Here is a 414731-nt window from a genome sequence, read left to right on the forward strand (position 1 = left end):
GGCTTTGGCGATTCAGCCAAGCCGCTCAACCACACCTACAGCCTGATGGAGCAGGCCGATTTGCAACAGGCCTTGCTCGCCCATCTGCAGGTCGACCAGCCGGTGCACCTGCTGGCCCACGATTACGGCGGCAGTGTCGCCCAGGAGTTGCTGGCGCGGCACCATGAGCAGCGGGCGGAAATCGCCAGCTGCGTATTCCTCAACAGTGGGTTGTTCCCCGAGAGCTGCCAGGTGCTGCTGGTTCAGAAGCTGCTGCTCAGCCGGTTGGGCTGGCTGGTGGGGCGCTCGTTCGGGCGGGACGACCTGGTGCGTAACGTCACGCAGATCTACGGCCCCTGCACCCACCCCAGCGAAAGTGCGCTGGACGACTGCTGGAGCCTGATCGCAGCGAACCGGGGCACGCGCATTTTGCACAAGCTGGTGGGCTACCTGCCCGAACGCAGGGTGCATCGCGAACGCTGGGTCGGGGCGTTGCAGCGAGAGGGCGTGCCGCTGCGCTTCATCAACGGTGTGGTCGACCCGGTTTCGGGCAGCCGCATGGTCGAGCGCTACCGGCAGCTGGTGCCAGAGCCGGACACCGTGCAGCTGCAAGGCATTGGCCATTACCCGCATACCGAGGCGCCCGTGCAGGTGCTGCGTCATTACCTGTCGTTTCGCGAACAACCGCTTAGCTACCTCCCGTTGAAGGTCGCCTGGTCCTGACCAGGCGATCATGGCCCAGCGTTATCGTCTAGCATTCAGCCTCAGTGAGCTTGATTGTTCGCTATCCGAGGCTGGCGGACACTCGTTGCACCCAAACCTGACCAGGAGCCATGAACATGAGCGAGCCGGTGAGTCTGCAAGACCGAGTGGTGATCGTCACGGGGGCCGGTGGCGGCCTGGGCCGGGCCCATGCGCTGTTGTTCGCCGAGCGTGGCGCGAGGGTGGTGGTCAACGACCTGGGCGGTTCGACCCACGGTGAAGGCGCCAACGCGTCGGCGGCCGATCGCGTGGTGGCCGAAATCCGTGCCGCTGGCGGCACCGCAGTGGCCAACCATGACTCGGTCGGCGATGGAGCCCGCATCGTCGAACAAGCCATGGACAGCTTTGGCCGGGTCGATGTGCTGGTGAACAATGCCGGCATCCTGCGTGACAAGACTTTCCACAAGATGGAAGACAGCGATTGGCAGCAGGTCTACCAGGTGCATGTCGAAGGTGCCTACAAGGTGACCCATGCAGCCTGGCCGCACCTGCGCGCGCAAAATTGGGGGCGAGTGATCTTCACCGCCTCGACGTCCGGCATCTACGGCAACTTTGGCCAGGCCAACTATGGCATGGCCAAGCTTGGCCTCTACGGCCTGACCCGCACGCTGGCCATCGAAGGGCGCAAGAACGGCGTTCTGGTCAATGCCATCGCGCCAACCGGCGGTACCCGCATGACCGAAGGGTTGATCCCGCCACAGGTGTTCGACCGGCTCAAGCCTGAGCTGATCAGCCCGCTGGTGGTGTACCTGGGCAGCGAGCAGTGCGAGGACACGGGGCAACTGTTCGAAGTGGGCGGTGGATGGGTTGGCAAGGTGCGCTGGGAGCGCAGCCTTGGCGTGGGCTTCGATCCACGGCAAGGTTTCACACCGGAGCAGGTGGCACAGCACTGGGAAGAAATCGGCGATTTTGAAGGCGCTGTACATCCGCAGGACAGTTTGCAGGCATTGCAGCAGATGATGGCGAATCTGCAGAAATATCCGTTGAGCTGATGATTTCAAGCCGCAAAAAAAAAGGCCGCTGCAAAGGCAGCGGCCAATCGAGACGTATGATCAAGGAGCTTCAAAATCAACGTCGGTGAACCCTGTTCGGCGCGAAGGGCGGGGGGGGTAGTGCCCTTCGTGCCAGCCAGTGAGATAAGAATAAGCGCTTGATCCTGGGGGAAAAATAGCCCCTTGTGACATTCACCTTTACGTTTCGGGTAAAAGTGCCCTCAGCGCAGTTCCAGCCTCTTTTCGGGTCCGACGTTGTGCCTTGCAGGGTGCTCAACCCTTGGGCGAATAGCCCATCCGCCAACTGGCCTCCTGCGCCGCCGCCAACAGTTGCCGTGCAGCCGGGCCACATTCGTCGGCATGGAAAATCGAGGTTGGCCCTACCACTGTCATCACGGCGGCAATTTGGCCCATGGCATTGAACACCGGTGCCGACAGCGCATCTACGCCGGGCATCAGAAGGCCATGGACATGGTGCAGACCGCGCTTGCGGATACCGGCCAGCAAGGGTTCGTAGTCTGCGGATGTTTGCTCGAGCGCAGCCAGTTCGTGGTCACGCAACTCTCGCGTTTCGCGCTCGGGCAGGTAGGCCGCGAAAACCAGCCCGGTGGACGAACTCAGCAGTGGCAACACCGAACCGATCTGGGTCACAACCGTGACTGCACGTACCGCAGGTTCGATGCTCACCACGGTTGCCCCTTGGTTGCCCCACACCGCGATAAAGCAACTTTCGTTGAGCTCGTCGCGCAACTGCGACAGCGGCAAGGCTGAAATTTTCAGCACATCAATGCTGCCCAGCGCCGCCAACCCCACCCGCAATGCCTCACGCCCCAAACCATAGTGGTTGGTGGCCGCATCCTGCTCGGCAAAGCCACTTGCGATCAGCGCTTGCAGGTAGCGATGGACCTTGCTCGCGGGCATCTGCACGTGCTCTGCCAGACGCGACAACGACGTGGAAGGGGAGAGTTCGGCAAGGGCCTTGAGGATGTCGGTGCCGACTTCTGCCGAGCGGACCTTCTGCTTGCCGTTATCGGCGGTGGGGCTGGCTTTGGCCATGAAATGGGATTCCGGATTCTTCGAGTCGCGTCTTTATAGCTTGACGCCTATCGAGGAGCAAATTACGTTATACGTAATCTGATTACGATAAAAACAATGCAGACGCGCTGCCATCCCCCGCAGCCAGCTGCCAGCAACGGCTCCGTGCGAGCCCGGAGGCATCGATGACCAGTGACACGTCCACCGACCTTCAATACTTGAGCGGCTTCGGCAACGAATTCGCCAGTGAAGCGCTACCTGGCGCATTGCCGGTCGGGCAGAACTCGCCACAAAAAGCCCCATACGGGCTGTATGCCGAGCTGCTCTCCGGCACCGCGTTCACCATGACGCGCAGCGAGTTGCGTCGCACCTGGTTGTACCGTATTCGCCCGTCGGCGCTGCACCCGCGCTTCGAGCGCCTCGAGCGCCAGCCATTGAACGGCCCGCTGGGTGCAGTCACCCCCAATCGCCTGCGCTGGAGCCCGCAACCGATCCCCACCGAGGCGACCGACTTCATCGAAGGCTGGCTGCCGATGGTGGCCAACTCGGCGGCGGACAAACCTGCGGGAGTCAGCGTCTACATTTACCGCGCCAACCGCTCCATGGAGCGTGTGTTCTTCAACGCTGACGGCGAGCTGCTGCTGGTGCCAGAGCAAGGCCGTCTGCGTATCGCCACCGAGCTTGGGGTCATGGAAGTCGAGCCGCTGGAAATCGCGGTGATCCCGCGTGGCATGAAATTCCGCGTCGAGCTTCTCGACGGGCAGGCCCGTGGCTACCTGGCAGAAAACCATGGTGCGCCGCTACGCATCCCGGACCTGGGGCCAATTGGCAGCAACGGCCTGGCCAACCCACGAGATTTCCTCACCCCGGTCGCCCATTACGAAGAGGCCAGCGGGCCGGTGCAGCTGGTGCAGAAGTTCCTCGGTGAGCACTGGGCCTGCGAGCTGCAGCACTCGCCACTGGATGTGGTGGCCTGGCACGGCAGCAATGTGCCGTACAAGTATGACTTGCGCCGTTTCAACACCCTGGGCACGGTCAGCTTCGATCACCCGGACCCATCGATTTTCACTGTGCTGACATCACCCACCAGCGTTCACGGCCTGGCCAACATGGACTTCGTGATCTTCCCGCCGCGCTGGATGGTGGCCGAGAACACGTTCCGTCCGCCGTGGTTCCACCGCAACCTGATGAACGAATTCATGGGCCTGATCCATGGCGCCTACGACGCCAAGGCCGAAGGCTTCCTGCCGGGTGGCGCCTCGCTGCATGGCGTCATGAGCGCCCACGGGCCGGACGCCGAGACCTGCGAAAAAGCCATTGCCGCAGACCTGGCACCGCACAAGATCGACGACACCATGGCCTTCATGTTCGAGACTAGCCAGGTGCTGCGCCCGAGCCGCCATGCCCTCGAATGCCCGCAATTGCAGGCCGACTACGATAGTTGCTGGGCCACCTTGCCGAGCACCTTCAACCCGAACCGGAGATAACCGATGAACCAGACCGCCATTGCCCGCAGCTGGGTAGAGCACGCCAACGGGCATAGCGACTTCCCGTTGCAGAACCTGCCGCTGGGTATCTTCAGCCGCTCCGCTGAAGCGCCGCGATGCGGCGTCGCCATCGGTGATGCCATCCTCGACCTTGAGGCGGCATTGGCTGCCGGCCTGTTCGAAGGGCAGGCCAAGGCTGCGGTAGAGGCCACTCGCGGCGGGCAACTGAATGCCTTCTTCGCGCTGGGCCGCAGCGCCCGTGTCGCCCTGCGCGAGCGCTTGCTGGTGTTGCTGGGTGAGCACAGCGAGCACCAGACTGCCCTGAAGGCCGCGCTGTATTCCGCCAACGATTGCCAAATGCACATGCCGGCCAAAGTCGGCGACTACACCGATTTCTATGTCGGAATCGAGCACGCCAAGAACGTCGGCAAACTGTTCCGCCCCGACAACCCGTTGCTGCCTAACTACAAGCATGTGCCGATCGGTTATCACGGCCGCGCCTCGACCCTGCGCCCGTCGGGTACCGACGTGCGCCGCCCCAAGGGCCAGACGCTGCCAGCAGGGCAGACCGAGCCGACCTTTGGCCCGTGTGCGCGCCTGGACTATGAGCTGGAGCTGGGGATCTGGATTGGCCAGGGCAACGACATGGGCCAGGCGATTCCGGTAGGGGATGCCGCCGAGCACGTAGCGGGCTTCTGCCTGCTAAACGACTGGTCGGCGCGGGATATCCAGGCCTGGGAATACCAGCCGTTGGGCCCGTTCCTGTCCAAGAGCTTCATCACCAGCATCTCGCCCTGGGTGGTTACCGCTGAAGCCCTGGAGCCTTTCCGTTGCGCCCAGCCGGCACGTCCCGAGGGCGACCCACAACCGCTCTCGTACCTGCTGGACAAACGCGATCAAGCCGGCGGTGCACTGGACATCGAGCTGGAAGTGCTGCTGCTCACCGAGGGCCTGCGCGAACAGGGCCTGCCCGCCCACCGCCTGACCCTGAGCAACACTCGCAGCATGTACTGGACCGTGGCGCAGATGGTGGCTCACCACAGCGTCAATGGTTGCCAGTTGCAGTCGGGCGACCTGTTCGGTTCGGGGACGCTGTCGGGTGCCACGCCAGGTTCCTTCGGCAGCCTGCTGGAGATCACCGAAGGCGGCAAGCAGCCGGTAGCGCTGGCCAGCGGCGAAGTGCGCAAATTCCTCGAAGACGGCGACGAGATCATCCTGCGTGCCCGCTGCACGCGTGAGGGTTTCGCCAGCATCGGCTTCGGTGAATGCCGCGGCAAGATCGTCGCAGCCAACTGAGCGAGGCCAGGCACATGGAGCTGTATACCTACTACCGTTCCACCTCGTCCTATCGTGTGCGAATCGCCTTGGCGCTCAAGGGCCTGGACTACCAGGCCCTGCCGGTGAACCTGCTCAAGGGCGAGCAGCGCGGTGCGGACTATTCGGCCGTCAACCCGCAAGGCCGTGTACCGGCCCTGCGTACCGACGCCGGTGATGTGCTGGTGCAGTCACCGGCGATCATCGAGTACCTCGAAGAGGCTTATCCACAACCTGCGCTTCTGCCAGTCGGCGCCGAGGCCCGGGCCAAGGTACGGGGTGTGGCGGCAATCATCGGCTGCGATGTTCATCCGCTGCACAACGTCAGTGTGCTCAACCAGTTGCGACAGCTGGGCCATGACGAATCGCAGGTCAACCAATGGATTGGCCACTGGATCGGGCAGGGGCTGGCGGCAATCGAGCAATTGATCGGCGACGATGGCTTCTGCTTCGGCGCATCGCCAGGGGTGGCGGATGTTTACCTGATTCCTCAGCTGTACGCCGCCGAGCGATTCAATATCGACCTGAGCGGCTACCCACGCATCCGTCGTGTCGCTGCCCTGGCGCAGCAGCACCCTGCGTTCGCCAAGGCACACCCGTCGTGCCAGCCGGACACGCCGGCTCAGTGAATCGACCGGTTCACCGTCGGTAGTTGTCCGATTCGCTCGCTCAGCTTCAGGCGTTGAACCGGGTCGTCGGTCAGCAGCAAGGCATGCTCCAGGTCGAAGCGTTCAGCCTGTGGGCAATCCAGGTGCTGGTAGAGCGAGGCTCGGGCCGTGTAGTCACTGACTTGCACCGGCCCAAGTTGCATCACGCGCTCGGCATCGATCAGCGCCGCCAGGTGGTTGTCGTTGCTGATGTGCAACTGACGCAGGTTGCGTGAGAGGCGCTGGAGCATCTGCGTGGGGCTTACCGCCCGCAGGTGTTCAGCTGTCAGTGGCACATGCGGGCCGAACTGGCGCGCCAGCAGTTCACGACAGTCCGCAGGGTACAGACGGCGGCCGCCACAGGGGTCGAGCAGGTGATCGGCGCCGGGTACGCGCAGCAGGAAGTGTCCCGGGAAGCCTACGCCCTCCAGGGGAATGGACAGCCGCTGCGCCAGTTCCAGAGCCAGTATGGCAAGGGTCAGCGGTTGGCCACGGCGGCGCTGCAGGACCTTGTCCATCAGGGCCGCCTGCGGACGCAGCGGGTGGTATTCATCCTGCTGGAAGCCAAGCGAATTCAGCTGGCGCAACAGCGGCTGGGCCAGTTCACATAACGGCAACATCGGCAAGTTGGCGCTGATCTCACGTTGCAGGTTGTGCACCGTGGCAAGGCACGCGGCCAACTCGACATTTCGGTCGTGCTCGGCGGCGATCCATACGGCGGCTTCCAGCAGGGCGACCGGCTCGCGTTCCAGGCAGGTCAGGCAGGCTTGACGTGGGTTCATAGGGCTTCTCCACATACGCTTAACTATTAGCTTTGACGCCCTGGTTCGTCCAGTGGTCCGCCAAGAAGCCTTGTGTTGGCGGCCTGCCTATACTGGAGAGAGCACCTCTTGGGGGAGCCGGTCGATGTTCGCGCTGATGCAAAGCACCCGTACCCAGTCCATGCACATGTGGATCGACCCGACCACGGGTCTGAAGGCTGTGGTGGCGATCCACAGCGAACATCTGGGGCCGGCCATGGGTGGCTGTCGCTACTTGCCCTATGCCGATGATGAAAGCGCCATGACCGACGCCATTCGCCTGGCCCAGGGCATGAGCTACAAGGCGGCGCTGGCTGGTTTGAAGTTCGGCGGCGGCAAGGCTGTGATCATGCGCAACCCCCATGTGGAAAACCGTGCGGCGTTGTTCGAGGCCTTTGGCCGTTTTGTCGATACATTGCAAGGACGGTTCATCACTGCCGTGGACAGTGGCACCTCAACCCTGGACATGGACTGCATCGCCCAGAGTACGCCCCACGTCACCAGTACCACGGCGTCCGGCGACCCTTCACCGCATGCCGCCATGGGGGTCTTCGCCGGTATCCGCGCCACGTCCCAGGCCCGCCTGGGCAGCGGTAATCTGGAGGGCCTGCGGGTGGCGGTGCAGGGCCTGGGCAATGTTGGCTATGCCTTGGCCGAGCAACTGCACGCGGCGGGTGCGGAACTGCTGGTGAGTGACCTGGACCCCGGCCGTGTGCGCCTGGCGGTCGAGCAGTTCAATGCGCACCCGGTCACCAATGATGCCTTGATCAGCACACCTTGCGATATTTTCGCGCCTTGCGGTGTGGGGCCAGTGCTCAACGGCCAGAGCGTGATGCAACTACGCTGCGCGGCGGTGGCGGGGGCGGCGAACAACCAGCTCACCACGTTGCAGGTGGCCGATCAGCTGGAGTCGCGAGGGATTCTGTACGCGCCGGACTATGTGATCAACGCCGGCGGGTTGATCTATGTAGCCCTCAAGCACCGTGGCGAGGACCTGGGCACCATCACCGCGCACCTGGCGCGGATACCCACGCGGCTGACCGAGGTATTTGCCCACGCCCAGGCGGAGAAGCGTTCGCCAGCGCGGGTGGCGCAGATGCTGGCGGAGCGGTTGCTGTACGGTTGAGCCCCTGGAGGCTTTATTCAGCAGCACCACCTTCCAGCAACTCCGAGAGTGCATCCGGTTGGCTCTTGAACGCCCGGGCAAACACATCGCGGTTCTTCGCCATATAAATGCCAGCTTCTTCAACCTGCTGTTCGGTCAGCGAGGGCACTGCCTTCTGCAGCACTTCGGCCAGGCGCTCAGCCAGCTCGAGCATCTTGTCGTGACGATCTGCTTCGGCCTTATCCATGAACAAGCGCTCCGGGTCGCGGCTGCTGCGGTACACCACTTCGACGGCCATTCATCACCTCTGTGCCTTTCTGTTGGTTAATCATTACTGTGTTTATATACAGTAATGGCAATGCCCCTTCCAATGCAACTGCGCAGTGGCCATTTGCTGTAAATACTCTCGGCAAAAAGTGTAGCTCCAGGTGCCTTGCGGCAATCGGTCGCCTTCCAAGCTGGGGGCCTGGCCCTTTAACTGCATGGCACAAGCGTCACAGACGTGATGCATCATCCTTCATGTCGTATCGGGGAATGGAACAACGTGAACATCAAATGGGCTGAAAAACTGCGCAAGGGCCTGCACGGCTCGGCTGACTCGCTGGGCAATCTGTGCGTCGAGGCGTTCCACTACCTGGCACTGTTCGGCATCGGCGCCATCACAGCCTATGCGGCGGTGATGACCTTCCTGGACATGTTGGGCAAAGGCGGCATCAGCGTGGATGACATCCTGTTGCTGTTCATCTACCTGGAGCTTGGGGCGATGGTCGGGATCTACTTCAAGACCAACCACATGCCGATCCGCTTCTTGCTGTATGTGGCAATCACCGCGCTGACCCGCCTGCTGATCGGCGACGTGTCGCACCACAAGGCGCCGGATGAAGGGCTGCTGTACCTGTGCGGCGGTATTTTGCTGCTGGCCTTCTCGATTCTGGTGGTGCGCTATGCGTCTTACCGCTACCCATCGACCAAGGTGCTGGACGCTAACGGCAAAGAGATCGAAGAAGGCAAGTGAGGGGCTAGGTAGTTAACGCGGATGGCCCCGCCCCTGGTGGTTCAATCCCGTCCGGCGCCGCGCGATGTATCGCAACATCGGGTTCGCCAGCTGCGTCTGCCTGGATTCGAGAAAATGATCGGGGAAATGCTGCGGAAAGTGCGTTGACCGGTTGTCGCCCTGCCTTCAATTGGCCACGCCCAGCGCCTTGAAGTGATGGGGCTCGTGGCGTGAGTCGCGGGTCAGGGCGGCAAGTACCTGCAGCGGGTTTTGCCCCAGCTCGATGGCCAGGCCCAGGCGGATACTGTCGATGACCCGCTGCAAGCGCACCGGGTCGTTGCGCTGAGCCTGGCTGATCAGGCGTTTGGCGACCACGCCGGCGTCGTCGGAGAGCGTCAGCATGATGCTGCCGTCCAGGCGTTCGATGCTCAGGTTGACCCGGTACTCCGGGGCGAAGGCGGTGCTGATCTGCTCGAATGGGTTGTTCATGCTCAGGTTCTGCACTGAATGACTGCAGAAGTTGACCGGCAATCGCAGGCTTGGTTCAGCGGAAACGAAAACGCCCGGCGCAGGGCCGGGCGTTGCTGTGCTTTGGCGTTGATCAGGCTTCGGGATCACTCAGTTCCAATGCCCCGCGCTTGCTGCGCAACTTGCCGTAGAAATGTTCCAACGCATTGTTCAGTTTGCTGGCGGCGCCATCGACGGCCTGGTCCAGCGAAGTGGCGGTGTGCGTCACGGAAATCGGCTGATGGCCTTTCGGGCGAGCCTCCATCTGGCAGCGTTTGTCATGCGGTCCGGGCTTGGCGCCGTTCTCGTCGCGCAGGTGCACCTCGATGCGGGTGAGGTCGTCCTCGTAACGTTCAAGAGTGCTCTGCAGTGTGCTGCGGACCCACTCGTTGAGCCGGATGTTGCCTTCGATATGGTTGCTGCTGTTGACCTGGATTTGCATGATTCAATCCTTATTCAGCTTGCTCGCATGGAGGCGTGCCTAGGCCATTGAGGCCCCTGGAATTTCTTCGCCTCTTGACCCTAAGGTCAGGCAACGGCGCGACGATTACAACCCCTTTCTGAAAATAAATGTGTCTGTCGGGAGGGTTTTGCCGCCTGGGAGATCGAGCGCCGCCCGCGCGAACGCTTTGGCGCAGGGCTCGATATTGCGTCGTACCAACAAGGCGGTCGCGCGCGCCTCTCACAGGCATGACTGGCCCGAAACAAGCGTAGGAGCGAGCCTTGCTCGCGATGCGCCGCGCGGGCGGCGCTCGATCTAATAGGCGCAGTAAAGGTGGTGGCAAACACTGGGTGGCCTACTCCCCATCCCCCGACGTACACCTCGAGGTCATCATCTGTAAGACATTTCTGGTTTTCTCACGCCCGCGTACGGCTGCCACCTTCGATCCATGAGAAAGATTCAGGTGGTAGTTCCCTTTTTCAAGAAGCTGGAATGACACAATGAAGAAGCTCGTACCCGACCCAAATCATCGAGAGTGCTACCCGCTCTGGCGGTGGAGATCTATTTTAATGAACACTCTAAAGCTTGACGCCTTGAAGATAGACACGATGCACTCTGGAAGGGCCTGTCTGAATTTAACCTCATGCATAGACTGGGACGATTTCCCGGATTATGCGAGCGCAGTGGTTGACTTGCTGAATGGAAAAATCGAAACAAAGTCGGACTCAATTGATATAAGAATCTGGGAAATCATCATAGAAAGAGAGAAGTTTCATCTGACCTTTGATGACTTCCCAGTGATGGTTTCACTCGAGTCAATGACACCAAGAGGTGATTCATTGATTGCCGAATTCGAAAAAAAACTAGCTAAATAGCGTTATTAACAGAGCTCTATGAGCTAAATCACTCATCGGAGGGACTTTGTCGGCTTGTCCTGTGGGCGATGGTGCCTGCGAGATCGAGCGCCGCCCGCGCGGCGCATCGCGAGCAAGGCTCGCTCCTACGTTTGTTTACGGCCAATAATGCCTGTGGCAGACGCGCGCGACCGCCTTGTGTGTACGACTCGATATTGCGCCATGCGCCAAGGCGTTCGCGCGCAAATTCCACAGGCAAAACTGGCCCAAAACAAACGTAGGAGCGAGCCTTGCTCGCGATGCGCCGCGCGGGCGGCGCTCGATCTATGCAACACCCAAAAAATCAAACCGTACCCAACAACGGCCAGCAATCAGCTCAGAACTCCACCGACGTCTGCACATACAAGGTCCGCGGCTCACCCACATATTTGCCCTTGTTGTTGTCGTCGTAGGAGCGCGTGTAGTACTCGCGGTTGAACAGGTTCTTCACCCCCACCGCCACCTTCAGGTTCGACAACTGCGGCCCGAAGTCATAGCCGGCGCGGGTGCTGACCAGCATGTAGCCTGGAATACGCCCGGTGCTGCCATCGGCACTCTCGGCGCTGGTGTTGGCGTTGTCGGCGTACTGGCTGCTCTGGAAGCTGGCGTCGAGGTTCAACTGCCACGGCCCTTCGGTGTAGCCGACACCCACGGTGCCCTTGTGCCGCGACGAGAACGGTACCTGGTTACCCTTGTTCGGCCCGTCCTCACGAATGGTGGCATCGACGAAGGCGTAGTTGCCGTGCACATCGAAACCGGCCAGTGCCGGGCTCAGGCTATCCAGGGCATAGCGCACGCTGGTCTCGATACCCTGGTGACGGGTCTCGCCGCGGGCGATCACCGAGTCGTTGGTCTGGTTGCTTTCGTATTGGTTATCGAAGTTGATCAGGAATGCGCCGATCTCAGCCTGCAGGTCGCCATTGTCGTAGCGGGTACCGATCTCCCAGGTGCGTGCCTTCTCGGGTTTGACCTCGCCGCTGCTCACTCGGTTGGGCATCTGGCTGTACTGCACACTGCCGAACGAGCCCTCGGTGTTGGCGTACAGGTTCCAGTTGTCGGTCAGGTGATACATCACGTTCAGCGCCGGCAATGCGGTGTTGTAGTCGCCCTGGTAGCGCTGGCCGTTGAGCTTGTTGCTCTGCTCGGAGTCGATCATCTCGTAGCGAATGCCTGGCGTGATGGTCCAGCGGCCGATGTCGATGCGGTCATCGAGGTAGATGGCATGGGCTTCGGTGCTGCCACGGGTGTCGCGGTCATTGCGGCTTGCGGTGGTCGGCAGCGCGCCGTTGACCGGCTCGCGGAAGCGCAGTTCGTGGCCGGTTTCGTTGATATAGCGGTAGCCGATACCCAGTTCATGCCAGCTTTCGCCCCAGGCTACGCCCTGCGAAAAGCGCGTTTCGATGCCGCGCACCCAGTACTCGCGTGGCGACAGCGAGACGAAGCTGCCCTGGTCCAGATAGCCGCTGCGCAGGGTCTTGGTGAAGAAGCTGTTGACGCTGAACTGGCGGTCGTCCTGCTTGTAGTCGTAGCCGAAGTTGAACAGCGTGCGGCGGCCCCAGAACTTGTCTTTCAGGCGTGTCGACTGGTACGGGTCGTCGTCGAAGTCGGCGCTGCTCAGGCCGCCCGGCATTTCGGCTTCGCCCTCGTAGTACTGGGCCATGGCGTGCAGGCTGTTGGCCTCGTCCAGTTGCAGCTTGCCCTTGAGGATCAGGTCGTCGATCTGCGTGTCGCTGTGCTCGCGCCAGTCGCCGCCACGGGTGCCGGAGTACAGCAGGGCACCGCCCAGGCCGTTGTCGTTGGTGCCACCGACCAGCAGGTTGGCGCTGTTCTTGAAGCCGTCATGGCTGGACGAGGGGCTGATCTGGTTCTGCATGGCGGCCTTGAAGGTGGCCTCTTCGGGGATGGCGCGGGACACGAAGTTGACGATGCCACCGACGTTCTGCGGGCCGTAGCGCACGGCACCGCCACCGCGCACCACATCCACCGCGTCCATGTTGCCCATGCTGATGGGCGCCAGCGAAAGTTGCGGCTGGCCGTAAGGTGCAAAGGGCACCGGGATGCCGTCCATCAGCACGGTGGAGCGGGATGCCAGTCGCGGGTTGAGGCCGCGAATACCGAAGTTCAGCGCCAGGTCGTGGCTGCCGGTGCCGTTGTTTTCCGGGGCGTTGACACCTGGGATGCGGTTGAGCACTTCGCGGGCGGTGGTGGCGCCGTTGCGCTCGAATTCTTCGCGGCGCACCACGTCCCGGGCACCTGGGTGCTCGAAGACGTTGTCCTGTTGCGCCTCGCCCAGCCAGTCACCGACTACGGTCGATGCACCCAGCTCGACGGCGGCGCCGCTGCCGGTGGTGCCGACCGGTTGCAGGCTGAAGGCATTGTCAGCTTCCTTGCGGGCTTGCAGGCCACTGCCACCCAGCAGCGCATCCAGGCCTTGCTGCACATCGTATTGGCCATCCAGCCCTGGGCTCTGCAGGCCTTGGGTGATCTGCGAGCCGAATGAAATCAATGCACCACTTTCGCGGCCAAACTGGTTGAGTGCCTCTTCCAGCGAGCCTGGGGCGATATGGTAAGTGCGTGTTTCGGCGGCCTGGACGGCAGGCACGGCGAAGCTCAGGGTGCTGGCGAGCAGCAAGGCTTGGAACAGCGGGCTGGGGCGCAACGGCATCTGGAGGGTCCTGTGAGAAGGGGGTTCTGCCTTCTCTGTCACGCGAGAGGTGAAGAATGGCTCAGGTTAATCAGAAATTTTTTTGCGGCCTCAGCTGGCGGCCTCGACCTTCACCCAGTACCGCGTAAAGCGCCGCACCTTCACCGGCAACGCCACTTCCAGCATGTGCAGAATCTGCTCGCTGTCATCCAGTGGATACGAGCCGGAAATGCGCAGGTCGGCAATGCGATCACTGCAACTGAGTTGCCCATGGCGGTAGCGCGCCAACTCGGCAAGGAAGTCCGCCAGGCGCATCTGCGAAGCCACCAGCATGCCGTCGACCCAGGCACCGCTGTTGCGCTCCAGCGGCGCGATGCCCTGCCAGCCGGCTGCGGTGAAGCGGGCCTGCTGCCCGGCGAGTAGCGTCTGGCCCGAGAGGTTGGCCGCGCCGTCGAACACCGCAACCAGGCTGAAGCGATTGAACTGGCGCACGTTGTAGCGGCCACCATCCATCCGCAGTGTGCCTTCGCCCGTGCGCAGTACCAGCGGGCGCACATCCTTGGCCACCTCCAGCTGCAATTCGCCGTTCAGCAGGCGAATACGCCGTTGCTGCGGGTCGAAGCGGACATCGGCGGCGCTGTCGGTGTTGAGTTGCAACAGGCTACCGTCATCCAGCCGCATCCGCCGGCGCTGTCCCACCGGGCTGCGGTAGTCCGCCATCAGGCCGGGTAGCGGGTTGTGCTGTTGCAGGCCCAGGCCAGTGGCGCTGGCCACGCCAACCAGCAGCAGGGCCTTGAGTGCCCGGCGCCGGGCAGGGGAGGGCGGTGCCTGCAAGGTGGCATGCACCACAGGCGAGGCCACCCCACGCAAACGCTGGTTGACCTGCTGGATGTGCGCCCAGGCGCGCTGGTGTTCGCGGTCGGCCAGTAGCCAGCTTTGCAGTGCCTGCTGCTGGGCCTGGTCGAAGTCCTCGCCCTGGGACTCGATCAGCCAGTGCACGGCCTGTTCGGCCACTTGTGCGGAAAATGACGCGTTCACAGGGCGAAGTAGCAGCGCAGCGCTGCCTTGTTCAGGTAGCGCTTGACCGTGGCCAGCGAAATACCCAGTTCACGGGCGATCTCGGTCTGGCCAAGACCATCGACCTGAGCCAGCAGGAAGGTGCGCTTGACCAGTGCAGGCAGGCCATCGAGCAGGCGGTCGAGTTCCAGCAAGGTCTCGAAGATGATCGCTTTCTGTTCTTCGCTCGGCGCCACCGCTTCGGGCACCTGGGCCAGGGCTTCGAGATAGGCGCGCTCAAGCTCCTGGCGCCGGAAGTGATTGCACAACACCCGCTTGGCCACGGTGGTGAGGAACGCGCGTGGCTCGATCAGTTGCGGGGCCTCACGCGACTGCAGCAACCGCACGTAGGTGTCCTGGGCCAGGTCCGCAGCGCTGTGGGGGCAACCCAGGCGGCGCCGCAACCAGCCGGTCAGCCAGTTGTGATGGGCGTGGTAGAGGCCTTCGACCGTGGAAGAGAGGGCGCTGGACACCGTGGATACTCCGGCGCCGGGTAGCGCAACTGGTAGTAAGAATTGTTCGCATTGTAGTGAGGTGCGTTGGTCTCGGCAATCCTTCCCGGCAATAGTGCCGATGAATGCCACGTGTCCCCAGACTTTGCTTATGAGAATTGAAATCATTACTATTGCACCCCCGAATGCCCCCGGACCTCCGCCATGAAGCGCACTGCCGCCGGACTCCCCCTCAGCTACCGCCTGGCCGTGACCTCACGCAGCCTGGCCGCGCTGCTGGGCGGATACCTGCTGGCGTCCATGGCCAGTGTCTGCATTGGCTTGCTGGCCCCGTTGCCGAAGGTCGACGCGGTGCTGACTGGCATGATGCTGTCGTTCGTCTTCTACCTGCTGGCCTTCATCTGGTGCTTCGCCTGCCGCAGCGCCTGGCGCGCCTGGTTCGGTGTGCTGGTGCCAAGCCTGGTGCTGGGGTTGGTCAATGGGCTTTGCTACTGGATGAGCACCCCATGAAAGAAGGCTTCCGCCAGGCCATGGCCTGGTTGCACACCTGGACAGGCCTGATCTTTGGCTGGCTGCTGTTCGCGATTTTCCTCACCGGTACACTCTCGTACTTCAAGGAAGAGATCTCGCACTGGACTCGACCGGAAGTGCGTAGCCATGCGCTCGACCCCGTGGCCAGCCTGGGCCTGGCCCAGCGCTATCTGGAGGCCAACGCGGGCAATGCCGGCAACTGGATGATTCGCCTGCCCAACGAGCGCGAGGCAGGGCTGAGTGTGGGCTGGCGTGACCCCAATGCCGGTCGCCGTGGTTTCGCCAGCAAGACCCTCGATGCCCAGACCGGCCAGCCGGTCGAGGCCCGTGACAGCCGTGGCGGCGACTTCTTCTACCGCTTCCACTTCCAGCTGCAGATGCCTCATCCCTGGGGCCGCTGGCTGGCGACCTTCTGCGCCTTCATCATGCTGCTGGGCCTGGTCACCGGGATCATCACCCACAAGAAGATCTTCAAGGAGTTCTTCACCTTCCGCCCAGGCAAAGGCCAGCGTTCCTGGCTGGACGGGCACAATGCGATCGGCGTGCTGGTGCTGCCGTTCCACCTGATGATCAGCTACAGCAGCCTGGTGATCTTCATGTACATGGTGATGCCGGCCAGCATCCTGGCCAGCTATGGTGGCAACACCAACGGCTATTTCAATGACCTGTTCGGCCGTGACGATGTACCTGTCCTGGCCAATGCCGCTGCGCCTCTGGTGCCGTTGGAGAGCCTGTACGCCAAGGTCCAGGAGCAGGTGCCGGGCGCACGCATGGGCTACATCCAGGTACAGAACCCGGGTGACCGCAATGCCCGCGTCACCTTTGCCCAGGCTTCGGCCGACAGCGTGGCGTACAAGCGCAGCGCCAACTGGACGTTCGACGGCGCCACCGGCGAACTGCTGACCCAGGGCGAGCCGGAAACCACGGCGATGATGACCTCGTTCAGCTTCGTCGGCTTGCACATGGGCAATTTTGCGGGCCCGTGGTTGCGCTGGCTGTACTTCGTCTTCGGCGTGGCGGGCACGGCGGTGATCGGCACCGGCCTGGTGATGTGGCTGGGCAAGCGCCAGCTCAAACATGCCAAGAGCGTGCGCATGCCGGGCGAACTGCGCTTGGTCGAGGTGCTCAACATTGCCAGCATGAGCGGGTTGTTGCTGGGCGTGGCCGGGTTCTTCTGGGCCAACCGCCTGGTGCCAGCGGGCTTGGAGGGTCGGGCCGAATGGGAGGTCAACGCCTTCTTCCTGACCTGGGCGTTGTCGCTGGCGCATGCGACGCTGCGGCCTGGTCGTCGGGCCTGGGGTGAACAATTGGCGCTGGGCGCATTGGCCTTTGCCGCACTGCCGTTGCTCAACGGCCTGACCACCGGCCAGGGCTTGAACCATTCGCTGTTGGCGGGTGATTGGGCCATGGCTGGTTTCGACCTCACGGCGCTGGCGACCGGGCTGTTCCTCGCCTGGACGGCAAACAAGATGCTGCGCATGCCCAAACCGGCCATCAAGCGTGTGCCCCGTGCAGCGAAGGCGACCGTTGAAGCAGCCGAGGTGAATCAATGCTGAGCATTGCCCTGATCGGCTACGCCGGTTTCGCAGGCTTGTGCCTGGCCATGGAAAAGCACTTCAGCGACTTGCTCGGGCGCAAGCCACGTCCGGGCCAGTTGCTCAGGCTGCGCATCGGCGGCTGGTCGTTGCTGGCATTGTCGCTGGTGCTGAGTGTGCATTGGCGCGGTTGGGCCCATGGCCTGGTGGAGTGGGTCGCCGTGCTGATGGCTGGCGCCACGCTGTGGGTGTTTGCCTTGCCTTACCAGCCTCGCGTGCTTCTGGGCCTGGCGGCGGCCAGCCTGGTGCTTGGCCCGCTGTTGGCCGTGTGGTCGGTGTGAGCCGTTGAGCGAGCCAGGCGACATGATCGAACCAGAAGCCGACAGCGCAGGCGGTCGTGCGCGTTTCCTGCAAGTGTTCCTCGCCCAGCGTGCGCGCATGGAAGCAGTGGTCAGCCGGCGGATCGGTTGCCGTGCAACGGCGGCGGACCTGGTCCAGGAGTTGTTCCTGCGCTTCTGGCGCCGGCCCGAGGTCAAGGTCGAGGCACTGGACACCTACCTGCTGCGCTGCGCCGGCAACCTGGCTATCGACCACCTGCGCAGTGAAGGCAGCCGCGAGCGCGTTGCCGAAGCCTCATTGCCGCTGGATGAACAAACCAGCGCCCAGGCGCCGGAGCAGGCGCTTGAGGTCGAGCATGACCTGCAACGTATCGAGGCCGCGCTGCGGGCACTGCCCGAGCGCACGCGGCAGATATTTCTGCTCAACCGCATTCATGGCTGCAAGTACGGCGAGATCGCCAAGGCCATGCAACTGTCCCAGAGCGCCGTGGAAAAGCATATGATGCGCGCCCTTGAAGCGTGCAAGGCGAGTGTCGCCGAGCCCGTGTCGTCCACACGCAGGCCTGGGAGCGCCCGTCGATGAGCCGTCCGAACCCGATCTCCGCTGCTCAGTCCCAGGCGGCGTTGCACTGGCTCAGCCGCATCAATGAACGGCCAGAGGAAGCCGACGGTGCGGCGTTCAAGCGCTGGCTGCTGGCCGACCCTGCGCACCGTCTGGCCTATGCCGACGCCCAGGCTGCATGGGAGCTGAGCGCCGCACCGGCTGCCCGGTTGGCCGAGGAAGAGCGTGCAAGCCTGCAGCAGTATCTCGACGCCATGGCCGCTGCTCCCCGCAAGGGGCGCTGGCGGCAACGGGTAGCAGCCCTGGCTACAGCAGCCTGCCTGGTGTTGGCCGTGGGTATCGCCGGTGGTTGGCATCCAGGCTATTGGCTACAGGACCTGCAGGCCGACTACAGCAGTGCCGGGGAGGTTCGCCAGGTCAGCCTCGCCGACCAGTCGCAGGTGCTGCTGGATGCCGGCAGTGCCATTGCCGTCGACTTCCAGCACGGTGAGCGTCGCGTGCGCCTGTTGCGGGGGGCTGCGTTCTTCCAGGTGACCCACACCGGCGAGCCGTTCCTGGTGGAGGCGGCTGGCGGCGAGGTACGTGTGCTGGGTACCCAATTCGAAGTACGCGAGCAGGGCGACGGGGCGCAGGTTACCGTGCGCAGCGGACGTGTGGCGGTGACGCCAGCGCAGGGGCAGGCCGCTCGTGAACTGACTGCCAACCAGCAAGTGGTTTATGCCCAAGGGCGGGCCGGCGATACGTTGAGTGTGGATAGCGACAGCCGCCTGGCCTGGCGGCAGGGCTGGCTCAATTACTACCAGGTGCCGTTGGCGCAAGTGCTCGAAGACCTTGGGCGTTATTACCCGGGCCGTATCCTGTTGCTGGATGACGAGCTGGGGCAGCGCAAAGTCAGTGGCAGTTTCCCAGTGCAGGAGCCGTTGCTGGCGCTGGACTCGCTGGGCAAGGTGCTGGGGTTCTCGCGGCAGACCATGCTGGGGCGTCTGACCGTTGTTCGGTAGGTGTCAGTACCGGCCTCATCGCCGGCAAGCCGGCTCCCACAGTGACCGCACATCCCCTGTAGGAGCCGGCTTGCCGGCGATGAGGCCGGCATAGGCAAAAAATTTTCAAAACCGGGTGAGGTAACAGGACGTGGCATCCGTGTAGTGAGTGAAAGTGCGATTCATTCGCAGTAATAACCCTCTCACAGGTCAGCGTCCATGAAGTTCACCCCGCGTTGCGTTCCCCTCTGGTTCGGCCTTTCTGCACTCGGCGCCGTGACCGTCGTCCCCCTGGCCCACGCCGCCGAGCAGGTCCAGGTGCATGCCTTCGCCCAGCCGAGCCAGCCTCTGGCCCAGGCACTCAACGCCTTCAGCCGCGCCACCGGCCAGAGCGTGGTCTATACCCTTGAACTGCCCGCCGTGCAGGCACCCGCACTCAACGGTAGCTTCAGTGCCGAACAGGCATTGCAGCAACTGCTGGGCAATTCCGGCCTGACCTGGCGCCGCGTCGATGCCCGCACCCTGACCCTCGAACCCTTGGACACCTCCGGCGCACTGAACCTGCAAGCCACCACCGTCAACTCGCAGATGGACGCCTACAGCTATCAGCCTCCGGCAGTGGCGTCGATCATGCGTGGTCAGGGCCCGAACCAGGACATCCCGCAGGCTATCAACGTGGTGCCGGCCCAGGTCATCCGTGATCAGGCCCCACGCAACCTCGACGATGCCCTGACCAATGTCAGCGGCATCACCCAGGGCAACAATTTCGGCGGCACCGCCGACACCGTGATGAAGCGCGGCTTCGGCGACAACCGCGACGGCTCGATCATGCGCGACGGCATGCCCATCGTGCAGGGCAGAAGCCTCAATGCCAGCACCGAGCGGGTCGAAGTCCTCAAAGGCCCGGCCTCGCTGTTGTATGGCATCCAGGACCCGGGCGGTGTCATCAACGTGGTCAGCAAACGCCCGCAACTGGAGCAGTACAACGCGCTGACCGTGCGCGGCTCCACCTATGGCAGCGGCAAGAATGGCAGCGGCGGCGGCTTCGACAGTACCGGAGCGTTGGGTGACAGCAAGTTCGCCTACCGCCTGATCGTCGACCATGAAGACGAAGATTACTGGCGCAATTACGGCGTGCATCGCGAATCGCTGGTGGCGCCGTCGCTGGCCTGGCTGGGCGAGGACACGCAAGTGGTGCTGGCCTATGAGCATCGCGAGTTTCTTTATCCCTTCGACCGGGGCACCGCCTTCGGCAACGATGGCCACCCGCTGAACATCCCGGCTACCCGCCGCCTGGACGAGCCGTTCAACGACATGGAAGGGCGCTCGGACCTCTACCGCCTGGAAGTCGACCACCAACTGGCCGACGACTGGAAACTGCATTTCGGCTACAGCTTCAACCGCGAGACCTACGACGCCAGCCAGGTACGGGTGACCGGTGTCAACGAAGCCAAGGGCACGCTGACCCGCAGCATCGACGGCACCCACAACGCCATGAGCCGCGACCAGTTCGCCACCCTCAGCCTCAACGGCAATGTTGAACTGGCGGGCATGCAGCATGACCTGTTGGTGGGTGTCGACCATGAAGACCGCAAGATCTTTCGCGGTGACCTGATCCGCCAGAGCAGCCAGTCGACCTTCAGCTACCTGAATCCGGTGTATGGCCAGGAAGTGGAGGGCACCACCGTGCGCGCCAGCGACAGCGACCAGACCGACAAGCTGCGCACCGATGCACTGTTCTTCCAGGACGCGCTGCACCTGGATGATCACTGGATTCTGGTGGCAGGGGCTCGCTTCCAGCAATACGACCAGTACGCCGGTCGCGGCCGCCCGTTCAAGGCCAACACCGACACCAGCGACCAGGCCTGGGTACCCCATGCCGGTATCGTCTACAAAGTGGACGACCAGTTGTCGTTCTATGGCAGCTACAGCGAGTCGTTCAAACCCAACTCGAGCATTGCCCCGTTGACCGGCGGCCTGGTACTGGATTCCTCGATCGCACCGGAAGAGGGCAAGTCCTGGGAGATCGGCGCCAAGCTCGACATGCCAGGCCAGCTCACCGGCACCTTGGCCCTGTTCGACATCACCAAGCGCAACGTGCTGGTGTCCAACTTCGATAGCACCAGCGGCGAGACGGTGTACAGCAATGCGGGTGAAGTCAGCTCCCGGGGCGTCGAACTCGACCTCACCGGCCAGCTGAGCGAACGCTGGAGCTTGATTGGCAGCTACGCCTACACCGATGCTGAAGTCACCAAGGACCCGGACCTCAAGGGCAACCGCCTGCAGAACGTGGCCAAGCACAGTGGCTCGCTATCGGCGGTGTACGACTTCGGCAGCCTGTTCGGCGGCGACAATCTGCGCCTTGGCGCCGGGGCGCGCTATGTGGGTGAGCGCGCGGGCAATGCGACCAACACCTTTGACCTGCCGTCCTACACCGTGGCCGACGCGTTTGCCAGCTACGAGACCAAGCTCGACGAGCACAAGGTGCGCCTGCAGTTGAACGTGAAGAACCTGTTCGACAAGGTCTACTACAGCTCGGCGGTGAACCAGTATTTCGTTGCCATTGGCGATGCGCGGCAGGTGAGCTTGTCCAGCACGCTTGAATTCTAGGTGTTCAGCATCGCTGCCCGGTAATCCCCAGGCGTCGCCCCCATCGCCTGGCGAAACCGATTGCTGAAGTGGCTAGCGCTGGCGAAACCACACAGCAGGGCGACCTGCCCCAGCGGCAACTCGCCCAGGCGCAGCAACCGGCAGGCCTGGTGAAGTCGCCGGGCCAGCAGGTACTGATGGGGCGGTACGCCAAAACTTGTGCGGAACATCCGGGCGAAGTGGTACTCCGACAGATTGCAGCGAAGGGCCAGCTCACCGAGTGTGACGGGCTGGTCCAGGTTCGCTTCGATGTAATCGACCAGTTGCCGACGCACAGTGGGCGCCAGCCCGCCTTTCAGGCGCAATCCTTGGCGCAGGCCAACCTGGCTGAGCACCGCATGGTCGACGATTTCATGGGCCAGGCTGCTGGCCAGTAACCGCTCGCCAGGTTCGTCCCAGCTCAAGGTGATCAACTGGCGAAAGCGTCTGGCCTGCTGCGGGTCTTCAAGGAAGGTGGCTTCCTGTAACTGCAGCTCGCGTGGCTCACGGTCCAGCAAGCGTACGCAGCCGAGGGCGAACTGGGTTTCGCTGATGTACAGATGCGCCAGGCGAATCGAGCCATTGACCACCCAGTTCGACTCATGGCCGGCGGGCATCACGCACAGTTTGTCCGGCGCACCTTTGTCACCTGGGCGCTGGCGGCGGAAGGTGCCAGTGCCGTCGGCGATGTAGCACGACAGCGTGTGGTGGCTGGGTGCCTGGTAGTCGCGGGCGTCGTCTCGGTTGCTCCACAGCGCTGCTGCCAGGCCGTCACCCAGGTGCGCGCTCAGCTCCAGCCGGGCGTGGGGCGAGGCGTGCATGGCGTTGAACACTTGCAGCTGGGACAGTGGGGTCATGGGCGGTTCCTCTGCGAGCCATCGTACTGCGGTTGGGGCGCAGTGGCAGCTACCGGCGACGCAAAAGCGCAAGTTTGTGCAAGCGGGTAGTGGCGCCGCAGGCGGAGACTGATCAGCAAATCCTGTGGCCCCTTCGCGGGTAAACCCGCTCCCACAGGAACCACGCCAATACCTGTGGGAGCGGGTTTACCCGCGAAGAGGGCGGCCCTGCTATCGAAGGTATCATGATGAACCTGTCCCTCTACCTGCTCACCGTCCTGATCTGGGGCACCACCTGGATCGCCCTCAAGTTGCAACTGGGTGTGGTCGCGATTCCGGTCTCGATCGTCTACCGCTTCGCACTGGCCGGCCTGATCCTGTTCGCCATTCTCCTGCTCACCCGCCGCCTGCAGCCGATGAATCGGCGCGGCCACCTGATCTGCCTGGCCCAGGGCTTTTGCCTGTTCTGCGTCAACTTCATGTGCTTTCTTACCGCCAGCCAGTGGGTCGCCAGCGGTCTGATCGCCGTGGTGTTCTCTACCGCAACCCTATGGAATGCGCTGAACGCACGGATCTTCTTCGGCCAGAAAATCGCCAGCAATGTGCTGGCGGGCGGGGCCATGGGCTTGCTGGGCCTTGGCCTTTTGTTCTGGCCTGAACTGTCCAGCCATACGGCCAGCCGCGAGACCTTGTACGGGCTGGGCCTGGCCCTGCTGGGCACGCTGTGCTTCTCGGCCGGCAACATGCTCTCCAGCCTGCAGCAGAAAGCCGGGCTCAAGCCCATGACCACCAACGCCTGGGGCATGGTCTATGGCGCGTCGATGTTGGCGGTTTATTGCCTGGTCAGTGGTGTTCCGTTCGCCATGGAGTGGAATGCGCGCTACATCGGTTCGCTGATGTATCTGGTGATTCCTGGCTCGGTGATCGGCTTTACCGCCTACCTGACCCTGGTAGGGCGCATGGGGCCGGAGCGGGCGGCCTACTGCACGGTGCTGTTCCCGTTGGTGGCGTTGAACGTGTCGGCGTTCGCGGAAGGGTATCAGTGGACGGCGCCAGCGTTGCTGGGGCTGGTGGCGGTGATGGCGGGGAATGTGCTGGTGTTTCGCAAGCCGAAGGCTCGGGGAGTGACTGGGGCCGTGGCGGTCAGGTAGTGCGGTGGCGGCCTCATCGCCGGCAAGCCGGCTCCTACAGGGGTATCGTCGAACCTGTGGGAGCCGGCTTGCCGGCGATGAGGCTGGCTCAGTCAGCGCAAGCCTGTCAGTGCTTCCACACCTGTGGATTCACCAGATCCCGCGGCCGCTCACCCAGCAGCGCCGCGCGCAGGTTTTCCATCGCCCGGTTGGCCATGGCCTCGCGGGTCTCGGCGGTGGCCGACCCAATGTGCGGCAGGGTCAGGGCGTTGGGCAGCTTGAACAGCGGCGAGTCGCTCAGCGGCTCCTTCTCGTACACATCCAGGCCGGCGCCGCGAATGGTGCCCGCCTGCAGCGCTTCGACCAGCGCGGCCTCATCCACTACCGGGCCACGGGCAATGTTGATCAGGAACGCACTTGGCTTCATCAGCTTCAGCTCGCGTGTGCTGATCAGCTTGCGGGTGGCATCGGACAGCGGCACCACGATGCAGACGAAGTCGGACTCGGCCAGCAGTTGCTCCAGGCTGCGGTACTGAGCGCCCAATTCTTGTTCGAGGGCCGTCTTGCGGCTGTTGCCGGCATACAGAATCGACATGTTGAAGCCGAAGCGGCCACGGCGAGCCACCGCCGCACCGATGTTGCCCAGGCCGACGATACCCAGCGTCTTGCCGTGCACATCGGTGCCGAAGTGGGCCGGGCCGACGGTAGCCTGCCACTGGCCGGCCTTGGTCCAGGCATCGAGTTCGGCGGTGCGGCGGGCGCAGCCCATGATCAGCGAGAAGCCCAGGTCGGCGGTGCTTTCGGTCAGCACATCCGGGGTGTTGGTCAGGGCAATGCCGCGCTCGTTGAAGTAGTCCAGGTCGTAGTTGTCGTAGCCGACCGACACGCTGGACACCACTTCCAGCTTGGCTGCGCCTTCAAGTTGGGCACGGCCCAGCTTGCGACCGACGCCGATCAGGCCGTGGGCCTCGGGCAGGGCTTCGTTGAACTGGGCATTGATGTCGCCGAGCTTGGGGTTCGGCAGAATCACGTTGAAGTCTTGCTGCAGGCGCTCGGCCATGGCCGGGGTGATACGGCTGAAGGCCAGGACGGTCTTTTTCATCGGGCTACTTCTCTGCAAGGCGGTGGGACAGTGGTGGCTTCTTCGCGGGTAAACCCGCTCCCACAGATTCAGCACCGTCCATGAGAATGGTGAAATACCTGTGGGAGCGGGTTTACCCGCGAAGAGGCCGGCATTGGTTAGCAACCTACCATTGTCCACCGCCCTGGCACAGCAGCTTTTTCAGTTGGCGATCTGCAGTTCGTGGGTCTTCAGGTCTGCCTCATGGGCTGCCAGAATCTCCGGCAACGAATTGCGCAGGTACTCGACCCAGGTCTTGATCTTCGCATCCAGGTACTGGCGCGATGGGTAGATCGCATACAGGTTCAGCTCCTGCAGGCGGTATTCAGGCATCACCCGCACCAGGCTGCCGTCGCGCAGGCCATCGATCACCGAATAGATCGGCAACACGCCCATGCCCATGCCACAACGGATTGCGGTTTTCATCGCATCGGCGGAGTTCACCTGGAACGGCGAAGTGGTGATGTTGACCAGTTCCTGGCCTTCCGGGCCATCGAACAGCCATTTTTCCAGCGGAATCACCGGGCTGACCATGCGCAGGCAAGAGTGCTTGAGCAGGTCGACTGGCTTGTGCGCAAAGCCATGCTTGGCCACGTACTCCGGCGAGGCGCAGACAATGCTGTAGGTGATGCCCAGGCGCTGGGAGACGAACCCGGAGTCAGGCAGCTCGCTGGCCAGCACGATGGACACGTCGTAGCCCTCGTCGAGCAAGTCCGGCACGCGGTTGGCCATGGTCAGGTCGAAGGTCACATCCGGGTGCGATTCGCGGTAGCGGGCGATGGCATCGACCACGAAGTGCTGGCCGACGCCGGTCATCGAGTGCACTTTCAGTTGCCCGGCCGGGCGGGCGTGGGCGTCGCTGGCTTCGGCTTCGGCTTCTTCCACATAGGTAAGAATCTGTTCGCAGCGCATCAGGTAACGCTTGCCCGCCTCGGTCAGGGCGATACGCCGGGTGGTGCGGTTGAGCAGCCGGGTTTGCAGATGGGCTTCCAGGTTGGAGACCGCTCGCGAGACGTTCGCGGTGGTCGTATCGAGCTGCGCGGCGGCAGCCGTGAAGCTGCCTAGCTGGGCTACGCAACTGAAAGCACGCATGTTTTGCAGGGTGTCCATGGGTCACTCTCGATGTAGAGGACAAAATTGTGACATGAAGTAACGCAAATGTTCCTTCGACCAAAGCCGGATTATCGCCGTTTTGGTAACAAAGATTCGCAGGAATATGCGCTTATCGCCAGTGCGGCCGCCCCCTAGAATTGCCCAGCCTCTCCACTTCTTCCTCGGGAAATCGCAGCTGTGCCGCGTCGCATCATCGGAACGCTTCAGGCGTTCAGCGTCTGTGCCCTTAGTCTCGCCTTGAGCGGCTGTATCGGAACCTGGGGCATTGCCCCGAAAAGCAAGACACTGCAAGCCAATACCCTGACCACCGACGCGGCCATCCGTGAAGCCGCCACCGATGCTCATTGGCCCGATCAGCAGTGGTGGCACGCCTATCGCGACCCGCAGTTGGACCGTTGGGTCGCCCTGGCCGTGGCCGGTAGCCCGAGCATGGCCATGGCCGCCGCGCGAGTGCGCGAAGCCAAGGCCATGGCGGGTGTGGTCGAGTCGGCGGAAAAACTTCAGGTCAATGGCCAGTCGACGCTCAAGCGCCACAACTGGCCCGAGGACCAGTTCTATGGTCCAGGCGCGTTGTCGGGTGCCAACACCTGGGACAACAACGCGGCCATCGGCTTCAGCTATGCCCTCGACCTGTGGGGCCGCGAGCGCAATGCCAGCGAGCAGGCCGTGGACCAGGCGCACATGAGTGTGGCCGAGGCCCGCCAAGCCCAGCTTGAGCTGCAGAACAATGTTGTGCGCGCCTACATTCAACTGAGCCTTCACTTCGCCCAACGCGACATCGTCAAGGCCGAGCTCGAGCAGCAAGAGCAGATTCTGGCCCTGGCCCAGCGCCGCCTGGACGCAGGCATCGGGACTCATTTCGAAGTCAGCCAGGCCGAAGCGCCGCTGCCTGAAACCCATCGTCAGATCGACAGCCTCAACGAAGAAATCGCCCTGACCCGCAACCAGCTGGCGGCATTGGCCGGCAAGGGCCCAGGGGAGGGCGCCAGCATCGAGCGGCCGACCCTGACCCTGGGCGCCGACCTCAAGCTGCCGTCAGCCCTGCCAGCCCAACTGGTCGGCCAGCGGCCCGACGTCGTAGCCAGCCGCTGGCAAGTGGCGGCCCAGGCGCGGGGTATCGATGTCGCCCACGCCGGCTTCTTCCCCAACGTGGACCTGGTCGGCAGCCTCGGCTTCATGGCCACCGGCGGCGGCCCGCTGGAGTTTCTCACCGGGCGCAAGTTCAACTACAACGTAGGCCCGGCCATCAGCCTGCCGATTTTCGATGGTGGCCGCCTGCGCTCCGAGCTGGGCGTTGCTTCCGCTGGCTACGACGTGGCCGTGGCGCGCTACAACCAGACGGTGATCGGTGCGCTGAAGAACATTTCCGACCAGCTGATTCGCCGCGAGTCGATGAAAGAGCAGTCGCACTTCGCCGCCGAGTCCGTGGCCGCCGCGCAGAAAACCTACGACATCGCCATGGTCGCCTTCCAGCGTGGCCTGACCGATTACCTCAATGTGCTCAACGCCCAGACTTTGCTGTTCCGTCAGCAACAGGTGCAGCAGCAGGTGCAGGCCGCCCGACTGGCTGCCCACGCCGAGCTGGTCACCGCTTTGGGCGGCGGCCTGGGGGCAGGCGAAGACGTGCCGGACGAAGCGCGTCAGGCCGCGCCGAAAACCCCGGCCACCCTGGCCATCTTCGACAAGCCGGAACACGCTGAATGAGCACATCGAGCTTACCCCTGCGCTGGCTGCAAAGCCTTGAGTGGCGCCGGGGTTTCTTTGCCTGGGCGCGCACCGACGGGGTGACCTGGGTCTACATCTTCAAGATCATCGCGGCCGCCTTCATTACCCTGTGGCTGGCCATGCGCCTGGAGTTGCCGCAACCGCGCACGGCGATGATCACCGTGTTCATCGTCATGCAGCCGCAAAGCGGCCATGTATTCGCCAAGAGTTTCTACCGGGTGCTCGGCACCTTGGCCGGCTCGGCGATGATGATCACGCTGATTGCCCTGTTCCCACAGAACACCGAGTTGTTCCTGCCTTGCCTGGCGGTGTGGGTCGGGCTGTGCTCGGCCGGTGCCATGCGCTACCGCACCTTCCGCGCCTACGGCTTCGTACTCGCCGGTTACACTGCGGCGATGATCGGCCTGCCAGTGCTCGAGCACCCTGACCAGGCGTTCATGGCCGCCGTGTGGCGGGCGCTGGAGATTTCGCTGGGTATTCTGGTGTCGACGCTGGTGAGTGCCGCCGTGCTGCCGCAGTCGGCCAGTGCTGCCATGCGCAATGCCCTGTACCAGCGTTTTGGCGTGTTTGCTGGGGTCATGGTCGAGGCACTGCGCGGCGAAAGCCAGCGTGACCGCTTCGAAGCCAGCAACGTGCGCTTTGTCGCCGAAGCGGTGGGCCTGGAAAGCCTGCGCAACGTCACCGCGTTCGAAGACCCGCACATGCGCCGGCGTAGCGGCCGGCTGGTACGCATGAACAGCGAGTTCATGGCTATCACCACACGTTTTAACGCCCTCAATCGCCTGCTCGAACGGTTGCGTGCACGTGGGCCGCTGCAGATCGTCAGCGCCATCGAACCGGGAATCGAGACCTTGGCCAAACTGCTCGACCCCTATGTTGGCCGGGCCTTGACCGATGCCGATGCCCTGCGTCTGGCGCTGGAGCTGGCGGCCTATAAAGAAGGTCTGCAAGCTCAGGTAAGAGGCCTGCGCGCCGACTACCTGAAAACTGACCCCAGCGAGTCCGACCTGCTGGACTTCCACACCGCGTTCGAGCTGCTGTACCGGCTCGTCGACGAGATGTTCAGTTACGCCGAAACCCACGCATCGCTGGCGGCGCACAACCATGCGCGTGAACAGTGGGATGAGCCCTACGTGTCGCGCACCAACTGGCTGGTATCGCTGGCCGCGGGCGTGCGGGCGTCGGCTGTGCTGTTGCTGTTGGGCAGCTTCTGGTTGCTCAGCGATTGGCCCAGCGGCGCGATGATGACCTTGGTCGCCACGGTGACGGTCGGGCTGTCGGCCGCTTCGCCGAACCCCAAGCGCATGTCGTTCCAGATGGCGTGCGGCACCATGCTCGGCGCCTGCATCGGCTTCTACGAGACATTCTTCGTGTTCCCCTGGATCGACGGCTTCCCGCTGCTGTGCATGGTTCTGGCGCCGGTGTTCGTGCTGGGCGCATTCCTCGCTTCGCGTCCGGCCTATGCCGGCTATGGCCTGGGTTTGCTGGTGTTCTTCTCCATCGGCTCGGTGCCCAACAACCTCACCACCTACAACCCCTACACCTTCATCAACGACTACATCGGCATGGTCATCGGCATGCTGGCCTGCGCGGCTGCGGGGGCGATCATCCTGCCGCCGAACAGCCGCTGGTTGTGGAGCCGCCTGGAACAAGACCTGCGCGCGCAGGTGCTGTTCGCCATCGGCGGGCGCCTGCGCGGGTTGGGCAGCGCCTTCGAAAGCCGTACCCGCGACCTGTTGCACCAAGCCTACGGCCTTGCGGCCGGCAAGCCCGAGGTGCAAAGCCAGTTGATGCGCTGGATGTTCGTGGTGCTGGAAGTCGGCCACGCCGTTATCGAACTGCGCAAGGAACAGGCCCGTGCCCCGGTGCACCCGGCCTACGCCGAATCGCAGCCCTGGCGCCAGGCGATCCGCGTGATGGGCCGCGCTTTGGCCCGGCTGTTCCTGCAACCAAGTGCCAGCAATCACGAACGCGCCCTGGTGGCGGTGGACCACGCCATCAGCCGCGTGCAGGCCACCGACGAACCCTTCGCCCGGCACTTCGACACTTCGGTGCTGCGCCGGGTGCAGAGCTACCTGCATTTCATCCGTACCTCCCTGCTCGACCCACAGTCGCCGCTGGCCCCGGCGAAAGGATTGCACCATGCCCCGTGAAATCGCCTTCCATGGCGTGTACATGCCCACCATGACCCTGATGTTCCTGTTTGCCCTGGGCCTGGCCTGGGGCCTGGACCGGTTCATCGCCAGCCACGATGGCTACCGTTTTTTCTGGCACCCGGCGTTGCTGCGCCTGAGCCTGTTCGTCTGCTTGTTCGGCGCCATGGCGCTGTCTCTCTACTGGTGAGAATCCTTCGATGAAAAAGTTCTTCAGCTTGATCGCCACCCTGCTGGTGCTGGCCGCCGCCGTGGTGATCGGCCACCAGTTGTGGAAGCACTACATGACCACGCCGTGGACCCGTGACGGCCGCGTGCGTGCCGACATCATCAACGTCGCCGCCGACGTGCCCGGCTATGTGGTGGACGTGCCGGTCAAGGACAACCAGCGAGTCAAGAAAGGCGACCTGCTGATCCAGATCGACCCAGAGCACTACCAGCTGGCGGTCGACCAGGCCAAGGCGCTGGTCGCCTCGCGCAAGGCCACCTGGGAAATGCGCAAGGTCAACGCCAAGCGCCGTGCCGACATGGACAACCTGGTGATCTCCAAGGAAAACCGCGACGACGCCAGCAACATCGCCAACTCCGCCCAGGCCGACTACCAGCAGGCCCAGGCCGAGCTTGCGGCTGCCGAGCTGAACCTCAAACGCACGCACATCGTGGCCACGGTGGACGGTTACGTGACCAACCTGAACATCCACAAAGGCGACTATGCCCGCACCGGCGAGGCGGTGATGGCGGTGGTCGACGAGAACTCGTTCTGGGTCTATGGCTTCTTCGAAGAGACCAAGCTGCCCCATGTGAAGGTGGGTGACCAGGCTGAGCTCGAGATGATGAGCGGCGAACGCATCAAGGGCCATGTAGAGAGCATCGCCCGCGGCATCTACGACCGTGACAACCCGCAGAGCCGCGAGCTGATCGCCGATGTGAACCCGACCTTCAACTGGGTGCGACTGGCCCAGCGGGTGCCGGTGCGGATTCACATTGATGAAGTGCCGGAGGGGTATTTGCTGGCGGCGGGGACGACTTGTACGGTGGTGGTGAAGTCGGGCGCGGAGTGAAGTGGGGATGGGCTAGCCACCGCATTTGTGGCGCCTTTGAGATCGAGCGCCGCCCGCGCGGCGCATCGCGAGCAAGGCTCGCTCCTACGTTTGTTTACGGCCAATAACACCTGTGACAGGCGCGCGCGACCGCCTTGCTTGTACGACTCTATATCGCTTCGTGCACCAAAGCGGTCGCGCGCAAATCGCACAGGCATAACTGGCCCGAAACAAACGTAGGAGCGAGCCTTGCTCGCGATGCGCCGCGCGGGCGGCGCTCGATCCCACAGGCACTGCAAATGCCGCGACAGGCACCTTCATTGCTCAATGCAGGCCGCCCCCACCAACACCGGAATTTCCACCCGATCAATCACCTTCGCGCTGATCGACGGGTCCAGCAACCGCCCCAACCGCGACAGATGGCGGTGCCCCATGATGATCAGCTCGCATTTCAGTTCCTGAGCCTTGGCGACAATCGCCTCGACAGGTTGACCAGCAACCATGCAGCCCTGAGCGGCAAAACCGGCCGCTTGCAAGGCATCCACAGCCTCGGCCACGGCGCGGTCGCCCAGGCGTTGTTCCTCGCAGGCGGCGGGGTATTCCTCCAGTTCTTCGGCGGTGTAGGGCGCGGGTTTGTCGTGTACGGCGAAGGTTGAATCGATGGCCAGCAGCACATGCAGCTCGTGTTCGTCGGGGCGGCAGTAGCGTTGGGCCAGAGCGAGCAGGGCGGTGGAGGCGGGGGAGGCGTCGATGGCGATCAGGACGGGGGTAGGCATGTGGGGTTTCCTTGATGAGGTTGCCTGTAATGGCCCCATCGCCGGCAAGCCGGCTCCTACAAGGACGACGCAGCCGTTGTAGGAGCCGGCTTGCCGGCGATAGGGTCGGTACAGCCACTGCATCCCTTATGGCCTATCCGCAGGCCAAGATAAATGCCCCACCACGCACGGCCGCATTGCGTCTGGTGCAATCGTACGACCTGTTAACATGACTGTTCCCACAGCTGTCACGGAAAACAGCCATGCAACTCCCGGATATGAACCTGCTCGTCGCCCTCGACGCGTTGCTCGATGAAGGCAGCGTGGTGGGCGCGGCGCAGCGCATGAACCTGAGCCCGGCGGCGATGAGCCGAACCCTGGGGCGGATTCGCGATGCGCTGGGTGACCCGATTCTGGTGCGTGCCGGCCGTGGCCTGGTGCCGACACCCCGGGCATTGGCCCTGCGCGAGCAGGTCAGCCAATTGGTGGAACAGGCCGGGCAGGTGTTTCGCAGCGGCGACGATGTCGACCTGCCAAGCCTCGACCGGGCCTTCAACATCCGCACCAATGACTTGTTCATCGCCCTGTACGGCGCCCGGCTGCTGCACAAGATGCACGAGCAGGCGCCGCGCACGGTGTTGCGCTTCGTGCCGGAAAGCCCCGGCGGCGATGACGACAGCGTGCTGCGCGATGGGCGTACCGACCTGATCATCAGTTCGACCGTGGACCTGGGGCCGGAAATCAAGGTGCAGAGCCTGTTCCATACCCACTACATCGGGCTGGCCCGCAGCGAGCACCCGATTTTCCAGCAACCGATCACGCCGCTGAGCTTTGCCAGTTATCCACAGATCAGCGTGTCGCGACGTGGCCGGGCCAACGGGCCGATCGATGTCGAACTGGCCAATTTCAAGGTGCAGCGGCGGGTGGCGTTGATCACGCCCAGCTTCCACTCGGCGCTGTTCTCACTGCCGGATTCGAACCTGATTCTGCCGATGCCGGCCAATATCCTCAGTAGTGTGGATAAGTTGGGGTTGCCGCTGCGCTCGTTCGAAATCCCGGTGCCGCTGGAGCGGGTGAACGTGATGCAGGCCTGGCACCCGCGCTTTCACAACGACCCGGCGCACCGCTGGTTACGCCAGACCCTGAAGGCCTGTTGCAGCGTCGATCCGTGATACTCGCGTCGTTCTTTTCGCGGGTAAACCCGCTCCCACAGGTTCTCCACCTCCTGAGGGCAGTGGGTACCCTGTGGGAGCGGGTTTACCCGCGAAAAGAACGACACCGATCTGCCGATTGCGTCTGACGCAACATAAAACTGCCAATAAGTCGATTTTCGTCAGCATTCGACTTTCTTAGACTTCCTCCAGCCCAAAATTTGTTGCTGGAGATGTCTGCCTGTGAGTTCCCTGTCCGCGCCCGCCACCGCGATAGCCGCTGCCCCAGCGCCGGCCGCGCCTGCGCAGACGGCGTTTGGCCTGCGGGTGGTGGTGGGCCTGTTCGGTGTATTGCTGGCGGTGTTGTGCGCCGGCCTCAACGAGTCGGTGACCAAGATATCCCTGGCCGATATTCGCGGCGCCATGGGCATCGGTGCCGACGAGGGCGCCTGGCTGCTGGCCGTCTACAGCGCGGCTTCGGTGTCGGCCATGGCCTTCTCCCCCTGGTTGGCCACCACCTTTTCCCTGCGCCGCTTCACCATGACGGCGGTTGGCCTGTTCGCCGTGCTCGGTTTGCTCCAGCCGTTCGCCCCGAACCTGCACAGTCTGATGCTGTTGCGCATCCTTCAAGGTTTCGCTTCGGGCGCTCTGCCACCGATGCTGATGAGCGTAGCGCTGCGCTTTCTGCCGCCCGGCATCAAGGTCTATGGCCTGGCCTGCTATGCCCTGACCGCCACTTTCGGCCCCAACCTCGGCACGCCGCTGGCCGGGCTGTGGACCGAATATGTCGGTTGGCAGTGGGCGTTCTGGCAGATCATCCTGCCCTCGGCCCTGGCCATGTTCTGCGTCGGCTGGGGCTTGCCGCAGGACCCGCTGCGCCTGGAGCGCTTCAAGCAGTTCGACTGGCGTGGCGTGGTGCTGGGCTTGCCGGCAATCAGTTGCATTGTCCTGGGCCTGTCGCTGGGCGACCGCTGGGGGTGGTTCGACTCGCCCTTGATCTGCTGGCTGCTGGGCGGTGGCCTGCTGTTGCTGGTGCTGTTCATGTACAACGAATGGTCCGAGCCCCTGCCGTTCTTCCAGCTGCGCATGCTGCAGCGGCGCAACCTGAGTTTCGCCCTGCTGACCTTGGCCGGCGTGCTGATCGTACTCTCTGGCGTGGGCAGCATCCCGTCAGCCTACCTCGCACAGATCCAGGGCTATCGCCCCGCACAGACCAGCCCGCTGATGATGCTGGTGGCGATGCCGCAACTGATCGCCCTGCCGCTGACGGCGGCGCTGTGCAACATCCGCGCGGTCGACTGCCGCTGGGTGCTGGCCATCGGGCTGGCCATGCTCGCGGTGTCCTGTGTTGGCAGCAGCTTGATCACTTCCGAGTGGATACGCGGCGATTTCTACCCGTTCTACTTGCTGCAGGTGTTCGGCCAGCCGATGGCGGTACTGCCGCTGCTGATGCTATCCACCAACGGCATGACCCCGCAGGAAGGCCCGTTCGCATCGAGCTGGTTCAACACCGTCAAAGGCCTGGCCGCCGTGATCGCCGCCGGCCTGTTGGATGCTTTGGGCACCCTGCGTCGGCATTTCCATTCCAACCACCTGGTGGACAGCCTGGGCAATGCCCCGCTGATCGACGACAACACCGCAGGCCTGGCCAAGCGCATTCACGAACAGGCGCAGGTTTTGACCTCCGCTGACCTTTACCTGGTGATGGCTTGCATCGCCGTGGCGCTGATCTGCCTGATTCCTTTCGTGCCTACCCGGGTCTACCCGCCGCGTGCGGTGGCCTGAACCCTGGATGAATTCGAGACCGCTGAAAATGAGCAACAACCGCAAGACAATCGTGATCGGCTCGGTATTGGCCGTTGCTGTGCTGGCCGGCATCGTCGGCCCCTGGATGCTGGGCAGCGACCACCGCCAGAGCACCAATGACGCTTATGTGATCGCCGATTACACCGTGGTCGCACCCAAGGTCGCCGGCTTCATCAAGGACGTGCTGGTGGAAGACAACCAGCAGGTTCAGGCCGGCCAACTGTTGGCGACCATCGATGCCCGCGACTACCAGGCCGCTCTCGATGCCGCACAGGCGCAGCTGCTGGTGGCCAAGGCGCAAAGCGCCGATGCCCGCGCCACCTTGGAGCGCCAGGCAGCGCTGATTGCCCAGGCCGAAGCAGCGGTGAAAGCCGCGCAGGCCGAAGCAGCCTTCGCCGACCATGAGGTCAACCGCTACAGCCGCCTGGCCGAGCAGGGCGCTGGCACCGTACAAAACGCCCAGCAGGCGCGTAGCCGCGTCGACCAGGCCCGCGCCCGCCTGGCCAATGCCCAGGCTGCCCTGGTGGCTACGCGCAAGCAGGTGGATATTCTCACCGCACAGGTCGCCAGTGCCGATGGTCAGCTCAAGCGTGCCGAGGCGGGCCTGGAGAAAGCCCAACTGGACCTTTCCTATACCCGGATCACCGCACCGATTGACGGCATGGTCGGCGAGCGCGCCCTGCGTGTCGGTGCCTACGTCAACCCGGGTGCACGACTGTTGTCGGTGGTTCCGCTGCAGCACGCCTATGTGGTCGGCAACTTCCAGGAAACCCAGCTGACCCATGTGCAACCTGGGCAGCCAGTGAGTATCAGTGTCGACACCTTTTCCGGTGAAACCCTCAAAGGCCATGTCGAAAGCATCGCCCCGGCCACCGGGGTGACCTTCGCCGCCGTGAAGCCTGACAACGCCACTGGCAACTTCACCAAGGTGGTGCAGCGTATTCCGGTGAAGATCGTGTTCGACGACGGCCAGCCACTGCTTGCTCGGCTGCGCGTGGGCATGTCGGTGGAGGCGACCATCGACACCCATGGCGACAAGCTTGAAGGCAAAGAGGTGAGCGCACGATGAAACCGGCCTTGCGTTTGAGCCCCCTGTTGCTGGCTGTGCTTCTGGCCGGCTGCACCATGGGCCCGGACTTTCAGCGCCCGGACAGCCAGGCGCCGCAGAACTGGGCGCCCTTGCAGGGTGAAGCCGCAGCGAGCCAGCCACAGGCCGAACCGATGGAACTGCGCTGGTGGGATACCTTTCACGACGCCCGCCTCAGTGCCCTGATCCAGAAGGTCGCCGAGCGCAACCTCGACTTGCAGATGGCCAGCGCACGTCTGCTGCAAAGCCGCGCGCTGCGTAGCACGGTGGCTGCTGATGAAACACCGTCGGTGGACATGAACGCCGGCTACAGCCGTGCCCGCAACAGTGCTGAAGGCCTGAGCGACCCGTCCGGCAATGCGGGCAAGTCGGCGTTCAACCTGTGGCAGGGCGACTTGGTCGCGGGTTGGGAACTGGACCTGTGGGGGCGCGTGCGCCGTCAGGTCGAGGCTGCCGATGCCACGGTGGAAGTCGCCGAGAATGATCGTCGCGGTGTGCTGCTGGCCCTGTTGTCCGAAACCGCGGGTAACTACATCCAGCTACGCGCCGTGCAGCACACGCTGGCGGTGACCCAGGACAATCTCAAGGTGGCGCAACACAGCCTGAAGCTGTCTCAAGACCGCCAGGCCGAAGGGGTGGCCACCCGGCTCGATGTTGCCCAGGCCAGCGCCCAGGTGGCATCCATCGAGGCGCGCCTGCCCAGCCTCGAAGCCAGGCGCGATGACCTGATCAACGCGCTCAGTCTGCTGGCCGCCGAACCGCCACGCAGCTTGCAGGCCGAGTTGCTGGAGGGGGGCGAACTACCGACGCCGCAGCAGACTTTCGCCATTGGCCTGCCATCCGAGCTGGCCGAGCGGCGCCCGGATATCCGCCTTGCCGAAGCACGCCTGCATGCCGCCACGGCCAGCATTGGAGTGGCCAAAGCCGACTTCTACCCGAGTATTCGGCTGTCGGGCAGCATGGGCTTCCAGGCCATGCAACTGTCGGACTTCGGTGCCTGGGATTCGCGGCGTTTCGCGTTCGGTCCGCAATTGTCCCTGCCGATCTTCGAGGGCGGCAGGCTCAAGGGCACTTTGGAACTGCGTGAAGCACAGCAACAGGAAGCCGCGCTGAATTACCGCAAGGTTGTGCTCGGTGCCTGGCATGAAATCGACGATGTGTTGCGCTTGTACAACGCCAGCCAATTGCGCCGCGACCACCTGGCCGAGGCGGTGCGGCAGAACCGCATTGCCCTGGAGACAGCTCAGCGCCAGTACGTGGAAGGGGCGGTGGACTTTCTCAATGTGCTGACGGTGCAAGGCGCACTGTTGGCCAGTGAGGAGCAGTGGATCGACAGCTCGGCGGCGGTATCCCAATCATTGGTGGGGCTGTACAAAGCCTTGGGCGGTGGCTGGCAGGCGTTCGATACGCAGCCGCCGAAGGTGTGATGATTGGGGCCGCTTTGCGCCCCATCGCAGGCTGTCGCCAGCTCCCACAGAGCAAGGCAATGCAGTTCGCCGTGGGAGCTGGCGACAGCCTGCGATGGGGCGCGAAGCGGCCCCTCAGGTTTTCACTACAAACTCAAAGCGGACGCAAAAGCCCGAACCGCTTGCGCAACACCCAGTCCAGCAGCCGCCGGGGCAGCAACCGGGCCATCAACGGCAGCGCCGTGCTGCCATTGCCCAACCGCACAACGGCAGGCACTGTACGCTTGCCTGTCGCCCCAAGCACCCCTTTGGCGAACACCGCAGCAGGCGTTGGCCGGTCCTGTGACGCCCGTGCCCGGGCCTGCACATACTCACGCAATGGCCACCACGCCGAGTCAGCCGCCAGTACCTGATCCGCCTGACGTTGAGCATTGCTGGCGAACTGCGAGGCAATTGCTCCCGGTTGTACTTCCATCACCCGAATGCCAAACGGCGCCAATTCAAGGCGCAAGGCATCGCTCAACGCGTTCACTGCAGCCTTCGAAGCGCAGTAGGCACCTGCGAATGGGGTGACCAGCACACCTGACACGCTGCCGATATTCACCACCAGCCCACGGGCACGGCGCAATAGCGGGAACAGCGCGCGGGTCACGCCCACCACCGCGAACACATTGGTTTCGAACTGTTGGCGCAGGGCATCGACGCCACCGTCGAGCAACGGGCCCATGGCGCCGTAGCCGGCGTTGTTGATCAGCATGTCCAGGCGGCCATGGCGGTCTTCCAGCTCATCGGCCAGACGCTTCAGCGCATCGCTGTCATTCACATCCAGTTGCCGTGCGGCGAAACCGGCTGCCAGCAGCTGATCCACGTCTTCGGGTTTGCGGGCGGTGGCCCAGACCTCGTAGCCGGCGTCGCGAAAGGTGTCGGCCAGGGCGCGGCCAATGCCGCTGGAACAACCGGTGATCAGGACTGTGGGCATGGAGTGGGCCTTTGATTGGAGTCAAGGTTATGTCGTCTGTACTGGCCCCATCGCCGGCAAGCCGGCTCCCACAGGAATGGCGTAGATCGCAAGAACTGCGCGGTATCTGTGGGAGCCGGCTTGCCGGCGATGGGGCCAGACCAGATGACACATCAGTTAGCGAATGTACCTTGCAGATGTTCCGCCCGAAACTCCAGCGTCTGCGGCCGATAACCGGAACGCAGTGGCGGCAGCGGCAGGCAGTCGCTCCACTCGGCTCCCGGCTGCAACTCACCCGGGCCACGGTAGCGTGGTGCGTTGTAGGTATTCTCGGCAAGGTTCACGGTGTCGCCAGGCGCATAGGCGCCAACACGCCAGCGCAGTTCGGTCAGTGGGACATCGTTGCCATTTTTCATCGTCACCCGCAGTGCACGGTCGGCGGGGCATTGTTCCGGAGCGTAGTTCAGGCGCAGGTCGAGGCGTGCCAGTTGCGAGGTTTCGCGGCTGTCCTGCCAGGCGACCCAAAGGGTAACCAGGCCCAAGCCGCAGACGGCGGCCATGGAAATCGGCAGGGCCTTGGCCGGGTAGCGCAGGAGCAGGACCAGCCAGGTGAGGATCAGAGCGGCGCCGATAAGCATCTGTCAGTGACCTTCAATACACAGGTTTGTCCATCCTAGCGGTAAATCGACCCAGCTTGAAGGACGGTGATGGCTCCCGTGGTCAAAGCAACTCTTCATGAAGCGAGCCTGGCAGTTTTGCTAGTATCGGTGAATGTTCTTTCGTCTTAGTGTTATTACGTAAGGGTCTTTCGCCCTAAGTGCCAAAGGTGATTAAGAACATGACGATGAAAAAAGTAAGTATCAAGCAGCGCGGCTTTACTGGAAGTATGAAAGCAACGTTGCCTTCGGGCAAAGCGTTCAAGGCCAGCACCATCGACTATCAACCTGGGTTCGGCATTCTCGGGATTGATGATGAGGCAATCGGTATTGAACCATTTGTTTATATCGGTTTTCCTAGTGGCCTTGAGGCAGGTAGTCACCCGATTCTGCCTAAAGACCAACAGAAAGTTTGGGCGCATCTTGGCGTTAGCGGTGGAGGAGATGCCCAATCTGGAAAACTGGTGATAGAGGATTGGTCGAGCACGGAGGCAATCTCGGCAAGTTTTTCATTCGCAGGGAACGACCACAATGGCCTACCGTTTGATGTAAAAGCCGGCAGCTTCAATATCAATTCTGAGAGTGAAGTCGAGACTATTGATCTGAGATTCAGCGCATTCGCCAGTCTCACTCCGGAGCTTTCTGAAAACACTGAATTCAAAGCGGATACTATCTCTGTAGGCTTCGACGAAGTTAACAGTGCGTATAAAATTTGGGTAACTCAAGAGCGTGACCTGAACGGCGGCCTGTCGCAGCTTGGCGCCTACTTTCGGGTCAGTCATGAAGGTGCCGTGAATGCTTTGGCGGTAGTTGATGGCGGGGTTTACGTTGCGCAGGGCCTAAATATTACCGAGTTTTCCTTTGAGAAGGATGTGCTGCTTTCATTCAAATTCAGTTATTCATTCTCGCTGGGAGAGGATAAATACAGCGTTAGCGAAGGCAAGCTGATTGTCGACTGGCGTCTCAAGTAATCCCTTCCAATGAAAAGCCCCGTTCCTCAACAGGCAACGGGGCTTTTTCAACGCGGACGTTTTACTGCGCGATGGTCTTCACCGAAATCCCACGCTCGATCGGCGTGGAGGTACGGCCATACACATCTTCAAACCGTTCGATGTCATCCTCGCCCAGGTAGCTGCCAGACTGCACCTCGATGATCTCCAACGGGATCTTGCCCGGGTTGCGCAGGCGGTGGACCGAGGCAATCGGGATGTAGGTGGACTGGTTCTCGGTCAGCAGGAACACGTTCTCGTCGCAGGTCACCTCGGCGGTGCCGGACACCACGATCCAGTGCTCGGCGCGGTGGTGGTGCATCTGCAGCGAAAGGCTGGCGCCCGGCTTGACGGTGATGTGCTTGACCTGGAAGCGGCCACCCATGTCCACCGAATCGTACGAACCCCACGGGCGGTACACTTCCAGATGGTTCTGGGTCTCGCTGCGACCCTGCTCGTCGAGGGTCTTGACCATCTGCTTGACGCCCTGGACCTTGTCCTTGTGGGCGATCATCATTGCGTCCTTGGTCTCGACTACCACGATGTTCTCAAGGCCAATCACCGACACCAGCTTGCCGTTGCCGTGAATCATGCAGTTGCGGCTGTCCTGCACCACCACATCGCCCTTGGTGACGTTGCCGTCGGCGTCCTTGTCGTGCACTTCCCACAGCGACGACCAGCAGCCCACGTCGCTCCAGCCGGCGGACATCGGCACCACGCAGGCGCGCTGGGTCTTTTCCATCACGGCGTAGTCGATGGAGTTGTCCGGGCAGCAGGCGAAGGTGGCTTCGTCGATGCTCAGCACATCGCCGTCTTCCTGGCTGCGCTCAAGCGCCAGCACGCAGGTGTCGTAGATATCGGCGTCGTGCTTTTTCAGCTCCTCGAGGAAGCGGCTGGCACGGAACAGGAACATGCCGCTGTTCCAGAAGTAACCGCCGGTTGCAACGAATTCGGCCGCACGCTTTTCGTCCGGCTTCTCGACGAACTGGGCGACCCGCGCCACGCCTTCAGGCAGCAGGGCGTCCTGGCTGGAGCGGATGTAGCCATAGCCGGTCTCAGGCTTGGTGGCCGGCACGCCGAACAGCACCATCTCGCCACGCTCGGCGGCCACGGTGGCCAGGGCCAGGGCACGTTGCAGGGCTTTCTGGTCGTCGATCACGTGGTCGGCCGGCAGCACCAGCATCAATTCGTCACGGCCTTCGTTGACCAGTTTCATGGCGGCCATGGCCACTGCCGGTGCGGTGTTGCGACCGAACGGCTCCATCAGCAGGCCTTGGGTTTCAAGCTTCAGGGCAGTCAGCTGTTCCTGGACGATGAACTTGTGGTCCTTGTTGCAGACCACGATGGGCGCGTCCATGCCTTCGAACACCAGGCGTTCCAGGGTCTGCTGGAACAGCGTGTGCTCACCGGTCAGGGCCAGGAACTGCTTGGGAAACTGCTTGCGCGACAGAGGCCACAGACGGGAACCGCTACCACCAGAAAGAATTACCGGGATCATCATGTTTCTCCAATAGTCGTTAAGAGGCAGGGGGATCAGTTGCTAGCCACGGGGCGAGTTACCCACACCGGCGACAAGCTGTTGCCGGAACCTGTTACGTACAGCACCGCAGCTTCGCCGCGCTCCAGAGCGACCGGCTTGAGGTCGCTGACTTTCTTGTCGCCTTCGAACAAGGCCAGGTTGACCTTGACCGGATTGATTTCACGTTCGCCTCGGCCCTTGGCCGCCACCGACTGCACCACGGCGGTCTTGCCGTCGGCGGTTTTCAGGGTCAGGGCCTGGTCGCTGAGGTTCTGCACCCGCACCAGCGCTTTCTGCTTGTTCTTGAACGGTGGTTCTTCGATCAACTGTGGGTTGCCTGCGGCGTTGTTGACCAGGGTGTAGTACTTGTCCGCAGCCAGCTTGACCGGCACGCTCTTGCCGCCGACCTGGGCGGTGTAGTCACCGCCAGGCAGGAAGCTGAAGTCGCTACTGGCCTGGGCGCCCACCTGTTTGATCTGGGTGTTGCCGACGGTGGCGGCGGTCGGTGCGCTGGAGGCGTTGAACAGGCGCACGAAGGTCGAGCCCTTCGGTGCGGTCGGGCCGTATAGCGCGGCGTCGGCGCCGGCGAAGGCCTGCATGGAGGCGAGAGACAGGCCAGCCGCGAGGGTGAGGGCTTTGGCAATGGAAGTCTTGGTAGTCATGTGCGTGTTCCTCTCTATCAGTGGTTCGTCCGGGTGGACGACAAGGCCAGGTTTTCTTCGGATTTACGGGCGTTCTTCAGCTGTGCGATCCAGTTCGGGTCGAAGCTGCTGAGGTCGTTCTTCATTGGCAGATATCGTTCTGGGAATTCCCACACCACCACTTGTGGCGCAGCGTTCTTGAAGGCGTCGCTTTGCAGGTACTTGAGCATCGGCAGCAGCGGGCCATGGCCGTCTTCGGCGTAGTTGGCGACGTCGCTGCGCAGGGCTTGCTGCAAGGCACCGAGGAAGTTCCAGTGCGGGTTGGCGCTGTAGCTGGTGCCGACCAGGGCGACCGGAATCTGCTTGTCGGCGAACAGGGTGTCGTCGGCTTCACCTTCGGCTTCAGCAGGGCGCGTCGTGCGTTGCTGCAGGTTGTCTGGCGGCGGCAGCAAGTTGCTGAACAGCGGATCGAGCGGCAGGAAGTTGGTCAGGTCGCCCTTGTACGGCGCGCTGGTGCCGGCTTCGGTGATGAAGGTCTGCGGCTCGCCGTTCAGCAGGTTCTGGCGGCTGACGGCTTCGGCAAGGGCCTGTGCGACCACCTCGGCGCCCATGGGCGTCCAGTGGGTGTCGGTGCGCAGGAACACCTGGCCACGGGCCTTGGCCTGTTCCAGGGCCGCCTGCAGGTCGGGGGCGAACACATTGGCCTGGCGAGCCTGGGCGTGGAACTGGTTGTACAGGTCGTCGTGCAGGCTGGCCGGTTGCTCCTTGCCCAGGTATTCCGAGTAGATCCGCGCCTTGGCCGGCACGATCGCCAGCACCAGCTGCACGTTGTGGCGTTGCAGGGTGTCGCGCACGCCACGGATCAGCGCCAGGTTTTCCTGCATCAGTTGCTCGGCACCTGCGGTGGGCTTGAACTCTTCATCGCTGAACAGCCACTGGTCACGGCCCAGCACCACACCGGGGCGGCCTTCGTTGAACAGCTTGAAGTCCAGCGCCGCCCAGAGGTTGGTGCCCAGGCGTTTGATGGGGAACTCGTCGTCGTAGTGGGTTTCGGCGGCCTTGGCCAGCTTGCCGTTGAGCAAGGTCATCTGCTCGGTGCGCTGGAAGCTTTGCAGGCCACCGGTGGACCACACGCCCATGCCCACCAGCAGGCTGAGGAACGACAGGGAGTAAGTGATGCGTAATGTCCGGGTCATGGTCATCAACCTCAGAACTGGAAGTAGAGGAACGGCGAGTAGCTTTGCGCCGAAAGCTTGAGGATCGAGGCCACGAACAGCAGCAGGATCAGGGCGCGGGACATCACCCGGGTCCAGTCCAGGCCAATCGAGCCATCGGCATTGACCTGCACCGGGCTGGCCTTGGGTGCTGGCTTGGCATTGCGGTAGAAGTCGCGCAGGCCGAAGAACGCCAGGGTGATGTAGGCAATCACCAGGGTGGCCACCTGCAGGCCGGTGAGCTGGGCGCGGTTGAGTTCGGACAGCTGCCACTGGCCGAAGCTGAACATGGCGCCATACATGCGGCCGGCCACTTCAAGGTTTTCGGCGCGGAAGATCACCCAGCCGACCACCACCAGCAGGAAGGTGAAGGCCCATTTCACCGGGTTGAAGCGCTGCGGGTTGGTATCGATGCCCAGCGCACGCTCGATCGCCAGCCACATGCCGTGCCAGGCGCCCCAGATGATGTAGGTGAAGTTGGCGCCGTGCCACAGCCCACCCAGCAGCATGGTCAGGAACAGGTTGCGGTAAGTGTTGAAGGTGCCTTTGCGGTTGCCGCCCAGGGTGATGTACAGGTAGTCGCGCAGCCAGGTCGACAGGCTGATGTGCCAGCGGCGCCAGAACTCGGTGATCGACTGGCTGATGTACGGCTGCTTGAAGTTCTCCATGAAGCGGAAGCCCATCATCAGGCCCAGTCCGATGGCCATGTCGCTGTAGCCGGAGAAGTCGAAGTACAGCTGTGCGGTGTAGGCCAGGGCGCCGAGCCAGGCATCACCGGTGGTGGGGTTCTGCAGGGCGAAGCAGTGGTCGGCGACCACCGCCAGGGTGTCGGCGATGAACACTTTCTTGATGAAGCCCTGCATGAAGCGGGTGCAGCCTTCGGAGAACTTGTCCAGGGTGTGGGTGCGGTTGTTGAACTGGTCGACCAGGTCCTTGAAACGCAGCACGGGGCCGGCGATCAGGTGCGGGAAGATCGCCACGAACGCTGCGAAGTCGATCAGGTTGCGGGTGGCCGGGGTGTCGCCACGGTACACGTCGATGATGTAGCTGATCGACTCGAAGATGTAGAACGAGATACCGATCGGCAGCAGCACGTGGGTGAGGATGAACGGCTCCAGGCCGAACGAAGTGATGATCGCGTTGAGGCTGTCGACACCGAAGTTGGCGTACTTGAAGTAGCCCAGGATCGCCAGGTCGACGCCCACGCCGAGCAGCAGCCAGCGCTGGGCCGGCTTGGTGCGCACGCCGGCGGCGCCGACTTTCAGGCCGATCCAGTAGTTCCACAGGGTGACCCCGGCGAACAGGGCGAGGAAGTCCACCCGCCACCAGGCGTAGAAGATGTAGCTGGCCACCAGCAATAGCAGGTTGCGATAGCGTTGCCCGCTCAAGTAGTACAGGCCGAGGAAGATCGGCAAGAACAGGAACAGGAACACGTTGGACGAGAAGACCATCCCGGTTCTCCTTGTTGTTCACAGCATTCAGGGCAAAGCGCCCCCCAAACCCCCCAGGCAAAACTGGAGGAAACCTTTGCAATCAATGCGAGGGCTTTGCCCTCGATCGCAGGCTTCGCCAGCTCCCACGGAAATCGCGCGTGGGAGCTGGCGCAGCCTGCGATGGGCCGCAGAGCGGCCCCGGTCTTACTTCGAAGCCGCGCTCGGGTCGTAAACCCGGGTCAGGTTGCCGCCCAGCCTGAAACTGTCGAACGGTTGCATCTCACGCTTGCGCTCCAGGGTGTCGGCGTTGCACTGGTACAGCTGGCACCACGGCTCCAACCAGGCGTATTTGCTGTCGACCTTGAGGTCGTCCATGTCCTGCTTCTCGCCATTGCGGGTCTTGAACGCGCTTGGGTCTTTCGACCCGGCCAGCACTTTCTGCCCCAGGCGTTGCAAGGCGTTGTTGTTCTCGCCACGCAAGTCCACACCATTGGCCTTGGCGAAGCTGGCGATCATCGCCAGCGGTGGCAGGGCGTAGTTGTGGTAGGCCAGGGCGCGTTGGCGGCGCTTGAGTTCGTTGGGCAGGAAGCCCTGGGCGTCGACCTGGTTGGCGCCGACCTTGTATTCCTTCACCGCCCAGTCGAACAGGTCGCGACGGTCGGTGGCCACGGCGGTAGCCATCACCGACCAGGCAGCCCAGTAGCTGTGGTTGTTGATCTTCTGCAACGGCAGGTTGCTCCAGTCGCGCACGGTCTGCTCGGCCAGGCGGGCGAACCACTTCTCGATCAGTTCGGCCTGGGCCTGATGCGCTGCCAGCGGCTGCGAATTGGAGAACTTCAGGCGCAGCCAAGACCCGCTCATGCTGCCCAGCGCCCATTTGCGCATGGACTTGCCGGTGTGGTTGAAGTTGGTCGACATCAACGCATCGGCCCGCGCCCAGGTACCCAGCCAGTTCAGGGTGCAGTCAAGCTGCGCCGGGCGACCGTCGCGCATGTACTGGTTGACCATCTTGGCCACGCCACGCTCCAGGGTGGTGATCTCCTTGGTGGAGTCGCGGAAGGCCTGCTCGGAGTCCAGGTTCAAGGTTGCCCGGGCACTGTCCGAACCTTCGTACTTGCTGCGAAACTGCAGCGCGCCGGTATAAGGCTTGGGCGGTGCCGGGCAGCGGAAGTTGCCGTCGCTGCTCTTGAGCTTTTCGATGCCCTCGTAGTAGCCCTGGGGCGGTACCAGCGCGGCATGCGCGGCACCGCCGAACAGCGCCAGGGCGAGGAGTGTGGGTGCGGTGGTTCTGCTGAGCTTGGTCATGTTCGCCTCACTGGCCAGCTTGCGCGGTGTGCTGCGCAGGGCTGGCGAAGTTGTTGCGTTTACAAAGCTTGGCTTCGACTTTGCGGGTACCGTCTTCCGGGCCCTGGACTTCGACGGCCAGCAGGTTCTGGCTGGCCCAGTCTTCGTCTTCGCGCATCTGGAACACGAAGCGGCCGTCGGTTTCCGAGGTGTCCGGCTTCTCGATCTTGATGTCTTCGTGGCGGCCATTGAGGTACCACAGGGTGGCCTGCAAGGTTTTCACCGAGGTGTCCTCGAACTTGAAGTCCATCTGCAAGTTGCGGTTGATCAGGTCCCTGATCACGCCGCCCTTGCCGTTGACCATCAGCTCGTTCTTGCCAGGCTTGAGTTCGGCGCTGGCGCTCATCAGCGCGGGGCGTGCATCACAGCCGTCGTCGAGCAGGGCGAGAATCTGCCGCCAGATGGTTTCCTGGTCGAGGCGATACAGCGGGGAGAACTCCCAGATCAGGATCTTCGGCGGGTGGTTCTGGAACTCTTCACTGCCCAGGTACTGGATCATCGAGCCTTCCAGGCCACCGCCGGGGAAGGCGACGTTGAGCACATCGGCGCCGATGTACTGCTGCAGGAACCCGGAGAAGTTGTAGTTCTTGCCGCTATGGCTGGTACCGACCAGGGTGATCTGGGCATTGCCGCTGTCGCCGAACAGGTCGTCGCCGCCGCTCGAACCTTTCGGTTCGGTGGCGAACTGGTCCATGTACTGCACGGCATAACTGGTGCCGCACAGCTGGCCCGCCACGTTGTGCAGGGTACCGGTCTTGCCCATGCGGCCCGATTTGTGGGTCTCGAATTCCTTGCGCGGGATGCCTTCGAATTCCGGCATCTTGTGCACGGTCTCGGCCACGATCTTCGCTGCGCGTTCGGCGCCGTAAGGCGTCCAGTGCTGGTCGCCGCGGAAGTAGAAGTCCTTGCCCTGATCGGCGGCGGCCAATTGCTCGTTGGTCAGCGGCGAAAGGTCGGGCACGTTGTAGCCCATCTTGGCGAAACGCTGCAGCATGGCCTGGTAGTTGCCCAGGGCCTTCTGGTAGTTGAAGGCGGCTTTCTCTTCAGGCTTGAGCATGTTGCGGTTCACCAGCCCGCGGGTCGGCTGGTACACCACGACCAGTTCCACGCCGCGTTTCTTGAAGGCGTCGTGCACTTGCTGCAGGCGTTTGTAGCCCGACGGTGTGGTGTCGAATTCGGTGCGCAGGTCTTCACGGGTACGGAACAGCCAGTCGCCCTGGGCTTGCACCAGGGTGGTGAAGTTCTGCTGGTAACGCGTGGTGTAGCGGCTGGCATCGTGTGCTTCGGGGCACAGCTGGCAGCAGGGCTCGGCGGTGAAGGTCGGGGCTTTCACGTCGTCGGCGCGCACGCCCTGGCTGATGGCCAGGAGGGCGGCGGACAGACCGAGCAGTTTCATCAGGTGTGGGGTCATGGTCGGGGCTTCCTTAGTCGATCATTTCGGTCTGGCGTTCGACCGGGTCGATCAGCACAGCCTTCTGCTGGCGTACCAGCAGGTCGAGGATTTCGTCCTGGCGCTCGCCGAGGATGCCGTTGAGGCTGATACCGTTGGCCTTGCGCGGGGCGAGCATGGAGACCTTGTACAGCTCGACCGAAAGCGGCGAGTCGATCGACAGCGGGCCCGAGCCATTGGCCGCCAATTCTCCGCCGACCACGATCAGCGAGACCTTGGTGTCGAACGGGTCGAGGGCGATGTCGCGGTCGGTGTCGGACAGGTCCTTGATGTGCCCGTAGACGCCCACCAGGCCGTTGGCCATGGCGATGTTCTCGTACAGACGGATGTTCACGCTGTTGCGCACGCGGATGCCGTGGCGGCGGTTGTTGATCAGCTTGTTGCCCCAGATCAGGTTGTCGCCGCTTTCGTACAGGGTGATGCCGTCGGTGTGGTTGCGGTAGATCTCGTTGTAGGCGATCAGGTTGTTGACGCTGTTACGGTCGATCACCACGCCCGAGAGCTTGTTGTCATAGCTCTTGTTGTTGATGATCCAACTGTCGTTGACCTCGCGCGAGACGATGATCCCGTGCTTTTTCTTGGTGCCATACACCGTGTTGCCAGCGATGATCAGGCGGTGCGAGCGGTCGTGCGGGTCGATGCCGTAGACGATGTTGTCGCGGTAGGTGCTGTCCTTGACCACGAAGTCCTGGGTTTCGTAGCAGTAGAAGCCGTACCACATGTCGCTGAACTCGGAGCCGATGATCCAGCCGGTGGGCTCAGGGCGGCCCATGCGCTTGGCCATGTTCGGGGTGTACTGCGAAATACTCACACCGTACGACTTGGACTTGGCGTAGCCGAAGCTGGCCATCTTGGTGTTGACGATGTAGGTCTCGGTGCCACCCCACGACAGCAGGAATGGGCGGAACTCTTGTGGCGAGCGGAAGCTGGCCGGGGCCTTGTCCTTCTCGCGCCAGCCGGTCACCTGGGTGTCGGTGACGAACAGCTTGCCGTCGTTGACCAGGAACGAACCGCCTTCCTGGGACAGGCGCAGTTCTTTGACCTTGCCGTCGATCTCGAGAATGCCCTTCTGCCCGACCACGATCGGCAGGCGCGCCAGGTAAACACCGGGCTCGACTTCGCTCAGGTACTGATTGGGTACTTTCTTGCTCAGCTCGACCAGGTCGACATGGCCGTCATCGACGAAGATCGCCTGGGGAATGCCATGCTGGCGCTGCACCCACTCGGCGGCCTTGTTGTCGCCGCCGATGAATTCCTTGAGCGACTCTTCCTGCAGCATGCGGCGTACGCTGACCTTGCCCTTGTGGCTGCGGTCGATCTTTTTCTGCACGGCAGCGGCGGTGTAGCCGGACAGGTCGGGCAGCTTGGGCGGGTCCATGTGCAGCGGTTCGACCGGTGCACTGGACACGGTGTAGGTCTTGGCTTGCTGCAGCTCCTTGGCCTTGGTGGCGGGGGTATCCGCGAACGCAAGGCCCGAGGCCAGCAGCAGGGCGCTGGCCAGGAGGCTGTGGCGAAGGTTCGGGTGAAGGGTCATGTGTTTCCTCTCCCGGCTCAGTAGCGCCAGATCACGTCGACGAAGGCGCGGTGCATGTACGAGTCCGCTTCCTGGCCATAGGCATCGCCTGGCTTGAACACACCGGCACGCAGGCGCACCAGGGCCGAAGGTTCGTCGATGGCCTGGCTCATCGAAGCCGGCAGCAGGCCTTGCTTGAAGTACTTGGTGACGACCACGTCCATCTCCTGGCCCAGGTCTTTCTCGCCGTTGACCAGCGGGCGGCTCACGCCGTTGTCGTTGACCACTGCGTTGATGCCGCTGGAGCCGATGTTCTGTTGGTCATCGACACGCCAGAACTTGTGGTAGATGAAGCTGGCGTCGTAGTCGTCGCGCAGCTGCCAGGAGGCGAACAGGGTGGCCGCCTGCAGGTTGCCCAGCTCGCCACGGAAGGCCTCGCCGAAACGGTGTACGCGTGAGCGGGTGCCGGTGAAGTTGGAGCGGTTGCTCTCAAGGCCGGTCTGCTCGAAGTTGTTCGAGCCGTCGCTGCCGCCACCGCCGCTGCCACGGGCGTAGGCCGCGCCGACTTGCCAGTTGGGGTCGAGGCGCAGGCGGATGCCGAGGTCGGTAGCCCAGGCGTTGACGTCGCCACTCTGCTTGCCGGTGGCGACTTGGTCGCCGCCTACCTGCTCGCTGCTCAGGGTGTCGCGATCACCGGTCAGCCAGGTGAGGCTGCCCCAGTAGTTGACGGTGTGGTCGTTGCGCCAGTTGTAGGCATCGCTGTTGGCTTCCAGGCCCAGCCAGGTGAGGTCGCCGGTGCGGGTCTTGTCCAGCGCGTCGATGGTTTCGCCCGGGTTTTTCAGGCTGCCGCCGTCGTGGCTGTGGTGAGCGCGCAGGCCAACCCAGTGGCCAGGGGTCCACTGTGCGGCGACGTTGCCGTAGACATGGGTGCGGTCCTTGTCTTCCGGCGCCAGCTCGGTGAGGTCGGTGCGGTATTCGCTGAAGCGCTGGGCCACGCCGAGGTCGGCCTTGAGCAGGGTGGTGTCGAAGGTCCAGTTCAGCGCTTCGATGTTGGTGTCGCGCCACATGCCATCGTCGCTGCGCAGGCGCTGGCGACCGAGGCGCAACTCTTCGCCTGGGTAAGCGGTGAGGCCGCTGTAGCCGACCCAGAACTCGCGCAGGGCCAGGTAGCTCTTGTCTGGCGTGCGGCCGTGGTCGCTGGTGTCGGTGGTGCTGCCGTCGTCGTTCTGGCGCAGGGTGTCGGTTTCGATGGTGTCGGTGGCGGTCACCGCCTGGCCCATGGCGTAGGCGCTCCAGTTGCCGCGTTCACCGTACACCCAGGGGCGCAGGTCCAGGCCCAGGCCGTTGACGTCGCCGCCGGAACGGGTGCCCAGGTCGCGGTCGTCTTCGGACTGGCCGGTGATTTTCACGTCCAGGCCAAAGTTCTTTTCGGCGGTCATGTCCGCCAGGGTCGGGCAGGACCACAGCAGGGCGAAGCTCAGGCCGATGCCAGCTTTCACGAAGGGATTGAGCGTCATAGCATGTCCTCACCGTCTACTTCTTTTTCATCGTCTTGCAGCGCCTCGATGGCCAGGGTGCTCTTGGCGCCCAGGGCCATGCTGCCGCGCGCCTGTTTCTCCTGCGCCAGCAGTTGCTGGGCCTGGCTGCGTTGTTCCGGCGTCAGTTGCTGGTCGAGTTGCGTAAGCAACTCGGTCGACTGCGGCGTCGGGTTGGTCTGCGACAGCTGGGCGAAGACCCAGGCGTTGGCCGGGTTGCTGCGGATGCCATGGCCTTCGCTGAACAGTTGGGCCAGGGCGTAGTCGGCGCTGTTCTGGCCGCCGCGGGCGGCGCTTAGCAGGTGATCGACGGCCTTCTGCGGTTCGACGTCGCCCAGGTAGCCGCGGCGGTACAGTTGGCCGAGGTAGTAGTCGGCGCTGACTTCGCCAGCGTCGGCGGCGGCCTGCAGGTGCTGCTGGGCTTTCTCGGCATCGGCCGGGACGCTCTTGCCTTCGTAGTAGAGGCGGCCCAGCAGCAGTTCGGCGCGAGGTTGCTGAGCTTCGCGGCCCTTGTCGATGTAGGCCATCAACTGGTCGGTATCGCCCAGTTCGGGGAAGTCGTACACCAGTTGCGCAAGGCTGACCCAGGAAGCTGGATAGGTCGGGGCGATCTGCTCGAGCAGGTCCTTGGCGGTTTTCTCGTCGGTCTGGCCCAGGTTGCGGTCGGCCAGTACCCGGGCAACGCTGTCGACGCGGCTGGCCGGCACGGTGCCTCGGGCATAGGCCGATTTGAGCTGTTGCAGCAGGGCTGCCTGCTGGTCGGCCTGGCCACGCTTCTGGTAGACGGTCGCCAGTTCGGCGTAGCAGACGTCGAGGGTGTTCAGGGCTTCCTTGCAGAGCGCTTCGACCTTGTCCAGGTTCTGGTCATAGGTGCCTTGGGTGCGATACAGCAGCACCTGGGCCAGGCCGGCTTCCGGGTATCCGGCCGCGCGCCACTGGTCGATCTGTTGCTGGGCATTGACCTTGGGGAAGCTCTGCGGGTACAGCAAATAAAGCATTGCCAGCGGAATCAGGGTCTTGTTCTCGCCCTGCGCCGAGGCCTGTTTGAGCAGCTTTTCAGCCTCTTCGCGTTCGGCCTGCGTGCTGTCGGGCTTGGCCACCAGCAGGCGGCCAAGGCGTGCCTGGGCACGTGGCGAGGTGGCCGCAGCGGCGCGGTAGGTCGCTTCGGCTTCCTTGAACTGCGTCGGGTCGCCGCTGGTGATCTTGATATCGGCCAGGCCCACTTGCGCGTCGCTGTAGCCAAGGTCGGCCAGGGCTTTGTAGTTGCGTTCGGCCAGGGCCGTGTCGCCACGCTTGAGCGCTTCGTTGGCCAGGCGCTGGTCGGGCAGGCCGGCACAGCCGGCCAGGGTGATCGCCATGGCCAGGCCGCACAGGCCAAGATTGACCCGGACCCTGTGGGAGCTGGCTTGCCGGCGAATGGCCAGGGCAGGCGATGCATCTGCTGGGCGAGCGCTGCGCACTCGATCGCTGGCAAGCCAGCTCCCACAGGTATCGAGTTGTCTGCTGGTCATCGACTTGTCCTCTTAAAGGCCGCGGGCCACGGCTTTGTCGATCAGCCAGTCCAGCGACGGACCACGGTCGCTGTCGACCGACGCCGGGCGACCGGCCAGTTCGGCAGGCAGGGCGCCGTCAGGCTTGATCTGTACGCGGATGTCGGAGGCCAGGTCTTCGCTGTTGAGGCTGGTGCTGCTGACGATCTGGCCGGTGCGCACGTCGTCTTCGCCGGCGATCTGGAAGTTGACCCGGGTGCCCGGCTGGACCTTGTCGAACTGGCGGTAGCTGAAGCGCGCCTCGATCATCGGGTTGCTGGTGCGCGGAATCAGCTGGAAGATCGGCTGGCCCTTGGCGGCATACTGGCCGTCGTCCACCAACTGGCGGGCGACCACGCAGTCGCAAGGGCTGGTGAGGGTGCCGGAAAGCTGCTTGCCGAACAATTCCTCGACTTTGGCCGGCTCCAGTTGCGAGTCGTCCAGGTGGCCCTTGAGCATGTCCAGCATGCTGGTGCTGAAGCTGGCCAGCGGTGCGCCTTTGGCGACCATGCCGCCGCTTTCCACCAGGCTGCTCACGGTGCCGTCGCGGGGCATGGTGACGTTGGTGGTCGGCACCGCCACCACGCCGGCCTCGGCATGGCTGACGAAGTACATGCCATACAGCGACTTGGCCACGAAACCGAATGCGGCAATGCCCACCACGAACACGCCCAGGGTCACGGTCACTGCCTTCAGACGGCCAAAGGCGGACAGGCCGGCACCGGCGTCCTTCTGCTTGCGGGCCTTGGTGAAGTTGTCGCGCTGCAGGGTGCTGAGCACATCGCCGATGCTGATCAGCTCACCGGACAGGTGGCTGGTGATGATGTGGCGCAGGGTGGCGATATCGCGCGGTTCGAGGTTCTGGAACTGCGCGCCGGTACGGCCGCTGTCGGCGAGGTAGGAGCGCACCTGGAACTCGATGTCCATCGACAGGCCGAGGTTGTCGACCACGAACTGCAAGCGCCCGCGCAGTACGTCGCCAACCTTCAGCTGTTGCTTGGTGTGGAAGCTCAGGCCACCGGCGGAAAGGTCGTCGACCTTCACATCGTGGGGCTGGCGCTGGGCATCCAGGAAGCGCAGCTTGGCCGGGATGCGCACCCGGGCGTGTTGGCGCTGGGCTTCGGACTCATGCACGACGTTGACGTTCACGGCGGTATTCATGGTGGTTTGTTCCTTTAGTTCCGATCCGGGTTGGGCTCACACGACCATGAACAGCACAGCAACGAAGATGCTGGCCGCCGAGAAGGTCATGGTCCGCGAGGACCAGGTGTTGAACCATTGTTGAAAACTGGCGAGGTCGCGCTTGAGGGCGGTGGGCTGACGGGTCCAGGACTGCTTGTCGAGGCGGAAGAACACGTAGATCTTCATCAGCGCGCCGACGATCTGGTTGTAATAGAGAATCAGCGGGTAGGCCGGGCCCACGTTGTGGCCAGAGCACAGCAGCATCACGGTGAGGATCAGGCGGGTGATGCCGATCCACAGCAGGTACACCAGCAGGAAGGCCATGCCGAACTTGAGGCTGGCAATCACCGCCACGGTCAGGCCCAGCAGGCTGGTCCACATCGACACGCGCTGGTCGAACAGCACGATGCTGGTGAACAGCCCCAGGCGTCGAACGCCCAGGCCCAGTGCGCGCGAGTTCTGCCGCAGGTTGTTGCCGTACCAGCGGTACATCAGCTTGCGGCTGGCCTTGAGGAAGCTCTTCTCCGGCGGGTGCTCGACCGTGTTGATGGCGGCATCGGGCACGTAGAAGGTGTCGTAGCCCAGGCGCATCAGGCTGAACCAGCTGGACTTGTCGTCACCGGTGAGGAACTTGAAGCGGCCCAGGCGCCAGTGCATCAGCGAGTCGCTTTCGACGTCGGCGATGAACTCTGGGTTGGTCACTACGCTGGCGCGGAACATCGACATGCGCCCGGTCATGGTCAGCACGCGCTTGCTCAATGCCATCGAACACATGTTGATGTGGCGCTGGGCGAAGCGCAGCTTGTGCCACTCGCTCATGATGTAGCCGCCGCGCACTTCGCAGAATTCGTTGGTGGTCAGGCCACCGACGTTGGGGTACAGCTTGAACCACGGCACGGTCTTGTTCACCACGCCGTCAGCCAGCACGGTATCGCCGTCGATCACCGCGACTACGGCGTTTTCGTCCGGCAGCATGCGCGAGATGGCGCGGAAGCCGTAGGCCAGGCCGTCACGCTTGCCGGTGCCGGCGATGCGCACGATGTCGAGTTTCACGTGAGCTGGTGGGTTGTACTTGGCCCACAGGCTTTTCACCAACAGCTCGTCGGACATTTCCACGAGCGAGCAGACCACGGTGGTCGGGAAGCCGCAGTTCATCGCTTCACGGATCACCGAGCTGTACACCTGAGCGGTGGTCAGCGCGTCGATGCGAAAGCTCGTCACCATCAGGTAGACATGCGACGGGTCGGCCGCCTTGCCGAGCTTCTGCACCTTGCGGCGCAGATACGGGTAGACCAGGTACAGGAAAATCATGCCGCGGATGAAATGGGTGGCGCCCATGGAATAGCGCCAGATGCCGACTGCGCCGACCAGGAAGATGAAGTGCTTCGACTGCGAGTCGAAGATATCGCTGGGCAGGGCCAGGGCGATCAGCATGAGCAGGCTCATGTAGAGCAGCCACCCGGCGCACTGCAACAGCACTGTCTGGAGCCTTTGCATGTTCAGCATCCGTCGCGAAATCAGGAAAAGGGAGGGCAGCGGCGGTGGGGAGGCCACCGCTGCCCGGCCGAGGGCTTACCAGCAGATGCCTTCGGTACGGCTGGTGGTGCAGGTGGCCTTGCTCATGAAACCGACCAGGTCGATCACTTGCTTGCCGGCCGGCGCTTGCTCGGCAAGAGCGCGGAACTGCTCGTCACGGTTGCCCAGGACGATGATGTCGGCGTTGTCGATGACCTTCTGGAAGTTGGCGTTGAGCAGCGACGACACGTGCGGGATCTTGCCCTCGATGTACTCTTTGTTCGCGCCATGCACGCGGGCGTACTCGACGTTTTCGTCGTAGATGTCCAGTTGGTAGCCTTTGCCGATCAGGCGCTCGGCCAGCTCTACCAGCGGGCTTTCACGCAGGTCGTCGGTACCTGCCTTGAAGCTCAGGCCAAGCAGGGCGACCTTGCGCTTGTCATGGGCCTCGATCAGCTCGAAGGCGTTCTGCACCTGGGACTCGTTGCTGCGCATCAGCGAATCGAGCAGCGGTGCACGCACATCGAGGCTGGCGGCGCGGTAGGTGAGGGCGCGCACGTCTTTCGGCAGGCACGAGCCACCGAAGGCGAAGCCCGGACGCATGTAGTACTGGGACAGGTTCAGCACCTTGTCCTGGCAGACCACGTCCATCACATCGCGGCCGTCGACACCGACCGCCTTGGCGATGTTGCCGATTTCGTTGGCGAAGGTGACCTTGGTGGCGTGCCACACGTTGCAGGTGTACTTGATCATCTCGGCCACTTCGATCGGCTTGCGGATGATCGGTGCGTCGAGTTCTTCGTACAGGCTTTGCAGGACGTCGCCGCTGGCGCTGTCCAGTTCGCCGATGACGGTCATCGGTGGGTGGTCGTAGTCCTTGATCGCGGTGCTTTCGCGCAGGAACTCAGGGTTGACCGCGACGCCGAAGTCGACGCCGGCCTTCTTGCCCGAGCAGTCCTCGAGAATCGGGATGACCACGTTCTTGACGGTGCCCGGCAGCACGGTGCTACGCACCACGATGGTGTGGCGACGGGTGGTGTCGCGCAGCACGTAACCGATTTCGCGGCACACCGACTCGATGTATTCCAGGCCCAGGTCGCCGTTTTTCTTGCTTGGGGTGCCAACGCAGATCATCGACACATCGCTGGCGCGGATGGCCTCGGCGAAGTCGGTGGTGCCACGCAGGCGGCCATTGGCGATGCCTTGCTGCAGCAGTGCTTCCAGGCCTGGTTCGACGATGGGCGACTTACCCTGATTGATCAGGTCGATCTTGGTGCTGGAGACGTCCACACCAATCACGTCATGGCCACGTGCCGTCAGGCAACCTGCACAGACTGCACCCACATAACCCAAACCAAAGATGCTGATACGCATCGCTATCACCTCATGTGTTTATCACGCCAGCTCCTCCTGGAAGAGCCGGACTGGGTTGATTAACAACAGTTTTCGGGCGCACGGGTCCATGGCAAAGCACACTTCGCCGAGCGCAGGCATGAATGAATCCAGAGCGCACGAAGTTGTGCACTCAAAGTTGGCAGTCAAAGGCCAATAATTAAAAGGCGTGCCCTGAAATGCAGCCGTCTTTATTGCAAGGCGCTATCTGGCGCGATGCTGTGCTTGTTCTTTCAAGTGGAAAAATCCTTTGAAATCAACCACTAGGACGATTTGTAAGGGGCGCGTCTCTCCTGTAAAGACAGGGTTCTCGGGCTTTCCGTTGCCACTGTCGAAGTTTCCATGGCGGGTATCGTTACCTGCCGTTGTCATCTGTAAGTCATCTCTCACACCCACGGCGCAAGATGTTCGTTACGGCACTATGAGCGATAGGTCGTAGAAGAAGTTCCGAGGTCGGTTCCGCTTCCATGAAAGATTTCTAAATATTTTTTCAGTGGCAAATACTTTCATTCTGATAGCACGTCTGGGTTTCGTCCCGATATATAAAGGGCGAAGTCGGGGTGGGATGTTTTTGTGCCAGTACGTGAAAAATTTTTTCAAAATTCGTCAAAAAAGACACGGACGGTCTTATGGCGGTTGGTGACAAAGGCAGTGGTGATGATTTTTTGGCGCCTGAAAAATGACATGGTGGCGTTATGAATATTGCGCTGTGGTGGTGCAGGGTCACATTCAGAAATACTCAAAAGCCACAAAAAAGCTAAGGCTTTGTCTGCTGCTGCCGTTAAGCCCTCTGGACGCCCTTCGGGAGCTGTCCACGTACGAAGGAACGTCTTGGACATGCTTGGGACCAACGGTCACTCAAGGGCGCCTCATCCATCAACACACGGAAGAGTCGAGAGAGCGCCAACATATGAAGAAGACATCGCTGACCCTGTTTGCCACCGCTTCGCTGCTCGCTGTCGGGGTGGCCCAGGCTGGGCCACCTGTTGAGGTGACCTTCAAGAATCTGGGTACGCAACCGGCTACGCTGAAGCTGGTGACATCAAACGAGAGCACTACTTTCCAGATCGCCAACCCCAAACCTGACCAGACTGTTCAGCCAGGTTCGCAGACTCACATGCGCGTTCAGCGCGTTGTAAGCCCGGATATCAATGCAGCGATGGTGCGCTACACCATCGGAAGTAAAACTTGTGCCTTTGGCACAACGTACCAGATGCGAACACTAGCGGGTGGAATCAAGAAGCCAGAATGGACAAAGACTGCAACTCCAAGTGGCGGGGCAACTTGCCAAGCGACCATTATCAGTATGGCTGCTGATTATTCTTGGGTGGTTGAGTTCACCATGAAGTAGCACGCGTTAGCTTCATGGCCATGAGGGCACTTCGCTGTTGAGAGTGGCGAGGTGCCGCTCATTGGCGTTCTCAATGGATTTGTTGAGGTTCAAGTAATGGATTTGACTAAAAGTGGGTTGGTATCAAGCAGTGTGCCGAGTTCTGTCACTGGCGTGAGTCGTTTGTTGGATGGTTCAAGTAAGCCCGTTACTGATAGTGCCGATGTGACCGCCGGAGGGGGAAAGGAGTTGAGCTTTCTACTTTGGCGAAGCAGTTGGCTGCTGCCGCTGAACGTGCGGCAGCCCGCGACAGTCAGCTCTCACGAAAAGAGCTTGCCACGTTGGCAGCCAGCATCCTGGAGAAGATAGGAGGATATAGCTACACGTTGGCTAAAGATTTCTATGACAATCAGATTCCTGACAGCGATGACCCTGAGCTGATTGAGCGTGCCAAAAAAGCAAACGCATTCGCGGCGGGGCAGGGTGATAATCCGTTCAAAGGGTTCAGTCGTGAACAGTTGAGTCTAATTATTTACGATGAGAGCGGAGCGTTCACTGTCAGCGAACGGCGTGCTGCATTGCATGAAAGAACGGAGCAGCACAATGCCTGGGCTAGAAATATTATCGACAAGATGAATGCTGAGTATCGGAGCACGGGGCGAATTGATCAGGGGTTACATGAGACTCTAAATTACTACAACTCGCTGCCACCCGTAGAGGTGGCGCAATACGGTAACTACGAAGCTGGAATCATGATGCAGATGGGCCTGCAGGAAGTTGAAAGGCCCGATCTCAACACCTCTCTTATGGACCTGATCGCCAACAAATGGAAACCCTCGCCTGAAATCGATCCATCCCCTGAGGAACCACAGGCTACCCCTAAATCAACCAACAACGGCGGGGAGGGCAAACTTGAATGAGCCCAATTCTCGCACTGGATGGCGTTACGCGCATTCTGGGCGGGCAGCCCATCCTGCATGATGTCTCGCTGTCGATCCCGCAATCGCAGACCTGTGCCATCGTCGGCCCTTCCGGCTCAGGCAAGAGCACCCTGCTCAACCTGATCGGCCTGCTTGATCAGCCCTGCCAAGGCCGTGTGTTGTTGGGCGGCTGCGACATGACCGCCGCGACCTCCGACCAGCGCGCAGCCATGCGCAATCACCTGCTCGGTTTCGTCTTCCAGGGCTTCAATCTGCTACCGCGCCTGACTGCGCTGGACAACGTCGCCTTGCCACTGTGCTACCGGGGTGTTCGGCAACCAGCGGCGCGCCGGGCAGCGCAGGTGCAATTGGAAGCGGTCGGCCTTGGGCGGCGGAGCCGGAGTCGTCCTGCAGACCTGTCCGGTGGCCAGCGCCAGCGGGTTGCCATTGCCCGTGCATTGGTGACAGAGCCAAGACTGCTACTGGCTGACGAACCGACAGGCAACCTGGATGGCGCTACGGCCAGGGAAGTATTGGACTTGCTGTTGGCGCTGAACCGGGATCGAGGCGTGACATTGGTCATGGTCACCCATGATGTCGCTATCGCACATCGCATGGAGCGATGCTTGAAGGTGCAGGATGGACGTGTGGCCAATGCCTGAGGGATATGGCCCTGACTGGCGGCAGCGCGTGGGTGAGTCGTTGGCCAGTCTGCGTTCGCTGGGGCGCCGCGCCTGGCTGGCGCTGCTGGGTATCGCGGTAGGCTGCGCCGCAGTGGTGGCTCTGCTCAATATTGGCCACAGTGCGGCGCAGCAGGCCCGGCAGCTGTTTCAGGATATGGGCAGCGACTTGATGGTCGTTGACCTCACACCTGCAGCCCATTTACCTGACTTTGCCGGTCCGCCAGCAGAAATTCGCTCGATAGCTCCGTTGATCATGACGGTCGCGACTGTGCCGCAGCGTGGGCAACGCCATGAAGTACTGATCGCTGGCAGTACCGCACAACTGGTGCAGGTTCTCGACCTGAAAGCTTTCGAGGGTCGTCTGCTGTCGGGTTATGACGATTTCAGCCCTCACGTACTACTGGGCGCGACATTGGCCCGGACCCTGGATGCCAGGATAGGAGATCGGCTGGTGCTGGGCGTCTACCTGTTCAATGTGGTGGGGGTGCTCGCACCATTGGGTTACAACCCAATGCTACCGGTGCAGTTGGATGATGCCGTGCTCATGCCATTGCACGGTATGCAGCGCCTGTCGGTGTCACCCGAGGTCGGCACGCTGCTGGCGCTGGGGCGCGATTCTGCGGTCATGGCGCAGGCTGCCGATGTTCTGCGGAACTACCTGAGTGCTCGGCTGCCGGGGCATGAGGCTGAAGTGCGTGTGCCGCAGCAGTTGATCGAAAACATGGCCAGCCAGTCGCAGCTGTTCACCTGGCTGCTTGCCGGGTTCGCGACTATTGCGCTGTTGCTTGGGGGCGTCGGGGTGATGAATGTGATGGTGATGAATGTCACCGAGCGTCGCTGCGAGGTTGGTATTCGTCTGGCTATAGGGGCGCGAGGCCAGGACATCGCCTGGTTGTTCCTGCTTGAAGCCCTGCTGCTGGCCGGTGCGGGGGCGCTGCTGGGCGCGCTGGTCGGGCTTTTGGCTGCCTGGAGCTTTGCAATCATTTCGGGGTGGCGTTTCGTATTGGACTCCACATCGTTGCCTTTGGGTATTGGCAGTTCGTTGGTCGTTGGCGTGTTCTTCGGTCTGCAGCCGGCGCTGGCCGCTGCACGTCTTCAGCCAGTAGTAGCGCTGCGTGATGACTAAGTGGCTGGCCATCACCTGCGCAGTGCTGGTTCCCTTGCAGGGGCTGGCTCGTGACGCCTTGCAACCGTCCCGGCCCACACAAGCCCAAGTGGTCAGTGCCAGAGCGTTCGCGGTTGAACAGGGGCAAGAGCTGGCGCTGGAGCTGGCGGACGCTATCGCCTTGGCTTTGCGTGACAACCGTGCCGTTCGCAGCGCCTATCTTGACCGTGTTGCACAGAAGTTCGAGTTGCGTGTGGCGCACGACCGCTTTGCCCCGCAGTTGGCAATCAGGGCTCGGTACCTGGGCAATCGCAATCAAAACGACCGCTTTCGCGAAGCCGAACTGGCTCCCTCGGCAAGCCTGCTGACACCCTACGGCACCCGCTTGAGCCTCGACTGGGCCTATGGCCACAGGCGTGCCGACGAAGCAGGGCCACGTTACCGTGATGGTGCCAACCTGTTGGTGATTCAGCCCCTGCTGCGCGGCGCCGGGCGAGCGGTGGCCACTGCTCCATTGCGTCACGCAAGGCTGACCGAGCAGATCAACCGATTGGTACTCAAGGACAGTGTGGCGCAGGTCATCACCCACACCATCAGGCGCTATCGGGAACTGCTGCAGGCCCAGGAGCAACTGGGCATCGCTCGTGATGGCCTGGCCCGAGCGCGGAAACTGGTCGAGATCAATCAGGTGTTGATCGCTTCAGGACGCATGGCGGCGTTCGAGATCGTTCAGGCCGAAGCGGAAGTTGCAAATCAGGAACTGGCCTTGCAAGGCAGCCTCAATCAGTTGCACGGCAGCCGTCTTGCGCTGGCTCAATCCCTGGCAATAGAGCTGTCCACGCCCCTGCGTGCGACGGAAAAGCCTCTGGTACGACAGCTGCTGGTGGATGGCCGACAGGCTGTGGCCAAAGCCGAAGTATTGCAGCCAGCCTATCTGATGCAGTTGATTGCTGGCGAACAGGCGGTGATTGACTTGCAGGTGGCACGCGATGAGCAGTGGTGGGATCTGTCGCTGGTGGGCGGTGCCGCGCAAGTGCGAGAACGCCCTGGCAACAACAGCGCGTGGGAACACTATGTGGGGCTGGAGCTGGAGATCCCCATTGGTGATCTGAGCCGTCGACAGGCAGAGGTACGAGCCCGTGTCGCTGTAGAGAACCATCAGGTACGCCTGGCCGAGTCCCATCAACAACTTCAGCGCGATGTCGCCAATGCGGTGCGAGACATCGACGTACGTTGGCGCCAGCTGGAAATCGCCGAGCGTGCATTGTCGTTGTCACGTCGAAAACTGCAGATCGAGCAGGAAAAACTGGCCGTGGGCCGTTCGAGCAACTTTCAGGTGCTCAGTTTTGAAAGTGATCTGCGCACCGCCCAGAGCCTGCATTTGGACGCCACGATCACCTACCTCAATGCCCAGGCCGAGCTGGACCAGACCTTGGGAACCACACTGGATAGTTGGGGGGTAACGCTCAATGACTAGACGGCTGCTGTTGTGCGCGCTATTCGTGTCGTGTGTGGCGTCGTTAGCATTTTGGCTGCCTGGGTCTGAGCCGACAGCACAGCGCAACACCGCGCATTGGCTACGTGTGGAACCGCAGCCACTGGAAAGCCAGTTGGGCCTGGTCGGGCGGATTCAGGCCGGTCGTCAGTTTACCCTGGCAGCCCCTTTCGAGGGTTTGATTGCGGCTTTAACCGTTGAAGAAGGGCAACAGGTGGAGTCTGGTCAGACGCTGATGGTGCTTGATACCTCGGGCCTGGAGATTCGGTTGCGTCAGGCCGAAGCTGAAGTGCTCAAGGCTGGTGAAGTTTACCGCCAATTGCAGGGCTGGCAGAGCGGACCGGAAGTGGCGCGGGCCCGACGCTTGCTTGACAGCGCACGTGGCACATTGGCGGCAAGCCAGGCGGCGTTGGACGACACCCGGCGATTGTTCGAGCGCGGCATTGTCGCGCGCCTTGAGGTCGACAACCTTGTTCAGCAGGTGCGGGCTCAGCGGCAGAGCGTGGAGGATGCGCAGCAGGAATTGGCGTTGACCCGAGCGCGGGGTGAGGGGGATGCGCTGCGTATCGCGCAAATGGAATTGGCCAATGCCCAGGCGCTTTGGCAGGCGTTGGTCCAGTTGCGCGAACAGCGGGTACTCAAGGCGCCATTTGCAGCACTGGTGACGCGAGTGAGTGTCGGCGCTGGCAGGCAGCAACAGCGCTTGCAGGTGGGGCAGCAGGTCGCGCGGGGCTTGCCGCTTCTGACATTGATGGACCTGGAGCGGCTGCAAGTGCTGGCGAAGGTGGAGCAGGGTGACCTGGGCAGTCTCCAGGAAGGGATGCCGGTGCAGGTCATGGCTGCTGGGCGGCAGTTCGCTGGGCGTGTGCAGTGGATAGCGGCGCAGGCCAGGGAGGATGAAGGGCAGGGAAGCTGGTACGACCTGCTGGTTGCGTTCGACCTGCCGTCCGAACCCCTGGGCTTGGGGGTGCGCCTGGGCATGAGCGCGCAGCTGGCGATCATCGTCCATCGCAGCGAGCAAGGTATTGCGCTACCGCCTGAAGCGTTGCGCGTGGACGAAGCCGGGCAGGCTCATGTGATATTTCGCACGGCGGATGACCAGCCAGAGCGCACCGTGCCGGTCGAGGTCGTTGCAACCGTGGCACAAGGCGTCGAAGTATCGGGCTTGGAGGCAGGCTATGTGCGGATGCCTTGAGCAGGCTGCTGTACCCGGCCCAATCGCCGGCATGTCAGCGATTGGGCCGATAGCGTCAATCAGCCGGGTGATCGCGCAAGAACACCAGATGATCCGCCTTCGACTGCTCGGCACTGTAGTAGTACCCCTGCACGTCGAACTGCTTGAGTTGCTCCGGATCGTTGACCTGCTCCTGGATCACGAAGCGGCTCATCATGCCGCGGGCTTTCTTGGCGTAGAAACTGATGATCTTGTACTGGCCGTTCTTCAGGTCCTTGAAGTCGACGTTGATCACCCGTGCCTTGAGCGCCGAGCGCTTCACCGCGCTGAAGTACTCGTTGCTGGCAAGGTTCAGCAGCAGGTCGTCACCTTGTTCGGCCAGCGCCTGGTTCAGCCACTCGCTGATGCGTGTGCCCCAGAAGGCGTACAGGTCTTTGCCGCGGGCATTGGCCAGCTTGGTGCCCATTTCCAGGCGGTAGGGCTGCATGAGGTCCAAGGGACGCAGCAGGCCGTACAGGCCAGAGAGCATGCGCAGGTGGTTCTGGGCGTAGCTGAAGTCGTCTTCACCGAGGGTTTCGGCATCCAGGCCGGTGTAGACGTCGCCTTTGAAGGCCAGCAGGGCCTGTTTGGCGTTGGCCGGGGTGAACTCCGGGGTCCAGCTGCCGAAACGGGCGGCGTTGAGGCCGGCGAGCTTGTCGGACAGGTGCATCAGTTCGCTGATCTGGGCTGGCGACAGCTCGCGCAGTTGCTGGATCAGTTCCTGGGAGTCGTCCAGGTACTGGGGCAGGGTGAAACGCTCGGTTACCGGCGGGGTTTCATAGTCGAGGGTCTTGGCGGGGGAAATCACCGTCAGCATCGGTTCGGCTCCTGGAATCGTTGCCGCGAATTCTACGGATAGATGGGGGTAAGTCCAAACTATGGCGACGATAGTCACAGACCATCGCCGAATCAGGCGCTATAGTGCGCGTTTCGCCGCTGCGGAGAGTCCGATCGTGCGCATTGCTGGTGCCGTCCTGGCCCTGCTGTTGAGCCTGTCTGCCCAGGCTGCCCCCATCCCAGCGGCCAGCCTGGACCGCAGCTTGTGGCCAGAAGAATTGAAAAGCCCGGCGCTGTTCGATGTCGCGTCGCGCGCTGAAATTCTCTCGTTCGCCCAGGTGCTGCACGAAAGCGAGCTGCTGGACGATGCGGCACTGGCCAAGCGTTTGGGTTTGCGGCAGATCAACCTGCAGAAAATCCGCGCGGTGCGGGCACGCATGTGGCAGCAACTATTCCAGGGTTACCAGCAAGCGCAGCGCAGTTGCGAACAGGATGCCTCGTTCTGCTATCCGGTTGAGTCAATGGCTGATTTGCGTACGCAAGCGGCGACATTCGCAGCCGATGTCGGCACGTTCTATACCGGTTGGGTTGAGCCCAGCCACCAGTTCCATGTGCTGTATCTGGATGAGCAATTGCGCAAGGCGGCTCTGTTACCGCAGACCAGCAGCGAGGTCGAGCGGCTGTCCAGCCGTGAACGCAATGGCGATGAGCTGAACGACCGCATGTTCCTGTTGACCTTCGTGGGCGGCCCAGGCCCGGAGGGTGGCAGCACCGATGCATTGAGCCGATACCTGCGCAAGCAGAAGATGCAGGGCACTTTCTTCGTATTGGGCAACCGGCTGCAGCAGCGGCGCGACAGCGGCAAGGCCAATGCGCTGGGCCAGCTTTACCGGGGGCAATGCGTAGGTATCCAGGGCTGGGAGTACCGTTCCCATGCCCAGTGGCAGGGCTGGCAGGATTCGCTCAAGCGCAGCCAGGCCCGGGTGCAGGCCGACCTGCCGGAACAGTATGTGCCGCTGTTTCGCCCGCCATACGGGCAGCGTCGGGCCGATGGCGAGGCATTCATGGCCAGCCAGCAGCTGCGGGTTTCGTTATGGGATATCGATGCTCAGGACGCCACCGCCCTCACTGCCGAGGCCTCGGCGCAGCGCGTTTTGACCCTGATGTTGCTGTGGCGCAAGGGCGTGATCCAGCTGCATGACAGCCTGCCCAAGGCGCAGCCGGTGGTGGAGTGGTTGTTGCACAACACGGCGCAAAGCGGGATCGGTTGGGAGGACTGCCGCGATTACGGCTATCGAGAAACAGGGGTATGACTTCTGACTGTAGCCCCGACGCGCCTGGTCGCCAACCCCTGTTCGTCATTCGGAAAAATAAACTTCACCGACACGTAAAAATACTTTTTTTAGTCATGGTTTTTGCGGTATGAAGAAACCAGACAGCCGATTCCTGCAGCACAGGTGGCGTCATCCAGGCCCTCCTTGCAGGTATGCTTCCCGCCCGTAACAACGCGGATACGGGAAGACCGGCGGTCACTCTGCGGCGCACAAGAGCGCGCCGTGTGGCTTCGACATAAGGTGACCGAGTATGGATGACCAAGGACGCAACCCTTCCTCCAGCAAGCCAATCCTGTATGTGCTCGATACCAACGTCCTGATTCACGACCCCAATGCATTGCTGAACTTCGAGGAGCACCACGTCGCGATCCCGATGACCGTGCTGGAGGAACTCGACAAGCTCAAGACTGGCAAACATACCATCGCCGCTGAATGCCGCCAGGCCATCCGCCTTATTGACCAGACCCTTGGAGATGCATCACCCAGCGATGTCGAGCAGGGTGTGCCGATCCAGCGTGGCAAAAGCGGGCCCAAAGGGTTCCTGTCGATCCTGATGAGCCCGCGAAGTGAACCCAACCGCCTGTTGCCGGAGAACCTGGCCGACAACATCATCATCAACCAGCTCCTCGAGCTGCGTGCGCGCCGCACCGACCTGGACGTGGTGCTGGTGACCAAGGACATCAACATGCGCCTGAAGGCGCGTGCCTGTGGCATCGCCGCCGAGGACTACAGCACCGACCAGCTGGTCGATGACGTGTCGTTGCTGTCCAAGGGCTACCATTCGGTCACCGGCTCGTTCTGGGACCGTGTCAGCAAGGTCGACACCCGTCAGGAACGTGGTCGCACCTGGCATCGGGTGCAACTGATCGACAACCTGCCAGCGGTGCACGTCAATGAGTTCATCATCGATGAGCAAGGCTTCGTCGGCTGGATCAAGGGTATTCGCAACGACGAACTGCTGCTGCTCGACCTGCACCAGGAGCCGCTGCTGCATCAGGAGGCCTGGGGCCTTAAGCCGCGAGACATCCATCAGAGCCTGGCGCTGTTCGCCTTGCTCGACCCGGATATCCATCTGGTCAACCTGACCGGCGCAGCTGGCTCGGGCAAGACCATCCTGGCGCTGGCCGCAGCCATCGAGCAGACCATGGTCAGCAAGCGCTACCGGCGCATCATCGCCACCCGCAGCGTGCAGGGGCTGGACCAGGAGATCGGCTTCCTGCCGGGCACCGAGGCCGAGAAGATGGAGCCTTGGCTGGGCGCCATCACCGACAACCTCGAAGCCTTGCACATGGATGACGAAAGCACCCATGGCAGCGTCGAGTACATCCTCGAGCGGGTTCCGCTGCAGTTCAAGTCGCTCAACTACATTCGTGGCCGCAGCTTCCAACAAAGCCTGATCCTGATCGACGAGTGCCAGAACCTGACGCCGCACCAGATGAAAACCATCATCACCCGTGCCGGCTCCGGTTCCAAGGTGGTCTGCCTGGGCAACCTGGCGCAGATCGACACCCCCTACCTGTCCGCGACCAGCTCGGGCCTGACCTACCTGACCGAGCGCTTCAAGGACTTCCCCCATGGTGTGCATATCACGCTTCAGGGCGTGCCGCGTTCGGTGCTGGCAGAGTACGCCGAGTCGCATCTGTAACCCCTGTCGCCGGGCGGTGCGCCGCCCGGCCTCTTCGCGGGTAAACCCGCTCCCACAGGAGCATCACGGCTTTGAATTCGGTGATAAGCCTGTGGGAGCGGGTTTACCCGCGAAGAGGCCAGGACTGTCGATACATTGCACTGCTCAAACCTGACCCACAGGTTTACACTCTTTAGTTCCCTCCACAGGAGCAAAGCAGTGCTGACTCATCTCGATTCCCAGGGGCGCGCCAACATGGTCGACGTCACTGAAAAAGCCGTTACCGAACGCGAGGCCACTGCCGAAGCGCGGGTGCGCATGTTGCCGCAGACCTTGCAGATGATCGTCGACGGCGAGCACCCCAAGGGCGATGTGTTCGCCGTGGCACGCATCGCCGGCATTCAGGCGGCGAAAAAGACCAGCGACCTGATTCCGCTGTGCCACCCGTTGATGCTCACCAGCGTCAAGGTCGAGCTGAGTGCCGATGGCCAGGATGCCGTGCGTATCGTCGCCCGCTGCAAGCTGGCCGGGCAGACCGGCGTCGAGATGGAAGCCCTGACCGCCGCCAGCGTTGCCGCACTGACCATCTACGACATGTGCAAGGCCGTGGACAAAGGCATGGTCATCGAGCAGGTGCGCCTGCTGGAGAAACTTGGCGGCAAGAGCGGCCACTACAAGGTGGAGGCGTGATGAAGGTCAAAGTGATGTATTTCGCCCGTTACCGCGAATTGCTGGGGCTGGATGCCGAGCGTGTGGAGGGCGAGTTCAAGGTGCTGGACGATGTGCGCCAGGCGCTGGTGGCCAAGGGTGGGCAGTATGCGGTGCTGGCCGAGCAGAACCTGATGTGCGCCCGTAATGAAGAGCTGTGCAGGCTCGATGAGCCGTTGGAGGAGGGCGACGACGTGGCGTTCTTCCCACCGGTGACCGGAGGCTGAACATGACGGTGCGAGTGCAGGAAGGGGCGTTCGACCCAGGGCTTGAGACCAATGCCATGCACGCCGCCAATGTCGGCGTAGGCGCGGTGGTCAGCTTCGTGGGCTATGTGCGCGACTTCAACGATGGCCAGGAGGTGGCCGGGATGTTCCTCGAGCACTATCCGGGCATGACCGAGAAGGCCCTGGCCAAGATCGTGGTAGAGGCCGAGCAGCGCTGGCCGTTGCTGAAGGTGGAGGTGTTGCACCGCATTGGTGCCCTGGAGCCGGGCGAGCCGATCGTGTTCGTCGGCGTGGCCAGTGCCCACCGGCAGGCAGCGTTCGATGCCTGCAATTTCATCATGGATTATCTGAAGACCCGGGCGCCATTCTGGAAAAAAGAGAATACCCGGGAGGGGGCGCGCTGGGTGGAAGGGAAGCAGAGCGATCAGGATGCGGCGGGGCGCTGGTAGGTCTGAGTTGGATGGCCGGGGCGTAGCCCCGGATCGCCGGCAAGCCGGCTCCCACAGGAGCCCCGCTACCCCTGGGGTCAGAGCATGACCTGTGGGAGCGGGTTTACCCGCGAAGAGGCCGGCACAGATTAATGGTGCTTGCGCGGCACCGGCTTCAACAGCTCATCCGGCGGCATTTCACATTTGATCTTGCGCCCCAGCAACTCCTCGATCGCCGGCAGCTGGTAGGAGTCATCCTCACCGGCAAAGCTGATCGACACGCCACTGGTGCCCGCCCGCCCGGTACGACCGATGCGGTGGACATAGTCATCCGGGTCTTCAGGCAGGGTGAAGTTGATCACGTGGCTGATGCCATCGATGTGGATGCCGCGGCCTGCCACGTCGGTGGCCACCAGCACGGTGATGCGGCCTTCACGGAAGTTCTCCAGGGTGCGAATCCGCTTGTGCTGAGGCACGTCCCCGGAAAGCTGGGCGGCGTTGATGCCGTCGCGCACCAATTTTTCCTCGATGCGCCGCACTTCGTCCTTGCGGTTGGCGAATACCATCACCCGTTCCCACTTGTTCTGGGTCACCAGGTTGTACAGCAGCTTGTACTTGTCGCTGCCCGCGACGGCATAAACATGTTGCTCGACCGTTTCGCTGGCCACGTTCTCCGGCTCGATCTCGACGATTTCCGGGTTGGTGGTCCACTGCTTGGCCAGGTTCATCACGTCGTCGGTGAAGGTGGCGGAGAACAGCAGGGTCTGGCGCTCGCTCTTGGGCGGAGTCTGGCGAATGATCTGGCGCACTTGTGGAATGAAGCCCATGTCCAGCATGCGGTCGGCTTCATCCAGCACCAGCACCTCGACCATGTCCAGGTGCACTTCGCCGCGTTGGTTGAAGTCCAGCAGGCGGCCCGGGGTGGCGACCAGGATGTCGCAGTGGCGCGCTTCCAGGCTTTTCAGCTGCTTGTCGAAGTCCATGCCGCCGACGAAGCTCATGACGTTCAGGCCGCTGTACTTGGTCAGCGCCATGGCGTCCTTGGCGATCTGCACCACCAGCTCGCGGGTCGGGGCGATGATCAACGCACGCGGTTCGCCCATGTAGCGTTCCTTGGGCGGCGGCGTCTGCTGCAGCTGGGAGATGATCGAGATCAGGAACGCAGCGGTCTTGCCGGTACCGGTCTGGGCCCGGCCGATGGCGTCTTTGCCGCGCAGGGTATGGCCGAGCACCTGGGCCTGGATGGGGGTGCAGTAGGGGAAGCCGAGGTCGTGGATCGCATGCATCAGCTCGTTGGAGAGCTTGAAGTCATGGAAGCGGGTCTTGCCTTCCTGCGGCTCGACCACGAAGTCTTCCGGCTTCCACAGGTTTGCCTGCGGTTTGGGCTTGCGCTCGCGGCGCGGCTTGTCCTTGGCCGGTTTGTCGGCGACAACAGGCGCTGCGGGTTTGGCGCTGGGCTTGGTCGGGGCGACCTCGGGTTGCGCAGCCGGTGCCGGCGCGGGCGTATTCACCGGGGCGACGGGCTCGACGGCCTGAGGCGCGGCGTCTCCCTTGCCGAATATTTTCTTGAGTGCCTTGAGCACGATCGTCTCATCAATTGGTTAAGGAATGTACGCCGGGCAGTGTAATGCAAGATTCGGGCGCGGCGTAGTGGAATGCTCGGACAGCTACATCGGGAGCGGCTTATTGCAGCTGCTTGCCCAGCCAGTTTTGGATGTCGTTGAGTTCTGCAACCTGTACTTCATGCTCCATCGGGTATTCGTGCCATTGCGCCGCCACGCCCCAGGTATTGAGGTATTCGAAGGCGGTACGGCCCATGGATGGGATGACCACCGAGTCGTGCACGCCATGCAGGCATAGCGCCGGTGTGCGCTGCTGGCAGGCGCTGAGCTGGTTGCCGTCGGTAAAGGTCGGGGCATAGGTGGACAGCGCAATCACACCGCCCAGGGCTTCCTGCCACTTTATATAGGCAGTGTGCAGTACCACCGCGCCGCCCTGGGAGAAACCGGCCAGGAAGATGCGCGACAGGCTGATGCCCTTGGCTTGCTCGGCCTTGATCAGCGCGATGACCTGCTGCGCCGACTCTTCCAGTTGCGCTTCGTCGATGGCGCGCGCCGGGGTCATGGCCTTGATGTCATACCAGCTGGGCATGGCATAGCCGCCGTTGATGGTCACCGGGCGGGTCGGGGCCTGGGGCATGACGAAGCGGGTACTGAGCAGCCGCTCTTGCAGAAATTCGGCCACCGGTAGGAAGTCGTAACGGTCGGCACCCAGGCCGTGCAACCAGATCACACAGGCGTCTGCGGTTTTCTGCGGTTCAAGAATCAGCGGGTTGGTCATGACTGCTCCGAAAGTGTGCGTGCCAATGGATCGTGTGCATGAAAAAAAGGCGCGGGCATTGATTGTCAGAAAAAGAATGTCGCAACGATACAACTTTTCCTACTTGACGACTGCTTAAACGCTACAGCCAGCAACTGTGGTACGCGCTTTGCTATGGAACCCTTGAGGCAAAGGGACTATCCGCGACGGTAACACCCTTTGCACGCGAAGGCTGTCATAGAACAGCTCATTGCGCCAATTGACCCAATAACAAGCCAACAAGGGTCGGATGCGCCTCATAAGGGTGCGGTGCAATTCCGGCTCGGTACAACAAGAGCGATTTGGAGGTTGTGAATGAAGATGTTGAAAACCACCCTGGCAGTCCTGACCGCTGCCGCCGCGCTGGGAGCCACCAGCTTCGCACAGGCCGGCGCCACTCTCGATGCGGTGAAGAAGAAGGGCTTCGTCCAGTGTGGCGTGAGCGACGGTCTTCCAGGTTTCTCGGTCCCTGATGCCCAGGGCAAGATCGTCGGTATCGACGCCGACGTATGCCGCGCTGTCGCCGCTGCGGTGTTCGGTGACGCCACCAAGGTCAAGTTCAGCCAGCTCAACGCCAAGGAGCGTTTCACCGCGCTGCAGTCGGGCGAAGTCGATGTGCTGTCGCGTAACACTACCTGGACCAGCTCGCGTGATGCCGGCATGGGCCTGGTGTTCGCCGGTGTCACCTACTATGACGGTGTAGGTTTCCTGGTCAACAAGAAGCTGGGCGTCTCCAGCGCCAAGGAACTCGATGGCGCGACCATCTGCATCCAGGCCGGTACCACCACCGAGCTGAACGTTTCCGACTTCTTCCGCGCCAATAATCTCAAGTACACCCCGATCACCTTCGACACTTCCGACGAAAGCGCCAAGTCGCTGGAGTCCGGTCGTTGCGACGTGCTGACCTCGGACAAGTCGCAGCTGTTTGCCCAGCGCTCCAAGCTGGCCGCGCCGACCGAGTACGTGGTGCTGCCGGAAACCATCTCCAAGGAGCCTCTGGGCCCGGTGGTGCGCAAGGGCGACGAAGAGTGGTTCAGCATCGTCAAGTGGACCCTGTTCGCCATGCTCAACGCCGAAGAGGCGGGTATCACCTCGAAGAACGTCGAGGCTGAAGCCAAGTCCACCAAGAACCCTGATGTCGCCCGTCTGCTGGGCGCCGATGGCGAATATGGCAAAGACCTCAAGCTGCCCAAGGACTGGGTAGTGCAGATCGTCAAGCAAGTCGGCAACTACGGCGAAGTGTTCGAGAAGAACCTGGGCCAGAGCACCGACCTGAAGATCGACCGTGGCATGAACGCCCTGTGGAACAACGGCGGCATCCAGTACGCGCCACCTGTGCGCTGATGGTTGCACCCTGCGGCGGCATTCCGCCGCCGCAGGTTGTTCGAATCCCTTTTTTCCGGGGCACTTCATGCAAAATCAAATCGGCGCACCCAAGGGGTTATCCCTGAGCGATCCACGTGTGCGCGCGTGGCTGTTCCAGATCCTCACGATCGTCTTCGTGGTCGGTCTGGGCTGGTACCTGTTCCACAACACGCAGACCAACCTGCAACACCGGGGCATCACCTCCGGCTTCGACTTCCTCGACCGCAGCGCCGGCTTCGGCATCGCCCAGCACCTGATTCCTTACGTGGAGTCCGACAGCTATGCGCGTGTGTTCGTCATCGGCCTGCTCAACACCCTGTTGGTGACGTTCATCGGTGTCATTCTGGCGACGATCCTGGGCTTCATCATCGGCGTGGCGCGCTTGTCGCCGAACTGGATGATCAACAAGCTGGCAACCGTGTATGTGGAGACCTTCCGCAACATTCCGCCGCTGCTGCAGATTCTGTTCTGGTACTTCGCGGTGTTTCTGACCCTGCCAGGACCGCGGGGCAGCATCAACATCGACGACACCTTCTTCATCAGCAACCGCGGCCTGAACATGCCGGGCGCCTCCATGGCCGAGGGCTTCTGGCCATTCGTCATCGCGCTGGGGCTGGCGATCGTGGCCATCGTGTTGATGGTGCGTTACGCCAACAAGCGGTTCGATGAAACCGGCGAGCCGTTCCACAAGTTCTGGGTCGGCCTGGCACTGGTCATCGTCATTCCCGGTGCCTGCGCCTTGCTGTTCGGCAGCCCGGTGCACTGGGAAGTGCCGGAGTTGAAAGGCTTCAACTTCGTCGGTGGCTGGGTGCTGATTCCTGAGCTGCTGGCGCTGACCCTGGCGCTGACCATCTACACCGCAGCGTTCATCGCCGAGATCGTGCGTTCCGGCATCCGTTCGGTCAGCCATGGCCAGACCGAGGCCGCCCGTTCGCTGGGGCTGCGCGAGGGCCCGACCCTGCGCAAGGTAATCATCCCCCAGGCACTGCGGGTGATCATTCCGCCGCTGACCAGCCAGTACCTGAACCTGGCGAAGAACTCGTCCCTGGCTGCCGGTATCGGCTACCCGGAGATGGTCTCGCTGTTCGCCGGTACCGTGCTCAACCAGACCGGCCAGGCCATCGAGGTGATCGCCATCACCATGAGTGTCTATCTCGCCATCAGCATCAGCATTTCGCTGCTGATGAACTGGTACAACAAGCGCATTGCGCTGATCGAGCGGTGAGGATACGCCCGTGAATGCCCATGTTTTCAAACCTGACATGCCGCCACCGGTGAAAACCGTCGGCGTACTCGCATGGATGCGTGCCAACCTGTTCTCCAGCTGGCTCAACACCTTGCTGACCCTGTTCGCCGTGTACCTGGTGTGGCTGATCGTGCCACCGCTGGTGCAGTGGGCGTTGATCGACGCCAACTGGGTCGGCACCACCCGCGCTGATTGCACCAAGGAGGGCGCCTGCTGGGTGTTCGTCCAGCAGCGCTTTGGCCAGTTCATGTACGGCTACTACCCGGCCGAATTGCGCTGGCGCGTGGACCTGACCGTGTGGCTTGCCGTGCTCGGTGCCGCGCCGCTGTTCATCAAGCGTTTCCCACGTAAAGCCGTTTATGGCCTGGGCTTCCTGGTGCTATACCCGATCCTGGCCTACACGCTGCTGCACGGTGGCGTTCTGGGACTGGAGAATGTGGCGACCAGCCAGTGGGGCGGCTTGATGCTGACCTTGGTCATCGCGACGGTCGGCATCGTCGGCGCCTTGCCGCTGGGCATTTTGCTGGCCCTGGGGCGGCGTTCGCGCATGCCGGCGGTGAAGGTGGTTTGCGTAACCTTCATTGAGTTCTGGCGCGGCGTGCCGTTGATCACCGTGCTGTTCATGTCTTCGGTGATGCTGCCGTTGTTCCTGCCTGAGGGCATGAGCTTCGACAAGCTGCTGCGGGCAATGATCGGCGTGATCCTGTTCCAGTCGGCCTATATCGCCGAAGTGGTTCGGGGCGGCCTGCAGGCCATCCCCAAGGGCCAGTACGAAGCCGCTGCGGCCATGGGCCTGGGCTACTGGCGTGCGATGGGCCTGGTGATTCTGCCCCAGGCGCTGAAGCTGGTGATTCCAGGCATCGTCAACACCTTCATTGCGTTGTTCAAGGACACCAGTCTGGTGATCATCATCGGCCTGTTCGACCTGCTCAACAGCGTCAAGCAGGCAGCTGCCGACCCGGCTTGGCTGGGCATGGCCACCGAAGGCTATGTGTTCGCGGCCCTGGTTTTCTGGATTTTCTGTTTCGGTATGTCCCGCTACTCCATGCACCTGGAGCGCAAGCTGGACACTGGCCACAAGCGTTAGGAGTTTCGAAATGAGTGAAGCGATCAAGCAGCCTGCCGGCCCCGAAGGCATCATCCAGATGCAGGGCGTGAACAAGTGGTACGGCCAGTTCCATGTGCTCAAGGACATCAACCTGAACGTGCGCCAGGGTGAGCGAATCGTGCTGTGCGGGCCGTCCGGCTCGGGCAAGTCCACCACCATCCGTTGTCTCAACCGCCTGGAAGAGCACCAGCAGGGGCGCATCGTCGTCGATGGCGTGGAACTGACCAACGACCTCAAGCAGATCGAGGCGATCCGCCGCGAGGTGGGCATGGTGTTCCAGCACTTCAACCTGTTCCCGCACCTGAGCATCCTCGAGAACTGCACCCTGGCGCCCATGTGGGTACGCAAGATGCCACGGCGCAAGGCCGAGGAAATCGCCATGCACTATCTGGAGCGCGTACGCATTCCGGAGCAGGCGCACAAGTATCCGGGGCAGTTGTCCGGTGGCCAGCAGCAGCGTGTGGCGATTGCCCGGGCGCTGTGCATGAAGCCCAAGATCATGCTGTTCGACGAGCCTACTTCGGCGCTTGACCCGGAAATGGTGAAGGAAGTGCTCGACACCATGGTTGGCCTGGCCGAGGACGGTATGACCATGCTCTGCGTAACCCACGAAATGGGCTTCGCCCGCACCGTGGCGAACCGGGTGATCTTCATGGACAAAGGGGAGATCGTCGAGCAGGCGGCGCCGGATGACTTCTTCGACCGGCCACGCAGTGACCGGACCAAGTTGTTCCTCAGCCAGATTCTGCACTGATGTAACGGGGGCCGCATTGCGGCCCCTTGTCATTTTTCTTCCTGAGCCGCCACCGGCGCAGGTGGTGGGCGCAGGCCTACCTCGGCAATCAGCTTCAATTGCTGGCTATTGCGCACCACCTCGATGGTGATCTTCTCGTTCGGCTTGATCCGCGCCACCTGGTTCATCGACTTGCGCCCGTCACCCGCCGGTTCGCCGTTGATGCTCAGGATCACGTCACCCAACTGCAAGCCGGCCTTTTGCGCCGGGCCATCGCGGAAGATTCCCGCCACGACGATGCCGGGACGCCCTTGCATACCGAACGACTCGGCCAGCTCCTGGCTCAACGGCTGCACTTCGATGCCCAGCCAGCCACGGATCACCTGACCATGCTCGACAATCGACTTCATCACCTCCAACGCCAACTTCACTGGGATGGCGAAGCCGATGCCCTGCGAGCCACCGGACTTGGAGAAGATGGCTGTGTTGATGCCGATCAGGTTGCCGTTGGCATCGACCAGCGCACCACCGGAGTTGCCCGGGTTGATGGCGGCGTCGGTCTGGATGAAGTCTTCGTAGTTGTTCAGGCCCAGCTGGTTGCGGCCGGTGGCGCTGATGATGCCCATGGTCACGGTCTGGCCGACGCCGAAGGGGTTGCCGATGGCCAGCGAGACATCGCCGATGTGGATGTTGTCGGAGCGGCCGATGGTGATCGCCGGCAGGCTCTTGAGGTCGATCTTCAGGACCGCGAGGTCAGTCTCCGGGTCGCTGCCGACCACCCGCGCCAGGGTTTCACGGCCGTCCTTGAGCGCCACCACGATCTGGTCGGCACCACTGGTAACGTGGTTGTTGGTCAGCAGGTAGCCTTCAGGGCTCATGATCACGGCCGAGCCCAGGCTCGATTCCCAGCGCCGCTGCTTGGGCAGGTTGTCGCCGAAGAAGCGGCGGAACTGCGGGTCTTCGAACAGCGGATGGGCGCTCTTGTTCACCACTTTGGTGGTGTAGAGGTTGACCACTGCGGGCGCGGCGAGGGTCACGGCGTCGGCGTAGGACACCGGGCCCTGCATGATCCGGGTGGTCTGCGGTGCCTGCTGCAGGTTGACGTCCTGGCTGGGCAGGCCGACCCATTCAGGGAAACGCTGGATGACCAGCATGGCGATCATTACGCCAGTAATCAGGGGCCAGCCAAAATAACGCAGAGCCTTGAGCATGAACGAATCCTGGGAGTGGGGCGGGGGCCAATGGCAGCGCAGCGGGGTGCGAGCGCGCGCGATCATACACCTGAAGCCATTGATCGGCACCGCTGAAACCGTGTTGTTCTATTCGCGGGCAAGCCCGCTCCCACAGGTTCTGCGCAACCCCTGTGGGAGCGGGCTTGCCCGCGAATGGAACACCGCAGCCTTATCCCCCAAGCGACTGCCGCCGGTTTCCCCGAAGCCGGCGACGGCCCATAATGGCGGCCATTATACGGGCGTTGTGCCCGTCGAAAGCGCAGATTTCGAGGAGATTTTCCATGGCCGTCGCCCTGAACACCCTGGTCGAGGAAGCCGAACGCTACCTGGGCAGCGCGAAGATCCAGGATTACTGCCCCAATGGCCTGCAGGTCGAAGGGCGACCGCAGGTCAGTCGCATCGTCAGTGGCGTGACCGCCAGCCAGGCGTTGCTCGATGCGGCGGTGGAGGCCGATGCCGACCTGATACTGGTTCACCACGGCTATTTCTGGAAGGGCGAGAACCCCTGCATCACCGGTATCAAGCAGCGCCGTCTGAAAACCTTGCTCAAGCACGACATCAGCCTGCTGGCCTTCCACTTGCCTCTGGACGTGCACCCCGAGGTGGGTAACAACGTGCAACTGGCGCGCCAGCTGGACATTACCGTCGAGGGGCCGCTGGACCCAGAGAACCCCAAAGTGGTCGGGCTGGTCGGGTCGCTGGCTGAGCCAATGACGGCACGGGATTTCGCCCGGCGGGTGCAGGAGGTGATGGGGCGTGAGCCGTTGCTGGTCGAAGGCGACGCGATGATTCGCCGGGTCGGCTGGTGCACCGGAGGCGGGCAGGGCTACATCGATACCGCGATTGCCGCGGGGGTTGACCTGTTCATCAGTGGCGAGGCGTCCGAGCAGACCTTCCACAGCGCACGGGAGAATGGCGTGAGCTTTATCGCCGCTGGGCACCATGCCACTGAGCGGTACGGCGTGCAGGCGCTGGGGGATTACCTGGCGCGGCGGTTTGCCGTGGAGCACCTGTTCATCGATTGTCCGAATCCAATCTGAGACCTGTACCGACCTCTTCGCGGGTAAACCCGCTCCCACAGACCCGCGAAGAGGCCCGCATTGGCCCAAACCCCCAGTCATATCGTTAGATTGTTTCGATCTAGTCCGCCTCCTAAATAGAATCAGCCGCTGTGATAAAGTGGCTCGCTCGAACACGGCCCGCAGGCCGTCCATAAGATCGTTTTTCGTGAGTAGCCATGGTCGACAAACTGACGCACTTGAAACAGCTGGAGGCGGAGAGCATCCACATCATCCGCGAGGTGGCCGCCGAGTTCGATAACCCGGTGATGCTGTACTCGATCGGCAAGGACTCCGCCGTGATGCTGCACCTGGCGCGCAAAGCCTTCTTCCCGGGCAAGCTGCCGTTCCCGGTGATGCACGTCGACACCCAGTGGAAATTCCAGGAGATGTACAGCTTCCGCGACAAGATGGTCGAGGAAATGGGCCTGGAACTGATCACCCACGTCAACCCGGAAGGTGTGGCCCAGGGTATCAACCCGTTCACCCATGGCAGCTCCAAGCACACCGACATCATGAAGACCCAGGGCCTGAAGCAGGCATTGGACAAGCATGGTTTCGACGCTGCTTTCGGTGGTGCCCGCCGCGACGAAGAGAAGTCGCGCGCCAAGGAGCGCGTTTACTCGTTCCGTGACAGCAAGCACCGCTGGGACCCGAAAAACCAGCGCCCCGAGCTGTGGAACGTGTACAACGGCAAGGTCAACAAGGGCGAGTCGATCCGCGTGTTCCCGCTGTCCAACTGGACCGAGCTGGACATCTGGCAGTACATCTACCTCGAAGGCATCCCGATCGTGCCGCTGTACTTCGCCGCCGAGCGGGAAGTGATCGAGAAGAACGGCACCCTGATCATGATCGACGACGAGCGCATCCTCGAGCACCTCACCGACGAGGAAAAGGCTCGCATCGTCAAGAAGAAAGTGCGTTTCCGTACCCTTGGCTGCTACCCGTTGACGGGTGCCGTCGAGTCGGAGGCCGAGACCCTGACGGACATCATCCAGGAGATGCTCCTGACTCGTACGTCCGAACGCCAGGGCCGTGTCATCGACCACGATGGCGCAGGCTCGATGGAAGACAAAAAACGCCAAGGCTACTTCTAATTTCAGGGTTTCATCATGTCGCACCAATCCGATTTGATCAGCGAAGACATCCTCGCTTATCTGGCTCAGCACGAGCGTAAAGAACTGCTGCGTTTCCTCACCTGCGGTAACGTGGATGACGGCAAGAGCACCCTGATCGGGCGCCTGCTGCACGACTCGAAGATGATCTACGAGGACCACCTCGAGGCCATCACCCGCGATTCGAAGAAAGTCGGTACCACCGGCGAAGAAGTCGACCTGGCGCTGCTGGTCGACGGCCTGCAGGCCGAGCGCGAGCAGGGCATCACCATCGATGTCGCCTACCGCTACTTCTCTACCGCCAAGCGCAAGTTCATCATCGCCGACACCCCGGGCCACGAGCAGTACACCCGCAACATGGCCACCGGCGCCTCGACCTGCGACCTGGCGATCATCCTGGTCGATGCCCGTTACGGCGTGCAGACCCAGACCCGCCGCCACAGCTACATCGCTTCCCTGCTGGGCATCAAGCACATCGTGGTCGCGGTCAACAAGATGGACCTCAAAGGCTTCGATGAAGGCGTCTTCGAGTCGATCAAGGCCGACTACCTGAAGTTCGCCGAAGCCATCAACCTGAAGCCGTCGAGCCTGCACTTCGTGCCGATGTCGGCGCTCAAGGGCGACAACGTGGTCAATCACAGCGAGCAATCGCCGTGGTACGCCGGCCCGACGCTGATGGAAATCCTCGAAACCGTGGAAGTGTCGGCCGACCGCAATGTCACCGACCTGCGTTTCCCGGTGCAGTACGTCAACCGTCCGAACCTGAACTTCCGCGGCTTCGCCGGCACCATCGCCAGCGGCGTGGTGCACAAGGGTGACGAAATCGTCGTGCTGCCGTCAGGCAAGAGCAGCCGGGTCAAGTCCATCGTCACCTACGAAGGTGAACTGGAAAACGCCGGCCCAGGCCAGGCGGTGACCCTGACCATGGAAGACGAGATCGACATCTCCCGTGGCGACTTGCTGGTGCATGCCGACAACGTTCCGCCGGTGACCGACCAGTTCGACGCCATGCTGGTGTGGATGGCCGAAGAGCCGATGCTGCCGGGCAAGAAATACGACATCAAGCGCGCCACCAGCTACGTGCCGGGCTCGATTGCCAGCATCACCCACAAGGTCGATGTGAACACCCTGGAGCAGGGCGCTGCCAGTGCCTTGCAACTGAACGAGATCGGCCGCGTCAAGGTTGCCCTGGACGCTGCAATTGCCCTGGACGGTTACGACAGCAACCGCACTACCGGCGCGTTCATCGTCATCGACCGCCTGACCAACGGCACGGTCGGTGCCGGCATGATCATCGCCCCGCCAGTCCTGCCGCATGGCACCACTGGCCAGCATGGCAAGCAGGCTCACGTGTCCACCGAAGAGCGCGCCCTGCGCTTCGGTCAGCAGCCGGCCACCGTGCTGTTCAGCGGCCTGTCCGGCGCTGGCAAGAGCACCCTGGCCTATGCCGTTGAGCGCAAGCTGTTCGACATGGGCCGTGCTGTCTACGTGCTCGATGGCCAGAACCTGCGTCACGACCTGAACAAAGGCCTGCCACAGGATCGCGCTGGCCGCACCGAGAACTGGCGTCGTGCCGCCCATGTGGCGCGCCAGTTCAACGAAGCCGGCATGCTGACCCTGGCAGCGTTCGTTGCCCCGGATGCCGAAGGCCGTGAACAGGCCAAGGCGCTGATCGGCAAAGAGCGCCTGGTGACCGTTTACGTGCAGGCATCGCCGATTGCCTGCCGCGAGCGTGACCCGCAGGGCCTGTACGCCGCTGGCGGCGACAACATCCCGGGCGAAAGCTTCCCGTACGATGTGCCGCTGGACGCCGACCTGGTGATCGATACCCAAACCACCAGCGTGGAAGAGGGCGTGAAGCAGGTGTTGGACGTGCTGCGTCAGCGCGGTGCGATCTAAGCGTTAGTGCTGCATGGAAAACCCCGCTTCGGCGGGGTTTTTTGTTTGTGGCTCATGCGCTTGGAATGAGCTGGTGGGTTGACAAGTATACAAGTTGACAAGTTGACATGCGTTGGCCCGCTGCTCTAGCCTATGGACGTAGGGGCGATTCAGGCCCTGAGGAGGTCCCATGACTACAGTGACACACGAAGCACTCCATCCAGTGATCGGTCGTATCGAAGCCGCCAAGGCTGCATTACGTGAGCGCTTTGAGGAGCACCTTGCCCGTGCATCGGAAGCGGTGGTGCTGAAGGCATTGGACCTTGCAGACGACAAAGCTTTTGCCACGCTTGCCAAGGTAGACGTCGAGACGAAACGTAGTATCGCAACGCGTAATCAGGAAGCCGTGTCCAGGATGAAAGCGCGTGCGTTCGAGCGGGTCGACAGTCGCTGCGAGTTGCTGGACGCCAAGGCGGCCTGCGAAATCCTGGGTATCACAAAGCAAGCGCTGAGTCAGAAGGCAAAGGGTGGAAACCTGCTTGCGTACACCAATACCGGTAACCGCAGAAAATTCTACCCGTCGTTTCAGTTTGCGGATAACAAGCCCAGGGTAGTTGTTGCAAAACTGATCAATGCCCTCAATGTTGACCCCGCTGATGTCGAGGCCATGAATTTTCTGGTTCAGCATTTGGTCGGCAAAATGGACTACTCAAATCCTGGAGAGCCAAGCAATGAACTGCCGCGTTTCAATTTACTGGATGACAGTGCGGCCCTGGAAATCATCAAGCGCGACTACGTAAATGCCTTAACGGCGGGGCAGTGAAACCGGCCTGGTAAAGCTCATTTTTTGTGTGCTTACTCCAGCGCTACACCTAAGCTATCCAGAAACTCGATTGCTGTTTCACCGTTAGATAGCACCACCTCCATCACAGGCTGGTAGTCCACTGCTTCGATCTGGGTTGAGCGGCCTGCGAATAAGACGAGATTGCATCCCTTCAGGGAGCCGGTGACGGAATAGACGGTTGATTGATAAAGCAGCCCATCAACGTCATTTCGGTATATGCATGCCTGGCTGATTTTCTGGGTGAGTGCGTAGCCCTCTCTGCCTTGGCCCTTCGCCTGCACGATATCCCGTACTTTGTGATGTGTGGCCCGATTCGCCAGGGCGGCAACATCAATCACATTCAAGATGCGAGCGGCCTTTAGCTGGTGCAGCGAAGTCCCCTCAAGCCGAGAAAAGCGCACGGGTTGATCATCCACACCTTGGCCAGGCTGGAAACTCTCGGCCACGGCAACTTCCTGTGTAAAACCCAGGTAATAGACCCCAATCAATTTGTCAGGGTCGGCGTAGCGTGTATCGGAGTCGGCGCGATAGTTAACAGGGTTGGCATCGTACCGAGAGGGTTGAACGCGGTGTAGAACCGTTCCTTCAAGTATCTGTCGTATTAGGTCTGGATACTTGCTAATTGCTTCTGCTATTGGTGCAGTCAATTCGTTTTCATACTGCTTTACCGTGCGGCTCACGAAAGCTCTCCGATCAATCGCGTGCATGCGCGCAGGGCTGCCAGGCGAAAAGGTCGGCCCTCTTTTTCAAGCATCCTTGAGCAGGGCAGTCCCTGTGTTTTTCGCCAGGCGATGATGCGAGCGATCACCTCGCTGGTGCAGCCTTGGTTCTCGCTTGTCAGGCAACCAAACAGATCCGAGTTGTTGTCTTTAGGTTGTTGGTTTTTTGATCAAGCGAAAATGCTCTTGATAATCCATCTGTCTTTCGCAGCCCTGTTTGTATGGGTCTATATCGCACTTGAATTGAATTTCCTGTCTGTCAGGAAATACTAAGGGTATCTCTAAGCTGCATCCTGATAAAATGATTGTCGTGGTCGCTATTATAAACTTCATGTGTCGCCAAGTCTCATGTGTGGGAGTGTTCTTGTCTGTATTTGATTAAGATGGCAAATGTGGTGTTCGGTGACTGGCAGGTAGGCGTGTTTCGTATCGGTGATTATGGCAAGTTCTTTGAGTGTAATTTTGGAAAAGGCGTGCAGGAGGATTTCTTTCTGGTTGTAGGATTTTTATGTGTTATAGACTGGGATTGTTTCTGGGTGCGTCTGTGGTCAACGTCTGTGGACAATGAGTACGTGCCCCTGATTAGGTGGCTGTCGCAGACCATAGGCAGCCATACAGTACTACGCTGCGTGATAGAGGGCGGGAACCACTCCAGTTTGTAGTGAGTAATTCAGGCTTCTTATACGACCCATCACGAGATCGAATATGGTTCGCGCAAAGTGCGGAGACTCTGGATAGATCGTGTTGGAAAAATAACTATCTGAAGGTGACCGATTCCGGCAATATTTTAATATTTGACGGTCGCAATGGTGAGGTTCGATGGGCGCGTCAAGGTTACGCGCCGGGACGGCTACCTCGCAGACCAAAGATATATTCACACGAATATCCATCCATTCCTAACCCCCTTATTAAAATACCCCATGATTTCCCATAAGGAGTAGCCTCATTCCCCGGTACGTCGATCTCTAATCTATATATTCTGTTGTGTTTGAGGCAGCTTGGAGATCGTCGCATGGCGAGCAACGGGGCGTTTTGCTGTTCAGATATGCGATTCCGACACCGGAATAACGCGCTTTTCCTTAACCGCCTTGTACGAAAAACTCGAATAAATCTCCTTCACCCCCGGCAACCGTTGCAACACCTCGCGGGTAAACTCCCCAAACGATTCCAAATCCCGCGCCAGAATCTCCAGCAAGAAGTCATACCGCCCGGAAATATTGTGACAGGCAACAATCTCGGGAATCTCCATCAGACGTTTCTCGAAGGCCAACGCCATGTCCTTGGTGTGCGAATCCATCATGATGCTGACGAACGCGGTCACGCCAAACCCCAGCGCTTTGGGCGAAAGAATGGCCTGGTAACCGGTGATGTAGCCGTTGTCTTCCAGCAACTTGACCCGCCGCCAACAGGGGGAAGTGGTCAGTGCTACCTGGTCGGCAAGTTCGGAAACCGTGAGGCGGGCGTTGTCCTGCAAGGCGGCGAGCAGGGCGCGGTCGGTGCGGTCGAGGGTTGAAGGCATGTTTTGCCCTCCTGGTCTGATATTTGTTGTTGTTGTCCCAAAAATGCTGCGAATGCGTGGTCAATTTTGGAAAAAATCAGGCGACTCGGTGGCATAAGCTTATAGCAAACCACCAGAGGTTGTTGCCATGCGCGACTCCCATAACAACAGCGGTTTTTCCACGCGGGCCATCCATCACGGGTACGACCCGCTCACCCACGGTGGTGCATTGGTGCCGCCGGTTTACCAGACGGCGACCTACGCTTTTCCTACCGTCGAATACGGAGCAGCCTGCTTCGCAGGGGAACAAGCCGGGCACTTCTACAGCCGCATCTCCAACCCGACCCTGGCCCTGCTGGAGCAGCGCATGGCCTCGCTGGAGGGGGGCGAAGCGGGGTTGGCCCTGGCCTCGGGCATGGGGGCCATCACTTCGACGCTGTGGACGTTGCTGCGTCCTGGGGATGAACTGGTCGTCGGGCGCACGCTGTATGGCTGCACCTTTGCCTACCTGCACCATGGCATTGGCGAGTTTGGGGTGAAGATCCGCCACGTCGACCTCAACGACATCAAGGCGCTGAAGGCGGCGATTACCAGCAAGACTCGGATGATCTACTTCGAAACGCCGGCCAACCCAAACATGCAATTGGTCGATATCGCCGCCGTGGCCGAGGCAGCACGGGGGCATGACTTGCATATCGTGGTCGACAACACCTATTGCACGCCGTATCTGCAAAGGCCATTGGAGCTGGGCGCCGACCTGGTGGTGCATTCGGCCACCAAGTACCTCAGTGGCCATGGCGATATCACCGCCGGGCTGGTGGTCGGGCGCAAGGCGCTGGTCGACCGGATTCGTCTGGAAGGCCTCAAGGACATGACCGGTGCGGTGTTGTCGCCGCACGATGCCTCGCTACTGATGCGCGGTATCAAGACCCTGGCGCTGCGCTTGGAGCGCCATTGTGCCAGCGCCCAGCAAGTGGCCGAGTTCCTGGCAGGGCAGCCTCAGGTCGAGCTGATCCATTACCCGGGCCTGCCGTCATTCGGGCAGTACGCGCTGGCGCAGCGGCAAATGCGTTTGCCGGGCGGGATGATCGCGTTCGAACTCAAAGGTGGAATCGAGGCAGGGCGTCGCTTCATGAATGCTCTGCAGCTGTTCGCCCGAGCGGTGAGCCTGGGAGATGCCGAATCGCTGGCGCAACACCCTGCGAGCATGACCCACTCCAGCTATACCACGAAGGAGCGGGCGCATCATGGAATATCGGAAGGGTTGGTGAGGCTGTCGGTGGGCTTGGAGGATGTAGAGGACTTGCTCGCCGATATCGAACAGGCGCTCAAGCACTGTGTATGAGGTTGGCTGGAAGCGTCCTACTTATCGATGCCGGTTTTCGACAGCGATATCAAGAAACGTCGGATAGAGCCTGTTGAGGTGGTCACTTAGTTTGGGGATTCGCACGGAATCTGTTCCGTGCCTAGTCCATTCACCTGAACAGGCATGAGTATGAAATTCAAGAGTGTACTTTCGCACGCCGCCCTGGCGCTTGTGGCGGTTACTGCCAGTGGGGTCGCCTTGGCAGGCGATGTGGGCCAGCCATGCTGCCCTTTCAGCGATAAAAGCCTGAAGACTTCGCCAGAAGCGCTGTCAGGTTCCACTCAGCAGTTGTTGAAACTGCAAGGTTTGAAGTTCACCTGGAAAGAAACGGGGCGCAAGGATATCGGGCTGATGGCGCAGGATGTCCAGGCCGTTTACCCGGAACTGGTTCATGAGAAGAACGAAAAGCTGACGGTGGACTACCAAAAACTGGTCGCACCGCTGATTGAGTCGATACGTGAACTGAATCAGCGGATCGATACACTGGAGAAGGCTCAGGCCAAGACGATGTAACTCTGGTTGTAGCCGTATTCGTCACGCAATAAAAAAGGCCTCTTCCGAGGCCTTTTTGCATTTCACCCGCTTAACGCTTGAGCCCGTAGCTCTCGTCCAGCATGCCCGGCGAGTTCGGCGCTTTTGGCGCGTAGTCGCGTGGCACTTCCGCAGTGTCCTTCGGAGGGGTCAGGCGGTCACGTGGGGCCTGGGCCGACTCGGAGTGCAGGGCGGCCAGCAGACGCTGACGGGTAACCTCGTCCAGCGCCAGGGCGTTGGCGCCTTCGGCCAGGTGGTCCTGGACATCCTGGTAGCTCTGGGTCAGCTTTTTGACCAGCACGGCGGTGCTGTTGAAGTGGGTGACCACCTCATTCTGGTAGGTGTCGAAACGCTGCTGGATATCATCCAGCTGGCGCTGTGTGCTGCTCGGCGCGGCATTGGGCAGCAGGCGGGCGACGACGAAACCGACCACGACGCCGACGACCAGGGCCAGGGTCGGCAACAACCAAACAAGGAGCGAGTGTTCCACGAGTCCTTCCTCTATAAACGGCTTTGCTTTACGTTAACGGCTCAGACCTGCGCTGTATACCGCGAGCGATCGCAAATCAGAACAGAATTCCTCTGCTAGACGAATCGACCCCTCCTGAGGTCACGGAGTAGTGCCTTGCTTGTCCGCGAAACCCCCTTGTTCATCGATGGCCCCGTTGGCCAGCTGGAAGCCTTGTACCTGGACGTGGCCGATGCCCGTGGCGCGGTGCTGATCTGCCACCCCAACCCGGTTCAGGGCGGCACCATGCTCAACAAGGTGGTTTCGACACTGCAGCGTACCGCCCGCGATGCTGGCTACGTGACGCTTCGTTTCAACTACCGCGGCGTCGGTCAGAGTGCTGGCAGTCATGACATGGGCGCCGGCGAGGTGGCCGATGCCGAGGCGGCCGTTGCCTGGCTCAGGGCGAAACACCCGGAGCTGCCCCTAGTGTTGATGGGCTTTTCCTTCGGTGGGTTCGTCGCCGCCAGCCTGGCCGGCCAGCTGGAAGGGCAGGGCGTGGCCTTGCAGCACCTGTTCATGATCGCCCCTGCGGTGATGCGCCTGCGCGATGATTTCCCCCTGGCGCAGCTTTGCCCGATCACCGTGGTGCAGCCGGAAACCGACGAAGTCGTCGATCCGCAGCTGGTTTACGATTGGTCCGACAGCCTGTCGCGCCCCCATGAGCTGCTGAAAGTGGCAGAATGCGGACACTTCTTCCATGGCAAGCTGACCGATCTGAAGGATCTGCTGCTGCCGCGCCTTTCGAACTGAGCCAAGCCTGAATAAGCGAACACCCATGACCACGCGCATTCTCACCGGTATCACCACCACCGGCACCCCGCACCTGGGCAACTATGCCGGTGCCATCCGCCCGGCCATTCTCGCCAGCCAGCAGCCTGGTGCCGACTCGTTCTATTTCCTGGCCGACTACCACGCCCTGATCAAGTGCGACGACCCGCTGCGCATCCAGCGCTCGCGTCTGGAAATCGCTGCCACCTGGCTGGCCGGTGGCCTGGATCCGGACAAAGTGACCTTCTACCGTCAGTCCGATATTCCCGAGATTCCCGAGCTGACCTGGCTGCTGACCTGCGTCGCCGCCAAGGGCCTGCTCAACCGCGCCCACGCCTACAAGGCTTCGGTGGACAAGAACGTCGAAGCGGGTGAAGACCCGGACGCTGGCGTGACCATGGGCCTGTTCAGCTACCCGGTATTGATGGCTGCGGACATCCTGATGTTCAACGCGCACAAGGTGCCGGTCGGCCGCGACCAGATCCAGCACGTGGAAATGGCCCGTGATATCGGCCAGCGCTTCAACCACCTGTTCGGCCAAGGCAAGGACTTCTTCGCCCTGCCCGAAGCGGTGATCGAAGAAAGCGTGGCGACGCTGCCGGGCCTGGACGGTCGCAAGATGTCCAAGAGCTACGACAACACCATCCCGCTGTTCACCAGCGCCAAGGACATGAAGGACGCGATTTCGCGCATCGTTACCGACTCCCGTGCCCCAGGCGAGGCCAAGGACCCGGACAACGCGCACCTGTTCACCCTGTTCCAGGCCTTCTCCACCCCGGCCCAGTGCGCCGAGTTCCGCGAAGAGCTGTTGCAGGGCCTGGGCTGGGGCGAAGCCAAACAGCGCCTGTTCCAACTGCTCGACGGCCAACTGGCCGAGAAGCGCGAGCACTACAATCAGCTGATCTCGCGCCCGTCCGACCTGGAAGACATCCTTTTGGCCGGTGCTGCCAAGGCGCGCAAGACTGCTACCCCGTTCCTCGAGCAACTGCGCGAGGCCGTTGGCCTGCGCTCGTTCCGCAGCAGCGTGCAGGCGACGACCGAGGTGAAGAAAAAAGCCGCCAAGAGCGCCCGTTTCGTCAGCTTCCGCGACGAAGACGGCAGCTTCCGCTTCCGCCTGCTGGCCGCCGATGGCGAGCAGTTGCTGCTGTCGCGCAGCTTCGCCGATGGCAAGAGCGCCGGTGCGGTAAGCAAGCAGTTGCAGCAGGGTGGCGAGGCTGATGTGCGCGTCGAAGGCCTGGGCTTCGGTCTCTGGCTCAATGGCGAGCAGGTTGCCGACGGCCCGCAGTTCGCCAGCGATGAAGCCCGTGATGCGGCCATTGCCAGCCTGCGTGAAGCCCTGATCCCAGCACAGGACTGAGGCATTTCGCCGCAAGTCTGATTGCCATTAAGCGGGCCTGTCGCTACAGTGACGGCCCGTTTTTTGTTGCCTCGCTAACGAATCATGACGCCCCTAGAACGATATCAAGCAGATCTGAAACGTCCCGACTTCTTCCATGACGCGGCGCAGGAGACTGCTGTGCGTCACTTGCAGCGTCTGTACGACGATCTGGTCGCCGCGCACAACAACAAGCCAGGTGTATTCGGCAAGTTGTTCGGCAAGAAGGAACAGACCCCGGTCAAGGGCCTGTACTTCTGGGGTGGCGTGGGCCGGGGCAAGACTTACCTGGTGGACACCTTCTTCGAGGCGCTGCCGTTCAAAGAGAAGATGCGTACCCACTTCCACCGCTTCATGAAGCGTGTGCACGAAGAGATGAAGACCCTCAAGGGCGAGAAGAACCCCTTGACCCTCATCGCCAAGCGCTTCTCCCAGGAAGCCAAGGTCATCTGCTTCGACGAGTTCTTCGTTTCCGACATCACCGATGCCATGATCCTGGGCACGCTGATGGAAGAGCTGTTCAAGAATGGCGTTTCCCTGGTGGCCACTTCCAACATCGTGCCGGACGGCCTGTACAAGGACGGCCTGCAGCGGGCGCGTTTCCTGCCTGCCATCGCCATGATCAAGCAGTTCACCGACGTGGTGAACGTCGACAGCGGTGTCGACTACCGTCTGCGCCACCTGGAGCAGGCCGAGCTGTTCCACTTCCCGCTCAACGACGCGGCGCACCAGAGCATGCGTGCCAGCTTCAAGGCGCTGACCCCTGAATGCACGCAGGCCGTCGAAAACGATGTGCTGATGATCGAGAACCGGCCGATCAATGCCTTGCGCACCTGTGACGACGTCGCCTGGTTCGACTTCCGTGCGCTGTGCGACGGGCCGCGTAGCCAGAACGACTACATCGAGCTGGGCAAGATCTTCCACGCCGTGTTGCTCAGCAACGTCGAGCAGATGGGGGTGACCACCGATGACATCGCCCGCCGTTTCATCAACATGGTGGACGAGTTCTACGACCGCAACGTCAAGCTGATCATTTCGGCCGAGGTTGAGCTGAAGGACCTGTACACCGGTGGTCGCCTGAGCTTCGAGTTCCAGCGCACCCTGAGCCGTCTGCTGGAAATGCAGTCGCACGAGTTCCTGGCGCGCGCGCACAAGCCGTAATCCACTGTGACCGGGGCGCGAAGCGGCCCCGGTGATTTCAAGCCTCTTGCATGAACTGCTGCCGATACTGGTTCGGCGACAACTCCGTGTGCTGGCGGAACAATCGGGCAAAGAAGCTGGCATCGTCGTAGCCAACCTCATAGCTGATGGTCTTGATGCTCTTGCGCGTGCTCGACAACAAGCCCTTGGCCGTCTCGATGCGCAACCGCTGCAGGTAATGCAGCGGCTTGTCGCCGGTCGCACCCTGGAAGCGGCGCATGAAGTTGCGGATGCTCATGCCGTGGTTGCGGGCCACATCCTCGAAGCGGAACTTGTCGGCGAAGTGCTCTTCGAGCCAGTGCTGGATCTGCAGGATGATCAGGTCCTGGTGCAGCTTCTGCCCACCAAAGCCCATGCGCCCAGGGGTGTAGTTGCGCTGCACTTCGTAGAGGATGTCGCGGGCCACAGCGCGGGCCACGTTGGCGCCGCAGAAGCGCTCGATCAGGTAGATGTACAGGTCGCAGGCCGAGGTGGTGCCGCCGGCGCAGTAGAGGTTGTCGGCGTCGGTCAGGTGCTTGTCCTGGTTGAGCCGGATCTTGGGGAAGCGTTCGGCGAAGCTGTTGAAGAAGCGCCAGTAGGTGGTCGCCTCCTTGCCGTCGAGCAAGCCAGCCTCGGCCAACCAGAATACCCCGCTGGCTTCGGCACACAGCACCGCGCCACGGGCATGTTGCTCGCGTAGCCACGGCAGTACCTGTGGGTAACGTTGCAGGAGGTTGTCGAAGTCGTCCCAGAAGGCTGGGAGGATGATCACATCGGCATCGTCCAGGCCGCCGTCGACCGGTAACTGCACGCTGCTGAAGCTGTCCACGGGCTGCCCGTCGGGGCTTACCAGGTGGATCTCGAACATGGGCTGCAAGCCCAGGCCCAATTGCTTGCTGTAGCGCAGGCTGGCCAGGTGGAAGAAGTCCTTGGCCTGCATCAGGGTCGAAGCGAACACCTTGTCAATGGCCAGGATGCTGACGCGCCGCAACGACGCGGAGGGTTGGGTAAACATCATTGTCATTGTTCTTATAGGGTAGAGTGGTCAATCACCGGCTGGATCGTCTTATTTTTTGGCGATTGTGTCTACCCCATGCAACAGAGGGGCTGCGTTGCAGCCCAATCGCCGGCAAGCCGGCTCCCGCAGCATGCCACTACCCTCAAGGCTTGCGCTGTACCTGTGGGAGCCGGCTTGCCGGCGATTGGGCCGCAGCGCGGTTCTTTTGCAGTCAAGGTGCCGGGTTCGGCTGCTCCTGATGAATCGCCTCGATCGCCGCCAGCAGCTCATCGCTGAGGTTCAGCGCCAGGCTCTCGAGGTTGCTCTTCAGTTGCACCAGGTCTGTTGCCCCGATGATGTTGCTGGTCACGAATGGTTGCCGAGTGACGAACGCCAGGGCCATTTGTGCCGGGTCCAGCCCATGCTCACGAGCCAGTTGCACATAGCGGCTGCACGCCGCCACCGTCTGCGGGTTGGAGTAACGGGCGAAGCGGCTGAACAGGGTCAGGCGGCCCTTTTCAGGGCGGGCGCCGTTCTCGTACTTGCCCGACAGCATGCCGAACGCCAGTGGTGAGTAGGCCAGCAAGCCGCATTGCTCGCGAATCGCCACTTCCGCCAGGCCCACTTCGAAACTGCGGTTGAGCAGGTTGTAGGGGTTCTGGATCGATACCGCGCGCGGCCAGCCGCGGGCTTCAGCCAGTTGCAGGAACTTCATGGTGCCCCAAGGCGTTTCGTTGGACAGGCCCACATGGCGGATCTTGCCGGCACGTACCTGCTCATCCAGCACTTCGAGGGTTTCTTCCAGCGGAGTGAAGTGGTCCTGTGGCAGGTGCTGGTAACCCAGCTTGCCGAAGAAGTTGGTGCTGCGCTCGGGCCAGTGCAGCTGGTAGAGGTCGATACGGTCGGTCTGCAGGCGCTTGAGGCTCTCGTCCAGTGCCGCGACGATGTGCTGGCGGTTGTGCTTGAGCTGGCCGTCGCGAATGTGACTGATGCCGTTGCCGGGGCCCGCGACCTTGCTGGCCAGGATCCAGTCGTCACGGTCACCCTGCTGGCGGAACCAGTTGCCGATGATGCGCTCGGTGGCAGCATAGGTCTCGGGGCGGGGTGGTACCGGGTACATTTCGGCGGTGTCGATGAAGTTGACCCCGGCGTCCTTGGCCATGGCATGGCGATCTGTTCGAAGGCCTCGTCCTGAACGTTCTGCTCGCCCCAGGTCATGGTGCCCAGGCACAGGGCACTGACGTCGAGGTTGGTACGGCCGAGCTTGCGGTATTCCATCGGGAAAACACTCCTTGGCAAAGATGCCCATAAAAGCAGGTTGAATTTTCTGGCGCAATCTGGATAATTCGGCCCCTCTCCGTGTGGCGGAAGTGATGCACCACCACGCAGGAAGAACCCCGTCGAACATTGGCGTGCCCGACCCGAGCCCCCAAAAGCGTCAGCGTTCGGCTGCGCGTTTGCCCTTGGCAAGCCGTGCACTATCCAGTAAGATTCGCCGTCTATTTTTCGCTGGGCGGCCTCTGAGGCTTTAGAGAATGAAAACTTTTACTGCTAAACCGGAAACAGTAAAGCGCGAGTGGTTCGTAGTCGACGCCGCTGGCCAGACCCTGGGTCGTCTGGCTACCGAAATCGCTAGCCGTCTGCGTGGCAAACACAAGCCAGAATACACTCCTCACGTTGACACCGGCGACTACATCGTCGTTATCAACGCCGAGCAGGTTCGTGTGACTGGTGCCAAGTCTTCCGACAAAATGTACTACTCCCACTCCGGTTTCCCAGGTGGCATCAAGGAAATCAGCTTCGAGAAGCTGATCGACAAAGCCCCTGAGCGTGTTATCGAAACCGCGGTCAAAGGCATGCTGCCTAAGAACCCGCTGGGTCGCGACATGTACCGCAAGCTGAAAGTGTACGCGGGTGCTACCCACCCTCACACTGCTCAGCAGCCTCAAGAACTGAAGATCTAACGGGAAAAGTTCATTATGTCGGCGACTCAAAATTACGGCACTGGCCGTCGCAAGACCGCAACCGCTCGCGTTTTCCTGCGTCCGGGCACTGGCAACATCTCCATCAACAACCGTTCTCTGGACGTGTTCTTCGGTCGCGAAACCGCTCGCATGGTTGTTCGCCAGCCGCTGGAGCTGACCGAGACCGTTGAGAAGTTCGACATCTACGTCACCGTTTCCGGTGGTGGTGTCAGCGGTCAAGCCGGTGCGATCCGTCACGGTATCACCCGCGCTCTGATGGAATACGACGAAACCCTGCGTGGCGCTCTGCGTCGTGCTGGCTACGTCACCCGCGACGCTCGTGAAGTTGAGCGTAAGAAAGTGGGTCTGCGTAAAGCGCGTAAGCGTCCTCAGTACTCAAGCGTTAATACCGCTTCGGCAGTCAAAAAAGCCCGGTTCCTTTGGAACCGGGCTTTTTTATGTCTTGAACTAACCTGTCAGCATGTCAGTGACAACTAGCCGCATAGACGCAGATCAAGCAAAGCGAGGGTTGTAGCCCGTTGCAGGGGTAATCACCTTGTCAGTGTGTGGTTTTGTTTCTTACCATGGCGGCCAATTTTTAGTGCCACAGACATTACCTAAGTACAGGCCTGATCCAACAGGCCAAGCAAGCTGATGGGAGAGGACTGAATGAGCAATGACGGCGTCAACGCAGGCCGGCGCCGCTTCCTCGTAGCCGCGACATCCGTGGTCGGGGCGGCGGGGGCAGTGGGGGCTGCGGTACCGTTCGTGGGGTCATGGTTTCCCAGTGCCAAGGCGAAAGCCGCGGGTGCACCGGTGAAGGTCAACATCGCCAAGGTCGAACCTGGGCAGCAGATGGTGGCCGAGTGGCGCGGCCAGCCTGTATTTATCGTGCGGCGAACGGACGAGATCCTCGGCAATCTCAAGAAAATCACCGCGGAGCTCTCCGACCCCGAGTCCAAGGCGTCCGTGCAGCCGGCCTACGTCGACCCGCAGGTGCGCTCGATCAAGCCGGAAATTCTCATTCTTGTCGGGCTGTGCACCCACCTGGGTTGTTCGCCAACTTTCCGGCCTGAAGTCGCTCCTGCCGACCTTGGCCCCAAGTGGGTAGGTGGCTACTTCTGCCCCTGCCACGGCTCGCACTACGACCTGGCTGGCCGTGTCTACAAGTCGCAGCCGGCGCCTCTCAACCTGCCAGTGCCACCGCACTCTTACGAGTCTGACGACATCATCGTCATCGGCATCGATCAGGAGAAAGCATGATGAGCAAGTTCATGGACTGGGTTGATGCTCGCTTCCCCGCTACCAAGATGTGGGAAGACCACCTGAGCAAGTATTACGCGCCCAAGAACTTCAACTTCCTGTACTTCTTCGGCTCGTTGGCATTGCTGGTGCTGGTCAACCAGATCGTCACCGGTGTGTGGTTGACCATGAGCTTCACGCCCTCGGCGGAAGAGGCGTTCGCCTCGGTCGAGTACATCATGCGTGACGTGGAGTACGGTTGGATCTTGCGCTACCTGCATTCCACGGGGGCGTCGGCGTTCTTCATCGTGGTCTACCTGCACATGTTCCGCGGTCTGCTCTATGGCTCCTACCAGAAGCCCCGGGAGCTGGTGTGGCTGTTCGGCATGCTGATCTACCTGGCGCTGATGGCTGAGGCCTTCATGGGCTATCTGCTGCCCTGGGGGCAGATGTCGTACTGGGGGGCCCAGGTGATCATCTCGCTGTTCGGTGCGATTCCGGTGATCGGCGGCGACCTGACCCAGTGGATTCGTGGTGACTACCTGATCTCGGGTATCACTTTGAACCGCTTCTTTGCCCTGCATGTGGTGGCCTTGCCGATCGTGATTCTCGGCCTGGTGGTGCTGCATATCCTGGCGCTACATGAAGTGGGTTCGAACAATCCCGATGGCGTCGACATCAAGAAGAAAAAAGATGAAAACGGCATTCCGCTCGACGGTATTCCGTTCCATCCGTACTACACCGTCAAGGATATCGTCGGCGTTGTGGTGTTCCTCTTCGTGTTCTGTGCTGTGGTGTTCTTCTTCCCGGAAATGGGCGGTTACTTCCTGGAAAAACCGAACTTCGAGCAGGCTAACGCCTTCAAGACGCCTGAGCACATTGCCCCGGTGTGGTACTTCACGCCGTTCTACGCAATCCTTCGCGCGGTCCCCGACAAGCTGTTTGGCGTGATCGCCATGGGTGCGGCCATTGCCGTGCTGTTCGTGTTGCCCTGGCTTGACCGCAGCCCGGTGCGCTCGATGCGCTACAAAGGCTGGATCAGCAAGGTCTTCCTGTTGGTGTTCTGCGTCGCCTTCGTGATTCTCGGTGTGCTGGGCGTACTGGCGCCGACACCTGGGCGTACCTTGCTGTCGCAGGTGTGCACGGTGTTGTACTTCGCCTACTTCCTGCTGATGCCGTTCTACACAAGGCTCGAGAAGACCAAACCGGTTCCGGAAAGGGTGACTGGCTGATGAAAAAGTTGATTGCAGTATTTTTGCTGGCAGTGATGCCTGCCTTTTCCTTCGCTGCCGAACATAGCCTGGAGCTGGACAAGGTCGACATCGACTTGACCGACAAAGCGGCGATGCAGGACGGCGCCCGTACCTTCGCCAACTATTGCATGGGTTGTCACAGTGCCAAGTTCCAGCGTTACGAGCGTGTGGCCGATGACCTTGGCATTCCTCACGAGCTGATGCTCGAGAAGCTGGTGTTCACTGGTGCGAAGATCGGCGACCACATGAAGATCGGCATGCAGCCCAACGATGCCAAGACCTGGTTTGGTGCGGCGCCGCCTGATCTGACGCTGGTCGCCCGGGTGCGCGGCACCGACTGGCTGTACACCTACCTGCGCAGTTTCTATGAGGACAAGTCGCGTCCTTATGGGGTCAACAACAAGGTGTTCCCGAACGTCGGCATGCCGAACGTGCTGGTTGGCCTGCAGGGTAATCAGGTGGTTGGCTGCAAACAGGTGCAGACCGTGGTCGACGGCAAGAAGCAATTCGACCCATTGACGGGTAGTCCGCTGACCCATGAGGCCTGTGACCAGCTGACCATTACGCCGAATTCCGGTACCTGACGACCGAGCAGTTCGACGAGAAGGTCAAGAACCTGGTGACCTTCCTGGCCTATTCGGCCAACCCGGTCAAACTGGAAAGCCAGCGCATCGGTACCTATGTGTTGCTGTACCTGGCTTTCTTCTTCGTATTCGCCTATTTGCTCAAGCGCGAATACTGGAAGGACGTGCACTGATCACGCAGTAGTTTCTGGTAGTTGAACGCGCCCTGGGCGCTCCACCGCTGAAGCGGAGGGGCTCCAGGGCGCGTTTGCATTTGCAGTTTCACAAGCATCCCCATGCGAGGAGGCGCTACATGGGCGCAACCAACAGGTTAGCCTGCTATTCCGACCCCGCTGATCACTATTCCCATCGCGTGCGCCTGGTGCTCGCCGAGAAGGGGGTCAGCGTGCAGATCATCGATGTGGATCGCGGTCGTCTGCCACCCAAGCTGGTTGAAGTGAACCCCTATGGGAGCGTGCCGACCCTGGTCGACCGCGACCTGGCGTTGTATGAATCGACCGTGGTGATGGAATACCTCGAAGAGCGGTACCCGCACCCGCCGCTAATGCCAGTGTATCCGGTGGCGCGTGGCAACAGCCGTCTGCTGATGCATCGCATTCAGCGTGACTGGTGCGCGCTGGCTGATACCATTCTCGACCCGCGTAGCGCCGACGCTGCGCGCGTAGAAGCGCGAAAGGCGCTGCGTGAGAGCCTGACCGGCGTTTCGCCGTTGTTCGGCGAGTTCGCTTGTTTCATGAGCGAGGAGCAAAGCCTGGTCGATTGTTGTCTACTGCCCATACTCTGGCGCTTGCCAGTACTGGGTATCGAATTGCCGCGGCCGGCCAAGCCGCTGCTGGATTACATGGAGCGACAGTTCGCCCGCGAGCCTTTTCTGGCAAGCTTGTCCTCCGTTGAACGTGAAATGCGCAAGCTTTAAGGAGCCGTTGATGAACTCCAGTCGCCCCTATCTGGTTCGAGCGCTGTACGAGTGGATCGTCGACAACGATTGCACCCCCCATATGCTGGTCAATGCCGAGTATCCGGCTGTCCAGGTGCCGCAAGGCTTTGCCAGTGACGGCCAGATCGTCCTGAATATTTCCCCCAGTGCGGTGCGTAGCCTGCACATGGACAACGATGCGGTGAGCTTCGAAGGCCGATTCGGTGGTGTGGCGCATTCGCTGTTCGTGCCGGTTGGTGCGATCCTGGGTATTTATGCTCGCGAAAACGGCCAAGGCATGGTCTTCGAGCTGGAGCCGCCGTTGATGGATGGCGACGACCTTGAAGATGAAGGTGTCGAGCCGGATGACGATGGCCCGCCTGAGGGTGGTGGCCAGCCGCCACGTCCAACTGGGCGGCCGAGCCTGAAGGTGGTCAAGTAAACAAAAAAGGCGATCCATGTGGATCGCCTTTTTGTGGGTGCGGGCCTGTGGTTACAGGTCGCTGATGCTGCGCACCTGGTCCTTGTTGACGCGAGTGCGTTTGCCGTCCAGCTGCTGGAACTCGTAGAAGCCGGAGTCCTGGTCGAACTGCGGCTCGTCGACAGTCTGGAACTCGCGACCGTCGTTGAGGGTGATCAGGCTTGGCGTGGAGCAACCGGCCAGGGTGGCGAAGGCACCGAACAGCAGGGCGGGCAGCAGGAGCTTTTTCATGGGGTGGTTCCTGGGTATCTGAAATGGTGGAGCGTTGTTCTTGCCTGTGCCGGGCTCTTCGCGGGTAAACCCGCTCCCACAGGTGAAGCTCAGGCCCTGTGGGAGCGGGTTTGCCCGCGAAGAGGCCGGTGAAGGCTTCAATGGAATCAGTCGATGTATTCGTACAGCTTGACGATCTTCTGCACGCCCGACACGCCTTGCACCACGGCGGTGGCCGCGTTGGCCTCCCGTTGGTGACCAGGCCGAGCAGGTAGACGATACCGTTTTCGGTGATCACCTTGATGCGCGAGCTGGGCACGTTGGCGTCACCCAGCATCTGGGTCTTGATCTTGGTGGTCAGCCAGGCGTCGTTGTTGCGCGCGAGAATGGAAGAGGGCTGCATCACCTGCAGCTCATTGTGCACCTTCTTGACCCGCTGCACCTGGCTGGCGGTCTGCTCGGCCAGGCTCTTGAGGTCGGCGCGTGGGGTCTGGCCGGCCAGCAGGACGATACCGTTGTAGCTGCTGACGACAATGTGCGAACCCTTGTCCAGGTCCGGGCTGGCCTTGGCGATGTTTACCGCAGCCTTGGTCTCGATCAGCGAGTCGTCGATCTTGCTGCCGATGGTACGTGTACCGCGATCATCCTCGATGGGCGAGTTGCGGGTCGAGGTCAGTACCGAGCTGCAGCCGGTAACACTCAGGCACAGGGTCAGGGCCATCAGGCCGAGGCGCTTGGGGATCATTCTTCACTCCCGAACAGTTGGCTGTCGATCAGATCGCACAGGCAGTGGATCGCCAGCAGGTGGACTTCCTGGATACGTGCAGTGACCGTCGAGGGTACGCGGATCTCGACGTCTTCGGGCAGCAGCAGCGAAGCCATGCCGCCGCCGTCACGGCCCGTCAATGCTACGACAATCATTTCACGATCATGTGCGGCCTGGATGGCTTGAATGACGTTGGCCGAGTTGCCGCTGGTGGAAATGGCCAGCAGAACGTCGCCTGGTTGGCCCAGGGCGCGAATCTGCTTGGAGAAGACCTCGTTGTAGCTGTAGTCGTTGGCGATCGAGGTCAGGGTCGAGCTGTCGGTGGTCAGGGCAATGGCCGGCAGGCTCGGGCGCTCGCGCTCGAAGCGGTTGAGCAGCTCTGATGAGAAATGCTGGGCATCGCCGGCTGAGCCGCCGTTGCCACAGGCGAGCATCTTGCCCTCGTTGAGCAGTGCGTTGACCATGACCAGGCTGGCCTGCTCGATGTGCGGTGCCAGGATGTCCATTGCCTGTTGCTTGGTGTCGATGCTGGCCTGGAACAGCCGGCGAATTCGGGATTGCATGTCCATCTGGTGACCTTAAGTGGGGCGGTGGCCGGCGCTACGCGCAACAAAAACCAGCCCGCGATACATAGAGCAAAAAAAGTGGAGTGGGTTCAGCATTCGAAGGCGTTTTTCAGCCATTGAAGCGGTCGGCCTGCATGCTGGCTGCCCTGCAGGGCGACAACGTCGAAGCGGCAGGGTTGGTTGGCCCAACGGGACTCCTTCTGCAGGAACAGGCTGGCGGCAAGCACCAGTCGTTTCTGCTTGCGCCCGTCGATACTGCCGAGGGCGCCACCGAAGCCCGCATGCAAACGGTAACGGACTTCGACGAATACTACTGTATCGGCGTCGAGCATGACCAGATCAAGCTCGCCGCCTTTGCATCGCCAGTTGCGTGCCAGCAGTTGCAGTCCCTGCCCCTGAAGGTATTCAAGGGCTTGGGTTTCTGCGGTGTGGCCGGCACGGGTGGGCGATGCGTCAGGCATCAGCGCGGGGTGTCCGGCAGGCGCTTGACCTGGCCGCCCGAGAACTCGGCCCAGGGCAGTTGGCGTTCTACGCGCTGGTTGGCGTTCATGCTCAGGCTGCCGGAGAGGCCTTGAACACGGTTATCCGGCAGGGCTTTCAGCTGGCCCAGGCGTGGCGCCAGGCTGTAGGCATCGACACCCATGGCGTACAGGCGGCCAAGGCTACCGGCGGCTTGCGGCCACTGCTGGACCACTTGTTGACGCAGGTTGTTGGTGGTGTCGAGCAGCCATGGGGTTTCGCAGAAGCGAATGCCGTTCATGTCGTTGTACTGGTTGACGTCACCGCTGGCGCTGTACAGGTTCGAGGTGGCGTACACCGGTACGTCACCCGCGTACTGGAAGTTCAGCGTCGGCTTGATCTGCTGGGCCTGTTGCGGGGTCGAGGCGAGGAAGATGAAGTCGATGTCCTGGCGACGCGACGGTTGCGCGGCGATATTGCCGCCCACGGTGCTCTGCAGGCTCTGGGCGCGACCTTCGCTCTGACGCAGCTGGAACAAGTCGGCAATTTGCTGGGCCAGGGCCACTGGCTGTGCGATGCGCTCGGCGGCCAGCAGGGTGCCGCCGTTGCTCTCCCAGTCTTTGCGGAAGGCGGCAAGCACGCGGTCACCCCACTCGCCACTCGGTACCAGGGCTACAGCGCGGACCATGCCGTCGGCACGGGCCCGGCGAGAGACTTCGCGGGCTTCATCCTCGGCGGCCAGGCCGAACTGGAACAGCTGTGGTGGGGTGGATTGCCCGGCGTCCGCGTAGTTCAGTGCCAGTGTCGTGATAGGCAATTGCGGGTATGCCGCAAGCTTCTTCACCAGCGGTTTTTCCAGTGGGCCGACCACCAGTTGTACGCCTGCGGCCTGGGCCTGGCGGTAGAAGTCGTCGAGCGAGGTGATGCGCGAGCTGTCGAAAACCTGCACGGCCGGGGCTTGCTGGCCGGCTTGCTGGGCCTGGAAGTGAGCAGCCATGAAGCCGTCGCGCAGGGCGCGGGCAACACCAGCCAGTGGGCCTTCCTGAGGCAGCAGCAGGGCGATCTTGGTCAGTGGCTGGCTGGCCAGCTCCTTGAGTTTGGTCAGGGCCAGCGGCAGTTGCTTGGCGGCTGGGTGGTCAGGATGCTGCTTGCGCCAGCTTTCGATGGCGGCTTGCTGCTGCTCCAGGGTACCGGCGCTTTTCACCGCCAGGGCCAGGCTGGTCCAGCCGGCCAGGGTTTCATTGGCGGCAGGCTGCTGCAACTGTTCTGCCGGCAGCGATGCGACCAGCGCCCAGATGGAATCGTTGTTGCTGCTGGCGGCCTGGCCACTGAGCAGTGGCGCGAGAAGTACGCGTTGTTGGGCGGCAGCCAGGGCCTGACCGTCAGCCTCCAGGGCGGCGGCGTGGACGCTGTAAGTGCGGGCCTGTTGCTCATCCGGCAGTTCCGCGACGCGTTGCAGGCTAGGGTGCGACAAGGCGGTCAGTGCCGCCTTGGGCTGGTTACGGCTCATCGCCAGCTCTGCAGCGAGGGTGCTGGCGAACACTTGCTGGGCAGGCTTGAGCGTGTCCATCGGGACTTGTTCGAGAATGCGCGCGGCGCGTGGGTAGTCCTTCTGCTTGTAAGCCAGGTCGGCGGCGCTCAGGCGCAGCAGTGCGGCATCTTCCGCGGATTTGCTGGTAGCCGCTTTTTCAAGCAGTTGCTCGATGCTGGCGTCCGGGGTGCGTGGCAGTTCGCCCAGGCTGGATGAGGGCGAGCTGGCGCAAGCTGCCAGCAAGGTAGCGAGGCAGAGGGCTGTGAGCAGCCGCAGGCAAGCGATCATGTAAAGGTCCTGTTACTCGATCAAGTTGGCCGGCAATTGTACCCAAGCGCTGGCCGGGGCGCGATGTTGCCGATGCGGAACCTTCACTATAGGTGGCTCATCATTGGTCGTAAGCGAAGTTCTTTGCGCCCTGTAACAGGCGCTCGGGCTACAATGGTGCCTTTGATCCGAAAGACAGGTGTGCGCAGTGACTGATGTGGCAGGGGCTTCCAAATCCACCGTGGGTACGCTGTACGTCGTGGCAACGCCCATAGGCAACCTTGACGACATGAGCGCCCGGGCACTGAAGGTGTTGGCCGATGTCGCCCTGATCGCGGCCGAGGACACCCGGCATTCGATCCGTTTGCTGCAGCACTTCGGCATCGACACGCCGCTGGCTGCGTGCCATGAGCACAACGAGCGTGATGAAGGTGGGCGTTTCCTCGGCAAATTGTTGGCCGGTGACGACGTGGCGCTGGTTTCCGATGCAGGAACTCCGCTGATCTCTGATCCAGGTTACCACCTGGTGCGTCAGGCACGGGCGGCGGGTGTCAATGTGGTCCCGGTGCCGGGGGCTTGTGCGTTGATTGCTGCGCTGTCGGCGGCGGGTCTGCCGTCGGACCGTTTCATTTTCGAGGGTTTCCTGCCGGCCAAAACCGCCGGTCGTCGCGCGCGTCTTGAGCAGGTGAAGGAAGAGCCCCGCACGCTGATCTTCTATGAAGCACCTCATCGTATTCTCGAGTGCCTCGAGGATATGGAGGCGGTGTTCGGCCCTGAGCGTCCGGCACTGCTCGCGCGCGAGTTGACCAAGACTTTCGAAACGCTCAAGGGCCTGCCATTGGGTGAGCTCAGGGCTTTTGTCGCAGGTGATGCCAACCAGCAGCGCGGCGAGTGCGTGGTACTGGTGGGGGGCTGGAGTGCACCTGAGGGCGAGCAGGCCATTAGTGCCGAGGCGCAGCGCGTGCTGGACTTGTTGCTGGCGGAATTGCCGCTCAAGCGTGCGGCGGCTTTGGCGGCGGAAATTACCGGTGTGCGCAAGAACCTGCTGTATCAGGCTGCACTGGAAAAGCAGAAAGCACAGTAGTGGCTTTCTGCTATTCTTTGCGGTATTGCTTGTTCTTGGGCGCGCCTGCCGTTAACCTTGGCGGCGGAGAGTCGATCGGACAGTCGCTGCCTTCTTTTGTTCCGCAAAAGAGGGGGAGGAAAGTCCGGGCTCCATAGGGCAGAGTGCCAGGTAACGCCTGGGAGGCGCGAGCCTACGGAAAGTGCCACAGAAAACAACCGCCTAAGCACTTCGGTGCCGGTAAGGGTGAAAAGGTGCGGTAAGAGCGCACCGCACGGCTGGCAACAGTCCGTGGCTAGGTAAACCCCACTCGGAGCAAGACCAAATAGGGTTCCATTAGGCGTGGCCCGCGTCGGAACCGGGTAGGTTGCTAGAGGCGTCCAGTGATGGCCGTCGTAGAGGAATGACTGTCCTCGACAAAACCCGGCTTACAGATCGACTCTCCACCTTCCTTTCCTGCTTGAATCGATAGCAGATCCCTCCTGGTAAGACCGAAAAATTCTTAATCTTAATAAATCACTTTAACTTCAAACTCTATCCGCCTGAGAGCGTTTGATTTTTCCCGCGTTTTTCCCCTCCCAGCAATGCTTCCTTCTTCCCTTGTAACGCTAAATCTCGGTCCTGTAAGGGTTTTCCTTATGAACGTGCCTTGACGGTGCGGCGGGCGGATTCCTATAGTGTGCGCAAGTGGCAGAAAGTGGGATGAAGTGGGTTTTCTGGCACAAGAAAGCTAACATTGTGGGGAATCGCAGCCGTGTTCCGCGGAGCCAACGCCGTCAGCCTCGATGCAAAGGGCCGTCTCGCCATGCCGAGCCGGTACCGTGACGAGCTCGATTCGCGTTGCAATGGCCAGTTGATCGTGACCATCGATGCCGTTGATCCCTGCTTGTGTGTTTACCCCTCGATGAGTGGGAACAGATAGAAGCCAAGTTACGCGCCTTGCCGTCGTTGCGTGAGGAAAACCGTCGCCTGCAGCGTCTGCTGATCGGCAATGCGGTTGACCTGGAGCTCGATGGCAGCGGGCGTTTCCTGGTACCGCCCCGATTGCGTGAATACGCCAAGCTCGACAAGAAGGCGATGCTGGTGGGGCAACTGAACAAATTCCAGTTGTGGGATGAGGATGCCTGGAACGTGGTTTCGGCAGCCGACCTTGCAGCTATTCAACAACCGGGCGCCATGCCCGACGACTTGCGTGACCTGATCCTGTGACCATAGATAGCGGCTTCAACCACATCACCGTATTGCTCGACGAAGCTGTCGAGGCATTGGCCCTGCGCGCCGACGGTTGCTATCTGGATGGCACTTTCGGCCGAGGCGGCCACAGCCGGCTGATTCTCAGCAAGCTTGGGCCGCAAGGCCGCTTGCTGGGGTTCGATAAAGATCCACAGGCGATTGCCACCGGGCAAGCGCTGGCGGCCGAAGACGGCCGCTTTGTCATTGTGCAGCGCAGCTTTGCCGAGCTGGGTTCGGAGGTGGCCGAGCGCGGTCTGGATGGCAAGGTCAGCGGCATTCTGCTCGACCTGGGCGTCTCTTCGCCGCAGCTGGACGACCCCGAGCGCGGCTTCAGCTTCCTCAATGATGGCCCTCTGGACATGCGCATGAACCCTGATCAGGGCATCAGCGCCGCCGAGTTCATTGCCACGGCGCCCGAAGAGGAAATCGCGCGCGTGTTCAAGGAATACGGCGAAGAGCGTTTCGCCAAGCGCATGGCTCGTGCCGTGGTACAGCGCCGCGAACAGCAGCCGTTCACCCGTACCGCCGACTGGCCGAAGTGCTCAAGGTTGCCAACCCAGCCTGGGAAAAGGGTAAGAACCCCGCAACCCGTGCGTTCCAGGGGCTGCGCATTCATGTCAACAATGAGCTGGGCGACCTTGAGGCAGGCCTTGAGGCTGCGATCGAAGCGCTGGAGGTCGGTGGCCGTCTTGCCGTCATCAGCTTCCACTCGCTCGAAGACCGTATCGTCAAGCTGTTCATGCGCAAACTGGCCAAGGGCGAGGCGGACAACCTGCCGCGTAACCTGCCAGTGCAGCATAAGGTGTTCGAACCGAAAATCCGTCTGATCGGTAAGGCACAGTTCGCTTCCGAAGCCGAACTCAAGGCCAACCCGCGGTCGCGCAGCGCCGTGATGCGGGTGGCGGAGAAGCTGCGGTGAGCCGGCTTTTTGCCAAACCTTTGCCAGGCGGAAGCTTCCTGATGCTTCTGCTGTTCGTCGCTGTCCTTATTTCGGCCATTGCGGTGTCCTATAGCGCCCACTGGAACCGCCAGTTGCTCAACACCCTGTACGGTGAGCTGAACGAGCGCGACAAGGCTCAGGCCGAATGGGGCCGGCTTATCCTCGAACAAAGCACCTGGACTGCCTCCAGCCGTATCGAGAGCCTGGCTTCCGAGCAGCTCAAGATGCGCGTACCTGCGGCTGACGAAGTACGGATGGTGGCGCCATGATGAAACTCGAAGGCGCACTCTACCCATGGCGCTTCCGGGTCGTGATCGGCTTGCTGGCCTTGATGGTCGGTGCCATCTGCTGGCGTATCATCGACCTGCAGGTGGTCGACCGCGACTTCCTCAAAGGCCAGGGCGATGCGCGCAGCCTGCGTCATATCCCGATTCCGGCACACCGTGGTCTGATCACCGACCGCAACGGTGAGCCTCTGGCCGTCAGTACGCCTGTCACCACCTTGTGGGCCAACCCCAAGGAAATGCAGGCGTCCAAGGACCGTTGGCCGCAGCTGGCCGCCGCGATGGGGCAGAACGCCCAGCAATTGACCGAGCGCCTGACCCAGCAAGCCAACAAGGAATTCATCTACCTGGTCCGCGGCCTGACCCCGGAACAGGGGCAACATGTGCTCGACCTCAAGGTGCCGGGTGTCTATGGCCTGGAAGAATTCCGCCGCTTCTATCCGGCCGGCGATGTCACCGCGCACATGGTTGGCTTCACCGACTTGGACGACCATGGCCGCGAAGGGGTCGAGCTGGCCTATGACGAATGGCTGGCCGGGGTGCCCGGCAAGCGGCAAGTGATCAAGGACCGGCGTGGCCGGCTGATCAAGGACATTCAGGTAACCAAGAACGCCAAGGCCGGAAAGACCTTGGCGTTGTCGATAGACCTGCGCCTGCAATACCTGGCGACCCGCGAACTGCGCAATGCCATCGCCGAGCAGGACGCCAAGGCCGGCAGCCTGGTGATCATGGACGTCAAGACCGGTGAGGTCCTGGCGATGGTCAACCAGCCGACCTACAACCCGAACAACCGCCGCAGCATGTTCCCGGCCGCGATGCGCAACCGGGCGATCATCGATGTGTTCGAGCCAGGCTCGACCGTCAAGCCGATTTCCATGAGTGCGGCACTGGAAAGCGGCCGCTGGAAGCCTACCGACAAGGTCGAGGTGTACCCAGGCAGCCTGCAGATCGGTCGCTACACCATCAAGGACGTGTCCAAGAGCGAAGGCCCGATCCTCGACCTGACCGGTATTCTGATCAACTCCAGTAACGTGGGCATGAGCAAGATCGCCTTCGATATCGGCGGCGAAGCCATCTACCGCGTCATGTCCCAGGTTGGCCTGGGTCAGTACACCGGCCTGGGCTTCCCGGGCGAGCGGGTCGGCAACCTGCCGAACCACCGTGAGTGGCGCAAGGCCGAGACGGCGACCCTTTCCTACGGCTACGGCGTTTCGGTTACTGCCCTGCAGTTGGTGCATGCGTACGCCGCGTTGGCCAACGACGGCAAGATGGTGCCGCTGTCGATCCTCAAGGTCGACAAGGCGCCGGAAGCGGTGCAGGCGATTCCCAAGGAAACCGCCGAGACCATCCAGGGCATGCTGCAGCAGGTCATCGAAGCGCCGCGCGGTGTGTTCCGTGCCCAGGTGCCGTTCTATCACGTGGGTGGCAAGTCGGGTACGGCGCGTAAAGCCACCGTCGGCTCCAAGGGCTACACCGAAAACGCCTACCGCTCGCTGTTTGCAGGTTTCGGTCCGATGAGCGACCCGCGTTACGCCATCGTCGTGGTCATCGACGAACCGAGCAAAGGCGGTTACTTCGGTGGCCTGGTCTCGGCGCCGGTATTCAGCAAGGTCATGTCGGGCACCCTGCGCCTGATGAACGTACCGCCAGATAACCTGCCGCCCCCTGTCGAGCAGCAACAAGTCACTGCAGCACCCGCCAAGGGAGGGCGTGGATGATGACAATGCCATTGAGCAAGCTTTTCGCCCACGCCAGCCGTGATCCGCTGATCCGTGAGCTGACCCTGGACAGTCGTCAGGTGCGTCAGGGCGACCTGTTCCTGGCCGTGCCGGGCGCCAAGGTCGATGGTCGCGAGCATATCGCCGACGCCCTGGCCCGCGGTGCTGCAGCCGTGGCCTATGAAGAGCAGGGCGCCAACGTGTTGCCGCTCACCGATGTGCCATTGATTCCGGTAAAGGGCCTGATCGGGCAGCTGTCGCAGATTGCTGGCCGTTTCTATGGCGAACCTAGCCGCCAGCTGAACCTGGTAGGGGTAACCGGCACCAACGGCAAGACCAGCGTCACCCAACTGGTGGCTCAGGCGCTGGACGTGCTTGGCCAGCGCTGCGGTCTGATCGGCACCCTGGGCACCGGCTTCTACGGCGAGTTGCAGAGTGGTCGACTGACCACCCCCGACCCGATCGCCGTGCAGTCGACCCTCAACGACCTCAAGAAGGGTGGCGCCAAAGCCGTGGCCATGGAGGTTTCCTCCCACGCTCTGGAGCAGGGCCGTGTTGCCGCGCTGGAGTTCGATATCGCGGTGATGACCAACCTGTCTCGCGATCACCTGGACTACCACGGCAGCATGGAGGCCTACGAGGCCGCCAAAGCCAAGCTGTTCGCCTGGCCGAGCCTGCGCTGCAAGTGGTCAACCTGGATGATGACTTTGGTCGTCGTCTGGCCGAAGAGTTTGCACGCCGCCCGAGTGTCGACCATATCGAGACCCGGCTGCTCAGCTACAGCCTCGAAGATTCGGATGCGTCGCTTTACTGCCGTGAGGCCGCTTCGATGACGATGGCGTGCGCGCCACGCTGGTCACTGCTCAGGGCGAGCGTGCCCTGCGCAGCCAGCTGCTCGGCCGTTTCAACCTGAGCAACATGCTGGCCGCCGTGGCCACGCTCATGGCGCTGGATTATTCGCTGGACGAAATCCTCAAGGTCACCCCGCAGTTGCAAGGCCCGGTCGGGCGCATGCAGCGTCTGGGCGGCGGCGAAAAGCCATTGGTGGTGGTCGACTACGCCCATACCCCAGATGCGCTGGAAAAAGTACTCGAGGCCCTGCGCCCGCATGCGCACGGCAAGCTGCTGTGCCTGTTCGGTTGCGGTGGCGATCGTGACCGCGGCAAGCGCCCGCTGATGGCCGAAGTGGCAGAGCGCCTGGCCGACCGCGTGCTGGTCACCGATGACAACCCACGTACCGAAGACCCGCTGCGGATCTTCGATGACATTCGCCCTGGTTTCACCAAGCCTGCCGACGCCGAGTTCGTCGCGGGTCGCGGCGAGGCCATTGCGCACCTTATCGCCACTGCCGCCGCCGATGACGTGATCGTCCTGGCCGGCAAGGGGCACGAGGACTATCAGGAGATCAACGGCGAGCGCCACGATTTCTCTGACCTGGTCGAAGCCGAGAAGGCACTTGCAGCCTGGGAGGCTCCACATGCTTAAGCCCATGACACTCAGCCAGCTGACCACGGCACTGGGTGCTCGCCTGGTCGGCGCCGATGCCAGCTTCACGGGTGTCAGTATCGACAGCCGCAGCGTCAGTGCCGGGCAACTGTTCGTCGCTTTGACTGGCCCGCGTTTCGATGGCCACGATTACCTGGCCGATGTGAAAACCAAAGGCGCCGTGGCCGCCCTGGTCGAGCGCGAAATCGCCGATGTCGAACTGCCGCAACTGGTCGTGGCCGACGCCCGTCTGGCCTTGGGCCAGCTGGGTGCGTTGAACCGGGCTGCGTTCGACAAACCCGTCGTTGCCATCACCGGGTCCAGCGGCAAGACCACGGTCAAGGAAATGCTTGCGGCGATCCTGCGTACGCGTGGTTCGGTACATGCTACCCGCGGCAACCTGAACAATGACCTGGGCGCGCCATTGACCCTGCTGGAGATCGCCCCGGAGCACAGCGCCGCAGTGATCGAGCTGGGCGCTTCGCGCATTGGCGAAATCCGTTACACCGTGGGGCTGACCAAGCCGCAGGTGGTGATCATCAACAATGCCGGCACTGCCCATGTGGGCGAGTTCGGTGGTCCGGAGAAAATCGTCGAGGCCAAGGGCGAAATCCTTGAAGGGCTGGGCGAGGGCGGTACCGCCATCCTCAACCTGGCGGACAAGGCGTTCGATATCTGGCGTAAGCGCGCTGGCGGCCATCGGGTCCTCAGCTTTGCCCTGGATAACCCACAAGCTGACTTCTATGCCAGTGATATCGGTCGTGATGCGCGTGGTTGCCCCTCGTTCACCCTGCATGGGCCGGATGGCAGCGTGCCGGTGCAGCTCAACCTTCTCGGTACGCACAATGTCAGCAACGCCCTCGCTGCAGCAGCAGCGGCATATGCCGTTGGTCTGAGCCTGAACGGCATTGCTGCCGGCCTGGGTGCCGTGCAGCCGGTCAAGGGCCGCACTGTGGCGCAGATCGCCCCGAACGGCGTGCGCGTCATCGACGACAGCTACAACGCAAATCCCACCTCGATGTGCGCGGCCATTGATATACTCGCCGGCTTTTCCGGGCGCACCGTTCTGGTGCTCGGGGATATCGGCGAACTGGGCCAATGGGCAGAAGAAGGTCACCGTCAGGTGGGCGACTACGCACGCGGCAAGGTCGATACCTTGTATGCGGTGGGAACCAACATGACATATGCGGTCAAAGCGTTCGGCGCCAATGGCCGTCACTTCGCAACACAAGCTGAGCTGATCGACGCCGTTCGCGGCGAGACGGCCAGCGACACCACAATCTTGATCAAGGGCTCGCGTAGCGCTGCGATGGAAAACGTCGTGGCGGCTCTGTGCGGTGCCAGCGGGGAGAAACATTAATGCTGCTGCTGTTGGCTGAGTATCTGCAACAGTTCCACAAAGGCTTCGCGGTCTTCCAGTACCTGTCCCTGCGCGGGATTCTTGGTGTGCTGACCGCGTTGTCCCTGGCGCTGTGGCTGGGTCCGTGGATGATCCGCACCTTGCAGATTCGCCAGATCGGTCAGGCTGTTCGTAACGACGGCCCGCAATCGCACCTGTCCAAATCCGGTACCCCCACCATGGGCGGTGCCTTGATCCTGTCCGCCATCGGCGTCAGCACTCTGCTGTGGGCCGACCTGAGCAATCGCTATGTGTGGGTGGTGTTGATCGTCACCATGCTGTTCGGCGCCATTGGCTGGGTCGACGACTACCGCAAGGTGATCGAGAAGAACTCCCGTGGCTTGCCAAGCCGCTGGAAGTACTTCTGGCAGTCGGTGTTCGGCCTGGGCGCCGCGATCTTCCTGTACAAGACCGCCCCGACCAGCGTTGAAACCACCCTGATCGTGCCGTTCCTCAAGGACGTCACCATTCCGCTGGGTATCGGTTTCGTCGTGCTCACCTACTTCGTCATCGTCGGTTCCAGCAACGCGGTCAACCTGACCGACGGCCTCGATGGCCTGGCGATCATGCCGACCGTGATGGTGGGCGGTGCCTTGGGCATCTTCTGCTACCTGTCGGGTAACGTGAAATTCGCCGAATACCTGTTGATTCCTTATGTGCCGGGTTCGGGTGAGCTGATCGTGTTCTGTGGCGCCCTGATTGGCGCCGGCCTGGGCTTCCTGTGGTTCAACACCTATCCGGCCCAAGTCTTCATGGGTGACGTCGGTGCGCTGGCACTGGGTGCCGCGCTGGGCACCATCGCGGTGATCGTGCGTCAGGAAATCGTGCTGTTCATCATGGGTGGCGTGTTCGTCATGGAAACCCTGTCGGTGGTGATCCAGGTCGCCTCCTTCAAGCTGACCGGCAAGCGCGTGTTCCGCATGGCACCGATCCACCACCACTTTGAACTCAAGGGTTGGCCCGAGCCTCGGGTGATCGTCCGCTTCTGGATCATCACCGTGATTCTGGTGCTGATCGGCCTTGCAACCCTGAAACTGAGGTAGATGAGCGTGTCACTGATCGCTTCCGACCAATTCCGCATCGTTGTCGGCCTCGGCAAGAGCGGCATGTCCCTGGTTCGCTTCCTGGCGAACCGGGGCATTGCGTTTGCGGTCGCCGACACCCGCGAGCAACCACCGGAACTGGAAACCCTGCGCCGTGAGTACCCGCAGGTGGAAGTGCGCTGTGGCGAGCTGGACGTAGACTTCCTGTGCCGCGCCAACGAACTGTATGTAAGCCCGGGCCTTGCGCTGTCGACCCCAGCCCTGCAGCAGGCGGCTGCGCGTGGCGTGCAACTGTCCGGTGATATCGAACTGTTCGCCCGTCATGCCAAGGCACCGATCGTCGCGATCAGTGGCTCGAACGCCAAGAGCACGGTAACCACCCTGGTCGGCGAAATGGCCGCCAAGGCCGGTAAGCGTGTGGCCGTCGGCGGCAATCTCGGCACTCCGGCGCTGGACCTGCTCGGCGATGACGTGGAGCTGTACGTGTTGGAACTGTCCAGCTTCCAGCTGGAAACCACCGACCAGCTCAACGCCGAAGTGGCCACTGTGCTGAACATCAGCGAAGACCACATGGACCGCTACAGCGGCCTGCCGGCCTATCACCTGGCGAAGCACCGGATCTTCCGCGGCGCCCGCCAGGTGGTGGTGAACCGCCAGGATGCGCTGAGCCGTCCGCTGCCGATCGAAGGCCGTCCGTGCTGGACCTTCGGCCTCAACCAGCCGGACTTCAAAGCCTTTGGCCTACGCGAAGTCGATGGCGAGAAATATCTGGCATTTGAATTCCAGACATTGCTGCCGGTGCGTGAGCTGAAGATTCGTGGTGCACACAACCAGAGCAACGCCTTGGCCGCATTGGCCCTTGGCCATGCCGCTGGCCTGCCATTCGAGCCCATGCTCGACGCCCTGCGCGAATTTGGCGGCCTGGCCCACCGTTGCCAGTGGGTTCGCGAGCGCAATGGCGTGAACTGGTACGACGATTCCAAGGCCACCAACGTCGGTGCCGCGCTGGCTGCCATCGACGGCCTGGGGGCCGATATCGACGGCAAGCTGGTGCTGATCGCCGGTGGCGACGGCAAGGGTGCCGATTTCGCCGCCCTGCGCGAACCCGTGGCCCGCTATTGCCGCGCCGTGGTGCTGCTGGGCCGTGATGCCGAGCGCCTTGCCCAGGCCCTGGGCGATGATGTGCGACTGGTTCGGGTCAAGACCTTGGACGAGGCGGTGCAGCAGTGCGCCGAACTGGCTCAGGCGGGTGATGCCGTTCTGCTGTCGCCTGCCTGTGCAAGCCTCGACATGTTCAAGAACTTCGAAGAGCGCGGGCGCCTGTTCGCCCAGGCGGCGGGGGCTGGCATGATCTTCGGCATCCTCAAGCCTTACCCGTCACCGCTGATCAGCGGTCGCGGTATCGACCTGGACTTCCCGCTGCTGGCCGGATGCCTGGCGCTGCTCGGCCTGGGCCTGGTAATGATCACCTCGGCCTCGTCGGAAGTGGCTGCGGTGCAATCGGGCAACCCGCTTTACCACATGTTCCGCCACCTGGTGTACGTGTTCCTCGGCCTGGTCGCCTGCGGTGCGACCATGCTGGTGCCAATCGCCACTTGGCAGCGCATGGGCTTCATGATGCTGCTGGGCGCCTTCGGCCTGCTGGTGTTGGTGCTGGTGCCGGGTATCGGCCGCGAAGTGAACGGTTCCATGCGCTGGATCGGCTTCAGTTTCTTCAACGTCCAGCCTTCGGAAATCGCCAAGGTGTTCGTGGTCATCTACCTGGCCGGCTACCTGGTACGGCGGCAGACCGAGGTGCGCGAAACCTGGATGGGCTTCTTCAAACCGTTCATCGTGCTGCTGCCCATGGCGGCCTGCTGCTGATGGAGCCGGACTTCGGCGCCACCGTAGTCATGATGGGGGCGGCGGCGGCGATGCTGTTCCTCGGCGGGGTGGGGCTATTCCGCTTCAGCCTGATGGTGGTGTTGGCGGTGCTGGCGGTGTTCGTGCTGGTGCAGGCGCAGCCGTACCGGATGGCGCGTCTGATTACCTTCACCGACCCGTGGTCCGACCAGTTCGGCTCTGGCTACCAGTTGACCCAGGCACTGATTGCCTTCGGTCGTGGCGAATGGCTGGGCGTAGGCCTGGGCAACAGCGTGCAGAAACAGTTCTACCTGCCCGAAGCACATACCGACTTCGTGTTCTCGGTACTGGCCGAGGAGCTTGGCGTGGTCGGCTCGCTGGTGACCATCGCACTGTTCGTCTTCGTCACCGTGCGGGCCCTGTACATCGGCCTGTGGGCCGAGAAGGCCAAGCAGTTCTTCGCCGCCTACATGGCGTTCGGCCTGGCCTTCCTGTGGATTGGCCAGTTCCTGATCAACATCGGTGTAAACGTCGGCCTGTTGCCGACCAAGGGCCTGACCCTGCCGTTCCTCAGCTACGGGGCAGCTCGCTGGTGATCTGCTGCGCCTGCGTGGGGTTGCTGCTGCGCATCGAGTGGGAGAGCCGCACGCACCTGGGCAGCGAGGAACACGAATTCAAAGAGAGCGATTTTGCCGAGGAGACCAGCCATGGCCGCTAACGGCAAGAACGTACTGATCATGGCAGGCGGCACCGGGGGGCATGTGTTCCCGGCCCTGGCCTGCGCCCGTGAGTTCCAGGCCCGCGGTTACAGCGTGCACTGGTTGGGCACCCCGCGTGGCATCGAGAACGAGCTGGTGCCCCAGGCCGGCTTGCAACTGCACCTGATCCAGGTCAGCGGCCTGCGTGGCAAGGGCAAACTGTCGCTGCTCAAGGCGCCATTCACCCTGGTCAAGGCCGTGCTGCAGGCGCGGCGTATCATTCGACAGCTCAAGCCGGTGTGCGTGCTGGGCTTCGGTGGCTACGTAACCGGCCCTGGCGGCGTGGCTGCAAGGCTGTGTGGCGTGCCGCTGGTCATTCACGAGCAGAACGCGCGCGCCGGTACTGCCAACCGTCTACTGGTGCCGCTGTCGGCACGCGTTTGCGAGGCGTTTCCGAACACCTTCGAGGCCAGCGACAAACGTCGCACCACTGGCAACCCAGTGCGCCCGGAACTGTTCATGGACGCACAACGCGCGCCCCCCCTGGCCGAGCGCCGTGCCCGCCTGTTGGTCATGGGTGGCAGCCTGGGTGCGGAACCATTGAACAAATTGTTGCCTAAGGCCCTGTCCGAGGTGCCCGCGAACCTGCGGCCCGAGGTATTCCACCAGGCCGGCAAGCAGCATGCGCCGATCACCGCCGAGCGTTATCAAGAGGCGGGGTCGAGGCTCAGGTCGAGCCGTTCATCAAGGACATGGCCCACGCCTATGGCTGGGCCGATATCGTGGTCTGCCGGGCCGGTGCCCTGACCGTCAGCGAACTCGCGGCGGCTGGCCTGCCTTCGATGCTGGTGCCCTTGCCCCATGCCATCGATGACCACCAGACCCATAACGCCCAATACCTGGCTCGTGAAGGCGCCGCCTTCCTGATGCCACAAGCGACAACTGGCGCAGCGCAGCTCGCTGAACGCCTGAACGAGGTGCTGATGCAACCCGAGAAACTCAACACCATGGCCAGCACCGCCCGGCGCCTGGCCAAACCTGCAGCAACCAGCACCGTGGTCGACATTTGCCTGGAGGTGGCCCATGGTTGAAAGCCAGAAAGCCATGCCCCAGCCGAAAATGGGCCGCATCAACCGCATTCACTTCGTCGGTATCGGCGGCGTGGGCATGTGCGGCATTGCCGAAGTGCTGCTGAACCTGGGCTATCAAGTGTCCGGTTCCGACCTCAAGGCATCGCCGGTTACCGAGCGTCTGGAATCGTTCGGCGCCGAGATCTTCGTCGGCCACCGTGCCGAGAACGCCGCCAATGCCGATGTGCTGGTAGTGTCCAGCGCCATCAATCCGGCCAACCCGGAAGTTGCCACGGCACTGGAACGCCGTATTCCGGTGGTGCCGCGTGCCGAGATGCTGGCCGAGCTGATGCGCTATCGCCATGGCGTGGCGGTTGCCGGCACCCACGGCAAGACCACCACCACCAGCCTGCTGGCCTCGGTGTTCGCCGCAGGCGGCCTGGACCCGACCTTCGTCATCGGTGGGCGCCTGACCGCAGCTGGCACCAATGCCCAGCTGGGTACCAGCCGTTACCTGATCGCCGAAGCCGATGAAAGCGACGCCAGCTTCCTGCACCTGCAACCGATGGTCGCCGTGGTCACCAACATCGACGCCGACCACATGGCCACCTACGAAGGTGACTTCAACAAGCTGAAGAAAACCTTCGTCGAGTTCCTGCACAACCTGCCGTTCTACGGCCTGGCCGTGATGTGCCTGGATGACCCGGTGGTGCGCGAGATCCTGCCGCAGGTCAAGCGCCCGACGGTTACCTACGGCTTCAGCGAAGAGGCCGACGTACGCGCCATCAACGTGCGCCAGCAAGGCATGCAGACCCACTTCACCGTGCTGCGCCGTGATCGCGAGCCGCTGGACGTGTCGGTGAACATGCCGGGCAACCACAACGTGCTGAACGCCCTCGCCACCATCGCCATCGCCACTGACGAAGGCATCAGCGACGAAGCCATCGTCCAGGGGCTGTCCGGCTTCCAGGGCGTGGGCCGACGCTTCCAGGTGTACGGCGAACTGCCGGTCGAAGGTGGCAGCGTGATGCTGGTCGACGACTACGGTCACCACCCGACCGAAGTGGCTGCGGTCATCAAGGCCGTGCGTGGCGGCTGGCCAAGCCGTCGTCTGGTCATCGTCTACCAGCCGCACCGCTACAGCCGTACCCGTGACCTGTACGACGATTTCGTGCAGGTGCTGGGCGATGCCAACGTGCTGCTGTTGATGGAAGTCTACCCGGCCGGCGAAGAGCCGATTCCAGGTGCCGACAGCCGCCAGCTGTGCCACAGCATCCGTCAGCGCGGCAAGCTCGACCCGATCTACATCGAACGTGGCGTGGAACTCGCGCCGGTGGTCCAGCCGCTTCTGCGCGCCGGCGACATCCTGCTGTGCCAGGGTGCCGGTGACGTCGGTGGCCTGGCCCCGCAACTGATGAAAAGCCCGCTGTTCGCAGGCGCCAAGCAGGAGAAGTCGAAATGACCAGCGCCTACGACAAGCTGCATTCCACCCTCGACGTGAAGGCGTTCGGCCGCGTCGCCGTGCTGTACGGCGGCAAGAGTGCCGAGCGCGAGGTGTCGCTGAAGTCCGGCGCCGCCGTGATCGATGCGCTGACCACTGCCGGTGTCGACGTGGTTGGCATCGATGTGGGCGATGACCTGCTGGCCCGCCTGCAGAACGAGAAGATCGATCGCGCCTTCATCATCCTCCACGGCCGTGGCGGTGAAGACGGCAGCATGCAAGGCCTGCTCGAGTGCCTGGGCATTCCCTACACCGGCAGCGGCATCCTTGCCTCGGCACTGGCCATGGACAAGCTGCGTACCAAGCAGGTGTGGCAGAGCCTGGGCATCCCGACCCCGCGCCACGCCGTGCTGGCCAGCGAACACGATTGTGTTGCCGCAGGCGCGGAACTGGGCTTCCCGTTGATCGTCAAACCGGCCCATGAAGGTTCCAGTATCGGCATGGCCAAGGTGAGCAGCGTGCAAGAGCTGGTTGCCGCCTGGAAGGATGCCGCCAAGTACGATTCGCAAGTGTTGGTCGAGCAATGGATTCACGGCCCGGAGTTCACCATCGCCGTGCTGCGCGGTCAGGTGCTGCCGCCCATCGCGTTGGGCACTCCGCACGTGTTCTACGACTACGACGCCAAGTACATCGCCAATGACACCCAGTACCGCATCCCTTGCGGCCTGGACAGTGCCAAGGAACAGGAACTGATCGACCTGACCGCGCGTGCCTGCGATGCCATCGGCATCGAAGGCTGGGGGCGGCTGGACGTGATGCAGGACGAGCAGGGCCGGTTCTGGCTGCTCGAAGTCAACACCGCACCCGGCATGACCGACCATAGCCTGGTGCCCATGGCGGCGCGCGCGGCCGGCCTGGACTTCCAGCAACTGGTGCTGGCGATCCTGGCTGAAAGCGTAGTGACGCGAGGTTAAGAGCCATGCAAGGCGCAATGATACGTCAGCAGCAACCCGTTACCGGCCGAAGCAAGCCGGTGCCGCGTGGTGCCAGCCGACTGGTGGCCGACGAGCCCGTATCGGCGCGCCTGCCCCGGCCTAGCTTCGGCGGTCTCAAGCGCTTGCTGTGGCCTGTATTGCTGGTGGCGGCGGGCTTTGGTGCCTATGAAGGCGCCATTCGCCTCATGCCTTACGCCGACCGGCCGATTACCAAGATCGCCGTACAAGGCGACCTGAGCTACATCAGCCAGCAAGCGGTGCAGCAGCGGATCGCGCCGTACGTGGCGTCGAGCTTCTTCAGTGTCGACCTGACGGCGATGCGCGCAGAGCTCGAGCAGATGCCGTGGATCGCCCATGCCGAGGTACGAAGGGTATGGCCGGACGAGGTGGTGATTCGCCTGGAAGAACAGTTGCCGGTGGCGCGTTGGGGCGATGAGGCCTTGCTCAACAACCAGGGCCAGGCCTTCACCCCGCGTGAGCTGGCCAATTACGAGCACCTGCCGCAGCTGTTCGGCCGCAGCGCGCTCAGCAACAAGTCATGCAGCAGTATCAGGTATTGAGCCAGATGCTGCGCCCCTGGGCTTTTCCATCGCTCGCCTGGAGCTGCGCGAGCGGGGCAGCTGGTTCCTGACCACTGGCGCGGGTAGCGCCGGGCCGGGCGTCGAGCTGCTGTTGGGGCGCGATCATCTGGTGGAGAAGATGCGCCGTTTCATTGCCATTTACGACAAGACACTCAAAGAGCAGATCACCAACATCGCCCGCATTGATCTGCGTTATTCCAACGGACTTGCCGTTGGTTGGCGGGAACCGATTGCACCGACGACGGCCCAACCCGCCGTTGCGAAGAATTAGAGAGGCAGGACCATGGCAAACGCGCATAGCGGCAAAATGATCGTCGGGCTGGACATCGGCACCTCCAAGGTGGTGGCGCTGGTGGGTGAAGTGGCCGAAGACGGCACCCTGGAAATCGTGGGTATCGGCACCCATCCGTCCCGCGGCCTGAAGAAAGGCGTGGTGGTGAACATCGAGTCGACCGTTCAGTCGATCCAGCGCGCCGTGGAAGAAGCGCAGCTGATGGCCGGCTGCCGCATCCACTCGGCTTTCGTCGGCGTTGCCGGCAACCACATCCGTAGCCTGAACTCCCACGGCATCGTGGCGATTCGCGACCGCGAAGTCAGCCTCGCCGACCTCGAGCGCGTACTCGATGCCGCTCAGGCCGTGGCCATTCCGGCTGATCAGCGCGTGCTGCACACCCTGCCGCAGGACTACGTGATCGATAACCAGGAAGGCGTCCGTGAGCCGCTGGGCATGTCTGGCGTACGTCTGGAAGCCAAGGTCCACGTTGTCACCTGCGCGGTCAACGCGGCGCAGAACATCGAGAAGTGCGTGCGCCGCTGCGGCCTGGAAATCGATGACATCATCCTCGAACAGCTGGCCTCGGCCTACTCGGTGCTGACCGACGACGAGAAAGAGCTGGGCGTGTGCCTGGTGGACATCGGTGGCGGTACCACCGACATCGCCATCTTCACCGAAGGCGCCATCCGCCACACCGCGGTGATCCCGATTGCTGGCGATCAGGTGACCAACGACATCGCCATGGCCCTGCGTACGCCCACCCAGTACGCCGAAGAAATCAAGATCCGCTACGCCTGCGCCCTGGCCAAACTGGCTGGCGCAGGCGAGACCATCAAGGTGCCGAGCGTGGGCGACCGCCCACCGCGCGAGCTGTCGCGCCAGGCCCTGGCCGAGGTGGTCGAGCCCCGTTACGACGAGCTCTTCACCTGATCCAGGCCGAGCTGCGCCGCAGCGGTTACGAGGACCTGGTACCCGCGGGCATCGTCCTCACCGGCGGCACCGCGAAGATGGAAGGCGCCGTGGAACTGGCCGAGGAAATCTTCCACATGCCGGTACGCCTGGGCGTACCGCACAGCGTTCGGGGGCTGAGCGACGTGGTTCGCAACCCGATCTATTCCACCGGCGTGGGCTTGCTCACCTACGGCCTGCAGAAGCAGTCCGAGGACCTGCCCCTGACCGGTAACAGCAGCAGCAACAGCTATGGCGATGAACCGAAGGCCCCAGTGCTTGAGCGCTTCAAGCGGTGGGTCCAGGGCAACTTCTAAGTTTCAAAGCAGTAGTGGTAGGCGCGACAACTAGAGAACTGTAAGGAGAGGGAAAATGTTCGAGCTCGTAGACAACGTCCCGCAAAGTCCGGTCATCAAGGTGATCGGCGTTGGCGGTGGTGGCGGCAACGCCGTCAACCACATGGTCAAGAGCAGCATCGAAGGCGTTGAGTTCATCTGCGCCAACACTGATGCTCAGGCGCTGAAAAACATCGGCGCCCGCACCATTCTGCAACTGGGTACCGGCGTGACCAAGGGCCTGGGTGCCGGTGCCAATCCGGAAGTCGGCCGTCAGGCCGCGCTGGAAGACCGTGAGCGCATCGCTGAAGTGCTGCAAGGCACCAACATGGTGTTCATCACCACTGGCATGGGTGGTGGTACCGGTACCGGTGCGGCGCCGATCATCGCCGAAGTGGCCAAGGAAATGGGCATTCTCACCGTTGCAGTGGTGACCCGTCCGTTCCCGTTCGAGGGCCGCAAGCGCATGCAGATCGCCGATGAAGGCATCCGTATGCTGGCCGAAAGCGTTGACTCGCTGATCACCATCCCCAACGAAAAACTGCTGACCATCCTGGGCAAGGATGCCAGCCTGCTGTCCGCCTTCGCCAAGGCCGACGACGTGCTGGCCGGTGCCGTTCGCGGTATTTCGGACATCATCAAGCGTCCGGGCATGATCAACGTCGACTTCGCTGACGTGCGCACCGTGATGGGTGAGATGGGCATGGCGATGATGGGTACTGGCTGCGCCAGCACGGCCCGAACCGTGCTCGTGAAGCCACCGAGGCGGCCATCCGCAACCCGCTGCTGGAAGACGTCAACCTGCAAGGCGCCCGCGGCATCCTGGTGAACATCACCGCAGGTCCTGACCTGTCGCTGGGTGAATACTCCGACGTGGGTAGCATCATCGAAGCCTTCGCCTCCGACCACGCCATGGTCAAGGTCGGCACCGTGATCGACCCGGACATGCGCGACGAGCTGCACGTCACCGTGGTCGCCACTGGCCTGGGTGCTCGCATCGAGAAGCCGGTCAAGGTGGTGGACAACACCCTGCAGACCGCTCAGCAGGTGTACGAGTCGTCCAACCCTGCGCCGACGCGTCAAGAGCAGCCTGCGGTCAACTACCGTGACCTGGAGCGTCCGACCGTGATGCGCAACCAGGCTCATGCAGGTGCCGCCGCGGCAGCTAAACTCAACCCTCAGGATGATCTGGACTACCTCGATATTCCGGCTTTCCTGCGTCGTCAGGCTGATTAATGGAATTTATCAGGGGTATAAGGGTGATTGGTGTTCAGCAAAGGCCGGGTCTGTTATCATCCCCAGCCTTTGTTGATACCTGTTCGCAATTTGCGCTGAAGCGGCCAATGCCATGATTAAACAACGCACCCTGAAGAATACCATCCGTGCCACAGGTGTCGGTCTGCACTCCGGGAGAAGGTCTACCTGACCCTCAAGCCTGCGCCTGTTGACACCGGCATCGTCTTCCGTCGCGCCGACCTCGACCCTGTGGTCGAAATCCCGGCGCGTGCGGCCAACGTCGGTGAGACCACCATGTCGACGACGCTGGTCAACGGTGACGTCAAGGTCGATACGGTCGAGCACCTGCTCTCCGCCATGGCGGGCCTGGGCATCGATAACGCCTACGTCGAGCTCTCCGCCTCGGAAGTGCCGATCATGGATGGCAGCGCCGGTCCTTCGTATTCCTGATTCAGTCTGCTGGCCTGGAAGAACAGGACGCAGCCAAGAAGTTCATCCGCATCCTGCGCGAAGTGACAGTGGAGGAGGGCGACAAGCGCGCTACCTTCCTGCCGTTCGACGGGTTCAAGGTGAGCTTCGAGATCGACTTCGACCACCCGTGCTGCGCAACCGTACCCAAAGTGCCAGCGTCGACTTCTCCAGCACGTCGTTCGTGAAGGAAGTCAGCCGCGCCCGCACCTTCGGTTTCATGCGTGACATCGAGTACCTGCGCAAGCACAACCTGGCGTTGGGCGGCAGTGTCGAGAACGCCATCGTTGTCGACGAAGATGGCGTGCTGAACGAAGACGGCCTTCGTTACGAAGACGAATTCGTCAAGCACAAGATCCTCGATGCCATCGGCGACCTCTACCTGCTGGGCAACAGCCTGATCGGCGAGTTCAAGGGCTTCAAGTCCGGGCACGCGCTGAACAACCAGCTGCTGCGCAAGCTCATTGCCGAGAAAGATGCCTGGGAAGTGGTCACTTTCGAAGATGCCAGCACGGCACCGATCTCGTACATGCGCCCTGTTGCGGCCGTGTAAGTTCGAACACTCTCTAGTTCATTGAGGCCACCTTCGGGTGGCCTTTTTTATTTCAGTCTTTTTCTTTGCCTTGGGCGTGGCTGGCCAGCCGTTCCAGGGCTGCACGCAGCTTGGGGTCGGTAATACCTTCCGCTGAATCGCGAATGCTTTCGGCTGCGTTGTTCGACAGTTCGGTGTTATGGCCACCGCGTTTTGCAGGTACAAGCGGCGGCTGCACCTTGTACAGGATGCGTTGCAGGTTGCCGAATGCCTCCAGCGCCTGGAGCTGGCGCATCAGGCGTTTTTGCTGGTAGCGCAGGCGTGTTGCCCAATGCCCGTCCGTGACCACCAACAGCAAAGTACCGTCGCGCCATGAGGCCACATGACAATGCTCACGGGCAGCTGGCTGCAACTGGCTTTCCAGCAGGCGCTGCAGGTGTGCCAGGCGCTCGGCCTGGTTCAGCAACAGGCGCAGCGGACGGTTCTGGCGCAGCAGGGCGGAGGGCGGCTGGGCGGGGTGGGTTTGAAGGCCATGGCGGTACGCATGAGGTTACAAGAGCGGCAGTCTAACATTTCCGTCGATCTTGCTGGCCTCATCGCCGGCAAACCGGCTCCCACATGGTGGACTGCCCCCAAAAGTTGGACAGTTTCAGCCAGTGACCTGAGTCCTGTAATCGACAGGGCTCAGGCCATTGAGCTTCTGTTTGATCCGGTCATGGTTGTAGTAACGGATGTACTCTTCCAGACCTGCCTTCAGCTCCTCAACACTCTCAAATCGCTTCAGATAAAAAAATTCAGCCTTGAGTGTACCGAAGAAGCTTTCCATGGCTGCATTGTCCAGGCAATTGCCCTTGCGAGACATGCTTTGCTTTACGCCATGTTCATTGAGCTTGTGGCGGTATTGAGCTTGCTGGTAGTGCCAGCCTTGATCAGAGTGGATCACTAGCTTGGGCTTTTTCCCAAGCGATTGAGAGCTTTCTCCAACATATTTCCAACCAAGCTATAGCTGGGCCGGCTGGCCGTTTCATAGGCAATGATTTCTCCGTTGTACAAGTCCAACACTGGCGACAGATAGAGCTTTTGCTGAGCTACCTTGAACTCAGTGACATCGGTTACCCATTTCTGGTTAGGTCGCTGAGCGATGAAATTGCGTTCCAGCAGATTCTTGGCCACTTTGCCGACGCACCCCGGTAGGAGCGGTATTTTTCGGGCGCACCACAGATTTCAGGCCGAGCCGAGCCATTAGCCGTTCGATAACTTTTTTGTTGACCAGGGTCCCTTGGCTTCTGATCGCCAACGCCACACGCCGATAGCCGTACAGCCCCTCTCCTTGTGATAAACGCGCTGCACCAACTCGTTGAGCGCGGCATGCTTGTCCGGCTTCTGCTGGCTTTTGATCTGGTAATAGAACGTGCTGCGCGCCAGGCCTACTAATTCCAGAAGGTCTGGTAACGGAAATCTGCGTTTGAGTTGGGAGACAATCAGGGCTTTTCGCCCGTGTTCGCTCCTTTTTTCCTCTCGCAGCGCTTTGAGCTCCTTTAGGACAGCGTTCTCCATGCGCAGGTATTCGAGTTCAGCCATCAGCTGTTCTCGGGATTTCTCCGTGTCGTTGGAGTCCGTGGGTTTGGCTGGCTTGATTCTCTTGGCCACGTTGGTCGGCTTTCTCTGTTGAATAGCTGTCAGGACGGTAGGGCTGCCACTGTAGTATTGCCGCTGCCAGATGCCTACCTGAGAAGATTGCCCTAAACCAAAATGTGCCGCCGTTTGGCGCATCGAAAGCCGATGCTCCAGCATGTACTGCAACACCTGCCGCTTGAAGTCATCGCTGTAGCGCTGTCCGTGTGATCGCGGGCCAAGACCTGCACTGGCCTGATGGCTCGCCACCCACCGTCTCAACAGACTGACATCGAGCCCGAAATGCCTGGCCACCTTCGGAAACCATCACTGCCAGTTAGGTAGGTCGTGATTGCAGCGAGCTTGAACTGCTCGGTGTACTTGCCCATAGATCCCCCAAGGGTTGGATTTGTGTCCAACTTCTTGGGGGCAGTCCATGGACCGCGCAGATCTTGAGATCACTGCCGAACCTGTGGGAGCTGGCTTGTCGTGGCGACGAACCGCAGCGATGAGGCCGGTACAGGCAGCGCAAGACAGTTGCTCCCACAGGTACTCCAGGCATTTGCAAGCAGTGCATAACCTTGTTGGAGCCGGCTTGCCGGCGACAGGGCCTGTTGATTCACCTCAAGGATACGAGTCGTTCTCGATACGTTTCATGAACTCGAGGCTTGAACTCAGGGAAAATGACCCTATCTTAGAAACGCCCCCGCCAAAGCGCTGTGCCAGCATCGTGGAAATCCACCACTTTCCTCACCATCGTTTCCGGGTAGAATGCTCGTTCGCATGCGGCCTCAGGGCTGCACGGGCGACTCATGGGGCCGCCCTCCATCCCTACGTGTGGAAGATCCTGCCGATATGTTTGCGCCTTTGTTAAAGAAACTTTTTGGAAGCAAGAACGAGCGTGAAGTCAAACGCATGCTCAAGACGGTGAATATCGTCAATGCCTTCGAAGAGAAGATGGTGGTGGCCCTCTCCGACGAGCAACTGCGGGGCAAGACCGCAGAGTTCAAGGAGCGCCTGGCCAAAGGCGAGACACTGGACCAACTGTTGCCCGAAGCCTTCGCCGTTGCCCGTGAGGCCGGTAAGCGTGTCATGGGCATGCGCCACTTCGACGTGCAGCTGATCGGCGGTATGACCCTGCACGAGGGTATGATCGCAGAAATGCGCACCGGTGAAGGCAAGACCTTGGTCGGTACCCTGGCCGTCTATCTCAATGCATTGTCCGGCAAGGGCGTGCACGTGGTGACCGTCAACGACTACCTGGCCCGCCGTGACGCCAACTGGATGCGTCCGCTGTACGAATTCCTCGGCCTGAGCGTCGGTATCGTCTCGGCATTCCAGCCGCCGGAAGAAAAGCGCGCGGCCTACGCCTCCGACATCACCTACGGCACCAACAACGAATTCGGTTTCGACTACCTGCGCGACAACATGGCTTTCAGCCAGGAAGAGAAGTTCCAGCGTGAACTGAATTTCGCCGTAATCGACGAAGTCGACTCCATCCTCATCGACGAAGCCCGTACCCGCTGATCATCTCCGGCCAGGCCGAAGACAGCTCGAAGCTGTACATCGAGATCAACCGCCTGATCCCGCGCCTGAAGCAGCACATCGAAGAGGTTGAAGGCCAGGTCACCCAGGAAGGCCACTTCACCATCGACGAGAAGAGCCGTCAGGTCGAGCTGAACGAGGCCGGTCACCAGTACATCGAAGAGATGCTGACCCAAGTCGGCTTGCTGGCCGAGGGCGAGAGCCTCTACTCGGCGCATAACCTGGGCCTGCTGACCCACGTGTACGCCGGCTTGCGCGCGCACAAGCTGTTCCACCGCAACGTCGAGTACATCGTCCAGGACGGCCAGGTCCTGCTGATCGACGAACACACCGGCCGTACCATGCCGGGCCGCCGTCTGTCCGAAGGCCTGCACCAGGCCATCGAGGCGAAGGAAAACCTGAACATCCAGGCCGAGAGCCAGACCCTGGCTTCGACCACCTTCCAGAACTACTTCCGTCTCTACACCAAGCTGTCCGGCATGACCGGTACCGCCGACACCGAAGCGTTCGAGTTCCAGTCGATCTACGGTCTCAACGTGATGGTCATCCCGCCGAACAAGCCGTTGGCGCGCAAGGACTTCAACGACCTGGTGTACCTGACCGCCGACGAGAAATACCAGGCGATCATCACCGACATCAAAGAAAGCATGACCCATGGCCGTCCGGTACTGGTGGGTACCGCGACCATCGAAACCTCCGAGCACATGTCGAACCTGCTGCAGAAGGAAGGTATCGACCACAAGGTACTGAACGCCAAGTACCACGAGAAGGAAGCCGAGATCATCGCCCAGGCGGGTGCACCAGGTGCGTTGACCATCGCCACCAACATGGCCGGTCGCGGTACCGACATTCTGCTGGGCGGCAACTGGGAGGCTGAAGTGGCCGCCCTGGAAAACCCGACCGCTGAGCAGATCGCCCAGATCAAGGCCGACTGGCAGAAGCGCCATCAGCAGGTGATCGAGGCCGGTGGCCTGCACGTGATCGCCTCCGAGCGCCACGAATCCCGCCGTATCGACAACCAGCTGCGCGGCCGTTCCGGTCGTCAGGGTGACCCGGCTCCAGCCGTTTCTACCTGTCGCTGGAAGACAGCCTGATGCGTATCTTCGCCTCCGACCGGGTGAAGAACTTCATGAAGGCCTTGGGCATGCAGTCTGGCGAGGCCATCGAGCACCGCATGGTGACCAACGCCATCGAGAAGGCACAGCGCAAGGTCGAAGGCCGCAACTTCGACATCCGCAAACAGTTGCTGGAATACGACGACGTAGCCAACGAGCAGCGCAAGGTGATCTACCACATGCGCAACAGCCTGCTGGCCGCCGAGAACATTGGCGACACCATCGAAGAGTTCCGCAAGGAAGTCCTGGATGCCACCATCAGCCAGCACATTCCACCGCAATCGCTGCCTGAGCAGTGGGACGTGGCTGGCCTGGAAGCGTCGCTGGCCAGCGATTTCGCCATGAAGCTGCCGATTCAGCAGTGGCTCGACGAGGACGATCACCTCTACGAGGAGACCCTGCGCGAGAAGCTGCTGAACGAAATCACCAACGCCTACACCGAGAAGGAAGACCAGGCCGGCATCGACGCCCTGCGTACCTTCGAGAAGCAGATTCTGCTGCGCGTGCTGGACGACCTGTGGAAAGACCACCTGTCGACCATGGACCACCTGCGCCACGGTATTCACCTGCGTGGTTACGCGCAGAAGAACCCGAAGCAGGAGTACAAGCGCGAGTCGTTCACCCTGTTCCAGGAACTGCTCGAGTCGATCAAGCGCGACACCATCCGCGTGCTGTCGCACGTTCAGGTGCGTCGCGAAGACCCGGCCGAAGAAGAAGCCCGTCTGCGCCGCGAGGCCGAGGAACTGGCTAGCCGCATGCAATTCCAGCACGCCGCTGCCCCTGGCCTGGAGAGCGAGCCGTTGAGCGAGGAAGGCGCCGAAGTGGCCGTGGCCGCTGCCCCGGTGCGCAACGAGCAGAAGCTGGGCCGCAACGAGCCGTGCTGGTGTGGTTCGGGCAAGAAGTTCAAGCATTGCCACGGGCAGATCGAGTAAACGATTGCCCTTGCTTCACCCTGATACATGAACACTGCGCCGCGAACGGTTTCGACCTTCGCGGCGTTGTTCTCTCTCATGCCTGGCCGTACTCTTGTGCGGCAAATTTTCTCTAGGAGCGCTCTAATGGCTGTTGGTCTTGGTCCTTTGCCCACCCTGCACCCGGTTCCGGGTTTCGAACTCGGTATCGCTTCTGCGGGCATCAAGCGCCCGGGGCGTAAGGATGTTGTGGTCATGCGCTGCGCCGAAGGCTCCAGCGTTGCTGGCGTGTTCACCCTCAATGCCTTCTGCGCAGCGCCGGTGATTCTGTCCAAACAACGCGTTCAGGGCACTGTGCGCTACCTGCTGACCAACACCGGCAACGCCAACGCCGGCACCGGTGCTCCTGGCCTGGCCGCCGCCGAGCGTACCTGCGCCAAGCTGGCGGAACTTGCTGGCGTGCCTGCCGAGTCGGTGCTGCCGTTCTCCACTGGTGTCATCGGCGAGCCGCTGCCCGTCGAGAAGATCGAGGGCGCGCCCTGCAGGCTGCCCTGGACAACCTGTCGGAAAACAACTGGGCTGAAGCCGCCACCGGCATCATGACCACCGATACCCTGCCCAAGGGCGCCAGCCGCCAGTTCCAGCACGATGGCGTGACCGTCACCGTGACCGGCATCAGCAAGGGTGCAGGCATGATTCGCCCGAACATGGCCACCATGCTCGGCTACATCGCCACCGACGCCAAGGTTGCCCCGGCGGTGCTCAAGGACCTGATGCTCGACGGCGCCAACAAGTCGTTCAACCGCATCACCATCGACGGCGATACCTCGACCAACGACTGCTGCATGCTGATCGCCACCGGCAAGGCCAACCTGCCGGAAGTCACCGAAGCCAGCGGTGCGCTGTTCGAAGCGCTGAAAAAGGCGGTGTTCGAAGTGTGCATGGAAGTGGCCCAGGCCATCGTCCGTGACGGCGAAGGCGCCACCAAGTTCGTCACCGTGCAGGTCAACGGCGGCGGCAACCACCAGGAATGCCTGGACGTCGGTTACGCTGTGGCCCACTCGCCACTGATCAAGACCGCGCTGTTCGCCTCCGACCCGAACTGGGGCCGTATTCTGGCGGCCGTTGGCCGTGCCGGCGTGCCGGAGCTGGATGTCAGCCTGATCGACGTGTACCTCGACAGCGTCTGCATCGCCAGCAAGGGCGGCCGCAGCCGAGCTACACCGAAGACCAGGGCGCCAAGGTGATGGCCCAGGAGGAAATCACCATTCGCATCGAGCTGGGCCGTGGTCAGTGCAGCGAAACCATCTGGACCACCGACCTGTCCCACGAATACGTGAAGATCAACGCCGAATACCGTACCTGATTCAAGGGCGTCAGCGCTGACAAGCCGGCCCTACAGGTTTGCTGCAATCCTGTAGGAGCCGGCTTGCCGGCGATTGGGCTGCAAAGCAGCCCCACTATCCCGCATCCAATGGAGCCGACCCATGAGCTATCACTTGATCATCGGCGACAAACTCTATTCTTCGTGGTCGCTACGTGGCGCCCTGGCCCTTGAGCTGACAGGCGTGGGTTACGAAGAAACGCTGATCAAACTCAACCAGCCAGACACCCGTCAGCGCATCCTCGCATTCTCCGCCACTGGCAAGGTGCCGCTGCTCAAGACCGAGCACGGCGTGATCGCCGATTCCCTGGCAATTGCCGAATACCTCAACGAACGCCACCCTGAAGCCCAACTCTGGCCCGCAGACGTAGCGGCCCGCGCCCAGGCCCGTTCTGCATGTGCCCAGATGCACAGCGGCTTCGTCGCCCTGCGTAGCGCCATGCCCTTCGACTTGTCCCGGGACGCCGCGTTGGAGAGCATCCCGCTGGAGGTGCAGGTAGACATCGACCGTATCGTCGCGTTGTGGTCGGAGTGCCGCCTGGTGGCCAAGGACAGCGGCCCGTTCCTGTTCGGCAAGCCAACCCTTGCCGATGCCTATTTCGCCCCGGTGGCCGTGCGTCTGCGCACCTACCGTGTGGCAGTGCCGGCGGTTGCGGCGGCCTATATTGAAACCATTTACCAGTGGCCGGCTTTCCAGGCCTGGCAGAAAGCTGGCCTAGCGGAGCGCGAAGGGTGAAACGGATCCACGTTGTAGCAGCAGTCATTCGCGGTGCTGATGGCCATATCCTTATCGCCAGGCGAGCCGATAGCCAGCATCAGGGCGGCCTGTGGGAGTTCCTGGTGGCAAGGTGGAGGAGGGCGAGGGCGTCGAGCTGGCGCTGGCCCGCGAATTGCGCGAAGAGTTGGGCATCGAGGTGACCCGTTCGCGACCTCTGATCAAGGTCAGCCATGACTACCCGGACAAGCAGGTGCTGCTGGATGTTCATGAAGTTCAAGCCTTCACCGGCGAACCTCATGGTGCCGAAGGTCAGCCGCTGGCGTGGGTAGCCCCTCGCGACCTTGCTCAGTATGAATTCCCGGAGGCCAACAAACCGATCGTCGCCGCCGCAAGGCTGCCGGATCAGTACCTCATCACCCCCGATGGGCTGGAAGTACCTGAACTGCTCAAGGGTATCCAGAAGGCTGTCGCTTCGGGTATTCGCCTGATCCAGCTGCGGGCACCGGACATGTACGACCCGAAGTATCGGGATGTGGCGGTGGATGCGGTGGGGCTTTGTGCAGGCAAGGCGCAACTGATGCTCAAAGGGCCGCTGGAGTGGCTGGGCGACTTCCCGTCGGCGGGTTGGCACCTGACTGCCGCCCAGTTGCGCAAATACGCGGCCAAAGGCCGTCCGTTCCCAACATCTCGCTGGTTGGCTGCTTCCTGCCATGGCGCTGAAGAGTTGGCGTTGGCTGAGCAGATGGGGGTGGATTTCGTCACCCTGTCGCCGGTGCAGGCGACCCAGACCCATCCAGAGGCGGTGCCTTTGGGGTGGGATGCGGCGCAGCAGATGATTGCAGGCTTCAACCAGCCAGTGTTCTTGCTGGGTGGGGTGGGGCCGGGCGAGCGTGAGCGGGCTTGGGCTGCAGGCGCTCAGGGCGTTGCCGGGATTCGGGCGTTCTGGCCTGTGGAATGAACAATGGGGCTGCTGTGCAGCCATCGCAGGCTACGCCAGCTCCCGCGAGGTCGAAGTTCGCTAGTTCATCACGTGGGAGCTGGCGCAGCCTGCGAAGGGCCGCACAGCGGCTCCGACGTATTCAGGCTTGCGGCTTCTGCGCCGCCTGCCACAACACCTCTGCCACCCCCTGGCGCCGCCCGATGATTCGCGCCACCACAAACAGTAGATCCGACAGCCGGTTGATGTAGGCCAGCCCAACCCCTTCCAACGGTTCGATGGCGTTCAACTGCTGGCACCGCCGCTCTGCGCTACGTGCCAATGCCCGGCATACATGCGCCTGGGCCACCAACAGCGAACCGCTCGGCAGGATGAAATTCGTCAAAGGCCCGAGTTCTTCGTTCCAGTGGTCGATGGCTGCTTCAAGGCGTTCGACTTCGCTCATCGTCAATGCCTGGTAGCTGGGCATCGCCAGCTCGCCCCCAAAATCGAACAGTCGATGCTGGCAAGGCGCCAACACCTCACTCACTTCGCTCAACCCTTGCTCCGCCAAGCCTGCCAGCAAGACCCCAAGCTGGCTGTTGAGGCTGTCCACTTCCCCCATGGCTTCGACTCGCGGGTGGTCCTTGGGAACTCGACGCCCGTCGCCCAGGCCGGTTTCGCCCTTGTCGCCGGTGCGGGTGTAGATCTTGGAAAGGCGATAGCCCATGTCATGTCTCCGTTTTGCCTGGCGTCGCCGCTGCCGGCTGGCCGAGGGGCAGGCGCAGGGTGAAGCAGGTGCCCTGGCCGGGCGTGGACTGCACTTCCATCTGCCCCTTGTGGTTGTTGGTGATGATGAAATACGAAACCGACAGTCCAAGCCCGGTCCCCTGGCCTACTTCCTTGGTGGTGAAGAAGGGCTCGAACATGCGCTTGCGCACCGTTTCGGCATGCCGATGCCGTTGTCTTCCACCTGGATTTCCGCCCACGGCGGGTTGAGCCGGGTGCGCAGGGTGATGCGCCCGGGCTCACAGGGTTGTGGCCGCTGGTGGATAGCCTGGGCAGCGTTCTTGAGGAGGTTGAGCAATACCTGCTCAAGTTCGTTGGCAGTGCAAGGCACCGGCCCCAGGCCAGGGTCGAACTGGCGCACTATGGCTTGGCCTTTGAAATCGAAGCCAATGGTCAGGTCGAAGTCGTTGCTGGCAATGTCCACCGCCTGGTCGATCAGCGCCGGCAGGTCGCAAGGCGCCAGTTGCCGATTGCTGCGGCGACTGAAGCTGAGCATGTGGGTGACGATTTTCGCTGCACGTGCCCCAGCCTGTTGGATGCCGTCGAGCAGTTGGGGTACCTCACGGCTCTCCAGGTAGCGATTGACGCTAGGCAGGTCGATGCCCAGCTCGCCAGCTTGCTCCTGATTCCGCGGCAGTTCCGGCGACAGGCGGCGCCGGATGTTCTGCACGTTGTGCAGGATGGCACCCAACGGGTTGTTGATTTCATGGGCCATGCCTGCAGCCAGGCCGCCGACCGAGAGCATTTTCTCTGACTGCACCATCATTTCTTCCAGCGACAGGCGCTGGGTGATGTCGTCGATGCGGATCACCACACCACGGCCGCCACCGCCCATCAGCGGGTAGAACGTCAGGGCGTAATGGCGCAGGTCATCGCCCTTGGGCCAGGTGACCCGCTCGATTTTTGCGACCCGGTGCTTCTCGACGCTTTCCTTGAGCTGCGGCAGGAATGGCTTGAGCGGTTCGAAGGCGATGAAGATCGGCTGGTTCAGCGCTTCGTCCAGAGGCGTGCCGGAGAGCACCGTGGCCTCGTGGTTCCACTGGGTGACGTAGAGCTGCTCATCGAGGGCGATCAGGGCCGATGGCATGGAGTCGATGATGCTGTTGAGGTAGTTCTGAAAGCCCGTGAGTTTCTTCTCGATCTTGCTGCGCACCTGAACTTCCAGTTCCAGCTTGCGGTTGGTGTGGCGAGTTTCCTCGGCAAGGCCCTGGGCCTGGTCATAGGCCATCTGGAATTCGTCGCGGGTGCGCTTGAGCTGTTGTTCGCGAGCCTCGATGCGCGACAACATGGTGTTGAAGGCGTCGGCCAGGCTGCCGATCTCGTCTTCGTTGCCACGCTTGGCGCGCAGGGCGTAGCTCTCTTCGCGGGTGACCTGGCGGCTGAGTTCTTCGAGCTGGTTGATCGGCTGAGTGATCAACCGTTTGATCTGCCGGGCGATCACCAACCACAACAGGATACTGAACACCAGGATCGCCAGGCTGGCGCTGAGCGTACCGGTGTAGAAGGCCGTCGGCAGTTCGCTGCTGGCGACCAGCAGCAGGTGGGCGGGTGGGCTGGCGTCGCGGGGATGCGGATCAATTGCGTGCTGCGAAACTCCATGAGCCGCCAGCCGTCGATGTTGCGGTAACGCTTGGGTAATGTGAGCGGCTCGCCGTGTTGCAGTTGCGCCAGCATGCGGCCGTCACCGCCATAGATGGCCGCTGCACGCAGAGGTGTGTAGCTGTCCAGTTCCTTGAGCAGGGCGTTGGCGGATTCCGCGCTATCGCCCGCGCGGGTCGAGAGCTGCGGGTTGGCCACCAGCCGGCCGATGGTCTGCAGTGCCTGGGGCGCCATGCTCTCCTGGGTGATCCAGTAGGCGGCGCTGATGAACGTGAGGTTGGCCACCAGCAGGATGGTGACCAGCAGTACCAGCAGGGCTGCCAGCAGTTTCTGCCCTACCGGGAGGTTTTCCAGGCGTTGGCGCAGGGTCATGGGCAAGGCAATGTCCGTATCGGGTTCAAAGGCCAGCGTCAGGCGCTGGGCAAGCCTCGGCCTGCAAGTTATCGACCAGGCGCAGGTGCAGCTGTTCCAGTTGCGGCAGGGCTACGCCATGGCGTGTAGCGGCTCGGCATGCATGGCCGAGCAGGTAAAGCACCTCGGTGCGCCGGCCGGCTCGTACGTCCTGGTACATGGAAGAGTAGTTGGCTGCGGTGGCGAGGATTACCCGTTGGACTTCATCGTCGAGGTTTTCCGCCGCCTGGGGCTGACCGCAGCGGCGCAGCAGCTCGGCCAGCTCGGCGCAAAGAGCCGTTACTTCGTCCAGATGCCCCAGCAGGCCGCCGTTCTGGCAGTCATGCAGCACGGTCAATGGGTTGATGGCGCAGTTGAGTGCCAGCTTGCGCCACAGCCGGGTAAGGATGTCCACGCTCCATTCGGCCGGGATTCCCGCGTCATGCAAGTCGTCGAACCAGTCGGGAATGTTCGGGTTGGCCGGATCGCCCAGCCAGTTGAAGCCTTGGCCAGCGAAGCGCACGCGCCAATCGTCTTCGCGGAAGGCGCCTTCTGTGCTGGAGGCGAAGATGCAACGGGCCTGGGGCACCTGGTCGGCCACCTCGTCCTGGCTGCCAAGACCGTTTTGCAGCAAAACGATTTCTGCATTGTCGGCCAGCCGTGGGGCCAGGACTGCAATGGCGGGGCTGCGTCGTACGCCTTGCAAGCTACCAGCAGGCGGTGGATCGGCCCTCGCGCTGTGGCCGTTTCAGCCGGAATCGCGTAGTGGTTGGCCTGGTCCTGCTCGACCAGGGTCAAGCCGCCACCTTGCAGATAAGCTTGCAGCCGCCGCTCATCCCGCAGAATCAAACGTACTGCCTTGCCCGCACGTGCCAGGCGGCAGGCCCACAAGCTGCCGAGGCTACCGGCGCCGAGAATATGCCAGGTGCTGCTCATCTGCGTTTCGCAACCCGTTATAATGAGCTCGCATTTTAACCGTCAAACCCCGCGCGCTCCATCTTCACGCCGAGCGCGCTTTTATTTTGGAGAACAACATGCCTTCGTTCGACGTGGTATCGGAACTGGACAAGCACGAAGTGCAGAACGCGGTCGACAACGCCATCAAGGAACTGGACCGTCGTTACGACCTCAAGGGCAAGGGAAGCTTCGAGTTCAAGGACAAGGAGCAGACCGTGCTGCTGACCGCCGAAGCCGAGTTCCAGCTCGAGGCGATGGTCGAGATCCTGCGTCTGGCCCTGGTCAAGCGCAAGATCGACGTCAAGTGCCTGGAAGTCAAGGATGCCTACCCTTCGGGCAAGGAAATGAAGCAGGAAACCAAGTTCCGCGAAGGTATCGACAAGGACTTGGCCAAGAAGATCGTCGCCACCATCAAGGACGGCAAGCTGAAGGTCCAGGCCGCCATCCAGGGTGAGCAGGTGCGTGTCACCGGCAAGAAGCGTGACGACCTGCAGGAAGCGATCGCCTTGCTGCGTACCAAGGAATTCGACATGCCGCTGCAGTTCAACAACTTCCGCGACTGATCGGCCCGACGCAGGAACCTTGATGGCGCAGTGATGTCCACCGGTTCCTGCGGTCGCTGAATGCTCTGCGGCCCGTTTTAATGTGTATTTGCCGCTCGGCATCAGGAGATGAATATGGATTTGAACGCTGAAGTCGATCAGCTGGTCCGCCAATCGCAGACCTGGATTCCCTTGATCATGGAGTACGGCAGCCGCCTGTTGCTGGCGCTGCTGACCCTGGCCATCGGCTGGTGGCTGGTCAACAAGGTCAGCACGCGCCTGGGCAAGCTGGCCGGTTTGCGTGCCGATGCGGCGCTGCAAGGTTTCATCAGCACCTTGGCCAACATCGTGCTCAAGGTGCTGCTGTTCGTCAGCGTGGCGTCGATGATTGGCATCGAGACCACCTCGTTCGTCGCCGCCATCGGTGCCGCCGGCCTGGCCATTGGCCTGGCCCTGCAGGGCAGCCTGGCGAACTTCGCCGGGGGTGTGCTGATTCTGATGTTCCGCCCGTTTCGCATCGGTGACTGGATCGAAGCGCAGGGTGTCAGTGGCACCGTCGACAGCATCCAGATTTTCCACACCGTGCTGCGCACTGGTGACAACAAGACCGTGATCATGCCCAACGGCAGCCTGTCCAACGGCATCATCACCAACACCAACCGTCAGCCCACCCGCAAGGTGGTGTTCGATGTGGGTGTGGACTACGAGGCCGACTTGCAGAAGGCCCGCCATGTGCTGCTGGAGCTGGCGCAGGACCCTCGCGTGCTGGCCGACCCTGCACCGCAGGCGGTGGTGTCGACGCTGGGCGACAGCTCGATCACCGTGTCCCTGCGTCTGTGGACCAAGACTGCCGATTACTGGGATGTGATGTTCATGCTCAACGAGCATGCCCGTGACCGGTTGAAGGCCGAGGGTATCGACATTCCGTTTCCGCAGCGCGTGATTCGCGTGGTGCAGGAGACGGTTGCGTAATACCGACGCTGTAAGAACGGGGCCGCTTTGCGGCCCCTTTCATTTCCACCATTACACTTGTTCACAGCCAGACCCCGCTATTTCTGGCATATAAGCTGACCCCACCTATCTCCACCCGATACTCACCATGAAACCACTGCTGTACATCACCCCCTCAGAGCCCTGTTGTTCGGCCTGACCCTGGCCCTGTTCGAGCTGCTGACCTACCTGGCCAGTGACGCCGTCATGCCCGCCATGCCCGTGGTTGTCGACCATCTGAACGCCAGCCCCGAATACATCCCGCACGCCCTGAACCTTTACCTGCTCGGCGGCGTGGTCCTGCAATGGCTGATCGGCCCACTGGCTGACCGCTACGGGCGTCGCCCTTGCTCCTGGCCGGTTGCGTCTTCTTCGGCGTGGCTTGCCTTGCGACCTTCTGGGTGAGCGACATCGGTGTGTTCAACCTGCTGCGCCTGTTGCAGGGAGTTGGCCTGGGCTTTGTGGTCACGGTCAGCTACCCGGCCCTCAACGAAGCCTTCAGCGAGGCAGATGCAGTGCGAATGATGGCCTTGCTGGCCAATATCGCCTTGCTCTCGCCGTTGCTTGGTCCGCTGGTGGGGACCTTGATGTTGCAGTGGCTGGACTGGCGCTGGCTGTTCGTGGCCTTCGCGGTTGGCGCGGTGCTGACCTGGGGGCTGCTGTACCGGCTCATGCCGGAAACCCTGGGCGTCGAGCGCCGCGACGGCACGCGCCTGCCATTCACGCCGATTCACTTGCTGCCGTTGCTGGCGGGTTACGCTCAACTGCTGACCAACCGCCGCTTCGTCGCCGGCAGCGCCGCGCTCGGCCTGGTCGGCCTGCCACTGATTGGTTGGATTGGCCTGTCGCCAGTGTTGTTGATCCACGACGAGGGGTTGAGCACGATGGAATATGCCCTGTGGCAGTTGCCGGTGTTCGGCGGATTGATCCTGGGCAACCTGATCATCAACCGCATCGCCGACCGCTACCCGCTGCCAGCGCTTGTGCGTGGCGCGCTGTGGCCTTATCTGGCCGGCCTTTGCCTGATGGCTGTGGCGACCTGGTACTGGCCGACGGTCACCAGCGTGGTTGCTGGCATGTCCTTGTATGCGCTGGGGCTTGGGGTGGCCAACGCGGTGCTGTACCGCATGACGTTGTTCGCCAGTGAGCAGAGCAAGGGGCTGGTGTCGGCGATGTTGGGGATGATCACCATTGCCTTGCTGGGGCTAGGTGGCGCGGTGTTGGCGATGATTGGGGCGGGGGCGAGCCTGTTGCACTTTGCCCTGGCGGCCGGCGTGGCCGGTGCTTTGGCGTTGTGGCCGTTGTGGTTCGTTGTCGGTGGGCGGCCTGGGGAAGGGGCTGTGGCTCAGTAATCTTGCTTGTCTGGGCTGGCCTATTCGCGGGTAAACCCGCTCCCACAAGTACCCCATGGCTCTGAGGAGCAGTTCGGTACCTGTGGGAGCGGGTTTACCCGCGAATAGGCCAGTGCAGACAGTACAAAACTCTCAGGGCCGCTCCGCCGCTGAACTCTCTTCCGGCACCTGCTTGCCGCGCCCCGCCTCCTGACGCCACTGCAGCGCGATCAGAATCAATGTCGGCACCCCGAGCAAGGCGGTAATCAGGAAGAAGTCGTGGTAACCGAATTTCTCCACCATCACGCCGGAATACCCGCCGATCAGGCGTGGCAACAACAGCATGATCGAACTCAGCAGGGCGTACTGGGTTGCCGAGAACTTCAGGTTGGTCAGGCTCGACAAGTAGGCGACGAACGCCGATGTCGCCAATCCGGAGCTGAAGTTGTCGAGCGAGATGGTCACCACCAGCATCTCAAGGTTCGGGCCCATGTCCGCCAGCATCAGGAACAGGATGTTGGTCGCCGCCGACGCCGCACCGCCGATGAACAGAATCGGCAAGATGCCGAAACGTACGATCAGCAAGCCGCCAATGCCTGCGCCCACCAGGGTCATGATCAGGCCGAAGATCTTGCTGACGCTGGCGATCTGGTCCTTGGTGAAGCCCATGTCGATGTAGAACACGTTGGCCATCACCCCCATCACCGTGTCCGACATCCGGTAGGTGGCGATCAGGCCCAGCAGCAACAGTGCCTGCCAGCGGTAGCGGGCGATGAAGTCGTTGACCGGGGTGAGCACCGGCGCCAGGCCGCGGCGGCCCATGGTCGACAGGCAGGCCCAGGTCAGCAGCACGTAGAGAATCAGGCGCAGGAAGGCGCGGTCTTCCATCAGTAGGTCGAGCGGGGTGGCGTCGCCGAAGAACACGCTGGCCCAGTCGGTGTTGAACAGCTGGGTGAAACTGGCAGGTACCGACACCAGCAGGATGATCAGCACGAACACCGACGCCAACTGGTGGACCAACCCATAGCGCGCGGCAGAAAGCTGGGTGCGCAGGGGTACCGGGGGTTCGCGCATCACCAGGGTGGTGAACACCGCCGGAAGCATCATCACGCCGAACAGGATGTAGGTGCCGGCCCAGGCCTTGTGCAGGTAGCTGAAACCGGTGGAGCCGAACCATTCGGCGAAGAACAGCGCACCAGCGGTGGCCAGCAGCGCCGCGACGCGGTAACCCGCCATGTAGCTGGCGGCGAGGGCAGCCTGGCGCTGGTCGTCGGCGATTTCCAGGCGGTAGGCGTCGACGGCGATGTCCTGAGTGGCCGAGGCGAACGCTACCAGTACTGCCAGCGCAATCAGCCATGACAGGTGTTGCTGAGGGTCGCACAGGCTCATGCCGACCAGGCCGATGACCACCAGGCTCTGTGACAGCAACAGCCATGAACGGCGGCGGCCAAGGCCACCCAGCAACGGCAGGCGCCACTGGTCGAGCAGCGGCGACCATACCCACTTGAAGGCATAGGCCAGGCCGATCAGGCTGGCGTAACCAATGGTCTCGCGGGCCACACCCGCTTCGCGCAACCACACCGACAGGGTCGAGAACACCAACATGTAGGGCAGGCCGGCGGCGAAACCGAGCAGCAAAAGCACCAAGGTTGACGGGCTGGCATAGGCAGCGAGCGCAGCGCGCCAGGTTTTACGGGGCATGGGCCAACATCTGCCTCAAAATTGCGAAAACAAAGCGCGCACTCTAACCGCTGTGCTCCATCGGGCGCCAGCCATGGCGCGTCATATCCACACGATTATTGGTCACATTCACACCTTCCGCGCGCAGCCGGGCGCGCTGTTCATCGCCTGAAGGTGTGCCCAGCGCCAGGCTCAGGCGCCCGCCTGCGCCCAGTACGCGGTGCCACGGCAGGCGGGTGTCGGCGGGCAACTGCCCGAGGGTGCGTCCGACCCAACGCGCGGCACGCCCCAAGCCTGCCAATTCGGCCAGCTGGCCATAGCTGACGACTTTACCGGCGGGCACTTGCCCCAGCACCGAATAGAGCGCCGTTCGTCGGGCTTGCGGACTGTCCTGAACGTGCTCGTATTCGCCAGACATCAGAGCCGCCCTGCGCTGCGGATGAAACCGGATGAGTGGTCAGGGTAAATGAGTGTTGAACTCATCGGCATGGTGTGTGTCTGTCCTTGCTCTGGTCGTGGGTATCTGGATAATGCCCGGCTTTTTTCGTCAAATCGAACCCGTAGTCCGCTTATGTATTCTAGATCCTTGTTGTGCCTGCTTGCCGTTTCCCTGTGTGCCGCCCCGGCGTTCGCCGACACCGTGTGGATGAAGAACGGCGACCGGCTCAGTGGCAAGATCAAGGTGTTCGACGGCGGCAAGCTGCTGCTCGAGACGCCTTACGGCGGTTCCATCGCCCTGGACTGGAAGCAGGTCCAGACCCTGGAGAGCGACCAGGAGCTGCTGGTCAAGCAAGACGCCTACACCGGTGAAAAGGCCAAGTCGCTCAAAGCTGCCGAGCCTGGCAAGGTCACCTGGCCAATGGCGAGGCGCCCAAGACCGTTGAGCTGGCCAGCATCGAACAGATCATGAAGCCCAAGCCGGTGGTCGAAGACCTGATGTGGAAGGGCAACATCGACGTCGCCATGGATTACAAGCGCGCCGAATCCGACAGCGACGACTATGACGTCAGCTTCAAGACCACTGGTCGACATGGCCGTTGGCGGCACAATGCCGAAGGTGAGTACAACCGCGAGACCAAGGACGACGTCACCACCACCAACAACTGGAGCGCCGAATACGCGCTGGACCGCTTCATCACTGAAAAGTGGTTCTGGAAGGGGCGCCTGGAATACAAGCGCGATCACATCGAAGACCTGGCTCGCCAACGAACTGTGGGTACCGGCCCGGGTTACCAGTTCTGGGATGACGAATTGGGTGCGTTCTCCTTGAGTACCCTGGTCAACCGCACCGACTTTGAATACCGCGATGGCGGCAAGGACAACTTCTATTCCACCACGGTGAAGTGGGATTACAACCGTTACCTGATTGGCAAGCGTGTCGAGCTGTTTACCAGCGGCGAAGTCGGCAAGCCTCTGGGCGGTGTGGCCAATTACTCGCTGGATGCCGAGTTGGGGTTGCGCTACAAGGTGACCGAGTGGGCTTCGCTGAACCTCAAGGCGGAAAAGGACGTCATCAGCGGCACACGTGAAAGCGACCTGGACAAGACACGCTACACCGCGGGCTTCGGCGTCGCCTGGTAGGTTGTCGGGTGCAACAGCTACTGTCTTGTATTGCCTTTGATGGCCTCATCGCCGGCAAGCCGGCTCCCACACGTACCGCGCCGACTTGATATCACTGCCGTACCTGTGGGAGCTGGCTTGCAAGCGTAGAGGCCGGTACAGACAGCACAGCGCAGTTCTTGAACTCTGCGCTGTACCTGTGGGAGCCGGCTTGCCGGCGATGAGGCCGTCAAGAACGAGCACATGGCGTCGCCCATATGGCACCCGGCGCCGATAGTGCTTATCTTGTCCCCCATCTCTCTTGCCGCCAGGAGCGCACTTCGTGAGTACCAACGCCATTCGCCCCGCCCGGGAACTGCTGCTCAAGGAATACCGCGGCGTGCTCTCTACCCACTCCAAGTCCATGCCCGGCTACCCCTTCGGTTCGGTGGTTCCCTACTGCCTGGATGCCCAAGGCAACCCGTTGATCCTCATCAGCCGCATTGCCCAGCACACCCACAACCTGCAGAAGGACCCCAAGTGCTCGCTGCTGGTCGGTGAACGCGACGCCGAAGACGTGCAGGCCGTGGGGCGCCTGACGGTGATGGCCGAGGCACACAAGCTGGTGGATGAAGCCGCGATCGAGGCTGCGGCCGAACGCTACTACCGCTACTTCCCCGATGCCGCCAACTACCACAAGGCCCACGATTTCGATTTCTGGGTGCTGCAGCCTGTGCGCCATCGCTACATCGGCGGCTTCGGTGCCATCCACTGGCTTGACCAGGTGACCTGGCCAACCCGTTCGCGGGCAAGGCCGAGGCCAGCATGATCGAGCACATGAACAGCGATCACGCCAATGCCATCGCCCACTATGTCGAACTCAGCGACTTGCCGCGTAACGAGCCGGCGGAAATGGTCGGCATCGACAGTGAAGGCATGCACCTGCGTATTGGCCAGGGTGTGTACTGGTTGCCTTTCCCAAGCATTTGCAACACGCCGACACAAGTTCGCGAAGCCTTGGTGCTGCTGGCTCGCGCCGACCAATGGCCGGTTGCGACTGAAGTCGAGGGTTGAAAAGCCGGGTGCACGCATCCATCTGAAGTCCTTACAGGAAGATTCTCTTCCGTCGAGGAACACTTGATGCGTGCTTTTCTACTGCTGTTTCTGATTTTTCCCGTGCTGGAGCTGTTCGTCTTCGTCAAGGTCAGCGCCGCTATCGGTTTCTTCCCGGCGTTGCTGTTGATCATCGCCGGTTCCGCCCTGGGTGTGCTGGTGATGCGCGTGGCCGGGCTGGCCACCGCCCTGCGTGCCCGTGAAAGCCTTCAGCGTGGCGAACTGCCCGCCGAGGACATGTTCCAGGGCCTGATGCTGGCGGTCGGTGGTGGCCTGCTGTTGCTGCCAGGCTTCATCAGCGATGTGCTGGGCCTGCTGTGCCTGCTGCCGTTCACCCGCCACCTGGCTGCGCGCAAGATGCGTGAGCGGGCCGAGGCCCAGGCCATGCGCCAGCGGGCATTTCAGGACGATCCATTCCAGGCTCGCCCCAATGACGCAGGCCATCGGCCCAATGTGATCGAGGGCGAATACGAGCGCCGCGACAAGTAAAGCCCGCTCGTTTCTGTGGGAGCCGGCTTGCCGGCGATGGGCCTTAATACGCCCCTTCGATACCCCGATGAAAAATTTTCCGTTTCAAACCTTGTAATTGATTCTGACGGCCTCATGTATGTGGTCACCGCAAGGTTTCTGGTGGTTACACCAGACATGACACAAGTGGTTCGCCCCATGCGGGCCTCCCGGCAACGCCGGATCGAATCAACCCGCCGGTGTTGATACCGGCCGATGAAAACCACAATTTGGGAGAGATCGACAATGAAGCTTCGTCCTCTGCATGACCGCGTAGTCATCCGTCGCAGCGAAGAAGAATCGAAAACCGCTGGCGGTATCGTCCTGCCGGGTTCGGCCGCTGAAAAACCAAACCGCGGTGAAGTCGTCGCCGTCGGCACCGGTCGCATCCTGGACAACGGCGAAGTACGTGCGCTGGCCGTGAAAGTGGGTGACAAAGTGGTTTTCGGCCCTTACTCGGGCAGCAACACCGTGAAAGTCGACGGCGAAGACCTGCTGGTGATGAGCGAGAACGAAATCCTCGCCGTCGTCGAAGGCTGATTTCCCCGGTTTCCCGTTACTCCAAAGAATTCCAAGGATTAAACGATCATGGCTGCTAAAGACGTAAAATTCGGCGACTCCGCCCGTAAGAAAATGCTGGTTGGCGTCAACGTTCTGGCTGACGCGGTAAAAGCGACCCTGGGCCCGAAAGGCCGTAACGTTGTCCTGGCCAAGAGCTTCGGCGCTCCGACCATCACCAAAGACGGTGTTTCGGTTGCCAAGGAAATCGAACTGAAAGACGCCTTCGAAAACATGGGCGCCCAGCTGGTCAAGGAAGTTGCTTCCAAGGCCAACGACGCTGCCGGTGACGGCACCACCACCGCTACCGTTCTGGCTCAAGCCATCGTCAACGAAGGCCTGAAGGCCGTTGCTGCCGGCATGAACCCGATGGACCTGAAGCGCGGCATCGACAAGGCCACCGCTGCCATCGTCGGCGAGCTGAAGAACCTGTCCAAGCCTTGCGCCGACTCCAAGGCCATCGCCCAGGTAGGTACCATCTCCGCCAACTCCGACAACTCCATCGGTGAAATCATCGCCGAAGCCATGGAAAAAGTCGGTAAAGAAGGCGTGATCACCGTCGAAGAAGGCTCGGGCCTGGAAAACGAACTGTCCGTCGTAGAAGGCATGCAGTTCGACCGTGGCTACCTGTCGCCGTACTTCGTCAACAAGCCGGACACCATGGTTGCCGAGCTGGAAGGCGCGCTGCTGCTGCTGGTTGACAAGAAGATCTCCAACATCCGTGAACTGCTGCCAGTTCTGGAAGCCGTTGCCAAGGCCGGCCGTCCGCTGCTGATCGTTGCAGAAGACGTTGAAGGCGAAGCGCTGGCTACCCTGGTCGTCAACAACATGCGCGGTATCGTCAAGGTTGCAGCGGTCAAGGCCCCAGGCTTTGGCGACCGCCGCAAGGCCATGCTGCAGGACATCGCCGTCCTGACCGGCGGCCAGGTCATCTCCGAAGAAATCGGCCTGTCCCTGGAAACCGCTACCCTGGAGCACCTGGGTAACGCCAAGCGCGTCATCCTGTCCAAGGAAAACACCACCATCATCGACGGCGCTGGCGTCGACGCTGACATCGAAGCACGCGTCAAGCAGATCCGTGCCCAGATCGAAGAAACTTCCTCGGACTACGACCGTGAGAAGCTGCAAGAGCGTCTGGCCAAGCTGGCTGGCGGTGTTGCCGTGATCAAGGTCGGTGCTGGCACCGAAGTTGAAATGAAAGAGAAGAAAGCCCGCGTTGAAGACGCCCTGCACGCTACCCGTGCAGCCGTTGAAGAAGGCGTGGTGCCTGGCGGTGGTGTTGCCCTGGTTCGCGCCCTGGCTGCCATTGCCGACCTCAAAGGCGACAACGAAGACCAGAACGTCGGTATCGCCCTGCTGCGTCGCGCTGTAGAAGCCCCGCTGCGCCAGATCACTGCCAACGCCGGCGACGAGCCAAGCGTTGTCGCTGACAAGGTCAAGCAAGGTTCGGGCAACTACGGCTACAACGCCGCTACCGGCGAATACGGCGACATGATCGAAATGGGTATCCTGGACCCAGCCAAGGTCACCCGTTCGGCTCTGCAAGCTGCAGCTTCGATCGGCGGTCTGATGATCACCACCGAAGCCATGGTTGCTGACCTGCCGGAAGACAAGCCAGCTGCTGGCATGCCTGACATGGGCGGCATGGGTGGCATGGGCGGCATGATGTAAGCCAGCCTTACCCCCTGCACCAAGAAAAAGCCCCGGCTCGTGAGAGCCGGGGCTTTTTCGTTTTTCGTGCGATCGAAAAGGGTCTGCCTTGAGTTTTAAGGTGGTGCGCAAATCGAGCGCCGCCCGCGCGGCGCATCGCGAGCAAGGCTCGCTCCTACGTTTGTTTCGGGCCAATTATTCCTGTGGATTTTCCGCGCAAACGCTTTGGCGCTTGGCTCGATATCGCGTCGTACAAACAAGGCGGTCGCGCGCGTCTGTCACAGGCGTTATTGGCCGTAAACAAACGTAGGAGCGAGCCTTGCTCGCGATGCGCCGCGCGGGCGGCGCTCGATCTCATGATCGCTGCACCTCTCGCGCCAAGCACCTGGCAGTCCCAACGCAATTCCCAGTGCAAAAAAAGCTCGGCCTCGTGAGGGCCAGGCTTTTTCATAATCAGGCCACACTACGTTCGGCAGCCGTTACCTGTGCAACACTGTGTCGGTACAAGATCAGGTAATACGACCCCAACCCGATCAACCAGCAGAACACCGCCGTCCACACGTTGTGCGACAAGAAGTGCGCCCCCTGCATCATCCTCCCGACCGACAGCACCGAGCCGGCAACGAAGGCCACTGCCAGCGCCACTCGGGCCAGGCGTGGTCGCCGGTCACGCAGCATGAAGAACAGCCCGAACAGGCAGAACCCGGTCGCCGCATGGCCGCCCGGCCAGCACAACCCGGGCTTGTCGGTGGCTGGGCGCGGCTCCAGCAGCTTGCTGTAGGTTTCCTTGCCGCCAAATTGGGTCAGGCTCCATGGGCACTGCACCTGAGTCACTTTTTTCAGCGGCGTGACGAATGCCGTGGACAGGCTCAGCGCCAGGACCAGGCAGCCCAGCTCGCGACGCCAGCCGAACAGCCGTTTCCAGAAAAAGCTCAAGGCAAAGGTCACCACTGCGAGCAAGCCCAGCAGAATCACACCTTGCTTGACCCGATCATGCAGGATGTTTTCCAGCAGATAGCTGTGACGGCCGATGAACTGGCCGGCCGCTGGGTCGAAGAACAGGTTGGCCAGATCCATGTCGACTGAGGTCAATTCGAGAAGGATCAGCCCCAGTGCGGTGGCCAATGGAATGCCGAGGTAAAGCCAGAGATTGATCGGACGGGGAGGGGTAGCGTGCTGCATGACAACTCCAAACGCACAAAAGACCAGCCATTTTCGACTGCCCGCTATCCTGTGTTCGTGAAGGATCGGTGAAAAATCCGTCAGCCCGCCCGATATTTTCCCAAGGCTGGCGCCGGGCCAGCTATGGCCTTAAGCTGCGCCTGCCGCGCACTGCGAAAGCGCCGCACAGGAGACCCCGATGCGCATTCTTTTGGTTGAAGACAACCGCGATATCCTTGCCAACCTTGCTGATTACCTCGGCATGAAAGGCTACACCGTCGACTGCGCCCAGGACGGCCTTTCCGGGCTGCATCTGGCTGCTACCGAACATTACGACTTGATCGTGCTAGACATCATGCTGCCCGGCATCGATGGCTACACCCTGTGCAAACGCCTGCGTGAAGATGCCCGGCGCGATACCCCGGTGATCATGCTCACAGCTCGTGACCAATTGGATGACCGCCTGCAGGGCTTCCGCTCCGGTGCCGACGATTACCTGCTCAAGCCGTTCGCGCTGTCGGAGCTGGCCGCGCGTATCGAGGCCGTCCTGCGCCGTGCCCAGGGCGGCGGGCGACGTACCCTGCAGGTCGCCGACCTGAGCTACGACCTCGACACCCTGGAAGTCACCCGTCAGGGCCGCCTGCTCAAGCTCAACCCGGTCGGCCTCAAGCTGCTGGCGGTACTGATGCAGAAGAGTCCGCACGTGCTGCGCCGTGAGGTGCTGGAGGAAGCCTTGTGGGGCGACGACTGCCCTGACAGCGACAGCCTGCGCAGCCACGTCCACCAGTTGCGTCAGGTCATCGACAAACCTTTCGAAAAGCCTCTGCTGCATACCGTCCATGGCGTCGGCTATCGCCTCGCCGAGGGCCGCGATGGAGTTTAAGCAAAGCCTTGCCCAACGCATCATCATCGCCTTCGCGTTGATGAGCGCGTTGGTGGCCGGCGCGTTCGCGTTCGGCATCGTCGCCACCGTGCACCTGGTCGAAGAGCGCCTGATTTCCTCGGTACTGGGTGGCGACCTGCAACGGTTGCTGCGCATGGACAGCGTCAGCGACTGGAGCCACAGACCACGACCCGACCAGTTGTTCTACTTCAGCGGTGGGCGCGACGATTTCGAGCTGCCCAAGGACCTGCGTCACCTGAGCGCGGGCTTCCATGAAGTGTTCCGCGACCAGCTGTCCTACCACGCGATGGTCGAGATCGTCGATGGACGACGTTACGTGTTGCTGCAGGACCAGAGCGATTTCGAAGAGCGCGAGCGGGTACTGTTCGCCGTGGTTGTGGTCGGCTTCGTACTCAGCCTGGTGCTGGCGGTGGTGCTCGGCTGGCTGGTCGCCCGTCGAGTGATGGCCCCGGTAATCCGCCTGGCGCGCCAGGTTCGTCATCGCGACCAGCTGCTTGGTCTTGCCCCGCCGCTGGCCCCGGATTACGCGGCGGACGAGGTCGGCCAGTTGGCCGTGGCCTTCGATGACACCTTGGGCCGGCTGCGTGATGCGTTGACCCGCGAGCGCCTGTTCACCAGCGACGTCAGCCATGAACTGCGCACGCCGCTGATGGTGCTGGCCACATCCTGTGAACTGTTGATGGAAAACCCGACGCTCGACAATAGATCGCGTAGCCAGGTAGAGCGCATCGCCCGAGCCACCGAAGAGATGCGCGAGCTGGTCAAGACCTTCCTCATGCTCGCCCGTGCCCAGCGCGACGAAGGGGCGGTAGCCTCGCAGGCCACCTTGCGTGAAGTGGCCGATGACCTGATTGGCGTCTGGCGCGACACCATCGAGCAGAAAGGCCTGACCCTGTACTTCGATGGACGCGTCAGTGCCAGTTCCGTGCTGTACAACGCCACGTTCCTGCAATCTGTGATGGGCAACCTGCTGCGCAACGCCGCCCACTACACGGACAGCGGGTACATTCGCCTGAGCCTGGAGCCTAACGGCTTCAGTGTGGAGGACAGTGGCGTGGGTATTCCGGAAGAGCAGCGTGAGGCGATGTTCCGCCCGTTCGTGCGAGGCGACGAACGTCGTGGCGAGGGCCTCGGCCTGGGGTTGTCGCTGGTCCAGCGTATCTGTGACGACCAGGGTTGGAGAGTTACCCTGACGGCGACCCTGCCCCACGGGTGCCGTTTCCAGGTAGACCTGAGCAAGACTGCGGAGAAAGCCAATCATCTGGCTATAACCGAGTAATGTTTAGAAACACCCTGCGAGGTAGCTCACGTATTTTTCACATCGGCATAACCTGATTCCTACGCTTGCTTACCTAATGTGAGCGCACTGGAGTCAGGAGATGCCCAATGCGTAGCCCCATCAAACTTGAATTTTCCGAGAAGTACGACCAGCAACATGCACAAGAGTACTTCCTGAAGCACCAGGATGGCCTGGCTCGACGCCTTTCTCACCAGCGTGACGAGCAGCTGGCTCGCCGCGCCCTCGCATTGGCTGGCGAGCCGGGGTTGGTGCTTGACCTGCCCTGCGGAGCCGGCCGTTTCTGGCCATTGCTGGCGGAAAAGCCCAACCGCGTGATCATCGGTGCCGATAACTCCGAAGCGATGATCGAGACAGCCTGTGCCTCGCAATCGCCAGAAGTGGTCGCCCGGGTACGACCTTTGCAGACATCGGCTTTTGCGATCGATCTTCCGGATAACTCAGTGGACAGCATCTTTTGCATGCGGTTGTTCCACCACATTGGCGAAGCCGCGCACCGAAAGACTATTCTCTCGGAGTTTCAAAGGGTTAGCCGCGACAGCGTAATCCTGTCATTGTGGGTGGACGGTAACTTCAAGGCGTGGCGCCGGAAAAACTCGAGCAACGCCGCAGCGCCAAGGCGAACAAGGACAGTTACCAGAACCGTTTCGTGTTACCTGCGGAGACGGTTGAGGAAGAGTTCAAAGCTGCCGGCTTCCGGATTCAGGAACGTTTGGACTTCCTGCCGTTCTATGCGATGTGGCGAGTCTATGTATTGCGCAAGGGGTAGTGGTTAATGGCAGTAGGCCAGAGTCAGGCATCGAAGTTCGATTATTACTGGCAGCAGCAGGGCGAGTGGGTCGAGGAACCCAACCAGCGACGCGGCGGCGAGAGTGGTGTGCAACGCTTGAGCGCTGCCAATGGGCAGGTGCTGTACGCCAAGCGCCAGGTCGGGCACATCTACCGCAGCCTGTTGCACCCGTTTGGCAGGCCGACAGTGTTGCGTGAACTCGATGCACTGAACAGCTTCGAGCAACTGGGTGTGCGTGTACCGCGCATTGTCTTCTGCGGAGCCGAGCGCGACGCCGACCGACAGTGGCGCGCCTTGCTGGTCAGCGAGGCGTTGGATGGTTTTGTCGAACTCGACACCTGGCATGCCCAGGGCGCGCGCGAGCGCTATCCCGAAGCTGTGCACCAGCGCATGCTCAAAGACCTGGCCGAGAACCTGGCACGCATGCACCTGGGGCACTGGCAGCATGGTTGCCTGTATGGCAAACACGTATTCATCAAGGTGCTTGGCGAGGGTGAGCAGGCCCGTGTCGAAGTGGCGCTGCTAGACTTGGAGAAGTGCCGCCGCCGCATCAGTTGCCAGCGGGCGGCAGCCAACGACCTGCGCCAGCTGCGTCGCCATTCGTCGTTCACCGATGCGGAATGGCAATCGCTGCTCTATTTTTACAAGATGGCGTTTGGCAGCGCTGTCAAAGGGTTAGAGCAATGAAACTAGAAATCGCTCGAGCTTTGTTCCTGGTGGCCGGATTGGCCGTGACCACGGTAGCGGCGGCGGCCTGGGAAGAGCCGAAGCCTACGGTGTTCAGCAAAGCCGAGTTGAGCGAGCAGTGTGCACTGCCTCGCGAAGCCAAAGAACAGTCCCAGGCCCAGACCCAGCCGGATCAGGACCTGTTGCTGTTCCTGTTCGGCATGCGCCAGGGGCTGCGGCCGTTTGGCTGAGCCTGGTTCGAGCAGTCGCACAGAAGAGGCCCCGTAATCGCGGGGTCTCTTGCATTTTAGCTTCGGCTTGCTCACGAATTGGCGTTATCAGGCCTGCTGCATGTCATTGCCTTTTATGCGTATCAGCAACAGCCACCCGCAAAGTGTAGTGGCCAAGAACAGAAGCCCTAGGCTCAGCGTAAGCGCATGTTCAACCGATGCGACCCAACTGCCAGCCAAACCACCACCGGCGAACAGCAATGTCGTATTGAGCGAAGCGGCTGCCCCTGCGTAGTTCGGGTAGCGCGCCAATGCTTGTGAAGTGGCTGCGGGTCGAACCAGGGTTGTTCCGCTCGTGCATACGATCATCGGTACCATGATCCCCATCACAGTTAACCCGGCTGTCTGTTCCCAGAGCAAAAGAGTGACCCCAGCAACACCTATGAGCAGAAGTCCCGTGCCGATTTGCGTCTGCGGGCTGACGCGATTGTTCAAGATCGTCGCACCCACTCCACCGGCGACATACGCCAGCCCATATGCGATGAAAACGATGGAAAACTGGTATGGCGTCAAACCCAGTCTGTCCATCAGGGCCAATGGCGCAATGACGATGAAACTGAAATGGCAGGCGAAAGCTAGACTTGCCTGCACGGAGTAGGCGATATATGTCGTGTCACGGAACATGAGCACATAACTTTGCATGCCTGAGCCACTGCCGCGTAATGACGGTGTGTCCTGCAACAGGACACACGTCAGGCTTGCAACAGCAACGGCTATTACAGCGAATACGGCAAAGCTACCCGCCCAACCGAATGACTGTTGCAGAAACGCACCCGCGACCGGTGATAGCGAGATGAACAAACCACTTGTGCTGGTTAACAGAATGCGCATGGCGTTGCGCTGCGAACCACTGTACAGATCCTGTACAAGCGCCTGGCCCAACACGAAACTCCCGCAGCCTGTTGCTTGCAGTATTCGGAATGCCATGAATGACTCATAGCTGGTTGAAAATACACAGCCGATCGCTCCTATGATGGATATGCCCAACCCTACGAGCAACAAGCGTTTGCGTCCCATGCCATCTGACAAGGGTCCGATCAGCATTTGCACCAAAGCAACCCCAAAAGCGAAGAAACTTACGGAGTAGGCTATCTGCTTAGGCGCTACTTGGAATGACTCTGCCAAGGCCGGGAATGACGGCAGGATTACATCTAAGGGGAATACACCTAACAGGCATAACAGGATTAATAGTGCGGGGCGTAGAAAGTCGTTCTTAAGTGCCAATGTCCTTCTCATGCTATTAATTCTGCGGTCTTGAGTTTCAATGGATAGCGTGAGTCTTCTAATTGGTCGCTGGTCTCAATGCCTTCAGGGCTTACGGGAATCTGGGTCGTCTAACGCTATTTCATGTTAATGCCGCGTTATCGCGCCCTGATAATACTGAGGCTTACAAGATGCACAAGTCGAAAGGGGCATTGAAACTTCCGAAAGACATGTAGGATAAATTACCTGGCCGCTCGCTCAGGTGCTGCCGCTATCTGAACTCAGCACTACAACCATGGCAGCCGATTCAAGCAACCGCCGACTCCCTCGCCACCGTCCTATGCGCCAACAATGTGTAGATACAAGGCAACACAAACAAGGTAAACAGCGTCCCAATCGACATCCCGGTGGCAATCACCGTGCCGATATCGAACCGGCTCACTGCCCCCGCCCCGGTCGCCAGAATCAACGGCACCATGCCGAATACCATCGCCGCGGTAGTCATCAGCACCGGCCGCAGGCGAATCGCCGCTGCTTCCTCGATCGCTTCGCGCACGCTCAAACCGCGTTCCTCGCGCAACTGGTTGGCGAACTCGACGATCAGGATGCCGTGCTTGCTAATCAACCCGATCAATGTCACCAACCCGACCTGGGTGTAGATGTTCATGCTCGATATGCCCAGGAACAGCGGCAGCAGCGCGCCGCAGATCGACAACGGCACCGTCACCAGAATCACCAGTGGGTCGCGGAAGCTCTCGAACTGGGCCGCCAGCACCAGGAAGATGATCGCCAGGGCCAGGCCAAAGGTGACCCACAAGGCGCTGCCTTCCTGGATGAACTGCCTTGCCGGCCCCGCGTAGTCGAAGGCAAAGCCTTCAGGGGCTTCTTCGCGGGCGATGTCCTGCACGGTTTTCAGGGCTTCGCCCATGCTGACCATGGGCACGCCCTGGATGATCGCCGAGTTCAACTGCTGGAACTGGTTGAGCTGGCGCGGGCGGGCGCGGTCGCTGAGGGTGATCAGGGTCGACAGTGGCAGCAGGTGGCCCTGTTCGTTCTTCACGTAGTAGTTGTTCAGCCAGCCGGGGTTGTCGCGGTACGGCCGCTCGACCTGGGCGATGACCTTGTAGCTGCGGCCTTCGAGGGTGAATCGGTTGATTTCCGCCTCGCCCAGCAGGGTCGCCAGCGTGCCGCCCAGGGTGTCCATGGAAACCCCCATCTGCGCCGCCTTCGCCCGGTCGATGTCGACCACCACTTCGGGTTTGTCGAATGCCAGGTCGATGTCGAGGAAGGCGAACTTGCCCGAGGCCTGGGCGCGGGCCTTGACCCGTTCGGCGACCTCCAGCAGGGCGGGGTAGTCCCCGGCGGTGTTGATCACGAACTGGAACGGCAAGCCTTCGCCCGTGCCGGGCAGCGAAGGAAGGTTGAAGCCGAATATCTGCAGGCCGCCAATGTCTTCGAGTTTGGCCTGCACCAGTGGCAGCAACTCCATCTGCGTACGCTCGCGTTCGTTCCAGGGTTTGAGCAGGAAGCCGCCAATACCGCTCTGGACACCGTTGAAGCCATTGATCTGGAATGACGAGTAGTACTCGGGGAAGGTCCTGAAAATTGGCGTGAAGGTATCGGTGTAGGCATTGAGGTAGTCGAGGTTGGCCGGTTGGGGCGAACTGCTCATCATGAAAATCACCCCTTGGTCTTCGTTGGGCGCCAGTTCGCTTTGGGTGAATTTCAATAGCACCGGAATCAGGCACAGGATGATCACCGCGAACACCAGCACCACGGGCCGGCTGTCGAGGGTGGCATGCAGCAGATGCTGGTAGCGGACCTTGAGGCGCTCGAACAGCACGTCGAGCCGGTGGGCCAGGCCGCTGGGGTTCTGGTCGGCGCGTAGCAGCAGCGCACACATCATCGGTGACAGGGTCAGGGCGACGATGCCTGAGATGATCACCGCACCGGCCAGGGTCAGGGCGAACTCCTTGAACAGGGCCCCGGTCAGGCCGGTGAGAAAGCCGATGGGGGCGTACACGGCGGCCAGGGTGATGGTCATCGACACCACCGGCATGGCGATTTCCCGCGCACCCTCCAGGGCCGCTTCGAAGGGTGTCTTGCCTTCCTCCATGTGCCGATGGATGTTCTCCACCACGACGATGGCATCGTCCACCACCAGGCCAATGGCCAGCACCATCGCCAGCAGGGTCAGGAGATTGAGCGAGTAACCCATCATCTGCATGAAGAACAGCACGCCGATCATCGACAGTGGGATGGTCACCACCGGAATCAGCACCGAGCGCAGGGCACCGAGGAACAGGAACACCACGACGATGACGATCAGTACCGCCTCACCCAGGGTCTTGATCACCTCGTCGATCGAGGCCTGGATGAACAGCGTGGCATCGTAGGCAATCGATACCTTGAGCGCCGACGGCAGCTGGCTTTCAAGGTCGGGCATGATTCGCCGCACTTCCTTGATCACCTCCAGCGGGTTGGCCGCCGGGGTGGCCTTGATGCCGATGTAGACCGATGGAATGCCGTCGAACGAGCTGACCGTGTCGTAGTTTTCCGCACCCATCTCCACCCGTGCCACATCACCCAGCAACACGCGGCGGTCGCCCACGGTCTTGACCGGCAAGGCGGCGAACGCTTCGGCCGATTTGAGCTCGGTGCTGGCGTTGATGCTGGTGACCACGTACTCGCCTTTCACCTCGCCGGCGGCAGAGAGAAAGTTGTAGCGGCGCACGGCGCTGGTCACATCGACGGCCGACAGGCCGAAGCCTGCGAGCTTCACTGGGTCGATCCAGATGCGCATGGCAAACACCTGGTTGCCGAGGATCTCCGCTTCAGCCATGCCCGGCAGGGTCGCCAGCTTCGGTTGAATCACCCGCGACAGGTAGTCGGTGATCTGCGGGTTGCTCATTTCCTTGCTGTAGAAGCTGATGTACATCAGCGCCGAAGCATCGGCGGCTTCCTTGCTCAGTACCGGGTCTTCGGAGTCTTGCGGCAACTGGTTGCGCACTTCGTTGGCCTTGGCCAGCAACTCAGTGAACAGCCGGTCGCTGTCAGCACCGATGCGTGCGTAGATGGAAATGATCGAGAAGTTCTGCCTGCTCACCGAGGTCATGTAGTCGATGCCTTCGGCACTGGCCAGGCTCTGCTGCAAGGGCTGGGTGATGTAGCCCTGGATGGTTTCGGCATTGGCACCGGGGTAGGCGGTGGTCACCGTGATCAGTGCGTTCTCCATTTGCGGGTACTGGCGGATCTGCAGCTTGCTCCAGGCCTGGAACCCCAGCAGCAGAATCAGCAAGCTGACTACGCTGGCCAGTACTGGACGGCGGATGAACGGGTCGGTGAACGCCATGTCTGCCTCCTGTTCAGTCCGCGTGCGGCGCGCCCTGGGCGGGGCGCAGTACGGTGTCCTGGCCGATGCGGATGGCCGCCCCGGGCGTGAGCTTGAGCTGCCCTGCGGTTACCACTTGTTCCCCAGCCTCAAGGCCCTTGCTGACCACCACCACACCATCACGGCGCTCGCCGGTTTGCACGCTACGTTGCTCGGCGGTCAGCTGCGGCTGGCCCTGGGCGTCGTTCTCGACCTTGCCATCTTTGTCCTTCTTTGGTGTGGCCACGTACACCGAGTTTCCATACAGGGTGTAGGTAATGGCGCTTTCCGGCACCACTACCTGGGGTTGCGGGTTGGGCAGCAGCACCAGCAGGTTGGCGAACATGCCCGGCAGCAGTTTGCCGTCCGGGTTGGCCATGGAGGCTCGCACCAGCAGGTTGCGGGTGTTCTCGTCGACCTTGGGGTTGATTGCGCTGAGGCTGGCGGGGAAAGTTTGGCCAGGGTAGGCGGCCACCTGCACCAGCACCTGTTGGCCCAGGCTCAACTGCGGCAGGGCTTGCTCGGGGACGTTGAAGTCGACGTAGAGGCTGGACAGGTCCTGCAGGGTGGCGATTACCGTGCCGCTGGCCAGGTAGTCGCCGACGTCGACCTGACGGATACCGATGGTGCCGCTGAACGGGGCGCTGATGCTCTTTTTCGCCAGCGAGGCCTTGAGTTGGTCGACCACCGCCTGATTACGCCGGTACTGGGCCGTCAAACGGTCGAACTCGCCACGGGAGATGGCCGAGTCGCCCACCAATTGGCTGCCGCGTCCGTAATCCACCTTGGCCAGGCCCAGGTCGGCCTGTGCCGTGCCAAGCAGTGCGGTTTCCTGGTCACTGTCCAGTTGCAGCAGCAGTTGTCCGGCCTTGACCTGCTGGCCGGAGTCGAAGTGCAGGGCCTTGACCGTGCCGGCCTGCTCCAGGCTCAGCTCGACGCCCTGCAGGGCCTTGAGGCTGCCCACGGCAGGCAGGCGTGCTTGCCACTGGCGCTGCTGGGCCGGGGCGGCGGCCACGCTGATGGGCGGCCGGGGGCAGAGAATACCTGGATCTGCTGATAGATCGAGTAGGCCTTGATGCCCCCAGGGCCAGCACGATCAGCAGAACGACGGCCAACATGATGAGCATGCGGCGGCGCAGCATAGGTCCACTTCCTTGGATGGGTTGTTATTCGCTTTGACACGACAACGGGCGATCCTGCCCACGTGCGATGGGGGAAGTATTGACTGTTTTCGACGGACGGGGAAGGGAGGCGGGTCTGTAGCATGTGCCGGCCTCTTCGCGGGTAAACCCGCTCCCACAGGTTCCGCGCCAAATTCAGCAGCGGTGGTGTAACTGTGGGAGCGGGTTTACCCGCGAAGCGGCCGGTTCAGGCAGTAGAAGTATCAAGCCAGGTGCAGGTGATTGTCCCAGAACCCCGAAGGCAGGTTCATCGGTTGCCCGATCAGCTCCTGCTTGCGGCAGTCATAGAAGCGGCAACGCCCCTGGCCGGAGGTCACGACAAAGCCATCCTGTACCGCTCCGACCCCGGCGCAATCCGGCATCGGTGCATCGAGCTTGACCGCGCCACTGTCCAGGTCCCATATGAACAGCCGGTTGGCCCGCGGCGCAGTCAGCGCCACCAGGCGCAGGTCGCTGTGGATGGCGACGCTGGCGGTGTACTGGGCCATCGACTGCAACTGGCGCTCCGGCACCGGGAAGGCCTTGAACGGCTCACCTGGGCGTTTGATGGCCAGCAACTCGGCGGTCTCGGTGGCATCGCCCATGAACTGCTGACACGCAGCGATGGTGCCGTCGCTGCCAACCGCCAGGTGGCGCACGCTGTTCATTTGCTGAGCGAGGGTTTCCTTGCTCAACAGGGTGCCGTCACGTTGCATCAGCACCAGGCTCGGCTCCATGGCGTCGAGGTTCATCTCGACCCGGCTCTCGGCTTCGGTACGGATACCGCCGTTGGCCACGATCAGGGTCTCGCCATCCGGCAGCCAGGCCACCTCGTGCGGGCCGATGCCATGGGTCGAAATCTCGCCGCTGTGCACCAGACGCTCGCCTTCGAAGCGGTAGACACCGAGCACGCCACGCCCAGGGTCGGTGGTGTCGTTCTCGGTGGCATACAGCCATTCGCCGCTGCTATGGATCACCGCGTGGCCGTAGAAGTGCCGGTTCAGCTGCGAGGTGACGGTTTGCAGCAGACGCCCGTCGCGCAGGTCGACCAGGTAGCTTTCGGTACCGGGGCGGCGAGCGACGAACAGGGCAATCGGCAACTCGGGGTGGTTGATGATGGCATGGCAACGCTGGGCTACCTGGGTGCTGAACACCTGGGTGCCGTCCAGGCGGAACCCGACGGCATAGTGCTTGCCGTCGCCATCGTCACGCGCCGAGAGCAGCAAGGGTTCGCTGCCTTTGTTGCGAAACAGGCTCCAACCGCCCAGGGTGAGGGCGCTGAGCAATACGCTACCGAGTTTGAGTGCCTGGCGTCGCAGCATGATCAGTCACCGTCGTTGGCATTGAAGCCCAGCTGGATGTTCAACGCCTTGGCCAGCTCGCCTTCGTGCAGGCGGTGGACGACGTTGAGGCTGTCGTAGATCTGGTTGAGGGTTTGCTGACCGGCTTCGTCGGCGAGCAGTTCGCCCAGCGTCTTCTGGTTGTCGGCCAGCAATTTGAGCGAAGTAGCGTAGGCGTCGTCGATTTTTTCCGCCAGCGCTTTCTGATCGCTGCCCAGCAGGCCACGCAGGCCCTGGTTGTCGACCCCGACCCAGACTGCCTGGGCGGCCTTGAGGCTGGCTTCCAGGCTCTTGAGGGAAGAGTGGCTGCGCCAGGCTTCGGCCTGCAGCGGCTGGGGAATACCCTTGCTCTGGCGGCCCATCGGTGCACCAAGCTTCTTCTTCAGGGTGTCCAGGGCGGTGACCTGGGCACGCAGCAGATCGGCGATCGCTTCGTGGGAGTCGGCGTAGCGCTGGTTGGGGAACTTGGTCATCTGCGACAGCATGCCGTCGGTGCTGTTCCAGGTCTTGAGGATTTCTTCGGCCAGCACCTTCTGGTGTTCACCGATGGCGACCAGCAGCGGGCAGTAGCGGGCTTTCTGCTCGGCAGTGGCGACGTCCGGCTTGCTGTCGAACAGGATGTACTCGTAAGCCGACAGGCCACGCACCACGACGCTGGCCTTGCTCAGGGCTTCGGCATCGACCGGCTTGTCAGCGTTGATCAATTGCTCGACCTGACGGCCGACCAGGTTCTTCTTGTCTGGCCAGAACTGTACCTGCCAGGCGCGGTTGCCTTCGGCCAGCGGGCCGACCAGCAGTGGTTGCAGCTCGGCCCAGGCCTTCTGCGCGTTGAGGAAGTCGGCGCGGGCGGCCTCCAGGGTCTGCTTGCCTTCGCAGTAGGCCAAGGCGCTGGCGGCCAGCTGGCGGTCGGCTTCGACCCAGCGGCTGTAGGTAGGCAGGATCACCTGCTTGGCGATGGCGGCGGAGGTGACTGCCTGCGGGTCCTGCGGCGAGCAGGCACCCAGGGCGAGTGCGGCGAGGCTGGTGAACAACAGTTTGGGTCGGAACATGCCCGGCTCCTTGCGCGTTTAAAGTGAATTCAGGAAAGCCAGCAGCGCGGCGCGCTGTTCGGCATTGAAGGTGAGTACCTGGTTGCGTGCCGCCTCGGCCTCGCCACCGTGCCAGAGCACGGCCTCGAGCAGGTTGCGGGCACGGCCGTCGTGCAGGAACTGGGTGTGGCCACTGACCGTTTCGGTCAGGCCGATGCCCCAGAGGGGCGGGTACGCCAATCCTGGCCGTTGGCGGCGAACTCGGTACGCTCGTCGGCAAGACCTGGGCCCATGTCGTGCAGCAGCAGGTCGCTGTAAGGGCGGATGACCTGGCCCGACAGTTCCGGCTCGGCGGCATGGGTGGCGGTGGTGAACTGCGGGGTGTGGCAGCCCTGGCAACCGGCCTGGAAGAACAGGTTCTTGCCAGCCAGCACCTGCGGTGCATCCACGTCGCGTCGGGCCGGCACACCGAGGTTGCGGGTGTAGAAGGTGACCAGGCGCAGGATGTTGTCGCTGACTTCTTTTTCGCCATTGGCGCCGTCGCCGTTGGGCGCGGCCAGGCAGTCGGTTTGCGCGCTGGTGCAGTCGTCCTTGGGTTGCAGGGTGCTGGTCAGGCCCATGTCGCCGACGAAGGCGTGTACGTTCTGCTGGTTGACGTTGGGCTGGCCGGCCTTCCAACCGAAGCGCCCGAGCACCGGCTTGCCCTGGGCGTCATCCCAGACCCGGTTGGCCCTGCCGCGAATGCCGTCATGGTTGCGGTCATCCGGGTCTTCATTGGCCAGGATGTCTGCTTCGGAAATGGCTTCGAGCAGGCCTAGGCCGATCATGGGCGGGGCCACGCGGGCGGAAAAGCGCGTGTCGGGGTGCATTGGCCCGTAGCCGAGCTGGGTGATCTGCAAGGTCGGTTTGCGCAGCTCGACCTCATGACCGTCCTTGAAGGTCACGGTCTGGCTGTCGTAACTCACGCGCACCTTGCCCTCGGGCGCTACGCCGGGGATGGCCATGTCCTGCAACTGGGTACCATAGGCGGGTTCGGGTACTACCCCCAGGCGTTCGATTTCCTTGGCCAGGTAGGGTTGGTCGGGAATCGACAGGCGCACCAGCATCGATACCGCGTTGCTGTCATCCGGGCCGGGCGGGTGGCCACGGCCGTCGCGGACATGGCAGTTCTGGCAGGCATTGGTGTTGAACAGCGGACCCAGGCCATCACGGGCGGTGGTGGTGGACGGTGCGATCACCCAAGGGCTGCGGAAGAAACTGTTGCCGACGCTGAAGTCCAGACGCCGCTCTGGCGACAGGTTGGCCGATGGCATCGAGAAGGCATTGCGGTCGCTGCGTTGCACGGTTGCCTGGCCAGCGGACAGCGCCTCGCCGGGTTCGGCCTGGGTGAAACGCGGGGCGTCGTCACAGGCAGTTAGGGCGAAGGCCAGCAGCAGAGGGGATAGTCGGGACAGCGACGAGGACATCGAGAATCCTGGGCGTGAGCGAAAAACCGGCGTGCAAGCTTAGCAAACCAGGGAAATTTGAATAAGAGCAATTTGCAATTACTAGATGAAATTGGTGTCGGCAGAAAAGCAAAAGCCGGCCCGAAGACTCATGCCTGCCATTTAGAATCAGTGGGGCCGCTGTGCGGCCATCGCAGGCTTCGCCAGCTCCCACAGGTGTTGTGAAGTGCTTGAAACTTGCACTTCATTTGTGGGAGCTGGCGAAGCCTGCGATGGGCTGCCATGCAGCCCCGATTAGAACCCGAAAGCGCGATCAGAACTCGTGATCAGCAGTATCCGGGTTCAGGTTGGCGATACCCAGCTTGCCGGCGGCCTGCTCGATCGCACCGGTCTGCTTGACCAGGAGGCGATGGCGTCGCGTACGATCTGGTTGCCCGCAGCGTTGTCGGCGGCGATCAGCTGGTCGTAGTGCTCGCCTTTCAGGGCGTGGTCGACGATCACCTGAATCTTCGCCTCGGTGGCTTCCAGGTCGGCCTTGAGGGTGGCGTCGGCGGCCGGGTCGACCTTGGCCACCAGCGACGACAGGCTCGGGCCTGTCAGCTTGGTGCCGTCGGCACGGGTGTACTCGCCCAGGTAGACGTTGCGGATGCCCTTGGCGTCGTAGAAGTGCGAGTAGTGGGTGTTGTCGCTGAAGCAGTCCTGCTCGTCTTCAGGGGAGTTGGCTTCCAGGGAAACCTTCATGCGCTCGCCCGCCAGTTCACCCAGCGACAGGCTGCCCATGCCGAACAGCATCTTGCGCAGGCCGTCGTTGACAGGCTCGGCTTCCAGCTTGGCGCGGTAGTTGTCGGCGACGTTCGGTGCCCAGTTGCCGACCATCTCTTCCAGGTCTTTGACCAGCAGTTCGGTGACGGCCTTCAGGTAGGTGCGGCGACGCTCGTTGTGGCCGCCAGTGGCGCCTTTGCCTTCCAGGTAATCGGAAGCCGGACGCTTGCCAGCGCCTGGGCCGGTGCCGTTGAGGTCCTGGCCCCAGAGCAGGAATTCGATGGCGTGGTAGCCGGTGGCGACGTTGGCTTCGGAACCGCCCAGCTCGTTCAGGCTGGCCAGTTTCTCGGCGGTGATGTCCTTGACGTCGACCTTCTCTTCGCCCACCTGGATCTCGGTGTTGGCGATGATGTTGGCGCTGGCAGCCGGGTTGCCCAGGGCGTGCTCGTAGCTCTTGTCGACGTAGTCGATCAGGCCTTCGTCCAGGGGCCAGGCGTTAACTTGGCCTTCCCAGTCGTCGATGATGGTGTTGCCGAAGCGGAAGGCTTCACTCTGCAGGTAAGGAACGCGGGCGGCGGCCCAGGCGGCCTTGGCGGCATTCAGGGTTTCGTCGTTGGGCTTGGCCAGGAATGCATCGATGGCGGTCTGCAGGGTCTTGGCGGTGCTCAGCGAATCGCTGTACACGGCGTAGACCATGTCGGCGTAATGCTTGACCACGGCCTTGCCGGCCGCTTCGTCGACAGCCCCCGGCGCTGCAGCGGCGGTGCTGGCGGCAGCAGGTGCCTGAGCTTGCGGAGCGGCAGCCTTGTCATCCTTGCCTTCGCCGCAACCGGCGAGAGCGATGGCGATGGCCAGCAGACTGGCGGAGGCCAGAGGCATTCGAATCATTGTTGGTTTCCTGCGTCGTGTGGTTGGACCGTGGGTTAGGCCGTGCGCCGTGGCACGCGAAACCGCAACATCATGCGAAAGATTTGCATTTGCTGTAAAAGGCCAGCATGCAATTCATGTAAATGCAGGTCACCGCCTGTAACCAAGGTGGGCGAGGGGTTACAAGGCGGAAACCTGATTGCGCTGTGCCTGCTTGAGGAAACTCACCAGTTCGCGCGCGGACAGTGGCTTGCTGTAGTGGTAGCCCTGGCCCTCGTGGCAGCCCTGGGCAATGATGTAGCTTTCCTGCTCGGCGGTTTCCACACCTTCGGCGATCACCTGCATGCCCAGGCTCTTGCCCAGCTGGATGATGGCGCGAACGATGGTGGCGTCGTCGTCATCGTCCAGCAGGTCCTGGACGAAACTCTTGTCGATCTTGATCTTGTCCAGCGGCAGCGACTTCAGGTAGCTGAGCGAGGAGTAGCCGGTACCGAAGTCGTCGATGGCAATCATCGCACCGGAGCGACGCAGGCTCAGCAGGTGCTGGGCGGCGGTGCTGATGTCCTCCATCAGGCCGGTTTCGGTGACTTCCAGCTCCAGGCTGCGGGGCGGCAGGCGGTAGGCCTGCAGCAGGTTGTTGACCACCCGTGGCAGCTCGTTGTGGTGCAGTTGCACGGTGGACAGGTTGACGGCCATGCGCAGTTCGCTGAAGCCCATGTCATGCCATTCGCGTAATTGACGACAGGCCTGGTCGAGCACCCACTCGCCGATCACGATGATGTTGCCGTTCTGTTCGGCCAGGGGAATGAACTGGTCGGGCGGAACCATGCCCAGTTCCGGGTGATGCCAGCGCAACAGCGCTTCCACGCCGACCACCCGGTTGTCGCGGTAGCTGATCTGCGGTTGGTACACCAGGTACAGCTGGTTGCGCGACAGGGCTTCGCGCAGGTCTTTTTCCAGCTCGCGGCGGCGGCGCATCTCGCTGTCGACGCTGGCGATGTAGAACTGGTAGCGGTTGCGCGAGCGGGCCTTGGCCAGGGTCATGGTCTGTTCGGCCTTTTGCAGCAGCTTCTCGGTGCTGTCGCCATCTTCGGGGAACAGGGTGATGCCAATGGTGGCGCGCAGGCGGATTTCCTGATGGTCGAGGGCGAATGGCACCTCCAGGTCGTCGAGAATGCTCTGCGCCAGCTCGGCGGCTTCGTAGGGCTGCTCGATATTGGCCTGGACCAGGGCGAACTGGTCGCCGCCCAGGCGTGCCAGGGCGCCGAGACGGCCACTGTGGGCGCGCAGACGGTCGGCCAAGGCCAGCAGCAATTGGTCGCCGACCTGATAGCTGAACTGTTCGTTGATGCCCTTGAAGTCATCCAGGCCCACGCACAGCACGGCCACGCGGTGCTGCAGGCGACCACCGTCAACTAAGATTTTGTCCAGTTGTTCCTGCAGCTGCTGGCGGTTGGGCAGGCCGGTGAGGAAATCGTACTGGGCCATGCGCTGCAGGCTGTTCTCGGCCTCGTGGCGCAGGTGAGTGTTGCGCTCGATGGACGCCAGAAGCTGGTTGGCGGTGTTGACCCAGATACCCAACTCGTTCTTTTCGTGGCCTTTGAGCAGTGGAATCTGGTGCTGGCTTGGGCGGTCGGGGTTGATCTGGGTAAGGTGGTCGATGATCTTCGACAACGGCTTGGTCAGCAGCCAGTGGTAGACCAGGTACAGCACCAGGCCCATGGCCAGGGCGCGCAGCACGCCGGAAATGAAGATGATCACCGCATTGATCAGGAAGTCTTCGCCATAGTCGGCAGTGTCGAGGGTGATGCTCAGGTCACCGTAGTACTCGCTGTACGGGCCGCGGCCAACCAGCTGGGTGGTGTAGGTGCGCTCCTGGCCGAGGATCAGGTCGGTCAACCAGCGCAGCGACATGTCACGCAGCGGGCGGGACTTTTCGGCCAGCATGGTTTCGTTGGGGTGGCCGATCGAGGCCATGCGCACCGACTCATCCTGGAACAGGCCTTCCATCACCTGCATGCCCATTTCCCGGTCGAGGCTGTAGACCGCCTGGGTCGATGGGTCGCGGAACATGTCGAGGATGCGCTGGGCATCGTTGTTCACGGCCTGGCGAGTCTTGTGTGTCGTAGACGATCTGCGCGCAGCTGAGAACGACGCCGACAGCCAATGCCGACAGCAGCACGACCCTGAGCAACTTGACCGACAAGCTGTTCCGCAATTCCAGCTTCAATGGGGTTTCCTTAATCCATGCGCATGGCATCATTTTGCCATCAACGTTGGCAATACACTATCGGCCGGTTGCCACGGGCAGGTCGCGAGTCGCGGCGGCTCATTGCGGGTTCCGTCCTGAGCAGTGTATCGGTTGCGCTGCCATGCGACTTGAGTGCGCTGTATCAACATTCCAGACGTTTGATGTTAGCGCGCTATACGGGGAGCAAAGAGGTGTGAGGCGGGTTGCGGAAAATTCTGCCGATTGGATCCTTTTGCTGAGCTGCAGGAGGCGTTTTGCTGGCAGACAGGGTTCTGCCGACAATAAAAAAACCCGGCACTGGGCCGGGTTTTTCGGTCAAGGCTGAATCAATCAGGCCTTGAAGGTCTTGCCTTCGAACTGCTCGGCAACGAAGGCCCAGTTGACCAGGTTCCAGAACGCCTCGACGTACTTAGGACGCAGGTTGCGGTAGTCGATGTAGTAGGCGTGTTCCCAGACGTCGCAGGTCAGCAGCGGGGTGTCGCCGCTGGTCAGCGGGCAGCCGGCGCCGATGGTGCTGGCCAGGGCCAGGGAACCGTCTGCTTTCTTCACCAGCCAGCCCCAGCCGGAACCGAAGGTGCCGACGGAAGTCTTGGTGAACTCTTCCTTGAACTTGTCGAAGGAGCCGAAGGCGGCGGTGATGGCATCAGCCAGGGCGCCGGTCGGTTGGCCACCGCCGTTTGGCGACAGGCAGTTCCAGTAGAAGGTGTGGTTCCAGACTTGAGCGGCGTTGTTGAAGATGCCGCCCGAAGAGCTCTTGACGATCTCTTCCAGGGTCTTGCCTTCAAATTCGGTGCCTGGGACCAGGTTGTTCAGGTTCACGACGTAGGTGTTGTGGTGCTTGTCGTGGTGATACTCCAGGGTTTCCTTGGAGATGTGCGGCTGCAGGGCATCGTGGGCGTACGGCAGCGGCGGCAATTCAAAAGCCATGGTGGATCTCCTGATTCAGGTCTAGTTCGCGGTTTGCGCAAGGCCGATCACGGGCGGCCCGGTAGGCGTCGGCGAGTTTGTACTCTTTGCGACGCGAGGGCAGGATCATAGCACCAGCCCCCGCGCATAACCACGCGACAAAGATAGGGAATAGAGGTTCCAGAGCGGTTGGGTGGGGCGAAGGCAAGGAGCAAAGGTCTTGGCTTGCCTTTGCTGGCCTCATCGCTGGCAAGCCGGCTCCTACAGGTACTGCAGTGATCTCAAGATCGGCGCGCTCCGTGTGGGAGCCGGCTTGCCGGCGATTGGCCGCAGTGCGGCCCTTGCTCAGTTGAAGATCAACTGCGCCGCCACCGCGAACATCATTACCGCCACCATCAGGTCGAGCAGGCGCCAGGTCGCCGGGCGTGCCAGCCAGGGCGCCAGCCAGGCCGCGCCCAGGGCGAGGGTCGAGAACCACACCAGCGAAGCACTCGCCGCCCCGGCCACGTAAGCGCCTGGCACGGTCTGCTGTGCCCCCAGCGAGCCGATCAGCAGCACGGTGTCGAGGTACACGTGGGGGTTGAGCAGCGTCACCGCCAAGGCACTGAGCAGTACCGCACGGCGCGAGCGCATGCCCTGGCCTTCCTGATGCTGCAGGCTCTGCTTCGAGCAGGCGCTGCGCAACGCCTTGGCGCCATACCAGATCAGGAACACCGCGCCACCCCAACGGGCAATCGCCAGTAACGTCGGGTTGTGCGCCAGCACCGTGGCCAGGCCGAACACACCGGCCGCGACCAGAATGGCATCGCACACGATGCACAGCGCCGCAACCGGCAGGTGATGCTCGCGGCGCAGGCTCTGGGCCAGGACGAAGGCGTTCTGCGCGCCGATAGCCATGATCAGGCCGAAGGCCACCAACATGCCGTTCAAATAACTTTGCCACATGGCGGGAATACTCCAGTGACGCCCACGAAACAACGCTGGCGCTGATGACTGTAAGAAGTTGCTGGTCATTGTGGGGAAGGGCGCTGTATAAGAAAAACAAATAAAGCTGATCCGTCATTAGGGAAATCGATGTTCGACTACAAATTGCTCGCCGCCCTCGCCGCGGTGATCGAGCAAGGTGGCTTCGAGCGAGCGGCCCAGGTGTTGGGGCTGTCGCAATCGGCCATATCGCAGCGCATCAAGCTGCTCGAAGCACGGGTCGGCCAGCCGGTGCTGGTGCGGGCCACGCCGCCGAGCCCGACCGAGGTCGGGCGGCAGTTGCTCAACCATGTGCAGCAGGTGCGTCTGCTGGAGCGCGACCTGCAGCGCCAGGTGCCCGCGCTGGACGAAGAAGGCCTGCCGGAGCGCCTGCGCATCGCCCTCAACGCCGACAGCCTGGCCACCTGGTGGGCGCGAGCGGTAGGGGCCTTCTGTGCCGAGCAACAAGTCCTGACCGACCTGGTGGTGGAAGACCAGGAGGTCGGCCTCAAACGCATGCGCGCAGGTGAGGTGGCGGCCTGCCTGTGTGGCAGCGAGCGGCCGGTGGCGGGTGCGCGCAGCCTGCCGTTGGGGGCCATGCGCTATCGGGCGCTGGCCAGCCCGGCCTTCATGGCGCGTTACTTCCCTCAGGGGTTCGATGCCAGACGCCTGGCACGCTCGCCAGCCATCGTTTACGGGCCGGACGATTTCCTGCAGCACCGTTACCTTGCGTCACTGGGAATAGAGGACGGCTTCCTGCATCACCTGTGCCCCTCGTCCGAAGGCTTTCTGCGCATGACCGAGGCGGGTCTGGGCTGGGGCCTGGTCCCTGAGTTGCAAGCCCGTGAACAGTTGGCCAGCGGGCAGTTGGTAGAAATCTGTGCAGATACTCCCATCGATGTCCCGCTGTACTGGCATCATTGGCGCAATGGCGGGCAATTGCTCGCGCAACTGACAGACCACCTGCGACACAGCGCACGGCAATGGCTGGTGCCCTTGTAGTCGCGGTTGGCGTCAGTTGCATCTGAAATCTGGCAAGGCGGGGTCTTACATGCGAATTCTGGTCACCGGCGCAAGCGGCTTCATCGGCGGACGCTTTGCGCGTTTCGCCCTGGAGCAAGGCCTGGACGTGCGGGTCAGCGGCCGGCGTGCCGAGGGTGTCGAGCATCTGGTCAAGCGCGGTGCGCAATTCATCCCGGGCGACCTGGGCGACGCCGAGCTGGCTCGTCGCCTGTGCCAAGGGGTCGAGGCCGTAGTGCATTGCGCGGGCGCGGTGGGTAACTGGGGGCGTTATCAAGATTTCCACCAGGGCAATGTGGTGGTCACCGAAAACGTGGTCGAGGGTTGCCTGAAAGAGCACGTGCGGCGCCTGGTGCATCTGTCTTCGCCGTCGATCTACTTCAATGGGCGCTCGCGCCTGGATGTTCGTGAAGACCAGGTACCGCGCCGATTCCACGACCACTACGCACTGACCAAGCACCTGGCCGAGCAGAAGGTCTTCGGCGCCCAGGAGTTCGGCCTGGAAGTGCTCGCCCTGCGCCCTAGGTTTGTGACCGGTGCAGGCGATGCCAGCATTTTTCCGCGTTTGATGCAGATGCAGCGCAAGGGCCGCGTAGCCATCATCGGCAACGGCTTGAACAAGGTCGACTTCACCAGCGTACACAACCTCAACGAGGCGCTGCTCAGCGCACTGTTCGCCGAAGACCGTGCCCTTGGCCAGGCTTACAACATCAGTAACGGTCAACCGCTGCCGTTGTGGGACGTGGTCAACTACGTGATGCGCCAGATGCAGTTGCCGCAGGTGACCCGCTACCGCTCCTATGGCCTGGCTTACAGCCTTGCGGCCATAAACGAGGCGGCTTGCCTGCTCTGGCCCGGCCGCCCGCAGCCGACGCTGTCACGTTTGGGCATGCAGGTGATGAGCCGCGACTTTACGCTCGATATCACCCGTGCCCAGCACTACCTGGGCTACCAGCCCAAGGTGAGTCTGTGGACGGCGTTGGATGAATTCTGCGCGTGGTGGAAGCACTTGCCGGCTGGCCAGTGAACCTGGCGTGCCAATGATGGTCATCAGTGCGCCGCGCGAGCGGTTTATAATCATGCCTCTTTGCTACTACTGCGGTTGAATGCACCCATGCGTAACGATTCCCACGACGACTTCGATGATGTACCGACCTTGCGGGCGGGTACCCCTGATGATGACGAACTGTTGCCTGCGCATGTGGCGCGCAGCCGGCAGAAAGCTGCTCGGCCAGCTAGCAATGGCCCGCTATGGGCATTGCTAGGTGCGTCTTTCATTGCCTTGGCAGGCCTGGGCTGGTGGAGTTTCCAGCAGATCACGCTGCTTGAGCAGCAACTGGTGGCCACCCAGGAAAGCTTTGCCCGCATCAGCGAGGACGCCGCCGGGCGGCTGCAGGCGATCACCGGCAAGGTGGCGGCCAGCGAGTCCACTGCCAACACCGGCAGCGAAGCGTTGAAACTTCAGATTCGCCAGTTGCAGGCCAATCTGGCCGAGCAGGGCAAGCAACAGCAGGGCGTTGCCGGGCAGGCCGGGGACTTGGGCAAGCGCCTGGAGCAGGTGCTGGCCGACACCCGGGAGCAGCAGAAGGCGGTGACCGAGCTGCAAGGCCAGTTGCAGGCGCAGTTGAAGGCGGTGAACGCTGAACTGGCGGCGCTGAAGTCGGGGCAGGTGGATGGCGGCAAGCTCGATGGCCAGCTCAAGAACTTGAGCGATGAAGTGGCGGCGCTGAAGAAGCAGGGCAACCCGAAGGCGGCGATCGAAAGCCTGGAACAGGATGTGCTGGTGTTGAAGAGCCAGGCGGACAACCGGCCGGCAGCGGCGTCAGGTGGGGCTTCGGTGCAGGAGTTTGATGCGTTTCGCGGGCAGACCACCCGAAACATCAACACCCTGCAGAGCCAGATTCAGAATCTGCAGCAGCAGATCAATGCGCGGCCCTGAAATCAGTTGGACCGCAATCGCCGGCAAGCCGGCTCCCACAGGGACCGTGTCGACCTCGAGTTCAACTCCGTACCTGTGGGAGCCGGCTTGCCGGCGATGAGGCCGGTACAGGCAGCACAAGACGGTATCTCCCATATGGATGGCGACCGTCTTGGGGTCACTGCAGTATCTGAGCCGGCTTGATCTGCGATCACATCCGCGGATAGTCGATATACCCGACCGGGCCTTTGGCATAGAAGGTTTCGGGGTGCGCCTGGTTCAACGGCGCGTCCGCTAGCCGCGCAGGCAGATCAGGGTTGGCGATGAACGGTACACCGAAAGCCACTGCATCCGCCTTGCCATTGGCCAGTGCGGCGTTCGCGCTGGCTTTGTCGAAGCGCTCGTTGACGATGTACGGGCCACCGAACGCTTCCTTGATCAGTGGGCCGATGCTGTCGTCGCCTTCCTTCTCGCGTGAGCAGATGAACGCAACGCCGCGCTTGCCCAGTTCCCGGGCGACATAGGTGAAGGTCTCGGCGCGGTTGGCATCGCCCATGTCGTGGGAGTCGGCACGTGGTGCCAGGTGGACGCCGACGCGGCCAGCCCCCATACCTCGATCGCGGCATCGGTCACTTCCAGCAGCAGGCGAGCGCGGTTCTCCAGCGATCCGCCGTAGCGGTCTGTGCGCTGGTTGGTGCTGCTTTGCAGGAACTGGTCCAGCAGGTAACCGTTGGCGCCGTGGATCTCCACGCCATCGAAACCGGCAGCCTTGGCATTTTCAGCACCCACCCGGTAGGCCTCGACGATGTCATCGATTTCTTCGCTCTCCAGGGCGCGTGGGGTCGGGTAGTCCGCCAGTGGTCGTACCAGGCTGACATGGCCCTTGGGCTGGATCGCGCTCGGTGCCACCGGCAACTCGCCGTTCAGGTACATCGGGTGCGAAATTCGGCCCACATGCCACAGTTGCAGGAAGATACGCCCGCCAGCGGCATGCACGGCCTTGGTCACGTTGTTCCAGCCGCGCACCTGGTCGTTGGACCAGATACCCGGGGTATCGGGGTAGCCGACGCCCATGGGCGTCACCGAGGTGGCCTCGCTCAGAATCAGGCCCGCGCTGGCGCGCTGCACGTAGTACTCGGCCATCAACGCATTGGGCACGCGGCCTTCGTCGGCGCGGCAGCGGGTGAGGGGCGCCATGATGATGCGGTTGGGCAGTTGCAGGTCGCCCACAGTGATCGGATCGAAAATCGTGGTCATGTCGTGGTCCTTTTCAGAGCTCTTGGCTCATCTGCGCGAGGAAGGCCTGGATGGTGTCCTCGTTGCGTTTGAAAAAATGCCATTGGCCGATCTTCTGGCTGCTGATCAGCCCGGCGCGTTGCAAGGTGGCCAGGTGGGCGGAGACGGTCGACTGCGACAGGCCGCAGCGTTGGTCGATCTGCCCGGCACAGACACCGTGTTCGGTGCTGTGATGCTGGTCAGGGAATTGCGCTGCCGGGTCCTTCAGCCAGTTGAGGATTTCTCGCCGGACCGGATGGGCCAGGGCTTTTATGATTTCGTCGAGATCGAGAGGCATGGTTGGGGCTCATGGTGTAGCGGTATATCGCGATGGAACGAAATGTAAATCGATATTTCGCGATATACAAATATGAAGAGGTTCTGAGCTGAGCACGAATCGCTATATCGCGTTATAACGATACGCGCAGCGGGAGTGCTAGACTGCGGCCATGAACTATCTCGCACATCTGCATCTGGGCGGCCCGGCGCCACAGCAACTGCTGGGCAGCCTGTATGGCGACTTCGTCAAAGGTTCTCTGGAGGGCCGTTACCCGCCTGCACTAGAGGCGGCCATTCGGCTGCACCGACATATCGACAGCTATACCGACCGCCATCCGCTGGTGCTGGCGGCATTGGCGCGCTTCCTCGTGAACGGCGGCGTTACGCGGGGATCATCCTGGATGTGTTCTTCGACCATTGCCTGGCACAGCACTGGGGGGATTACGCGGAGCAGCCGCTGGACGTGTTCACCCGCGACTTCTATCGCGTACTGTTGGCCGAGCCCGAACTGCCAGGGCGGTTGGCGCATATCGCGCCGTTCATGGCAGCGGACGACTGGCTTGGGGCGTATGGTGATTTCGCGACCTTGGAACAGGTGTTCAAAGGGATCGGGCGGCGGTTGTCGCGGCCGGAAGGGATGGTCGGAGTGATGGGCGAGCTGGAGCGGTTGTATGAGCCGTTGCTGGCGGATTTTCGCGAGTTCTATCCGCAGTTGCAGGCGTTCGCGGCGGCGGGGCGTTGATCAACTTCGTCACGACTGGCCTCATCGCCGGCAAGCCGGCTCCCACAGGTAACTTGGTTATCTCAGGATTTGCGCGGTCCTTGTGGGAGCCGGCTTGCCGGCGATGAGGCCGTCGCAGTCACTAGCCCATCAGGCCGCGCGCGCCTGACGACGGGGCGTCACCTCAGCTTCCTCAACCCCGAACAGGGCCAGTTGAATCGCTTGCTGCGCCTGAAACGCCAAGGCCGCCCGTTCTTTTTCAACACTGCAGATGGGCGCCAGCAGGTGGATCTGCACCTCACCCTGCGGTTGGCCGAACAAGCGCATCAGATGCGACACCAGATCATCTTCGCCGATGAACGGCGCAATCGTATCGGCTTCGCCGCCACGCAAATACTGGATGGCCACCGGCTGCACCGGCACACCCTGGTCGATGGCGCCCGCCAGCAAACGGCCGTGGAAGGTGCGCAGTTGCCGGCCATCGGTGGTGGTGCCTTCCGGGAAGATCAGCAGCGGTCGAGCCTGGCCCAATTGCTCACTGATCTGCTCGCGCAGGCGCTGGGCATCGCCACCGCCACGGCGGATGAACAGCGTGCCGGCCTTCTCCGCCAGCCAACCGGCCAGGGGCCATTGGCGCACTTCGGCTTTGGACAGGAACGACAACGGCATGAGCATGCCGAGCAGTGGAATGTCGGTCCAGGACACGTGATTGCTGACCCACAGCATGGGCTTTTGTGGCCGCTCACCGATCACCCGAACCTTGAAGGGCAGGGCGGCGACCAGACGCTTCATGAACAGGCAGGTCCAGCGCTGGCGGCGTTCGGTAGGCACCTTGAACCCCAGGCGTTCACCTAGGGCGATGACGCTGGCCATGAGCATGCCAAGCAGCAACACCAGCATCAGTCGTGTCAGGCGGGCCAGTACCCGCACCTTCGGCATCAGACGGCCGCCTTGAAGTGGCGGGCGTAGCGTGGGCAGAGGTCGTCGCGCTTGAGCAGGATGAATACGTCGGCGACCTGGAAGTCCTCGTCCCAGCACGGCTCGCCGCAGATTTTCGCCCCCAGGCGCATGTAGGCCTTGAGCAGGGGTGGCATTTCGGCAATGACGTTGTTCGGCAGCGGCAGGTTCGGCAGGGGCTTTTTCGGCTCGGCACGCAGGTGTTCGGTGCACAGGTAGCGCTCGCGCAGCCGCTGCATGATGGCCTGTGCCTGGACGCCGCCGTCCTGCATCGGGATGCTGGCGCAACCCATCAGGTAGCTGTAGCGGCCTTCGTTGAGCACTTCGGCCAGTTCGCCCCAGAGTACGGCGATGGTGCCGCCATTGCGGTAGGCGGGGTCGACGCAAGTACGGCCCAGTTCGAGAATCGGGCCCTGCAATTGCAGCAGGCCGTGCAGGCTGAATTCTTCTTCGCTGTAGAAACGCCCCAGGCTGCTGGCCGCCTGGTGATCGAGCAGGCGGGTGGTGGCCACCAGTTCGCCGGTGCTCAGGTCGCGTACGCCGATGTGGCGGCAGTGCACGTCATAGTCGTCCATGTCCAGGCCCTGATCGGCACCTTTGAGCTTGGCCTTGAATTCTGCGCTGAACACTTTGTAGCGCAAGGCTTGGGCTTCCTGCAGGGCCGTGGCGCCGACCAGGCGTTCGGCTTGCAGACGGCGTTCAGTGCTGTTGTCGCCAGAGCGAGCGATCCGAGTCATTACGAGTCTCCATAAGCCAGCCATAGAGGGTTGCGGCCGGTCGGCTTTGTTGTGCAAAGTCAGCCTAGGTAGGTGCGGTGTCACCCCGTGAATCTTTGGTGATGCTTGCGTGACAACCCCTCAGAGGAGCCTCCGATGGCCTGGTTGCAACGACTCAACGACCCGCTACGTCAGCCGCTGGCGGGCACCCTGGGCGAGATTTACACCGCGCAGCTCGAACGCCTCGGTGCGGCCGCCCCATTCGAATTGGCTGTGCTGGGTGGGCGTGCCATGGCCACGCCGGGCCTGGCGTTTCTCATCGGTTACCAGGCGGCCTTGCGCGTGCTCTGGCCCAGCGCCCCACCCAGCCTCGGCGCCTTGTGCGCCACCGAGCGGCGCAGCGTGCGACCGGCGGACATGAATACACGGCTGGACAGCTTGCGCTTGAGCGGCAGCAAGGATTTCGTCACCGCCGGGCTCGATGCCGAGTGGCTGCTGGTGGCGGCGCGTACCGAGCCGCTGGGTGAGCCGCCGCGGTTGCAATTGGCAGTGGTGTACCCAGGCGAGCCGGGCGTGACGCTGGAAGCATTGCCAACCCTGCCGCTGATGCCCGAGGTTGGCCATGGCCGATTGGTTTTGCAGCAGGCTGCCTGCGAGTTGTTGGCTGGAGATGGTTGGGACGCTTACGTCAAGCCATTCCGTTCGCTGGAAGACCTGTATGTGCTCGCGGCGCTGACGGCCTGGTTGTATGGCGTTGGTCAAGAATGCGGCTGGCCGCAGGACTTGCGCTTGCGGCTGCTCGGGCTGCTGGCGGGCTGCGCCGAAGGTAGCCGCCAGTGTGCCGATAGCGTGGGGTGTCATCTGTTATTGGGAGGCCTGTTCGCGCAGTTCCAGGCGTTGCGAGGTGATATCGACAAAGCCCTGAAAGCTGGGCCGGAGCACTGGGCGCAGTTGTGGCAGCGCGATCAGGGTGTCTTGGCGCTGGCGGCTGCGGCGCGGGATAAGCGCCTGGCCAAAGCCTGGGGTGCAGCAGGATTGTCATGAAAGTCGGGCAGGCTTGGGAGATCTGCTGAACCATGGGGCCGCCAAGCGGCCCCAGAGGCCAAATACGTTGATGAGCGTTCTCAAGCCCCTGCTGTTCATGCTTTCCATGGCGGTGGCCGCAGCCTGGGCCGAGGATTGGCCCGAACCCAGCTGGCAGCTTGAAAACACCACCATCGATTGGCAACCCGTCGACGCCTATGCCTTCCCCGAACGCAGCTCTAGCGAACGCAGCGGTGTACGTACGGATGCACTGCTGATCATCCGCGACGGGCGCATCATTCACGAGCGCTATGCAGCCCCAACCACGGCCCGTACTGCTCATCTGACCTGGTCGGTGAGCAAAAGCGTATTGGCGACGCTGTTGGGGGTAGCCCAGGGCGAGGGGCGCTTCCAGTTGCAGGACCCGGTGGCCCGCTTCTATCCGCCCATGCAGGCACATTCGGACATACGCCTGATGGATCTGTTGCACTGGGCCAGCGGCCTGGACTGGCAGGAAGACTACGAATACGCGCCGCTGAAATCCTCCGTGGTGGCGATGCTCTATACCCGTGGACGCAACGACATGGCCGGCTACACCGCCGCCCGTGGCGCGGGCGAACCGGCCGGCCAGCGTTTTCTCTACTCCAGTGGCGACAGCAATGTGCTGGCGGCCGCCCTGCGCGGCATGCTCGAACCGGGGGCATATGCCGACTATCCCTGGCAGGCGCTCTTCACCCCGTTGGGTATCGACAGCGCCGTCTGGGAGCGCGATGGCACCGGCACCTACGTCGGTTCTTCCTACCTCTACCTCAGCGCTCGGGACCTTGCCCGTATCGGCCTGCTGATGCTGCGTGAAGGGCGCTGGCGTGATCGTCAACTGGTGCCCGCAGACTGGGTCACTTTCAACCGTACGCTGTTCGACAAGGCAGAACCCGTGCCCGGCGAAGCGAACCCCGGTGGCCATTGGTGGCTAAACCGGCCTCTGCCGGGCAGCACCGCACCGTGGCCGGATGCACCGCCAGAAACCTATGCCGCACTCGGCCACTGGGGCCAGGCGCTGTACGTGTTGCCAGCGCAGAATCTGGTGATTGTCCGGTACGCCGACGACCGGGACGGCCGCTACAACCACAACGAGTTTCTCAAGCGGGTGCTGGCGGCCGTGGCCAGGGAGGGGCAATGAAGCGTGTGCTGTTGCTGGTGCTGGCGGTACTGCTGGCCTGGGCTTGGCAGGAGCGTCAGGCATTGGCGGATTTCCTGGGATTCTGTCGGCCTATTCAGCCAAGGAGTACTGCTCGTGCCGGTTCGTCATGGGCTTCGACGAGGCCTATTGTCGCGGCTACGTGAAACAGTATCTGCCGCTGAGCCTGTTGCAGGAGGACACGGGGCAACACCTGGTCACCGCCGAAGGCCTGGGCCGACGTAACCAGGCCGCCTGGCAAGGCGTGCGCGAGGGCTGCCGCTTGCTGCCGTGAAGGCGGGCGGGTAAGGTTGGCGGTCATGTTTCACGAGATCTGTCATGTTCAAGCTGCCCCGTCTCCTGCCCGCCTTGCTGCTGGCTTTGTGCCTGCCCGCCCACGCCAACTGGCACCTCGATGGCGAGTCTTCACGCCTTTCGTTCGTCACGGGCAAGAATGGCGATACCGCCGAGGTGCATCGCTTTCTGGTCCTGCATGGCACTGTGGACCGCAAAGGCGCTGCGGCGCTGAGTATCGAGATGGATTCGGTGAGCAGCGGCATCCCGTTGCGCGACGAGCGTATGCGCGAAGACTTGTTCGAGGTCGATCAGTTCGCCGAAGCGACGGTGAAGGCGCAGCTCGACCTGCGGCCCCTCAATGACCTGGCCAACGGCGCGCAGATCGAACTGCGCCTGCCGCTCACCGTCACCCTGCACGGTCGCTCCCACAGCTACAACGCCTTGTTGCTGGCTACCCGGCTGGATGAGCGGCGGTTCCAGGTGGTGACGCTCGAGCCCCTGATTCTGCGCGCCGATGACTACGGTCTGTTGCCTGGGCTGCAGAGCCTGCGCAAGTTCGCCAAGCTCAAATCCATCAACCCCACGGTGCCGGTCAATGCGGTGCTGATCTTCAACGCCCGCTGATATGCCGGGGCCGGTATTCCCTGGCGGGATGGCAACCAGTTCGAACTGCTGATCGACGGCCCCGATTTCTTTCCGCGCATGCTTCAGGCCATTGCGCGTGCCGAGTTCCAGGTCGATCTGGAGTTGTACCTGGTCGAAGCGGGTGCCTGTGCCGAGGCCGTGGTCGAGACCCTGGAGCAGGCAGCCAGGCGCGGTGTGCGGGTGCGTTGCCTGTTCGATGACTATGGCTCGCTCGCCTTTACCTCCGCCCTGCGCCAGCGCTTGCTGGATGCCGGGGTTTACCTGCGTTGGTACAACCGCCTGCGCTGGCGGCGTGGCCTGCGTAACCTGTATCGCGACCACCGCAAGCTGCTGTTGGTGGACGAACGCTGGGCGGCGGTCGGTGGCACGGGCGTCACTGACGAGTTCTGGACGCCGGGCCAAGACTCCAGTGAATGGCATGAGGTGATGGTGCAGATGACCGGGGCGGTGGTGTCCGACTGGCAATTGCTGTTCGATCGCCAGTGGCAGGCCAACAACCGTCGCACGGCCTGGCGCCCGCCAGAGGGCTTTGGCTTGCCGCGTGTGCCCAGAATTCCGCTGCAAGGGCAGGGCATGGGGCGGGTGGCCTACGCGGATGCCCGCCAACACAAGGATATTCTGCATTCGCTGGTGCGTGCGCTGAACAGCGGGCAGCAGCGTATCTGGCTGGCAACGCCCTATTTTCTGCCGACCTGGAGCGTGCGCCGATCCTTGCGTCGGGCTGCGGGTAAAGGTGTCGATGTACGGCTGTTGCTGACCGGCCCGCGCACGGACCACCCGTCAGTGCGCTATGCCGGGCATCGCTATTACCCACGCCTGCTTCGCGCCGGTGTGCGCATCTACGAATACCAGCCCTGCTTCCTGCACCTGAAAATGGCGCTGGTGGATGACTGGGTCAGCATAGGCTCGTGCAACTTCGACCACTGGAACCTGCGCTTCAATCTGGAAGCCAACGTCGAAGCCCTGGACCCGGCGCTCACCGCCGCGGTGGCAGCCAGCTTCGAACGTGATTTTGCCCTGAGCGAAGTGGTGGACCTCGATCACTGGAACGCCAGGCCGCTGTGGCGGCGGGTGAAGCAGCGCGTCTGGGGTTGGGTTGACCGGCTGGTAGTGAATTTTCTCGACCGTCGCGATTGAGACTTGCGGCGCATATCCACAGGCGCATAACCCGTCTATCGTGCAGTGATTGTTCCCCTACAACGGAAGGAGTGGATGCGATGACGGCGAAGAAGATTCTCATGCTGGTGGGCGACTACGTCGAAGATTACGAAGCGATGGTGCCATTCCAGGCCTTGCGCATGGTCGGCCATACCGTGCATGCCGTGTGCCCGGAGAAGGTCGCGGGGCAGACCGTGCGCACGGCCATTCACGATTTCGAGGGCGAGCAGACCTACAGCGAAAAGCCTGGGCACAACTTCGCACTGAACTACGACTTCGTTCAGGTGCGCGCCGAGAGTTATGACGCACTGCTGATTCCAGGAGGGCGCGCGCCGGAATACCTGCGCCTGAATGAAAAGGTGCTGGCGCTGGTCAAGGCGTTCGACCAGGCGGGCAAACCGATTGCCGCAGTGTGCCACGGCGCGCAGTTGCTGGCGGCGGCCGGGGTGCTTGAAGGGCGTGAGTGCAGTGCCTATCCGGCCTGTGCGCCTGAGGTGCGGCTGGCGGGTGGGAAATTCATCGATATCGCAGTGGACCAGGCCCATGTGGATGGCAACCTGGTGACCGCGCCTGCCTGGCCGGCGCATCCGGCGTGGCTGGCGGCATTTTTGAAGGTGCTGGGCACCCGTATTGCCTGATCTGGCCTCATCGCCGGCAAGCCGGCTCCACATGGACCGCGCAGATCTTGAGATCACTGCCGTACCTGTGGGAGCTGGCTTGTCGTGGCGACGAACCGCAGCGATGAGGCCGGTACAGGCAGCGCAAGACAGTTGCTCCCACAGGTATCGCAGTAGTCTCAAGGTTGTCGCGGTCCATGTGGGAGCCGGCTTGCCGGCGATGGCGTCAGTCGCTTCAGCCCACCTGCTCGACCCAGTCATTAAGGTTGTAGTAGTTGGTCACCCGGGCAATCTTCCCGCAATGGATGTAGAAGAACGCCCCGGCCGGCAGTACATAGGTCTGTCCATTGGCCGGCGGCAGGCCTTCGTCATCGGCCAGATATTCCCCGTGCACCGTGAACTCCGCCGCTGCCCGGCTGCCGTCGGCGTTCTGCATCACCACGATATCGGCCAGGCGCTCGCGGTAGCAGCGGTTCATCTTGTCCATGAAGGCGGCGAACTTGGCCTTGCCCATCTGCCGCTCGCCCTGGTTGATGTCGTGAATCACATCTTCGCTGAGCAGAGCGAGAAAGCCCGGCATGTCGCCGGCATTGAACGCTGCGTAGTAAGCATTGACGAGTTCGGTAGCGGTCATGGCAATGTTCCTGTCGTGTACGGGAAAGGGGAGGACGTTGGCCCGATGATAGGGTTTCCCCTCAAGCCCGGCTTAGCCGAGCACGTCATCCACATCGACAAAACGACCGCCACGCATGGAAATTCGCCTGCTGCACGGCGCCGCCAGCGCGCCTTACATCGATGACCTCGCTCGCCTGCGCCTTACCGTGTTCCGCGAGTTTCCCTACCTCTACGACGGCGACATGGAGTATGAAGCCGACTACCTCGGCACCTATATGCGCTCCGGGCGCAGCCTGGTGGTACTGGCGCTGGACGACGGCAAGGTGGTCGGCGCCTCGACCGGCCTGCCGCTGGTCGATGTCGCATCGGAGTTCCAGCAGCCTTTCCTGGCCCAGGGACGCGACCCTGCTTCCGTCTACTACTTCGGCGAGTCCGTGGTACTGCCGGCTTATCGGGGCGCGGCCTGGGTGTGCGCTTCTTCATCGAACGTGAATCCTACGCACATAAACTGGCCGAGTTCGACCACTGCGCGTTCTGTGCGGTCGAGCGGCCTGGCGTGCATCCGCGACGGCCAGCGGACTACAAGCCATTGCATGGTTTCTGGCGTAACCGAGGGTTCCTGCATGATCCCTCGCTGCGCACCACGTACACCTGGCGTGACCTGGACGAGCAGGAGGAGTCCGCCAAGCTGATGTCCTTCTGGGTCAAGGAACTGCCGATATGATCCGCCTTGCGGCCTGTCAGTACGCCATCGAATTGCATGAAACCTGGGATTCCTACGCTGAACACCTCCAGGGCCTGTGTGCTGACGCTGTGGCCGAGGGCGCCCAACTGCTGCTGTTGCCGGAATACGCAGGGCTGGTACTGAGTGGCCAGTTACCGGCAGACCAGCGCGGCGATCTGAAAGGTTCCATTGCCGGCATCCAGCCCCTTGTGGAGCCTTGGCTGGCACTGTGTGAAAGTATTGCCCGGCAATGGGGTATATACCTGCAACCAGGCAGTTTGCCGGTACTCTGCAGTGACGGGCACTACCGAAACCGCGCCTGGCTGTTCGGGCCGGAGGGTGCGCTGGGTTATCAGGACAAGCTGATGATGACCCGTTTCGAACGCGAGCAATGGAGCATTGACGCAGGGGAGGGGTTGAAGGTGTTCGACACGCCCTTCGGCCGCTTGGGCATTCTGATCTGCTATGACAATGAATTTCCGATGCTGGCCAGGCGCCTGGCGGAGGACGGGGCCGACCTGATACTGGCGCCAAGTTGCACCGATACCGAAGCGGGTTACCACCGGGTGCGCATAGGCGCCCAGGCGCGTGCGCTGGAAAACCAGATTGCCGTGCTGCAAAGCCCGACCGTGGGTCTGGCGCCGTGGTCACCTGCGCTGGACGAGAACATTGGGCGGGCAGGGCTGTTCGTGCCCCCGATCATGGGATGCCCAGTAATGGCGTGATTGCTCAAAGCGAGCAGTTGAACCCCGCGAGCAGCCAGTGGTTGCTGTGTGAGCTGGACCTGGCGGCTGTGCGACGGGTGAGGCAGGAAGGGCAGGTGTTTACCCGCAGGGACTGGCCGGAGCAGTTCGACAGGGTCGTTTAAACAGAACGGCCCCATCGCCGGCAAGCCAGCGATGGGGCCGCACCTGTTACAACAGGCTTACTTCACTTCAACCGCCAGGCTCTCGGCGATTTTGCTCTGCCACAGGGCAGGGCCAGTGATGTGTACCGATTCACCGTTGCTGTCCACGGCGACGGTCACTGGCATGTCCTTGACCTCGAACTCGTAGATCGCTTCCATGCCCAGCTCGGCGAAGGCCAGAACCTTCGACTTGCGAATTGCCTGGGCCACCAGGTAGGCGGCGCCGCCGACGGCCATCAGGTAGACGGCTTTGTTGTCCTTGATCGCTTCGATGGCAGTTGGGCCACGCTCGGACTTGCCGATCATGCCCAGCAGGCCGGTCTGCTCGAGGATCTGACGGGTGAACTTGTCCATGCGGGTTGCAGTGGTCGGGCCGGCTGGGCCTACCACTTCGTCACCGACAGGGTCGACTGGGCCGACGTAGTAGATGAAGCGGCCTTTCAGGTCGACCGGCAGCTCTTCGCCACGGTTCAGCATCTCGACCATGCGCTTGTGCGCAGCGTCGCGGCCGGTGAGCATCTTGCCGTTGAGCAGGATGGTCTCACCCGGTTTCCAGCTGGCGACTTCTTCCGGGGTGATGTCGTCGAGGTTGACGCGGCGGGCGCTCGGGCCGGCTTCCCAGACGATTTCCGGGTAGGCGTCCAGCGACGGGGCTTCCAGCTCGGCAGGGCCGGAGCCGTCGAGCACGAAGTGCGCGTGACGGGTAGCGGCGCAGTTCGGGATCATGCACACCGGCAGGGACGCGGCGTGGGTCGGGTAGTCCATGATCTTGACGTCGAGCACGGTGGTCAGGCCGCCCAGGCCCTGGGCGCCGATGCCCAGCTGGTTGACCTTCTCGAACAGCTCCAGGCGGATCTCTTCGAGGCGGTTCTGTGGGCCACGGGCTTTCAGCTCATGGATGTCGATGGACTCCATCAACACTTCCTTGGCCATGACCGCGGCTTTCTCGGCGGTACCGCCGATGCCGATGCCGAGCATGCCAGGCGGGCACCAGCCAGCGCCCATGGTCGGGACGGTCTTCAGTACCCAGTCGACGATCGAGTCGGACGGGTTGAGCATGGCCATCTTCGACTTGTTCTCGGAACCGCCGCCTTTGGCCGCGACATCGACTTCGACCTTGTCGCCAGGGACGATCGAGTAGTGGATGACGGCTGGGGTGTTGTCCTTGGTGTTCTTGCGGGCACCGGCCGGGTCGGCCAGGATCGAAGCGCGCAGGACGTTTTCAGGCAGGTTGTAGGCGCGACGCACACCTTCGTTGATCATGTCGTCGACGCTCAGGGTGGCGCCGTCCCAGCGCACGTCCATACCGACGCGTACGAACACGGTAACGATACCGGTGTCCTGGCAGATCGGGCGGTGGCCGGTGGCGCACATGCGCGAGTTGATCAGGATCTGGGCGATGGAGTCGCGCGCAGCAGGCGACTCTTCACGCAGGTAGGCCTCGTGCATCGCCTGGATGAAATCGACGGGGTGGTAGTACGAAATGAATTGCAGGGCGTCGGCGACGCTCTGAATCAGGTCGTCTTGCTTGATCACGGTCATGCAGCGCGCTCCTCTTAAAGACGGGAACATTCATGAAGACGTTCGACGGTGCCGACCAGCGTGTCGAAACGCCTGGCAAGGCATCGGCAGGTCAGGCCGACGCAAAAAGGCGCGGCAGTATAGCGCGGCTGGGCCTGCGAAACACCTGCGGGTGGTCTGGACCTTGGTCGGCAGCCGACAGGCACCCTTTTGCTGAGCCCCTCGGCTTGGCTTACAGTGGCGTTGTGATACCTGGAGATGAAATGACCATGCCCGAACTGTGTGTGGGCGAGCGCCGTTGGACGGTGCCGACTGGCAGCAACCTGCTCGATGCCCTGAACGAGGCGGGTGTGAATGTGCCCTACAGCTGTCGGGCGGGCAGTTGCCATGCGTGCCTGGTGCACTGCCTTGAGGGGCAGCCCGCCGATGCCTTGCCCGAGGCGCTGGCACTGGAAAAGCACGCGCTGGGCTGGCGCCTGGCCTGCCAGTGCCGGGTGGTAGGCGATCTGCGCGTGGCGGTGTTCGACCCCGCGCAGGATGGCCTGTCGGCCGAGGTGTGCGCGGTGGACTGGTTTGGTGATGTGCTGCGCCTGCGTGTGCGTCCAGAGCGAGCGTGGCGCTACCAGGCGGGGCAGCATGTGATCCTGTGGAATGGCCCGGTAGCGCGGCCTTACTCGCTGGCCAGCCTGCCGGGTGAGGATGATTTCCTGGAATTTCACATCGATTGTCAGCGCAGCGGTGCGTTTTGCGACAGCGCCCGGACGCTGCGGGTGGGCGATCAGCTACGGCTGGGTGAACTGAGGGGTGGGGCGCTGCATTACGACCCCGACTGGCAAGATCGGCCGCTCTGGTTGCTGGCGGCAGGCACCGGGCTGGCGCCGTTATGGGGCATTTTGCGTGAGGCATTGCGACAGGGGCATCGGGGTGAGATCAGGGTGGTGCATGTGGCGCGTGATGGCACTGGGCACTATCTGAGCGGGCCGTTGCAGGAGATGGCGGGAGTTACGGTTGAACAGGTGCTGGCTGAGCAGCTGGAAGCGGTGTTGGCGGGGTTGCGGCCGTCATCGCGGCAGACGATGGCACTGCTGTGCGGGGCGCCGAGTAGTGTCGAGCGGTTTGCCCGGCGGCTGTTCATTGCCGGGGTGCCACGGGGCAGGTGTTCGCTGATGTGTTCGTTGAGCATGCTTGAGTGAGCTGGGGGCTTTGCCCTCTTTCGCGACACAAGGCCGCTCATACAGGGAATCGCGTTCTTCTGTACGAGCGGCCTTGTGTCGTGAATGGCCGCAAAGCGGCCCCATTGGAGCAGATCAGCCGACCAGCGGATCACCAACATGCAGAATCTTCATGCCGTTGGTGCCACCGATGGTGTGGTAGCTGTCGCCCTTGGTCAGGATCACCCAGTCACCCTGTTCCACCAGACCACGCTTGAGCAGCTCGTCGACCGCTGCCTGGCTCACCTTGTCGGCTGGCAGCGAAGCCGGGTCGAAGGCGATCGGGTAGACGCCGCGGAACATGTTCGTGCGGGCCTGAGTGGCACGGTGCGGCGACAGTGCGAAGATCGGCACGTGCGAACGCAGACGCGACATGATCAGCGGGGTGTAGCCACTTTCGGTGAGGGCGATGATCGCCTTTACACCTGGGAAGTGGTTGGCGGTGTACATGGCCGCCAGGGCGATGCTCTCGTCGCAGCGCTCGAAGGTGGTGTGCAGGCGGTGGCTGGACTTCTGGCTGGTCGGGTGCTTTTCGGCGCCCGAGCAGATGCGGGCCATGGCTTGCACCGCTTCGATCGGGTAGGAGCCTGCCGCACTTTCGGCCGACAGCATGACCGCGTCGGTGTTATCCAGCACGGCGTTGGCCACGTCGGACACTTCGGCACGGGTCGGCATCGGGTTCTGGATCATCGACTCCATCATCTGGGTCGCCACGATCACCGCCTTGTTGTTGCGGCGGGCGTGCTGGATGATCTTCTTCTGGATGGCGATCAGCTCGGCGTCACCGATTTCCACGCCCAGGTCGCCACGGGCAACCATGACGGCGTCGGAGGCGGCGATCAGGCCGTCGAGGGTTTCGTCGTCGGCAACGGCTTCGGCGCGCTCGATCTTGGCCACCAGCCAGGCACTGCCGCCGGCTTCGTCGCGCAGTTTGCGGGCGTATTCCATGTCCTTGGCGTCACGCGGGAAGGACACGGCCAGGTAGTCCAGGTCCATTTCCGCGGCCAGCTTGATGTCGGCCTTGTCTTTTTCGGTCAGGGCCGGTGCGGTCAGGCCGCCACCTTTGCGGTTGATGCCTTTGTGGTCGGACAGCGGGCCACCGACGAGCACCACGCAGTGCAGGGCATCGGCGGTGGCGGTTTCGACGCGCATGACCACACGGCCGTCGTCGAGCAGCAGTTCGTCACCGACGCCGCAGTCCTTGACCAGGTCGGGGTAGTCGATACCGACGATGTCCTGGTTGCCTTCGGTCAGCGGGTGGGCGGTGGAGAAGGTGAACTTGTCACCGACTTTCAGTTCGATGCGCTTGTTGCTGAATTTGGCGATGCGGATCTTCGGACCCTGCAGGTCGCCCAGCAGTGCGACATGGCGGCCGTTCTTGGCGGCGATGTCACGGATCAGGCGCGCACGCGCCTTGTGCTCGTCCGGGGTGCCGTGGGAGAAGTTCAGGCGTGCCACGTCCAGGCCGGCAAGGATCAGCTGTTCGATCACTTCCGGCGAGTTGCTGGCGGGGCCAAGGGTGGCGACGATTTTGGTACGGCGGATGGTCATGCACAGACTCCTATAGTGAAGCGCAGCGAAAGGCTACTCCTGAATCTCGCTGTAGTCATTGTTCCGTTGCACTACCTGTAACCAAGGCAGGGTGGCATTTGAACGGGCGGGGGTATGCTTGCAAAAGGGTGTGAAGATTTGCGTGCAAAGGCCGATACTCTGGCATCAAAGGAGATTCCCCATGCGAGCCCTGATCGTTTTAGCCTTGGCGGCCAGCACCGTTGGTTGCACCCGCTGGTCCATGGACCATCATTTGAACAATGCCTACCGTGCTTATGACCGTGGCGATTGCCAGCGGGTCATGCTCGAGCTGTCGCAGGTCGACCGTACCAGTCGTGCCCGACCGTTCATCCACCCGGAAGTGGCCCTGCTGCGCGGTCAATGCCTGGAGCGCCAGAAGCTGTTCGTGGATGCTGCCCAGACCTATGAGTACCTGATTCAGCAGTATCCGGGGAACGAGTACGCCTATCGCGCCAAAGCACGTCTGCAGACCCTGGAGAAGACCGGCCACTATCGCCTGGGAGACACCGCGGTGGCGAACCCCGTGGGCACTACCCCTTGGCGTTAACACCAATGTGTCATTTATTTCACGGGATTTGACACGCGCGTTGGGCTAACCTGTTACCTAGATGTAACAACCACCAGCCAGTCTCTTGCATTCCTGGCATCGGGTACGGACTGCAATTGCGATCATGTACAACCAACGCCATATCGAACGCCATCAGTTGCCTTGTGTACTCAAGGTCTACAACCGTTTTACCGACCAGCAGATCGGCTACCTGGGTAATGCCTCCGAAGATGGCTTGATGCTGATCAGCCAGCTGCCGGTGCTGGTCGGTCCGGATTTCGAGCTGCAACTGCGACTGCCGCTGGCCGGTGGAGGTCTGCAGTTCATCAACCTGACCGCCAGCTGCCTGTGGTGCCGAGAAGACCAGACGCCGGGTCACTACGACTCGGGGTTCATGCTGCTGCAGGCCCCACGCGAATACGACGAATTCGTCCGTTCATTGCGCGACTATTTCAGTTTCCACCCTGCCAACGCTTCCGCCTGAGGCAGGGTCCGCTAGAATCGGGGCGACCTCGATACAGGACGACCCCGTGAGCTCCAGCATCTTCTGGCACGATTACGAAACCACTGGCATCAACCCGCGCTGCGACCGGCCGTTGCAGGTTGCCGGTGTGCGTACCGACCTCGATCTGAATGAGATCGAAGCGCCCATCAACCTCTATTGCCAGCCCGCTGACGATATCCTGCCGCACCCGGCCGCTTGCCTGGTTACCGGTATCACACCCGACCAACTGGCCACTCAGGGTTTGTGCGAAGCCGAGTTCATGACCCGCGTGCACGAGCAGCTGGCACGCCCCGGCACCTGTGGCGCGGGCTATAACACCCTGCGCTTCGACGATGAAGTGACGCGCTACAGCCTTTACCGCAACTTTTTCGACCCGTATGCCCGTGAGTGGCAGGGCGGCAACAGTCGCTGGGACCTGATCGACGTGGTGCGCACGGCCTACGCCCTGCGCCCTGAGGGCATCGTCTGGCCGCAGCAGGACGGGCGCACCAGCTTGCGCCTGGAGTTGCTCAGCCAGGCCAATGGGATTGTCCATGGGCATGCCCACGAAGCACTTTCCGACGTGCGGGCGACGATCGGACTGGCGCGTCTGATTCGCCAGAAACAACCTAAGTTGTATGACTGGCTATTCCACTTGCGTAGTAAGCATAAAGTGCTGGAACAGATTCGTTTGTTGCAGCCGCTGGTTCATATATCAGGGCGCTTCTCGGCGGCGCGTCACTATCTGGGCGTGGTCCTGCCACTGGGCTGGCACCCGCGCAATCGCAATGCACTGATTGTGTGCGACCTGCATCAGGAAACCCTACCCTTATTAAGGGAAAGTGCCGAAGTGTTGCGTGAACGCTTGTACACTCGGCATGAAGAGTTGTCAGAAGGACAATTACCGGTACCGCTGAAGTTGGTACAGATCAATCGCTGCCCGGTGTTGGCGCCGCTATCGGTATTGCGCCCTGCTGATCAACAACGTCTGGGGCTGGACATGGCACTGTTGCAATCCCGTGCCGAAGCGTTGGCCAAGCAACAGTCCGTTTGGCAAGACAAGCTTGAGCTTATCTATGGCAAGGAAGACTTCGCACCCAGCGAAGACCCTGAACAGCAGTTGTATGACGGTTTCCTCGGTGACCGAGACCGTCGACTATGTGAGCAAGTTCGTACCCTGGAACCCGCGCAGTTAGGGCATGGCCATTGGATGTTCGACGACCCGCGAATGCCTGAGTTGTTGTTCCGATATCGGGCGCGAAACTTTCCAGAGACCTTGAACCCACAAGAGCGTCAGCGTTGGTTCGAATTCTGTCAGCAGCGTTTGAGTGACCCGTCGCAGGGCGCGCCAAACACGCTTGCGGGCTTCGAGCAGGCTCGGCAGGCTGCCTGGGCTGAGGCCGATGAGGCAGGGCGCAAGGTGCTGGACGCCTGGCAGGCCCATGCCGGGCAACTGCACAAGCGGTTTGAATTGAGCTTGTGAATGAACCAACAAAAACGCCGGCAATGAGCCGGCGTTTTTGTTTGCGAAGCAAGGAAACAGTGCGGACTATCAGTCCAGCAGAGTCGCCCAACCTTCAACCACGTCACCACCCCACTTGGCTTTCCATTCTTTCAGGGTCTTGTGGTTGCCGCCTTTGGTTTCGATCACTTCACCATTGTGCGGGTTCTTGTATTGCTTGACCTTGCGCGCACGCTTGGTGGTAGTGGTTTTAGCCACGGCGCGTGGGCCTTTGCTCAGTTTCGACTCTGGGTCGAGCAGAGCGATCACGTCGCGCAGCGACTTGGAGTATTCACCCATCAGCGCGCGCAGTTTGCCTTCGAACTCCAGTTCTTGTTTCAGCTTGTCATCCTGCGACAGGTTGGCCAGACGGGCCTGAAGTTCCTTGATGGCTTCTTCGGTAGCGCGGTATTCGTTGATCAGGGACATGGAGTGTTCCTTAATGCGTGTTCAGAAATGTGTGGGCCAATAATAGACAGGCGATACACCCAAGTAAACATATAAATAAGCAATAAACTGTTAATAAGGTTGCGACAACATATTTCTTTGGTTAAGAAAAATTCACAAAACTCCCGACCCGATGACGGTACTGCCATTGGAGGTGGCATAAGGGTGGCGCAGCCTCTGGAGGGCAGTACGCGATGAATACTGCGTTTTTGCTGGTGTGCCGCCAGAATGAGCGCCTTTGCGAAGTTCTGGAGTCTTATTCATGCGCACCTATCGTCTGGTGATCGCCTGCCCCGACCGTGTTGGCATCGTGGCGAAAGTCAGTAATTTCCTGGCCTTGTACAACGGCTGGATCAACGAAGCCAGCCACCACTCCGACGAGCAGAGTGGCTGGTTCTTCATGCGCCATGAAATCCGTGCCGAATCGCTGCCGTTCGGTATTGACGCCTTCCGTGAGGCGTTCGCGCCAATCGCCGAAGAGTTCTCCATGACCTGGCGTATTACCGATTCGGCGCAGAAGAAGCGCGTGGTGTTGATGGCGAGCCGCGAATCCCACTGCCTGGCCGACTTGCTGCACCGCTGGCACACCGACGAACTGGATTGCGAGATCCCTTGCGTTATCTCCAACCACAACGACCTGCGCAGCATGGTCGAGTGGCACGGCATTCCGTTCTTCCATGTGCCGGTCGACCCCAAGGACAAGGCGCCAGCCTTCGCCGAAGTGTCGCGTCTGGTTCAGGAACATGCCGCTGATGTGGTGGTGCTGGCCCGCTACATGCAAATCCTGCCGCCGCAACTGTGCCGGGATTACGCTGAAAAAGTGATCAACATCCACCACAGCTTCCTGCCGTCGTTCGTCGGTGCCAAGCCTTACCACCAGGCAGCGCTGCGAGGCGTGAAACTGATCGGTGCAACCTGCCACTACGTCACCGAAGAGCTGGATGCCGGCCCGATCATCGAGCAGGACGTGGTTCGTGTGAGCCACGCCGACAGCATCGAAGACATGGTTCGCTTCGGCCGTGACGTCGAGAAGATGGTGCTGGCCCGCGGCCTGCGCTATCACCTGGAAGACCGCGTGCTGGTGCACGGTAACAAAACCGTGGTGTTTGACTGATAACGGGGGTGGCCAATGGCAGATCCGCGTGACAAGGCGGGTGCTTCGGCACCGCCGACGCTCGGTGAGGGTTGCCTGGCCCGCTACGACCCCGAGGCCCTGAGCGACGACGACGGCACCGAGTTTCTCGGTGCTGCCGAACTCTGGCAGCAGCTCAATCCGCCTGACCCCGCCAGCGCGCCAGTAGAGGGCGTGCCAGCAGGCATACGAACACCGGCCCACCGGCAAGCAAGTAAAAGTAGTAAGTGACTGCCCGCCAGATCAGCACTGCTGCCGCAGCGGTCGAACTACCGACCAGGGGTGTCAGCAAACTCGCCGACGTCAGCTCTGCTGCTCCGGCCCCGCCTGGCAGCAAGCTGACCTGACCGGCGCTGAGCGAAAGCATCTGCACCAGAAAGCTTGGTATCCACGAAAGCTCCACGCCTAACCCCGCAGTACCAGGAACAGTACGCTGTAGCGTAGGCCCCAGTGCGCGCAGGTAAGGGTGAACACCAATGCCAGCGTGCGTTTGGGCAGGCGCCAGGTCTGAGCCAGCGCCTGGATGAAGTGCAGCAGCTTGCGAGTCCAGCACTGTCGACGTTGCCTGGCGATGCCGAGGCGCCTGAGCCACTGCCCATTGAAGCGCATCACCCGGCGTCGGTATCGCAGTAATCCGGCCACCAGTGCCAGTGCCACGCATAGCAGCAGTGCACTGCCCAACAGCATGCTTTCCTGGCTGTGTCCGAGGCGGTGAAACATCGCATACCCGGCGATGGCCAGCATGGCGCAAAAGAAAAACACCAGGTCGTTCAACTGATCCATGGCAAACACCGCCCCGCTGCGCGCCGGGCCGATGCGGTCATGGGCCAGCAATGCCATCAGTGTCAGTGGCCCGCCGCTTCCGCCAGGCGTGGTGCAGATCGCGAATTCGGTGGCCATCACCACGCCCAGGCTGCGTAGGCGGCCAATCTTCGTGCCGTGCTGGCCCAACAGAAGGCGTAGGCGCACTGCGTTGATAACCCAGCACAGTATGATCATGCCAAGTAGCGTCAGCATCAGTTCGGGGCAAAGGCTCGCAGCCTTGGTAGCAGTTCGCTGCCGCCCAGCAGTACCGGCACCAGCACTGCCAGCAGCAGGGCCATAACCAGCCAGCCGAGGCGGCTCATGGGGTTACCTGGCGCTCCAGCCAGCTCGACTTGGTCAAGGGTTCGCGGCCTTCGGTCAGCAGGGTTTCGAGGGTGTGCAGCCAGTACTGTCGTGAGGCGCGATGGCGCAGGTCCACTGGGTGCAAGCCCAGGCGCAGTGTGTCTGCGTCGCGCCAACGTCGGCATTGCCAGTCGCACACCAGTCGCGACAGCCCTCGGCGCCAGGCGCTGCGGGCGCTCCATACCAAACCGGGGCCGGGATGGCGGTGAACTCCGGCAAGCGGTAAAGGTGCTGCGCTGTGCTGGTGTAGCGCAGCGGCAGATGGCGCAGGGCCTGGCGGGTGCCTTCGCTCATCAGCCAGGCAGGTGCGACGAAGCCTGCCACTGGCCAGCCTTGCTGTTGGAAAAGCGCCAAGCCGCTTTCCAGGCGTTGCAGGGCTTGTTGCCGGTCGAGGCGGTAGAATTCGCCTTCGTGGGTATAGATGCGGCGCATGAAGTACTCGGCGGGGCTACGCGGTGGCGGCCGTCGTCGGCATGGTAGAAGCCATGCAATGCCAGTTCATCTCCCCGTGCCAGGCGACGTTCCAGCACTCGGCAGAATGTCGGCGAGCGGGACAGCAGGTTGCGATGGTGAAAGTCCGGCACCACCAGCCAGGTCATGGGCACATTGCCCAGTTCGTCGACGGCCTGGATGAACGGTTGATAGTCGGGCCAGGTTTCGGGCGCGATGTCGTGCAGCACCAACATCAGGCTGCGCCTTGTGCCGCCGCTTTCAGCCATGGGCCCGTACCTGTGGCGAGTGGCCGAGCACGGCCTGGTAGTGCTGCAGCAGGCCGCCCACCACGTTGTCCCACGAATAGTGTTGCTCTGCCTGGAAACGCGCCTGAATGCCCAGGTTGTGCACGCCAACCTCGAACACCTCGCGTACGGCGTTGGCCATGGCCTGGCCGTCGTTGGGGCGACACAGGCGCCCGCACCGGTCGTTGATGATTTCACCGAATGCCCCGGCGCGCACCGCGACCACCGGGGTTGCGCTGGCCATCGCTTCGAGTATCACCAGGCCGAAGGTTTCCTGATCGCCAGCGTGCACCAGCAGGTCGGCACTGGCCATCAGCCTGGCGACTTCATGGGGCGGGCAGAATCGGTCGATCACACTGACATTGGCTGGCACATTGGCTGGCATGTTCGAGCCTACCAACAGCAAGTGGTACGGGCGGCCCAGGTGTTCGATGCAGTCGAGCAACACCGGCAGGTTCTTTTCCCGTGAACCGCGCCCCGCATAGATCAGCAGGCGGCTGGTGTCGGGAATGCCGAGTTCGGCTTTCAGGTGCGGGTCGCGGTGGTCGGGGCTGAAGGTCGTCAAATCGACACCGAGCCGCTGTACATGGACATTTTGCACGCCCAGGCGGCGTAGTTTGTCGGCCATGACTTGGCTCGGTGCCAGCACTCGGTCGAAGTTGCCATACAACTTGCTTATATAGGCTTCGACATTGGGGGTGAACCAGTTGCCCATGCGATTGCTGACCAGCAGGGGCAGGTCGGAATGATAGAAGCCGATCACCGGCACATCGAGCTTGCGCCGCGCTTCGAGGGCTGCCCAGGCGGTCAGGTACGGGTCGCCCACCTCGATCAGGTTGGGCTTGAGACGGCGAAGCACGTTGCACCAAGGGGCGAGACGCACCGGGAAACGGTAGCCGTTGCCAAAGGGCAGGGGCGGTGCTGGCACCTGGTAGATACCGTTGGTATGGCTGGCGCTGGCTCCGGGGATCAGCAGGCTGTGGCGCACGCCCGGGATAGCGTCTAGACGGTGGTGTTTGGCATCAAGATAGGTCCGCACGCCGCCACTGGCCGGGGCGTAGAACATGGTGATGTCAGCGATGTGCACGATCAGCATCCCTCCGGGATCGTCCTCGGGTGTGTCATCCGGCTGCAACGGGCCGACGATGACGCGCCTAAAGGTTGACCTTTTAGAAGGATAGTTTGTTCGATCGGGGTAGGGTGGCCGCAGCTGGCGCGCTGCAGGCTGGAGGAACAGGCAGGTGGGGGCTCTGCCTGTTCCTGCCGTTGGCGGTCAGATGCGGAAGGTGCCGACCAGGTGCTTGAGGCGGCTGGCCTGCTGCTCCAGGTCCGAGCATGCACGCAGGGTGGCCTGCAGGTTCTCGACGCCCTCCTGGTTGAGCATGTTGATTTCGTTGATGTCCATGTTGATCGAGTCGACCACGGCAGTCTGCTCCTCGGTGGCGGTGGCCACCGACTGGTTCATGCCGTCGATCTCACCGATGCGCACGGTCACGCTGTCCAGGCGTTCGCCGGCCTGGTTGGCGATTTCCATGCTGTCCTGGCTGTGGCGTTGGCTTTGGCCCATGGTGTCCACCGATTCGCGGGCGCCGACCTGCAGCTCCTCGATCATGGTCTGTACCTGCTGCGCCGACTCTTGCGTGCGGTGGGCCAGGTTGCGTACTTCATCGGCCACCACGGCAAAGCCTCGGCCAGCCTCGCCGGCTCGGGCGGCTTCGATTGCCGCATTGAGCGCCAGCAGGTTGGTCTGCTGGGAAATGCTGGTGATCACTTCGAGGATCTGGCCGATGTTCACGGTCTTGCTGTTGAGCGTCTCGATGTGCGCGCTGGAGCTGACGATCAGGTCGGACAGGCGGTTCATCGCCGCGATGTTGCGCTCCACCACTTGCTGGCCTTCTTCGGCCAGCAGGCGCGCGGAGCTTGCGTGTTGCGACGCTTGGGCCGCGTTGCCGGCGATCTCCTGGGCGGCGGCGCCCAGTTCGTTGATGGCGGCGGCGACGCTGTTGGTGCGGTTGGACTGCTCGTCGGAGTTGGCCATCGAGGAGTTCGATGCGCTGATCACCCGCAAGGCCACTTCGTTGACCTGCTCGGTGGCCGAGGACACTTCACGGATGGAGCTGTGGATACGTTCGACGAAGCGGTTGAAGGCGGTGCCAAGAACACCGAACTCGTCGTGATTGTGGATTTTCAGGCGCTTGGTCAGGTCGCCTTCGCCTTCGGCGATGTCTTCCATCGCCCGGGTCATGGTGAGCAGCGGTTGCATCAGGGCGCGGATCAGCAGACCGAGCAGACCGATGATGATCACCACCGCAACCACCGTGGCGATGACTGCCGAAGTGCGGAAGGTGCTGAGCATGGCGAAGGCTTTCTGCTTGTCCACCGACAGGCCGATGTACCAGTTTGCCGACGGCAGGCCCTTGATCGGGGTGAAGGTCAGCAAGCGGGCCTGGCCATTGGCATCGACTTCGGTCAGCTCACCGGACAGCTTCGGCGTGCGCTGCGGGAACAGGTCCGACAGCGACTTCATCACCAGTTCTTTGTCCGGGTGAACCAGGATCTTGCCCTGGTCGTTGACCAGGAAGGCGTAGCCCATGCCGCCAAAGTTCAGCGAATTGATGATTTGTACCAGGCCATCGAGGGCCAGGTCGCCGCCCACCACACCGACGCTGCTGGAAACCTTGCTGAGGATGCCGATGACCATCTTGTTGGTGGTCATGTCGATGTACGGTTCGGTCAGGATCGCGCCGGAGGCGTTCATGCCGTCTTTGTACCAAGGGCGGGTACGTGGATCGTAGCCGTCGGGCATCTTGGAGTCGGGGCGGACACTGAAGCCGCCATCGACCTTGCCCAGGTAAACGGTCAGGAAGCTGGAAATCAGGGCATTTTGGCCCATCAGGGTTTCGGCCTTGGTCGGCTCCTGGGCAATGTTCTGGGCCAGGTTCTCCACCAGTTTTATACGACCTTCGAACAGGTTGCGAATATTGGTCGAAGTGGATTCGCCCATTTCAGCCAGATAATTCTCCAGATTCTCCCGGATCGCATTACGCTGGAGGTAATCGTTGTAGAGGGTGAACAGGCTGAAGGCGAGTATCACGATCAGTGAGGCTGCCAAAAGGATCTTGTGGCTGAAACGAAGGCTTTTGTTCATGGCGTAATCGGTTCCGCTAAGGTTTTTATCGGGCGTTCGCACGAATACAGCAGTAAAACAGTGCAACATCCCGGAAAGTCCCTTTTCGGTTGTTCCTGCTTTTAAGGCGAATAACACCTAGGTTTATCGGCCGATATAGGTTGAAGCTTGAGTAGAGGATGAAAGAACATGACGGACTCTTCGCAAATAGTTGTAGGTGCAGGTTTGGATGGCCAGCCCGTCAATCAAGCCATGCGCCTGGCCAACCGCCACGGTCTGGTTGCTGGCGCCACGGGGACGGGCAAGACCGTTACCTTGCAACACCTGGCGGAAGTCTTCAGCGACGCCGGCGTGGCGGTGTTCGCGGCCGACGTCAAAGGTGACCTGTGTGGCCTGGGCGCGATGGGCTCACCGCAGGGCAAGGTGGCCGAGCGGATTGCCGGCATGCCCTGGTTGGGGCACACGCCACAGGCGTATCCGGTCAGCTTGTGGGATATCGCCGGCCAGTCCGGTCACCCACTGCGCACCACCCTCAGCGAAATGGGGCCGTTGTTGCTGGGAAATCTGTTGGAGTTGACCGACAGCCAGCAGGCGGCGCTGTATGCCGCGTTCAAGGTGGCTGACCGCGAAGGCTTGCTGCTTGATCTCAAGGACCTCAAGGCATTGCTCGGGCACCTGAAGGACAACCCGCAGTTACTGGGCGAAGACAGCGCGTTGATGACCAACGCCTCCACCCAAGCGTTGCTGCGCAGGTTGGCCACGCTGGAGCAGCAGGGCGCCGAGGCACTGTTCGGCGAACCGGCGTTGCAGCTTGAAGACCTGCTGCGCCCGGACCGCGACGGGCGAGGGCGTATTCACCTGCTCGATGCCAGTCGCCTGGTGCATGAGGCGCCGAAGGTGTATGCGACCTTCCTGCTGTGGCTGCTGGCTGAGTTGTTCGAGCAATTGCCGGAGCGGGGCGATGCTGACAAACCGGTGCTGGCGCTGTTCTTCGACGAAGCTCATTTGTTATTCAACGATACGCCCAAGGCTTTGCAGGACCGCCTGGAGCAAGTCGTGCGGCTGATCCGCTCAAAAGGCGTGGGGGTGTATTTCGTCACCCAGTCACCGGGCGATCTGCCAGATGCGGTGCTGGCTCAATTGGGGCTACGTATCCAACACGGGCTGCGGGCGTTCACGGCCAAGGAGCAGAAGTCGTTGCGGGCGGTGGCTGATGGTTTTCGCCCCAACCCGGCTTTCGATACCCTGGCGGTGCTGACCGAGTTGGGTATTGGTGAAGCCTTGGTGGGGACGTTGGAAGAGAAGGGCACGCCGGCGATGGTCCAGCGTGTGCTAATTGCTCCGCCGCAGTCGCGTATCGGGCCGCTGACGGCGAACGAGCGCGCAGCCTTGATTGCCGGCTCACCGTTGGCCGGGCGTTATGACAAACCGGTGGACCGTGAGTCGGCGTACGAGATGCTGACCCAGCGCAAGGGTGAGCCCGTGGAGCCGACGCCGCTGCCGAAGACTGATGAAGACAGCTTTGCCGACAAAGCCGGGGAGTTCTTGCAGAGTGCGGCAGGGCAGGCGATCAAGTCGGCGGTGCGCCAGGCGGCCAATCAGTTGGGGCGCCAGCTGGTGCGGGGGTTGATGGGGTCTTTGCTGGGTGGCAAGAAGCGGTAGTGTGCCTGTGCCGGCCCTTTCGCGGGTAAACCCGCTCCCACAGGTCCGGCGCTGCTTCTGATTACAGCGCCGGACCTGTGGGAGCGGGTTTACCCGCGAAAGGGCCAGCGCAGGCAACAGATACGAAAGGGCGCCCGAAGGCGCCCGTTTCACATCAGCGGTATCACTCAGCCAATGGCTTTGGATGCCAGCCAGAACAGGCCGGCCGCCAGGCTCATCGAGGCCGGCAGGGTCAGGACCCAGGCCAGCAGGATGGTCTTCACGGTGCCACCTTGCAGGCCGCTTTTGTTGGCGACCATGGTGCCGGCCACACCGGACGACAGCACGTGGGTGGTGGATACCGGCAAGGCGAACACGTTGGCCATGCCGATGGCGCAGGCCGCGGTGATCTGTGCCGACATACCTTGAGCGTAGGTCATGCCCTGCTTGCCGATCTTCTCGCCAACGGTCAGTACCACACGCTTCCAGCCAACCATGGTACCCAGGCCCAAGGCCAGGGCGACGGCCACGATCACCCAGAACGGGGCGTACTCGGTAGTGGCGGTCAGGTCCTTGCGCAGCTTCTCGAGGTCGGCCTTTTCACGGGCTTGCAGGCCAGGCAGTTTGCCGACTTTCTTCGCCGTATCGTCCAGGCACAGCAGGTAGCGACGCACTTCCACGCGCTTGTCGGCGCTCAGGGCACGATAGTCGGTAACGCCCTGCAGCGAAGACTGCAGTGCGGCGATGGTCGGTTCGGTCTGTTGCGGATTGCAGCTGAACTGTTCCGGCAGATCGCTGGCCTGCGCCTTGCCCAGGGCCAGGAACTCGCCCAGGGTGGCGGCATTGCGCTGATAGAACTGGCTCAGGTGCATCGTGGCGTCACGGGTACGCTCGATCTGGTACGTGGTGCTGTTCAGGTCGAGGACGAACTTGGCCGGGACGATGCCGATCAGTACCAGCATGATCAAGCCGATGCCTTTCTGGCCGTCGTTGGAACCGTGCACGAAGCTCACGCCCATGGCCGAAATAACCAGTACCAGGCGGTTCCAGAACGGTGGGTGCTTCTTGTCGTCGAGCTTGCGACGCTGTTCAGGCGTCTTGTGCATCTTCGACAGCGGACGCCACCATTTCAGGCCGATCAGCACCAGGGCGGCAACCGCGAAGCCAGCCATTGGCGAGACCACCAGCGACATGGCGATGTCGATAGCCTTCTGCCAGTTGACGCCATCACCCAGCGGAATGTCGTTGATCAGGGCATTGGCCAGACCCACGCCGAGGATCGAACCGATCAGCGTATGCGAGCTGGAGGCGGGGATGCCGAAATACCAGGTGCCAAGGTTCCAGGTGATGGCCGCGGCCAGCAACGAGAAGACCATGGCCAAGCCGTGTCCGGTGTTCACATTGATCAGCAGTTCGACCGGCAGCAGGTGCACGATGGCGTAGGCCACCCCGACTCCGCCGAGCAGAACGCCGAGGAAGTTGAACACGCCGGAGAAGAACACGGCGAGATGCGGCGGCATGGCTTTGGTATAGATGACAGTGGCTACCGCGTTTGCGGTGTCATGAAAGCCATTGATGAACTCGAATGCGAGCACGAATGTCAAAGCGAGCAGCAAGCTCACCAACACCCAGGCATCCAGTCCGCTGAATAAATCGATCATGAAGGTTGTCTGGCGGTCAAAGGGGGCGCGATTATGCCAGAAAACCTTGGCAATCGATGCACCTGCTGCTGACCGATGGCAGTGATTCTCGACCGAGGGGCAAACTCGCACGCCTACGCTTTGGCACAATAAAGGTACTTAAAAGGCGCTAAATCAGCAGAAAATCGTCGATTTGTCGAAAAATCGAGGGTTTGACACGGGTTCAAACGGGTGTATGAAATTTGTGTAATTCCATTTCATCCCCGACTCACCGGTAAAGATCGCCCGCGCCACGGCCTTTCAGCCGGCGGCGCGGATGCCATGGATCGGGTGCTCAGGGTTTCTCGCTGCGCAGTTCCTTTTCCATTTTTTCCAGTTCATGGCTGAAGGCCTGGTCTTGCACGGTGGCTCGTTTACGCCAGGGTTTGCGTTCCGGGTCTGGTTGGGCGGCGTAGGTCGTAACTTCACCACCGTAAACTTCCTTGTAACGTTCAGCCTGGCGCTCGAGTTCCGCGCGCAGTTCATCTTTCGTCACAGTAATACCTGAATGAGTTGAATACGTGATTGTTGTTTTGCCAGGTGCATTTCGCCCGCGCGTCTACCGCACATAATCGCTTTCAGTATTCGCCGAAAGCGTTTGGATCAGGAAATGGCGTGGACCTGCAACCTGAGTGCTGGCGATTGGATAGGCATGACCCCGGTGGAATCCATGACCGAGTATCGATCCGGGCCAGCAGAAACGATTATAGCAACCGTTAAATCGTCGAACAGGTTTATTTACCCGATACTGACATCGCCTACGCAAGTTGTTGGCGGATTCGCCAAGATTCAGCGTAACGCCTCGATGTTAAAACACGAGAGGTTGAAAGTGGGTTTTGTCAGGGGAATGAAAAACGGCCTCGCACAAGGCGAGGCCGTTGCCTGGGGACTTCTACGGTGGGTACCTGACCAGTCTCTCCAAAGAAGCCACATGTGGCAGGAGAAAGGTATAAGCAAAAGTGTCAGCGGTCAATTGCGATTATCGGCCGCTCGTTCGATAATCGCACGAGCGAGCGATTTTTTCAGAGGTGTGCGATGAGCGACGAAACCACGGCCAACGAATCTGCCCATCAGGAGGCGGCGCGCCCTGCCGCCCCTTCGCTGGCGCCACCAATCGTGGCTTCACCGGCCAAGCGGATACAGGCATTCACCGGCGACCCGGACTTCATGACGTCCCTGGCACGGGCCTTGCAGTCATTCAGGCGTTCCAGGAGCGCAAGCGCCACCTGACCATCGCCCAGATCAGCCACCGCACCGAGATCCCCGGGCGGCCGTTCGTCGCTGTCTGCATACCTTGATCAAACTGGGTTACGCCACCACCGACGGGCGCACTTACTCGCTGCTGCCCAAAGTGCTGACCCTCGGGCATGCCTACCTGTCGTCGACGCCATTGGCGGTTTCGGCACAGCCCTACCTGGACCGCATCAGCGACCAGTTGCATGAGGCGGCCAACATGGCCACCCTCGAAGGTGACGACATTCTTTATATAGCGCGTTCAGCAACGGTCGAGCGCCTGATTTCGGTCGATCTGTCGGTAGGTGGGCGACTGCCGGCCTATTGCACGTCGATGGGGCGAATCTTGCTGGCCGCGCTGGACGACGCCAGCCTCAGGGAGTATCTGGACCGGGCCGACCTCAAGGCGCGGACCAGCCGAACATTGCATGACCCCGATTCATTGTTCGCCTGCATCCAGCAGGTGCGCAGCCAGGGTTGGTGTGTCGTCGATCAGGAGCTGGAGCAGGGGCTGCGTTCGATTGCCGTGCCCATCTATGACGCCTCGGGCCAGGTTCTGGCGGCTTTGAATGTCAGTACCCATGTCGGCCGGGTCAGCCGTAGCGAGCTGGAGCAGCGTTTCCTGCCGATTCTCTTGGCCGCCAGCCAGGACCTGTGCCACCAACTGTTCGGCTGAGGCCAGGTCCGGGCAGCGTTTCCTGTTCGATAAACGCACAATGTCGTTGCCGGCGAATTGCGCAGCCCCCAGGCGCTGATTAATGTCTCTCGTAACGTCGGTCGGCTTTGCCGACCGAACAAGAACAACATGAGAGATACCTTGATTATGAACACTGTCACTTTGCTGCAGCGGCCGCACCCGCACGCAGTGCCGTTGTATCCAGGCTGATTCCGGCCGCACTCCACCGACTTTCGAACACTGTGCTCGCGCCGTGCGTGCAGTGGTTCGCCCGTGCCCATCATTCTGGATAACAACAATGAACCAACCACAATCTGTCGGGAACTGCCTCGACGTCCAGTCGTTCATCAATGAACAGCCACTTTCCCGTTTCCAGTGGCGGGTGGTGATTCTCTGCTTCCTGATTGTCTTCCTCGACGGCCTGGACACTGCCGCCATGGGCTTCATCGCGCCGGCCCTGTCCCAGGAGTGGGGCATCGACCGCGCCAGTCTTGGCCCGGTGATGAGCGCGGCGCTGATCGGCATGGTGTTCGGTGCGCTCGGTTCCGGCCCTCTGGCTGACCGCTTCGGCCGCAAAGGTGTGCTGGTGGCGGCCGTGCTGGTATTCGGCGGCTTCAGCCTGGCCTCGGCCTATGCCACCAATGTCGACCAGTTGCTGGTGCTGCGCTTCCTCACCGGCCTGGGGCTGGGCGCAGGCATGCCCAACGCCACCACGCTGCTGTCCGAATACACCCCTGAGCGCCTCAAGTCGCTGCTGGTGACCAGCATGTTCTGTGGCTTCAACCTGGGCATGGCCGGTGGTGGTTTCATTTCCGCCAAGATGATTCCGGCCTATGGCTGGCACAGTCTGTTGGTGATCGGTGGCGTGCTGCCGCTGTTGCTGGCGGTGGTGCTGATGATCTGGCTGCCAGAGTCGGCACGCTTCCTGGTGGTGCGTAACCGTGGCACCGACAAAGTGCGCAAGACCCTGGCGCCAATCGCTCCGACAGTAGTGGCCCAGGCTGCCAGCTTCAGTGTGCCGGAGCAGAAGGCGGTCGCTGCTCGCAACGTCTTTGCGGTGATCTTCTCCGGCACCTACGGCGTCGGGACCTTGCTGCTGTGGCTGACCTATTTCATGGGCCTGGTGATTGTTTACCTGCTGACCAGCTGGTTGCCCACGCTTATGCGTGACAGTGGCGCAAGCATGGAGCAGGCGGCGTTCATCGGTGCCTTGTTCCAGTTCGGCGGTGTGCTCAGTGCCGTAGGGGTAGGTTGGGCCATGGACCGCTTCAACCCGCACAAGGTGATCGGCATCTTCTACCTGCTGGCTGGGGTGTTCGCCTACGCCGTGGGGCAGAGCCTGGGCAACATCACCGTGCTGGCCACCCTGGTATTGATTGCCGGTATGTGCGTGAACGGTGCGCAGTCGGCGATGCCGTCGCTGGCAGCGCGCTTCTACCCGACCCAAGGGCGTGCCACCGGGGTTTCGTGGATGCTGGGCATCGGGCGTTTCGGCGCGATTCTGGGTGCCTGGAGCGGCGCGACCTTGCTGGGCCTGGGCTGGAGCTTCGAGCAGGTGCTGACGGCCTTGCTGGTGCCTGCGGCGCTGGCGACTGTAGGCGTCATCGTGAAGGGACTGGTGAGCCACGCGGACGCGACCTGATCGTAGCGGTAGAGGGGTCTGATCGCCGGCTTGCCGGCGATCAGACCCTGGGAGAGAGAAGGTTAGCTTGGCAACAAAACGTTCGATAACCGCACAAATAGTCGATTATCGGATTGTAAGCCACCCACCACTCTCCTTAATCTGAGTTCAACGTAGCACCCTGACCAGGAGTCTCCCCATGGCTGCAATCCTCCCGCTTCACGAAGCTGTGAAGCAGTTCATTCAAGACGGCGATACCGTCGCGCTCGAAGGCTTCACCCACCTGATCCCGACCGCCGCCGGCCACGAGATCATCCGTCAGGGCAAGCGCGACCTTACCCTTGTACGCATGACCCCGGACCTGATCTACGACCAACTGATCGGCGCCGGCTGCGCCAAGAAGATCATCTTCTCGTGGGGCGGCAACCCAGGTGTTGGCTCGCTGCACCGTCTGCGTGACGCGGTCGAGAAGCAGTGGCCGCATGCGATCGAAATCGAAGAGCACAGCCACGCCGACCTCGCCAACGCTTATGTCGCTGGTGCTTCCGGCCTGCCATTCGCCGTACTGCGCGCCTATGCCGGTTCCGACCTGCCGAAGGTCAACCCGCTGATCAAGAGCGTCACCTGCCCGTTCACCGGTGAAGTTCTCGCCGCAGTGCCGTCGGTTCGCCCGGACGTTACCGTGATTCACGCGCAGAAGGCCGACCGCAAGGGCAACGTGCTGCTGTGGGGCATCCTCGGCGTGCAGAAAGAAGCAGCCCTGGCCGCCAAACGTTGCATCGTCACCGTCGAAGAAATCGTCGATGACCTGCAGGCACCGATGAACGCCTGTGTCCTGCCGACCTGGGCGCTGAGCGCAGTGTGCCTGGTGCCGGGTGGCGCACATCCGTCCTACGCCCACGGTTACTACGAGCGTGACAACCGCTTCTACCAGGACTGGGACCCGATTGCGCGCAACCGCGAGTCGTTCAGCGCCTGGATCGACACCTACATCCGTGGTACCGCTGATTTCAACGAATACAAGGCCAAGCTGGCCAGCACCTCGGAGGCTGCACAATGAGCTACTCCACCTCTGAAATGATGACCGTCGCCGCTGCCCGTCGCCTGCGTAACGGCGCTGTCTGCTTCGTCGGCATCGGCCTGCCGTCCAAGGCTGCCAACCTGGCCCGCCTGACCTCGTCGCCTGACGTGGTGCTGATCTACGAATCCGGCCCGATCGGCGCCAAACCGAGCGTGCTGCCGCTGTCCATCGGTGACGGCGAGCTGGCAGAAACCGCTGACACCGTGGTGCCGACCGGCGAGATCTTCCGCTACTGGCTGCAGGGTGGCCGCATCGACGTGGGCTTCCTCGGCGCCGCCCAGGTTGACCGCTTCGGCAACATCAACACCACCGTGGTGGGCGACTACCACGCGCCCAAGACCCGTCTGCCGGGTGCTGGCGGCGCGCCGGAGATTGCAGGTTCGGCCAAGCAGGTGCTGATCATCCTCAAGCAGTCGCCCCGCGCCTTCGTCGACAAGCTGGACTTCATCACCTCGGTCGGCCACGGCGAAGGTGGCGATTCGCGCAAGCGTCTGGGCCTGCCGGGTGAAGGCCCGGTCGGGATCATCACCGACCTGTGCATCATGGAGCCGGAAGCCGGCACCAACGAATTCGTGGTCACTTCGATTCACCCGGGCGTGACCCGTGAGCAGATCGTTGCCGCCACCGGCTGGGCGATCCGTTTCGCCGACGACGTGCAGACCACCAACGAACCGACTGAAGTCGAGCTGGGCGCCCTGCGCGACCTCGAAGCCCGTACCGCCAAGGCCCATGGCCAGGTGGCAGGAGAAGCCTGATGCGCGAAGTATTCATCTGTGACGCCATCCGCACCCCGATCGGCCGCTTCGGTGGCGCCCTGGCCGGTGTGCGTGCCGACGACCTGGCTGCGGTGCCGCTCAAGGCGCTGATCGAGCGCAACCCGCAGGTAGCATGGGACCAGGTCGACGAGGTGTTCTTCGGCTGCGCCAACCAGGCCGGTGAAGACAACCGTAACGTGGCACGCATGGCGTTGCTGCTGGCCGGCCTGCCCGAGAGCATTCCGGGTGTCACCCTGAACCGTCTGTGCGCTTCGGGCATGGATGCAATCGGCACGGCGTTCCGCGCCATCGCCAGTGGCGAAATGGAGCTGGCCATCGCCGGTGGCGTCGAGTCGATGTCGCGTGCTCCGTTCGTCATGGGCAAGGCCGAGAGCGGTTACTCGCGCAACATGAAGCTCGAGGACACCACCATCGGCTGGCGTTTCATCAACCCGCTGATGAAGAGCCAGTACGGCGTGGACTCGATGCCCGAGACCGCCGACAACGTCGCCGACGACTATCAGGTGTCGCGTGCCGACCAGGACGCCTTCGCCCTGCGTAGCCAGCAAAAGGCCGCAGCTGCACAGGCCGCCGGGTTCTTTGCCGAAGAAATCGTCCCCGTGCGTATCGCCCACAAGAAGGGCGAGACCGTGGTCGAGCAGGACGAGCACCTACGCCCGGACACCACGCTGGAAGCGTTGACCAAGCTCAAGCCGGTCAATGGCCCGGACAAGACAGTCACCGCCGGCAACGCCTCGGGTGTCAACGATGGCGCCGCAGCGCTGATCCTGGCGTCGGCCGAAGCTGTGAAGAAACATGGCTTGACCCCACGCGCCCGTGTGCTCGGCATGGCCAGCGCCGGTGTGGCGCCGCGGGTGATGGGTATCGGCCCGGTTCCGGCGGTGCGCAAGCTCACCGAGCGCCTGGGCGTGGCAGTTGCCGACTTCGATGTCATCGAGCTCAACGAAGCCTTCGCCAGCCAAGGTTTGGCGGTGCTGCGCGAGTTGGGTGTAGCTGATGATGCGCCGCAGGTTAACCCTAACGGCGGGGCGATTGCCTTGGGCCACCCGCTGGGCATGAGCGGTGCGCGTCTGGTGCTGACTGCACTCCACCAGCTGGAGAAAAGCGGCGGGCGTAAAGGCCTGGCGACCATGTGTGTGGGCGTAGGCCAAGGGTTGGCGCTGGCCATAGAAAGGGTTTGACCTGTACCGGCCCTATCGCCGGCAAGTCGGCTCCTACAGGGAACCACGCAATCCTTGTGGGAGCCGGCTTGCCGGCGATAGGGCCGGTAGCTACGACACAAGGCCAATTGCCAGCCTGCAAGCGGAACGAGTGTGTTACTAGGTATGTCTAGAATTACCTGTGACCCTCCAGGAGTAAACACACCATGACCTCAGCCTATTACACCGGCGAAGAGCGCAGTAAACGCATCTTTGCCATTGTCGGTGCCTCTTCAGGCAACCTGGTGGAATGGTTCGACTTCTACGTCTATGCCTTCTGCGCGATTTATTTCGCCCCGCGTTCTTCCCCTCCGATGACCCCACCGTACAGCTGCTCAATACCGCCGGCGTGTTCGCTGCGGGCTTTCTGATGCGCCCCATCGGTGGCTGGATCTTCGGTCGCCTGGCCGACCGACACGGGCGCAAGAATTCCCTGATGACCTCGGTGCTGATGATGTGTGCCGGGTCGCTGATGATCGCCTGTCTGCCCACCTATGCAAGCATCGGCACCTGGGCGCCTGCACTGTTGTTGCTTGCGCGCCTGATACAGGGCCTTTCGGTAGGCGGTGAGTACGGCACTACCGCAACCTACATGAGTGAAGTGGCGCTGCGTGGCCAGCGTGGCTTCTTTGCCTCGTTCCAGTACGTGACGCTGATCGGTGGCCAGCTGCTGGCCGTTCTGGTGGTGGTCATCCTGCAGCAACTGTTGAGCGAGGATGAACTGCGCGCCTGGGGCTGGCGCATTCCCTTTGTGGTGGGCGCCATCGCCGCGCTGGTCTCGCTGATGCTGCGCCGCTCGCTGGAAGAAACCAGCAGCGCCGAAACCCGCAAGGACAAGGACGCCGGCTCCATCGCGGGTCTGTTCCGCAACCACACCGCGGCATTCATCACCGTGCTCGGGTATACCGCGGGCGGTTCGCTGATTTTCTACACACCTTCACCACCTACATGCAGAAGTACCTGGTCAACACCGCTGGGATGAACGCCAAGAGCGCCAGTTTCGTCATGACCGGCGCGCTGTTCCTGTTCATGGTGCTGCAGCCGTTCTTCGGCATGCTCTCCGACCGTATCGGCCGGCGCAACTCGATGCTGCTGTTCGGTGCCCTGGGCACTGTGTTCACCGTGCCGCTGCTGATGGCGCTGAAAACCGTGACCAGCCCGTTCATGGCCTTCGTGCTGGTGACGTTGGCATTGTGCATCGTCAGTTTCTACACCTCGATCAGCGGCCTGGTGAAGGCCGAGATGTTCCCGCCTCAGGTGCGCGCCTTGGGCGTTGGCCTGGCCCTATGCGGTGGCCAACGCAATGTTTGGCGGCTCGGCCGAATACGTTGCCCTGGGCTTGAAAACCATGGGCATGGAGAACACCTTCTACTGGTACGTGACGGCCATGATGGCGGTGGCCTTCCTGTTCAGTCTGCGCTTGCCCAAGCAGGCGGCGTATCTGCATCACGATCATTAAGGACGTTGCATGAGCAATCAGCTGTTCGACGCTTATTTCACCGCACCGGCCATGCGCGAGATCTTCTCCGACCGTGGCCGCCTGCAGGGCATGCTCGATTTCGAAGCGGCCTTGGCCCGTGCCGAGGCTAGCGCCGGGCTGGTGCCGCAAAGCGCGGTGGCCGCCATCGAAGCGGCCTGCCAAGCCGAGCGCTTTGACGCCCGCGCCTTGGCCGACGCCATCGCCACGGCGGGCAACTCGGCAATCCCTTGGTGAAAGCGTTGGGCAAAGTGATCGCCAGCGGCGTACCCGAGGCAGAGCGCTATGTGCATTTGGGCGCCACCAGCCAGGATGCCATGGACACCGGGTTGGTCCTGCAACTGCGCGATGCGCTCGATCTGATCGAAGCGGACCTTGGCAAGCTTGCCGAGACCCTGTCGCGTCAGGCTCTGCTGCATGCCGACACCCCGCTGGTGGGCCGCACCTGGTTGCAGCATGCCACGCCGGTGACGCTGGGCATGAAGCTGGCGGGTGTACTCGGTGCGCTGACACGCCACCGGCAGCGCCTCAAGGAATTGCGCCCGCGCCTGCTGGTGCTGCAGTTCGGCGGCGCTTCCGGCAGCCTGGCCGCCTTGGGCAGCAAGGCGATGCCGGTCGCCGAGGCTTTGGCTGAACAGCTCAAGCTGACCTTGCCCGAGCAACCCTGGCACACCCAGCGTGACCGGCTGGTGGAGTTCGCCTCGGTGCTGGGCCTGGTGGCCGGCAGCCTGGGCAAGTTCGGGCGGGACATCAGCCTGTTGATGCAGACCGAAGCAGGGGAGGTGTTCGAGCCTTCCGCGCCGGGCAAGGGTGGCTCATCGACCATGCCGCACAAGCGCAACCCGGTGGGCGCCGCAGTGCTGATCGGCGCCGCTACCCGGGTACCGGGCCTGCTGTCCACGCTGTTCGCGGCCATGCCCCAGGAGCACGAGCGCAGCCTCGGCCTGTGGCACGCCGAATGGGAAACCTTGCCGGACGTTTGCTGCCTGGTCTCCGGTGCGCTGCGCCAGGCCCAGGTGATTGCCGAGGGCATGGAGGTGGATGCCGAACGCATGCGTCGTAACCTCGACCTGACCCAGGGGCTGGTGCTGGCCGAAGCCGTGAGTATCGTGCTCGCCCAGCGCCTGGGCCGTGACCGTGCCCACCATCTGCTCGAACAGTGCTGCCAGCGCGCCGTGGCCGAAAAGCGCCACCTGCGCGCCGTGCTGGGTGACGAACCGCAGGTCAGCGCCGAGCTCTCGGCCGACGAGCTCGACCGCTTGCTGGACCCTGCCCATTACCTCGGCCAGGCCCGCGTCTGGGTGGCGCGCGCCGTGGCCGAACATCAACGTTTCACTGCCTGAAGGAGACCGCTGTGGCGCATTTGCAACTGGCCGATGGCGTATTGAACTACCAACTCGATGGCCCGGAAGACGCCCCGGTGCTGGTGCTGTCCAACTCGCTCGGCACCGACCTGGGCATGTGGGACAGCCAGATTCCGCTGTGGAGCGAGCACTTGCGGGTGCTGCGCTACGACACCCGTGGCCACGGTGGCTCGCTGGTTACCGCTGGTCCTTACAGCATCGAACAGCTGGGCCGTGATGTGCTGGCATTGCTCGATGGCCTGGATATCCAGAACGCGCACTTCGTCGGCCTGTCGATGGGCGGCCTGATCGGCCAGTGGCTGGGCATCAATGCCGGTGCACGCCTGCACAGCCTGACTCTGTGCAACACCGCAGCGAAAATCGCCAATGACGAGGTGTGGAACACCCGCATCGACACCGTGCTCAAGGGTGGTCAGCAAGCCATGGCCGACCTGCGTGACGCTTCCATCGCCCGCTGGTTCACCCCAGCTTTCGCCCAGGCTCAGCCCGAGCAGGCCTCAGCGCATCTGCCAGATGCTGGCGCAGACTTCCCCGGAAGGTTATGCGGCCAACTGTGCGGCGGTGCGCGATGCCGATTACCGCGAGCAACTGGGCCGTATCCAGGTGCCGACGCTGATCGTCGCCGGTACCGAAGACGTGGTGACCACTCCGGAGCATGGCCGCTTTATGCAAGCCGGAATCATCGGTGCCACGTATGCCGAGTTCCCGGCTGCGCATTTGTCCAACGTCGAAATCGGCGAGGCGTTCAGCCGCCGCGTGCTCGACTTCCTGCTGGCTCGCTGAGGACAACGCAATGGATGAGAAACAACGTTACGACGCTGGCATGCAAGTTCGCCGTGCGGTGCTGGGCGATGCCCATGTGGATCGCAGCCTGGAGAAGCTCAATGACTTCAACAGCGAGTTCCAGAACATGATCACCCGGCATGCCTGGGGCGATATCTGGACCCGCCCAGGCCTGCCGCCACACCCGCAGCCTGATCACCATCGCCATGCTGATCGGCATGAACCGCAATGACGAACTCAAGCTGCACCTGCGCGCCGCAGCCAACAACGGCGTGACCCGCGACGAGATCAAGGAAGTGCTGATGCAAAGCGCGATCTACTGCGGGATTCCGGCGGCCAATGCCACCTTCCACCTGGCGGAGTCGGTGTGGGATGAGTTGGGGTCGAGTCGCGTCAGCAGTAATTTGCAGTAAAGCTACCGGCCCTATCGCCGGCAGCCGGCTCCTACAGAGGTTTTGTGCAGGAGCCGGCGATTTACTCATGGCAGATCAAATGGCCGCCTTCTTCTGCCTGATGGCCACCGGCCCGGCCTTGGCCTCCACCGCGCGCTTCAGTTCAGGGCACAGCCCCAGCATGAAGGCAGCTTCCGCCACCACGAACAACGGCCCGATGATCAGCCCGCTGATGTCGTCGACGAACGCCGGCTTGCGGCCTTCGTAATAGTGCCCGACGAACTGGATGACCCAGCCCACCACGAAGGCTCCGATTCCCGCGATGAGCCACAACCCGGTGCTCTGCATGGCCAGCACCTGGCCCACCCACAGGCACAAGCCCAGCAACAGCCCCATCACCAGGCCGAAACGCAGGTCCAGGTGCAGGTAGAACCACACCGCCGCCGCTGCCGCCAGCATGGCCGGAGACAGCCAGGCGCCGGCCAGGTCCCAGCCCGGGCGTGACAGCAGGATGGTCACGGCCAGCACGATCATCGGGATGCCGACGAAATGCGTGGCGATGTTGCGTGGGTCGCGGTGGTAGTTGGCGTACTGGCTCAGGTGGTCGACGAGGCTTTTCATTGTTGTTCCTCCCGGGGGCCTGTTCTGTTTAGTGTCGCTTGCGCCGGCCTCTTCGCGGGTAAACCCGCTCCCACAGGTACAGCGCCGCTTTCTGGCCTGTGGAGCACCTGTGGGAGCGGGTTTACCCGCGAAGAGGCCGGCGCAATCAACCCATGACTCGATATAGCTGAGAATAGCCCGCAGCCACCAGCATCATCAGTTCAGCGAATGGCAGCAGCCCGCACCGGCGTATCCAGCCCCACCAATGTCTCGATCATCGCCCGAGCTGCCGGTGACAGCCGGTAGCCGCTGCGGCTGACTACCCCACAGCGCACGCTCAGCACCTCCAGTGCTGGCGGCAGGTTGCGCCAGTGCAGGCGTACCAGGCGGCCTTCGGCCAGGTCCTCGGCGACGGCTTCCTCGCTGGCGGTGCCGATCGCGTCGCTGGCCTGAACCACGCTGCGCAGGATCGCGAGGTGTTCGGTTTGCAGGTGCGGGGTGAAGTCGCTGCGTCCGCTCAAGTTGGCCAGACGTTTGCGCACCCCAGGTGCGAGCAGGGCGCTGGCCAAGGGGTAGGCAAACAGGTCGTTGGTCGACAGGCTGTCTTTGCTCAGTAGCGGGTGGCCGGGGCGGCAGAAGAACAGGCCGGGGCGTGGGTTGAGCGCCTCGGTGTGGAAGTTGGGGTCGGCTTCGAACGGGCGGATGTCATCGACGAAAAATTCGATCTTCGCGGCGAAGCGCGCCTGGCCCAGGCGTTCGGCGTTGTCCACCAGCAATGAAGTGCGTATGCCGGGGTGGCTTGCGATGAAGTGCTGCAGCGCGTCGGGGACCAGGCGCACGGCCAGGGCGGGGCCACTGCCGAAGTGCAGTTCGCCGGCATCCAGCTTGGTCATTTGCAGCACTTCGTTGCTCAGTTGAGCCGCGCCCTGGACCAGGCGGCGGGCGTGTTGCAGCACGACCAGGCCTTCGGGGTAGGGGAGGGCTTTGCTGGCACGGTCGACGGTCGACCAGCGGGCAGCCGAAGGTTTGCTCGAGACTTTGGATGGCGCGGCTGAAGGCGGGTTGGGTAATGCCCATGGCTTCAGCGGCGCGGACGAAACTGCGGTATTCGGTGAGGGCGATGAAATAGCGCAGTTGACGGAGGTCCATGTCGAGGCTCTGCGGTGGGGTTCAGAGCTCGTTTTTAGCTTTTGTTACTTATTCCGTCAATTGAGTACTCTGTGTGTTTTTATATGAATATTTCATATGCATAGTTGCTGTGGCTGCTGGCTCATCGCCGGCAAGCCGGCTCCCTACAGGGCTGCGCAATCTCTGTAGGAGCCGGCTTGCCGGCGATGAGGCCAGACCTGCCTACAACAAGTTCAGCGGATAGCTCACGATCAAGCGGTTCTCATCGAACGAGTTGGTGCTGAAGTCGCGGCGCATGGTGGAGTTGCGCCACTTGACCGACAGGTCCTTGAACGTGCCGGACTGCACCACATAGGCCAGCTCGGTCTCCCGCGCCCATTCCTTGCCGTCATCGACAGTACTGGTCTCTACGTTGTCGCCCTTGATGTAGCGGTTCATCAAGGTCAGCCCAGGCACGCCGACGGTGGCGAAGCTGAAGTCATGGCGTACCTGCCAGGAGCGTTCCTTGGCATTGTCGAAGCTGGAGTTGTAGCTGTCGTTGGCCAGGTGCCGCCGCTGGTGCCATTGACCCGCATCCAGGCATCGTCCCCGCTGACCTTCTGCAGGCCGACGTAGAAGGTGTGGCCTTTGTAACGTGCCGACAGCATGGCCGAAGCGGTTCGGTTATCGAGCTCGCCTGCGCGCTCGGCGCCGTCTTCCTTGCCGATGAAGTAGCCGAGGTTGGCGCCCAGGGTCCAGTCGCCCAGTGGCTGGCTGTGCACCAGGTTGATGTATTGCTGGCGGTAGATGTCCTTGAGCTGGGCATCCCACAGGCCAATCATCGTGCGCTTGTCGTTGAAGGTGTATTCGCCGCCGCCAAAGTTGAAGCGATCCGAGGTGAAGGCGGCGCGGCCGTTGAGCGACATGTCTTCCATGCTGGCGTCGTTGCGCGGGCTGTTGCCGCGGAACTGGCCGGCATACAGGGTCAGGCCCTCGATTTCCTTGGAGGTGATCTGGCCACCACGGAAGGTCTGTGGCAGCGAACGGCCATCATCCGAGCGCAGGATCGGCAGTACTGGCATCCACTCGCCGACTTTCAGTTCGGTTTCGGAAAGCTTGGCTTTGAGCGCCACGCCCAGGCGCCCGAAATCATCGGCGGGGCGACCATCGTCATGGACCGGCAGCAGTTGGGTATTGGTAGTGCCTTTGCCACCGTCGAGCTTGACCGAGTACATGCCCAATATATCGACGCCGAAGCCGACAGTGCCTTGGGTGAAACCGGAGCGGGCGTCGAGAATGAAGCTTTGCGTCCACTCTTCGGCTTTCGCCTGTGGGTGGGCAGAGTCGACGAAGTTGCGGTTGATGTAGAAGTTGCGCAGGTTGAGTGTGGCCTTGGCGTCCTCCATGAAACCGCCTTCGGCGGCCAGGACAGGGAAGGCGCAGGACATGGCCAACAGGCCGGGCAGCAGCTGGCGTGCGGGGTACGAAGTGCTCATCTGTTGTCGATCTCTTGTTTTTATGGGGCGAACCGGTGCGCTGCGGGAGTGCGGGCCTGCAGGGGCGGGTCTTTTTTTTGATGAACGTTTGAAGCGTTTCGGGGCTGATGGTGCGGGGTTGGGGGAGGGTGGGGCAATTGGCCGCAAGCGGAAGCGGGCGATAATCGAACGGTATGTTCCAGTTGGTTAATTGTTTGACTGTACTGGCCTCATCGCCGGCAAGCCGGCTCCCACAGGTATCGCGTTTTCCTGTTGGAGCCGGCTTGCCGGCGATGAGGACGGTACAGGCAGCGCCCAACAAAAAGCCCACCGCGAAGGTGGGCTTGATGTTTTAGCGGTCAAATCAGCTTTTTGGTGTTTCCACCGAAGCCTGCTGATTAGCCTGGCCGGTCTGCTCGTACCAGCCACCACCCAGTGCCTTGTACAGGTTGACCTCGCTGGTCAGCTGCGCAAGGCGGTCGCTGATCAGTGCCTGCTGGGCGCTGAACAGGTTGCGCTGGGCATCGAGGAAGGTCAGGTTGCTGTCGATACCAATGCGATAGCGACGCTCGGCCAGGCGGTAGTAATCCTGGTTCGCCTGCACCAGGTCGCGTTGCGCCTGCAGCTGCTCCTCGAAGGTCTTGCGCGCCGTCAGGCCATCGGAGACTTCCTGGAAGGCGGTCTGGATGGTCTTTTCGTATTTGGCGACGTTGATGTCCTTCTGGATCTTCGAGTAGTCCAGGCTGGCCTTCAGGCTGCCAGCGTTGAAAATCGGCAGGTTGATCTGCGGCTGGAACAGCCAGGTGCCCTGGCCACCCGAGAACAGGTGACCCATGTCCGGGCTCAGGCTACCGGCGTTGGCGGTCAGGCTGATGCTCGGGAAGAACGCGGCACGGGCCGCGCCGATGTTGGCGTTGGCAGCCTTGAGCAGGTGCTCGGCTTCCTGGATGTCCGGACGGCGCTGAAGGATGTCCGACGGCAGGCCAGCCGGTACTTCGGCCAGCTGGTCGGCATTGAGTTCCAGCGGCTTGGGCAGGTTGGCCGGAATACCGGTGCCGATCAGCACGGCCAGGCTGTTGGCGTCCTGGGCGACCAGGCGCTGGTACTGCGAGTACTTGACCCGGGCGCCTTCCACGGCGGTGCGCGCCTGGCTGACGTCGAGCGCGGAAGCCACACCGACTTCGTTGCTGCGGCGAGTCAGGTTGTAGCTTTCCTCGTAGGTCTTGAGGGTTTCCTCGGTCAGCTTGAACAGCGCCTGGTCGGCCTGCCAGGTGTAGTAGGCATTGGCCACGCTGGCCACCAGGGCAATCTGCGTGGAGCGGCGTGCCTGCTCGCTGGACAGGTAGGTTTCCAGGGCTTGCTCGGTCAGGCTGCGCACCCGGCCGAACAGGTCCAGCTCATAGGCGCTGACGCCCAGGGTGGCCGAGTACTGGCTGGTGATGCCGGCCTCACCGGAGGTCGACATGTTCGCTGGCACCCGCTGGCGGCTGCCGCTGCCGGTGGCCGAAACCGCCGGGAACAGGTCGGCGCGCTGGATGCGGTACTGGGCGCGGTAGGCATCGATGTTCAACGCCGCCACGCGCAGGTCGCGGTTGTTCTCCAGCGAGGTCTGGATCAGTTGCTGCAGCGCCGGGTCGTGGAAGAACTGGCGCCAGCCCTGCTCGGCGGCGGCCACGTTGGCCGACTCGGCCGGCGAGTACGCAGGGCCTTGCGGCCACTGCTCTGCCACCGGCGATTCCGGGGTCTGGTAATCAGGGATCAGCGAGCAACCGCCGAGAATCAAAGCGGTTACCGCCAGGGACAACAAAGACTTGGTCATTGCCCAGCCTCATAACGTGGAGTTTCAGGGGTGGCGTCTTGCTCTGGCTCTTTGCTGCCGAACAGCGACGACACTGCGACGAAGAATAGCGGTACCCAGAAGATGGCCAGTACGGTCGCACTGATCATGCCGCCGATTACGCCGGTGCCGATGGCGTGCTGGCTGCCGGCGCCCGCGCCGCTGGCGATGGTCAACGGTACCACGCCGAGGATGAAGGCCAGCGAGGTCATGATGATCGGACGCAGACGCATGCGGCACGCCTCGATCGCCGCGTCGTACAGGCTGCGGCCCTGCTCGTGCAGTTCCTTGGCGAATTCGACGATCAGGATCGCGTTCTTCGCCGCCAGGCCGATGGTGGTCAACAGGCCGACCAGGAAGTACACGTCGTTGGACAAGCCGCGCAGGCTGGTGGCGACCAGTGCACCGATGATACCCAGCGGCACCACCAGCACGACGGCGATCGGAATCGACCAGCTTTCGTACAGCGCTGCCAGACACAGGAACACGAACAGTACCGAGAGGGCGAACAGCGCCGGCATCTGCGAGCCGGACAGTTTTTCCTCATAGGACATGCCGGTCCACGAGTAACCGATACCCGACGGCAGTTCGCCGACGATGCGCTCGACCTCGGCCATGGCTTCACCGGTGCTGTAGCCCGGTGCCGGGGCACCCAGGATTTCTACCGCTTCCACACCGTTGTAGCGCGACAGCTTCGGCGAACCGTAGCTCCACTCGCCCTTGGCGAAGGAGGAGAACGGCACCATCTCGCCCGCGCCGTTGCGCACGTACCACTTCTGCAGGTCTTCCGGGCTCATCCGCGAGCTTGGCTCGCCCTGGATGTACACCTTCTTGACCCGGCCACGGTCGATGAAGTCGTTGACGTAGCTGGCACCCAAGGCAATCGACAGGGTGTTGTTGATGTCGGCGATGGTCACGCCCAGGGCACTGGCACGTTCGTCATCGACGGTCAGCAGGTACTGCGGCTCGTCGTTCAGGCCGTTCGGGCGCACTGCGCTGAGGATCTTGCTTTGCGCGGCCTTGGCCAGGAACTGGTTGCGCGCTTCCATCAGCTTGGTATGGCCGACACCGGCGCGGTCTTGCAGGAACACGTCGAAGCCGGTGGCGTTACCCAGCTCCAGTACCGCTGGCGGGGCGAAGGCGAATACCATCGCATCGCGGAAGCTGAAGAAGTGCTGCTGGGCACGTTGGGCCAGGGCGAACACGCTGTTTTCCTTCGAACGCTCGTCCCACGGCTTGAGCATGATGAACGCCATACCCGAGCTCTGGCCACGGCCGGCGAAGTTGAAGCCGTTCACGGTGAACACCGAAGCGACGGTGTCGGCTTCGTCCTTGAGCAGGTACTCACGCATCTGGTCGACCACCACCTGGGTGCGCTCGGCACTGGAGCCAGCTGGGGTTTGCACCTGGGCGAACAGTACGCCCTGGTCTTCCTCAGGCAGGAACGCCGTTGGGATACGGGCGAACAGCCAGATCATGCCGACCACGATCAGGGCGTAGGCGAGCAGGAACGGTACCTTGTTGCGCAAAATGGTGCCGACGCTGCGCTCGTAGCCTTGCACGCTGCGGTCGAAGTTGCGGTTGAACCAGCCGAAGAAGCCACCCTTGGCCACATGGTGCTCGCCCTTTTTCAGCGGCTTGAGCATGGTGGCGCACAGCGCCGGGGTGAAGATCAACGCCACCAGCACCGACAGGCCCATGGCCGAGACGATGGTGATGGAGAACTGGCGATAGATCACACCGGTGGAGCCGCCGAAGAAGGCCATCGGCAGCAGTACCGCCGACAGTACCAGGGCGATACCTACCAGGGCGCCCTGGATCTGCCCCATGGAACGCTTGGTCGCCTCCTTGGGCGGCAAGCCTTCCTCGGACATCACCCGCTCGACGTTTTCCACCACGACGATGGCATCGTCCACCAACAGGCCGATGGCCAGGACCATGGCGAACATGGTCAGGGTGTTGATGCTGAAACCTGCGGCGGCCAGGATACCGAAGGTACCCAGCAACACCACCGGTACGGTCATGGTGGTGATGACGGTGGCGCGGAAGTTCTGCAGGAACAGGTACATCACCAGGAACACCAGGACCACCGCTTCGATCAGGGTATGGATAACCCCGCTGATCGACTCGGTCACCACTGGGGTGGTGTCATACGGGAACACGGCCTTCACGCCTGGCGGGAAGAACGGCTCCAGGTCGCTGATGGTCTTGCGCAGGGCCTTGGCGGTATCCAGGGCGTTGGCACCGGTGGCCAGCTTGACCGCAAGGCCCGACGCTGGCTTGCCGTTGAACTGCGCGCTGACCGCGTAGTTTTCACCGCCCAGGCCAACGGTTGCCACATCGCCCAGGCGTACCTGGGAGCCATCGCTGTTGACCTTGAGCAGGATCTTCTCGAACTGCTCGGCGGTCTGCAGGCGGACCTTGCCGATGATGGTGGCGTTGAGCTGGTTGCCAGGCAGGGCAGGCAGGCCGCCGAGCTGGCCGGAGGACACCTGGATGTTCTGCGCGCTGACGGCGGTTTTCACATCGACCGGGGTCAGCTGGAACTTGTTGAGCTTGGCCGGATCGAGCCAGATACGCATGGCGTACTGGGCACCGAACACCTGGAAGTCACCTACACCGGCCGTCCGCGAGATCGGGTCCTGCATGTTGGAGACGATGTAGTTGGCCAGGTCGTCCTTGGTCATGCTGCCGTCTTCGGACACCAGACCGATCACCAACAGGAAGTTTTTCACCGCCTTGGTGACGCGGATACCCTGTTGCTGCACTTCTTGCGGCAGCAGCGGGGTGGCCAGGTTCAGCTTGTTCTGCACCTGAACCTGCGCGGTGTCAGGGTTGGTGCCCTGCTCGAAGGTGGCGGTAATGGTCATGCTGCCGTCGGAGTTACTCTCCGAGGACACATAACGCAGGTTGTCGATACCGTTGAGCTGCTGCTCGATGACCTGTACCACGGTGTCCTGCACGGTCTGCGCCGAAGCGCCCGGGTAGGTCACGGCGATGGCGATGGCCGGCGGCGCGATGCTCGGATACTGGTTGATCGGCAGCTTCAGGATCGACAAGGCGCCGACCAGCATGATCACCAAGGCGATCACCCAGGCGAAGATCGGGCGATCGATAAAGAACTTCGACATGGTTTACTCCGCTTTGGCGTCTGCTTTCGCCGTGCTGGCCTGGGTTTGGCCGGCCGGCTTCTTGACGTTGGTGGCTTCGCCGACCTTGACCTCGACACCCGGACGCACGTATTGCAGCCCTTCGGTGATCAGGCGGTCGCCTGGGTTCAGGCCTTCTTCGATCAGCCAGTCGCTACCCAGAGTCCGGCTAGCCTTGAGCTGGCGCAGTTCGACTTTGTTTTCCTGGTTGACCACCAGTGCGGTCGGCGCGCCCTTGAGGTCGCGGGTCACGCCTTGCTGTGGCGCCAGGATGGCGTTGCTGTTGACCCCGGCCTGCAGGCGGGCATGCACGAACATGCCTGGCAGCAGGGTGTGCTCAGGGTTGGGGAAGATGGCGCGCAGGGTCACCGAACCAGTGGTTTCGTCGACTGCGACTTCAGAGAACTCCAGGCGGCCTTCCTGCTTGAACAGGCTGCCGTCTTCCAGCACCAGTTGCACCTTGGCAGCGTTGTCGCCGGCCTTCTGCAGCTGGCCACTTTCCAGGTCACGGCGCAGCTTTAGCAGCTCGGCGGTGGACTGGGTGACGTCGACGTAGATCGGGTCGAGCTGCTGAATGGTGGCCATGGCGTTGCTCTGGCCGTTGCTCACCAGGGCGCCTTCGGTCACCGAAGAGCGGCCAATGCGGCCGCTGATGGGGGCCAGCACCTTGGTGTAGCGCAGGTCGATCTGGGCGCTTTTGAGCGAAGCCTCGGCCTGCAATCGTTTGGCATTGGCGTCGTCGTATTCCTGCTTGGAGATAGCCTGCTCGTCGACCAGCTGCTTGTAGCGCTCGGCCAGCGAGCGAGTCGCCTGCAGGTTGGCCTGGGCATTGGCCAGGGTGGCTTCGTAGACGGACGGGTCGATCTGGTAGAGCTGCTGACCTTCCTTGACGTCGCTGCCTTCCTTGAACAGGCGCTTGAGAATGATGCCATTGACCTGCGGACGCACTTCAGCGACCCGATAGGCACTGGTACGCCCCGGCAGTTCCGAGGTGAGGGTGAAGGCTTGTGGCTGGATGGTCACGACGCCGACCAGAGGCGCCTGCGCTGCGGGCGCTGCCTCTTCTTTCTTACAGCCACTGAGCAGGGTTGCCAGGGCGACGGCGGAAACCAGAGCGGTAACGGCTGGCTTGAATTGCATGAGGATCCTCGGGTCGCAAGAGCAGGGAGACGCTCAAGAGTAATGGAAGAGTCTTGTCAGAAAAAAATCTATCCGGTGGATAAATAGCTTACTAACGAATATACTTACATTCACGGTTGTTTGTAAATACCGCTGGGTGGTACTCGGCTACTGCCACAGCCCTTGATTAGCCTGTCCGGAAGGTGCTCTGCAGAGGCAGCTCCGGTGGTTTCCCCGCACGCGACGCGCGTTCGGGCCCAAATGAGGTTGTACTGCCATGGTCCGTCGAACCAAAGAAGAAGCCCAGGAAACCCGCGCCCAGATCATCGAGGCGGCGGAAAAGGCCTTCTACAAGCGCGGGGTTGCGCGAACCACCCTGGCCGACATCGCCGAACTGGCGGGTGTGACCCGGGGGGCGATCTATTGGCACTTCAATAATAAGGCTGAGCTGGTTCAGGCGCTGCTGGACAGCCTGCACGAAACCCACGACCACCTGGCGCGTGCCAGCGAAAGCGAAGACGAACTGGACCCGCTTGGCTGCATGCGCAAGCTGCTGCTGCAAGTGTTCAACCAGCTGGTGCTCGACGCCCGAACCCGGCGTATCAATGAAATCCTGCATCACAAGTGCGAGTTCACCGATGACATGTGTGAAATTCGCCAGCAGCGCCAGGGCGCGGTACTGGACTGTCACGAAGGCATTACCTTGGCACTGGCCAATGCAGTGCGCCGGGGCCAGTTGCCTGCCGAACTGGATGTAGCACGTGCGGCCATCGCGATGTTCGCCTATGTCGATGGCTTGATCGGGCGTTGGCTGTTGCTGCCGGACAGTTTCGACCTGTTGCGCGATGTCGAACAATGGGTCGACACCGGGCTGGATATGCTGCGCTTGAGCCCGGCGCTGCGCAAATGACACTTTGTTAAGGATTGTGATGAAGTGTTTCCCCCTTGTATTAAGGGGGAATTAACGGGCTAGCGTCCCCGCAGTTGGCGGTCAGGCAGCGCCAGCGCCGCCAGCAACCCCAGTACAGCAGCCACTGCACTCCCCATCAACAGATGCCGGAATGTCTCCAGCAGCCGCGCCTGGGTCAGCGGGTCTGCCTCGCCAGCTTTAAGACTTCCCAGCAACGGATTGCCCAGCGACTCGAAACCACCCTGGTGCAGCAATGCCAGCAGCAAGCTGGACATGCACGCCACCCCCATGGCCCCGCCGAGCGAGCGGAAGAGGTTGGTGGTGCTGGTGGCCACGCCAATGTCCTTGATGTCTACCGCACTCTGCGTGCCCACCAGTGAAGTTGGGAACTGCAACCCACATGCGACTCCGGTCAGCAGCATGAAGAGGCCACTGAGCAGCCCGGATTGTGGCGGGGTCATGGCCATGGCGAAGATCGCCACCGGCATCAGCAGCGCGCCGGCCAGAATCTGCGGTTTGTAGCGCCCGGTGAAGCTGGTTAGCCGTCCGCCGGTAAAGGCTCCAATCGGCAGGCCCATGGCCAGCGGCAGCAGGTGCAGCGCGGCGCTGTCGGCACCGGCACCGGTAATGCCCTGATAGCGCAGCGGCATGAGCATGCTCAGCGAGATCGACTGGAAACTGGCGAAGAAAATCACGCACCAGCACAACACCGCGACGCGGTTGCCGAACAGATCGAGCGGTAGCAGCGGTTCGCGGCAGCGACGTTCGTGCGTAATAAAAAGGACCAGCCCAAGCCCGGCGCTGGCGAACAGGGCCAGTACCGGGGGCGCGCTCCAGCCCTGGCCTTGGCCGACCAGCGTAATGCCCAGCAGCAGGCTGCCCAGGCCGAGAATCAACAGCACCGCGCCAAGGTAATCGACCTGCGCCTCGCGACGTTTGACCGGCATGTCGCCCAAGGCCCGGCGGATCGCCCACAGCGCGAACAACCCCAGTGGCAGGTTGATCCAGAACACCCAGCGCCAGGACAGGTACTCGGTGAGCCAGCCGCCGAGGACTGGCCCGGCCACGCTGGCCAGGGCGTACATGCTGCTGAAATACCCCTGGTAGCGGCCCCGCTCCCGAGGTGGCACGAAGTCGCCGATGATCGCTTGGCTCACCGACACCATGCCGCCTGCACCCACCCCTTGCAGCACGCGGGCCAGCACCAGTTGCTGCATGTCCTGGGCCAGGGCGCAGGCGACCGAAGCCAGGGTGAACAGGGTGATACCGGTGAGGATCATGCGCCGGCGCCCGTACAGGTCGCCCAGCTTGCCGTAGATCGGCACGGCCACGGTCATGGCCACCATGTAGCCAGAGATGACCCACGCCAGCAGTTCGACGTCGTTGAACTGCGCCGAGATGGCAGGCAACGAGATGGCGACGATGGTCTGGTCGAGGGCGCCGAGGAAGATGGCCAGCATCAACGCGGTGAGGACGTTGCGCAGAACGGCGGGGGGCAGGGCGGCGGTCACGGGGCTTACCTTGTATGGGCTTTTGGCAGCGGCCCGTTCGCGGGTAAACCCGCTCCCACAGGTACTGCGCTGGTTTCAATAACAGCGAGGCACCTGTGGGAGCGGGTTTACCCGCGAACGGGCGGGCGCGAATACCGAGAGTGTAACCCGAGTTAGGTAGCTCCCTATGTACTATCTGCATCCCCTATGCAAGATCGGCATTGGCGCATTCATCCAGTGCTGCATGGCCGCGTGATATCTTGGCAGAGCCGCAGAGGCTGAAATCCGGGGCTTGCCCCAGCTTGGTGCAACCTGCAAAAGCCGGATTTTCTCGTCACTGTATCCCATACCTTTTATTCCTCTGCCTGCATGTCGAGCATGACCGCCCAGATGGCGACGGTTGGAACAGGTCAGGTAGACCCGATTCAGAGGTCGGTAGCAACCGTTCAATTTCACGTTATTGCGGAGTGATCATGCCCAAGGCTTCCCATAAAGATCTGCGTATTGCCTTCCGCGAGCTGCTCGCTTCAGGTTCCTGCTATCACACAGCGTCCGTATTCGATCCGATGTCGGCGCGCATTGCCGCTGACCTGGGCTTCGAAGTGGGCATTCTCGGTGGCTCGGTGGCCTCGTTGCAGGTGCTGGCCGCGCCGGACTTCGCCCTGATCACCCTGAGCGAATTCGCCGAACAAGCCACCCGTATCGGCCGTGTGGCCCAGTTGCCGGTTCTGGCGGACGCCGACCACGGCTACGGCAACGCGCTCAACGTCATGCGCACCGTCATCGAGCTGGAGCGCGCCGGTGTTGCTGGCCTGACCATCGAGGACACCCTGCTGCCTGCCCAATTCAGCCGCAAGTCCACCGACCTGATTTCGGTCGAGGAAGGGGTCGGCAAGATTCGCGCGGCCATCGAGGCACGCGTCGATTCGTCGATGGCGATCATCGCCCGCACCAACGCCGGGGTGCTGAGCACCGAAGAAATCATCGTGCGCACCCAGAGCTACCAGAAGGCCGGTGCCGATGGCATCTGCATGGTGGGCGTGAAGGATTTCGATCAGCTGGAGCAGATTGGCGAGCACCTGAACGTGCCGATGATGCTGGTGACCTACGGCAACCCGAACCTGCGCGACGACGAGCGCCTGGCGCGCCTGGGCGTACGGGTCGTGGTCGACGGCCATGCCGCGTATTTCGCCGCGATCAAGGCCACCTACGACTGCCTGCGCCTGCAACGGGGCCAGCAGAACAAGTCGGAAAACCTCAGCGCGACCGAGCTTTCGCACACCTACACCCAGCCGGAGGACTACATCCGCTGGGCCAAGGAGTACATGAGCGTCGAGGAGTGATCGGCGTGGTGCGCCGAGGTCAACGTACGGCGCTCAAGGTTGCACTTTGAGGCACGCAATGCTCGTGCTGACAACTGGCTGCTGAGTTGGGTTGGCTGCGAAGCAGCTCCACCCGCCAGCACGCCGAGCCGTAAACCCCAGCCACGGCCAGCAGCATTACAACTAGGGCGATTCTTCTGGTCTTGATGCCCATGGTGCTCACCTCCAGTCACGGCAACAGGTGATACACCTAAGCATAGGTCAGCCGTGATGCCCCGCCAGGTCAAGTCCCTGGTCCCACTCGGGTTCTTCTTGAAAGCGTTGCACCAGAAAATCCAGCATGCTGCGTAAGGTCGCTGGCATATGCTTGCGCGAGGTGTAAACCGCGTTCAGGCTCAACGCCTGCGGTTGTGCCTCTGGTAGCACGCGCACCAACTCGCCATTACGTAATGCAGCGGCAGCCAGGTAACTAGGCAGCATGGCGATACCTGCGTCGGCCAACGCTGCAGTCTGCAGTGTCATCGCCTCATTGGCCGTGATATTGCCTGCAACGGGTACGGCGATCTGCTGGCCGTTCACTTCAAATTGCCACAGGCTGTGCCCGAAGTACGCATGGGTCAGGCAGTTGTGTCGGCTCAAATCCTCGACCCGCTGTGGCGTGCCGTGTTCACGCAGATACGCAGGCGATGCGCACACCACCGAACGGCACACGCTCAGGCGTCGGGCGATCAGGTTCGGGTCCAGGTCGTTGCTGGTGCGAATGGCCAGGTCGATACGCTCGTCCACCAGGTTGACCGTGCGGTCCAGCACCTGCAATTCGACCTTGACCCCAGGGTAGCGCCGCACGTAATCGGCCACAGCAGCCACCAACTGTGCCTGAGCGAACGAGGTACTGACGCTGATGCGCAGTTCGCCACGCGGCGCGTCATCCGGCTGGCGCACGGCGGTTTCCAGCTCACCCGCCAGTTCCAGCAACTGGCGACAGCGGGGCAAGGTTTGCTGGCCGGCGGCGGTCAGGCTCAATTTGCGCGTGGTGCGCTGCATGAGCCGGGCGCCGACCCAGTCCTCCAGTTCCGCCAAGTAGCGCGAAACGACTGGCCGCGATAACTGCAGATGGTCCGCCGCCGCCGATTGGCTACCCAGGTCGACGACGGTGACGAAGACGCGCATGGCGTTCAGACGGTCCATGATTTGCCCGATTTTAGAAACAAACTATGTCCGAGCATCGCATTTTTCGTAATGGATTGGGCAACTAAGCTGATGAGCATTCTGCTGTTGGTGTCGTCACTGACGATCCGCAGTGGTCATTCCCGTTATCGGATGGAGTGTTGTTCATGAGCAAGATCGCAATCATCGGTGCCACCGGCCGCGCTGGCGGCCAGTTGCTGGAAGAGGCCCTGCGCCGTGGTCACAGCGTTGTCGCGATTGCCCGTGACCCTTCGCGCTTGCAAGGGCGTGCAGGTGTCACCGTCAAGGCGCTGGATGCCAAGGACAGTGCTGCCTTGCAGGCGGCTGTTGCAGGCGTGGACGCAGTGCTGAGCGCCGCGCACTTCTCGACCATCGAGCCGCAGGCGATCATCGAGCCGGTCAAACGCGCCGGGGTCAAGCGCCTGCTGGTGGTGGGTGGTGCTGGCAGCCTGCTGCTGCCGTCCGGACAGCGGGTGATCGACAGCCCTGACTTCCCCGAGGAGTACAAGGCCGAGGCTAGCGCAGGGGTGCGATTCCTCGAGGCGTTGCGCGAGGAAACGGCCCTGGACTGGACCTTCCTGTCGCCTTCGGCGGAGTTCGTCGAGGGTGAGCGTACGGGGCATTACACGCTCGGCAAGGATCATCTTTTGATCGGTAAAGACGGCAAGAGCTGGATCACTTTTGCCGACTTCGCCATTGCCCTGATCGACGAGTTGGAAAAACCGGCGCATTCGCGGCAGCGGTTTACCGTCGGGTACTGAGTTGCCCTCATCGCCGGCAAGCCGGCTCCCACAGGTGCTGCGGTGATCTCAAGATCGTCGCGGTCCATGTGTGTGCCGGCTTGCCGGCGATTGGCCTTCACTGGCGCGCACGTTCCTCCAGCCAGTCCATCAATTCGATCAACCCTGCTGGCAGGCTTTTGGCCTGGCTCACCAGGTAATAGCCCTTACCGGTCGTCACCTTGATCCCGAACGGCATGCACAGACGCCGGCTGCGCAGGTCGTCGCCAATCAGTGCCCAATCGCCGATCGCCACTCCGGTTCCTTGGGACGCCATGGCCATGGCCATGTCCAGCGTTTCGAAGTGTTGTTTCGGGCCTTGGGGGTCGAAGGTTGCCCCGGCGGCCTGCAGCCATAGCCGCCAGTCATGCTCGTCACGCGAGGGGTGCAGCAGCATGTGGCGCGCCAGGTCTTCGATCTGGCGCAGCGGCACAGGCCCCTCCAGCAGCGAAGGCGCACACACCGGGGTCAACTGCTCGTCGAACAGCTTGCGCACCCGCAGCCCATGGTTGGGCAGACTGCCGTAGACCACTGCGGCGTCGAAGCCTTCGCGGCGAAAATCCACCCCGTGGTGCACGGTCGTGGTCAGCTCCACAGGTATGTCCGGGCGCAAGGCCTGCCATTCCATCAGGCGCGGTAACAGCCAGCGCATCACGCAGGTCGGGGCCTTGAGCTGCAAGGTTGCATTGCGTCCGCCCACCTCGCGTACGCCTTGTTCGATCAGGGCAAACACTTGTTGCACTCGCGGCAGCCAGTCCTGGCCTTCACGGGTCAGGCTCAGGCCGCGGGCCTGGCGCTGGAACAGGGCATAGCCCAGATGTTCCTCGAGCCCGGCAATCTGCCGGCTGACGGCACCTTGGGTGATGTGCAATTGCTGCGCCGCACGGGTGAAATTGCAGTGCTGCGCCGTCACCAGAAACGTGTGCAGGGCGGGGAGGGGCGGGAGACGTTTCATCGTGGCAAGCCATGACTAAAGGACATGGCTAGTATGTGTTTTTTTGCATTGTGGCGATAGCCATGCCTTGGGTCCAATGGGCGCAGATATCCAACAAGATCCAAGGTGAATCCCATGGCAACCTGCGGCGAAGTATTGGTCAAACTCCTTGAAGGCTATGGTGTGGACCATGTCTTCGGCATTCCCGGTGTGCATACCGTGGAGCTTTACCGAGGCCTGGCGGGTTCCAGCATCCGTCACGTCACCCCGCGTCACGAGCAAGGCGCTGGCTTCATGGCTGATGGCTATGCCCGCACCCGTGGCAAGCCAGGGGTTTGTTTCATCATTACTGGCCCGGGCATGACCAACATCACCACCGCCATGGGCCAAGCCTATGCGGACTCGATCCCGATGCTGGTGATTTCCAGCGTGCAATCGCGTGATCAACTGGGTGGCGGTCGCGGCAAACTGCACGAGTTGCCCAACCAGGCGGCGCTGGTGGGTGGCGTGGCGGCCTTCTCGCACACGCTGATGAGCGCCGATGACCTGCCGCAGGTACTGGCCCGTGCGTTTGCCGTGTTCGACGGCGGCCGTCCGCGTCCGGTGCATATCGAGATTCCCCTGGATGTGCTGGTCGAGCCGGCTGACCACCTGCTGCCAGCGCGCGTGGTGCGCAGCCAGCGGGCGGGCGCCGCTCCGCAGGCGGTGGCGGCGATGGCCGAACGCCTGGCCAATGCCCGTCGTCCGCTGATTCTGGCAGGTGGTGGCGCATTGGCTGCGGGTGCAGCCCTGGCGCGTCTGGCTGAACATCTGCAGGCTCCGGTGGCGCTGACCATCAATGCCAAGGGCCTGTTGCCGTCCTCTCACCCGCTGCAGATCGGTTCGACCCAGTCGCTGGTGGCCACCCGCGCTCTGGTGGCAGAGGCCGATGTGGTGCTGGCCATTGGCACCGAGTTGGCCGAGACCGACTACGACGTGACCTTCAAAGGCGGCTTCGAGATCCCGGGCAGCTTGCTGCGCATCGATATCGACCCCGACCAGACCGTACGCAACTACTTGCCGGAGTTGGCGCTGGTGGCCGATGCCGATCTGGCGGCCCAAGCCTTGCTCAGCGCCTTGCAAGCACAACCGCAACCGGCTCGTGACAACGATTGGGGCGCCGCGCGGGTGATGCGCCTGCGTCAGCGGTTGTCGACGGACTGGGACCAACCGACTCTGAGCCAGACCCGGCTGCTGCGCAGCATCCTCGAACGTCTGCCCAACGCCATCCTGGTGGGTGATTCGACCCAGCCCGTGTACACCGGCAACCTGACCCTGGACATGGATCAGCCACGTCGCTGGTTCAACGCTTCCACCGGTTACGGCACCCTTGGCTACGCGCTGCCCGCCGCCATGGGCGCGTGGTTGGGCAGCGCCGAAGCGGTGGCCGAGCGTGCGCCGGCGGTGTGCCTGATTGGCGATGGTGGGTTGCAGTTCACCCTGCCGGAGCTGGCCAGTGCAGTGGAGGCCCAGGTGCCGCTGATTGTCCTGCTGTGGAACAACCAGGGTTACGAGGAAATCAAGAAGTACATGGTCAACCGGGCTATCGAGCCGGTCGGCGTGGACATTCACACCCCGGACTTCATCGGTGTGGCGCGGGCGCTGGGCGCTGCGGCAGAGCATGTGGCCGATGTCGCCCAACTGCAGGCGGCCTTGGGGCAAGCCGTGGAGCGCAAGGGCCCGACCTTGATCCAGGTCGATCAGAACCAGTGGCAGGCGGTGGTCTGCGGGTGAGGCGCTAAACCCTCATCGCCGGCAAGCCGGCTCCCACAGGACCCTGCTATATCAACACGTTATGTGCAGATCCATGAGAGCCGGCTTGCCGGCGATGAGGCCCATCCGTCAGCCGGCACTGGCTCGCAGCCGCGCCACATCCCGGATTGGCGGCGCGCCATACAGCCGGCTGTATTCCCGGCTGAACTGCGACGGGCTTTCGTAGCCCACCCGGTACCCAGCCACCGCAGCCTCCAGCCCATCGTTGAGCATCAGCCTTCGCGCCTCCTGCAGACGCAGTTGCTTCTGATACTGCAGGGGGCTCATGGAGGTCACGGCCTTGAACCGATGGTGCAGGGTAGACGTGCTGAGGTTGACTTCCCGCGCCAGGTCCTCGATGCGCAGCGGCAACTGGAAGTTCTGGTTGAGCCAGGTAATCGCTTGGCAGACCCTGTGGGTCTGGCTGTTGGCCAAGGCGATTTCGTACAGCCGGTAGCCCTGCGGCCCACGCAGCAGGCGGTAGAGAATTTCGCGGCGGATCAGCGGCGCCAACATGGCGATATCGCGTGGTGTGTCCAGCAGGCGGACCAGACGCAGCAAGGCATCGAGCAGTTGAGCGTCGGTTTTTTCCACATACAGGCCGCGACCTGATGGCAGGTTGGGCACCAGCATTGGCCCACTTTCGGCGATCAGCTGGCTGATCTCGGCTGGGTCGAGGTCAAGGCGTAGCCCCAGGCTTGGGTTTTCCGGGCTTGCATCGAGCTTGACGCCGCTGATCGGCAGGGTGACCGACACCACCATGTAATGCAGGGGGTCGTAGGCGTACTGTTCGTCACCCAGGAACAGGCTCTTGCTGCCCTGAGCCAGAATGCACAAGGCCGGCTGCGCCAACGAAGGCACAGAGCGGATGTTTTCCCGATAACTGACCAGATACAGGTCAGCGATGGCCGAGGCCGGACCATGTGGGTCACCGGCATGGCGACGGATCAACTCGGCCAGCTCCTGACGTTGCAGTTCCAAGGTCGGATCGATGGAAGTGGCTGTGGTCATGATGGCTTTCCTCTACTGACCGACGCAGCATAAGTTTGGGCACTGGCGGGCGCTAGTCGAAACCTGCACGTCGATTGCCTGATCCTGCAACGCGGCAGGATCAGGCAATCGACGTGCAGTAATGGCCTAACGCGGCGCGCGTGAGAGCCCCTAACCTTGGCAGCCTGGCTTTTCTGTCCGTCCGCTTCAAGGAGATCGTGCAATGACCCTACGACAACCGGTCACCCATTTGGCTTTCATCCGTGCCAGCAGCGGTCGTTCGGCTGAGCTGGGCGCACGCCTGCGCGATCTGCTGGAGCCGTCGTTGCGCACACCCGGCTGCCTGAGTTTCACGGTGCAACGCTCGCAGGCCGATGCCGACCTTTGGCTGCTCAGCGGTAGCTGGCAGGACCAACAGGCGATGAGTGGTTATTTTGCCTCGCCCACTTTGGAGCTGTTCGGTGAGCTGGTGCAGGCTCAGGTGGTCAGCAGCCTGGATCTGCATACCTTCGATTGAGCGTGAGGGTCGGAGCAGGCCACGTTGAGGTAAGATGCCGCCTTTCGTTCAACGACGCGGATTGCAACATGGCACGTAGAGAATTCCCGCATTTCGAAGCGGTTTCGGCGATGGTTCCGGTGGAAGGTGGTGGCTACAACGCAGCCATTGCCATCAAAGCCTTGGGCATGGGCGGTGCCCCACGTTTCCACAAGGTGCTCGACGGCGAAGTGTTCAAAAGCGCCATGGCGGCCGATGAGGCCGCCTGCGCCGAACTGGCACGCCTGCAGGGCGTCAGCGAAGAAGGCGAGCTGATCTGGTGATCAGCCGTTTACCTGGGGCCTGACCATCTTGAACAGGTTGCCCAACTCGAAGTAGTCCGCCGGGCCACCACCACGCAGGATCGGCTCGGCGGCGGCGGTATCGTAGATGCCGTCCTTGAGCAGATGCTCGGCGATGTGTACCGCCACCACCTCGCCAAGAATCAACCAGCTGGGCACCAGCTCCTGATCTGCCCGCTTGAGCTGGACAATCTGGCTTACCTTGCACTCGAAGGCCACCGGGCTTTCACCCACCCGAGGCACCTTTACGATGCGCGACGGTGTTGCGGTCAGGTTGCTCAATTCGAACTCGTTCACTTGCGCGGGCACTGCGGCGCAGCTCTGGTTCATGGCCTCGGCCAGGGGGCGGGTGGCCAGGTTCCAGACGAATTCCCCGGTCTGCTCGATGTTGTTCAGGCTGTCTTTGCGCCCGACGCTGCAGAATCCGATGATTGGCGGAATGTAGTTGAAGGCGTTGAAGAAGCTGTAGGGCGCCAGGTTCAACTGGCCGTCGCTGTCCTGAGAGGAAATCCAGCCGATGGGGCGGGGGCCGACGATGGCGTTGAACGGGTCGTGGGGCAGGCCGTGGCCTTTTGCGGGTTCGTAGTAATACATCTGCATTGGGCTTGCTGGCCCTACCTCTGGGGGACGAGGCCCCTAGTGTGCCAAGCCTTTTCCCGTCTGAAAATGATCAAGCCCGGCCGAAGCCGGGCTGGTTGCTCGCATCAGGGATCAGCTGATGCGGTGGCCGTTGGTGCGATCGAAGCCATCTTCTGCGAAGCGTTGGCCGCCGGTGCGGTCGAAGCCGTCTTCGGCGAAGCGTTGGCCGCCGGTGCGGTCGAAGCCGTCTTCGGCGAAGCGTTGGCCACCGGTGCGGTCGAAGCCATCTTCGGCGAAGCGTTGGCCGCCGGTGCGGTCGAAGCCGTCTTCGGCGAAGCGTTGGCCACTGGTGCGGTCGAAGCCGTCTTCGGCGAAGCGTTGGGCGCCAGTGCGGTCGTAACCGTCTTCAGCATACGAGGCCGATTGGGTTTGTACTGCTGTGAAGGTGTGCGCGCTGGTGCGGTCGAAACCGTCTTCGGCGAAAGCGCCAGTTGCGATAACCGAGAGGGCCAGGGTGAGGATCAGTTTGTTTTTCATGGTCGTTGCTCCGGTGTGTTCGAGAGGTTGTTTGTTTCTATGGGTTTCATCCTACGCCGATTAATTTGATTAAAAAGCGCAAAAAATAGCGCCTAAAAATCGAATTAATAGATGTATTGGCGCAAACCATCATTACTCCTGGGGCTGAAGTCGCTAGAGCAGGTCTGCGAGAGGCCCTAGGGCGAGTTGAAGGGGTTACGCGTCATGGAAAGCATGAGGGGGCGGAATTAATCGGGAGTTAAGAGGGGAAAATTCCAACCAAAAGCGTGTTCAACGCATTTTTCATACACCGCCAACCGATTTTTCAGGCTTCGCTTATCACCATCGCCGCACCTCAACCTGGAGCGGCAAACAATGAACAAACTTCCGCAAATCACCTTGGCCTTCTGGGTCATGAAGATCTGCGCCACCACCCTTGGCGAGACAGCTGGCGACCTGCTGTCGATGACCTTGAACATCGGTTACGCACTCAGCTCGCTGCTGCTGATCAGCGTGTTCTTGCTGACCCTGTTGGGCCAACTGTTCTCGCGCCGCTACCACCCGATGCTTTACTGGCTGGTGATTCTCTCCACCAGCACTGCCGGCACCACCATGTCCGACTTCATGGACCGCACCCTGGGCCTTGGCTATGCGGCCGGGTCGGCAGTGTTGATCGGCATTCTGCTGCTGACCTTCCTGGTCTGGCGCCTGAGCGGAAATCCGCTGGACGTCACTCGCATCAAGAACCGCACGGGCGAGCTGTTCTACTGGGTGGCGATTCTGTTTTCCAACACCCTGGGCACCGCGCTGGGTGACTACCTGGCCGATGATTCGGGTCTGGGCTTTGCCGGTGGTGCGCTGCTGATCGGCAGCACTATTGGCCTGGTGGTGCTGGCGCGGTACTGGACGCGCATTCCAGGCGTGGTGCTGTTCTGGGTCGCTTTCGTCCTGACCCGACCGTTCGGCGCAACCTTGGGCGATTTCCTGACCAAGCCCGCTGAGAAGGGCGGGCTCGACTTCGGCACCATTGGCTCCTCGGCAGTGCTGGGCGGCGTGTTGCTGGTGCTGGTCCTGATGGCGACCTATTACCAGCGTCGTGAGCCGCGTCAGGCGTTGGAGATGTCCTGAGTGTTGATCTGATAGCGTGTACTGCGGCCACCGCCCGGCAGACGAGTCAGGCACGCCTTGTCAAGCAAGTCTGTCAGGTGGCGAGTCGCGGTGGCTTTGGAAACCTTGGCAACAGCTTGGTACTGCGTTGCGTTGATGCCGTTCTCGAAGCCACGAACCCCGCCATCAAGCAGCCTATTGAGCACCTTGATCTGTTCGGGCAGCAATCCATCGGCCCGGTGTGCATGCCAGAATCTGGCCTTGAGCAGTACACGGTCGATACGGGCAAGCGCCTGTTCAAGGCTGCTCAAGAGCGTTTGCAGAAACCATGCAAGCCACCGGGTAATGTCCAAGTCGCCCTTCTGGCTATTTTCCAGTATCTGGTAATAGCCCGCCCTGTCCTCGAGGATGCTCGCGGACATCGCGTAGAAACGGATGGCCTGGCGTTCGCCTTGGGCAAGCGCCAGGTCAGTCAATGCTCGGGTCAGGCGGCCATTTCCGTCCTCGAACGGGTGTAATGTCACGAACCAGAAGTGGGCGATGCCTGCGCGCAGCAGTGGGTCCAGGTCGTGGGTGTTCCGACTGTTGGCAAACCAGTCGAGGAAACTTGCGATCTGATCCTCAAGGCCTACCCGTGGGGGCGCTTCGAAATGTACGGTGGGTTTGTCGATCCGACCGGAAATGACCTGCATGGGGGCTTCGTCACGCCACTGGCCGACCAGAATGGCCTTTGTCAGGGTGTTTTCGGCCACGGGAAACAGCCAGTGGTGCCAGGTAAAAAGGCGCTCCAAAGTCAGTGGTTCGTCATATCCTTGAGTCGCGTCCAACATAAGCTGAGCGAGCCCTTCACTTCGTGCATTGGTCGGACCTTGCTCATGAATGCCCAAGCGACGCGCCAGTGACGAGCGAACGGAGCCTACGTTCAGTTGCTCACCTTCGATTGCCGACGAGGTGACAATGTTCTGTAGCAGGTTATCCAATATGTCCTGCCGCTCAATGACCCCGTCCACTGCCCCGATCCTGCCCAGCAGGAGACCTTGTGTTTCTACACAGTCGCGCAATAGCTGGGTGAGTTGGTCACCTTGCCAGCGAAAATGGGGCCAGTCTGACTGCTGCCAGATCCAGTGCGGAGTACTCATAATTGTCCTGCTACGTCCCATGAGCCGAATAAGCCGGCTATTCGGCTCATTTTGTGAGCCGAATAATAACGCTATTCGGCTCACCGGCCATCATGAAAAAGGGGCGCCCCGTTCAACGGAGCGCCCCTTTTCAGTGGTGCAAGTTCTGGATCAGTCAGTGGTGATCCGCGAATGCTTGCGGGTGTCCTTCATGGTCGCATACACCAGCAGCGAGCAAGCGATGCAGCCGGTGACGTACCAGTAGAAGCCGGTTTCCATACCCACGCTCTTGAACCACAGGGCCACGTATTCAGCGGTGCCGCCGAAGATCGACACGGTCAGGGCGTAGGGCAGGCCGACACCCAGGGCACGGATTTCGGTAGGGAACAATTCGGCTTTGACCACCGCATTGATCGAGGTGTAGCCGCTGACGATGATCAGGGCTGCCATGATCAGGAAGAACGCGCCCCACCAGGTCTGGATGGTGTGCAAGGTGCTGAGGATCGGCACGGTGAACAGGGTGCCGAGCACGCCGAAGGCGATCAGGATCGGGCGACGGCCGATCTTGTCGGACAGGCCACCAATCACCGGTTGCAGGCACATGAACAGGAACAGCGTGGCCGCCGAGATGGTGGTCGAGTCGCTGATGCTCATGCCCACGGTGTTGACCAGGTACTTCTGCATGTAGGTGGTGTAGGTGTAGAAGGCCAGGGTGCCGCCCATGGTCAGGCCGACCACAGTCATCAGCTCCTTGGGGTGGCGCAGCAGGGTGCGCATCAGGCTTTCCTTGGCCTTTTCCTTTTTGCTGAAAGAGGCGGTTTCTTCCATGCCACGGCGCAGCCACAGCGCGACCACCGCGCACAGCGCACCGATCACGAACGGCACGCGCCAGCCCCAGGCGTACAGCTGCTCGGTGGTGAGGGTCTGTTGCAGGACGATCAGCACCGCCAGGGCAATCAGCTGGCCAGAAATGAGGGTCACATACTGGAAGCTGGAGAAGAAGCCACGACGGTCCTTGCTGGCCATCTCGCTGAGGTAGGTGGCCGAGGTGCCGTATTCACCACCGACCGACAGGCCCTGCAGCAGGCGGGCGATCACCAGCAGGATCGGCGCTGCGACACCAATGGTTTCGTAGCCGGGGGTCAGGGCGATGACCAGCGAGCCGGCGCACATCAACAACACCGAGGCCATCAGTGCGGCCTTGCGGCCTTTGCGGTCGGCATACAGGCCCATCAGCCAGCCACCGATCGGGCGCATGAGGAAGCCCACGGCGAAGATCGCGGCGGTGTTGAGCAGTTGTGCGGTGGAGTCGCCAGCGGGGAAGAAGGCTTTGGCGAAGTACAGCGAGAATGCGGCGTAGACGTACCAGTCGTACCATTCGACCATGTTGCCGATGGACCCACTGAAGATCGACTTCAGGCGGCTGGCGGTGGTTTTTTCCGCGGCGGGCGCAATGGCCGCCCCGGCGGGCAGGGAGGTGGCGTTATCCATCAGGGATACCTTCTCGTTGTTTTTGTGGAGCGCGCCAGAGCGCAGCTTGAGAAGGGTTTTGCAGGAGGTGTGCCAAATGAGTGCGGGGCGATCCATTTGGGGGCGTTTCATGTGCTGCCAGCAATGAGCCAGCCCTTGCACTGACTGGGGTCAGCGCAACCGCTGTAGGAGCTGGCTTGCCAGCGATGGGCTGCAAAGCAGCCCCTTTTGGAATGGTTCGACAACACTCAAATAAGCGGATTTCCGCCTATCTGTCAGCCAGGCTAAGCAAGATTCCGCCTACTGAAGAAAATCCTCACGCGCCAACCCATGGCGCTGCATCTTTTCGTTCAGCGTTCGCCGTGGCAGCTGCAAGGTTTCCATCACGGCCTTGATCTCGCCCTTGTGCTGGCGCAACGCCGCGCGCAGACATTGCGCCTCGAAGGCCTCCATCTGTTCGCCCAGCGACTGCCCGGCAGAGGCTGCTTCGATGTTCGCCGAGCCCAGCCCCAAGGCATGCCGTTCCGCTGCGTTAGCCAGTTCACGCACGTTGCCCGGCCAGTCATGTAACAGCAGCTGCGCCAGCTGGGCCCCCGACAGCGCCGGTGCGGTGCGCCCCAGTTTGTCGGCGGCCACGCGGGCGAAGTGCTCGAACAGCAGGGCAATGTCCTCACGTCGCTCGCGCAGAGGCGCCAGATGTAATTCGGCCACGTTCAGGCGATAAGCGAGGTCTTCGCGAAAGCGCCCGGCCCGGGCTTCTTCAAGCAGGTCGGGTTTGGTCGCGGCGATGATGCGCAGGTCGACATCGATACTCTTGTTCGCTCCCAGGCGTTCAAGTTTCTGCTCTTGAATCACACGCAGCAGCTTGGCCTGCTGGGCCAGGGGCATGCTTTCGATCTCGTCGAGGAACACCGTGCCGCCGTTGGCGTATTCCAGTTTGCCGATGCGCTTGCCCTGTGCCCCGGTGAAGGCGCCGCTCTCATGGCCAAACAGTTCCGCCTCGAACAATGATTCGGGAATTGCTGCGCAGTTGAGCGCGACGAAAGGTTTGTCCGCACGCGGGCCGAAGTCGTGCAGGCAGCGCGCCACGCGCTCCTTGCCACTGCCGGTTTCACCGCGAATCAGCACATTGACCGGCAGGCTCGCCAGGTCGAGTACCTGGCGGCGCAGGTGCTGCAGGCCTTGTGACATACCTAGCAATGTGGTTTCGAGGCGCGACTTGAGGTCTGCCTGTTGGTGCAGGTGGCGGTTCTCCAGCACCAGCTGGCGCTTTTCCAGCGCTCGCTTGAGGCTGCCCAGCAAGTGCTGCGGCGTGAAGGGTTTCTCCAGAAAATCGTAGGCACCATTGCGCATTGCCTCCACGGCCATGGGCACGTCGCCGTGGCCGGTCAGGAGAATTACCGGTAGATCGGGGTCTAGCGTGCGCAGGCGCTCGAGCAATTGCAGGCCATCCATGCCTGGCATGCGCACGTCGCTGATGACCACACCGGGAAAATGCTGCGGCAATTGCGCCAGGCAGTCTTCGGCGCGGGCGAACAGCTGCACGGTGAAACCGGACAGGCTGAGCCATTGTTCGACCGCCGTGCGGATACTGGCTTCATCATCGACGACGATCACTGAATTCAACATACAGGTTCCAGGTCGCGGGGCAGGGTCAGGCTGAGGCGGGCACCGCCGGGCAGGTTCTCGGCCTGCAACTGGCCGCCAGCCTCATGCACGATACCGTAGGAAATCGCCAGGCCAAGGCCCAGCCCTTCGCCGACGGGTTTGGTGGTGAAGAATGGGTCGAAGACTTTGCCCAGGTCGGCCTCTGCAATGCCGCCCCCAGAGTCCAGGACACTCAGGCGCCACTGCTCGTCCTCGGCTTCGATACGGATTTCCAGGCGTTTGTAGCGCTTGTCGGCCATGGCGTCCAGAGCGTTGTGCAACAGGTTGATCAGCACTTGTTCGAGGCGGATCGCATCGCCGCGCACCCAGGCTGGACGCGCCAGGTACAGGGCGACCTCGACGCCTTCGCTGCGGATGCGGGTGTCGAGCAGGTGCAGCGCCTGATCAACCACATTCGCCAGGTCCAGGCGTTCACGCAGGCCGACCGGGCTGTTGCGGGCAAAGGTTTTCAGATGGCTGGTCAGCGCAGCCATGCGGGTGAGCATCTGTTCCAGCGGTTCCAGCGCCTGGCGGGCGTCGTCGTAGCGGCCGTGGTCGAGCAGCAGGCGCAGGGTTTCCAACTGCATGCGCTGGGTGGTCAGGGGCTGGTTGATTTCGTGGGCCAGGGCCGCCGACATCTGCCCGAGCGCGGCGAGCTTGGCCGATTGCACCAGGCCCTCCTGGGCCGTGCGCAGTTCACGAGTGCGTTCCTCGACCTGGCGCTTGAGCTCCTCACGGCTGCGTTGGCGCAGGCGTGCCAGGCGCAGGCGCTGGCTGACGAACAGGGCGGCGAACACCAGGCTCAGCCACACCGCCGCAGCGCCCAGGGCGGCATTGCGGCCGTCGGCGGCTACCTGCGGTTTGCGCAGCAGGTGCAAGGTCCAGTCCTCGCCTTCGAGCGGCAGGCTTTCCCACAGGTATTCGGCTGGCCCGTCCGGGCCTTGCACGCGGCTCAAGTGACTGTTGCTGGCGAAACGGGTAAGCACCTGGTGCTGCAAGGGCACCAGCGGTTGCTTGTCGTACTGGCGGGTTGCGGCCAGCTCCGCACGGTCGGCGCCAGTGAGCGGTTGCAGCTCGCGGTAGCGCCAGCCGTCCTGGTTGGCGATGAAGGTGATGCCACGGGCATCGCTGACCAGCAGCACGTCGCTGCCTTGGCGCCATTCGCGTTCCAGCTCGGGGAATTCAAGCTTCACCACCATGGCGCCGAGAAAGCGCCCGTGTTCGTCGGTCACCGCGCTGGAAAGAAAGTAGCCCGGTACGCCGCTGGTCACGCCGACTGCGTAGAAACGGCCGCTGCCTTCGCTGCGGGTCTGTTTGAAGTAGGGGCGAAAGGCGTAGTTGGAGCCGACATAAGTGGTCGGTAGACGCCAGTTGCTGGCTGCAATGGCCAGGCCGGTTCGGTCCAGCAATTCCAGCGTTGAAGAGTTGGCCGCGCCGTTGATGCGTTCAAGCTTGCGGCTCAGGGCGTTCTGCATCGCTTCGTCGACCGGGCCGCGCAGGGCTTCGACGAACTCCGGGTCCAACGCCAGTACCGCAGGCAGAGCACGATAGCGTTCGATCAGGGTGTGCAGGGCATTGGCGTAGAGCCCCAGTTGCTGGCTGGCGCGCCGGGCATCGTCCTCCATCGCCTGGCGCTTGGCCTGGTGCATGGCCCAGCCTGCGCTGAGTGAGGTGCCCACCAGAATCAGCAGGATGATCAGCCCCAGACGCAGGGCGCGAAAGGAAAATGGCATGGGGCGGGTCCGGATGATGGGGTGTCAGGGCGAACCCCATCGACGGCAAGCCGGCTCCTGCAAATACCTTTGGGAGCCGGCTTGCCGGCGATAGGGCCGGGGCTGCCTACAAACCGCTTACAGCAATTCGAAACTCTTCTGCTGCACCGCCTCGGAATCAAGCCCGATCTGGACGTTGAACTCCCCAGGCTCGGCCACCCGTTGCAGCTGCCCATTGTAGAACTTCAGGTCTTCCTCGCTGATGCGGAAGGTCACGGTCCGCGACTCACCTGGCTTGAGCATCAGTTTCTGGAAGTTCTTCAGTTCCTTGACCGGTCGGCTCATGGACGCCGAAACATCCTGCAGGTACAGCTGCACCACGGTTTCGCCGTCGCGTTTGCCGGTGTTCTTCACGGTTACCTTGGCCTCCAGCGTGTCACCGCGCTTGAGGTCTTTTTTCGACAGGCTCAGGCCGGACAGCTCGAAGCTGCTGTAGCTCAGGCCATAGCCAAACGGGTACAGGGGGCCGTTGGGCTCCTCGAAGTACTGCGAGGTGTAGTTGCCCGGTTTGCCAGGCGTGAACGGCCGACCGATGCGGGTGTGGTTGTAGTGCATCGGAATCTGCCCGACCGAACGCGGGAAGGTGATGGCCAGCTTGCCCGACGGGTTGTAGTCACCGAACAGCACATCGGCGATGGCGTTGCCGCCTTCGGTACCGGCGAACCAGGTTTCCAGGATGGCGTCGGCCTGCTCGCGCTCCCAGCCGATCGACAGTGGACGACCGTTCATCAGCACCAGCACCAGGGGTTTGCCGGTGGCCTTGAGGGCCTTGATCAGCTCGCGCTGACTGGCGGGGATTTCCAGCGTGGTGCGGCTCGACGATTCGTGGGACATGCCACGGGATTCACCAACCACCGCGACCACCACATCGGACTGCTTGGCAGCCTTGACCGCCTCATCGATCAGCACCGCGGCTGGGCGTGGGTCGTTGACGATTTCCGGTGCGTCGAAATTGAGGAAGTTCAGGTAGTCGAAGATCGCTTTGTCGCCGGTGACGTTGGAGCCTTTGGCGTAGACCAGCTTGGCCTTGCCTTCCACGGCGCGGCGCAGGCCTTCGCGCACGGTCACCGAGTGCACCGGTTTGCCGTCGGCGGCCCAACTGCCCATCATGTCGATCGGGGCATCGGCCAGCGGCCCGACCAGGGCAATGGTGCCGGACTTTTTCAGCGGCAAGGTCTGGTTGCGGTTTTCCAGCAGTACCAGGCTGCGGCGTGCCACGTCACGTGCGGCGTCGCGGTGCAGACGGTCGTTGCCGTAATAGTCCTTGAGGTCGGTTTCGGCCTTGCCGATGCGCACGTACGGGTCCTTGAACAGGCCCATGTCGTACTTGGCGCCGAGAACTTCGCGTACCGCCTGGTCCAGTTCACCTTGGGTCACTTCGCCGGATTTCAGCAGGCCTGGCAGCTCTTCACCGTACAGGGTGTCGTTCATGCTCATGTCGATGCCGGCCTTGATCGCCAGCTTGGCGGCTTCACGGCCGTCGCGGGCAACGCCGTGGCGGATCAGCTCCTGGATGGCGCCGTGGTCGCTGATGGTCACGCCCTTGAAGCCCCACTCCTTGCGCAGCAGGTCGTTCATCAGCCAGGTGTTGGAAGTGGCTGGCACGCCGTTGATCGAGTTCAGCGCCACCATCACACCGCCGGCACCGGCGTCGAGCGCGGCGCGGTAGGGGGGAAGGTAGTCGTTGTACATTTTCGGCAGGCTCATATCGACCGTGTTGTAGTCGCGTCCGCCTTCCACCGCGCCGTAGAGGGCGAAGTGCTTGACGATGGCCATGATGCTGTCGGGGTTGGCCGGGCTGGAGCCCTGGAACGACTGGACCATCACCTGACCAATGCGCGAAGTCAGGTAGGTGTCCTCACCGAAGCCTTCACTGGTGCGGCCCCAGCGCGGGTCACGGGCGATATCGACCATCGGTGCGAAGGTCATGTCCAGGGCGTCGGCCGAGGCTTCGATGGCCGCGGTGCGGCCGACCTTGGCGACGGCTTCCATGTCCCAGGTCGCAGCCATGCCCAGGCCGATCGGGAAGATGGTACGTTCGCCGTGGACGGTGTCGTAGGCAAAGAACATCGGGATCTTCAGGCGGCTGCGCATGGCCGCATCCTGCATCGGCCGGTTCTCGGGCGCGGTGCGCGAGTTGAAGGTGCCGCCGATGCGGCCTGCGGCGATTTCCTCGCGGATTTTGTCGCGGGGCATTTCCGGGCCGATGCTGATCAGGCGCAACTGGCCGATCTTTTCGGCTTCGGTCATCTGGCTGATCAGATGGTTGATGAACGCCTGCTTGTCCTCAAGGGGCGGGGCGGTGGGGGCGGCGAGGGCCGCCTGACTGGCAAGGCCCATGGCCAGGCCCAGCAAAGACAGTTTCATCATCAATTCCGTTGTCGAGGCCTTTGCCGTATCCACGGTGATACGCGCGCGGCCGAAGTTTTCAGGCGGCTATTGTTGTACAGTTTGCAAGGATGACTTCCAGCGGCGGATTATGCCTGAATATGTCAGCCGCTGATGAGCACCCGTATGCCGGGACAACAACTATAAGAACGATCGAGAGCTCCAAGGCATGACCCTTCTCAATGAATATGACCAGCGCCGCGTCGCCGAGGCCATTGCCCGTGCCGAAAAGCGAACCGACGCCGAGCTGGTCACCGTGCTGGCGCGCCGCGCCGATGACTATGCCTACCTGCCACTGTTCTGGTCCGCCGTGCTGGCGTTGGCCGTGCCTGGCCTGTTGCAGCTGCTGGTCGGCTGGCCGGGCATGCGCGGGCTGCTGGTGGCCAACGTGCTGATGTTCGTCGGCCTGTGCCTGTTGCTGCGCAGCCCGCGCCTGGCGGGTTGGTTGATTCCGCGTGGGCTGCGTCGCTGGCGGGCTTCGCGCCTGGCCCGGCAGCAGTTTCGCGAGCAGAACCTGCAACGCACGGCCGGTGGCACTGGTGTACTGATTTTCGTCAGCGAAGCCGAGCAGCATGTCGAGATTCTGGTCGACCGTGGCGTCAGTCAGCACCTGGACGCCGCCGCCCGCGCCGCCATCGTCGAGCGTTTTGCCGAGCAGGTGCGCCAAGGCCGCACCTTGCAGGGCTTTGTCGAGTGCATCGAAGCCTGTGGCGAGCTGCTGAGCGAGCATGTGCCGTCGACCCACACCCGCAACGAGCTGCCCAACCGTCTGGTGATCCTCGACTGATCCGCTCCCACGGGGTCGGCGCGGCACGGTAGAATGCGCCCATTGCGCACCGCGCTTCCCGCTATTCGAGGCACCCCTTCTCCATGTCTGCTCGTCCTTCCGCTTCTTCCGCGCCGGATGCGCGTGCCCAGTTCCTTGAGCTGCTGGGCGCCGCCATTCACGGCAATACCTTGGTCAAGCTGGTGCTGGCCCGCCATGTGGGGGCCGACCAGACCTTGCAGCGGATCATCGCCAAGCCGGTACAGGTGAAAGGGCAGCCCAATCTGTCGCTTGTGTACCGCCATCAGACTCGTGACATCACCCGTAACGTGCCACTGGACCAGGCCCTGACGCTGGTTGCCGAGCTGTTGCCGGAGAGTTTTCGCAATGCCCACCTGTTCGATGGCGACGGCGAAGTACAGCTGACCTTCAGCAAGAAGGGCAAGCCGATGCTGCAGCGCCATGGCGCCCAGGCACCACGGGAAACATCGGTGAGCACTGGCCATGATCGGGAGAAGAAGCGTTACCTTGAGTTGTCGCGTCCATTTCTGCGTGATCTGGGCGTAACCGATGCCCAAAGTGCACTGATCCCGTCCATGTCGCGTAAGTGGAAGCAGATCAACAAGTTCATCGAAGTCTTCGATCACGCCCTGGCCAATGCGCCGGTATCGGCAGAGCAGTTGTTGCGGGTGGCCGACTTCGGTTCGGGCAAGGGTTACCTGACCTTCGCCATGCATGACTACCTGCGCAATACGTTGGGCCGTGAGGCTCAGGTGACGGGCGTGGAGTTGCGTCAGGACATGGTCGACCTGTGCAATGGCGCGGCTTCACGCCTGGAGCATCCGGGCCTGGAGTTCCAGTGCGGCGACGTCCGCAGTGTGGTGCCGGAGGCCATCGAAGTGATGATTGCCCTGCATGCGTGCGACATCGCCACCGACTACGCCATTCACACCGGTATCCGCTGCAATGCCGCGATCATCATGTGCTCGCCGTGCTGCCACAAGCAGATCCGCCCGCAACTGCACAGCCCGGGGCTGCTGCAGCCGATGCTGCAATATGGCCTGCACCTGGGGCAGCAGGCCGAGATGCTCACCGACAGCTTGCGTGCGTTGTATCTGGAAGCCTGTGGCTATGAAACCAAGGTGTTCGAATTCATCTCGTTGGAGCACACCAACAAGAACAAGATGATTCTTGCGGTGAAGCGCCAGCAGCCGGTGGACAATGGCGCGTTGCTAGAGAAGATCGCGCAGCTCAAGGCGTTCTATGGGGTGCAGGAGCATTGCCTGGAGACGTTGTTGAAGGCGGATGGCCTGATAGACCTTGGTGCCAATAACTAAGTGGCATCGAGCATTACTCTCTGATTCACGTAGGAACCTTCCCAACTTTAGTGTTCGGCCGTTTTGGACTTCGAGTGTTCTGTAGTGTGGGTGTCTTTCGTTAGCTGTCTTGGTTGTCACTTGACAACCTGGCTGTCGATGGCCCACTCTGGAGAGAAGCTGATGTCACGTCCCAGTCATGCCAAGAAAGAGGTTGAGCAGGCCTTGAGGCACGCTGAGTCGAAGGGCTGGAAAGTCGTAGTCGGTGGTGGGCATTGTTGGGGGAAGTTGTACTGTCCGTTCAACGATGCCGAATGCCGCTGCGGGGAGTTTTGCATTACCAGCGTCTGGAGCACTCCAAGAAACCCTGGCACTTTTGCTCGTCAGCTTCGGCGTGTCGTTGACCGTTGTTCAGGCGGCACGTTGACCAAAGGGATATCCAGTGCTGGTGAGGAGCAGTAGCGATGGAATATGAGTTCACCCTCAAGTATCAACTGCTTGATGAAGTCGACACCGATACGCTTCTGGAACAGTTGGCCGAAGCAGGATGCGATGATGCGCTTGTCGGTGTAGGCCAGCCAGGCCGCCTGGCGCTGGATTTTGCTCGAGAGGCTACATCTGCCCGAGAGGCCATCGAGAGCGCGCTCAAGGACGTTCACAGTGTTTTACCAGGGGCGCAATTGATCGAGGCAACGCCAGACCTCGTAGGGCTTACCGATGTGGCGGAAATGGTGGGGGTGTCGCGTCAGAACATGCGCAAACTGATGCTTGCCCACATACGTAGCTTCCCGGCCCCCATCCACGAAGGCAGCACTTCGCTCTGGCACCTTGCGGATGTTCTGCTCTGGTTACAGGCACGAGGAAGCTATTCAGTGGCCCAGGAGACTCTGGAACTGGCTCGAGTAGCGATGACGGTCAATGTATCCAATTTGCACGCGCGTGTTTTCGGGGGGGCGCAGCGTTTGGTCTAGTGATGCTGGTTGCTCACGTGCCGCTCAATGGCGCGAAGGAGGCACCTCTATCGCCAATTCCGCCAGCCCCATCGGGTGGGTGCTGGCATCGAAGAAGTACACTTCAGTCCCTGGCAAGTCACCGAACTTGTCCATGAAATGCTGCTTCTGATTGATCACTGATGCTTCACTGAGCGGCCGGATGGCAATCGACAGATGCGCCGGCCGTGCCTGGCGAATGGCTTCGAGCAAATGCTGGTCGGTACTGTCCAGGTGTTGCCCGAACAGGCATAGGCCTTGGCTTTCCTGCGCCAGTTGCGACAGGCACCAGCCGAGGTAGTCCGAGTTGCGGATGGCGCGCAGTTTTTCGTCGCTGCGTTCTTCGTTGACGAACAGTGGCACTTCACCTGGAATATTCACGGCAAAACCGTCGAGCAGCTCGGCGCATTCGGCGCTGCGCTGGCGGGTGCTGCCGTCAGGCAGCTTGAGCAGGTGCAGGCCGCCGTGCAGGTGCATCACCCGGGTGCCTTCGCTGCGGGTACGGCGCAGGTCGAAGAAGCCTTGCTCATCGAACAGCGCAGCGAAGCCTTGCGGGGCGTGTTGCATGGCCCACGGCAGAACAAGGTCGTAGTTGCTGGTGTAGACGCTGCGGTATTGGCGCAAGGCCAGGTTGATCGAAGCCTGCGTGGTCGTTGGCATCAGCGGCCAGGGCAGGTGCACGGTGCGCACTGCGTGGATCAGTGCTTCCTTGATCGAGTAATAGCGGTTCAGGGGCGCAGTGGAGTTGATCGCCAGGGCGGCGTTGGCCCGAACGGTATGGTTGAGGGTGCTGAGCACCGGCTCGAACAGTTCCGTGCCGAGGGACTTGAACAGGGCCTGGTCGCTGACGCCAAGACCTTTCTTGCGACCCGCGCGTTGGGCTTCCTCGAACAGCGAAAAGTAGCCGAACGGTTTCCACAGTGCACGGCTGGCACCGTTCCCCAACAGCAGGGCGTCGCAGGGGTGGCGTTGGTTGAGATCGGGCCAGGTGGCAAGGTGGGCGTCGAGTGCGGGCATGCGAAAGTCCATTCGGTGGAGCGGGGGCGGGGCGACTTTAGCATGTCATGCACTGCGAGGGTTGGTGGTTACCCGAAGGACTTTGGCTGGCCCAATCGCCGGCTTGCCGGCGATTGGGCTGGATAGCAGCCCTTTACAGCTGATATTCATTCGGCAACGTGGTTCTGTTGCCCCTTCCGACTCCTGTTCCGCCACAACCGATACGCCCGAATCCCCGCCCGTACCGAGCCAAACAGCAACTTGTCCTCCATCTCCCGCGCCATTCCCGAGCGCACCAGCATACGCAGGAACGTGCCGCGAGCGCGGGCGATGGCGAAGTGGATGCCCTGGGCTGCAAGGGTGTCGCGCACCTCGCGCAGGGCCGCGACGCCGCTGACGTCGATGCTGGTCACCGCTTCTGCATCGAACAGCACGGCTTTGGGTTCGGCCTGGCTCTGCACCGCTTCGAGCAGACGCATCTTGAAGTAGTCGGCGTTGAAGAACAGGATCGCGTCATCGAAACGGTAAACCACCAACCCCGGCACGGTGCGGGCCTCTTTGTGGTGGCGGATGTCGACCTGGCCTTCGGTGCCCGGCAGCCAGCCGAGCACGGCGTCGGTGGGTTGGTAGATGCTGTACAGCAAACGCAGGATCGCCAGGGTCACGGCGAACACGATGCCTGGCAGCACGCCCAGGCCCAGCACGCCGACCGTAGTCAGCAGGCACAGCCAGAACTCGAAACGGCTCAGCTTTTTGATACGACCCAACGACTTGATGTCGATCAGTCCCCAACCGGCCATGAGCAGGACCGCGCCCAGCGCAGCTTGTGGAATCCAGGCCATGGGCGCGGTGAAGAACAGCAGGATCAAGGCGATCACCAGGGCGGCGATGATACCCACCAGCTGGCTCTTGCCGCCGACCATGTCGTTGACCGCGGTGCGCGAGTCCGCGCCACTGATGGCAAAGCCCTGGGAAATGCCGGCGGCCAGGTTGCTTACGCCCAAGGCGACGAATTCATGGTTGGCGTTGATCGCATAGCCGTGGCGTGCGGCGAAACTGCGGGCGGTCAGCATGGCGCTGCAGAAGCTGACGGTGGCGATACCCAGGGCGTCGCGCAGCAGGCTCTTGGTTTCCGCCAGGTTGCTTTGCGGCCAGGCTAGATGCGGCATGCCGGAAGGCACCGGGCCAAGGATGGCAACGCCAAAACGGTCCAGTCCGAACGCCCCCACCAGCAGGGTGAAGACCGCCACGGTTACCAGTGCTGCTGGCAAACGCGGGTAGCGGCGCGGCAGCCAGATCAGCAATGCCAAGCCAGCCAGGCCGATCAGCAGTGTGAGCCAGTGGATCTCGTTCAGGCGCTGGAAAAAGTTGATCAGGCTGAGGATGAAGCCATCGCCTTCGATCTTGAAACCCACCACCTTCGACATCTGCCCAGCGATCAGGCTAAGACCGATGCCGTTGAGGTAGCCGATCAGGATAGGTCGTGAGAAGAAGCTGGCAATGAACCCGGCCCGGGCAAGCCCGGCGCCGATCAGCATCACCCCCACCAGCACCGTGACGATCACCGACAGTTCGGCGATGCGTTGCGGGTCGCCCATCGCCAAGGGCGCCACGGCGCCCGCGATCATGGCGCAGGTGGCGGCGTCGGGGCCGACCATCAGCTGGCGCGAGCTGCCGACCAGGGCGTAGACCATCATTGGCAACACGCAGGCATACAGGCCGTATTGCGGCGGCAGGCCGACAATCTGCGCGTAGGCGATGGCGATGGGAATCTGGATCGCCGCCACCGACAAGCCCGCCTGCAAGTCGGCGTGGAACCACTCTCGGCGGTAATGCATAAGGTTGGCGAGGCCCGGCAGCCAACGGGAGAGAAACATGTGCAGTCCTTTCATGATGTTTCGCGAATCCATTGAGCATATGCGCTACAAACAGAGCCGCTGGCAAGCGAAAGGGGCAGAAACGAAAAAAGGAGCCAAGGCTCCTTTTGACAGCGATGACGTTACCGGAACGCCATGCGGGGAATGCGATGTGGAGCGGGTAGAGGGAATCGAACCCTCGTCGGAAGCTTGGGAAGCTACTGTTCTACCATTAAACTATACCCGCTTAGTCGGTCGACTTTTTACCAGAACCCTCCTTCCTTGAGAAGCCCAAGTTATAAAAAAGCTGTCGGCGGCCCATAACCTGCGGGTGAAGGGCTACAGGACGCCGATGCATTCAGATGGCCAGTGCATGGTGCCCCTGTACGTATTGGAAGCGTTGGCGGGGCTCACGCGTGGTTGGTTTGAGGAAGCCCAACATGGCATCGCGGGTTTCCTCGCAGGCGGCTTTGTGCTCCATGTCGAGGAAGTGGCCAGCATCGCGGATCACGCTGAACTGGCTCTTGCCCACGTGCTGGCTGAAGTGCCGGGCATCTTCGACAGTGGTGTATTCGTCACGGTCACCGTTGATGAACAGCACCGGGATGTCGATGTTGACCGCGGACTTGAGCGCTCGCTCCAGGTCATGCTGCAGCACTTCGTTGATGTGGAAGTGCATCTGCGCGTACTCGTGGCTGTCCAGGCTGCTGACGTGCCGGTAATTGAAGCGCTTGAACAGCGACGGCAGGTGCTTGCCGATGGTGTCGTTGACCAGGTTGCCGACCTGGTAACGGTCGCAGGCAGCCAGGTACTTGCAGCCGCGTTCCAGGTAGTCGCGCATTGGCTCGTTGATGATCGGCGAGAACGAACTGACCACTGCCTTTTTCACCCGACGCGGCTGTTGCGCCAGCGCCAGCAGGGTGCCGGCACCGCCCCAGGAGAACGACATCACGTGGTCGGCCTGGAAGTGCTCGATCAGCTCAAGGAGGATGTGCGCCTCGGTCTCCTTGGTGATCAGGCGTTCCTGGCGGTTGTGTGGCTTCGACTTGCCGGCATACGGCTGGTCGTACAGCACCACGTTGAATTGCGGGTGCAGGTTGCGCACCGTCTGGGCGAACGAGGCCGTGGTGGCCAGCGAACCGTTGATCAGGATGATCGTCTTCTCGGCCGCTTCCGCGCGATAGAACTCCGTGTAAACCCGATACTGACCTTGGATATCAAGTACAGCAATTTCTGGCCTCATGTCTTCGACTCCTGGCGCAAAAAGGGTGTTCGCGTCACCTAGGGTGCACGTTCTTTATGACAGGTAGGCATACGCCTGAAGAGAAACCGGGGGGCCCTGTGTCGATCCTTGGCACATGTGTCGACGGTATTGTTTTTTGCGGGCAATTCGCCGTGCCCCAAGGCATCTAGGCCCTGGGTAGCCGGCAAAAGGCGTCTTGGACTGCGGGCGTGACTACCAAGTCACATGCAGACTGACGATTTGGATTCAAGCAGCAGGTTGGGGATCCCGCAAGTGCCGTTGGTGGAAAAATGTGACTTGCACCGCCAAGCGGTCGTATGACGACCTCTTGTGGTCCGCTTACCGCAGTGATCTCAATAAGGTCGAGGTCGTTGTGGGAGCCGGCTTGCCGGCGATGAGGCACGAACAGGCGGCCTAGACGGTGGCGATTTCCTCGGCCGTCAGCGCCCTGAACGCCCCTGGTTGCAGAGCTGGGTCCAGTTGGATCAGCCCCATGCTCTCGCGGTGCAACCCCACCACCTTGTTGTCGAAGTGTCCGAACATGCGCTTGACCTGGTGATAGCGCCCTTCGACGATCGCCAGCCGGGCCTGACGTGGGCCGAGAATGTCCAGTTGGGCGGGCAGGGTGGTGAGGTCTTCGAAGGCGAAGTAGAAGCCCTCACGAAACTTGGCGACATAGTGCTCGCCGATCTCGTCCTCGGTCTCGACCAGGTAGCGCTTGGGCAGCTTGGTCCTGGGCTGGGTCAGGCGTCGCGACCACTGGCCGTCATTGGTCAGAATCAGCAGGCCGGTGGTGTTGTAGTCCAGCCGCCCGGCGATGTGCAGGTCGTCCCGCAGTTCAGCAGGCAGCAGGTCCAGCACGGTGCGGTGCTGAGGGTCCTGGGTGGCACTGACGCAGCCTTCGGGTTTGTGCAGCATCAGGTAGCGAGCTGGGCGGCCGGCTTGAAGCAACTGCTCGTCCACTTCGATGCGGCTGAATTCGTTCACTTCAAACAGCGGGTCGACCACAACCTCACCATTTACCCGGACGCGTCGCTGCACCAGCAGCAGGCGCACTTGCTGGCGGTTGTAGCAGGGCAGGTTGGCGAGGAAACGGTCAAGACGCATGACGGCACGGCAGAGGATGACAGCGGGCGCGCAGTCTAGCGCGTTGGGGTGACGGGCGCTGCATCGAGTTGCGCCTGCACCCCGGCGCAGCGTGGGCACAGGCAGGCCTGGTCGCGCAGCTCGGCGGGCAGGGCCTGAAGCACGGCGGGGTCGATGGTCACGCCAAAGCACCAGCAGGCCTGGGTGGCGTTGGCTGGCTCAGCCAAGGTGCACTGGTTGCGGGCGCCACAGGCGGGGCAGTGTTGGTTGTCAGGCATGTTCGGGTCCAGGTGATTCACTGCAGACGCGGTTGCGGCCGGCCTGCTTGGCGCGATAGAGCGCACGGTCGGCGCGGGTCAGCAGAGCGTGCAAGGTGTCGCCCGGCTGGAGGTTGCCCAGGCCGATACTGGTAGTCAGTCGTAGCGGTTGGTCTTCGTAGTTGAACGTCAATTGCTCGGTGCGCCGACGGATCTTTTCGGCCACTTCGATGGCCTGACGGCCGTTGGCCTCGCGCAGCAACACGATGAACTCCTCACCGCCCCAGCGACAGATTATATCTGACTGGCGCAGGCTGCCCTGCAGCACTTGGGCGAACTGGCGCAACACTTCGTCGCCTGCCAGGTGGCCGTGGGTGTCGTTGAGCGCCTTGAAGTTGTCCAGGTCGATCAGCAATGCCACCAGCGGCACCCGGTCACGCACGGCTTCCTGCAACGCCTGGGCGGCCAGCAGGTCGAAGCTGCGCCGGTTGGGCAGGCCGGTGAGGCTGTCGAGCGTGGCCAGCGCGGTGGTGCTTGCCTGGTGCCGCTGGAGCATGGCATTGAGCAGCGACAGCACCACCAGGGTGATCATCGCGCAGATCGCCAGGTTCAGGTAAAGGGAATGGCGGACGCGGTCCAGCACGCCGGTCTCACGCTTGTCCACCAGCAGGTACCAGTCCAGCTCCGACAATTGACGGACGTTGAGGAAATGACTGTGTCCGGCGGTGTCCTGATACTCGTGGCTGCCTTGGTCAGGCACTGGCCCCTGCGTCAGTACTGCATCGAAGTCGCCGGTGTCGCTAAGCGTCTGGCCGACGCGCAGGCCATGGGGGCCGCCGTCGGAGCCGGTGAGCAGGACCTTGCCCTGGGCGTCGGTAAAGAACACCGAACGTTGGTAGCGCCGTTGGTAATCGTCGATCAGCTTGACCACGGACGCCACGCTCAGCCCCACACCGGCAGCACCGATGAAGCGCTGCTGATAATCCAGCACCCGATAGTTGATGAACACCGTGAGGCTGTCCTGGTTGGCCATGTCCAGGTCGACGTTGATCTCGTACGGTGCCTTGAGCTCGCGCAGGCGGAAATACCAGGCATCGCGCCAGGTGCCTGGCTGGACCTGCTTGAGTACACCCTTGGCCTGGTAGTAGGTCAGGCTGCGGTCGGAGACGAAGAACGAGGTGCAGGTGTCCTGCTTGCCCATCACCTCGCCGAGGTAACGGGTAATGCGCCGGGTGTCCTGTTCGCCGGATAGCACCCAGTCGCGCAGGAAGGTGTCCTGGGCCATCATCGAGGCGATCAGCACTGGGCGAATCAGGTCTTTCTGGATTTCCGAGTAGACCGTGTCGGAGGTCAGTGGCAGCTCGGTATTGATGATGCCGTCGCGGATGGCGCCGCGCGATGCGTAGTAGCTGAGCAGGGACGTGGCAAGGAAGCCGCAGGCCAGTAACACCAGCAGGGTGAGGATCAGCGAGCGCTGTGACAACAGGGCGGAGCGTGAAGGCATGATCGTCCCGTGATGTGTGCCGAGCTGACCATTCTAGTGAGATGACCGAAAAATGACTGCATATTTTTTAGGGTTAATCCGACCTGTTTCAAATTATTGCAGAAATGGCACTGCACCGAGGCGCAACGGTCTTATTCATTGTCGATGAACGCTTCGTCGTCGACGCTCGCCAGCGCCGCTGTTCGGGCACCCCTGCGGTCCAGGAGGCCGCCATGTCCTATCGAATTCTGTTGATCGCCCTGTTGGGTCTGATGACGTCAGCCTGTGTCCCTTACTACGAGAGTGGGGGCTATTACCGCTCGGATTATTACACCACCGATCGCTATGTTTCGCCGGGGTACTACCGCTATGACCGCTACTATGTAACGCCGCAACCGCGCTACTACTACCAGCCGGCTCCTCGCTATTACCAGCCTGCGCCCCGTTACTACCGGCAGGCGCCGGCACCGCATTACAAGCCTCATCCGCAGCCGGGGATGAACCAGTGGCATGGCAACCCGCGATATGACTATGGCAACCGCCAGCGTTACGACTACGGGCGGGACCGAGATCGTCATGATTATCGCAATGACAGCAAGCGCTACCAGAATGATCGGTGGCATTCGAACGGGCGCGGGGATCGTGACCGGCGTCCGGACGGTGGCCGGGGAGGTGACCGCAACTGGCAGCGGTGATGGGTAAGGCGGGGCTGCATGGCAGCCCCGTTTTTTTGGCGTTCTACTCCAGGTCAGCCAGCGGATGGCGGCCTTCCCACACTTTGGCGAAATGGGCTTCGACCACCGCCGAGGGCACCTGGGCGATGTCCGGCCAATGCCAGCGCGGCTGGTTGTCCTTGTCCAGCAGCCGGGCACGCACCCCCTCGCTGAACTCCGGATGCCGGCAGCAGTTCAGGCTCATGGTGTATTCCATCTGGAACACCTGGGCCAAGGACAGATGGCGCGCCCGGCTGATCTGCTCCCACACCAGGTGCGCGGTCAGTGGACAGCCCTCGTGCAGGCGTTGGCCGGCCTCGGCCAGCAGCGGGTCCTGATGCTGTTTCAGGCTTTCAAGCGCGCGCCAGGCGCCGACCGGGTCGGCCACGTCGAGAAGGTCGTCGATCATCCGGCGTCGTGGCAGCCACTGCGCCTCGGGCATTTCAGCCCAGGCACGGTGCTGTTCGGCTTTCAGCAGGCTGTTCAACTGCAGCTCGGTCTGTTCCTGCCAGTTCAACTGCAGCAGCTCTTCGATCAAGGCCTCCTGCTGTTGCTCACCCAGGAACCGATCGGCCAATCCCAGATCGATGGCATCGCGGGCATTGATCGGCGCGCCAGTTAGCCCCAGAAACAACCCCAGCTTGCCCGGCAGCCGGGCAAGGAACCAGCTGGCGCCAACGTCTGGATACAAGCCGATGCTGATTTCCGGCATCGCCAGGCGGCTACTGGGGGTGACGATACGTACCCCGGCCCCTTGCAGCAGCCCCATGCCACCGCCCAGCACGTGGCCGTGGCCCCAGCACAGCAGGGGCTTGGGGTAGGTGTGCAGCAAGTAGTCGAGGCGGTACTCGGCGGCAAAGAAGGTTGCCGCCAGTGGTGGGACACTGCCCGGGTGGTCGCGGCAAGCCTGGGCCAGTGCTCGCACATCGCCCCCTGCGCAGAACGCCTTGGCGCCGCTGCCGCGCAGCAAAACGCAGACCACGCCCGGGTCGTTGGCCCAGGCATGCAGCTGTTCGCCCAGGACCTCGATCATCGGCAGATTGAGCGCATTGAGCGCCTTGGGGGCATCCAGTGTGGCAATGCCGATGCGGGCGCCATCGGCGCCGGTGAGTACCTCGCATTGAATGGACATGGCTACCTCGCACAAGTCATCGCACAAGTATGGCTCGCCTGGCCGATCATGCCGGTCGCCGGTCGGACTGATTGACAAGGGGGGGCGGCTTACCTAGTGTCGCGCCATTGTTTACGGATGGCCCCATGACTGACGACGATCGCATCAAACTCGAACCCAGCTGGAAGGCCGCATTGCGCGCCGAGTTCGACCAGCCCTACATGCACCAGCTACGCGAGTTCCTGCGTCAGGAATACGCTGCCGGCAAGGAAATCTACCCGCCGGGGCCGCTGATTTTCAACGCGCTCAATTCCACCCCGCTGGAGCAGGTCAAGGTAGTGATCCTCGGCCAGGACCCTTACCACGGCCCGGGCCAGGCCCATGGCTTGTGCTTCTCGGTGCAGCCAGGCGTGCCGACACCGCCGTCACTGGTGAACATTTACAAGGAGCTGCAGCGCGACCTGAACATCGACATCCCCAATCACGGCTACCTGCAAAGCTGGGCCGAGCAGGGGGTGCTGCTGCTCAATACCACCATGACCGTGGAACGTGCCAACGCCGCTTCGCATGCCAAGAAGGGCTGGGAATTCTTCACTGACCGGATCATCCAGGTGGTGAGCGAGCAGTGCCCCAATGTGGTGTTCCTGCTGTGGGGCGCGCATGCCCAGAGCAAGCAGAAGCTGATCGACGGCACCAAGCACCTGGTGCTCAAGTCGGTGCATCCATCGCCGCTGTCGGCGTACCGCGGCTTCCTCGGATGTGGGCATTTCAGCCGTGCCAACAGCTTCCTCGAGCAGCGTGGGCTGGCGCCGATCAACTGGGCGTTGCCGCCGCTCTAAGCGTTGCTTCATCGCCGGCAAGCCGGCTCCCACAGGTATCGCGCAAGCTTTTAGATATTGAGCAAGGCAGTTGCACCCACAGGTACTGCCGTGATCTCAAGATTGTCGCGGTCCTTGTGGGAGCCGGCTTGCCGGCGATGAGGCCCATGCGGTCTCAATCCTTCCACAACCTGAACAACGGCTCTGCCAGAAACAGCACGAACAGCAAGCGCATCACCTGCAATGCAGTCACCAACGGCACCGACAGTTGCAAGGTCTCAGCCGTCAAACTCATCTCGGCAATGCCCCCGGGCATCATCCCCAGGGTCAGCGAGCGCAAGTCCAGCCCGGTCATCACGCTCAACCCCCATGCGGCACTGCCGGCAATCAACATGCACAGCGCCGTGGCAATCAACGTGCGCCCGAGAAACGACGGTGCTCGACGAAAGAACGCCCGGTTGAAGTGGCAGGCCAGGCCGCTGCCGATCAGCCATTGACCAATCTGGCTGGCGCCATTGGGCAGGGCGATTTGCAGGTTGCCTGCCAGGCTCACTGCCGCGGCAACCAGCAAGGGCCCGAACAACCACGGGTTGGGCTGACGCAAGCGCTGCCAGATCAGTGCAGTGATTACGCCGGCAGGCGCGATCAACGCCAGCCAACCCCAGTTCACGCTGCCTGCGTGGTTGAGCGGCACGCCGTCACCCAGCAGAAACTTGAACAGTGCCGGCACGCACAGCACCACCGCCAGCACCCGCAGACTTTGCGCCGCAGCGACCTGACTGAGCACCGCACCATTGCGCGCTCCCAGGTTGACCATCTCTCCTGAACCACCTGGCATGCTGGCGAAGAAGGCTGTGGCGCGATCCTCGCCAGTACGGCGCAACAACCAAACGCCAATCACGCTGGACAGCGTGGTGACCAAGGCACCGAAGAAGATCAGCGCAAAATGGCTGCCCACCTGCTCGACCACTGCGGGCGTGAAGTGCAGGCCGATGCCGATGCCGATGATGCACTGGCCGCATTTGCGGCCATTGGGGATTTCCGACAGCTGCCATGGCGTCAGGCAGCGCACCAGGATGATCGCCAGCAATGAGCCGACCATCCACGGCAAAGGCCAGCCGACCTTGCTGGCGAGAAACCCGCCAGCAAGGCCGACTAGCCCGGTCGCCCAGAACAGAGGCAGAGGCCGATCAGGCATCGGCCATGGCCCGGCGTTGCAGGCTGCGTTTACGCCAGATGCGCATCAGCGGCAGGGCCAGCATGCACACCACCAGCACCCAAACGCCCATGCTGATCGGGCTCGACCAGAGGATGCCCAGCTCACCGTTGGAGATCGACAGCGCGCGGCGCAGGTTCTGCTCCATCAGCCCGCCGAGAATGAAGCCGAGCAGGATCGGCGACAGTGGGAAGTCGAGCTTGCGCAGGATGTAACCCATGATGCCGATGCCGACCATCAGGAACAGGTCGAAGGTGGTGGCGTGCACGGCATACACACCGATCGCGGTGATGATCGCGATCACCGGCACCAGCGCCCAGTTCGGCACGGCAAGGATGCGGGTGAAGATGCGGATCATCGGGATGTTCAGGATCACCAGCATGATGTTGGCGATGAACAGCGAGGCGATCAGGCCCCAGACGATGTCGGGTTGCTGCTGGAATAGCAGCGGGCCAGGGGTGATGTTGTACAGGGTCAGCGCACCGATCATCACTGCCGTGGTGCCCGAACCCGGTACACCCAGGGTCAGCATGGGCACCAGTGCGCCACAGCACGAGGCGCCGATTGCAGTTTCCGGGGCGGCCAGGCCACGGGCGTCGCCCTTGCCGAACTTGCCCGAGGTGCCCGCGATGCGCTTTTCAGTCATGTAGGCCACCGCACTGGCCAGGGTTGCGCCAGCGCCTGGCAGCACGCCCATGACGAAGCCAAGCAGCCCGCAACGGATGTTGACTACGAACACCGAAGCGGCTTCCTTGAAGTTGAACAGCATGCGCCCGGTGGCCTTGACTGCCGCATGGCCATGGTGGGTCTTTTCCAGCAGCAGAAGAATCTCGCTGATCGAGAACAGGCCCAGCACCAGCACCACGAACTGGATGCCGTCGGCCAGGTGCACGCTGTCGCCGGTGAAGCGGTAGACACCGCTGTTGGCGTCGATGCCGACCGCCGACAGGAACAGACCGATCAGCGCCGCGATGAAGGTCTTCAGCGGTTTGTCACCGGCCATACCGCCCAGGGCGACGATGGCGAACACCATCAGCACGAAGTACTCCGCCGGCCCGAAGGCGATGGCCCATTTCGCCAGCAACGGCGCGAACAGCACCATGCCGCAGGTGGCGATCAGGGCGCCGATGAACGAACTCCACGCCGACAGCGACAGGGCCACGCCGGCCAAGCCCTGGCGGGCCATGGGGTAGCCGTCGAGGGTGGTCATGACGGTGGACGCTTCGCCCGGGATGTTCAGCAGGATCGAACTGATCCGACCGCCGTATTCGCAGCCCAGGTACACCGCGGCCAGCAGAATCAGCGCCGACTCTGGCGGCAGGCCGAGGGCGAAGGCAATCGGAATCAGCAGGGCCACGCCGTTGATCGGGCCCAGGCCCGGCAGCAGGCCGACCACGGTGCCGATCAGGGTGCCGGTGAGGGCGGTGACCAGGTTGTACGGGCTCAGGGCCACGCCGAAGCCCTGGCCCAGGTAGCTCAAGGTATCCATGTGTCAGTTCTCCAGTACGTCGAGCAGGCCGAGGGGCAGGGGCACGTCCATCACGCGGTCGAACAACCAGTAGAGAAACAGGCTCATGCCCACCACCACGATGGCGCTGTGCAGCCAGCGGCCGCCGTACAGGCGGGCCATGGGAATGCCGACCAGAATGGCGCTGAGGATGAAGCCCAAGGCTTCGAAAGTGGCGGCGAAGACGACCAGCAGTCCGACGCAGAGGCTGATCTTGGTCAGGGTCTCGCGGTCCAGCTCGGGTTCATCGTCCTTGCGTACGATGGGCGTCGGGCGGATCGCCAGGTACAACAGGCCAGCGCCCATCAGGCCCAGCATCAGCAAGGGGTAGGCGCGCGGGCCGACCGGTTCGTAGGAAAACGCGGCCTGGTAGGGCCAGGCCATTACGGCCAGGGCGGCGCACACCGCCAGCAGGGCCAGGGCGAAAATGCGTTGCAGGATCATCAAGGAGTCCTCGGTGAGGGTGCTAAGGCTGTAATGGCCTCATCGCCGGCAAGCCGGCTCCCACAGTGAGAGCACTGCAGTACCTGTGGGAGCCGGCTTGCCGGCGATGAGGCCCAGAGGCTTACTGGATCAACCCAAATTCCTTGGCCAGCGCCTTGTAGTCAGCCACCTGCTTCTTCACGTAGACGTCCAGCTCTTCACCGGTCATGGCGAACGGGAACAGCTCGCGCTGGTCGCGCAGCTTGGCGAAGTCTTCGGATGCCAGCATCTTGTCGAACGATGCTTTCCACCAGGCATAGTCTTCGTCACTGACCTTCGGCCCGAGGTAGAAGCCGCGCACCACCGGCCAGACGATGTCGTAGCCCTGTTCCTTGGCGGTGGGGATGTCTTTCATCTCGGGCTCGTCCAGGCGGTTTTCGGCGAATACCGCGAGGATGCGCATGTCACCGCTCTGGATATGCGGCATGGAGTCGGAAATGTCGGTGGAGCCAACCTGGATGTGGCCACCCAGCAGCGCGGTGGCGATCTCGCCGCCACCCTCCAGGGCCACGTAGCGCAGGTCGCGCGGGTTGATACCGGCCGCCTTGGCAATCAGCGCGGTCTGCATCCAGTCCTGGCTGCCGACGGTACCGCCGGAGCCGATCACCACCTTGCTCGGGTCCTTCTTCAGGGCCGCGACCAGGTCATCGAGGGTTTTGTAGGGCGAATCGCTTTTCACCGCGATGGCACCGTAGCTGGTACCGACCGCTGCCAGCCACTTCACCGCGTTCTCGTCGAAGCGGCCGAACTTGCCTTGGGCAAGGTTCAGCAGCGAGCCGCTGGACCATGCCACCAGCGTGCCGGCGTCGGCCGGGCGCTGGGCGACCACGGCGTTGTAGGCCACCGCACCGACGCCACCGGGCATGTAGGTCACGCGCATGGGCTTGCTGAGGATTTTCTCCTGGACCAGGGCGCTCTGGACCAGCTTGCAGGTCAGGTCGAAGCCACCGCCTGGCGAGGCCGGGGCGATGCATTCAGGGCGTTTGGGTTCGGCGGCGAGGGCATTGCCGGCCAACAGCAGGCAGCCGGTGGCCAGGACTAGGCGGCGCAGTGAAAAGGTCATCGTCATTCTCCGTGAGCATTGTTGTTATGGGTTACCACAGAGCCACGCTGTAGCTCACCAGCAGCCGCACTTCGTCGGCATCGCGAGCGAAGTTGGAGCGGAAGGTGGCGTTGCGCAGGCGCACGGCGACGTTCTTCAACGGGCCGCTTTGTACCACGTACTTGAACTCGGTGTTGCGTTCCCACTCCTTGCCCTCGCTGCCATCGGCGCGGCTGACGTTGTCGCCGTTGATGTAGCGGGTCATGAAGGTCAGGCCGGGGAGGCCCAGCGCCGCGAAGTTGTAGTCGTAGCGCACTTGCCATGAGCGCTCGTCGGCGCCGGCGAAGTCGTTGATCTGAACGAAGTTGACCAGGTACGGGTCAGCGCCGTCGACGTAAGGGAAGGCGCTGTCCCCGGACAAGTGCTGATAGGCCGCGCTCACCTTGTGCCCACCCAGGGCATAGCTGAGCATGCCGTTGACGGTGGTGTTGTCGATGTTGCCGGCCTTGGCCGCACCCTGGTCGTCACTCACTGCCAGGCGCAGGTCGGCGCCGAAAGTACCTGGCCCCCAGGGCTGGGTCGCGACCATTCCGAGGAAGTGCTGGCGGTAGATGTCGTCGAGCTGGGCGTAGTGGTAGCTGCCGGTGATGCGATCGGTGAACTGGTAGTCCAGGCCGGCGAGGTCGAAGTTGTCCGCTGCGAAGGTACCGCCAAAGCGGCCGTTCTTGTTGTTGAGGGCGAGGTCTTCCCAGTTGGTGTCGTTGCGGTCTTTGGCCTTTTCCAGGCGGCCGCCGGTGAACGTCAGGTTGTTGATCTCTTTCGAGGTCAGCAGCCCACCTTCGAAGGTCTGCGGCAGGATCCGCCCGTCGTTGGGCTGCAGGGTTGGCAGTTCCGGTATCAGGGTGCCGACCTTCAGCTCGGTCTTCGACACCTTGATCTTGCCGGTCAGGCCGAGCTTGGAGTATTCGTCGGCGGCCTTGCCGTCGTCATGGGTGGGCAGCAGGCCGGTATCGGTGCGGTCAGGGCTGGAGTCGAGCTTGACCCCGAGCATGCCAAGGGCATCCAGGCCAAAGCCCACGGTGCCTTCGGTGTAGCCGGACTCGAAGTTGAGCATGAAGCCCTGGGCCCATTCGTCGCGCTTGGATTGTTGCGCGCTGGTGCCATCGCGAAAGTCGCGGTTGAAGTACATGTTGCGGGTTTCGAATGTAGCTGTGCTGTCTTCGAAGAAGGCGGCCTGGCTCATCGGTGCGACACCAGCAAGCGCAAGTGCGCTGGCGATGGCAGAAGGGCGTGCGGACAGGGAACGGGTAGGCGCGAACGCCTGCGGCTGCGTTGACAGCATCGAGGATGACTCCGTTTATTGTTCTTATCGGCTGCACCTTGCTGGTGCTTTTTTCGGCGCGTGGAGCGACCGTGGTGCGATGCTAGGTAACGAACCTTTCGCTAACCTTTCAGCGTGAAAGGTTTGTGATTGGGGGCTTCACAGGCCGTCCGACGGCGGTACACTCCGCGCCACCGTCCCACCCGAGCAGGGAGAATCCGATGCGTGTGCTGCTGGTCGAAGACCACCTGCAACTGGCCGAAAGCGTGGCTCAGGCCTTGAAGAGCCAAGGCCTGACCGTGGATGTTTTGCACGATGGCGTGGCCGCCGACCTGGCCCTGGCCAGCGAGGAATACGCAGTTGCCGTGCTTGATGTCGGCCTGCCACGCATGGACGGCTTCGAGGTGCTGGCGCGCTTGCGCAGCCGTGGCAAGACCGTGCCCGTGCTGATGCTCACTGCTCGCAGCGATGTGAAAGACCGGGTCCACGGGCTGAACCTGGGCGCTGACGATTACCTGGCCAAACCGTTCGAGCTGACCGAGCTGGAGGCGCGGGTCAAGGCCTTGCTGCGACGCAGTGTGCTCGGTGGCGAGCGTCAGCAGCGTTGCGGGCCGTTGGTCTACGATCTGGACACCCGGCGCTTCACCTTGGGTGGGGACAACCTGACCCTGACCTCGCGGGAACAGAGCGTGCTGGAAGCGCTGATCGCCCGACCGGGTCGGGTGATGAGCAAGGAGCAACTGGCCGCACAGGTTTTCGGCCTGGACGAAGAGGCCAGCCCCGACGCCATCGAGATCTACATCCACCGCTTGCGCAAGAAGCTCGATGGCCATCCGGTGGCCATCGTGACCTTCCGCGGCCTGGGCTATCTGCTTGAGCACCGCGATGCGTGACAATGGCAGCCTGCGTGGCCGGCTGCTGGGCAACCTGGCCTTGCTGCTGGTGGTGCTGATGCTGGCCAGCGGACTGAGCGCCTACTGGAACGGCCGCGAAGCCGCCGACACCGCCTACGACCGCACCTTGCTGGCTTCGGCGCGGACCATCGCCGCCGGTTTGTCCCAGCGCGATGGCTCGCTGAGTGCCGACGTGCCCTATGTGGCCTTGGATACTTTCGCCTATGACAGTGCCGGGCGCATCTACTACCAGGTGCTGGATATCCAGCAACGATTGATCTCCGGTTACGAAAACCTGCCGCCACCGCCGCCGGGTACGCCACGAACCGACGACTACCCGGCGCTGGCGCGATTCTACGATGCCACCTACCTGGGCCAGGACGTGCGCGTGGTCAGCCTGCTCAAGGCGGTCACCGAGCCGAACATGAACGGCATGGCCGAGATCCGCGTGGCCGAGACCGAAGAAGCGCGGGTACGCATGGCGCGCGGTCTGATGGCCGATACCTTGCTGCGCCTGGGCATGCTCGCGCTGGGGGCGCTGGTGATGGTCTGGTTCGCCGTCAGTGCCGCGCTGCGCCCACTGGAGCGTTTGCGCACGGCGGTGGAAGAGCGCCAGCCCGACGATCTGCGAGCATTGCCGGTGGTGCAGGTTCAGCGGGAACTGAGCCCGCTGGTACGGGCGTTGAACCACTTTACCGAGCGCTTGCGAGGGCAGTTCGAGCGCCAGGCGCAGTTCATCGCTGACGCTGCCCATGAATTGCGCACGCCGTTGGCGGCGCTCAAGGCCCGGGTCGAGCTGGGGCTGCGCTCGCAGCAGCCGGAGGAGTGGCGCCAGACTTTGGAGTCCGCTGCCCAGGGCACCGACCGTCTGACCCATCTGGCAAACCAGTTGCTGTCACTGGCGCGAGTGGAAAACGGCGCCAGGGCCATTGCTGAAGGCGGTGCGCAGCGACTGGACCTCAGTCAATTGGCTCGCGAACTCGGCATGGCCATGGCGCCGTTGGCGCACAATCGTGGGGTGGCGCTGGCACTGGAGGCCGAGGCGCCGGTCTGGCTCAAGGGCGAGCCGACCTTGCTCAACGAACTGCTGAGCAACCTGGTGGACAACGCACTGGCCCACACGCCGGAAGGCGGTAATGTCATTTTGCGGGTGCTGGCGCCGGCGGTGCTCGAGGTGGAGGATGACGGGCCGGGGATTCCCGAGGCCGAACGTGAGCGGGTGTTCGAGCGGTTCTATCGGCGTAGTGCCCAGGGTAGTGGCCTGGGGCTCGCGATTGTCGGGGAAATCTGTCGTGCGCATCTTGCGCAGATCAGCCTGCATGATGGCGAGAATGGTGGGTTGAAGGTTCGGGTGAGTTTCATCGCGGATTGATGGGTACTGGAGCTGGTCTTATCGCCGGCAAGCCGGCTCCCACAAGTACAGCGCCACCCTCATGGGCAGTGATGGGCCTGTGGGAGCCGGCTTGCCGGCGATGGGGGCAATTCAGTTCCCAGACCTCAGCGCAACATGCTCCGCGCTTCGAGCAACTCGCCCAACTCCAGTTCCGTCCCTGGGGGCAACCCCAGGTGGCGATAGGCAGGCAGCGCGGTCAGCGGCAGGTTACGTCCGCGAAGGCTCAGGGCGCGGGCGATCTGCACGATGTCGATGTAGTCGACCTTGTCGGTCTGTCGCTCCAGGTCCTGAACCTGGCTCGGCAGGTTGACCAGTTGTTCGGGGAACTCCCACGACGTGAGGATCTTGTCGCCCAGCGCGGGCTGGATCTGTTCGATCACGTAGTGCAGGCACACCGGGTCGGACAGCAGCTCGTTGTGCTCTTCGGCATAGATCAGTACCGGCAGTGCGCCGATCTGGTGAACCAGCCCGCCCAAGGTGGCCTGGTCTGCTTTCAGTTGCGTGTAGCGGCGGCACAGCTCGTAGCTGATGCCCGCAACTTCCAGGCTGTTAGCCCAAATATCGCGCAACTTCTGCTCTACGGCAGGTGAGCGGGCGTGGAATATCTGCTCGATCACCAGTCCGATGGCCAGGTTGCAGCTGTAGTTGATGCCCAGGCGGGTGATAGCGGTATGCAGGTCGGTGACCTCGACCGCCGCACGCAGCAGCGGGCTGTTGACCACTTTGATCAAGCGCGCCGAGAGCGCGGCATCGCGGCCAATCACCTTGCTCAGGGCGGCAACACTGATCTCGGTGTCCTCGGCCGCCTCGCGGATGCTCAGGGCAACCTCGGGCAAGGTCGGCAGGACCAGGTCGTCGTTGTCGATGGCATCGAGCAGTTGTGCTTGAACCATCTCGGCCAGCTTGTTCATGGGCTTTTCTACCGCAGTGGTGGTGCGGCCCCGCCAGCAAGGCGGGGCGGGCTGGTCAGCGTTGGATTTCCCTGTCGCGGTCCAGTGTGTAAGGCAGGTCCAGCAGGGTCAGGCGTGGCCCTTCCAGGCCACCCAGGTGCAGGTTGTCGTCCTCGACCGCTTCGGCGCTCAGCACAGCGAGCAGTTCGCAGCCTTGGTCGGTGTTGGCGGCGATCACTACCTCACCGACCGACGAGCCATGGGTGGGCGAGAAGATTTCGGCACCCGGTGCGGGGGCCTCTTGCTGATCGAGCGCCAGGCGGTACTGACGACGCTTGAGCTTGCCCAGGTACTGCATGCGGGCGACGATTTCCTGGCCGGTGTAGCAGCCTTTCTTGAAGCTGACGCCGTCAACGGCTTGCAGGTTGATCATCTGCGGGATGAACAGCTCGCGGGTCGGCCCCGTGACCTGACCGATGCCGGCACGGATCTGGCCCAGCAGCCAGTCGTTGACACTGCCTTCGGGCAGGGCGGCGGCCAGTTGTTCGCGCACGGCGTCAGCCTGCTCAGCCGGAACCCAGAGTTCGACACGGTCTGTGGACACGCCGATGGCGATCAGCCGCTCATGGCGGACCGTCGCGCCAGCCGTAGCCGGCTGCGCCATGCCCAGCGCGTCCAGCGCCGCAGCGCCGCCCTGCAGGCCGAAGCGCGCCCAGGCGGCGCTTTCATCGGTCAGCGTCGCCTTGGAGAACACGGCGTACTTTTTCAGGTCGGCCAATTGCGCTTCAAGCAACTCGCTGGCCATGGCAAGCAGGTAGCCATTGCCTTCGGGAAGGATGCGGAAGCTCGACTGCATGCGCCCCTTGACCATGCAGCGGGCGCCGAGGCTGGCGTGTTCAGGGCTCAGGTAGTTGATGTTGCAGGTCAGTTGGCCCTGCAGGAACTTGCCGGCGTCGGAGCCGCGGACGGCGAGGATGCCCTCGTGGGACAGGGGACTGAAGAAAGCGGAATCGGCCATGGGTCATCGCGGTGGCTAAAGACTGGCGGCCATCATAGAACGCCGGTAACAAAATAGGTAGGTGACTAGACCAACGCCCGGTGCCGCTTCGTGCATCGCGCTGTATACTGGCGGGCCATTCGAGGAGGGCCCCATGGTCGAACAAACTGAACTCAACCGGCTTTTCTGGCACAGCCGCCGCGGCATGCTGGAACTGGACGTACTGCTGGTGCCATTCACCCAGGAGGTCTACCCGACCCTGAGCGAAGCCGACCGCGAGCTCTATGTTCGCCTGCTGAGCTGCGAGGATCAGGACATGTTCGGCTGGTTCATGGAGCGCACCGAATCGGAAGACCCGGAGCTGCAACGCATGGTCCGCATCATTCTGGATCGTGTCCAGCCCAAGTGAGTGTTTCGAGTGCCGTTGGCAGGGCTCACCGCTGCTGCTGACGGCCTATCTGCTCTGCCAGGTGATGGCGTGGGTCGTCCTATGGATGATCGCGCTGCCCTGGTGGCTGTCTCTTCTGGCTGTTGTCGCCTGCCTTGCCCACGCTGGCTGGGTAATTCCCCGACGTATCCTGTTGAGCCATCCGCGCGCCGTTACCGGGCTGCGCCGTGATGTGCATGGCTGGCGGCTGTTCAGTGCCGAGCAGGGGTGGCAACCGGTGCGCTTGTGTCGGGATAGTGTGGCGCTACCGGGTTTGGTGGTGCTGCGCTTTATCAGGGAAGGGCGCTGGGTCGGTGAAAGTCAGTGTATCCCGAGGGATGCGCTGGAGGCTGACCAGCATCGGCGATTGCGGGTGAGGCTGAAATTCAGTCGTCGCCGTTGGGCTGAAATTCCGATGCAATAGCCATGCATCAGGGTGTACCCATCGCCGGCAAGCCGGCTCCCACATGGATCTCGCCAATCCTGAGATCACTGCAATACCTGTAGGAGCCGGCTTGCCGGCGATAGGGTCAGACCGGACTCAGGATCGTATCCTTGGCCTCTTCCAGCATCCCCGGATAATCCAGGGTGTAGTGCAGCCCACGGCTCTCCTTGCGCTGCATCGCCGAGCGAATCATCAGCTCCGCCACCTGCGCCAGGTTGCGCAACTCGATCAGGTCGCGGCTGACCTTGTAGTTGCTGTAGAACTCGTCGATCTCGTCCAGCAGCATGCGTACCCGGTGCTGGGCGCGCTGCAGGCGCTTGCTGGTTCGCACGATGCCGACATAGTCCCACATGAAGCGCCGCAGTTCGTCCCAGTTGTGCGCAATGATGACGTCTTCGTCCGAGTCGGTGACCTGGCTGGCATCCCAGCAGGGCAGGGCCTTGGGCATGGCGACCTCGTCGAGGTGCGCCTGGATGTCGGCGGCGGCGGAGCGGCCATAGACAAAGCATTCGAGCAGTGAGTTGCTCGCCATGCGGTTGGCGCCGTGCAGGCCGGTGAAGCTGGTCTCGCCGATGGCATACAGGCCCGGCACGTCGGTGTGGCCGCGATCATCGACCATCACCCCGCCGCAGGTGTAGTGGGCCGCTGGCACCACCGGAATCGGCTGACGGGTAATGTCGATGCCGAAGGTCAGGCAGCGCTCATAGACAGTGGGGAAATGGCTCTTGATGAAATCGGCGGGCTTGTGGGTGATGTCCAGATAGACGCAATCCACGCCCAGGCGTTTCATTTCATGGTCGATGGCGCGGGCCACGATGTCGCGGGGGGCCAGTTCCTCGCGAGGGTCGAAGCGTGGCATGAAGCGCTCGCCGTTGGGCAGGCGCAACAGGGCGCCCTCACCGCGCAGGGCTTCGGTCACCAGGAAGCTCTTGGCCTGTGGGTGATACAGGCAGGTGGGGTGGAACTGGTTGAATTCCAGGTTCGCCACGCGGCAACCGGCGCGCCAAGCCATGGCGATACCATCACCGCAAGCCCCGTCGGGGTTGCTGGTGTAGAGATAGACCTTGGCCGCTCCGCCAGTGGCCAGCACGGTGAAGCGCGCACCGAAGGTGTCCACCTCGCCAGTGTTGCGATCCAGCACATAGGCGCCCAGGCAGCGATCCCCCGGTAAGCTCAGGCGGCGCTCGGTGATCAGGTCGACCGCGACGCGCTGCTCCAGCAGGTCGATGTTCGGGCGTTGGCGGGCTTGGGCCAGCAACGTCGTGAAAATGGCTGCTCCGGTGGCGTCCGCGGCATGGATGATGCGCCGATGGCTATGGCCGCCTTCGCGGGTCAGGTGAAATTCAAAGCCGCCGTCGTCGACGCTGTAGTGTTCGTCGCGGGTAAACGGCACGCCTTGTTCGATCAGCCACTGGATGGCTTCGCGGCTATGCTCGACGGTGAAGCGCACGGCTTCTTCATTGCACAGGCCGCCGCCGGCATTGAGGGTGTCCTCGACATGGGACTGCACGGTATCGGTATCGTCGAGCACCGCAGCGACTCCCCCCTGGGCCCAGAAGGTCGAGCCGTTGGCCAGGTCGCCTTTGCTCAGCACGGCAATTCGCAGGTGGCCAGGGAGGTTAAGTGCCAGGCTGAGACCGGCGGCACCGCTGCCGATCACCAGGACATCATGTTGGAATTGTTGGCTCATGTCGGGACACTAGTAATCTTTGGAAGGGGCGCGGCACAATAGTCACGCACAGATGGCATTGTGAAACTATCGTGAAACGTAGCCGGGCTGCCTTTATAGCAGCCCCCGGTGGCCAATTTCCATGCCACTTGCGCGGTGCGTTCAGCTTTGTGGGAACTTTCCGACACGGTGGGAAATCCTATGAAGGCTGCCCGCACGCCATAATATGTCGCGGCGACGCAGGGCGGTGGCTCTATCCGGGCTAGCCTCTGCGTATTCGAAACCCGATTATCGACGCAGCCGGCCGTGACCGCGCTGCGTCTTTCGTGCGAGCCGACCAAGGGCCGCAGGAAACTTGCTTGGAGGGGAGAACTTTTGCGTAAAGCCCGAGTCTATGGTTGCAAGCCCGAACAAAGGCTGTTGCAACGCTCCTTCGAGTTCACTGAGGAGTGTTCATGCTAACCCAGGAAGAGGATCAGCAGCTTGTCGAGCGCGTGCAGCGCGGTGACAGGCGAGCGTTCGATCTGTTGGTGCTGAAGTATCAGCACAAGATTCTCGGGTTGATCGTGCGGTTTGTCCATGACACCCACGAAGCCCAGGATGTGGCGCAGGAAGCCTTTATCAAGGCCTACCGTGCGCTTGGAAACTTTCGCGGTGACAGTGCGTTTTATACCTGGCTGTACCGCATCGCCATCAACACGGCGAAGAACTACCTGGTGTCCCGTGGAAGACGGCCGCCAGACAGCGATGTGAGCTCCGAGGATGCGGAGTTTTACGACGGCGATCATGGTCTCAAGGATCTCGAGTCCCCAGAGCGCTCGTTGTTGCGGGATGAAATCGAAGGCACTGTCCATCGCACCATCCAGCAACTGCCCGAAGACCTGCGCACGGCTCTGACCCTGCGTGAGTTCGACGGGTTGAGTTACGAGGACATTGCCAGCGTCATGCAATGTCCGGTGGGTACCGTGCGCTCCCGAATCTTCCGCGCTCGGGAGGCCATAGACAAAGCCCTGCAACCGTTGTTGCAGGAATCCTGAGACAGCGGCGATAGCCAAGAGAGGAACCGCCATGAGTCGTGAAGCTTTGCAGGAATCGCTGTCCGCGGTAATGGACAACGAAGCGGACGAACTGGAACTGCGTCGGGTGTTGAATGCCGTTGACGATGCCGAAACCCGTGCCACCTGGTCGCGTTATCAGGTAGCTCGTGCAGCCATGCACAAGGAGCTGCTGCTGCCCAAGCTCGATATCGCCTCGGCGGTGTCCGCCGCGCTGGCTGACGAGGCCGTGCCGGTCAAGGTCAAGCAAGGCCCTTGGCGCAGCATCGGTCGCCTGGCGGTTGCCGCCTCGGTGACCGTGGCGGTGCTTGCTGGTGTCCGTCTGTACAACCAGGACGAGATCACCGGTGCCGAGCTTGCGGCCCAGCAACCTGCCCAGCAGGGACTGAGCATGCCACAAAGCCAAGGCCCGGCTGTTTTGGCAGGCTATAGTGAGAGCAGTGAGCAACCGACCGGGCCGATGGCCAACGGCGTGCTGCAGAACCAGGCCGGCTGGGATCAGCGTCTGCCAGGCTACCTGCGTCAGCATGCCCAGGAATCCGCGCTCAAGGGCACCGATACCGCTTTGCCCTACGCACGCGCCGCCAGCCTGGAAAACCGCTAAGTAAGGAGGATCATGCGCGCGCTACCTCTCCTGTCGCTGCTGATAGGCAGCTGGATGACGGTGCCAGCATTGGCAGCCAACTCCTCGCCTGAGGCGAGCGAGTGGCTGAGCAAGCTGGCCCAGGCCGAGCAGAAGCAGAGTTACCAGGGCTCCTTCGTCTACGAACGTAACGGCAGCTTTTCTTCCCACGACATCTGGCATCGTGTTCAGGACGGCAAGGTCAGCGAGCGGTTGTTGCAGCTCGATGGCGCCGCCCAGGAAATCGTGCGCGTGGATGGCAAGGTGCAGTGCGTCAGTGGTGCCTTGGTCAGCGGTATCGGTACGCCGCCCGACGCCTCTGCCCGTGTGCTTGATCCCCTGAAGCTGATGAGTTGGTACGACTTGAGCGTGGCGGGCAAGTCGCGAGTTGCCGGTCGCGACGCTGTGGTCATCGCCCTGACGCCACGAGATCAGCATCGCTACGCCTTCGAACTTCATCTTGATCGTCACACCGGCCTGCCGCTTCGTTCGTTGATGATCAACGACAAGGGGCAGTTGCTGGAACGTTTCCAGATGACGCGTCTGGACACCGACGACCTGCCGAGCGATGACGACCTGCGTCCCAGCGTTGCCTGCAAACCGGTCGAGCGGGTGGCCAGCACCGACAGCGAAACGGTAGCCGGGTGGCGTTCGGACTGGTTGCCAGCGGGCTTCGAGCTGATCAACAGCTCGGTTCGTCGCGACCCCAAGCGAAACAGTTCAGTCAGCAGCCTGATGTATGACGATGGCCTGGCACGTTTTTCGGTTTTCCTGGAACCGGTCAATGACAGCTCCGGTGCTGATGTCCGCACCCAGCTCGGCCCGACCGTGGCAGTGTCACGCCGTTTGAACACCCCCAAAGGCAAGGTGATGGTCACGGTGGTCGGTGAAATTCCGCTGGGTACCGCCGAGCGCATCGCGCTGTCGATGCGGCCTCAGGACAACCAGGCGCGCCAGTGACGACGCGCCTTGCGCATGGCCCAAGGACACGCGGCTGAAATGAAATTAAAGCATTGTCATTTGCAATCCATCGTTAAATTTTCTATAGGTCAGGCTTCTTGGAGCCTGACCTTTCCTGCATTTGCAGGTGGTCTTTCTAACTTACGCTCGTTTGTGACGGGAGCCGTATGTCAATACCACGCTTGAAATCCTACCTAACGATGTTCGCCGCCGTGCTGATGCTCGGTCAGGTGCTCACCGCCCAGGCCGAGGAAGCCCTGCCGGACTTCACGACGCTGGTCGAGCAGGCCTCGCCGGCCGTGGTCAACATCAGTACCAAGCAGAAACTGCCGGACCGCCGCGTCGCCGCCGGGCAGATGCCGGACCTGGAAGGCCTGCCGCCGATGTTCCGCGAGTTCTTCGAGCGCAACATCCCCCAGCAGCCGCGCTCGCCCCGTGGCGACCGCCAGCGTGAGGCCATGTCGCTGGGCTCGGGCTTCATCATTTCCAGCGATGGCTATGTGCTCACCAACAACCACGTGGTCGCCGATGCTGACGAGATCATCGTCCGCCTGTCGGACCGCAGCGAGTTGCAGGCCAAGTTGATCGGCACCGACCCGCGCACCGACGTGGCCTTGCTGAAAGTCGAGGGCAAGAACCTGCCGACCGTGAAGCTGGGCGATTCGGAAAAACTGAAAGTCGGTGAGTGGGTGCTTGCCATCGGTTCGCCATTTGGTTTCGACCACTCGGTGACCAAAGGTATCGTCAGCGCCAAGGGGCGTACCCTGCCTAACGACACCTACGTGCCGTTCATCCAGACTGACGTGGCCATCAACCCCGGTAACTCGGGCGGTCCGCTGTTCAACATGAAGGGTGAAGTCGTGGGTATCAACTCGCAGATCTTCACCCGTTCGGGTGGCTTCATGGGGCTGTCCTTCGCCATCCCGATCGACGTGGCGATGGATGTTTCCAATCAGCTGAAGAAAGACGGCAAGGTCAGCCGCGGCTGGCTGGGTGTGGTCATTCAGGAGGTCAACAAGGACCTGGCTGAGTCCTTCGGCCTCGACAAGCCGGCCGGCGCCCTGGTGGCCCAGGTGCTGGAAAACGGCCCCGCAGCCAAGGGCGGCCTGCAGGTGGGCGACGTGATCCTGAGCATGAACGGCCAGCCAATCATCATGTCGGCTGATCTGCCGCACCTGGTGGGCAGCCTCAAGGATGGCGAGAAAGCCAAGCTTGAGATCATTCGTAACGGCAAGCGTCAGAACCTGGATATCACCATCGGCGCAATGCCCGATGACGATGCCGAGATCGAAGCCAGTGCCCAGGGCGGCGCCGAACGCAGCAGCAATCGCTTGGGTGTGTCCGTAGCGGACCTGACCGACGAGCAGAAGAAAACCCTTGAGCTCAAGGGTGGCGTGGTCATCAAGGAGATTCAGGACGGCCCGGCAGCCTTGATCGGCCTGCGTCCGGGTGACGTCATCAGTCACCTGAACAACCAGGCGATCACTTCGTCCAAGCAATTCACCGAAATTGCCAAGGAACTGCCGAAGAACCGTTCGGTTTCCATGCGCGTACTTCGTCAGGGGCGAGCAAGCTTCATTACCTTCAAGCTGGCCGAATAAGCTGGTTTTGATGTGGGAAAGGGCAGCTTAGGCTGCCTTTTTTCATAAGATTTCATGTTTCTCTGCATTGGCCCTATCGCCGGCAAGCCGGCTCCCACAAGTCTTGGGTGCGCCTGCGGCCCTATGGGAGGCGGCTTGCCGGCGATAGGGCCAGTGCAGGCAACCCGGCCGATTTGCATTCTTGCGCAACAATGTCAGCCGATCAGGAATCTCCCATATCCCTGCAGCTTGAGGTACAATTCCCGGCTATTTTTCGGCGGGCGTCCGGCTCGCAGCCTTTTCGAGTGTTGACCCGTGAGTGATTTGAGTCATATCCGCAATTTCTCCATCATCGCCCACATCGACCATGGTAAGTCGACGCTGGCCGACCGTTTCATCCAGATGTGCGGTGGCCTGTCGGCACGCGAGATGGAAGCCCAGGTCCTCGACTCCATGGACCTTGAGCGCGAGCGCGGGATCACCATCAAAGCCCACAGCGTCACGCTGCACTACAAGGCGCAAGACGGCAAAACCTACCAGCTGAACTTCATCGACACCCCAGGCCACGTCGACTTCACTTACGAAGTCTCGCGTTCGCTGGCGGCTTGTGAGGGCGCGCTGCTGGTGGTCGATGCTGGTCAGGGCGTCGAGGCCCAGTCCGTCGCCAACTGCTACACCGCCATCGAGCAGGGCCTCGAGGTCATGCCGGTCCTGAACAAGATGGACCTGCCTCAGGCCGACCCGGACCGCGTCAAGGACGAGATCGAGAAGATCATCGGTATCGACGCCACCGACGCCGTTGCCTGCAGTGCCAAGAGCGGCATGGGCGTCGACGAGGTGCTCGAACGCCTGGTGCAGACCATTCCTGCCCCTGAAGGCGAGATTGACGCGCCTCTGCAGGCACTGATCATCGACTCCTGGTTCGACAACTATCTGGGCGTGGTCTCCCTGGTGCGCGTGCGCCAAGGCCGCGTCAAGAAAGGCGACAAGATTCTGGTCAAGTCCACCGGCAAGGTGCACCTGGTCGACAGCGTGGGTGTATTCACCCCGAAACACACCCAGACCGCCGACCTCAAAGCCGGTGAAGTGGGCTTCATCATCGCCAGCATCAAGGACATTCACGGTGCGCCGGTCGGTGACACCCTGACCCTGTCCACGACTCCCGAGGTCGAGGTACTGCCTGGTTTCAAAAAGATCCAGCCGCAGGTTTACGCCGGCCTGTTCCCGGTCAGCTCCGACGACTTCGAAGACTTCCGCGACGCCCTGCAAAAGCTGACGCTCAACGACTCGTCGCTGCAGTACATGCCGGAAAGCTCCGACGCCCTGGGCTTCGGCTTCCGTTGCGGCTTCCTCGGCATGCTGCACATGGAGATCATCCAGGAGCGCCTGGAGCGCGAATACGACCTGGACCTGATCACCACCGCGCCAAGCGTGATCTACGAGCTCGAGCTCAAGACCGGCGAGACCATCACCGTCGACAACCCCTCGAAGCTGCCTGACGTTTCGGCGGTCAACGACTTCCGTGAGCCGATCGTTACCGCGACCATCCTGGTACCGCAGGAACACCTGGGCAACGTCATCACCCTGTGCATCGAGAAACGTGGCGTTCAGCGCGACATGCAGTTCCTCGGCAGCCAGGTTCAGGTACGTTACGACCTGCCGATGAACGAAGTGGTACTGGACTTCTTCGACCGTCTGAAGTCGACCAGCCGCGGTTACGCGTCGCTGGACTATCATTTCGACCGCTACCAGTCGGCCAACCTGGTCAAACTGGACGTGCTGATCAACGGTGACAAGGTCGATGCCCTGGCCCTGATCGTGCACCGTGACAACGCGGCCTACAAAGGCCGTGCGTTGACCGAGAAGATGAAGGAGCTGATTCCTCGGCAGATGTTCGATGTGGCGATCCAGGCGGCCATTGGCGGCCAGATCATCGCGCGGACTACCGTCAAGGCACTCAGAAAGAACGTACTGGCCAAGTGCTACGGCGGTGACGTCAGCCGTAAGAAAAAGCTGCTGGAGAAGCAGAAGGCCGGTAAGAAACGCATGAAACAGGTAGGTAACGTGGAGATTCCACAAGAAGCCTTCCTCGCCGTGCTCAGGTTGGATAGCTAGGTCCTATGTCGCTAAATTTCCCGCTGTTGCTAGTCATCGCCGTCTTCGTCTGCGGTCTGCTGGGCTTGATCGACCTGCTGTTCCTGGCGCCTCGCCGGCGGGCAGCGGTCGCCAACTACCAGGGTAGTGTCAGCCAGCCTGAGATGGCCGTGGTCGAACGCCTGAACAAGGAGCCGTTGCTGGTCGAGTACGGCAAGTCGTTCTTCCCGGTGCTGTTCATCGTGCTGGTGCTGCGCTCGTTCCTGGTAGAGCCGTTCCAGATCCCTTCGGGGTCGATGAAGCCCACCCTGGAAGTGGGTGACTTCATCCTGGTGAACAAGTTCTCCTACGGCATTCGCCTGCCGGTGATCGACAAGAAGGTCATCGAGGTCGGTGACCCGCAACGCGGTGATGTCATGGTGTTCCGCTACCCAAGCGACCCGAACGTCAATTACATCAAGCGTGTGGTTGGCCTGCCGGGCGACCAGATTCGCTACACCAACGACAAGCGTCTGTTCGTCAACGGCCAGCCGATTGCCGAACAGTTGGTCGGAACCGAGCCGGGCACCCTGGGCAGTGCGCAACTGTACAAGGAGAAGCTGGGTGAGGCTGAACACCTGATCCGCAAGGAGATGAGCCGTTATCGCATGCCGCCGGACCAGCAATGGACCGTACCGGCCGGCCATTACTTCATGATGGGCGACAACCGCGACAACTCCAACGACAGCCGCTACTGGGACGATCCGAACATTCCCAAGGAACTGCACGGCATGGTTCCGGATCGGAACATCGTCGGCAAGGCCTTCGCGGTCTGGATGAGCTGGCCAGAGCCCAAGCTCAGCCACCTGCCCAACCTGTCGCGTGTCGGCCTGATCCATTGATACCCATCGGCGCTGTCCATCAGACAGCGCCGAATGCATTTCTGACATAGGCTGTGTTCTCAGGGATGGAGAGATTCGCCGCTTGCGGCGACGGACCACAGCCAAACAGTCTTTCAGGATGTTGATTTGAACAACGCGTTGAACAACGAGCGGGTGGCTGCATGAGTGCTTCCCTGACCCGTCTGGAGCGAAAGCTCGGATACACCTTCAAGAACCAGGAGCAGATGCTGCTGGCCCTGACGCATCGCAGTTACGCCGGGCGCAACAACGAGCGCCTGGAGTTCCTCGGTGACGCCATCCTCAACTTCGTGGCGGGCGAGGCGCTGTTCGAGCGCTTCCCCCAGGCCCGCGAAGGCCAGCTGTCGCGCCTGCGCGCCCGCCTGGTCAAAGGTGAGACCCTGGCCCGCCTGGCGCGTGGCTTTGACCTGGGCGAGTACCTGCGACTGGGTTCGGGTGAACTCAAAAGCGGCGGTTTCCGCCGCGAGTCGATCCTGGCCGATGCCCTGGAAGCGCTGATTGGCGCAATCTACCTGGATGCGGACATGCAGACCGCCCGGGAGCGCATCCTGGACTGGCTCACCGACGAGTTCGATGGCCTGACCCTGGTCGACACCAACAAGGACCCCAAGACTCGTTTGCAGGAGTTCCTGCAATCGCGTGCCTGTGAGCTGCCGCGTTACGAAGTGGTGGACATTCAGGGCGAACCGCACTGCCGGACGTTCTTCGTCGAATGCGAAGTGGTGCTGCTGAACAACAAGAGCCGTGGCCAGGGCGTGAGTCGGCGTATCGCCGAACAGGTCGCCGCTGCCTCTGCATTGATCGCCCTGGGCGTGGAGAATGGCAATGACTGAGAACAACCCGACCCGTTGCGGCTATGTCGCCATCGTTGGTCGTCCCAACGTGGGCAAGTCGACCCTGCTCAACCACATCCTTGGGCAAAAGCTGGCGATTACTTCGCGCAAGCCGCAGACCACCCGTCACAACATGCTCGGTATCAAGACCGAAGGTGACGTGCAAGCGATCTACGTTGACACGCCGGGCATGCACAAGGCCAACGACAAGGCTTTGAACCGCTACATGAACCGCAACGCATCGGCCGCCCTGAAGGACGTCGATGTGGTTATTTTCGTGGTAGATCGTACCCGTTGGACCGACGAGGACCAGTTGGTGCTCGAACGTGTGCAGTACGTTACTGGCCCGGTCATTCTGGCGGTCAACAAGACCGACCGTATGGACGAAAAGGCCGAGCTGATTCCGCACCTGCAATGGCTGCAGCAGCAGTTGCCGAATGCCGAGATCGTGCCAATCTCCGCGCAGCAGGGGCATAACCTGGAATCGCTGGAAGCACTGATCGCCAAGCACTTGCCGGAGAACGAGCACTTCTTCCCGGAAGACCAGATCACCGACCGCAGCAGCCGCTTCCTGGCCGCCGAACTGGTTCGCGAGAAGATCATGCGCCAACTTGGCGCGGAGCTGCCGTACCAGATCACCGTCGAGATCGAGGAGTTCAAGCAGCAGGGCCATGTACTGCACATCCATGCGCTGATTCTGGTCGAGCGGGATGGCCAGAAGAAAATCATCATCGGCGACAAGGGCGAGCGCATCAAACGCATCGGTTCCGACGCACGCAAGGACATGGAAGTGCTGTTCGACGCCAAGGTGATGCTGAACCTCTGGGTCAAGGTCAAGGGCGGCTGGTCCGACGACGAACGCGCCCTGCGCTCGCTGGGCTACGGCGACCTGTAACCCCACCAGTCGGTCAACACCTCTCTGTGGGAGCGGGTTTACCCGCGAAAGCGTCAGTGGATTCACTGCAGCATTCGCGGGTAAACCCGCTCCCACAGGCATTTCTGGCCTGTAGAGATCTTTGATGGAACAACCTGCCGCCCAGCCAGCCTATGTGTTGCACAGTCGCGCTTACAAGGAAACCAGCGCACTGGTCGACTTCTTCACCCCGCAAGGGCGTATGCGCGCTGTGCTTCGCCGTGCACGAGGCAAGGGTGGTAGCTTGGTGCGCCCGTTCGTGCCGCTGGAAGTGGAGTTGCGCGGACGGGGCGAACTGAAGAATGTCGGGCGTCTGGATACTGTTGGCGTCGCGGCCTGGCTGCATGGCGATGCGCTGTTCAGTGGCTTGTACCTCAACGAGCTTCTGATGCGCCTGTTGCCAGCCGAAGCCCCGCAACCCGAACTGTTCGAACATTACGCCCTGACCTTGCAGGCGCTGGCCGCCGGGCGCCCGCTCGAACCGCTGCTGCGGTCATTCGAGTGGCGCCTGCTCGAAGATCTGGGTTATGCCTTCGCACTGGACCACGACGTCAACGACGACCCCATCGTTGACGATGGTTATTACCGGCTGCGGGTGGATGCTGGCCTGGAGCGGGTGTACCTGGTGCAGCCTGGCTTGTTCAATGGCAACGAACTGCTGGCCCTGGCCCAGGCCGACTGGGAGGCACCGGGTGCGCTTCTGGCGGCCAAGCGCCTGATGCGCCAGGCCCTGGCTGTGCATCTGGGGCCAAAGCCGTTGGTTAGCCGGGAACTGTTTCGCAAGCGCTAAGCACGTCGTATGCTGTGTGGCTAAATCTTCAGGAGAGCCTTTCGTGACTCACAGCAACCGCATGCTTCTTGGCGTCAACATCGACCATGTGGCGACCCTGCGCCAAGCCCGGGGCACGCGCTACCCAGACCCGGTCAAGGCCGCACTGGACGCCGAAGAGGCGGGCGCCGACGGTATCACCGTGCACCTGCGCGAAGACCGCCGGCATATCCAGGAGCGTGACGTGCTGCTGCTCAAGGACGTGCTGCAGACCCGCATGAACTTCGAGATGGGCGTCACGGAAGAGATGATGGCCTTTGCCGAGAAGATCCGTCCGGCGCATATCTGCCTGGTGCCTGAAACCCGTCAGGAATTGACCACCGAGGGCGGCCTGGATGTGGCCGGCCAAGAGGCGCGCATCAAGGCCGCCGTCGAACGACTGGCGCGCACCGGTGCTGAAGTGTCGCTGTTCATCGATGCAGACGAGCGGCAGATCGAAGCCTCACGTCGAGTCGGCGCCCCGGCCATCGAGTTGCATACCGGCCGTTATGCCGATGCCGAAACCCCGACCGAAGTGGCCGAGGAGCTCAAGCGCATCGTCGACGGTGTTGCCTTTGGGGTTGGCCAAGGGCTGATCGTTAACGCAGGCCATGGCTTGCACTACCACAACGTCGAAGCGGTGGCGGCGATCAAGGGCATCAATGAGCTGAACATTGGCCATGCGCTGGTGGCCCACGCGTTGTTCGTCGGCTTCAAGGCCGCCGTGGCGGAGATGAAGGCACTGATCGTCGCGGCTTCGCGCTGATTCATCGCTAACGTCCACTGGCCCAATCGCCGGCAAGCCGGCTCCCACAGTGCCCCACTGAATTCAAGCGCGGTGGGGTACCTGTGGGAGCCGGCTTGCCGGCGATCGGGCCTGTATGGTTAACCTTTGACTCGGCTCGAAACACCCGAGTTGGCAAAGGATTGACAGTAGGTGCCTGCGCCTGTCCGCTCCGTGCCGCAAGTGAATTCGGGCGCCCAAGGGCGCCTTTTTTATTTGCGCGCCAGCAGCGTCGCCCGGCGGGGGGCGGGCAGGCCCTCGATGGTCTTGCTGTGGTCGTTCGGGTCGAGGAAGTCGCCCAGTGACTGATAACGCATCCACTCGGTGCTGCGCTGTTCTTCAATGCTGGTCACGCTGACATCGACGCAGCGCACATCACTGAAGCCAGCCCGGCGCAACCAGCGCTCCAGAGCCGGTACCGACGGCAGGAACCAGACGTTTCGCATTTGCGCATAGCGGTCTTCGGGTACCAGCACCTGCTGCTCATCACCTTCGACCACGAGTGTTTCCAGCACCAGCTCACCGCCTTTGACCAGGCAGTCCTTGAGCGCCAGCAAGTGCTCGATGGGGGAGCGGCGGTGGTAGAACACGCCCATGGAGAACACCGTGTCGAACCCTTCCAGGTTGGCGGGCAGGTCTTCCAGGGCGAATGGCAGGTGCCAGGCTGGAAGGTCTGGCAGGTACTGCTGCACGGCCTGGAACTGGCAGAAGAACAGCCAATTGGGGTCGACACCAATCACCAGGTCAGCGCCCGCGCCGAGCATGCGCCACTGGTAGTATCCGTTGCCACAGCCTACATCCAGTACGCGCTTGCCGTTCAGGTCCAGGTGCGGGCTGACCCGTGACCATTTCCAGTCCGAGTGCCATTCGGTGTCCACATGCACGCCAAACAGGTCGAATGGCCCTTTGCGCCAAGGCGACAGGCCCATCAGTGCGCTACGCATCTGCGCCCGAGTGGCATCGTCGCAGGCGCAGTCCAGGCGCAGGCCATCGACCAGGTCGATTTCGGTTGGCTGCAGGGCTGGCAAGGCTTCAAGTGCACCACGCCAGCGGTCGAGGTCACCGTGGCCTTTTTCCAGCTTGGCCTCCAGTTGTGCTTGCAAGCCCTGGGACCAGGCGGCGAGGGGCGTACCCGCCAGACGGCGGACGAGGGGGGACAGATCGATCATGGCAGGGCTATCAGCGAGGCAAAGTTGAGGCATTGGAACCAAGGCACGACTTTGGAGAAGCCGGCGGCATGCAGGCGCTCTTGGTGAGCTTGCAGTGTGTCGGGCTTCATCACGTGCTCGATGGCACTGCGCTTCTGGGCAATTTCCAGTTCGCTGTAGCCATTGGCCCGTTTGAAGTCCAGATGCAGTTCGTTGAGCAGGGTCTGCTCTTCATCGTCGGCAAAGCGCAGTTTCTCCGAAAGAATCAGCGCGCCGCCCGGCAGCAGGGCTTGGCGAATACGGGTGAGCAGCGCCAGACGCTGATCGGGGGCAATGAACTGCAAGGTGAAGTTCATGGCAACCACCGAGGCAGGCTCCAGTGACAAGGCGAGGATATCGGCTTCGAGCACCTGAACCGGCAGCAGCTCCTGGAACATCGAGTCCTGGGCTGTGAGGTACTGGCGGCAACGCTCGACCATGGCCTCGGAGTTATCGACAGCGATTACCCGGCAGCCATCGCTGCGCACGTGGCGGCGCAGGGATTGGGTCACTGCGCCCAACGATGCGCCGAGGTCGTACAGCGCGGTGTGCGGCTGGGCGAAGCGCGCGGCCAGCACGCCGAGGTTTTCGACAATGGTCGGGTAGCCGGGCACCGAGCGCTTGATCATGTCCGGGAACACCCGCACGACGTCTTCGTTGAAGGCGAAGTCGGGGACTTGCTCCAGGGGTTGGGCGAATAGGCGGTCGGGCGTCTGTGTCACGTCAGGCTCAGGCGAGGAAAAAGGGAAATTATTTTAGCGAAACCTGCAGGGGCTGACCATGAGTATTGGCCCTGACGCTCTCGTTATTCGACCGCTGACAGTACTTCCAGTTGCGTGTGATTCTTGCTGTTGATAGCGACAATTCTTGCGTGCGAGGGCCTTATTGTCTGACGTTAATGCGGTGTTGTTTTCGGTAGTTTTCCTGAACGTCGTGCTGAAGAAGCGATGTTTGAGAGGAAACTTATGTTGAAAGAATCGAAAACGTTTGCAGAGCTGAGTGAGGGTGAGCGGGCGGAATATGTGCCTGAGCAATGGTTAGGCCATGGGCAAGAGGCCCCGGCATTTATTTTTACAAGCGAAAATTTAGGGACGATAAAACGCTATGAAAAGGCAGTGCGTGCCCTGCCTGCAGATCACCATGCATTGAGTAAAACGCTGGATTTCGATGTTGTAGGGCTCGATATAATGGAGGTGCTAGAGTTCCACGATGGCTTGCGTTCGCATGTAAATAGTTGGGGGGGTGTGGAGAGGTCCTGTAAAAAAATGGCGGTGAATCTTCAGACGTTTGCTGGCAATTTATTGCAGGACGGATGGGCCCTGCTAGAAGTCATTGAAGGGACTGACGCGTGGAAGACGTCGAAAGAAAATAACACGTTGAATGAGGTGGATTTAAATCAGATAGTCCGTGCTCCGCTTTCTTTGGCGGATGTCAATACAGTGAAGGCAGGCGTAGACATCTACCTGCGCGCAATATTGCAGGACATTGAGGAGCGGTTGAAGGATATTGAGGGTGTCTCGAACCTGGTCAACGCTTTCATCAGTACGATCACGACGGAACTCAAACCCAAGGTAGACCAGTTGGTGGTCAAAGTTGCCAACAGGGAGCTGGCTGGCCAATTAGCGGCGCTTGAGGAGCAAATTGCGGCAGCGGATATACACATTGAGGCGCTGCTTCAACAATACAAAAAGCTGGTGGGGGTCTCCTTCTCAGGCGTGGCATTCGGTCCGTTGGGTTTGATAATTACCGGCGGTATATTTGGCAGTAAGGCCGAAAAAGTGCGTGCTGAAAAAAACCATCAAATTCGTAATCGTGATCTGCTCTCGGCAAAGCGAGCAGGGATCATTGCTCACGTCGGTGGTTTTAATGACTTCAAGGGGATCATCAATGATCTGCAGTTCAGGCTGGTTGATGTCCAGGTAGCGGCTACCTATCTCTGGGATGTTTGGCTCGCGCTTGAAACGTTTGCAGAAACATCGATACAAAAGCTGAGTTATGTGGATACGAATGTGGCGCTCGTGTCGTTTGGGGAAAGTTTTAAACGCGTCATTAAACCCTGGCGTCAGATAAAGGGTTTTTCGGAAAATGTCTCCAGGTTGTTCAATCAGGCTATTAGGTGAGGAGGTGAATATGGAAGGTGCAAGTCAAAAAATTCCAGACATTTCTGTTTTGCTAAGGGCTGCAACTGAAATAGAAGATTTCTTCAGTAGCGACGGCCAATCGCTCTTGCCTGCCATACGCGAAAAATTACAGGTATTGAGCCGGTCAATGAATGTTGCTGGTGGGGTATTTCGTAAAAAAGTGCTAAGCGCTTTGGTCGCAGTCAATGCGGTGTTGCAAGAGATGGATGAAGGGGGGAGTAGCGTTGCGGGCATTAACGATGAGCTTGTGCGTACTCGTAAAGCATTGGCAGCCTGTCTCGCGACGGCGCGCAGTGCAGTGGTCACAGTCGAAGTACAGCGCTTTCCGGCCAAAAGCAATGCTCAGCGTCTGCACGAGCAAAGCCTTGAAAGCCAGCGTAATGCCGTCGCTAGATTGGAAGAGACGTTGAAACAAAGCCGTCAGCGTCTCGCGGACCTCAACAGCCTCTTGGAACAGCTACAGCAACCGTCCGTGGCTACGGCCCTACGAAGCTTGATTCCCGAGACGAAAGATATCGACACCGTGCTGGCAGCTATCAAAGACCCCACGGTCACGGTGGAGTTGGTGAAGGCGGCGATCGTCAAGTTCAATAGCCATCTGGACCTCGTGGTAGAGGGGAGGAGGTTTGTGGATGTGTTACGTATCAAAAACAGCCTTATCGGTTTGATCAGTCAAGAGGAAGCTACGCTGAGCGTGTTGAAGCAGGGGCTCGCCGAAACACAGGAGGCGTTTTCCCAGTACACGCGGTTGGCCGCGTTGGAGGCTTCTCGTGAACAGTGGTTGGAGCAGGCCAACCTGCTCATCGACGGCTGGCAGAACGTGCAGAGCTCGATTGCATTGATGGCTGAGCCGGCACAGTTGTTGGCTGGGCTGAGGACGCACCGTGACTATCTGCTCGCAGTGCGCAGGCGTTTTGAACGAGCCTGATCGCGTTCACTGTACCCGTATTGCGCAATCGAACGTCTGGACTGGGCGTACTTCCGGTGCCCAAGGTTGTTGATAGATCAGGATCAGGTGGCCTTCACCCGTGGCCTGAGCCTGGAAACGCCAGGTGGAAATGCCTGCACTGCCTACCAGGCCTGCATCTTCGGGTGCGCTGTAAACTTCGGGACCAAGGCTGCGTAGGATGTTTGAGGCCGGGTTCTGCACCAGCCAGCGGTAACCGGTGGTGGGGTTGCTCGGGAGCGTCAGGGTAAGGGCTTGGCCCACCTGTAGCCGCTTGGGGCATTCGCTGTCGGCGTCCAGTTCGACGGTTTGCTTCGGTTGCTGGGCGCAGGCGGCGAGCAGGGCGAGGCTCAGGGGAACGAGCAGACGAGGGGCAGTCATGGTGGCTCCGAAGGCTGGCGATGGCCTGAGGATAACCGATGCCGTCAAGCTTTTGTGTTGCTTGTGCGGGCCTATTCGCGGGTAAACCCGCTCCCACAGATACCCCACCGAGACAGACGTCAGTGGAGTATCTGTGGGAGCGGGTTTACCCGCGAATAGGCCGTATTGATCAGAACAGCACTTTTGCTACATCGGCAAAGCGCTTGGCGAAATGCACGGTCAGGCCTTCACGCAAGTACTCCGGCAACTCCTCGAAGTCTCCGCGGTTGGGTTCCGGCAAAATCAGCTCGAAGATCTTCTGCCGCCGCGCCGCGATCACTTTCTCGCGTACGCCGCCGATGGGCAGTACCTGTCCGGTGAGGGTCAGTTCACCGGTCATCGCCACACCTTTCTTCGGTGCCTGGTCGCGGGCCAGTGACAACAGGGCGCTGGCCATGGTGATACCGGCACTTGGGCCATCTTTGGGCGTGGCGCCTTCCGGTACGTGCAGGTGAATGAAGGCTTCATTGAAGAAACCTGGGTCACCGCCGAATTGCTTCAGGTTAGAACTGACGTAGCTGTAGGCAATTTCGGCGGACTCTTTCATCACATCGCCCAGCTTGCCAGTCAGCTTGAATCCGCGGTTCAGGGTATGGATGCGGGTGGCCTCGATTGGCAGCGTCGCGCCGCCCATGCTGGTCCAGGCCAATCCTGTGATCACGCCCTTGCCAGCCAATACCTGCTCACTGCGGAACACCGGCATGCCCAGCGCGGGTTCCAGATCTTTGTTGCCGATCTTCAGCTTGGCATCGGGGTTGTCCAGCAGCTTGACCACCGCCTTGCGCACCAGCTTGCCCAGTTGCTTCTCCAACTGTCGTACACCAGCTTCGCGGGCGTAGCCTTCGATCACGGTTCGCAGGGCGCTGTCGCTGATGCTCAGGCTGGTCTTGGCCACGCCGGCTTTTTCCAGCTGCTTGGGCCAGAGGTGGCGTTTGGCGATGGCCAGTTTTTCCTCAGTGATGTAGCCGGACAGGCGAATCACTTCCATACGGTCGAGCAGTGGGCCGGGGATAGAGTCCAAGGTGTTGGCGGTGCAGACGAACAGCACCTTGGACAAGTCCAGGCGCAGGTCCAGATAGTGGTCGAGGAAGTCGACATTCTGCTCTGGGTCGAGGGTTTCCAGCAGCGCCGAGGCCGGGTCGCCCTGGTAGCTCTGGCCCATCTTGTCGATCTCGTCGAGCATGATCACCGGGTTCATCACCTCGACCTCTTTCAAGGCCTGCACCAGCTTGCCCGGTTGGGCGCCGATGTAGGTGCGGCGGTGGCCCTTGATCTCCGCCTCATCGCGCATACCGCCGACGCTGAAGCGGAAGAACGGCCGCCCGAGGGATTCGGCGATGGACTTGCCGATGCTGGTTTTGCCCACACCCGGTGGGCCTACCAGCAGGACGATGGAGCCGCTGATTTCACCTTTCCAGGCACCGACGGCGAGGAATTCGAGAATGCGTTCCTTGATGTCGTCGAGACCTGCATGGTGCTGGTCCAGGACCTTGCGGGCGTGCTGGAGGTCGAGCTTGTCCTTGCCATACACGCCCCAAGGCAGGGCAGTGGCCCATTCCAGGTAATTGCGAGTGACGGCGTACTCGGGCGAGCCGGTTTCGAGAATCGCCAGCTTGCCCATTTCTTCGTCGATGCGCTTCTTGGCCTGCTCGGGCAGGGTCTTACCTTCAAGGCGCTGTTCGAACTGCTCCAGATCGGCACTGCGATCGTCCTTGGTCAGGCCCAGTTCCTGCTGGATGACCTTGAGCTGCTCCTTGAGGAAGAACTCGCGCTGATGCTCGCCGATCTGCCGGTTGACCTCGGCGGAGATCTCGTTTTGCAGGCGGGCGACCTCGACTTCCTTGCGCAGCATGGGCAGGACTTTTTCCATGCGCTTGAGCATGGGCACGCAGTCCAGTACTTCCTGCAGCTGATTGCCGGTGGCGGAGGTCAGCGCTGCGGCGAAGTCGGTGAGCGGCGACGGGTCGTTTGGGCTGAAGCGGTTGAGGTAGTTCTTCAGCTCTTCGCTGTACAGCGGATTGAGTGGCAGCAGCTCCTTGATCGCATTGATCAGGGCCATGCCGTAAGCCTTCACTTCGTCAGTTGGCTCGGTCGGCTGGTGCGGGTACTCGACCTCGACTAGATACGGTGGGCGGTGGTGCTTCAGCCAGGTGCGAATGCGTACCCGGGTCAGGCCCTGGGCGACGAATTGCAGCTTGCCGTTTTCGCGGCTGGCGTGGTGCACCTTGACCAAAGTGCCGTACTGCGGCAGGGCGGAGGTGTCGAAGTGGCGGTGGTCTTCGGGTGGGGTGTCCATGAAGAACAGCGCCAGTGAGTGGTGCTCAGTCTTGGCTACCAGATCGAGTGTTTCCGCCCAAGGTTCCTCGTTGACGATCACCGGCAGGACCTGGGCCGGGAAGAACGGGCGGTTGTGAATCGGGATTACGTAGACTTTGTCCGGCAGTTGCTGGCCGGGCAAGGCAAGGGCGTGGCCGGGCTCGGCCTGTGTCTGGAGGTGTTCGACTTCGCTGTGTTCGTCGGGTTGTTCGGGGAAATCCTGCTGGTTGCTCATGGGGCACCTGCGTAAATGACTATGGTGCTTAGATGGGGCGGGGGGGGGATGGGTTTCAATGGTAGACGAAGGGCGCAGGAGGAGGGTTTCATCTTGCCGGCTTCTTCGCGGGTGAACCCGCTCCCATAGATACAGCACTGGTCTTCAGGGCAGCGCCATATCTGTGGGAGCGGGTTCACCCGCGAATGCGGCAGTGAGGGTTACTCAGCCAGTTTGTAAGCGATGATGTAGTCGCCCATCTTGGTGCCCAGCGAACCGTGGCCACCAGCAGTCACCAGCACGTACTGCTTGCCATCCTTACCGGTGTAGGTCATCGGCGTGGCCTGGCCACCTGCTGGCAGGCGGGCTTTCCACAGTTCCTTGCCGTTGTTGGTGTCATAGGCGCGCAGGTACTGGTCCAGGGTGCCGCTGAGGAAGCCGACGCCACCGGCGGTGACAATCGAGCCGCCCATGCTTGGCACGCCCACCGGCATGCCAATCGGCACCGGAGTGCTGTCACGGGTGGTGCCGTTCTTGTGTTTCCACACGACCTTGTTGGTGAACAGGTCGATGGCGGCTACATAGCCCCAGGCCGGTGCCTGGCACGGTACGCCCAGAGGCGACATGAACGGGTGCATGGTCACTGCGTACGGTGCGCCAGTGTTCGGCTGCACGCCGCTGGTTTCGCTCTCGCGCTTGCTGCCGGCGGCAACCTGTTCGCGTGGCACCATCTTCGAGACGAAGGCCATGTAGTTGGGCGAGGTGAACAGCAATTGGCGCACTGGGTCGACGGATACGCTGCCCCAGTTGAACACGCCGACGTTGCCCGGGTAGACCAGCGAGCCCTGCTCGGACGGTGGGGTGTACTGGCCTTCGTAACGCAGTTCGCGGAACTGGATACGGCACAGCATCTGGTCGAACGGGGTGGCGCCCCACATGGCCTGTTCGGTCAGCTCGGGGCCGAGCAGGTTGAGGTCCGAACGTGCCTGGGTCGGTGCGGTGTGGTCACCCTTGACTGCGCCTTGTGGTACCGGAATCTCGCGGATCGGCACGATCGGGGTGCCGTCGCGGCGGTCCAGGACGTACAGGCTGCCCTGTTTGGTCGGCACGATCACCGCAGGCTTCACGCCGTCCTTGGTTTTCAGGTGGATCAGGGTCGGCTGGCTGCCCACGTCCATGTCCCACAGGTCGTGGTGGGTGAACTGGTAGTTCCAGCGTGCCTGGCCGGTGGCCAGGTCCAGGGCGACGATACCGGCGCTGTACTTCTCGGCACCTGAGGTACGGTCGGCACCCCACTGGTCGGGGGTCTGGTTGCCCAGTGGCAGGTAGATCATGCCAAGGTCTTCATCGACGCTGGCGATCGACCACATGTTGGCCGAGTTGCGGCTGTAGGTCTTGCCGGGGGCCAGTGGCTTGGTGTCGTCCGGGTTGTTGCTGTCCCAGTTCCACACCAGATGGCCGTCGTGCACGTCGTAGGCGCGAATCACGCCCGACGGCTCGTTGGTCGACTCGTTGTCGGTGACGTGGCCGCCGATGATCACCAGGTCACGGGTGATGGCCGCGGGCGAGGTGGAGTAGTAGCCGCCAGCGGTGAACGGGCCGATGCCGGTGGTCAGGTCGATCACGCCCTGGTTGGCGAAGCCTTCGCACACCTTGCCGTTGTCGGCGTTGATGGCGATCAGGCGGGCGTCGGCGGTCGGCAGGTAGAGCCGGCGTGGGCACGCTTGGGCAACGACCTGGCCTGCGTCCGAGATTTTCGGCGCCGGGCTGCCGTCGCGGCTGACGTAGCGATTTTCGTCATAGTACGAAACGCCACGGCAGGTCATGTGGGCAAAGCCCTTGAAGGTGCCCACCGGGCTTTTCACCTGCGGGTCGAAACGCCAGATTTCAGCGCCGGTATCCGGGTCCAGGGCCAGCACCTTGCTGTGCGCGGTGCAGGCATAGAGCATGCCGTTGACCTTCAGCGGCGTGTTCTGGTTGGTCAACTCCACCGGGTCGTTTTCCGTCGGCAGATCGCCGGTACGGATACGCCAGGCTTCTTCCAGGCGATAGGCGTTCTGCGGGGTAATCTGGCGCAGCGGCGAGTAGCGGTCGCCATGCTCGGTGCGGCCGTAGGCCTGCCATTCACCGTCGGGCATGTCGGGCGCGGCGCTGGCCATCTCGCTGCTTTCACGGCCAATTTCGCCGAACACTTCACCTGGGTGAGTGAATTGGCTGGCCAGGGCACAGGCGCCCGAGGCCACGACCGCGACGCTGAGCAGGGCAGTGTTGGCTTTCGCCGCCGGGCCGGTCAGCGGGCGGCGGGCCCACGGCAGCAGCAGGACCACGCCGATGGCGAACCAGATGGCCAGGCGTGGCACCAGTTGCCACCAGTCCAGGCCGACTTCCAGCAGCGCCCACACGGTGCTGCCCAGCAGCACCAGGCCGTACAGGCCCAGGGCGATGCGGCGTTGGGCCAGCAGCAGGACGCCGGACAAGGCGAAACCGATACCGGCAATCAGGTAATAGAGCGATCCGCCCAGCTGGCTCAGCTTGATGCCGCCTGCCAGCAGAGCCAGGCCCATCAGCAACAGCAGCACACCCATGAGGCGTGGCAGCCGGCGGGTTCCATTCTTGGCACCTTCAGTGCTCATCGTAGGTTCTCCGTTAGGTCAAAAAGTGATGCAAACGCGTGAATCAGAAACTGCTTTGAATCTTCAAGCCGCCGACCAGCGCGTCGTCGACCTGCGACACCCCGCCCGGATGGCGGATGTACTGCAGGTTCGGGCGCACCGTGAGCCAGTCGGCCAGGTGGATGCCGTAGTACAGTTCGGCGCTGTATTCGGTGTCCTGCACAGGCAGGAAATTCGGGTTGTCGTAGTCATCGATGCCGGCTGCCTGGTTGGCCAGTCGGGCGTTCTTGCGGTAGCCGGGGTTGACGTGCACGCGGGCGAGGGCGAAACCGATGTCGTCCTTGGCGCGGGCGTCGAAGGGGCCTTTGTAAACCAGCCCTGCCTGAACATAGTTGTCGATGGCATTGGTTTTCTTGTCGTGCATCGTTGCGTTGGCGAACAGGCTCAGGCCGCGCGACTGGTCGGACGCCAGCGAAGTCACCTGCTGTTGCACGCCGAGCCACAAGCCATGCTTGCTCGAACTGCTGCGGTAGGCGGCGCCACTGATGGCTGCCGGCTGGCCGTTGCTGTCCTTTAGAACATCTTGTGCCTTGGCATTACTGTAGTAGTAGCCGGCGCGATATTCCCCTTTCAGGCCATTGATGCGTGGGCTCCATACCAGTTCGACGGGCATCACCGCGCCTTGGGTGCCGCTGCCGCTGAGCTTGAAGCCATTGCCAGACTCGAGGTTCGAAGGGTTCTGTTCGAACACGCCGACCTGGGCGTAGAGCTCGCTATTGAGGTTGTAGCGTACGCGCAAGGCCCACTGGCTGACGGGCCAGTTGTACCAGATGCCACCCACCCAGTTGCCCACCTGCGAGCCGCAGAACGCCAGGTTCTGGAAGTCGCAAGGGAAGCTGTTGAAGTCTTCGCCTTCACCGAAACGGCCGAATTTCACGTCCAGGGCGCCGTCGAAATATTTCTGCTTGATCCACATCTGGGTCAGGCGCCAGGTTTCACCACGGCCCCAGACTTCCTGGGCAGAAGTGAAGCCGCCGACGCGTGGGTCGTTGATGCGGTCGTTGCTGATGTTGTCGCCATGGCGTTCGGTGACGGTCAGTTGGAACTCGGTGTCGTTCCAGCCGAGCACCTTCTGCAGGTCCATGTTCACGCCGAAGGTGAACTGGTCGCTGTAGCGTGCGGTGCGGTCGTGGTCGTAGCCGCCGTGCAGGTTGCTGCCCATCTCACCGGTGTAGCCGAGGGTGAAGTCGTAGCCTTTTTCCAGCAGTTCCGTGCGGGTGCCTCCCCAGTCTCCCAGCATCCAGGGGGAGTCGCTGGCGAACATTTCGCTGGCGCAGGCGTTGCTCGCGAGCGCGGTGAGGGCGAGGCCGATGTAACAATTTTTGGGCAGTTGGAGCATGAGATAGCGCTATCTTTTGATTATTGAAAAAACGACAAGCGCACCAAAGGGCGGGCCCTTCGATGGGGATGGCAACAGGGTTCGATAGATGAAGCGATTCAGCGTGCGGGGTGGAGGATATAGGGGAAGTTGTAAGAAAAAAAGACAAATTGTCGCAGTTGATTGTTGTCGGTTACGTAACAGTCCGGATACAAAGTTCCTTGAGGTCCTGTCTCGACTTTGCTGGCCTCATCGCTGGCAAGCCAGCTCCCACAGGTGCTGCAGCGATCTCAAGGTCGTCGCAGTCCACCCTGTGGGAGCTGGCTTGCCGGCGATTGGGGCGCAAGGCGCCCCTCGCGAAATCAGAATGAAGTCCGCAATCCTACTTCCACGCTACGCCCAGGCGCCGGTGCGATATCCCGCAGGATCGAGCTGGCATAGCGCACGGTCTGGTCCGTCAGGTTCTCACCACGGACGAAGGCCAGCCACTGGCTCTGCCCGATATCGAAGCGATAGCCGACGCTCGCGCCCAGTGTCGTGTAGCCATCGGTGCTGGTTTCGTTGGCTGGTTTGCGATGTTGCGAAGCGGCATGTTGCACATCGACCCGCGCCTGCCAGCGGTCCAGTTCCCATACCAGGCCGCTGTTCAAGCGCAGCGGTGCGATGCGTGGCAGGGGTTCGCCGCTGTCGAGATTCTTGGCGCGAGTGTAGTCACCGGACAGTTCAAGGGCGAAGCTGCCGTAGCGGTTCTCAGCCAGTTGCCAACGATCCTGGGCTTCGATGCCGTAGAACCGCGCCCTTACGCCTTGGTACTGGTACTCGGGCAAGCCCTCGTCGTGATCATGATCATCGTCATCATGATCGTGGTCATGGCCTTCGCGCAGGTTACCCGTGCCGATCAGGCCGATGTAGTTGCGGAAGTGGCTATAGAAAACACCGACGCTGCCCTTGTGGGTGCCATTGTCGAAGCGCAGGGCCAGGTCGGCGGAAATGGCTTTTTCCTTGTTCAGGTCGGCATCGCCAACTTCGAAGGCACCGGTGGCGACGTGGGCTCCATTGGCGTACAGCTCGTAGAACGTCGGGGCGCGCTCGGTGTAGGCAAGGTTCGTGGCCAGCGACCAGACCGGGTCGAGTTGGTAGACCGCGCCCGATGATAGGCTGAAGGCATTGAACGTGCTGGCGCTGTCGGCAGTGGCAAAGTTGTCGTTGCCCTTGGCATCCGGGTCGACCCGGGTGTGTTCCAGGCGTGCGCCCAAGCTCAGGTTGAGGCGTTCGGTGGCCTGCCATTGTTCGAGCATGAACAGCGCCAGGCTGTCGGTATCGGTGTGGGGGACGAAGGCTTCTTCACCCAGGGCAGAGAACTCGTTGCGGCTCACTTGCGCGCCGATCACGCCTTCGACCGGGCCGATGGGTTGATGGCGGGCCTCGATTCGCGCTTCGTAGCCTTTGTTCTTGAAGGTAGTGTGCACCTCGCCTTCTTCGATCTCGCTGTGTTCGTAGTCGGTGTAACCGGCATCGACCTTGACCGAGCTGAATGGGCCTTCCAGGTCGCGCAACTCTGTTTCAAAGCCGTAATGATCCTGTTTCATGTCCAGGCGCACGCCGGACTCGGCCACCGAGCCGTAATTGCTGTCGTAACGGCTATAGGACAGGCCGGTGTAGCCGTGATCCCAATGGTAGGCACCACCGATGGCTCCGCCGTCCTGGCGCCCGTCGCTGTTTTCCAGGCGGTGGCGGCTGCCGGGGTCGTCGCTGTCCCGGACTTTGGAACTGCGCGCATAACCAGGAATGCGCAGGTCGTTGAACTGGCGGCTGCTGGCATCCAGGTGCAAGGCGAAGGCGCCGTCGCCGGCCTCCAGCTTGCCGGCGCTGCTGCGGGTGGTGTCAGCGCCGCCGTAGCGCAACTCGCCAGCGCCATGGATACCTTCGATGGGGGCGTCGGGGATGCGGTTGTCGAAGGTGTTGACCACGCCACCGATGGCGTTGCCGCCGTAGAGCAGGGCGGCGGGGCCGCGGACGATTTCGACGCGCTCGACGTTCACCGGGTCCAGCGGCACGGCGTGGTCGTAGGACAGCGACGAAGCATCCAGGGCGCCTACACCATTACGCAGGATGCGAATGCGGTCACCATCCAGGCCTCGAATGACCGGGCGGCTGGCGCCGGGGCCGAACCAAGTCGAGGCAACGCCCGGCTGTTTGTTCAGTGTTTCACCGAGGCTGCCGTGCTGCTGTTGCAGCAGCGTGTCGCCTTCGAGGACGGTGCTGGGGGCAGCCAGTTGCTGATTGCCGAGGGGGTTGGCGGTAATGACCTGAGGTTCGAGTTCTACCGCGTGGCTGGAAGTAGAAGCCAGCCAGAGCGCGGCGGCGAGAGGGGTGAGACGTACGGGTGAATACAGCATGGGAAAATGACGTTCCTTGGCAGATAACGTTATTGTTACTTTATAACGTTTCTATTTCATCATGGGACGCCATGGTCTGGCTAGCGCTATGTGCGGGCTGCCGTGGCCACTACACTCGTGTAAGGTGCGCATCTTTCCAACGCTGGAGCACTGGCATGAGCACGGCCCAACACAACGCGCTGCACGGCAAGACCCTGGAGCAGATCCTTACCGAGCTGGTAGCTCACTACCAATGGCAGGGCCTGGCCGAGCGCGTGGATGTGCGCTGCTTCAAGAGCAACCCGAGCATCAAGTCGAGCCTGACCTTCCTGCGCAAAACCCCGTGGGCACGGGAAAAGGTCGAGCAGCTGTATGTGAAACTGCAGCGCCAGGCCTGACATGCCGCGCCATCCCTGGTTGACCCTGGCGGCGGTGCTCGGCTGGGTGGGCCTGTCGGTGCAGGTGCACCTGGTGCTGCTGGCGCGCTGGCAGGAACAGGCCAGCCTGATTGGCGGCCTGGTCAATGTGTTCGGCTATTTCACGGTATTGACCAACACGTTGGTGGCGACGGTGCTCAGCTATTCGGCCTTCGGCCGTGAGTCAGGCGCCAAGCGTTTCTTTCTGTCGCCGTCGGTGAGTTCCGCAGTGGCGGCCAGCATCGTGCTGGTTGCAGTCGCCTACAGCCTGCTGCTGCGCCATCTGTGGCAGCCCGAGGGCTGGCAATGGTTGGCGGATGAGTTGCTGCACGACGTGATGCCGCTGCTGTTCGTGCTGTATTGGTGGTTCGAGGTGCCCAAGGGCACTCTGCGGCTCTGGCATCTTGTCGCCTGGGCGTTGTACCCGGCGGCTTACTTCGCCTATGCCTTGTGGCGGGGGAACGAGATCGGGGTCTATCCCTATCCCTTCATCGATGTGGCCAGCCTGGGGTATGGGCAGGTGATGTTGAATGCGTTGGGGGTGTTGGCGGGGTTCTGGGCTATTGGCCTGGTAGTGTTGGGGATTGATCGCTGGCGCGGGCGGCGGTTGGCGGCGGCTGCCTAGGGGGGCTGGCGTTTGCACCGGCCTCTTCGCGGGTAAACCCGCTCCCACAGGTATCATCCCTGTGGGAGCGGGTTTACCCGCGAAGAGGCCAGGTTGGCCAGTACTGATCACTCGTCGTCAGCAGTCCCATCGGCCCGCCAGTACGCCGCAGCTTTCAATGCATCTTCTTTAACGCCTTTTTCCAGCAACATCGCCTTGGCCTGTCGGGTCAGCGATTTCTCCAGAGCAACCCAGCTGTACAGCTTGCCTTCAGGCAAGGTCAGGCCCTCGACTCGCGCAAGCAGGTCCTCTTCTCGACGCACCCACATCACCTCGACCTGCGCCTTGCTCGGCAGTGCCTGCCGTTCCTGTTCGTCTTCGACCTGGATCACCGCCAGTACCTTGCGCCCGGCTGGCAATTCCTCCAGTCGTCGGCCGATGGCGGGAATGGCAGTCTCGTCACCGATCAGCAAGTAGCTGTCGAAGATATCCGGCACCACCATCGACGCCCGTGGGCCGGCAATGTTCAGCTCCTGGCCAGGGGCTGCCTGTGCTGCCCAGGTGGAAGCAGGGCCATCCCCGTGCAGGACGAAGTCGATGTCCAGTTCGTTGTTCACCAGGTCGATGCGCCGTGGCGTGTACTCGCGCATGGTTGGCCGGGCGCCGCCGTCGCGTCCCAGGTTGCGGGCGTCGATGGCTTGCTGTTGCTCGGCATTCTCGGCGAACAGCAGCTTGATGTGGTCATCGCTGCCAAGGCTGGTGAAGCCCTGCAGCTCATCGCCGCCGAGCGTGATGCGGCGCATGCGCGGGGTCAGGTCGGTCACCCGCAGGACTTGCAGGCGGCGTTGGCGGATTTCGTGGTTGACGCGGTGAATGGTGTCACTCATGGGTGGTTCTCCGTGACGGGGTCGGCAGGCCCCGAGGCGATGGCCTTGGCCGTGTCGTTGAGCAAATTGCGCACACGTTCGATTTCTTCCGCGGTCCAGCGGCCACTGTGCATGTGCAGGGCGTGGCGCAGGTTGCCGACGGCTTCGTGAATTTCGGGCGGGCGGTCATGGCCGCGCAGGGCGCGTTTGCTGACTTCGATGCGCATGCGCACGCCGTCCAGGGCGATGGCCTGCTCGGTCAGGGCGTTGCGACCGGCTTCGGTGATGACGTACAGGCGCTTGCTACCTGCGACCTGGCCGTGGATGAGTTCAGCTTCTTCGAGGAAGTTGAGGGTTGGGTAGATTACGCCCGGGCTTGGGCTGTAGTTACCGTCGAACAGGTTCTCGATCTGGCGGATCAGGTCGTAGCCGTGGCCTGGTTGCTCGGCCAGCATCGACAGCATCAGCAGCTTGAGGTCGCCGGGGGCGAACACCCGGGGGCCGCGTTCGCCGCGGCCGGGGCGGCGCTCGAAAGGGTCATGGGCAGCAGTGTCGCGCATGAAAGGTGGCTCCGTCTGTTTCGATATATCGCAAGATATTACTCAAGATATATCTAAAGACAAGACGAAAAATGCGGATGGTTATCATCTAAAGCTTCGATTGATCCGCTCTACCACCTTCAGGGTTGGCCATGCACCGCCACTTGCGGCGGCTTGCATTCGTTGGGGTTACCTGGCTCCAGGTAAGGCATGAGAATCGGTGCCATGCCTTTGAGCACCTGTACCGGCAGCGCCGAAGTGAATTTGAACGCCTCTGCCGAGCGCCCCGGCACGAAGGCGGTGAGGGTGCCGAAGTGGTTGTCGCCGAGGAAGAACACGAACGTGGCGGTGCGGTTCAACGAACGCGAGCCGATCAGCCGGCCGCCTGCGCCAAAACTCTCGATGCGGTTGTCGCCGGTACCGGTCTTGCCGCCCATCACCAACGGAGTGCCGTCATGCAGCTTGAAACTGCCGGAAATACGCCGTGCGGTGCCTGCGTCCACCACCTGTGACATGGCACCTTTGAGTGCGCGGGCAACTTCAACCGGCAAGATCCGCTGACCGCGATCCGGGTCGCTGATCAGCTTGGTTTCGTATGGTGTGTTGGCGGCGAAGTGCAGGGTGTCGATACGCAAGGTCGGCAGCCGTACCCCGTCGTTCTGGATGATGCCGACCAGTTCCGAAAGCGCCGCTGGACGGTCGCCGGAGCTGCCGATGGCGGTGGCCAGCGATGGCACCAGGTGATCGAACGGGTAGCCCACGCGCTTCCAGCGCTGGTGAATGTCGAGGAAGGCCTCGATTTCGACCATGGTGCGGATGCGGCTGTCCCGGGCGCCCTGGTGGCGGCTCTTGAACAGCCAGCCGTACACCTCCTGGCGCTCGAAACGGCTGGCATTGGCCATTTCCGTTGGCGTTGCGCTCGGGTGTTTCAGCAGATAACCCAGCAGCCACAGGTCCAGTGGGTGGACCTTGGCGATGAAGCCCTGGTCGGGCAGGTCGTACTTGCCGGGGCCATAGGCTTCGTACATCTCCACCAGCCGGCTGTCGGTAAGCTTGGCCATGGCCTTCTTGTCTTCCTTGCTGTGGGCGCGAACGAAGGCATTGAAGGTTTCCTGGCCGGCTTCCGGGAACAGGTAGCGGTGTACCGCGGCCAGCCGCTGGGGGGTGATGCGCATGCTGTCGAGGAAGGTGTCCAGGCGTTGCTGTGACGTCTTGCGCTGGTATTTCTTCCAGAAGCGCATCAGGTAGTTGGTGCCTTCCTTGTCGGCGAAGCGAGCCAGGTACTCCTGGCGCCGTGGGTCGGCGTCATCCTTGAGCAGCGCCACGCGGTTGAATGGTTGCTGGTAGGTCACGTAACGCACCAGGTCGCGCATCAGGCGGATGAACGGCAGGTTGATCGACTCGCGCAGGGCTTCTTTGAGAGTCGGGTTGCGGCTGTTGTCTTCCTTGCGGAAGTTGTTGAACACGTGCATGCCGCCACCGGTAAAGAACGCCTCGCCCGTGTTGGCCGAATACTTGCGTTCAAGGGCTGCGTCGAGCATGGCGTCGAGGCTCTGGTTCTTCTGGTTGAGCATCAGCCACTCCAGCGACCACTGGGTGATGCGGTCCAGCTCCGCCACCTCGACCTTCTTCAGCTCGGCAGCAGGTTTGCCGGCGTACTTGTCGTGCAGCTCGGCGATGATTTCCAGGTAGGTGGTGAGCACACGAAGCTTGGCCGTCGAGCCCAGTTCCAGCTTGCTGCCTTCGTTGATGTCGAACGGCTGGTCGGTGCTGTCGGTCTGCACCCGCACCCGCGAGCCGTCGGCGGTGCGTTCGAACAGGGTAAAGCTGTAGCGCACCTGGTCGGTGGTCTTGGAGGTCAGCAGGCGCTCGCCGATCAGGCCGATCTGTGCGGCGAACTCAGGGTCGGAAAGGTTCTTCAGATACTGGCTGGCTTGCATCTGCAAGTCGGCTTGCAAGGTGCTGGTGGCCGACAGGTCGAGGCGGTCGAGGTCGTATAGCGGGCGGTTGAGCATGGCCGCCAGGCGATTGCGGGCCAGGCTGATGCCTTTGTTGGTGATGATCGGCACGATGGTCGGTTGCGCCACCCAGTCGCGGTACACCGCCTTGCTGGCCAGGGCGGCGTCGGCGGTCTTGCGATCGATCACGCCGTTGGCGGCCAGCACGCGGATGTGCGAGTCGGTCAGTTCGGCCAATTCCACCCGGCCCTTGGACAGGTAATGGGACGGACGGCGCTGGGCGATCATCAACGACAGTACCTGACGCAGGGCCAGGCCACGTGCGGCCATGCTGTCAGGGTCGCTGGCGGTGGAGTTCAGGGCCTGGTTCACCTGATCGAAATCGGCGCCGTACCAAACCCGCAGGCCTTCGGCCATGCCATGCACTTCGCCATGGCCAGGCACGGCCGACAGCGGCACGCTATTGAGGTAGTCGCGCACGATGCGCTGGCGGGCTTCGGTGGTGTCCGGGCCACCTTGGTAGGCCCGCACGCTGGCAGAAATCATCTGGCGGATTTTTTCGGCGCCGGAGACGGTCAGGCCGTCGGGGGAGTGCCGGTATTTTTCCAGCTGGGTCGCCAGGGTGCTGCCGCCAGCCGATTGGCCGGGCAAGGCCAGGTACTTGGCCAGCTGGCTGTAGGCGGCTTTGGCAAAGCGTGGCCAGTCTACTGCCGGGTTGTTGCGTGGGTCCTTGGCGTCGAGCAGGTCGCGGTTCTCGATGAACAGCAGGCTGTTGACGATGACCGGCGGGATCGAGCCGAAGTCCGGGTACAGGTGTTGCGGGTAGTTGTACTGGTACAGCGTGTCGCCGCGGCAGTCGGTGATCGACAGGCCGGCCTGGATCTTCTCGATGTAAGGCGCGAACAAGCCATGGTCGACATAGTTCATCAGCGCTGGCGAGAACTGCACCTGCTGGCTGATCAGGTAGTCGCGCTTGAGCAGGCGTGGCAGGAATTCACCCATTGCGCTGTAACCCAGGCGCTTGTCGAACGGGCCTTCACCGGGATAGACGATGGCATCGCTGGGGCCAGGTTGCAGCGAGTAGGTGAGGGTGGCAGCCAGCTTGCTGAATTCCCGGGACTGCAGGTTCGAGGTACGGAACTCGTCATAGGCGGCGAAGCCGATGGCAATGAGCGCCACCAGCAGGATCAGCAGGATCAGCCGCCACCACAGCCGGCGCTGACGTGGGGGCTTTATCTGTGGCGTCTCGGCCAGAGGTGTTTCGGGTGCTTCCGTTCTGGGTTGTTCCGATTGCCACAGTGCGCCCATAGTCTTCAATCCGGCCAGGTTTTTTCGTCTTGCTTGCCTGAAGCTTAGACGTTGACCGGGTGAGGTGAAAAATTTGTAGGAAGAACATAAAGCTGCCGTGGGAATGCGGCTTTGGTGGCGCATTCGTTTCAGGCCGATATTGCTATGGTGGCTGCGCGAAAGGGCCAACGAGCACCTGCCATCGACGGAAGTTTTCCCCAAATCTTCCGTTTTTATAGTGAAAAGCCCTACGACAGCCTTCCTATACTGCTCGACCCTTCGCCCTGCCGGCCGCTCTATTCCGGCACACGGGCCGGCTCACAAGGCCAGCCCGGCAAGCGACGCCACGCCTATCGGCATGGCTGATGCTGCACGAAGGTCAAATCCAATAACAAAATGAGGTTGTATTGCTATGCCAGTCGGCAACCACCCTGCCCACGGCGAGACCGCCCAAGGCGGCCCGCTCAAGCGTGAACTGGGCGAACGGCACATCCGTCTGATGGCGCTGGGCGCCTGTATCGGTGTCGGTCTTTTCCTCGGTTCGGCCAAAGCCATCGAAATGGCCGGCCCTGCCATCATGCTCTCCTACATCATTGGCGGCCTTGCGATCCTGGTGATCATGCGCGCCCTCGGCGAAATGGCCGTGCACAATCCCGTCGCCGGCTCCTTCAGTCGTTACGCCCAGGATTACCTCGGCCCCTTGGCGGGTTTTCTTACCGGCTGGAACTACTGGTTCCTGTGGCTGGTGACCTGCGTTGCGGAAATCACAGCGGTGGCCATCTACATGGGCATCTGGTTCCCGGATGTGCCGCGCTGGATCTGGGCCTTGGCGGCCTTGGGCAGCATGGGCGCGGTCAACCTGATCGCGGTCAAGGCATTCGGTGAGTTCGAATTCTGGTTCGCCCTGATCAAGATCGTCACCATCATCGCCATGGTGCTGGGCGGCATTGGCGTCATTGCATTCGGTTTCGGCAACGACGGTGTGGCGGTGGGTATTTCCAACCTGTGGAGCAACGGCGGCTTCATGCCTAACGGCGTGACGGGTGTGCTGATGTCGCTGCAGATGGTGATGTTCGCCTACCTGGGCGTGGAAATGATCGGACTGACCGCCGGCGAAGCACGCAACCCGCAAAAGACCATTCCACAGGCCATCGGCTCGGTGTTCTGGCGCATCCTGCTGTTCTATGTCGGCGCACTGTTCGTCATCCTGTCGATCTACCCATGGAGCGAGATCGGCAGCCAAGGCAGCCCGTTCGTCATGACCTTCGAGCGCTTGGGGATCAAGACCGCCGCGGGCATCATCAACTTCGTGGTCATCACCGCTGCGCTGTCATCGTGCAACGGCGGCATTTTCAGCACCGGCCGCATGCTCTACAGCCTGGCGCAGAATGGCCAGGCCCCGGCGGCCTTTGCCAAGACCTCGAGCAACGGGGTACCGCGCAATGCCTTGCTGTTGTCCATCGGTGCGCTGCTGCTGGGTGTGTTGGCCAACTATCTGGTGCCAGAGAAGGTGTTCGTCTGGGTGACGTCGATTGCCACGTTCGGTGCGATCTGGACCTGGGTGATGATCCTGCTGGCGCAGATCAAGTTCCGCGCCGGGCTGTCCACGGCTGAGCGCAAGGGCCTGAAGTACCGCATGTGGCTGTGGCCGCTGAGCTCCTACCTGGCGCTGGCCTTCCTGGTGCTGGTGGTGGGCCTGATGGCGTACTTCGAGGATACCCGGGTGGCGTTGTACGTCGGGCCGGCGTTCCTGGTGCTGCTGACGGTGTTGTATTACACCTTGCGGTTGGCACCGAAAGAGGAGCACGGCGCGGTCAGTACGGCGTCTTGATCTGAAGTATCCGGGGCCGCTGTGCGGCCCATCGCCGGCAAGCCGGCTCCCACAAGGACCGCGCCGACCTTGGGATCACTGCAGTACCTGTGGGAGCTGGCTTGCCGGCGATGGGCTGCTTAGCAGCCCCAATGGCCTCAAGCTACCGCCTGAGCATGCGGCTCGAAGCTGTCTGCCCTGGCCATCTGCCACATCCGCGAATAGAACTGGCCATTCACCTCACCGGTAAGCAACTCCCCCGGCTTGAGGAACACATGCATCTGCGAGAACAGCTTGATCTCGGTGGCCGACACGCGCCGCACCAAGTGCTTGGCCTCCAGTTGTGCAGGGTGCTCCAGCCCCGCCGCAGCCAGCATCTCGGCCAGGGCGCGCAGTGTGTTGTGATGGAAGTTCAACACCCGCTGGGCCTTGTCCGGCACCACCAGGGCGCGCTGGCGCAGGGCATCCTGGGTCGCCACCCCGGTCGGGCATTTGTTGGTGTGGCAACTTTGCGACTGAATACAGCCGATGGCGAACATGAAACCGCGTGCCGAGTTGGCCCAGTCGGCGCCGATGGCCAGCACGCTGGCGATATCGAACGCACTGACGATCTTGCCGCTGGCGCCCAGTTTGATCTTGTCCCTCAGGTTCAGGCCAACCAGGGTGTTGTGCACGAACAACAGGCCCTCGCGCAGCGGTACCCCGATGTGGTCGGTGAACTCTACAGGGGCGGCGCCGGTGCCACCTTCCTTGCCGTCGACGACGATGAAGTCTGGAAGTATGCCGGTCTCCAGCATGGCCTTGGCGATGCCCATGAACTCCCACGGGTGGCCCAGGCAAAACTTGAACCCCACCGGTTTGCCGCCGGACAGCTCGCGCAGGCGGGCGACGAACTGCATCAGTTCTATTGGGGTCGAGAAGGCGCTGTGGCGGGACGGTGAGATGCAGTCCTCACCCATCAGCACGCCACGGGTCTCGGCGATCTCCTGGGTAACCTTGTGCTTGGGCAGGATGCCGCCATGGCCAGGTTTGGCGCCCTGGCTCATCTTGATCTCGATCATCCGGACCTGCGGGCTTCGCGCCTGCTCGGCGAAGCGCTCCGGGTCGAAGCGGCCATCGGCGGTGCGGCAACCGAAATAGCCGCTGCCCAGTTCCCATATCAGGTCACCGCCGTGCTCGCGGTGATACGGGCTGATACTGCCCTCACCGGTGTCGTGGGCGAAGTTGCCCAGCTTGGCCCCTTCGTTCAGGGCGCGGATGGCGTTCGCGCTGAGTGCACCAAAGCTCATGGCCGAGATATTGAAGATCGACGCCGAATAAGGCTGGCTGCACTGTGGGCCACCGACGGCGATGCGAAAACCCGCAGGGTCTGCCAGTGGCGCCGGGCGCATGGAGTGACCGATGAACTCGAAACCGGATTCGTACACGTCGATCAAGGTGCCGAAGGGTTTGTCCGAGGCCTCGTTCTTGGCCCGGGCATAAACCAGCGAGCGCTGGGCGCGGGAGAAGGGCAGGGCGTCGCTGTCGGCTTCCAGCAGGTACTGGCGAATCTCCGGGCGGATGGCTTCGACCAGGTAACGGATATTGCCGAGAATCGGGTAATTGCGGCGCACTGCGTGGCGTTGCTGCAGTAGGTCGACCAGGCCGATCAGGCTGAGCACGCCGGTGGCAAGGGTGAACGGCCAGAGCCACTCGTGGTGCAGGAAGGGCAAGCTCGCCAGGGTGAACAACACACAGGCGGCGAAGAAGGCATAACGGCTGAGAAGTGACAGGCTCATGCGGGATCCTTTCGATGGCTCGGTCTACAACCCCGACCATAGCCCGGTTATGTGGCGTATGGCCAGTCGCGCAGCAACCGCTGCCGCCATTGCGCCTGCTCGGCCTCGGTCGCCTCGACGAGAAACTGATAGCGCCCGGCAACCCGGTTGGCTACTGGTACCCCATCGCGATAGAGCACGCGATTGCCGCTCACCGCCGGTACTTTCGCCCCTGGTAGTAGTGTGCCCAGCAGGTTGAGAGGGTCGCTGGCGCTGATCATCACCAGTGCGCCCTGCGCCTCGCGGCGTCGCACCTGACGCAACAAGCCGACCGCTTCAGGCAGGGCAAACTGTTCGCCGGCCAGCCCGGCGATGAAGCGCCCACCGCGAATCTCGCCACGGGCTTCCAGTCGGTGGAAGCAGCGCTGCAGCTCACGCCACGGCGGCAGCACATCGCTTTCCCGCTCCAGTAGACGCCAGCAGACCACGCCGTAGCGCCTCAGCAAGGAGCGGGCGATATGCTCCAGTCGCTGCTCGGCATCCGGCGCGCTGGCGCTTCTGCGCAACAATGCCCAGCGCCCGGCATGGGCCATGCTGCTTGAAACCGGGGGGTGACCCCGTCGAGCGCTGCGCGGTGCGCGTTTGGCCGCCGGCGTGATCAGGCTGCGCAAGCCGGTAAAACTGTCGGCGCCCACCAGGCCCGAACCCACCAGCTCCTGCAACGCTGTCTCCAGTTCGCTGGGCAGCAGGTGCGCTTCATGGGCCAGCTCATCGAAGAACAGCGCACCATGGGTTTGTAGCACTTCATGCACGCGTTGCGCACGCGCGCCGAGGGTATCGGCAGCGGGTGTGGGGGCGAGGCTGCGCCAGGTGTTCAGTTGCTCACGGGGCAGCAGCACCAGTGGTGTGCTCGACAGGGTGCTGCTCGCCACGGTCGTCGCCAGCCGGCTCCAGGCGAATTGCCCGCTGCGACAGGTATCGTCCAGCCAGTAGGGGCTGAAGTCCTTGATCCGCGCTGGCAGTACTTCGGCTTCCCAGGCGCCGGCCGCACAGGGGAACCCCTGCAACTGTTGCAACACTTCGCTGACCGACTCCGGCCCTCGCAGGCGCACTTCGTCGGCCAAATGCTGCCAGTCGAACAGAAAACGCATGAAGTCCTGCAGGCTGACAGGTTCGATTTCCCGGCGCAGGCGCTTGACCGTGTAGCGGTGGATTCGCGCCAGCAGGTGGCGTTCGCACCACTGCAACGTTGGTTGGCCCGGTGTGAAGTGGCCACGCAGTACGTAGCCTTCGCCTTCCAGTCGAACCAAGGCCTGTTCCACGTCACTGGCCGGCAACCCCAGAGGCGTGGCGACCTGCACCAAGGTCAGCGGGCCATGCACACTCAAGCGCGCACGTATCAGCTCGCACAGGGCTTGATCGTGGTCGAGGGGCTGGTCGAAGCCGGGAAGGGGCGCGAGATCGGGCTCCAGATGTGCGTGCGCATACAGCGCCCGCAGCAGGCTCAGGCGTTCGCGGGCCAGCCACAGTTGTTGCTCCGGCAGGCGGAGCGCCCGCCCTGCCTTGGCCAGTTGCCTGAGCAGCAGCTCCCAACTGGCGTTGGTCCGGACCTCGGCCTGGCTGGTCGCGCCCATGCCCATCAATGCCTCGTGCATCTCGTCGGCGCTGACTGGCTGTGGCCAGGCTTCGGCTTCGACGGCACTGATCGCTTCGGCGTCCAGCGCACCCAGGTCATCGCTGCTGTGCACATCGTTCCAACGCCGGTTGAGCACCGCCTGGGTACGCCGCTCTTCCAGCGGCGCGTCATCGAGAAAGGCATAGGGGCGGGCGTTGAGGATGGCCGAGGCCAGCGGCGAGGGGGCCGGCAGGTCACGGCTGAGCAGCCTCACCGAGCCGCTTTCCATGCGCCGCAGCAAAGCCAGCCAACCTTCGCTGTCCATGGCCTCATGCAGGCAATCGTCGAGGGTTTGCTCTACCAGTGGGTGGTCGGGTATCTGCCGTTCGCCGACGATGTTTTCCAGGCATGCGATCTGGTCGGGGAACACCGAGGCAATCAGGTCCTCGCTCTTCATCCGCTGGATCTGCGGGGCCACCTTGCGCCCCCCGACAAAGCGCGGCAGGGCCAGGGCCACCGCAGCTGTCCAGCGCCAGCGCACGCCAAACAGTGGCGCGTCGAGCAGGGCCTGGACCAGAATCTGTTCGGCGCTGCGGCTAGACAGGTAGCGCCACACTTCCTCCAGTTCGAAGCTGTGGCTGGTGGACAGCGACAGCACGATGGCGTCCTCGCTGGCGGCTGCCTGCAACTCGAAATTGAAGGTGCGGCAGAAGCGCTTGCGCAGCGCCAGGCCCCAGGCGCGATTGATGCGGCTGCCGTAGGGGGAATGGATGATCAGTTGGGTACCGCCGGACTCGTCGAAAAAACGTTCCATCACCAGGGTCTGCTGCGAGGGCAGGGCGCCCAGCACCTGACGGGTGCGGCCGAGGTAGTCCAGCAGCTGGCTGGCGCAGTTTTCGTCCAGTTCGAAGGTGCCCTGCAGCCACTCAAGCACGGGCGCGAAATCACCGTCGCTCATGCTCAGGCGTTCATCGATTCGGGCTTGCAGGCGGGCCACTGCGGCAGACAACTCATTGCTGCGCCCAGGCGCCTCGCCAATCCAGAATGGAATGGTCGGCGGCAGGCCGTGTGCGTCTTCGACACGCACTCGCCCAGGCTCCACCCGCAGGATGCGGTAAGACGCATTGCCGAGCTGGAAGATGTCACCGGCAATGCTCTCGATGGCGAAATCTTCGTTGACGCTACCGATGTTCAGCGCCTGGGGCTCGAGCAGCACGGCATAGTCGGCCGTCTCGGGGATGGTGCCGCCACTGGTCAGCGCAGTAAGCTGGCTACCCCGACGGCCGCGCACGGTGCCACTGACCGCATCGCGATGCAGGTAGGCGCTGCGTACGCCCTGACGGCCGTTGAAGCCCTCGGCCAGCATGCGCAACAGCGCCTGGTAATGGCCCTCGTCAAGTTCGGCATAGGGCGAGGCCTTGCGCAGCAGATCGAGCAGCGCAGATTCCCCCCAGGGCTGGTTGCTCACTTCCGCGACAATCTGTTGGGCCAGCACATCCAGCGGGGCGTTGGGGATATGCAGTTCATCCAGCTCGCCCTGACGCACGCCGTCGAGCAAGGCCACGCACTCGATCAGGTCGTCCCGTGACGTGGGAAACAGCCGCCCCTTGGGCACGCCGTCGACCTGGTGGCCAGAACGGCCGACACGTTGTAGGAAGGCTGCGATCGACCCGGGCGAGGCGATCTGGCACACCAGGTCGACGTCGCCGATGTCGATGCCCAGTTCCAGTGAAGCGGTGGCCACCAGCACCTGCAGCTCGCCCGCCTTGAGCCGTTGCTCGGCGGCCAGGCGATATTCCTTGGCCAGGCTGCCGTGATGCGCGGCTACCGCGTGGTTGCCCAGGCGCTCGCCCAGGTGGCGGGTCAGGCGCTCGGCCAGGCGTCGGGTATTGACGAAAATCAGCGTGGTGCGATGTTCGCGGGCCAGCGCGGCGAGACGATCGTAGACCAGGCCCCAGACATCGGTGGCCATCACCGCCTCCAGTGGAACCGGCGGGACTTCCAGTGCCAGGTCACGCTGGCGGATGTGGCCGACATCGACAATCGCGCAAGGGCGTTCATGCCCGGCAAGAAACCGCGCCACCTGTTCAACTGGGCGCTGGGTCGCCGACAGGCCGATCCGCCGCAGTGGCCGCCCGGCCAGCGCTTCCAGGCGCTCCAGCGTCAACGCCAGATGGCTGCCGCGCTTGTTGCCGGCCAAGGCGTGGATTTCGTCGACGATCACCGTGTGCACGCTGGCCAGGCCCTCGCGGCCCGAGGCAGAGCCCAGCAGCACGTACAGCGATTCGGGGGTGGTCACCAGGATGTGTGGTGCCACCTTGCGCATGGCTGTGCGTTCTTTCTGCGCAGTATCGCCGGTGCGGACGGTGGTGGTGATACGCGGTGCTTTCAGGCCCTGATCTTCAAGGGCCTTGCCGATGCCATCGAGCGGTGTCTGCAAATTCAGCCGGATATCGTTGGACAGGGCCTTGAGTGGCGAGACGTACACCACCTGGGTTTGCGCGGGAAGCTCGCCGTCGTGCGCCAAGCCTTCGCGATACAGCTCATCGAGCACGGCCAGAAAGGCGCTCAGGGTCTTGCCCGAGCCGGTAGGTGCGGCGAGCAACATCGACTGGCCGGCATGAATCAGCGGCCAGGCCTGGGCCTGGGCGTCGGTGACCGTGGCGAAATGGCGACGGAACCAGGTACCGACGGCGGGATGGAACAGCTCGAGCACCGGGTGCTGGTGGGCTGGCAGGTTCATGTGTTGGTTATGGAGGGTCGGCAGCGGCTTGGCAAGGGGCCGTTCGTCGCGGATCTTCTGTAGACTGTTCCGTCCCTATCGCTGGCAAGCCAGCTCCCACAGGTATCGTACAACCTGTGGGAGCCGGCTTGCCGGCGATGAGGCCGATACAGACGGCACTTCATTTGCACCTTTCTCAGCGAGCCCTTCAATGTCCAACACCATCCGCATCGCCGCAGCCCTGCTGATCGACCCGCAAGGCCGTACCCTGCTGGTGCGCAAGCGCGGCACCCTGGCCTTCATGCAGCCAGGTGGCAAGATCGACGCAGGCGAGTCGCCGGCCCAGGCACTGGTGCGCGAGCTTCATGAAGAGCTGGGCCTGCGGGTCGATCCTGTGGACATCCTGCACATGGGGCGCTTCAGCGCTCCGGCGGCCAACGAGCCGGGGTTCGAGGTACAGGCTGAGTTGTTCCGCGTTGACTGCGCCGAGGTTGTAGCCCCGGCGGCGGAAATCGAAGAAGTGGTGTGGCTGGCGGCAGAGGAGGCCACGGCGTTGAACCTGGCGCCACTGACCCGCGACCTGATCCTGCCGCTGTGGCGCGAGAGCCTCAACGCACCGCGCTGACCCCATCGAGGGTGGCGAACGAAGTGTCCTTGGCGGTCAGCAGGAAGTCGCGCATGTACGGAGCATCGAGCATGTCGGTGCGGACCGCCGCGTAAAGCGTGGCGAACAGGCCCTTTTCGCCCAGGCGCTTGCCTTTCACATAGCCCCGCGAGCTGTATTCGTGCAGCGCCCAGTGCGGCATGCCGCAGACACCACGGCCGCTGGCCACCAGCTGCATCATCATGACCGTCAGCTCTGAGGTGCGAACGGCAGCCGGTTCGATGTCGGCAGGCTCCAGGAAGCGGGTGAAGATGTCCAGGCGGTCGCGTTCGACCGGGTAGGTGATCAGCGTTTGCTCGATCAGGTCCTGTGGCACGATGTAGGGCTTGCTGGCCAGCGGGTGCTGGTTGGCCACGGCAAGCATGGCCTCGTAGGTGAACAGCGGCACGTAGGTGATGCCAGCCAGGTCCACCGGGTCGGACGTCACCACCAGGTCGAGGTCGCCACGGGCCAGCGCTGGCAACGGTGCGAAGGCAAAGCCCGAGGCCAGGTCCAGTTCCACTTCCGGCCAGGCATCGCGGAACTGGTCGATGGTCGGCATCAGCCACTGGAAGCAGCTGTGGCATTCGATGGCCATGTGCAGGCGCCCGGCGGTACCTCCGGCCAGGCGGGCGATGTCGCGTTCGGCGCCACGCAGCAGCGGCAGGGTGGCATCGGCCAATTGCAGCAGGCGCAGGCCTGCGCTGGTGAAACGGATCGGTTTGGTCTTGCGCACGAATAACGGCAGGCCCAGACGCTCTTCCAGCTCCTTGAACTGGTGCGACAGCGCCGATTGAGTCAGGTGCAGGCGTTCGGCGGCCTCCACCAAACTGTCGGCCTCGCGCAGGGCATGAAGGGTTTTCAGGTGACGGATCTCCAGCACGGCTGACTCCGGGAGAAAAACTTGAGGGAAAATGGAATGAGTTGAGTTTCCCTCATGTTGCCCCTGCCTGTCGACTGGCCTTTGGTACTGACCACTCAGCAGGGTTCATCAAACTGTCACTGAACTGTGGCAGCGCGCCCGAACAGATTTCATCAGACTCACGCTCTACTGGGGATTTGCATTCTGGTGTTTCTTTCATGCGGGCTTTCTTGTTCTTTTTATTCTTTGTGTTGGGCGTACCGGCGGGAGTTGCCGCTGGGCGCTGTGACGCTCAGGTGCCGGTGCAACGGGCCGAACTGGGCGAGTTGAGCCTGGTGTACCAGAGTGTCGGCGCGCCGAGAGATCCGGCTTTGCTGCTCGTCATGGGCCTGGGTGGGCAGTTGATCCATTGGCCCGACGACGTGGTGGAGGCGCTGTGCCGCCAAGGTTTTCGGGTCATTCGCTATGACAACCGCGATGTTGGCCTGTCGCGCTGGAACCAATTGCCGCCCTCGGCCAACCTGACGGTCGAGTTGTTGCGCTACAAGTTTGGCCTGCCGGTTGCCGCGCCTTACAGCCTGACCGATATGGCGGGCGATGGCTTGCGGCTGATGGATGCGCTGGGGGTACGCGATTTCCATGTGCTGGGGGTGAGCATGGGCGGCATGATCGCCCAGCACATGGCAGCCATGGCACCGGAGCGTGTGCGCAGCCTGACGCTGGTGATGTCCAGCTCCGGTGCCGCAGGGTTGCCGGCGCCGAACCCGGCCCTGGTTCAGCTCCTGGCCCGTCGCAACGCCCCGAACCGGGAAGTGGCCATCGAGCAGCAGGCTGACCTGCTGGCTGCGTTGGGCAGCCCCGAGGTGCAAGATGATCGGGCGGTGCTGTTGCAGCAGGCAGCGGCGGCCTATGACCGGGCGTTCAATCCTGAAGGGGCAAAGCGTCAGATCATGGCGATTCTCGCTGAGCCAAGCCGGGTCGAATTGCTGAACCAGCTGCGGGTCCCGACCCTGGTGGTGCATGGCACCGCCGACCCGTTGTTGCCGGTGATGCACGGTGTGCATCTGGCGGCGCATATCCAGGGAAGCCAGCTGCGGTTGATACCGGGGTTGGCTCATCGTTTCCAGGAGCAGTTCAAGGCGCCATTGCTTGGGGCGGTGTTGCCCTATTTACAGGCGCATCGACAGGATATGACGCACATCGCCGGGCTTTGAATAGGTGCTGCCTTCATCGCCGGCAAGCCGGCTCCCACAAGGGGGCGGTGCATTACCTGTAGGAGCCGGCTTGCCGGCGATGAAGGCACCACGATTCGAATCAGTGCATCCGCACCCACACCGTCACCAGTACCGTCGCCGCCATCAGCCAGGCCACCGTGGCCAGCGCCAGCGACACCTCCAGGCGCATCCGGTCCACCAGCACATACAAAGTCGCCAAGTACACGAAGTAGGGAATGATCGACCACATCCCGAACAGGATTGTGGTCTTCAGGTCGTCGACGCCACGCCCCTTGCCGACGATGTAGTGAGCGATCAGGGCGAAGGTGGGGAACAGCGGCACCAGCCCAGCGATGTAGTAGTTGCGGGTCTTCGAAAGGATAGCCAGCAATACGACTACACCAGCGCCCAGGGCGGCTTTGAATACCAGGTCCACGTTGTCTTTCCAGATCAGGTTGAGGTCAGCCGAGGCCGTACTTTTTCACTTTGTCGAACAGCGTCGTCTTGGCCATGCCCAGCTCCTGGCTGGCTTGGCTGAGGTTGCCGCCGGTGCGCTGCAGGGCGTCGCTGAGCAGGTTGCGCTCGAACGCCTCGACGGCCTCGGAAAAGCCCAGGCCTTGAGCCGCGCCACCGCTGCTGCTTTTCTTGAAGGCCGGCAGGCCCAAGGCGTAGCGTTCGGCGACGTTGCGCAGTTCACGTACGTTGCCTGGCCAGTCATGGGCCATCAGGCGAGACAGGGTCTGGCTGTCCAGTGTCGGGATGTCACGGTCAAAGCGCAGCGCGGACTGCTGCAGGAAGTGCTCGAACAACTGCAGGATGTCTTCGCGACGCTCACGCAGCGGTGGCAGCTCCAGGGTGACCACGTTCAGGCGGTAATACAGGTCGCTGCGGAACTGGCCGCTCTGGCCGAGCGCATCAAGGTCGGACTTGGTCGCGGCGATCACCCGGCAGTCCACCGGGATGCTCTGGTTCGAACCCAGGCGTTCCAGGGTGCGTTCCTGCAGCACGCGCAGCAGTTTGATCTGCAGGTTGATCGGCATGCTCTCGACTTCATCGAGGAACAGCGTACCGCCGTTGGCATGTTCGATCTTGCCGATACGGCGTTTTCCGGCACCGGTGAAGGCGTTGGCTTCGTGGCCGAAAATCTCGCTTTCGAACAGGTTTTCTGGCAAACCGCCGCAGTTCAGGGCGACAAAAGGTTGGCCCTGGCGGCGGCTGAAGTCATGCAGGCAACGGGCGACTAGCTCTTTGCCGGTACCGGTTTCGCCCTCGATCAGCACGTTGGCCGAGGTGTCGGCGACGTTGGCGATCAGCTCGCGCAGGTGCTCCATGGCCGGGGAGCGGCCGATGATGCGACCTTCCAGGCTGCTTTGGCTGGCCAGTTGGCGGCGCAGGGCAACCACTTCGCGTGACAGGCCGCGTTGCTCGAGGGCGCGGCGTACCACATCGACCAGCCGCTCTGGGGAGAACGGTTTTTCCATGAAGTCGTAGGCGCCGTTGCGCATTGCGCCGACCGCCATGTCGATGTCGCCGTGGCCGGTGATCAGTACCACTGGCAGGCTGCGGTCACGGGCCTTGAGCCGGTTCAGCAGTTCCAGGCCGTCGATGCCTGGCAGGCGGATATCACTGACGACGATGCCGGCGAAGTCATCGCCAATGCGTTCCAGTGCCTGTTCGGCACTGCCGACACCTTCGCAGGCGATGTCCTCCAGGGCCAACGCCTGTTGGCAGCCGAGCAGCACATGCGGGTCGTCTTCGACGATCAGGACGGTAAGAGGCGCTTGGTTCATGGGTGCTCTGCCGATTCGCTAGGGGGCGTGGCCAAGGGCAGGGCAAGCACGAAGGCAGTCCCGCCACCTGCGGGGTGCTCGACGCTCAGGGTGCCCTTGGCGGCGGCGGCAAGGCTCGCCGACAGGGTCAGGCCCAGGCCCAGGCCATGTTCGCCCGGTTTGGTGGTGAAGAAGGGTTCGAACAGGTGCTTGCGTGCCTCTGGGTCGATGCCATGGCCATTGTCGCGTACACGCAGCCGGTACTTGTCGTCCTGCAACTCGCCCTCCAGCCAGAGTTCCGGAAGCGGTTGGCTGGCCATGGCGTCGATCGCGTTGCCGATCAGGTTGACCAGTATCTGTTCGAGTCGGGTTTGGTCGATGGCCAGTTGTTGGTCATCGAACTGGCTGTGCAGTTGCAGTTGGCAGCCGGCGATGCGGTTGCCCAGCACTTGCAGCGTGGCATCCACTGCCTTGGCCAGCGAGGCTTGGCCGCGGTCATCGCCACGTCGGGCGAAGGAGCGCAGGCTGGCGGTGATGCGCCCCATGCGGTCGATCAGGTCGTTCATGGTACGCAGGTTGGTGCTGGCGGTTTCCAGGGCGCCACGCTCCAGGAAGCGCACGGTGTTGCCAGACAGCGTACGCAGTGCCGCAAGCGGCTGGTTCAATTCGTGGGCGATGCTGGTGGACATCTGCCCGATGGCCGCCAGCTTGCCCGCTTGCACCAGTTCGTCCTGAGCATGGCGCAGGGTCTGTTCGGCGTGACGGCGTTCGCGGATCTGCCCTTTGAGCCGCTCGTTGCTGGCGCGTAGGTCGGCGGTGCGGTCGGCGATGCGCCGCTCCAGCTGGCTGTTGGCTTCTTCCAGTGCTTCGCGGGCGGCCAGTCGGGTGGCGATCACCTTGCGTCTTTCGTTCCAGGCGATGCCAAGGATCGCTAGCAGAGCGAACGCCACGCCTACCAGGATGCCTTGCACCATCGATTCACGGCGCAGGTCCTGAAGAGGGGTGAGCAGGGTGAAGTGCCAGGGCGTGTCGACCAGTCTGCGGGTCTGGGCCAGATAGGCCACCTCATGGGCTTTGCCATGGGCGGTTTCGCTGTTGGCCGGAAAGGTCAGTTTCTCCACACCATCGGCCAGGGTTTCACGGGCCAGGGGTTGCAGCTCATTCAGCGGCCACCAGTAATATTGCAGGCTGCGCGCAAGGCGCTCCTTGATCTGTGGCGTCAGTGGGCGCACCGACTTCAGGCGTCGGGCCGGGTCGCTGGACAGGATGATGATACCGTTCTCATCGCTGACGAAGGCTTCCAGGCGAGCGCGTTGCCAGCGCTCTTCAAGGGTGTCCAGGCGTACCTTGATGACCGCCACGCCAATGATCTTGCCGTGTTCCTCCAGGCCATGGGCCAGGTAGTAGCCGGCCTCGCCGGTAGTGCTGCCGATGCCATAGAAGCGGCCAGGCTCACCGCGCACGGCATCCTGGAAATAGGCCCGGAACGACAGGTCTTCACCGAGGAATGAATCGGCATCGCGCCAGTTGCTGGTGGCCTGCACCCGGCCGTTGGTGTCGAGTACGAAGATCGCCCGGCTGCGGCTGCGTCGGTTGAGGCCTTCGAGGTATTCGTTCACCGTCTGGCGGTACTCGCCATCGGTGCTGGTGAGCAGCTTCGAGACGCTGTCTTCCAGCTCGAGCAAGCTCGGCAGGTAGGTGTACTTGCTGATTTCGCTCTCTACCGTACGTGCATGCAGCTCCAGCTGGCGCTCGCCATTTTCGCTGAGGGTGCGGATGCCATTGCTCTCGCTGATCAGGTAGCCAGCCAGACCCAGGCCGATCATCAGCAGGATGACCAGGGGCGGCAGCAGCAGTTGGCGGATCAGGCGGGATTTCACGGCAGGCTTGGCAGGGAGAAGAAGCGAAGGATCGCATTTCATCACAGTGGCCTTGTCACGACCAGCATCCGCTGCCCGGAGGATGTCGGGCAGCGGTGCCAGCCGGCTTATGGTCGCAGGATCAGTGTTGCAGGATCTTGCTGAGGAAGTGCTGAGTCCGTTCGTGGCGGGCAGTCGGGTCGCCGAAGAAATCTTCCTTCTGGCAGTCCTCGATGATGCTGCCCTTGTCCATGAAGATCACGCGGTTGGCCACTTTGCGAGCGAAGCCCATTTCGTGGGTTACGCACATCATGGTCATGCCTTCGTGGGCAAGTTCGACCATCACGTCCAGCACTTCGTTGACCATCTCGGGGTCCAGCGCCGAGGTCGGTTCGTCGAACAGCATGACGATCGGGTCCATCGACAGCGCGCGGGCAATCGCCACGCGCTGTTGCTGGCCGCCGGACAGCTGGCCCGGGTGTTTCTTGGCGTGGGCGCCGAGGCCGACGCGGTCGAGCAGGGCCAGGCCCTTCTTGGTGGCTTCGGCTTCACTGCGGCCCAGGACCTTGCGCTGGGCAATGGTCAGGTTTTCGGTGATGGTCAGGTGCGGGAACAGCTCGAAGTGCTGGAACACCATGCCCACCCGCGAGCGCAGTTTTGGCAGGTTGGTTTTCGGGTCGGCGATGGAGGTGCCGTCGACCACGATGTCGCCTTTCTGGAACGGCTCCAGCGCGTTGACGCACTTGATCAGGGTGGATTTGCCCGAGCCCGAAGGGCCGCAGACCACCACCACTTCACCTTTCTTGACCTCGGTGCTGCAGTCGGTCAGCACCTGGAAGTCCCCGTACCACTTGTTGACGTTCTTGATGGAAATCATACGGTGATCCTTTTTTGCAGGCGCTTGACCAGCCACGAAGCGGAGAAGCTGATGAGGAAGTACACGACACCGGCGAAGATCAGGAACTCATGGGAGCGTCCGATGATGTCGCCGTTGGAGCGTGCCGAGTTGAGGAAGTCCACCAGGCCCACGGTGTACACCAGCGAGGTGTCCTGGAACAGGATGATGCTCTGTTGCAGCAGCAGCGGGGTCATCTTGCGGAAAGCCTGGGGCAGGATGATCAGGCGCATGGTCTGGCCATAGGTCATGCCCAGCGCATACGACGCGCCCATCTGGCCCTTGGAGATCGACTGCACGCCAGCGCGGACGATTTCGCAGAAGTACGCGGCCTCGAACATCATGAACGCCACCACGCAGGAGGTGAAGGCACCCACCGGGGTGTCCTCGCCGGTGATCCAGCGCAGCACGAACGGCACCGCCAGGTAGAACCAGGTGATCACCAGCAGCAACGGGATGGAACGGAAGTAGTTGACGTAGGCGCCGGCCAGGTTCGCCAGCAGCTTGCTCGACGACAGGCGCATCAATGCCAGGAGGGTACCCAGCACGATGCCGCCGACCACGCCCATGACCATCAGCTGCAGGGTCATGACCATGCCGTCCCAGAGGGCGGGCAGGGCGGGGATGATTTCGCTGAAATCCATGTCCATTTACTTGCCTCCCACGGAAATCAGGCCAGGCACCGAGACTTTCTTCTCGACCAGGCGCATGAACAGCATCAGGCCCATGTTCAAGGTGAAGTAGATCAGGGTTGCCAGGGTGAACGCTTCGAACAGGTTGGCGGAGAATTCAGCGGTCTGCTTGGTCTGCGCCAGCAGCTCCATCAGGCCGATCAACGACGCCACCGAAGAGTTCTTGAACACGTTGAGGAACTCGGAGGTGAGCGGCGGAATGATGATCCGGTAGGCTTGCGGCAGCAGCACGTTGTTGTAGATCTGCGGCAGGCTGAAGCCCATGGCGCGGGCGGCGGCTTCCTGGCCGCGGGGCAGCGCCTGAATACCGGTGCGCACCTGTTCGCAGACCCGCGCGGCGGTGAACAGGCCCAGGCAGATGACCACGCTGATCAGCGCCGAGGTGGTCGGGTTGAGGTCCTGCTTGAACCATTCCTGCAGGCCCTCGGGCAGCAGGTCCGGCACCAGGAAGTACCAGATGAACAGCTGTACCAGCAGCGGCACGTTGCGGAACAGCTCCACATAGGCGGTGGCAATGCCCGACACCAGGCGGTTCGGCACGGTACGCATGACGCCAAGCACCGAGCCCAGCAGCAGCGCGATGATCCAGGCGGAGATGGCGATGGCGATGGTCCAGCCCAGGCCGGTGATATACCAGTCCAGATAGGTTTCGCTGCCCACGCCGGTGGACTTGAAGAACACGCCCCAGTCCCAGTTGTAATTCATCGGGATTTCCCCTCAGACGGTTGTTTCACGGGCACCTTCGAGCATCCAAGGGCGTTTAACGCCCTCGGATGAAAGGGTAGACACTTAACGGTGGCCCGCACGGCAAATGTGCGGCGGGCCACTAACCGGGGATCAGGACTTCTTCTCGTCCGCGGCCTTGTCGGTCGGCTCGGCGATCAGTTTCTTCAACTCGTCGCTCATCGGGAACTGCAGGTTCAAGCCCTTCGGTGGGATCGGCTGCTGGAACCACTTGTCGTAGCTCTTGTTGACCTCGCCCGACTTGAAGTAACCCACGATGGCGTCGTCGACCGCTTTCTTGAACGCGGCGTCATCCTTGCGCACCATGCAGCCGTAGATTTCGTACGACTGCGGGGTGCCGGTGATGACCCAGTCCGACGGCTTGCGTGCCTTGGCCATTTCACCGGCCAGCAGGGCGTCGTCCATCATGAAGGCCACGGCGCGGCCGCTTTCGAGCATGTTGAAGGCTTCACCGTGGTCCTTGGCGGAAATCACGTTCATCTTCATCTGCTTGTCGGCGTTCATCGCCTTGAGGATGCGCTCGGAGGTGGTGCCGGCGGTGGTCACGACGTTCTTGCCGGCCAGGTCAGGGAAGTCCTTGTATGCCGGTTGACCGTCCTTGACCTTGGTCAGCAGACGGGTACCGACTTCGAAGATGCCCACCGAGAAGCCGACCTGCTGTTGGCGCTCGACGTTGTTGGTGGTGGAGCCGCACTCGAGGTCCACGGTGCCGTTCTGCACCAGTGGGATACGGGTTTGCGAGGTGACCAGGTTGTAGCGGACCTTGATGTCCGTGCCCAGTTGCTTTTTCAGGGCTTCGACGACGGCCAGCTGGATGTCGTGGGAGTAGCCCACAGGCTCCGGTTTGCCGGCCAGGTAGGAAAACGGAATGGAGGAGTCGCGGTGGCCCAGGGTGATGGTGCCCGAATCCTTGATCTTCTTCAGGGTGCCGGTCAGCTCCTCGGCCATGACTGGCGAAGCGATGACTGCAGCCGCGATGGCGGCGCCCAGCAATTGACGAACGATACGCATCAAATTTTCCTCGACGTGTTTGTTTTTTTTATGGAGCCGTTGGCGGACTCTTTCGTTCAACGAATACAGCAAGAAGCGGTGTGCATTCGGCTACCAAGTGTAGAGCATGACTCGTGCCAAGCCCTGATATTGATCATAACGCCGCGAAAACACTGGGGATTAAAGTTTTCCTACAGCCAGGCGCTGCTGTTTTTCGTCCGATATTCCGAATGAATTGTTTTTTGCCGTTCGGGTATCCGAACGGTCAGGTGCGGAATAACCGTCAGAATTAATTACCACTTTCGTCGAGGCGCGCTGTGGCTTTGTGTCTTCATCTACAGGAGGCACAACCCATGAGTGGCACCATTGAAACCCCCGGCCTTGCGCCTACCCCCGCGGCTATCCCGGCTGACTCCATCGATGCGGCAATCGCCAGATATCTACCTGACTGGATGATCAATACATCGGTCGAGTCGCTCAGGAGCCTGCATCTTGCGCTGAGTGCGGAACAAGAAAGCGCCGAGGGGGTAAATGAACTGCTGGCCAGTATTCCCGGTTTGCTTGAGTTCTCCATTGCTCGGCTTGAGAAAAAACTGCGTGAATCGCACAACGTCAAAGTGGATGTAAGTGCTGGCTCGCTGTGTACGGTGGTGCGAAAGGAATACGCCAGTATTTTCCCACTGCCTCCGGTCGTGCGGGTCGTACGTACTTCTTCAGTGCCCATATTGTCTGCGGCCTTACACAATTTTGCTCTGGACGAGTTGCAGTCCCGGCCACTCATCCGGCAAAGGTTGGAGACCTCCTCGGGCGCGGTGTTGCCGATTTCCTTCGTTCAGTTCGCCAAGCTTTGCCGCGAACTCGACCTGGGTGGGCTCTACCAGAATGTGCTGCGAGAGAAGTTGCTGCCAGTCGATGCGCAGGCCAGGCACAAGGTCGATCAGATGCTTGAAGAGGCATTGCGATCTGCCATGGAAGCGGCCGTGCGTGTTGCCGGGCTGAAGGCGCTGATCGATGAAAACTGTTGCTCACAGATGCTGCAGGTTTGCGCGAAAACGGAGCCGGAAAGCGCAAACAGGATCGAGCCCCTGCCGACCACCACACTCAAGAACCGACAACTCTATGTGCTGGGCAAATGTGTACACGGGGTGGTGACCGTCGAGGTCAGGAACCGCGATAACACGCTGCACAGTGTGCTGGTGTGGATCCCGGGTGACCCCGTGCAGCCCGTTCAGTGTCATCAATCCTGGGAAGGTTTCTACAACGTGCTGGGGCAGCGTTTGCGTGAGCAGACCTATGCCGCCTTCTTCGCTCGATTCATTGCCGAAGCGGACCGTATTGCATTCAGTGCATTGCTCAAGGAGCGCAAGGTCAGCGCAAAGGCCGGGACATCACTCGAACTCGATTGCCGAAACCTGCCGGTCGAGCAAGCACTGTTCGCCTACTTGCGAGCCCAACGCATCGACAAGATGCTCAATGATGCGAAGGTAATGGCGGTTCCGACCGGGGTTGAAGATGCCGAAGACCGCAAGGCGCGCTTGAAAAGTTATGAAGATGCCGGCTTGACCTTGCTTGGCCTGGCCGGCTTGTTCATACCGGTCCTGGGAGAGGTCATGGTGGGAGTGGCCGCGCTGCAGATTGCCGATGAGGTCTACGAGGGCTATCAGGATTGGCGGATAGGTGACCGCCAGGGGGCTCTGAAGCATTTGTTCTCGGTGGCGGAAACCGTTGGGGTGGGGGCGGCTGCGGGCATCGGTGCGGCTGTCGGTGCCCGCCTGCTCGAACGTGTAGCGTTCGTCGATGAGCTGACGCCGGTGCTGGTTGGCAATCAGCGCTTGAAACTGTGCTCCAGCAACATGAAGCCTTATAGCATCGCGAAAGCTGGCGAGCAGCCTGTTGGGCAGATTCATGTCGGTCCGGAGGGTGGTCATCTGCATTTGCACGAAGGGAATTTCCTGCTGGCCAGTTCAAGGGACGGCAAGGACTTGTCGATTCGTCATCCCAAGCGCGAGGATGCCTATCGGCCCTTGCTCGAACGCAACGGTAGTGGCAGTTGGCGCCATACGCTCGAGCGGCCGCAGGAGCTGGTGGGTGAGCTACCCCTGTTGCGTCGACTGGCCGCGAGCTTTGCCGATATCACACAAGATCAAGCGACGGCCCTGCTCGATAGCACAGGCTTTGACGAGGCCCGCTTGCGGCGTCTGCAGGTGGAGAACGCGCGGGCACCTGCGCGACTTCAGGATGCGCTGGACCGTTATCGCTTGCACACTTCGCACCCGACCATGGAACCCGATGCATTCGAACTGCTGGTTGCCGCCGCCCAGGATGCCGAAGAGGTCGAGGACTTGTTGTTGCGCCGGCATTTCCCTGGGCTGACCGTGCGCGGCGCCAAGGAAATACGCCGGCAGGTCGACAGTGCGGCCCTTGAGCAACTGAATGCGACGGGGCGAGTGTCGCTGGGCCTGGCGGAACGAGCGCGCTGGTTCTTGCGAGACAGTCGCCTGGATCGTGCCTGCGCGGGGTTGCGGCAAAGAGCGGCCGTCAATGCCGACACGGAAAGACTCGCGCTTGGGCTGGTACAGGAACTTGCCGCCTGGCCAACTTCGCTTCGTGTCGAGCTCCGAGCAGGTTCCCCGGAGGGCGAGGTGGTAGGGCAAGCGGGGGCAGAGGTTGCCGAGCAGGTCGTCTGCATCGTGCGAAAGGATGGCGGTTACAGTGTTCATGATAAAGCCGTTGGCGGCCACTCGGACATCACCACCACCGACAGCCTCATGAACGCCATTCTGTTTGCCATGAGCGAGAATCAGAAAGTGCTGCTGGGCAGTGCCATGCTCAGTGAGCAGGAACTGATCAACGTGCTGGCGACTCATGCCCGAAGCCATCGCGATACCGCCTCCAGGCACATTGGACAAGCACCGATCTCCGGCGGTGTACGTCCCCCTGTGCGCTTTGCCGACGGTCGGCTCGGCTACCCGCTCAGCGGCCGAGGAGGGAGCCGTGCGCAAGCCAGCAGGCGCGGGATTCGGCAGATTTTTCCGACACTCGATGATGACCAGTTACAGCGCTACATGCTCGATATCATCTCTAGCGGGGCGGACCCATGGTCGCGCTATGAGAGGCTGCACGGGCAGTGGATGAGACTGCGTCAGGGCTTGGCGAGTTGGCGGGCCGAGTACGTGAATCTTCTCGACCTGCTGCGGCGTAGCAGGGTGATCAAGTCGATCCGCCGTTGTTGGCGCCGCAAGTCAGGGGTGCTGGGCGACGGCACCTATGCCTTGGACATCCGCGCAGAGCGAGTGGGCCAACTGCCGAGATTGCCGGAGAACATCATGTTCGAGCATGTCACGCGGTTGACGCTGCGCGATATGGACCTGGTGGAAATTGACGCTGACTTCCTCAGGCGTTTTCCAAACCTCAGGGAACTGGACCTGCGTGACAATCGATTGCTCTCGATTCCATCGGGCCTGGAGTACTTGCCTGAGCTTCGGGTGCTGAGCCTGGACAATAACGAGATCATCTTCACGCTGCCGGATAACGAGCGGTTGAGGGCGCTGCACAACCTTGAAAGTCTGCAGATCAACTTCAACCCACTGGGCATCGCACCCGAGGTAAGGGGGTTGTTGAACCTGCGCAGCGTGGGCATGCGTGGGGCGCAACTTGCGCAGCTGCCTGAGGGCATCCGGCAACTGCCGTGGCGCGGCATTGTCGACCTGAGGGAAAACCAGATCCAGCAGGTCAACCAAGACCTTCAAGGGCTACGGGATCGACTGCAACAGATGGCCTTGCGTGGCAATCCTCTGGACGAAGCCAGTGAACGTTATGTGCAAGCGCAGCCCGGCCCTTCGAGCGCGATACATGCCAGTGACCAAGGAAGCTTGAATTACCGAGAGCATCTGCAACGCCAGGCCGAGTTGGCTCAGTGGCTGACGGGAGCGTCCGATGCGCAGCGCATCGCGCGCGAGCAGACATGGCTCAACCTGCGCAATGAGCCGGGTTCAAATGACTTTTTCCACTTCCTGCATGACTTTGGCAGGTCGCCGGATTTCTTGAAGCACCCAAGTTATTACCGGGCACGGGTATGGGCCATCATCGAGGCTTGCGAGCAGAACACCGAGTTGCGTGAGCTGTTGTTCGTGCAGGCGGGCGGAATGGCGACCTGCGAAGACCGTGTGCTTTGGCTGTTCAGTCAGATGGAAGTGCGTGCACTGGTGCACCGTGAGACGGCGGGTTTGTCGCAGATGCAGAGCGAGAGGGCGTTGATGAGACTGGGGCGCTCGCTGTTTCGCTTGCAGGAGATCGACAGAATTGCAGCGGAAAAACTCAAACGCCTCAGAAACGCATTCGCCAACGATCCGGAGCGCCTGGAGCGTATTGACGATATCGAAACCTACCTTGCCTACCGGGTGGGGCTTGCCGGGCCTTTGCAGTTGCCGGCCCAACCACTTCGGATGCACTACCTGCCGGAATCGTTGGTGACGGTGGAAGATATCAATGCCGCCAGGGTTGAAGTTCTGTCTGTGGAAAGCGCGGACAACAATGCTCGGCTTATGCAGTCGCTTGCCGAGCAGACGTATTGGCAGGACTACTTGCGCAACACGTACTTCCTGCGTTTCAGGGCGCTTGTGGATGCGCAGCGTCAAGCCCTGGAGCTTGCCGAATCGCTGGTAAGCGAGGGAGTCATCAGTGAAAACACGTATCTGGAGCAGTGCAGGGTGCTGACCAGGGACCTGGAGAGCAAGGAGCGTGTCTTGATCGAGCAACTGACTCAGGAGGCCTTCATGCGCTGGCCACTGTGAATTGCTGTGCGGCGTGACGCGGTGCATTGCCTGGATGCACCGCGTCGAGTCGGTTCAGGCAGCCTGTACGCCAGTCGATGAGTTGCAGACTGTTTGCTTGAGGTAGTCCTTCAGCACTTGCTGTTCGCTCGCCGAGGTAAACAGGCCCAGTTTGGTTCGCCGCCACAGAATGTCGTCGGCGCTGATAGCCCACTCTTGGCTACGCAGGTAGTCGACCTCACGGCTGAACAACCCGCCACCGATAGCCTGGCCAAGATCGTCCGGCCCGCTGACACCTTCCAGCAGACCCCACACGCGGCTGCCATAGGTTACGGCCCAGCGCTTGGCGATATCGACGGGTAGCCAGCCGTACTGGGCCAGAATGGCATCCACCAGTGCTTGGGCAGTGGTCATGTTCTCGCCACCCGGCAGTGTTGCCTCGGCCGTCCAGCTGCCGCGCATCTGGGTGAAGAACGGCTTGAGTTCCGCCATGGCTGACTCGGCCAGCTTGCGATAGGTGGTCAGCTTGCCGCCGAACACCGAGAGCAAAGGCGCCTGGCCTTGTTCGGCGGACAGCGCCAGGGTGTAGTCACGGGTAACCGCCGAAGGGTTGTCCGACTCGTCATTGCACAGCGGGCGTACGCCGGAGTAGGTGTGCAGGATGTCGGCCCGGGCCAGCTGGTGGTTGAAATGCTCGTTCACCACCTTCAGCAGGTAATCGGTTTCCTGTTCGGTGATGGCCACTTGGGCAGGGTCACCACTGTATTCGCGGTCGGTGGTGCCGATCAGGGTGAAGCGATCCAGGTAGGGAATGCAGAACACGATGCGCTGGTCTTCGTTCTGCAGTATGTAGGCATGTTCGCCTTCGTACAGGCGCGGCACGATGATGTGGCTGCCCTGGATCAGGCGAATTCCGTACGGCGCGCTGAGCTTGAGGTCGTCCTTGATGAAGCTGGCGACCCAGGGGCCAGCGGCGTTGACCAGCGCGCGAGCACGGATGGTCTGTTGGCTGCCGTCGGCGTGCTGCAGTTCCACTTCCCATACGCCTTCCACGCGCTCGGCGCGCAAGCAGCGGGTGCGGGTGCGAATGTGTGCGCCTTTTTCACGGGCGGCCATGGCGTTGAGCACCACCAGGCGAGCGTCGTCCACCGCGCAGTCGGCGTATTCGAATCCGCGGGTGATGGTCGGTTTGAGCGGGTAGCCAGGGCCGAAGCGCAGGCTGCGCGAGGCGCCCAGGCGCTTGCGTTTGCCCAGGTGGTCGTACAGGAACAGCCCGGCACGGATCATCCAGGCCGGACGCAGGTGTGGGCGGTGCGGCAGGACAAAACGCATGGGCTTGACGATGTGAGGGGCCTTGGCCAGCAGGACTTCACGCTCGGCCAGGGCTTCACGCACCAGGCGGAACTCGTAGTGCTCCAGGTAGCGCAGCCCACCGTGGATCAGTTTGCTGCTGGCCGAAGAGGTGTGCTGGGCCAGGTCATCCTTTTCGCAAAGGAACACCTTCAGCCCCCGCCCGGCGGCGTCGGCAGCGATGCCCACGCCATTGATGCCACCGCCGATAACGGCGAGGTCATAGCAGTCGGCGTGTGGGGGCTGGGACGAGACGGGTTGGGACACGGGCAAGGCCTCCTGAAGCTATTCGAATCGAATATGAACATTAATGTTCGTTTCCGAAAATACTAGCGCAACACAAAGCCAGTCGCCAGTCAGTCTTTATAGAAAAAACTGATGTGATGACAGGAAAGTGAACAATTACGAAAATTTGAGTGATCGGCTTGAGGGGGATGTCTTCTGTGAGATCGAGCGCCGCCCGCGCGGCGCATCGCGAGCAAGGCTCGCTCCTACGTTTGTTTCGGGCCAGTGATGCCTGTGGGATTTGCGCGCGAACGCTTTGGCGCATGGTTTGAAGTCGCGTCGTGCAAACAAGGCGGTCGCGCGCGCCTTTCACAGGCGTTACTGGCCGTAAACAAACGTAGGAGCGAGCCTTGCTCGCGATGCGCCGCGCGGGCGGCGCTTGATCTCATCAACGCCAAGAATCTTGCGGCATGCCCCCGCCAGCCTTCAAACCACGTCGAGGCGAATCTTGTACTGGTTGAGCAACTGGGTAAGTGCAGGAGAAGGGGATTGGTCGGTCACCAGGCAATCGACCAGGCTGATCGAGCCCAAACGAACCATGGCATTGCGCCCGAACTTGCTGGAGTCGGCGGCGAGGATCACTTGGCGGGCATTGGCGATTATCGCCTGGGAAACACGCACTTCCTGGTAGTCGAAGTCCAGCAGGCTACCGTCCTCGTCGATGCCACTGATACCCACCAGGGCAAAATCGACTTTGAACTGGTTGATGAAATCGACACTGGCCTGGCCTACCACGCCGCCATCGCGACGCACCGTGCCGCCAGCGACCAGCACCTCGAAATCGTCCTTGGCCGCAAGAATTGCCGCCACATGCAGGTTGTTGGTGATCACTTTGAGGTGGTTGTGGTTCAGCAGTGCCCGGGCAATCGACTCGGTGGTGGTTCCGATATTGATGAACAGTGACGCGTGGTCGGGAATCTGCCGGGCCACGGCTTCGGCAATGCGCTGCTTCTCGTCGCGCATCTGATCGGCGCGCATGGCGTAGGCGGTGTTCTCGACGCTCGAATCATAGGCGGCTCCACCATGGTAGCGGCGCAGTAGATTGAGCTCGGCGAGCTGGTTGATGTCACGACGGATGGTTTGCGGGGTCACGACGAACAACTGCGCCATTTCTTCGATGCTGACATAGCCACGTTCGCGGACCAGCTCGAGAATTTGTTGTTGGCGAGGGGGCAGATTCATGGGCGGTCCTTAGGGGCTGCCGGACAAATTCTGCAATGATGCCGTAGGAAGTGGATGACGGCCAGTAGCTGGGCTGTTGTAAGTGCCGACCTCTTCGCGGCGGTCCGGCGCACCGGTAAACCCGCTCCCACAGGAATACCAGCGCTTTCGGTGCTGGTGGTGTCCCTGTGGGAGCGGTTTTACCGGTGCGCCGGACCGCCGCGAAGAGGTCGGTCGTTTCACATCGTCCTAAAAGGCGATTCAGGCGTCGTGATCTTCCCAGTCGCGAGTACGTTCAACAGCCTTTTTCCAGCCCTTGTACAGCTTCTCTTTTTGGGCTTCGTCCAGCTGCGGGCTGAACTCTCGCTCGATGATGGCCTTGTCGCGCAATTCGTCCAGGCCACTCCAGAAGCCGCAGGCCAGGCCGGCAAGGTAAGCAGCACCGAGTGCGGTGGTTTCGCGCATCTTCGGGCGTTCGACGCAGGTGCCGAGGATGTCCGCCTGGAACTGCATGAGGAAGTTGTTGGCCACCGCGCCGCCGTCCACGCGCAGCTCTGACAGGCGTTCGCCGCAGTCCTGCTGCATGGCGTCGAGCACGTCGCGGGTCTGGTAGGCGATCGACTCCAGCGCGGCGCGGATGATGTGATCGACTTTCACGCCACGGGTCAGACCGAACAGTGCACCACGGGCGTACGGGTCCCAGTAGGGGGCGCCCAGGCCAGTGAATGCCGGCACCAGGTAAACGCCGTTGCTGTCCTTGACCTTGCTGGCGAAGTACTCGGTATCCAGGGCATCGTTGACGATTTTCAGCTCATCACGCAGCCACTGTACGGTGGAGCCACCATTGAAAACGGCGCCCTCGAGCGCGTAGGCCACTTCACCACGCGGCCCGCAGGCGATGGTGGTAAGCAAGCCGTGGGAGGATTTGACGGCCTTGTCGCCGGTGTTCATCAGCAGGAAACAGCCGGTGCCATAGGTGTTCTTCGCCTGGCCGGGTTCCACGCACATTTGCCCGAACAATGCCGACTGTTGGTCACCGGCGATACCGGCGATGGCGATGCCGCTCTTGGTGTGGCCGTATACCTCGGAAGAAGGTCGAACTTCAGGCAGCATCTGGCGCGGGATGCCCAGGATTTCCAGCAGCTTTTCGTCCCACTGCAGTGTGTGGATGTTGAACATCAGGGTACGCGAGGCGTTGGTGTAGTCGGTGACGTGCACCTTGCCACCGGAAAATTTCCAGATCAGCCAGGTGTCGACGGTACCGAACAACAATTCGCCGCGCTCGGCGCGTTCACGAGCGCCTTCGACATTGTCCAGAATCCACTTCAGCTTGGTACCGGAAAAGTACGGGTCGGTCACCAGCCCCGTGGTTTCGCGGATGTACTCTTCATGGCCGTCGCGCTTGAGCTGGGCACAGATTTCGGTGCTGCGACGGCACTGCCAGACGATGGCGTTGTATACCGGGCGGCCGGTTTCCTTGTCCCAGACCACCGTGGTTTCACGCTGGTTGGTAATGCCCAGCGCCGCGACTTGGGCATGGCTGATGCCCGCCTGCGCCAGTGCCTCGACCATGGTCGCGCTCTGGGTGGCGAAAATTTCCATGGGGTCGTGCTCGACCCAGCCGGCCTGCGGGTAGTGCTGGGCGAACTCTCGTTGTGAGGTGCCGACCACGTTGGCATCACGGTCGAAAATGATGGCCCGCGAACTGGTGGTGCCCTGGTCCAGGGCGATGATGTAGTTCTTATCCTGGGTATCTGTCATGGTCGTAGGCCTTGCAAATTGATTAGGTCAGGGCTTGGGCGGGCGAAGTCTCGCGACGCCGGTATCAGTTGACTTGAGTATCGCCCTGGGGATTGTCGTTTGTCTCAGTGGTCGCGTTTTGCGCCACCGGCAGGTTGCGAGCGATCAGGCCGCGGTACAGCGCGGCACCCAGGCAAGCGCCGAGAATCGGGGCAAACACCGGTACCAGGAAATAGGGTATGTCCCGTCCGCCAGTGAAGGCGATTTCGCCCCAGCCTGCCAGGAAAGTCATCAGTTTGGGCCCGAAGTCTCGGGCGGGGTTCATCGCGAAACCGGTCAACGGCCCCATGGCACTGCCGATCACCGCGATCAACAGGCCGATCAGCAGCGGAGCCATGGCGCCGCGGGGCAGGCCGTTGTTGTCGTCGGTTAGGGCCATGATCACGGCCATGAGAATGGCGGTGATGACCACCTCGACCAGAAACGCCTGGCCGAAGGACAGCGACGGATGCGGATAGGTCGAGAATACCGACGCCAGTTCCAGGCTGGCCGGGCTGCCACGCAGCATGGCGTGGGCTTGTTCGAAATCGAAGAACAGGTTGCTGTAAAGGGTGTAGACCAATGCTGCACCGCAGAAGGCGCCGCATACCTGGGCCAGCATGTAGAAAGGCAGTTTGCGCTTGTCGAAGCCGGCGAACAGGGTGAGGGCGATGCTCACGGCCGGGTTCAGGTGCGCACCGGAAATACCGGCGGTGAGGTAGATCGCCATGCTGACGCCCACGCCCCAGATGATGCTGATTTCCCAGAGCCCGAAGCTGGCGCCCGCGACTTTCAAGGCTGCGACGCAGCCGGTACCAAAGAAGATGAGCAGCGCCGTACCGAGAAATTCGGCCAGGCATTGGCTGGACAGAGTGGGTTCGCGCAGAGCAGTCGTCATGTATGACCTCGTTGTTTTTGTTGTGAGGCGCTTGGCGCTCGACAGCAAAGCCCGACATCGATCCCCATTGACGTCGGGCGGGTACAGGAAATGCACCTTATAAGTGCACCATTTCTTCAGAAACGAAAAAATATAGACAAGAAACGCTGATGTCAAAGGTCGAAAGTGAACGCTCGGTCACGAAATGGCCGGCCATTAGGGGCGTGAATCAGCGTGCTAGAGAGGCTTGTCAGCTCTGCGCTGGCTGGCTTGTGGGATTTATCCTAAAGTAGCCGCCGACCTGTCCCAGACCGGAGTGCTGAATGACCCCCGCCCTCGACCTGTTGAAAAAGGTGCGCGCCGAACATCGTGTGCACAGTTACGAGCATGACCCCAAATCCGCCTCATACGGGCTGGAAGCCGCAGAGAAGCTCGGGCTAGACCCTCAGCAGGTGTTCAAGACCCTGTTGGCGAGCAGTGAAAAGGGGGAGCTGTTGGTGGCGGTGGTGCCGGTAGTCGGAACCCTGGACCTGAAGGCACTGGCCCAGGCCGCAGGCGTGAAGAAGTGCGAGATGGCTGACCCAGCAGTGGCGCAGCGTGCGACGGGCTACCTGGTGGGCGGCATCAGCCCGTTGGGGCAGAAGAAGCGCCTGCGCACCTTCATCGATGAGTCTGCGCAGAACTTTGCAAGCATTCATGTCAGCGCTGGGCGCCGTGGGCTTGAAGTTGAGCTGGCAGCGGTGGTGTTGGCCGAGCATACCCAGGGCAAATTTGCCGGGATTGGCCGAGGCTGAAACAACAAGGGCCGCTTCGCGGCCCCTTGTGTCAGGTCGCCGAACTGTAGCGACGAACCCCGTTCTCCTGGCGCGGCAACTGCGCCGCCACACTGCCCGGTACCGGGAACAGCACCAGGTGATCGGCCTTCACGGCAATGCCGACATCTTGACCGACCTGGTGGTCGATATGGCTGGGGAAAATGGCCTCGAGCTGGCTGCCAGTGGGCAGTTGCAGGCGATACAAGGTCGAGGCCCCGAGGAAACTCTTGCCAACGATCTTGGCCCGCAGCTCGCTGTCCGGCGCCGGCACGATGTCGTCTGGGCGCAGCAGCACATCCACCCAGCTGCCTTGGGCCATGGTATAGGCTCGGTTACCGCGCAGCTCGCCCACCTCGGTGTTGACCGATTCATGGCTGCTCATCTGACCACGGATGAAGTAGCCCTGGCCGATGAAACTGGCCACGAATGGCGTCTGCGGCTCGTGGTAGAGGTTGTAGGGGGTATCCCACTGCTCCAGGCGGCCTTCCTTGAACACGCCGACGTGGTCGCTGACGGCAAAGGCTTCTTCCTGGTCATGGGTCACCAGGATGGCACTGGTGCCACGGCTTTTGAGAATGTCACGGACCTCATGGCTCAACCGGCGACGCAGCTCTACGTCAAGGTTGGAGAAGGGTTCGTCGAGCAGCAGCAATTGAGGCTCGGGGGCCAAGGCGCGGGCCAACGCGACACGCTGTTGCTGGCCGCCGGACAGCTCATGGGGATAGCGTCCACCCAGGCCACCCAGCTTGACCAGTTCGAGCATCTCCTCGACCACTTCGGCCTGGCGCGGGTGTTTGGCGATGCCGAAGGCGATGTTCTGTGCCACGGTCAGGTGCGGAAACAGCGCATAGTCTTGAAACACCATGCCGATGCGGCGTTTCTCCGGGGACAGGGTGAAGCCTGCGCGGGAAATGACCTCGCCAGCCAGCTGGATCTCGCCCTCGTGCACCGGCTCGAAGCCGGCGATGGCGCGCAGGGTGGTGGTCTTGCCGCAACCGGAGGAACCCAGCAGGCAACCGATGTCGCCTGCGTTCAGGTGCAGGTTGAGGTTCTGGACGATGCGCTGCTCGCCATAGCCGCAGGCGAGGTTGCGCAGGTTGAGCAGTAGGGGTTGACTCATGCGTGGTGGTAAGCCGGTTCTACAAGGAATTCGAGAAGCGCCTTCTGTGCATGCAGCCGGTTTTCAGCTTCGTCCCAGGCGACCGAGCGTGGGTCGTCGAGCAGGTCCTGGCTGATTTCCTCGCCACGGTGGGCGGGCAGGCAGTGCATGAAGAGGACATCGGGTGCCGCCAGGTCGAGCAGTTCGCGGGTGACCTGGTAAGGCGCGAAGTGCGCCAGGCGCCGTGCAGTTTCCTCCTCCTGACCCATGGAAGTCCAGACATCGGTGGTCACCAGGTGTGCACCCCGCACCGCTTCCTTTGGATCACGGACGATTTGCACACGGTCGCCACCCAACGTGAGGAAACGCTGGTCAGGCTCGTAGCCTTCCGGGCAAGCGATGCGCAGCTGGAAGTCGAATTGCACCGCCGCTTCGATGTACGAGTTGCACATGTTGAAGCCATCACCGACCCAGGCCACGGTCTTACCCTGGATCGAGCCACGGTGTTCGTGGAAGGTCTGCATGTCGGCCAGCAGCTGGCACGGGTGCGACTCGTCCGACAGGCCGTTGATTACCGGAACGCGCGAATTGGCGGCGAACTCGGTGAGGGTGCTGTGGGCATGGGTACGGATCATCACCGCGTCGAGCATGCGCGACATGACGATGGCGCTGTCGGCGATTGGTTCGCCACGACCCAGCTGGGTATCACGTGGCGACAGGAAAATAGCCTGGCCGCCGAGCTGGATCATGCCGGCTTCGAACGACAGACGGGTGCGGGTCGAGGACTTCTCGAAGATCATCCCCAGCACACGGTTTTTCAGCGGCTCGAACAGCACGCCTCGGTTACGCAGGTCCTTCAGCTCGATGCCTCGACGGATCACGCCGAGCAATTCGTCAGCGGTGAAATCCATCAGGGAGAGAAAGTGCCTAGCGCTCATGATTGACTACCTTATCTGCAACGGTATGCAGGTCGACCGTATGGTTTTTTTGACAACGGGAGTGACCTGCGGCGTAAGCCGCACGGGGCGGACGAAATAGGGAAAGGCGCAATACTATAATTAAATGTCGCCTGAAACCAAGAGGGAGAACAGCGTCTCTGTTGCGAAGGATGTCGTAACCCGCTGAGCCTTGGCTGTTTTTTATTTGCTACAGAGGTTGTACACGGCTTGTTGGCAATTTGGCAAATGGCTGTCGCAAATCGTGCGCCTGATGTCGGGGGATTCATGGGACGAAGCGCGCTGGCCGCAGGCAAGGGCCGGGCGCATAGTCGTGCCTGGACAACAACAAGGCAGAGGCGGCCATGACCAAGACCCTGCATCACCGTGCCTGTCACCTGTGCGAAGCCATTTGTGGCCTGAACATCGAAGTCAGTCATGAAGCCGACGGGCGGGCGCGAATCAGCTCCATCAAGGGCGACCCCGAGGACCCGTTCAGCCGTGGCCATATCTGCCCCAAAGCGGTGGCGTTGCAGGATATCCAGGACGACCCCGACCGGCTGCGCGTGCCTCACCGGCGCATCGGTGACCAATGGCAGCCGATCAGTTGGCAAGAGGCCTTCACCTTGGCTGCCGAGAAGCTCTGGTCGGTGCAGCAGGCCCATGGTCGCAATGCCGTCGCGGTCTACCAAGGCAACCCCAGCGTGCACAACTATGGGTTGATGACCCACAGCAACTATTTTCTGGGCTTGCTCAAAACCCGCAACCGCTATTCCGCCACCTCGGTGGACCAATTGCCCCAGCACCTGACGAGCCATCTGATGTACGGCCACGGGTTGCTGTTGCCGATTCCGGACATCGACCACACAGACTTCATGCTGATTCTGGGCGGCAACCCGTTGGCGTCCAACGGCAGCATCATGACCGTGCCGGACGTGGAAAAACGCCTCAAGGCGCTGCGCGCCCGGGGTGGGCAGCTGGTGGTGGTCGACCCGCGGCGCAGCGAAACGGCGGCGATGGCGGATCGTCATCTGTTCGTGCGCCCCGGTGGGGACGCTGCCTTGTTGTGTGGCCTGCTCAGCACCCTGTTCGATGAGAACCTGGCCCGTGGCTCGCATTTGCCGGTCGATGGTCTGGAGCGGGTGCGTGAAGCGATTTCGCCGTTGACCGCCGAGAAAATGAGCGCCGTCTGCGGCATTGCTGCTACTGACATCCGCCAACTGGCGCGAGATTTCGCCGCTGCAGACAAGGCGGTGTGCTATGGGCGCATGGGCGTGTCGACCCAGGCGTTCGGCAGCCTCTGCCACTGGCTGGTGCAACTGATCAACCTGGTCACCGGCAACCTCGACCGAGTCGGGGGCGCGTTGTGCACCGAGCCGGCGGTCGACCTGGTGGCCAGCACTTCGGGTGGGCATTTCAATGCCTGGCAAAGTCGCGTGTCCGGTTTACCGGAATATGGTGGGGAGCTTCCGGTTGCAGCCTTGGCTGAGGAGATGCTCACACCAGGGGACGGGCAGATCCGGGCGCTGGTGACCGTGGCCGGTAACCCGGTGCTGTCCACGCCCAATGGCCGGCAACTGGACGTGGCACTGGATGGGCTGGAGTTCATGCTCAGCATCGATCTATACATCAACGAGACCACCCGCCATGCCGACCTGATTCTGCCATCGACCTCGGCGCTGGAGAACGACCACTACGACACCACGTTCAACTTGCTGGCGGTGCGCAATGTCACGCGCTTCAACCAGGCGATACTGGCCAAGCCGGAAGGGGCGCTGCACGACTGGGAGATTTTCGTCGGCCTGGCGCGGGCATTCGCCGAACGCGCAGGTCTTGAACTCAAGCCGACTGTTGCCCCCGCGCAGATGATCGACATGGCGCTGCGTGGCGGGCGCTATGGCGAGTCTTCCCCATGGAAGCTTTCGTTGAAAGCCTTGCAGGCGCATCCCCATGGCCTGGATCTGGGCCCGCTGCGTGCGAACCTTGGCGCGCGCCTGCGTACCGACAGCCAGGCAATCGAGGCGGCACCTCAGGTGCTGCTGGACGACCTGCGTCGACTTGCCTTGCAAGCGCCACCCGTGGCGGGGGAGCTGCTGTTGATTGGCCGGCGTCACGTGCGCAGCAACAACTCGTGGATGCACAACTTTCATCGACTGGTCAAAGGCAAGCCACGCCACCAGTTGCTGATGCACCCCCAAGACTTGCAGCAACGGCAGTTGGAGAGTGGTCAACGTGTGCGTATCCGTTCGCGAACCGGCACGCTGGAGGTCGAAGTACAAGCCTGCGAGGACATGATGCCGGGCGTTGTCAGCCTGCCCCATGGATACGGCCATGGTCGCCATGGGGTGCAGTTGCAGATCGCCCATGGGCAACCCGGTGTCAGCGCCAATGACCTGACCGATGAGCGTCTGCGCGACCAGGTTTCCGGTAACGCAGCCCTCAATGGCGTGCCTGTGCAGGTGGAGGCCGCTTGAGCAACGGTAAGGCCGAGCACGCCGCTCGGCTTTCCGTTACAATGCGTCACCGTGCCGACGACCGCGTCGGAAAGTTCAGCCGAGGTGCTACATGGATATCATCGAAACGATCAAAGAGCAGATTGCCAACAACACCGTTCTGCTTTACATGAAAGGCTCGCCGAATGCCCCGCAGTGTGGCTTCTCTGCGCGTGCCTCGCAGGCTGTGATGGGTTGCGGCGAGAAGTTCGCCTACGTCGACATCCTGCAGAACCCGGAAATCCGCGCCAACCTGCCAAAGTACGCCAACTGGCCGACCTTCCCGCAACTGTGGGTCGCCGGTGAACTGGTCGGCGGCAGCGACATCATGCTGGAAATGTTCGAGAAGGGTGAGCTGCAGACCCTGATCAAGGAAGCGGCCGCCAAGGCCAAGGCTTCTGAAGCCTGATTTACCCCAGGCATAAAAAAACCCGCACATTGCGGGTTTTTTTATGGGGTGGGAATTTACTCTTCGCCCATCTGCGACTGCAGGTAGTTCTCGATGCTGATCTTGTCGATCAGGCTCAGTTGGGTTTCCAGCCAGTCGATGTGTTCTTCCTCGGATTCGAGGATGTCTTCGAGCAAATCACGCGAGCCGAAGTCGCCGACCGTTTCGCAGTGAGCGATGGCTGCCTTCAGGTCGACCAGGCCTTTCTGTTCGATCTTCAGGTCGCATTCGAGCATCTCTTTGGTGTGCTCGCCGATCAGCAGCTTGCCCAGGTCCTGAACGTTGGGGATGCCTTCGAGGAAGAGAATACGCTTGATCAGTTTGTCAGCGTGCTTCATCTCGTCGATGGATTCTTTGTACTCGTGTTTGCCGAGCTTGTTCAGGCCCCAATCTTCGTACATGCGTGCGTGCAGGAAGTACTGGTTGATTGCGACCAGCTCGTTTCCGAGGATCTTGTTGAGATGCTGGATGACGCTTACGTCGCCTTTCATTTCGGGTTCCTGCCCTGTAGAAGTGTGCCAATACAGAGAAGTTTGAGCCTGATAATGGGGTCTGTCAAACCTAAGTTATTGAATAATAAATGAAAATTAATAGGAATAAGAATGTTTGTGAACCGCGTTAGAGCGCTAACTTATTGAATTACAGGCATAAAAAAACCGGACACAAGGTCCGGTTCTTCGAATTCGGGCAAATCAGGCAGCGGTAAATTCCACTGGGTAGGGCAGGGCGGCATGCTGGCTCGCCTGGATTTCGGTCAGGGTCTCGCGGACCACCTCTTTGGCCAGACAGGCACATTTGCCACACTGGCTGGCGACGTTCGTCGCGGCTCGCACTTCCTTGTAACTGCAGCATCCTTCATAGATCGCATCGCGGATCTGTCCGTCGGTAACGCCGACACAAAGACACACATACATAAAGGCTGACCATCGTTGGTTGGGTCGATGGGTTGGAGCTTAATGTTAATGAGAATGCTTGTCAAAGGACTTTCGGAGAGGGCCGTGCTTGAGCGACCGGCGGTTGAATTCGGACTGTCACCGCAAGCCGTGTATGATGGTCGGCCTTTGTTGGATGTCGGGCAAGCCAGCCTTGCACCGGCAAACGATTCTTCACTCTCATCAGGAGATAGCAATGAGCGTACTCGTTGGCAAACAAGCCCCCGACTTCACCGTACCTGCCGTACTGGGCAACGGCGAGATCGTCGACAGCTTCAACCTGGCTTCGGCCATCAAGGGCAAGTACGGCCTGGTGTTCTTCTACCCGCTGGACTTCACCTTCGTCTGCCCGTCCGAGCTGATCGCTCTGGACAACCGCATTCCTGACTTCCAGGCGCGCAACGTGGAAGTGATCGGCGTGTCGATCGACTCGCACTTCACCCACAACGCCTGGCGTAACACCCCGGTCAACAACGGCGGCATCGGCCAGGTCAAGTACACCCTGGCTGCTGACATCTCCCACGAAATCTGCAAAGCCTACGACGTCGAGTCCGAAGGCGGCGTGGCTTTCCGTGGCGCCTTCCTGATCGACACCAACGGTGTTGTTCGCTCGCAGATCGTCAACGACCTGCCACTGGGCCGTAACATGGACGAGCTGCTGCGTCTGGTCGACGCTCTGCAATTCCACGAAGAGCACGGCGAAGTCTGCCCTGCCAACTGGAAAAAAGGCGACCAGGGCATGACCGCTTCGCCGGAAGGCGTCGCTGCCTACCTGAGCGAGAACGCTGGCAAGCTGTAATTGCCGCGTGCATGAAAAAACCGGCCCAGGTGGCCGGTTTTTTTGTGTCTGGGCTCGATGCACCCAGTGGCGGGTTCGGCCTCATCGCCGGCAAGCCGGCTCCTACACCGTATCTGTGGGAGCCGGCTTGCCGGCGATGAGGTCTTCAACTCAATCGTTGAAGTCGCGCCAGCCGCCCATCTCTTTCCAGCGGTTGACGATGCCGCAGAACAGCTCAGCCGTCTTCTCGGTGTCGTAACGCGCCGAGTGTGCTTCGCGCCCATCGAAGTCGATGTCGGCGCTCTGGCAGGCGCGTGCCAACACGGTCTGGCCATAAGCCAGGCCGGCCAGCGTCGCGGTGTCGAAGCTGGAGAACGGGTGGAACGGGTTGCGCTTCAGGTCGTTGCGCGCCACGGCGGCATTGAGGAAGCCCAGGTCGAAGCTGCTGTTGTGCCCGACCAGGATCGCTCGCTTGCAGCCATTGGCCTTGAGCGCCTTGCGCACGCCACGGAAGATGTCGGTCAGCGCGGTTTCTTCACTCACTGCCATGCGCAGCGGGTGGTCCAGCTTGATACCGGTGAACTCCAGTGCCGCAGGTTCGATGTTGGCGCCTTCGAACGGCTCCACGCGATGGAAGTAAGTGTGTTCCGGGAAAAGGAAGCCTTTATCGTCCATGCCGATGGTTACCGCGGCAATTTCAAGCAGCGCATCGGTGGCGCTGTTGAAACCACCGGTCTCGACATCCACCACCACTGGCAGGTAGCCGCGGAAGCGTTCAGCCATCGGGTGGCGTGGGCCACTGCTGACCTGGCCGTCCTGGTCGTCTTCGTAGAAGTCTTCGCTCACGCGTTTTCCTCCAGCAGGCGCCAGCGCAGTTTTTCACCGGCACGCAGCGGGATCACGGTCTGCTCGCCGAACGGCAGGCTGTCCGGGGCGGTCCATTCTTCACGGACCAGGGTAATGGTGTCGGTGTTCGCCGGCAGGCCATAGAAGGCGGGGCCATGCAGGCTGGCGAAGCCTTCCAGTTTGTCCAGCGCGTTACGCTGCTCGAATGCCTCGGCGTACATTTCGATGGCCGCGTAAGCGGTGTAGCAACCGGCACAGCCGCACGCGGCTTCCTTGGCATGCTTGGCATGAGGTGCCGAGTCGGTACCGAGGAAGAACTTCGGGTTGCCGCTGGTGGCAGCATCCAGCAAGGCCACCTGGTGGGTGTTGCGCTTGAGGATCGGCAGGCAGTAGAAGTGCGGGCGGATACCGCCTACCAGCATGTGGTTGCGGTTGTACAGCAAGTGCTGCGCGGTGATGGTCGCGCCAACGTTGGCCGGGGCCTCGGTGACGAACTGCGCGGCATCGCTGGTGGTGATGTGCTCGAACACCACCTTGAGGGTCGGGAAACGCTCGACCACACGGCGCATGTGCTCATCGATGAAGCGCTTCTCGCGGTCGAACACGTCGATTTCGCTGCGGGTCACTTCACCGTGTACCAGCAGCGGCATGCCAACTTCTGCCAGCGCCTCGATGGCGGGGAAGATGTTGTCGATGCTGGTCACGCCGGAATCGGAGTTGGTGGTGGCGCCGGCAGGGTACAGCTTGGCGGCGTAGACGAAGCCGCTGGCCTTGGCCGCACGGATGTCCTCGGGGCTGGTGCGGTCGGTGAGGTACAGCACCATCAGCGGCTCGAAGCGGCTGCCGGCCGGGCGTGCGGCCAGGATGCGCTCACGGTAGGCGCCCGCCTCGACGGCGTTGCGTACCGGCGGAACCAGGTTGGGCATGATGATGGCGCGGGCGAAAGTGCGCGCCACGTCGCCAACGGTATGGGGCAGGACGGCACCATCGCGCAGATGGATGTGCCAGTCGTCGGGGCGCAGGAGGGTCAGGCGATCGGACATTGGGGATTCCAGGCGGGTCGAACTCAAGCCTCAATGCTACCGGAAAACCGGGGGGCGAGCACGGCTATCAAGTTTTCCGATCGGCGCCCGATAGCCTCAAGGTAAGCCGTCAGAATTATTGGAGCCGCCCGTGCGCCAGCGTTACCTAGCCCTGTTGACCCTGTTCGCCAGCCTGCCGGCTGGTGCGCTGACTTTTCAGACCCGCATGGAAAACATCGCCTGGAAAGTCGAGGGTGATCAGTTCGAATGCCGTCTTGTCCAGCCGATCGACGGTTTCGGCAGTGGTGAGTTCGTGCGCCGGGCCGGTGAGCAGCCGGTGTTCCGACTGCGTTCGGACACCAATGTGTTGGGCGCCGGTTCCGCCACTCTGCTGGCGGCGGCAGCGCCGTGGCAACCTGGGCGGGCCGACATCAACCTCGGTGCGGTGCGCATGGCGCGCACCGGGGTGCTGTTCAGTTCTTCCCAGGGCCAGGCCAGCCGGCTGATCAATGGGCTGCTCGATGGGCGTAGCACGGTGGTGCGCGCCTACAGCGGAGAAGGTGGGCGGGCCATGGAGGTGCGCGTGCTGCCGGTGAGTTTCGCCAAGGCTTACAGCGATTATCAGCTGTGCGCTGGCAAGCTGTTGGCGATGAACTTCGATCAGGTCCGCCAGACGCAGGTGGGCTTCCCGGGTGGCGGTATTGAACTGGACGACTCGGCCAAGGCCCGGCTGGATGTGATCCTCGAATATCTGAAGGCCGATCCTACGGTCAACCATATCGAACTCAACGGACACTCCGACAACAGCGGCAACCGCCTGACCAATCGCGACAGCTCGCGCCGCCGGGCGTTGGCCGTGGCCGATTACCTCAAGGCCAACGGCATTGCGGAAGATCAGATCGTCGTGCGCTTTCACGGTGAACGCTACCCGTTGGTCAAGAACAACAGCGCCGCCAACCGTGCGCGCAACCGTCGGGTCAACATCGAACTGGACCGTGTCGCCGCAGTCGAGAAGCCGGTTGAAAAGCCCGTCGAGCAGCCGGCAGCGCAACCGGCAACGGCACCGGCCGCCACCACACCTGTCCCGGCAGCCAGCACACCCGCCGCAAAATCCTAGCCTGCTGCGTCAGGGAGTCGCGGTATCGACAGTTCCTGTCGCTTTGTCGTCACAAGCTGTCGCCCCACTGTAAATTTGGCCGCAACACCGTTAGAATCGGTGGCTTTCCGTACAACCCCGTGGAGTGATGGCATGGCGGACGTAAAAAAGGTCGTACTGGCGTATTCCGGCGGCCTTGATACTTCGGTGATTCTCAAGTGGCTGCAGGACACCTACAACTGCGAAGTGGTGACCTTCACCGCTGACCTGGGTCAGGGCGAAGAGGTCGAGCCGGCCCGTGCCAAGGCTCAGGCAATGGGCGTTAAAGAGATCTACATCGACGATCTGCGCGAAGAGTTCGTGCGTGATTTCGTCTTCCCGATGTTCCGCGCCAACACCGTCTACGAAGGCGAGTACCTGCTGGGTACTTCCATCGCTCGTCCGCTGATCGCCAAGCGCCTGATCGAAATCGCCAACGAAACCGGCGCCGATGCCATTTCCCATGGCGCGACCGGCAAGGGTAACGACCAGGTTCGCTTCGAGCTGGGCGCCTATGCCCTCAAGCCGGGTGTCAAGGTCATCGCCCCGTGGCGCGAGTGGGACCTGCTGTCCCGCGAAAAACTGATGGACTACGCCGAGAAGCACGGTATCCCGATCGAGCGCCACGGCAAGAAGAAATCGCCGTACTCGATGGATGCCAACCTGCTGCACATCTCTTACGAAGGCGGCGTTCTGGAAGATACCTGGACCGAGCACGAAGAAGACATGTGGAAATGGAGCGTCTCGCCAGAGAACGCCCCTGACCAGGCCACCTACATCGAGCTGACCTACCGCAACGGCGACATCGTCGCCATCGACGGCGTCGAGAAGTCCCCGGCCACCGTGCTGGCCGACCTGAACCGCATTGGCGGCGCCAACGGTATCGGCCGTCTGGACATCGTCGAGAACCGTTACGTCGGCATGAAGTCCCGCGGCTGCTACGAGACCCCGGGCGGCACCATCATGCTCAAGGCTCACCGCGCCATCGAGTCGATCACCCTGGACCGCGAAGTCGCTCACTTGAAAGACGAGCTGATGCCGAAGTACGCCAGCCTGATCTACACCGGCTACTGGTGGAGCCCAGAGCGTCTGATGCTGCAGCAGATGATCGACGCTTCTCAGGTCAACGTGAACGGCGTTGTGCGCCTGAAACTGTACAAAGGCAATGTGATCGTCGTTGGCCGCAAGTCGGATGACTCGCTGTTCGATGCCAACATCGCGACCTTCGAGGAAGATGGCGGCGCCTACAACCAGGCGGATGCTGCCGGCTTCATCAAGCTCAATGCACTGCGCATGCGCATCGCTGCCAACAAGGGCCGCTCGATGCTGTAAGTGCTGCCTCGAGCTGCATCAACCCCGGCCTCGGCCGGGGTTTTTTTTTGCGCGTTTCACACTGGAACGCTTTCAAGGTGCAGGTCCTGCAGTGTTTTCTGGAAGTGGCCTCAATGTCAGTTGGATGGATTGCTGTTTATCCAGGTCGACCAGCACCCAGCAGCATGCTGTGTCGTTGGGATACGCCAGCGCCTCGAGAACGTGTTTGCGTAACATTGATTGCGCATCTGGCCCGGAGAGCATCACGGTTATCGGACTCGACTCGGTCGCCAAGGTGATGAGTTGGTTCGAATGCAAAGGAGGCGTTGTTTGAGCCTCATTGTCCAAAGCGGGGGCGTCGGGCATGTAAAAGGTTTTGTGGTTGAAGTTCAGGGTGAGGAAAAACAATGCAGTCAGGAAAAACGGAAAGGCTACGAGGAACCAGGTGTAGAGGCTCTGGCTGTCTTCGCTGAGGAAGGGCAGGGTGGCAAGGGCGGAGGCCTCGATGATGCCCGCCAAGACGGCAATGATGGTCAGCGGCGCAAAAGGCTGAGGGTTGGGCATGATGGCGGTCTCCGGGTGTTTCTGACTCAATACCTCACTAAGTCAATCAACTAAAGAGTGGGGCTTTCCACGTTCGAAGCCGTGCTCGAAGTAATACTCCGGTCAATCTGCAGGCGTTAAGTTCTGCTTCAGTGCTCGTGCTGAAAAATCACTCAAACCGTGCTTGTTGTTTCAACTGGTCAATTCTGAATAGTTGCAGGTAGATTTTCTGCTGCGGAGAGGTGGAGTGGATGCAAAGCCATTTTGTAGGAAAATTCTCTAACTACTGTAAGTTCCATCTATTCGTGTGTTCGAGCGGAAAATCGTAACGCAAGAGTTGTTCTGCTCGGTTATCTTGGCGCGTCAACGAAAATAATGAATGGATTTCGCATGAATAAAGTGCTTATCGTGGATGACCATCCGGTCATACGCTTGGCCGTACGCATGCTGATGGAGCGGCACGGCTACGATGTGGTCGCGGAAACCGACAACGGAGTGGCAGCCTTGCAACTGACGCGGGAACACCTACCGGATATCGTGGTGCTGGATATCGGTATTCCGAAACTGGACGGGCTTGAGGTGATCGCACGCATGGCGTCCGCCAGCCCGGGCAGTCGGGTACTGGTGCTGACATCGCAGGCGCCTGGCCACTTTTCGATGCGCTGCATGCAGGCGGGGGCTTCAGGGTACGTGTGTAAACAGCAGGAACTTACCGAGTTGCTCAGTGCGATCAAGGCTGTGCTGTCGGGTTACAGTTATTTCCCGAACCAGGCGCTGCACGCGTCGCGAGGAAGGGTGGGCGGGGCCACCGAGAGCGAAATGGTCGAACGTCTGTCCGCCCGGGAAATGATGGTGCTGCAGCAACTGACGCGCGGCAAGTCCAACAAGGAGATTGCCGAAAGCATGTTCCTCAGTAACAAGACTGTCAGTACCTACAAGACACGGCTGTTGTTCAAACTCAATGCCCGGTCGTTGGTGGACCTGATAGAGCTTGCCCAACGCCATGGTCTGACCTGAGCGTCATAAAGCGGAAAGCCTCCACAAGGGAGGCTTTCCGGGAGGACTACAGGTCGTAGTCGAAATCGGCCAATTGCTTTTGCAGGCGTCGTTCTTCCAGCATGTTGTCGATGGTGCGGCGCTTGCTCAGGTTGGTCTTCGCGGTTTCTACCTGAGGTTCCGCTTCGTCGTCGGCGGTAGCAAATTCATCTTCGATTGACAGTTCGTCTTTATCGGTGCTCATTGAGTCGCTCCAAGCCAAAGGGCCATTGGCCGTCCTTATAGCGAGAAAGCTGAGCCTGGTAAAAAAGATTTTTTCAATCGTCAACCCAGGTTTTTTGCTATCGACTCAATCGTCCGAAGTTTTCTGCTTGTACTCGCACAAGTCCTCGATCCGACAGCTGCCGCAGCGTGGCTTGCGCGCCTGACACACGTAGCGCCCATGCAGAATGAGCCAGTGATGGGCATCGAGCAGGTATTCCTTGGGCACGAACTTGAGCAGTTTCTTTTCCACCTCCAACACGGTTTTCCCAGGCGCAATACCGGTTCGGTTGCTGACCCTGAAGATATGTGTGTCGACGGCCATGGTGGGTTGGCGGAAAGCAGTATTGAGCACCACGTTAGCTGTTTTGCGCCCAACGCCTGGTAGAGCCTCCAGAGCCTCCCGCGTTTGCGGGACCTGGCTGTCGTGGCGCTCGATCAGCAGGCGGCAAGCTTCGATGACGTTCTTGGCCTTGCTGTTGTAGAGCCCAATGGTCTTGATGTATTCGCTCAACCCTTCGACGCCCAGGGCGTAGATGGCTTCTGGTGTATTGGCCACCGGAAACAGCCGTGCAGTGGCCTTGTTGACGCCAACGTCGGTGGCCTGGGCCGAGAGGGTCACGGCAACCAGCAGCTCGAACGGGGTGGTGTAGGCCAGTTCAGTCTTTGGGTCCGGGTTGTCTTCGTGCAGCCTGCGGAAAATTTCCAGGCGTTTTGCGGCATTCATGGGGCGACGCTTTCCTTCGGCGTAGGGGGCGGAGTTGGGCGAAGGCGATTGTACAAGGCCAACAGCAGTCCGAGTATCAGCAGGGCGCCTGGAGCCAGGCTAGCCAAGTGCAGGTTCAAGCCTTCATTCAGCCATTGACGGCTGGCACCCATGAGCAGCAAGACCACTACCATGCCACTCAACTGCAAGAGCAGCTGGCGCGAGCGCCCGTTGGTTGGTAGCAGACCATCGATAGCCACGCACGCCAGGCATAAAAGCGCCGGATAAAAGCCCAGGATCAGGGCTATCGGCAATGTCCATGCGCGCAGGCCGAGCTGCAAGCAGCTGGCCAGGGCTGCGATAATTAGCAGGCTCGCCAGTTGAAGCGTCATCCCGGTGAGTTGCTGGCGCAGCGGTACCAGCAGCACCTGATGGGCGAGTGTCAGCCCCACCAGGCACAGGGCAATGCTGGCGCCTTGGGTCAAGGTTCGAGTAGCGCCAAGCACGGGTACCAGGCTGGCAGCCAGCCAGCAAAACCTATTCATGAACAGGGGCCTCCAGCAAGACCTGGCGATGTGCGTCAAAGTAGCTCAAGGCATCTTGCAATGCCTCGATCACTGCCCGCGAGGTAACCGTGGCACCTGCGAGCTGGTCGAAATCCCCCTGATCGCGCTTGAGCGCCCAGTGGTCCTTGAGGTGTCGATTGGCAAATTGCCCCAGCCAGTTCAATTGCGGGTCGCCAATTCGCGCGCCCAGCCCAGGACTTTCCTGTTGCTCGAGCACCTGGCTGCCAATCAGGCGCCCGTTGGGGTCGATGGCGATGGTCAGCCTGATTGGCCCACCGTAGCCCTGGGTCTCGCTCAGGAGGATGACGGCCGTCACTTGTGTGCCTAACATCGCCAGGTAGGCTGCCATGACACGACTGTGCGGCAGCTTGGCGTCGGGAACCGGTAGTGCGACGGCCAGCGGCCGGTTGTCGTAGCTGTTCGCCGGCAGGACCGCGAGCCATTGGCGCTCTTTCAGCGCTTGTTCGGCTTGACTGATCGCAGGGTGAGTCCACTGGCGCCAGGCGAATGTGGCTGACAGGCTCAGTATGCCGACGGCTATCAGCCAACCAGCCGAGCGAATGAGGTGTTTCACGGTGAGGTCTGCCTGCGCCGCAGGGCAAGGCGCTCAAGGCTGGGAACCGTGAGGTTCATCAGCAGAATGGCGAACGCAGTGCCATCCGGGTAGCTGCCCCAGGTGCGGATAAGGTAGATCAGTAGACCTGCACCAAAGCCGAACAGCAGTCTGGCAAGGTCGCTCCTGGGGCCAGACACCGGCTCGGTGGCAATGAAGAACGCCGCCAGCATAGTCGAGCCGGAGAACAGGTGCAGCAAGGGTGAGCCATTGGAGTCTGAACCTGAGCCATTCCAGCCCAGCAGGCTGAACAGCGCAAGTCCCGCGAGCAACCCCGTCGGCGTCTGCCAGCTGAATACCTTGCGCTGCACAAGCAGAAGCCCCCCGATCAGAAACGCCAGATTGACCCATTCGCTACCGCGTCCGCCAATGGTGCCGAAACCTGGATGACGGGCAAACAGTTCTTCGATTGTCAGGCTGCGGTTGTGGCGCAGGCTGTCGAGTACGGTCGGTTGTGCCCAAGCATCGATTTGCTCGCCAGCGAACACCAACTGCACACTCTCCAGCATGCTGGGTGATTGCCCGGGCCAGTGGGTCATTTGCAATGGGAAACACAGCAGCACCACGGCATAGCCGACCATTGCCGGGTTGAACAGGTTACGGCCCACTCCACCAAAGGCTTGTTTGCCAATGCCGATGGCGGCGCTGGCTGCGATCACCGGTATCCACCAAGGTGCATGGGTTGGCAGGGCCGCTGTCAGCAGCACGGCGGTCACCAGCGCACTGCCATCGGCCAGCGTCTCAGTGACGGGTTCACCGCGCAATGCCAGCAATAATGCTTCACAGCCCAGGGCCGCCCCACAGCACAGCAGCAAGCTCAACAACAGGCCCCAGCCATGCAGCCAGAACAGTGCCAGCAGACCTGGGGCGCAAGCCAGCAGGACCAGGCCCATGGCCGCGCGCATTCGTGGGTCAGGAGGGGCCATGTTCAGGCCCTGCCTGAAGTGCAGCGAGATGTTGCTGTGCCTGCTCAACGGCGCTTTGCAATGTTTGTAGTTGGACGCGTTGGGCGTCGTTGGGGGTTGCGCCAAATGCGCTACGGGCTTTGCTCAGCTGCGCCCGACTCATGGCGGCGGCAATCTTGGCCTGTTTGAGGGCGGCATCGTCGCTGGCGGCTTTCTGTGCCTTGACTCGCTCGATGGCAGCTTTGATCGGGTCGGCAGTGCTCTGCGCGCTGTTGGTGTTCGGCGTGTTGCGCGCCAGGCGCAGGGTTTCGCGGCGAGCCTCATCGCGCAGCAGGCGGGAAGCACGTTGTTCATGACGAAGGCGGGCCTGATCGCGGCGTTTAGCGCGTTCTTGCAACTGCTCAGGTGTATGGGCAAGGCCACTGACAATAGGGATGACATTGCTCGGCAAGGGCAGCATGTCGATGCAGTCGACTGGGCAGGGCGCCAGGCACAGGTCGCAGCCGGTGCATTCACTGGCGATCACCGTGTGCATAAGTTTGGCAGCCCCGACGATTGCGTCGACCGGGCATGCCTGGATGCACTTGGTGCAGCCGATGCATTCCGCTTCGCGAATGAACGCCACCTGAGGCGGTGCGCTGCCACGCTGCGGGTCGAGTGCGATCACTGGCACTTTCAGCAACGCCGACAAGGCCTGGATGGTTTCACTGCCGCCGGGTGGGCATTTGTTGATCGCTTCGCCCGCAGCCAGGCCTTCGGCGTAAGGCCGACAGCCTCCGTGGCCGCATTTACCGCATTGGGTTTGCGGTAACAGGGCGTCGATGCGTTGTATCAGACTCATTGTGTGAATAATCCGTTGAAGCCGGAGAACGCCATGGCCATGACCCCGGCACCAAGCAAGTCGATGGGCAAGCCACGCAGGCTGGCTGGAATGTCAGCCTGATCGGTGCGCTGGCGCAGGTCGTTGAACAGCACCAGGGCAAGCCAGAAGCCCAGGCCGGTAAGCAGCGCAGAGGTGGCTACCACCAGGCCGCCCTGGCCTTCGGCCGTTGCCTGTAGCAACAAGCCTAGCAGTGGAGCTCCCGCCGGTATCAGCGCAGGTAACGTGGTCGCGGGCCAATCAGGGCGCAGCCTCGCCAGTGCATACGGCACTCCCAGGCTCACAAGCGCGAGCCATGGGAGGAACAGGAACAGTTGCAGGTCCTGCAGTTGCCAAGGCGCCAGCAGCACGCGCGCAAGCAGCTGCCCGCCGCTCACCCCCAGTAGAATCGACAATGCGCACGTCAAGCCGAGCACATGCACGTGCAACTGCGAGAAGGGCTGACGTTGCAGGGTCAGAGAACTGACCAGCGCGGCGCTGACCAGTATCAGAATGTAGTCGTTCATGGGATGACGATAGCCGGGAATTGTCGGCCGTGGATGCAAATGCCCCGGCGGTGAAGCCGGGGCAGGGGGGCGTTACTTGATGCGTTGGCCTGGCTTGGCACCGCTGTCGGGGCTGAGCAGGTAGATCTCTTCACCACCAGGGCCTGCCGCCATGACCATGCCCTCGGATACGCCAAAGCGCATTTTGCGCGGCTTGAGGTTGGCAACCATCATGGTCAGGCGCCCTTCCAGTTTGGATGGGTCGGGGTACGCGGACTTGATGCCAGAGAACACGTTGCGCTGCTCGTCACCGATGTCCAGGGTCAGGCGCAACAGTTTGTCAGCGCCTTCCACCGACTCGGCCTTGACGATCAGGGCCACGCGCAGGTCGACGGCGGCGAAAGTGTCGAACTCGATCTCGGCCGACAGCGGGTCCTTGGTCAGTTCGCCATTGCCGGCTGGTGCCTTGGCTTCTGTGGCCAGCAGGTCTTCCTTGCTGGCTGCGACCATGGCTTCGACCTTGGCAGGCTCGATACGGCTCATCAGGGCCTTGAACGGGTTGAGCTTGTGGTTTTCCAGGCGCGACAGGTGGTCGTTCCAGGCCAGCGGCGCAACGTTGAGGAACGCCTCGGCATCGGCGGCCAGCACTGGCAGTACCGGCTTGAGGAAGATCACCAGTTGACGGAACAGGTTGATGCCCTGGGCGCAGATGGCCTGGACTTCATCCTGCTTGCCTTCCTGTTTGGCCAGCGACCATGGTGCCTTGTCGGCGATCCAGGCGTTGGCTCGGTCGGCCAGGGCCATGATTTCGCGCATGGCGCGGCCAAAGTCACGGCCTTCGTAGGCTTCGGCGATGGACGGAGCGGCAGCCAGGAATGCTTCGGTCAGTTCTGGTGCGGCGTCGCCAGCGACCATCACACCGTCATTGCCCTTGTGAATGAAGCCGGCGCAACGGCTGGCGATGTTGACCACCTTGCCGACCAGGTCGGAGTTGACCTTCTGCACGAAGTCTTCCAGGTTCAGGTCGAGGTCGTCGACGCCACGGCCCAGCTTGGAGGCGTAGTAGTAACGCAGGTATTCCGGCTGCAGGTGGTCCAGGTAGGTGCGCGCCTTGATGAAGGTGCCGCGCGATTTCGACATTTTCGCGCCGTTGACCGTCAGGTAGCCGTGCACGTTGATACCGGTTGGCTTGCGGAAGCCCGAACCTTCGAGCATGGCTGGCCAGAACAGGGCGTGGAAGTTGACGATGTCCTTGCCGATGAAGTGGTACAGCTCGGCCTTGGAGTCTTCTTTCCAGAACGCGTCGAAGTCCAGCTCAGGGCGGCGGGCGCACAGGTTCTTGAAGCTGGCCATGTAACCGATCGGTGCGTCCAGCCAGACATAGAAGTACTTGCCGGGCTCGCCAGGAATCTCGAAACCGAAGTACGGCGCATCGCGAGAGATATCCCACTCCTGCAGGCCAGAATCCAGCCATTCGGCGAGCTTGTTGGCGACCGCGTCCTGCAGGGTGCCGCTGCGGGTCCATTGCTGGAGCATGGCCTGGAAGTCAGGCAGCTTGAAGAAGAAGTGCTGGGAGTCGCGCAGCTCTGGGGTGGCGCCGGAGATGGCCGACTTGGGGTTCTTCAGCTCGGTGGGCGCGTAGGTGGCGCCGCACTTCTCGCAGTTGTCACCGTATTGGTCTTCGGCCGCGCATTTGGGGCAGGTGCCCTTGATGAAACGGTCGGCCAGGAACATGCCCTTCTCAGGGTCGAAGTACTGGGTGACCGAACGGGTGGCAATGTGCCCGGCATCGCGCAGGCGGGTGTAGATCAGCCCGGACAGCTCGCGGTTTTCTTCGCAGTGGGTGGAGTGGAAGTTGTCGAAGTCCACCAGGAAGTCGGCGAAATCGCTGCTGTGCTCGGCCTGGACGTTGGCAATCAGCTGCTCTGGCGTGATGCCTTCCTTCTCGGCGCGCAGCATGATGGCCGAGCCGTGGGCGTCGTCGGCGCAGACGTAGATGCACTGGTTGCCACGTAGTTTCTGGAAGCGAACCCACATGTCCGTCTGGATGTACTCAAGCATATGGCCAAGGTGGATGGATCCGTTGGCATAGGGCAGGGCACTGGTTACGAGAATCTGACGTGGCTCGGACATGTTGGCTCGGCTACTTATCTGGCTCGGGGTAAAAATTAGGGTGATCGGCAACTATAAAGGGCTGGGAAATTTATTTCACCCCAAGGACGCATCTACTGACGATTGACGGGTTAGGATAAGCGCCTGTTTGACTACCGTTTGCCAATGGGAGCCTCCATGAGTGCCGTCACCCGTGCCGCCGTCGAAGGCGCGCTTCGCCAGTACACCGACCCCTATCTGAATCTCGACCCTGTGAGCGCCGGCTGCGTGCGGGCCGTGGATATCCAGGGCGGCCAGGTCAGCGTGCAACTGCAGTTGGGGTATGCCGCCGGGCTGTTCAAGAATGGTTGGGCCCAGGTGCTGCAGACGGCGATCGAGAACCTGGAGGGCGTCGTCTCGGCCAAGGTGTCGATCGACTGCGTGGTTGCCGCGCACAAGGCACAGGCCCAGGTGCCGGCCATGGCCAATGTGAAGAATATCGTTGCCGTGGCCTCTGGCAAAGGCGGCGTCGGCAAGTCGACCACCGCGGCCAACCTGGCCCTGGCCCTGGCCCGTGAAGGTGCTCGGGTAGGTATTCTGGATGCCGATATCTATGGCCCTAGCCAGGGCGTGATGTTCGGCATTGCCGAAGGCACCCGACCACAGGTGCGCGAGCAGAAGTGGTTCGTGCCGATCAAGGCTCATGGTGTGGAAGTCATGTCCATGGCCTTCCTGACCGACGACAACACGCCGATGGTCTGGCGCGGTCCGATGGTCTCGGGTGCTTTGCTGCAACTGGTGACCCAGACGGCTTGGGACGATCTCGACTATCTGGTCATCGATATGCCGCCTGGAACGGGCGACATCCAGCTGACCCTGGCGCAGAAAGTGCCGGTGGCAGGCTCGGTAATCGTAACCACCCCGCAGGACCTTGCCTTGCTGGACGCCAAGAAAGGCGTCGAGATGTTCCGCAAGGTGAACATCCCGGTATTGGGTGTGGTGGAGAACATGGCCGTACACATTTGTTCGAACTGCGGCCACGCCGAGCACCTGTTCGGCGAAGGCGGTGGTGAGAAGCTGGCGGCACAGTATGGTGTCGACCTGCTGGCGTCGTTGCCCTTGTCGATGCTGATTCGCGAGCAGGCCGATAGCGGCAAGCCTACGGCCATTGCCGAGCCGGAAAGCCAGATTGCCATGGTTTACCAGGAGCTGGCCCGTCAGGTGGGGGCGCGGATCGTGCTGCAGGAAGCGGCGGCGCCGGCGATGCCGAGCATCACCATCAGCGAGGATTGAGATACCTCGTCGCTCCTTCGCGGGTAAACCCGCTCCCACAGAAATCGCGTCGCTTTGCGCCCTGGTGGAAGTACCTGTGGGAGCGGGTTTACCCGCGAAGGAGGTGACCTGGTGTTTCAGCCAGGCATAAAAAAACCCGCCGGAAGGCGGGTTTTTTTGAAAGCTAGGAAGCGAGATCGACTTAGGCGATCTGAACTTCTTCAGCCTGCATGCCTTTCTGGCCGCGGGTAGCGACGAAAGTAACAGCCTGGCCTTCTTTCAGGGTTTTGAAGCCGTCAGCTTGGATGGCTTTGAAGTGCACGAACAGGTCGTCGCCCGACTGAGGGGTGATGAAGCCGTAGCCTTTCTCATCGTTGAACCACTTAACAACACCGGATTGACGGTTGGACATGTTTCTGTCTCCTTGGACAAAGTTGATTACGGTCAGGAAAAACCCTGGCCGGGACTGAGCGCAAAGAGAGCAGAAAATTCAGCGATGGGCCGATAGGAATCGTGCATCAAACTAGAGATTCTCGGTGTCACGTGCAGCACAGTGGCGCCACCTTAACCCACTTTCCGCGACCTGCCAATCACCAAGATGGCCTTTGTGGAAATTCAGATCGACGGCCAACGCAAGCCCCGTCCGGCGCGGGATGCGGCATGGAACTTTAACCTGAGCGCGCGGACCGGTAAGATGCGCGTCTCGATTTTCACCTCGCAACCCTTCAGGACACCCCGCCATGAGCATCAAATCGGACAAGTGGATTCGCCGCATGGCGCAGGAACACGGCATGATCGAACCGTTCGTCGAGCGCCAGGTGCGCGGCGAGCACGACAGCCGGGTGATCTCCTTCGGCGTCTCCAGCTACGGTTACGACGTGCGTTGCGCTGACGAATTCAAGGTCTTCACCAACATCAATTCGGCCACGGTCGACCCGAAGAATTTCGATGCCGGCAGCTTCGTCGACGTCAAGAGCGACGTCTGCATCATTCCGCCGAACTCCTTCGCCCTGGCGCGTACCGTCGAATACTTCCGTATTCCGCGCAACGTGCTGACCATCTGCCTGGGCAAAAGCACCTACGCGCGTTGCGGCATCATCGTCAACGTGACTCCGCTCGAGCCTGAGTGGGAAGGCCATGTGACCCTGGAGTTCTCCAACACCACCACCCTGCCGGCGAAAATCTACGCCAACGAAGGCGTCGCCCAGATGCTTTTCCTCGAGTCCGATGAAGAGTGTGAAGTGTCCTACAAGGACCGTGGCGGCAAGTACCAGGGCCAGCGCGGCGTCACTCTGCCGCGTACCTGAGCCGACGAGCGCGGGGAATTCCTCGCGCATTTGGCACTCCAACGGGATAACCGTGCCGTTGCACGCGCTGTGCATCGGCCCCGCTCAGGAGCTGCCAATGAAACTCCATCCCACGATCAGCGCGAAGCTGGCTGTCCTGCAGCCCAATCAGATCGGCTTGCTGGCGTGGTCATTGCTGGCGCATCCGCTGCCGCTCCAGGCTGGCGGTGTACCGCATCAGCCCGACCCCGACACTCCGCAGCCGCCCGACCCCGGTGAAGGCCAACCCATGGAGCCCGGTGAGCCGACGCTGCCCGACGAGCCACCCCCTGCGCCTGTGGCGTGACTCCAGGCTGCCTGGGGCTGCTCAGTTGGCCAGCAAGTAGCCGCTGCGCATGACCTGTTCCCCTGCGACATGGGCGATCACCATGCCGGCCGTTGCCATGCGCCGCACACTGCGGGCATACAGCAAACCAGACTGACTGTTGCGTATGGCCGTGACGCGATCGCTGAGCGGGTCGATGACCTCTGCGATCAACTGGCCTGCCTCCACATGCTGACCCGGTTTGGCGTGGTACACCAACAGCCCGCCCAGCGGTGCCTGTAATGGCTCGACTGCTGCCAGCGGGGTGGCGGGCCGGGGCAGCGCTGGTAGCGGTGCACAGGCGCCTTCGATGGCGCCTCTGTGGGTCAGGAAGTCGATAATCGCCTGGCAGTCCTTGCTAGCCAAGTCATGGCTGACATCGGCCTGGCCGCGCAACTCGACGGTAACCGAGCAGTTCCCCAGTGGAATTGGAAAACGCTTGCCGAAGCGTTGCTGCAGTTGCCACCAGACCAGGCTGAAGCATTCATCGAACGACTGCCCACCTGAGTCGGTGGCCAGCAGGCTGGCCTGAGCCCCCAGGTAGCGGGCCAGGGGCTCCACCTGCGGCCAAGCTTCCGGCGTGGTGTAGAGGTGCTCGACCGCTTCGAAGTCGCAATGCAGGTCCAGCACCAGGTCGGCATCGCAGGCCAGGCGCTGCAAGGTCAAACGCAGGGACTGCAGGGGTGTTTGCGCCTGGTGCGCGTCCAGGCCGCGGCGCAGGTACTCGCGGATCAGCGCAACATTGTGCGCGGGGTCCTGATTCAGGTGCTGCTCGATCTGGTCCCCGATGCTGTCCGAAAGGTCGACGAACTTGCGGTTGAAGTTTTCGCCACTTTGCAGCTCGAAGCGCCCCAAAGGTGCGTCCAGCAGTACCTGTTCCAGGCCGACCGGGTTGGCCACGGGGACCAGAATGACCTCGCTACGCAGGCGTCCTTGCTGTTCCAGTTCGGCCAGTTGGCGCTTGAGGTGCCAAGCCACCAGCATGCCGGGCAGTTCGTCGGCATGCAGTGAGGCCTGGATGTACACCTTGACGCCACCGCGAGGTCCGAAGTGGAAACTGTGCAACTGGCGGGTGATCCCCGGTACGGGGGAGAGCAGGTCGTGGGTAGAGTGGTGCATGGTGGTCCTGGCTGCGTGGCGAAAACGGTCTGCGACACGGGTCGGCACAAAGATAGAAGCATAATTTGCGCGGTTGCGCCTGTCTCAGGCGCAACCGAGTAGCCGGCTTATTTGCCTGGAACCAGAGTCAGTCGCTGGTTGCCATAAGCCCGAGCGAAGTTTTGCGGCTGCATTGGCAGGCTGGTGAAGCGCCCTTTGAACCAGGCATCGAGCCCGTCGCTGTAATGCTTGCTGGCCGGGTTGCCAGATTGCCCGTTGCTGGTCAGTACCTGCAGCGGTTCAGCCTGGCCGAAGTCGACGATCAGACGGGCAGACGCCGGCAGCCGGGTGTCGAAGTCGTTGCCCCAGGCATAAGGCGTCAGCGCCAAGGTGCTGAAGTCGCCCCCTGCGGCCAGTGGTGAGCGGCTAAGGGCGTCGCCCAGGCCATGATAAGCGGTACCCGGCCAGCGATACTGGTGCAGTTTGCCCCACTGCCAGGCACGACGGTCCGCGCCCATTTGTGCGGTACCGGCGTCCACCGCCGCCGCCAGGCTGCGGGCGAGGATGGCGGGCTTGTCTTCTTTCTGCGGGGTGCTGCGGTCATCCCAGAACGGGCTGTCTTCGCGCCCCAGCAGGTGGTCGGCCTGGGCTGAGTACGACAGCCGGGCATTGCTGACGAACGCTTGCCAGGCGGCACCGGATTCCGGGCCCAGGTCATCGAGGAAGGTTTGCCGGGCAACTTCCTGAAGGAAAAGTTCGTACAGCGCAGCATCGGCCGACACCGGGCTCAAGCGACCATCGAAGGCCTTGAGCCGCGTCAGGGCGTCCCGGGCCTTGTCGCGTTGGCCGGCGGGCAGGGCGTCGATGGCCTGCTTGAGCGGTTGGGCCATGCCGGGTGCGTCGAACATCTGCTTGAGCTTGTCAGCCAGCAGCGTCACTTGGTCGTTCTGCAGTGCCATCAGGCTACGGGCGTCGTGGCGACCATTGCCGGCCAGCTGTGCCAGGCGTTCGGCGCGCTCAGGGTAATACCAGGTGTTGGACAACTGCATGCCGTAGCCGCGTGGCTGACTGCGCTGGTTGGCGTGGCCGAGCCAGCCGGCTGGTGGGTCCTGATCGTAGGGGTGCAGCATTGGATCAGCGTAGCCGTCCCAGTCGTAGCGCCCGTCCCAGCCTGGCGAAGGCAGCAAACCTTGGCCTTCGCGGCGGTTCGGGTAGCGACCGCTGACCTGCCAGCCGATGTGCTCCGGTTCGGCGAAGACGAAGTTGAGGGCGACGGCTGCCACCTCGCGGGTGCTGTCGAAGGCGCGCTCCACGGTGCGGGCGCGGGTCAGGTCGAACAGGGCATCCAGGCTACGGTCGCCCTTGAACTGTGGCAGGTTCAGGGCCAGGCCCAGGCCCAGGCTGGCATTGCCGGGCTGGGCGAGCAGGGTGCCATGACGGGTGTCGTACATGACTTCGCGCAGCGGGCGTTGGCCGCGTACGAAGAACGTCTCGCTGCGGGCGCGGGCGGGCTGCCATTTACCGTCGGCCAGGTAGTTCAGCTGGTTGCCCTGGCGGCGTAGTTGCTCCAGGTACAGGTCCTGGTTGTCGGCCATGACCGCGCTGCTGCTCCAGGCCACTTTGCCGTTGTAGCCGGCCAGCACGATGGGCAGGCCAGGCAGAGACAGGCCGGCGACTTGATACTTGCCGGTTTGGATCTGCACCGGGGTCAGTGCCCAGGCCGCTCGCGTGTCGCTGGCCAACAGGCTTTTGCCGCTGCGGCTGCGCTGCGGCCCCAGGGCCAGGTTGGCCGAACCCGGGCTGCCTAGCAGGTCGAGGTCGGCGAGTTTCTGGCTGGCAGCGGCCAGGGCCGAAAGGCCAGGCAACTGGCTGGAAATGTTCAGGCCTTTGAGCTTGTCGAGTTCGGCCTCGGCCAGGGGTTCGTCCGGCGCGCCGGGCAGCAGCCAGTGCAATTTGTCGTTGCCGACTTTTTGCGCGAGGGTCAGGGCGCTCAGTTCTTCCTGCAGGTTCACGGACTGGCTGAAGGCGTACAGGCTGAAGATCAGGGCCGAGTCTTCGGGCTTCCAGTATTCCGGGCGGTAGCCGCTGTTGGCCAAATTGGCAGGCAGCTTGTCGCGGTAGCGGAACAGATAGGCGTTGACCCCGCGTGCGTAGACTTCAAAGAAGCGTTTCAGGCGCGGCGAGGCGTCGGCATACAGCTGGGCCGAGCTTTGCTTGAGGTTGGCGGCGCGCATCAGGCGGTCGATGTCCAGGGCATCGCTGCCGGCCAGTTCGGCCAGACGGCCCTGGGCGAGCAGGCGCATGGCGAGCATCTGTTCGATGCGGTCGCCGGCGTGGAGGTAGCCCAGGCTGAACAGCGCGTCGTGGAAGTTGCTGCTTTCGATCAGCGGCGCGCCCATGGCGTTGCGCCGTACCGTGACGTTCTGTGCCAGGCCCTTGAGCGGCTGGATGCCGGTGGTAGGGGGGACGGTGTCCTGGTAGCCGCCCATCTGGCAGCCGGCGAGTCCGAGCATGCCGAGCAGCGTGGCAGCGGTCGAGAGCCGCGGGCGGAAGGGTGGGAAGGCGGGGGCGGCCATGACAAGGCTCCTGCTAGGCGTGGCGGGGTTGGAAAGGCGCTAAGGTAGCATGCCGGTAGACTTTCAGCGGTTTTGAAATCGAGCGCCGCCCGCGCGGCGCATCGCGAGCAAGGCTCGCTCCTACGTTTGTTTCGGGCCAGTTTTGTCAGTGGAAAATGCGCGCGACCGCTTTGGCGCACGGCGCGAAATCGAGTCGTACAATCAAGGCGGTCGCGCGCATCTGTCACAGGCGTTATTGGCCGAAAACAAACGTAGGAGCGAGCCTTGCTCGCGATGCGCCGCGCGGGCGGCGCTCGATCTCTACGGCGCTACAAAACTAAAAACGTGCCTAGGTATCAAGCGCCGTGGCACTTCTTGAACTTCTTCTGGCTACCGCATGGGCATGGGTCGTTGCGACCGACGTCCTTCAGCGCATTGCGCACTGGCTCCTGGTGGCCATGGTTGCAGTGCGGGCCGTGCACATGACCGTGGTCGTGGTCATGATGGTGATCGTGACCATGGTTGCAGTCCGGGCCATGAACATGGGGTTGTTGGGTCATTGCGGTGTTACTCCGGTTTGAGATCGCCGGGCATTATCTCACCACTGCGCGACAAGTGCAGGCTTCGGAAGATGAGCAGCCCGGTATTGAGCTCGCCCTGCAAGGTGTAGTGCAGCGGCTCACCGCTTTTGAGCAGCTTGGCCAAGGGTTTGAGGTGTTCCCACAGGTTGGTCCGCGCCGTGATCTTGAAGGTTCGCCGGGCATGGCCGCCAACGCTGCGCCACAAACTGGCTTCATCTTCTACCAGCAGCAAGTTGTTGAGCCGCACCGAGTAATCGAGGTTGCGTATGAACAGACGGCTGTCGTTCGGGTTGTCGATGCGCACGTGCAGCACGAATTCTTGCTGGAGCAACCTGGCCTTGACGGTCTCGACCTTGACCAGATGCACCTGCGGCTCGCGCCAATCGTCGCCCCACCAGCTGGCACAGCCCGCCAGCAACATCAGCAAGACACTGAGTACGGACAAGCGGACCAGGGCGAGCATGCTCAGCTACCCACGTAACTGGCGCAGCATTTCTTGAACTTCTGCCCGCTGGCGCAGGGGCAGGGGTCGTTGCGTCCGGCCTTGAGCTCGACGGTCGGGTCGATGAAGTACCAACGCCCGTCATGCTGCACGAACGCCGAACGTTCGCGATGCTGGTGGTCCCCCTCCAGGTCATGCCAGCGAGCAGTGAAGGTGACGAAACCGTGCTCGGGCTGTCCGCCCAGCACTTCGGCACTTTCCACTTCCAGGCCGAGCCAGGTGCTCTGGGCGCTCCAGGCAGCCATGGCGGCGCGGTCCAGGCCCGTCTGCTGGGCGGGCAGGGTGGTGGCCACCAGGTAGTCGATCAGGCCCAACACGTAAGCGCTGTAGCGCGAGCGCATCAGCGTCTGGGCATCCGGCGCCGGGGTGCCGGCATGGTAATGCCCGCAGCAGGCATCGAGCAGGTTGCCGCTGCCGCAAGGGCAAACCGAAACACTCATCATCACCACCAGTACTTGCCAAAGTTTTCAGGGTTGGCCCAGAACTTGGCGTTCAACCAGTCCGGGACCTGCTTGTAGTCATGTAGATCATAGGTGAACAGGCTCAACACCTGCTCGTCGCGGCGGAATTTCTCGCTTGCCGACAGTGCCAGGGCAAAGAAATCGGTGTCGTGCCAACCACACACCGACAGGTCAGCCAGCACCGCGACTCGGCTGGCATTGAGGTTGCGAATACCACCCAGCAGCTCCAGCCCGGTCCGCTTGGGCAGGTGCTCCAGGCAGTCCACCAGCACGGCCAGGTCGAAGCGCTGTGCCGCCAGTTCGGCGGGCAGTGGGCCGGCGGCAGCGGTTTCTATCCGCACCTCAGGGTGTGCTTGGGCAAAGGCATCCAGGGCCGGGAAACGCGAGCCGACCAGCAGCAAGCGTTGCGGGGTGAAGCGCTCTAGCAGGGCCGCCAGGGCCTGTTGCGGGGTGCGCTGGGAAAAACCGTCGGTCATTGCCAATCCTCATTCAGGTCGTCCAAGACTAGCGGGCTGTTGGCTGTGGGCAAAGAGGCATGTGGCCGCGTCGTGGCTTATTGCTGGCAGGGATGGATTGCGGGGTCTTTACTCCCAAGGATCGGCCTCATGCCGATTCCCCCTAGGAGAAGCAACAAAATGAGCATAGTACGCACAGCGATACCCCTGGTACTGCTCACCAGTGTGTTGACTGGTTGTGCAGGTTTGCAAAAAACCGACTGGCCGAAGTGCGCTGCCGTCGGGGGTGTAGGCGGCGCCGCCTTGGGCGCCATCGAAAGTTCCAGCTGGGCCGGCTGGGGCGCGTTGCTCGGCGGTAGCCTGGCGGCGGGTTACTGCTGGGCCCATGGCGATGGCGACGAAGACGGTGACGGTGTGCCGGACAGCCGTGACAAGTGCCCAGGCACGCCGCGTGGCGTGCAGGTCGACGCCAACGGATGCCCGCCAGAACCAGCCCCGGTGGTCGAGGAAGTCGTCGTACAGAAAGAAGAAGTCATCGTCATTCGCGATGTGCGCTTCGAGTTCGACTCCGCACGCCTGACCGCGTCCGATAAAGAGCGGCTCAACACCATCGCCACCCGTCTGAAGCAGGAAGCGCCCACCGCACGCCTGAGCGTCAGCGGCCATACCGACAGCGTCGGCTCCGACAGCTACAACCAGAAACTTTCCGAGCGCCGGGCCCACTCGGTGACGGACTATCTGGTCGAGCAAGGCGTGCCGCGCAGCAGTTTCGTCTCTGTAGTAGGGGCTGGCGAGACCCAACCAGTGGCCGATAACGCCACGGCTGATGGGCGCGCCATGAACCGTCGCACCGAGATCAAGATCCAGCGTTGACGGCCTGCGCCCGCGTCTTGAGAAGTGACGCGGGCGCGTCTTTACTCCTGTGGAGCCGGTTACGGCCAATGACACAGGAGCATTCACCATGAGTGTTATGTCGAAAGCGGCGTTGCCGCTGTTGCTAGCATCGAGCCTGCTTGCAGGCTGCGCTACGCACAGTGACGGCAGTGCGCCGCTCAATCAAAGGACTTGGCCTCTCTGCAGCCTGCTGGGCGGCCTCGTGGGCGGTGGGCTTGGGGCAATCGAGAGTTCCAGCTGGGCCGCCGGAGGCGGTGCGTTGGGCGCGATCGCCGGTGGCCTGATCTGCTATGCCCAGGATGGCGACGAGGATGGCGATGGCGTGTTCGATCGCCGCGACCGCTGCCCCGATACGCCTGCCAACACCGCCGTCAACCACATGGGTTGCCCGTTACCGCAGTATCCAACGTCCGCTCCCGCCAGCGAAGCCGCGCCCACGCCCGAGGTGATCACACTCGATGATCAGGGCCAGGTCATGTTCGCTTTCGACTCCGCCGAGCTCACCGCCGCAGCTCAGCAGCGCCTGCAAAGCCTGGTGCCCAGGCTCACCGAGCCGGCCGTGACCCGCATCAGGGTCGTTGGCCATACCGACAGCGTGGGTTCTGACAGCTACAACCAGACGTTGTCCGAGCGCCGCGCCAGTAGTGTCGCCGAGTACCTGATTAGCCAAGGCGTTGCACCAACCAAGGTCACCAGCCAGGGCCAGGGTGAAAGCGAACCGGTGACCGAGAACGACACCGAGCAGGGTCGCGCGCTCAACAGACGGGTGGAGCTACACCTCAATTGATGCCGCTGGCGCAAGCCGTGGCATTGGCGCTACTGTTAGCCGCGCAGCCCGCTCGAACGGGTTGCGACGGCATAACAATAAATAAGTAGGGGCGGGTATGAAATTCATCCTGGGCCTTGGCAAGGCCCTGACGGTCGTTTTCTGGTGGGTGGTGCTGTTCAATCTGTTGAAGCCGCAACCGCTGCCACTCAATCTGTTGATCAATGCAGTTGGCATCACTGTCCTGAGCCTGCACTGCCTGGAGGTGCTGTTCTTCAATGGCAGCCTGCGCGGGCGCAGTCATCGCTGGTTCGACCGTTTGCAGATACTGCTGACAGGTATCTTCCATGTCATGTCCATTCCCCGTCCGCAGGAGGCACCACGCCATGCGTAAATTGATGTTGCTGGCCGCATTGGTCGCCCCTCTGGCCCAGGCAGAAAGCTTGCAGGTCGCTGCCAACTCCATGCTGCGCTTGCCCAACAAGTCGGCCAGCGTGCATCTGGAGCGCCTGCAGCTGGCCGATTCCGCCACCCTGCTGCTGCCCGCCTCGCTTAAAGAGCTGAGTATCGACCAGCTGGAACTGGGGCGTGATGCGCGTATCGCCATCGCCCCGTCCGAAAGCCCGCTGCTGATTCAGGCACGCGATGCCCGGTTGGATGAGGGCAGCGAGTTCAGCGCCACCGGTTCGGCCGGCACCTACGAACGGGCTGCCCGCTCGGGTCGCAACCTGGATTTGAAACTGGACGCCATCACGGCTCAACGCCTGGCAATCGACGCCCGAGGTGGTGCCGGTGCGCCGGGGTATGTGGGCCTGGATGGCGCCAACGGTCAGGCTGGCGGCTGCACCTGGGGGCAGGCCACCCGAGGCGCCAATGGCGATGATGGTGGCAACGGCCATGACGGAGCCCCCGGAGGGCGCATCCGCTTGAGCGTACCGCAGGGCTTCGCGCAGGAACGTATCGTGGTTCGCCTCGATGGCGGCGCACCCGGCAAGGCGGGGGCTGCCGGCAAGGCTGGCAAAGGTGGTGCGAGCAAGGGCTGCCTGGTCTACCGCACCGATGCCGGGGCCAATGGTCGTCCGGGGCAACCGGGACAGCCGGGGTTGGCAGGAGCAACCGGTGAGTTGATTCTGCACCAACTCTGATCTGACAGCATGGCTGTGCCAGCTTGGCGTCTACAGCACCAGACGCGAGCTGGCCACCGCTACCACGCCCAATCCCAGAATCAGGTTGATCCCCACCATCCGGCGTATCCGGCCCAGCACGGCGGCACCCGTCGACCAGTCCTCGTCCTGCACCGCCGTCTTGAGCTCTGGCAGCAGCAGCGCCTGAATGCGCATGAACAGCGCGAACATGGCGATGCCGCCGCCGATCATCACGTGCACGTAGCGCGGTGCGGTTTCAAAACCGTTGAAGCGCATGTGCAACATGCCGATACCACTTATCGCCAAGATGGCTACCGCCAGCCAGACCCATCCGAAGAAACGTCGGAAAACTTCCACCCACAAGCGCAGCCGGGCCGGCCCTTCAAGGGCTGCAACCGCTGCCGGGCGTAGCACCAGCCAGGCGAAGAACATGCCGCCGACCCAGACCAGGGCCGCCAGAACGTGAAGTGTGTAGGGCAGGGCAAAGGCAAGCATCCGGATCTCCATGCGGCACAAAGGGCAATAGCGGGGTATGATAGCCGCCCCATGCGAAACACTGAAAATATATCCAGCCCTCCGGGCGCCTGCAGACCATGATCAGCAACGAACTCAAAGCCACCATCCAGGGCGCCTACTCGCGTTTTCTCGAAGCCAAGAGCCTGAAGCCGCGTTATGGCCAGCGTCTGATGATCGCCGAAGTGGCCAAGGTGCTCGGCGATATCGCCTGCGACGACGAAGGTCGCCGTGCGGGCGAACCCGCCGTGGTGGCGGTGGAGGCCGGTACCGGTACCGGCAAGACGGTGGCCTACAGCCTGGCTGCGATTCCGGCCGCCAAGGCCGCCGGCAAACGCCTGGTGATCGCCACCGCAACCGTTGCCCTGCAGGAACAGATCGTGTTCAAGGATCTGCCCGATCTGATGCGCAACAGCGGCCTGAACTTCAGCTTCGCCCTGGCCAAGGGCCGGGGGCGCTACCTGTGCCTGTCCAAGCTCGATGTGCTGCTGCAGGAGGGCCATGCGCAATCGGCCACTGCCCAGCTGTTCGAGGAGGAGGGGTTTCATATCGAAGTCGATGAGCGCAGCCAGAAGCTGTTCAACAGCATGATCGAAAAGCTCGCCGGAAACCGCTGGGACGGTGACCGCGACAGCTGGCCCGAGGCCCTGGAGGACCAGGATTGGGCACGCCTGACCACCGATCACAGCCAGTGCACCGGCCGCCATTGCCCGAACTTCCAGCAATGTGTGTTCTACAAGGCCCGGGAAGGCATGGGCAAGGTCGATGTCATCGTCACCAACCACGACATGGTGCTGGCTGACCTGGCCCTGGGCGGCGGTGCGGTGTTGCCCGACCCTCGCGACACGGTCTACGTGTTCGATGAAGGCCATCACCTACCGGACAAGGCTATTGGCCACTTCGCCCATTATTCGCGGTTGCGCTCCACCGCCGATTGGCTGGAGCAGACCGCCAAGAACCTGACCAAGCTCCTGGCCCAGCATCCGTTGCCGGGCGATCTGGGCAAGTTGATCGAGCAGGTGCCCGAACTTGCGCGGGAAATCCGCACCCAGCAGCAGTTCATGTTCACCCTGTGCGAGCAGGTGGCCGACTTCCGTCCCAGCGAGGACATGGAAGGCCGCGAACGCCCGCGTTACCGTTTCGAAGGCGGCGTGGTCCCAGAGCAGATCCGCGAAGCGGGCATCGAGCTGAAAAAGGGCTTCGCCCGCCTCAACGACCTGTTCACCCGTCTGGCTGACCTGCTCAAGGAAGGCATGGACGGCGAGGTCAGCATCGGTATCGCCAGCCACCAGGCCGAAGAGTGGTACCCGTTGTTCGGCAGCCTGGTGACCCGCGCCCAGGGTAACTGGGAACTGTGGACCGCCTTCACCGCCGAAGACCCCGAAGACAGCCCGCCCATGGCTCGCTGGCTGACCCTGGCCGAAAGCGGTGCGCTGTTCGACATCGAGGTCAACGCCAGCCCCATCCTGGCGGCCGAGATGCTGCGCCGCAGCCTGTGGAACGTGGCCCATGGCGCCCTGGTGACCTCCGCGACCCTCACGGCGCTGGGCAAGTTCGACCGTTTCCGCATGCGCTCGGGGCTGCCCCGCGACGCCGTCACCTGCGTGGTGCCCAGTCCGTTCGTGCACGGCGATGCCGGGTTGCTGCGGGTCCCGGACCTCGGCGCCGACCCGCGTGATGCGACAGCGCACACGGCGGCGATCATCCGTGAACTGCCGGGCATCGTCGAAGATGCCCGCGGTGCCCTGGTGCTGTTCTCTTCGCGCAAACAGATGCAGGACGTATTCGATGGCCTGGACCGGGACTGGCGCAAGCTGGTGCTGATCCAGGGCAACCTGTCCAAGCAGGAAACCCTCAACAAACACAAGGCACGGGTCGACGATGGCCAGCACAGCGTGCTGTTCGGCCTGGCCAGTTTCGCCGAGGGCGTCGACCTGCCCGGCGCCTACTGCGAGCACGTGGTGATCGCCAAGATCCCCTTTGCGGTGCCCGACGACCCGGTCGAGGCGGCGCTTGCCGAGTGGATCGAGGCCCGTGGCGGTAACCCGTTCATGGAAATCGCCGTGCCCGACGCCTCCTTGCGCCTGATCCAGGCCTGCGGTCGACTGCTGCGTACCGAGCAGGATCGCGGCGTCATCACCTTGCTTGATCGGCGTCTGGTCACCCAACGCTATGGCAAGGCTATTCTCAATGCGCTGCCGCCATTCCGGCGGGAGATTTCGTAACAGCCGGAGCACGATGCGCCGGCTCGTTGTCCATTACTCGGTCGTGGGCTCATGAGGGCCCTGAAGGAGAGCCCCAGCCCTATGATCCGCCGCACCCTACCTGCCGTTCTTACCCTGTTGTTCAGCACGCCGTTGCTGGCTGGACAACAGACGCTGTTCAGCTTCGTGCGCCCGGCCTCGGTGGTCAACGTGGTGACCGAGGATGCCGGCATGCCCCAGTACAATGCGGAGCAGACGGCTGAAGGCGAAGTCCTGCGGCGTGTGGTGTTCAATCCGGTTGCGCGACCTACGCTGCGCCTTAGCCCGCAGAGCGGTGCCTGGGACTGGTCCACCGGGCAGTTTCTGACCTTGCGCCTGCAAAGCGCCATGGACTGGGCACTGACCGTGGATGTCACTGTACTGGGCAGTGATGGCCGCACGCTGACCAGCCGCATCGATTTACCGGCAGGGCCTGCGCAAACCGTGATGGTGCCGCTGAAGGCCAGCTCACCCCTGAGCCAAGGCATGCGTGCCGGCCCGCCGATGCCTTGGGTCCATGAAGGGCAGCGCCTGCTGCTGACCAGCAGTGCCGGGGAGGTCGACCTCACGCAGGTGGTGTCGGTCAGCCTGAGCATTCCCGGCCCCAAGGTCGCGCAGAACCTGCTGATCGAGAAAGTCGGCTTGCAGGATGACGATGTGGCGTACCAGGCTGCATACCGTGAGCTGATCGACGCCTATGGCCAATCCAGCCGTGGTCGCTGGCCAGAGAAAATCGTCAGCGACGATCAGCTCAAAGCCGCCGATCAACGCGAGCAGCAGCAACTGAAAGGGTGGCTGGCTGAACGGCAAAAACAGAACCTGGACAGCTATGGTGGATTACTGGCCGGGCCGACCTTCGAGGCCAAGGGGTTCTTCCGTACCGAAAAGCGCGATGGGCGTTGGTACCTGGTGACCCCCGATGGTCACCCGTTCTATTCGCTGGGAGTCAATGCGGTGACTGCCGATGGCGGGCGCACCTATATCGCCGGCCGCGAGAAAATGTTCAAGGTGTTGCCGGCTGAAGGCGAACCGCTGGCAGCCTTCTTTGGTGAAGGCAACAATGACGACGGCAATGCCTCGTCGCAAGGGCGCGGCTTCAAGCAGGGGCGCTGGTTCGATTTCTACGCCGCCAACCTGCAGCGTACCTACGGCAAGCCATGCAGTGCCGACACACCCGGCCAGCCCCCGGCAGTCTGCCCGCCGCTGGCGTTTGACGCGGCTCGCTGGCAGGCTCATGCCCTTGACCGGCTGCAGGCCTGGGGCTTCAACACGCTGGGCAACTGGAGCGACCCCGCGCTGGGACAGGCAAAACGAGTGCCTTACACCTTGCCGCTGTCGATCATTGGCGACTACGCCAGTATCAGCACCGGCATGGACTGGTGGGGGCGCATGCCCGACCCGTTCGATCCGCGTTTTGCCATGGCCACCGAGCGCGCCGTGGCCATCGCTGCACGAGATCATCGCGACGACCCTTGGCTGATCGGTTACTTCGCCGACAATGAGCTGGCCTGGGCTGCCCCTGGTGACGACCCCAAAGCCCGCTACGGACTGGCCTACGGCACCCTGCGTCTGACCACCGACGTGCCGGCCAAGCGGGCCTTCCTCAAGCAGTTGCGTGACAAATACCGCAACCAGGAAGGGCTGTCCAAGGCCTGGGGTATCGAACTGCAAGCCTGGGAGCTGATGGAGGACCCAGGCTTCGAGGCGCCGCTGCCCACCCCTGAACACCCTGAAATCGAGCGTGATTATCAGCACTTCCAACAGGTGTTCGCCGAAACCTACTTCAAGACCATTGCCGATGCCTTGAAGTGGCATGCGCCCAATCACCTGCTGCTGGGCGGGCGCTATGCGGTGAGCACGCCCGAGGCGGTCAAGGCATGTGCCGAGTTCTGCGATGTACTGAGCTTCAACTTCTATACCCTCAAACCCGAAGATGGCTACGACTTCGCCCGTCTGGCCGAGCTGGACAAGCCTGTGCTGGTGTCCGAGTTCCAGTTTGGCTCCCGTGACCGCGGGCCATTCTGGCCGGGGCCGGTGGAAGTGGCGCGTGAAGAGGATCGTGGGCCGGCGTATGGCAACTTCCTCAAGGCGGCTCTGGCGCAGCCGATGATCGTCGGTGCGCATTGGTTCCAGTACCTCGACCAACCGGCCAGTGGTCGGCTGCTCGATGGCGAGAACGGGCATCTGGGGCTGGTGGCGATTACCGATGTGCCGTACCCGGGCTTCGTCGAGGCCGTGCGCAAGAGCAACTGGCAGGCTCTGGGGCAGCTGCGCAGCGAGCTGGAAAAACCAGCAGCGGCGACCACCCGGCCTTAGCCAGTTTGCAAAACCTTCAACTACTGAAACAATGCACGCCTTTGTCAGCAAGGTCGTACGGAGAACAGGCGGGTGCAGATCCAGGGTCACTATGAGCTGAAGTTCGAGGCAGTGCGTGAAGCGTTCGCCGCGTTGTTCGATGATCCCCAGGAGCGTGGCGCTGCGCTGTGCATCCAGGTGGGCGGGGAAACCGTGGTCGACCTCTGGGCGGGCAGCGCCGACAAGGACGGCCAGCAGGCCTGGCACAGCGATACCATCGCCAACTTGTTCTCCTGCACCAAAACCTTCACGGCCGTCACCGCGCTGCAACTGGTGGGCGAAGGCAAGCTGGCTTTGGATGCTCCGGTAGCCCGTTACTGGCCGGAGTTCGCCCAGGCAGGCAAGGAATCTGTCACCCTGCGCCAGTTGCTCAGTCATCGTGCAGGTCTGCCGGCCATCCGCGAACTGCTGCCCGCCGAGGCGCTGTACGACTGGCAAACCATGGTCGATACCCTGGCTGCAGAGGCGCCTTGGTGGACACCAGGTACCGAGCATGGCTATGCCGCCATCACCTACGGTTGGCTGATTGGCGAGCTCATTCGTCGGGTCGACGGCCGTGGGCCGGGCGAGTCGATCGTAGCCCGCACCGCCCGGCCATTGGGGCTGGACTTTCACGTCGGCCTGGCCGATGAAGAATTTCATCGTGTGGCGCACATCGCCCGTGGCAAAGGCAACGCCGGCGATGCCGCCGCCCAGCGCCTGCTGCAGGTCACCATGCGCGAACCAGAGGCGCTGAGCACTCGCGCATTCACCAACCCGCCTGCGATCCTGACCAGCACCAACAAGCCTGAGTGGCGGCGTATGCAGCAGCCTGCAGCCAATGGCCACGGCAATGCCCGCAGCCTGGCGGGCTTCTACGCCGGCCTGCTGGACGGCAGCCTGCTTGAATCCGAGCTGCTTGACGAGCTGACCCGCGAGCACAGCCTTGGCCAGGACCGTACCCTGCTGACCCAGACTCGCTTCGGCCTCGGCTGCATGCTAGACCAGCCCGACGTGGCCAATGCCACGTTCGGCCTCGGCTCCAGGGCCTTTGGTCACCCAGGGGCAGGTGGTTCCGTCGGATTTGCCGACCCGGAACACGACGTTTCCTTCGGTTTCGTGGTCAATACCCTAGGCCCCTACGTGCTAATGGACCCTCGTGCCCAGAAGCTGGTCCGGGTGTTGGGCAGTTGCCTTTGATCGGTTAATGCGGGTGTTGACCGGTCCCTTTGACTATCCTGAATGCCAACGCCAAAAGCGCGTGGGCAAAATTTCTTTTAATTTCATGGTGTATCGCTGATGTCTTCACACAAAACCTTAGCACTTGCCCTGTGCCTGACCGCTGTCACGGGCTGTGCCAGCCATTCCCAGAACGCCTCGAAGGACAGTGGCAGCAGCTGGTGGCCCTTCGGTTCGGACAAGGTGGCCGATCAGGAAGTGAAGGCAGCTGTTACCGAGAAAGTCGCCAAGGCCGACGCCAAGTCCGAAAGCGCCAGCCACTGGTGGTGGCCGTTCGGCGGTGACGACAAGCAGGCGAAGACACCCGCCGTGCCGAAAATCGACCAGAAGGCTACCCAGGCCTGGCTGGACGAGTACGAGCCGAAGGTGCGCGAAGCGATCAAGGGCAGCAAGCTGCAGCTGGAGCGCCGTGAGGATGTGCTGGCGGTAACCATTCCGGTGGATGGTTCCTACAACCCTGACCGTCCGAACATGTTGCTGCCAATCACCTTGGGCCCGATCACCCGCGTGGCCAAGACGGTGGAGGGCGATACCAAGTCTGCCGTGCTGGTGCTGGGCCATGCCGACAACAGTGGTGCGACGGCTGCCAACCAGAAGCTCAGCCTGGAGCGCGCCGCTTCGGTGTCGGCGATCTTCCGCCTCAGTGGCCTGCAGCGTGATCGCCTGAGCCTCAAGGGCATGGGCTCGGTGATGCCACGCGCCGCCAACGACAGCGCGGAAGGCCGTGCCCTCAACCGCCGCGTGGAAATGCTGCTGACGCCGCAGAACACCATGGTCGCACTGCTGGCCAAGTATCAGCAGGCTGCTCCTGCGCCAAGCCCGGCGTCGATGGTTGCCGTGCAGGATGCCAAGGCACCTGCCGCCAAGGCCACCGACAGCAAGCCGGCCGCCAAGACCGCAGCGAAGAAGCCGGCGACCAAAGCCAAGGCCAAGGCTCCGGCCAAGACCACCGCCAAGAAGAAAGCCGCGCCGGCCAAGCCTGTCGCCAAGAAAACCACGGCCGACAAGAAAGTCGCCGCCAACAGCCCTGCGAAGACCAACTGATCGTCAAGGAAACGCAGCCATGACCCAATCCCTGGCCGATATGCGCCGCGACTACACCCGAGATGGCCTGGCAGAAGCCCAGGCGCCGGCTGAGCCGTTCGCCCTGTTCCACCAGTGGTTTGCCGACGCGGTGAAAACCGAGCAACCCCCGGTGGAGGCCAATGCCCTGACCCTGGCCACTGTCGATGGCGAGGGGCGCCCCCATTGCCGCGTGTTGTTGCTCAAGGGGCTCGATGAGCGCGGTTTCACCTTCTTCACCAACTACGACAGCGCCAAGGGCCAGCAACTGCTGGCCAACCCCTTCGCCGCCATGACGTTCTTCTGGCCGGCGCTGGAGCGTCAGGTGCGCATCGAGGGTCGGGTCGAGAAGGTTACTGCGAAAGAGTCGGACGACTACTTCCAGGTGCGCCCGCTGGGCAGTCGCCTGGGCGCCTGGGCTTCGCCACAGAGTCGAGTGATCGCCGGGCGTGAGGAGTTGGAAGGCATGGTCAAGGCTACCGAGGCGCGGTTCTCTGACACGCAGCCACATTGCCCCGAGCATTGGGGCGGTTATCGTCTGCTGCCGGAGCGCATCGAATTCTGGCAGGGCCGTGCCAGCCGGTTGCACGACCGCTTGAACTACCGCTGGGTCGATGGCCAGTGGCTGCGCGAGCGCCTGGCGCCCTAACCTCGGTAAGCGGCGGCCTCGCGCTCCAGCCAGGCCGCCAGTTCCTTGCGCTTGACCTTCTGCGCCCGAGCCCGTTCGAGGCTCTGCAACATATACGCACGCTTTGCCGTGTCCGCTCCCGCCAGCGCCAACGCCAGATCCCGATCCATCCAGCGCCGCATGCGTACATACAGCCAGCCGTGGAAGTACAGCCCCGCAAGTGTGCTTACCACGACGATGAAGTAATCCATGGCTATCCTTGGTCTGACGTTAAAAGCCTGCAAAACAGCCCATTGAGGCTGTACAAGAGCTGAATAAAAGCAATTTTGTTACCTATGTATCGTGACAGCCGTCAAGGCACAGCGTCTAATGGACACCTGACTTATGGAGACTGTACCCATGCGTAAATCTGTTTTGCTGGTGGCGACCTTCACCACCATGTCGCTGTTGCTCGGGGGCTGTGCCTCGAGCCTGACAGGCGACAGCTACTCCCGTGATGAAGCCCGTCGCGTGCAGACTGTGCGCATGGGTACCATCGAGTCCCTGCGCCCAGTGAAAATCGAAGGCACCAAGACCCCGATCGGCGGCGGCGCTGGCGCCATCGTCGGTGGTGTGGCCGGTAGTGCTGTTGGCGGTGGCCGTGGCAGCATCGTCGCTGCAGTCATCGGTGCAGTAGCCGGTGGCCTGGCAGGTTCGGCCGCTGAAGAAGGCCTCACCCGCACCCAGGGCGTGGAAATCACCGTGCGTGAAGACGACGGCAGCATGCGCGCCTACGTCCAGGCCGTGCAGGAGAACGAAATCTTCCGCGTTGGTGACCGTGTACGCATCATGACGGTCGATGGCACCAGCCGCGTTTCGCACTGAAGCCACTGAAAAACAAAACCCCGAACGGGCCAGGCTCGTTCGGGGTTTTTTTTGCCTGTATCGGCCTCATCGCCGGCAAGCCGGCTCCCACAGGTACCGTAGTGCGCGGTCGATGTGGGAGCTGGCTTGCCAGCGATGAGGCCGGGACTGCTGATCGAGATTCAGAGCCCGAGCATATCCCGCGCCACCGCTTCGGCGATGCGAATACCATCGACACCCGCCGACAGAATGCCGCCCGCGTAACCTGCACCTTCACCCGCGGGGAACAGCCCCTTGAGGTTCAGGCTCTGGTAATCCGCGCCTCGCGTGATGCGCAGTGGCGAGGACGTGCGGGTCTCGATCCCGGTCAGTACTGCATCGTGCAGGTTGTAACCCTTGATCTGGCGGTCGAAGGCCGGCAAGGCTTCACGGATGGCCTCGATGGCGAAGTCCGGCAGGCTGGGGGCCAGGTCACCGAGGGTAACGCCCGGCTTGTAGGACGGCTCGACGCTGCCCAGCGCGGTGGACGGACGCCCGGCTACGAAGTCACCCACCAGCTGTGCCGGTGCCTGGTAGTTGCTGCCACCCATCACATAGGCATGGGCTTCCAGGCGCTCTTGCAGCTCGATACCGGCCAGCGGGCCGCCCGGGTAGTCGCGCTCCGGGTCGATACCAACGACGATGCCAGAGTTGGCGTTGCGCTCGTTGCGCGAATACTGGCTCATGCCGTTGGTGACGACGCGCCCAGGCTCGCTGGTGGCAGCAACCACGGTGCCGCCCGGGCACATGCAGAAGCTGTAGACCGAGCGACCATTCTTGGCGTGGTGCACCAACTTGTAGTCGGCGGCCCCCAGCTTCGGGTGGCCGGCGTATTTGCCCAGACGCGCCTTGTCGATCAGCGTCTGCGGGTGCTCGATGCGGAATCCGACGGAGAACGGCTTGGCCTCCATGTACACGCCCTTGGCGTGCAGCATGCGGAAGGTGTCGCGGGCACTGTGCCCCAGTGCCAGCACCACATGGCGGGAGTGCAGCTGTTCGCCGCTTTCCAGCACAACACCAGTCACCTGGCCATCTTCGAGCAGCAGGTCGGTGACCTTCTGCTGGAAGCGCACTTCGGCACCCAGGGCGATCATGTCCTGGCGCATCTGCTCGACCATGCCGGTCAGGCGGAAGGTACCGATGTGCGGTTTGTTGATGTAGAGGATCTCTTCCGGCGCGCCAGCCTTGACGAACTCTTCCAGTACCTTGCGGCCGTGGTGGTTCGGGTCCTTGATCTGGCTGTACAGCTTGCCGTCGGAGAAGGTGCCGGCGCCGCCTTCGCCGAACTGCACGTTGGACTCTGGGTTGAGTACGCTTTTACGCCACAGGCCCCAGGTGTCCTTGGTACGCTGGCGGACTTCCTTGCCGCGCTCGAGGATGATCGGCTTGAAGCCCATTTGTGCCAGCAACAGGCCTGCGAAGATGCCGCAGGGGCCGAAACCGACCACGATCGGGCGTTCCGACAGTTCGGCCGGGGCCTGGCCAACGAACTTGTAGCTGACGTCCGGGGCAACGCCGATGTTGCGATCATCGGCGAACTTGCTCAGCAGTTCGGCCTCGTTGCTGGTTTCGAGGTCGATGGTGTAGATGAACAGCAGTTCGCTGTTTTTCTTGCGCGCATCGTAGCTGCGTTTGAACAGGGTGAAGCTGAGCAGTTGCTCGTCCTCGATGCCCAGGCGCTGGACGATGGCCTCGCGCAGGGCTTCGTCGGGATGGTCCAGGGGCAGCTTCAGTTCGGTGATTCGTAGCATGGCAGGGTCCAGTATCCCGGCCATGGGCGGCCGGCGGCTTTACACAAACCGCCAAGTATAAGCTGTTCGCCGCCCCGACAGGCAGGATAAAAGTGCCCGGCGATCAGTTGTCGCGCGCACCACCGTAGTAGCCACAGCCTTTGAGGGTCTGGCCGTCGATGTGCAGTTCGGCGCGCAGGTGATGAACGGCGCCGCTGGCGCTGTCGACGCAGCGTTGCGGGGCAACCCACAGCTCGACATGTTTGCCGTTGGCTTCGCTGGTCAGCGTCAGGCCACCGCCGGGTACTTCTTCTTCGAGGAAGGGCAGCGGCAGCGGGTCCTGACCAACGCGGTTGAGCACCATGCCTTTGCCGCTGGCCTTGATGTCCCACTCGGGTTCGTGGCCATTGGCGCGCAGGGTCAGCTGCTTGAAGTTGGGGTCTTCGCAAGCGCGGGTGGAGGGATCCAGACGGTACAGGCGGCGCACGTCGAGAACACCGTCGGTATTGGCCTGCTTGCTGCCGGTGAGGCGGCCGCGGACATCTGCGAAGAGTTTGTCGTTGGCATCGTCGGCCAGGTTGGCGGCTTCCTGCAGAATGCCGGTGCCGCCCGCGTCGTTGATCACGAAGTGGCGGCTCTCACCGCAGGGTTTGAACAGCAGCTGGCCGCCACCAGCACTCAGCTCGCCCTGCATGCGCGTGGTGCCGATGTTCGGGTCGCTGGGTTGGCTGGCCATGAGCTGGCAGCCGGCGAACAGGGGCAGCAGGGCAGTGAGCAGCAGGGTGTGGGTGAGGCGCATCGGGCAGGCTCCGGGAATCTTTTGCCAAAGAGCTGGCCACGTTACTCAGGCTGGGCTTTGATCACAAGCGCTCGATTGCCTGTGCCGGCCTTTTCGCGGGCAAGCCCGCTCCCACAGGAGTGGCGTCAGACCTGAGCGTTGCGTTACCTCTGTGGGAGCGGGCTTGCCCGCGAAAAGGCCGGCATTGGCGGTGCATTTTCAACAGGCAGAAAAAAGGGGCCGAAGCCCCTTTCTCTATTAGCCACCCAGATACGCGTCTCGCACCTTCGGGTCGGTCAACAGTGCTTCACCCGTCCCTTGCATCACCACTCGGCCGTTCTCCAACACATACGCCCGGTCAGCGATCTTCAGCGCCTGGTTGGCGTTCTGCTCCACCAGGAACACCGTCACGCCGTCACGGCGCAGTTGTTCGATGATGTCGAAGATCTGCTGGATGATGATCGGCGCCAGGCCCAACGATGGCTCGTCGAGCAGCAGCAGCTTGGGTTTGCTCATCAGCGCACGGCCAATGGCCAGCATCTGTTGTTCGCCGCCGGACATGGTGCCGCCACGTTGGATGTAGCGCTCCTTCAGACGGGGGAACAGTTGCAGGACTTTGTCCAGTTGCTCCTGATAGTCACCCTTGTCGGTGAAGAAGCCGCCCATGGCCAGGTTTTCCTCGACCGTCAGGCGAGCGAACACGCGACGGCCTTCGGGGACCACGGCGATGCTCTTGCGCATGATGTGCGAAGACGATTGGCCGACCAGTTCTTCACCCAGGTACTTGATGCTGCCACTGTGAGCCTGGGGCGAACCGCACAGGGTCATCAGCAGCGTCGACTTGCCAGCACCGTTGGCACCGATCAGGGTGACGATCTCGCCCTGGTTGATTTCCACGTTGACGCTGTGCAGCGCCTGGATCTTGCCGTAGAAGGTGGAAACGTTCTCGAACTTCAGCATTTACGCTTCCCCCAGGTAGGCTTTGATCACGTCAGGGTTGTCGCGGATCTCCTCCGGTGTGCCATGGGCCAGGGGCGTGCCCTGGTTGATCACGACGATATGGTCGGAGATGCTCATCACCAGCTTCATGTCGTGCTCGATCAGCAGCACGGTGACGTTGTGCGACTCACGCAGGTAGGCGATCAGCGCCTTGAGGTCTTCGGTTTCCTTGGGGTTCAAGCCCGCTGCCGGTTCGTCGAGCATGATGATCCGGGGTTGGGTCATCATGCAGCGGGCGATTTCCAGGCGGCGCTGCTGGCCGTAGGCGAGGGTGCCGGCGGTACGGTTGGCGAACTCGGTCAAGTTGACCTTTTCCAACCAGTACTGGGCACGTTCCATGGCCTCTTTTTCGCTGCGGCGGAAGTTCGGGGTCTTGAATAGGCCGGCGAAGAAGTTGGTGTTGAGGTGGCGGTGCTGGGCGATCAGCAGGTTTTCCAGTGCGGTCATCTCCTTGAACAGACGCACGTTCTGGAAGGTCCGCACCACGCCCTTGCGAGCGATCTGGTGGCCGGCCAGGCCCTGGATCGGCTGGCCATCGAGCAGGATGGTGCCGCCGCTTGGCTTGTAGAAGCCGGTCAGGCAGTTGAACACGGTGGTCTTGCCGGCACCGTTCGGGCCGATCAGCGCCACCACCTGTTTTTCCTTGACGGTCAGGCCCACGCCGTTGACCGCCAACAAGCCGCCGAAGCGCATGCTCAGGCCGCTGACTTGCAGAATTTCGCGGCTCATCGACGCAGCTCCATGTGTGGACGTTGCATAGGCAGCAGGCCTTGCGGACGCCAGATCATCATCAACACCATCAGCGCACCGAACATCAGCATGCGGTACTCGCTGAACTCACGCATCAGCTCGGGCAGCAGGATCATCACGATGGCCGCGAGAATCACGCCCAATTGCGAGCCCATGCCGCCGAGCACGACGATGGCGAGGATGATCGCCGACTCGATGAAGGTGAACGATTCCGGGGTCACCAGGCCTTGGCGGGCGGCGAAGAAGCTGCCGGCGAAACCTGCGAAGCAGGCGCCCAGGGTGAAGGCCGAGAGCTTGATCACGGTCGGGTTCAGGCCCAGTGCACGGCAGGCGATTTCGTCTTCACGCAGCGCTTCCCAGGCACGGCCAATCGGCATGCGCAGCAGGCGGTTGATGACGAACAGTGCCAGCAGGGCCAGCAGCAGGGCCACCAGGTAGAGGAAGATGACCTTGTTGATCGAGTTGTATTCCAGCCCGAAGAACTCGTGGAAGGTCTGCATCCCCTCGGCTGCGCGGCGCTCGAAGGTGAGGCCGAACAACTCTGGTTTAGGGATGTTGCTGATGCCGTTGGGGCCGCCGGTCCAGTCGGTGAGGTTACGCAGGAACAGACGGATGATTTCGCCGAAGCCCAGGGTCACGATCGCCAGGTAGTCACCGCGCAGACGCAGCACCGGGAAACCGAGCAGGAAGCCGAAGGTGGCGGCCATCAAGCCGGCGATCGGCAGGCACACCCAGAAGCTCCAGCCCAGGTAGTGCGAGAGCATGGCGTAGCTGTACGCGCCCACGGCATAGAAGCCCACGTAGCCCAGGTCGAGCAGGCCAGCCAGGCCCACCACGATGTTCAGGCCCAGGCCCAGCAGCACGTAGATCAGGATCAGCGTGGCGATGTCGACCGCGCCGCGCGAGCCGAAGAACGGCCACACCAGTGCCGCGACGATCAGGCCAATGATCACATAGCGCTGGGTCTTGGGCAGGGTCAGGTAGTTGCTGACTGCTGGCGGGATCAACTTGCGATCCGAGCGGCGGCCCATCACCGAACTCCACTGCTTGTCGAACAGCACGCGCAGGAACATCAGCACCGAGCACACAGCGATGATGCTTATGGTGAACGAGCCCTGGCTGTGCACCACCAGGCTGATGCCGTCGATGCTCAGTTTAAGGCCCAGCACCGGGAAGGCCACGGCCCAGACCAGCAAGGCGCTGAAGAACGCCTGTTTGAGATTTCTGTTCATACTTTTTCAACCTCCGGGCGGCCCAGGATGCCGGTCGGCCGGAACAGCAGGACAAGAACCAAAAGGCCGAATGCAACCACGTCCTTGTACTGGTCGCCGAAAATGTCGGCGCCGAACGCTTCGGCCACGCCCAGCACCAGCCCGCCGAGCATGGCGCCCGGAATGCTGCCGATGCCGCCCAGTACCGCCGCAGTGAAGGCCTTCAGGCCCACCAGGAAACCGGCGTTGGGGTTGATCACCCCGTACTGCATGCTCAGCAGCACGGCCGCCACCGCCGCCAATGCGGCGCCGATGACGAAGGTCAGGGCGATGATGTTGTTGGTGTTGATGCCCAGCAGGTTGGCCATCTTGATGTCCTCGGCGCAGGCGCGGCAGGCGCGGCCCAGTCGGGAACGGGAGATGAACAGGGTGAGCAGGGTCATGGCCACCAGGGTGACCACGAACACCAGGATCTGCATGTAGGAGACCAGGACTTCCTCTGCGCCACCTGGGCCGAAGGAGAAGCTCCCCGGAATCAGGTTGGGGATGGATTTGTCCTTGGAGTCCTGCGACAGCAAGACAGTGTTCTGCAGGAAAATCGACATGCCGATGGCGGAAATCAGCGGGATCAGACGGTTGCTGTTACGCAGGGGGCGGTAGGCGACCCGTTCGATGCTGTAGCCATAGGCACTGGTGACGAAGATCGTCGCGACGAAGGCGACGGTCATCAGTATCGGCAGCGAATGGATACCCATCATGGCCAGGCCCGCCAGGGCGATGAAGGCCACGTAGGAACCGATCATGTACACCTCGCCGTGGGCGAAGTTGATCATGCCAATGATGCCGTACACCATCGTGTAACCGATGGCGATCAAGGCATAGGTGCTGCCGATGGTCAATCCATTAACCAGTTGTTGGAAGAAATGGTAGATCTCAGGCATTACAGCGCTCCTAAAAACCTGATTTGCATTTCACTGGCGGGGGTAGGCCAGGAAACCGCGGGTGACGGTTTTAAGATTTTCAGGTGAGCCCGCTGCCGGATCGCGGCAATCAGGCCCATGAACCTCGTAAAACAAAGCCCACTGCTCGCACAGTGGGCTTCTACGGTCAGCTATTAGTCACGCAGTTACTGAGGGGAGACTTCGGTCTTCGGTTTGCCGAAGTGCCATTCGTAGACCACGAACTTGAAGTCTTTCAGGTCGCCCTTGGCGTCGAACGACAGGTCGCCGGTTGGGGTCTTGAAGGTGCCGGCGTGGATGGCGGCTGCCACCTTGTCGGAGTCTTCGGACTTGGCCGCCTTGATGCCTTCGGCGATCAGCTCGACAGCCGAGTAGGCTGGGAACACGAACGGGCCGCTTGGGTCTTTGCCGTCAGCCTTGATGGCGTCGACGATGGCCTTGTTCGCAGGGTCGGCGTCGAAGGACTTCGGCAGGGTGACCAGCAGGCCTTCGGAGGCGTTCTGGGCGATCTGCGAGATCGAATCGTTACCCACGCCTTCTGGACCCATGAACTTGGCTTTCAGGCCTTTTTCCTGAGCTTGGCGCAGGATCAGGCCCAGCTCTGGGTGGTAGCCGCCGTAGTAGACGAAGTCGACGTTGTTCTGCTTGAGCTTCTGGATGATCGAGGAGAAGTCCTTGTCACCAGCGTTCAGGCCTTCGAAGACGGCAACCTTGGTGCCTTTGCCTTCCAGGGTCTGTTTCACGGCGGTGGCGATGCCTTCACCGTACTGCTGCTTGTCGTGCAGTACCGCAACCACTTTCGGCTTGACGTGGTCGGCGATGTAGTTGCCGGCGGCAGGGCCCTGGGCGCTGTCCAGGCCGATGGTGCGGAAGATCAGCTTGTAGCCACGAGCGGTGATTTCCGGGCTGGTGGCGGCTGGGGTGATCATGATCACGCCTTCGTCTTCGTAGATGTCGGACGCAGGCTGGGTGGAGCTGGAGCACAGGTGGCCGATGACGAACTTGACGCCGTCGTTGACCACTTTGTTGGCGACTGCAACGGCCTGTTTAGGGTCGCACGCGTCGTCGTATTCCTTGGCTTCAAGCATTTTGCCATCGACGCCGCCCTTGGCGTTGATGTCCTTGATGGCCTGTTTCGCGCCGATGAACTGCATGTCGCCGTACTGGGTCACAGGACCGGTTTTCGGGCCCGCGATGCCGATCTTGATGGTGTCGGCGGCAAACGAATGGCTGGCAACCCCGGCCAGAACCATTGCGGCGAACAGCTTGGAAATCTTGATCATAGTGCTCCACTCATTCTGTTGTAATTCTTATAGTCCTGGCGGCCAGGGCTACAGACCGGGCGGGATTTGCGGCATGGCCACGCCATACTGCATGCCCACCTTCCCCCGGAACATGTCCCGGAACTGTACCGGTACAGTGTAGAGCGCTGTTCGAGCGCTTGAAAAGCGGGCGAATTGCGCCTGTTTCCGGGGTTGTCGCTTGGTCGAAAGAAAGATACAAAAAAGCGCCATTACTTTGCCTGTATCCCTGGCCCCACCCCACAACTTCGGGGCCAATCGACCAAATTACGTATTTGAAACCGGGTTTTTCTGCAAAAATAGCGGCCTTTTTTATTGACCGATTTTTACGGGTACAAACCCATGACTGATCAAACAAGCACCCTCTATGCCAAATTGCTTGGCGAGACCGCGACCATCGAGTGGAAAGCCTTGGAGCGTTTCTGGGCCAAGGGTGACCTGATTTGGGTCGACCCATCCCTGGACCTGATCGCCGTTGCCGAAGCGATGGCCGAGAATCGCAGCGAGATCTTCGCCAAGTGGCGTAGTGATGGCACTGTCGGGCCGGTGACCGCCGAGCAGGCACTAGACCTGCAAAGCCGCGATCCAGAGATCTGGGCGGTGGTGGTGTCGCCGTTCATCGTGATTCAGATGAAGAAAGCGGAATAAGCCTGCGCTTTTTTAGTGCGCAAAAACGCACAGGCGCCTTGCTATGGTGCGCGTTGACGCTCACGTAAGGTGGAAGTAAGTAACAGTGGCGGGGTGATTCGGCGGGGCGGTAACAGTTTACGGAATGCGTAATGGGGTCTGCTGCGCCGTCACCCACCGCGGTCCGTCGCCACGGCGGGCCAGCTCCCACAGGTAGTGCAGTGATCTCAAGATCGGCACGGTCCAGGTGGGGCAACTGTCTTGTGCTGGCTGTACCGGCCTCATCGCCGGCAAGCCGGCTCCTACAGGTGTAGCGGTGGCTAGCGTGCAATGCTGTCCCTGTGGGAGCCGGCTTGCCGGCGATGGGCCACAGAGTGGCCCCAGGGCTCAGTAGTCTACTCGCCCGGTATGGCTGTTAAGCGAAATGACCCGGGTCTTGCCAATGCGGTGGCGGAAGATCTCGCGCAGGTACTTCACCGCCTTCTTCACGCATTCGCGCGACAGCCGGATGTCATTGATCGACACGAACCGGCTTTTGTCGTTGATCAACTCGCGGTACTTCTTTTCGTACATCGGTTTGATCGCATACCAGTTGGTATCAAGGATCTTCGCCGGGTTCTCGAACTCGTTGAGCAGATCGTCGATACGTTCTTCCTCGAAATGCTCGCTGGTGATGAATTCCAGAATGGCGTTGTCCAGGGTGTCGTCGAAACGGTACGGCGTGCGGGCGAAGCAGCGCTTGATGAAGGCCACGATCAGGGTCAGGAAGTCGTCCGACAGGCACGGGCTCTTGGCGATCAGTGTGGTCAGCGACAGGTTGGCTGAAGCGCCGATGACCAGCGCATAGCGTTTGAGCGTGGTGTTGGGGAACAGGCTGTTGAGGTGGGTCTTGAGCCGGTTCAGGTCCATGTACGACAGCTTGTAGTCCTTGGGCAGCGACACGATCGACACCACCGACGAGCAGTTCTTGAAGAAATGCAGGTCGTGCAGGGCGGCAGCGTCGTAGCCCGAGGCCTGGTATTGCTCCAGCGCCGCGCGGTAGCGGCGCGACTCGATCGGCAACAGGCTGATGCCTTCGATGGCCTGGGTCTGCTTGTTGAAGTGCGGCAGGTCGATCGAGCGGAAGAACAGGTCGTCGATGTCCAGGCGCGGTGCCTCGCGCTCGAAGACTTTGAATTTGTCCGAACCCTGGGCCGGAATTTCCGGCACCACCGATTCGGCGTAGGCGATGGCCACCGGGCCTGCCAGGCTCATGAACAGGTCATTGGCGTCCAGGCGGATGGTTTCGCCGATGTCGATGCCGGCGCGACGGAAGTAGTTCTGGTCGTAGTCGGTGGTGACTGCCTGGGCCGTGAGGATGTTGAAGATCTGCTGGGAGATGTACTGGTTGGCGTGCTTCTCCATGGCGTTGACGTCGATGTTGTGGATCGTGCCGTCGTCGCTTTCTTCGGCGTAACGCATGATGTCGTTGGAGATCAGCATCATGGCGTTCCATGGGCGGATGCGGCCCATTACGCTGGCTTCGCTGCTGTCATCGTTGTCGAAGTTGTAAGAGAAGTCCCATTCCTCCGAAAGGTATTTGCACAGCAAGCGGCCGGCGTTGATGTGCAAGGCTTCGGACATTTCGCTTCGATGGTCCGAAGCATTCGGCAGCACGCAGATGCCACTGGTGAAAATCGGTTCGAAGACGAACGAATGCCCGCTCTTGCCGTCATTCTCGTCGGCCTGCTTGGTGTCGAAGGTCTTGTTCATGTACGAGTACTGCTGGGCCAGGCCGAACTCCGAGGCCATGCCCGAGCCGGTGCCGCCACCTGCGCTGAAGATGTAGAAGTACAGGCGCGACTGGTTGGCCTTGATGCCGCAGGAATCGATCAGGTACGAGTGGATCAGTTTCCAGTCGGCGCTGGAGAAGCGCTGGGTGTCCTTGTTGAGGATGATCTTGGCCAGGTACTGGCCAAGGATCGGTGCGTTACCGGCACCACCGGCATGGACTTCGGAGAGGTCCATGATCTTCATCTTGCTGTAGTCGCGCAGGAACTCGCCGCGCTCGCCCTTGCGCGAGAAACGAATTCGCCCGGCAATGTCCTTGTCCAGGTCGCCCAGCATCACCAGTGGCTCGACCAGGAACACCGGCTTTACGCCTTTGTTCTGTACCAGACGCAGGTTCTGACGAATCCAGCGCGCCGGGCTGTAGCCCGATTCGCCCTTGTTGCGATCCTCGTTGTTGAACTCGTTGAGGAAGAAGGTGCGGGCGTTGAACACCAGCTCCGCGACATCGAGGGCGATGTTCGACCCGCAGCGGCCGAGGCCGATCAGGCACACCGAAGGGAACTGCTGCTCCAGGCGCAGTTGGCTTTCATCCTCGATGTGCAGATTCTGCGGGAACACCAGGTCGCGCAGGCCGTCGAGGTTGTCGAGGATGCGCTGGATGTCCTGTTCGGTGAAGTACAGATACTGCTGCGCTGGCGTGCTGCGCGCGGGCAGGGGTTCTCGAGCACCGCTGGCGGTCAGCGAAGTGGAGTGTGTCGTCGACTCGGGGACCGCATTGGCAGAAGTGTTCGTAGAAGTCATAGTGCGCCATTTACCTGAGGTGGTGGGCCCCTGGAGGGTTATGTCATCTAGCCATCACCAGGGTTCGGCGACTGTAGCAGTGCGCCTTTTTTGGATGCGATAGGGGTTTGCCTTACATCTTCTAAGGAATTTTCTATCGCTCCGGCACTGCATCGTCCGATTGTCATGCTTCTTTAATCTTCTGCCAGGAGTCGTTCATGAGTACTGCACTGCCTTCGCTGGGATTCGCCGGGATTGGCCTGATGGGCCTGCCAATGTGTCGGCGCCTGCTGGCTGCGGGTTACCCGCTGACGGTATGGAACCGCAGCCCGGAGAAGTGCGCCGAGCTGGTCGCCGCGGGCGCGAAACTGGCGCACAGCCCTGCCGAGTTGAGCCGCGACGTCGATATGGTGCTGCTGTGCCTGGCCGATACGGCGGTGGTGCGTGAAGTGGTGTTCGGTGAGCAAGGGGTCGTCAAGGGCGGGCGCAGCGGGCAGTTGCTGATCGACTTCTCCAGCCTCGAACCGACCGCCACCCGCGAGATGGCCGCCGAACTGGCTGCCCTGTGCGGCATGGCCTGGCTGGATGCGCCGGTATCAGGGGGCACGCCAGGGGCCGAGGCTGGCACTTTGGCAATCATGGTTGGTGGTGAGTTGGCCAACCTTGAACGCGCTCGGCCGATTCTGCTGACCCTTGGCCAACGGGTCACGCACATGGGGGCGGTGGGGGCAGGGCAGGTGACCAAGGCCTGCAATCAGATGATCGTTGCTTGCAACGCCCTGGTGATTGCCGAAGTGGTGGCGCTGGCGGAACAGTCTGGGGTCGATGCGACCTTGATCGCCGAAGCGTTGGCAGGCGGTTTCGCCGACTCCAAGCCGCTGCAGATTCTCGCGCCGCAAATGGCCGAAAGCCGCTTCGAACCGATCAAGTGGCATGTACGCACGCTGCTCAAGGACCTCGATGGTGCGGTCAAGTTTTCCCGCGAGCAGGGCTCGGCGACTCCACTTAGCGGCCTCGCCGCGCAACTGATGCGCTTGCACGGTAGCCAGGGCTATCTGCAAAAAGATCCGGCGACCCTGGTAGAGCTGTATCGTAACAAGGGCTGAGGCGGCTTTCCTGGCGGTCGAGCCGGTCCAGGATCGGCCGCAGGTCGGCCAGCGGCACCGGCCGACTCAGCAGGTAGCCTTGCAGGTAATCGCAGCCGTGGGTGGCGAGAAACTCATGTTGCTCGATGGTCTCGACACCCTCGCAAACCACCTGCAAGTGCAGGGTGTGGGCCATGATGATGATGGCCTGGACAATTTCCCGGTCTTTCTGGTTGTCAGGCACGTCCTGAAGAAAACTGCGGTCGATCTTCAGGACATCCAGCGGCAGGCGCTTGAGGTAGGCCAGCGACGAATAGCCGGTGCCGAAGTCGTCGATCGACAGGGCAACGCCCTGGGCGCGAATGCGCTTGAACAGGCCGGCGGTGCGCTGGACATCACCCATCAGGGCATTTTCCGTGACCTCCAGTTCCAGTTGGCGGGGTGCGAGGCCAGCTTGTCGCAGCGTCATTTCCACTTCGTTGGCCAACTCTTCGCGGCCCAGGGTCACGGCCGAGCAGTTCACCGTGACCTTGAGGCTGGTGTAGCCGTGGCGATTGAGTTGAGCCAGGTCTTCACAGGCATGGCGCAGCACCCATAGATCGAGGTCGACGATCAGCCCGTTGGCTTCGGCAATGCCGATGAAACGGTCGGGGCTCAACAGGCCGTGTTGCGGGTGTTGCCAGCGCACCAGCGCTTCGAGCTTTGCTACCTGGCCGGTGTGCAGGTCGAAAATGGGCTGGTAATGCACGCACAGGCCGTGCTCTTCGAGCAGGGCGACGCGCAGTTCTTCCTCAAGTTGCAGTTCCAGAGTGGCGCGATTCTTCAGGCCGTTGTTGAAGAAGTGCAGGCTATTGCGTCCGCAGCCCTTGGATTGATAAAGGGCCAGGTCGGCATGCTTGAGCAGTTCTTCAGCGGTTTGACCATCTTCAGGGAAGATGCTGATGCCGATGCTGGTGGTCATCACCATGCGGCGGCCACCCAGGTCGATGGGGTCTTTCATGCGCTGCATGATGCGCTGGGCCAGGTGGCGCGCCTCATCGGGGTTGTTCAGGCTGGTGACCACGCAGAATTCGTCACCACCCAGGCGCGCCACCAGGTCCTGGCTGCGGGTGGCGGCCTTGATATGGTCGGCGATGACCTTGAGCAGCTCGTCGCCCGCATCGTGGCCAAGGCTGTCATTGATGCGTTTGAAATGGTCGATGTCGAGGAACATCACCGCCAGGCGGCTCTGACTGTCCTGATGCTCGGCCAGGCGTTCGGCGAACACCTGGTTGAACCCCCGGCGATTGACCAGATTGGTCAAGGCGTCGTAATGGGCGGCTTGCTGCAGCGAGGCGCGGGCCTGGTCGAGCTGGTTAAGCAGCACGCTGTAACGGCGAAGGTCGTTTTCCTGGCGTTGCAGCTTCTTGTCGGCCAGGGCAGCACTGATGCTGCTGCCACTGATCAGCAAGGTGATGACGGCAATGGTCAGGCCCAACTGCAGGCTGTTATCGCCCGATGGCAAGCGCAAGGCGGTATCAGCCGGGATGACCAGGGTCATCGCCGCCATGGCGGTGAAATGGGTGGCGACGATACCGCCTGCCATGACCAGGCTGGCGCCGTACTTCATGGCCAGGTGCCAACTGCCACTGCCATTGCGGAAGTACCGCGCCAGCACCAGGGCGGTGAGGCTGGTGAGGAAGGCGATGGCGGTGCACGCCAGCAGCAGGTCGGTGCGGTAGTACTGCTGGGCGCCGGTCTGCAACGCCGCCATGCCGACAAAGTGCATGAAAATGATGCCCCCACCGATGAGCAGGGCACTTTGCAGGTAGTGGTGCGCGAGCATTTGCGAACGGTTCAGGCTTTTCATGGCCAGCCAGGCGACCACCAGCGCAATCAGCAGCGAAAGGCCGGTAAGGGAGACGTCGTAGTGGACTTCCAGCGGGGCCTGGAAAGCCAGCATGCTGATGAAGTGCATGGCCCAGATACCACCGGCCAGGCAGAAGGCCCCCAGTACCCGCCATTGTCGCTGGGCGCTGGCGTTTTCGCTGTGGGATTGGCGTTCGGCCATGTCGAGGGTGGCAAAGCACCCGGCACAGGCCACGGCATAGGCCAGCAGGATTAGCAGCGGCTCATGCCGGCAGTCGATGACGATCCGCCCATTGATCGGAAGCTCGGAGAACAGTTGCAGCCCCAGCCATTCCATAGCGTGCCTCTTCGTCGAGTTTTCACTCGTCTCCAAATAACGCAGGGTGGAGACTGACCAGACGAAGTATAGGAAGACGTAGCTAGGCCTTCCTGACTAATGGCATTTTGATCGCAACGATTTTGGTATGAGGTTGATAGCGGGGGGATATAAAGGAGGGATGCCAAGGTGCCCCCATCGCCAGCAAGCCGGCGATGGGGGCTGACTCGATGTCAGCCAGCAACCAGTACGCGAATTGCCTCAAGGCGCAGCGCTGCTTTATCCAGCATTGCCAGGCCTTCCTCACGCTGCTTGCGCAGGGCGTCGATCTCGCTGTCACGCACGCTCGGGTTCACGGCTTTGAGTGCAATCATGCGAGCCAGCTCTTCATCGGCCTCGGCGGTCAGACGACGCTGGGCTTCGGCTACACGCTCGACGTGGACCGGCATGACCTTGGCTTCGCCGCCGCTGATACGCTTGGCCAGCACATCGCGTTGAGCCTGGACGAACTTGTTGGCGCTGGCACGAGGTACGCTTTCGAGCTGGTCGTTGAGCGTTTCGAAAGCGACGCGTGCCGCCAGGTCGTTACCGTTGGCATCCAGCAGGCAGCGCAGTGCCGCCGGTGGCAGGTAGCGGCCCAGCTGCAGGCTGCGCGGTGCCACCACCTCGCTGACGAACAGCAGCTCCAGGAGCACGGTGCCAGGCTTGAGCGCCTTGTTCTTGATCAGGGCCACGGCGGTGTTGCCCATCGAGCCGGACAGCACCAGGTCCATGCCGCCCTGCACCATCGGGTGCTCCCAGGTCAGGAACTGCATGTCTTCGCGCGACAATGCCTGGGTGCGGTCGTAGGTGATGGTCACGCCTTCGTCGTCACCCAGCGGGAAGCTGGCGTCGAGCATTTTCTCGCTTGGCTTGAGGATCAGGGCGTTCTCGGAGTGGTCTTCGCTGTCGATGCCGAAGGCGTCGAACAGGGTTTCCATGTAGATCGGCAGGGCGAACTGGTCGTCCTGTTCGAGAATCGCCTCGACCAGCGCCTGGCCTTCGCCAGCACCGCCCGAGTTGAGTTCCAGCAAGCGGTCACGGCCGCTGTGCAGCTCGGCTTCCAGGCGCTCGCGCTCGGTGCGGGCTTCGGCCACCAGCGCCTCCCATGCCTTGCCGTCGCCACCCTCGAGCATCGGCAGCAGGCGCGGGCCGAACTGGTGCTGCAGGGCGTTGCCGGTGGGGCAGGTGTTGAGGAAGGCGTTCAGGCCCTGGTGGTACCACTGGAACAGGCGCTCTTGCGGGCTGTCCTGCAGGTAAGGAATGTGCAGCTGAATGGTGTGCTTCTGGCCGATACGGTCGAGACGGCCAATACGCTGTTCGAGCAGGTCCGGGTGGGCCGGCAGGTCGAACATCACCAGGTGGTGGGCGAACTGGAAGTTACGGCCCTCGCTGCCGATTTCGGAGCAGATCAGCACCTGCGCGCCGAATTCCTCGTCGGCGAAGTAGGCAGCGGCGCGGTCTCGCTCGAGGATGCTCATGCCTTCATGGAACACGGTAGCGGGGATGCCGGAGCGTACGCGCAGGGCGTCTTCCAGGTCCATGGCAGTCTCGGCGTGGGCGCAGATCACCAGCACCTTGGTGCGCTTGAGCATCTTCAGGGTGTCGATCAGCCAATCGACGCGCGGGTCGAAACGCCACCAGCGCTCGTCGTCGCTGACCTCGCCCTGGGCCTGGAACGCCACTTCCGGGTACAGCTCGGCGTGCTCGTCGGCCGGCAGGTCGCGGTATTGCTCGGGGTTGGCCAGCGGGTAGGGGTGCAGCTGGCGCTCGGGGAAGCCCTGGATTGCCGCTCGGGTGTTACGGAACAGCACGCGGCCGGTGCCATGGCGGTCCAGCAACTCACGGATCAGGCGTGCGCTGGCCTGGGTATCGCCATCGTTGACCGCGGCCAGCAGGGCTTCACCCTCGGCGCCGAGGAAGTTGAGGATGGTGGCGTGGGCCTTGGGCGACAGACGGCCTTCGTCCAGCAGCTCCTGAACAGCCTCGGCAACCGGGCGATAGTGCTCGCTCTCGGCACGGAAGGCGGCCAGGTCGTGGAAACGATTCGGGTCCAGCAGACGCAGGCGGGCGAAGTGGCTGTCCTGGCCGAGCTGCTCTGGGGTCGCGGTAAGCAGCAGCACGCCTGGGATAACCTGGGCCAGCTGTTCCACCAGGCCGTACTCGGCGCTGACTTGTTCTTCATGCCACACCAGGTGGTGGGCTTCGTCGACGACCATCAGGTCCCAGCCGGCGGCGAACAGCGCGTCCTGGGCTTTCTCATCGTCCACCAGCCATTCCAGGGCGACCAGCGCCAGCTGGGCGTCTTCGAATGGGTTGCTGGCGTCGCTTTCAATGAAGCGCTCGGCGTCGAACAGGGCAACTTGCAGGTTGAAGCGCCGACGCATTTCCACCAGCCACTGGTGCTGAAGGTTTTCCGGTACCAGGATCAGCACCCGGCTGGCGCGCCCGGACAGCAGCTGGCGGTGAATCACCAAGCCGGCCTCGATGGTCTTACCCAAACCGACTTCGTCGGCCAGCAGAACGCGTGGTGCGCTGCGGTCGGCCACTTCGCGGGCGATGTGCAACTGGTGGGCGATGGGTTGTGCGCGGCAGCCACCCAGACCCCAGAGCGACGACAACATCTGCTTGCTGGTGTGTTGCAGGGTGTTGTAGCGCAGGGAGAACCACGACAGCGGGTCGATCTGGCCGGCAAACAGGCGGTCACTGGCCAGGCGGAACTGAATGAAGTTCGACAGCTGGGTTTCCGGCAGAGTGCGCGGCTGATTGTTGCCATCCAGGCCGTGGTAGACCATCAGGCCGTCGATGTCCTCGACCTCGCGTACGGTCAGTTTCCAGCCTTCGAAATGAGTGATCTGGTCACCTGGCGAGAAGCGCACACGGGTCAGCGGCGCATTGCGCAGGGAATACTGACGTGTGTCGCCAGTGGCCGGGTAGAGCACGGTCAACAGGCGGCCATCCTGCGCCAGGATGGTACCCAGGCCGAGCTCGGCTTCGCTGTCACTGATCCAGCGTTGCCCCGGTTGATACTGCTGCGCCATACTGCCTGAACTCCCGCGTTGAAAAGCCGGCTATGTTAACGGATAGGCCGGTCAGACCAAAGAGTGAAGACCAAGAGTCTAGCTGTTTCATCGACGAACACCGTCCTGACGACGAGGGTCCGAGCCGATATGCCTGTGAAGCACCCCTGGTTGAGCGCCTCAATGGCCATCGGTAGCGTTTTGCTGCTGGCCGCCTGTGAACAGAAGAATTTCGAGACCCTGCCTGCGATCCCGGTCGAGCAGCTCGAGGTGCTGGGGGTGCAGACGCCGATCAAGAGCGTGCATTTCCGTGATCGTGACGGTGAGGGTCTACTGGTGCTGAGCCGCGTCGATGGTCAGGCCACCGACCCTGAAACCGAGCAGGAAGTGGACAAGGTACAGCTCAAGGCCACCTTGTATGGGCGTGCTGCAGAGAAGGAAGCGTTCAAGCCGCGTTGGCAGATCGAGCAGGAAACCAGCTGCCCGGGCCTGGATCTGGATGTGGACTTCTATACCGATGTCAGCGACGTTAGCGACCTCAACAAAGACGGTATTGCCGAAGTGACGGTGGCGAGCCATGCCTTCTGCGGCGGTGGCATCGACCCGCATGACATCGCCATCGAACTGCGAGAAGGGCAGGCCAGCTACACGATCACCGGCCAGTCGTTGATCACTCCGGCGGGCGAAGAGCCTATCGGTGGCGAGCGCGAAGACAGTGCCTCGCTGAAAAACGCCCCACAAGTGCTCCGTGAGCATATGGATGCGGTCTGGCAGCAGGTCTACAAGCGCCCTTGGAGCGAGTCCAGCCCACCGGTCGATGACGACCCCGAGGAAGACGTCGAATAACCGCAGCCTTTATTGGTGGCAGCCGACCGTGACACACTGCCGATGTTCATCCGCCAAGACTCAAGGCGGATGCCGGCCAGCCGATACAGTGGCTACAGGAGAATTCCCATGCTGCCGCCGATCATCCCGCTCAGTGCTGCCCCGGTAACCTCGCAACTGGACCCGGTCAAACCGACCCCCGACATCAAGCCGGTGGTGCCGGCGCAACCGTCCTCGAGCGAGAGCGCCATTGACCTCAAGCAGCACCGTGACCCCGAGGAGCAGGCCCTGTTGTTGCGCGACGAGCAGCGTCGTCAGCAGCGCCGCAACAAGGGTGACGATGAGCGCTACAGCGCGCTGCCCGGTGACGAGGTGAACGCGGACAACACCGTGCCGGTCGCGCCACTGATGGGTGAACAGCCACGCCAGGGGCTGCTGGTGGACATCGAAGTCTGACCTGGGGCTGGTCACGGCCAGTCCTTGGCCTCATCATGCAAGACTCTGCTGACTGTCGAGCCCACCCATGAGCCAAGACAACCTCATCGACTTCGATGCCGAACGCGCCAAGCGTGTCCACGATCTCAAGGAAAAGCGCCTGAACGAAGTGCGTCAGGCGTTCGAGCAAGCCATGCCATTGGCAAATGCGAAGAAAAAGAAACCCAAGGGCAAGCCCAAGAAGCGCTGAAACTTGACGCAGGTCAACCCTGCGCCCGCCTCGCGTGCCCGGTCCCGGGCACCATTGACACCGATCAATTTCCCACCCCCCTCAATTCGATACCTTGCACCCATCGGACAACGGCAAACGAATGGGGAGGCCGACATGTTCTTCGACAATGTGGTCATCGCTGGCGTGGTAACGGTCGGGTTGATGTTTGCATTCTTTGCCGGTCTAGGACTTTTCATCTGGAAGGACTCGAACAAGCGCAAGCCGCGCTGACCTTCCAGGTTCACGAGCACGCAAGGCATTTAGGGCGACTTCGGTCGCCCATTTTTTTGCCTGTCGTAAGTTTTTTAGCGTTTGCAAGATCGAGCGCCGCCCGCGCGGCGCTCGATCTACGCATCACCTCCAAACCCAGGGCAGGCACATCGAAGCCCCTCCCAAGATTTCGTGAAGAACCATTTTTTTGCCCGCGATCTCATGCGTGCGCAGGATGCGCGTTGCTTGAAAGATGATTAGCTAGCTAATTATTCGTCTCGGCATTATCCTTCTCTGCATTGTCTATCTTTTCTGTAACCATCCCCCCGCAAGGTCCGATTCGTGCCCATCACCCTCCAGGCCCTGTTCGCACCCAGCAGCCTCGCCATCAAGTTCGCCATCAAGACCCTGCTCGGCGGTGGTCTGGCGCTCTGGCTGGCTATGCGTTGGGGGCTGGAGCAGCCGTCATGGGCGTTGATGACCGCATTCATCGTGGCGCAGCCACTGTCGGGAATGGTGGTGCAGAAGGGCTTGGCGCGATTGGCCGGGACACTGGTTGGCACCGTGATGTCGGTGGTGTTCATGGGCCTGTTCGCCCAGACACCCTGGTTGTTCCTCATCACCTTGGCCCTTTGGCTGGCCTTGTGCACGGCAGCCTCGACACAACTGCGCAGCGCGTGGGCCTATTCCTTCGTGCTGGCCGGCTATACGGTGGCGATCATCGCGCTGCCGGCGGTCAACCATCCGCTGCAGGTATTCGACCAGGCTGTGGCCCGCTGCACCGAAATCTGCCTGGGGATTTGCTGCGCCACCGCCACCAGCGCCTTGCTCTGGCCGATGCGCGTCGAGCAGCAACTGGCCGGCCAGGCGCGCCACGCTTGGCAGACTGGGCTGCAAGCGGCCAGTGCCATGTTGGGCGGTGAAGACGAAGCACGCAAAGGGCTGCTGGAAATTCTCGGGCGCATCGTGGCGATCGATTCCCAGCGCGAGCACGCCTGGTTCGAAGGCAATCGCGGGCGGCAGCGGGCCAGCGCCATCCGTGGACTAAGCCAGAAGTTGATGGTGCTGCTGCGCATCTCGCGTTCGGTGCGCCGGCAATGGCGCCAGCTAGATGACCGGGAAGCCCGGCGCCTTGCGCCTTGGCTGGATGAGGTGCGGGCACTGCTGACCCAGCCTGACAAGCCAAGCTTGCTGGTTGTGCGTCAACGCATCTGGGACGCGGCTCACGACGAGCACATAAGCTCCGCGGAACATTTCTGCCTGGCGCGCATGGCACTGCTGATGGACTACGCCATGGCTGCGACCCAGGCGCTTGAGGATGTCGAGGCGGGCAGGGCGCCGAAGGATGCCGCAACGGGCCTCGCCGTGCACCGTGACCTGCCGTTGGCCCTGTTGTTCGGTGCGCGCAGCGCCTTGGCGTTTTTGGTCATGAGCAGTTTCTGGCTGGCAACGGCCTGGCCCTCGGCGCCGGGAGGGCTGGTGTTGACTTGCGTGGTCTGCAGCCTGTTCGCCAGCCGTGAGAACGGCGCGCAGATTGGCCTCAGTTTCTTGCGCGGGATCTTGTTGGCGTTTCCGGTGGCATTCGTGGTCGGGGAGATTCTCCTGCCCCAATGGAGCAGCTTCGCGATGCTCTGCCTGGGCATGGGCGTGCCGTTGTTCTTCGGCGCCCTGGGCATGGCCCACCCCCGTACGGCGGGCACTGCCACCTCCTACTGCCTGCACTTCATCGTGCTGGTGTCGCCGCTCAACAACATGACTTTCGATGTGGCGAACATGCTCAACAGTGCGCAGGCCATGTTGATGGGCGTCGGCGCGGCCGTGCTGGCGTTTCGGCTGGTGGTGCTGCGCCACCCGGCCTGGCTGGGCCGACGCTTGCGGGCAGCCACCCAGAGTGACCTTGTGCGCCTGACCCGCCGCGACCTGCGTGGCGCCGACAGTTGGTTTGGCGGGCGCATGGCTGACCGCCTGATGCAACTTGCCCACCACGCCAGCGAACTGCCTGAAGCCGAGCGCAAGCGTTGGGACGATGGCCTGCATGGCCTGGATATCGGTGATGAACTGGTGCACCTGCGCATGTGCCTGGCGGTGGCGAACGTGCCGATGGGCAGCGCCGAGCGCGAGTACCTGCAGCAGGTGGAGGCGGTGTTGGCCAAGGGGCCGGCTGCCGGGCGGGGGGAAGGCCTGGATGCTGCCAGCGAGCACTTCATCGACGCCTTGCGTCGCCAGCCCCCCAGCGACCCGCTGCGGCTGGCCGAAGGCGCCGTGCTGCAATTGCAGAAAAGCTGGGGCAAATGGTGCCGCTGGCAGGAGGAAGCCCATGGGGTTGCGTGAGTGGGCGGTGGGCGGTGTGCTGCTCAGCCCGTTTCTGATCTATGTGCTGATGGCGCTGGTGCTCACCGGCTTGTTGCGCCTGGTGGTCCAGGCCACGCCACTGGGGCGTTGGATCTGGCATGAAGCACTGTTCGATGCGGCGTTGTTCGTTTGTGTGCTGTTCCTGGTGGTACGTTCGCTGGGACCTTTGTAAGGAGTTGAGTCGATGCGTACAGTCGTACGTACCCTGGTGACCCTTTGCGTGGTGGCACTTGCCGTGCTCGCGGGTTTCAAGCTGTGGCAGTACTACATGCTCACCCCCTGGACACGGGATGCGCGAGTCCGTGCCGATGTGGTGGTGATTGCCCCCGACGTGTCCGGCTGGGTACGTGGCCTGAAAGTTCATGACAACCAGCAGGTCAAGGCCGGCGATGTGCTGATGAGCATCGACCGCGAGCGCTTCCAGGCCGCGTTCGACCAGGCCAGCGCGGTGGCCGAAACGCGTGCCCAGCAGGTGCGCCTGCGTGAGCGCGAGGCGGCGCGGCGCACGGCGCTGGGCCCGGATGCGATCAGCGCCGAACTGCGCGAGAACGCCCAGATCAACGCCGCCATCGCCCGTGGCGAACTGCGCGAGGCAGAGGCTCAGTTGCAAGTCGCCAAGATCAACCTGGCGCGCAGTGAAGTCCGGGCGCCACGCAGCGGGCATATCACCAACCTGCGCCTGGCCGAAGGCAACTATGTGAACACCGGGGAGGCGGTGATGGCCCTGGTCGACGATTCGACTTTCTACATCCAGGCCTACTTCGAAGAAACCAAGCTGCCGCGCATTCGCGAGGGCGATACGGTGAAGGTCTGGCTGATGGGCGCAGGCGAGGCCATGCTGGGGCATGTGGAAAGCATCAGCCGGGGTATCACTGACAGTAACAGCAACCCGGACAGTCAGCTGTTGCCTGAGGTGGAACCCACCTTCAACTGGGTACGGCTGGCCCAGCGGATACCCGTGCGTATTCGCCTGGACCAGCTTCCCGAGGGCGTGCACCTGAGCGCAGGGATGACCGCCAGCGTGCAGGTGCATGAAGACCAGGCCGACCAGTGATCTGATATCCCCGTCAGAGGAACATTCCGCCAGACACTTCCAGCCGTTGCCCGGTGATCCAGCCGTTGCCCTCTTCAAGCAGCAGGGCAATGGCCGCGCCGATGTCGTCCGGCAAGCCGACCCGCGCCAGGGCGGTATTGCTGGCAATGAAGTCATTTACCTGGCGATTGTCGCGCACCACACCACCGCCGAAATCGGTCTCGATCGCGCCGGGGGCAAGAATGTTGACCCGGATACCCCGTGCACCCAGTTCCTTGGCCTGGTAGCGCGTCAACACCTCCATCGCACCTTTCATGGCGGCATAGGCGGCGTAGCCGGGCAGTACGAAGCGTGCCAGGCCCGATGAAATGTTAACGATACGGCCACCGTCGGCCAGCAGGGGCAGTAGCTGTTGGGTGAGGAAGAACGGCCCTTTGAGCTGAATGTTCAGCAACTGGTCGAACTGCGCCTCGGTGGTTTCCGCGAACGGCACGTTCAGGCCGATCCCGGCGTTGTTCACTAGGAAGTCCAGGCGTTCACAACCAAATTGCTGGCGCAGTGTTTCGCCCAGGCGTTCGGCGAAGGCGCTGAAGCTGCTGCTGTCGCTGACGTCGAGTTGCAGCATGGCAGCCTTGACTCCGGCCTGTTCCAAGGTGGCGGTCACTGCGCGGGCTTCGTCCGCCTTGCTGTGGTAGGTGCCGATTATGTCGATGCCGCGTGCAGCCAGGTGTTCGGCCGTGTTCCTTCCCAGGCCGCGGCTGGCGCCGGTGATCAGGGCTATCTTGCGGGTCATGTCGATTTCCTCGTGGGGGGCGGATGAACAAAGGTTATTGGTCGTCCATCTGCTGTTAAATCCAGCGAAACCGGAAATACTGTTCGGAGTTTCCGAATAATCTGGGATTTCCTTCGTGAACAAACTGGAGTTGCTGCGCACGTTCGTGCGGGTGAGCGAGGTCAATAGTTTTACCCTGGCCGCCGAAAGCCTGGGGCTGCCGCGTTCGACTGTCTCCGAGCAGATAAAGGCCCTGGAGCGGCTACTCGGTACCCGCCTGTTCAACCGCACCACACGGCGAATGCAGGCCACTCAGGATGGTGCCCTGCTGTACGAGCGCAGCAAGGACCTGCTGTCGGGCATGGACGAGATCGAGAGCCTGTTCCGAGCGGATGACGCCGAACTGGCCGGGCGTCTGCGGGTCGACTTGCCAACCATGATGGCCCGGCGCGTGATCGTGCCGGCGTTGCCGCAGTTTCTGGCGCGCTTTCCCCGGCTGGAGGTGGAAATCAGCTGCACCGACCGTCAGGTCGATTTGTTGCGCGAGGGGTTCGATTGCGTGATGCGCATCGGCGCTTTGAGCGACCTGGATGTGGTGGCGCGGCCAATCGGCCACTTGAGCATGTGTAACTGTGCAAGCCCTGCCTACCTGGCCCGCCATGGCATGCCAAATCGCCTCGAAGACCTGGCCGGGCACCAGCTGGTCCATTACGTTCGAAACCTGGGGGCGCGCAGTGCGGGGTTCGAGTACGAGCGCGACGGTCAGTTGCATTACCAGGCCATGGCCGGCGTGATCACGGTCAACAATGCCGAGGCCTATTCGGCCGCCTGCCTGGCGGGGCTGGGGTTGATCCAGGTGCCAGCGGTGGGGGTGGCGGAACATCTTGCGCGGGGGGACATGGTGACGGTGTTGCACGATTGGCAGGCGCGAGCCATGCCTGTGTCACTGTTGTATGCCCGGCAACGGCACGTGCCGAGACGGGTTCAGGCGTTCATGAACTGGCTGGCGGCATTGTTGGCTTCGCAAGTCGATCATGCGCGTAGCTGAAAACCCTTGGCCAACGCCTGGCGAGTTGCGCTAGGCTGGCCGCTGCGCGTTGCCCGTCAGAGGCGACCGTTTCCCGCCAGGCGTGCGTCACTTCCAATTATTTTGCGAGGTTACGACATGGCCATTTCCTCCCAGGACATCTGCAACGCCGCCGACCAGCTCAAAGGGTTCGTTGGTTTCCACGGCAAACGCGGCATTCATATCGTGCGTTTTTCCGAAGACTCGTTCGGCATGGATGTGGCCGACGACAGCATCACTCCTTGCAGCGAGTTCGTCTGGCGGCCCGAGCAGGGCCAGCGCATGGCGTTGTGTCGGGCGCGTCTTGCCCTGTTGCTCGAGCAGCATGTCGATGACCGCTTGAACATCGGCGAGCCACTGCGCACCTACCTGCGGCGCAGCGACCTGCCTGAGATCATGGCCGAGCGCAGTTTGCGCTGAGGTGTTCAAGAGGCATCGAGCGATTGCTCGGGTGGTTTGTGCAGCAGCGCTTCGAACCCGGCCTTGTCCAGCGGTCGACTGAGGAAAAAGCCCTGCACTTCATGGCAGCGGTCATGCTCCAGGGCCTTGAGCTGTTGGGCGGTTTCGACACCCTCGGCGGTGACCGTCAGCCCCATGGCTTGCCCCAGGTTGATGATTGCCTGAACCACCGCACGGTCGCTGGCGCTGGGGTTATTCAGGCCGGCGATGAAGCGCTTGTCGATCTTGATGCTGTCGAACGGATAGGTGCGTAAGTAGCCCAATGAGGAGTAGCCGGTTCCGAAGTCGTCCATGTTCAGGCGCACGCCCAGTTCCTTGAGGGCCTGCAGGGTGGCCAGGGCGCCTTCGATGTCGTTGAGCATGACGTTTTCGGTGATTTCCAGCTCCAGACGCTGGGCCGGGAAACCGGTTTCCAGCAAGATGTGGCGCACATCGGCTACCACATTGCTGCGCAGGAACTGCGCGGGTGACAGGTTCACCGAGACCAGCAGGTCGTCCGGCCAGCCGTGGGCAGTGTTGCAGGCTTCGCGCAGGACCCAGCGACCAAGGGCGTTTATGAGGTCGCTTTGTTCGGCCAGGGGGATGAAAGTATCCGGGCCCAGCAGACCCTCTTGTGGATGCTGCCAGCGCACCAGAGCTTCGACCGAGACGATGCGCATGTCATTGAGGTTGTAGCGCGGCTGGTAGTACAGCAGGAACTCGTCGTTGCGCAGGGCTCTTCGCAGGTCGTTCTCCAGCTGGCGACGGTACTGGATCTGCTGGTTCATTTCCGGGGCGAAGTAGCGCCAGGTGCTCTTGCCTTCGGCCTTGGCCTGGTACAGCGCGATGTCCGCACAGCGGATCAGCTCACCGGCATCGCAGCCTTGCGTGCGGGCTTGGGCGATGCCCATGCTGACGCCAATGTGCACAGGTTGCTCCTCGAACATGATCGGCTGCTTGAGCAGTTCTATCAGGCGCGCACAGAGGCGGTCGACTTCGTTGCGGTTATCGATGCCATCGAGCACCACGACAAACTCATCGCCCCCCAGACGGGCCACCAGATCGACATCCCGAGTGGTATCGCGCAGCCGAGTGGCCACCTCTTGCAGCACCGCGTCACCTGCGGCGTGGCCGAGGGAATCATTGATAGGTTTGAAATTGTCCAGGTCCAGCAACAGCAAGGTCAGCGAACTGGAATCGCCTCCTTGCAGCAACGCTTGTTCAAGGTGCCTGGACAGTTTGTTGCGATTGGCCAGGCCGGTCAGTGGGTCGTGCAGCGACAGGTGCTGAATGCGAGCATGGGCCGCGACTTCATCGGTGATGTCGCTGGCGGTGCCACGAAAGCCGTAGGGTTTGCCGTCGTACAGGATCGCCCGTGCCGAAATCCGACAGTAGCGATTCTGCCCGGTGTGGTCGCGGTAGGCACAGCGCAGGTTGGCCAATTGCTGGGGGTCGGCATCGGCCTGAGCATCGAGCCACGTCGACAGGGGCGTGGTGTCGCAGGCCAGCAGCAGGTTGATAGGTTGCCCCAACCAGCTGTCGACCGGGTAGCCGGTTACATGGACGAAGCGTTGAGACAGGTAGGTCAGGCGCTGCTGACGGTCGGTCTCCCAGATCCAGTCGGAAGCGGCTTCAGCCACTGCCCTGAAACGCTGTTCGCTGGCCTCCAAGGCTTGATTGCTCTGTTGCAGACGCTCAAGGCTCTGGTCGATGGCGCGGGAGCTGCGCAGGGCGTGGCGGAACAGGTAAAGCATGACCAGGCTCAGTACCAGTAGTGCACACAACAGTGGAGGCAGCACGGCCCAGAGCAGTTGCCGCCCCGGTGTTGGGCTGTTCCAGGCCAGGTGGTAACCGGTTTCACCCAGGGCGATGCGCTGGCTGGGTTGCGAACCTGGGTCGTCCTTTTCGATGTGCATGTTCGCAAGGCCGGCACCCGTGCCTAGCCGAGCCAGCTTGTCTTCGGTCAACTGGTCTACGAACAGCATCACGGGCGCTTCACGCACTTCGCTGTCTTGCACCTCTCTGTCTGGGCGTACGGCAGCTGCGCTCAACACGGCGGGCCAGCCGTTGAACAGGACGAAGCGGGTAATCTGCTCCCGCGCACTGGCAGCGCTGCGGGCCTGGGAGATGATATCGGCCAGCGGCGCATCGATGTAACTGGCGGCGCTGGACTGCGTGGGCTTGCCTTTGAACAGGGCATAGCGGGTGCTCTGGTCGTCGACCACGAATACCCCTTCGTACCCGCTGGCGCTGTAAAGCGACTCACCGACGTTTTTCTCGTCATATGCCCACTGCCAGTCCACGACCCCGGCCAGGTGCTCGTAAGCGGCGTCCCACACTGCGTAACTGGAAAGAAACTGCCGTGAGGCCAGCAAGCGCTGCTCAAGGGCCTGGGTGGCATGGAAAGTACTGCTTTGCAGCTCCTGGCGATCAAGGGTGGCGGCGATGTTGAACAGCGCGCCAAGGGTCACCAGGCAGGCAAGGCCGAATACCGCGCAGAAGCCGCCGATCAGGCGGCGCATCGGCAAGGCTGGGGTGGGGGTGGCGAGCGGAAGGGTGGCGGTCCTGGCCATGGGCGAACGACTCCTTCAAGCTACTCCTTCATGAACTCCGTCCTCCCGCGCTCCAACCTGCGGGAAGTTCAATCAGGATAGGCCAGCTTCAGCGTCGTGGCTTTGTCGTGAGCAAAATTGACCTGATTGCGGCCTTGGCGCTTGGCGCTGTACAAGGCCTTGTCCGCCTGTTCAAGCCAGTTCTCGGCTGACTCCAACTCGGTATTGAACATGGCCAGGCCGATGCTCAGGCTGATCTTCAGGTGCGGCAACTGCGGATTCTGGTAGTTGCCCACCCGTTCTCGCAGGCGCTCCATGACCTGGCACGCCTGGGCCTCGTTGGTGGCGGGCAGGATCACACAGAATTCGTCGCCGCCGTAACGTCCGGCCTGGTCGTCCTCGCGCAGGTTCCGCTTGAGCTCGCTGCTCAGCTGGCGCAGCACGCAGTCGCCGACCACATGGCCAAAGGTGTCGTTGATGGTCTTGAAGTGGTCGACGTCGATCAGTGCGATAACCGCAGGCACCTGCAGTGTCCGGCACGCCTGAAAGCGCAGTTGCAGCAGGTCTTTCCAGGCGCCGTGGTTGAGCAGCCCGGTCAGGCTGTCGGTGAGGCTCAGGGCGCTTAGCCGGCGCTTGTGGTCGGCCAGCTTGATCGCGAGCTGAAAACACACCCAGCCCAGTGCCAGGGGATAGAGCGTGAGCATTGGCAGGCAGGCGTACACTTGCAGCGAAGTGGCATCGAGTTGCAGGCCGAACCCAAGCAGCGCACTGGCCAGGATCATGCCAGCCACTTGTGCCAGGGCGCCGTGCAGGACCATGCGTTTGCCGCCAGCGGCTACATTGTTCATGGTCATCATCGACAGCACGGTGACGCAGGGCAGTGGGTTGAAGTGCATGGCCGCGGCCCAGAACCCACCCATCAGCGAGTCGAGCAACAGGTTGCGCTGTTCGGCCTTGTAGGGACTGGCTGAACGCAGTGCCCAATGATAGGCCACATGTGGCCAGAGCAGGCCATTGAACAGCAGCAACAGCCAGACCCAACCAGGCGGGGAGAGCGGCGCAATGGCAGCCATGACACTGAACAAGCCAATACCCAGGCCGATGATGCGCGGCAGGTAGATGCGCCTGACGAAAGTGAGTCCCTTGCCGTTTCGGTTGTCCATGATGGCTGTCGTTCTTCTGTTGTAGCGCCGTTTATCGCATAAGTTGCATGAATATTGTTGAACAGTAATTCATCGAGGAAAAATGACCTTACAAGCCAATTCACAGTTGATGCGAGCACTGTGGGGTAACATGAAGGCCTTCCTCGTGTTCGGAGTGCTATTGCTCATGGATCCCACGGCTACCCCTGCCGGCGAGCCGGCTCCCCAGCGCGACGGGCGCTTTCACAATCAAGTGCTCCTGCCGCAGGACGGCGCGTTGAAGAAGTTGCGCATCGGCCTGAAGTATCTGGTGCTTCGCAAACCGCCCGAAACCCGACCCGCAGCGCCCATCAGTGTGCAGGCCATGACGCGGCAGCAGGTGCTCGACGCGCCCGATCACAGCCTCTGGCGCCTGGGCCATTCCACCGTGTTGATCAAGTTGCGCGGGCGATTCTTCATTACCGACCCGGTGTTCGCCGAGCGTGCCTCTCCGGTGCAATGGGCAGGTCCGCTGCGCTTCCATGCACCGCCCTTGGGGTTGGATGAGTTACCGCCGCTGGCTGCGGTGGTGCTGTCCCATGACCATTATGACCACCTCGACGAACAGGCAATACGCCAGCTTGCCCCGCGTGCCGAGCGGTTTCTGGCCCCACTGGGCGTGGGTGATCTGCTGATGGAGTGGGGCGTGCCAGCGCAGAAAGTCACGCAACTGGATTGGTGGCAGGAAACCGAAGTTGATGGCGTAAGGTTTGTGGCGACACCCGCTCAGCATTTTTCCGGGCGCGGGCTGTTCGACAGCAATCGCAGATTGTGGGCGTCCTGGGTGGTGATAGATGAACAGATGAAACTGTTCTTCAGTGGTGACACCGGCTATTTCGACGGCTTTCGTCAGATTGGTGAGCGTTTCGGCCCCTTCGACCTGACCCTGATCGAAACCGGCGCCTATAACGTGGCTTGGCCGAGCGTGCATATGCAGCCCGAGCAAAGCCTGCAGGCGCACCTCGACCTGCGAGGGCGCTGGCTGCTGCCGATTCACAATGGCACGTTCGACCTGTCCATCCATGCCTGGCAAGAACCGTTCGAGCGCATTCTTTCGCTCAGTTCGGCCGCGCAGGTGCGCCTGTGCACACCTCAGATGGGCGAGCGTGTCAGTATCGACTCACCCCACGCCGGGCAGAACTGGTGGCAACCAAGGCCGGTGCGCGAGCAGGGCAGGGCGGCAGAACGCGCGGTGGCCAGCCGCTGAGGGTCACGACTTGGCCGGCGTTTTCCCAGGGGGCTGCTGTTTCTCCTTCAACAGTTGTGAGGGGGGCTTGCCGCTGTCGCTTCGTACCTGGGCATGGCTGATCAGGGCAAAGATGAAACTGCCGCCGATGATATTGCCGGTCAACGTCGGCAGTGCGAAGTGCAGCCAGAAACTGTGCCAGGTCTGCTCCCCGGCCCAGACCAGGTAGGACACCTCCACCGAACCCACGACAATATGGGTGAAGTCGCCCAGCGCCATCAGGTAGGTGATCATCAGGATGATCCAGATCTTGGCGTGTTCCATGGATGGGATCATCCACACCATGGTGGCGATCATCCAGCCCGAGACGATGCCTTTGGCGAACATCTGGCTGACATCGTTCTTCATGACCTTGCGCCCGACTTCCAGGAAGGCCACGTCGGTCTTGCTATCGAAAATCGGCAGTTCGAGCATGACCCAGGCCACCAGCAGCGTGCCGGCCAGATTCCCCAGCAGCACGACGCCCCACAAGCGCAGCAGCCGCCCGAGGTTGGCCAGGGTCGGTGTGGTCATTACTGGCAGTACGGCGGTCAGGGTGTTTTCGGTAAACAATTGCTGGCGCGCCAGGATGACTGCCAGAAAGCCTGCGCTGTAGCCAATGCTGGCGACTACCTGGGCGCTGTCGCCCTCTGGCAGCCTGGCGTAGAACAGGCCCATGGCCATGAGGGACAGGCCCATGCTCAGCCCGGCGGCCAGGGCGGACCACCACAGTGCGGCCAACGTGCGCTCCAGTTCCTGGTCGCCCTGGAAACGAATGATCTCGTGCAATACCGCCGCGCGGGGCGGTTGATTCTGGCTGACCTCCTGCTCCTCGTCCGCTGACAGGCCGGGGGTCTTGTCGCTTTGTTCCTCGCTCATGGCCGCCTCGCTCCACGGGGTATTTCTCTACTGATCGAATACGCCTTCATTAGTTGCGCAGAAGGCGAGGAACGGCATTCGAAAGTTTTTTCAGATCAAGGTGTTGACTCTGATTTCAAACCGCGTATTATTCGCCACCTCGCAGCGACAAACGCAGTGAGGCAAGCGGTAAGTTGTTGAAGTTGAACGCTTTTGAAAGAAAGCAGCTTCGAAAAAACTTCAAAATAAACGCTTGACAGCAAATGAGGAAAGCGTAGAATGCGCGCCTCGGTTTAGACGAAACACTCTTAACCAACAGCTCTTTAACAAATCGAATCAAGCAATTCGTGTGGGTGCTTGTGAGTACGGACTGATAGTCACAAAGATTATCAGCATCACAAGTGGCCATGCGAGAAATCACATAGTCATTTGAGATTGCTGAGCCAAGTTTAGGGTTTCTTAAAAACCCAAGCAGTATTGAACTGAAGAGTTTGATCATGGCTCAGATTGAACGCTGGCGGCAGGCCTAACACATGCAAGTCGAGCGGATGACGGGAGCTTGCTCCTTGATTCAGCGGCGGACGGGTGAGTAATGCCTAGGAATCTGCCTGGTAGTGGGGGACAACGTTTCGAAAGGAACGCTAATACCGCATACGTCCTACGGGAGAAAGCAGGGGACCTTCGGGCCTTGCGCTATCAGATGAGCCTAGGTCGGATTAGCTAGTTGGTGAGGTAATGGCTCACCAAGGCGACGATCCGTAACTGGTCTGAGAGGATGATCAGTCACACTGGAACTGAGACACGGTCCAGACTCCTACGGGAGGCAGCAGTGGGGAATATTGGACAATGGGCGAAAGCCTGATCCAGCCATGCCGCGTGTGTGAAGAAGGTCTTCGGATTGTAAAGCACTTTAAGTTGGGAGGAAGGGCAGTAAGTTAATACCTTGCTGTTTTGACGTTACCGACAGAATAAGCACCGGCTAACTCTGTGCCAGCAGCCGCGGTAATACAGAGGGTGCAAGCGTTAATCGGAATTACTGGGCGTAAAGCGCGCGTAGGTGGTTCGTTAAGTTGGATGTGAAAGCCCCGGGCTCAACCTGGGAACTGCATCCAAAACTGGCGAGCTAGAGTACGGTAGAGGGTGGTGGAATTTCCTGTGTAGCGGTGAAATGCGTAGATATAGGAAGGAACACCAGTGGCGAAGGCGACCACCTGGACTGATACTGACACTGAGGTGCGAAAGCGTGGGGAGCAAACAGGATTAGATACCCTGGTAGTCCACGCCGTAAACGATGTCAACTAGCCGTTGGAATCCTTGAGATTTTAGTGGCGCAGCTAACGCATTAAGTTGACCGCCTGGGGAGTACGGCCGCAAGGTTAAAACTCAAATGAATTGACGGGGGCCCGCACAAGCGGTGGAGCATGTGGTTTAATTCGAAGCAACGCGAAGAACCTTACCAGGCCTTGACATGCAGAGAACTTTCCAGAGATGGATTGGTGCCTTCGGGAACTCTGACACAGGTGCTGCATGGCTGTCGTCAGCTCGTGTCGTGAGATGTTGGGTTAAGTCCCGTAACGAGCGCAACCCTTGTCCTTAGTTACCAGCACGTTATGGTGGGCACTCTAAGGAGACTGCCGGTGACAAACCGGAGGAAGGTGGGGATGACGTCAAGTCATCATGGCCCTTACGGCCTGGGCTACACACGTGCTACAATGGTCGGTACAGAGGGTTGCCAAGCCGCGAGGTGGAGCTAATCTCACAAAACCGATCGTAGTCCGGATCGCAGTCTGCAACTCGACTGCGTGAAGTCGGAATCGCTAGTAATCGCGAATCAGAATGTCGCGGTGAATACGTTCCCGGGCCTTGTACACACCGCCCGTCACACCATGGGAGTGGGTTGCACCAGAAGTAGCTAGTCTAACCTTCGGGGGGACGGTTACCACGGTGTGATTCATGACTGGGGTGAAGTCGTAACAAGGTAGCCGTAGGGGAACCTGCGGCTGGATCACCTCCTTAATCGACGACATCAGCCTGCTGATGAGCTCCCACACGAATTGCTTGATTCATTGTAGAAGACGATCAAGATCCCATAGGGATCTAATGTTGTTCCTGATCAGAACTCGGAAATGAGCATTCGCATCGAATGTTGATTTCTGACTTTTGTCAGATCGTTCTTTAAAAATTCGGATATGTGATAGATATAGACTGATAGCCACTTTCACTGGTGGATATCAGGCTAAGGTAAAATTTGTGAGTTCTGCTCTTAATTGAGCAACATGCGAATTTTCGGCGAATGTCGTCTTCACAGTATAACCAGATTGCTTGGGGTTATATGGTCAAGTGAAGAAGCGCATACGGTGGATGCCTTGGCAGTCAGAGGCGATGAAAGACGTGGTAGCCTGCGATAAGCTTTGGGGAGTCGGCAAACAGACTGTGATCCAGAGATCTCTGAATGGGGGAACCCAGCCAGCATAAGCTGGTTATCTTGTACTGAATACATAGGTGCAAGAGGCGAACCAGGGGAACTGAAACATCTAAGTACCCTGAGGAAAAGAAATCAACCGAGATTCCCTTAGTAGTGGCGAGCGAACGGGGACCAGCCCTTAAGTTGGTTTGAGATTAGTGGAACACTCTGGAAAGTGTGGCCATAGTGGGTGATAGCCCCGTACACGAAAATCTCTTATCAATGAAATCGAGTAGGACGGAGCACGAGAAACTTTGTCTGAACATGGGGGGACCATCCTCCAAGGCTAAATACTACTGACTGACCGATAGTGAACCAGTACCGTGAGGGAAAGGCGAAAAGAACCCCGGAGAGGGGAGTGAAATAGAACCTGAAACCGTATGCGTACAAGCAGTGGGAGCCTACTTTGTTAGGTGACTGCGTACCTTTTGTATAATGGGTCAGCGACTTATATTCAGTGGCGAGCTTAACCGAATAGGGGAGGCGTAGCGAAAGCGAGTCTTAATAGGGCGTTTAGTCGCTGGGTATAGACCCGAAACCGGGCGATCTATCCATGGGCAGGTTGAAGGTTAGGTAACACTGACTGGAGGACCGAACCGACTACCGTTGAAAAGTTAGCGGATGACCTGTGGATCGGAGTGAAAGGCTAATCAAGCTCGGAGATAGCTGGTTCTCCTCGAAAGCTATTTAGGTAGCGCCTCATGTATCACTGTAGGGGGTAGAGCACTGTTTCGGCTAGGGGGTCATCCCGACTTACCAAACCGATGCAAACTCCGAATACCTACAAGTGCCGAGCATGGGAGACACACGGCGGGTGCTAACGTCCGTCGTGAAAAGGGAAACAACCCAGACCGTCAGCTAAGGTCCCAAAGTCATGGTTAAGTGGGAAACGATGTGGGAAGGCTTAGACAGCTAGGAGGTTGGCTTAGAAGCAGCCATCCTTTAAAGAAAGCGTAATAGCTCACTAGTCGAGTCGGCCTGCGCGGAAGATGTAACGGGGCTCAAACCATGCACCGAAGCTACGGGTATCACCTCTGGTGATGCGGTAGAGGAGCGTTCTGTAAGCCTGTGAAGGTGAGTTGAGAAGCTTGCTGGAGGTATCAGAAGTGCGAATGCTGACATGAGTAACGACAATGGGAGTGAAAAACTCCCACGCCGAAAGACCAAGGTTTCCTGCGCAACGTTAATCGACGCAGGGTTAGTCGGTCCCTAAGGCGAGGCTGAAAAGCGTAGTCGATGGAAAACAGGTTAATATTCCTGTACTTCCAGTTATTGCGATGGAGGGACGGAGAAGGCTAGGCCAGCTTGGCGTTGGTTGTCCAAGTTTAAGGTGGTAGGCTGAGATCTTAGGCAAATCCGGGATCTCAAGGCCGAGAGCTGATGACGAGTTGCCTTTAGGCGACGAAGTGGTTGATGCCATGCTTCCAAGAAAAGCTCCTAAGCTTCAGATAACTGGGAACCGTACCCCAAACCGACACAGGTGGTCGGGTAGAGAATACCAAGGCGCTTGAGAGAACTCGGGTGAAGGAACTAGGCAAAATGGCACCGTAACTTCGGGAGAAGGTGCGCCGGCGAGGGTTAAGGACTTGCTCCGTAAGCCCATGCCGGTCGAAGATACCAGGCCGCTGCGACTGTTTATTAAAAACACAGCACTCTGCAAACACGAAAGTGGACGTATAGGGTGTGACGCCTGCCCGGTGCCGGAAGGTTAATTGATGGGGTTAGCGCAAGCGAAGCTCTTGATCGAAGCCCCGGTAAACGGCGGCCGTAACTATAACGGTCCTAAGGTAGCGAAATTCCTTGTCGGGTAAGTTCCGACCTGCACGAATGGCGTAACGATGGCGGCGCTGTCTCCACCCGAGACTCAGTGAAATTGAAATCGCTGTGAAGATGCAGTGTATCCGCGGCTAGACGGAAAGACCCCGTGAACCTTTACTATAGCTTTGCACTGGACTTTGAATTTGCTTGTGTAGGATAGGTGGGAGGCTTTGAAGTGGGGACGCCAGTTCTCATGGAGCCATTCTTGAAATACCACCCTGGCAACTTTGAGGTTCTAACTCAGGTCCGTTATCCGGATCGAGGACAGTGTATGGTGGGTAGTTTGACTGGGGCGGTCTCCTCCCAAAGAGTAACGGAGGAGTACGAAGGTGCGCTCAGACCGGTCGGAAATCGGTCGTAGAGTATAAAGGCAAAAGCGCGCTTGACTGCGAGACAAACACGTCGAGCAGGTACGAAAGTAGGTCTTAGTGATCCGGTGGTTCTGTATGGAAGGGCCATCGCTCAACGGATAAAAGGTACTCCGGGGATAACAGGCTGATACCGCCCAAGAGTTCATATCGACGGCGGTGTTTGGCACCTCGATGTCGGCTCATCACATCCTGGGGCTGAAGCCGGTCCCAAGGGTATGGCTGTTCGCCATTTAAAGTGGTACGCGAGCTGGGTTTAGAACGTCGTGAGACAGTTCGGTCCCTATCTGCCGTGGACGTTTGAGATTTGAGAGGGGCTGCTCCTAGTACGAGAGGACCGGAGTGGACGAACCTCTGGTGTTCCGGTTGTCACGCCAGTGGCATTGCCGGGTAGCTATGTTCGGAAGAGATAACCGCTGAAAGCATCTAAGCGGGAAACTTGCCTCAAGATGAGATCTCACTGGGATCTTGAATCCCCTAAAGGGCCGTCGAAGACTACGACGTTGATAGGTTGGGTGTGTAAGCGCTGTGAGGCGTTGAGCTAACCAATACTAATTGCCCGTGAGGCTTGACCATATAACACCCAAGCAATTTGCTGACGCAGATTGCGGTGGTGAAGACGAAAGAACCGAAAATTCGCACGCTTCAAATTAAAGAACCACAAATATCGCATATCCGAATTCGCCAAGAGTGTTCCTAAGACATTCTGGCTACAGAATTTCTTGACGACCATAGAGCATTGGAACCACCTGATCCCATCCCGAACTCAGTAGTGAAACGATGCATCGCCGATGGTAGTGTGGGGTTTCCCCATGTGAGAGTAGGTCATCGTCAAGATTCATTTCGCAAAACCCCTATCTGCGCATGCAGGTAGGGGTTTTGTCTTTCTGGCGCTCATACTCAAGAGCCGTTTCGGCGCATAGACCACCGTCTAATTGCTGTTAGTCCATTATTGCTGTTCATAAACCTCAAGGTGCGACATTATTAACCGTCCAGTGAAGTGACTTTCCCGCACCTTGCCTACGTCAAGGCTTAGGTTCGGGGCACTCCTGGCCCCCGGATAGAGCGATGCCAGCGTACCGTGCTGCGCATTTCTGGACTTTCACCGTCCTATCACTTGAGGTTACAAGCAAGATGGCCAAGGCCGCCGATGTCGTTGTGCAATGCCTGGAAAACGAAGGTGTCGAGTATGTGTTCGGCATTCCTGGTGAGGAAAACCTCGACCTGCTGGAATCCCTGCGCAAGTCGAAGATCAAGCTGGTACTGACCCGCCACGAGCAGTCCGCGGGCTTCATGGCCGCGACCTACGGCCGTCTGACCGGCAAGACCGGCGTCAGCCTGTCGACCCTGGGCCCTGGTGCGACCAACCTGGTAACCGCCAGTGCGTACGCCTACCTGGGCGGCATGCCGATGATGATGATCACCGGCCAGAAGCCGATCAAGAAGTCCAAGCAGGGCCGCTTCCAGATCATCGACGTGTGCGGCATGATGGACCCCATCACCAAGTACACCCACCAGTTCGCTTCGGCCGACAACATCCCGTCGCGCATGCGTGAAGCCTTCCGTCTTGCTGAGGAAGAGAAGCCGGGCGCCGTGCACCTGGAGCTGCCGGAAGACATCGCTGCAGAGCAGACCGATGCCATGCCGATTCCTCGCAGCCTGCACCGCCGTCCGCTGGCCGAGCATGTCGCCATCGAAGCTGCTATCGAGAAACTGCGCACCGCCCGCAGCCCGATCCTGGTGATCGGTGCCGGTGCCAACCGGAAGATGACCGCCAAGGTCCTCAAGCAATTGGTCGACCAGACCGGCATCCCGTTCGTGACCACCCAGCTGGGCAAGGGTGTGGTCGACGAGCGCAGCCCGCGCTTCCTGGGCAACGCTGCGTTGTCTTCCGGTGACTTCGTCCACCGCGCCATCGAAGCGGCCGACCTGATCGTCAACATCGGCCACGACGTGATCGAGAAGCCGCCGTTCTTCATGGTCCGCGGCGGTACTGAAGTCATCCACATCAACTTCCGCTCCGCCGAAGTCGACGCCGTGTACTTCCCACAGGTCGAAGTGATCGGTGACATCGCCAACGCCGTCTGGCAGATTGCCGAAGGCCTGGGCGACACCTCGCATTGGGACTTCACCCGCCTGATGGCCATCCGTGAAGCCAACGAAGCGCAGATCGCCGAAGGCGCCGACGACGACCGCTTCCCGGTCTACCCGCAGCGCCTGGTGGCCGACATCCGTCGCGTGCTGCCGTCCGAAGGCATCGTCGCCCTGGACAACGGCATCTACAAGATCTGGTTCGCTCGCAACTACAAGGCGCACAAGCCCAACACCGTTCTGCTGGACAACGCCCTGGCGACCATGGGCGCCGGCCTGCCATCGGCCATGGCCGCGCATCTGGTGCACCCGGACCGTCCGGTGATTTCCGTGTGCGGCGACGGCGGCTTCATGATGAACAGCCAGGAGTTGGAAACCGCTGTGCGTCTGGGCATGCACGTGACCGTGGTGATCCTGCGTGACGATGGCTACGGCATGATCCGCTGGAAGCAGGCCAACATGGGCTTCACCGATTTCGGCCTGGACTACGGCAACCCGGACTTCGTCAAGTACGCCGAAGCTTACGGTGCCAACGGCCACCGCGTGGAAAGCGCCGAAGGCCTGCTGCCGCTGCTCGAGCACTGCATCAAGACCCCGGGCGTGCACGTGATCGACTGCCCGGTCGATTACAGCGAGAACGACCGCATCCTCAACAGCGAACTGCGTGAGCGTGCGCTGGCGGTCTAAGGCGTAACAGCCTAATCGCCGGCAAGCCGGCTCCCACAGGTATTTCACCGGCCTCATGGCCTGTGCATGACCCTGTGAGAGCTGGCTTGCCGGCGATTGTTTTTCTGCGAACAACAAATCCCCTCGATCCATTTCCCCATGTGCTAGGGTGCACGCAAATCTTCACCCCAGGACACCCACACATGCTCCCCCCGCTCAGCGACAAAGAACTCGACCGCCTCGAAGACCTGCTGATCACCTACGGCAACGATTACTCGGTGCTGAACCTCGCCGAACTCAACGGCTTCCTCACCGCCCTGGCCAGCTCCCCGGTCGCGGTCACCCCCGAACAATGGTTGCCAGCCGTCGCTGGCGGCAAAGTGCCGAAGTTCAAGAGCCAAGCTCAGGAAGAAGCTTATACCGCGCTGATGCTGCGTTATGCCCATCAGGTGACAGAAGAGTTGGCAGATAACGTCGATCACTTTGAACCGCTGTTCGAAGAGAGCGAAGGCGAGGAGGGCGCGGCGATCATCATGGAGGAGTGGTGCTTTGGCTACATGCGCGGCACCCAAGTCGCAGAATGGAGCGAGTTGCCACCCGAGCAGGATCAGCTGCTCAAGGCCATTTCTCTGCACGGGCTGGAAGACAACTTCGAGCTGCTCGATTCGATGAGCTTCGACGAATTGCAGGCCTGTGTGCCACAGGTAGTCGAAGCCGCCCGCGGGTTGTACCGTTATCAGAAGCAACAACGGCACTGAGTCGAGGCCGCATTGAGCTCAACGCTCAACCCACCTCAGAACCCCACACTGACCGTCGCCACCAGCGAAGCGGGCTCTCCCGCGTAATTCCCCGAGCTGGCGATGGTCTCGATGTAATCCTTGTCCAGCACGTTACGCGCGTTCAGCGACAGCCGCACATGTTCGTCGATGTCGTAGAACAGGCTCATGTCCAGCCGCGCGTAGCCGCTGGCACTGTAGCTGTTGGCCAGGTCGCCGTAGCGCTTGCCTGCGAAGAAAACCCCAGCACCGAAGCCCAGCCCCTGCAGGGTGCCGTCCTGCAGCTGGTAGGTCGACCACAGCGAGCCGCTGACCACCGGCACACCTTCCAGGCGGTTGCCTTCCTCGTATCGGGTATCTTCGACCAGCTTGGCATCCAGTACGGCAATATTGCCAATCACGTTCCAGCCATCGCTGATCTCGCCACTGACGTCCAGTTCAATGCCTCGTACCCGCTGCTCGCCGGTCTGGATCGAATAGCTGTTGTCCAGAGGATCGTTGGCGGCCAGGTTCTCGCGACGGATCTCGAAGGCCGACAATGTGGCCGACAACCGATCGGGGATGAGGTCGTATTTCGCGCCCACCTCAAACTGCTCGCCAGTCTCCGGGTCAAGTACGCTGCCGTCTCGAGTCAGACGGTTCTGCGGGGCGAACGAAGTGCTGTAGCTGACATACAACGCCAGCCGCTCATTGGGCTGGTAGACCAGACCGGCACGCGGCGAGGTGTCGGAGGGGTCGATATCGATGTCGGTATGGCTGCCGTCGGCACTGTAGTTGCGGTTGCGCTGTTTGATCTGGTCCCAGCGTACGCCCAGCAGTAGCTTCCATTGTTCGTTCAAGTCGATCTGGTCTTGCAGGTAGAGGCCGTAGCTCTCTTGGTCGAAACGCGAATCCTCGCCGAAACTGAAGGGGCCGGGTTGCGCGCCGTGCACCGGGTTCCAGATGTCCAGCGCGGCGACGTTGGCGCGAAGCATGGTCACGCTGCGCTTGCCCTTGATCGTTTCCACACCGGCCAGCACCTGATGGCCCAAGCCGCCGGTGGCAAAGCGTGCCAGTGCTTCGAACTGGGCGCTCAGCGAGCGTTGTTCTTCGTCGAAATCGGTGGCTCGGCGCACAAGGGTTCGGCCGTCGGCCTGCAGGGTGCGCTGGGAAATGTTCAGCATGCTCTTGTTGGAGTGGTCCCAGCGGGTGACCTGACGCAGGGTCAGCCAATCGTTCAGGTCATGTTCAAGCTTGAACCAGGCGGCAGTCTTGTCGCTGTTGCTGTGTGACCAAGGTTCTTCGAGAAACACCTTGTGTCGTGAGTCAACACGGTCGCCGATTACCTGCAGGCCACGGTCGTACTGGGCGTCGGTCTCGGTGTACTCAAGGCCCATGTCGAGGCGGGTTCGCTCGTTGGCTGTCCACGACAGCGTAGGGGCGAAGTGGCGGCGATGGCTGTCGCGGTACTGGTCACGGAAGCTGCCTTCGGTCTGGTAGGCCATCGCCAGGCTGCCGGCAAGCCCGTGCTCGACAGACAGTGGTCCGCTGACCCAGGCTTGCCCTCGCTGGTAGTCATAGGAGCCAGCCTGCAGCTTGACCTGGGCTTCCGGCACGAGGGTCGGTTTGCGGGTTACCACGTTGATCAGCCCGCCTGGATTACCCCGACCGTAAAGTACTGAGGCAGGGCCCTTGAGCACTTCGATGCGTTCGACGCCCGCCAGGTCGGTAAGGATTTCCGGGCGCACCGTCAACGAATTGGTCAGTACTCCGTCAATGGCATAGGTGGTGCCCTGAAAGCCACGCACGATGAAACTCTCGACGCTGCCGCCATGGGTGTTGCCACGCTGGATGCTGCTGACGTTGCTGAGGGCGTCGGCCATGCTGTTGGCTTGCTGGTCCTCCAGCACCTGACGCGGCACCACCTGGATGGATTGCGGGATGTCGCGCAGCGGGGCGTCGGTCTTCGTGCCGACGCTGCTGTTCGAGGCCTTGTAGCCGGTCAGCGGGCCGATTGCCGACTGGCGTGTATCGTGCAATCCATTGACGTTGGTCGAGTCCAAGTGCAGGGCACTGGAGCTGGGTTTGCGGCGCAGGGTGTAGGTGCTGTTGCTGTGTGGCACCGCCTCCAGGGGGGTATCGCGCAGCAGCAGCTCGAAGCCCTGGGCCGTGCCCACATCGCCTTGCAGTCCAGGGCTGTGCAGGTCGCCGAGCATGGCTGGGTCCAGGGGCAGGGTGATACCGGCCTGGGCGGCGAATTCGGCCAGGGCCTGGCTCAGAGGGCCGGGGGGGATCGTGTACTGGCGGTCGTCTTCGGCCCAGGCAAGGGGCGAGGCGATGAAGCTGGCGAGCAGGGTGAGGCGCATACGCATGGAGGCTTCCTGAAGGCGTGAAGTGTGGATTTCAGGAAGAGGACACGTGAGCGTCGTGAAACACGACATGGCTTGTTTCATCAATTGCATGCGCCGAACCAGCCAGCGCTCAGGCTGATGCAGGCAGGAGAGTCACCCAGTAGCGCGTGGCATATCGCACCCGAACCGGGAATGCCATGGCCAGTGCGGCCAGCACCGCGTCGGTATCATTCAGCTGGAAGGTACCGGACACCTGCACGCCGGCCACCTCAGGTGCACAACGCAACCAGCCGCGCCGATAGCGCCCCAGTTCGGCGACGAATGCCGCTAGCGGCATCCGTTCCACCCGCAGCACACCCTGGGTCCAGTCCACTGCTGCTGGTGCGCCATTCAACTTTATGACCTGGGCACCGCTTACCCTGGCTTGCTCCCCAGCTTCGATGCGCAGGGTCGTGCCAGCTGTTGCCGCCGCGGCGACGGCACCTTCAACGACGTTGAGCAGGTCATGGTTGTCGTACTGGCGCACGCTGAAACGTGTACCCAGCGGTTGGAAGGTCCCCCAGGTCGAGCGCACCCGCATCGGCCGCGGGTCCTTGCCAGTGCTGATATACAGCTCGCCACGACGCAGCACCAGCAGGCGCTCGTCGGCGCTGTAGCGGATGTCCACCGCAGTGTCGGTGTTCAACAGCAGTTCAGTGCCATCGTCCAGGGTCAGCTGGCGTTGCTCGCCGACACCGGTGCTGGCATCTGCCATCAGCTCGTCCAGCGTACCGTTGCGCGACAGCGCCACGCCGAGTGAACCGAGCACCACCATGGAAGTCAGGCACTTCAGCGCTGTGCGCCTGCCCATTGGCCCAGGCCGTTGCAAGGTAGAGCGGGCAATGTCCGGAGGAATTGTCTGCACCTGTGCGCTGAAGCGTGCCGCAAGCTGCCATGCCCGCTCATGGTCGGCATGCGCTGCCCGCCATGCAGCGCACTCCCGTAGCTCTTGATCAGTGCCGCCACCTTGCAGGCGCAGGAACCAGCGTGCGGCTTCCTGAGCCACGGGACGGGAAACCGGTCGCGAAGTCATGCCCATTCTCCTGAGCCCAGCACGATGCATTCCTCATAGGCCCGCAACAGCCAACGCTGCACCGTGCGCACGGACACCGCCATGCTCAGGGCGATTTCTTCCTGGCTGCTGCCTTCGAGCTGTGACATCAGGAACGCCCGACGCGCCTTGGCTGGCAGTCGGGCAAGCACTTGGTCGACCAAATGCAGGGCTTCCAGCACCGCCGCGTGGTATTCGGCGCTGGGGGCTTGCTCCTCGGGCAGGCTGGCCAGTGCTTCAAGGTAGGCCCGCTCCAGTGAGCGGCGTCGGTACAGGTTGAGCAACAGGCGGCGAGCGATGGTGGCGAGGTAAGCACGCGGTTCGCGCAACTCTGTGGGGGGCGTGTGGGTGAGGAGTTTGACGAAGGTATCCTGGCTCAGGTCCGCGGCGTCGCAACGGTCGTTGACTCGACGGTACAGCCAACCTTGCAACCAGCTGTGATGGTTGCGGTAGAGCTGCTGGACGGGGGCGCGATCCGGGGACATGGGGCAGGCTGGTTAGTTGTTGAGAATGGGTTGCATTCTAGGCGTGGCGGTAGCCAAGCGGCAATGGGTGATTGTCGAAGCATCGAGCTCCATCTGGAGGTAGCTTGCCGGCGACAAGGCCGGTGATGTATCGAGGATTATTTCGCCATGCGAAATTATGGTTTCCCCACCGCACGGATTCTGCTGTCAGCCGAATCAGCGCAGCATGTCCTCCACCAGCCCATCCCGGCGCTGACCTGGAGCCAAGCCAATGTCTACCCCGATCAAGCTCTACAACTTCCCCAAGTCCGGCCACGCCCACCGCATCGAGCTGATGCTGTCGCTGCTCGAACTGCCCACCGAGTTGGTGTTCGTCGACCTGGCCAAAGGGGCGCATAAACAACCGGAGTTCCTGGCCTTGAATCCCTTCGGCCAAGTCCCGGTCATCGACGACAACGGCACGGTCATCGCCGACTCCAACGCCATCCTGGTGTATCTGGCCAAGGCCTACGGCGGTGAGCGTTGGCTGCCCCAGGACCCGATCGGCGCCGCCCGCGTGCAGCGCTGGCTGTCGGTCGCAGCCGGGCCACTGGCCTTCGGCGCTGCTGCGGCGCGCCTGGTAACCGTATTCGGCGCGTCGTTCAACACCGATGAAGTCATAGGCCGCGCCCACGCCATGCTCAAAGTGGTCGATGCCGAACTGGCCAAGTCGCCCTTCCTGGTGGGCGACCACGCAACCATCGCTGACGTCGCCAACTACTCTTACATCGCCCACGCCCCCGAGGGCAACGTCTCGCTCGAGCCTTACCCCAACGTGCGCGCCTGGCTCGCACGCATCGAGGCGCTGCCGGGCTTCGTGCCGATGCCACGCACGGTCATCGGCCTGCAAACCACTCTCTGACCCCCTGAGGAATGCCGCCATGCACGAACGCAACGGATCGCCCTGGCATGCAGGTGAAAAACGACTGCAGGAGCATGTCGGTGTTGCAGAGCGCATGGAGGTGTTCGGGCAGAAGGTCATTCGCGACCACATGCCCGACCAGCACCGCACCTTCTACCACCAGCTGCCGTTTCTGGTGGTCGGAGCGGTGGACCCGGAGGGCAAGCCCTGGGCAACGCTGCTCGAAGGCCCGGAAGGCTTCGTCAGCTCGCCCGACCCACGGACATTACGGATCAGCACTACTCCAGCCAGCGACGACCCGGCGACACCTGGGTTGGCCGCAGGCCAGGCCATAGGCCTGCTCGGCATCGAACTGCACACCCGTCGGCGTAATCGCATGAACGGGCTAATCCAGCAGGCATCGACCGATCGACTGGACGTGATCGTGGAGCAGTCGTTCGGCAACTGCCCGCAATACATCCAGCAGCGCCATTACCTTCATGTTGATGAGCCTGCCCAACAACGCCAGGACTCCATGGTGTTGGATGCAGTGGCCAGTGCCATGATCGAGCATGCCGACACGTTCTTCGTCGCCAGCTTCATTGATCACGCTGATGGGCGGCGTTCCGTGGACGTGTCCCATCGTGGCGGTCGTCCCGGCTTCGTTCGAGTCGAGGGCAACCGCCTGACCATTCCCGACTACGCGGGCAACCTGCATTTCAACACCCTTGGCAATCTGGTCGAGAACCCGGTGGCGGGTTTGCTGTTCGTCGACTTCACAACGGGCAACGTGTTGCAGGTGTCAGGGCGTACCGAAGTGATCCTGGAAAGCCCCTTGATCAGCGCCTTTGAAGGTGCCGAGCGCATCTGGAGCCTGGATGTGACGCAAGTGGTGCTGCGGCCGGCGGCGTTGTCGCTGCGTTGGGCATTCCAGGAATACGCGCCCACCAGCCTCGCGACCGGCACCTGGACCGAAGCCGAGCAGCGCCTGCAGCAGCGTGAGCGCCAACGGCAGTGGCTAAGTTGGCGCGTGGTGCGGCTGGAGCAGGAAAGCCGCGACATCCGCTCGTTCTACCTGGCGCCAGACCAACCCGTGACATTCGCACCCGGGCAGCATGTTCCCGTGCGTATCCCACAGGGGGACGCTGCGCCGCTTGTTCGCACCTACAGCTTGTCTTGCGCACCGTCGGACGGCTTCTTGCGCATCAGTGTCAAAGCCCAGGGGCCGGCATCTGCCTATCTGCATGAGCGAATCGCCTTGGGCGACCTGCTTGAAGTGCGCCTGCCAATGGGCAACTTCACCCTCGACAGTACAAGCTCGCGGCCCCTTGTATTGATTGCGGCAGGCGTTGGCATCACCCCGTTGATCGCGATGTTGCGCGAGCAACTGGCCAAGCCTCAGGCACGGCGTATCTACCTGTTCCACGGCGCCCGCAGCCTGGCCGACCTGCCGTTCCAGCAAGAGCTCGCTGCGCTGCGCCTGCAGGCAGGTGACCTGTTGAGCGTGCACCGTTCCCTGAGCCAGCCAGAGGCCGACGCCGTGCCAGGGCGCGACTATGAACATGCGGGCCGCCTTGGCATCGAGCAGATCAAGGCGACCCTGGCGATGGACGACTATGACTTCTACCTGTGCGGCCCTGCCAGTTTCACCCAGGACATGTACGAGGGGCTGCGCACGGTGAATGTGCCGGATGGCCGTATCCATGCCGAAGCCTTCGGTCCCTCGACCTTGCGGCGCCACACCGATGGCGACCAACCGGCCCTGCAGCAGCCGCCAGCGGCCAGTGAACCGGTGCCAGTGTATTTTTCAGCGTCGGCCAAGGAGGCGCGCTGGACGCCGGGTTCCGGCACCTTGCTGGAGCTTGCTGAAGCACGAGGGTTGTCACCTGATTTCAGCTGTCGGGGCGGTTCATGCGGAACCTGCAAGACCCGACTGGTGAGCGGCCAGGTGCATTACCCGAACCCGCCGGCCGAGTTACCGGAAAGCGGTACGGTACTGATCTGCTGTGCAGTCCCGGCCAAAGCTGAGGAAAGGGGGCTGGTGCTGGAGCTTTGAGGGGCTTGTGTGGCCTGTACCGGCCTCATCGCTGCGGTTCGTCGCCACGACAAGCCAGCTCCTACAATGACCGCGCCGATCTTGAGATCACTGCAAAACCTGTGGGAGCCGGCTTGCCGGCGATTAGGCCGGTGCAGACAATACAAAACCAACGATACTCAGGAGCCGGCATGGATCAGATCCACCTGATGAAGGTGTTCGTGGCTGTTGGCGAGCTGGAAAGCTTTGCCGCCGCCGCCCGCCATCTGGACATCTCACCAGCGGCAGTCACCCGCGCCGTCAGTGGGCTGGAAGAGCAGCTCGGGGTAAAGCTGCTGCAGCGCACCACCCGTAGCGTTCGCCTTACCGAAGCCGGCAGCCGCTACCTGGAAGACACCCGAAACATTCTGGCGAGCATCCACGAGGCCAACGAAGCGGCAGCCGGTATCAACGCCACGCCCAAAGGCGACCTGGCCGTGACTGCGCCGATTCTGTTCGGCAAGAAGTTCGTCATGCCGTGCATCGTGCGCTACCTGCAGCAGTATCCCGAGGTGGACGTGTCCGCCTACTTCCTCGACCGCATCGTGAACATGGTGGAGGAGGGCATGGATGTGGCGGTGCGTATCGGGCCCTTGCCCGACTCCGGCCTCAAGGCCCTGCGCGTCGGCCAGGTGCGGCGGATGCTGTGCGCGTCCCCCGAGTACCTGGCCCGCCATGGCCTGCCCCGGCACCCGTCGGACCTGCTGGAGCATGCTGTGATCGCCACCACCAATCTCTCCCCACGAGCCGGCTGGCGTTTCGGCCTGACCGACGAGCCGACCCTGGTGCGGATGAAGCCGCGTCTGACGGTGACCAGCAATGATGGCGCGATTGCTGCGGCCGTTGGCGGGCTGGGCATTGCGCGGTTGTTGTCGTACCAGGTGGTCGATGAGCTTGCCAGTGGCCAGTTGCAGGTGGTGCTGGCTGACTTCGAAGAGGCGCCCTGGCCCATCCATGTGCTGCATCGCGAGAGCAAGTACGGGTCGGCGAAGGTCAGGACATTCATCGACATGCTGGCGCAGGAGCTACGGGCGCGACAGCTGGATTGAGATCGTACGACTTTATCTTTTTTGCCATGAAATAATAGTTGTTGTACGACGACCTATGACATGGCACTCTTTCACCTGAAACAATTTGTCTCAATTCGCCCTGCCGGCATTGAGGCAATCACCCGCACCTCTAAAAATAATATTCAGGTGATCCATGAAGATGAAAGGCATCCGTTGGTGGATGGTCAGCCTCGTCACGGCTGGACTCGTCGTCAACTACCTCGCCCGCAACACCCTCTCGGTGGCTGCCCCCACCCTGATGACCGACCTCTCCATCAGTACCGAGCAATACGCCAAGATCGTCGCCGCCTGGCAGGTGTGCTACGCCCTCATGCAGCCGATTGCCGGCTGGTTCATCGACTTCATCGGCACCAAGCTGGGCTTTGCGGTATTTGCCATGGCCTGGTCGCTGGCCTGTGCTGGTGCGGCCTTGGCGACAGGCTGGCAAAGCATGGCGTTCATGCGCGGCCTGCTGGGAATGACCGAGGCCGCCGGCCTGCCCGCCGGGGTCAAGGCCACCACCGAGTGGTTCCCGGCCAAGGAGCGCTCGGTGGCCATCGGCTGGTTCAACATTGGTTCGTCACTCGGTGCCTTGCTGGCGCCGCCGCTGGTGGTGTGGGCGATCCTGCACAGCGGCTGGCAGCTGGCCTTCGTCATCGTCGGGGTATCCGGCATCGTCTGGACCTTGCTGTGGATGCTGCTCTACAAGCACCCGCGCGATCAGAAGCGGTTGAGTGCCGAAGAGCGTGACTACATCCTCGCCGGCCAGGAAGCGCACTTCAAAGCCGAAAAACGCGAGAAGGGCGCGTGGAAGCGCATCTTCAAGACCCGCAACTTCTACGCCATCGCTTCGGCGCGCATCCTTTCGGAGCCGGCCTGGCAGACGTTCAACGCCTGGATCCCGCTGTACCTGATGACCGAGCGGCATATGAACATCAAGGAGGTGGCGATGTTCGCCTGGCTGCCGTTCCTGGCAGCCGACATCGGCTGCGTGCTCGGCGGCTACCTGAGTCCGCTGTTCCACCGTTACTGCAAGGTATCGTTGTTCACTTCGCGCAAGATGGTGCTGGTGTTCGGTGCCAGTTGCATGATCGGCCCGGCCTGCATCGGCTTGGTGGAAAGCCCGTACACCGCGATCCTGCTGCTGTGCATTGGCGGCTTTGCCCATCAGACGCTTTCGGGTGCGCTGTACTCGATCACTTCTGATTCATTCAGCAAGGACCAGGTGGCCACTGCGACCGGCATGGGCGGCATGTGCGGCTATCTGGGGGCTGCGGTGTTTACTTTGGTGTTTGGCATTTTGGTGACGCAGATCGGCTACAGCCCGCTGTTCGTGGTGCTGGCGGCGTTCGACATCGTGGCGGCGGTATTGGTGTGGAAGGTGGCGCGGGAGGTGCGGGTCGAGTCAGTTGATCGACAAGCTGCGGCGCCTGCAGAAGCCCTGGCTTAGGTTTAACGATGGTGGGGCCGCTTTGCGGCCCATCGCAGGCTGGCGCCAGCTCCCACGGGTTGGGTTTGTGTCCAGTTTCCCAAGGGTAGCCAGGTTGCCTGGGCAGCGGGGTAACCCGGTGGGAGCTGGCGAAGCCTGCGATTACAGCGGTTGGTACTGCAATCTGAACCCCAGGCTCATCTGCTCACCCTGCTGCAATAACCGCAACCCTGGCCGCCCCGGCAGGTGATGTGCGTTGATCGGGTGGCTGACCGGCTCGAAGCAGAAGAACGGTTGCCCCTGGGGGCAGAACAACAGGAAATGCTCGGCGTCGTTGGCACTGCACTCCAGACGATACCCCGCACTGGGCTGCTCGATGATGCAGCTCCCCGGCCAACCACTGAACGCATGATCGACGACAGTCGTCGGCAGGTGCCCTTGCGCATCGAAGCACCAGTTCTGAGGAATGTCGGCCTGGTAGGACGGCAGCCGACCCTCTTCACCCAGCCACACGTTTCGCGCCGATGCCTGCAGCCGGGTGTCGGGATAGCGTGGGAAATAGGGATGCAGCCCCAACCCGTACCAGGTAGCGGCCTGATCCAGATGCGTCACGTGCAAATCGAGCTGCAGGCACCCTTCATGCAGATGCACATCCAACGTTGCCCGGTAAGCGAATGGCAGCTCACTGTCGAGAGTCAGCCGGGCACGACGCTCGCTGTGATGCTCCACATGCCAGGCCTGCTGCCAGGCGCTGCCATGAATCGGGTAGGGGTCATGCGTGGTGTTGGGCGCTAATGCCTGCCAGCCATCTGGCCTGGCGAAACCGCCCTCGGCGATCCGGTTGGACCAGGGCGCCAGTGGGTAACATGCCAACCGACGCGGTGTTCCACTGGCCAGTGCGGCCTGGTCGGAGTGGCGCAGCAGCGCCTGCCCGGTGGCCTTCACTTCCCAGTTGATCAAGCTGGCGCCCAGGTCGGGAGTGAGGCTCAGACGGGTCAGACGGTCTTGCAGGTGCAGTTCGGTTACAGCCATCAACGGCTCCTTTCACAATGAAGGTCAGTTCGCCTTGCGGTAGGTCAGCAGCACGATCCCGCACACCACCACGGCACCGCCGATCAGTTGCAGGGCGCTCAGGCGCTGGTCGAGCAAGGCCCAGCCCAGCAGCAAGGTGGCGATCGGTTCGACGTTCATCACGGGTGCGTTCTGCGCCATGTTCAGCCGTGGCACGCAGACGAACAGCAGGGTAAACGCCAGGCCATACAGCACCACCAGGCTGGCCAGGGCCACCCAGCCTCCGGCGCTGCCCGGCAGAGACAAACCCGAGGGCATCACACCGCTCACACCTGCGACCAGCATGCTGGAGAACACCACCAGCAAGGTCAGCAGGCTGCGAACCGGCCCGCGCACGCTCGCCAGTTTGTGATCGGTGATCCACAAACCGCAGGCGAAGGCACACGCGGCGCAGAATGCCAGGCTGATGCCCAGGGCCCAGTGCGGGTTGGCATCGCTGCTGTCGGCCAGCCGCGCCGGTACGTCCAGTGCCAGCACCAGACCGCAGAGAATCAGCCCCATGAACAACACCGTGCGGCCAGTCGGGCGCGGCCCACCCAGTGCCCAGCTGAGCAGCGCCAGCAACATCGGAAAAGTGTTGCCCACCAGCAGCGCCAGGGCCACCGGAATGCGCGCCACCGCCGAATACAGGCACAGGCTCTGGGTGGCGATCAGCAAGCCGAGCAGTAACTGCCAGCCTCGGGTGCCAGCAGGCAGGCTCATGCCCTGGCGTTGCCACACCAGCAGGCAGGCCAGTACCAGGAAGGTGATGCCGGAGCGGCAGAGAATGGCCAGCAGTACGCCGGTGCCGTCATCGAAAGCGATGCGTGCGGCGATGTGGTTGGCGGCGAACGAGCAGGCCAGCAGCGCCAGGAGGGCTATGGCCAGCTTGCGGGGGAACAGGGTTGCAGCGGAGGAAGCGAAAGCCATGTGCAGGGTCCATTTGCAGAAACAGGCGGGCCGCACAGCGGACCGCCTGTTGGTCATTACAACACGACGCTAGGCAGCCACAGCGAGATTGCAGGAATGTAGGTCACCGCCATCAGCACCAGGAACAGCGCCAGGTAGAACGGCAGCAGCGCCTTCACCGTGGCCTCGATACTCACTTTGCCGATGGCCGACCCGACGAACAGCACAGCCCCCACCGGCGGTGTGATCAGGCCTATGCCCAGGTTCACCAGCATGATCATGCCGAAGTGCACCGGGTCCACGCCGATACCGGTGATCACCGGCAGCAGGATAGGCGTGAGGATCAGGATCAGCGGCGCCATGTCCATCACCGTGCCCAACAGCAGCAGCATGAAGTTGATGCACATGAGGATCACATAGCGGTTGTCCGACAGGGTCAGGAACGCGGTGGTGATCTTCGACGGGATCTGCATCAGGGTCATCACGTAGCCGAAGCTGGCCGCGAAGCCGATCAGAATCATCACGATGGAAATGGTGCGTACCGTGCGGTGCATCAGCTTGGGCAGGTCGCGCCACTTGTAGTCGCGGTAGATGAACATGGTCACGAAGAACGACCACACCACGGCCACGGCAGCCGACTCGGTGGCGGTGAACACGCCTGAGAGAATGCCGCCGAGAATGATCACCATGGCCATCAGGCCCCAGAGCGCCTCGCCAGCGATCTTCAGCGCCTGGCGCAGCGGAATCACCTCGCCCTTGGGGTAGTTGCGCTTCTTGGCGAAGATCAGGCACAGGCCCATCATCACCGCGCTCAGCAGCAGCCCAGGCATCACACCCGCCATGAACAGCGAGGCGATCGACACCGTGCCGCCGGCCGCCAGCGAGTACAGCACCGAGTTGTGGCTGGGCGGGGTCAGCAGTGCCTGCACCGAGCCGCTGACCGTGACGGCGGTGGAGAACTCGCGCGGGTAGCCCTTGCGCTCCATTTCCGGGATCAGCACCGAACCGACCGACGCGGTGTCGGCCACCGACGAGCCGGAGATGGCGCCGAAGAAGGTCGAGGCGGTGATGTTGACCAGTGACAGGCCACCGCGCACGAAGCCCACCAGCACCCCGGCAAACGCCACCAGCCGGCGTGACATGCCGCCCTCGGCCATGATCGCGCCGGCCAGCACGAAGAACGGAATGGCCAGCAGCGAGAACTTGTTAACCCCGCTGGCGACCTGAATCATCATCGCCTGCAGCGGGATGTCGATCCACCAGGCGCCGACCAGCGCCGCCATGCCCAGCGCATAGGCCACCGGCATGCCCAGCAGAATGAGCAGGATGAAGCTGCCCAACAGAATGAACGCATCCATTTATGCCGCTCCTTCGTTTTCTTCCACCAGGTCGAAGCGCACCACCTTGCGGTTGCTCTGGTCGCCCAGCACGAGTTTTTCCAGCACGAAGATCAGGGTCAGTACGCCACCGACCGGGATCGGCGCATAGCTCATGCCCACGCGCACCGCAGGCAGCGAGGCCATGTACTGGTTCCAGGTGGTGATGCACAGCTTGGTGCCGTACCAGGTCATGAACACGCACACCACGACCATCAGCAGTTGCACCAGCACGGCTACCAGCTGGCGCGTCGGCGCAGGCAGCCGGTCGGTGACCATCGCCACTGCCATGTGCGCGCCGGCCCGGTAGCTGGCGGCGGCGCCGACGAAGGTGAACAGCACCATCAGCAGAATGGCCACCGGCTCTGGCCAACTGGAGCCGGTACCCAGGACGTAGCGGGCGAAGATGCCCCAGGGAATGATCAGCGACATGGCCAGGACCGAAAGGCCCGCGAGCCAGATACAGCTGCTGTACAACGTGTCGTTCACACGCAGGAAAAGGTTTTTCATAGGCATCACCGAAGCTGCAGGGCGGCCAAGGCCGCGCTGCAGGCGTCATCTGGGAACGGAGCCGGCGTTATTGAACGTCGGCGATACGCTTCATCAGGTCGGCGTATTGCGCGCCGTACTTCTCCCGCACCGGGGCGGTGGCGTCGTAGAACGGCTTCTTGTCGACGGCGATGAACTCGACACCGGCGGCCTTGAGCTTTTCCTCACTGGCGGTGGACTTGGCGTCCCACAGCGCGCGCTCTTCCATCTGTGCTTCGCGGGCGACCTTCTTGACCAGTTCCTGCTGTTCGGGGGTCAACTTGTTCCAGGTGGTCTTGGACATCACCACCGGCTCCGGCAGGATCAGGTGGCCGGTCAGGGTGTAGTACTTGGCGTTCTGGAAGTGGTTGTGTTCGAGCAGGGTGGGCGGATTGTTCTCGGCACCGTCGATGACGCCGGTCTGCAAGGCGCTGAAGATCTCGCCGGTGTCCATGGCGATGCCGTTGCCGCCCATGGCGTTCATCATGTCGATGAACACCGGGTTGCCCTGCACGCGAATCTTCATGCCCTTGAGGTCGTCGATGCTGCGCACCGGGTGCTTGGTGTAGATGTTGCGGGTGCCGCCATCCATCCAGGCCAGGGCCACCAGGTTGAATTCGGAGTTGGTGATCTTGTCGAGGATCTCCTGGCCGATTTGGCCATCGATGACTTTGCGCATGTGTTCATGGTCGCGGAACACGAACGGCATGTTGAACACGTTCACGTCAGGCACCACCGGGCCGACGATACCCAGGCTCACGCGGGTCATCTGCACGGCACCGATCTGTGCCTGCTCGATGACTTCCTTCTCGGAGCCGAGTACCCCACCTGCGAACATCTTGAAGGTGATCTCGCCCTTGCTGGCGGCTTCGAGTTTCTTGCCCATGTTCTGTTCGGCGACCACGGTCGGGTAGCCGGCCGGGTGGATCTCGGCGAACTTGATGTCCAGCGCCGAAGCGGTGGAGGAGAGGGTGAAGGCGAACGGGAGTACAGCAAGAAGCAGCTTGCGTTTGAACGTCATGATGAAACTCCGTGTTTTTTATTATCTGGTTTCGTTCGTGTCGGTGCAGGTGCGGCAGTTTGGTGTTCAGCCCCGGTAGGCAGGTTCCTCCAGGCCTTTGACGCCAGGGTTCAGGGCAAATACCCCTCCAGCCAGAGGCTGGTCGGAGAGGTCGATGCCCGAGGGGCGGATCGAAGTGACGAACAGGGTGTCGAGGTTGGCGCCACCGAAGGCGCACATCGCCGGCTTTTTCACCGGCACACTGAGCGAGCGGTCGAGACGGCCGTCGGGGGTGAAACGGTGGATCTGTCCGGCGTCATTGCCGCAGATCCAGTAGCAGCCGTCCTCGTCGATGGCGGCGCCGTCGGGGCGACCGGGGTAGGCGCGCATGTCGACGAACAGTCGCTGGTTGCGCGGGGTGCCGCTGTCGATGTCGTAGTCGAAAGCCCAGATCTTCTGCACGTTGGGGTGCGAGTCGGACAGGTACATGCGCGTGCCGTCGGGGCTGAAGGCCAGGCCGTTGGGGACGATCATGTCCTTGAGTTGCAGGTGCAGTCGGCCTTCACCGTCGTGGCGGTACAAGGCGCCGACATGTGCGCCTTGCTGCATGTCCATCAGCATGGTGCCGGCCCAGAAGCGGCCCTGGCGGTCGCAGCGGCCATCGTTGAAGCGCATGCCGTGCTGGGCATGCTCGACGGCGCTGAGCAGGGCGCTGTCGAGGATGCCGTCCGGTTTGCTTCGCACTTGAAAGATGCCGCTCTCCATGCCTGCGACCCAGCCTTGTTCGCTGCGGGCGATGCAGGCGAGCATTTCATCGCCTTGCCAGACCTGATGGCTGCCGTCCGCCTGCCAGCGATGCAGCTGGCGAGCGGGAATGTCGACCCAGTACAGGGCTTGTTCGGTGGGGTGCCACACAGGGCTCTCGCCGGTGCCGTTGCGGGCGTCGACGATCAGTTCGCAGTTCATGGCTGTGCCTCCTGGCGCGCTGGGGATCAGTTGAACGGCCCGGCCACGGCGAAAGCGCCGCCCTGGTAGACCATGCTCGGATCATCGGCGGCGGGCGCCGGTTGGGCCTCCACGGCTTCGCGGAACACCTCGGAAGTGTCCTTGGGCGCATAGCCCAGGTGTGCGGCGTGACGGTTGTCCCACCACACCGTACGGTTGTCGGAGGCGCCATAGACCACGGTATGGCCGACGTCGGGCGTGAACAGCCCGCGCTCGATCAGCTGGACCAGGTCGTCGTAGCTCAGCCAGGTGCAGAGCATGCGTGGGTTCTGCGGCTGCGGGAAGGAGGAGCCGATGCGGATGCTCACGGTCTCGATGCCATAGCGGTCGAAGTAGAAGCTGGCGACATCCTCGCCGTAGCACTTGGACAGCCCGTAGTAGCTGTCGGGACGGCGCGGGGAGTGGGCGTCGATGCGTTCGTCCTGGCGGTAGAAACCGATGGTGTGGTTGGAGCTGGCGAAGATGATGCGTTTGACCCCGTGCTTGCGCGCCGCCTCGTAGACGTGGAACACGCCGCAGATGTTGGGGCCGAGGATGTCTTCGAAGGAGTGCTCGGTGGACACGCCGCCGAAGTGGATGATGGCGTCCACGCCTTCGACCAGTGCATGTACGGCGGCCTTGTCGGCGAGGTCGCAGGTCACCACTTCTTCACGGGGGCCCGCAGCGGGTGCCATCGGGCTGATATCGGAAAGGCGCAGGACCTCGGCGTAGCCTTGCAGGCGTTCGCGAAGGACCTTGCCCAGGCCGCCTGCGGCTCCAGTGAGCAGCAGGCGATTGAGGGGAGTAGGGGTCATGGCCGGCTCTTGTTGTTAATTGTTGTAGGTTGTCGTATGACTGCGCTGATTATCGGTAGTGATTTCCGGGGTTGTCAATGCTGCTTGAGTCGCTTGTGCCGACTTCTTCGCGGGTAAACCCGCTCCCACAGGTTCAGTGGTGCTTGCATGGGCCCTGTGGGAGCGGGTTTACCCGCGAAGGGCCGCAGCGCGGCCCCGATCAAAGCAACGACAAGGGATAGTTGAAAATCAACCGGTTCTCGTCGAACTCGTTGTTGCTGTAATCCCGACGGATGCTCGAGTTGCGCCATTTCACGCTCAAGTCCTTGAACGCCCCGCTCTGGATCACATACGCCAGCTCCGTTTCCCGTACCCACTCCTTGCCATCGGTCACCGCCCCGGTGTGCACATCCTGACCACTGATATACCGGTTCATCAACGTCAACCCAGGCACCCCGACGGTGACGAAGTTGAAGTCATGGCGTACCTGCCACGAGCGCTCGTTGGCGTTGTCGAAGCTGGAGTTGTAGCTATCGTTGGCCAAAGTACCGCCGCTGGTGCCATTGACCCGCATCCAGGTGTCGCCATCGACTTTCTGCAGGCCAACCCAGAAGGTGTTGCCGCCGTACTTGGCCGACAGCATCGCCGAGTAGGTATCGTTGTCCAGTTTCCCCGCCCGCTCTGATCCGTCTTCACCACCGTGGAAGTAGCCCAGGTTGGCACCCAGGGTCCAGCTGCCCACCGGCTGGCTGTGGCTCAACTGCAGATACTGCTGTTCGTAGACGTCCTTGAGTACGGCATTCCACAACCCCACCAGGGTGCGGTCCTGGTTGAACTTGTACTCGCCGCCGACGAAGTTGAAGCGGTCCGACACCCCGCCGCCGTAGCTCATGTCCTCCATGCTCGCATCGTTGCGCGGGCTGTTGCCGCGGAACTGGCCGCCATACAGGGTCAGCCCGGCGATTTCATTCGAGGTCACCTGGCCGCCACGGAAGGTCTGCGGCAGCGAGCGGCCATCGTCCGAGCGCAGGATCGGCAGCACCGGCATCCACTCGCCGATCTTCAGTTCGGTCTTGGAAATACGCGCCTTGCCCGCCACCGCCAAACGCCCGTAGTCATCCGCCGGCCGGCCATCGTCATGGCGTGGCAGCAGCGCGGTGCCGTAGGTGCCGCCACCGCCATCGAGCTTCACCGACCACAGCCCCAGCACGTCCACGCCGAACCCCACCGGCCCTTCGGTGAACCCGGAGCGGGCGTCGAGGATGAAGCTCTGGGTCCATTCCTCTGCCTTGCTTTGCGGGTTGCTGGGGTTGGTGAAGTTGCGGTTGATGTAGAAGTTGCGCAGGCCCAGCGTGGCCTTGGCGTCTTCGACGAAGCCCTCGGCCATGCTGATGCCGGGCAGGCTGCCCAGCAAGCCGGCGCCGAACAGGGCGAAGGGAAGGGTTCTTTGGCAGATATTCATTGTTGTTGTGCTCCACAAAAGGGTGTGGCGGCCCGTCCACCGGGCACGCGCATGCGGCCTGCGGCAGGGGCGGGTGAGTACGGAGGGTGCGACGATGTTCGGGCGCTAGGTGCCCGTCGGAGGAATAAGCGGGATGTGCGAAATGCGAGGGTGGGGCGCGATGGGTGTCGACATGGGTTCGTCCACTGATTGTTGTTTTTGTTATGTGTTGTCGTACAACTTTAGCGATTATTAGCAAGTGCTGACGGGTGTGTCAACGCCTCGGAATGTGTGGATTCGCTGTATTTGTTGGGTTTTTCGCATGCGATGGCTCTAGCGTGGGAATCTGATGAGATCCTACGACTAAGGTGGGGTTTTCACTGGCCTCATCGCCGGCAAGCCGGCTCCTACGGGTAGTGTGATGACCTCAGGATCAGCGCGTTCCCTGTGGGAGCCGGCTTGCCGGCGATGAGACCAGTGAAAACCCCACGGAACCAAGCACATTCGATCATGTCTCACTGCCACCAGAGACATGACGTTTCACCTACCCAAGGCAAGGAGGCTTTACCATGCAAACCACCCCACCCACGTCCACTGGCAAGCTGCTTGGCACTTACGGCTACGGCAAAGCCCTGATCATCAGCATGATCACCCTCGGCAGCATCTTCCTCGGCCTGGCCGCTTTCGTCGGCTACCTCGGCTTCGCCAGCACACTGCAATTCAACGGTCCCAAGAATATTTTCTACGTCACCATCGCCCTGTTGGCCGTGCTGGGCTTGAGCATGTTCGCCCTGGCCCTGTGGCAGAAGACGCTGCGCAAGAACCGCTACGAGGTGTATGAAAAAGGAATCTGCCAGGTCACCGGCAGCGACCGCGACTACGTGCCGTTCAGCGAAATCAACGACCTTTATCTGTTCGCTTCGGGCCAGACGGCTGCCGCTGGCCTGATCAACAACCTGGCTTATCGCCGCAACGACAGCGAACCGTTCCGCCGTGCCAACGCCCACCTCAAAGGCCTGTATGGCTTCATCGAGCAGGTGTGCGGATTGCACGTCAACGAACGCCTGCCAGCCGTCCTGGCCACGCTGGCGCAAGGTGGGTCGGTGCAGTTCAACTACGTGAACACCGCCCAGGTGTGGGGTAAGCGCGTCAGTGGCAACTTCACCCAGGTGGCCACCAAGCCGATCGTGTTGACCCGCGACACGCTCGAAGTGGATGGCCGTGCTGTGTCTCTGAACAGCTTGCGCAGCATCGACCTCAGCAACTGGACAGAACTGGTGGTGATCAAGGACGAAAGCGGCCAGACGGTGTTGTCCACCGTGGGCAACGGCATCATGAGTTTCGACCTGTTCCTCAGCACCTTGTACAGCTTGCTTGAAGTGCGCGAAGCGCAACAGGCAGGCGGCACAGTGACGGCTTGAGCTGCAAGCGGGCTGGCGCGCCGCAGTGATGTCCGTTTTTGCGGGTGACTCGATCGCTATAGATGCTACACTCCTCGTCGGCCTCGCCCTCGACCACGCGACTGGCATGACCACGTCGGGCCCTTGATTGGCCCCTTTCTGGCGTGGGCGAGGCCTCTTCTTAGCCGTTCTGGCTCCGAGTTTCGATGTTTCAAGAGTGTCAGCCACCACCTCCAGTGAACCCGGTTGCCGCATTTAGACGTACAGGGAAACCGTCAGAAGTCTTCATCCGAGATTTGCTTTAGGCGCACACGGTGTTCGGTGGCATAGGGCGCGGGTGAGGGCACGGTGATGTCCTTGAAGACTTCGTCCAGCAAACCGAGATGCCACAGGGCCGTCATGTAGTTACGCATTTCCACGCAAGGACTACCGGCTTCGATTTTTCCCAGGGTGGTGGTGGACAGCCCCGTTTGCGCGGCAAGATCCTTTTGGCGGATTTTGCGCTCAAGGCGCCTAGTTTTGATCAATAGCCCGATTTTCATGAGCCTGTCGGCACACATCAAGGGGAAAACCAGCATTTTAAGGCCTGTCATAAGTGTCCTTACCTGACTTAAGGGCTGTTACAGCGGCTCTTATGTCGTTTAGAAGGGCTAGCCTTCAGCGCTCCCTGTAAGAGGACGCCTTACCAAACAAAAGCTGTTTCATTGAATAGGTCGCAGAGCCGTGGGAGCTGGCGTAGCCTGCGATCGAGGGCATAGCCCTCGTATGAACCGCTTGTTGGGGCTGCTACGCAGCCCATCGCAGCGGTTCGGCGCCCCGACTACGCCAGCACCCACTGGGTAGCCGCCAACCCTGTTTTTTGCTGCGCGACAACGCAGCCAGATGGGCCTGGTGATATCGACTGGGTTCTCGGTTGTGGCAATTTATGCATTTCGCCAGCGGACGCAGTCCTGGGTGCCCGTGAACCAACCGTTGCCTAAACCCCATGCATCCGCAGCGCTCGCTGCGCACATGCCTTCCAGCTCAGCTTGCGCTTCATCGGCAGCTCCATCGGCACCTGAGTCGCCATCACCACCGGCATATCCCTCAATCGTATCCAAGGCTCGCTCTGCCAATACAGCAGACTCGCCGTATGCCCACCGGGCCAGTTCATCCTGCCGAGCCTCGGCACGTGTGTCGGCGTCGAGTCCTGCTCATCACGCAGCACTGCCACCACTTCATGGGTCAGCCAGTGTCGCAGGTGGCGGTTCTCTGGAATATGGTGATGCGCCAGCAAGGTATAGGCCCCGGACTCACTGACCATGGTGGTTTCGGTGTATTGGCCGTAGCGCAGCAGTTGCACGGTGCGGTGCTGGTCCGGGTCGAGCTTGCGGATGCAATGTTCGTCGAAGAAGCGCCCGGTCATTCGGCCGAGTTCGTGAGCGCAGAACCAGGCTTGGG

At 61.9% G+C, this 414731-nt stretch carries 328 protein-coding genes, 1 tRNA gene, 3 rRNA genes, 1 other RNA gene and 46 pseudogenes (1 of these 379 cut by a window edge); 197 read left to right on the plus strand and 182 right to left on the minus strand.

Annotated elements, in window-relative coordinates:
* Together PspTeo4_RS25820 and PspTeo4_RS25825 are read left to right on the plus strand one after the other, a co-directional pair.
* Nucleotides 1-702 carry the 3' portion of an alpha/beta hydrolase gene (locus tag PspTeo4_RS25820; RefSeq protein ID WP_322366560.1) on the plus strand. 204 nt of this gene lie to the left of the window's left edge, so the window shows 702 of its 906 coding nt (coding positions 205-906); its start codon lies off the left edge, out of view; its stop codon occupies nucleotides 700-702.
* 116 nt (nucleotides 703-818) lie between these two features.
* Nucleotides 819-1733, plus strand: coding sequence for an SDR family oxidoreductase (locus PspTeo4_RS25825; RefSeq protein WP_322366561.1), 915 nt, complete (start codon nucleotides 819-821; stop codon nucleotides 1731-1733).
* 273 nt (nucleotides 1734-2006) lie between these two features.
* Here the strand turns inward: PspTeo4_RS25825 and PspTeo4_RS25830 are convergent, their stop codons facing one another.
* A complete protein-coding gene (locus PspTeo4_RS25830) occupies nucleotides 2007-2789 on the minus strand; it encodes an IclR family transcriptional regulator (protein ID WP_322366562.1) in 783 nt (260 codons plus the stop codon).
* A gap of 164 nt (nucleotides 2790-2953) precedes the next feature.
* On the opposite strand from PspTeo4_RS25830, the gene hmgA reads away from it, so the two are divergent.
* Genes hmgA through maiA form a run of 3 tightly spaced genes read left to right on the plus strand, consistent with a single transcriptional unit; the run spans nucleotide 2954 to nucleotide 6198 of the window.
* Complete coding sequence (gene hmgA / locus PspTeo4_RS25835) at nucleotides 2954-4255, plus strand: homogentisate 1,2-dioxygenase (protein ID WP_322366563.1); 1302 nt, start codon at nucleotides 2954-2956, stop codon at nucleotides 4253-4255.
* Nucleotides 4256-4258: 3 nt separating this feature from the next.
* Nucleotides 4259-5551: a fumarylacetoacetase gene (gene fahA / locus PspTeo4_RS25840; protein ID WP_322366564.1), complete on the plus strand. Its 1293-nt coding sequence runs from the start codon at nucleotides 4259-4261 to the stop codon at nucleotides 5549-5551.
* Nucleotides 5552-5565: 14 nt separating this feature from the next.
* Nucleotides 5566-6198, plus strand: coding sequence for a maleylacetoacetate isomerase (gene maiA, locus PspTeo4_RS25845; RefSeq protein WP_322366565.1), 633 nt, complete (start codon nucleotides 5566-5568; stop codon nucleotides 6196-6198).
* Here maiA and PspTeo4_RS25850 read toward each other — a convergent pair.
* The gene (locus tag PspTeo4_RS25850) at nucleotides 6192-6998 is read right to left on the minus strand and encodes a SirB1 family protein (RefSeq protein WP_322366566.1); all 807 of its coding nucleotides are present in this window, start codon (nucleotides 6996-6998) and stop codon (nucleotides 6192-6194) included. The genes maiA and PspTeo4_RS25850 overlap by 7 nt on opposite strands.
* Nucleotides 6999-7122: 124 nt before the next feature.
* On the opposite strand from PspTeo4_RS25850, the gene PspTeo4_RS25855 reads away from it, so the two are divergent.
* A complete protein-coding gene (locus PspTeo4_RS25855; RefSeq protein WP_322366567.1) occupies nucleotides 7123-8142 on the plus strand; it encodes a Leu/Phe/Val dehydrogenase in 1020 nt (339 codons plus the stop codon).
* A 13-nt stretch (nucleotides 8143-8155) separates the two neighbouring features.
* Here the strand turns inward: PspTeo4_RS25855 and PspTeo4_RS25860 are convergent, their stop codons facing one another.
* The gene (locus PspTeo4_RS25860) at nucleotides 8156-8419 is read right to left on the minus strand and encodes a YebG family protein (protein WP_322366568.1); all 264 of its coding nucleotides are present in this window, start codon (nucleotides 8417-8419) and stop codon (nucleotides 8156-8158) included.
* A 246-nt stretch (nucleotides 8420-8665) separates the two neighbouring features.
* On the opposite strand from PspTeo4_RS25860, the gene PspTeo4_RS25865 reads away from it, so the two are divergent.
* A complete protein-coding gene (locus PspTeo4_RS25865) occupies nucleotides 8666-9136 on the plus strand; it encodes a phosphate-starvation-inducible protein PsiE (protein ID WP_322366569.1) in 471 nt (156 codons plus the stop codon).
* Between the two features lie 165 nt (nucleotides 9137-9301).
* On the opposite strand, the gene PspTeo4_RS25870 is transcribed toward PspTeo4_RS25865, so the two are convergent.
* The gene (locus tag PspTeo4_RS25870; protein WP_322366570.1) at nucleotides 9302-9604 is read right to left on the minus strand and encodes a DUF3509 domain-containing protein; all 303 of its coding nucleotides are present in this window, start codon (nucleotides 9602-9604) and stop codon (nucleotides 9302-9304) included.
* A 112-nt stretch (nucleotides 9605-9716) separates the two neighbouring features.
* Nucleotides 9717-10064, minus strand: a complete 348-nt coding sequence (locus tag PspTeo4_RS25875) for an HPF/RaiA family ribosome-associated protein (protein ID WP_322366571.1) — start codon at nucleotides 10062-10064, stop codon at nucleotides 9717-9719.
* Between the two features lie 500 nt (nucleotides 10065-10564).
* Here PspTeo4_RS25875 and PspTeo4_RS25880 point away from each other — a divergent pair, with 500 nt between their 5' ends.
* Complete coding sequence (locus PspTeo4_RS25880) at nucleotides 10565-10939, plus strand: DUF3630 family protein (RefSeq protein WP_322366572.1); 375 nt, start codon at nucleotides 10565-10567, stop codon at nucleotides 10937-10939.
* Nucleotides 10940-11294: 355 nt separating this feature from the next.
* Here PspTeo4_RS25880 and fecA read toward each other — a convergent pair whose 3' ends face one another.
* The 3 genes from fecA to PspTeo4_RS25895 all read right to left on the minus strand — a co-directional run bounded on the left by fecA (nucleotide 11295) and on the right by PspTeo4_RS25895 (nucleotide 15130).
* On the minus strand, nucleotides 11295-13622 hold the full coding sequence (gene fecA, locus PspTeo4_RS25885; protein WP_322366573.1) for a TonB-dependent Fe(3+) dicitrate receptor FecA: 2328 nt from the start codon (nucleotides 13620-13622) through the stop codon (nucleotides 11295-11297).
* A gap of 90 nt (nucleotides 13623-13712) precedes the next feature.
* The gene (locus PspTeo4_RS25890) at nucleotides 13713-14639 is read right to left on the minus strand and encodes a FecR family protein (RefSeq protein WP_322366574.1); all 927 of its coding nucleotides are present in this window, start codon (nucleotides 14637-14639) and stop codon (nucleotides 13713-13715) included.
* A complete protein-coding gene (locus tag PspTeo4_RS25895) occupies nucleotides 14636-15130 on the minus strand; it encodes a sigma-70 family RNA polymerase sigma factor (RefSeq protein WP_322366575.1) in 495 nt (164 codons plus the stop codon). The genes PspTeo4_RS25890 and PspTeo4_RS25895 overlap by 4 nt, the downstream gene beginning before the upstream one ends.
* 183 nt (nucleotides 15131-15313) lie before the next feature.
* Between PspTeo4_RS25895 and PspTeo4_RS25900 the strand changes: the two genes are divergently transcribed.
* The 6 genes from PspTeo4_RS25900 (at nucleotide 15314) to PspTeo4_RS25925 (ending at nucleotide 21665) form a co-directional block, all read left to right on the plus strand.
* Nucleotides 15314-15619 (plus strand): DUF3649 domain-containing protein, encoded by a 306-nt coding sequence (locus PspTeo4_RS25900; protein ID WP_322366576.1) that lies wholly within the window; start codon nucleotides 15314-15316, stop codon nucleotides 15617-15619.
* Nucleotides 15616-17196 (plus strand): PepSY-associated TM helix domain-containing protein, encoded by a 1581-nt coding sequence (locus tag PspTeo4_RS25905; RefSeq protein WP_322366577.1) that lies wholly within the window; start codon nucleotides 15616-15618, stop codon nucleotides 17194-17196. Before PspTeo4_RS25900 ends, PspTeo4_RS25905 begins: the two co-directional genes overlap by 4 nt.
* Nucleotides 17190-17516: a DUF3325 domain-containing protein gene (locus PspTeo4_RS25910; protein WP_322366578.1), complete on the plus strand. Its 327-nt coding sequence runs from the start codon at nucleotides 17190-17192 to the stop codon at nucleotides 17514-17516. The genes PspTeo4_RS25905 and PspTeo4_RS25910 overlap by 7 nt, the downstream gene beginning before the upstream one ends.
* A 22-nt stretch (nucleotides 17517-17538) precedes the next feature.
* The gene (locus tag PspTeo4_RS25915) at nucleotides 17539-18096 is read left to right on the plus strand and encodes an RNA polymerase sigma factor (RefSeq protein WP_322366579.1); all 558 of its coding nucleotides are present in this window, start codon (nucleotides 17539-17541) and stop codon (nucleotides 18094-18096) included.
* Nucleotides 18093-19076, plus strand: coding sequence for a FecR family protein (locus tag PspTeo4_RS25920; RefSeq protein WP_322366580.1), 984 nt, complete (start codon nucleotides 18093-18095; stop codon nucleotides 19074-19076). The genes PspTeo4_RS25915 and PspTeo4_RS25920 overlap by 4 nt, the downstream gene beginning before the upstream one ends.
* Before the next feature lie 198 nt (nucleotides 19077-19274).
* Entirely contained in the window at nucleotides 19275-21665 is a 2391-nt protein-coding gene (locus PspTeo4_RS25925; RefSeq protein WP_322366581.1) for a TonB-dependent receptor, read from the plus strand.
* On the opposite strand, the gene PspTeo4_RS25930 is transcribed toward PspTeo4_RS25925, so the two are convergent.
* Nucleotides 21662-22540 carry an AraC family transcriptional regulator gene (locus PspTeo4_RS25930; protein ID WP_322366582.1) on the minus strand — a complete coding sequence of 293 codons (879 nt, stop codon included), beginning with the start codon at nucleotides 22538-22540 and terminating at the stop codon, nucleotides 21662-21664. The two genes, PspTeo4_RS25925 and PspTeo4_RS25930, sit on opposite strands and share 4 nt — an antisense overlap.
* A gap of 227 nt (nucleotides 22541-22767) precedes the next feature.
* Between PspTeo4_RS25930 and PspTeo4_RS25935 the strand changes: the two genes are divergently transcribed.
* The gene (locus PspTeo4_RS25935; protein ID WP_322366932.1) at nucleotides 22768-23670 is read left to right on the plus strand and encodes a DMT family transporter; all 903 of its coding nucleotides are present in this window, start codon (nucleotides 22768-22770) and stop codon (nucleotides 23668-23670) included.
* A gap of 106 nt (nucleotides 23671-23776) precedes the next feature.
* Here PspTeo4_RS25935 and PspTeo4_RS25940 read toward each other — a convergent pair whose 3' ends face one another.
* Together PspTeo4_RS25940 and PspTeo4_RS25945 are read right to left on the minus strand one after the other, a co-directional pair.
* Nucleotides 23777-24751 carry a D-glycerate dehydrogenase gene (locus PspTeo4_RS25940; protein ID WP_322366583.1) on the minus strand — a complete coding sequence of 325 codons (975 nt, stop codon included), beginning with the start codon at nucleotides 24749-24751 and terminating at the stop codon, nucleotides 23777-23779.
* Nucleotides 24752-24931: 180 nt separating this feature from the next.
* Nucleotides 24932-25879, minus strand: a complete 948-nt coding sequence (locus PspTeo4_RS25945) for a LysR family transcriptional regulator (RefSeq protein WP_322366584.1) — start codon at nucleotides 25877-25879, stop codon at nucleotides 24932-24934.
* 180 nt (nucleotides 25880-26059) lie between these two features.
* Between PspTeo4_RS25945 and PspTeo4_RS25950 the strand changes: the two genes are divergently transcribed.
* Genes PspTeo4_RS25950 through PspTeo4_RS25965 form a run of 4 tightly spaced genes read left to right on the plus strand, consistent with a single transcriptional unit; the run spans nucleotide 26060 to nucleotide 30821 of the window.
* Complete coding sequence (locus PspTeo4_RS25950; protein ID WP_322366585.1) at nucleotides 26060-27586, plus strand: efflux transporter outer membrane subunit; 1527 nt, start codon at nucleotides 26060-26062, stop codon at nucleotides 27584-27586.
* Nucleotides 27583-29760: an FUSC family protein gene (locus tag PspTeo4_RS25955; RefSeq protein WP_322366586.1), complete on the plus strand. Its 2178-nt coding sequence runs from the start codon at nucleotides 27583-27585 to the stop codon at nucleotides 29758-29760. Before PspTeo4_RS25950 ends, PspTeo4_RS25955 begins: the two co-directional genes overlap by 4 nt.
* Nucleotides 29750-29950 carry a DUF1656 domain-containing protein gene (locus PspTeo4_RS25960; protein ID WP_322366587.1) on the plus strand — a complete coding sequence of 67 codons (201 nt, stop codon included), beginning with the start codon at nucleotides 29750-29752 and terminating at the stop codon, nucleotides 29948-29950. Before PspTeo4_RS25955 ends, PspTeo4_RS25960 begins: the two co-directional genes overlap by 11 nt.
* A 10-nt stretch (nucleotides 29951-29960) precedes the next feature.
* Entirely contained in the window at nucleotides 29961-30821 is an 861-nt protein-coding gene (locus PspTeo4_RS25965) for an HlyD family secretion protein (protein ID WP_322366588.1), read from the plus strand.
* 296 nt (nucleotides 30822-31117) lie between these two features.
* Here the strand turns inward: PspTeo4_RS25965 and PspTeo4_RS25970 are convergent, their stop codons facing one another.
* A complete protein-coding gene (locus tag PspTeo4_RS25970; protein WP_322366589.1) occupies nucleotides 31118-31576 on the minus strand; it encodes a universal stress protein in 459 nt (152 codons plus the stop codon).
* Between the two features lie 242 nt (nucleotides 31577-31818).
* Between PspTeo4_RS25970 and PspTeo4_RS25975 the strand changes: the two genes are divergently transcribed.
* The 4 genes from PspTeo4_RS25975 to PspTeo4_RS25990 all read left to right on the plus strand — a co-directional run bounded on the left by PspTeo4_RS25975 (nucleotide 31819) and on the right by PspTeo4_RS25990 (nucleotide 37026).
* Nucleotides 31819-32727 (plus strand): LysR family transcriptional regulator, encoded by a 909-nt coding sequence (locus PspTeo4_RS25975; protein ID WP_322366590.1) that lies wholly within the window; start codon nucleotides 31819-31821, stop codon nucleotides 32725-32727.
* 222 nt (nucleotides 32728-32949) lie between these two features.
* Entirely contained in the window at nucleotides 32950-34491 is a 1542-nt protein-coding gene (locus PspTeo4_RS25980) for an MFS transporter (RefSeq protein ID WP_322366592.1), read from the plus strand.
* Nucleotides 34492-34519: 28 nt separating this feature from the next.
* Nucleotides 34520-35581 (plus strand): HlyD family secretion protein, encoded by a 1062-nt coding sequence (locus tag PspTeo4_RS25985; protein WP_322366593.1) that lies wholly within the window; start codon nucleotides 34520-34522, stop codon nucleotides 35579-35581.
* Nucleotides 35578-37026, plus strand: coding sequence for an efflux transporter outer membrane subunit (locus tag PspTeo4_RS25990; RefSeq protein WP_322366594.1), 1449 nt, complete (start codon nucleotides 35578-35580; stop codon nucleotides 37024-37026). The genes PspTeo4_RS25985 and PspTeo4_RS25990 overlap by 4 nt, the downstream gene beginning before the upstream one ends.
* A 133-nt stretch (nucleotides 37027-37159) precedes the next feature.
* On the opposite strand, the gene PspTeo4_RS25995 is transcribed toward PspTeo4_RS25990, so the two are convergent.
* Both PspTeo4_RS25995 and PspTeo4_RS26000 read right to left on the minus strand, forming a co-directional pair.
* A complete protein-coding gene (locus tag PspTeo4_RS25995; RefSeq protein WP_322366595.1) occupies nucleotides 37160-37984 on the minus strand; it encodes an SDR family oxidoreductase in 825 nt (274 codons plus the stop codon).
* Nucleotides 37985-38136: 152 nt separating this feature from the next.
* Nucleotides 38137-38601, minus strand: coding sequence for a multidrug transporter (locus tag PspTeo4_RS26000; protein ID WP_322366596.1), 465 nt, complete (start codon nucleotides 38599-38601; stop codon nucleotides 38137-38139).
* 200 nt (nucleotides 38602-38801) lie between these two features.
* Between PspTeo4_RS26000 and PspTeo4_RS26005 the strand changes: the two genes are divergently transcribed.
* Nucleotides 38802-39590 carry a hypothetical protein gene (locus tag PspTeo4_RS26005; RefSeq protein WP_322366597.1) on the plus strand — a complete coding sequence of 263 codons (789 nt, stop codon included), beginning with the start codon at nucleotides 38802-38804 and terminating at the stop codon, nucleotides 39588-39590.
* A gap of 61 nt (nucleotides 39591-39651) precedes the next feature.
* Here PspTeo4_RS26005 and PspTeo4_RS26010 read toward each other — a convergent pair whose 3' ends face one another.
* The 13 genes from PspTeo4_RS26010 to PspTeo4_RS26070 form a co-directional block, all read right to left on the minus strand.
* Complete coding sequence (locus PspTeo4_RS26010) at nucleotides 39652-41106, minus strand: mannose-1-phosphate guanylyltransferase/mannose-6-phosphate isomerase (protein ID WP_322366933.1); 1455 nt, start codon at nucleotides 41104-41106, stop codon at nucleotides 39652-39654.
* Between the two features lie 35 nt (nucleotides 41107-41141).
* Entirely contained in the window at nucleotides 41142-41789 is a 648-nt protein-coding gene (locus PspTeo4_RS26015) for an alginate O-acetyltransferase AlgF (protein WP_322366598.1), read from the minus strand.
* A 17-nt stretch (nucleotides 41790-41806) separates the two neighbouring features.
* Nucleotides 41807-42964, minus strand: a complete 1158-nt coding sequence (locus PspTeo4_RS26020) for an alginate O-acetyltransferase (RefSeq protein ID WP_322366599.1) — start codon at nucleotides 42962-42964, stop codon at nucleotides 41807-41809.
* An 11-nt stretch (nucleotides 42965-42975) separates the two neighbouring features.
* A complete protein-coding gene (locus tag PspTeo4_RS26025; RefSeq protein WP_322366600.1) occupies nucleotides 42976-44433 on the minus strand; it encodes an MBOAT family protein in 1458 nt (485 codons plus the stop codon).
* Nucleotides 44434-44619: 186 nt separating this feature from the next.
* Nucleotides 44620-45720 carry a mannuronate-specific alginate lyase gene (locus tag PspTeo4_RS26030; protein WP_322366601.1) on the minus strand — a complete coding sequence of 367 codons (1101 nt, stop codon included), beginning with the start codon at nucleotides 45718-45720 and terminating at the stop codon, nucleotides 44620-44622.
* Between the two features lie 7 nt (nucleotides 45721-45727).
* A complete protein-coding gene (locus PspTeo4_RS26035) occupies nucleotides 45728-47170 on the minus strand; it encodes an alginate O-acetyltransferase (protein WP_322366602.1) in 1443 nt (480 codons plus the stop codon).
* 13 nt (nucleotides 47171-47183) lie between these two features.
* Nucleotides 47184-48743: a mannuronan 5-epimerase AlgG gene (gene algG, locus PspTeo4_RS26040; RefSeq protein WP_322366603.1), complete on the minus strand. Its 1560-nt coding sequence runs from the start codon at nucleotides 48741-48743 to the stop codon at nucleotides 47184-47186.
* Nucleotides 48744-48760: 17 nt separating this feature from the next.
* Nucleotides 48761-50239 (minus strand): alginate export family protein, encoded by a 1479-nt coding sequence (locus PspTeo4_RS26045; RefSeq protein WP_322366604.1) that lies wholly within the window; start codon nucleotides 50237-50239, stop codon nucleotides 48761-48763.
* Entirely contained in the window at nucleotides 50236-51615 is a 1380-nt protein-coding gene (algK, locus tag PspTeo4_RS26050; protein WP_416196993.1) for an alginate biosynthesis TPR repeat lipoprotein AlgK, read from the minus strand. The genes PspTeo4_RS26045 and algK overlap by 4 nt, the downstream gene beginning before the upstream one ends.
* A 165-nt stretch (nucleotides 51616-51780) precedes the next feature.
* Complete coding sequence (locus PspTeo4_RS26055; protein WP_322366606.1) at nucleotides 51781-52947, minus strand: PilZ domain-containing protein; 1167 nt, start codon at nucleotides 52945-52947, stop codon at nucleotides 51781-51783.
* A 36-nt stretch (nucleotides 52948-52983) separates the two neighbouring features.
* The gene (gene alg8, locus PspTeo4_RS26060; RefSeq protein WP_322366607.1) at nucleotides 52984-54465 is read right to left on the minus strand and encodes a mannuronan synthase; all 1482 of its coding nucleotides are present in this window, start codon (nucleotides 54463-54465) and stop codon (nucleotides 52984-52986) included.
* Nucleotides 54466-54540: 75 nt separating this feature from the next.
* Nucleotides 54541-55857, minus strand: coding sequence for a UDP-glucose/GDP-mannose dehydrogenase family protein (locus PspTeo4_RS26065; protein ID WP_322366608.1), 1317 nt, complete (start codon nucleotides 55855-55857; stop codon nucleotides 54541-54543).
* Between the two features lie 614 nt (nucleotides 55858-56471).
* Nucleotides 56472-56714 (minus strand): hypothetical protein, encoded by a 243-nt coding sequence (locus tag PspTeo4_RS26070; protein WP_322366609.1) that lies wholly within the window; start codon nucleotides 56712-56714, stop codon nucleotides 56472-56474.
* Nucleotides 56715-56785: 71 nt separating this feature from the next.
* Here PspTeo4_RS26070 and PspTeo4_RS26075 point away from each other — a divergent pair, with 71 nt between their 5' ends.
* The 6 genes from PspTeo4_RS26075 to PspTeo4_RS26100 all read left to right on the plus strand — a co-directional run bounded on the left by PspTeo4_RS26075 (nucleotide 56786) and on the right by PspTeo4_RS26100 (nucleotide 62603).
* Nucleotides 56786-57226, plus strand: a complete 441-nt coding sequence (locus PspTeo4_RS26075; RefSeq protein WP_322366610.1) for a hypothetical protein — start codon at nucleotides 56786-56788, stop codon at nucleotides 57224-57226.
* Nucleotides 57227-57480: 254 nt separating this feature from the next.
* Nucleotides 57481-58125 carry a hypothetical protein gene (locus PspTeo4_RS26080; RefSeq protein ID WP_322366611.1) on the plus strand — a complete coding sequence of 215 codons (645 nt, stop codon included), beginning with the start codon at nucleotides 57481-57483 and terminating at the stop codon, nucleotides 58123-58125.
* Nucleotides 58122-58787: an ABC transporter ATP-binding protein gene (locus PspTeo4_RS26085; RefSeq protein WP_322366612.1), complete on the plus strand. Its 666-nt coding sequence runs from the start codon at nucleotides 58122-58124 to the stop codon at nucleotides 58785-58787. Before PspTeo4_RS26080 ends, PspTeo4_RS26085 begins: the two co-directional genes overlap by 4 nt.
* Nucleotides 58780-59934 carry an ABC transporter permease gene (locus tag PspTeo4_RS26090; RefSeq protein ID WP_322366613.1) on the plus strand — a complete coding sequence of 385 codons (1155 nt, stop codon included), beginning with the start codon at nucleotides 58780-58782 and terminating at the stop codon, nucleotides 59932-59934. Before PspTeo4_RS26085 ends, PspTeo4_RS26090 begins: the two co-directional genes overlap by 8 nt.
* The gene (locus PspTeo4_RS26095; RefSeq protein ID WP_322366614.1) at nucleotides 59927-61390 is read left to right on the plus strand and encodes a TolC family protein; all 1464 of its coding nucleotides are present in this window, start codon (nucleotides 59927-59929) and stop codon (nucleotides 61388-61390) included. The genes PspTeo4_RS26090 and PspTeo4_RS26095 overlap by 8 nt, the downstream gene beginning before the upstream one ends.
* Before the next feature lie 106 nt (nucleotides 61391-61496).
* Nucleotides 61497-62603, plus strand: a complete 1107-nt coding sequence (locus PspTeo4_RS26100) for an efflux RND transporter periplasmic adaptor subunit (protein WP_322366615.1) — start codon at nucleotides 61497-61499, stop codon at nucleotides 62601-62603.
* Nucleotides 62604-62658: 55 nt separating this feature from the next.
* Here PspTeo4_RS26100 and yaaA read toward each other — a convergent pair whose 3' ends face one another.
* Nucleotides 62659-63438 carry a peroxide stress protein YaaA gene (gene yaaA / locus PspTeo4_RS26105; RefSeq protein ID WP_322366616.1) on the minus strand — a complete coding sequence of 260 codons (780 nt, stop codon included), beginning with the start codon at nucleotides 63436-63438 and terminating at the stop codon, nucleotides 62659-62661.
* Nucleotides 63439-63574: 136 nt separating this feature from the next.
* Between yaaA and PspTeo4_RS26110 the strand changes: the two genes are divergently transcribed.
* The 5 genes from PspTeo4_RS26110 to moaE all read left to right on the plus strand — a co-directional run bounded on the left by PspTeo4_RS26110 (nucleotide 63575) and on the right by moaE (nucleotide 67740).
* The gene (locus tag PspTeo4_RS26110) at nucleotides 63575-64711 is read left to right on the plus strand and encodes a polysaccharide deacetylase family protein (RefSeq protein WP_322366617.1); all 1137 of its coding nucleotides are present in this window, start codon (nucleotides 63575-63577) and stop codon (nucleotides 64709-64711) included.
* Between the two features lie 271 nt (nucleotides 64712-64982).
* Nucleotides 64983-66377, plus strand: a complete 1395-nt coding sequence (locus PspTeo4_RS26115) for a PhoH family protein (protein ID WP_322366618.1) — start codon at nucleotides 64983-64985, stop codon at nucleotides 66375-66377.
* Nucleotides 66378-66575: 198 nt separating this feature from the next.
* Nucleotides 66576-67046: a cyclic pyranopterin monophosphate synthase MoaC gene (gene moaC / locus PspTeo4_RS26120; RefSeq protein WP_322366619.1), complete on the plus strand. Its 471-nt coding sequence runs from the start codon at nucleotides 66576-66578 to the stop codon at nucleotides 67044-67046.
* Nucleotides 67046-67291, plus strand: coding sequence for a MoaD/ThiS family protein (locus PspTeo4_RS26125; protein WP_322366620.1), 246 nt, complete (start codon nucleotides 67046-67048; stop codon nucleotides 67289-67291). Before moaC ends, PspTeo4_RS26125 begins: the two co-directional genes overlap by 1 nt.
* A 2-nt stretch (nucleotides 67292-67293) precedes the next feature.
* Nucleotides 67294-67740 carry a molybdopterin synthase catalytic subunit MoaE gene (gene moaE / locus PspTeo4_RS26130; protein ID WP_322366621.1) on the plus strand — a complete coding sequence of 149 codons (447 nt, stop codon included), beginning with the start codon at nucleotides 67294-67296 and terminating at the stop codon, nucleotides 67738-67740.
* Between the two features lie 128 nt (nucleotides 67741-67868).
* Here the strand turns inward: moaE and rhlB are convergent, their stop codons facing one another.
* Nucleotides 67869-69302: an ATP-dependent RNA helicase RhlB gene (rhlB, locus tag PspTeo4_RS26135; protein WP_322366622.1), complete on the minus strand. Its 1434-nt coding sequence runs from the start codon at nucleotides 69300-69302 to the stop codon at nucleotides 67869-67871.
* 100 nt (nucleotides 69303-69402) lie between these two features.
* The gene (locus PspTeo4_RS26140) at nucleotides 69403-70059 is read right to left on the minus strand and encodes an alpha/beta hydrolase (protein ID WP_322366623.1); all 657 of its coding nucleotides are present in this window, start codon (nucleotides 70057-70059) and stop codon (nucleotides 69403-69405) included.
* Between the two features lie 333 nt (nucleotides 70060-70392).
* On the opposite strand from PspTeo4_RS26140, the gene PspTeo4_RS26145 reads away from it, so the two are divergent.
* The 4 genes from PspTeo4_RS26145 to PspTeo4_RS26160 all read left to right on the plus strand — a co-directional run bounded on the left by PspTeo4_RS26145 (nucleotide 70393) and on the right by PspTeo4_RS26160 (nucleotide 74550).
* On the plus strand, nucleotides 70393-71421 hold the full coding sequence (locus PspTeo4_RS26145) for an amino acid ABC transporter substrate-binding protein (RefSeq protein ID WP_322366624.1): 1029 nt from the start codon (nucleotides 70393-70395) through the stop codon (nucleotides 71419-71421).
* Between the two features lie 67 nt (nucleotides 71422-71488).
* Nucleotides 71489-72667: an amino acid ABC transporter permease gene (locus PspTeo4_RS26150; RefSeq protein ID WP_322366625.1), complete on the plus strand. Its 1179-nt coding sequence runs from the start codon at nucleotides 71489-71491 to the stop codon at nucleotides 72665-72667.
* Between the two features lie 10 nt (nucleotides 72668-72677).
* Nucleotides 72678-73775, plus strand: a complete 1098-nt coding sequence (locus tag PspTeo4_RS26155; RefSeq protein WP_322366626.1) for an amino acid ABC transporter permease — start codon at nucleotides 72678-72680, stop codon at nucleotides 73773-73775.
* Nucleotides 73776-73785: 10 nt separating this feature from the next.
* Nucleotides 73786-74550 (plus strand): amino acid ABC transporter ATP-binding protein, encoded by a 765-nt coding sequence (locus PspTeo4_RS26160; RefSeq protein ID WP_003251792.1) that lies wholly within the window; start codon nucleotides 73786-73788, stop codon nucleotides 74548-74550.
* A gap of 29 nt (nucleotides 74551-74579) precedes the next feature.
* Here the strand turns inward: PspTeo4_RS26160 and algW are convergent, their stop codons facing one another.
* Entirely contained in the window at nucleotides 74580-75740 is a 1161-nt protein-coding gene (gene algW, locus PspTeo4_RS26165) for a Do family serine endopeptidase AlgW (protein ID WP_322366627.1), read from the minus strand.
* A gap of 302 nt (nucleotides 75741-76042) precedes the next feature.
* On the opposite strand from algW, the gene PspTeo4_RS26170 reads away from it, so the two are divergent.
* The 4 genes from PspTeo4_RS26170 to PspTeo4_RS26185 all read left to right on the plus strand — a co-directional run bounded on the left by PspTeo4_RS26170 (nucleotide 76043) and on the right by PspTeo4_RS26185 (nucleotide 80635).
* Nucleotides 76043-76801, plus strand: coding sequence for a Nif3-like dinuclear metal center hexameric protein (locus tag PspTeo4_RS26170; RefSeq protein ID WP_322366628.1), 759 nt, complete (start codon nucleotides 76043-76045; stop codon nucleotides 76799-76801).
* Nucleotides 76802-76998: 197 nt separating this feature from the next.
* Nucleotides 76999-77916 (plus strand): sulfate adenylyltransferase subunit CysD, encoded by a 918-nt coding sequence (gene cysD, locus PspTeo4_RS26175; protein ID WP_013974136.1) that lies wholly within the window; start codon nucleotides 76999-77001, stop codon nucleotides 77914-77916.
* A gap of 15 nt (nucleotides 77917-77931) precedes the next feature.
* Nucleotides 77932-79833, plus strand: coding sequence for a sulfate adenylyltransferase subunit CysN (cysN, locus tag PspTeo4_RS26180; protein WP_322366629.1), 1902 nt, complete (start codon nucleotides 77932-77934; stop codon nucleotides 79831-79833).
* A 169-nt stretch (nucleotides 79834-80002) separates the two neighbouring features.
* Nucleotides 80003-80635, plus strand: coding sequence for a hypothetical protein (locus PspTeo4_RS26185; RefSeq protein ID WP_322366630.1), 633 nt, complete (start codon nucleotides 80003-80005; stop codon nucleotides 80633-80635).
* A 32-nt stretch (nucleotides 80636-80667) separates the two neighbouring features.
* Here the strand turns inward: PspTeo4_RS26185 and PspTeo4_RS26190 are convergent, their stop codons facing one another.
* Both PspTeo4_RS26190 and PspTeo4_RS26195 read right to left on the minus strand, forming a co-directional pair.
* Nucleotides 80668-81336: an RES family NAD+ phosphorylase gene (locus PspTeo4_RS26190; RefSeq protein ID WP_322366631.1), complete on the minus strand. Its 669-nt coding sequence runs from the start codon at nucleotides 81334-81336 to the stop codon at nucleotides 80668-80670.
* A gap of 1078 nt (nucleotides 81337-82414) precedes the next feature.
* Nucleotides 82415-82894 carry an Lrp/AsnC family transcriptional regulator gene (locus PspTeo4_RS26195; RefSeq protein ID WP_322366632.1) on the minus strand — a complete coding sequence of 160 codons (480 nt, stop codon included), beginning with the start codon at nucleotides 82892-82894 and terminating at the stop codon, nucleotides 82415-82417.
* A 127-nt stretch (nucleotides 82895-83021) separates the two neighbouring features.
* On the opposite strand from PspTeo4_RS26195, the gene PspTeo4_RS26200 reads away from it, so the two are divergent.
* Together PspTeo4_RS26200 and PspTeo4_RS26205 are read left to right on the plus strand one after the other, a co-directional pair.
* Nucleotides 83022-84218: a methionine gamma-lyase gene (locus PspTeo4_RS26200; RefSeq protein ID WP_322366633.1), complete on the plus strand. Its 1197-nt coding sequence runs from the start codon at nucleotides 83022-83024 to the stop codon at nucleotides 84216-84218.
* Between the two features lie 150 nt (nucleotides 84219-84368).
* Nucleotides 84369-84752 carry a tail fiber domain-containing protein gene (locus PspTeo4_RS26205; RefSeq protein WP_322366634.1) on the plus strand — a complete coding sequence of 128 codons (384 nt, stop codon included), beginning with the start codon at nucleotides 84369-84371 and terminating at the stop codon, nucleotides 84750-84752.
* A gap of 70 nt (nucleotides 84753-84822) precedes the next feature.
* Here PspTeo4_RS26205 and PspTeo4_RS26210 read toward each other — a convergent pair whose 3' ends face one another.
* On the minus strand, nucleotides 84823-85260 hold the full coding sequence (locus PspTeo4_RS26210) for a YhcB family protein (protein ID WP_322366635.1): 438 nt from the start codon (nucleotides 85258-85260) through the stop codon (nucleotides 84823-84825).
* A 135-nt stretch (nucleotides 85261-85395) separates the two neighbouring features.
* Here PspTeo4_RS26210 and PspTeo4_RS26215 point away from each other — a divergent pair, with 135 nt between their 5' ends.
* From PspTeo4_RS26215 to zapE, 3 genes are all read left to right on the plus strand, one after another.
* Nucleotides 85396-86031: an alpha/beta hydrolase gene (locus PspTeo4_RS26215; RefSeq protein WP_322366636.1), complete on the plus strand. Its 636-nt coding sequence runs from the start codon at nucleotides 85396-85398 to the stop codon at nucleotides 86029-86031.
* Between the two features lie 25 nt (nucleotides 86032-86056).
* Nucleotides 86057-87406 carry a tryptophan--tRNA ligase gene (locus tag PspTeo4_RS26220; RefSeq protein ID WP_322366637.1) on the plus strand — a complete coding sequence of 450 codons (1350 nt, stop codon included), beginning with the start codon at nucleotides 86057-86059 and terminating at the stop codon, nucleotides 87404-87406.
* Between the two features lie 84 nt (nucleotides 87407-87490).
* The gene (gene zapE / locus PspTeo4_RS26225) at nucleotides 87491-88585 is read left to right on the plus strand and encodes a cell division protein ZapE (protein ID WP_322366638.1); all 1095 of its coding nucleotides are present in this window, start codon (nucleotides 87491-87493) and stop codon (nucleotides 88583-88585) included.
* Nucleotides 88586-88622: 37 nt separating this feature from the next.
* On the opposite strand, the gene PspTeo4_RS26230 is transcribed toward zapE, so the two are convergent.
* A complete protein-coding gene (locus tag PspTeo4_RS26230; RefSeq protein WP_322366934.1) occupies nucleotides 88623-89519 on the minus strand; it encodes a GlxA family transcriptional regulator in 897 nt (298 codons plus the stop codon).
* Between the two features lie 313 nt (nucleotides 89520-89832).
* Nucleotides 89833-90878: pseudogene (locus PspTeo4_RS26235) on the minus strand (NADP(H)-dependent aldo-keto reductase).
* Between the two features lie 257 nt (nucleotides 90879-91135).
* On the opposite strand from PspTeo4_RS26235, the gene rplM reads away from it, so the two are divergent.
* The 7 genes and pseudogenes from rplM (at nucleotide 91136) to PspTeo4_RS26270 (ending at nucleotide 96001) form a co-directional block, all read left to right on the plus strand.
* Entirely contained in the window at nucleotides 91136-91564 is a 429-nt protein-coding gene (gene rplM, locus PspTeo4_RS26240; RefSeq protein ID WP_023378810.1) for a 50S ribosomal protein L13, read from the plus strand.
* 15 nt (nucleotides 91565-91579) lie between these two features.
* Nucleotides 91580-91963 (plus strand): annotated as a pseudogene (gene rpsI / locus PspTeo4_RS26245) (30S ribosomal protein S9); the annotation flags it as partial.
* A gap of 270 nt (nucleotides 91964-92233) precedes the next feature.
* Nucleotides 92234-92827, plus strand: a complete 594-nt coding sequence (petA, locus tag PspTeo4_RS26250; protein WP_322366639.1) for a ubiquinol-cytochrome c reductase iron-sulfur subunit — start codon at nucleotides 92234-92236, stop codon at nucleotides 92825-92827.
* Nucleotides 92827-94038: a cytochrome bc complex cytochrome b subunit gene (locus PspTeo4_RS26255; RefSeq protein ID WP_322366640.1), complete on the plus strand. Its 1212-nt coding sequence runs from the start codon at nucleotides 92827-92829 to the stop codon at nucleotides 94036-94038. Before petA ends, PspTeo4_RS26255 begins: the two co-directional genes overlap by 1 nt.
* A pseudogene (locus tag PspTeo4_RS26260) lies at nucleotides 94038-94816 on the plus strand (cytochrome c1). Before PspTeo4_RS26255 ends, PspTeo4_RS26260 begins: the two are co-directional and overlap by 1 nt.
* A 119-nt stretch (nucleotides 94817-94935) precedes the next feature.
* A complete protein-coding gene (locus PspTeo4_RS26265) occupies nucleotides 94936-95559 on the plus strand; it encodes a glutathione S-transferase N-terminal domain-containing protein (protein ID WP_322366641.1) in 624 nt (207 codons plus the stop codon).
* A gap of 10 nt (nucleotides 95560-95569) precedes the next feature.
* Nucleotides 95570-96001, plus strand: a complete 432-nt coding sequence (locus PspTeo4_RS26270; protein ID WP_322366642.1) for a ClpXP protease specificity-enhancing factor — start codon at nucleotides 95570-95572, stop codon at nucleotides 95999-96001.
* Nucleotides 96002-96052: 51 nt separating this feature from the next.
* Here PspTeo4_RS26270 and PspTeo4_RS26275 read toward each other — a convergent pair whose 3' ends face one another.
* The 5 genes and pseudogenes from PspTeo4_RS26275 to PspTeo4_RS26295 all read right to left on the minus strand — a co-directional run bounded on the left by PspTeo4_RS26275 (nucleotide 96053) and on the right by PspTeo4_RS26295 (nucleotide 99860).
* A complete protein-coding gene (locus tag PspTeo4_RS26275) occupies nucleotides 96053-96271 on the minus strand; it encodes a YgdI/YgdR family lipoprotein (protein ID WP_322366643.1) in 219 nt (72 codons plus the stop codon).
* A 146-nt stretch (nucleotides 96272-96417) separates the two neighbouring features.
* A pseudogene (locus tag PspTeo4_RS26280) lies at nucleotides 96418-96995 on the minus strand (BON domain-containing protein).
* Nucleotides 96992-97585 (minus strand): phosphoheptose isomerase, encoded by a 594-nt coding sequence (locus PspTeo4_RS26285; RefSeq protein ID WP_012274070.1) that lies wholly within the window; start codon nucleotides 97583-97585, stop codon nucleotides 96992-96994. The pseudogene PspTeo4_RS26280 and the gene PspTeo4_RS26285 overlap by 4 nt, the downstream one beginning before the upstream one ends.
* Before the next feature lie 86 nt (nucleotides 97586-97671).
* Nucleotides 97672-98043: a YraN family protein gene (locus PspTeo4_RS26290; RefSeq protein ID WP_322366644.1), complete on the minus strand. Its 372-nt coding sequence runs from the start codon at nucleotides 98041-98043 to the stop codon at nucleotides 97672-97674.
* The gene (locus PspTeo4_RS26295; RefSeq protein ID WP_322366645.1) at nucleotides 98043-99860 is read right to left on the minus strand and encodes a penicillin-binding protein activator; all 1818 of its coding nucleotides are present in this window, start codon (nucleotides 99858-99860) and stop codon (nucleotides 98043-98045) included. Before PspTeo4_RS26295 ends, PspTeo4_RS26290 begins: the two co-directional genes overlap by 1 nt.
* Before the next feature lie 187 nt (nucleotides 99861-100047).
* Between PspTeo4_RS26295 and rsmI the strand changes: the two genes are divergently transcribed.
* From rsmI to lpxC, 19 genes and pseudogenes are all read left to right on the plus strand, one after another.
* Entirely contained in the window at nucleotides 100048-100923 is an 876-nt protein-coding gene (rsmI, locus tag PspTeo4_RS26300) for a 16S rRNA (cytidine(1402)-2'-O)-methyltransferase (RefSeq protein WP_322366646.1), read from the plus strand.
* 67 nt (nucleotides 100924-100990) lie between these two features.
* Nucleotides 100991-101349: RNase P RNA component class A (gene rnpB, locus PspTeo4_RS26305), an RNA gene on the plus strand.
* Between the two features lie 307 nt (nucleotides 101350-101656).
* Nucleotides 101657-102111 (plus strand): annotated as a pseudogene (mraZ, locus tag PspTeo4_RS26310) (division/cell wall cluster transcriptional repressor MraZ).
* Nucleotides 102108-103054 (plus strand): annotated as a pseudogene (gene rsmH / locus PspTeo4_RS26315) (16S rRNA (cytosine(1402)-N(4))-methyltransferase RsmH). Before mraZ ends, rsmH begins: the two co-directional pseudogenes overlap by 4 nt.
* On the plus strand, nucleotides 103051-103344 hold the full coding sequence (ftsL, locus tag PspTeo4_RS26320; RefSeq protein WP_136913066.1) for a cell division protein FtsL: 294 nt from the start codon (nucleotides 103051-103053) through the stop codon (nucleotides 103342-103344). Before rsmH ends, ftsL begins: the two are co-directional and overlap by 4 nt.
* Nucleotides 103344-105077 (plus strand): penicillin-binding protein 2, encoded by a 1734-nt coding sequence (locus PspTeo4_RS26325; RefSeq protein ID WP_322366935.1) that lies wholly within the window; start codon nucleotides 103344-103346, stop codon nucleotides 105075-105077. Before ftsL ends, PspTeo4_RS26325 begins: the two co-directional genes overlap by 1 nt.
* Nucleotides 105074-106562 (plus strand): annotated as a pseudogene (gene murE, locus PspTeo4_RS26330) (UDP-N-acetylmuramoyl-L-alanyl-D-glutamate--2,6-diaminopimelate ligase). The gene PspTeo4_RS26325 and the pseudogene murE overlap by 4 nt, the downstream one beginning before the upstream one ends.
* On the plus strand, nucleotides 106555-107922 hold the full coding sequence (locus PspTeo4_RS26335) for a UDP-N-acetylmuramoyl-tripeptide--D-alanyl-D-alanine ligase (protein WP_322366647.1): 1368 nt from the start codon (nucleotides 106555-106557) through the stop codon (nucleotides 107920-107922). The pseudogene murE and the gene PspTeo4_RS26335 overlap by 8 nt, the downstream one beginning before the upstream one ends.
* Nucleotides 107922-109004 carry a phospho-N-acetylmuramoyl-pentapeptide-transferase gene (gene mraY, locus PspTeo4_RS26340; RefSeq protein ID WP_322366648.1) on the plus strand — a complete coding sequence of 361 codons (1083 nt, stop codon included), beginning with the start codon at nucleotides 107922-107924 and terminating at the stop codon, nucleotides 109002-109004. The genes PspTeo4_RS26335 and mraY overlap by 1 nt, the downstream gene beginning before the upstream one ends.
* Nucleotides 109005-109010: 6 nt before the next feature.
* Nucleotides 109011-110339: pseudogene (gene murD, locus PspTeo4_RS26345) on the plus strand (UDP-N-acetylmuramoyl-L-alanine--D-glutamate ligase); the annotation flags it as partial.
* Nucleotides 110340-110486: 147 nt separating this feature from the next.
* A pseudogene (gene ftsW, locus PspTeo4_RS26350) lies at nucleotides 110487-111442 on the plus strand (putative lipid II flippase FtsW); the annotation flags it as partial.
* Nucleotides 111439-111564, plus strand: coding sequence for a hypothetical protein (locus PspTeo4_RS26355; protein ID WP_322366649.1), 126 nt, complete (start codon nucleotides 111439-111441; stop codon nucleotides 111562-111564). The pseudogene ftsW and the gene PspTeo4_RS26355, both read left to right, overlap by 4 nt.
* Nucleotides 111554-112635 (plus strand): annotated as a pseudogene (gene murG / locus PspTeo4_RS26360) (undecaprenyldiphospho-muramoylpentapeptide beta-N-acetylglucosaminyltransferase). The gene PspTeo4_RS26355 and the pseudogene murG overlap by 11 nt, the downstream one beginning before the upstream one ends.
* Nucleotides 112628-114076, plus strand: a complete 1449-nt coding sequence (gene murC, locus PspTeo4_RS26365) for a UDP-N-acetylmuramate--L-alanine ligase (RefSeq protein ID WP_322366650.1) — start codon at nucleotides 112628-112630, stop codon at nucleotides 114074-114076. The pseudogene murG and the gene murC overlap by 8 nt, the downstream one beginning before the upstream one ends.
* Nucleotides 114073-115029 carry a D-alanine--D-alanine ligase gene (locus PspTeo4_RS26370; RefSeq protein WP_322366651.1) on the plus strand — a complete coding sequence of 319 codons (957 nt, stop codon included), beginning with the start codon at nucleotides 114073-114075 and terminating at the stop codon, nucleotides 115027-115029. Before murC ends, PspTeo4_RS26370 begins: the two co-directional genes overlap by 4 nt.
* A gap of 5 nt (nucleotides 115030-115034) precedes the next feature.
* Nucleotides 115035-115902, plus strand: a pseudogene (locus PspTeo4_RS26375) (cell division protein FtsQ/DivIB).
* 12 nt (nucleotides 115903-115914) lie between these two features.
* Nucleotides 115915-117170: pseudogene (gene ftsA, locus PspTeo4_RS26380) on the plus strand (cell division protein FtsA).
* Between the two features lie 55 nt (nucleotides 117171-117225).
* Nucleotides 117226-118424, plus strand: a pseudogene (gene ftsZ / locus PspTeo4_RS26385) (cell division protein FtsZ).
* Between the two features lie 112 nt (nucleotides 118425-118536).
* Nucleotides 118537-119445, plus strand: a pseudogene (gene lpxC, locus PspTeo4_RS26390) (UDP-3-O-acyl-N-acetylglucosamine deacetylase).
* Nucleotides 119446-119497: 52 nt separating this feature from the next.
* Here the strand turns inward: lpxC and PspTeo4_RS26395 are convergent.
* Nucleotides 119498-119958: pseudogene (locus tag PspTeo4_RS26395) on the minus strand (DUF721 domain-containing protein).
* Between the two features lie 115 nt (nucleotides 119959-120073).
* Nucleotides 120074-121427 (minus strand): annotated as a pseudogene (locus PspTeo4_RS26400) (IS3 family transposase).
* A gap of 466 nt (nucleotides 121428-121893) precedes the next feature.
* On the opposite strand from PspTeo4_RS26400, the pseudogene secA reads away from it, so the two are divergent.
* The 5 genes and pseudogenes from secA to PspTeo4_RS26425 all read left to right on the plus strand — a co-directional run bounded on the left by secA (nucleotide 121894) and on the right by PspTeo4_RS26425 (nucleotide 127669).
* Nucleotides 121894-124630: pseudogene (gene secA, locus PspTeo4_RS26405) on the plus strand (preprotein translocase subunit SecA).
* A gap of 126 nt (nucleotides 124631-124756) precedes the next feature.
* Nucleotides 124757-125212, plus strand: coding sequence for a bifunctional ornithine acetyltransferase/N-acetylglutamate synthase (locus PspTeo4_RS26410; protein ID WP_322366652.1), 456 nt, complete (start codon nucleotides 124757-124759; stop codon nucleotides 125210-125212).
* Nucleotides 125209-125975 (plus strand): annotated as a pseudogene (gene argJ, locus PspTeo4_RS26415) (bifunctional glutamate N-acetyltransferase/amino-acid acetyltransferase ArgJ). The gene PspTeo4_RS26410 and the pseudogene argJ overlap by 4 nt, the downstream one beginning before the upstream one ends.
* A 121-nt stretch (nucleotides 125976-126096) precedes the next feature.
* Nucleotides 126097-126729 (plus strand): glutathione S-transferase family protein, encoded by a 633-nt coding sequence (locus PspTeo4_RS26420; protein WP_322366653.1) that lies wholly within the window; start codon nucleotides 126097-126099, stop codon nucleotides 126727-126729.
* Nucleotides 126726-127669: pseudogene (locus tag PspTeo4_RS26425) on the plus strand (Nudix family hydrolase). Before PspTeo4_RS26420 ends, PspTeo4_RS26425 begins: the two are co-directional and overlap by 4 nt.
* A gap of 121 nt (nucleotides 127670-127790) precedes the next feature.
* On the opposite strand, the gene PspTeo4_RS26430 reads toward PspTeo4_RS26425, so the two are convergent.
* From PspTeo4_RS26430 to PspTeo4_RS26440, 3 genes and pseudogenes are all read right to left on the minus strand, one after another.
* On the minus strand, nucleotides 127791-128357 hold the full coding sequence (locus tag PspTeo4_RS26430) for a cob(I)yrinic acid a,c-diamide adenosyltransferase (protein ID WP_322366654.1): 567 nt from the start codon (nucleotides 128355-128357) through the stop codon (nucleotides 127791-127793).
* A gap of 1 nt (nucleotide 128358) precedes the next feature.
* A pseudogene (locus tag PspTeo4_RS26435) lies at nucleotides 128359-130387 on the minus strand (ATP-binding protein).
* 25 nt (nucleotides 130388-130412) lie between these two features.
* Nucleotides 130413-131341 (minus strand): annotated as a pseudogene (locus PspTeo4_RS26440) (putative 2-dehydropantoate 2-reductase).
* A 98-nt stretch (nucleotides 131342-131439) separates the two neighbouring features.
* Between PspTeo4_RS26440 and PspTeo4_RS26445 the strand changes: the two are divergent.
* The 3 genes and pseudogenes from PspTeo4_RS26445 (at nucleotide 131440) to PspTeo4_RS26455 (ending at nucleotide 134246) form a co-directional block, all read left to right on the plus strand.
* The gene (locus PspTeo4_RS26445) at nucleotides 131440-131925 is read left to right on the plus strand and encodes a YajQ family cyclic di-GMP-binding protein (protein ID WP_322366655.1); all 486 of its coding nucleotides are present in this window, start codon (nucleotides 131440-131442) and stop codon (nucleotides 131923-131925) included.
* A gap of 114 nt (nucleotides 131926-132039) precedes the next feature.
* Nucleotides 132040-132876, plus strand: coding sequence for a mechanosensitive ion channel family protein (locus PspTeo4_RS26450; protein WP_322366657.1), 837 nt, complete (start codon nucleotides 132040-132042; stop codon nucleotides 132874-132876).
* A gap of 127 nt (nucleotides 132877-133003) precedes the next feature.
* A pseudogene (locus PspTeo4_RS26455) lies at nucleotides 133004-134246 on the plus strand (MFS transporter).
* Between the two features lie 132 nt (nucleotides 134247-134378).
* Here PspTeo4_RS26455 and PspTeo4_RS26460 read toward each other — a convergent pair.
* Both PspTeo4_RS26460 and PspTeo4_RS26465 read right to left on the minus strand, forming a co-directional pair.
* A complete protein-coding gene (locus PspTeo4_RS26460) occupies nucleotides 134379-135926 on the minus strand; it encodes an AmpG family muropeptide MFS transporter (protein ID WP_322366658.1) in 1548 nt (515 codons plus the stop codon).
* Nucleotides 135927-135969: 43 nt separating this feature from the next.
* The gene (locus PspTeo4_RS26465; RefSeq protein WP_322366659.1) at nucleotides 135970-136323 is read right to left on the minus strand and encodes an MGMT family protein; all 354 of its coding nucleotides are present in this window, start codon (nucleotides 136321-136323) and stop codon (nucleotides 135970-135972) included.
* A gap of 153 nt (nucleotides 136324-136476) precedes the next feature.
* Between PspTeo4_RS26465 and PspTeo4_RS26470 the strand changes: the two are divergent.
* The 5 genes and pseudogenes from PspTeo4_RS26470 (at nucleotide 136477) to groL (ending at nucleotide 141293) form a co-directional block, all read left to right on the plus strand.
* A pseudogene (locus tag PspTeo4_RS26470) lies at nucleotides 136477-137486 on the plus strand (DUF481 domain-containing protein).
* A 301-nt stretch (nucleotides 137487-137787) separates the two neighbouring features.
* Nucleotides 137788-138518: pseudogene (locus tag PspTeo4_RS26475) on the plus strand (HugZ family protein).
* Nucleotides 138519-138584: 66 nt separating this feature from the next.
* Entirely contained in the window at nucleotides 138585-139046 is a 462-nt protein-coding gene (locus PspTeo4_RS26480) for an FxsA family protein (RefSeq protein ID WP_322366660.1), read from the plus strand.
* A gap of 264 nt (nucleotides 139047-139310) precedes the next feature.
* On the plus strand, nucleotides 139311-139604 hold the full coding sequence (locus PspTeo4_RS26485) for a co-chaperone GroES (RefSeq protein WP_009395550.1): 294 nt from the start codon (nucleotides 139311-139313) through the stop codon (nucleotides 139602-139604).
* 48 nt (nucleotides 139605-139652) lie between these two features.
* Nucleotides 139653-141293 (plus strand): chaperonin GroEL, encoded by a 1641-nt coding sequence (gene groL, locus PspTeo4_RS26490; protein WP_322366661.1) that lies wholly within the window; start codon nucleotides 139653-139655, stop codon nucleotides 141291-141293.
* Nucleotides 141294-141725: 432 nt separating this feature from the next.
* Here the strand turns inward: groL and PspTeo4_RS26495 are convergent, their stop codons facing one another.
* A complete protein-coding gene (locus PspTeo4_RS26495) occupies nucleotides 141726-142454 on the minus strand; it encodes a phosphatase PAP2 family protein (protein ID WP_322366663.1) in 729 nt (242 codons plus the stop codon).
* Nucleotides 142455-142632: 178 nt separating this feature from the next.
* Here PspTeo4_RS26495 and colR point away from each other — a divergent pair, with 178 nt between their 5' ends.
* The 5 genes and pseudogenes from colR (at nucleotide 142633) to PspTeo4_RS26520 (ending at nucleotide 146341) form a co-directional block, all read left to right on the plus strand.
* On the plus strand, nucleotides 142633-143316 hold the full coding sequence (gene colR, locus PspTeo4_RS26500; RefSeq protein WP_003255215.1) for a two-component system response regulator ColR: 684 nt from the start codon (nucleotides 142633-142635) through the stop codon (nucleotides 143314-143316).
* Nucleotides 143306-144616: a HAMP domain-containing sensor histidine kinase gene (locus tag PspTeo4_RS26505; RefSeq protein ID WP_322366665.1), complete on the plus strand. Its 1311-nt coding sequence runs from the start codon at nucleotides 143306-143308 to the stop codon at nucleotides 144614-144616. Before colR ends, PspTeo4_RS26505 begins: the two co-directional genes overlap by 11 nt.
* A 107-nt stretch (nucleotides 144617-144723) precedes the next feature.
* Nucleotides 144724-145403 (plus strand): annotated as a pseudogene (locus PspTeo4_RS26510) (class I SAM-dependent methyltransferase).
* A 6-nt stretch (nucleotides 145404-145409) separates the two neighbouring features.
* Nucleotides 145410-146111: a lipopolysaccharide kinase InaA family protein gene (locus PspTeo4_RS26515; RefSeq protein WP_322366666.1), complete on the plus strand. Its 702-nt coding sequence runs from the start codon at nucleotides 145410-145412 to the stop codon at nucleotides 146109-146111.
* Entirely contained in the window at nucleotides 146108-146341 is a 234-nt protein-coding gene (locus tag PspTeo4_RS26520) for a hypothetical protein (RefSeq protein WP_322366667.1), read from the plus strand. The genes PspTeo4_RS26515 and PspTeo4_RS26520 overlap by 4 nt, the downstream gene beginning before the upstream one ends.
* A gap of 87 nt (nucleotides 146342-146428) precedes the next feature.
* Here PspTeo4_RS26520 and PspTeo4_RS26525 read toward each other — a convergent pair whose 3' ends face one another.
* The 10 genes and pseudogenes from PspTeo4_RS26525 to PspTeo4_RS26570 all read right to left on the minus strand — a co-directional run bounded on the left by PspTeo4_RS26525 (nucleotide 146429) and on the right by PspTeo4_RS26570 (nucleotide 161657).
* Nucleotides 146429-147616 (minus strand): MFS transporter, encoded by a 1188-nt coding sequence (locus tag PspTeo4_RS26525; protein ID WP_416196977.1) that lies wholly within the window; start codon nucleotides 147614-147616, stop codon nucleotides 146429-146431.
* Between the two features lie 274 nt (nucleotides 147617-147890).
* A complete protein-coding gene (locus PspTeo4_RS26530; protein ID WP_322366669.1) occupies nucleotides 147891-150935 on the minus strand; it encodes a multidrug efflux RND transporter permease subunit in 3045 nt (1014 codons plus the stop codon).
* A 13-nt stretch (nucleotides 150936-150948) separates the two neighbouring features.
* Nucleotides 150949-152095 (minus strand): annotated as a pseudogene (locus PspTeo4_RS26535) (efflux RND transporter periplasmic adaptor subunit).
* A gap of 242 nt (nucleotides 152096-152337) precedes the next feature.
* Nucleotides 152338-153435 (minus strand): DUF1513 domain-containing protein, encoded by a 1098-nt coding sequence (locus tag PspTeo4_RS26540; protein WP_322366670.1) that lies wholly within the window; start codon nucleotides 153433-153435, stop codon nucleotides 152338-152340.
* 2 nt (nucleotides 153436-153437) lie between these two features.
* Nucleotides 153438-154502, minus strand: a complete 1065-nt coding sequence (locus PspTeo4_RS26545; RefSeq protein WP_322366672.1) for an imelysin family protein — start codon at nucleotides 154500-154502, stop codon at nucleotides 153438-153440.
* A gap of 18 nt (nucleotides 154503-154520) precedes the next feature.
* Nucleotides 154521-155947 (minus strand): annotated as a pseudogene (locus PspTeo4_RS26550) (di-heme oxidoredictase family protein).
* Between the two features lie 292 nt (nucleotides 155948-156239).
* Nucleotides 156240-157576: pseudogene (locus tag PspTeo4_RS26555) on the minus strand (imelysin family protein).
* A 159-nt stretch (nucleotides 157577-157735) separates the two neighbouring features.
* Nucleotides 157736-159785, minus strand: a pseudogene (locus PspTeo4_RS26560) (putative bifunctional diguanylate cyclase/phosphodiesterase).
* Nucleotides 159786-160136: 351 nt separating this feature from the next.
* Nucleotides 160137-160733: a superoxide dismutase gene (locus tag PspTeo4_RS26565; protein WP_322366673.1), complete on the minus strand. Its 597-nt coding sequence runs from the start codon at nucleotides 160731-160733 to the stop codon at nucleotides 160137-160139.
* 324 nt (nucleotides 160734-161057) lie between these two features.
* Nucleotides 161058-161657, minus strand: coding sequence for a LysE/ArgO family amino acid transporter (locus PspTeo4_RS26570; protein WP_322366675.1), 600 nt, complete (start codon nucleotides 161655-161657; stop codon nucleotides 161058-161060).
* Nucleotides 161658-161786: 129 nt separating this feature from the next.
* Between PspTeo4_RS26570 and PspTeo4_RS26575 the strand changes: the two genes are divergently transcribed.
* The 3 genes from PspTeo4_RS26575 (at nucleotide 161787) to PspTeo4_RS26585 (ending at nucleotide 164634) form a co-directional block, all read left to right on the plus strand.
* Nucleotides 161787-162677, plus strand: coding sequence for a LysR family transcriptional regulator ArgP (locus PspTeo4_RS26575; protein WP_322366677.1), 891 nt, complete (start codon nucleotides 161787-161789; stop codon nucleotides 162675-162677).
* A gap of 49 nt (nucleotides 162678-162726) precedes the next feature.
* Nucleotides 162727-163722, plus strand: coding sequence for an NAD(P)-dependent oxidoreductase (locus PspTeo4_RS26580; RefSeq protein ID WP_322366678.1), 996 nt, complete (start codon nucleotides 162727-162729; stop codon nucleotides 163720-163722).
* Between the two features lie 87 nt (nucleotides 163723-163809).
* Nucleotides 163810-164634, plus strand: a complete 825-nt coding sequence (locus tag PspTeo4_RS26585) for an ATPase (protein ID WP_322366679.1) — start codon at nucleotides 163810-163812, stop codon at nucleotides 164632-164634.
* Nucleotides 164635-164824: 190 nt separating this feature from the next.
* Here PspTeo4_RS26585 and PspTeo4_RS26590 read toward each other — a convergent pair.
* Both PspTeo4_RS26590 and PspTeo4_RS26595 read right to left on the minus strand, forming a co-directional pair.
* Nucleotides 164825-165870: pseudogene (locus PspTeo4_RS26590) on the minus strand (alkene reductase).
* A 13-nt stretch (nucleotides 165871-165883) separates the two neighbouring features.
* A complete protein-coding gene (locus PspTeo4_RS26595; protein ID WP_322366680.1) occupies nucleotides 165884-166186 on the minus strand; it encodes a helix-turn-helix transcriptional regulator in 303 nt (100 codons plus the stop codon).
* 151 nt (nucleotides 166187-166337) lie between these two features.
* Between PspTeo4_RS26595 and PspTeo4_RS26600 the strand changes: the two are divergent.
* A pseudogene (locus PspTeo4_RS26600) lies at nucleotides 166338-166909 on the plus strand (ACP phosphodiesterase).
* Nucleotides 166910-167038: 129 nt separating this feature from the next.
* Here the strand turns inward: PspTeo4_RS26600 and PspTeo4_RS26605 are convergent.
* Nucleotides 167039-167827 carry a lysophospholipid acyltransferase family protein gene (locus PspTeo4_RS26605; RefSeq protein ID WP_322366682.1) on the minus strand — a complete coding sequence of 263 codons (789 nt, stop codon included), beginning with the start codon at nucleotides 167825-167827 and terminating at the stop codon, nucleotides 167039-167041.
* Nucleotides 167827-168582 (minus strand): L-ornithine N(alpha)-acyltransferase, encoded by a 756-nt coding sequence (gene olsB, locus PspTeo4_RS26610; RefSeq protein WP_322366684.1) that lies wholly within the window; start codon nucleotides 168580-168582, stop codon nucleotides 167827-167829. Before olsB ends, PspTeo4_RS26605 begins: the two co-directional genes overlap by 1 nt.
* A 135-nt stretch (nucleotides 168583-168717) precedes the next feature.
* Here olsB and PspTeo4_RS26615 point away from each other — a divergent pair, with 135 nt between their 5' ends.
* The 6 genes and pseudogenes from PspTeo4_RS26615 to PspTeo4_RS26640 all read left to right on the plus strand — a co-directional run bounded on the left by PspTeo4_RS26615 (nucleotide 168718) and on the right by PspTeo4_RS26640 (nucleotide 173499).
* Entirely contained in the window at nucleotides 168718-169605 is an 888-nt protein-coding gene (locus PspTeo4_RS26615) for an acyl-CoA dehydrogenase (protein WP_322366686.1), read from the plus strand.
* A 70-nt stretch (nucleotides 169606-169675) separates the two neighbouring features.
* A complete protein-coding gene (locus tag PspTeo4_RS26620; RefSeq protein ID WP_322366688.1) occupies nucleotides 169676-170764 on the plus strand; it encodes a serine hydrolase in 1089 nt (362 codons plus the stop codon).
* Nucleotides 170761-171056: pseudogene (locus tag PspTeo4_RS26625) on the plus strand (amidase). The gene PspTeo4_RS26620 and the pseudogene PspTeo4_RS26625 overlap by 4 nt, the downstream one beginning before the upstream one ends.
* A gap of 44 nt (nucleotides 171057-171100) precedes the next feature.
* Nucleotides 171101-171682 carry a YceI family protein gene (locus PspTeo4_RS26630; protein ID WP_322366689.1) on the plus strand — a complete coding sequence of 194 codons (582 nt, stop codon included), beginning with the start codon at nucleotides 171101-171103 and terminating at the stop codon, nucleotides 171680-171682.
* Between the two features lie 78 nt (nucleotides 171683-171760).
* Nucleotides 171761-172840: a phospholipase D-like domain-containing protein gene (locus PspTeo4_RS26635; protein WP_416196978.1), complete on the plus strand. Its 1080-nt coding sequence runs from the start codon at nucleotides 171761-171763 to the stop codon at nucleotides 172838-172840.
* An 80-nt stretch (nucleotides 172841-172920) separates the two neighbouring features.
* Nucleotides 172921-173499, plus strand: a complete 579-nt coding sequence (locus tag PspTeo4_RS26640) for a DJ-1/PfpI family protein (RefSeq protein ID WP_322366691.1) — start codon at nucleotides 172921-172923, stop codon at nucleotides 173497-173499.
* A 214-nt stretch (nucleotides 173500-173713) separates the two neighbouring features.
* Here the strand turns inward: PspTeo4_RS26640 and PspTeo4_RS26645 are convergent, their stop codons facing one another.
* Complete coding sequence (locus PspTeo4_RS26645; RefSeq protein WP_322366692.1) at nucleotides 173714-174112, minus strand: nuclear transport factor 2 family protein; 399 nt, start codon at nucleotides 174110-174112, stop codon at nucleotides 173714-173716.
* 115 nt (nucleotides 174113-174227) lie between these two features.
* Between PspTeo4_RS26645 and PspTeo4_RS26650 the strand changes: the two are divergent.
* Nucleotides 174228-174817 (plus strand): annotated as a pseudogene (locus PspTeo4_RS26650) (GNAT family N-acetyltransferase).
* Nucleotides 174814-175685: pseudogene (locus PspTeo4_RS26655) on the plus strand (carbon-nitrogen hydrolase family protein). The pseudogenes PspTeo4_RS26650 and PspTeo4_RS26655 overlap by 4 nt, the downstream one beginning before the upstream one ends.
* A gap of 57 nt (nucleotides 175686-175742) precedes the next feature.
* On the opposite strand, the gene PspTeo4_RS26660 reads toward PspTeo4_RS26655, so the two are convergent.
* Entirely contained in the window at nucleotides 175743-177266 is a 1524-nt protein-coding gene (locus PspTeo4_RS26660; RefSeq protein WP_051098439.1) for a fumarate hydratase, read from the minus strand.
* Nucleotides 177267-177514: 248 nt separating this feature from the next.
* Here PspTeo4_RS26660 and PspTeo4_RS26665 point away from each other — a divergent pair.
* Nucleotides 177515-178434: pseudogene (locus PspTeo4_RS26665) on the plus strand (iron-sulfur-binding ferredoxin reductase).
* 118 nt (nucleotides 178435-178552) lie between these two features.
* On the opposite strand, the gene pyk reads toward PspTeo4_RS26665, so the two are convergent.
* Nucleotides 178553-180007 carry a pyruvate kinase gene (pyk, locus tag PspTeo4_RS26670; RefSeq protein WP_322366693.1) on the minus strand — a complete coding sequence of 485 codons (1455 nt, stop codon included), beginning with the start codon at nucleotides 180005-180007 and terminating at the stop codon, nucleotides 178553-178555.
* A gap of 181 nt (nucleotides 180008-180188) precedes the next feature.
* Here pyk and PspTeo4_RS26675 point away from each other — a divergent pair, with 181 nt between their 5' ends.
* The 3 genes from PspTeo4_RS26675 to sbcB all read left to right on the plus strand — a co-directional run bounded on the left by PspTeo4_RS26675 (nucleotide 180189) and on the right by sbcB (nucleotide 182542).
* On the plus strand, nucleotides 180189-180575 hold the full coding sequence (locus tag PspTeo4_RS26675; RefSeq protein ID WP_322366694.1) for a tetratricopeptide repeat protein: 387 nt from the start codon (nucleotides 180189-180191) through the stop codon (nucleotides 180573-180575).
* A 124-nt stretch (nucleotides 180576-180699) separates the two neighbouring features.
* The gene (locus PspTeo4_RS26680; RefSeq protein ID WP_322366695.1) at nucleotides 180700-181059 is read left to right on the plus strand and encodes a PilZ domain-containing protein; all 360 of its coding nucleotides are present in this window, start codon (nucleotides 180700-180702) and stop codon (nucleotides 181057-181059) included.
* A gap of 46 nt (nucleotides 181060-181105) precedes the next feature.
* Complete coding sequence (sbcB, locus tag PspTeo4_RS26685; protein WP_322366696.1) at nucleotides 181106-182542, plus strand: exodeoxyribonuclease I; 1437 nt, start codon at nucleotides 181106-181108, stop codon at nucleotides 182540-182542.
* A gap of 69 nt (nucleotides 182543-182611) precedes the next feature.
* Here sbcB and mvaT read toward each other — a convergent pair whose 3' ends face one another.
* Complete coding sequence (gene mvaT, locus PspTeo4_RS26690) at nucleotides 182612-182989, minus strand: histone-like nucleoid-structuring protein MvaT (RefSeq protein WP_023378896.1); 378 nt, start codon at nucleotides 182987-182989, stop codon at nucleotides 182612-182614.
* Between the two features lie 280 nt (nucleotides 182990-183269).
* Between mvaT and purU the strand changes: the two genes are divergently transcribed.
* Both purU and PspTeo4_RS26700 read left to right on the plus strand, forming a co-directional pair.
* On the plus strand, nucleotides 183270-184121 hold the full coding sequence (purU, locus tag PspTeo4_RS26695) for a formyltetrahydrofolate deformylase (RefSeq protein WP_322366698.1): 852 nt from the start codon (nucleotides 183270-183272) through the stop codon (nucleotides 184119-184121).
* Between the two features lie 15 nt (nucleotides 184122-184136).
* Nucleotides 184137-184370, plus strand: a complete 234-nt coding sequence (locus PspTeo4_RS26700) for a hypothetical protein (protein WP_322366699.1) — start codon at nucleotides 184137-184139, stop codon at nucleotides 184368-184370.
* Here the strand turns inward: PspTeo4_RS26700 and PspTeo4_RS26705 are convergent.
* The 5 genes and pseudogenes from PspTeo4_RS26705 to PspTeo4_RS30085 form a co-directional block, all read right to left on the minus strand.
* Nucleotides 184276-185266: pseudogene (locus PspTeo4_RS26705) on the minus strand (lysylphosphatidylglycerol synthase transmembrane domain-containing protein). The gene PspTeo4_RS26700 and the pseudogene PspTeo4_RS26705 sit on opposite strands and share 95 nt — an antisense overlap.
* Nucleotides 185263-186025, minus strand: a pseudogene (locus PspTeo4_RS26710) (DUF2334 domain-containing protein). The pseudogenes PspTeo4_RS26705 and PspTeo4_RS26710 overlap by 4 nt, the downstream one beginning before the upstream one ends.
* Nucleotides 186018-187139 carry a glycosyltransferase family 1 protein gene (locus PspTeo4_RS26715; protein WP_322366700.1) on the minus strand — a complete coding sequence of 374 codons (1122 nt, stop codon included), beginning with the start codon at nucleotides 187137-187139 and terminating at the stop codon, nucleotides 186018-186020. Before PspTeo4_RS26715 ends, PspTeo4_RS26710 begins: the two are co-directional and overlap by 8 nt.
* Before the next feature lie 177 nt (nucleotides 187140-187316).
* Nucleotides 187317-188081: a methyl-accepting chemotaxis protein gene (locus PspTeo4_RS30080; protein ID WP_416196994.1), complete on the minus strand. Its 765-nt coding sequence runs from the start codon at nucleotides 188079-188081 to the stop codon at nucleotides 187317-187319.
* 93 nt (nucleotides 188082-188174) lie between these two features.
* Nucleotides 188175-189260, minus strand: a pseudogene (locus PspTeo4_RS30085) (cache domain-containing protein); the annotation flags it as partial.
* A 99-nt stretch (nucleotides 189261-189359) separates the two neighbouring features.
* On the opposite strand from PspTeo4_RS30085, the gene PspTeo4_RS26725 reads away from it, so the two are divergent.
* Entirely contained in the window at nucleotides 189360-190832 is a 1473-nt protein-coding gene (locus PspTeo4_RS26725; RefSeq protein ID WP_322366702.1) for a helicase HerA-like domain-containing protein, read from the plus strand.
* A 167-nt stretch (nucleotides 190833-190999) separates the two neighbouring features.
* Here the strand turns inward: PspTeo4_RS26725 and PspTeo4_RS26730 are convergent, their stop codons facing one another.
* Complete coding sequence (locus PspTeo4_RS26730; RefSeq protein ID WP_322366703.1) at nucleotides 191000-192472, minus strand: inorganic phosphate transporter; 1473 nt, start codon at nucleotides 192470-192472, stop codon at nucleotides 191000-191002.
* Nucleotides 192473-192785: 313 nt separating this feature from the next.
* Nucleotides 192786-192986: a hypothetical protein gene (locus PspTeo4_RS26735; RefSeq protein WP_322366704.1), complete on the minus strand. Its 201-nt coding sequence runs from the start codon at nucleotides 192984-192986 to the stop codon at nucleotides 192786-192788.
* Between the two features lie 539 nt (nucleotides 192987-193525).
* On the opposite strand from PspTeo4_RS26735, the pseudogene pcaR reads away from it, so the two are divergent.
* From pcaR to pcaC, 9 genes and pseudogenes are all read left to right on the plus strand, one after another.
* Nucleotides 193526-194399: pseudogene (gene pcaR, locus PspTeo4_RS26740) on the plus strand (pca regulon transcriptional regulator PcaR).
* 298 nt (nucleotides 194400-194697) lie between these two features.
* Entirely contained in the window at nucleotides 194698-196041 is a 1344-nt protein-coding gene (locus tag PspTeo4_RS26745; RefSeq protein WP_322366705.1) for an MFS transporter, read from the plus strand.
* A gap of 178 nt (nucleotides 196042-196219) precedes the next feature.
* Nucleotides 196220-197080, plus strand: a complete 861-nt coding sequence (locus tag PspTeo4_RS26750; RefSeq protein ID WP_322366706.1) for a CoA transferase subunit A — start codon at nucleotides 196220-196222, stop codon at nucleotides 197078-197080.
* Complete coding sequence (locus PspTeo4_RS26755; RefSeq protein ID WP_322366707.1) at nucleotides 197077-197856, plus strand: CoA-transferase subunit beta; 780 nt, start codon at nucleotides 197077-197079, stop codon at nucleotides 197854-197856. The genes PspTeo4_RS26750 and PspTeo4_RS26755 overlap by 4 nt, the downstream gene beginning before the upstream one ends.
* Nucleotides 197853-199058: a 3-oxoadipyl-CoA thiolase gene (gene pcaF / locus PspTeo4_RS26760; RefSeq protein WP_322366938.1), complete on the plus strand. Its 1206-nt coding sequence runs from the start codon at nucleotides 197853-197855 to the stop codon at nucleotides 199056-199058. Before PspTeo4_RS26755 ends, pcaF begins: the two co-directional genes overlap by 4 nt.
* A gap of 185 nt (nucleotides 199059-199243) precedes the next feature.
* A pseudogene (locus PspTeo4_RS26765) lies at nucleotides 199244-200535 on the plus strand (MFS family transporter).
* Nucleotides 200536-200544: 9 nt separating this feature from the next.
* A pseudogene (locus PspTeo4_RS26770) lies at nucleotides 200545-201896 on the plus strand (3-carboxy-cis,cis-muconate cycloisomerase).
* Between the two features lie 11 nt (nucleotides 201897-201907).
* Nucleotides 201908-202700 (plus strand): annotated as a pseudogene (gene pcaD, locus PspTeo4_RS26775) (3-oxoadipate enol-lactonase).
* A 10-nt stretch (nucleotides 202701-202710) separates the two neighbouring features.
* Nucleotides 202711-203113, plus strand: a pseudogene (gene pcaC / locus PspTeo4_RS26780) (4-carboxymuconolactone decarboxylase).
* A gap of 75 nt (nucleotides 203114-203188) precedes the next feature.
* On the opposite strand, the gene PspTeo4_RS26785 reads toward pcaC, so the two are convergent.
* The 6 genes and pseudogenes from PspTeo4_RS26785 to ttgA all read right to left on the minus strand — a co-directional run bounded on the left by PspTeo4_RS26785 (nucleotide 203189) and on the right by ttgA (nucleotide 212400).
* On the minus strand, nucleotides 203189-203713 hold the full coding sequence (locus PspTeo4_RS26785) for a DUF962 domain-containing protein (RefSeq protein WP_322366708.1): 525 nt from the start codon (nucleotides 203711-203713) through the stop codon (nucleotides 203189-203191).
* A 200-nt stretch (nucleotides 203714-203913) separates the two neighbouring features.
* Nucleotides 203914-204841, minus strand: a pseudogene (locus PspTeo4_RS26790) (LysR family transcriptional regulator).
* 201 nt (nucleotides 204842-205042) lie between these two features.
* Nucleotides 205043-206295: pseudogene (locus PspTeo4_RS26795) on the minus strand (OprD family porin).
* Nucleotides 206296-206638: 343 nt separating this feature from the next.
* Nucleotides 206639-208093: an AdeC/AdeK/OprM family multidrug efflux complex outer membrane factor gene (locus PspTeo4_RS26800; protein ID WP_322366709.1), complete on the minus strand. Its 1455-nt coding sequence runs from the start codon at nucleotides 208091-208093 to the stop codon at nucleotides 206639-206641.
* Nucleotides 208090-211242, minus strand: coding sequence for a multidrug efflux RND transporter permease subunit TtgB (gene ttgB / locus PspTeo4_RS26805; RefSeq protein WP_322366710.1), 3153 nt, complete (start codon nucleotides 211240-211242; stop codon nucleotides 208090-208092). Before ttgB ends, PspTeo4_RS26800 begins: the two co-directional genes overlap by 4 nt.
* Before the next feature lie 3 nt (nucleotides 211243-211245).
* Nucleotides 211246-212400, minus strand: a complete 1155-nt coding sequence (gene ttgA, locus PspTeo4_RS26810; protein WP_322366711.1) for a toluene efflux RND transporter periplasmic adaptor subunit TtgA — start codon at nucleotides 212398-212400, stop codon at nucleotides 211246-211248.
* A 256-nt stretch (nucleotides 212401-212656) separates the two neighbouring features.
* Between ttgA and ttgR the strand changes: the two genes are divergently transcribed.
* Nucleotides 212657-213289, plus strand: a complete 633-nt coding sequence (ttgR, locus tag PspTeo4_RS26815; RefSeq protein ID WP_322366712.1) for an efflux transport transcriptional regulator TtgR — start codon at nucleotides 212657-212659, stop codon at nucleotides 213287-213289.
* Between the two features lie 59 nt (nucleotides 213290-213348).
* Here ttgR and PspTeo4_RS26820 read toward each other — a convergent pair whose 3' ends face one another.
* Nucleotides 213349-214800 (minus strand): MDR family MFS transporter, encoded by a 1452-nt coding sequence (locus PspTeo4_RS26820; protein ID WP_322366713.1) that lies wholly within the window; start codon nucleotides 214798-214800, stop codon nucleotides 213349-213351.
* A gap of 452 nt (nucleotides 214801-215252) precedes the next feature.
* Between PspTeo4_RS26820 and PspTeo4_RS26825 the strand changes: the two genes are divergently transcribed.
* Entirely contained in the window at nucleotides 215253-216122 is an 870-nt protein-coding gene (locus PspTeo4_RS26825) for an oxaloacetate decarboxylase (protein WP_322366714.1), read from the plus strand.
* Between the two features lie 240 nt (nucleotides 216123-216362).
* Here the strand turns inward: PspTeo4_RS26825 and PspTeo4_RS26830 are convergent, their stop codons facing one another.
* Entirely contained in the window at nucleotides 216363-217289 is a 927-nt protein-coding gene (locus tag PspTeo4_RS26830) for a LysR family transcriptional regulator (protein ID WP_322366715.1), read from the minus strand.
* A 146-nt stretch (nucleotides 217290-217435) separates the two neighbouring features.
* Here PspTeo4_RS26830 and PspTeo4_RS26835 point away from each other — a divergent pair, with 146 nt between their 5' ends.
* Nucleotides 217436-218050: an NAD(P)-dependent oxidoreductase gene (locus PspTeo4_RS26835; RefSeq protein ID WP_322366716.1), complete on the plus strand. Its 615-nt coding sequence runs from the start codon at nucleotides 217436-217438 to the stop codon at nucleotides 218048-218050.
* 97 nt (nucleotides 218051-218147) lie between these two features.
* Here the strand turns inward: PspTeo4_RS26835 and PspTeo4_RS26840 are convergent, their stop codons facing one another.
* A complete protein-coding gene (locus PspTeo4_RS26840) occupies nucleotides 218148-219023 on the minus strand; it encodes a LysR substrate-binding domain-containing protein (RefSeq protein WP_322366717.1) in 876 nt (291 codons plus the stop codon).
* A gap of 114 nt (nucleotides 219024-219137) precedes the next feature.
* Here PspTeo4_RS26840 and PspTeo4_RS26845 point away from each other — a divergent pair, with 114 nt between their 5' ends.
* Nucleotides 219138-220775 carry a 5-guanidino-2-oxopentanoate decarboxylase gene (locus PspTeo4_RS26845; protein WP_322366718.1) on the plus strand — a complete coding sequence of 546 codons (1638 nt, stop codon included), beginning with the start codon at nucleotides 219138-219140 and terminating at the stop codon, nucleotides 220773-220775.
* Between the two features lie 108 nt (nucleotides 220776-220883).
* On the opposite strand, the gene PspTeo4_RS26850 is transcribed toward PspTeo4_RS26845, so the two are convergent.
* The gene (locus PspTeo4_RS26850; RefSeq protein ID WP_322366719.1) at nucleotides 220884-221804 is read right to left on the minus strand and encodes an AraC family transcriptional regulator; all 921 of its coding nucleotides are present in this window, start codon (nucleotides 221802-221804) and stop codon (nucleotides 220884-220886) included.
* 202 nt (nucleotides 221805-222006) lie between these two features.
* Here PspTeo4_RS26850 and PspTeo4_RS26855 point away from each other — a divergent pair, with 202 nt between their 5' ends.
* Together PspTeo4_RS26855 and PspTeo4_RS26860 are read left to right on the plus strand one after the other, a co-directional pair.
* Nucleotides 222007-222300, plus strand: a complete 294-nt coding sequence (locus PspTeo4_RS26855) for an antibiotic biosynthesis monooxygenase family protein (RefSeq protein WP_322366720.1) — start codon at nucleotides 222007-222009, stop codon at nucleotides 222298-222300.
* 68 nt (nucleotides 222301-222368) lie between these two features.
* A complete protein-coding gene (locus PspTeo4_RS26860) occupies nucleotides 222369-222602 on the plus strand; it encodes a hypothetical protein (protein WP_322366721.1) in 234 nt (77 codons plus the stop codon).
* Here PspTeo4_RS26860 and PspTeo4_RS26865 read toward each other — a convergent pair whose 3' ends face one another.
* A complete protein-coding gene (locus PspTeo4_RS26865; protein WP_322366939.1) occupies nucleotides 222603-223214 on the minus strand; it encodes a flavin reductase family protein in 612 nt (203 codons plus the stop codon).
* 117 nt (nucleotides 223215-223331) lie between these two features.
* Nucleotides 223332-223736, minus strand: a complete 405-nt coding sequence (locus PspTeo4_RS26870; RefSeq protein WP_322366722.1) for a heme utilization protein — start codon at nucleotides 223734-223736, stop codon at nucleotides 223332-223334.
* A 354-nt stretch (nucleotides 223737-224090) separates the two neighbouring features.
* Between PspTeo4_RS26870 and PspTeo4_RS26875 the strand changes: the two genes are divergently transcribed.
* Nucleotides 224091-224843: a hypothetical protein gene (locus PspTeo4_RS26875; RefSeq protein ID WP_322366723.1), complete on the plus strand. Its 753-nt coding sequence runs from the start codon at nucleotides 224091-224093 to the stop codon at nucleotides 224841-224843.
* Here PspTeo4_RS26875 and PspTeo4_RS26880 read toward each other — a convergent pair.
* The 5 genes from PspTeo4_RS26880 to bglX all read right to left on the minus strand — a co-directional run bounded on the left by PspTeo4_RS26880 (nucleotide 224822) and on the right by bglX (nucleotide 233199).
* Nucleotides 224822-225961: a Fic family protein gene (locus PspTeo4_RS26880; protein WP_322366724.1), complete on the minus strand. Its 1140-nt coding sequence runs from the start codon at nucleotides 225959-225961 to the stop codon at nucleotides 224822-224824. The genes PspTeo4_RS26875 and PspTeo4_RS26880 overlap by 22 nt on opposite strands.
* Before the next feature lie 150 nt (nucleotides 225962-226111).
* Complete coding sequence (locus tag PspTeo4_RS26885; protein ID WP_322366725.1) at nucleotides 226112-227431, minus strand: MFS transporter; 1320 nt, start codon at nucleotides 227429-227431, stop codon at nucleotides 226112-226114.
* Nucleotides 227432-227710: 279 nt separating this feature from the next.
* Entirely contained in the window at nucleotides 227711-229039 is a 1329-nt protein-coding gene (locus tag PspTeo4_RS26890; RefSeq protein ID WP_322366726.1) for a sigma-54 dependent transcriptional regulator, read from the minus strand.
* On the minus strand, nucleotides 229033-230790 hold the full coding sequence (locus tag PspTeo4_RS26895) for an ATP-binding protein (protein ID WP_322366727.1): 1758 nt from the start codon (nucleotides 230788-230790) through the stop codon (nucleotides 229033-229035). The genes PspTeo4_RS26890 and PspTeo4_RS26895 overlap by 7 nt, the downstream gene beginning before the upstream one ends.
* Before the next feature lie 117 nt (nucleotides 230791-230907).
* A complete protein-coding gene (gene bglX, locus PspTeo4_RS26900) occupies nucleotides 230908-233199 on the minus strand; it encodes a beta-glucosidase BglX (RefSeq protein ID WP_322366728.1) in 2292 nt (763 codons plus the stop codon).
* 187 nt (nucleotides 233200-233386) lie between these two features.
* On the opposite strand from bglX, the gene PspTeo4_RS26905 reads away from it, so the two are divergent.
* From PspTeo4_RS26905 to PspTeo4_RS26920, 4 genes are all read left to right on the plus strand, one after another.
* Complete coding sequence (locus tag PspTeo4_RS26905; protein ID WP_322366729.1) at nucleotides 233387-234004, plus strand: TPM domain-containing protein; 618 nt, start codon at nucleotides 233387-233389, stop codon at nucleotides 234002-234004.
* Between the two features lie 83 nt (nucleotides 234005-234087).
* Nucleotides 234088-235320: an SAM-dependent methyltransferase gene (locus PspTeo4_RS26910; protein ID WP_322366730.1), complete on the plus strand. Its 1233-nt coding sequence runs from the start codon at nucleotides 234088-234090 to the stop codon at nucleotides 235318-235320.
* Between the two features lie 162 nt (nucleotides 235321-235482).
* Nucleotides 235483-235761, plus strand: coding sequence for a hypothetical protein (locus tag PspTeo4_RS26915; RefSeq protein ID WP_322366731.1), 279 nt, complete (start codon nucleotides 235483-235485; stop codon nucleotides 235759-235761).
* A gap of 2 nt (nucleotides 235762-235763) precedes the next feature.
* Complete coding sequence (locus PspTeo4_RS26920; RefSeq protein WP_322366732.1) at nucleotides 235764-236270, plus strand: DNA-binding protein; 507 nt, start codon at nucleotides 235764-235766, stop codon at nucleotides 236268-236270.
* Nucleotides 236271-236294: 24 nt separating this feature from the next.
* Here PspTeo4_RS26920 and PspTeo4_RS26925 read toward each other — a convergent pair whose 3' ends face one another.
* The 7 genes from PspTeo4_RS26925 to PspTeo4_RS26955 form a co-directional block, all read right to left on the minus strand.
* Nucleotides 236295-237305, minus strand: a complete 1011-nt coding sequence (locus tag PspTeo4_RS26925; protein ID WP_322366733.1) for a DUF4917 family protein — start codon at nucleotides 237303-237305, stop codon at nucleotides 236295-236297.
* A 146-nt stretch (nucleotides 237306-237451) separates the two neighbouring features.
* Nucleotides 237452-239161 (minus strand): SulP family inorganic anion transporter, encoded by a 1710-nt coding sequence (locus PspTeo4_RS26930; RefSeq protein WP_322366940.1) that lies wholly within the window; start codon nucleotides 239159-239161, stop codon nucleotides 237452-237454.
* 152 nt (nucleotides 239162-239313) lie between these two features.
* Nucleotides 239314-239387 (minus strand) — tRNA-Gly (locus PspTeo4_RS26935).
* 111 nt (nucleotides 239388-239498) lie between these two features.
* Entirely contained in the window at nucleotides 239499-240383 is an 885-nt protein-coding gene (locus PspTeo4_RS26940) for an alpha/beta fold hydrolase (RefSeq protein WP_322366734.1), read from the minus strand.
* Nucleotides 240384-240797: 414 nt separating this feature from the next.
* On the minus strand, nucleotides 240798-241490 hold the full coding sequence (locus tag PspTeo4_RS26945; RefSeq protein WP_322366735.1) for a 16S rRNA pseudouridine(516) synthase: 693 nt from the start codon (nucleotides 241488-241490) through the stop codon (nucleotides 240798-240800).
* A gap of 35 nt (nucleotides 241491-241525) precedes the next feature.
* Nucleotides 241526-241747 (minus strand): cysteine-rich CWC family protein, encoded by a 222-nt coding sequence (locus PspTeo4_RS26950; RefSeq protein ID WP_322366736.1) that lies wholly within the window; start codon nucleotides 241745-241747, stop codon nucleotides 241526-241528.
* Nucleotides 241740-243230 (minus strand): diguanylate cyclase, encoded by a 1491-nt coding sequence (locus PspTeo4_RS26955; protein ID WP_322366737.1) that lies wholly within the window; start codon nucleotides 243228-243230, stop codon nucleotides 241740-241742. Before PspTeo4_RS26955 ends, PspTeo4_RS26950 begins: the two co-directional genes overlap by 8 nt.
* A 212-nt stretch (nucleotides 243231-243442) precedes the next feature.
* Between PspTeo4_RS26955 and PspTeo4_RS26960 the strand changes: the two genes are divergently transcribed.
* A complete protein-coding gene (locus PspTeo4_RS26960; RefSeq protein ID WP_322366738.1) occupies nucleotides 243443-243904 on the plus strand; it encodes a hypothetical protein in 462 nt (153 codons plus the stop codon).
* A gap of 43 nt (nucleotides 243905-243947) precedes the next feature.
* On the opposite strand, the gene PspTeo4_RS26965 is transcribed toward PspTeo4_RS26960, so the two are convergent.
* Entirely contained in the window at nucleotides 243948-245054 is a 1107-nt protein-coding gene (locus tag PspTeo4_RS26965; RefSeq protein WP_322366739.1) for an enoyl-CoA hydratase/isomerase family protein, read from the minus strand.
* Between the two features lie 125 nt (nucleotides 245055-245179).
* Here PspTeo4_RS26965 and ung point away from each other — a divergent pair, with 125 nt between their 5' ends.
* On the plus strand, nucleotides 245180-245872 hold the full coding sequence (gene ung / locus PspTeo4_RS26970) for a uracil-DNA glycosylase (protein WP_322366740.1): 693 nt from the start codon (nucleotides 245180-245182) through the stop codon (nucleotides 245870-245872).
* 154 nt (nucleotides 245873-246026) lie between these two features.
* On the opposite strand, the gene PspTeo4_RS26975 is transcribed toward ung, so the two are convergent.
* From PspTeo4_RS26975 to PspTeo4_RS26995, 5 genes are all read right to left on the minus strand, one after another.
* Complete coding sequence (locus tag PspTeo4_RS26975; protein WP_322366741.1) at nucleotides 246027-247049, minus strand: AbrB family transcriptional regulator; 1023 nt, start codon at nucleotides 247047-247049, stop codon at nucleotides 246027-246029.
* Nucleotides 247042-248556: a tripartite tricarboxylate transporter permease gene (locus PspTeo4_RS26980; RefSeq protein WP_322366742.1), complete on the minus strand. Its 1515-nt coding sequence runs from the start codon at nucleotides 248554-248556 to the stop codon at nucleotides 247042-247044. Before PspTeo4_RS26980 ends, PspTeo4_RS26975 begins: the two co-directional genes overlap by 8 nt.
* 3 nt (nucleotides 248557-248559) lie before the next feature.
* On the minus strand, nucleotides 248560-249018 hold the full coding sequence (locus tag PspTeo4_RS26985; protein ID WP_322366743.1) for a tripartite tricarboxylate transporter TctB family protein: 459 nt from the start codon (nucleotides 249016-249018) through the stop codon (nucleotides 248560-248562).
* 121 nt (nucleotides 249019-249139) lie between these two features.
* Complete coding sequence (locus PspTeo4_RS26990; RefSeq protein WP_416196979.1) at nucleotides 249140-250126, minus strand: Bug family tripartite tricarboxylate transporter substrate binding protein; 987 nt, start codon at nucleotides 250124-250126, stop codon at nucleotides 249140-249142.
* A gap of 25 nt (nucleotides 250127-250151) precedes the next feature.
* Entirely contained in the window at nucleotides 250152-251441 is a 1290-nt protein-coding gene (locus tag PspTeo4_RS26995; protein ID WP_322366745.1) for an OprD family porin, read from the minus strand.
* Between the two features lie 200 nt (nucleotides 251442-251641).
* Between PspTeo4_RS26995 and PspTeo4_RS27000 the strand changes: the two genes are divergently transcribed.
* Complete coding sequence (locus PspTeo4_RS27000; RefSeq protein ID WP_322366746.1) at nucleotides 251642-252313, plus strand: response regulator; 672 nt, start codon at nucleotides 251642-251644, stop codon at nucleotides 252311-252313.
* A complete protein-coding gene (locus tag PspTeo4_RS27005) occupies nucleotides 252306-253685 on the plus strand; it encodes a sensor histidine kinase (protein WP_322366747.1) in 1380 nt (459 codons plus the stop codon). Before PspTeo4_RS27000 ends, PspTeo4_RS27005 begins: the two co-directional genes overlap by 8 nt.
* A 125-nt stretch (nucleotides 253686-253810) precedes the next feature.
* On the opposite strand, the gene PspTeo4_RS27010 is transcribed toward PspTeo4_RS27005, so the two are convergent.
* The gene (locus tag PspTeo4_RS27010) at nucleotides 253811-254617 is read right to left on the minus strand and encodes an HDOD domain-containing protein (RefSeq protein ID WP_322366748.1); all 807 of its coding nucleotides are present in this window, start codon (nucleotides 254615-254617) and stop codon (nucleotides 253811-253813) included.
* A 55-nt stretch (nucleotides 254618-254672) separates the two neighbouring features.
* Entirely contained in the window at nucleotides 254673-255614 is a 942-nt protein-coding gene (locus tag PspTeo4_RS27015) for a folate-binding protein YgfZ (RefSeq protein WP_322366749.1), read from the minus strand.
* 133 nt (nucleotides 255615-255747) lie between these two features.
* Between PspTeo4_RS27015 and PspTeo4_RS27020 the strand changes: the two genes are divergently transcribed.
* On the plus strand, nucleotides 255748-256002 hold the full coding sequence (locus PspTeo4_RS27020; RefSeq protein ID WP_008094993.1) for a succinate dehydrogenase assembly factor 2: 255 nt from the start codon (nucleotides 255748-255750) through the stop codon (nucleotides 256000-256002).
* On the plus strand, nucleotides 255986-256444 hold the full coding sequence (locus PspTeo4_RS27025) for a protein YgfX (RefSeq protein ID WP_322366750.1): 459 nt from the start codon (nucleotides 255986-255988) through the stop codon (nucleotides 256442-256444). The genes PspTeo4_RS27020 and PspTeo4_RS27025 overlap by 17 nt, the downstream gene beginning before the upstream one ends.
* Nucleotides 256445-256550: 106 nt before the next feature.
* Here the strand turns inward: PspTeo4_RS27025 and nadB are convergent, their stop codons facing one another.
* On the minus strand, nucleotides 256551-258155 hold the full coding sequence (nadB, locus tag PspTeo4_RS27030) for an L-aspartate oxidase (RefSeq protein ID WP_322366751.1): 1605 nt from the start codon (nucleotides 258153-258155) through the stop codon (nucleotides 256551-256553).
* Nucleotides 258156-258589: 434 nt separating this feature from the next.
* Here nadB and rpoE point away from each other — a divergent pair, with 434 nt between their 5' ends.
* The 10 genes from rpoE to pdxJ all read left to right on the plus strand — a co-directional run bounded on the left by rpoE (nucleotide 258590) and on the right by pdxJ (nucleotide 268664).
* On the plus strand, nucleotides 258590-259171 hold the full coding sequence (gene rpoE, locus PspTeo4_RS27035; RefSeq protein ID WP_011535354.1) for an RNA polymerase sigma factor RpoE: 582 nt from the start codon (nucleotides 258590-258592) through the stop codon (nucleotides 259169-259171).
* A gap of 31 nt (nucleotides 259172-259202) precedes the next feature.
* Entirely contained in the window at nucleotides 259203-259793 is a 591-nt protein-coding gene (locus tag PspTeo4_RS27040) for a sigma-E factor negative regulatory protein (protein WP_322366752.1), read from the plus strand.
* 12 nt (nucleotides 259794-259805) lie between these two features.
* Nucleotides 259806-260771 carry a MucB/RseB C-terminal domain-containing protein gene (locus PspTeo4_RS27045; protein ID WP_322366753.1) on the plus strand — a complete coding sequence of 322 codons (966 nt, stop codon included), beginning with the start codon at nucleotides 259806-259808 and terminating at the stop codon, nucleotides 260769-260771.
* Nucleotides 260772-260971: 200 nt separating this feature from the next.
* The gene (locus tag PspTeo4_RS27050) at nucleotides 260972-262372 is read left to right on the plus strand and encodes a DegQ family serine endoprotease (RefSeq protein ID WP_416196995.1); all 1401 of its coding nucleotides are present in this window, start codon (nucleotides 260972-260974) and stop codon (nucleotides 262370-262372) included.
* 294 nt (nucleotides 262373-262666) lie between these two features.
* Nucleotides 262667-264466, plus strand: a complete 1800-nt coding sequence (lepA, locus tag PspTeo4_RS27055) for a translation elongation factor 4 (RefSeq protein WP_322366756.1) — start codon at nucleotides 262667-262669, stop codon at nucleotides 264464-264466.
* A 5-nt stretch (nucleotides 264467-264471) separates the two neighbouring features.
* Complete coding sequence (gene lepB, locus PspTeo4_RS27060) at nucleotides 264472-265326, plus strand: signal peptidase I (RefSeq protein ID WP_322366757.1); 855 nt, start codon at nucleotides 264472-264474, stop codon at nucleotides 265324-265326.
* A gap of 161 nt (nucleotides 265327-265487) precedes the next feature.
* Entirely contained in the window at nucleotides 265488-266177 is a 690-nt protein-coding gene (gene rnc / locus PspTeo4_RS27065) for a ribonuclease III (RefSeq protein WP_322366758.1), read from the plus strand.
* Nucleotides 266170-267072 (plus strand): GTPase Era, encoded by a 903-nt coding sequence (gene era, locus PspTeo4_RS27070; protein WP_322366759.1) that lies wholly within the window; start codon nucleotides 266170-266172, stop codon nucleotides 267070-267072. Before rnc ends, era begins: the two co-directional genes overlap by 8 nt.
* Before the next feature lie 124 nt (nucleotides 267073-267196).
* On the plus strand, nucleotides 267197-267880 hold the full coding sequence (gene recO, locus PspTeo4_RS27075; protein ID WP_322366760.1) for a DNA repair protein RecO: 684 nt from the start codon (nucleotides 267197-267199) through the stop codon (nucleotides 267878-267880).
* 61 nt (nucleotides 267881-267941) lie between these two features.
* A complete protein-coding gene (gene pdxJ / locus PspTeo4_RS27080; protein ID WP_218115272.1) occupies nucleotides 267942-268664 on the plus strand; it encodes a pyridoxine 5'-phosphate synthase in 723 nt (240 codons plus the stop codon).
* 230 nt (nucleotides 268665-268894) lie between these two features.
* Here pdxJ and cmoB read toward each other — a convergent pair whose 3' ends face one another.
* Complete coding sequence (gene cmoB, locus PspTeo4_RS27085) at nucleotides 268895-269851, minus strand: tRNA 5-methoxyuridine(34)/uridine 5-oxyacetic acid(34) synthase CmoB (protein ID WP_322366761.1); 957 nt, start codon at nucleotides 269849-269851, stop codon at nucleotides 268895-268897.
* Nucleotides 269848-270591 (minus strand): carboxy-S-adenosyl-L-methionine synthase CmoA, encoded by a 744-nt coding sequence (gene cmoA / locus PspTeo4_RS27090; RefSeq protein WP_322366762.1) that lies wholly within the window; start codon nucleotides 270589-270591, stop codon nucleotides 269848-269850. Before cmoA ends, cmoB begins: the two co-directional genes overlap by 4 nt.
* A gap of 243 nt (nucleotides 270592-270834) precedes the next feature.
* Between cmoA and PspTeo4_RS27095 the strand changes: the two genes are divergently transcribed.
* Complete coding sequence (locus PspTeo4_RS27095) at nucleotides 270835-271989, plus strand: alpha-xenorhabdolysin family binary toxin subunit A (RefSeq protein ID WP_322366763.1); 1155 nt, start codon at nucleotides 270835-270837, stop codon at nucleotides 271987-271989.
* A 10-nt stretch (nucleotides 271990-271999) separates the two neighbouring features.
* A complete protein-coding gene (locus PspTeo4_RS27100) occupies nucleotides 272000-272938 on the plus strand; it encodes an alpha-xenorhabdolysin family binary toxin subunit B (protein ID WP_322366764.1) in 939 nt (312 codons plus the stop codon).
* A gap of 6 nt (nucleotides 272939-272944) precedes the next feature.
* Here the strand turns inward: PspTeo4_RS27100 and PspTeo4_RS27105 are convergent, their stop codons facing one another.
* The 5 genes from PspTeo4_RS27105 to PspTeo4_RS27125 all read right to left on the minus strand — a co-directional run bounded on the left by PspTeo4_RS27105 (nucleotide 272945) and on the right by PspTeo4_RS27125 (nucleotide 282295).
* A complete protein-coding gene (locus PspTeo4_RS27105; protein ID WP_322366765.1) occupies nucleotides 272945-273337 on the minus strand; it encodes a protease inhibitor I42 family protein in 393 nt (130 codons plus the stop codon).
* 169 nt (nucleotides 273338-273506) lie between these two features.
* Entirely contained in the window at nucleotides 273507-275927 is a 2421-nt protein-coding gene (gene lon / locus PspTeo4_RS27110) for an endopeptidase La (RefSeq protein WP_322366766.1), read from the minus strand.
* Between the two features lie 200 nt (nucleotides 275928-276127).
* Nucleotides 276128-278539 (minus strand): glucose/quinate/shikimate family membrane-bound PQQ-dependent dehydrogenase, encoded by a 2412-nt coding sequence (locus tag PspTeo4_RS27115; protein WP_322366767.1) that lies wholly within the window; start codon nucleotides 278537-278539, stop codon nucleotides 276128-276130.
* Between the two features lie 43 nt (nucleotides 278540-278582).
* Nucleotides 278583-279917 carry a carbohydrate porin gene (locus tag PspTeo4_RS27120; RefSeq protein WP_322366768.1) on the minus strand — a complete coding sequence of 445 codons (1335 nt, stop codon included), beginning with the start codon at nucleotides 279915-279917 and terminating at the stop codon, nucleotides 278583-278585.
* A gap of 341 nt (nucleotides 279918-280258) precedes the next feature.
* Entirely contained in the window at nucleotides 280259-282295 is a 2037-nt protein-coding gene (locus PspTeo4_RS27125) for a TonB-dependent receptor (protein ID WP_322366769.1), read from the minus strand.
* A 155-nt stretch (nucleotides 282296-282450) separates the two neighbouring features.
* Here PspTeo4_RS27125 and PspTeo4_RS27130 point away from each other — a divergent pair, with 155 nt between their 5' ends.
* Nucleotides 282451-282672 (plus strand): VF530 family DNA-binding protein, encoded by a 222-nt coding sequence (locus PspTeo4_RS27130; protein WP_023378991.1) that lies wholly within the window; start codon nucleotides 282451-282453, stop codon nucleotides 282670-282672.
* A gap of 1 nt (nucleotide 282673) precedes the next feature.
* On the plus strand, nucleotides 282674-283315 hold the full coding sequence (locus PspTeo4_RS27135; RefSeq protein WP_322366770.1) for a Pr6Pr family membrane protein: 642 nt from the start codon (nucleotides 282674-282676) through the stop codon (nucleotides 283313-283315).
* 107 nt (nucleotides 283316-283422) lie between these two features.
* On the opposite strand, the gene PspTeo4_RS27140 is transcribed toward PspTeo4_RS27135, so the two are convergent.
* From PspTeo4_RS27140 to PspTeo4_RS27150, 3 genes are all read right to left on the minus strand, one after another.
* Nucleotides 283423-284181, minus strand: coding sequence for a siderophore-interacting protein (locus PspTeo4_RS27140; RefSeq protein ID WP_322366771.1), 759 nt, complete (start codon nucleotides 284179-284181; stop codon nucleotides 283423-283425).
* Nucleotides 284178-284720 carry a PadR family transcriptional regulator gene (locus PspTeo4_RS27145; protein ID WP_322366772.1) on the minus strand — a complete coding sequence of 181 codons (543 nt, stop codon included), beginning with the start codon at nucleotides 284718-284720 and terminating at the stop codon, nucleotides 284178-284180. Before PspTeo4_RS27145 ends, PspTeo4_RS27140 begins: the two co-directional genes overlap by 4 nt.
* 119 nt (nucleotides 284721-284839) lie before the next feature.
* A complete protein-coding gene (locus PspTeo4_RS27150) occupies nucleotides 284840-287965 on the minus strand; it encodes a transglycosylase domain-containing protein (RefSeq protein WP_322366773.1) in 3126 nt (1041 codons plus the stop codon).
* A gap of 391 nt (nucleotides 287966-288356) precedes the next feature.
* On the opposite strand from PspTeo4_RS27150, the gene PspTeo4_RS27155 reads away from it, so the two are divergent.
* On the plus strand, nucleotides 288357-289775 hold the full coding sequence (locus PspTeo4_RS27155; protein WP_322366774.1) for an amino acid permease: 1419 nt from the start codon (nucleotides 288357-288359) through the stop codon (nucleotides 289773-289775).
* Nucleotides 289776-289912: 137 nt separating this feature from the next.
* Here the strand turns inward: PspTeo4_RS27155 and PspTeo4_RS27160 are convergent, their stop codons facing one another.
* Both PspTeo4_RS27160 and PspTeo4_RS27165 read right to left on the minus strand, forming a co-directional pair.
* A complete protein-coding gene (locus tag PspTeo4_RS27160; protein ID WP_322366775.1) occupies nucleotides 289913-291532 on the minus strand; it encodes an FMN-binding glutamate synthase family protein in 1620 nt (539 codons plus the stop codon).
* Nucleotides 291533-291579: 47 nt separating this feature from the next.
* Nucleotides 291580-295869: a DEAD/DEAH box helicase gene (locus PspTeo4_RS27165; protein ID WP_322366776.1), complete on the minus strand. Its 4290-nt coding sequence runs from the start codon at nucleotides 295867-295869 to the stop codon at nucleotides 291580-291582.
* Between the two features lie 190 nt (nucleotides 295870-296059).
* On the opposite strand from PspTeo4_RS27165, the gene PspTeo4_RS27170 reads away from it, so the two are divergent.
* Nucleotides 296060-296473, plus strand: a complete 414-nt coding sequence (locus PspTeo4_RS27170) for an NUDIX domain-containing protein (protein ID WP_322366777.1) — start codon at nucleotides 296060-296062, stop codon at nucleotides 296471-296473.
* Here the strand turns inward: PspTeo4_RS27170 and metR are convergent.
* Entirely contained in the window at nucleotides 296457-297374 is a 918-nt protein-coding gene (metR, locus tag PspTeo4_RS27175; RefSeq protein ID WP_322366778.1) for a transcriptional regulator MetR, read from the minus strand. The genes PspTeo4_RS27170 and metR overlap by 17 nt on opposite strands.
* A 197-nt stretch (nucleotides 297375-297571) precedes the next feature.
* Here metR and PspTeo4_RS27180 point away from each other — a divergent pair, with 197 nt between their 5' ends.
* The gene (locus tag PspTeo4_RS27180) at nucleotides 297572-298567 is read left to right on the plus strand and encodes an alpha/beta hydrolase (protein ID WP_322366779.1); all 996 of its coding nucleotides are present in this window, start codon (nucleotides 297572-297574) and stop codon (nucleotides 298565-298567) included.
* A 100-nt stretch (nucleotides 298568-298667) separates the two neighbouring features.
* Here PspTeo4_RS27180 and PspTeo4_RS27185 read toward each other — a convergent pair whose 3' ends face one another.
* The 7 genes from PspTeo4_RS27185 to PspTeo4_RS27215 form a co-directional block, all read right to left on the minus strand.
* On the minus strand, nucleotides 298668-299003 hold the full coding sequence (locus tag PspTeo4_RS27185) for a GlpM family protein (protein ID WP_322366780.1): 336 nt from the start codon (nucleotides 299001-299003) through the stop codon (nucleotides 298668-298670).
* 25 nt (nucleotides 299004-299028) lie between these two features.
* Nucleotides 299029-300357: a sigma-54 dependent transcriptional regulator gene (locus tag PspTeo4_RS27190; protein ID WP_322366781.1), complete on the minus strand. Its 1329-nt coding sequence runs from the start codon at nucleotides 300355-300357 to the stop codon at nucleotides 299029-299031.
* Nucleotides 300354-302258: a sensor histidine kinase gene (locus PspTeo4_RS27195; RefSeq protein ID WP_322366782.1), complete on the minus strand. Its 1905-nt coding sequence runs from the start codon at nucleotides 302256-302258 to the stop codon at nucleotides 300354-300356. Before PspTeo4_RS27195 ends, PspTeo4_RS27190 begins: the two co-directional genes overlap by 4 nt.
* A 79-nt stretch (nucleotides 302259-302337) precedes the next feature.
* Nucleotides 302338-303072, minus strand: a complete 735-nt coding sequence (locus PspTeo4_RS27200) for an amino acid ABC transporter ATP-binding protein (protein ID WP_322366783.1) — start codon at nucleotides 303070-303072, stop codon at nucleotides 302338-302340.
* Nucleotides 303069-303740 carry an ABC transporter permease subunit gene (locus PspTeo4_RS27205; protein WP_322366784.1) on the minus strand — a complete coding sequence of 224 codons (672 nt, stop codon included), beginning with the start codon at nucleotides 303738-303740 and terminating at the stop codon, nucleotides 303069-303071. The genes PspTeo4_RS27200 and PspTeo4_RS27205 overlap by 4 nt, the downstream gene beginning before the upstream one ends.
* The gene (locus PspTeo4_RS27210) at nucleotides 303741-304487 is read right to left on the minus strand and encodes an amino acid ABC transporter permease (RefSeq protein WP_322366785.1); all 747 of its coding nucleotides are present in this window, start codon (nucleotides 304485-304487) and stop codon (nucleotides 303741-303743) included.
* 132 nt (nucleotides 304488-304619) lie between these two features.
* Nucleotides 304620-305537, minus strand: coding sequence for a glutamate/aspartate ABC transporter substrate-binding protein (locus PspTeo4_RS27215; RefSeq protein WP_322366786.1), 918 nt, complete (start codon nucleotides 305535-305537; stop codon nucleotides 304620-304622).
* A 332-nt stretch (nucleotides 305538-305869) separates the two neighbouring features.
* Between PspTeo4_RS27215 and PspTeo4_RS27220 the strand changes: the two genes are divergently transcribed.
* On the plus strand, nucleotides 305870-310309 hold the full coding sequence (locus PspTeo4_RS27220) for an NEL-type E3 ubiquitin ligase domain-containing protein (protein WP_322366787.1): 4440 nt from the start codon (nucleotides 305870-305872) through the stop codon (nucleotides 310307-310309).
* A 54-nt stretch (nucleotides 310310-310363) separates the two neighbouring features.
* On the opposite strand, the gene glpD is transcribed toward PspTeo4_RS27220, so the two are convergent.
* From glpD to PspTeo4_RS27240, 4 genes are all read right to left on the minus strand, one after another.
* Nucleotides 310364-311905: a glycerol-3-phosphate dehydrogenase gene (gene glpD / locus PspTeo4_RS27225; RefSeq protein WP_322366788.1), complete on the minus strand. Its 1542-nt coding sequence runs from the start codon at nucleotides 311903-311905 to the stop codon at nucleotides 310364-310366.
* Between the two features lie 444 nt (nucleotides 311906-312349).
* Nucleotides 312350-313105 (minus strand): DNA-binding transcriptional repressor GlpR, encoded by a 756-nt coding sequence (gene glpR, locus PspTeo4_RS27230; RefSeq protein ID WP_322366789.1) that lies wholly within the window; start codon nucleotides 313103-313105, stop codon nucleotides 312350-312352.
* 240 nt (nucleotides 313106-313345) lie between these two features.
* Entirely contained in the window at nucleotides 313346-314845 is a 1500-nt protein-coding gene (gene glpK / locus PspTeo4_RS27235; RefSeq protein ID WP_322366790.1) for a glycerol kinase GlpK, read from the minus strand.
* Between the two features lie 64 nt (nucleotides 314846-314909).
* A complete protein-coding gene (locus tag PspTeo4_RS27240) occupies nucleotides 314910-315761 on the minus strand; it encodes an MIP/aquaporin family protein (RefSeq protein WP_322366791.1) in 852 nt (283 codons plus the stop codon).
* A 302-nt stretch (nucleotides 315762-316063) separates the two neighbouring features.
* Between PspTeo4_RS27240 and ybaK the strand changes: the two genes are divergently transcribed.
* Complete coding sequence (ybaK, locus tag PspTeo4_RS27245) at nucleotides 316064-316534, plus strand: Cys-tRNA(Pro) deacylase (protein WP_322366792.1); 471 nt, start codon at nucleotides 316064-316066, stop codon at nucleotides 316532-316534.
* 31 nt (nucleotides 316535-316565) lie between these two features.
* Here ybaK and PspTeo4_RS27250 read toward each other — a convergent pair whose 3' ends face one another.
* Together PspTeo4_RS27250 and argF are read right to left on the minus strand one after the other, a co-directional pair.
* Nucleotides 316566-317675: an ABC transporter ATP-binding protein gene (locus PspTeo4_RS27250; RefSeq protein WP_322366793.1), complete on the minus strand. Its 1110-nt coding sequence runs from the start codon at nucleotides 317673-317675 to the stop codon at nucleotides 316566-316568.
* Nucleotides 317672-318592 (minus strand): ornithine carbamoyltransferase, encoded by a 921-nt coding sequence (argF, locus tag PspTeo4_RS27255; protein ID WP_322366794.1) that lies wholly within the window; start codon nucleotides 318590-318592, stop codon nucleotides 317672-317674. Before argF ends, PspTeo4_RS27250 begins: the two co-directional genes overlap by 4 nt.
* A 362-nt stretch (nucleotides 318593-318954) precedes the next feature.
* On the opposite strand from argF, the gene PspTeo4_RS27260 reads away from it, so the two are divergent.
* Both PspTeo4_RS27260 and grxD read left to right on the plus strand, forming a co-directional pair.
* Nucleotides 318955-321063: a molybdopterin oxidoreductase family protein gene (locus PspTeo4_RS27260; RefSeq protein ID WP_322366795.1), complete on the plus strand. Its 2109-nt coding sequence runs from the start codon at nucleotides 318955-318957 to the stop codon at nucleotides 321061-321063.
* A 91-nt stretch (nucleotides 321064-321154) separates the two neighbouring features.
* Nucleotides 321155-321490: a Grx4 family monothiol glutaredoxin gene (grxD, locus tag PspTeo4_RS27265; protein WP_027918973.1), complete on the plus strand. Its 336-nt coding sequence runs from the start codon at nucleotides 321155-321157 to the stop codon at nucleotides 321488-321490.
* Nucleotides 321491-321546: 56 nt separating this feature from the next.
* Here the strand turns inward: grxD and bfr are convergent, their stop codons facing one another.
* Nucleotides 321547-322020, minus strand: a complete 474-nt coding sequence (gene bfr / locus PspTeo4_RS27270; protein ID WP_322366796.1) for a bacterioferritin — start codon at nucleotides 322018-322020, stop codon at nucleotides 321547-321549.
* Nucleotides 322021-322221: 201 nt separating this feature from the next.
* The gene (locus PspTeo4_RS27275) at nucleotides 322222-322443 is read right to left on the minus strand and encodes a bacterioferritin-associated ferredoxin (protein ID WP_322366797.1); all 222 of its coding nucleotides are present in this window, start codon (nucleotides 322441-322443) and stop codon (nucleotides 322222-322224) included.
* A 214-nt stretch (nucleotides 322444-322657) separates the two neighbouring features.
* Here PspTeo4_RS27275 and PspTeo4_RS27280 point away from each other — a divergent pair, with 214 nt between their 5' ends.
* Nucleotides 322658-323260 carry a peroxiredoxin C gene (locus tag PspTeo4_RS27280; RefSeq protein WP_322366798.1) on the plus strand — a complete coding sequence of 201 codons (603 nt, stop codon included), beginning with the start codon at nucleotides 322658-322660 and terminating at the stop codon, nucleotides 323258-323260.
* Between the two features lie 150 nt (nucleotides 323261-323410).
* Here PspTeo4_RS27280 and rnt read toward each other — a convergent pair whose 3' ends face one another.
* Both rnt and pyrC read right to left on the minus strand, forming a co-directional pair.
* Nucleotides 323411-324022, minus strand: a complete 612-nt coding sequence (rnt, locus tag PspTeo4_RS27285; RefSeq protein WP_416196996.1) for a ribonuclease T — start codon at nucleotides 324020-324022, stop codon at nucleotides 323411-323413.
* 59 nt (nucleotides 324023-324081) lie between these two features.
* The gene (pyrC, locus tag PspTeo4_RS27290) at nucleotides 324082-325128 is read right to left on the minus strand and encodes a dihydroorotase (RefSeq protein WP_322366801.1); all 1047 of its coding nucleotides are present in this window, start codon (nucleotides 325126-325128) and stop codon (nucleotides 324082-324084) included.
* Nucleotides 325129-325258: 130 nt separating this feature from the next.
* Here pyrC and PspTeo4_RS27295 point away from each other — a divergent pair, with 130 nt between their 5' ends.
* A complete protein-coding gene (locus PspTeo4_RS27295; protein WP_322366802.1) occupies nucleotides 325259-326224 on the plus strand; it encodes a flagellar protein MotY in 966 nt (321 codons plus the stop codon).
* A 132-nt stretch (nucleotides 326225-326356) separates the two neighbouring features.
* Nucleotides 326357-327574 carry an argininosuccinate synthase gene (locus PspTeo4_RS27300; RefSeq protein ID WP_322366803.1) on the plus strand — a complete coding sequence of 406 codons (1218 nt, stop codon included), beginning with the start codon at nucleotides 326357-326359 and terminating at the stop codon, nucleotides 327572-327574.
* A gap of 72 nt (nucleotides 327575-327646) precedes the next feature.
* Here PspTeo4_RS27300 and PspTeo4_RS27305 read toward each other — a convergent pair whose 3' ends face one another.
* A complete protein-coding gene (locus PspTeo4_RS27305) occupies nucleotides 327647-328117 on the minus strand; it encodes a hypothetical protein (protein ID WP_322366804.1) in 471 nt (156 codons plus the stop codon).
* A 369-nt stretch (nucleotides 328118-328486) separates the two neighbouring features.
* Between PspTeo4_RS27305 and PspTeo4_RS27310 the strand changes: the two genes are divergently transcribed.
* Nucleotides 328487-329113, plus strand: coding sequence for a response regulator transcription factor (locus tag PspTeo4_RS27310; RefSeq protein ID WP_322366805.1), 627 nt, complete (start codon nucleotides 328487-328489; stop codon nucleotides 329111-329113).
* A 46-nt stretch (nucleotides 329114-329159) separates the two neighbouring features.
* On the opposite strand, the gene PspTeo4_RS27315 is transcribed toward PspTeo4_RS27310, so the two are convergent.
* The 8 genes and pseudogenes from PspTeo4_RS27315 to metG all read right to left on the minus strand — a co-directional run bounded on the left by PspTeo4_RS27315 (nucleotide 329160) and on the right by metG (nucleotide 335641).
* The gene (locus PspTeo4_RS27315; RefSeq protein WP_322366806.1) at nucleotides 329160-329336 is read right to left on the minus strand and encodes a PA3496 family putative envelope integrity protein; all 177 of its coding nucleotides are present in this window, start codon (nucleotides 329334-329336) and stop codon (nucleotides 329160-329162) included.
* A gap of 105 nt (nucleotides 329337-329441) precedes the next feature.
* Complete coding sequence (gene nth / locus PspTeo4_RS27320) at nucleotides 329442-330080, minus strand: endonuclease III (RefSeq protein ID WP_322366807.1); 639 nt, start codon at nucleotides 330078-330080, stop codon at nucleotides 329442-329444.
* Nucleotides 330077-330604 carry an NADH:quinone oxidoreductase gene (locus PspTeo4_RS27325; RefSeq protein ID WP_322366808.1) on the minus strand — a complete coding sequence of 176 codons (528 nt, stop codon included), beginning with the start codon at nucleotides 330602-330604 and terminating at the stop codon, nucleotides 330077-330079. Before PspTeo4_RS27325 ends, nth begins: the two co-directional genes overlap by 4 nt.
* On the minus strand, nucleotides 330597-331199 hold the full coding sequence (locus PspTeo4_RS27330) for an RnfABCDGE type electron transport complex subunit G (protein ID WP_322366809.1): 603 nt from the start codon (nucleotides 331197-331199) through the stop codon (nucleotides 330597-330599). The genes PspTeo4_RS27325 and PspTeo4_RS27330 overlap by 8 nt, the downstream gene beginning before the upstream one ends.
* Nucleotides 331196-332164, minus strand: a complete 969-nt coding sequence (locus tag PspTeo4_RS27335) for an RnfABCDGE type electron transport complex subunit D (RefSeq protein WP_322366810.1) — start codon at nucleotides 332162-332164, stop codon at nucleotides 331196-331198. Before PspTeo4_RS27335 ends, PspTeo4_RS27330 begins: the two co-directional genes overlap by 4 nt.
* 10 nt (nucleotides 332165-332174) lie before the next feature.
* Nucleotides 332175-332984 (minus strand): annotated as a pseudogene (gene rsxB / locus PspTeo4_RS27340) (electron transport complex subunit RsxB); the annotation flags it as partial.
* The gene (locus PspTeo4_RS27345; RefSeq protein ID WP_322366811.1) at nucleotides 332981-333529 is read right to left on the minus strand and encodes an Rnf-Nqr domain containing protein; all 549 of its coding nucleotides are present in this window, start codon (nucleotides 333527-333529) and stop codon (nucleotides 332981-332983) included. The pseudogene rsxB and the gene PspTeo4_RS27345, both read right to left, overlap by 4 nt.
* Nucleotides 333530-333601: 72 nt before the next feature.
* Complete coding sequence (gene metG, locus PspTeo4_RS27350) at nucleotides 333602-335641, minus strand: methionine--tRNA ligase (protein WP_322366812.1); 2040 nt, start codon at nucleotides 335639-335641, stop codon at nucleotides 333602-333604.
* 156 nt (nucleotides 335642-335797) lie between these two features.
* Between metG and apbC the strand changes: the two genes are divergently transcribed.
* The gene (apbC, locus tag PspTeo4_RS27355) at nucleotides 335798-336892 is read left to right on the plus strand and encodes an iron-sulfur cluster carrier protein ApbC (protein WP_322366813.1); all 1095 of its coding nucleotides are present in this window, start codon (nucleotides 335798-335800) and stop codon (nucleotides 336890-336892) included.
* Between the two features lie 181 nt (nucleotides 336893-337073).
* Here the strand turns inward: apbC and PspTeo4_RS27360 are convergent, their stop codons facing one another.
* On the minus strand, nucleotides 337074-337283 hold the full coding sequence (locus PspTeo4_RS27360; protein ID WP_003254922.1) for a cold-shock protein: 210 nt from the start codon (nucleotides 337281-337283) through the stop codon (nucleotides 337074-337076).
* A 328-nt stretch (nucleotides 337284-337611) separates the two neighbouring features.
* On the opposite strand from PspTeo4_RS27360, the gene dcd reads away from it, so the two are divergent.
* The gene (gene dcd, locus PspTeo4_RS27365; protein WP_012313046.1) at nucleotides 337612-338178 is read left to right on the plus strand and encodes a dCTP deaminase; all 567 of its coding nucleotides are present in this window, start codon (nucleotides 337612-337614) and stop codon (nucleotides 338176-338178) included.
* Between the two features lie 97 nt (nucleotides 338179-338275).
* Nucleotides 338276-338503: a hypothetical protein gene (locus PspTeo4_RS27370; protein WP_322366814.1), complete on the plus strand. Its 228-nt coding sequence runs from the start codon at nucleotides 338276-338278 to the stop codon at nucleotides 338501-338503.
* A gap of 21 nt (nucleotides 338504-338524) precedes the next feature.
* Here the strand turns inward: PspTeo4_RS27370 and PspTeo4_RS27375 are convergent, their stop codons facing one another.
* From PspTeo4_RS27375 to PspTeo4_RS27400, 6 genes are all read right to left on the minus strand, one after another.
* Nucleotides 338525-339640: a succinylglutamate desuccinylase/aspartoacylase family protein gene (locus PspTeo4_RS27375; protein ID WP_322366815.1), complete on the minus strand. Its 1116-nt coding sequence runs from the start codon at nucleotides 339638-339640 to the stop codon at nucleotides 338525-338527.
* Nucleotides 339641-339747: 107 nt separating this feature from the next.
* The gene (locus tag PspTeo4_RS27380) at nucleotides 339748-342195 is read right to left on the minus strand and encodes a penicillin acylase family protein (protein ID WP_322366816.1); all 2448 of its coding nucleotides are present in this window, start codon (nucleotides 342193-342195) and stop codon (nucleotides 339748-339750) included.
* A 335-nt stretch (nucleotides 342196-342530) separates the two neighbouring features.
* Nucleotides 342531-342734: an SEC-C metal-binding domain-containing protein gene (locus PspTeo4_RS27385; RefSeq protein ID WP_011532538.1), complete on the minus strand. Its 204-nt coding sequence runs from the start codon at nucleotides 342732-342734 to the stop codon at nucleotides 342531-342533.
* 7 nt (nucleotides 342735-342741) lie between these two features.
* A complete protein-coding gene (locus PspTeo4_RS27390; protein ID WP_322366817.1) occupies nucleotides 342742-343218 on the minus strand; it encodes an LEA type 2 family protein in 477 nt (158 codons plus the stop codon).
* Between the two features lie 2 nt (nucleotides 343219-343220).
* Nucleotides 343221-343697, minus strand: coding sequence for a YchJ family protein (locus tag PspTeo4_RS27395; protein ID WP_322366818.1), 477 nt, complete (start codon nucleotides 343695-343697; stop codon nucleotides 343221-343223).
* Nucleotides 343698-343699: 2 nt separating this feature from the next.
* Nucleotides 343700-344194, minus strand: a complete 495-nt coding sequence (locus tag PspTeo4_RS27400; protein WP_322366819.1) for a DUF6231 family protein — start codon at nucleotides 344192-344194, stop codon at nucleotides 343700-343702.
* 159 nt (nucleotides 344195-344353) lie between these two features.
* On the opposite strand from PspTeo4_RS27400, the gene PspTeo4_RS27405 reads away from it, so the two are divergent.
* The 4 genes from PspTeo4_RS27405 (at nucleotide 344354) to PspTeo4_RS27420 (ending at nucleotide 346978) form a co-directional block, all read left to right on the plus strand.
* Complete coding sequence (locus PspTeo4_RS27405; RefSeq protein ID WP_322366820.1) at nucleotides 344354-345046, plus strand: OmpA family protein; 693 nt, start codon at nucleotides 344354-344356, stop codon at nucleotides 345044-345046.
* A gap of 88 nt (nucleotides 345047-345134) precedes the next feature.
* Nucleotides 345135-345854, plus strand: a complete 720-nt coding sequence (locus PspTeo4_RS27410; protein WP_322366821.1) for an OmpA family protein — start codon at nucleotides 345135-345137, stop codon at nucleotides 345852-345854.
* Between the two features lie 97 nt (nucleotides 345855-345951).
* Nucleotides 345952-346227, plus strand: coding sequence for a DUF1145 domain-containing protein (locus PspTeo4_RS27415; RefSeq protein WP_322366822.1), 276 nt, complete (start codon nucleotides 345952-345954; stop codon nucleotides 346225-346227).
* The gene (locus PspTeo4_RS27420) at nucleotides 346220-346978 is read left to right on the plus strand and encodes a collagen-like protein (protein ID WP_322366823.1); all 759 of its coding nucleotides are present in this window, start codon (nucleotides 346220-346222) and stop codon (nucleotides 346976-346978) included. Before PspTeo4_RS27415 ends, PspTeo4_RS27420 begins: the two co-directional genes overlap by 8 nt.
* Nucleotides 346979-347008: 30 nt before the next feature.
* Here the strand turns inward: PspTeo4_RS27420 and PspTeo4_RS27425 are convergent, their stop codons facing one another.
* Nucleotides 347009-347473: a CopD family protein gene (locus tag PspTeo4_RS27425; RefSeq protein WP_322366824.1), complete on the minus strand. Its 465-nt coding sequence runs from the start codon at nucleotides 347471-347473 to the stop codon at nucleotides 347009-347011.
* A gap of 98 nt (nucleotides 347474-347571) precedes the next feature.
* Here PspTeo4_RS27425 and dinG point away from each other — a divergent pair, with 98 nt between their 5' ends.
* From dinG to pdxH, 5 genes are all read left to right on the plus strand, one after another.
* Nucleotides 347572-349716, plus strand: a complete 2145-nt coding sequence (gene dinG, locus PspTeo4_RS27430; RefSeq protein ID WP_322366825.1) for an ATP-dependent DNA helicase DinG — start codon at nucleotides 347572-347574, stop codon at nucleotides 349714-349716.
* Between the two features lie 81 nt (nucleotides 349717-349797).
* Nucleotides 349798-352050, plus strand: coding sequence for a beta-galactosidase (locus tag PspTeo4_RS27435; protein ID WP_322366826.1), 2253 nt, complete (start codon nucleotides 349798-349800; stop codon nucleotides 352048-352050).
* 72 nt (nucleotides 352051-352122) lie between these two features.
* The gene (locus tag PspTeo4_RS27440) at nucleotides 352123-353268 is read left to right on the plus strand and encodes a serine hydrolase domain-containing protein (RefSeq protein WP_322366827.1); all 1146 of its coding nucleotides are present in this window, start codon (nucleotides 352123-352125) and stop codon (nucleotides 353266-353268) included.
* Between the two features lie 99 nt (nucleotides 353269-353367).
* A complete protein-coding gene (locus PspTeo4_RS27445; protein ID WP_322366828.1) occupies nucleotides 353368-354351 on the plus strand; it encodes an OmpA family protein in 984 nt (327 codons plus the stop codon).
* A gap of 19 nt (nucleotides 354352-354370) precedes the next feature.
* Nucleotides 354371-355018, plus strand: coding sequence for a pyridoxamine 5'-phosphate oxidase (gene pdxH / locus PspTeo4_RS27450; RefSeq protein ID WP_322366829.1), 648 nt, complete (start codon nucleotides 354371-354373; stop codon nucleotides 355016-355018).
* Here the strand turns inward: pdxH and PspTeo4_RS27455 are convergent.
* The gene (locus tag PspTeo4_RS27455) at nucleotides 355015-355248 is read right to left on the minus strand and encodes a hypothetical protein (RefSeq protein ID WP_322366830.1); all 234 of its coding nucleotides are present in this window, start codon (nucleotides 355246-355248) and stop codon (nucleotides 355015-355017) included. The genes pdxH and PspTeo4_RS27455 overlap by 4 nt on opposite strands.
* Nucleotides 355249-355396: 148 nt before the next feature.
* On the opposite strand from PspTeo4_RS27455, the gene PspTeo4_RS27460 reads away from it, so the two are divergent.
* Complete coding sequence (locus PspTeo4_RS27460) at nucleotides 355397-355861, plus strand: glycine zipper 2TM domain-containing protein (RefSeq protein ID WP_322366831.1); 465 nt, start codon at nucleotides 355397-355399, stop codon at nucleotides 355859-355861.
* Nucleotides 355862-356022: 161 nt separating this feature from the next.
* On the opposite strand, the gene PspTeo4_RS27465 is transcribed toward PspTeo4_RS27460, so the two are convergent.
* The 7 genes from PspTeo4_RS27465 to PspTeo4_RS27495 all read right to left on the minus strand — a co-directional run bounded on the left by PspTeo4_RS27465 (nucleotide 356023) and on the right by PspTeo4_RS27495 (nucleotide 363589).
* Nucleotides 356023-357630: an NAD(P)/FAD-dependent oxidoreductase gene (locus PspTeo4_RS27465; protein WP_322366832.1), complete on the minus strand. Its 1608-nt coding sequence runs from the start codon at nucleotides 357628-357630 to the stop codon at nucleotides 356023-356025.
* Nucleotides 357631-357733: 103 nt separating this feature from the next.
* Nucleotides 357734-358408: a hypothetical protein gene (locus tag PspTeo4_RS27470; protein WP_322366833.1), complete on the minus strand. Its 675-nt coding sequence runs from the start codon at nucleotides 358406-358408 to the stop codon at nucleotides 357734-357736.
* 237 nt (nucleotides 358409-358645) lie between these two features.
* Entirely contained in the window at nucleotides 358646-359347 is a 702-nt protein-coding gene (locus PspTeo4_RS27475; RefSeq protein WP_322366834.1) for an ABC transporter ATP-binding protein, read from the minus strand.
* The gene (livG, locus tag PspTeo4_RS27480; protein WP_025340358.1) at nucleotides 359348-360115 is read right to left on the minus strand and encodes a high-affinity branched-chain amino acid ABC transporter ATP-binding protein LivG; all 768 of its coding nucleotides are present in this window, start codon (nucleotides 360113-360115) and stop codon (nucleotides 359348-359350) included.
* On the minus strand, nucleotides 360112-361368 hold the full coding sequence (locus PspTeo4_RS27485) for a high-affinity branched-chain amino acid ABC transporter permease LivM (RefSeq protein ID WP_322366835.1): 1257 nt from the start codon (nucleotides 361366-361368) through the stop codon (nucleotides 360112-360114). The genes livG and PspTeo4_RS27485 overlap by 4 nt, the downstream gene beginning before the upstream one ends.
* Nucleotides 361365-362288 (minus strand): high-affinity branched-chain amino acid ABC transporter permease LivH, encoded by a 924-nt coding sequence (livH, locus tag PspTeo4_RS27490; protein WP_201177791.1) that lies wholly within the window; start codon nucleotides 362286-362288, stop codon nucleotides 361365-361367. The genes PspTeo4_RS27485 and livH overlap by 4 nt, the downstream gene beginning before the upstream one ends.
* Nucleotides 362289-362473: 185 nt before the next feature.
* Nucleotides 362474-363589 carry a branched-chain amino acid ABC transporter substrate-binding protein gene (locus PspTeo4_RS27495; protein WP_322366836.1) on the minus strand — a complete coding sequence of 372 codons (1116 nt, stop codon included), beginning with the start codon at nucleotides 363587-363589 and terminating at the stop codon, nucleotides 362474-362476.
* 360 nt (nucleotides 363590-363949) lie between these two features.
* Between PspTeo4_RS27495 and PspTeo4_RS27500 the strand changes: the two genes are divergently transcribed.
* On the plus strand, nucleotides 363950-364255 hold the full coding sequence (locus PspTeo4_RS27500; protein ID WP_322366837.1) for a DUF2288 domain-containing protein: 306 nt from the start codon (nucleotides 363950-363952) through the stop codon (nucleotides 364253-364255).
* 366 nt (nucleotides 364256-364621) lie between these two features.
* On the opposite strand, the gene PspTeo4_RS27505 is transcribed toward PspTeo4_RS27500, so the two are convergent.
* Nucleotides 364622-366805, minus strand: a complete 2184-nt coding sequence (locus PspTeo4_RS27505; protein WP_322366838.1) for a hypothetical protein — start codon at nucleotides 366803-366805, stop codon at nucleotides 364622-364624.
* Nucleotides 366806-367002: 197 nt separating this feature from the next.
* On the opposite strand from PspTeo4_RS27505, the gene PspTeo4_RS27510 reads away from it, so the two are divergent.
* Nucleotides 367003-367890 (plus strand): NAD(P)-dependent oxidoreductase, encoded by an 888-nt coding sequence (locus PspTeo4_RS27510; RefSeq protein WP_322366839.1) that lies wholly within the window; start codon nucleotides 367003-367005, stop codon nucleotides 367888-367890.
* Here PspTeo4_RS27510 and PspTeo4_RS27515 read toward each other — a convergent pair.
* Nucleotides 367790-370054 carry a bifunctional diguanylate cyclase/phosphodiesterase gene (locus PspTeo4_RS27515; protein WP_322366840.1) on the minus strand — a complete coding sequence of 755 codons (2265 nt, stop codon included), beginning with the start codon at nucleotides 370052-370054 and terminating at the stop codon, nucleotides 367790-367792. The genes PspTeo4_RS27510 and PspTeo4_RS27515 overlap by 101 nt on opposite strands.
* Nucleotides 370055-370266: 212 nt before the next feature.
* Nucleotides 370267-373113, minus strand: a complete 2847-nt coding sequence (gene rapA, locus PspTeo4_RS27520; protein WP_322366841.1) for an RNA polymerase-associated protein RapA — start codon at nucleotides 373111-373113, stop codon at nucleotides 370267-370269.
* Nucleotides 373114-373242: 129 nt separating this feature from the next.
* Here rapA and PspTeo4_RS27525 point away from each other — a divergent pair, with 129 nt between their 5' ends.
* From PspTeo4_RS27525 to PspTeo4_RS27555, 7 genes are all read left to right on the plus strand, one after another.
* On the plus strand, nucleotides 373243-373938 hold the full coding sequence (locus PspTeo4_RS27525; protein ID WP_322366842.1) for a M949_RS01915 family surface polysaccharide biosynthesis protein: 696 nt from the start codon (nucleotides 373243-373245) through the stop codon (nucleotides 373936-373938).
* Nucleotides 373939-374046: 108 nt separating this feature from the next.
* Nucleotides 374047-374373, plus strand: a complete 327-nt coding sequence (locus PspTeo4_RS27530; protein ID WP_322366843.1) for an aspartate-semialdehyde dehydrogenase — start codon at nucleotides 374047-374049, stop codon at nucleotides 374371-374373.
* A gap of 67 nt (nucleotides 374374-374440) precedes the next feature.
* On the plus strand, nucleotides 374441-374602 hold the full coding sequence (locus PspTeo4_RS27535; RefSeq protein ID WP_322366844.1) for a hypothetical protein: 162 nt from the start codon (nucleotides 374441-374443) through the stop codon (nucleotides 374600-374602).
* Between the two features lie 135 nt (nucleotides 374603-374737).
* A complete protein-coding gene (gene ccoM / locus PspTeo4_RS27540; RefSeq protein ID WP_023379091.1) occupies nucleotides 374738-374854 on the plus strand; it encodes a cytochrome c oxidase subunit CcoM in 117 nt (38 codons plus the stop codon).
* A gap of 321 nt (nucleotides 374855-375175) precedes the next feature.
* Nucleotides 375176-377164 (plus strand): FUSC family protein, encoded by a 1989-nt coding sequence (locus PspTeo4_RS27545; RefSeq protein ID WP_322366845.1) that lies wholly within the window; start codon nucleotides 375176-375178, stop codon nucleotides 377162-377164.
* Complete coding sequence (locus PspTeo4_RS27550; protein ID WP_322366846.1) at nucleotides 377151-377357, plus strand: DUF1656 domain-containing protein; 207 nt, start codon at nucleotides 377151-377153, stop codon at nucleotides 377355-377357. The genes PspTeo4_RS27545 and PspTeo4_RS27550 overlap by 14 nt, the downstream gene beginning before the upstream one ends.
* Before the next feature lie 12 nt (nucleotides 377358-377369).
* Nucleotides 377370-378239, plus strand: a complete 870-nt coding sequence (locus PspTeo4_RS27555) for an HlyD family secretion protein (RefSeq protein WP_322366847.1) — start codon at nucleotides 377370-377372, stop codon at nucleotides 378237-378239.
* Nucleotides 378240-378252: 13 nt separating this feature from the next.
* Here PspTeo4_RS27555 and PspTeo4_RS27560 read toward each other — a convergent pair whose 3' ends face one another.
* Nucleotides 378253-379011, minus strand: coding sequence for an SDR family NAD(P)-dependent oxidoreductase (locus PspTeo4_RS27560; protein WP_322366848.1), 759 nt, complete (start codon nucleotides 379009-379011; stop codon nucleotides 378253-378255).
* Nucleotides 379012-379126: 115 nt separating this feature from the next.
* Between PspTeo4_RS27560 and PspTeo4_RS27565 the strand changes: the two genes are divergently transcribed.
* Nucleotides 379127-380038, plus strand: a complete 912-nt coding sequence (locus PspTeo4_RS27565; RefSeq protein WP_322366849.1) for a LysR family transcriptional regulator — start codon at nucleotides 379127-379129, stop codon at nucleotides 380036-380038.
* 117 nt (nucleotides 380039-380155) lie between these two features.
* Entirely contained in the window at nucleotides 380156-380476 is a 321-nt protein-coding gene (locus tag PspTeo4_RS27570) for a DUF2025 family protein (protein ID WP_322366850.1), read from the plus strand.
* A gap of 5 nt (nucleotides 380477-380481) precedes the next feature.
* On the opposite strand, the gene PspTeo4_RS27575 is transcribed toward PspTeo4_RS27570, so the two are convergent.
* Together PspTeo4_RS27575 and PspTeo4_RS27580 are read right to left on the minus strand one after the other, a co-directional pair.
* A complete protein-coding gene (locus tag PspTeo4_RS27575; protein WP_322366851.1) occupies nucleotides 380482-383067 on the minus strand; it encodes an EAL domain-containing protein in 2586 nt (861 codons plus the stop codon).
* 68 nt (nucleotides 383068-383135) lie between these two features.
* Nucleotides 383136-384209, minus strand: a complete 1074-nt coding sequence (locus PspTeo4_RS27580) for a diguanylate cyclase (protein WP_322366852.1) — start codon at nucleotides 384207-384209, stop codon at nucleotides 383136-383138.
* 130 nt (nucleotides 384210-384339) lie between these two features.
* On the opposite strand from PspTeo4_RS27580, the gene PspTeo4_RS27585 reads away from it, so the two are divergent.
* Nucleotides 384340-385434 (plus strand): MBL fold metallo-hydrolase, encoded by a 1095-nt coding sequence (locus PspTeo4_RS27585; protein ID WP_322366853.1) that lies wholly within the window; start codon nucleotides 384340-384342, stop codon nucleotides 385432-385434.
* Between the two features lie 3 nt (nucleotides 385435-385437).
* On the opposite strand, the gene PspTeo4_RS27590 is transcribed toward PspTeo4_RS27585, so the two are convergent.
* Nucleotides 385438-386331 carry a formate/nitrite transporter family protein gene (locus tag PspTeo4_RS27590; RefSeq protein ID WP_322366854.1) on the minus strand — a complete coding sequence of 298 codons (894 nt, stop codon included), beginning with the start codon at nucleotides 386329-386331 and terminating at the stop codon, nucleotides 385438-385440.
* A 458-nt stretch (nucleotides 386332-386789) separates the two neighbouring features.
* On the opposite strand from PspTeo4_RS27590, the gene PspTeo4_RS27595 reads away from it, so the two are divergent.
* The 5 genes from PspTeo4_RS27595 to PspTeo4_RS27615 all read left to right on the plus strand — a co-directional run bounded on the left by PspTeo4_RS27595 (nucleotide 386790) and on the right by PspTeo4_RS27615 (nucleotide 394475).
* A 16S ribosomal RNA gene (locus PspTeo4_RS27595) occupies nucleotides 386790-388326 on the plus strand.
* Nucleotides 388327-388644: 318 nt separating this feature from the next.
* A 23S ribosomal RNA gene (locus PspTeo4_RS27600) occupies nucleotides 388645-391536 on the plus strand.
* A gap of 145 nt (nucleotides 391537-391681) precedes the next feature.
* A 5S ribosomal RNA gene (rrf, locus tag PspTeo4_RS27605) occupies nucleotides 391682-391797 on the plus strand.
* The 16S, 23S and 5S rRNA genes sit together here, the layout of an rRNA operon.
* 297 nt (nucleotides 391798-392094) lie before the next feature.
* Nucleotides 392095-393738, plus strand: coding sequence for an acetolactate synthase large subunit (locus tag PspTeo4_RS27610; RefSeq protein WP_322366855.1), 1644 nt, complete (start codon nucleotides 392095-392097; stop codon nucleotides 393736-393738).
* Nucleotides 393739-393920: 182 nt separating this feature from the next.
* Nucleotides 393921-394475, plus strand: coding sequence for a UPF0149 family protein (locus tag PspTeo4_RS27615; RefSeq protein WP_322366856.1), 555 nt, complete (start codon nucleotides 393921-393923; stop codon nucleotides 394473-394475).
* 35 nt (nucleotides 394476-394510) lie between these two features.
* On the opposite strand, the gene PspTeo4_RS27620 is transcribed toward PspTeo4_RS27615, so the two are convergent.
* From PspTeo4_RS27620 to PspTeo4_RS27630, 3 genes are all read right to left on the minus strand, one after another.
* Nucleotides 394511-396844 carry a TonB-dependent receptor gene (locus tag PspTeo4_RS27620; protein ID WP_322366857.1) on the minus strand — a complete coding sequence of 778 codons (2334 nt, stop codon included), beginning with the start codon at nucleotides 396842-396844 and terminating at the stop codon, nucleotides 394511-394513.
* A 109-nt stretch (nucleotides 396845-396953) separates the two neighbouring features.
* A complete protein-coding gene (locus PspTeo4_RS27625; protein ID WP_322366858.1) occupies nucleotides 396954-397895 on the minus strand; it encodes a FecR domain-containing protein in 942 nt (313 codons plus the stop codon).
* Nucleotides 397892-398398: a sigma-70 family RNA polymerase sigma factor gene (locus PspTeo4_RS27630; RefSeq protein WP_322366859.1), complete on the minus strand. Its 507-nt coding sequence runs from the start codon at nucleotides 398396-398398 to the stop codon at nucleotides 397892-397894. The genes PspTeo4_RS27625 and PspTeo4_RS27630 overlap by 4 nt, the downstream gene beginning before the upstream one ends.
* Nucleotides 398399-398648: 250 nt before the next feature.
* Here PspTeo4_RS27630 and PspTeo4_RS27635 point away from each other — a divergent pair, with 250 nt between their 5' ends.
* From PspTeo4_RS27635 to PspTeo4_RS27650, 4 genes are all read left to right on the plus strand, one after another.
* Nucleotides 398649-399278 (plus strand): glutathione S-transferase, encoded by a 630-nt coding sequence (locus tag PspTeo4_RS27635; protein ID WP_322366860.1) that lies wholly within the window; start codon nucleotides 398649-398651, stop codon nucleotides 399276-399278.
* A 19-nt stretch (nucleotides 399279-399297) separates the two neighbouring features.
* Nucleotides 399298-401313 (plus strand): pyridoxamine 5'-phosphate oxidase family protein, encoded by a 2016-nt coding sequence (locus PspTeo4_RS27640; RefSeq protein ID WP_322366861.1) that lies wholly within the window; start codon nucleotides 399298-399300, stop codon nucleotides 401311-401313.
* Nucleotides 401314-401483: 170 nt separating this feature from the next.
* Entirely contained in the window at nucleotides 401484-402380 is an 897-nt protein-coding gene (locus PspTeo4_RS27645; protein WP_322366862.1) for a LysR family transcriptional regulator, read from the plus strand.
* Nucleotides 402381-402534: 154 nt separating this feature from the next.
* On the plus strand, nucleotides 402535-403830 hold the full coding sequence (locus PspTeo4_RS27650; RefSeq protein WP_322366863.1) for an MFS transporter: 1296 nt from the start codon (nucleotides 402535-402537) through the stop codon (nucleotides 403828-403830).
* A 141-nt stretch (nucleotides 403831-403971) separates the two neighbouring features.
* Here the strand turns inward: PspTeo4_RS27650 and PspTeo4_RS27655 are convergent, their stop codons facing one another.
* The 8 genes from PspTeo4_RS27655 to PspTeo4_RS27690 form a co-directional block, all read right to left on the minus strand.
* On the minus strand, nucleotides 403972-404841 hold the full coding sequence (locus tag PspTeo4_RS27655) for an aldose 1-epimerase (RefSeq protein ID WP_322366864.1): 870 nt from the start codon (nucleotides 404839-404841) through the stop codon (nucleotides 403972-403974).
* Between the two features lie 24 nt (nucleotides 404842-404865).
* Nucleotides 404866-405789: a DMT family transporter gene (locus PspTeo4_RS27660; protein WP_322366865.1), complete on the minus strand. Its 924-nt coding sequence runs from the start codon at nucleotides 405787-405789 to the stop codon at nucleotides 404866-404868.
* A gap of 56 nt (nucleotides 405790-405845) precedes the next feature.
* Complete coding sequence (locus PspTeo4_RS27665; RefSeq protein WP_322366866.1) at nucleotides 405846-407126, minus strand: TRAP transporter large permease; 1281 nt, start codon at nucleotides 407124-407126, stop codon at nucleotides 405846-405848.
* Nucleotides 407127-407654 carry a TRAP transporter small permease gene (locus PspTeo4_RS27670; protein ID WP_322366867.1) on the minus strand — a complete coding sequence of 176 codons (528 nt, stop codon included), beginning with the start codon at nucleotides 407652-407654 and terminating at the stop codon, nucleotides 407127-407129.
* Nucleotides 407655-407721: 67 nt separating this feature from the next.
* Complete coding sequence (locus PspTeo4_RS27675; protein ID WP_322366868.1) at nucleotides 407722-408693, minus strand: TRAP transporter substrate-binding protein; 972 nt, start codon at nucleotides 408691-408693, stop codon at nucleotides 407722-407724.
* Nucleotides 408694-408759: 66 nt separating this feature from the next.
* A complete protein-coding gene (locus PspTeo4_RS27680; protein ID WP_322366870.1) occupies nucleotides 408760-409638 on the minus strand; it encodes a glucurono-1,5-lactonase in 879 nt (292 codons plus the stop codon).
* Between the two features lie 26 nt (nucleotides 409639-409664).
* Entirely contained in the window at nucleotides 409665-410471 is an 807-nt protein-coding gene (locus PspTeo4_RS27685) for an NAD(P)-dependent oxidoreductase (RefSeq protein WP_322366871.1), read from the minus strand.
* 199 nt (nucleotides 410472-410670) lie between these two features.
* A complete protein-coding gene (locus tag PspTeo4_RS27690; RefSeq protein WP_322366872.1) occupies nucleotides 410671-411912 on the minus strand; it encodes an OprD family porin in 1242 nt (413 codons plus the stop codon).
* 548 nt (nucleotides 411913-412460) lie between these two features.
* Here PspTeo4_RS27690 and PspTeo4_RS27695 point away from each other — a divergent pair.
* Nucleotides 412461-413312, plus strand: a complete 852-nt coding sequence (locus PspTeo4_RS27695) for a hypothetical protein (protein WP_322366873.1) — start codon at nucleotides 412461-412463, stop codon at nucleotides 413310-413312.
* A 254-nt stretch (nucleotides 413313-413566) separates the two neighbouring features.
* Here PspTeo4_RS27695 and PspTeo4_RS27700 read toward each other — a convergent pair whose 3' ends face one another.
* A complete protein-coding gene (locus tag PspTeo4_RS27700) occupies nucleotides 413567-413884 on the minus strand; it encodes a helix-turn-helix domain-containing protein (RefSeq protein WP_322366874.1) in 318 nt (105 codons plus the stop codon).
* Nucleotides 413885-414267: 383 nt separating this feature from the next.
* The coding region (locus tag PspTeo4_RS27705) for a Bro-N domain-containing protein (protein WP_322366875.1) at nucleotides 414268-414731 on the minus strand (464 nt) is incomplete at its 5' end.

Source organism: Pseudomonas sp. Teo4, from assembly GCF_034387475.1.
Taxonomy (GTDB): Bacteria; Pseudomonadota; Gammaproteobacteria; order Pseudomonadales; family Pseudomonadaceae; genus Aquipseudomonas.

Excerpts from the sequence above, each read along its gene's own strand:
- livG (WP_025340358.1), bottom strand. The coding sequence starts at position 360,115 with ATGAGCCGCGAAATTCTGCAAGTCAGCGGCCTGAGCATGCGCTTCGGC.
- PspTeo4_RS27125 (WP_322366769.1), bottom strand. The coding sequence starts at position 282,295 with ATGCTGTATTCACCCGTACGTCTCACCCCTCTCGCCGCCGCGCTCTGG.
- cysN (WP_322366629.1), top strand. The coding sequence starts at position 77,932 with ATGTCGCACCAATCCGATTTGATCAGCGAAGACATCCTCGCTTATCTG.
- PspTeo4_RS26755 (WP_322366707.1), top strand. The coding sequence starts at position 197,077 with ATGAGCTACTCCACCTCTGAAATGATGACCGTCGCCGCTGCCCGTCGC.
- lon (WP_322366766.1), bottom strand. The coding sequence starts at position 275,927 with ATGAGCAACCAGCAGGATTTCCCCGAACAACCCGACGAACACAGCGAA.
- PspTeo4_RS27415 (WP_322366822.1), top strand. The coding sequence starts at position 345,952 with ATGAAATTCATCCTGGGCCTTGGCAAGGCCCTGACGGTCGTTTTCTGG.
- PspTeo4_RS27535 (WP_322366844.1), top strand. The coding sequence starts at position 374,441 with ATGAGCCAAGACAACCTCATCGACTTCGATGCCGAACGCGCCAAGCGT.
- PspTeo4_RS26420 (WP_322366653.1), top strand. The coding sequence starts at position 126,097 with ATGAGCTATCACTTGATCATCGGCGACAAACTCTATTCTTCGTGGTCG.
- PspTeo4_RS26140 (WP_322366623.1), bottom strand. The coding sequence starts at position 70,059 with ATGACCAACCCGCTGATTCTTGAACCGCAGAAAACCGCAGACGCCTGT.
- PspTeo4_RS27475 (WP_322366834.1), bottom strand. The coding sequence starts at position 359,347 with ATGCTGAAGTTCGAGAACGTTTCCACCTTCTACGGCAAGATCCAGGCG.
- PspTeo4_RS27315 (WP_322366806.1), bottom strand. The coding sequence starts at position 329,336 with ATGAGCACCGATAAAGACGAACTGTCAATCGAAGATGAATTTGCTACC.
- rpoE (WP_011535354.1), top strand. The coding sequence starts at position 258,590 with ATGCTAACCCAGGAAGAGGATCAGCAGCTTGTCGAGCGCGTGCAGCGC.
- PspTeo4_RS27275 (WP_322366797.1), bottom strand. The coding sequence starts at position 322,443 with ATGTATGTGTGTCTTTGTGTCGGCGTTACCGACGGACAGATCCGCGAT.
- PspTeo4_RS27390 (WP_322366817.1), bottom strand. The coding sequence starts at position 343,218 with ATGCTCGCCCTGGTCCGCTTGTCCGTACTCAGTGTCTTGCTGATGTTG.
- PspTeo4_RS27015 (WP_322366749.1), bottom strand. The coding sequence starts at position 255,614 with ATGGCCGATTCCGCTTTCTTCAGTCCCCTGTCCCACGAGGGCATCCTC.
- PspTeo4_RS26285 (WP_012274070.1), bottom strand. The coding sequence starts at position 97,585 with ATGGACATGCAATCCCGAATTCGCCGGCTGTTCCAGGCCAGCATCGAC.
- PspTeo4_RS26680 (WP_322366695.1), top strand. The coding sequence starts at position 180,700 with ATGTACAACCAACGCCATATCGAACGCCATCAGTTGCCTTGTGTACTC.
- PspTeo4_RS26530 (WP_322366669.1), bottom strand. The coding sequence starts at position 150,935 with ATGGCGTTCACCGACCCGTTCATCCGCCGTCCAGTACTGGCCAGCGTA.
- fecA (WP_322366573.1), bottom strand. The coding sequence starts at position 13,622 with ATGCCGTTGCGCCCCAGCCCGCTGTTCCAAGCCTTGCTGCTCGCCAGC.
- rapA (WP_322366841.1), bottom strand. The coding sequence starts at position 373,113 with ATGGCGCAGCAGTATCAACCGGGGCAACGCTGGATCAGTGACAGCGAA.
- PspTeo4_RS25850 (WP_322366566.1), bottom strand. The coding sequence starts at position 6,998 with ATGAACCCACGTCAAGCCTGCCTGACCTGCCTGGAACGCGAGCCGGTC.
- PspTeo4_RS27305 (WP_322366804.1), bottom strand. The coding sequence starts at position 328,117 with ATGCCCAACCCTCAGCCTTTTGCGCCGCTGACCATCATTGCCGTCTTG.
- PspTeo4_RS25905 (WP_322366577.1), top strand. The coding sequence starts at position 15,616 with ATGAAAGAAGGCTTCCGCCAGGCCATGGCCTGGTTGCACACCTGGACA.
- PspTeo4_RS26065 (WP_322366608.1), bottom strand. The coding sequence starts at position 55,857 with ATGCGTATCAGCATCTTTGGTTTGGGTTATGTGGGTGCAGTCTGTGCA.
- PspTeo4_RS25860 (WP_322366568.1), bottom strand. The coding sequence starts at position 8,419 with ATGGCCGTCGAAGTGGTGTACCGCAGCAGCCGCGACCCGGAGCGCTTG.
- PspTeo4_RS27250 (WP_322366793.1), bottom strand. The coding sequence starts at position 317,675 with ATGAGTCAACCCCTACTGCTCAACCTGCGCAACCTCGCCTGCGGCTAT.
- PspTeo4_RS26160 (WP_003251792.1), top strand. The coding sequence starts at position 73,786 with ATGAGTGAAGCGATCAAGCAGCCTGCCGGCCCCGAAGGCATCATCCAG.
- PspTeo4_RS27220 (WP_322366787.1), top strand. The coding sequence starts at position 305,870 with ATGAGTGGCACCATTGAAACCCCCGGCCTTGCGCCTACCCCCGCGGCT.
- purU (WP_322366698.1), top strand. The coding sequence starts at position 183,270 with ATGCGCACCTATCGTCTGGTGATCGCCTGCCCCGACCGTGTTGGCATC.
- rplM (WP_023378810.1), top strand. The coding sequence starts at position 91,136 with ATGAAAACTTTTACTGCTAAACCGGAAACAGTAAAGCGCGAGTGGTTC.
- PspTeo4_RS27420 (WP_322366823.1), top strand. The coding sequence starts at position 346,220 with ATGCGTAAATTGATGTTGCTGGCCGCATTGGTCGCCCCTCTGGCCCAG.
- PspTeo4_RS26010 (WP_322366933.1), bottom strand. The coding sequence starts at position 41,106 with ATGATCCCGGTAATTCTTTCTGGTGGTAGCGGTTCCCGTCTGTGGCCT.
- PspTeo4_RS27640 (WP_322366861.1), top strand. The coding sequence starts at position 399,298 with ATGCACGAACGCAACGGATCGCCCTGGCATGCAGGTGAAAAACGACTG.
- recO (WP_322366760.1), top strand. The coding sequence starts at position 267,197 with ATGGAACAACCTGCCGCCCAGCCAGCCTATGTGTTGCACAGTCGCGCT.
- PspTeo4_RS25995 (WP_322366595.1), bottom strand. The coding sequence starts at position 37,984 with ATGCCCACAGTCCTGATCACCGGTTGTTCCAGCGGCATTGGCCGCGCC.
- PspTeo4_RS26825 (WP_322366714.1), top strand. The coding sequence starts at position 215,253 with ATGCCCAAGGCTTCCCATAAAGATCTGCGTATTGCCTTCCGCGAGCTG.
- PspTeo4_RS26925 (WP_322366733.1), bottom strand. The coding sequence starts at position 237,305 with ATGCCCGCACTCGACGCCCACCTTGCCACCTGGCCCGATCTCAACCAA.
- PspTeo4_RS27675 (WP_322366868.1), bottom strand. The coding sequence starts at position 408,693 with ATGACGTTCAAACGCAAGCTGCTTCTTGCTGTACTCCCGTTCGCCTTC.
- PspTeo4_RS25960 (WP_322366587.1), top strand. The coding sequence starts at position 29,750 with ATGCCCCGTGAAATCGCCTTCCATGGCGTGTACATGCCCACCATGACC.
- ybaK (WP_322366792.1), top strand. The coding sequence starts at position 316,064 with ATGACCCCCGCCCTCGACCTGTTGAAAAAGGTGCGCGCCGAACATCGT.
- PspTeo4_RS26545 (WP_322366672.1), bottom strand. The coding sequence starts at position 154,502 with ATGTTCCGACCCAAACTGTTGTTCACCAGCCTCGCCGCACTCGCCCTG.
- PspTeo4_RS26850 (WP_322366719.1), bottom strand. The coding sequence starts at position 221,804 with ATGACCACAGCCACTTCCATCGATCCGACCTTGGAACTGCAACGTCAG.
- PspTeo4_RS26015 (WP_322366598.1), bottom strand. The coding sequence starts at position 41,789 with ATGACTACCAAGACTTCCATTGCCAAAGCCCTCACCCTCGCGGCTGGC.
- PspTeo4_RS27050 (WP_416196995.1), top strand. The coding sequence starts at position 260,972 with ATGTTCGCCGCCGTGCTGATGCTCGGTCAGGTGCTCACCGCCCAGGCC.
- PspTeo4_RS26445 (WP_322366655.1), top strand. The coding sequence starts at position 131,440 with ATGCCTTCGTTCGACGTGGTATCGGAACTGGACAAGCACGAAGTGCAG.
- PspTeo4_RS25915 (WP_322366579.1), top strand. The coding sequence starts at position 17,539 with ATGATCGAACCAGAAGCCGACAGCGCAGGCGGTCGTGCGCGTTTCCTG.
- PspTeo4_RS27335 (WP_322366810.1), bottom strand. The coding sequence starts at position 332,164 with ATGGCCCCTCCTGACCCACGAATGCGCGCGGCCATGGGCCTGGTCCTG.
- PspTeo4_RS26580 (WP_322366678.1), top strand. The coding sequence starts at position 162,727 with ATGCGAATTCTGGTCACCGGCGCAAGCGGCTTCATCGGCGGACGCTTT.
- PspTeo4_RS27345 (WP_322366811.1), bottom strand. The coding sequence starts at position 333,529 with ATGAACGACTACATTCTGATACTGGTCAGCGCCGCGCTGGTCAGTTCT.
- PspTeo4_RS25880 (WP_322366572.1), top strand. The coding sequence starts at position 10,565 with ATGAAGAAGCTCGTACCCGACCCAAATCATCGAGAGTGCTACCCGCTC.
- PspTeo4_RS26295 (WP_322366645.1), bottom strand. The coding sequence starts at position 99,860 with ATGATCGCTTGCCTGCGGCTGCTCACAGCCCTCTGCCTCGCTACCTTG.
- PspTeo4_RS27670 (WP_322366867.1), bottom strand. The coding sequence starts at position 407,654 with ATGAAAAACCTTTTCCTGCGTGTGAACGACACGTTGTACAGCAGCTGT.
- PspTeo4_RS26635 (WP_416196978.1), top strand. The coding sequence starts at position 171,761 with ATGCTTCAGGCCATTGCGCGTGCCGAGTTCCAGGTCGATCTGGAGTTG.
- mraY (WP_322366648.1), top strand. The coding sequence starts at position 107,922 with ATGCTGCTGCTGTTGGCTGAGTATCTGCAACAGTTCCACAAAGGCTTC.
- PspTeo4_RS27005 (WP_322366747.1), top strand. The coding sequence starts at position 252,306 with ATGCGTGACAATGGCAGCCTGCGTGGCCGGCTGCTGGGCAACCTGGCC.
- PspTeo4_RS27585 (WP_322366853.1), top strand. The coding sequence starts at position 384,340 with ATGAAGGCCTTCCTCGTGTTCGGAGTGCTATTGCTCATGGATCCCACG.
- cysD (WP_013974136.1), top strand. The coding sequence starts at position 76,999 with ATGGTCGACAAACTGACGCACTTGAAACAGCTGGAGGCGGAGAGCATC.
- PspTeo4_RS27575 (WP_322366851.1), bottom strand. The coding sequence starts at position 383,067 with ATGGCCAGGACCGCCACCCTTCCGCTCGCCACCCCCACCCCAGCCTTG.
- PspTeo4_RS26940 (WP_322366734.1), bottom strand. The coding sequence starts at position 240,383 with ATGAGGCCAGAAATTGCTGTACTTGATATCCAAGGTCAGTATCGGGTT.
- fahA (WP_322366564.1), top strand. The coding sequence starts at position 4,259 with ATGAACCAGACCGCCATTGCCCGCAGCTGGGTAGAGCACGCCAACGGG.
- PspTeo4_RS26570 (WP_322366675.1), bottom strand. The coding sequence starts at position 161,657 with ATGTGGCAAAGTTATTTGAACGGCATGTTGGTGGCCTTCGGCCTGATC.
- PspTeo4_RS27240 (WP_322366791.1), bottom strand. The coding sequence starts at position 315,761 with ATGACGACTGCTCTGCGCGAACCCACTCTGTCCAGCCAATGCCTGGCC.
- PspTeo4_RS27375 (WP_322366815.1), bottom strand. The coding sequence starts at position 339,640 with ATGCACCACTCTACCCACGACCTGCTCTCCCCCGTACCGGGGATCACC.
- PspTeo4_RS26855 (WP_322366720.1), top strand. The coding sequence starts at position 222,007 with ATGACCCTACGACAACCGGTCACCCATTTGGCTTTCATCCGTGCCAGC.
- PspTeo4_RS27685 (WP_322366871.1), bottom strand. The coding sequence starts at position 410,471 with ATGACCCCTACTCCCCTCAATCGCCTGCTGCTCACTGGAGCCGCAGGC.
- ccoM (WP_023379091.1), top strand. The coding sequence starts at position 374,738 with ATGTTCTTCGACAATGTGGTCATCGCTGGCGTGGTAACGGTCGGGTTG.
- PspTeo4_RS26950 (WP_322366736.1), bottom strand. The coding sequence starts at position 241,747 with ATGCCTGACAACCAACACTGCCCCGCCTGTGGCGCCCGCAACCAGTGC.
- PspTeo4_RS26290 (WP_322366644.1), bottom strand. The coding sequence starts at position 98,043 with ATGCCTGACGCATCGCCCACCCGTGCCGGCCACACCGCAGAAACCCAA.
- PspTeo4_RS27130 (WP_023378991.1), top strand. The coding sequence starts at position 282,451 with ATGAGCACGGCCCAACACAACGCGCTGCACGGCAAGACCCTGGAGCAG.
- PspTeo4_RS26645 (WP_322366692.1), bottom strand. The coding sequence starts at position 174,112 with ATGACCGCTACCGAACTCGTCAATGCTTACTACGCAGCGTTCAATGCC.
- PspTeo4_RS26990 (WP_416196979.1), bottom strand. The coding sequence starts at position 250,126 with ATGACGATGACCTTTTCACTGCGCCGCCTAGTCCTGGCCACCGGCTGC.
- PspTeo4_RS27615 (WP_322366856.1), top strand. The coding sequence starts at position 393,921 with ATGCTCCCCCCGCTCAGCGACAAAGAACTCGACCGCCTCGAAGACCTG.
- PspTeo4_RS26995 (WP_322366745.1), bottom strand. The coding sequence starts at position 251,441 with ATGCTGTCAACGCAGCCGCAGGCGTTCGCGCCTACCCGTTCCCTGTCC.
- PspTeo4_RS27195 (WP_322366782.1), bottom strand. The coding sequence starts at position 302,258 with ATGAAATGCGATCCTTCGCTTCTTCTCCCTGCCAAGCCTGCCGTGAAA.
- PspTeo4_RS27380 (WP_322366816.1), bottom strand. The coding sequence starts at position 342,195 with ATGGCCGCCCCCGCCTTCCCACCCTTCCGCCCGCGGCTCTCGACCGCT.
- algG (WP_322366603.1), bottom strand. The coding sequence starts at position 48,743 with ATGACCCTTCACCCGAACCTTCGCCACAGCCTCCTGGCCAGCGCCCTG.
- yaaA (WP_322366616.1), bottom strand. The coding sequence starts at position 63,438 with ATGCTGACGGTGATTTCCCCCGCCAAGACCCTCGACTATGAAACCCCG.
- rnc (WP_322366758.1), top strand. The coding sequence starts at position 265,488 with ATGAGTGCTTCCCTGACCCGTCTGGAGCGAAAGCTCGGATACACCTTC.
- dinG (WP_322366825.1), top strand. The coding sequence starts at position 347,572 with ATGATCAGCAACGAACTCAAAGCCACCATCCAGGGCGCCTACTCGCGT.
- PspTeo4_RS26265 (WP_322366641.1), top strand. The coding sequence starts at position 94,936 with ATGGGCGCAACCAACAGGTTAGCCTGCTATTCCGACCCCGCTGATCAC.
- PspTeo4_RS27530 (WP_322366843.1), top strand. The coding sequence starts at position 374,047 with ATGCTGCCGCCGATCATCCCGCTCAGTGCTGCCCCGGTAACCTCGCAA.
- PspTeo4_RS26870 (WP_322366722.1), bottom strand. The coding sequence starts at position 223,736 with ATGAAAAACAAACTGATCCTCACCCTGGCCCTCTCGGTTATCGCAACT.
- PspTeo4_RS25870 (WP_322366570.1), bottom strand. The coding sequence starts at position 9,604 with ATGAACAACCCATTCGAGCAGATCAGCACCGCCTTCGCCCCGGAGTAC.
- PspTeo4_RS25945 (WP_322366584.1), bottom strand. The coding sequence starts at position 25,879 with ATGGACACCCTGCAAAACATGCGTGCTTTCAGTTGCGTAGCCCAGCTA.
- PspTeo4_RS27115 (WP_322366767.1), bottom strand. The coding sequence starts at position 278,539 with ATGAGCACTGAAGGTGCCAAGAATGGAACCCGCCGGCTGCCACGCCTC.
- moaE (WP_322366621.1), top strand. The coding sequence starts at position 67,294 with ATGACGGTGCGAGTGCAGGAAGGGGCGTTCGACCCAGGGCTTGAGACC.
- PspTeo4_RS26945 (WP_322366735.1), bottom strand. The coding sequence starts at position 241,490 with ATGCGTCTTGACCGTTTCCTCGCCAACCTGCCCTGCTACAACCGCCAG.
- PspTeo4_RS27435 (WP_322366826.1), top strand. The coding sequence starts at position 349,798 with ATGATCCGCCGCACCCTACCTGCCGTTCTTACCCTGTTGTTCAGCACG.
- pdxJ (WP_218115272.1), top strand. The coding sequence starts at position 267,942 with ATGCTTCTTGGCGTCAACATCGACCATGTGGCGACCCTGCGCCAAGCC.
- PspTeo4_RS25910 (WP_322366578.1), top strand. The coding sequence starts at position 17,190 with ATGCTGAGCATTGCCCTGATCGGCTACGCCGGTTTCGCAGGCTTGTGC.
- PspTeo4_RS26520 (WP_322366667.1), top strand. The coding sequence starts at position 146,108 with ATGAAACTAGAAATCGCTCGAGCTTTGTTCCTGGTGGCCGGATTGGCC.
- PspTeo4_RS26255 (WP_322366640.1), top strand. The coding sequence starts at position 92,827 with ATGAGCAAGTTCATGGACTGGGTTGATGCTCGCTTCCCCGCTACCAAG.
- PspTeo4_RS26750 (WP_322366706.1), top strand. The coding sequence starts at position 196,220 with ATGGCTGCAATCCTCCCGCTTCACGAAGCTGTGAAGCAGTTCATTCAA.
- PspTeo4_RS26715 (WP_322366700.1), bottom strand. The coding sequence starts at position 187,139 with ATGCTGATCGTGCACATCGCTGACATCACCATGTTCTACGCCCCGGCC.
- PspTeo4_RS26480 (WP_322366660.1), top strand. The coding sequence starts at position 138,585 with ATGCGTGCTTTTCTACTGCTGTTTCTGATTTTTCCCGTGCTGGAGCTG.
- glpK (WP_322366790.1), bottom strand. The coding sequence starts at position 314,845 with ATGACAGATACCCAGGATAAGAACTACATCATCGCCCTGGACCAGGGC.
- apbC (WP_322366813.1), top strand. The coding sequence starts at position 335,798 with ATGAGTGCCGTCACCCGTGCCGCCGTCGAAGGCGCGCTTCGCCAGTAC.
- PspTeo4_RS25935 (WP_322366932.1), top strand. The coding sequence starts at position 22,768 with ATGAACCTGTCCCTCTACCTGCTCACCGTCCTGATCTGGGGCACCACC.
- PspTeo4_RS26485 (WP_009395550.1), top strand. The coding sequence starts at position 139,311 with ATGAAGCTTCGTCCTCTGCATGACCGCGTAGTCATCCGTCGCAGCGAA.
- PspTeo4_RS27510 (WP_322366839.1), top strand. The coding sequence starts at position 367,003 with ATGAGTACTGCACTGCCTTCGCTGGGATTCGCCGGGATTGGCCTGATG.
- PspTeo4_RS30080 (WP_416196994.1), bottom strand. The coding sequence starts at position 188,081 with ATGGCCAACTCCGACGAGCAGTCCAACCGCACCAACAGCGTCGCCGCC.
- PspTeo4_RS27310 (WP_322366805.1), top strand. The coding sequence starts at position 328,487 with ATGAATAAAGTGCTTATCGTGGATGACCATCCGGTCATACGCTTGGCC.
- PspTeo4_RS25965 (WP_322366588.1), top strand. The coding sequence starts at position 29,961 with ATGAAAAAGTTCTTCAGCTTGATCGCCACCCTGCTGGTGCTGGCCGCC.
- PspTeo4_RS26195 (WP_322366632.1), bottom strand. The coding sequence starts at position 82,894 with ATGCCTTCAACCCTCGACCGCACCGACCGCGCCCTGCTCGCCGCCTTG.
- PspTeo4_RS26055 (WP_322366606.1), bottom strand. The coding sequence starts at position 52,947 with ATGAATACCGCCGTGAACGTCAACGTCGTGCATGAGTCCGAAGCCCAG.
- PspTeo4_RS27370 (WP_322366814.1), top strand. The coding sequence starts at position 338,276 with ATGAAACTCCATCCCACGATCAGCGCGAAGCTGGCTGTCCTGCAGCCC.
- PspTeo4_RS26595 (WP_322366680.1), bottom strand. The coding sequence starts at position 166,186 with ATGCCTCTCGATCTCGACGAAATCATAAAAGCCCTGGCCCATCCGGTC.
- PspTeo4_RS26965 (WP_322366739.1), bottom strand. The coding sequence starts at position 245,054 with ATGTCCATTCAATGCGAGGTACTCACCGGCGCCGATGGCGCCCGCATC.
- PspTeo4_RS25925 (WP_322366581.1), top strand. The coding sequence starts at position 19,275 with ATGAAGTTCACCCCGCGTTGCGTTCCCCTCTGGTTCGGCCTTTCTGCA.
- nth (WP_322366807.1), bottom strand. The coding sequence starts at position 330,080 with ATGAATGCCGCAAAACGCCTGGAAATTTTCCGCAGGCTGCACGAAGAC.
- PspTeo4_RS26835 (WP_322366716.1), top strand. The coding sequence starts at position 217,436 with ATGAGCAAGATCGCAATCATCGGTGCCACCGGCCGCGCTGGCGGCCAG.
- PspTeo4_RS27555 (WP_322366847.1), top strand. The coding sequence starts at position 377,370 with ATGCGTACAGTCGTACGTACCCTGGTGACCCTTTGCGTGGTGGCACTT.
- PspTeo4_RS27505 (WP_322366838.1), bottom strand. The coding sequence starts at position 366,805 with ATGACTTCTACGAACACTTCTGCCAATGCGGTCCCCGAGTCGACGACA.
- grxD (WP_027918973.1), top strand. The coding sequence starts at position 321,155 with ATGGATATCATCGAAACGATCAAAGAGCAGATTGCCAACAACACCGTT.
- PspTeo4_RS26860 (WP_322366721.1), top strand. The coding sequence starts at position 222,369 with ATGGCACGTAGAGAATTCCCGCATTTCGAAGCGGTTTCGGCGATGGTT.
- PspTeo4_RS26875 (WP_322366723.1), top strand. The coding sequence starts at position 224,091 with ATGAACAAACTTCCGCAAATCACCTTGGCCTTCTGGGTCATGAAGATC.
- PspTeo4_RS25955 (WP_322366586.1), top strand. The coding sequence starts at position 27,583 with ATGAGCACATCGAGCTTACCCCTGCGCTGGCTGCAAAGCCTTGAGTGG.
- PspTeo4_RS27485 (WP_322366835.1), bottom strand. The coding sequence starts at position 361,368 with ATGAACAGAAATCTCAAACAGGCGTTCTTCAGCGCCTTGCTGGTCTGG.
- alg8 (WP_322366607.1), bottom strand. The coding sequence starts at position 54,465 with ATGCAAAGGCTCCAGACAGTGCTGTTGCAGTGCGCCGGGTGGCTGCTC.
- PspTeo4_RS26915 (WP_322366731.1), top strand. The coding sequence starts at position 235,483 with ATGTCACGTCCCAGTCATGCCAAGAAAGAGGTTGAGCAGGCCTTGAGG.
- nadB (WP_322366751.1), bottom strand. The coding sequence starts at position 258,155 with ATGAGCCAACAATTCCAACATGATGTCCTGGTGATCGGCAGCGGTGCC.
- PspTeo4_RS27160 (WP_322366775.1), bottom strand. The coding sequence starts at position 291,532 with ATGAGCCTGTCACTTCTCAGCCGTTATGCCTTCTTCGCCGCCTGTGTG.
- hmgA (WP_322366563.1), top strand. The coding sequence starts at position 2,954 with ATGACCAGTGACACGTCCACCGACCTTCAATACTTGAGCGGCTTCGGC.
- murC (WP_322366650.1), top strand. The coding sequence starts at position 112,628 with ATGGTTGAAAGCCAGAAAGCCATGCCCCAGCCGAAAATGGGCCGCATC.
- PspTeo4_RS26020 (WP_322366599.1), bottom strand. The coding sequence starts at position 42,964 with ATGACCCGGACATTACGCATCACTTACTCCCTGTCGTTCCTCAGCCTG.
- PspTeo4_RS26660 (WP_051098439.1), bottom strand. The coding sequence starts at position 177,266 with ATGACCGTGATCAAGCAAGACGACCTGATTCAGAGCGTCGCCGACGCC.
- PspTeo4_RS27360 (WP_003254922.1), bottom strand. The coding sequence starts at position 337,283 with ATGTCCAACCGTCAATCCGGTGTTGTTAAGTGGTTCAACGATGAGAAA.
- PspTeo4_RS27210 (WP_322366785.1), bottom strand. The coding sequence starts at position 304,487 with ATGAATTACAACTGGGACTGGGGCGTGTTCTTCAAGTCCACCGGCGTG.
- PspTeo4_RS26370 (WP_322366651.1), top strand. The coding sequence starts at position 114,073 with ATGACCAGCGCCTACGACAAGCTGCATTCCACCCTCGACGTGAAGGCG.
- PspTeo4_RS26830 (WP_322366715.1), bottom strand. The coding sequence starts at position 217,289 with ATGGACCGTCTGAACGCCATGCGCGTCTTCGTCACCGTCGTCGACCTG.
- PspTeo4_RS27145 (WP_322366772.1), bottom strand. The coding sequence starts at position 284,720 with ATGCGCGACACTGCTGCCCATGACCCTTTCGAGCGCCGCCCCGGCCGC.
- PspTeo4_RS27680 (WP_322366870.1), bottom strand. The coding sequence starts at position 409,638 with ATGAACTGCGAACTGATCGTCGACGCCCGCAACGGCACCGGCGAGAGC.
- PspTeo4_RS26620 (WP_322366688.1), top strand. The coding sequence starts at position 169,676 with ATGAGCGTTCTCAAGCCCCTGCTGTTCATGCTTTCCATGGCGGTGGCC.
- PspTeo4_RS27580 (WP_322366852.1), bottom strand. The coding sequence starts at position 384,209 with ATGGACAACCGAAACGGCAAGGGACTCACTTTCGTCAGGCGCATCTAC.
- PspTeo4_RS26630 (WP_322366689.1), top strand. The coding sequence starts at position 171,101 with ATGTTCAAGCTGCCCCGTCTCCTGCCCGCCTTGCTGCTGGCTTTGTGC.
- PspTeo4_RS27200 (WP_322366783.1), bottom strand. The coding sequence starts at position 303,072 with ATGATTTCCATCAAGAACGTCAACAAGTGGTACGGGGACTTCCAGGTG.
- glpR (WP_322366789.1), bottom strand. The coding sequence starts at position 313,105 with ATGAATCTGCCCCCTCGCCAACAACAAATTCTCGAGCTGGTCCGCGAA.
- PspTeo4_RS27610 (WP_322366855.1), top strand. The coding sequence starts at position 392,095 with ATGGCCAAGGCCGCCGATGTCGTTGTGCAATGCCTGGAAAACGAAGGT.
- PspTeo4_RS26895 (WP_322366727.1), bottom strand. The coding sequence starts at position 230,790 with ATGCCATTTTCCTTTCGCGCCCTGCGTCTGGGGCTGATCATCCTGCTG.
- PspTeo4_RS26930 (WP_322366940.1), bottom strand. The coding sequence starts at position 239,161 with ATGTTTCTCTCCCGTTGGCTGCCGGGCCTCGCCAACCTTATGCATTAC.
- livH (WP_201177791.1), bottom strand. The coding sequence starts at position 362,288 with ATGCCTGAGATCTACCATTTCTTCCAACAACTGGTTAATGGATTGACC.
- PspTeo4_RS26615 (WP_322366686.1), top strand. The coding sequence starts at position 168,718 with ATGGCCTGGTTGCAACGACTCAACGACCCGCTACGTCAGCCGCTGGCG.
- PspTeo4_RS27000 (WP_322366746.1), top strand. The coding sequence starts at position 251,642 with ATGCGTGTGCTGCTGGTCGAAGACCACCTGCAACTGGCCGAAAGCGTG.
- PspTeo4_RS26885 (WP_322366725.1), bottom strand. The coding sequence starts at position 227,431 with ATGGATAACGCCACCTCCCTGCCCGCCGGGGCGGCCATTGCGCCCGCC.
- PspTeo4_RS26325 (WP_322366935.1), top strand. The coding sequence starts at position 103,344 with ATGAAACTCGAAGGCGCACTCTACCCATGGCGCTTCCGGGTCGTGATC.
- PspTeo4_RS27570 (WP_322366850.1), top strand. The coding sequence starts at position 380,156 with ATGGCCATTTCCTCCCAGGACATCTGCAACGCCGCCGACCAGCTCAAA.
- ung (WP_322366740.1), top strand. The coding sequence starts at position 245,180 with ATGACTGACGACGATCGCATCAAACTCGAACCCAGCTGGAAGGCCGCA.
- PspTeo4_RS27410 (WP_322366821.1), top strand. The coding sequence starts at position 345,135 with ATGAGTGTTATGTCGAAAGCGGCGTTGCCGCTGTTGCTAGCATCGAGC.
- PspTeo4_RS26075 (WP_322366610.1), top strand. The coding sequence starts at position 56,786 with ATGAAGAAGACATCGCTGACCCTGTTTGCCACCGCTTCGCTGCTCGCT.
- PspTeo4_RS27470 (WP_322366833.1), bottom strand. The coding sequence starts at position 358,408 with ATGCGCCTCACCCACACCCTGCTGCTCACTGCCCTGCTGCCCCTGTTC.
- mvaT (WP_023378896.1), bottom strand. The coding sequence starts at position 182,989 with ATGTCCCTGATCAACGAATACCGCGCTACCGAAGAAGCCATCAAGGAA.
- PspTeo4_RS26865 (WP_322366939.1), bottom strand. The coding sequence starts at position 223,214 with ATGTATTACTACGAACCCGCAAAAGGCCACGGCCTGCCCCACGACCCG.
- dcd (WP_012313046.1), top strand. The coding sequence starts at position 337,612 with ATGAGCATCAAATCGGACAAGTGGATTCGCCGCATGGCGCAGGAACAC.
- PspTeo4_RS26845 (WP_322366718.1), top strand. The coding sequence starts at position 219,138 with ATGGCAACCTGCGGCGAAGTATTGGTCAAACTCCTTGAAGGCTATGGT.
- era (WP_322366759.1), top strand. The coding sequence starts at position 266,170 with ATGACTGAGAACAACCCGACCCGTTGCGGCTATGTCGCCATCGTTGGT.
- PspTeo4_RS26145 (WP_322366624.1), top strand. The coding sequence starts at position 70,393 with ATGAAGATGTTGAAAACCACCCTGGCAGTCCTGACCGCTGCCGCCGCG.
- PspTeo4_RS27260 (WP_322366795.1), top strand. The coding sequence starts at position 318,955 with ATGACCAAGACCCTGCATCACCGTGCCTGTCACCTGTGCGAAGCCATT.
- PspTeo4_RS27445 (WP_322366828.1), top strand. The coding sequence starts at position 353,368 with ATGTCTTCACACAAAACCTTAGCACTTGCCCTGTGCCTGACCGCTGTC.
- PspTeo4_RS27660 (WP_322366865.1), bottom strand. The coding sequence starts at position 405,789 with ATGGCTTTCGCTTCCTCCGCTGCAACCCTGTTCCCCCGCAAGCTGGCC.
- PspTeo4_RS26045 (WP_322366604.1), bottom strand. The coding sequence starts at position 50,239 with ATGACGCTCAATCCCTTCGTGAAAGCTGGCATCGGCCTGAGCTTCGCC.
- PspTeo4_RS27460 (WP_322366831.1), top strand. The coding sequence starts at position 355,397 with ATGCGTAAATCTGTTTTGCTGGTGGCGACCTTCACCACCATGTCGCTG.
- PspTeo4_RS27635 (WP_322366860.1), top strand. The coding sequence starts at position 398,649 with ATGTCTACCCCGATCAAGCTCTACAACTTCCCCAAGTCCGGCCACGCC.
- PspTeo4_RS27700 (WP_322366874.1), bottom strand. The coding sequence starts at position 413,884 with ATGACAGGCCTTAAAATGCTGGTTTTCCCCTTGATGTGTGCCGACAGG.
- PspTeo4_RS26495 (WP_322366663.1), bottom strand. The coding sequence starts at position 142,454 with ATGCAGCACGCTACCCCTCCCCGTCCGATCAATCTCTGGCTTTACCTC.
- PspTeo4_RS27645 (WP_322366862.1), top strand. The coding sequence starts at position 401,484 with ATGGATCAGATCCACCTGATGAAGGTGTTCGTGGCTGTTGGCGAGCTG.
- PspTeo4_RS25900 (WP_322366576.1), top strand. The coding sequence starts at position 15,314 with ATGAAGCGCACTGCCGCCGGACTCCCCCTCAGCTACCGCCTGGCCGTG.
- PspTeo4_RS27165 (WP_322366776.1), bottom strand. The coding sequence starts at position 295,869 with ATGAACCTGCCAGCCCACCAGCACCCGGTGCTCGAGCTGTTCCATCCC.
- algK (WP_416196993.1), bottom strand. The coding sequence starts at position 51,615 with ATGGCGATCACCCTGGCCGGCTGTGCCGGCCTGCCCGACCAGCGCCTG.
- PspTeo4_RS26745 (WP_322366705.1), top strand. The coding sequence starts at position 194,698 with ATGAACCAACCACAATCTGTCGGGAACTGCCTCGACGTCCAGTCGTTC.
- PspTeo4_RS27280 (WP_322366798.1), top strand. The coding sequence starts at position 322,658 with ATGAGCGTACTCGTTGGCAAACAAGCCCCCGACTTCACCGTACCTGCC.
- PspTeo4_RS27100 (WP_322366764.1), top strand. The coding sequence starts at position 272,000 with ATGGAAGGTGCAAGTCAAAAAATTCCAGACATTTCTGTTTTGCTAAGG.
- PspTeo4_RS27455 (WP_322366830.1), bottom strand. The coding sequence starts at position 355,248 with ATGGATTACTTCATCGTCGTGGTAAGCACACTTGCGGGGCTGTACTTC.
- algW (WP_322366627.1), bottom strand. The coding sequence starts at position 75,740 with ATGCTCAAGGCTCTGCGTTATTTTGGCTGGCCCCTGATTACTGGCGTA.
- PspTeo4_RS27500 (WP_322366837.1), top strand. The coding sequence starts at position 363,950 with ATGACTGATCAAACAAGCACCCTCTATGCCAAATTGCTTGGCGAGACC.
- PspTeo4_RS26005 (WP_322366597.1), top strand. The coding sequence starts at position 38,802 with ATGACGATGAAAAAAGTAAGTATCAAGCAGCGCGGCTTTACTGGAAGT.
- metG (WP_322366812.1), bottom strand. The coding sequence starts at position 335,641 with ATGTCCGAGCCACGTCAGATTCTCGTAACCAGTGCCCTGCCCTATGCC.
- ttgA (WP_322366711.1), bottom strand. The coding sequence starts at position 212,400 with ATGCAATTCAAGCCAGCCGTTACCGCTCTGGTTTCCGCCGTCGCCCTG.
- PspTeo4_RS27665 (WP_322366866.1), bottom strand. The coding sequence starts at position 407,126 with ATGGATGCGTTCATTCTGTTGGGCAGCTTCATCCTGCTCATTCTGCTG.
- PspTeo4_RS26605 (WP_322366682.1), bottom strand. The coding sequence starts at position 167,827 with ATGCCGAAGGTGCGGGTACTGGCCCGCCTGACACGACTGATGCTGGTG.
- PspTeo4_RS27040 (WP_322366752.1), top strand. The coding sequence starts at position 259,203 with ATGAGTCGTGAAGCTTTGCAGGAATCGCTGTCCGCGGTAATGGACAAC.
- PspTeo4_RS27135 (WP_322366770.1), top strand. The coding sequence starts at position 282,674 with ATGCCGCGCCATCCCTGGTTGACCCTGGCGGCGGTGCTCGGCTGGGTG.
- PspTeo4_RS26565 (WP_322366673.1), bottom strand. The coding sequence starts at position 160,733 with ATGGCTTTTGAATTGCCGCCGCTGCCGTACGCCCACGATGCCCTGCAG.
- pdxH (WP_322366829.1), top strand. The coding sequence starts at position 354,371 with ATGACCCAATCCCTGGCCGATATGCGCCGCGACTACACCCGAGATGGC.
- PspTeo4_RS27465 (WP_322366832.1), bottom strand. The coding sequence starts at position 357,630 with ATGCTACGAATCACCGAACTGAAGCTGCCCCTGGACCATCCCGACGAA.
- PspTeo4_RS26890 (WP_322366726.1), bottom strand. The coding sequence starts at position 229,039 with ATGTTGAATTCAGTGATCGTCGTCGATGATGAAGCCAGTATCCGCACG.
- PspTeo4_RS26730 (WP_322366703.1), bottom strand. The coding sequence starts at position 192,472 with ATGATCGATTTATTCAGCGGACTGGATGCCTGGGTGTTGGTGAGCTTG.
- PspTeo4_RS27560 (WP_322366848.1), bottom strand. The coding sequence starts at position 379,011 with ATGACCCGCAAGATAGCCCTGATCACCGGCGCCAGCCGCGGCCTGGGA.
- PspTeo4_RS26200 (WP_322366633.1), top strand. The coding sequence starts at position 83,022 with ATGCGCGACTCCCATAACAACAGCGGTTTTTCCACGCGGGCCATCCAT.
- PspTeo4_RS26960 (WP_322366738.1), top strand. The coding sequence starts at position 243,443 with ATGTCCTATCGAATTCTGTTGATCGCCCTGTTGGGTCTGATGACGTCA.
- PspTeo4_RS25830 (WP_322366562.1), bottom strand. The coding sequence starts at position 2,789 with ATGGCCAAAGCCAGCCCCACCGCCGATAACGGCAAGCAGAAGGTCCGC.
- PspTeo4_RS25855 (WP_322366567.1), top strand. The coding sequence starts at position 7,123 with ATGTTCGCGCTGATGCAAAGCACCCGTACCCAGTCCATGCACATGTGG.
- PspTeo4_RS27590 (WP_322366854.1), bottom strand. The coding sequence starts at position 386,331 with ATGAGCGAGGAACAAAGCGACAAGACCCCCGGCCTGTCAGCGGACGAG.
- PspTeo4_RS26030 (WP_322366601.1), bottom strand. The coding sequence starts at position 45,720 with ATGACCAAGCTCAGCAGAACCACCGCACCCACACTCCTCGCCCTGGCG.
- PspTeo4_RS26975 (WP_322366741.1), bottom strand. The coding sequence starts at position 247,049 with ATGCCTGATCGGCCTCTGCCTCTGTTCTGGGCGACCGGGCTAGTCGGC.
- PspTeo4_RS26095 (WP_322366614.1), top strand. The coding sequence starts at position 59,927 with ATGACTAAGTGGCTGGCCATCACCTGCGCAGTGCTGGTTCCCTTGCAG.
- PspTeo4_RS26905 (WP_322366729.1), top strand. The coding sequence starts at position 233,387 with ATGACCCTTCTCAATGAATATGACCAGCGCCGCGTCGCCGAGGCCATT.
- zapE (WP_322366638.1), top strand. The coding sequence starts at position 87,491 with ATGACGCCCCTAGAACGATATCAAGCAGATCTGAAACGTCCCGACTTC.
- PspTeo4_RS27425 (WP_322366824.1), bottom strand. The coding sequence starts at position 347,473 with ATGCTTGCCTTTGCCCTGCCCTACACACTTCACGTTCTGGCGGCCCTG.
- cmoB (WP_322366761.1), bottom strand. The coding sequence starts at position 269,851 with ATGATCGATCTGTCCCCCCTCGTCCGCCGTCTGGCGGGTACGCCCCTC.
- PspTeo4_RS26085 (WP_322366612.1), top strand. The coding sequence starts at position 58,122 with ATGAGCCCAATTCTCGCACTGGATGGCGTTACGCGCATTCTGGGCGGG.
- PspTeo4_RS27120 (WP_322366768.1), bottom strand. The coding sequence starts at position 279,917 with ATGCTCCAACTGCCCAAAAATTGTTACATCGGCCTCGCCCTCACCGCG.
- PspTeo4_RS27695 (WP_322366873.1), top strand. The coding sequence starts at position 412,461 with ATGCAAACCACCCCACCCACGTCCACTGGCAAGCTGCTTGGCACTTAC.
- PspTeo4_RS25930 (WP_322366582.1), bottom strand. The coding sequence starts at position 22,540 with ATGACCCCACTGTCCCAGCTGCAAGTGTTCAACGCCATGCACGCCTCG.
- ttgB (WP_322366710.1), bottom strand. The coding sequence starts at position 211,242 with ATGTCGAAGTTCTTTATCGATCGCCCGATCTTCGCCTGGGTGATCGCC.
- PspTeo4_RS27325 (WP_322366808.1), bottom strand. The coding sequence starts at position 330,604 with ATGAATAGGTTTTGCTGGCTGGCTGCCAGCCTGGTACCCGTGCTTGGC.
- PspTeo4_RS27630 (WP_322366859.1), bottom strand. The coding sequence starts at position 398,398 with ATGTCCCCGGATCGCGCCCCCGTCCAGCAGCTCTACCGCAACCATCAC.
- PspTeo4_RS26640 (WP_322366691.1), top strand. The coding sequence starts at position 172,921 with ATGACGGCGAAGAAGATTCTCATGCTGGTGGGCGACTACGTCGAAGAT.
- PspTeo4_RS26675 (WP_322366694.1), top strand. The coding sequence starts at position 180,189 with ATGCGAGCCCTGATCGTTTTAGCCTTGGCGGCCAGCACCGTTGGTTGC.
- PspTeo4_RS26450 (WP_322366657.1), top strand. The coding sequence starts at position 132,040 with ATGGATTTGAACGCTGAAGTCGATCAGCTGGTCCGCCAATCGCAGACC.
- PspTeo4_RS26090 (WP_322366613.1), top strand. The coding sequence starts at position 58,780 with ATGCCTGAGGGATATGGCCCTGACTGGCGGCAGCGCGTGGGTGAGTCG.
- PspTeo4_RS25985 (WP_322366593.1), top strand. The coding sequence starts at position 34,520 with ATGAGCAACAACCGCAAGACAATCGTGATCGGCTCGGTATTGGCCGTT.
- PspTeo4_RS25825 (WP_322366561.1), top strand. The coding sequence starts at position 819 with ATGAGCGAGCCGGTGAGTCTGCAAGACCGAGTGGTGATCGTCACGGGG.
- PspTeo4_RS27655 (WP_322366864.1), bottom strand. The coding sequence starts at position 404,841 with ATGGCTGTAACCGAACTGCACCTGCAAGACCGTCTGACCCGTCTGAGC.
- PspTeo4_RS27170 (WP_322366777.1), top strand. The coding sequence starts at position 296,060 with ATGTCCAACACCATCCGCATCGCCGCAGCCCTGCTGATCGACCCGCAA.
- PspTeo4_RS27550 (WP_322366846.1), top strand. The coding sequence starts at position 377,151 with ATGGGGTTGCGTGAGTGGGCGGTGGGCGGTGTGCTGCTCAGCCCGTTT.
- PspTeo4_RS27690 (WP_322366872.1), bottom strand. The coding sequence starts at position 411,912 with ATGAATATCTGCCAAAGAACCCTTCCCTTCGCCCTGTTCGGCGCCGGC.
- PspTeo4_RS26410 (WP_322366652.1), top strand. The coding sequence starts at position 124,757 with ATGGCTGTTGGTCTTGGTCCTTTGCCCACCCTGCACCCGGTTCCGGGT.
- PspTeo4_RS27150 (WP_322366773.1), bottom strand. The coding sequence starts at position 287,965 with ATGGGCGCACTGTGGCAATCGGAACAACCCAGAACGGAAGCACCCGAA.
- PspTeo4_RS25875 (WP_322366571.1), bottom strand. The coding sequence starts at position 10,064 with ATGCAAATCCAGGTCAACAGCAGCAACCATATCGAAGGCAACATCCGG.
- maiA (WP_322366565.1), top strand. The coding sequence starts at position 5,566 with ATGGAGCTGTATACCTACTACCGTTCCACCTCGTCCTATCGTGTGCGA.
- PspTeo4_RS26115 (WP_322366618.1), top strand. The coding sequence starts at position 64,983 with ATGGATGACCAAGGACGCAACCCTTCCTCCAGCAAGCCAATCCTGTAT.
- pyrC (WP_322366801.1), bottom strand. The coding sequence starts at position 325,128 with ATGTCCGATCGCCTGACCCTCCTGCGCCCCGACGACTGGCACATCCAT.
- PspTeo4_RS25920 (WP_322366580.1), top strand. The coding sequence starts at position 18,093 with ATGAGCCGTCCGAACCCGATCTCCGCTGCTCAGTCCCAGGCGGCGTTG.
- PspTeo4_RS26125 (WP_322366620.1), top strand. The coding sequence starts at position 67,046 with ATGAAGGTCAAAGTGATGTATTTCGCCCGTTACCGCGAATTGCTGGGG.
- PspTeo4_RS26840 (WP_322366717.1), bottom strand. The coding sequence starts at position 219,023 with ATGAAACGTCTCCCGCCCCTCCCCGCCCTGCACACGTTTCTGGTGACG.
- PspTeo4_RS26185 (WP_322366630.1), top strand. The coding sequence starts at position 80,003 with ATGACTACAGTGACACACGAAGCACTCCATCCAGTGATCGGTCGTATC.
- PspTeo4_RS26515 (WP_322366666.1), top strand. The coding sequence starts at position 145,410 with ATGGCAGTAGGCCAGAGTCAGGCATCGAAGTTCGATTATTACTGGCAG.
- PspTeo4_RS27405 (WP_322366820.1), top strand. The coding sequence starts at position 344,354 with ATGAGCATAGTACGCACAGCGATACCCCTGGTACTGCTCACCAGTGTG.
- PspTeo4_RS27155 (WP_322366774.1), top strand. The coding sequence starts at position 288,357 with ATGCCAGTCGGCAACCACCCTGCCCACGGCGAGACCGCCCAAGGCGGC.
- PspTeo4_RS27205 (WP_322366784.1), bottom strand. The coding sequence starts at position 303,740 with ATGGACATGGATTTCAGCGAAATCATCCCCGCCCTGCCCGCCCTCTGG.
- PspTeo4_RS26270 (WP_322366642.1), top strand. The coding sequence starts at position 95,570 with ATGAACTCCAGTCGCCCCTATCTGGTTCGAGCGCTGTACGAGTGGATC.
- PspTeo4_RS27215 (WP_322366786.1), bottom strand. The coding sequence starts at position 305,537 with ATGCGTATCGTTCGTCAATTGCTGGGCGCCGCCATCGCGGCTGCAGTC.
- PspTeo4_RS26985 (WP_322366743.1), bottom strand. The coding sequence starts at position 249,018 with ATGATCCTGCAACGCATTTTCGCCCTGGCCCTGCTGGCGGTGTGCGCC.
- PspTeo4_RS26460 (WP_322366658.1), bottom strand. The coding sequence starts at position 135,926 with ATGCCCCGTAAAACCTGGCGCGCTGCGCTCGCTGCCTATGCCAGCCCG.
- PspTeo4_RS27010 (WP_322366748.1), bottom strand. The coding sequence starts at position 254,617 with ATGAACAAGCTGGCCGAGATGGTTCAAGCACAACTGCTCGATGCCATC.
- PspTeo4_RS27515 (WP_322366840.1), bottom strand. The coding sequence starts at position 370,054 with ATGGAATGGCTGGGGCTGCAACTGTTCTCCGAGCTTCCGATCAATGGG.
- PspTeo4_RS26880 (WP_322366724.1), bottom strand. The coding sequence starts at position 225,961 with ATGAGTACTCCGCACTGGATCTGGCAGCAGTCAGACTGGCCCCATTTT.
- olsB (WP_322366684.1), bottom strand. The coding sequence starts at position 168,582 with ATGACTCGGATCGCTCGCTCTGGCGACAACAGCACTGAACGCCGTCTG.
- PspTeo4_RS27045 (WP_322366753.1), top strand. The coding sequence starts at position 259,806 with ATGCGCGCGCTACCTCTCCTGTCGCTGCTGATAGGCAGCTGGATGACG.
- PspTeo4_RS27395 (WP_322366818.1), bottom strand. The coding sequence starts at position 343,697 with ATGAGTGTTTCGGTTTGCCCTTGCGGCAGCGGCAACCTGCTCGATGCC.
- PspTeo4_RS25990 (WP_322366594.1), top strand. The coding sequence starts at position 35,578 with ATGAAACCGGCCTTGCGTTTGAGCCCCCTGTTGCTGGCTGTGCTTCTG.
- PspTeo4_RS26275 (WP_322366643.1), bottom strand. The coding sequence starts at position 96,271 with ATGAAAAAGCTCCTGCTGCCCGCCCTGCTGTTCGGTGCCTTCGCCACC.
- PspTeo4_RS26785 (WP_322366708.1), bottom strand. The coding sequence starts at position 203,713 with ATGAAAAGCCTCGTCGACCACCTGAGCCAGTACGCCAACTACCACCGC.
- PspTeo4_RS26170 (WP_322366628.1), top strand. The coding sequence starts at position 76,043 with ATGGCCGTCGCCCTGAACACCCTGGTCGAGGAAGCCGAACGCTACCTG.
- PspTeo4_RS26505 (WP_322366665.1), top strand. The coding sequence starts at position 143,306 with ATGGAGTTTAAGCAAAGCCTTGCCCAACGCATCATCATCGCCTTCGCG.
- PspTeo4_RS26035 (WP_322366602.1), bottom strand. The coding sequence starts at position 47,170 with ATGACCCCACACCTGATGAAACTGCTCGGTCTGTCCGCCGCCCTCCTG.
- PspTeo4_RS27495 (WP_322366836.1), bottom strand. The coding sequence starts at position 363,589 with ATGATCAAGATTTCCAAGCTGTTCGCCGCAATGGTTCTGGCCGGGGTT.
- rnt (WP_416196996.1), bottom strand. The coding sequence starts at position 324,022 with ATGGCTGAACGCTTCCGCGGCTACCTGCCAGTGGTGGTGGATGTCGAG.
- PspTeo4_RS27620 (WP_322366857.1), bottom strand. The coding sequence starts at position 396,844 with ATGCGTATGCGCCTCACCCTGCTCGCCAGCTTCATCGCCTCGCCCCTT.
- PspTeo4_RS26205 (WP_322366634.1), top strand. The coding sequence starts at position 84,369 with ATGAAATTCAAGAGTGTACTTTCGCACGCCGCCCTGGCGCTTGTGGCG.
- PspTeo4_RS26335 (WP_322366647.1), top strand. The coding sequence starts at position 106,555 with ATGCTTAAGCCCATGACACTCAGCCAGCTGACCACGGCACTGGGTGCT.
- PspTeo4_RS26910 (WP_322366730.1), top strand. The coding sequence starts at position 234,088 with ATGTCTGCTCGTCCTTCCGCTTCTTCCGCGCCGGATGCGCGTGCCCAG.
- ttgR (WP_322366712.1), top strand. The coding sequence starts at position 212,657 with ATGGTCCGTCGAACCAAAGAAGAAGCCCAGGAAACCCGCGCCCAGATC.
- PspTeo4_RS25970 (WP_322366589.1), bottom strand. The coding sequence starts at position 31,576 with ATGCCTACCCCCGTCCTGATCGCCATCGACGCCTCCCCCGCCTCCACC.
- PspTeo4_RS26725 (WP_322366702.1), top strand. The coding sequence starts at position 189,360 with ATGACGGACTCTTCGCAAATAGTTGTAGGTGCAGGTTTGGATGGCCAG.
- PspTeo4_RS27140 (WP_322366771.1), bottom strand. The coding sequence starts at position 284,181 with ATGAGTGACACCATTCACCGCGTCAACCACGAAATCCGCCAACGCCGC.
- argF (WP_322366794.1), bottom strand. The coding sequence starts at position 318,592 with ATGAGCGCTAGGCACTTTCTCTCCCTGATGGATTTCACCGCTGACGAA.
- PspTeo4_RS27095 (WP_322366763.1), top strand. The coding sequence starts at position 270,835 with ATGTTGAAAGAATCGAAAACGTTTGCAGAGCTGAGTGAGGGTGAGCGG.
- PspTeo4_RS26025 (WP_322366600.1), bottom strand. The coding sequence starts at position 44,433 with ATGGTCTTCTCGTCCAACGTGTTCCTGTTCCTGTTCTTGCCGATCTTC.
- PspTeo4_RS27385 (WP_011532538.1), bottom strand. The coding sequence starts at position 342,734 with ATGACCCAACAACCCCATGTTCATGGCCCGGACTGCAACCATGGTCAC.
- petA (WP_322366639.1), top strand. The coding sequence starts at position 92,234 with ATGAGCAATGACGGCGTCAACGCAGGCCGGCGCCGCTTCCTCGTAGCC.
- PspTeo4_RS26430 (WP_322366654.1), bottom strand. The coding sequence starts at position 128,357 with ATGGGCTATCGCCTTTCCAAGATCTACACCCGCACCGGCGACAAGGGC.
- PspTeo4_RS26540 (WP_322366670.1), bottom strand. The coding sequence starts at position 153,435 with ATGCTGCGACGCCAGGCACTCAAACTCGGTAGCGTATTGCTCAGCGCC.
- PspTeo4_RS26575 (WP_322366677.1), top strand. The coding sequence starts at position 161,787 with ATGTTCGACTACAAATTGCTCGCCGCCCTCGCCGCGGTGATCGAGCAA.
- PspTeo4_RS27190 (WP_322366781.1), bottom strand. The coding sequence starts at position 300,357 with ATGAACCAAGCGCCTCTTACCGTCCTGATCGTCGAAGACGACCCGCAT.
- PspTeo4_RS26150 (WP_322366625.1), top strand. The coding sequence starts at position 71,489 with ATGCAAAATCAAATCGGCGCACCCAAGGGGTTATCCCTGAGCGATCCA.
- PspTeo4_RS25975 (WP_322366590.1), top strand. The coding sequence starts at position 31,819 with ATGCAACTCCCGGATATGAACCTGCTCGTCGCCCTCGACGCGTTGCTC.
- PspTeo4_RS27180 (WP_322366779.1), top strand. The coding sequence starts at position 297,572 with ATGCGGGCTTTCTTGTTCTTTTTATTCTTTGTGTTGGGCGTACCGGCG.
- PspTeo4_RS26070 (WP_322366609.1), bottom strand. The coding sequence starts at position 56,714 with ATGTCCAAGACGTTCCTTCGTACGTGGACAGCTCCCGAAGGGCGTCCA.
- PspTeo4_RS26800 (WP_322366709.1), bottom strand. The coding sequence starts at position 208,093 with ATGACCAAGTCTTTGTTGTCCCTGGCGGTAACCGCTTTGATTCTCGGC.
- PspTeo4_RS26525 (WP_416196977.1), bottom strand. The coding sequence starts at position 147,616 with ATGAGAAGGACATTGGCACTTAAGAACGACTTTCTACGCCCCGCACTA.
- bglX (WP_322366728.1), bottom strand. The coding sequence starts at position 233,199 with ATGATGAAACTGTCTTTGCTGGGCCTGGCCATGGGCCTTGCCAGTCAG.
- bfr (WP_322366796.1), bottom strand. The coding sequence starts at position 322,020 with ATGAAAGGCGACGTAAGCGTCATCCAGCATCTCAACAAGATCCTCGGA.
- PspTeo4_RS26585 (WP_322366679.1), top strand. The coding sequence starts at position 163,810 with ATGCGTAACGATTCCCACGACGACTTCGATGATGTACCGACCTTGCGG.
- PspTeo4_RS26700 (WP_322366699.1), top strand. The coding sequence starts at position 184,137 with ATGGCAGATCCGCGTGACAAGGCGGGTGCTTCGGCACCGCCGACGCTC.
- groL (WP_322366661.1), top strand. The coding sequence starts at position 139,653 with ATGGCTGCTAAAGACGTAAAATTCGGCGACTCCGCCCGTAAGAAAATG.
- colR (WP_003255215.1), top strand. The coding sequence starts at position 142,633 with ATGCGCATTCTTTTGGTTGAAGACAACCGCGATATCCTTGCCAACCTT.
- PspTeo4_RS27650 (WP_322366863.1), top strand. The coding sequence starts at position 402,535 with ATGAAGATGAAAGGCATCCGTTGGTGGATGGTCAGCCTCGTCACGGCT.
- PspTeo4_RS26920 (WP_322366732.1), top strand. The coding sequence starts at position 235,764 with ATGGAATATGAGTTCACCCTCAAGTATCAACTGCTTGATGAAGTCGAC.
- PspTeo4_RS27625 (WP_322366858.1), bottom strand. The coding sequence starts at position 397,895 with ATGACTTCGCGACCGGTTTCCCGTCCCGTGGCTCAGGAAGCCGCACGC.
- PspTeo4_RS27020 (WP_008094993.1), top strand. The coding sequence starts at position 255,748 with ATGGTCGAACAAACTGAACTCAACCGGCTTTTCTGGCACAGCCGCCGC.
- PspTeo4_RS26955 (WP_322366737.1), bottom strand. The coding sequence starts at position 243,230 with ATGCCTTCACGCTCCGCCCTGTTGTCACAGCGCTCGCTGATCCTCACC.
- PspTeo4_RS26465 (WP_322366659.1), bottom strand. The coding sequence starts at position 136,323 with ATGTCTGGCGAATACGAGCACGTTCAGGACAGTCCGCAAGCCCGACGA.
- pyk (WP_322366693.1), bottom strand. The coding sequence starts at position 180,007 with ATGACCATCCGCCGTACCAAAATCGTCGCCACCCTTGGCCCCGCCAGC.
- PspTeo4_RS26000 (WP_322366596.1), bottom strand. The coding sequence starts at position 38,601 with ATGCTTATCGGCGCCGCTCTGATCCTCACCTGGCTGGTCCTGCTCCTG.
- PspTeo4_RS27525 (WP_322366842.1), top strand. The coding sequence starts at position 373,243 with ATGCCTGTGAAGCACCCCTGGTTGAGCGCCTCAATGGCCATCGGTAGC.
- PspTeo4_RS27105 (WP_322366765.1), bottom strand. The coding sequence starts at position 273,337 with ATGACTGCCCCTCGTCTGCTCGTTCCCCTGAGCCTCGCCCTGCTCGCC.
- PspTeo4_RS27400 (WP_322366819.1), bottom strand. The coding sequence starts at position 344,194 with ATGACCGACGGTTTTTCCCAGCGCACCCCGCAACAGGCCCTGGCGGCC.
- PspTeo4_RS27300 (WP_322366803.1), top strand. The coding sequence starts at position 326,357 with ATGGCGGACGTAAAAAAGGTCGTACTGGCGTATTCCGGCGGCCTTGAT.
- PspTeo4_RS26980 (WP_322366742.1), bottom strand. The coding sequence starts at position 248,556 with ATGGATACCTTGAGCTACCTGGGCCAGGGCTTCGGCGTGGCCCTGAGC.
- PspTeo4_RS25940 (WP_322366583.1), bottom strand. The coding sequence starts at position 24,751 with ATGAAAAAGACCGTCCTGGCCTTCAGCCGTATCACCCCGGCCATGGCC.
- lepB (WP_322366757.1), top strand. The coding sequence starts at position 264,472 with ATGTCGCTAAATTTCCCGCTGTTGCTAGTCATCGCCGTCTTCGTCTGC.
- PspTeo4_RS26220 (WP_322366637.1), top strand. The coding sequence starts at position 86,057 with ATGACCACGCGCATTCTCACCGGTATCACCACCACCGGCACCCCGCAC.